Source organism: Ruegeria sp. YTSA168 (genome assembly GCF_059610045.1).
Window position 1 is genome coordinate 57,169 of sequence record NZ_JBXWMW010000003.1, and the last position, 448,807, is coordinate 505,975.

The window sequence follows — 448,807 nt, forward strand, 5'->3', positions numbered from 1 at the left end:
GTTCTGGACGAAAGACTGGCCGAACTGGTGTTAGAGCATCACCCGCTGGCCAAAGACCCGCAAGATCAGGGCTAAACCCTTGATCCATAGGGGCAGCACCCCCATAACGAGTGCAGATACACGAACAACCAAGGACCGATGGAACCCACATCCTCTCTGATCGACGGCGCATTCTGGTTTACCACAGGCGCCATCTTGCTTTTGCTTTTCCTGTCAGGCTTCTTTTCCGGCTCGGAAACCGCGCTCACGGCCTCATCCCGCGGAAAGCTGCGCGCACAGGCTGACAAAGGCTCTCGCGGAGCGAAAAAAGCGCTGGAAATCACCGAAGATAATGAACGTCTGATCGGATCGGTTCTGCTGGGCAACAATCTGGTGAACATTCTGGCGGCCTCGCTCGCCACGGCCCTTTTCACACGGCTGTTCGGCGAAAGCGGCGTGGCGCTGGCAACGCTGGTCATGACCCTGCTGGTTCTGATCTTTGCCGAGGTTCTGCCCAAGACCTATGCTATCACCAACTCGGAAAAAGCGGCCTCGGCGGTCGCACCGATCATTGGCGTTGTTGTGACCGTCTTCTCGCCCATCGTCGCCGCTGTACGGCTGTTGGTGCGAGGGGTTCTGCGCCTGTTCGGTGTGCGGATTGACCCCGACAGCAACATCCTCGCCGTTCGGGAAGAGATCGCAGGTGCGCTGCAGCTGGGCCATTCTGAAGGCGTGGTTGAAAAGGAAGATCGGGACCGCATTCTGGGCGCGCTCGACCTGGGCGACCGAGCGGTGGAAGAGATCATGCTCCACCGTTCGAACATCGAGATGATCGATGCAGATGCCGCACCCGAAGCGATCCTGAAGCAATGTCTGGAAAGCCAGCATACCCGCCTGCCCGTCTTTCGCGACGAGCCTGAAAACATCGTGGGAGTCGTCCATGCCAAAGACCTGTTCCGCGCCATGTATGCACAGGTTGGCGGTACCGATGGCGATGCGGATCGTTTGAAATCCTTTGATATCGCCAAGGTCGCCAATGCCCCCTATTTCGTTCCGGAAACCACCACGCTGGATGACCAGATGCGTGAGTTTCTGCGGATGCACAGCCACTTCGCACTGGTCGTCGATGAATACGGATCACTGCGCGGGTTGATCACGCTTGAAGACATCCTCGAAGAAATCGTGGGCGAGATCGCCGATGAATTCGACATCGAAGAAGACGTGCCTGTGACCCGGTCCGAGGATGGGCAATACCTTGTCGAAGGGGCGATGACGATCCGCGACGCGAACCGCGCGCTGGATTGGTCCCTGCCCGACGACGAGGCCAACACCCTGGCCGGGCTGGTTATACATGAGGCACAGATGATCCCCGTTGTGGGTCAGGTCTTCTCATTCCACGGCTTCCGGTTCGAGGTGACATCGCGTGAAGGAAACCGGATCACTGGACTGAAAGTCAGACCTCTTCCAGCGCTTTGACGTATCGACACCGGGCGCATTGTTGAAAAACTGTGCGCCCTGAGCGACAAAATTTGTCGCAATTCCACATGCACAGGAACGCTCTCGGATCAGACTGAGCGCAATTCTGACGGAGGTATTCATGAAACTTCAAACCCGTGTGGCCGTGATTGGCGGTGGCGTTGTTGGCTGTTCGGTATTGTACCACCTGACCAAGCTGGGCTGGTCAGACGTGATGCTGCTGGAACGGTCCGAGCTGACAAGCGGTTCAACATGGCACGCGGCGGGTGGGTTTCACACACTGAACGGCGACACCAACATGGCTGCGCTGCAGGGCTATACGATCCGCCTGTACAAAGAACTGGAAGAGATCACCGGCATGTCCTGCGGGTTGCACCATGTGGGCGGGGTGACGCTGGCCGACAATCAGGATCGGTTCGACATGCTGCTGGCTGAACGCGCCAAGCATCGGTTCATGGGGCTAGAAACCGAAATCGTCGGCCCGGACGAGATCAGGAAGATCGCTCCGATCACCAACACTGATGGTATCCTAGGCGCGCTTTACGACCCGCTGGATGGACATCTTGACCCATCGGGGACCACCCATGCCTATGCCAAGGCCGCCCGAATGGGCGGCGCCACGATCGAGACCCATTGCATGGTGCGCGAGACCAACCAGCGCCCCGACGGCACCTGGGACGTGGTCACCGACAAGGGCACGATTCACGCCGAGCATATCGTCAACGCTGGTGGCCTCTGGGCGCGTGAGGTCGGCGCGATGGCGGGCGTTTATTCCCCGCTGCACCCGATGGAACATCAATATCTGGTCACGGACTCCATTCCCCAGATCGAGGCGATCGTTGACGCCGGTGGCGAGCATCCGCACGTCATGGACCCTGCTGGCGAGAGCTACCTGCGGCAGGAAGGGCGTGGCCTGTGCATCGGGTTCTACGAACAACCCTGCAAGCCTTGGGCCGTGGACGGAACTCCGTGGGAGTTCGGCCATGAACTGCTGCCCGACGACTATGACAAGATCACCGACAGTATCGAGTTCGCCTATAACCGCTTCCCTGTTCTGGCCGAGGCCGGGGTGAAATCAGTCATCCATGGACCGTTCACCTTTGCACCCGACGGGAACCCTTTGGTCGGGCCGGTGCCGGGCATGCGCAACTATTGGTCGGCCTGCGGGGTTATGGCCGGGTTCAGCCAGGGTGGCGGCGTTGGCCTGACGCTGGCTCAGTGGATGATCGAAGGCGAACCGGAACGCGATGTCTTCGCCATGGACGTGGCCCGGTTCGGCGATTGGATCAGCTCCGGCTATACCCGTCCCAAGGTGATTGAGAACTATCAAAAACGGTTCAGCGTCGCCTACCCGAACGAAGAACTCCCTGCCGCGCGCCCCAACCGGACTACGCCGATGTATGACATTTTCAGCGAACTGGGCGCGGTCTGGGGTCAGCAATATGGGCTGGAGGTGCCGAACTACTTCGCGCAAGGCGATGAACCGGGTTTCGAGACGCCCTCTTTCCGCCGCTCGGACGCGTTTGACGCCACTGGGCGCGAGGTCCGCGCTGTCCGCAACGGTGTGGGTATCAACGAGGTCCACAATTTCGGTAAATACCGGATCGCGGGGCTGCAGGCACGCGATTGGCTGGATCGGATTATGGCCGGGCGGATTCCGCAACCAGGGCGCTTGTCACTAACGCCGATGTTGTCGCACAAGGGCAAACTGATCGGCGATTTCACGGTTTCCTGCCTGAATGAGACCGAGTTCCGCCTGACCGCCTCATACGGCAGTCAGGCCTTTCACATGCGTTGGTTCCAGCAAAACGCCAGCGAAGGCGTTGTAATTGAAAACATCAGCGACCAGCTCAACGGCTTCCAGATCGCTGGCCCGAAGGCCGCGCAGGTCCTGTCGGCCTGCACGCGCGAGGATATCTCGGACCTCAGGTTCATGGATGTGCGCCGGATGACGATCGGCATGACCGACTGCATCGTGCAACGGGTCAGCTATACTGGCGATTTGGGCTATGAGATCTACTGCGACCCAATGGCGCAAAGGCAGCTGTGGTCGAGTCTTTGGCAGGCTGGGCAGCCGTTTGGCATAACGCCCTTTGGCATGCGGGCCATGATGTCCCTGAGGCTGGATAAATTCTTTGGCTCGTGGATGCGGGAGTTCTCGCCCGATTACACTGCGGCTGAAACCGGGTTGGATCGTTTTATCTCATTTTCGAAAAACGCAGACTTCATAGGTCGCGCTGCTGCCGAGGCTGATCGCGCGACCGGTGTGACACGCAAACTTGTGGCCTTCGAAGTCGATGCGGCAGATGCGGACGTCAACGCCTATGAGCCAATCTGGCTGGACGGAACTGTTGTTGGGTTCTGCACCTCGGGCGGCTACTCTCACCATGCGCAAAAGTCCATTTCCTTGGGATTCCTGCCAACCGACCGTGCGCAGGATGGGCTGGAGGTTGAAATCGAAATCCTGGGGGATATGCGCAAGGCCCGTGTGATCTCTACCCCGCTGTTTGATGCGGATGGCGCGCGCATGAGGGGATGACTTACCGCCCTTGGGGCGGCATGTTGATCACATGACACAGATACCGATCCTGCTTCTGGCCGCCGGGCAATCCAGCCGTATGCGCGGTGCCGACAAGCTGATGCAAGAGATTGACGGCATTCCGTTGCTACGACGCTCCGCTCTGACGGCACTGAAGGCTGGCCCGGTCATCGTCGCGCTACCACCACGGCCTCATCCGCGACACAAGGCATTATCGGGGCTTGATGTACTTATTGCGTCAATCCCCGACGCCGCCGAAGGTATGAATGCCAGCCTGCGGGGCGCTTTGGCCCATGTCAGCCCCGATGCGCCTGCGACCATGATTATGCTCGCAGACCTGCCGGACCTGACGCCTGACGATCTGAAGGCAGTGCTGCGCGCTCGTCATCAGAACCCAAACCACCTGATCTGGCGAGGTGCCGCCCAAAGCGGCAAACCCGGTCATCCAGTTCTGTTCGACCAAAGCCTTTTTGCCACCTTATCGCAGTTGACCGGAGATACTGGTGCGCAATCCGTCATACGTTCGAATAGCGCGCGCCTGTGTTTGGTGCCCCTTCCCGGTCGAAACGCGCTGTATGACCTGGATACACCTGAAGACTGGGTGAACTGGCGAAAACTTCAGGACAGCAATACCCTGCCCCACAAATAGCTGCGACCCGATTGTTGCCAACCGGGTCGCGTACCCAATAAAGGACTACCACTTTCTTCAATCTCAAATGCGCGACCTAAAGCCTAACGGGCTGGTCGACTATGCTGCGAAACCTAAACAAGACCCCCTCGTTAACATGCAACATACACTACCTGAGATTGAGATCACCGTCGGCACCCCCTAGTGCTTTCGGCTCCCCCTCACTTGGGTATCTTCATATACCCTTATCCAATCGCTCGAAACAACATAAAATTGGGCAGAACAGACCAGTTCAGGACCACCCCCTTGGTTTTTGAGCAACATCCTGCTTTCAGCAACTTTACCTATAGTTGTACCCAACCCTGCAGCATCCGGAAGAACAACTGATTAAGAGCACGCATAACTGACCCAACGGCAAGAAAATGAGCCGGTTAACAGGACAGTCTTCGTATCGGGAATTTCGGGACTCAACCCCAAGACGATCTTCAGCATTCAGGACTTCAAGTGACCCCCATTGTTCCTGAAAGAAAGGCAATGCAATGAATTTGATTGTTTGACGCCGATTTCGGCAACAATTCTCTGATTCTTGAGGCAGACATCGGAGATCCAACGAATCTCCGGGCCGGAATGCTCAGCACTCAACTCGTCTTTTGTGGCAAAATTAAGTTTTCTTAATGGAACCATCAGGTAGCACACAGATTATCGGCATATCTCCGGCCTTAACGCGCGGCTGAAATCGCGTAACAGACACAGGAGACTTAAATGAGCATTCGTAAATCCTCGCTTCTACTGCCGCAGAAAACCGGCTGGATCGGCGCAAGCGCATTGGGCGCGGCATTGCTTGCATCAACAGCCCTGCCCGCTTTGGCGGACGAAGCACTGGCTGATCTTGTCGAAACCGTATCCCCATCGGTCGTGACGATCATTGCCGAGCAGGACCCAACTGGAAATGCCACGTCGCGCCAGGATTTTGACCTCGATGCCCATCCATTCGGCGAGTTTTTCAAACGCTTCGGTGGGCCCGAAGGCTTCCAAGCACCACAGCGCGGCCCAGCACAGGGTTTGGGATCAGGTTTTGTGCTGGATGAGGCCGGGTACATCATCACAAATCACCATGTTGTCGACAATGCCACAACCGTAACCGTGCGCCTGAACGATGACCGGAGTTTTGAGGCCGAAGTGATCGGCACCGACCCGCTGACCGATATTGCCGTTTTGAAGATTGATGCGGGTGAAGCGCTGCAAGCCGTCGAACTGGGCAACAGCGATATCATCCGTGTGGGTGAAGATGTCGTAGCCATCGGCAACCCGTTCGGGCTCAGCTCGACCGTGACAACCGGGATTGTGTCCGCCAAGGGCCGCAACATATCGCAAGGGCCATATGCTGAGTTCATTCAGACGGATGCCGCAATCAACAAAGGCAATTCCGGTGGCCCCCTGTTCAACATGGAAGGCGAAGTGGTGGGCGTAAACTCGGCCATCTATTCGCCAAGTGGCGGGTCTGTCGGACTTGGTTTCGCCGTGACGTCGAACATCGTTGAACATATCGCAGCCGACCTGCGCGACGATGGTCAGGTCAGCCGTGGTTGGCTGGGTGTTTCGATCCAGAATGTCAGCCCGGAACTCGCAGCTGCCCTGGGCATCGACCAATCGACCGGCGCGCTGGTTTCAGATGTTGTGGCCGGCAGCCCGGCAGAAGGCGTCCTGCAGCAAGGTGACGTTATCCTGAGGTTCAACGATGAAGCCGTTGATACCAGTAGCGATCTGCCGCTTTTGGTCGGCACCACCAAGGTGGGTACTGAAAGCACGCTGACCGTGCTACGTAATGGGGATACGCAAGAACTTCAGTTGACCATCGGCCAGCATCAGTCGGCATCGGCCGAGGCGGATATTCCGGTCGATCCCGAGGTCTCGGGCACCCAACTGGGCGTGACCGTCGCGCCGCTGACCGATACCGCACGGGCCGAAATGGGCGTTGCCCAAAGCGTTGATGGCGTGGTGGTGACCGATCTGCTGCCCGACAGCCCTGCGGCCAAGGCTGGCCTGCAACGCGGCGATGTTATCGTAAAACTGGGCAGCCAAGACACGCTGACACCCGACGCGCTCAAGGCAGCTTTGGACAGCGAGAAAACCGACCCGGCACTGGTGCTGATCAATCGCGGCGGCAACCAGATTTTCGTTGCGGTCGAGATCGCCTGATCCCAAACCCGCGCACGCCACATGATGGGGATATTTGGCGTGCGCCTCCCGGCCGGATTGATTTGTCCGCGATCCGCCGGGCGTGCCGGGTGCGCGAGGCTGCACCCGGCACAGAGTTGTTGATGCAGCCCCGTCAAAACCATGTGCTTTGTACGGAAATTGTGTTTAAATTTCGATAGAAAGGAACCCGATCATGAGCCGACGCCTTCTGATTGTCGAAGATGACGAAGACACACGGGACTTCATCGCCAAGGGCTTTGGCGAAGAAGGATATGTGGTCGAGGTTGCCGCTGATGGCCGCGAGGGTCTGTATCACGCCACTGATGGTGGATTCGACGCCGTCGTGCTGGACCGGATGCTGCCTGGGTTGGACGGGCTATCCCTGATCAAATCCATGCGCGCAGCCGGTTTGAAGACACCGGTGCTGATGCTGACCGCGATGAGTGCGGTGGATGAACGTGTGAAGGGGCTCAATTCGGGCGCGGATGACTATCTGGTCAAACCCTTCTCGTTTCAGGAACTGCATGCGCGGATCGAGGCGCTTTTGCGCCGTCCGCAGGAATCAGAAGAAACGCCAACCCTGACCTGCAAAGACCTTGAAATGGATTTGCTGACTCGCAAAGTCACGCGCGACGGGCATGAGATCACTCTGACCCCGCGCGAGTTCCAGATTCTGGAGTTCTTCCTACGCCGCAAGAACCGCGTGGTGTCACGCACCATGCTGCTGGAAGGCGTTTGGGACTATCACTTCGACCCGAACACCAATGTTGTTGACGTCCATATCTCGAAACTGCGCCGCCAGTTGGATGAGGGCGGAGAGGCACCGTTGATTGAAACCGTCAGAGGTTCAGGCTACATGATGTCTGATGGATAACCTTCGGCTTTCCCTGAATAATTCCCGAACACGGCTCGTTCTGGCCAGTATGGTGCTCAGCATATTTTTGACGGCAACCGTACTGGCACTGGTCTATTTTACAGCCAATCGCAGCATTGAATCCGAAACCCGTTCGGTTGTTTCGGCGGAACTGACAGGGCTGGCCGATGAATATGAACGCCGCGGGTTGATCGGTTTGATCACAGCCATCGAACGCCGCCTTCCCAGTGCCTCAGAACGCGACGCGCTGTACCTTCTGACGGATCGGTTTGGCAACAAGCTGGTTGGAAACCTCAAGCAATGGCCCGAGCATATTACGGCTGGCAGTGGCTGGGTGGAACTGGAACTGCGCCGCGCTGACAACGACCAACTTGTTCCCGTCTCAGCCGCCTCGATCCGCCTGCCCGGCCAAGAGCGCCTGATCGTCGGACGCGACGCTGTCGCGCGTCAGCAGTTTGATCGGGTTTTGCTGAGATCCGTGGCGCTGGCCCTCGGCATTGCTCTGGTTCTGAGCGTCCTCATCGCCTGGCTGTTCACCCGCTTGGTCTTTTCCCGCCTGTCGGACATTGCCAGCACCGCGGAAAACATCGTCTCGGGTGATCTGTCCCGACGTATGCGCCTGCGCGGCACTGGAGACGAGTTTGATCAGGTTGCAGGGACGTTGAACAACATGCTCGACCGGATCGAGGAGCTGATCAGCAACCTGCGCACGACATCAAATTCGATTGCGCATGATCTGCGATCCCCCCTGTCGCGCTTGAAACAACGGGTCGAGGCGCTGTCTGACCCGGGCAAAAGCGAGCAGGAGCGCGAGGCTGATATCGCCCGCGCCACTTTGGAAATCGACCACGTTTTGCGCATGCTCGGGCAGTTGACCGAAATTTCACGCGCAGAGGCCGGGCTGGGCCGCGAACAGTTTGAGCAGGTGGATTTGCAGCACCTCGTTGGTGATGTGATTGAACTTTATGACCCGGTTGCCGCCGATCAAAAAATCCAGCTCAAGGTCCAAGGAGGGGCTGCACCGGTTCAGGGCCACCGACCCTTGCTGTCACAAGCGCTGTCGAACCTGTTGGAAAACGCAATGCGATACGCGCCCGAGGACACAACCATTACCATCACAATTGGTGAGGACGATCAGTTTGCTCATCTGAGTGTGCGTGACCAGGGGCCAGGCGTTCCGCCCGAAGACCTGCCCCGCCTGCAGTTGCCTTTTGTCACGCTCGATCCCGCCCGGACCGAGCGCAATGCCGGGCTTGGCCTGGCGCTGGTTGCTGCGATCACGCATATGCATGGGGGGCAGTTCGCGGCCCGCAACTGCGATCCGGGCCTTGAGGTCACGCTGAACCTGTCGCGCCAAGCCTAATCAGGCGCCCCATCAATGGCCAGGTTCTTGTTTTTATAGCGTTTATCTTCGGTCACATCGGCACCAAACCACGCGGGCGGGGTGAAACCAAGTGCCTCGGATTCGCTGGAAAACTCCACTTCGACCAGCCGCAATGGTGCCAAAGCGCCTTGAAAGATATCCAGCTCGAACACCCTCCCATCCGGCAGACTGCCGGTGTAACGTTCCTTTTCAACCCGCCGCCCGTCTGTCTCGGGCCAGAAGGTTTCGAACTGTTCGGCGGACATCTCGGCCTCACGCTCCACCCGAACCAACCCACCTGCACCTTTGAGCGTCAGGAAATACTGGTCATTCTTCTGCCGCAGGCGCAGTTCAGTCGAATCCTCGGGCGCGGTCAGATAACCCTGACGCACCACAGCCTTTTGCGCGCCGCCTAGGTCCGGCAAACTGTTGACCAGAAACTTACGTTCGATTTCCTTGCTCATTTGGTCGAAACCACCCCGTTTTCCAATTCGTTATAAAGCGCCTGATAGGCTGACCCTGCAGCACCGCGCGGGGAGTAGGTAACCACCGGCGCACGATGTTGACCCATCTTCTCGATATCTGCCGCGAAGGGAATGCTGCTGCTCATGAAGCACTTGCGATAGGCTTTGCGCATCGTCTCCATCGTGTGCTGATGTAACGTTTTGCGCTGCTGCACCATCGAAAAGAACGCTTTCAGCTTCTTCTTCGGCAGTTTGTGTTCGTCGAAGAACCCGACCAACTGTTCAAAGGTCCGCTCGGACAACGTTGTCGGGATCACCGGCACAACGATCTGGTCTGCAGCCTTAAAGATGTTCTCGGACAAGGTCGAAAAGTTGGGCGGACAGTCCAGAATGATGACATCATAGTCACTGCCCGCAGCCATCAGCGCCTTCTTCAAGCGCGACCGGCTGTTCCGCATCCGTGACAGAAACACATCAAAATCACGATAGGTCAGGTTCGCGGGCAGAATATCCAGCCCTTCGAAGTCGCTTGCCCGGATTGCGCCGGTAAACCGTTTTACATCCTCAAAAAACCGCGCATCCGTCAGCTTTTTCGAAGGCTTCACACGGAAATAGAACCCCGAGGCCCCCTGCGGATCGAGATCGCACAGCAAGACCAGCTTGCCCGCCGCTGCATAGGCGTGGGCCAGATTGACAGAAGTGGCGGTTTTTCCAACACCGCCTTTGTTGCTGTAACAGGCAATGATCTTCATTCCTCACTCCTTGGACTGATGAAACAGGTGGCGAAACAACTGGCGCGTTTCAGGGGCATCGAATTGTTGGAAATTAGCGATGACACGGTCACGCTCGGCCCGTTGCCGTTGGTCCAGAACAGCGATCAGCCCTCCAACCGCCAGACCGGTCTGAGCATCAACGCGCCCTTGGGCGTTGGATTGGTGAGTGGCGAACTGTTGCAACGCCTCTTGCTGGACCGAATAATCATTGAACAGACCCAGATTATCCTGAAGCTTTTTCAAGGGCTTGAGGATGGATTTGAAGTCTTTCGCATCAAACAGGGGGGCAAAGAACTCCATCAAATAGCGCAGTTTCTTGCAGTCGATCCGCAAATCATGAACCACCTCATCCGGCGTTTCAGGCGTGATGCTGCGCGCAATCTTGCAGACCTTGCGATAGCGCTTCCAGATCAGGGCACAGGCATAATCATAGGCGCCGCGCTGCGCGTTTGACCCCGGTTGCAGGCCCTCGGTGCTGCTGAATAACGCGACCAGTTCTGCCATCTGGCTTTGATACGCCTTACTGCGCAGCCTGCGGGCAAGCCGGGACAGCTCCTGCATGCGCTCCTTCTGAAATTGCCCGAACATGGCATCCAATCCGGGATGAAGTGTATCGGGTACCAGATTATAATATATATCTTTTTCCAGAAGATAGACATCCAGATCCCGTACCCGGCCCGTCGGGGCCATCAGGTCCGAGAATGTCCTTTTCAGCACGGCTGTCTGATCCTCGGAAAAGGTCCCTTTGAACAGGCTGATCACGGATCGTATCCGGCGCATTGAGACACGGTAATCATGCAGGAATTCGGTGTCGATATCGGCAATGGTACCGCTTTCATTTTGTTGCGCAATCTGCAGAAAAGTATGAATAATATCGGCAGCAACTTGAATGGAAGGTTCCGATCTTCCCAAGATAATTTCAGGCTTTGCCCGATATGGGGCCTCACCCGGTTCCAAGGCTTGAACAATCGCAGACAGATCCGCTTTGTCTGACCCGGCCGCTAACATCGCGTCGCAAGCCCTTTGGTAGGCCTTGTCATACCCGCGCAAAGGACTGAGGCGAATAATCGTCGCCTGCCCGTTTGCCGTCGACAATCGTGTGACACGACCACGCACCTGTGTTTTCTCGAGATCATCCAGAACGGCAAGGCTGCCCTCCTCGACCTCGCCCGAGGCAATTGCCATCAGCGCGCGCAGTTTCGGAAATCCTTTCAAAGCGTCGCGCAACGGGCCGTCTGGCAAGTCTTGCACAAAACGCCCCTGGCCCTTGCATCTTTGGCTCAAACGCGTGCCTTGGCCATCCAGCAGGTGCAATGACCCGCCGAACTCCAGCAACATCCGACCGGATGCGCGGATCGACTGGTCATGACAATCCAGAAGAACAAATGGCTTGGAGGCCCATTCCGGATCATATCGCAGGTTCAGCCCGACAAACTCAGATGGATCAAACCCACCGCGCAGGACAAACAGCACCTCAGAATCAACACTCATGCGCCGCCCTTTCGAGGGGTGCCAAGGTAGTCATTAACCAATGTCTCCACGATTTTCTGCACGCTTGTGTCTTCTTCAATCGCGCGTATCTTCAGCGCCTTCAGGGTTTTTTCGTCCAACCGGAGCGAGGTGTTCTTTTTCCCTTTCTCCGCCTTTTGGCCTGAGCCTTTGGTTTTGGCCATCTCACCCTCCATGACAGCATGACGTCATGAAATCTTGAACTCAACCGAAACGCAAGCAAAAACCGGAACTCAGTATTGTTGGGGTGACAGCACAAGATAGGAGGTTTAAACCAAACTCATGCCCGATCCCGTGTCCTCGATCAGAAATCTTGGCCCCGCCTTCGAAGAAGCTTGCGCCCGTGCGGGGATACACTCTGCGCAGGAGCTACGTGAACTCGGCGCGGATGAGGCCTATACCCGGTTGTTGCAAGCAGGAACCAAGGCACATTTCATCGGCTACTACGTGTTGGTCATGGGCCTTCAGGGCCGCCCTTGGAACGATTGCAAAGGCGATGAGAAAAAGAAGCTGCGCCAAAGGTTTGACGCGATCAAAGCCAGTGCCAAACCCGCAGCGGAAAGCCAGTTGATCTCAGACCTAAACGCGATCGGGGTGCGCGTATCCGCAAGTGATCTGAAACAGGTTTGAACGAAAAAGGCCGCCCCAAACGGAGCGGCCCGAAATCAGCATGAAACAGTGGCTTAGCCGACCAGTTCGATACCCGAGAAGAAATATGCGATCTCAACCGCAGCGGTTTCCGGCGCGTCCGAACCGTGAACCGAATTTTCGCCAACCGATTCAGCGAACTCGGCGCGGATGGTGCCGGGGGCTGCGTCTGCAGGGTTGGTTGCGCCCATGACTTCACGGTTCTTGGCAATGGCACCTTCGCCTTCCAGAACCTGAACAACAACCGGCGCCGAGCACATAAACTCGCACAGTTCGTCATAGAACGGGCGTTCGGCATGCACTTCGTAGAACTTGCCCGCTTGTGCCTTGGTCATGTGAATGCGTTTTTGCGCCACGATGCGCAGGCCGGCTTCTTCGAACTTGGCGTTGATCTTGCCAGTCAGGTTACGGCGGGTTGCATCGGGCTTGATGATCGAGAATGTGCGTTCCAGTGCCATATCGGCCTCTCCTTACAATGTGGCGCGGGGCCCGCGCCGAAATCCATCGCGCGCCGCGTACCACGGTATTTGCCTTATGAAAAGCGTAATGATTGTTCACGGCTCAGATCGCCTCGGGCAGCGGGTCGATCCTGTCCAACCTGCGGACGTAAAGCACCGCTAACAGGCCAACAAAACTGCTGCCGCTCATCATACTCAGTACCAGATACGGGCCATTTTCGGGGCTTACGAATGCACCTGTCATCGAGGTCAGGATGGCACCGAGCGCCACGACCATCGCCCCGGACAGCCCCGCCGCGCTGCCTGCCAGTTTGGGCCGTACCGACATCGCCCCGGCCGAGGCATTGGCGTTGGTCAAACCATTGCCAAATCCCACACAAATTGCGGACCCGAAGAACACCCAGACCGAGTCGTGACCACCTACAAAAAACAACAAACCGAAGAACGGCCCAACCGAGGCCACGATCCGTCCACATAGGATCATAGTGGTTAGCCGGGTGTGCGCCGCGATGCGTCCAGTGACAAAGTTGCCCACCATGAAGCCACCTGTGATGATCCCGATCCCTAGGCCCAGCATCGCCGGGCTCAGATCGAACCACGCAGCGGCGACCAGGGGCGCGCCGGTGATGAAGCTGTAGAACCCGCCGATCGAGAACGCGGCACATAGCGCATAACCCCAAAATCGGCGGGCGCGAAACAAATGCGGGTATTCTTTCAATTGCGCGGCCAAGGTTGATGAACGGTCCGTGTTGGTCTCGCCCATGTCGAACCAAAGCATGGTCAGCAACCCTGCCCCCAGTACCGAATAGAGAACGAAGCCTGCGCGCCAGCCGAACAGCATGTCCAGCGCGCCGCCCAGCATTGGACCCAGCATAGGCGCGAGCGCCATGGCCATCGCTACATATCCTAGCTTGCTGGCGGCTTCGTTCGGCGGATATCGATCCCGGATCGAGGCGCTGGACAGAACCGACCCGGCTACGACGACGGCCTGCAACAGCCTAAAACCCAGAAAAACCCAGATCGACTCGGCCAGCGTGCATCCGATTGATGCAATCACGAAGACCGTCATGCAGATCAACAGAACCGGCCTGCGCCCAAACCGATCCGATAGCGGCCCCATGATTAGTTGCAGCACCGCCGAGACTGCCAGATATCCCGCCACTGACAAGTTCACGAGGCCATAGTCGACCGCAAAGTCTTTGCTCATATGCGCCAGCGACGGCAAGAACATATTCAGCGACAACACGGAAAGTGCAGTGGCGAAGATCAACGTGATCAGATGTGGGGGCGTCCGGGCCGCGCGCATGGGTCGAAACCAACTAAAATCCAACCGGACCAGCGCTAGCACATCGCTCTTGGTTTGAACATGCCAAGCCGCTGGCGGCGGCATCACGGCTCTGCTAAGAGCGCGTCATGTTACGGATCGAAGACATCACCTATGCCGTTGAAGGCCGACCCTTGTTCGAGGGCGCGAGTGCAACTATTCCCGACGGCCACAAGGTTGGTCTGGTAGGTCGCAATGGCACCGGCAAGACCACTCTGTTTCGCCTGATCCGAGGGGAGCTGGCGCTGGAATCCGGCGCTATCTCAGTCCCCAAACGGGCGCGAATTGGTGGGGTGGCGCAAGAAGTGCCGTCGTCCGATGTATCCCTGATCAACACCGTTCTGGCGGCTGACACGGAACGCAGCACGCTAATGGCTGAGGCTGAAATCGCCACGGACCCTGCCCGTATTGCCGATATCCAGACTCGTCTGGCCGATATTGATGCCTGGTCGGCGGAGGCCCGGGCGGCGTCGATCCTCAAGGGACTTGGCTTTGATGACGAAGACCAGTTGAAACCCTGTTCCGATTTCTCGGGCGGTTGGCGAATGCGTGTTGCCTTGGCGGCGGTGCTGTTTTCGCAGCCCGATCTGCTGCTTTTGGACGAGCCAACCAACTATCTGGATCTGGAAGGCGCGCTGTGGCTGGAAAGTTATCTGGCAAAGTATCCGCATACGGTGATCGTCGTCAGCCATGACCGCGGGTTGCTGAACCGCGCTGTGGGCTCGATCCTGCATCTGGAAGACCGCAAGCTCACCTACTACGCGGTGCCCTATGACAAATTCGCGGAACGCCGGGCGGAACGTCTGGCACAGGCGGAATCTGAGAATACAAAGGCAAAGGCCCGCATCGCCCATCTGCAAAGCTTTGTAGATCGCTTCCGGTACAAGGCGTCAAAGGCCGTACAGGCCCAATCGCGCCTGAAGATGATCGAACGCATCCAGCTGGTCTCAACCCCGCAAGAGGCTGCCCTACGTGCGTTTTCATTCCCCGAACCCGAAGAGCTATCGCCGCCGATCATCCAGATCGAAGGCGGTGTCACAGGCTATGGAGAGACCGAGGTTCTGCGCCGCTTGAACCTGCGCATTGATCAGGATGATCGCATCGCGCTGCTGGGCAAGAACGGTCAGGGTAAATCGACACTTTCCAAACTGCTGTCAGACCGCCTGCCCCTGATGGCAGGCAAGATGACCCGGTCCAACAAGCTGCGCATCGGCTATTTCGCGCAGCATCAGGTTGATGAGCTTTATGTGGACGAAACGCCCTTGGACCATCTGCGCCGTCTGCGTCCGGATGAGGCTCCGGGCAAGTGGCGCTCGCGGCTGGCAGGCTTTGGACTGAATGCCGATCAAGCGGACACAGAAGTCGGGCGTTTGTCGGGCGGTCAGAAAGCCCGCCTGTCACTCCTGATCGCCACCATCGACGCCCCTCATATGCTGATCCTGGATGAGCCGACCAACCATCTGGACATCGAAAGCCGCGAGGCGTTGGTTGAGGCGCTGACAGCCTATTCCGGCGCGGTTGTTCTGGTCAGCCACGACATGCATCTGCTGTCACTGGTGGCAGACCGGCTGTGGCTGGTCTCGGACGGCACAGTCAAACATTTTGATCAAGACCTCGAAGCCTATCGCGCGATGCTTCTGGCCCGAGATAAGCCGGTGAAGCAAAAGCCTCAGACGGCGAAACCCAAACGCCCCTCACGCGATACCATGCTGGCCCTGCGCGCCGATCTGCGCAAATGCGAAGATCGGATCGAGAAGCTGACGGATATGCACGATAAACTCTCGGCCAAACTGGCGGACCCAGGCTTATACGAGGATGACAGGATTGATGATCTGGAAACCTGGAACCGCAAATTCGCCGAGGTGACAGAGGCCATGCAAAAAGCCGAGGCGCTGTGGGTCGCCGCCGCCGAAAAACTGGAACAGGCGGAGAGTGCCGCATGATTGACGCCGCCTTCTTCATCACCGCCTTCACCACTTTGTTCGTGGTGATCGACCCGTTCGGCACGGCGCCCATATTTGTTGCGATGACACAGGATATGGACGCGCGCACACGGCGGCGCACGGCCTATCGCACCTGTTTGGTTGCAACCGGCATCCTGATTGCCTTCGCCGCCTTTGGTGAGGCGGTTCTGGGCTTTGTCGGCATCTCGATGGAGGCGTTCAAGGTTGCCGGTGGCGCACTTTTGTTCCTGACCGCACTGGACATGCTGTTCGAACGCCGCACCAAGCGGCGCGAGGATCGGGCTGAGGAAGAGGATCATAATGACCCGTCGGTCTTTCCACTCGCCATCCCTCTGGTCGCCGGGCCGGGATCGATTGCGACGATTATCCTGCTCTCCGGACAGCATCCGGGCCTTCATGGAATTGCAGCGGCAGTGGCCGTAATGCTGGCCGTCATGGCGGTGGTGTTGCTGTTCTTTCTGGCAGGCGGCCTGATCGCGCGTATACTGGGTAAAACGGGCCTGAATGTGCTGACCCGGCTGCTTGGCATGCTGCTGGCGGCCCTGTCGGTTCAGTTCATTCTGGATGGCCTCAAGGCCTTTGGCTTTGCGTCGTAAATCCCCATATAGAGTGCGGAATAAACTGTAAGGGCAACGGCATGAATGGCGACGATATCGGACGTTTGGTGTATCTGGTCGTGCTCGGCGCGGCCATAGTTCTGTGGTTTGTCGCCCAGAACCGTCAATCCCTGAACAAGACCCTGCAACAGGTCATGGCCTGGGTGTTTATCTTTGTGGGTGTCATCGCGGTCATTGGCCTGTGGGAGGATATCCAATCCTCGGTCAGCCCAGCCCCGCAGATGGCGGTCACCGGCGATATGATCGAGGTGCCGCGCGCCCAGGACGGGCATTATTACCTGCCGGTTATCGTGAATGGTGAACCTATCGTTTTCCTTGTGGATACCGGGGCCAGCCAAATCGTGCTCAGCGCGCAGGATGCGGAACGTGTGGGTATTGATCCTGATCAGTTGAATTATTTCGGCCGTGCAATCACGGCGAATGGAGAGGTTCGGACAGCTCCGGTACGGCTGGACAGTTTCGAACTGGGTCCGATTGCGGATCGCAATGTCTCGGCCTGGATCAACGAAGGAGAGCTGCACCAGTCGCTGTTGGGTATGGATTACCTGCACCGGTTTTCCAATATCCAGTTCACCGATGGCCGGATGATCCTGTCCCGTTAGACGCGTTCGCAGCTTGAGAACAAAGTGGGAACATGATATGCGCATATCATGTCTGCTCAGCTTCTTGGTGCCAAGCCCGCGCGTGCCGCGCCGGGGGTCAAACTTCATGATGAGGTCACCCTGCAACAGGGCCGCGTGCACGAAGCCTGCGGCCCCGCCCGGCGCAGTTTCGCCATGTGGCTGGCGGGGCAGACCCAAGGACCGGTCTTGTGGATTTATCCCGCATGGGAGCTGGGCCAGCTGAACCCTCACGGAATGGTCGATTTTGCTGACCCCGGAAGGTTTCTCTTTGCCCGCCCCAAACGGGCTGAGGACCTGCTGTGGTGCATGGAAGAAGCCCTGCGCAGCCGTGCCGTTCCGCTGGTCATCAGCGATTTGCCCGGCGCGCCGGGCCTGACACCGGTGCGACGGCTGCATCTGGCAGCGGAACAGGGTGATATAGGGCAGCCCCCGCTGGGCCTGTTGCTGACCCCCGGCGATGGTGGTGCGCAAGGGGTCGAAACGCGCTGGCACATGGCCGCCGCACATCGGGATGAGGCAAACCGCTGGACCCTGACCCGTCGTCGCGCCCGCGACCTGCCCCCGGCCAGTTGGCACGCCACGCTGGCCGCCCCACCCGCCAGGATGCATCTGCAACCTGCGAGAAGCGGCGAAGAGCGCTCACGCAAGATGTGATTGGCCGGGCCAAAGCCATCGCCCTGGCTGTTTCCAACGGATAAACGCGCAAACCGATTGTTGCAGGCAAACCACCGACAGCAGTTGTTTTGAGTTCAGGCCGAATAAGATAGCAAGTTCGCGTGTTAACCAATCATTACGTCCTGCGTACTAGCGTCAGGGCAGCAAACATCAACACAGGGCGGATCTGACCACATCCGACAAAGCAGCGCAGGCGAGAGGGATCGACATGACCAGAATGACCAGACGCAGTTTTGTAGCTGGATTGGCCACATGGCCCAGCCTGGGGGCGGCCCAATCCGTCATGATCCCCTATGCGCTTGCGCAAAAGGGCACATCGGTGGGGTTCACCTTTGATCTGTCCGGGGTGGCGCAATCGGGCACCATGCCGATCCAATCTGCCAACATTCAGCTGGATACAAAACGCCTGCAAAACAGCAAGGTAGATGTCATCCTGAATGTGGCCGCCGCGCGAACACGTTTGCCCTTTGCGCGCGGACCCATGTTGGGCGAAAGCGTGCTGAATGCTGATGCACATCCGACCATTCGCTTCACCTCGACCAAAATCCAGCTTGGCCCGGGTGGGCATATCTCGGACGGCGCTTCGATCAAAGGCGACCTGACCGTGCGCGGCATTACCCGGCCGGTGGCCCTTAATGCAGTCCTCTATCGTGCGCCCGGCAGCGCTGCGGATGATCTTGATGCCCTGTCGATCCAGCTGACTGGCGCGCTGGATCGACATGCATATGGGGCCTCCGGCTATCCTGATCTCGTCGATGATACGGTTGGCCTGAACATTCGGGCCCAGATCACACGCTTGAACTAATCCGCGAATTCGCAAAAAACGACACCAAGGCGTCGATTAGGCGCGCGCAAAGTACCCGAGACAGGTAGAGCGTGGTCTCATTATGCGCACGATCATTTCCTTTGCCGCCCTCTTCCTGTCCGTCATTCTGTTGCAGCTGTCGACAGGTGGTGTTGGGCCACTGGATGCGATCTCGGGCATCACGCTGAGTTTCACGACCGAGCAGATCGGTCTGCTGGGATCGGCACATTTCATCGGCTTCTTTATCGGTTGCTGGTGGGCCCCGCGCCTGATGGGCAGCGTCGGACATTCGCGCGCCTTTGCCGTGTGCACGGCCCTGGGCGCGATGGGTCTGATCGGGCATACCCTGACCGAAAACCCCTATATCTGGGCCGCATTACGAATTGCCTCGGGCACCTGCGTGGCCGGGTGCTACACAGTGATCGAGGCCTGGCTGAACGCCAAGGTCACCAATGAAACGCGCGGGCGGGCGATGGGCACCTATCGTATCGCGGATCTGGGGGCCTCGCTCAGCGCGCAGTTGATCATCGCGGTTTTGCCGCCTGCATCTTATGTATCATATAACCTGTTGGCGATCCTGTGTTGTGCATCGCTGCTGCCCTTGACGTTAACGCGGGCCAGCCAGCCTCAAACCCCAAACGCCCCGCGCCTGAGGCCCAAACTGGCCTGGGCCTGTTCACCGCTGGCCGTTGCTGGCGTCATCGTTTCGGCACTGAGCTCTGCGTCCTTCCGGATGGTCGGCCCGGTCTATGGGCAAGAGGTGGGTTTGAGCTTGGATCAGATCGCGTTCTTCCTCGCATCCTTCGTTTTGGGCGGGGCGCTAGCCCAGTACCCGTTGGGCTGGCTGGCCGACAAATACGACCGACGCTGGGTTCTGATCTGGCTTTCCGCCGCCGCCGTACTCAGCTGCGGGGTCACCATGGCCGCCAGCGGGGCGGGAACACTGGGCGTGATGCTGGCCGCCGGGTTCTTTGGGCTGACAACCTTCCCGATCTTCTCGCTGTCATCCGCCCATGCCAATGATTTTGCCACCACCGAACAACGGGTCGAACTGTCTGCAGCTCTGATGTTCTGGTACGCGCTGGGTGCAATTGCGTCGCCCTATGTGTCTTCAACATTGATCGAACAATTTGGCCCTGGCGCCTTGTTTGCCTTTGTGGCTGTTGGCCATCTGGGTCTGATCGGGTTTGGTCTGGCCCGCATGCGGTCACGCCCGACACCGGATGCGCGCACCAACTACGTCTATGCCCCGCGCACATCCTTTACCATCGGGCGACTATTGAAACGATCGCGCGAAGATTAAAAAGGGCCGGGATAATCCCGGCCCTTTCGTCGCTCACTGCTGGGTCGCAGGTGGTTCGTCTTCGGCCACGTCGGGCTCAGGCGTTGCCTCAAGCGCACCATTCACCACGCCGCCAACTCCGTTTTCCATCGACAGACCCAGTTCTTCGCCCAATTTCTTGAGCGCGGGCATCTGCACCGCCATGCCCATGATCGAATCGAGCGCCTGGTTCACCACCGGCTTGTCGCTGTTGGCGGCCCCACCAATCGCGCCCGCACCGATACCACCAACCTGATGGATCTTGATCGAGTCGATCTTTTCCGCAGGCTTGACCATCTCGGAGATGATCGACGGCATGGTTTCGATACGCGCCATGTCGACCTTCATGCGGATTTGCGCAGCGGACAAGGCATTGTCAGCCTCAACAATCGCGCGCTTACCTTCCGCCTCGGCCAGCATGTCGTTCTTCTTGGCCTCGGCCCGGATGTTCAGCGCATCCGCTTCGGCCTGCGCCTCTTCGCGGCGGGCTTCGGCACGGTCGGCGGCGGCCTCTTTCTCGGCCTGCGCAGACAGACGGATCGCGGTGGCCTGACGTTCTGCCTCGCGCGTGGCTTCGATCAGAACGATCTGCTTCTGACGCTCAGCCTCGGCCACCTCGCGTGCGGTTGCCACGGCTTCGGTCGCCTTGGTCGCCTCGGCCCGAGCCAGATCAGCCGATGCACGCGCGCGGCTTTCCTCTTCGGATTTCTGCGCGATGATGATCTGGCGCTCCTGTTCAGCCACTTCGATCTCACGCTCTTTGGCGATCTCCGCATCGCGGATCTTGCGCTCGCGTTCGATCTCGGCCGAGCGGATGGCTTCTTCCCGCGCGATCCGGGCGCGTTCGGTTTCCCGTACCGAGTCTTCGGTCCGCGCCGCAATCTCGGCCTCTTGCGCCACGCGCAGGGTTTCGACCGCTTGCGTCTGCTCGATCCGCGCCTGTTCTTCATCCTTTTCGATCAACAGCTTCTGCCGCTGGGCTTCCATCGCGGCACGGCGCACTTCAACCTCAGCCTCAGCATCAATCTGCGCGCGCTCTTTCTTTGAGGTCGCAATCACCTCGGCCAGCTTGCGCATACCCACCGCGTTAAAGGCGTTGTTTTCATCCAGCGCCTCAAACGGCGTCTGGTCCAGCGCAGTCAGCGAGACGGATTCGAGCGACAAACCGTTTTTCAACAGGTCTTCGGACACTGCGTTCTGCACCTCTTGTACAAAATCGGCGCGGTTTTCATGCAGCCCGTCCATGGTCATCTGCGCCGCCACAGCGCGCAGACCATCGATCAGTTTACCTTCGATCATCTCGCGCAGTTGTTCGACATCAAAGGTCCGGTCGCCCAAGGTCTGGGCCGCGCGTGCGATCCCTTCTTCGGTGGCCATAACCGAGACGTAGAACTCGACACCCACATCAACCCGCATGCGATCCTTGGTGATCAAAGCAGCCTCACCGCTGCGTTGCACTTCAAGGCGCAGGGTTTTCATATTGACCGGGCTGACCTCGTGCAACAAGGGCACGATGATGACGCCACCATCCATAATGACCTTCTTGCCGCCTGCCCCGGTTTTAACCAGGCTGACTTCGCGGGTTGCGCGCTTGTAAAGTCGGCCCAGCACCAGGCCGATAAACAGGACGACCGCCAAAATGGTCGCAACTGTAGTGATCAGGAAAGTAAGTTCCATGCAAAATCCTCCGATTTGGGGTTAAATACTTGTTAGTTCGAAAGGCCGACCAGAACGAACCGGTCTTGCCGTCGGTCGCGCAGCACAAGCACTTCGGTGCCCTGCTCCAGTGCGTCGCTGTCTTGCAGTGGTTCAGCCCGCAGATGGTGGGTATTGCCAAAGCGGTCCATGACCCGAACCTCGGCCGGGCGTCCACGTGTCGCCGTGCCCTGGCTGATCACGCCACGGCGACGGGCCAGCATTCGCTCTGACATTGCCTCGGTCTCGGTCTTGGGCAGAAGGCGGGCAAAGACACCGCCGAAACCACGGGCGAACCACAGACCAAATCCGCCGGCAGGCACCGCTGCAATCGTTGCCGGCAAGGCAAATCCAAACCCTTCCAGCAGGGCGATTTGCAACCCAAAGCCACTGAGGCCGAACCCAGCCAGCGCCACGGCCAGCCAGATCATGACCGGTATTTTTCCGACGCCAAGCCATGAGAACGGGCCTGTTGAGACGAGGCCGGGTGCCTCCGCCTCGACCTCAGCCAGTTCGAAATCGCCCAGATCGACATCCGCATCAATGTCCAGACCGAAATCAGCAAGGTCCACATCGGGGCCATCGACCACATCAAGATCAAACTCACCCTCGCCGACCAACAGGCTGCCACCCAGAGCCAGAGCCAAAAGTTCCAGCGTCAGGAGGCCGAACAGAAGCGCGAGCGAAAAGGTGAAGGGCGCAAATGCACCCTCGAGAAGAAAGTTGAACATATGGTTTTAGCCCTCGTTATTGTATACCTTAGTATACATTTAAAGTGGGAAGTGACTGTCGATTTTCAAGTGTTTATGAACAATAATTACAACCTATAGGTATTACGCCGCCGTAACAGGCAACAATTCCTGCCCCTACGTCACGTGAAAAAATCTGCTCTTCGCGCGTTTCTTGCCGTCAGTTTCAAACCCGGGCTTTTGCTGCCCGGTTACTTAAGGTAGACGGGCGCGCAGACAGACAGGTGGAAACGCAACATGGCCCGGATTCTAATTACCTCGGCGATCCCTTACATCAACGGGATCAAACACCTCGGCAACCTGATCGGCTCGCAGCTGCCTGCCGATCTTTACGCACGTTACCAGCGCGGCCGGGGGAATGAGGTCATGTTCCTGTGCGCCACCGATGAACACGGCACCCCGGCTGAGCTGGCTGCCGCCAAAGCAGGCAAGCCGGTGGCTGAATATTGCGCCGATATGTATGCGGTGCAGGCCGATATCGCAAAGCGCTTTGGGCTGAGCTTTGATCACTTTGGCCGGTCTTCCAGCGAGCAGAACAAGGCGCTGACCCAGCATTTCGCAGGCAAGCTGGATGATGCGGGGCTGATCCGTGAAGTCAGCGAGAAACAGGTCTATTCCAATGCCGACGGGCGCTTTCTGCCTGACCGGTATATCGAAGGCACCTGCCCCAATTGCGGCTATGAGCGTGCGCGCGGTGACCAGTGTGAGAACTGCACTAAACAGCTGGATCCGACCGACCTGATTGAGCCGCGCTCGGCCATTTCGGGTTCGACCGATCTGGAGGTGCGTGAAACCAAGCACCTGTATCTGCGCCAATCGGCAATGAAGGATCAGTTGGATGCCTGGATCGACAGCAAGGCCGACTGGCCAATCCTAACGACATCCATTGCCAAGAAATGGCTGCATGACGGCGACGGTCTGCAGGACCGCGGCATCACCCGCGATCTGGACTGGGGCGTTCCAGTCAAGAAAGGCGATCAGGACTGGCCGGGGATGGAGGGCAAGGTCTTTTACGTCTGGTTCGACGCGCCGATCGAATACATCGCTTGCGCCAAGGAATGGGCCGATGCGAATGGCAAGACGGATGCTGATTGGCAGCGCTGGTGGCGCACTGACAAGGGCGCGGATGACGTGCGTTACGTACAGTTCATGGGCAAGGACAACGTCCCCTTCCACACGTTATCCTTCCCGGCCACCATTCTGGGTTCGGGCGAGCCGTGGAAGATGGTCGACCACCTGAAATCGTTCAACTATCTGAACTATGACGGTGGTCAGTTCTCGACCTCTCAGGGTCGCGGCGTGTTTATGGACCAAGCGCTGGAGATCCTGCCAGCCGATTACTGGCGCTGGTGGCTGCTGAGCCACGCACCGGAAAGCAGTGACAGTGAGTTCACGTGGGAGAACTTCCAGCAATCGGTGAACAAGGACCTTGCTGACGTCCTGGGCAACTTCGTCAGCCGGATCACCAAGTTCTGCCGTTCGAAATTCGGTGAAACCGTGCCTGAAGGCGGACGTTTTGGAGAACGTGAGACTGCGCTGATCGAAGACATCTCCAAGCGAATCCGCACCTATGAAACCCATATGGAAGCGATGGAGGTCCGCAAATCGGCGCAGGAATTGCGCGCGATCTGGGTCGCAGGCAATGAATATCTGCAGGCCGCAGCCCCATGGTCGACCTTCAAGGAAGATCCGGAACAGGCCGCCGCACAGGTGCGTCTGGGCCTGAACTTGATCCGTCTCTATGCCGTGCTCAGCGCACCGTTCATCCCAGACGCCTCAGCACGGATGCTGAGTGCGATGAACACTCTGGATACAAGCTGGCCCGACAGTGCCGATGACGCGCTGAACGCCCTGCCCGCCGGGCACGCGTTTTCGGTTCCGGACGTATTGTTCGCAAAGATCACAGATGAGCAACGCGAAAACTGGCAAACCCGCTTTGCCGGAACGCGCGACTGACAGGCGGGCTGTTTTGGTCTGACAACTGATCCGAGGTGAAGGTTCCAACCTTCACCTTTTTTCGTTCTCTGCGCTCTGATTATCCGCAGGTTCAGCACCCAAATCTACATCTGTTGCACATCTAAGTTGGCCTGCAATCAGAACAATTTCTGGCCCACTCCAACATATGGCACGATTCAAGACGCTTGAGATATGTCTCTAAACGAGCCATCCTGACCCAGACATCAATCGACTCGCCATGGCCGCGCGCCATTACGCAAATTCCTTTTGAACGAGGCGTCCGCCATGCCCCTTGCATTGAAGAACTCTATCCTCCGCTATCAGGGTCCGGCTTTGGCCATCGCTGCCCTGGCCAGTCTGGGCGTCAGTTATACTGCGCTGGCCCAGGATCAAAGCGAGGCGCCAGCCCCCAAAGTATCCATCGCGGCGGCTTATACGCAAGAAATCACAGATGAGGCGGCGTTCATCGGACGGGCCGAAGCGATCAACAAGGTCGATATCGTGGCGCGTGTGAACGGGTTTCTGGAAAGCCAGAATGTCGAAGACGGCGCGCTTGTCACCAAGGATGAGCTGTTGTTTACAATCGAGCCCGACCTGTATCAGGCCACGCTTGAGGCCCGCAAAGCCGACCTGAACCGGGCCCAGGCCAATCTGGAACTCGCCAAGATCGACCTTGATCGTAAGGAAGAGCTGTTCAAACGCGATGCCACGCCCGAATCCGAACGCGATACGGCCCGCGCAAATGAACTGGTCGCCGAGGCAGAGGTTAAAGCTGCCAATGCCGCGATCCAGCAAGCCGAACTTGACGTGAGCTATACGCAAATCCACGCCCCGTTTGACGGGCGGATCGGGCGAGTGACAACCAGCGTTGGCGATGTGGTTGGCCCCTCGAACCCGGCATTGGTCAATCTGGTCAGCGAAACCCCAATCTATGTGAATTTCTCGCTGAACGAAAAGCAGTTCACCTCGATCCTTGAGCAGTTTAACGAAAACGCCGCTTCGCTTGCGGAAAGCGGTAAAAGCCCGAATGTCCATGTGACCCTGCCGAACGGCACGGAACTGGATGAGACAGGCGAGATCGTCTTTGTTGATAACCGCATCGATCCGCTGACCGGTGCGATCACCATGCGCGCCCAGTTCGACAATACCAATCGTCTGATCCTTGATGGCGCTTTCTTGACTGTTCACATCGAGGCGTTGGAGCCCACACTACAAGTACTGATCCCGCAGGCCGCCCTGCAACGCGACCAGCGCGGTGAATTTGTTCTGGTCGTCAATGACAAACAAATGGTCGAACAGCGCTATATCACTACGGGCGATACGGTCGATACGGCGATCATCGTGCTGGATGGATTGCGTGAAGGCGAAAGCGTGATCGTCGAAGGTTTGCAAAGGGTTCGCCCGGGCGTCGCGGTTGACGCGGTTGTGGCCTCAGAGCAGCCGGGAGAATAACACATGTTCTCGGCCCTTTTCATCAGCCGGCCCAAGCTGGCGCTTGTCATTTCGCTTGTCCTGACAATCATGGGCGGCATCGGCTACATGGTCCTGCCAGTCGCTCAGTTCCCGGATATCACGCCACCTGTGGTCAGTGTGACTACCACCTACACTGGCGCAAATGCCGAAACGGTGGAAAACACCGTTGCCGCCCCGATTGAGGCACAGGTGAACGGTGTTGACGACATGATTTACATGACGTCAACCTCATCCGACAACGGCTCTTATTCGCTGAATGTCACCTTCGAAGTCGGTACCGATCCTGACATCGCGTCGGTCAACGTGCAAAACCGGGTGTCGCAGGCCACATCCTCTCTGCCCACCGAAGTCACTTCCTCTGGCGTGGTCACTCAGAAGTCTTCGACCAATATGCTGATGCTGGTCACGCTGACCTCGCCGGATGGCACATATGACAGTGTGTTTCTGTCGAACTATGCGTCAATCAACTTGCGCGATGCGCTGGCGCGGGTTCAGGGGGTCGGCAAAGCTGATGTTCTGACCAATCTGGAATATGCGATGCGCATCTGGATGGACCCGGACAAGATGGCTGCCCTGTCCATCACACCTGGTGACGTGATCAGCGCGATTCAGGAACAGAATATCGAAGTCTCTGCCGGTTCGATCGGCGCACCGCCTGTGCCGGAGGGGCAGACCTTTCAGTACACGATCAAATCCAAGGGTCGTTTGACTTCGGCCGCCGAATTCGGGGAAATTGTGATCCGTACAGGCGATGCCGGTTCAATCGTGCGGGTTCGCGACATTGCACGCGTTGAACTTGGCGCACAGTTCTATTCGGCCTCGGGGTATTTCCAAGCGGTTCCTGCAACAGTCATCGGCATCTATCAGGCGCCGGGGGCAAACGCCCTGGCCGTATCTGACCGCGTTCAGGCCGAGTTGGAAAGGCTATCACGCTCTTTCCCGGCGGATGTGGAATATGCCGTCCCCTTTAACACCACCGACTTTGTCGAAGCCTCGCTGAACGATGTAGTTTCAACCCTGATCCTGACTTTCATCCTTGTGATCTCGGTGGTGTTTGTCTTCCTCGGCAGTTGGCGGGCGACCATCATTCCGGCCGTCGCCATCCCTGTGTCATTGATCGGCACCTTCGCCTTCCTGCTGGTTTTTGGCATGTCGCTGAACACGATCTCGCTGTTCGCTTTGGTGCTGGCCATCGGGATCGTGGTGGATGATGCCATCGTGGTCGTGGAAAACGTCGAACGGATCATCGCTGACGAGGGCCTTCCGCCTGCAGAAGCCACACGCAAAGCCATGGGCCAGATCACCGGTCCGGTCATCGCAACCACACTGGTTCTGCTGGCCGTATTTGTGCCCGTGACCTTCATGCCCGGCATCTCAGGCCAGCTGTATTCGCAATTTGCGGTGACCATTTCGACCGCTGTTGTGATCTCATCCATCAACGCGCTGACCTTGTCACCGGCGTTATGCGGGTTGGTTCTGCGGGCCCGCTCCGGCCCTCCCAAAGGTGTGCTGGCCCTGTTCGAACGGTTCATTGGAACGGTACGGAATGGCTATGTCTCGATCGTGCGCAAGCTGCTGATCTTGCCGGTTGTTGCCCTGGGTGTGATCGTGGCACTTGCGATGGGAACCGGCACGATCATGTCCAACACCTCCAGCGGGTTTATCCCACTTGAGGATAACGGCTATCTGTTCGTTGATGTTCAATTGCCGGATGCGGCCACGCTGGAGCGGACTGAAACGGTGACCGCGCGTCTGGACGATCAGATACGCGAAATACCCGGTGTTGCAAGCACGGTTCTGGTGAACGGCTTTTCCCTGCTGAACGGCACCATCACCAACGGTGCCGCGATTTTCGTCAACCTGGATAACTGGGATGACCGGCAGGAGGATGATCTGAGTGCTGATGCCATTCTTGCCAAGATATTGGCCATTGCGAATGGTGAATCCGCAGCCTCGGTCCTGGCGTTCAATCCACCACCCATTCAGGGTCTCGGCATGTCCGCCGGGGTTGAGATGGAGGTGCAGCAAACCGGAGGTGGCACACCGCAGGATCTGGCCTCGGCCGTGGGCTCCTTTGTCTACGCAGCAAATCAGCGGCCAGAAATCGGCCAAGCCTACACGACCTTCCGCGCCAACGTTCCGCAGTTGTTTGTCGATCTGGATCGGGAAAAGGCCAAGACCCTGCAGGTTTCAGTGGCTGAGATTTTCCAGACCATGCAGGCGCAGCTGGGGTCGTATTACGTGAACGACTTCAACCTGTTTGGTCGGGTCTATCGGGTGATGATCCAGGCAGATGGGACCTATCGGGACAATGTCGAGGATATCTCGAACCTCTATGTTCGTTCTCAACAAGGCGAGATGGTGCCTCTGGGCACGTTGATCGATGTTGAGAACGTATTGGGCCCGGTTCTGCTGAAACGACATAACCTGTTCCGCTCGGCCACAGTCACGGCGGTGCCTGCCCCAGGGCTATCTAGTGGCGACGCGATCAGTGTGATGACCGAGGAATCCGCCACCGCCCTGCCCCCCGGCTATGCCTTCGAATGGACGGGGACGGCGCAGCAGCAATTGGCCTCGGGCAGTCTGGTGATCATCATCCTTGGGCTGGCGATCCTGTTTGGCTACCTGTTCCTTGTTGGCCAGTATGAGAGTTGGTCGATGCCCGTGTCGATCCTACTGTCTGTGATCGTTGCCCTTTTCGGGGCGGTGGCCGCCGTGGCCATCGTGGGCAGCGACATCAACCTCTATACCCAGATCGGGATGATCATGTTGGTGGGTCTGGCCTCGAAGAACGGGATTCTGATCGTGGAATTCGCCATGGAGCAGCGCGCCAAAGGTCTGTCGATCAAGGACGCCGCAGCCGAGGCCGCCTATCAGCGTTTCCGTGCCGTGATGATGACAGCGCTGTCCTTCCTGCTTGGAGTTGTACCGCTGCTGGCGGCCAACGGGGCTGGTGCCGCAAGCCAGAAGGCCATTGGTGTGGCCGTATTCGGCGGCATGCTGGCGGCCACCCTGGTTGGCGTGATCCTTGTGCCGGTGCTTTATGCCCTGATGCAGAGCCTGCGCGAATGGCTGAAAGGTAGCAAAGGCGATCCTGATCCGGCAACCGAGACCAGCTGAGATCAACGGTCATGAAACATGATAAAGCCCCGTGCTGGTCACGGGGCTTTTTTTGCTGCGACGCTATGCGGCACTGGCCTCTGCCCGGTTGCGTCGTCGTACAGTAACCTCGCGGATTACGGCCTGCGCTTCTGGTGGTGGGGCCTGCTCAATCCGGCGGTAGTCACTCCCGTCGATTTGTCGCGTCAGCAACCCGCAGGAGATCATAGTGCGCCGCAACGTCGCCGGGTCATCGAACAGGTGCTCTTGCACAAGCCGTTCATTGACCTCCGTCTCGGCCAGGCTAATCCCGGCGGGAACGCTGGCCCATAAGGCCCACAGGGCAAGGGTCTGCACAGCACGTCTGGACGGCCATCGTTTCAGGCGCCCTGCGGCGTCGAATTGAAACAACGCCCGCTCAACCGTCCGCATGTCCAGCGGCCCTGCATCAGGTCGTGTTTCGATACGCCGCTTGGCCGCGTTGGCGGCCCGCATATGCTGCAGGTTCTGAAACCCGGCCGCGCGGGCCAGCATGTTCATCAGGCTGAGATGAGTTGGGCTGGCCTCGCCCAATTGGTGGTTCAAAGCACGCGCGAAGCCGGTCAGGTCATCCACGTGCAAAGGGATAGGAGTTTTGGTCATCATGCATCCATATCGGGCGTTTCATACGCTCGTCGGTCGCTGACTTAACGAAACAACGCCCCTAGGGACTGCGATGTCGTTTCAATCTGAATGGCAGGTTTAGCTCTCCCGCAGGAGCAGCGACGCCTCGGTGTCTGCCGACCGTGCCCAAGGGCTAACATGCTCTGCCCCGGCAGCCAAGCCTTCGATGACCTATGCCTGCAGGCGCCGCGCCATCCACTGATCGATCCGTTCGATCTGCTCTGGCTTCAGCCGCAGACCCAGCTTGTTACGCCGCCAGACCACATCCTCGGCCCTGCGTGCGTATTCCTTGTCCATGAGCCAGGCAACCTCGCGCGCAGTGAGTGTTGCGCCGAAATCTTCGCCGAGATCGGCTGCCTCGGACGCATCACCCAAGACCTCTTGCGCTTCGGTCCCGTAGGCACGGATCAGACGCGCCGCCCAAGGCACAGACAAAAACGGATAGTCGGCGACCAGACTGTCTCTGAGCATCTGCAGGCCATCAACGGGGAAATCCCCGCCGGGAAGTGCCACACCCGCCGTCCAGGGGCCCGGCAAATCCGGGAAATGCTCGCCCACCTTCTCCAGCGCGCTTTCAGCCAGACGGCGATAGGTGGTGATCTTGCCGCCGAACACGTTCAGCACCGGCGCACCGCCGATTGCGTTCACTTTCAGCGTATAATCCCGCGTTGCCGCCGTCGCGCTGCTGGCCCCATCGTCATAGAGCGGACGCACGCCGGAATAGGTCCAGACGATATCGTCCTTGGTAACCGGCTGTGCGAAGTAACTCGTAGCAAAGGCGCAGAGATAATCCTTCTCAGCCTCGGTACAGAACGGGTGTTCGGATGGGTCCGCGTGGTCCTGATCGGTGGTGCCAATCAGGGTGAAATCCTGCTCATACGGAATGGCAAAGATGATGCGCCCATCTTCGCCTTGAAAGAAATAGCACTTGTCATGGTCGTACAGCTTGCGCGTCACGATATGGCTGCCGCGCACCAACCGCACACCTTCGCGCGAATTCACATGGATTTTGGACTGAATGATATCACCAACCCATGGGCCACCTGCATTAATCAGCATCCTAGCGCGGATCACGCGCGTTTCATCACTGTCGCGATCCCTGACCGTAACTTCCCAAAGATCGTCAACCCTGTGGGCGGATATCACCTCAGTCCCAACCATGATCTGCGCCCCGCGCGCCTCGGCATCACGGGCGTTCAACACGACCAACCGCGCGTCTTCGATCCAGCAATCGGAATACTCGTAGGCGGTTTCGAACTTTTTCTGCAATGGCGCGCCTTCGGGTGCGCTGTGCAGGTTCAGCGATCTGGTCCCCGGCAATATCTTACGCCCACCGAGATTATCATACAGGAACAACCCCAAACGGATCAGCCAGGCCGGGCGCCGCCCGCGCATCCACGGCATGACTGTGCTGAGCAGCTTTGAGGTCGGCGTTTCGGAATCGAAGCGCATGTCCTTGTGGTACGGCAGCACAAAGCGCATCGGCCAACTGATATGCGGCATTGCGCGCAGCAGCGTCTCGCGTTCGATCAGCGCCTCGCGCACCAGTCGGATTTCGAAATACTCCAGATAGCGCAGGCCCCCATGAAACAGTTTGGTCGAGGCTGACGACGTGGCCGAGGCCAGATCGTTCATCTCGGCCAAGGTCACCGACAACCCACGCCCGGCGGCGTCACGCGCGATACCGCAGCCGTTGATCCCGCCACCGATGATAAACAGGTCTGCGATGTGATCGTTTGTCGACGTCATGGCCAGTGATTCCCACTACAATCCGGTTGCCTGCATTAATCAGAGCACCCTTCGCGCGATCAAGCTTTATGTTCGTTTATTTTCGTTTTGCAACACAGCTATGAATTTCACGCAGGGAAACTTGCCAAATCGACGTGAAAGAACATAAACGAAGATACCAGAACCACATGGAAATGCCGATGTCCCTGTCCTTTCGCCAAGCCGATATTCTTGAGATCGCCAGCACCGAAGGGCGCGTTACAGTCGATGGGTTGGCCGAACGGTTCGGAGTCACCGTTCAAACCATCCGGCGCGACCTGTCCGAACTGGCCGAAGCCGGCAAGCTGGATCGGGTACACGGTGGCGCGGTTCTACGGTCGAGCCTGGCCAATATCGGATACGAGGATCGCCGCACCCTGAATGCCGACGCGAAAACCCTGATGGCGCAAGCTTGTGCACAGGATATCCCCGATGGCGCATCGGTTTTCCTGAACATCGGCACATCGACCGAAGCCGTTGCCCGCCAGTTGCTGACCCATAAGAACCTGATGGTTGTGACCAACAATATGAATGTCGCCAATATTCTGGTCGACAACCCTGATTGCGAAATCGTGGTGGCGGGCGGCATGCTGCGCCGCGCGGACGGGGGGCTGATCGGCAACCTGACCGTGTCAACCATACGCCAGTTCAAGTTCGACTACGCGGTGATTGGATGTTCCGCACTGGATGTAGATGGCGATCTGCTGGATTTCGACTTTCAAGAAGTTCATGTCAGCCAAACCATCATCGCACAGGCGCGGCGCAGCTATCTTGTGGCGGATCATTCGAAATTCCAGCGCTCTGCCCCGGCCCGGATCACCTCTATGGCAGAGATGGACACCATCTATACGGATAAACCGCTGCCTGTGTCCCTGGTGCAGAATTGTGGTACATGGGAAACCAGGGTTCGTATCTGCGACGCGCAGGGAACTGCGGCGTAAATCCACCATAAATGGATTGACGACCCTCCACCTAGACCGGAGGATAGAAGCACCATCCAAAACAGGAGGCACGAGCATGGGACTATTGGGGCAGCCGCTTGGCTACTACGACTATCTGACCTTCGTGGCATTGATTCTACTCCTGGCCGCTGTGATGGCGTTGTTCCTATTCATCATGGGGTTGCCCGGTCGGATTGCGATCAAACGCAACCACCCACATGCCGAAGCGGTCAAAATCATGGGCTGGATGGGATTTCTGGCGGTTGTGCCCTGGGTCCATGCCTTTATGTGGGCGTTTCATGATGGTGTGACCGTCGACATTCGCCGGGGCCCAGACGAAGAAAAGGACGCCATCCGCAAAGATATCGAACGTCTAGGCGGAACGGTGAAAGAAGAATATCAGGCCGCGTCCGACGAGACGCAGAAAAGCTAAGGCCAAAGGAAACACTCGGACATGTTCGTCGCCCTCGGCATTACGCTGTTCTACATCATTTTCGTCTGGTTCATCTTCTTCAAGATGGAGTGGCTGAAGTTCAACATCGCCTGGGGCATTGTCTCGTTCTGGGTGGGTGCGCACTTGCTGCTGATTTTCCTTGTCGCATTGCGGTTCTTTCAGCCCTTCTCGGTCGACAGCCACGTGGTGCGATCCACCATTCAGATCGTCCCGAAGCTGACGCAACCCACCATCCTGACCGAAGTTCTGGTTGAACCGAACACAACTGTGACAAAGGGCGATCCGCTCTATCGCTTTGATGACACTGTGTTTTCACTGGCTGTAGACAATGCACAGGCGCAATTGGTCGCGGCGCAGCAAAATGCCAAAATCCTGGAACAGGACGTGATTGCCAAAACCGAAGCGGTCGAGCGGGCAAATGCACAGCTGGACTATGCGCTGACCGAACAAGCCCGGTACGAAAACCTGGTTCCTGTAGGTGGCGCCCGACAAGATGAGCTCGACCGCTGGAACGAACAGGTGGCTGAGGATTCAGCAGCCGTCAAACAAGCCGAAGCAAACCTGCAAAAGGCCGTTCTGGCGCAGGACTCCCAGATCGACGGGGTAAACACAGGGATCCTACAAGCGCAGGCGCAATTGGCCGAAGCCAAATATTTCCTTGATAATACAACGATCTACGCACCGGAAAACGGTATGATCGTCTCACAACAGGCCCGCCCCGGTCTGGTCGTTGGCGATATCCGTCTGGGCGCGATTGCCAGCTTCGTGACCGAAGATAACCCCTATCTTCTGGCAACGTTCCGCCAGCAGAACCTGAAATTCGTTGAGGTTGGGCAAGAGGTTGAGGTCGCGCTGGACCTCTATCCCGGTGAAATCCTGCCCGGTAAGGTCGAGGCGATCTGGTGGGCCACGCGTCAGGGTCAGTATCTGCCCTCGGGCCGCCTGCCCGGCTTTGAACTACCGAAACTGCCCGGTCGGATCGCGGTGCAGATCACGGTCGAGATGCCCGAAGAGCATATCCTACCAGCGGGCGGCCACGCCGCCGTTGCCATCTATACTGGTCAGGGCAAGAGCTTTGAGTTTCTGAGGCGTATCAACATCCGCCTTTATTCCTTCGCCAACTTCATCCGACCGCTGGACATTTGAGGACACAGATCATGAAACGGGCCAAACCCTTTCGCCATTTGATGGGAACGGCCCTGTGCGCGGCGATGTTGGCCGCTTGCGCTCCGCTGGGCCCCGATTTCGTGCGCCCGAATTCGCCGGTCGTGAAAGAATGGATCGAGGTCAACAGCCCAAGCGCAGGACAAAGCGGCCTAACCGCGCGCAGCGCACCGGTTGTGAAGTGGTGGGAGACATTCAATGACCCCACCCTGAACAAACTTGTGGCCGAAGCCTATGCCCAGAACCTGAGTTTGCAAGTTGCCGGGGCGCGCGTATTGCAAGCGCGGGCGCAGCTGGGGATCGCCTTTGGTGAGCTTTATCCGCAATCGCAGGCGCTTGGCGGATCCCTGCAAAGGCGCCTTATCAGTGACAATCTTGGCCCGATTGCAGATATCAACCGGATCATCCCTTTGGATACCGAGTTTTCAACCTCGCAAGTGGGCTTTGATGCCCAATGGGAACTGGACGTCTGGGGGGCACAACGTCGCGGCGTACAAGCGGCACGGTCGAACCTCGCCTTGCAGGTGGCGAATTACGATGACGCATTGGTCACGCTAACGGGTGACGTCGCCGCGCTCTATGTGAATATTCGTGCTTTGCAGGAATCCCTTAGCGTCGCCCGAGAGAACATCAAACTACAGCAAGACTCGGCGGATTTGACGCAATTGCGGTTCAACAACGGTGTTACCACCGAACTGGACGTTCAGGAATCGACCGCCCTGCTAAACAACACCAAAGCGCTGGTGCCTGAGCTAGAGAGCGATCTGCAACAGACCAAGAATGCGCTGGCCGTATTGCTGGGCGCGACACCTTCGCGGATGACCAGCCTTCTGGGCAATTCCGGTCGCATCCCATCGGCGCGTTCCAATGTCGCCGTGGGCGTTCCGGCCGAGTTGCTGCGCCGTCGCCCTGATGTTCGCGCCGCCGAGCTGGCCGCCGCCACCCAATCGGCGCAGGTGGGTATCGCCATGGCAGACCTCTATCCACAGTTTGTCTTGTCCGGCTCAATCGGATTGCAAGCCTCGGGCGGGCGCGATCTGTTCAGTTCGAACAGCACAACGGGTCTGGCCAGCGCGGGCGTTGTCTGGAACGTGCTGAACTATGGGCGTGTCAAGAACAACGTGCGGGCGCAGGACGCGGCTTATCAGGCGCTGATCGCAAACTACCAGAACACCGTGCTAACGGCCTATTCCGAGGTGGAAAGCGCTATGGTCGCCTATGCGCAGGCGCGTAAGCAGGTCGGGTTCTATCAGCAAAGTGTCGACGCCTCACGCAAGGCTGCAGAGATTGCGATCAGCCAGTATCGTGACGGGATCGCCAGCTATTCTCGCATTCTGAACACCCAGACTGCGCTGCTGCGTTCTCAGGCCAATCTGATCGAGGCGCGGCAAGAGGTGTCCAGCAACCTGGTCGCTGTCTACAAAGGTCTGGGCGGCGGCTGGCAAATCCGCCAAAACCGGGAATTCCTGCCCGAAACGGTTCTGGCCGAGATGGCATATCGCACCGATTGGGGTGATCTTTTGCAACAGGCCCCGACCGGCGCCAGCCTGAACTAACCTTTACTTCGTCAACCCGCGCAAACCGCCCGAGATCAGGATGTTCACCTCATAGAGGATGCGTGGCGCAGAGAACCCACCGGGGCTGGCCAAGTAATTTGGGCTCCATTCCGGGTCAAACTTTTGTTTGAACGCCCGCAGCCCTTCGAAGTGATAAAACTGTTCCCCGTGTTCATACACAAACCCGCCAATCCGGTTCCAGATCGAGGCGAGTTGGCGGTTCTCGATCCCCGAAAACGGGGCTGCGCCGAGTGAAAACCAGTGAAAGCCCTGCTCGGACCCCCACACCATCATCTCGGCAAAGAGCGCATCCATGACAAAGCTGGGGCTGTCTGGTTCGTACCGCATCAGGTCCAGCGAGAGCTCGGATTTATTGCCCCCCTGAAACAGATTGGCAAAGGCCTTGATCTGCCCGGTCTCTCCGTTTCTCAGCACGGCATGATCAAAATAGGACAGATAAGTGTCATCGAACCCGCCAAGCGCAAACCCTTTCTCAGCCCCCGCTTTTTGCGCCAGCCAATCATCCGAGATTTTGCGAAGCTCCGGCAGTAGCGGCGCAAGCTTCTCTTTCGGGATGACCTCAAACACATAGCCTTCCCGCTCAGCCCGATTCTTGGCCTGCCGGAACCGCTTGCGGGACTTGCCGTCCAGCGAGAATTCCTGAAGCGGAACGCGGGCAACCTCACCGATTTTTAGAATCGATAGGCCCAGATCGAGGAAGGTCGGCAGGTATTTGGTCGAGACGCTGTAAAAGGCACATAGCTTTCCCTCCCGATCAGCCATTTCGCGCAGTTGCCAGATCAGTTGCTGCCCGGCTTTTTCGTCCCCCACGGGTTCACCCTTGGAAATGATGGCGTTGCCCGTATCGGCATAGGCGATAAACGCTGTCTCGTCCGGCGCAATCAGGAACTGTTTGTCTCCAGTCAATGAAATCTGGGACTCCGTGTCTTCGCTCTGCATCACCAGCCGTTCCACGACCTCGGGGATTTCAACGCGCTCTGGCACCGGAATCTCGCGCCCGAACAGCGAGGTGACCGCAACAATGCCCACAATCACCGCTACTATAAGGCTGGAGCGCAAGAAGCGTGAGGCATCGCCGTTCCAAGCAAATTCCCACCACAACGCATTTTGGTATTCGACATGGGAATAGGCAAAAAGGCCGATCCAGAAGATCACCGCCAGCAGAACGACTACGCTGATCAGCCACGGGATATTCAGCCGGAAGATCGACGCCCCGCTGACCCGGTAAAACGCCCCGCGGAACAGTGCCAGAACCGCGATTGTGCCCAACATACTAACGGCTTCGTGTGTATCCAATCCCTTAGCAAGCGACGCTGCAAACCCTGCCACCATCAGCAACATGGCCACGACCCAAGCCCGGTAGAGTTTGCGGAACAGGCCCCTAGAGACCAATAACAGCAATACGCCGACGGCACTGCCCACAAGATGCGAGGCTTCGATGAACGACAAAGGCAAGACATCGCGCAAGACGCTGAGGTTTTGCGAATTTGATGGTAACGCGCCAGAAACCAGCAAAATCACACCAGCAATCGCTGTCACACCCGCCGCCACCATCGGAACAATCGGGCGGATCGCCCGATAGACCCAGCTGGCTGCGCCACCAATCCTCTGGCGCTGCGTCAAGGCCGAGGCGACGGCGATCGACAGACTGGCGATAGCGAAAGGCAGAAAGGTATAGACAACGCGATACAACAGCAGCGCAGCGATCACATCCGACCGACCCGACGCCCCTAATCCCGCAATTACTGTAGCCTCGAATACGCCGATCCCGCCAGGCGCATGGCTTAGAATGCCAGCCGCAATAGCCGCCACAAAGATCGCAAAGAAATAGGGGTAACCTACACCCAGATCGTCCGGCATCAGCACATAAAGTACCATGGATGCGCCAAACAGGTCGCCCATCGCCGCCAGTGTCAACAGGCTGGCCAGTTTCCCGCCAGGCAGATCAAACTCGAACCCCGCGAATGAAAAGCGGCGCCCACCGGTGGCCAGCCAGATAAAAACCGCCACCAATCCGGCCAGTAAAATCAGACCAATAGCCGTCTCAATCGTTTCACTGACGGGCAGAACTTTGGATATCCCGTCCGGGTGCAATGTCAAAAGCACCCCCAGGATCAAAGTCAGCCCCATCCAGAACGCAACCCAAGACGTGGCGATCACCCCTGCGACCCGAGCCAGATCCAAACCCAGTGAGGCGTAAATACGATACCGGATAGCGGTACCTGTGATGTATGAAAATCCCAAACAGTTCGAAACCGCATAACCACAGGCCCCGGCCATGCCCGCAACTGGCAACGGTACCTCGCCGTCTGCAACACTTTGGACGGCAAAGACATCATAAAAGGATAGCGATAAAAAGCTGACGGCCGTCCAGCACAGCGCGATAAAAAACACGGTCCAAGGGGTAGCTGCGATATCAGATTGCACATCCGCCCATTTCACATGGGACGAAAGGTCATGCAGCACTGTCAAAGCGACCAACGTGATCACAACTGGAATGGCAATCCGCACCCACGGCTTTTCCAGAAGGCCTGTCAGCTTTTCGGCCCATTGCAGGGCTTTGGGCTCAACGCCTTGGTCTTGTGCGGTCATGGCTCTGGCCCCTGCCTGTAGATCACCCGTGGCGGAACTGTGTCACAATTTCCTTCCCGGTCAAAGCACTAGGGCAATTAAGACTGGAAATCACAACCGCCCCTTGCGCGTTGACAGCAGCAGGTTGGTCTCGGACCGGGTGATCCCCTCCATCCGTCTGATCTGAAACAGAACTTCGTCCAGCTCAACCAGCGTTTCAGTGCCAATCTCGGCAATCAGATCCCAACTGCCATTGGTCGAATGCACGGCACGCACCTGACGCATGGCACCGATACGCGCCATGGTTCGTTCGGTACCGCGCCCTTCGATCTCCAGCATCATCAGGCCCCGCACCGGACTTTGTGCCTCGTCCTGCCGGGTCAACACGGTGAACCCGACAATCTCGCCGGACTGCTTCAATCGCTGCATCCGACTGCGCACGGTCGTGCGGGTCACGCCCAATGTTTCCGCAAGTTCCGACAGAGATGCGCGCGCATCTCGATGCAAAGCACTGATCAGCCGTGTATCCAGTTCGTCCATTGAACCTTTCCATTTCGGATTTTCAAAGCCCATTTTGAACAATTTGCGGGCTTCCAGCAAGATATATCGAACGGCTAAATGAATCTATGGAAAGCAAACACATTATTTTGGTCGGGGCCCCGATGGATTCAGGCAAACGACGACAGGGATGCCGGATGGGCCCCAATGCCCTTCGCGTCGCAGGCCTGGATCAGGCGCTCGCCGATCTGGGACATAACGTAGCGGATTGGGGCGATGTGGACCCGGATCAGGTGGATCTGGCACCGCATTCCCATCTGTTCTCACTTCCCGAATGCGTGGGCTGGACCCGCGCGCTCAGCCGTACTGCCGAACAGGCGGCGTCTGAGGGTACGCCCATTTTTATGGGCGGCGATCATGCCCTGTCGATGGGCAGCGTTGCGGGCATGGCCGCGCACGCGAAACAGATGAACCGCCCCCTGTTTGTGCTTTGGCTTGACGCGCACAGCGACTTTCACACGCCGCAAAGCACAGACAGCGGAAACCTTCATGGCACCCCCGTGGCCTATTTCACGGGGCAGCACGGTTTCGAGGCTTTCCCTGCGCTGCCTGCCACCATCCCCACAGATCGCGTTGGGATGATCGGTCTGCGTTCAGTCGATCCGGCAGAGCGCGCCGTCCTGGAACAGAAAAGCGCGATGCTGGCTGATATGCGCAGCATCGACGAACATGGAATCAAAGCGCCATTGATGGCCTTTCTGGATCGTGTCCGCGCCGAAAACGGACTGCTGCATGTTTCACTGGATGTAGATTTCCTGGATCCGGCCATCGCGCCTGCCGTCGGTACAACCGTCCCCGGAGGCGCGACTGAGCGCGAGGCCCATCTGGCCATGGAGTTGCTGCACGAAAGCGGATTGCTCTGCTCGCTGGATCTGGTTGAGTTGAACCCGTTTCTTGATGAACGCGGACGCACCGCGAAACTGATCGTCGATCTGGCCGCCTCATTGATGGGACGCCGGATCTTTGACCGCCCCACCCGGAGCTTCTGATGACCGCACCCTCTGACAAGGCCCTTGTTCCTTTTGTATCCGTCGACAACATGATGCGGCTGGTCCACCATATCGGTGTCGAACAGATGATCAACAGGATCGCAGCTCAGATCGAGGCTGATTTCAAACGGTGGGAAAGCTTCGACAAGACCCCTCGCATCCCGGCCCATTCCCCACATGGTGTGATCGAATTGATGCCCACCTCGGATGGCGAAGCTTACGGGTTTAAATATGTCAACGGCCACCCAAAGAACACCTCCGAGGGTCTTCAGACCGTCACCGCCTTTGGCTTGCTGGCAGATGTCTACACAGGCTACCCCACCCTGCTGACCGAGATGACCATGCTGACGGCCCTGCGTACTGCAGCAACGTCAGCCTTGGTCGGTCAGTATCTGGCCCCGAAGAACGCAACAACAATGGCAATGATCGGCAATGGCGCGCAGTCAGAATTCCAGTGCCTGGCCTTCAAAACCATGTGCGGGATCGACACAGTACGCCTCTATGACATCGACCCGAACGCCACCGCCAAATGCGCCGCCAACCTGCAAGGCAAGGGCCTAAACGTCATCGCCAGCAAAACCGCTGAAGAGGCCATTGAAGGCGCGCAGATCATATCAACCTGCACCGCTGACAAGAAATATGCCACCATCCTGACCGACAACATGGTCGGCCCCGGCGTGCACATAAACGCCATCGGCGGTGACTGCCCGGGCAAGACCGAGCTGCACCGCGATATCCTGTTGCGGTCCGAGATCTTCGTGGAATACCCCGAGCAGACAAGGATCGAAGGTGAGATTCAAGCGCTTGAAGATGATCACCCAGTGACCGAGATGTGGCAGGTGATGACGGGACAAGCCGAGGGACGCAAAGACAATCGCCAGATTACCCTGTTCGATAGCGTGGGCTTTGCCATCGAAGATTTCTCGGCCCTGCGTGTCGTCAAAAACGTGGTTGCCGATACAGCGTTTTATGAGCCACTCGATATGTTGGCAGACCCGGACGATCCTCGCGATCTGTTTGGAATGTTGATGCGGGCAAAGTAACACCCGCGCCGATCCTTTAGTGACCGTGAAGGAGGAGGCTCTGCCCCCGCCGCCCTTCGGGCGCCTCCCCCGGGATATTTTTGGCCAGATGAAGTAATGGATCATTAACCAAAACCATCCAGTATGGAGAGGCGGTACAGGCAGGGATGCCGATGGCCGCGCCAGGTAAAGCTCTCTGGGCGGAGGTTCAGAGGGTGAATCCCTGCTTCTTCTGGCCAAAAATATCCCGGAGCGCGAGGCAGAGCCTCGCTGCCCCTACCCCGCCAAGGATGGCAAGTAGAGGACAATGCCCGGGAAAGCCACAAGCAGCGCAATTGTCAACGCATCGGCGATGAAAAACGGTGTCACACCTTTGAACACATCCTGAACACTCAGATCAGGTCGCACGCCGGCGACAACAAAACAGTTCAAGCCAATGGGCGGTGTGATCAGACAGAACTCGGCCATCTTGACGACCAGAATACCGAACCAGATCGCGCACATCGGACCGGACATGCCAAAGGCGCTGTCTGCGGCGCTGACGGTTTCGCCACCGTTCAGGGCCATCACCGCCGGGTAGACAACCGGAAGGGTCAGCAAGAGCATCCCGATGGCATCCATGAACATACCCAGCACGGCATAGGCCAGCAGGATGCAGATCAGAATCAGCATCGGGGACATTTCGAGCGACGTGATCCAATCTGAGAACGCACCCGGCAAATCTGCGAAGCCCAGAAAACGCACATAGATCAAGACGCCCCAGATGATCGAAAAGATCATCGCCGTCAGTTTGGCGGTTTCCAACAGGGCAGATTTGAACTCCGGCCAGCGCATGCCGTGGAACAGGGCGAAACAAAAAACGATGAATGCGCCGATTGCGCCGCCTTCGGTAGGGGTGCCCCAGGCTTTGTCGCCAAAAGGGTTATAGACAAAGCAGATGATAATCAGGATCACGGCCACGATCGGAAGGGCTCCGGGCAGTGCGGCGAAGCGTTGTTTCCAACTGAAGCCCGTGACCGGCGGGCCTACGGATTTGAACACAACTGCAATGCCGACGATCAGCAGACCATAGACAAGCGCTGAAAACGCCCCGGGTATGAACCCCGCCAGTAGCAGTTTTCCGACGTCCTGTTCAACAATGATGGCGTAGATCACAAGAATCGCTGATGGAGGGATGAGTGACGCCAAAGTGCCACCCGCCGCCACCACACCTGCGGCAAAGCGTTTGTTATAGCCAACGCTCAGCATCTCTGGGATCGCAATGCGGGCAAACACGGCAGATGTGGCTACTGAAGCGCCAGACACCGCGGCGAAACCTGCGGTGGCAAAGATGGTCGAAACGGCCAGCCCGCCCGGCACCCAGGCGATCCAGCGTTTGGCCGCTTCAAACAAGGCACGGGTGAGACCAGCGTAGTAGGCCAAATAGCCGATCAGGATGAAGGTCGGAATCAGGCTGAGCGTATGGGCCGCCACCTTGGAATGCGGCACCTGCCCGGCTGTTTTCACGGCCACCGTGACGGCCTTGCCAAGACGGCCAGGGTCATACCCGAACTTGGCCCAGAAAATCCAGACAAGCCCGAACAGCCCGGCCAGGCCCGCAGCAAAGGCCACGCGCATACCGGTTACAACAAGAAGCAGCAGGAAGCTGGTGACCCAAAGGCCGATCTCAATCGTATCCATGTGCTAGCCCTGCCCGTCGAATTGTTCAGCCTCGGCAGCGGCTTGCGCGGCAGCATCCTGGATCAATGGCACGGCAACCGGCGTTTCGAGCCCCAGAAAAAGGGCCCGCCCATATCCCCAGGCTTGCAGGACCAGCCGCAAACACAGCACAGAAAACGCCGCAGGCGCCAACAATTTCGCAGGCCAAAGCGGGATGCCGATGTCGATTGAACTGTCACGGCTCCACAGCGGAGCGCCGAAATCGAAGGACCGGTCGAAATGTGACCAGCTGCCCCAGACCAGAGCCAGCATCAGGACAAGGATAAGGACGATCGAAACAAGTTCAAACAGCCACAAGGCCCGCCCATGCAGGCGAGAGATCACGATATCCATCCGAATATGCCCACCGTCGCGCTGCACATATGAAATGCCAAGAAACGCGATCAGCGGCATGGCCTGTTCGATCCAGTCCACATAGCCGGGCAGCGGCGCATTAAAGGTGTTCCGACCACTGACCGAAACAACGGCCAGAACCATCAGGCTGAACACGGCGAATCCGCTTATCAGCGCCATGAAACGCTCTAGCATCAGCAAACGCTGATCCAGCTGGCTGAGGCGGCTGCCATCTTCCAGCACCGTGGCTTGACCTGCCATTCCGGTGATCCTTTGTAGTGAAGCTATTCGGGCACCCGGTAAGGGTGCCCGAAAATAAGATTAGTTCCCGCCGCGCTGTTGCTGCAACGTGGCTTGAACAAGATCATAGAGTTCTTGCGCCGGAAGGCCCTGGGCAGACATATCCGCGATCCACTGTTCGCGGATCGGGTCAGCCGCCTTTGTGCGGAACTCTTCGATGACCGCGTCGTCAATCATCACTTTCTGAACGCCTTTTTCGGACAGAACGCTATCCCATTGCTCCAGCAGACCGCCGTAATTCACCAGATAATGCGCAATTGCTTCGTCAATCGAACTGTCGAGCGCTTCGCGATGCTCGGGCGACAATGCCTCATAGGCGTCGATGTTCACAACAACCGGGCAATTCACCGTGCCGGGGTTCAGATTTGCGGTCCACCAATCGGCCTCGTTGATCGTGCCGAAGGACAGATGCGCGTGTTGGGCAAAGGCCACGGTGTCGACAACACCGGATTCCATCGCGTTGTAGGCTTCGGTTGCGGGAACTGATGTCGGAACCCCGCCGACAGCCTCGAATGCCTGACCCAGACCGCCGGTGGCGCGGACGCGCATGCCTTCGAAATCGGCCAGTTGATCGCGTGGATCACCGGTACCCACAAGATTGTATTGCGGCATGGGCGACGTCATCAGAATACGTGCATTCCACTGCGCCATTTCGTCGGCCACGGCCGGATGGTCATAGACCGCATGGCTGACCGCGACTTCTTCTTCCAGATTGTTCACGCCCAAGAAAGGCAGTTCCAGCACAGTGATCGCGCGGTTCTTGTCGCGATGATAACCTGCGCAAAACTGCGCAACCTCAAAGGCGCCGATCTCGATCCCGTCCAGGTTCTCGCGCGGTTTGGACAGGCCGCCATAGCTGACATTGATGGTGAACTCGCCACCGGTTTTTTCGCTCACCAGTTCGGATAGCTTTTCAACATGCTCGGTAAAGGCACGGCGCTTGCCCCAGACCGAGGCATTCCACTCCGTTGCGGCGGCTTCGGTGACAAAGGCAATCCCAAGGGCGGTGACAGCCGCACCGCTCAAATACTTTTTCATTCTGATGTCTCCCTTACATGCACCTCCTCCCGAGGCGCTTGGGAAAAAGTTAGCGCCAACCCCCGCCTCTGCCAACCCCGCAGAGGTGCCAATGGATACGCGCAGGTCATGTTCACACCATGGATCAGGCCTTGGCCCAGTCTGACTTTGAGACGAAACGACGAAAGGGATGATTTCGACGATGGCAGGCAGCATTACAGCTTATGCGTTGATTATCATCACTTTTTCGATATATTTTACAAATTTGTTTACAAAAATATACTTGAGAAAGAAATTTTTTGACAAACAAATGCAGGGATTACCGCAATTTATTTATTTATTTTCAGAACGCAGCAATACTGCGCTCGGGGAGGAATGGGATCGACATTACCCGTTCGGCGGGCAAAGAAGATCCAGAACAATCCAGTCCAGAGGGAGGAGCCTCAAAAATGACTACCGCTGCCCAGGCAGATGCCAAGACATATGCGCCATCCGCAGATACCATCGCGCGCGCGCATGTTGATGCCGCCAAGTATGACGCGATGTATGCAGCTTCGATCAGTGACGCCGACGCTTTCTGGGCCGAGCAAGGCAAGCGCGTCGACTGGATCAAACCCTTCTCTCAGGTCAAAGACGTCAACTACGATCTCGGCTCGGTCAAGATCAACTGGTTCGCTGATGGTACGCTGAACGTATCCGCCAACTGCTTAGACCGCCATCTTGAGACACGCGGAGATCAGACGGCGATCATTTGGGAACCCGATGATCCAAATGATCCCGCCCAGCACATCACCTATGCCGAGTTGCACCGCCGCACGTGCCGGATGGCGAACATTCTGGAAACGCTGGGTGTGCGCAAAGGTGACCGGGTTGTGATTTATCTGCCGATGATCCCCGAGGCGGCCTATGCGATGCTGGCCTGCGCACGGATCGGCGCGATCCATTCTATTGTTTTTGCAGGATTTTCACCGGACGCCTTAGCTGCACGCGTCAATGGGTGTGACGCCAAGGTTGTCATCACCGCTGACGAAGCCCCGCGCGGGGGCCGTAAAACGCCGCTGAAATCCAACGCTGATGCGGCCCTGCTGCACTGCAAGGACACGGTGAAATGCCTCGTCGTCAAGCGCACAGGCGGTCAAACCACTTGGATTGATGGCCGCGACTTTGACTATAACGAGATGGCCCTGGAAGCGGATGACTATTGCGCACCTGCTGAAATGAGCGCCGAGGATCCGCTGTTTATTCTCTACACCTCCGGTTCGACCGGTCAGCCAAAAGGCGTCGTGCACACCACCGGCGGTTATCTGGTCTACGCCGCAATGACGCATGAGATTACCTTCGATTATCATGAAGGCGATGTTTACTGGTGTACGGCGGATGTGGGCTGGGTGACCGGCCACAGCTATATCGTCTATGGCCCGTTGGCCAATGGGGCGACCACGCTGATGTTTGAAGGCGTACCAACCTATCCGGACGCCAGCCGCTTCTGGCAGGTCTGCGAAAAGCACAAGGTCAATCAGTTCTATACCGCCCCAACTGCGATCCGTGCGCTAATGGGCCAAGGCACTGAGTTCGTCGAGAAATGCGATCTGAGCGACTTGCGCACATTGGGGACCGTGGGTGAGCCGATCAACCCGGAAGCCTGGAACTGGTACAATGAGGTTGTCGGCAAAGGCAAATGCCCCATTGTGGATACATGGTGGCAGACCGAAACCGGCGGTCACCTGATGACCCCCCTGCCCGGTGCACATGCGATGAAGCCGGGTTCGGCCATGAAACCTTTCTTTGGCATTCAGCCCGTGGTTCTGGACCCGCAATCCGGGGTCGAGATCCAAGGCGATGGGGTCGAAGGCGTTCTGTGTATCAAAGACAGCTGGCCCGGCCAGATGCGCACCGTCTGGGGCGATCATGAGCGGTTCGAGAAGACCTATTTCTCGGATTACAAAGGCTATTACTTCACCGGTGACGGATGCCGCCGGGATGAGGATGGTGACTACTGGATCACTGGCCGCGTTGACGACGTGATCAACGTCTCGGGCCACCGCATGGGCACCGCCGAGGTGGAAAGTGCGCTGGTCGCGCATGCCGCTGTGGCCGAGGCGGCCGTGGTTGGGTATCCCCATGAAATCAAAGGGCAAGGTATCTATTGCTACGTCACTTTGATGAATGATCGTGAGCCTTCGGATGAGCTGTTGAAAGAGCTGCGCACTTGGGTTCGGACCGAGATCGGACCGATTGCCAGCCCGGATGTCATTCAGTGGGCTCCCGGCCTGCCCAAGACCCGTTCGGGAAAGATTATGCGCCGCATCCTGCGCAAGATCGCGGAAAACGACTTTGGCAGTCTGGGCGATACATCAACCCTGGCCGACCCGTCAGTGGTTGAAGACCTGATCGAAAACAGGGCCAACACCTAGGCCCTGATCTAAGACGACCTCACCGCCCGCGCAGGAGGACCTTGCGGGCGATGAGACACACGAATGGGAGGAGATAGGCCGCAAGGCTTTGATCCTGAAACCGAATACTTCGATTGAACCGCCTTGGCGGAACAGCGGAGTTTTGCCGGACGTCATGAAACGTTTGGCACAACGAAGAAGCGGCGCGTCGCACTGGAGGAGTTGTGCAGCGCCGCCCAAGAGGGAAGCGAAGGAGGACACCGCATGGCGGATCATTCATCAAACTCCGCGCAGGCTGCCGATGCCGATAAGGGCTATTGGCAGGCCAACCTGCGCCTCATCTACATCAGCCTCGTTATCTGGGCGCTGGTGTCGTTTGGATTCGGCATCCTGCTGCGTCCGCTTCTGTCGGGGATCGCCATCGGCGGCACCGATCTGGGCTTTTGGTTCGCTCAGCAAGGATCAATCCTGGTCTTTCTGGTGCTGATCTTCAACTACGCCTGGCGCATGAACAAGCTGGACGCTGAATACGGCGTGGACGAGGAGTAAGCGAGCAATGGATCAGTTTACCATCAACCTGCTGTTTGTTGGCGCATCCTTCGCGCTCTACATCGGCATCGCGATCTGGGCCCGTGCTGGGTCCACATCTGAATTCTACGCCGCCGGTCGCGGCGTTCACCCGGTCACCAACGGTATGGCGACAGCGGCAGACTGGATGTCTGCGGCCTCGTTCATCTCGATGGCCGGCCTGATTGCCTTTACCGGCTATGACAACTCGACCTTCCTGATGGGGTGGACCGGTGGCTACGTGCTGCTGGCTCTGCTGCTTGCCCCCTACCTGCGTAAATTCGGCAAGTACACCGTCTCGGAATTCATTGGCGACCGGTTCTACAGCCAAACCGCACGTGTCGTTGCGGTTGTCTGTCTGATCGTTGCGTCGGTGACTTACGTGATTGGTCAGATGACCGGCGTAGGCGTGGCCTTTGGTCGCTTCCTTGAGGTCGACAACACCACAGGCCTGCTGATCGGTGCCGCAGTTGTGTTTGCATACGCGGTGTTTGGTGGGATGAAAGGCGTGACCTACACGCAGGTCGCTCAGTACTGCGTGCTGATCACCGCCTACACCATCCCGGCAATCTTCATCTCGCTGCAACTGACAGGCACGCCGATCCCGGCCTTGGGTCTGTTTGGCGACACCGCAAGCGGTGAGCCGCTACTGACCAAGCTGGACGCGATCGTGACCGAGCTGGGCTTTAACGAATACACAGCCCACCACTCGAACACACTGAACATGGTACTGTTTACGCTGTCGCTAATGATCGGTACTGCTGGTCTGCCGCACGTGATCATGCGCTTCTTCACTGTGCCGAAAGTCTCTGACGCACGTTGGTCCGCTGGCTGGACGCTGGTCTTCATCGCTCTGCTGTATCTGACCGCCCCTGCGGTTGGTGCCATGGCACGTCTGAACATCAGTGAAATGATGTGGCCCAATGGCGGCATCGAAGGTGGTGCTGTGAGTGTCGAACAGATCGACAACGACCAGCAATATGACTGGATGGCCACGTGGCAGAAAACCGGTCTGTTGGACTGGGAAGACAAGAACGGCGACGGTAAAATCCAGTACTACAACGACAAATCCGAAGCGATGCAGGCCATTGCGGAAGAAAAAGGCTGGGTTGGTAACGAGCTGACCAAGTTCAACCGCGACATCCTGGTTCTTGCGAACCCGGAAATTGCCAACCTGCCAGGTTGGGTTGTGGGTCTGGTTGCTGCCGGTGGTCTGGCTGCGGCGCTGTCCACGGCTGCGGGTCTGTTGCTGGCGATCTCGTCAGCGGTGTCCCACGACCTTGTCAAAGGGGCGATCAACCCGTCGATCTCTGAAAAGGGTGAGCTTCTGGCGGCGCGGATTGCCATGGCTGTGGCCATCGTGGTCGCAACATGGCTGGGTCTGAACCCACCGGGCTTTGCGGCGCAAACCGTGGCCCTGGCCTTTGGTCTGGCGGCAGCCTCGATCTTCCCGGCGCTGATGATGGGGATCTTCTCGACCCGCATCAACAACACCGGCGCGGTCGCTGGCATGATGGCTGGCCTGGTTGTGACCTTGGTCTACATCTTCCTGCACAAAGGCTGGCTGTTCATTCCGGGTACCAACTCGTTCACCGATGCTGACCCGCTGCTGGGTCCGATCAAGTCGACCTCGTTCGGCGCCATCGGTGCAATGATCAACTTCGGCGTTGCCTACGTCGTTGCCGGTATGACCAAAGAGACTCCGCAGGAGATCGTTGAATTGGTCGAAAGCGTTCGCATTCCCCGTGGTGCTGGCGCAGCTCAGAATAAATGAGCATGATGCGGTGCATGAATAACCTCTATGTGCCGCGTCTTTCGACTTACTGTTCCCGCCCGGCATTCCACCGGGCGGGATTTTTGCTTGGAGATCATTGAGCGTTCTGATGACCCTGTCCCAATCGCAGATCACCCGGTTTCTGAAATCCGTCCATCCCTATGACGCGTTGGCCGAGGACGTGCTGGAAGATATTGCGCGCCGGGCGGACATTCAGGATGTGGACGCGGATGCGCAGCTTTATGATCTGGGGCACACCCTGCCCGGCGTGTTTCTAATCTACGAAGGGCTGGTTGAGATCACGGATGAAAACGGTGCCGTTGTCTCGCAACTCGGATTGCGCAATTCCTTCGGCGAACGGGGCTTGCTGCGCAATGGCAAAGCCGCGACACGTGCAACCGCGCAACGCGCATCCATCCTGATCATCCTGCCGCCCGATCTGGTACAGGATCTGGTCACCTCGCATGAGATCGTATCCCGGTTTTTCAACCGGACCCGTGGGGATCGTTCCGGCCCGCAGAGCCTGGCCACCAGTGCCATCGACGTTCTGATGGCCCGTGATCCCGCGACCTGCCTACCCGATACCCCCGTCCCCGAGGCCGCGCGCCTGATGCGCGACAAGAAGATTTCATCCCTTTGCGTGACAGATGCCGAGGCGTTGTTGGGGATCGCAACCCTGCGCGATATCTCAGGCAAATACGTGGCGGATGCACTGCCCCCGGACACTCCGATTTCGGAGATCATGACCTCAAACCCCATTACGCTTTCCCCCACGGATATCGGGTCTGATGTGCTGCATATCATGATGGAGCGTGGGATCGGTCATATTCCCATTTGTAATGCGGGTCAGTTGGTCGGAATTGTGACGCAAACCGACCTGACCCATTATCAAGCGGTGAGCTCGGCTGAGTTGGTGCGCAGAATTGCCCATGCCGGTTCCCCCGCTGAAATGGCAACCGTTACGGCCGAGATATCGCAATTGCTGGTCCAGCTTGTGGCCGCAGGAAACCGGCACGAGATCGTGACGCGTCTGATTACCGATATCGCTGATACCGCCACACGACGCTTGCTCGCGCTGGCCGAGGATAAGCTAGGCCCACCGCCTGTTCCCTATCTGTGGCTGGCCTGTGGCTCGCAAGGTCGGCAGGAACAGACAGGCGTATCCGATCAGGACAATTGCCTGATGCTGGACGACAGTGTCACCGACGACGACATGCCTTACTTTCAATCTCTGGCCAAATTCGTCTCGGACGGGTTGGATGTCTGCGGGTATTTCTATTGCCCCGGCGACATGATGGCGACCAATCCGCGTTGGTGCCAGCCTCTGCGGGTCTGGCGCGAGTATTTCAACGGCTGGATCGCTAAACCCAACCCTGAGGCGCAGATGCTGGCCTCAGTCATGTTTGACCTGCGTCCCATCGGCGGCACGTTTGATCTGTTTGCCGATCTTCAGGCAAACACGCTGAAAGCGGCCAGTTCGAATTCGATCTTTGTGGCCCACATGATCGCAAACTCGCTGAAGCACACCCCACCTTTGGGGCTGTTTCGCGGGTTTGCCACTGTTCGGTCAGGAGAACATCGCAACACATTGGATCTAAAACATAATGGCGTGGTGCCTGTGGTTGATCTGGGCCGCATCTACGCCCTGCAAGGGCAGTTGACCGAAGCCAATACCCGCGCGCGGCTGAAAGCGGCTGAGGCGGCTGGCGTGCTCAGCCCCTCGGGTGCACGGGACCTTTTGGATGCCTATGACCTGATCGCTGAAACCCGCCTGGAACATCAGGTTCGAAGGGTCAAATCAGGCACGGGCCCGGATAATTACCTGCCCCCCTCGGATCTATCGGATTTCGAGCGCAGCCATCTGCGCGACGCCTTTGTGGTGATTAAGACAATGCAATCTGCGGTTGGTCATGGCAAAGGGATGCTGGGCTAGGATCTGTTGACGCTCTGGTAAAGCAAATGAATTGAAGAAGGGGCCGTCTGCGCCCCGAAAGTGGAGGAAACAGATGTTTCTGGAATTGATCGGCACAATATTCGCAGGCTTCGCCTTTGCCGGGGTCGTGATGGTGCTGAACAAGGTAACCGGTGGCCTGTTGCCCCGATGGGCAACCCCGGTTGCGGCAGGTTTGGGTATGATCGGGATGACCATTGCCAGCGAGTATTCGTGGTATGACCGCACCCGCGACACGCTGCCTGACAGTCTGACGGTGATTCAAGAGGTTGAAAGCCGCGCAATCTACCGCCCATGGACCTATGCGGTGCCCTTTGTCGATCGCTTTGCCGCCATCGACACGGTCTCGCTGCGGACCAATGATCAAGTGCCGGATCAACGCCTGGTCGACCTGTATTTCTTTGGCCGCTGGGCGCCGCGTTCGATGGTTCCTGTTGCGGTTGACTGCACTCAGAACCGGCGCGCCAATCTGGCCGATGGGGCCGAGTTCGGGGCTGACGGACAACTGGTAAACGCCGATTGGTTCACAGCTGGTAGCAGTGACCCAATCATTGAGGCCACCTGCGGAGTGTAATCATGCTGACCCGCCTCAGCCTTCGACTTAGGATTTTCCTGTTCTTCTGTTTGCTTGCCTTAGGCGGGCTCTTGGTGACGGCTTTGGCTTTGGGGCTCAGCTATACCCGCGCAGGCCAGCCAGAACTTCTGGATGCATTCGTTTTCTCTGGACTTCTGATCGGGTTTGGCCTGCTGGCACTGGTCGCAGGGATTTGGCTGCTGTTTGACGACAATATCGCAAAACCGATTGAGCGCATTTCGGCACAGCTTCGCGCCCGTGCCCATGCCGGCGTTAGCACGGACATGGATATGCAGGCCGCGCGCTACCTTGGCGATCTGGCCCCCGCAGCCGCGGGGCTTGCCGATCAATTGTCGGATAAGACGTTGAATATAGCCGAGGCTGTGGCGACCGAAACCGCTGCTTTGGCCACGGAAAAAGAACGCCTGACCGCTTTGCTCACCGAAATTCCGGTGGCCATGCTGCTGGCAAGTCCGACGCACAAGATCGTACTTTATGATGCGCAGGCGGCTGAGGTTCTGGCCCAGATTGCGCATCCGCGCCTGAATGCTTCTCTGTTTGAGTATCTCAAATCAGACTCGCTGGAGGCCGCGTTTAAACGCCTGACAAAAACCGGGCTGGATGTGGATTGCACCTTGCACAGCGTCGACGACAAGCAAAGCTATCAGGCGCGGATGAAACCCTTGGGTGATGCGCCGGGATATATGCTTATCTTCGACGATAGCGCGGCCCGCATTGCACCGGATTCGGCACGCCCGCTGGTCTATGATTTCGATCTGCTGACAAGCGCGGCAGAGGAAGCATTTGAAACCCGGAACCTGACGGATTTGTGCTTTGTCGTATTCGATACGGAAACAACCGGCCTGCTGCCCCACAAGGATGAGATCGTTCAAATCGGCGCGGTGCGCGTCATCAAGGGTCGGATCGTTGCGGGTGAACAGCTGGATATGCTGGTCGATCCGGGCATTCCAATCCCAGCGGCTTCGACCAAAGTGCACAAGGTCAGCGACCACATGGTTCAGGGCGCACCAGATATTGGTCAGGCGGGGCGGATATTCCACCAATTCGCGCAGGATGCGGTGATCGTCGCCCATAACGCTCCGTTTGACATGGCTTTTCTTCGCCGTCATGCGCAGCGTATGGGCGTTGAATGGGACCACCCCATTCTGGATACCGTCCTGATGTCAGCAGTTCTGTTTGGCGCCAGTGAGACGCACACGCTGGACGCCCTATGCGAAAGGCTGGACATCACCATTCCTGACGCTTTGCGTCATACGGCATTGGGGGATGCGGTGGCGACGGCAGATGCATTGGTCAAGATGCTGCCGATGCTTGAGGCGCGCGGGATGACCACCTTCGGCGCGGTAATTTCAGAGACCCGCAAACATGGACGGCTGCTGGAAGATTTGAACTGAGTTCGAGACAGCGCTCTAACAATCGATTCTTGGGCGCGTGTATTTCTTAGGCCCCCTATCGTCCGATTATGATATCGGCACACAAACCGCCCAATCGCTCGCTTTGAGCCAGCCGCAGAACGCCGCCATGTGCCCGCGCCACATCCGCAACAATTGCCAAACCCAGCCCGACTCCGCTGCCTTGATTCTGGTTGCGGGCCGGATCAAGGCGCGAGAACGGCTTTACCGCCTCGGTACGTCGATCCGCGGGAATGCCCGGCCCATCGTCTTCAACCCGGATTCGCAAGGATTTTGGGGTGATCGACAGGCTCACATCGGCACGGCTGCCATAGCGCACCGCGTTGCTGATCAGGTTCTCAACCGCCCGCCTCATGGCCATCGGACGCAGCATGACGGTGCCCTGCCCGTCGACCTCGACCAATACGGCCGCATGGCCCGCCCGTTTGGCATCTTCAACGATCTGGTGCACAAGGATTTCGATGTCGACCTCTTCCGGCGCACCTTCGGCTGCCCCGCGCGAGAAGTCCAGAAAGGCATCCAACAGAGACTGCATCTCGGTCACGTCCTGCTGCATCGGTGCGGCCTCATCTTCAGGCAGCATCGACAAGCCCAGCTTGAGCCGGGTCAAAGGCGTTCGCAGATCATGGCTGACACCAGAAAGCATCATTGTTCGCTGTTCGATCTGCCGTTCGATCCGAGCGCGCATGTCCAGAAAGGCATTGCCTGCTGCGCGCACCTCAATCGCTCCTCCGGGTGTGTAGTCGACCACCCGCCCCCGCCCAAAGGCCTCGGCAGCCTTGGACAGCCGCGTGATCGGACGCAGCTGATTGCGCATATAAAGAAACGATATCGAAGTCATCACGATGGCGAAAAACACCATTGTCACGATCAACTGGTGCGGGGCAGTAGGCGCAAGCCGCCTGCGGTCGAACACAAGTTCCAGTGTGCCCAAGGACGTGTCCATGTAGAGCCGCACGTCCGGTCCGTTGGGTAAAGCCACCGCCTCAAGATCAGGCAGCAGAGCATGCAAATCCTCCTCAATCTGCGGGGCGATGAAATCATACCAGCGCCCGGTGCCGATATCCGGCGCTTCGTTGAGATCGAGGAACCTAACGCTCATCTCAAGCGCGGCCAGATCGGGGCGCGCAGCAGCCATCGCCTGTTGCTGGGTCTCAACGCCCTCCATCGCACCGGTCACCAGATTGACCTCGCGCGCAGCAGCACGGACCATTTGCGCTGTCACGTCCTCAAGATGTCGCTGCAGAAAAGCATTTCCAACAACCAGCAGCAGGACGATCACCGGCAAAACCAGAATCAACGCCGCCCGGGCGTAAAGGCTGCGTGGCAGATAAGGTTTGAGCCATTGCGAAGACATGCGCTAAACCTAGCGGGCTGCCCGGGCAAGAGGAAGAGGACAGAATGCAGGTGCCAGATGATTTCGACCCGCCCACAGGGATCGCGGCAGAATTGCAACCGGGACTAAGGCGTATTCTGGCCCCCAACCCCTCGCCCATGACCTATCGTGGGACCAATACCTATCTTCTGGGCGAACGCGACATAGCTGTTATCGACCCCGGCCCGCTTTCGGACTCGCATCTGGAAGCGATACTGGATGCATTGCAACCCGGTCAAAAAATCAGCCATATCTTCGTGACCCACAGCCATCTGGATCATTCACCGCTGGCCGCCCCTTTGGCGGCACGTACCGGAGCGCGGATCTATGCATTCGGAGGCCCCGAAGCCGGCCGCAGCGATGTCATGTCCGAACTCGCACGAAACGGTCTGGCTGGCGGCGGCGAAGGGATTGATCTGGCGTTTCGCCCGGATGTTGAGGTCACCGATGGTGAAGTGATCGAAAGCGATGGCTGGCAACTTGAGGTGATCCATACACCGGGGCATCTGGGTAATCACATTGCGCTGGCCTGGGGTCAGACCTGTTTCACAGCAGATCATGTGATGGGCTGGGCCAGTTCGCTGGTCTCTCCTCCGGATGGAGATCTGACGGATTTCATGTCCGCCAGCTATCGCCTGCAAGAGCGCAGTTGGTCTGTGTTTCATGCCGGTCATGGCGCACCTATCACCGACCCGCCCGGGCGGTTGGCGTGGTTGATTCAACACAGGCTCGGCCGTGAAGCTCAAATCCTGTCGGCGCTGGAAGACCGCCCCGGCACCGCCCGGCAATTGGCCCAGCGCATCTACACGGAAACACCCAAAGCGCTGCTGCCCGCAGCAGAGCGGAATGTCTTTGCTCATCTGGTTGACCTGGTTGGAAAATCCAATGCAACGCACGAAGGAGTACTATCGGCCGAGGCCGTCTTTTACCGGCAGGCATAGGCGCAAAGTTTTTTCCCAAAACGCGCGCTTCCCCACTGGACGGCAAAAATCGGGGTTGGTATATGGCGCAAACCGTTCCGGCGTAGCTCAGCGGTAGAGCAGTTGACTGTTAATCAATTTGTCGTAGGTTCGATCCCTACCGCCGGAGCCAAAGATTTCAAGGACTTAGCGGTTGCCCGCTAGGTCCTTTTTCTTTGCGAGTACCGGGTCAGTACCGCAAACCATGCCATTTGATCCCGGTCTTGTCGCTCGTCGGCGACCAAAAGGACTATCGCGAGTCTCTGTTTGGTTGCCGCGTTTCTATATCGCCAGATCGCCAGACGTACAAAACGCCGATTGGGTGTCTATGACTTGCCTAACTCAAACGCCGTTCGGCGGTCATTTTAAGGAAGCGTCAAAAGGCGGATAATACGAACCAACCGATCCGCTGGTATTTGCATAGGCTCAACTTTGAAGATTGCCATACGGCCAACAAGAACCGGCTTCTTCAGAAACTCTTCGGTCGCCTGCAGACGTGGCCGATCACCGTAGTCATCAATTAAAAGTGTCACTGGTCGGGTGATATTGAAAGCCGTTGCCAAGGCGCAGCCAACGCGAAATCTACCATCGACAAGCACGACGTCCGGGTGCTTAAACCCTTCGCTTTGCCAAACTGACAAAGGGTATCGGGGGTATCGTCCTGATTTGTCCTGATTTACCGGGAAGCCCCACTTCTTTGTATCACCTATATCCACCCAAGAGATGTTAACTTCGCTGCCAGTGCTAGGAGGGTTCTCACGAAACCAACGCCGCATTTTACGCGCCCAAATTCGATCACTCTCGACACTAAAAACCGTTTTGTCTTTCATCTCGGCAGCCAGAACGGTGGAACCACCAGACCCGTATTCAAGAATGACAGAGGCGGCCTCATAATGCTCGCGCAGAACGTTCTGCGCCTCTTCAGGCATTGTAAGAACAGGTTTTTCTAGTACGGATGTCTTCAACACACTCTCCAGGTCCAAAGTGCAGTTTCCCCCAACCTTTGTCGAATGTCGCGATGAATACCAAATGTAATCCAGCGATACCACTTATCTTCTCATCCACACGACCAAGTGGCAACGACATCTCATGTCATAACATTTCTTCGACCTAGCTTGGCTGCGTCGGAGGCAGAATACTAAAGAAGAACAGCGCCCAAATCACAATTTACGCATTAAACCGCTCTTGATTTCCATTTGGCTCAAGGTCGTTGGTTTCGGTTTAGCAAGCCCCTCAAAAGGTCTCACGAGCGCCCGCTTTCTTTTTTGGAAAAAACTTACAACTCACTCTGGACGGGGCGAAATCTGGTTGCTATACGGCGCGAACCGTTCCGGCGTAGCTCAGCGGTAGAGCAGTTGACTGTTAATCAATTGGTCGTAGGTTCGATCCCTACCGCCGGAGCCATTCTTCCCCAGTATCGCAGGATCAGTCGGTCATGGCTGTTTCGAAATCGGCACGCAGGTTCCGTTTCAGCACTTTACCCGTGGCGTTCAGGGGCAAAGCCTCAACAAAAACAACTTTATCCGGGATTTGCCATTTCGCGATCTTGCCCTCGAAGAAAGCCAGCAATTCCTCTTCACTGGGGTCCTGCCCCTCGGCCTTGACCGCCACCAGCAAGGGCCGTTCATCCCATTTTGGATGCGGGACACCCACAACAGCGGCGGTGGCAAGCTTGGGATGAGCCACGGCGATGTTTTCCAGCTCGACCGAGCTGATCCATTCGCCGCCTGATTTGATGATGTCCTTGGACTGTCTCGAATCGTCATGTACCCATCCGGGTCCAGTGTTGCCACATCTCCGGTGGCAAACCAGCCATTCTGCAACAGCGTCTGATCCTGCATCAGGAAGTAGCTGTCCAACACCCATGGGCCACGTACCAGCAGATCGCCCTGGGTGACACCATCATGAGGCAGTTCCTTTCCATCATCATCGACGATTTTCAGCTCAACCCCGTAAGGCGGTCGCCCCTGACTTTCGCGCAGCTTATGTTGTTGATCGATTGGCAGATCCCGGTGTTTGGCCATCGGTGTATTTGCCGTGCCCAGAGGGCTCATCTCGCTCATGCCCCAGGCGTGAACCGTATCGACACCGTAAGTGTCGCGGAAGGTTTCGATCATCGACGGTGGACAGGCCGCACCACCAATCACGGTGCGTTCCAGACTGGTCAATTCGCTGCCAGATTGAGCTGCCTGCGCCAGCAATCCCTGCCAAATCGTCGGGACCCCCATGGCTAGTGTCACGCCATAGGTGTCGATCAGTTTGACCAGAGACGCGCCATCCAAGCCCGGCCCCGGCAGAACCATTCTGGATCCTGACATCGCGCAGGCATAGGGAGAGCCCCAGGCATTGACATGGAACATCGGTACAACCGGCATCACCACATCCATGGCGGAATAGCCGATCACGTCCCGTGTGTTCGATCCAAAGCTATGCAGCACGGTTGACCGGTGCGAATACAGAACCCCCTTTGGGTTACCTGTGGTGCCCGAGGTATAGCAAAGGCTGGACGCCGTGTTTTCGTCAAAGCTGGGCCAGGCATAGTCTGCATCGCCGGTTTCGATCAGTTCGTCATAGAACGCGACCCCATCAATCTGGGCCAGCGCTTCGTCATTGCGCGGCCCCATCAGGACAAAATGGCGAACCTCTGTCAGCGATGGCTTTAGTGCAGCAACCAATGGAATGAAGGTGGCATCAAAGAACAGAACCCGGTCTTGCGCGTGGTTGATGATATAGGTCAGTTGCTCGGGAAACAGGCGCGGGTTGACCGTGTGGCACACATATCCGGCGCCCGAGGTTCCGTAGTAGATCTCAAGATGGCGGCGGTTGTTCCAAGCCAGCGTACCGATCCGGTCCTGTGGCTCAAGGCCCAGCTTGCCCAGCGCCGAGGCCAGTTTACGCGCATTGGTGGCGACCTCAGACCAACTGGTCTGCGTCACCGTTCCATCCGTTTCAACCGAGTGTATCTCGGTCTGACCGTGATAGCGTTCGGCGTGTTCGATCAGCGACGAGATCAGCAAAGGCTGCGTCATCATCTGTCCCAGCATGGACATCCTCCCCATTTCTCGGCTTAGCCTTTTGCGGCCATGGCCGTGTCATCGACACCTAGGGGCGATGCCCCACGGGTCAATTCCGTTCTCCTCAGAAGGAACCCTGCCAAGCATTCAATTGTCTTACAATATCAGAATGGCTGCCTGCCCTAAGGGCAAGCCACTAGATTTTGCGCTAGTCTCGGTGTTTCAACGCGTAAGCAACCAACGCCGCAGTCGAGCCATCCTTGCCTGTGGCGCTTTCCTCACCATCTACAATGGGACCCAGAGAGGTGGCCAGTTCTTTGCCCAGCTCTACACCCCATTGATCGAAGGAGTTAATGCCCAGCAGAACGCCTTCGACAAAGACGCGATGTTCATAGAGCGCAATGATCTGGCCCAGCACAAAGGGTGTCAGTTTCGGGTAAATCAGTGTGGTCGACGGCCGATTGCCTGCAAACACACGGTGGCGGGCCTGACGGTCCAGTTCTTCCCCTTCAAAGCCTTTCTCGGCCATCAGCGCGCGCGCCTCACCCAACGACCGCCCGCGCATCAGCGCCTCGGACTGGGCCAGACAATTGGCCAGCAACAGGCGGTGATGATGGGCCAGTTCCGGTTCGTGCCCTTCTGCAGCCACCATGAACTCACAGGGGATGACATCCGTGCCCTGATGGATCAGTTGGTAGAACGCGTGCTGACCATTGGTGCCGGGTTCGCCCCAGACAACCGGGCCCGAAGGTATGCTCAGCGACGAGCCATCCATCGCCACGGATTTCCCGTTCGATTCCATCTCAAGCTGTTGGAAATAGGCTGGAAGGCGCAGCAGGCGTTGATCATAGGGCAGAACGGCGCGGCTCGCATAGCCCAGAACCTGACGGTGCCAAATGCCGACAAGGGCCAGCATGACAGGCATGTTCTCGGCCCAGTCGGCTGATCGGAAATGCACATCCATTGCCTGCCCGCCTCGCAAGAACGCATCAAACGCGTTCGTGCCCACGGCGATCATCACCGGCAGCCCGACAGGGCCCCAAACCGAATAGCGCCCGCCGACCCAATCGGCAAAGCCAAAGACGCGGTCCGCCGGGATGCCAAACTCCTGCGTCTTGTCCAAGGCGCTGGACACGGCTGCAAACTGTTTGGCCGGGTCGCCCCCGCCATCGCTCATCCATGCCCGCGCGGTGCGTGCGTTGGTCATGGTCTCAATGGTCGTAAAGGTCTTGGAGGCGACGATGATCAACGTCCGCGTCGGATCAAGCTGCCGCAGCGTATCCGCGACATGCGCCCCATCCACATTCGAGACATAATGGACGCGCGGTCCGTCATGATAGGGCGACAGAGCATGGGTCGCCATCACCGGCCCCAGATCAGATCCCCCGATGCCGATATTCACCACATCCGTAAAGCTACCGCCTATCCCGGCAATGGCACCTCCGCGAATTTCTTCGGCAAAGACACGCATGCGCTGCAAGGTCGCCAGTACATCAGGCATGACGTCTTGCCCATCGACCTGCACAGCGTCGCCATCCAGATTTCGCAAAGCGGTGTGCAGAACAGCGCGCCCTTCGGTTTCGTTGATCTTTTCGCCCGCAAACATGGCACCGCGCCGCTCGGCCAGGTTGGCGTCCTGGCACAGTCGGATCAGGCCGTCACGCGTATCAGCATCGATGCGGGTCTTCGAGTAGTCAAAAACCATATCCCCCGCTGAGGCCGAGAAATTTTGCGCCCTGTCCGGGTCTGCCGCAAACAAATCCACGATGCGGTCGGTCTGCGCAGTGGCCAGCGCTTTGAGATTGTTCAGGTCCATCACACTCACTCCGCCCAATGTACGGTCATACCACTCAGAACCGCCGCGATTGGCGCCTCTTCCGGTGGCAGCGCCATGGCACGCTCCAATGCATCGCGCTTGGCCGCCCCGAAGATGATCAGGTGTTTTGACAAGGCCCCGTCCAGAACCGGGCCCGTCAATGTAATACGCGGCTCGGGCTGAACCTGTGTGCGAGCCACGGCGAGCGTGGGGGCATGGCTGTCGAGCGCCGCCTCCAGCCCCTCCATCCCAGGAAACAGGGATGCCGTGTGCATGTCTTCCCCCATGCCCAGTACCAGAACGGACAGCGGCAGAACCGGCGCGATCAGAGATTCGATTTCCGGCAACGCCGCTTCAGGCGCGGCCCCCGGAACATAAAGCGGGATGTATGTTGCGCCCGATGCACGATTGGTCAGCAATCGCTGGCGGATCAGGCGTTCATTTGAACGCTCGCTGTCAGCGGGAACGCAGCGTTCATCGGTGGGCATGACCCGCACACGTTCCCATTCCAGATCAGCCGCGCAGAGAACATCGAACACCGGGCCCGGAGTTGTCCCCCCCGGAACCGCCAGCGCGATGGTTTCATTGTGCAACAACGCGGCTTCAAGCTCTCCGGCAAGCATATTAGCGACATCAATGGCCAACATATCCCGATCGGCATAATCTTGAATCTTCATGGCTTTATTCCTTGCCAGCGGCGACCATCACGTTTCATCAGCAGCTCGGCGTCGCCGGGGCCTGTGCTGCCGCTGTCATAGGGTTTGGGCACATCACCGCGCGCCTGCCAGCCGGCGATGACCGGGTCGGTCCAGGCCCATGCGGCCTCGACCTCATCCCCGCGCATGAACAGGGTTTGGTTGCCACGGATCACATCCATCACCAGACGCTCATAAGCATCAGGGGGATCCTGGTTTTCAGGCCCCAGCGCATCGGCAAAACTCATATCCAGCGGCACGTCGATCAGGCGCATACCGCCCGGCCCTGGTTCCTTGATCGTCACTTTCAGCGTGATGCCTTCATTCGGCTGCAACCGGATCGACAGGGCATTTGCGTGCCGTCCAGCAGCCTCACCAAAGATCGAATGCGGCGCATCTTTGAACTGAACGTTGATGACCGAAGATCGCGCGACCAGCCGTTTGCCTGTCCGCAGGTAGAACGGAGTGCCCGCCCACCGCCAATTGCTGACATGCGCTTTTAAAGCGATATAGCTTTCGGTGGTTGAACGTGGGTTGTCCACAACCTCTCGATAGCCCGGCCCACCCTCGCCCGCTGCAAACTGACCACGCACGATGTGATGCGGCTCGACCGGATCAAGCGCGCGAATGACTTTCAGCTTTTCATCGCGCACCGCGTCGGGGTCGAACTTGGCAGGCGGTTCCATGGCAATCAAACAGAGCAGTTGCATCAGATGATTCTGCACCATATCGCGCATGGCACCCGCACGTTCGTAATACTCCTCGCGCCCATCTACACCGACCGTTTCGGCAACGGTGATCTGGATGTGGTCAACGTATTGACTGTTCCAGAGCGGCTCGAACAGCATATTGCCAAAGCGCACGGCCATCAGGTTCTGGACCGTTTCTTTGCCCAGATAGTGATCGATCCGGTAAATCTGTCCTTCGTCAAAATGCGCTGCCAAGGTTGCATTCAGGCCGCGGGCACTGTCGAGATCATGGCCAAACGGTTTCTCGACCACGATACGCGTCTGGTCTGACACCATACCATGCGACCGGATCTGCTCGGCCAGAGGCCCAAAAAGGCGTGGACCAACCGAGAAATAGAACGCCCGTATGCGGTCCTTGGTCAGCCGTCCAGCCAGATCTAACCATCCGTGCCCGGACATTGCATCCAACACGACATAGTCGATCCGTTGCAGGAACCCACTCAGCGCTTCGATGTTTTGGGCCCGTCTCGGCGCGTCTCGTCGCAACGAGTCAGCCACGATATCTCTGAAATCAATTGGAGACAGATCGGATCGCGCAGCACCAATAATCTGTGCGTCTTCTGGCCATTGACCTGCACAAAACCGGCGAAACAGGGCTGGCAAAATCTTGCGCTGCGCCAAATCACCAGTAGCGCCGAAAATGACCAGATCAAATGGGTCAACAGGTATGACACGAGAAACCATGGCTTGTCCTTATCCTGCCCCCATCGACATGTCCAATGTTAGCGCAATCATTTTCGTGCCTTTTAGCGGAAAAACTCTCGTTCATCAAAACTCTGTCAGAACGCCACCAGACCCTTACCATCAGGACAACAAACAGATAAATCAGTCAAACGACTTCAAAGGACCGGATGCGGGAATGAAAGACAACGCCCCTCAGCTTGCCAATATCGGCAAGTTTCAAGACAGATTGGTGACGGCAGACGGGCAAACCCGCGCGTCAGTTGCCCTGACAAACCCGCAGACCCTGTGGTTCAATACCGGTACGCTGTGCAATATCGAATGCGCGAACTGCTATATCGAAAGCAGCCCCACCAATGATGCGCTGGTCTATATCACGGCTGCCGAAGTCACCGACTATCTGGATCAGATTAAACAGCGCAACTGGCCTGTTAAAGAGATTGCGTTCACCGGCGGTGAGCCCTTCATGAACCCCGAGATGATCGAGATCACCCGCGCCGCACTGGACCGTGGGTACGAGGTCTTGATTCTGACCAATGCGATGCTGCCCATGATGCGACGCAAGATGCGCGAAGGTCTGCTAAAGCTTCATCGCGATTTTAATGACCAACTGACCTTGCGCATTTCAGTCGATCACTATCGTCCTGAACTACATGACGAAGAACGCGGCAAAGGCAGCTTTGCCAAAACGTTGACAGGGATGGAATGGCTGCGCGATCACGGCTTTAACATGGCCGTGGCAGGGCGCACCGTCTGGGGTGACTGCGATGCCGACAGCCGCGCAGGCTATGCCGCTTTTTTCGACGCGCACGGATTTGATATCGATGCAAACAACCCCGCGCAGACCGTTCTGTTCCCGGAAATGGACGAAACAGCTGAGGTTCCGGAAATCACCACCGCCTGCTGGGGCATTCTGAACAAATCCCCCGACGCGGTCATGTGTGCCAGCGCGCGCATGGTAGTGAAACGCAAAGGCGCCGCGCGTCCGGCCGTTCTGGCCTGCACCTTGCTGCCCTACTCACCTGAGTTCGAACTTGGCGAGACACTGGCCGAGGCCGAGGCAGATGTGCATTTGAATCACCCCCACTGCGCAAAGTTCTGCGTCTTGGGCGGGGCCAGCTGTTCGGGCTAGTTCACCCGAAACTCTCCAACCATATTGCGCCATTCCCCGGGTGCAATCATCTTGCGATGGGTGAATTTGACCGAATGCAGCGGCCCATCAATCTCGCGCTGCCAGAAGTCTATGAATTCAAACAGTTTGGGGTGGTCGGGAGCAAGATCGTATTCCTGCCAGATAAAGGTATTCAATACGTGGATGTAGTCAGGCATGTGATAGAAAAACTCTGCCGTCGTCAGCCCATATCCTTTCAGCATCAATTCTGTTTCGCGCTGCTCCATTCAGACCTCCGGTTTCATGAAAGGTCTCTTCAGCATAACACGCAAAGGGGCTAATTCTTGATTAACAATGTGTTACGCGAGTGTTACTGGTGTTTTTTTGCATTCGGAATTGTTGCTTGCTTGCACCTTATATGCTGTGTCTGATAGGGTGAATCCACAAGATATAGACCCAGAACAATAAACGGGCAGTTTACGTGAGCGATACGCCAGAAATTCCTGAAAACATGGACGAAAACCCGCCTGAGCGCCCTGTCTATGACGGCCCGACGGTCTCCATCGAATCCGAGATGCGCACATCCTATCTGGACTATGCCATGTCGGTCATCGTCTCCCGCGCGATCCCCGATCTGCGTGATGGGTTGAAACCGGTGCACCGCCGCATCCTGTATGCGATGCACGAAACCGGCAATACCCACGACAAATCTTATCGCAAATCGGCCCGTCCTGTGGGCGATGTGATGGGTAAATACCACCCGCACGGCGACAGCGCGATCTATGACGCGTTGGTGCGGATGGCGCAGGATTTCTCGATGTCGCTGCCCTTGCTGGATGGACAGGGCAACTTTGGTTCGATGGACGGCGATAACCCGGCGGCCATGCGCTATACCGAGGTACGCATGGACAAGCCCGCAGCATCCCTGCTGGCCGATATCGAAAAAGAGACGGTTGATTTTCAGGATAACTATGACGGTAAGGACCGGGAACCAACCGTCCTGCCCGCCCGCTTCCCGAACATGCTGGTCAATGGTGCCGGTGGTATTGCGGTGGGCATGGCGACGAACATTCCGCCGCATAACTTGGGAGAAGTGGTCGACGCCACATTGGCGCTGATCGACGATCCCGATCTGACATCCGAACAACTTATCGAATATGTGCCCGGCCCCGATTTCCCGACCGGCGGCGTGATGCTGGGACGGTCCGGCGCGCGCAAGGCCTATCTGGAAGGCCGCGGAAGCGTCATCATCCGCGCCAAAACCCGGGTCGAAGAAATCCGTAGGGATCGCTACGCCATTGTCGTGGATGAAATCCCCTATCAGGTGAACAAGGCCTCGATGATCGAAAAGATCGCCGAAGCGGTGCGTGAGAAACGCATCGAGGGCGTAGCGCATGTGCAGGATGAATCTGACCGCAACGGCGTGCGGGTTGTCGTGGAACTGAAACGCGATGCGACGCCCGAGGTGGTGCTAAACCAGCTTTATCGCTTTTCACCGATGCAGACTTCGTTCGGTTGCAACATGCTGGCCTTGAATGGTGGACGGCCCGAGCAGTTGACGCTGCGCCGGTTTCTAACGTCGTTCATCGACTTCCGCGAAGACGTTGTCGCCCGCCGTACGGCTTACGACCTGCGCAAAGCGCGTGAACGCAGCCATATCCTGTGTGGCCTGGCCGTTGCGGTCTCGAATGTGGACGAGGTGGTCGCCACCATCCGGTCCTCGGCCGACGCCGCCGAGGCGCGTGAAAAGCTGATGACGCGCCGTTGGCCCGCCTCCGAGATCGAAGACTACCTGCGTTTGATCGACGATCCGCTGTCCAAGATGAACGACGATGGCACCTATAACCTGACCGAGGTTCAGGCCCGCGCCATCCTCGACCTGCGCCTGCAACGCCTGACTCAAATCGGCGTCAAAGAGGTCACGGACGAGTTGGAAGAACTGGCCGGTAAGATCAAGGAATATCTGGAAATTCTGTCCTCACGCGAACGCATCATGAGCATCATCGCAGATGAGCTGCGCAGCGTGCGCGAACAATTCGCCGTGCCACGTCGCACCGAGATCGTCGATTGGTCCGGCGACATGGAAGACGAGGACCTGATCGAACGCGAGGACATGGTCGTGACGGTCACCTCGGGCGGCTACATTAAACGCACGCCGCTGGCCGATTTCCGCGCGCAAAAGCGTGGCGGCAAGGGCCTGTCAGGGATGCAGACCAAGGAAGAGGATGTGGTCACCAACCTCTTCGTGGCGAACACGCATACTCAACTGCTGTTCTTCACCACCGATGGGATGGTCTACAAGCTCAAGACCTGGCGCCTTCCACAATCCAGCCGGACTGGCAAGGGCAAAGCGATTGTCAACATTCTGCCGATCCCAACCGGGGTTTCCATTGCGGCGATCATGCCCGTCGATGTCCCGGATGAAGAATGGGAAAACCTGCAGATCGTCTTCGCCACCAGCGCCGGTGACGTGCGCCGCAACGCGCTGAGTGATTTCACCAATGTCAAACGCAACGGCAAGATCGCCATGGATCTGCCCGAAGATGTCGAACTGGTGAATGCGCGCATCTGCTCCGAAGATGATGACGTCATGCTGGTCACCAATTCGGGCCGCGCGATCCGGTTCCAGACCACCGATGTGCGCGTCTTCAAAGGCCGAAAATCGACCGGTGTGCGCGGCATTAAGCTATCCAATGGTGATCGGGTTGTTTCGATGTCCGTGATCCGTCATTTCGAGGCCACGTCGGACGAACGCGCCGCCTATCTCAAGATGCGCCGCCTGATGGCCGGTGTGACGGATGAGACCGAAAGCGATGAAGACGAAGGCAACGCTGACAGCGTGTTGCCCCAGGAACGCTATGCCGAGATGTCGGCCGCTGAAAACCTGATCCTGACCATCACCACCGGGGGCGCGGGTAAGCTGAGCTCCAGCCATGACTATCCGGTGCGTGGACGCGGCGGCATGGGAGTCGCCGCGATGGATAAGGCGATGCGGGGCGGTGAACTTGTCGCCTCCTTCCCGGTTGAGATCGATGATCAGATCATGCTGGCCACCTCCAAGGGCCAATCAATCCGGGTGCCGGTTGATGGTATTTCCTTCCGTTCGCGCAGCGCAGGTGGCGTGCGTGTGTTCAATACCGGCAAGGGTGAAGAGGTCGTTTCCGTCGCCTGGATCGCTGATCAGGGGGATGAAGAAGTCGAGGAATAACCCTCACATTCCACAACAGAACTGAAACAAAACGTCCGCAATGCGGGCGTTTTGTCGTTTTGGATCACGTTATTGACACTGACGCGATCCATGAACTTGCTCGAAACCCTGCTGCTGCTTAACTTTTTCCTATGTGGTCCTTCGCACATATCCGCCCCGCCTATAGCCGAGCCGAGCGTTTGAGTGACGGGGTGGTCCATATTCTGGGCATATGCGCCGCAGTCATCGGCGTGCCGCTGTTGATCACCATGACCGTGCTTTACCGGTACGACCCGGCGGCGGTTGTTGGCGTTTCGATCTATGGCGTGACACTGATCCTGATGCTCAGCTTGTCCGCTTTGTACAACATGATCGAGAGCGATGATTGGGCCGAGCTTTTGCGCCGCCTTGATCATTCGGGGATTTATATAAAGATTGCAGGCACCTATACGCCGTTCCTATTGTTATCAGGCACACAGGCAACGGGGCTTTTGCTGGGGCTATGGTCCTCGGCCACCTTGGGGTCGGTTCTCAAGATGCTCGACCCAAACCGCTTTCGCTGGTTCGGCCTGGCGCTGTATCTGATGATGGGATGGGCCGCAGTTTGGGCCGGGCAATCCATGCTGGCAGAGCTTGCGCCCAGCGTTCTGGTGCTGATGATCGCCGGAGGGCTGGTGTATACTGCAGGCGTCGCGTTCTACCTGTCTGACTGGATGGCCTATCACAACACGATCTGGCATGTGTTTGTACTGGTGGGCAGTGTCTTGTTTTTCGCCGCCGTCGCCGCGCGGATTCAGTTGCTGCCTGCCCTCTAGCGCACGTGGTTTGCCATCAACAACTCCTCGACCGCCCAAAGCCGATCCTGCCCCCAGAGGCTTTGCCCATCGACGCAAAAGCTGGGAACACCCCACAGGCCAACCTCTTGCAGGCGGTGCTGGTTTGCCTCCACCCGGCTTCGCCAATCCTGCGCATTTAGCAAGGGTCGCGCGATGTTCCACTCCAGACCTGCGCTGGTCACGATCCGCTCCATGCCTCTATCGGTCGCGGCATCCACGCCCTGCGACCAGGCGGAGCGCATGAAGGCCGAACAATATGGCACCAATTTGCATTGATCTTCTGCATAGTCGAACAGCGCATAGCCTCGTTCGACTCCGGCGCCCAACGGATCACAAATCCGGCCAAAAGGGATGCCCAGGCGCCGTGCCTCGCGGGTGCAATCGTTTAGAATGTAGCGCGATTTGGCCTTGGGAACCGGCAATCCACGCATTAGCATGGGCAGCACTGGCTTTAACGTCAGTCGGGCGTTGTGCCGCTTGGCAAGATCAACGACGCGGTCGAAAGCCAGATAGGAATACGGGCTGCGGAACGAGAAGAAGAACTCCAGTTCTTTTTCTCCGCCGGTAAACGCGTGCGCCGAGAGATCAGGAACCGAAATGATCGGAGTCCCTTGACCCAATCCGGCCTGCTGCAACCGCTGTTCCAGATAATGCAGGCGGTCGATCCCCCAATACCATTCGCCGCCATAGAAGAACGTACCGCCCAAATAATGCCCCTTTGACGCCAAGGCTCGATCCCCCGCAGCCATCGCGTGGGAAGGGTCCACGTCCGGTTCATCCGGCAGCGCGCGACCGGTCCAGAGAGAAACAGAAACATCCCTCAATCGAGCAGCCCAATCCTGGGTGCCAAACGCGGCTGCGAACAGACGGTTGGCCTTTCGTATCCTTTCGATGGAGGGCTTCACTGGCGCATTCAACCCCTGTTTCAACGCCAATCGGGTCGCATCGACCAAAGCGTTTTTCTGATGGGCTTCGGGTTCGGGCACGGCCTCGGATGCTGGGCCCGAGATAAGATGCGGACATAGCGTAACCCCATACCGTGCGTGAAACGCGGGCAGGATTTGCGCGGTCAGCGCACAATAAGGATCAGCGGCATCGTGGAAATAATGCACGACATGATCTGCACCACGCAGGCGACGGCGCAAATCATGCGCCCCTCGGCGGGCATTCATGAATTGATCACTTGTGATGGCCGCTGCCAGATAGGATTTCAGATTTGTTTTCAAGGACAAACGGCTCTCCGTCGAGTATGGTGCCGCCTACTCTACCGATCCAGAGATCAAACGCCACGTTGCCGCACGACAACGTGACGGCAACCTGTCAAAGACCGTAGAGCGCCCCGAATTTCTGCTCCAGATAGTCCAGCAACGGACCCGGCCCCGGTTCGATCCCGCTGGCCTGCCGAATGATCTCGCGCGGCGCATAGAGACCGCCGTGACGCTGAACCGTTTCGCGCAGCCATCCGGTTGCCTGCGATGTGTCACCTTCGGCCAGTTGGGCCTCCAGTTCAGGCACCGCCTTCCGCAAGGCTTGATAGAGGCACCCGGCATAGACATTGCCCAAGGAATAAGTTGGGAAATAGCCAAACAGGCCCACCGACCAATGCACATCCTGCAAACATCCGTTCGAAGGCTTGTCTACCGCATAGCCAAAATCAGCCTTAAACCGGTCATTCCACGCGGCCTCAAGATCGCTAACCTGCAAATCCCCGGCCATCAGCGCGCGTTCCAGATCAAAGCGCAGCATAATGTGCAGGTTGTACTGCACCTCATCCGCCTCGGTCCGGATATAGCCATTATGGACGCGGTTGACGGTGGCATAGAACGCATAAGCGTCGGCAATGCCAAAGTCACCAAACGCGTCTTTCATCTGCCTAAACAGCCATCCGGTAAAGGCGTGCGACCGACCCAGCTGATTCTCATAAATCCGGCTTTGGCTTTCATGCACGCCCATGGACACGCCCTGACCCAGCGGCGTCAGCAAATAGTCGCGATCAATCCCTTGTTCATAGGCGGCATGGCCGACCTCATGAATGGTTGAATAGAAGCAATTGAACGGGTCGGTTTCGCTGGTGCGGGTGGTGATCCGCACATCCAGCCCGCTGCCCGAGCTGAACGGATGCACCGCCTTGTCCACACGGCCATTGTTCAGGTCATACCCAAAGGCAACCGCCAGCTTTTGGGTAAGCTGCATCTGAATGCGTTCATCGAAGTGACCGCTCAGTTCTGCGGGCTGTGGGCGTGCAAGCACTGCAGCGCGCAGAGCCACCAGGCGTGGGCGCATTTCATCAAAGATCGCCGCAATCTGGGTGCCGGTTGTGTAGGGCTCGTAGTCCTCGACCATGGCGTCATAGACGTCACGGCCCTGCGCCAGCGCCTCGCCTTCTTGCCGCTTCAGCGCGACCACCTCTTCGAGCACCGGAAGGAAGGCCGAGACATCTTCGTCCGCCCGCGCCTGCGCCCATTTCCCCTGAGCTGCCGAGGTCACCCGGGCAATTGCAGTTGCCAGATCGGCCGGTACTTTGACCGTCCGTTCATAAGCCCGGCGGATCTCGCGCAGCTGCGCCTTGCCTGCCTCATCCTGCGGGGCGGCCTGGTCCAACCAATCCGACACGCGCGGGTCAGACCGGCGGGCATGCAGCACAGCCTCGATCGCGGCCATTTCTTCGGCCCGTTGCGGGGCGGCTCCACGTGGCATCATCGTTTCCTGATCCCACCCCAGCCGCCCTGCGATCTGAGCTAAGGCCGAGGTTTCACGTTGAAAGGCCATCAGGTCATTGAATGCGGTCATAGTATCAAACTCCGCGCACTGAAGTTGCAATTGGATAGGCCGTCAGGAAGCGCGCGCGCAGGATCAGCGTCCAGACGACAACGGCCATGAACTGGTGGAAAATGGCGATTTGCCACGGGGCCGCATAAACGACCGTGACGATGCCGACCACCACCTGCAGCGACAGGGCCGCAAAGGCTGCGTTGAAGGCGAAACGGGTCTGCGGGTGGGCGCTGCCCTGCCCCCGACGCCAGACGATGATGGCGAAGATGAACAGGAGATACCCCGCGCAACGGTGGATGAATTGCACCAGACCGGGGCTTTCGAAGAAGTTGCGCCACATCGGTTCCAGCATAGTCGCATCTGGCGGCAATAGCTGCCCACCGATCAGAGGCCAGTCGGTGTACGACCGTCCAGCGTCGATCCCAGCGACCAACGCACCGATGAGGATCTGCAAAAAGGCGAAATGCAACAAGCCAGTCGAGAGCGAGAACAGTTTCGCCTCTTTCGCGCGGCGGGCCTGCATCAGGTCGCGTTCCTCGCGGCCGAGTTCAAAGATGTACCAAGCAAGGAACCCAAGGATCACGAAGGCCAAGCCGAGATGGGTGGCCAGACGATAGCTGGCAACGGCCGTCATCCCCTCGCCCTGCGTCACGCCCGAGGCAACCATCCACCAGCCGACGGCCCCCTGAACGCCGCCCAAGGCACCCGGGATCAACAGTTTACCCGTCCAACCCGTAGGGATCTTGCGCGCAATCAGGAAGCCAAAGAAACCGATCGCCCAGACCAGCCCGATCACACGGCCCAACTGACGATGGCCCCATTCCCACCAGTAGATGAATTTGAAATCATCCAGCCCCATCCATTGGTTCTGAATGCGCCACTGGTCGATTACTTTGTACTTGTCGAATTCGGATTGCCAGTCGGCCTCGGTCATCGGTGGGATGGCCCCGGTGATCGGACGCCATTCAGTGATCGACAGCCCGCTATCGGTCAGCCGGGTCAGGCCACCCACGGCGATCATCACAACGACCAGAGCGAACAGGATCATCAGCCACGCCCGGATCGCCTTGCGCGCCCCGCCGCGGCCCTTGTCGATCATACCGGGTTGAACGGCTTGTTGTTTTTCGGTGTCTGAGACGTCTTCGAAGATGCTGCGCTTTGCGCTCATGCTGTCCTCATATGTCCTGGATTTCGTCGCAAGCTAGGGCCAGTGAGGGGCAAGGTCCAGCCTTACCCTTTGTCTTTCCAACGGACCATCTGACGCATGACACCGTGCAACATCTGCACATCTGCCCGCGTCATCCGCATCCGCGACCACAGGTTGCGTAGATTGGTCTTCATGCCTTCGGCCTTTTCGGGCGGGTAGAAGAAACCAGCCTCTTCCAGCCGGTCTTCATAATGCTCAACCAGTTTCTCGACCTCGATACCGGTCGCCCAATCGCCCTTGCCCAGATCGGTGGCTTCATGCACCACATCACCGGTCTGACGCATCCACTCATAGGCGGTCAGCAACACACATTGACCCAGGTTCAGCGAGGCATATTCCGGGTTCACCGGGACCGAGATGATCGCGTTGGCTTTGGCGATATCCTCATTCTCAAGCCCCGCGCGTTCAGGGCCAAATAGAACAGCAACCTTTTCACCCGCGGCAACCTTCTGGGCCGCGATCTGCATGGCACGTTCGGGACTGTAGACCGGCTTGGTCAACCCGCGTTGCCGCGCTGTGGTGGCAAACACAAAGGTGGTGTCAGCCAACGATCCGGCCAGATCGTCAAACAGCTGTGCCTCATCCAGCAGCCGCCCCGCCCCGCTGGACATCGCCACCGCCTTTGGGTTCGGCCACCCGTCCCGAGGGGCCACGATCCGCATCCGATCCAGCCCGAAATTCCACATCGCCCGCGCAGCGGCCCCGATGTTTTCACCCATCTGCGGGCGCACAAGCACAAAAGAAGGCTGGGATGGGTCGCTGGGCATGGTTATCTCCGAAAAACTCAGCTTGCTCTAGTCGCCGCATAAACGAAGGGCAAGCCGCCCCATGCTTCTTCTGTTCCCAAATACCTCCGCCGGAGGCAAAAAAGTTTGCTTCCCAACGGCAATCCGCTAAACCGCGCTGGAACTGAATACCGAAGGACGCGCCCCCATGAATACTACCGCGGACACCCCCGAGCAGCCGCAGATTTACCTGATCACGCCGCCGACCATCACGCTCAGCACGTATCCGGACCAATTGGCGCGGGTGTTGGACCGGGCCGAGATCGCGTGCATTCGCCTCGCTCTGGCCGGAAATGACGAGGATACCATTGCCCGCGCAGCCGATGCCTGCCGCGAGGTGGCCCATACGCGCGACGTGGCGATTGTGATCTCCAACCATGTTCTGATGGCACAGCGGTTGGGGCTGGATGGTGTGCATCTGGATGATGGGGCAAGGTCGGTGCGCGCCGCGCGCAAGGAACTGGGTACCGACGCAATTGTTGGCAGTTTCTGCGGGGCCTCCAGCCATGACGGCATGAGCGCAGGTGAGGCAGGCGTCGACTATGTCGCCTTTGGCCCGGTGGGCGCGTCTTCCCTGGGTGACGGCACATTGGCGGAAAAGGACCTGTTTCAATGGTGGTCCGAAATGATCGAAGTTCCGGTTGTGGCCGAGGGCGGCCTGACGCCCGACCTGATCCGCGACCTGTCCCCCTGCACAGATTTCTTTGGCATTGGTGACGAGATCTGGTCTGCCGAAGACCCGATGGTGGCGCTGAACACTCTGCTTGAGAGTATGACTAGCTAAACAACCAAGGCTCGATCATCCAATAGACGCCCAGACCGGCAATCAGGATCGAGCCCAGAACCGAGATGCGGCCGCGAAAGCGATGGGATCCGCCCGCAATCACGGTCACAACACCCAACGCGGTCGCAGCAGCTGCTGACAGAACCGCCAGATAGCCAATCACATACCCCAAAAGTGCGGGCGGCAGATGGTCCGGCGGCGCGCCGATCGCACTCAGCGATTGGCTTAGGGCATTGCCTAACAGCAGGCCGATGGCAAACACCGCCAACAGGCGAAACACATGAACACCGCGTAGGATCAGATTCCAAAGCGCCAGCACCACAACCGCCGCCGTCAACGATATCGACGCGACAAAGGACGACAGCACCAACGCTCCGAATGCCGACAACGCCAACCCAAAGATCGCACCGAGGGACAAGAAGACCAATTGCAGGACCAGCGACCTTGGGGACAGCGACAAGAAGACCAAAGCCAGAGCCAGCGCAAATACACGCATTCCGTCCGTTACGATCTGCTCTGCTCCTTTGACCAGGAACACCAGCATCGTTTGTTGTCCGCTCAGCGCCGCGCCGCCTTGCAGCGGGATCAGCGGGCTGGTCTCTCCGGCCATCAGGTAGCCGGTATAGGGTGCCTCGACACGCTGCTGTTTGATCACAACGGGGCCGTGACCGGCAGGCCAGGTCAGCCGCAGCGCCGATGCCCCCTCGGGCAAGGAGGCCGTCAGCAGAAGCTTTGAGAGACGGGGCTCGTCGGGGTCCCCAACCACCGGGATGCGCACGCCTTCATAGGAAAGGCGAACCGGCCCTTCGACCTCAACCTGCAACGAGGCCGCCCAGTCATTGACAAAGCCCCGCACCTCGGCCTCCAACTCGGATGAGACCAGCCGGCGGAGTTCGCGGTAGCGCGCATTGCCCGCGACATCCGGTTGCGCTTCGGGGTCCAGCCCGGCCAGAAACATCTCGACATTCAGGCTGATCTCGATCAGCAGGCTATCCGCTTTGGTCCAGAACTCGACAATGCTCGGCGGATGCGTTTGCGCCCTGAGCGGCGCAGCAATTAAGATCAAAACGACCGGCAAAATCAGGATTAGGCGGAACAAACCGCTCATGCGTGATACTCTGCTTTTGAAATCAAATCAGAAACCATATGCCGCGAGTTTCCCGCCGAACGCATCGGATCGCAAGCCCGAACAGTTGAGCGCGCAGCTTTATCTGCGCGCGCCCTCTTGCACGCCCTCCGGTGCTGCGGCATGACAACAGCATGACTCAGAACAGCGAAATCCTGTGTATCGGTTCAGTTCTATGGGACGTGATCGGACGATCTGCCAGCGCCATGCGGCAAGGATCGGACGTGCCCGGCCGGATCACGCGTCTTCCTGGTGGCGTCGCGATGAACATCGCCATGACGCTGGTGCGCTTTGGCATGACACCGACTCTGCTGACCGCGATTGGCCGCGATCCCGAAGGTGACGAGTTGGTCAATGCCTGCGCACGGCTGGGCATGGTGACCGAACACATCTACCGCTCGCAGGATCTACCCACTGACCGCTACATGGCGGTCGAAGGGGCGAATGGTTTGATTGCCGCCATTGCCGATGCGCATTCGCTTGAGGCTGCCGGGGCCAAGATTCTGCGTCCGCTGATGCACGGCCCTTTGGGATACGAAAACGCCCCCTTTGAAGGCCCGATCGCGCTGGACGGGAACCTGACGCTGAACCTGCTGGAAGAAATCGCGCAAAGCCCAGCCTTTGCCAAGGCGGATCTGCGGGTGGCGCCTGCCTCGCCCGGCAAGGCCGAACGGCTGCTGCCCTTCCTGAAACACGCCCGCGCGACGCTATATGTCAATCTGGAAGAGGCCGGCCTGCTCTGCCAGCGCGAGTTCACCGATTCCGAATCCGCCGCCAAAGGCCTGTTGGATCGCGGTGCGCTGCGGGTCCTGGTCACCGATGGTGGTAATTCCGCGACCGTGGGATCAGCAACAGGCGTTTTGACCCAGACACCCCCATCCGTACTGGTGACCCGCGTCACCGGCGCGGGTGACACTTTCATGGCGGCGCATATCGCCTCGGAATCAAATGGGGCCGATGAACAAACGGCCCTCACCCGCGCATTGAACGCCGCCGCAACCTATGTTTCCGGAGAAACTCCCCTGTGATCGACATCCACTATTCCGCCGAGGTCCGCGCCGCTAAAGACTCAGGTCAGCCCATCGTCGCACTCGAAAGCACCATCATCACCCATGGCATGCCCTACCCCCAGAACATCGAGGTTGCGGCGCAGGTAGAACAGGACATCCGCGATGCCGGGGCGGTTCCGGCTACGATGGCAGTGATCGAAGGCGTGCTGCATGTGGGTCTTGAACCTGATCAGTTACAATCCTTGGGCCAAGCGCAAGGCGTCGCCAAGCTTTCGCGCGCCGATATGGCAGCCTGCATCGCAACCGGTGGTACCGGTGCCACCACCGTCGCAGCAACGATGATCGCGGCGCATTGCGCAGGGATCGAGGTCTTTGCGACCGGCGGGATCGGCGGTGTTCACCAAGGGGCCGAAACCTCATTCGATATCTCCGCCGATCTGCACGAGCTTGGGCAAACCCCTGTGACCGTCGTGGCCGCCGGGGCCAAAGCCATCCTTGATCTGGCCAAGACACTCGAAGTACTCGAGACATTGGGTGTGCCCGTCATCGCCCATGGTCAAGACGAGTTCCCGGCCTTCTGGTCGGCCAAATCCCCCTATGCTGCGCCCCTGCGGATAGACAGCGCCGAGGCCATTGCGAAGGCCCATGCCACGCGCCGCGCTCTGGGTCTGCCCGGCGGTCAATTGGTCGCCAATCCGATCCCCGACACCGATCAAATCCCTGCCAAAGAACTGGCCCCGATCATAGCCGAGGCGCAGTCTGATGCGGATGCCCACCGCATCACCGGAAAGGCCGTCACACCCTATCTGCTGCAACGGATTTTCGAAAAGACCCAAGGCCGTTCGCTAACGGCAAATATCGCATTGGTCCGTAACAATGCGCGACTGGCTGCGAATATTGCTAAAGCACTGGCAAACAGCGCGTAATTCTGCCCTATTGCACCGGCCCGCCGGACTGCTTAACTAGTCCGGCAAGCCACTCGGATCCGCAATGAATACACCGTTTGACGAAAAGCCCCATCGCCGCCCCGGCCTGTTCGCGCGCTTGCGTGCGTCATTCCTGACGGGGATCGTCGTGATTGCGCCGGTCTGGCTGACCGTCTGGCTGATCTGGTCCGTCGTGGGCTGGATCGACAGCGCGGTGCTGCCTTTGGTGCCTCAACAGTTCCAGCCCGAACAATATGTAGGCATCAACCTGCGCGGCGTCGGTGTCATAATCTTTCTGATCTTCACAATTCTGGTCGGTTGGATCGCCAAGGGCATCCTTGGCCGTTCGTTGATCTCATTCGCCGAAGGCCTGGTAAACCGCATGCCCATCGTGCGGTCGATCTATTCCGGGATCAAACAAATCTCGGAAACCGTGTTTGCCCAGACAGAGCGGTCTTTTGAAAAAGCCTGTCTTGTTCAATACCCACGCCGCGGCATCTGGGCCATCGGGTTCGTGTCGACCACAGCCAAGGGCGAAGTCAATATCAGAGCCGAAACCGGCGACGACCTGCTGAGCGTTTTTATCCCGACAACGCCAAACCCGACCTCGGGCTTCTTGCTGTTCTTTCCGTCCGAAGACGTCATCCTGTTGGATATGAGCATCGAGGATGCTGCCAAACTGGTGATCTCGGCGGGTCTGGTCTATCCAAACGAAAAAGACCCGACCCAACCGCCCGAGTGATCAGCCGAACATCGCGGGCAGATCAACGGTGCTGTTCTGCCCCAGATCATTCTTGTGCCGCGACAGGAACCCATCCGCCGCATCCCGACCTGCCTGTTTCAGCTTATGCAGGATTACCGGATTTGGCACCGTCTTGGTGGCAACCGACAGGCTGTTCATCAGATCGTTATCCGCGACCATGTGCACTAGCACACGGCTCATCTCACCAGCTTTCAGCTTGCCTTCTTTCAGCAACCGCTGAACAAAACTGATCGCCCGCAACTCGCGAAACAGGGATGAGTTAAAGCTGATCTCGTTGATCCGGTTCTGAATCTGTTGCGGCGTAACCGGCAATTCATCCCGTTCCAGCGGGTTGATGTTCACAATCACAACATCATCCGGCAGGTCATCACCGAACAAAGGATACAAGGCCGGGTTACCCGTGTATCCGCCATCCCAATAGGCTTCGGTCCGCTCGGTCTCAGGGTCATAAATCTCCACCGCCTTGAACAAGGTCGGCAAACAGGCCGAGGCCAGAATGGCATCCGTTGATATCTCACCGCCCGTGAACACACGGATCTTGCCGCTGCGCACACAGGTCGCACAGACAAACAGGCGAGGCCCCTGGTCGGCGCAGACTTCTTCAAAATTGAACCGGTCAACAACGGGCTCAAGCGGGTTTGTATAGAAGGGCCCATAGGCATAAGGCGACACCATCCGCGACCAGGCCTCACCCACCGAATAGGGCAGCGAGTATTCCATAGCCTGCGCAATGCTCGACGGCTCCAATCCGCGAAACCAGTTGGTCAGGCGCATGTCACCCACAGCGCCCATCTGTCTCCACAACTCATCCAATCGCGCCCGCGCGCCGTCGCGGCCTGCATGCACCATCCCCGACTTGAACGCCGCCCCGTTCAACGCCCCGGCCGATGTTCCGGTGATCGCCGCAACCTCGATATCCTCTTCATCCAGAATTCGGTCAAGAACACCCCAAGTGAAGGCCCCATGCGCCCCACCGCCCTGCAATGCCAGATTGATCTGTTTCACGATCGCGCCCCTTCTTCTGTTCGAAAATACCTCGGGGGTATGGGGGCAGAGCCCCCATGGAAACTACAGCGCCGTCCAGCCGCCATCTACGGAAATGGTCGTGCCTGTGATCTGCGCCGCCGCATCCGAACACAGGAACTGCACGGTGCCACCCAGTTGCTCGACTGTCGCAAACTCTTTGGATGGTTGCCGCTCCAACATGACGTTCTTGATCACATCCTCGCGGCTCATGTTGTATTCCTTCATCGTGTCTGGGATTTGCGCCTCAACCAGCGGTGTCAGCACATAGCCCGGACAAACCGCATTGCAGGTGATCGGCTCCTGCGCGGTCTCCAGAGCAACCGATTTGGTCATCCCGACAACGCCGTGCTTTGCCGCGACATAGGCCGCTTTATAAGGCGATGCGGTCAGACCATGGGCCGACGCAATATTGACGACCCGGCCCCATCCTGCCGCACGCATCACCGGCAATGCTGCCGCCGTAGTGTGAAAGGCCGAGTTCATGTTGATCGCGATAATCGCATCCCATTTCTCGACTGGAAACTGATCAATGGGCGAGACGTGCTGAATACCCGCGTTGTTCACCAGAATATCGCAAGCCCCCGCCTGCGCGATCAGAGCCCGGCATTCATCGCCCTTCGACATGTCGGCCTTGATGTAGCGCGCCTTGGTTCCCGTTTCTTTTGCGATCTCCGCGGCCAGCGCATGATCCTCATCCCGATCCGTGAAGGAATTCAAAACCACATCTGCCCCGGCTTTGGCCAGTTCGCGCGCAATGCCCAAACCGATCCCCGAATTCGATCCCGTGATGATCGCTGTTTTTCCCGACAGGCTCATAACCATTCTCCACTGACCTCTGTTCAAACGCAGCATGCCATGCTGCACCTGCAAAGAAAACGGGGAAAGACGCCGATAAAGTCTCGCGCTGATACAGCTTGCCGCAGCCAAAAAAAACGCCCGCACGAAGCGGGCGTTAAGTTATTGAGGCAGGTTTCATACAGGCAAGAAACCTATCGAGCAGTGAGACCTTTATAAGCAATTCCATGCCTTCATCCAAGCTAAAAGTTTGAAAATAAGAAAAATCATCGGTACGATGATACCCAACAAAATAAGGCCAGAGCAGGATTGTTTCCAAAATGAGCCCGGATTTTCTACGCCCTCTACGTTCACTCGCAGCGGGAATCGCCTGCATTTTGGCCGCCCCTTTGGCCCAGGCAGATTCGTCACATGGCATAGCTATGTATGGCGATCCGGCTTTACCACCGGATTTTGTGTCTCTGCCCTATGTCAACCCAGATGCGCCCAAAGGTGGCAAGGTCGTTTTTGGGAATACGGGCGGCTATAACAGTTTGAACCCCTTTGTGCAAAAAGGCACCTCGCCCTGGCAGTTGCGATTCTGGACCCATGAAAGCCTGATGGGCCGGTCCTGGGACGAACCTTTCACTCTTTACGGGCTGTTAGCCGAATCGGTTGAGACGGCGCCAGACCGGTCCTGGGTTGAATTCACACTGCGGGAAGAGGCTGCGTTTTCTGATGGAGCCCCCGTCACTGTCGAAGATGTGATCTGGTCGTTCCAGTCATTGGGCACCGAAGGTCATCTGCGCTATCGCGGGCTGTGGTCCAAGATCGACAGTATCGAAGAAACCGGCCCACGCACGGTCCGGATTTCGTTCAATGAACCCGATCGCGAATTGGCCCTGATCGCCGGGCTGCGCCCCATCCTGCAAAAGGCCCAGTGGGAGGGCAAGAGCTTTGCCGACGCCCCACTGCAAGACATCCCAATCGGTACAGGCCCTTATGTCATCGACGATTATGAGGCAGGCCGATACGTCAACCTGCGCCGAAATCCCGACTATTGGGGCGCGGACATCCCGTTCCGCCGCGGTACAATGAATCTTGATGAGATGCGGATCGAGTTCTACGGCGATGCCACGGTTTTGTTTGAGGCCTTCAAGGCCGGAGAGCTATCCGCTGTGCGTGAATTCAATGCGGACAAATGGGATAACCAGTATGCTTTCCCTGCCATCCAGCGCGGCGATGTGATCAAAACCGAAATCCCACATGGTAAGCCCTCGGGCATGACCGGGCTGGTCATGAACACCCGCAAAGCCCCGTTCGACGATTGGCGCGTGCGCGAGGCGCTGACACTGGCCTTCAACTTCGAATTTATCAACGACACGATCACGGGCGGTGCGCAGCCCCGAATTACCTCATATTTCTCGGGCTCCGATTTGGCGATGCAGCCCGGACCCGCCACCGGCAAAGTACAATCACTGCTGGAACCGTTTAACAAGGTCCTGACCCCCGGCACTCTCGAGGGCTATGTATTGCCCCAAGGCGACGGATCAGCCCGCAATCGCAGCAATATCCGAGAAGCAACCAAGCTGCTGGCCGAGGCCGGATGGACCATTCAGGGCGGTGTTTTACAGAACCAGAATAGTGAGCCCTTCCGGATCGGTGTTTTGCTGCAACAGGGCGATACCGAGATGCAAACAGCGGTCGATATCTATGCCCGCGCGTTGGAGCGGTTAGGCATTCAGGTCCTCACTGAACAGGTGGATAATGCGCAATATACGGGCCGCATCGCCGAATTAGATTTTGACATGACCCCGTTCCGCCGTGCGCTGTCACTGTCTCCGGGTAATGAACAGCGCCTGTATTGGGGCAGCGAAAACGCCGATACACCGGGAACGCGGAACCTTATGGGCGTTGCCTCACCGGCTGTGGATGGGATGATCGATGCGATGCTGGCCTCAGAGTCTCGCGAGGATTTTGTAGCAGCAACCCGCGCGCTGGACCGGGTCCTGACAGCAGGTCGGTATGTCATTCCGATCTGGAATTTCGATGTTGGGCGTATCGCGCATATCCGGGAACTGAAATTCCCTGAAACGCTGCCGATCTACGGCGACGGGCCGCAATACATGCCAGAGATTTGGTGGTACGAAGGTTAAGCCCCTTTGCGCTGCGCGAAAGCCTGACAAAGCGAATGGCCTGTTGAACAGAACACCGGATGCGAGGCTCAGATCGCGCCTTGACCCATTTGCTATTCTACTTCGGCAAAAATCAGCACAGGGCAACATACGCCCTATGTTTAGTAGTGTAACCTAGCAGGATCGGCAAAATGCGTGACAAATGTCCAAATTTGGTAGGTTTCCGATCATAGTCATCAATTCACTTTACTCATCATATTCTATTGATATAGCCTGAGTGTAGGGAAACATGCGATCAGCAGAGAAATAGCACTTTTATATCAGATACCTAAACCGGCAGGACGTCGCCCCTGACCTCGCTTAACAGGACCGGCTACCACTCACTCACGAACTCAGGTCCAAAGGCCCGTTGCGGACAACCCGCAGCGGGTTTTTCTTTGGCAAACACCCCGCACAGCACCTGCGACATTTTGTCATGTCTCACGTTCCTGTAACAGCTTCGTACCCTACCCGTGGGGGAGAGCAGACCAGGTCGGATCACGGGAGGCTCGCACATGTTGAACTGGGCAGAACTTACGAAAGAGCTGGGCGCCACCTATGCCCGCGCAAAACGGCGTTTTCCAAACCTGAGAGATCAGGATATGGACCGCGTCTGGAACAATCGGGAACAGTTCGAGGCCTACCTGGCAGAACGCCATCATCTGACGGTGAACGAAGCCCATGAAGAGGTCGAGGATTTCCTGTTCACCGAACGCCTGAACCACGAACTGGCGCATGCGGCCCTAGCTAAGTGACGTCACCCACAGGATCGTGGCATCTTCGTCGCTGACCGACACGACATTGTGCCCCATGCTGCCATCATAATAGGCACTGTCCCCCCGGCGCATTTCGACGGGTTCGTAGAATTCAGTATACAAGCGCACGACCCCGGTCAGCACATACAGGAATTCTTCGCCATCATGGCGCACCCATCCGTCAAACTCGTCCATTGACCGCGCACGCACCCGCGCGCGATAGGGCAACATCTGCTTTTTCGTCAGCGTCTCAGCCAGCAACTCGTGTTCGTAGGTTGCGGTGGCGTGGGCCGTCCCATCGCCCACCCGGGTCACTGCCATGCGCCCGATCACCTGATCACGCTGTGGTGGGGTGAACAGCTGCGGCACCGAAATCTCCAACCCGATGGCCAGCTTTTTCAACGCATCATAAGTGGGCGACATCTGCCCGTTTTCGATCTTGCTGAGGGTCGAGCGCGCCAACCCGGCCTGCGTGGCGGCCTGTTCCAGCGTCCAGTTTCGTGCCTTGCGCAGTTCGCGGACACGCACGCCAAGGTCCAGAGGTTCAACCTCTGCCTCAACACCGGATTCGCGGGCAATGCGGATTAGGGACTTGGGATCTTGCGTGCTCATGGCCTTTCTATAGGACCAGCCAGCCCAGCTTGCAACGCAGCAGACGCCGCGTTAGCCAGACAGCATGTTATCGATCTTTGATCAGGGGTCACCCGCGCCCTGCCCTGCGCCGTTCAATCTGGCCGCCCATGTGCTGCGCCATGCGGATCGCTTGCCGGACAAAACCGCCCTGTCGGTTCTGGGCGCAAACAACACGGATGATTGGAGTTACAGCCGGTTGAAACGCGCCGTTCTGGGAACGGGCGCCGGCCTGTTGCAGGCTGGTCTGATCCCCGGAGACATCGCGTTGATGCGGTTGGGAAACACCGTCGATTTCCCCATCGCATATCTTGGTGCGATCGCGGTGGGGATCGTGCCGGTACCAACCTCGTCGCAACTGACCGAACCGGAAACGGCCCGCATCATCGCCGATCTTTCCCCTGCTGCAATCCTGCGCGACCCATCGGTGGCTTGCGCCGCGCATCCGCATCAGATTGACCTATCGGCGCTGAAGACAATGCGCGACCTGCCCGCCGCCGAATTTGAATTGGGTGACCCCGAGCGGCTGGCCTATGTGGTCTATACGTCGGGCACCTCGGGCAAACCGCGCGCCGTGGCCCACGCCCACCGTGCCATATGGGCGCGACAGATGATGGTGGATGGCTGGTATGGGCTGACACAGAAGGATCGGCTGTGCCACGCCGGTGCGTTCAACTGGACTTACACGCTGGGCACAGGGTTGATGGATCCATGGACCATTGGCGCGACTGCTCTGATCCCGGAACCCGGCACCGATTTATCGGATTTACCCGGGTTACTAAAGCGCAGCCGGGCCTCGATCTTTGCTGCCGCGCCCGGCGTTTTCCGAAAGATGCTGCAAGGTTCTGAACAGATCGATCTGCCCAATCTGCGTCATGGGCTTTGCGCCGGAGAAAAGCTGTCTCCGCAGCTACATACGCGCTGGCAGTCCGCCACCGGCACTGAGCTCTATGAGGCCTATGGAATGTCGGAATGCTCGACCTTCATCTCGTCCAGTCCGACGCACCCCGCACGTGGTGAAGCGCTGGGACAGCCACAACCCGGTCGCCGCGTTGCGATCCTTGGGCCGGATGGTCCCGTACCACAGGGACAAGACGGCACCATTGCCATCCATCGATCTGACCCAGGCCTGATGCTGACCTATCTCAACGCACCGGATGAGGTTACCGACCGGATGCAGGGCGACTGGTTCCTGACCGGCGATCAGGGGGCCATGGCCGTGGATGGACAGATCACCTATCTGGGGCGCGATGATGACATGATGAACGCAGGCGGCTACCGCGTCTCACCAGTTGAGGTTGAATCCGCCCTGTCCAACTATCCCGGCATCACACAGGTCGGGGCCGCAGCGGTTGAAGTCAAACCGGACACATTTGTGATAGCGGCCTTTTACACTGGCCCCCAAAGGCTGGACGAGGACGCTTTGTACGCCTATGTCCAAACCAATCTGGCGCGTTACAAACAGCCGCGCGCCTTCGTTCACCTTCCCGAGTTGCCGACCGGCGGCAACGGCAAACTCTTGCGCCGCGCATTGCCGGCCTATTTCAAGGCGACCACCGAATGACCCAGACCGTCAAGCTCGATATCCTTTCCGATCCGATCTGCCCGTGGTGCTACATCGGAAAAACCCATCTGGACAAGGCATTGGCCAAAGTCCCGGAACATCCTTTTGTCATCGAATGGCACCCGTTCCAGCTGAACCCCGATATGCCGGATGCAGGCATGGATCGGCGCGAATATCTGGAACGTAAGTTCGGCGGCAAGGACGGTGCGGTACGCGCCTATGCACCCGTGGTTGAGCATGCGGAAAATGCGGGCCTCAAGATCGATTTTGAGGGGATGAAGCGCACCCCAAACACGCTCGACGCACATCGCCTGATCCACTGGGCCGGGATCGAAGGCAAGCAAAACGCCGTCGTGGATGCTCTGTTCGACGCGTATTTCGTTCAGGCCCGCGATATCGGCGACCCGGAGGTTCTGTCTGACATTGCCGACAGCGCGGGTATGGATGCAGCGGTGGTGCTGAAACTGCTGAAATCAGACGCCGACCGCGAAGATATCCGCAACCGCGACACACATTCACGTGAAATGGGTGTCAGTTCGGTTCCGACCTTTATCGTTGCCAATCAACACGCCGTTCCAGGTGCTCAACCCCCTGAAATGTGGGAGAAAGTGATTGGCGAAATCATGTCTCAACTTGAGGCTTCATCTGCATAGAAGCACAGAGCCATGTGCAAAATTCCGGTCTGGCGCAACCTGGTCTGCCGTGATAGCGCGAACAGATAAGGAGCGCCCATGGCCAATCGCATGTCCCGAGGGGAATTCATTGCGCTGATCGCAATGATGTTCTCGACCATCGCCTTTTCAATCGATTCGATGCTGCCCGCCCTGCCCGAGATCGGCGCGCAGCTCAGCCCCGATGATATCAACCGCGCGCAGTTGATCCTGACCTCTTTTGTTTTAGGCATGGGCATCGGAACCTTCTTCACTGGCCCCCTGTCAGATGCGTTCGGGCGTAAGCCAGTGATCTATGGTGGCGTCGCGCTGTATATCGTGGCCTCTGCCGTAGCTTGGGCCAGTTCTTCGCTCGAGATGGTTCTGGCAGCCCGCGTGGCGCAGGGCCTTGGTGCCGCAGGTCCGCGCGTTGTGGCAATGGCGATCATTCGCGATCTGTATTCCGGTCGGATCATGGCTCGGATCATCTCGATCGCCATGATGATCTTCACGCTGGTGCCTGCTGTCGCACCCATGCTGGGCGCAGGCGTTATCGCCCTGTTCGGCTGGCGCAGCATCTTTGCCCTGTTCATTCTGTTCGCCGTGATCGTGTGCATCTGGATGGGCACCCGCCTGCCCGAGTCGCTGGCGAAAGAAAACCGCCGCCCGTTCCGCCTGCCGCTGATGGTTGCCGCCACGAAAGAGATGTTTGCCCACCCTACTGTGCGCCTCTCGATCCTGGTGCAGACCCTCTGCATGGGCATCTTGTTCACTATGTTGACCATGGTGCAGCCTGTTTATGACGTGATCCATGATCGCGCGGACAGCTTTCCGTTCTGGTTTGGGTTTGTGGCTTTGATCTCAGGTTCTGCCAGTTTGCTGAACGCCGCGTTGGTGGTGCGTATTGGAATGCGCCGCATGGTGACATGGGCACTTGGGGGGCAAATCCTGATCACGGCGCTTGTGATCGTACTCAGCGCAATCCCCATGTCACCCAATGCGTCCTTCGCGTTATTTGTGGCATGGCAAACAACTGTTTTCTTCATGGCCGGTGTGACCATGGGCAATCTCAACGCCATCGCGATGGAGCCGATGGGCCATATCGCGGGCATGGCCGCTTCGGTGATCGGATCGGTCGCCACCGTGTTGGCCGCCGCCATTGCCGCCCCGATCGGGTTGCTGTTCGACGGCTCGATTACCCCTTTGACCATTGGCATTCTGACCATGTGTATCACGGCCTTTGGCCTGATGGTTCACATGGGTCGGATCGAAAACAGATTTCCACCTGACCCTGTGCAGACAGGTTAAATCGCGTTACCCTGCTTCCGAATTCGGGGGAGGTTCTGCAATGAGCTATGATTACGATCTGGGCAGCCATACCTGCCCTGTGACCACATCCTCGACCGAAGCGCAGAAATGGTTCGACCGTGGTCTGATCTGGACCTATGGCTACAATCACACTGAAGCTGTGGCTTGTTTCGAAAAGGCTGTCACGCAGGATCCCAGTTGCGCCATGGCCCATTGGGGCGTCGCCTACGCCGCCGGACCGAACTACAACCTGCCCTGGGATGTGCAGGACGACCGGGGGCGGCAAAAGGCGCTGGCGCAGGCTTACGATGCGACACAGCAGGCCTTGGCGTTGCTGGATGGATGCACCCAGTTCGAAAAGGCACTGATCCAGGCCCTGCCCGCACGCTACCCGCGACGCGATCCGATTGAGGATATGCATCCTTGGGATATCGACTTCGCCGATGCGATGCGCGCGGCCTTTGCGGGCCAGCCCGGACATCTGGACCTGCGCACGATCTATGTTGAATCCCTGCTGAACCTCACACCGTGGAAAATGTGGAACCTGAGCACCGGAAAGCCTGCCGAAGGGGCTGCCACGCTTGAGGCGCAGGACGCGTTGGAATGGGCGATGGAAAATGACCCAGCCGCCATGTCCCATCCCGGCCTGCTGCACCTCTATGTCCATCTGATGGAAATGTCGCCGACCCCGGAAAAGGCTCTGAAAGCAGGCGATGTGTTGCGCACATTGGTGCCAGACGCCGGACATCTGGTGCATATGCCCACTCATATCGACGTGCTCTGCGGGCACTATCAGAACGTGGTGCACTGGAACCAAGAGGCCTCGGTTGCGGACCTGAAGTATTACGAGCGCGAGGGTGCGTTCAATATCTACACCGGTTACCGTCAACACAACTATCACTTCGCCATCTATGGCGCGCTGTTTCTGGGTCAGATCGAACCCGCGCTGCGCGCCAATCAGAGGCTATGGGACACCACCCCCGAAGAAATGCTGCGCATCGAAAGCCCGCCCATGGCGGATTTCTTCGAAAGTTACATGTCGATGGGCCCTCATATCCTGATCCGATTTGGCCGCTGGGAAGAGGCCAAGGCACTGGAGTTGCCCGAAGACCCCGACCTGTACCGCACGCTGACCGCAACCACCCACTATGCCCGCGCCATCGCCCATGCCGCGACCGGCGATGTTGCGCTGGCCGAGGCCGAGGAGCAGCTGTTCCTCAGCGCCAAAGCCTGCGTGCCCGAGACGCGGCTGATGCACAACAATCGCGTCATCGATCTGCTTGAAATCGCGTCGGAAATGCTGCGTGGCGAGATCGAGTATCGCAAGGGTAATTTCGAAATGGCATTCGACCATCTACGCCGCTCGGTCGAGCTGGACGACTCGCTGCCCTATGATGAGCCCTGGGGCTGGATGCAGCCCACGCGCCACGCCCTTGGCGCCTTGTTGTTCGAACAGGGCCATGTGACCGAGGCCGAGGCGATCTATCGCGAGGATCTTGGGTTGGGCGGCGACCTCAGCCGCGCCTCAATCCACCCGGACAATGTGTGGAGCTTGAAAGGGCTTCATGATTGCCTGAAGGCGCGCAGGGAGACGGCGGAGATCAAACAGATCAAACAACGGCTTGACCTTGCGCTGGCGCGTGCCGACGGTGCGGTCGGCGCGTCTTGTTTCTGCGCCCAAGCCGCAATGAGGGCGGCCGAATGAAATCACTGACACTCGCGCTGGCTGTGCTGACCTACGCACCAGCCTGGGCCGACCGTCAAAGCTTTCCCCCAGTGGATCAAGCAGGAATTGACCCAACGCTCGCCGCGTTCCGGGACGATCTTCTGACCAAAATCGCCGCCCGCGACACCGAGGCCGTGATCGCGGCCGCCTGCCCGGATATCTATGTCAGCCACGGCACCGAAAGCGGCCCCGAAGCATTTCGCGAAAGCCTGACGTTGCCGCCCGAAACATTGGATGAGGAATACCGGGATCAGGCCGATGATATGCGCACGGAATACTGGTTCGCGCTAGAAAACACCCTGTCCCAACCCGGCTATTTCGACGATCAGGGTGAGTTCTGGATGCCGCATCAATGGCAGATCACCCTGCCCGCCACACTGGACCCGTTTCTGGCCTATTTTGTAACCGGAGACCGGGTCACCCTGCGTCGTTCACCGGCGCGCAGCGGGGCCATCGTGGATTTCATTAGCCACGAGGTCGTCCTGATCCCCGACTATCAGGATGGGGCCGAATACCAGCTGGTCCGCCTGACTGATGGCACATTCGGCTACATGCACAGCGATTTTCTGTGGTCCATGGTCGGCTACCGCGCCGCATTTGTGAAATCCGACGCAGGCAACTGGCAGCTTTGCACCTTTGTGACCGGCGACTAGGCTTTCGCCTTTTTCTTCTGGGCCATCAGCTTTTCCACCAAATCACGGGCAATGGCAAAGGCCCCTTTGATCTTGTCGCTGTCCTTCTTCCAGTCGCGCCGCACCACGATCTTGTTGTCCTTGACCTTGGCCAGGCCGCGCTGGTTCTGGATGAACTCAACCAACCCTTCGGGTGAGGCGTATTTGTCATTGTGGAACTGGATGGTTGCGCCTTTTGGTCCGCCATCCAGCTTCGCAATCCCGGCCCGTTTGCACATCGCCTTGATGCGCACGACCAGCATCAGCGTGTTCACTTCTTTCGGCAATGAGCCGAACCGGTCGATCAGTTCAGCGGCAAAGCCTTCCAGTTCTACCTTGGTCGACAGTGAGGACAGACGGCGATAAAGGCCTAACCGCACATCCAGATCGGGCACGTAATCCTCGGGGATCAATACCGGCACGCCCAGATTGATCTGCGGGGCCCATTGGTCGTCGGCATCCGACAGCCCCTCCATCTCACCCGCTTTGATCTTGGCGATCGCTTCTTCCAGCATAGACTGGTAGAGTTCATAGCCCACGTCGCGCATCTGGCCGGATTGTTCTTCGCCCAACAGGTTGCCAGCCCCGCGAATGTCGAGGTCCTGAGAGGCCAGAGTGAAACCAGCCCCTAGCGTATCCAGAGAGCCTAGAACCCGCAGGCGTTTTTCGGCGGTAGCAGTCAGTTTCTGGCGCGGCTTGGTGGTCAGATAGGCATAGGCGCGGGTTTTCGACCGCCCCACCCGGCCGCGAATTTGATAAAGCTGCGCAAGGCCGAACATATCGGCTCGGTGCACGACCATCGTGTTGGCGGTCGGAATGTCGAGCCCGCTTTCCACAATCGTGGTGGCCAGAAGCACGTCGTATTTGCCGTCATAAAACGCGTTCATCCGGTCGTCGAGTTCACCTGCCGCCATCTGCCCATGAGCGACGACGTAAGTCAGCTCTGGCAATTGCTCCTTTAGAAACTCTTCGATCTCCGGCAGGTCCGAGATGCGCGGCACCACGTAGAAGCTTTGCCCGCCGCGATAGTGCTCACGCAGCAGCGCCTCGCGGACCGTCACTGCGTCAAACTCGCTGACATAGGTGCGGATGGCCAGCCGGTCGATCGGAGGGGTTCCGATAATCGAAAGGTCCCGCACACCGGTCAGGGACAATTGCAGTGTTCGTGGGATCGGCGTGGCGGTCAGGGTCAGGACGTGGATGTCGCTGCGCAGCTGTTTTAGACGTTCCTTGTGCCCCACACCGAAATGCTGTTCTTCGTCAATGATCAGCAGGCCCAGATTGTTGAACCGAATACCCTTGGCCAGCAACGCATGGGTGCCGATCACGATATCAACCGTGCCGCGCGCCAGCCCGTCGCGGGTTTGCTGCGCCTCTTTAGCCGAGACGAAACGCGACAGCTGCCGCACCTCCAGCGGGAAGCCCCGGAACCGTTCCTTGAAACTGGCCGCGTGCTGACGGGCCAGCAACGTGGTTGGCGCAATCACCGCAACCTGTACGCCTGACATGGCGGCGACAAAGGCCGCGCGCATGGCAACCTCGGTCTTGCCGAAACCCACATCGCCACAGATCAGACGATCCATCGGCGCACCCGAGTGCATATCCTCCATCACTTCGGAAATCGCACGCAGCTGATCGTCAGTTTCCTGATATGGGAACCGCGCGCTGAATTCGTCCCACGCATGGGGCGGCGGGTCCATGACGGGCGCTTTGCGCAGGGCGCGTTCGGCCGCGATACGGATCAACTTGTCCGCCATCTCGCGAATGCGCTCTTTCAGCTTGGCTTTTTTAGCCTGCCATGCGCCGCCGCCCAGACGATCCAGCAGCCCTTCGTCATGGCCGTATTTCGACAGCAGCTCGATGTTTTCGACCGGCAGATACAGCTTGGACTGTTCGGCATACTCCAGCAGCAGGCATTCATGGGCCGCGCCCGCTGCGGTGACGACCTCCATCCCCAAATATCGCCCAATGCCGTGGTCCACATGCACCACCAGATCACCGGGAGACAGCGACTGGGTCTCGGTCAGGAAGTTCTCGGCCTTGCGGCGTTTCTTGGGTTGGCGGATCAGACGGTCGCCCAGCACGTCCTGTTCGGCGATCACCGTCAGGTCTGGCGCCTCGAACCCATGTTCCAGCGCCCAGACAGCCAGGTGCAGACCCCGTTTGCCGACACGGGTGCCATCGGTGACAGGGATCGCCTCGGCCAGACCTTCATCCTCGATCAACCCGGTCAGACGTTCACGCGCACCCTCGGAATAAGACGCGATCAGCACCGGGCCCTTGGACAGCTTGTCGGAGATGTGACTGGCCAGAGCCCCAAATAGGCTGATGCTTTCCTGCTGGCGTTCCGGGGCAAAGTTGCGCCCAATCCGACCGCCTGCGTCGATCACCCCCGGCCCGCTGGCCTGTGGCAGCGGGCTGAACTGCGTCACCCGACGGTCGCCCACCGCCTTCTCCCACGCCATATCATCGAGATAGAGCAAACCGGGCGGTGTTGGCTTGTAGACAGTATCCATGCGCGAGCGATTTTCCAGCGCCAGACGCCGGGTTTCATACTGATCGGCAATCGAGTCCCAACGGGCCAGCCGCGCGGGTGTGACCTGATCGTCCAGCAAAATGGATGCTCCAGGCAGGTAGTCGAACAAGGTCTCAAGCTTTTCGTGGAAAAAAGGCAACCAATGTTCGACACCCTGGTGTTTACGACCCGCACTGACGGCCTCGTAGAGCGGATCATCCGTTCCAGCGGCACCGAACTCGATACGATAATTCTGGCGGAATCGGGTGATCGCTGCCTCGTCTAGAATGACCTCGGAAACGGGGGCGAGTTCCACCACCTCCAGCTTCTCGGTCGTGCGCTGCGAGACCGGATCAAATCGGCGCGCGCCGTCCAGAACATCGCCAAACAGATCCAGCCGGACAGGGCCGGATTCGCCCGGCGGGAAAATGTCGATGATGCCGCCACGTATGGCATAATCACCGGGCTCCATCACTGTTGGGCTTTGAGTGAACCCCATGCGCACCAGAAACTTACGCAGTGCATCTTCGTCTACGCGGTGGTTCACACGCGCCGTGAACGCGGCCTCGCGCAGCACTTCCCGCGCCGGCACGCGTTGGGTCGCCGCATTCAGCGTGGTCAGCAATACGAACCGATCCGGCATCTGGTGCACCAAAGCCGCCAGGGTCGCCACCCGCGCCGCCGCAATATCGGCATTGGGCGACACCCGGTCATAGGGCAGACAATCCCAGCCAGGGAATACAAAGACCGGCATGTCGGGCGCAAAAAAGGCCAATGCCGCACGCATCGCCTCCATCCGCTTGTCATCCCGTGCGACGTGACAGACCGGCCCGCCGGAGCGCGCGATCTCGTTCAGAACAAGCTGCGCATCATACCCTTCCGGGGCGCCGCCGACTGTCACGTGGTTCGGAGCCTTCATCGTCTTGCCTTTCAGATTACGCTATCCCAGAACGCCAATCGAGAGGTTCTGATACATGCCCCAGAGCGAAGTGACCAGTATCGAGATCATGCCGATGATTTGCGTGTACAAGCGACAACGCGACAGGGATTTTGCGACCCTGTCCATAGTCAGTTCATGCTGTCTTAGGCGACGGGCGTGGAAGATGTTAATCACCGTGACGATGGCCATTGGAAACATCAACAGAAACAGGGCCTGTGCAAACTCGACCCCATAGTAAAAGCCCATCGTCGCCATGCCGGTAAAGACAAAGCAGACCAACGCCAACATAATAACCCCGGACATTTCAAGGAAATATAGCAAACGATTGGTATTGATCCGCACGATGTCCAGCAGATCAACCTCAACCTGCCCCCCCACACGACGCGCACGAACGACCAGATCGTAAGGGACCCCCATTACCCAATGGCTGGCCGTCGACCACATGACGGCAAGGACGATCCAGAACCACAGATTCGAAAAGCTGCGCATGTCGATGAGTTCGAAGATCGAGGTGTACCAGTCCAAACCCAGCCCTTTATTCAAAATCCTCAGGGGGTTCTATCGCAGCGGCGCGTTCATTGGTACCCTTGAGCCCTTGGCGAATTCATGCCACCCAATGCGGCAATGTTCAAGGAGGACGCGCCATGAAACCGACCATCGCCCCCTACCCTTTGACCCGCTTTCGCCGGGCCCGCCAATCCGGTGCGATCCGGGCACTGGTGCGCGAAAGCACATTAACCACAGATGATCTGATCTGGCCCGTCTTTGTACGTGATGGTGAAGGGATCGAGGAACCTGTCCCATCGATGCCGGGCGTTGTGCGCCGTTCTGTCGATCTGATCACGAAGGCCGCAGTTGAGGCGCAGGCGTTTGGTATCCCCGCGATTTGCATTTTCCCTTACACGGACGCGGCACTGAAAACCGAAGACTGCGCCGAGGCCTGGAATCCTGACAACCTGTCGAACCGGGCCATCCGCGCAATCAAAGCAGCGGCGCCGGACATGGCAATCATGACCGATGTGGCGCTGGATCCTTACAACATCAACGGCCATGACGGCTATGTGGTGGATGGCGAGATCATGAATGATCAGACCATTGAGGCGCTGGTCAAGATGACTCTGGCACAAGCCGAAGCCGGGGCCGATATCATCGGACCGTCAGACATGATGGATGGCCGGATCGGCGCGATGCGTTCGGCGCTGGAAGGCGCAGGCCATCATAACGTGATGATCCTCAGCTACGCCGCAAAATATGCAAGCGCCTTTTATGGCCCCTTCCGCGATGCGGTGGGCGCGTCCGGCGCGCTGACCGGTGACAAGAAGACCTATCAGATGGATCCGGCGAATTCGAACGAAGCGATGCGTCTGATCGAACGCGATCTGACCGAAGGGGCCGATATGGTGATGATCAAGCCCGGTATGCCCTATCTGGATATCTGCCGCCGCGTGAAGGACACGTTCGGCGCGCCCACCTATGCCTATCAGGTCTCGGGCGAATACGCGATGATCCAGGCCGCGGCGCAAAACGGCTGGATCGATGGCGACAAGGTGATGCTGGAAAGCTTGCTGGCGTTCAAACGCGCCGGATGTGATGGCATCCTAACCTATTTCGCCCCGCAAGTCGCGCGCATCATGCAGGGCTAAAACCCTTGTTTGTCGCGGTATTTCGCCGATCTCCGCTGAGCAGACCAAAGCTTTCCCGTGACATGGCGCGGCAATCGGCGTATTCTTGCACATAAGATCGGGATCACCCGACATATCAGGCACATAATACAAGAGACAGGAAACATGAGCAGTTCCCAATCCCCCCGACTGAGCCGTCGCGGCTTTGCCTTTGGCATGGCCGGGCTGACCGTAACCGCCGCTTGCGGAAACGGTGTCGGCAACGCGAACGCAGCCACGATTGATGCGCGCGTCGATGCAACCCTGACCGAAATGTACAGCCGTTACCCCAACACGGTTGAAATTGCCAGCAAAGCCAATGGCTTACTGGTCATGCCATTGATCACCGAAGCCGGGTTTGTCTTTGGCGGTGGATATGGTCGCGGCGCATTGCGCATCAATGATGCAACGGTCGATTACTACTCGGCCGTTAAAGGCACGGCGGGTCTGCAGATCGGGGCCCAGCAATACGCCCATGTGCTGTTCTTCATGACCGAAGACGCGCTGAATGATTTCCGCCGCTCCAGCGGTTGGACCGCCGGGGCCGATGTGGGCTATGTGGTCAGTGATCAGGGTGAATCCTTGTCAACCGACACCACAACGCTGCGTTCACCGGTTCTGGCCGCCGTCTTCGGGCAGGCTGGTCTGCAAATCGGTGCCACAGTTGAAGGCACCAAATACACCCGCATTATTCCCTGAACCAGTTGCACCACCCCCCTTGGCTAACCCCGTCGTGGTATTTGCGGCGGGGTTTGTCTTTGTCCGGGTTTGGCGCAAGTTCCCCCCGCGTTCCTCTTTTGATTAGGGGCCCCATCCTTTAGTCTTTGCGCAAACAGAAACTGAACGGGTATGTGGGGCAACTATGGGTCTTGTTTTTCGCTGGCTGGTGCGTATCACCTCAGGCCTGATCCTGCTGGTGCTTGCAGCGATTGGTTTGATCTATTATCTGGCCAGCCAGTCCCTGCCCGATTACGATCAAACCCTTGAAGTAAAAGGGGTATCCGCCCCTATTGAGATCATTCGAGACACCGCCAACGTCCCCCATATTCTGGGGGAAACAGACCCGGATGTGTTCTTTGGTCTGGGCTTTGCCCACGCGCAGGACCGCCTGTGGCAGATGACGGTGATGCGCCGCACCGCACAGGGCCGTCTGTCCGAGATCTTCGGGGCCCGTACCGTGCCTATCGACAAACTGCTGCGCCGCCTTGATCTCTATGGATTGGCTCATCGTTCATTCGATGCGCAGGACGACTATACCAAAGCCGCGTTGCGCGCTTATGCGGCTGGCGTCAATGCCCGTCTAAGCCAGATCAACGAAGACGCGCTTGGTCGCGGCGCGCCCGAGATGTTTCTGTTCAACGCTCCGGTATCTCCCTGGCAACCGGGCGACAGCATCGCTGTGATCAAGCTTATGGGACTACAGCTTTCCGGCCACCTGCAGGATGAGGTTCTGCGCGCCCGCACCTCTTTGATGTTGAACGACCCTGCGCGCCTGGCCGACATATTGCCGGACGTTCCCGGCGCCGGGATCGCGGCCCTGCCGGAATATGCCGACCTATTCCCAGGTCTTCCCCGATACGCAGCGGGGACAGATATGCCTGATACGCCCCTATCACCCTTCCCGAAACGCGGGCTGGCTGGGGCCTCAAACGCCTGGGGTGCTGCGCCCGCGCGTTCGGCTAGCGGAGGTACCTTGCTGGCCAATGACCCGCATTTGGGGTTCACCGCACCCGGCATTTGGTATCTGGCGCGTCTTGGGCTGGAAAACGGTGGCGTGATCGGCGCGACGATCCCTGGAATTCCCGCCGTCATGAGCGGACGCAGTGATCGGCTGGGCTGGGGGCTGACCTCGTCCTATCTGGACGATCAGGACCTGCATATCGAGCAATTGAACCCGGATAACCCCGAAGAATATCTGACGCCCGACGGGTACAAGGAATTCCGCACGCGCCCGTCGATCATTGAGATCAAGGACGAAGCGCCCATTACCCTGACCCTGCGTTGGACCGAGAACGGTCCCGTGCTGCCCGGCAGCCACTACGATCTTGAAACCGTGACACCACCGGGTCATGTCGTTTCCTTGTCGTGGACGGCGCTGAGCCCCAACGACACTTCGATGACCGCGTCGATGGGTCTGATGAACGCAAACTCGGTCTCAGAGGCCATCGAAACCGCCGAACTGTTCATCTCACCTTCACAAAACCTGTCGCTGGTCGACACGGACACCATTGGCATGAAGCTGATCGGCGCAATGCCCCAGCGCAATCTGCGCAATCAAAGCAAGGGTCGCATCCCAACCCCTGGCTGGATCGAGGCCAACCGATGGCAAGGTCGCCTGCCTTACGCCAATAACCCGGAATTTGTGTCTCCGGTCGGGGGGCTGCTGGGCAACACCAACAATAAGATCATCGACCGCCCCTTTCCCAACCATGTCTCTTACGAATGGGGCGATACGCAGCGCGTCCATCGTTGGGAACGCCTGATGCAATCGCGCGAGGTTCACACCCGCGACAGCTTTATCGAGGCACAACTGGACACGGTCAGCTTCACCGCGCGGTCGCTGCTGCCTCTGATCGGGGCTGATCTGTGGTTCACCGGCGAATCCGCGCCCGAGGGCACACCGGAACGTCAGCGCCAAATCGCCCTGTCCCTGCTGGCCGACTGGAATGGTGAGATGAATGAACATCTGCCCGAGCCACTGATCTATGCAGCCTGGCTGCGCGCCCTGCAAATCCGTTTGATCGCGGATGAGCTTGGCCCACTGGCCAGCGAATACAAACATGTCGAACCTTTGTTCATTGAACGGGTGTACCGCGATATCGATGGCGCCTCGGTCTGGTGTGATGTGCGCCAAAGTGCGCCGGTTGAAACCTGCACGGACATGGCGCGGCTGGCGCTGGACGATGCGTTGATCTGGATCTCCGAAAACTACGGGCGCGCGCTGGAAACCTTGCGTTGGGGCGATGCCCATCAGGCCACCCATGACCACCCCGTTTTGGGAGAAGTGCCCGTGCTGCGCTATTTCGTAAACATCCGCCAATCGACCAGCGGAGGGGACAACACACTGCTGCGCGGTCGCACCTCGGGCGAAGGGCCCAATCCGTTCCAGAACGTGCACGGCGCAGGCTATCGCGGCGTCTATGACTTCGCCGATCCCGACAGTTCGGTCTTCATCACGTCCACCGGGCAGTCTGGGCATTTCCTGTCACGCTACTACGATGATCAGGCACAGCTGTGGCGACGCGGTGAGTACATCCCGATGTCGCTGGATATCGATCTGGCGCGTGCGGCCGCCGTTGGTGTGACCAACCTGATCCCGCAATAATCCGCCCATTCGGCGACTCCCCGCCCCGTTTGGTGGGGCGTCATGGAATGGTTGACCAATTTCGCTTACCATCCTGGCACCGATCTTCTGGGACCAAGGGGGCAATTATGGCCAGCATTCGGGATAAATTGAATACGTTGGCACGCGACTACGCAATCGCATGGAGCTCCGGCGACCCCAAAGCTGTCGCCAGTTTCTTCGCGCCGGACGGCCAAATCATCATCAACCGTGGCGATCCTCATCAGGGGCAAGCCGCGATTGCCGAAATGGCGCGCGGGTTCTACGCCGAATTTCCCGATCTTGAGGTGCGATGTGACATGTTTCGCTGGGCCGGATCACACGCGATTTTTGTCTGGACGCTGGAGGGCCATCATGCCGAGACCGGAAATCATGTGGTCACACGGGGTTGGGAAGAGTGGGAGCTGACCCCGGAACACAAGGTTAAATCCTCTTTGGGCTGGTTTGACGCCGATGAGTATCAACGTCAAATCGACGGCAGCTAGCGGTCAGAGCCCCGCGTATTGCGCGGCCTGCTTCTCGGTCCACAAGACGGTGATTTCAAACCCATCCTCGGTCTGTTCCTCGGATCGAACCACATCCTGACGGAACAACCAGGCGCGTTTGTCGCCCTCAGAGAAGCCCAGAGACAGCGTGATCTGATGGCGCACGCCTTGCAGTTTACGTGCAATCTCGGCCAGCAGCGGGTCGACCCCGTCGCCGGTCACAGCCGAGATCGCAAAGATCATTGGGTCACGCTCGGCCCGAGCCAGTGTCGCCTCTTTCTCGTCAGCCTCCAACAGGTCGGTCTTGTTCCAAACCTCGAGCATTGGGCGTTCATCATCTACACCAAGTGCGGTCAGAATCGCCTGCACATCTTCGGCCTGCGCCTGCGAGTCTTCATGGCTGATATCGCGCACATGGACGATCAGATCGGCGCCCAGAACTTCTTCCAGCGTGGCGCGGAAGGCTGCAACCAGTTCGGTTGGCAGGTTCGAGATAAAACCCACCGTGTCTGACAGGATCACCTCGGGCCCATCCGGCAGAACGACCCGTCGCATAGTCGGGTCCAGCGTGGCAAACAGCATGTCCTTGGCCATCACCTCAGCCCCGGTCAGACGGTTGAACAACGTTGATTTCCCGGCGTTGGTATACCCAACAAGCGCCACGATCGGATACGGTACCTTGGCCCGCGCCGCACGATGCAGTGTTCGGGTTTTAACCACTTTCTGCAATTGGCGGCGCAGCCGGACCAGTTGCTCATCAATGGCACGACGGTCCGCTTCGATCTGAGTTTCACCGGGACCGCCGACAAAACCCAAGCCGCCTCGCTGTCGTTCCAGATGGGTCCAGGCGCGTACCAGACGCGTGCGTTGATAGCTGAGCGCTGCCATCTCGACCTGCAACACCCCTTCACGGGTGCGGGCGCGGTCGCTGAAGATCTCCAGGATCAAACCGGTCCGATCAAGGATCTTGACCTTCCACGCCTTTTCCAGATTGCGCTGCTGTACAGGTGTCACGGGACCATCGATCAGAACCAACTCGATCTCGGCATCATGCAGACGCTCGGCCAGTTCTTCGATCTTTCCGCTGCCGAACAGCAATCCGGGTTGGGCCCGCTGAAGGCGCACAACCTCGGACCCGATCACATCCAGATCGGGCAATGCGGCGGCCAGTGCCACCGCCTCTTCCAGCGCTGGTTCGGGAACGCGGCGCTGTTCATCTGATTTGATTTCAGGATGCAGCACCCAGGCCCGGGTGTGCGCCCTTTCATGTTCCATCAAGAGGCGTCTTCGCCCTCATACAGGCTGATCGGCTGCGATGGCATGATCGTCGAAATTGCATGTTTGTATACCAGCTGCGACTGTCCGTCGCGGCGCAACAATACGCAGAAATTGTCGAACCAAGTGATCACACCCTGCAATTTTACACCATTGATCAGGAAAATCGTGACCGGGACCTTTGCTTTCCGTACATTGTTCAGGAACGCGTCCTGAAGATTCTGTCTGTCCGAAGCCATATTTTATTAACTCGCCGTTGTTCTTGCTACGCGCTGCGGACCAACGCGCTCCCTCCGGGGGAGTATGGAGTGCTGCGCACAGATATTCCAGATGAAAAATCAGGCAGTAACGCCAGACCTTCGTATTGGCTCAATCCCGCCACAGCGACGGGGTGATCAAGGCAATGATAGCCAAAGCCTCCAACCGGCCAATTACCATTGCCGCGCACAGGGTCAGTTTCGCCCCCGCCGACAAGTCAATCAGGCGGATCGGCACGTCGGTTGCAAGCTCGATCAACGGCCCGGTTGTGCTCAGCGCGGCCACGCTGAGAACCATGGCCTGTTCAAACCCCGCCCCCATCGCAGCCAGCAACAGGTTGAACACCGCCAGCGTCAGGGCAAACAACATCAGGAAGATCCACGCGATAAAGGCACCGTCACTCTGGATGCGTCGGTTACCGCCATCGGCGCCGCTGACCGATGAGGGATGGATCAGGCGGTCAATCTCGCGCGCTCCGTTCAAGTAGAGGGCAAACACCCGCAGCAGTTTGACCCCACCGGCCGTAGTGGCCACGCCACCGCCGACCAGCGCAAGCCCCATCAGGATCAAGCCCGGCGTGCCAAGACCCGAGATTTGCTGAGCATCATTCCAGTTGGCGCTTTCGAACCCGGCGGTTGTCAGGAAGGACAAACCTGTGAACAACATGCCCCAGACCACTTGAAGGGCTTGCAAAGGCTGCATCTGGCCCCCAATCTCGCTCACACCGGCCCAAACGCGGACAAATAGCAAAACGGCAACCCCAAGCACGATCATCAGGCCAATCCTGAATTCGGGGTCTTTGTCTAACCGTGAAAAACCGCTCGTGGCTGTGTCTGCCGAAAAGGTCAGTCGGGACAAGGCGAAGAACAGGAACAGAAACAGGATCGCCTCACCCGTAAAGCCCGCCTGCGCCCCCTCAAGCCCCCCTACGGGGGATATGCCAGACGTCGCCATGATCGACATCGCATGACAGATCGCGGTCAGGCCTTGCTCTCCGGCAATCAGCAACAACACGCAGATCACCGCCGTCAATCCAGCATAAACAGGCGTCAACGTACGGGTTACTCGGATCACGCGACCACGCGGGTCGATCCTTTCGCTTTGTGCGACGCCAGAGACGGGGCGCCCCGGCTGCCCCTTGGCCGTGACCTCGAACCCGCCCAGCGACAAAGGCGCAAGGATCGCGGCCGCCGAAATCCACATCAGCAGGCCACCCATCCAGCCGACAAAGGCGCGCCAAAGATGTAAGGGAGCACTCAGGCGATTAGGGTCGGGAAACAAATCCGCCCCGGTTGTGGTCATCGCACTCACCATGTCGAAATAGGCGTTCAGAAAGGAGGTATTGCCCAGCGCGTCATGAAACGGGATGGCCAGGAAAATCGGCAGGACTGTAAAACACCCCAGCAAAACCGCCAACTGCCCCAATGTTCCACGCCGCGGAATCCGGTTTGATGAGGCCAGCGCAATTGTGGAAACCAGAAACAGGCCCAGAATGCCGGAATACAAGAACGACCGCGACGTATCGTGGTCATCCAGCACCAATGCGTAGATCGCCGGAATCCACATTGTGATCGAAACACAGCCCCATATCAGCAAGAACAGCGGTATTCGCCGCAAAACACCGATCTGTTGTGGTCTCGCGCGCGCCATCAGAAGAAATCGATCGAGACCTGCATCAGCCGTTCCACCTCGGGCACATCCTTGGCCATGGCAAAGATGGCAACCACATCCTTTTCGTCGATCCGCAGACTGCCAGTGGGGCGTAGCAGTTCATCGCCTTTGCGAATTGCCCCAACCAGAACGCCTTCAGGGAAATCGATATCGCGCAGTTTCTGCCCGGCCATGGGCGAGGTCGACAGGACCTCGGCCTCGATCACCTCGGCCTCGGCATCGCCGATGGAATAGACCTGCCGCACGCGACCATGGCGAATATGGCGCAGGATCGAACTGACCGTTGTCGCGCGCGGGTTGATATAGGCGTCAATACCCAGCGGCCCCATCAACGCCACCATCGACGGATCGTTGATCAGCGCAATCGCCAAAGCGCAGCCCTCGGCCTTGGCGCGTACAGCCGCCAGCATGTTGGTGCGATCATCATCCGTGACGGCCAGCATCGCATCTGCGCGGTCAATCCCCGCCTCTCTCAGCAGGTTCGAATCCAGCCCGTCACCATGCAGAACAATCGTCCGCTCCAGCGCCTCGGCGGCCTTTTCGGCACAGTGGCGATCACGTTCAATGATCTTCGCCCGCACGCGGCCTTCACGCTCTTCCAGAGTATGCGCGACTTCCAGACCAACATTACCACCGCCGACGATCACCACCCGGTCCTGGCGTTTCTGCGACTTGCCGAATACCTCCATCGTGCGGTCCACATCATTCACGCTGGCAAAGACATAGCATTCGTCGCCGACAAACAGCTGATCCTCGGATTCCGGAGCGAACAATGTGCCCTCGCGCCGAACACCCACCACCACAGAACTGAGCGTCGAGAACAAATCCGTCAGTTGGCGCAGAGGCGTGTTGACGATCGGGCAATCCTCTTCGATGCGGATGCCCAATAACTGCGCCTTGCCATCCATGAACATCTCGGTGTCAAAGGCCGATGGCGCCGACAGGCGACGCATGGCGGCGGCGGCCACCTCGCGTTCGGGACTGATCACAACATCAATAGGCAGATGATCGCGGCGGTAGAGGTCGGAATGGATCGCTTCGAGATATGATTTCGACCGCAATCGCGCGATCTTGCGCTGGATCGAAAAGACCGAATGCGCCATCTGGCAGGTGACCATATTCACCTCATCCGAATGGGTCGCGGCGATGATCATATCGGCATCACGGGCCCCTGCCCGGTCCAAAACGTCGGGATAACTGGCAAAGCCTGCGATCCCCTGAACATCCAGTGTCTCGGTCGCGCGGCGCACCAGATCAGGATTGTTATCCACCACGGTCACGTCGTTCAATTCGCCGGAAAGATGCCGTGCGATCTGCCAGCCAACCTGACCCGCACCGCAAATGATGACCTTCATGTTTCTGGCCCTTCTTCCTGAAATCTTTGAATGACAGATGCCCCCGATACGGTCAATTGAATTGTCATCTTCACCTGTGTGGGGCAAGATAAGCACATGAAAACGCTTGGTCCCCTTCTGATTTCACTGATGGCGCTGTCCGCCTGTGGACCGCTGTCGCTGTATTATCAAGAAGGTGAGAGCGTCTCGCGCATGCAGACCGAGACCACGCAATGTCAAGTTCTGGCACTCAAGGACGCGCCGGTTGCAAATCAGGTCCGGCAAGGGCCGCCAACCTATTGGCCGGGCAGAACATATTGCGATGGGCGTGGGTCCTGCTATCGCTCGCCCGGCTGGTGGGAACCCGGTCAGATCTATACGGTCGATGTGAACAAGAACCTGCGCAACAAGGTCGAGGCACAATGTATGGCCCAAAAAGGCTATCGTCCGGTCAGTCTGCCGCCCTGTAAACGGGCTGTGAAATCGGGTGTCCCCGTGCAGCGCACCACGACATTGCCGCCTCTGACCACGCAATCCTGTTTCGTCAAATTCGATGACGGCTCATTCCAGATCATTTCGCCCGGTCAGTCAGGCTGAATCCCTGTTAGCGGCACGCCTGCGGGCCAGCGCCCAATGCGCCAGGATGGCAAGTGCGTAAATAGCGATGACGCTGATCAGCATCCCAGCCTCATCGACCCGCCACAGAACCGCCAACAGAACCGGCGTACCCAGCAAATTGCCAGCATTGCCCATCTGCGCCATCGCGCCGTAGCCGAGCGCCTGAGTTTCAGCGGATTGGTTCAGAATCGGCACGGCCGCAAAGCTGCCGCCCTGCACGAGGCCCAACACCGCAAACAGTGCGACACAGATCAACTCCAGCGGCAGACCAGCAAAAACGCCCAAGATAGACAGGATCGCAAGCGCAAACCCCAGATTAACCACCGCAACGCCTGACATCACGTTGAGCAAGACCGGCACCGCCACCAAGCTCAGCGCAATCCCGGCCAGCGGCATCAGACCCGCAACAGTCGCGCTGATGTCATCCGGCAAGCGCCCCGGCAGGATCGCCAGCAGCGAGACGAACGTCAGGGTGTAAAAAAACCAGCCTATTGCCGGGGCCGATACGAATGGCGAGCGGTAGGTGCGCAGATGCACTGCCCACAGTTCTCGCCAATGCCACGGAGCGGGTTCGGCTGTCTGTATGACCTTTAGTCGAAGGATCGGGATCAATGCCGCGATGGCGATCATCAGGATGCCATGCAACGCAAAGTAGACGGACAGGCCATAGATTTCGATCAAGGGCAGCCCAAGCCAGGCATTCAGTGCAAAGGCCACGCCGAAGAACGTGCTCCACAAAACCATGGCCATATTGCGCGCTTTGCAGGTTGTGATCTGTGCAATCAAGGTTGGTGCAGCCACAACAATTGCCAGATGGGACAGACCCTCGACAAATCGGCTGGCGAGCATGATCTGAAAGCCCGGCCCGGTCGCCTGATAGATCGAAAGTGCACCACCAAGCACAAGGCCGAATGTCAACAGCTTGATCGGCCCAACGCGGCCCACGATTGACCCGGATACCGCGCCAAGAACAGCTCCAAGCAGGCTGATGATCGACAGCAGCCAACCCATGGTTTCGGCGTGATCGGGGTAGAGTTGCAATACCTCGGGAAATGGCACAGCAATCTTGGCAAACTGCGTCGCGGCACCCAGCCCCGCCAGCCAAAGTAAGAGAACCTGAAACAGTTGCGTCATAAGGCGCTTCTACAGCGCCCGGTCAGGGCGGGGAACGCATAAATTATGCGGCCTGGCGCCGGGCGCCGCTGACCAGTCGCACCGGTGTTCCATCCGACAGATAAAGGCGCTCCCAAATGATCTCTCCGGCACTGATGCGAATGCGATCATGCACAGCTTCAGAAGTCAGAAAGGACTTTGGCATGGGTGTGTGGGCATCCCACCACCCTTCCCGGTCCAACTCGGCCTCGGCCTGTTGAATTTCCTCGGTAGCAAACTGCCAAAGAGATACGCCCAACAGTGCATTCTGGCTGGTTTTCCAGTCCCTTGCCCGGCTGGCGGAATAGGCAAGGCATCTATGGCTGGCCTCCTCGACCAGATGAAGGCAATCCGATGAGGTCTCAACCAGTCGTCGCAGGGCGCTGTCATCTGCGCGTGCCGGTCCGAACGCGGCGAAGACCGCCTGCTGCGTATCTGGTGGCGGGGTTTGTCCGCCCCGCTCCCAACGTGAAACAGTTGCCTGATCGACCTGCAACAACTCGGCCAGATGAGATTGCTTGTAACCGATGGATTGACGCAGGCGTTTCAGGCGCTTGCCGAAACCCGGATAGGCGCAAGACCTCAGGCTGATACCACCCGGTTTTGACGGAACTGTATGCATCGCCCCCTGCCTTATGAGACCTGCAGATTACTCTGCCGGTTCCGGCTCATCTATTTGCGCCACCCGCGCCCCGGATTTGTTCGAGGTTACAACACCCAGCGATTTCAGCTTGCGATGCAGCGCGCTGCGCTCCATCCCGACAAAGCTGGCGGTGCGGCTGATATTGCCACCAAAGCGGTTGATCTGGGTCAGCAGGTATTCCCGCTCGAACGCCTCACGCGCTTCGCGCAGCGGCAGGGTCGCGAGAGCACCCGACAGAACGACGCGGCCCGATTCTTCGGCCTTGTCCTCATCGCTTGGCAGCTCGCGCGCCTCAATCGGGCCGGTCCCATCACCAAGGATCAGCACGCGTTCGATCAGGTTCTTCAACTGGCGCACATTGCCGGGCCAAGTCATGGTTTGCAGCAGGGCCACAGCCTCTTCCGACAGCTCGCGCATCGGCAAGCCTTGGGTTTCGTTGCACATTTCGATGAAATGCTGGGCCAGAACAGGGATATCCTCGCGCCGGTCTTCCAGCGATGGCACGTCCACTGGCACAACGTTCAGACGGTGATACAGCTCTTCCCGGAACCGTTCGGCTGCGATCTCTTCGTCTAGATCCTTGTTGGTGGATGATATGACGCGCAAGTCCACCCGCACCTTGTCGCTGCCACCCACGCGCTGGAACTGTTGATCCACCAGCACCCGCAGGATTTTCGACTGCGTACCCAGAGGCATATCGGCAACCTCATCAAAATAGACCACACCACCATGGGCCTCTTCCAGCAACCCTGGTTCGACCCCGCGTTCTGAGGATTCTCGGCCAAACAGAACCTCTTCGACCCGCTCTGGCTCGATCCCAGCGCAATTGACGGTCACAAAAGGCGCGTTGGCGCGGTTTGAATGCGCGTGGATATACCGAGCCGCAATCTCCTTGCCTGACCCGGCTGGGCCGCTCAGCATCACGCGACCATTCGATTTTGTGACCTTGTCCAACTGGCCCTGCATTGCCCGGAACGAGGCGGATTTGCCGATCATATCCGAGCTGCTGACTTCTTTGCGCTTGAGCGAGGCATTCTCGCGGCGCAGGCGAGAGGTCTCCATCGCGCGGCGGATCACCACCATCAACTGATCAATGTTAAAGGGCTTCTCGATAAAGTCATACGCGCCCTGCTTGATCGCGGCGACCGCAATCTCAATATTACCGTGGCCCGAAATGATCACCACCGGCACATCCGGGTTGTCGCGCTTCACCGTCTTCAGGATATCGATCCCGTCCATACGGCTGTCTTTCAGCCAGATATCCAGGATCAACAACCCTGGCGGCTCGGAATTGATCGACGACATGCACTCATCCGAGTTTGCCGCCAGCCGGGTGGAATAGCCTTCGTCCTCCAGAATGTCGGACACCAGTTCGCGAATATCGCGTTCGTCATCTACGATCAGAATGTCGCTCATCTTTGGCCTGCTTTCAGTTTGTTGGTTTTAATCGCCTGTTTTTGTGGCGCTGAATTTGGTGGGAGGGACGCCCCCGGTAAACGGATCACCGCCATTGCGCCGAAATGGTCCTGTCCGTCGAATACGGGCGCGTCTTCCAAGGTCAGCGCTCCGCCATGTTCTTCGATGATCTTCTTGACGATGGGCAGGCCCAGCCCGGTCCCTTCGTCGCGTGTGGTTACATAAGGTTCGAACAAGCGTGCGCGATCTTCGGGAAGGCCAATACCATTGTCGGCAATGGTGATGATCGTGCCCGCATCATCCGTGGAAACGGCCACTTTTATCTGTGGCTTCAGATTCTCGGGCGCGCCTTTTTCTTTCAAGGTTCCAATGGCCTCGCCCGCATTCTTGATCAGATTTGTCAACGCCTGGTTCAGCATGGTTGCATCCAAATCAGCCGTGATCGACTGTTCCGGCAAATCCGCATCGATTTGCACATCTGGCTGACCCGCCTGCTGCAGCAAAACGGCCTCACGCACCAACGCAACCACATCCTCCTGTCGCCGCTCTGGTTCCGGCATCCGTGCAAATTTTGAGAACTCATCGACAATGCGCCGCAGGTCATTGGTTTGCCGGACAATCACATCGGTCATTGACTCGAGCGTGTCGCAATCTGCCTCATCCAGTTTGGATGAGAATTTGCGTTTAATCCGTTCGGCACTTAGTTGAATCGGTGTCAGCGGGTTCTTGATCTCATGCGCGATGCGCCGGGCCACATCACCCCAGGCGGCCATACGCTGGGCGCTGACCAGATCAGTGACATCATCAAAGGCCACCACGTAACCCTCAAGCGGGCCATCCTCACCCCGACGCGTGGCCATGCGCACAAGCAGGTTTTCCAACTGCCCTTTGCGTGTCACCTTGATCTCGCCCTGTACGGCCTCCTGCCCGCCCTCTTTCAGGCTTTCAAACAGCGGCAGGAATTCGGGCACTGCGATACCGATCGACAGATGTTGTTCGCCCCGCGACCAGTCCAGCAAACGCTCGGCCGAACGGTTCACGAAGGTTATACCGCCTTCGGGGTCAACACCCACAACGCCCGATGTGACCGAACTCAGCACGGAATCAAACAGTCGGCGGCGGCTTTCAATCTGGCGCGTGTTTTCCAGCAGCGTATCGCGCTGGCCTTTAAGCTGCCGGGTCATTTGGTTGAAATACCGGCCCAGCATCGCGATTTCGTCGTCGCTGGCCTCTTCAATGACCTGTACGCTCAGATCGCCGGCACCGACGCGTTGCGCGGCTGTGGTCAGACGACCGACAGGGCGCGACAGGCGTTCGGCAAACCACATGCCCAGAGACATCGCGGCAAGGATAAGGATCAAGGCAAACCCCAGATACAGAAGGCCAAAGTTAAACAGGACCCTGCCGCGTTCACTTTCAAGCTGCTGGTAGAACTGCGCCGTTTCCTTGGTATCGTCCAGCAGCGTCAGTAGCTGACCATCAACCTCGCGGCTGACATAGAGGTATCGGTCCAGATAGGCCTGCAGCGGAACAAGCGCGCGGAATTCGTTGTTCTCCCAATCTGCTATGATCAACAGACCGGTATCTGTCGCCTCGACCATCTGCTCGGGTGTGGGTTCTTCGTAGCTGAACAGGTAGGATCGATCCCCGCGCGACCGGATTTCGCCACTGCCATCGATCACATAAGCCTCGCGCAGACCCCGTTGGATTTGCGCCTGCCCCTGCGCCAGAACCTCACGCAATTCCGCGTCCGAGATATAGAAATCGCGGGCCCGCGCGTTGTCCAGAAACAGCGCCAGAACGGCTGCATCCTGGGTCAGACCCTGCCGGTGTTCCAGCTCATACGCCTCCGCCGCAGTCAGCGATGACCCGACAACCTGACGCACGCGGTCTGAAAACCAGCCCTCAAGGCCGATATTCACGGTCAGACCTGCGAAGATGGCAACGGTGACTGTTGGTACCAGAGCCAAGAGCGTAAACGCCCCGATCAGGCGCAAATGCAGGCGAGACCCCGCCGATTTCGCGCGTCTGGCTGCGATCAGTGAGCCCAACTGGCTGAGCACCAGCGCCGCCACAACAAGGACATAAACAAGGTCGGCAAGCAGAATCAGCCGCAGGGTCGGCGCGGTCGCGCCCAAGTCAAACGGACCAATGACCAGATAGGTCGCTAGCGCCAGCACTGGCCCTAGAAGAACCAGCCCCAAGGTGCCGAAATTGCGCAGTTTTCGGGATTTTCGCCATCGACTAATTGATGGGATAATCCCGCTCTGTGCTCGGGTTGCCACCGTCTGCCCTCATCCTGATGTGTCGCTTCCGCGACTGACCGCCATATGTCGTGGTCGTTTCCCCGGAGATACCCGGATGCCACGGTTTGTGTGGCGATATTACATCAGTTTGCGACGGCGTGTCACCTGAATATCGAGGTCAGTAATCTTTTTCCGCAGCGTATTTCGGTTTATCCCAAGCAAATCAGCGCATTTTGCTTGATTGCCGCCTGTTGCCTCCAGCGCAATTTCAATCAGCGGGGCCTCTACCTCGCGCAAAATGCGCTGATACAGGCCCGGAGGCGGCAGCATGTTGCCGTGCAGATCAAAGTAACGCCGCAGATGCCGTTCCACCGAGGTGGACAGCTTCTCGCGCTCGCCCCCACTCAGCACAGGTTCGGCCTCGGGCTGGCTGCCCAGCACCATCTCGACCTCGGCTTTTGAGATTTCATCAGCGCGGCTGGTCAGGCTAAGACGACGGACCGCGTTCTCCAACTGCCGCACGTTGCCGGGCCAGGAGTAGCGACGGATCAATTCAACCGCATCCGGGCTGAGCCAGCGCTTAGTGCCGCTATCACGCTCTTCGCGGGCCAGAAAATGCTCGGCCAGCAAGGTGATATCATCCACACGCTCGCGTAGGGCCGGTACGTGGATCGTCGCGCCGCATAGGCGGTAGTACAGATCCTGCCGGATGCGACCACCTTCCATACCTTCGGCCAGATCCGACTGGCTCGTGGCCATGAAACGCGGCACGTGATCGCCGGGGGTGTCCATCATACGCACGATGCGCGCCTGAAGCTCATCATCCAGATCGGAGATCTCATCAATCAACAGCGTACCTCCACGCACGCGCGCCATGACGCGGGCGGGCCCCTCCAAATCACGCAGGTCTGCGGCTGTGGCGGTTACAAACGGCAATGTACGACGGTCCGAGAAGTCGTGAATTGCCCGCGCGATCAGAGATTTACCGGTTCCACTTTCACCAGAAATCATGACCGACAGATCGGTATTCATCACCCGTGCGACTAATCGATACAGTGACTGCATGACGGATGTGCGCCCGACCAGAGGCAACTCGTCCGGGCGTTCATTCGCTTCTGCCTCGGGTTCTGATTGCAGGCGCTGCTTTTGTTCCAGTGCGCGTGCGGTGCGTTTCATCAAATCGGGCAAATCGAAGGGTTTGGGCAAATAGTCATAGGCATCCGCCTCAGCCGCCTGGATCGCCGTCATGATGGTATTCTGGGCCGAAATCACAATCACCGGCAAACCGGGGCGGTCTTGTGCGATTTTCGGCAGCATTTCTAAACCGTTCCCGTCCGGCATGACCACGTCCGAAATCACCACATCCCCTTTGCCTTCACCGACCCATCGCATCAGCGTGGTCAGCGAAGATGTGGCATGCACTTTGCATCCGGCCCGAGTCAGGGCCTGAGTCAGAACAGTGCGGATCGTGCGGTCGTCATCTGCAACCAGAACGGTGCCATCCATCAGGTGCTCTCCTTCGTTATGCTCTCTGCCGGCGCGCGGCGCAGCGACAGTTTGAAAACGGTGCGTCCCGGAACGGAATCGGCCGAGATCCAGCCGCGATGGTCCGAGATGATCTTGCTAACCAGCGCCAGCCCCAGCCCCGTTCCATTTTCCCTGCCCGAGACAAATGGGTCGAAAATATCGCTGCGAATATCCTCAGGCAGTCCAGGGCCATCATCGATGATCTCAATCTGCAACGGCAGCGAATGACCCGAGCCGTCACTACGACGCAGGCGGAACGAATGTTCGAAATAGGTGCGCAGGCGGATAGTGCCGCCATTCGGGCCAGCGGCCTCGGACGCGTTTTTCAACAGATTCAGAACCACTTGCAGGATTTGATCCGGGTCACCATAGGCCAGCGGCAGCGATGGATCGTAATCCTCGATAATGGTCATATCCGCGCCGAACCCCAGCAAGGCCGAACGGCGCGCGCGGTCCAGAACGTCGTGGATGTTGACCGGTTTGAAGTCGGGTTGCTGCAGGTTTCCGAATTGCTCAACCTGCTCCAGCAACTTCACGATACGGCGACTTTCCGCAACGATAAGATCTGTGAGTTCAAGGTCTTGCGCTGAGATATTCATGCTAAGAAGCTGCGCCGCGCCCGTGATACCGGCCAGCGGGTTCTTGATTTCATGTGCCAGCATCTCTGCCATGCCGATGGCGGATTGCGCTGCTGACTTAACCGTGTTGCCACGGGTCATGCGCCCCGCCAATTCGCGTGGCGAGATGATCATGATCATTGATCCCGGATGCCCAACAAGCGGCGCGATCTGTAGCGCGCATTGCAGCGGCGCGCGGTTGCCTGACCCGACATCCACATCATTGACAAACAGGGGCGTGCCTTGATGACGCGCGCGCAGAAACGCCTCCTCCAGCGGGGCGTCCACGGCGATCTGGTCCCAGACCGGATGACCGATCACCGACTTTCGCGACGCGTTCAGGAAACCCTCGCCCGAGGAGTTCACATCGGAAATCCGATCCTCCTGGTCGATGATGAAGGCCGGAACGGGTAATGAGTTCCAGATGCTCTGATCCGAAGTCATGCGGCTACCTCAGCTGCGCAATCCAGCGCCTCATCAAGCAGGCGCAGCACCTCTTGCGTATCACGTGAGGTCAAAACAGCCCGACGCAGGGGTGCGGGTGTTCCGGCTTCATCCATGTACCAGCCCAGATGCTTGCGTGCGACGCGCAGGCCCAGATCGGTGCCGTAGAAATCGAGCATGGCTTGATAATGGGCGCGCACCATCTCGACCAATTCAGCGCCTTTGGGGATTTCCGGCGCGTCGGTGCCGTAGATGTCGTGGCATATCTGCGCCAGAAGCCAGGGTTTTCCCTGCGCGCCCCGCCCGACCATCACCCCATCTGCACCCGACTGTTCCAGCGCCGTGCGTGCCGCACTGGTATCAACAATGTCGCCATTGGCAATGACGGGAATCGACACCGCCTGTTTCACCGCTCGGATCGCCTGCCAATCGGCGTGGCCTTTGTAGAACTGGCAGCGCGTGCGCCCATGTATCGTGACCATCTTGATACCCGCCCCTTCGGCCCGGCGCGCCACATCAGGCGCGTTCAGTAGCGCATCATCCCAGCCCAGCCGCGTTTTCAGGGTGACGGGTACATCGACCGCCTCAACCACCGCTTCGATCAGGGTCAGGGCATGATCTGGCGTTTTCAGAAGGGCCGAGCCGGAATAACCATTGGTCACCTTCTTGGCCGGGCAGCCCATGTTGATGTCGATCACCCGCGCGCCCCGATCGGCAACCTGACGGGCGGCCTCGGCCATCCAATGCGCCTCGCGCCCGGCAAGCTGTACGGCGGTGTTCTCGACATCCGCCGACAGTTCCGCCCTTTCGCGCACGCCAGGCTTGGCTTGCACCATCTCCTGGCTGGCGACCATTTCGCTGACGACCATGCCCGCTCCAAACCGCATCACCAGATCGCGGAACGGGCGATCCGTGATTCCAGCCATTGGTGCCAGCAGCACAGGCGGGTTCAGAGTTTTGTCAGCAAGATGCAGGGTCAACGTGCTTAATCCTTGAGCAGTTGGGGTTTTGATATCGAATCCGGGGCATATGAACAACAAAACGACCACCCACAAGCCTGCAAAATCATCACACGCTTAATTTTTAGGCAGATTGACGCGGGTGATTGCCTCTGCATTCACCGCCCCCTAAACAATGGCCAAAATCAACGGAGCAAACGTCAGTATGACAACCGCCGCCATCATCGTTGCCGCCGGTCGCGGAACCCGCGCCGGAGGAGGCACGCCCAAGCAATGGCGCATGCTGGGCGGGCGCGTGGTAGCCGACTGGACGATCGACAGGTTTCGCACACAAGTCGAACAGATTGTACTCGTGCTATCACCCGACGATTCGGGGGCTTGGGAGGCTTATCGGGACAGTGATCTGATCCTCGCCCCGGGTGGCGCGGATCGAGCGGCATCTGTCCGCAACGGGCTGGATGCGCTGGCGGACCGGGATGTAGATTATGTTTTGATTCATGATGTTGCCCGCCCCTGCGTGGGTGCGGACGTCATTCAGAACGTGATGCACGCACTGAGCAAAAGCCAAGCTGCCGCACCCGGATTGGCCGTTACAGACGCGCTTTGGACCGGGGATGAGAGCACGGTTTCCGGAACGCGGGATCGAACAGGTCTGTTCGCGGCCCAAACGCCGCAGGGTTTTCACTATGATGCGATCACGGACGCTCATGCGGCCCATTCAGGCAGCGCGGCGGATGATGTCGAGGTTGCACGTGCCGCCGGGCTGGACGTGACCATCGTGCCGGGCGATCCGGACAATATCAAAATCACACGACCCGAGGATTTTGCCCGGGCAGAACGGATATTGGGGCTGAATATGGATGTAAGACTGGGCAACGGCTATGACGTGCACCGGTTTGGTGACGGAGATCATGTGATCCTATGCGGTGTGAAAGTACCGCATGACCGGGGGTTGCAAGGTCATTCCGATGCTGATGTCGGCATGCACGCTGTGACGGATGCCATCTATGGCGCTTTGGCGCAGGGCGATATCGGCCAGCACTTCCCCCCTTCAGATCCGCAGTGGAAAGGGGCCGCCAGCGAGATTTTCCTGCGCCACGCTGTCGAGCTTGCCCAAACCATGGGTTACCGCATCTCGAACGTTGATTGTACTCTGGTCTGTGAATACCCAAAGATCGGCCCTCATGCCCAAAAAATGAAAGAAGAAATGTCTAAAATCATGGGATTGCGCACCGATCAGGTCTCGGTCAAGGCAACCACTTCCGAGCGTCTGGGCTTCACTGGCCGTAGCGAAGGCATCGCGTCACTCGCCACAGCCTGCCTGGTAAAAGCATGAGTATCGCGCGTCTGATCGGCACCGTCTGCGGTGTCGGATATCTGCGCCCTGCCCCCGGCACATGGGGATCGCTTGCGGCCCTGCCTCTGGTCTGGGTCCTGCACGTTTTGGGCGGGTTCCCCCTGCTCGTGCTTGCGACGCTCGTCGTGTTCATCGCAGGGTTTTGGGCCACAAAAGTGATGACCGCCGGGCAAGAGGATCACGACCCGTCCGAAATCGTGGTAGATGAGGTCGCGGGCCAGTTCGTCGCGCTCTGGGCCATTTCCTACCCAAGCTGGACACATGGAATCGAGATCACCGCGCTCTGGCCCGGTTGGGTCGCGGGGTTCCTGCTGTTCCGGCTTTTCGACATCACCAAACCCGGCCCTGTTGGCTGGGCGGATCGACGCAATGACGCGATGGGCGTGATGCTGGACGATGTGATCGCCGGGGTCTTTGCTGCCATCGGTATCGTGGTGCTGGCCGGGATCGCACATGGAATACTGGGGCTATGACCGTCGCTGCTCTGCTCGATTTGGCCAAGGCGCATGGCATGATGATCGCCACTGCCGAAAGCTGCACGGGCGGTATGGTCGCCGCTGCGCTGACCGACATTCCCGGCAGCTCTGCGGTGGTCGAGCGTGGATTCGTCACCTACACCAACCGCGCCAAGCAGGACATGCTGGGTGTCCGGGCCGAGACGTTGGAGGCCCATGGCGCCGTCTCAGAACAGGTCGCGCGCGAAATGGCAGAAGGCGCAGTACGAAACTCTCAGGCGCAATTGGCCGTCTCGATCACCGGCATCGCGGGTCCGGGAGGTTCCGAGTTTAAACCCGAGGGGCGTGTGTGCTTCGGGCTGGCTGGTGAGGGGCTGACCACCCTAACTGAAACTGTGGAGTTCGGCGCACCCGGGCGCGACGCTGTGCGGCAGGCGGCACGCGATCATGCGCTGAACCTGTTGCAAAACGCGCTTTCGAAGTTCGACTAGATGACATTGCTTCCTTTGCGTCATTTGCCGCGCTTGCAGCCGTCAAACAGGTTGCACTACTCACCCCGCGTCGCATAGACGCTGTGACCGAAACACCGGCATTCGATCAATCGGCAGACCATGATCGGAGCAATGATCCGAGCAGCCAAGCCCACCTTGGCCGCTCTGCCCGAAAGGGCAAAAAGCGGATCCCACAAGGGTCCGCTTTTCTTTTGTCGCCCTCTCGACTCCGGCCCAAGGGTCAGGCTATCAGCCCGCAACACTCTTTCAGCCCAGAGGTTTGCGCCATGATCCCCAGTTCTTTTCCCGACAGCACCGAAATCGCCCGCCTGACCGCTCGGATGCTGCTGGAGATCAAAGCCGTTCATTTCAATTCGCGCGAACCATTCACATTGTCCTCGGGCCTGCCCAGCCCAACCTATATCGATTGTCGCAAGCTGATCTCATACCCGCGAATCCGCTCGACGCTGATGGATTTTCTAACCGTCACCGTGATGCGCGACGCAGGATTTGAGGCATTCGACAATATCGCCGGGGGCGAAACGGCAGGTATCCCATTTGCGGCGATGGTCGCCGAACGCATGGCCTTGCCCATGACCTATGTGCGCAAGAAGCCCAAAGGTTACGGCCGTAACGCCCGGATCGAAGGCGCGATGAGCGAAGGCGAACGGGTACTGTTGGTCGAGGATCTGACCACCGATGGCGGATCAAAGCTGTCCTTCGTCGATGCGATCCGTGAAACCGGCGCGACTTGTGGCCATACGGCGGTGATTTTCTACTATGGCATCTTCCCAGAAACCGAAAAGACCCTTGGCGATCATGGTGTGAAACTGCATTCGCTGTGCACCTGGTGGGATGTCCTGGCCGAGGCCAAAGCACAGGAAGCCTTTGACCAAGAGACACTTGACGGGGTCGAGGCCTTTCTGAACGACCCGCGCGGCTGGCAGGACGCGCGCAAATCCACATAAACCGCCTGTGAACGAATTGGGGATAAGCCCAGAAGAATCGGCCATGCAGCCACGATATCTGGTGACTTTCCCCTCAATTCATACATAATAGGCTACGCATACACGGGCATCCAATCCGTCGGGAAAGTTATCCCAAGACCTTACCGCAGGTTACCCACAGGTATTTCCAGATAGCTTGCGGCAGCGTTTCCTGTGTAAAACCTCCGAACGGGCAGCGGGGACAAGATGAACGAGATCAGCAGTATCGAACAGGCAGCGGCACAGATTCAGAACGCCGAAACCATGCCGCATTCCATTGAGGCCGAGCAGCAGCTTCTGGGTGCGATTCTGACGAATAATGATCTCTATGATCGGGTCGCCTCGATCATCGGGTCCGAACATTTCTATGACCCGGTCCATGCGCGCATTTATGAGGTCGCGGCCAATCGGATTGCGAAGAACGCGCTGGCCTCGCCAGTGACGCTGAAATCCTTCATGGCCGAGGATGAGGGCCTGCAGGAACTGGGTGGCCCGGCTTATCTGGTCAAACTGGCCGGGGCCTCGATCAGTGCTTTTGCCGTACATGACTACGCCCAGATGATCTATGATCTGGCCATTCGGCGCGAGCTGATCCGGCTGGGCCGGGATATCTCGGACAAGGCTGCGCGGGTTGATGTGTCCAGCGAGCCGAAGGAACAGATTATCGAGGCCGAGCAGCAGCTGTATCAGCTGTCGGAACAAGGCCAGACAGAACAGGGCTTTCAATCCTTCCTCAAGGCGGTCACCGAAGCCGTCAATGTCACCAACGAAGCATACCAGCGTGGGGGCGGGATGGCCGGCATCTCGACCGGTCTGGCCGATTTGGATAAGCAGCTGGGTGGCTTGCATCCATCGGACCTGATCATTCTTGCCGGCCGTCCCTCTATGGGTAAAACCTCGCTTGCGACCAACGTGGCATTTAACGTGGCCAAGGCCTATAAACGCGGCACCAAGCCTGATGGCAGTGAAGGCGCGATTGATGGCGGCGTGGTTGGGTTCTTCTCATTGGAAATGAGTGCCGAACAGTTGGCAGGCCGCGTTCTGGCCGAAGCCTCTGAGATTTCCAGCCATAAGATCCGTCAGGGCGACATGACCGAGGCCGAGTTCCGACGGTTTGTGGATGCCGCCAAAGAACTGGAAGCCTGCCCGCTGTTCATCGACGACACGCCGGCCCTGCCCATCGCGCAGCTTGCTGCCCGCGCACGTCGGCTGAAGCGAACACATGGGCTGGACCTGCTGGTGATCGACTATCTGCAACTCTGCCGCGGCATGGCTGACAACCGCGTCAACGAAATCGCCGAGATATCGATGGGCATGAAGGCCATCGCCAAGGAACTGAACATCCCCGTCATCGCCCTGTCGCAGCTTTCTCGTCAGGTGGAAAACCGCGACGACAAACGCCCGCAGCTTTCGGACCTGCGTGAATCGGGCTCGATTGAACAGGATGCGGATGTGGTGATGTTCGTGTTCCGCGAGGAATACTACAAGGAACGCGAAAAGCCCGGCGATCATGAGCTGGAAAAGATGGAAGAGTGGAAGCAGGCCATGGAACGCCTGCATGGCAAGGCCGAAGTGATCGTCGGCAAGCAGCGCCACGGCCCCATCGGCACGGTTGAGCTCTCGTTCGAGGCCCAGTTCACCCGCTTTGGCAATCTGATCAAACCCTGGCAACAAGGCGGCGAGATCGAAGGCTACTGACCCCTACCACAAGGCAGGATTATTCAGCGCCGCAACGCAATGCGATGGCCCCATTAGCGGGGTCAGTTCGTGCCCGTCCAAAGATTGCCCTAGCCAACCATGTGGATAGCTGAGCCTCAGCGGTGGCTGCGCGATCTCTTCCGAAATGGCCAGAAAACCAGTTTTGCGATAGTAGTTTGGATCGCCATAGGTCAGCACCACTTCGACGCCAGAGTCGCGCAGCTGGTCCAGCCCGAAGGTGATCAAAGCCTGCCCAATCCCCGATTTCTGCCGGTCCGTTCGCACCGCCATCGGCGACAGTATAAAGACATCTCGGCTGTCCTGCGGGTAGTTGATCCGAGAAAACGCCACAGCGCCCACCAGTTCCGCATCCTGATACGCGGTGTAAAGCATTACATCAGTCTCAGGCGTCATGCTCAGCAAGTCTTGCACAAACGCGCCGATCAACGCGCCTTCATCAGTGCTCTCCGAGGCTGAAAAGACGTGTTGAAACAGATCGACGACAGCCTGAACATCTGATCCTATACCGGTCGAAAACTCCATGATCCCCTCCGGGCACTGCATCTGTTTTACCGCCCAAAACTGGAAGGCCGCACCTGACCAGACCAGCGTGCATTCGCAATCCCACTTACTATCATCACAGCAACAAACTGCCAGAATTCACAAGAACTTGGCAAATTTCGCCGGATGTCGCCCGTACAACGCTGAAACGGCGTCGCAAAAACGTCATTCCCTCTTGACCTTATACGGCGCAATGTCATGAACAACGCCATGAGTACCGCACGACTGACAATCAATCTTCAGGCCCTTGCCGGCAACTGGCGGGCGCTGGATGCACAGACCGATGTTGAAACCGCTGCTGTCGTCAAGGCCGATGGTTATGGTCTGGGCGCCGGGCCGGTTAGCAATGCGTTGGCCGAAGAAGGCGTGCGCAAGTTTTTCGTCGCGGTGGCTGAAGAAGGTGCAGACGTGCGTCAGGCCATTGGACCGGGGCCGCAGATTTGCGTGTTTTCCGGCCATATGGAGGGGGATGCAGACCTGCTGCGCGCCCATGATCTGACGCCCCTGATCAACTCACCCCAGCAGTTTCTGCGCCATGTGCAAGCGCTGCCGGATCATCCTTTTGGTATCCAGCTGGACAGCGGTATGAACCGCTTGGGCCTGGAACCTGCTGACTGGGCCGAACTGCGCCCCAAGGCCGAGGCGCTGAACCCGGTTGTCGTGATGTCTCATCTGGCCTGTGCGGACGAACCCGATCATCCGATGAACCGGCAACAGTTGAAAACCTTCCGCGAGATGACCGATGGCATCACCGCGCCGCGTTCGCTGGCGGCCACCGGTGGCATGCTTCTGGGGCCAGAATTTCATTTCGACCTCTGCCGCCCGGGCATTGGCCTATATGGCGGGATGCCTTTTGCCGGGGCCCGGCCTGTTGTCACTGTTGATCTGCCGGTCATCCAGGTGCGCGCGCTTAAGGTCGGCGAAACCGTTGGCTACGGCAACAGTTGGAGCGCCCGGCGCCCGTCGCGCATCGCAACAGTTGCGGCAGGCTATGCGGATGGTCTGCACCGCGCCATCGGTGGCGGGATCGACACGTTTGCGGGCGATCAGCCCTGCCCTGTTGTGGGCCGAATTTCGATGGACCTGATCACGGTCGATGTCACCGACCTGCCCGATGACCCTGAACGCCTACGCATCCTGAACGGGCATCAAACCGTGGATGATCTGGCCGAAGCGGCGGGCACGATTGGCTATGAAATCCTGACCTCGATGGGTCGCCGATATTCGCGGGGTTATGTGGAATGAACCCTGTCTTACTGCTCAGCGGGTTAGGCCGCGCCGCGCTGACCCTGCTGGCCGCGTTTGGCCGGGTGGCGCTGTTTGCGCTGGACGCAATCTCTCATATCTTCCGACCCCCGTTTTACCCGCGTGAATTTGCAATGGCGCTGCTGAATATCGGCTGGCTGTCCCTGCCCGTGGTCGGCCTGACCGCGATCTTCACCGGCGGTGCGCTGGCCCTGCAAATCTACGCAGGCGGTGCACGTTTCAATGCCGAGGCGGTGGTGCCTCAGATCGTCGCCATCGGCATGGTGCGCGAGCTTGGCCCAGTGCTGGTCGGGCTGATGATCGCCGCCCGCGTGACCTCCTCCATCGCGGCTGAGATCGCGACGATGAAAGTGACTGAACAGATTGACGCGCTGGTCACGCTCTCCACCCACCCGATGAAATACCTGACCGCCCCGCGCGTGCTGGCGGCGCTGGTCACCGTACCCGCCTTGGTCGCGGTCGGAGATGTCATTGGGATCATGGGCGGATACACCGTCGCCACGCAAAACCTGGGCTTCAACCCGGCGGCTTATTTGAAAAACACCGTGGATTTCCTTGAGACCCGCGACATCGTCTCGTCCCTGGTCAAAGGGGCCGCCTTCGGCATGATCGCCGCCATCATGGGCTGCTACTATGGCATGTCCTCGGGCCGCGGCGCGCAGGGCGTGGGCCGCGCCACCAAAGGCTCGGTCGAGGCCGCCGCCGTGCTGATCCTCGCCGCCAATTTCGTACTCACAGGGGTGTTCTTCTCGCTATGATCCGGATGGAGAACGTGCATAAAGCCTTTGGCGACAACCGCGTCCTGCAAGGCATGAACCTTGAGATTCCCAAGGGCACCTCGATGGTCATCATCGGCGGCTCGGGCACGGGCAAGTCGGTGGCGCTGAAATGCATTCTGGGCCTGATCCAGCCCGACAGCGGCATGATCTATGTGGACGACAAAGACGCCACCAAGGGCGACCGCGATGCGTTTCTGGCCCGGTTCGGCATGCTGTTTCAGGGCGCGGCGCTGTTTGACTCGTTGCCCGTCTGGCAAAACGTCGCCTTCCGCCTGCTGCGCGGCTCGCTGAAACGCCCTACCGAGGAAGCCCGTGAGATCGCCATCGAGAAACTGCGCCGCGTGGGCCTGAAACCCGACGTGGCTGACCGCCTGCCCGCCGAACTGTCCGGCGGTATGCAAAAACGCGTCGGCCTCGCCCGCGCCATCGCCGCCGAGCCCGAGATCATCTTTTTTGACGAGCCGACCACCGGCTTGGACCCGATCATGTCCGGCGTCATCAACGACCTGATCCGCGAAATCGTGACCGAGATGGGGGCAACCGCCATGACCATCACCCACGACATGAGCTCGGTCCGCGCCATTGCCGACAATGTGGCGATGCTGCATGGCGGGGTGATCCAGTGGACGGGGCCTGTGGCTCAGATGGATACCTCGGGCGATCCGTATATGGAGCAATTCATCAGCGGCAGCGCTGACGGGCCGATTGAGGCGGTGCGTTGAGCATGGAACAGAGCTGCGTTGATGTTGGCGAACTATATCGGTCTCAGAATTCAAGCTTAGGCTTCGCAACATTCGCTTTGGTTCTGTTGTTGCCATTCGCAATATTTATGTCGCTTTTGATCAAACGAAAGCTTGGTCTCACAACGCGCGCAGTTGGTGTTGGGCTCGGTTCCTTTTGCCTACTGACGGCATTGGCGCTTACTAGGTTGTTTCTACCAATGATTTCTGAAGCAAGCGAAGACTTTGTAAGGTACTACAGCATTGTTTTTGGTTTGGCTCTGTTCGTTCTCTACGTTTTCCTTGTATTGATTTGGTTGATCGGCGCATTCAAAACTAGATGGAGACCCAGAGAGTTCGAGTTGATCCCTACCGGAATCCTTATTGCGATTCTTGTCTGCGCATTTTTTCAGGTGCTGGAAGCTATGAGATATTATGAGCTTCTAAAGTTACCGCGGTGCGACCAAAGTAATAATTTAGTTCCATCGCTTCAAACGCCCGCTTGACTAGAATAGTCGTCAGCTCAGACAATAGAAGGCACGGCTACGTGTTTTTGTAATAACCATATAAATGACCCTCCGCCTCGCCACCCTCTCGCTCCTGATCCTCTACCCCATCGCGTGGTTTGCCCCGCTGATGCGCGCCGGCTTGCTTCCAATTTTCGGCCTCAGCGAGATCAGCGTCATCACCGGCCTCCAGTCCTTATGGAAGTCCGACGTCTTCCTCGCGCTGGTCGTCACCATCTTCGCGCTCTTTGCGCCGTATATCAAAACCATCGGCACCGCGCTGATCCAGTGGAACCTGCTGGACGCCCGCGTCCAGCCCGCGCTGAACATCCTCGGCAAGCTGGCCATGGCCGATATCTTCCTCATCGCGCTCTATATCACTCTGGCCAAGGGCATCTCTTACGCCACCATTGAGACCGCCTGGGGCCTCTACCTCTTCACCCTCTGCATCCTCGCCTCGCTGGTGCTGGGCCTTCTGACCGAACGTCAGGCAAAGGCCCAAACCTCTATCTGACACCCGGCGCGCATGCGCCCGCTGCGGGTGACGGCCCGCAGGGCCCGAACCCGCAGCGCGCCACCGGCGGAGATGAAAGCCCGCAAGGGCTTGAAGAACCGCCCATCCTCGGGCACCAAAGCGGAATGGCAAAACCAACCTTCTCTTGCTCGGCCTGCGGTGCGAGCTTCACCAAATGGTCCGGGCGTTGCGATGCCTGTGGGGAATGGAATACCATTACCCAGGACGTGCCGCTTTCGGCTGGCCCGGCCAAGAAATCCCTCGGCGGCAAGCGGGGACAGTCTGTCACGCTCACGGACTTGTCGACCGAGGAGACACCGCCACCCCGAACACTCAGCGGGGTGGACGAGTTGGACCGCGTCCTGGGCGGTGGTCTGGTACCCGCCTCAGCCCTGTTGGTGGGCGGCGATCCCGGTATCGGAAAATCCACCCTGTTGCTGCAGGCTGCTGCGCGCTTTGCCCGTGCAGGCGTCAAAACAATCTATGTCTCGGGCGAAGAAGCCAGTGCACAGGTCCGTATGCGCGCGCGGCGGCTGGGGCTGGAGGACGCGCCTGTTCAACTGGCTGCTGAAACCAACCTGCGCAATATCCTGACGACGTTGGAAACCGAAAAACCCGGCCTCGCCATTATCGACTCGATTCAGACCATGTGGGCCGACAATGTGGACAGCGCGCCCGGCTCGGTATCACAAGTCCGGGCCGCAGCGCATGAATTGACCACGTTTGCGAAACGACACGGCGTGTCGATCATCATGGTTGGTCACGTCACCAAAGAAGGCCAGATCGCAGGCCCCCGGGTCGTTGAACATATGGTCGACACCGTGCTCTATTTCGAAGGCGAGCGCGGTCATCAGTTCCGCATCCTGCGCGCCGTGAAGAACCGCTTTGGCCCCGCCGATGAGATCGGCGTGTTCGAGATGACGGGCAAGGGTCTGGCACAAGTCACCAACCCATCGGCCCTGTTCCTGTCAGAACGCGGAGAACCCAGCCCTGGATCGGCCGTTTTTGCGGGGATCGAGGGCACACGACCCGTATTGGTCGAGCTTCAGGCGCTTGTCGCCCCCTCCCCTCATTCCCAACCCCGCCGCACGGTTGTGGGCTGGGACAGCGGGCGCCTTGCCATGATCCTTGCCGTGCTCGAAGCCCGCTGCGGTATCCCTTTTGCGGGGCTCGACGTCTATCTGAATGTCGCCGGAGGTCTTAAGGTCAGCGAGCCCGCTGCCGACCTTGCCGTTGCCGCCGCGCTGCTGAGCGCCCGTGAAGACACCGCCCTGCCCGCCGATACCGTCGTTTTCGGAGAAATCTCGCTATCCGGTGCACTTAGACCCGCCCCGCAGACCGAAAATAGGTTGAAAGAAGCGCAAAAACTTGGTTTCACAGCGGCAGTTGCTCCGGCAGGTGGCAAAACCGGCACTGTGGCAGGTCTGACACTCACCCGACCCTCTGATTTGGTTGGGTTTGTTGGCGAAACCTTCGGAGCAGGTTAAAGTCGCGCCGCGAGGGGCAGCAAAAGAACAGGCGAGGGCCATGGAAGGTTTTACAATAATTGACGGGGTTGTGGCCCTGATCATCGTGCTGTCAGGCCTCTTGGCCTATTCGCGCGGTTTCATGCGTGAGGTTCTGGCCATCGCGGGCTGGGTCGCTGCTGCGGTCCTGGCGTTCATCTTTGCACCGCAAGCTGTGCCTCTGGTCAAAGAGATCCCGGTTGTCGGGGATTTCCTGCGTGACAGTTGCGAATTGTCGGTGATCACGGGCTTTGCCGCCGTATTCGCCATCGCCCTGATCGTGGTCAGCATCTTTACGCCGCTGTTTTCGTCGCTGGTGCAGCGCTCGGCGCTAGGCGGTCTGGACCAAGCGCTTGGCTTCTTCTTCGGCATCGCGCGCGGCATCCTGTTGGTGGCCATCGCCTTCTTTGTCTACGACACGGTCATGACCGGCCAGTCTTATACGATTGTCGATGAAAGCCGCTCGGCCAAGGTGTTCGAACAGTTCAGCACACAGATCGAAGAGCAGAACCCCGAAGCGGCATTGGGCTGGGTAACCGCACAATATGAAGAACTTGTAGGCAGCTGCACCGCGAGCGGAACGGCCCCTGCTGCAGAGAGCACCGACAGCTGATCCAGCAGGTATCAGTATTTCGAAAAGCCCGGCACTGCCCGGGCTTTTTTTGTTTCAGATGAACCCTTCCCCGCCGCACACTGTGCATCGGATGGTTTTCAATCCAAAACACCCGTCGCAGCGGCTGAATATCGGTTTGCCATGAATATCGCGGCCTTTGACGACCTGTCCGGCACCGTTGCAGATCTGACAAGGCGCGCGCCCCATGCCGCGACACCGATGGCACCGCCGCTTGGGTGTTTCCTCTGCCTTAGACGGCGGCCGGTTTTGCCACATCACGCCCCCTTGCCCGTTCAACATGCGCATTTTGATCCGGTTTCCGCCATGTCAGCACAATTATATTCATATGTCATCAGACTTGGTGCGCGGTCGAGACAGCACAAATCCCACCTGCGGCATTGTGTAATTGTGATCCTTTGATGACAGGGGCGTTCGAAGGCAGTATGTGAGGGCCAACCCGCCACGGAATCGGAGCTGCCGATCTTGTTCTTTGTGTTTTCATCTGCGTGCGTCGCATCGATGATTTGCCATCTGGCTTATGAAACACAGGCAATCGCACGCATGGTGCAGGCAGCATCCCCTTATCGATCCCGACAGTCGGTCAAACCTCTCGTCACAACGCCATAGGAATTGGAGCCCGTACATGTGTGGGATTTTGGGGATCGCAAGCCGGACACATGATGTGTTTGCGGAAATCTATGACGGCTTGCTGATGCTGCAACACCGGGGTCAGGATGCCTCGGGGATCGTCACATATAACGGTGAGTTCTTCCGCGAGAAAAAGGCCAACGGTCTGGTCAAGGATGTCTTCCACGCCACGGATGCTGAAACCCTCCTGGGTAAAGTCGGCATGGGGCATGTACGCTATCCAACCGCCGGTTCACTCAGCGCGGCTGAGGCGCAGCCCTTCTTCGTAAACGCGCCTTACGGGATATATCTGGTCCACAATGGCAACATCACCAACACGGCTGAGCAGCGCGAAAAGGTCACGGGCAAATACAGCCGCCACCTGCGTACCACCTCGGATTCTGAAATCCTGCTGAATGTGCTGGCCGACAAGGTGGCCGATGCGATCAAAGTCAATGGCAATGTCGAACCCATTCGCAACATCTTTGCTGGCGTGAAGATGACGATGGAGCGGGTTCAAGGTGCCTATTCCGTGATCTGCCTGATCGCAGGCGTGGGCATGTTGGCCTTCCGTGACCCGTACGGCATCCGCCCGTTGTCTGTCGCTGTTCGTGAAACCGAAGGCGGCGGCAGTGATTACGCCTTTGCCTCCGAGGACGTAGCATTCGGCATCAACGGGTTCGATAAACTGCGCGATCTGCGCGCGGGTGAGGCCATCCTGATTGATCTGGATGGCAACATGCATGAATTCCAGGCGGTCGAGGGCAAACTGACGCCCTGTATCTTCGAGTATGTCTATCTGGCCCGTCCAGATTCGCTGCTGGATGGCGTGTCCGTCTACAAAACCCAGATGCGCATGGGTCAGACTTTGGCCAAGCAAATTCAGGACTCGGGGTTGGATATTGATCGGATCATTCCAGTACCGGACAGCGCCCGCCCCGTGGCGCTTGAGGCCGCGAAAATCACCGGCATCCCCTATCGTGAGGGTCTGGTGAAGAACCGCTATGTCGGCCGCACCTTCATCATGCCGGGTCAGGAAGAGCGGCAGAAATCTGTCCGCCGCAAGCTGAATGCCATTCCGCTGGAATTCAAAGATCACAATGTTCTGCTGATCGACGATTCAATCGTGCGCGGCAATACGATCAAGAAGATTGTACAGATGTGCCGCGAGGCCGGGGCCAAGAAAGTCTATATCGCCAGCGCGTCTCCTCCGGTCAAATATCCCAATGTTTATGGCATCGACATGCCCACCAAGGCCGAGTTAATCGCCGATGGCAAAGAGATCGAGGAAATCCGCGAGGAGCTGGGCGCGGATGCTCTGTTCTACCAGCATCTCGATGATCTGGTCTGGGCTGCCAAGGAAGGCAACCCTGAGATCGAGGCCTTCGATTGCTCGTGCTTCAACGGCGATTACATCACCGGCAGCGTCAGTGATGATTATCTCGACAGTCTGGAAAACAGCACCCGTGTCAGCAAAAAGCGCGAGGACATGGAGCTTGTGGGCGGATCATGGAACGGGGCCAAACTGGCCTCGGGATGATCTGACACCCCGAATCAGATGGGTTGGCTGAGACATCGCGTTTCGCGTTTTTCACCAACCCGCTACCGTTCATGAAAATGTGACACACGGGCGTGACCCCGAAATCGCAGCGAATGCAAAGACTTCGCAAACCCTGCGTTTAAGGTCAGGCGATGCGACGTTGCGGCAGTCTTTTGTTCCCTTTTCGCCTTTGTTAACCAACCCGCCGCTACCACTCACCAAAGGGGTCTGGGCCCTGCCCGACCACAGCTTATGTCCAATGTCACCGTCAAAGGCGCGGCAACGCAAAAAGGCGCGCTGAAGAAAAACTCTGTCTCTGTACTTGGGATATTTGGTCCCAAGGCGGATTTGCGCGCGCTCATGCGAATGTCCTCTGGTCGCGTCAAGGAGGTGAAAACCGGCAGCCGCGTTGGGTCGGGCACCATCGTGGCCATCGACGAGCATGGCGTGATGCTGCGACAAAGCGGCCAGACCCGGCGGATCGCGATCCCTGGGGACTGACGCCTCTTGACGGCCTGCGCGATGGGGTTCAAACCGCAGTCATGACCGATCAGACCAAAATCGCCCTTATCACAGGGGCCTCACGCGGGTTGGGTGCAGCCCTGGCCGAGGCGCTGGCCCCCGACTATCACATCGTCGCTGTTGCCCGCACAACCGGCGGGCTGGAAGAGCTGGACGATCGGATCAAGGCCAAGGGCGGGTCCGCCACCCTCGCGCCCATGGACATCACCGATCCGGATGCCATGGCGACCCTGTGCCGGGGCATCCATGATCGCTGGGGCAAGGTGGATCTGTGGTTGCACACAGCCGTCCATAGCTCAGCCCTGACGCCGGCGCATTTTGTCGACCCGAAAGAATGGGCCAAGGCGATGAATATCAACGCCAATGCCACATCGGTCTTGATCCCCTATGTAACACCCCTGCTGGGCGAAGCCGGTCACGCAGTGTTCTTTGACGACCCCAAGGCCGGTGAGAAATTCTATGGTATCTACGGGGCTACAAAGGCCGCGCAGATGGCTTTGGCCCGCAGTTGGCAGATTGAAACAGAACGCACGGGGCCCCGCGTCTCGATCGTGCAACCTGCGCCAATGCCCACCGCCGTGCGCGCGCGGTTTCATCCCGGTGAAGATCGGGATGTGTTGACCAACACGGCGGATGAGGCAGCTCGGATTTTGGCACTGCTGTAGGGGAATGGCCCTTTGGGCCATGCCTCCGGCGGGGATATTTCTAGCCAGATGAAGCTGGGATCAGGCGATGTTGACGCCGTTGCGCCCGGCTAGATCGACGAAGAATTGCCAGGCAACGCGGCCCGAGCGCGCACCTCGGGTCGCTTGCCATTCGATGGCCTCAGCGCGCAGGGTTTCGGGGTCGACGCTGACACCATAGGCGCTGCAGTAGCGATCGATCATGGCCAGGTATTCATCCTGATCGCACGGGTGGAAGCCAAGCCAAAGGCCGAACCGATCGGAAAGCGAGACCTTTTCTTCAACCGCCTCGGACGGGTTGATGGCGCTGGAACGCTCGTTCTCGATCATGTCCCGTGGCATCAGGTGGCGGCGGTTTGAGGTGGCGTAGAAAACCACATTCTCGGGCCGCCCTTCGATCCCGCCATCCAGCACAGCTTTGAGCGATTTGTAGTGTTGGTCATCATGGCTGAACGATAGGTCATCGCAAAACAGGATGAACCGATGCGGCGCGGCGCGCAGGTGGTTCAGCAAGCGCGCGACCGAGCCCATGTCTTCACGCTGCAATTCGACCAGTTTCAGGTTCGGATGACCGCCCTGAAGTGTGCCATGCACGGCCTTCACAAGACTGGATTTCCCCATCCCGCGCGCGCCCCAGAGCAGCGCGTTATTGGCTTTATAGCCTTCGGCAAAGCGACGGGTATTGTCCAGCAACGTATCGCGTGAGCGGTTGATCCCCACCAACAGGTCCAGATCGACCCGGTTGACCTGTGTGACAGGCTCTAACCGATCCGGGCCGACATGCCAGACAAAGGCGGGGGCCGCGTTGAAGTCCGGAGCAGCCAAGGGCGCAGGGGCCATGCGGTCCAGCGCGTCGGCGATACGGTTCAGGGCTTGGTCATCCATCGGGGCCTCCGGATCTTGGTGTGGCGCTGTCAAACCATGATCCGGGCGATGCAACAAGGGCCTCAAACGAAAAAGGCGCGCCGAACCCGGCGCGCCTATCTTTGTCTTCAGAGCGGGTTATCTGCCCTCTTCCTCCTGAATGATCTCCTCATCCGCATCAGCCTCGTCATCATAGTAGCCATCGGCGCGCAGCTGTTCTTCGCGCTTCTTCTCGACACGGGCGACAAGGAAGATCGATATCTCGTAGAGACCATAGACCACGACGAACAGGATGACCTGAGTGATAACGTCCGGGGGCGTGACCAGCGCAGCGAGCACCAAGATTGCGACGACCGCATATTTGCGGACGGATCCAAGCCCTTCGGCGCTGACCAATCCTGCCTTACCCATCAAGGTCAGCAAAACAGGCAACTGGAAGCAGAGACCAAAGGCCACGATGAACTTGATCGTCAGGTTCAGATATTCCTGCGCCGAACCCTGGAACACCACACTGAGCGGTGCAGCTGTCGCTCCATCGGTTACGGCCTCGCCCTCAGCACCGAACTGCTGGAAGCCCAGAAAGAAATCATAGGCCAAGGGTGTTACGACATAGAAGGCAAAACTTGCACCCAGCAGGAACATGAATGGCGATGCGATCATGAACGGCAAAAACGCGTTCTTTTCGGTTCGGTAAAGCCCTGGTGCCACGAACCGCCACATCTGCATTCCGATATAGGGGAAGGCCAGGATGAACCCGCCCAACAGCGAAACCTTGATCGCAACAAAGAAGCCTTCCTGCGGCGAGATAAAAATCAGCCCGCAATCCTGGCCGCGCTCATTCAGCACCTCACACAACGGGTGCGTCAGGAAATTGAAGATCGGCGTGGCCACCGTGAAGCAGATGATCATACCGATCAGAAACGCCACAACGCAGTGGATCAGCCGCGTGCGCAGCTCAGCCAAATGTTCGATCAATGGGGCCGAGCTGTCTTCGATTTCGTCGGTCTTGCTCATGTTTTGCTTTCAGTCTTCAGCGCGGCTTCGGCCTCTTCGGCCTTGGCCAATGCATCTGCGGCTTCTTTGGCTTTGCGCTCGGCCGTTGCACGAGCGCTCGTCGCCTGAATCTTCTTGGCTTGCTCGGCCCGTTCAGTAGCCAACTTGCCGGTCTCGCTCTGAGGATCAAACTTGGTGGGATCGATGCTCTTATCAAGATCCTGAGCCGCCTGTTTCACACCATCCATAGCGGTATTCACCGGGTTGGCGGCGGCATTCAAACCCTTTTTGATCTCGTTCACGCCCGCCTGATCCGCAGCTTCGTTCATCGCACTGCTGAACTCGCGGGCCATACCGCGGGCCTTGCCAACCCAGCGGCCAACATTTCGAAACAACACTGGCAGGTCCTTGGGCCCCACCACAATCAGCGCGACGATGCCGATGACCAGAAGCTCGGTCCAGCCCAGATCAAACATCTGCGCTTAGACCTTGTCTTTTTCGGTTTCCGGTGTGACGTCCTTGGCAACTTCGGCTGAATCCTGCTCCAGTTCATCTGCGCCTTCCTTGACGCCTTTCTTGAACGACGTGATGCCTTTGCCAACTTCGCCCATCAGCGAACTGATCTTACCACGACCAAACAGCACCAGCACCACAACAGCGATCAGCAGTAGGCCAGGAAGGCCGATATTATTGAGCATGTTTCTTCTCCTTTAACGTCAGCGCATCGCGCCGGGAATATGATCTGGTCTTGTGTTTATGCCCCAAACCCCCATCGCAAAAAGGGGGCTTACAAGGTGGCGCCCCCAAAATCCGGTCTAAACTTGCGATTTTACAGGGCTCGCTTTTTTCAACTGACAGGTTTATGTCAGTTGTGGATGGCTAAAACAGCGATATCGCAACCTGGTCAACGGAGACTCACATGACCCATGTCGCAGAAATCGTCACTTTCACTTTAAACGACGGCACCTCGCCCGAAGCATTCGTCGCGCTCAGCCAATCCACCGAAGCCTTCGTGCGCGCCGCACCCGGCTTTGCCCATCGCCAGCTCAGCCAGGGCGATGACGGGCGTTGGACCGACTATGTCGTCTGGCAGGATATGCAGGCGGCGCAAAACGCGGCGGCACAGTTCCCGGAACAGGAGTTCGCCCCGGCCCTGATGGCGGCCATCAACCCCGACAGCCTGCAGATGCGGCATGAGAATGTGCTATGGAACATGACTGCCTAATCGCTTCCAGAATGGCGTGTCATGCGCCGCACTGATCGTCTGTTCGATATCATCCAGATCCTGCGCGACGGCAAACTGCACCGCGCGCAGGACATCGCGGACCGGCTTGAGGTGTCGGTCCGCACGATCTACCGCGATATGGACACGCTGGTGGCTTCTGGCATTCCGGTCGAAGGCGAGCGTGGTGTGGGCTACATGGTGCGCGAACAGATCACCCTGCCCCCGCTGAACCTGACCCCGTCCGAGCTCGAGGCGCTGAACCTCGGCATGGCCATCGTCGCCGAAGCCGCCGATCCGGATCTCAAGGCTGCAGCCGAGTCCCTTGCTGAAAAGATCGACGCCGTGTTGCCTACACAGGTCGTAGCCGAAGCCGACGCCTGGAAGTTCGCCGTCTACCCCTTTGCCGATGCCGCCCGCGGGCTGGCCCATATGGCCCCGATCCGCGCCGCGATCAAATCACGCCAGAAACTGCACCTATCCTATCGCCGCATTGACGGTACATTGACAGACCGCACGATCCGCCCCCTGCATATGGAATACTGGGGCCGCGTCTGGACGCTGACCGCCTGGTGCGAGCTACGTGACGGCTTCCGCGTCTTCCGCATCGACCTGATCGAAACGGTCACGCCCCAACCGGAACTGTTCACAGATGAACCCGGCAAACAGCTCAGCGACTACGACCCTCACGCGTGATCCCAGCTTCATCTGGCCAAAAATATCCCCGCCGGAGGCATGGCCCGATACGGGCCATTTAGTTCACTGCAAATAGGGCTCGGGATCGACCGACTCGAAGCCTTTGCGGACCTCGAAATGCACATAGGCATTGTCCCCACCCCGCAACGCGGCAATCTGCTGCCCGCGTTTGACACGGTCGCCTTTCTTGACCGTGATGTCGTCGACATTGGCATAGACGGTCAGCAAGTCGTTCTTGTGCTTGACCACAATGATCGGCACCTGATCCGCATCTGCCGTGATCGCGGCGACGGTTCCTGCCTCGGCGGCCTTGACTGGCGTACCGGGCGCAGCTGCGATGTCGATGCCCTCGTTCTTGCCTTTCTCATAGGTCCGAATGGTCTTGCCGGTCACCGGCAAGGCAAGCGCAGAACGGCTTGCGTTGCTGGGAGCTTCGGCAGTCACATCAGGGGCCTCGGGTGCTTCGGCGCGGGGCTCGACCTGTTGGTCCGGCAAGGGCTGCGTGGCGCTTGGCGGCGTTGGCGTGGGTGAGCCCTGCCCCGGCTGCGTTACATTGGTTGCCCCTACTGCAGGCGCCGGAGCGGCCGCGCGCGGGGCGGGCTGGTTCTTGACCGGGATCAGCAGGTACTGGCCTTCACGGATGGCGAAATCCGGACCCAGACCGTTCCATTCAGCCAAAGACTCGACAGGCACTTGGTACAGGCGCGAAATCGTATAGGCTGTCTCGCCGCGTTTCACCTTGTGCTGAATCGGTTCCGGCCCGGTCGGCGCGGGTGCCGCTGCCGGTTTGGCAGGTTCCAGGGTTGTTGTCTGGACCCCGCCTGTCGCAGGTGCCTGGTCAATGGCCGATCCGGCGATCGAGGCGATGTCAACCCCGCTGGCCGCACCCACCGAACGCGGCAATGCCAGGATTTCGCCCTCGCGCAGCGTGTCGGTGGTTTGCAATCCGTTGAACCGCGACAGCTCGCCCTCGGGCAGACCCAGACGGGCCGCAACATCACGGACGGTATCGCCGCGACGGGCCACGGCCACCTGATAATTCGGATAGGTGATGACGCCGCGCGCATCCGGTGCCGGGCGGCTGGCGGTGGCGGATTGCGCCGCGCCTGTGGTTGAAAACCCGCCAATCTGACCACGCAGGTCATAATCCAGTGGGCCTTCGCACCCGGCCAATATGGCCAATGCGGCCACCCCGGTCGCACAACGGCGCATCGCCGATTTGGAAACTGCTCTCATCATGTTTGCCCTCAACACCTGCCCCTGTTGTCCGGGGTTCCGGTGATCAAACTTCAAATACCTGTTATGCCTCATCCTTCCCGAGCCCCTCAAGCAGGGGCACGAAACGGACGGACGACAATTCGTTATAGTCCAGACCATCCTCGGTGCGCGTGACCTTGATCAACTGCTGTACCGCATCTGACTGTCCTACGGGTAGAACCATAATACCCCCGATTTTCAGCTGCGCCAAGAGCGGTCCGGGTGGGTCCTCTGCCGCGGCTGTCACAATGATCCGATCAAAGGGGGCTTGTTCGGGCAAACCAAAGGACCCATCCGACAGCATCGCGGTCACATTGGTCAATCCCATCTGGCGAAACAACTGGCCGGTTTCGTTCACCAACCGTTTATGGCGCTCAACCGTATAGACCCGGCGCGCCAGTTTTGACAGAACCGCGGCCTGATAGCCCGATCCTGTCCCAACCTCCAGAACCGTATCACGTGGGCGCACGTCCAGCGCCTGCGTCATCAACCCGACGACCGAGGGTTGGCTGATCGTCTGACCACAGGCGATGGGCAGCGGCATATCCTCATACGCACGATCCGCAAACAGACCGGTGACAAAGCGACCCCGATCAATCTGCTCCATCGCGGCCAGCACACGCGCATCCGTCACGCCCCGTTTGCGCAGGGCAAACAGGAATTGCATGACGGTTTCGGGGTCCAGTCCACTCATTCGATCGACTTCAACGCCTCTAGCGCATCATAGGCCGTCAGATCCGCCCGCATCGGCGTGACCGAGATATATCCGGCCAGATTGGCTGCCGCATCTGTGCCCGGCTCGGTCGGTTTGTCCTGCGGCCCACCCCGCACCCACAGAAAACGCCGGCCCGAAGGTGATGTCTGTGGCTCAACTGTATGGCGGGTTTCGCGCCGGAAGCCTTGGCCGCAGACTTGAATACCCAGAACCTCATCCGCAGGAACGGGCGGGAAATTCACATTATAAAACAGGCGGTAATCTGTTTGATCCGCAGGGTTCGCCACCAATATCTTGCGCACCACATCGGTGCCATGTTGCACGGCAGCTTCAAACGGATCGGCCAGATCCCGGTTGCGCGGACCGTAGTATTGCGACAGGGCAATGGCGGGCACGCCCTGCAAGGCGGCCTCCATCGCGCCGCCAATTGTGCCGGAATAGACCGTATTCTCAGCCGAGTTATTGCCCCGATTGACGCCAGACAACACCAGATCGGGCGGCGCGTCCTTCATCACGTCATGCAAACCGGCCAATACGCAATCCGCAGGCGAACCTTCGGCTGCATAGCGGCGCTCGCCCAGCTCGGCCACCATGGTCGGGTGTGTATAACTGATACAATGCCCGACGCCCGACTGCTCAAACGCAGGAGCAACGACCCAAACTTCGCCATCTGGCCCTGCCACCTCAGCCGCAATCGCCTCAAGCACCGTCAGACCCGGCGCGTTGATCCCATCATCATTGGTTAAAAGTATACGCATCTGCCCGATCATCCCCACGTTTGGCCCTTGATAGACGTGCCCTTGCGTTGCGGCAAGCAACGGGCGCACGCAATCTGAGGCTTTCGCGCACCACTTAGGCGGAAACTGAGCGTCAGAGCGGGAAAACGAAGCAGCGATCGCGGCGGATCGTTAGCCACATGACCCGCCCCGGGTTGGGGACAAACACATTGGGCACGGTGGTCTTAAGGATCGAACCGTCGTAATCCATCCGAAACTCGACCAGGCTTTCATTGCCCAAAAAGCGGGCGCGTTCGACAACACCGCGCGCTGCGACCCCTTCGGTGGCGGTCGGCAACGGGCCTTTGCCATTGCGGTCGAAATCCAGCTTAACGTGCTGTGGGCGGAACACGATCTCGACATCCGTCCCATCCGGAATGCCCGGGGCCAGGAATTGACCGAAAGGTGTTTCCGCCAAAGCCCCGTTGACGACGGACCGCAAGATATTGACATCGCTAAAGAAGGCCACCGCCTCTTTATCTGCGGGCCGGGTGTAGACGTTATAGGGCGCGCCTTGCTGCACGATCTTGCCCCGGCGCATCAGGGCGATCTCATCCGCCATCCGCATCGCTTCTTCGGGCTCATGCGTAACCAACAACACCGCGGCATCTTCTTCTTTCAGAATCGCCAGGGTTTCATCGCGGATACCATCGCGCAACCGGTTGTCGAGGCCTGAAAACGGCTCATCCATCAGCATGATCCGGGGGCGCGGGGCCAATGCACGGGCCAAGGCAACCCGTTGCTGCTCGCCACCTGAAAGCTGATGCGGGTAGCCATCGATAAAGCGCATCAGATCAACTTTGCGCAGCAGTTCTTCGACGCGGGCACGTTTCTGGTCTTTGCTGCCGGTCAGGCCAAAAGCCACATTGTTGGCAACGCTCAGATGTGGAAACAGTGCAAAATCTTGAAACATCAAGCCAATTTCGCGTCGTTCCGGCGGCACGCGAAACACGGTATCGCAGATCAGCTTGCCATCGACGTAGATTTCGCCCGAATCCTGCATCTCGACCCCGGCGATCATCCGCAGCGTGGTGGATTTCCCGCAACCCGATGGCCCAAGCAGGCAAGTCACCTGCCCCGCCTGCACGGTAAGCGACACATCATCCACCACAACCCGCCCGTCGAACCGGCGGATCATGTTGCGGATTTCCAAACGAGGAGGAGTTGCGTCTGTTGTCACCGATGACCCCGTAACCTTTCCCGATCAAAACCATCGGGCTTGGGCGGGGATAGCAACCCCGCCCCTTGGGCGCAAGGGATCAGCAGCAGCCGCCGGAAGTGGCTTCGGCCCCCATTGCTTCAAACGGGCTCTCGCCGCCACAACCTTCGAAAATGCCATAGTGAGTCGAGAAATCACCGATAAAGTCGAAATGACGGGCAAAACGCGTGTCTTTCAACATCATCCATGTGTTGCCGCACACCGGGAAGACCTTGCCGGTTTCCATTGCGTGATGGTCATCCAGCTCAAAACGATGCGGCGCGTTGGGGATGGTGCCCTTGTAGATCACCGCCTGACCATAATCTTCACAGGCGGGCTCCAGCGCGGGCAGCTTGAATAAACGGTACGTGGCCGACAGGAAGTTCAACGGCGCGACACGTTCTTCCAGCACAGGGTTTTCGATGGTCAGCGGGCGATGGGTTACACGGCGTGGATCACCAAAGCCCGCCTTGCGCGAGATGGACAGAAAGTCGTTCCAGTACAACGCGCCCGATAGGCATTCGCCATACAGAACCTCATCCTCGGCCATGGCTTGCGGGATGCGGCGATCCGCATAGACGTCCGAGAAGTACATCTCGCCGCCCTCTTTCAACAGCCGATGCGCCCCACGCAAGACGGCCTCTTTATCGGTGGCCAGGTTGATCACGCAGTTCGACACGATGATATCGAAAGAGCCCGGTTCCAGATCCAGCTCATCCAATTTTTCGATATAGCCGTGGTGGAATTCAACATTGCCGGTGGCATAGCCAAAAACATTGGCGTGGTAGTCCTGATGCGCACGGGCCACATCTAATTGTTCCTGAGTCATATCGACGCCGACCACGCGTCCGTTCTCACCCACCATCGCCGACAGGGCGTAAACATCCCGGCCAGCGCCGCAGCCCAGATCAAGGATGCTCATCCCCTCAAGGTCCAGCGGCGCGATCAGGCCACAGCCGTAATAGCGGGTCAGCACCTCATCATGCAGTTTCGAGAGGATTTTCTTCAGATGATCCGGCATGTCATCGGGGGTGCAGCAGGCATTGGTCTGCAAATCCGCACTGCTTTGCAGCACTTCGCCGTAATAGTTCTGCACCGATTCATGCTTCATCGCGGATGTCCTCTGTTCGATATCTGCCTAGCAGCTAGTGCAACTTTTCGGCCCGGGCAATCCACCGGGCCCGATTTGACAAAACTGTGAGATGTCTCAGCCCAACAGGTCGAAATCAACACCTGCCCGCACCTTGCCATTCACCTGAATCTCAAGCCGATGCGCACCGGGGACCAACTGGAACGTGCTTGCGCTGGCTTTAAGCTTGTGGCGCTTCTCCAAACGCAATGTCCCATCCTTCAAAGCAGATTGTTTCAGCTTGTGCACTTTCGCTGATGTTTTCCCTCCAGGTCTTTGAAAGTGAATGATATAATCTACAAGAACCGGCTGCGCACCCTGACCTGTCAGGACCACAGAAAACTCCAGCGCTTCGCCAATCCGTGCCTCTGCCAATAGCTGAATACCAACCGTCAGTTCGGCATCAGGATCATAGCCCAGCATGACCATCGAGCCCGAATGTCCCGCCTTTACAAGGCCGCGCAGGGTGTGACCGATCATCCAATCCAACTCATCCGGATTCTGTTTGCCCGCAGCTTTCCAAGTCTGAAGCTGCGCAAGAACCAGATCGGGCTGTTTCTTTGAGATATCGTTCAGATGGTTTGCGATCGAGCGCGTGACATAGCGTGTATTGTCTCCATGCAACCGATCAAGCAAAGGCAGAGGATCATCCAGCTCCAGTCCAATCGCCTGCCCCCAGGGCAGGCGTGGTCGCGTGCCTTCGCTGACCAATCGGCGGACGTGGTAGCTGTCATGCGCGCACCAATCCTGCATCCGGTTCAGAACCAGATCGGGCCAGCGGTTCAGGAACGGGCGGATCGCCCATTCCATGGAAAACCTCTGGGTCAACTCCTCGAACAGGTTCAGAGCGTCCTCGGGCGCGTCCAGCCCAATCGCGGCCACCCATTCGCCCAAAGGTGCAAAGATGAAATCACCGAAATCATCATCCGTTTTGGTCGGGTCCAAAGGCGGCGGTAGCGCGCGTAGGATCACGGGCGCAACGTCGGGCAGTGTTCCCGGTAGGGCCGATTGCAGACAGTCCGCAATCCAAGCCATGCGCTCTTTCAATTCCAGATCGGTGAGCCGGTACATCACCTGCCCATGAAAAGCATCCGGATTAAAGGACGGGTCCGCCTGAGCAAAAAGCCCGGCCAGATACCGGGTTTTCTCATCATTAAACAGCTGATCTTTCAGCGAATACCCTTGAGACATGGCTACATTGTCAAGTTGGTTGCGCCGCCATCCAGCAGGATGTTCTGCCCAACGATAAACCCGGCCTGTTGCGAACACAGAAAGGCGCAGGTGGCCCCAAACTCGGCCCGGGTACCATACCGGCGCGCTGGGATTGTTGCGGCCCGCGCAGCCCGCGCTTCGTCGATCGAAATGTCCTGCTGTGCCGCCACACCACTATCGAGCGAGTCCGCCCGGTCGGTTGCATGAATACCCGGCAGCAGGTTGTTGATGTTGACCCCATGAGGGGCCACCTGACGGGCCGTTCCTGCGACATAGCCGGTCAGGCCGGTGCGCGCCGCATTTGACAAGCCAAGCACGGCAATTGGCGCGCGCACGGATTGCGAGGTGATATTGACCACCCTGCCCCAGCCCTTGTCCATCATCGCGGGCAGCAACGCTTTCATAAAGGCAATCGGCGTCAGCATATTCGCGTCCAGCGCCTTGATGAAATCATCGCGATCCCAATCCGACCACATCCCGGGCGGAGGCCCCCCGGCATTGTTCACCAGAATATCAACACCCTGCGCCGCTTCGATCACCCGGGCCTGCCCATCTGGCGTGGTCACATCACAGGCGACGGCCTGAACATCCACACCGTAGGTAGAGCGCAACCGCGCGGCCTCGGCCTCCAGCGCATCCACCCCGCGCGCATTCATCACCAGATCGACACCGGCCTCGGCCAAAGCTTCGGCGCATCCCAAGCCCAGCCCCTTGCTGCTGGCACACACCAAAGCACGTTTTCCTCGAATTCCCAGATCCATTCACTTCCCCTACAGCCTAGCCAGTGCCCTTGTCTCGTACGCCATCAGCCGCCACGAAACTCTCGAATTGTCTGTATGATATTGTCCAGATCACCAACCGCCTGTTCCACAATCCACAATATCGTGACCTGAGGATCATCCTCGCGGTGACGACGAATAAGCGATTTGCCCTTCTGTCCAAAGTAACGCCGCAGACCGATCAAAACAGCGGTCTCATCCTCTGTGTCGTAAGACAGCGTCAGATAGAGACTTGAATCGCCAAGACCGGCAGAACGCGGCATCCATTCTGCACCAGCTTGGATCAGGTTCTGCTTCAACACGTAACGATGCCCGACTGAGAGGCTCAGATCATCTGTTGGATAGTAATACAGAAACGCAGAGGAGAAGATACTTGTGCCATAGTCGATCTTGCCGAACTCTGTGCCACTGATCCGGCCATCCTCAGCGCCAATCACGGCGCTTAGTGTATAGCGATCAAGATAAGCTTCAGCCTCAAACCCAATGGCACGAAAATTGGCACTGTCGGCAAAATCTGTTGCGACGTAATGCCCGTATAACCCCAAAAGCCCCTGATCAGGGTCGCGCCAGAACAGATGTGCCCCGGTGCCAAATGCTGTTGCGCTGTCTAGATTGTCCGGATCCAGCCGCGCGGCAAGACCGTCGATCTGCAAACCGAATCTGTGCCCCAAGGGCGCGGAAAAGCTGCCGTCGATACCGTAAATCTCTCCGAAGCTGCCGGTGCTGCCCAGCACCGACAGTTTGCCGTTGATTTCTGATACCGCGGGTTTGGTTTCCAAACGCCCCTGTTCGGCTAACGCCGCTGTTGCAGCCGAAAGCGTAAGCGCTCCGACCGCAGTGCTGAAAACACAATGGGAAAACTTCATGCTCTTCCCTGACCTTGGTGTCCGTGATGACTAACAAAACTCAGGCAAGAAATACAAGAACTCGCCTAATGTCAGTAGAAGAACTCCTCTCTCACGATTTTTCCATTCGCGACGTGATAAATCGCCACTTCACGCATGTCGAAGCTTTCGCCGGTTTCCTTTACTTTGCCCTGAACTTCGAAGATCACGGCAAAACGGTCGTCGCCATGCAGGAACGGATCGCTCACCGATGCGCCTGAAACCTCATGGGCGTTTTCCCACCAGTCATGCTTGCCGCCAATGCCATCAAGGCCCTGCGTTTCGCGGCCCATGCCTTGCATATCCTGCGCTTCGACTGAGACCGCGTCGGGCGCATAGAGCTTGGTCAGATTTTCCTTGGCCCTGTTCTCGCGGCAACCCGCGACCAGTTCGTCCGCAACTTCTTTCAAATTCATTGGTCCACTCCACCATTTGTTCACTATATGTTCTTTTTGCCATAGCCCGGCGATTCGCGCCACCCCGTTTGTCTTGCCTCGGCGGGTTTCCCCGCCTATACGCGCGCTTATGCTTGATACCGCCTCGAACCAACCTATCCTGCCGCCCGAGATCGCCCGGCGCCGGACATTCGCCATCATCTCGCACCCCGATGCGGGCAAAACGACGCTGACCGAGAAGTTCCTTCTGTACGGCGGTGCGATCCAGATGGCGGGACAGGTGCGCGCCAAGGGTGAGGCGCGGCGCACGCGGTCGGACTTCATGCAAATGGAGAAAGATCGCGGCATCTCGGTGTCCGCCTCGGCGATGTCGTTCGACTATGGGAATTTCCGGTTCAATCTGGTGGACACCCCTGGCCACAGCGATTTCTCGGAAGATACCTATCGCACGCTGACTGCGGTGGATGCCGCCGTGATGGTGATTGACGGTGCAAAAGGTGTGGAAAGCCAGACGCAGAAACTGTTCGAGGTCTGCCGCCTGCGCGATCTGCCGATCCTGACCTTCTGTAACAAGATGGACCGCGAAAGCCGCGACACGTTCGAGATCATCGACGAAATCCAGGAAATGCTGGCCATCGACGTCACGCCCGCGGCCTGGCCCATCGGCGTGGGGCGCGATTTCATCGGCTGCTATGATATGCTGCGCGACCGGCTGGAACTGATGGACCGCGCAGATCGTAACAAAGTGGCTGAAAGCATCCAGATCGACGGGCTGGATGATCCCAAGCTGGCCGAGCACGTGCCCGAACATCTGCTGGAGAAACTGCTGGAAGAGGTCGAGATGGCGCGAGAACTTCTGCCCGCGATCGATCCCCAAGCGGTCTTGGAAGGCCATATGACCCCGATCTGGTTCGGTTCGGCCATCAATTCGTTCGGTGTGAAGGAATTGATGGAAGGCATCGGCGCTTATGGCCCGCAGCCGCAAATACAATCCGCCGAACCCCGCCAGATCGCACCCGATGAGAAGAAGGTCGCGGGGTTTGTCTTCAAGGTACAGGCCAATATGGACCCCAAGCACCGCGACCGTGTGGCCTTTGTGCGCATGGCTTCGGGACATTTCAAACGTGGCATGAAGCTGACCCATGTGCGGTCGAAAAAGCCGATGGCGATCTCGAACCCGGTTCTGTTCCTGGCCTCCGACCGGGAACTGGCCGAAGAAGCCTGGGCCGGCGATATTATCGGCATTCCGAACCACGGACAGCTGCGCATTGGCGATACGCTGACCGAAGGCGAAGCGATCCGCGTGACCGGCATCCCCTCTTTCGCGCCGGAACTGTTGCAGACCGTCCGTCCGGGCGATCCGATGAAGGCCAAGCATCTGGAAAAAGCCCTGATGCAGTTTGCCGAAGAAGGCGCGGCCAAGGTGTTCAAACCCTCGATCGGATCGGGCTTTATCGTGGGCGTGGTCGGCGCGCTGCAGTTCGAAGTGCTGGCCAGCCGGATCGAGATGGAATACGGCCTGCCAGTGCGGTTCGAAGCGTCTCAGTTCACCTCGGCCCGTTGGGTCAGCGGTGAGAAACTTGAGGTCGAGAAATTCGTCAACGCCAACAAGCAGCACATCGCCCATGACCATGATGGCGACATCGTCTATCTGACGCGTCTTCAATGGGATATCGACCGCGTCGTGCGCGACTATCCGGCGCTGAACCTGACGGCCACCAAAGAGATGATGGTTTAAGGGAAAGGGCTGATTGCACTGCCGATCTCGGCTGTGCAATCTTGCGGGCATGAGCGATGACGATCTGACCTTTCCCGGCGGCCTGCCCGATATGCTGGATGGCTATGACAAGCGCCGTGCCCCGTTCGAATTCGGCGCGAACACGCTGCCCCCGCCGGAGGCAGACCTTGAGGCACTGGCCGCACAAACCGTTCCGCCAAGCGCAACGGAACTGCCACCCTTGGATATACAGACCTCATGGGATCGTAAGCGGGTGAAAATCGCCGAAGAGTTCATCGGACAGTCTGAGCTTGCCTTTCTGAACGCGCAACTGGTTGCAAATCTGCGCAAACGGTCATTCCCACGCCACACCCCGGATCTTTTTCAGCGGCTCTGGGCTGAACAGTCCGCACATCTTCTGTCTGTGCTGGACCTGCGCTGGCTGGTTTCCTCGGTCCAGACCTTTGCCGATCACGGCCAGACCCCAACACAGCGCGAAGTCGGGCAAGCTCTGCGCATGTTGTTTGGATTGATGAAGATTTACGAATACGAACGCCTGTTTTCCGGCACGGCGCCAGAAACCCCCTATGGATCGCGCAACAAGGTCCACAAACCCTTACCCCTGCAGATGAAATCCTTCTCGCTGGATTCTGGCGGGCTGGATACCAATCTGATGGCACCGGTTTGGACCAAGGCCCTGAATGACCCCACAATCGCGCCCCTTGCCGATCATTTGTTTAGCACGTTAAACGCCGATCCCGGCACCGTGTTTCGCCGGTTAAAACACATGCGCAACCGGCGCGCGACGCTGCGGTCCCGCACATGACCCGTTGGGGCATTGTCTCGATGGTCCGTGGCCGGGCCGAGGATATCCTCGGCTTTGCGGCGCATCACCTCGATCTGGGGGTCGACCGGCTTTATGTATTTCTGGACGAGCCGAACCCGGCTGCCTTTCAGGCGCTCAGCCAGCATCCCAAGGTGCAGGTGCAATCGTGCGATGAGGCATTCTGGTCAAAACGCACGCGCGGACGCCCGGATAAGCACCAGATTCGCCAGACCTTTATCGCGACGCATACCTATAGGCGTACTGATGTGGACTGGCTGGCTCATATCGATGCGGATGAGTTTTTGTGGACGTCAGAGCCGGTCGCGGATGTCCTGGCAACAGTCCCACAGGATATACCCGCGGTCCGCGTGCGGCCGTCAGAAGCGATGTCAGGTGGCGATGATCTGTATAAGGCGCATCTCCCCAAAAGCCCCACGCGCGAGGCACTGGTGCGGGAGATTTACCCAACCTATGGCGCCTTTATGCTGGGCGGATTCCTGAGCCATGTGCAAGGGAAGCTAATCGTGCGCACAGGGCTGGAAAACCTCAGCTTTCGGATACACAACCTGTTCCAGAACAAGAAACTACTGCCCTGCAAGCACGAACAGCCTCAGTTTGAACTCTGCCACCGTCACGCACCGGATTGGGATCACTGGATCGCGCATTATGATTTTCGGATGACCAGAGGGTCATACCAGCCCGGTATGTCGCCTAACGTGCCACGTGAAGAAGGCGGCCTGAACAAGAACGAGCTGTTCAGCTGGATCAAGGACGAACAAGGCATAGACGGCCTGCGCGCCTTCTATGCGGAGATCAGCGGCCAGGACCCTGACGTGCGTGCGCGGTTGAAACGTTACGGGCTGATCCGGCACAGGCCGCTGAACCTGAGCCAAAAAATCGCGCAACACTTCGCCGGAAGCGGCTGAATTGTTGCACAGAATCCCGCGTTGATGCCGTGCGTGCGCGTCAAGCTGGTCACTGTTTGACGCTGACCCGCCTTTTTGTTATGTCCGCGCTCAAGCCGAAATGCGCAAAACACGCATGGCCATCCGGGCCCGGCACTTTTCAGACGCGCGGGCCAGGTCTAGTGTCCGCATGAACCGGACATACATGACAAAGTTTAACGAACTGAACCTGAACCCCAAGGTCCTCAAAGCCATTGAGGAAGCTGGATATGAAACCCCCACCCCGATCCAAGAGGGCGCGATTCCACCTGCGCTCGAAGGACGCGACGTTCTGGGGATCGCGCAAACCGGCACGGGTAAAACCGCCAGCTTCACGCTGCCTATGATCACATTGCTGGCCCGTGGTCGCGCCCGTGCGCGGATGCCACGGTCACTAGTGCTGTGTCCGACCCGCGAATTGGCTGCGCAGGTGGCCGAGAATTTCGACACTTACACCAAGCATCTGAAGCTGACCAAAGCGCTGTTGATCGGTGGTGTCAGCTTCAAAGAGCAAGAGGCGCTTATTGATCGCGGCGTAGACGTTCTGATCGCGACGCCGGGCCGTCTACTGGACCATTTCGAACGCGGCAAACTGCTGTTGACCGGCGTTCAGATCATGGTCGTGGATGAGGCCGACCGGATGCTGGATATGGGGTTCATCCCCGATATCGAACGCATCTTCTCGCTCACGCCGTTCACCCGCCAGACGTTGTTCTTTTCGGCCACCATGGCCTCCGAGATTGAACGCATCACCGACACGTTCCTATCGGCCCCCGCCCGGGTCGAGGTTGCTCGCCAAGCGACCGCATCCGAAACGATCGAACAGGGCGTTGTCATGTTCAAAGGTGGCCGCCGGGATCGTGAGGCAAGCCAAAAACGCAACTTATTGCGCGCACTGATCGACGCCGAGGGTGAAAAGTGCACCAACGCGATCATATTCTGCAATCGGAAGACAGATGTCGATATCTGCGCGAAATCGCTGAAGAAATACGGCTATGATGCCGCCGCTATCCATGGCGATCTGGATCAGTCGCAGCGGATGAAAACACTGGACGGGTTTCGCGACGGATCATTGCGTCTGCTGGTTGCCTCGGACGTCGCTGCACGCGGCCTCGACGTTCCGGCCGTCAGCCATGTGTTCAATTTCGACGTCCCCGGCCATCCCGAGGATTACGTGCACCGGATCGGCCGCACTGGTCGCGCCGGGCGCGAAGGCAAGGCAATCACGATCTGCTCAGGCCGGGACGAAAAGGCTCTGGATGCGATTGAAGAGTTGATCCAGAAGGAAATTCCCCGGCTCGACAATCCGATTAAGGAAGATCCCAAGCCGGAGGCCGCCAAGCCTGAGAAAAAGGCCAAGCCCACGGACGATAGAAAATACGACCGCAGCAAGGACGAGCGCAAACAGGACAAGCCCGCCAAGGGTCGTGGTCGCCGGGACGACAATGGCCCCAAGATTGTCGGCATGGGCGACCACCTGCCCAGCTTCATCGCGCTCAGTTTCGACGAACGCCGCGCCAGCTAGATCGCCAGCACCAGCGCCAGTATTGAGGCGCCCAACAATCCCATCCCGGCGATTTCGCGCCGGGTGATGGTCTCGCGGAAGAACAGGATTGAGGCCAAAAGGCTGAGGATCAGCTCCACCTGCCCGAGTGCTTTGACATAAGCCGCATTCTGCAAGGTGAAGGCCAGAAACCAGCAGAACGACCCGCCAAGGCTGGTCAGCCCGACGAAGACACCCGTGGATCGGGTTTGCCAGACTGCCAGCAATTCGGCCCGGTCGCGCCACAGCAGCCACAGCCCCATGCTGAGAAACTGGAAGGTGACCACGGCTGCCAGAGTGATCAGGGCACGGAACCATGCGTCAATGTCGCCAAGCTCCAGCGATGCGCCGCGATAGCTGACGGCTGAGAACGCAAACAACACACCGGACCCAAGCCCAAGCTGCGAGGCACGGTTGGTCAGATGGTGCCACCACGTACCGCCTCCGCCCGGTGTTTTGGACAGCAAAAGAACCGCCAGCAATCCCAACAGGATTGCGCCAAGCGCCCCGGCTGAGACTTCATCCCCAAGCACCAAAAACCCGACAATCGCTGTTTGGATCACTTCGGTTTTCTTAAAGGTGATCCCGACCGCGAAATTGCGCTGTTTGAAAAGGGCAACCACGCAGATGGTCGCCAAAATCTGCGCCGTCCCGCCAATGGCTACGAATAGCCAGAACTGTGCCGTCAGAGATGGTATCGCAGCCTGCGTCACCCACAGCGCTACGACCAGCCCCAGAACCGCCAGCGGCATCGAATAGGCAAACCGCGCAAAGGTTGCACCAGCGGCGGATAGTTTCACGCTGCTGAGCGACTTTTGAAGCATGAACCGCACCGTCTGGAATGAGGCGGCGGCGATGGTGACGGGAATCCATAAACTCATGGCTCCCCTTCTGTCGTGGAATCAGGGCTTTGGCCAGAGCGGATGGGCCACCGGATCTTTTGCCCGCCAGAAATATTCTTTGAAAATCTGCGCGTATGAGCGATAGACATAGGCTTCGTTGCAGGCCTGATAGCGGTCTTTCCCTGCCTGATAGAGCGCAGGCAGACGGTACCATGGGGCCGAAGGGTTCATGTGATGAACGACGTGCAGGTTGTTGTTCAGAAACAAAAAGGCCAACAGCCCGCGGTCCTCGACAATCACCGTCCGAGCGCGGGATTTCTCATGCGCGCGGTGTTCCAGGAAGGTCCGGATTTTGACCAGACCCAGCCCTATATAGGCTGATAGAACAAAGGCCCAGGTCGGCATCGCCGATTGCGCGACCACCCACAAAACAACCGCTACGCCGGGAATATGCAGTGCCCAAGCCAGAAGAATGGCGCGATCCCCTCGGATCATCCCATGCCATTCATCACGTAGAAACATCACTTGTCCGATTGCGGGGCCCAGCACGATCCGGCCCAGAAGCGTATTGTTGGCCACAAACAGCCGCTTTTGCCACCACGACAGTCGCGCCCAAACTTTCGGATCCAGATAGTTCGTTTCGGGATCGTCATAGGGATCGGTCAGGTTGGCATCCTGATGATGAGCCAGATGTAGATCGCGGAAGCGGTTGAACGGGATGAACAAAGTCAGCGGCAGGGCCATCAGCGCCTCGTTCAGCCATCTGGCGCGGAATGGGTGCCCGTGCAACGCCTCATGCGTCAGCGAGGAATGCAAGGCAGCAACCAGACCCAAGGCCGGGATGGCGAGCCATGGAGACCAGGCCGCGAGCCAGAACAGACCGGCCAGCCACGCGGCGTAACAGGCTAAGATCAGGGCGAACGTCCCCCATTCGGGCGATTGGGGCCGTGTTGGTTCAGCCATTGCGACCCCACGCAATTCCAGCCCAGACCCGTTCATAGGCAACATACAGCGTCAAACCGATGGCCGTATTGATCAGCGCCAACGCACCGCCAACCGCCGCTGATCCCGTGGCAATCAGACCAACCAAAGTCATGACCGCCAACCCCAACGCATTCCAAATCAGTGCCTTCACGACCGACCTTTGCCGCGTTTCCATTCCGGACCCCGTTTTTATTGTTCTCACAAAAGTGTTACCTACGGGGCACTCTGTTGGGTATTCTGAATATGATTAACAAAATTCATCAAATGTGATATTTTCAAACATATGGATGAAAAACTCGACAAACGCGTGCGTGCTGCGCAGTTTCGCCTTCGTCTGGCCCGTGCGATGGAAGACCGCCAAACCAGCCAGAGCGCCCTTGCCCGCAGCATTGGCGTGGACCGGTCTACCGTTTCGCAACTGCTGGCGGATGATGGGGCGCGCCTGCCCAATGCTCATGTCATTGGGGGTTGCGCAGCGGCGCTGGGGGTTTCGGCCGATTGGCTGCTCAGCCTATCAGACCGGCCCGAAAGCGCCGCGGAAATTCTGGCCAGCTCCCTCAGCATGGCGGCGGCCCCACGTGCATTGGTGGATGAGCGGATTTTCCAATGGCATCAAGAGGCTGCGGGCTACAAGATCCGCTATGTCCCGGCCACCCTGCCCGACATGCTCAAAACCCGAGCCGTGTTGGAATGGGAATACGCCCCGCATCTGGGCCGCACGGCGGATCAGGCTATCGGGGCCTCCGAGGACCGGTTAACCTGGATGCGCAGTGCACAATCGGACTATGAGATCGCGATGCCGTTGTTCGAAATGCGCAGCTTCGCGCTTGGCGAAGGCTATTATGAAGGACTCCCGCTGGAGATTCGGCAGGAGCAGATAGACCACCTTCTGGCCTTGTGCGAACAGCTCTACCCGCGTCTGCGGATCTATCTGTTTGATGCTAAGCGCCTTTATTCCGCGCCGGTAACCATCTTTGGCCCGCTGTTGTGCGTCTTCTATGCCGGCAGCCATTACATGGCGTTCCGCGACCGGGACCGGATCGAGGTGTTTACCCGCCACTTTGATACTTTGATCCGCGAGGCCGATATGACCGCCCGTTACTTCCCCGAACATCTACGCGAATTGCGGGCCGAGGCTGAACAGACAACTGCTTAAGGGAATTCCCCAATCGTGCGATCTGTCCGGGCGTGTAGTATAGTGACTGCGCGAACCCTCAGACATTCCACGGAGGATGACCGAAATGGACGCAGTACAAACAGCCCAATATGCAAGAGCTCTCTATTCAGTTCATGGAGACCGGGCCGAGGCAGAAGCCGCTCGAAAGATGCGCGAATCTGAAGCGGCCGGACACACGCAGCAAGCCAAAGACTGGCAAGCCGTCCGCAGCACAATCCGCCAGATCAGAGGCCCGAATCAAGGCTGATCTAAATCAGAGTTTCGGGTCGGGATTGACCGTATGTCCGTCCACAGCGATGACCTGACCCGAAACCAGCCGTGCCGCATCCGAGGCCAGGAACACTGCCATATCAGCAATATCCCGCGCTTCGACAAAGCGCCCCATTGAGGTGCCAGAGGCATAGCCGTCATAGACCTGATCGCGTGTCATGCCCTTAGCGGCGGCCTCGCGCTGCAAGACCCCTTCCATGCGTGGGCCTTCGACAGAGCCGGGACAGATCACATTGCAGCGTATGCCATGTGGACCAAGCTCCATCGCCAGCGTCTTGCCCAATCCAACCATCGCCCATTTCGCAGCGGCATAGGGCGAACGGTTCGGATAGCCGTATTGTCCCGCGGTGGAAGACGTGATCAAAATGGCCCCATGCGCCTGTTTCTTGAGCATGGGAGTCGCGTATTTCGAACACAGAAACGCCCCTTCGAGATTGACTGAAAGGCAATTTTTCCAATCATTTAGAGATACATCCTCAACCGGAGCAGTCGGCCCAGCGACGCCCGCATTTGCGCAAAGCACGTCCAGCCCGCCCCAGGCCTTGGCGATCTGGTCGAACAGGTCGGCCACCTGCGACTCATCCGAGACATCGGTTTTACTTTTTTGCCAGCTGTCTGGGCAGTTTTGCAGCGCTTCACCGTCGACATCAACAATCCAGACCCGCGCACCGGATGTGTCGAACGCCTCCGCCATCGCGCGCCCTACGCCCGAGGCACCCGCCGTGATCAGAACCCGCTGCGTCATACGGGTTTCCGGATCGCGGCACCTGCCCCCTCGGGATAAGGCAGATCGGCTTGCGCCTGGGTAATCCGTGCCATGGCACCCTCGATCTGGTCCGAGGGCGCCGAGGGGCGTCGCGTTTCAAGGTCGACATGCAGCAGGAAACTCTCGCCCGTCGCCAAAAGCTTGTCGCCCTCATACATGCTGTGAAACACGTGCAGTTTCTTACCTTGGCCCAACAGCATCTGAGTTCGTATCTCGATCCGGGCTCCGGCATGGGTTTCATCCAGATAACGAATGTGGTTTTCGGCGGTGAAGTAGCTTCCACCCGAGGTGATGTAATCCGCGTCGCACCCGATGATTTCCATGAAACGGTCCGTTGCGGCCGCGAAAGCCTCCAGATACTTCGCCTCATTCATATGGCCGTTATAGTCGGTCCAATCCAAAGGAACCGCGCGCGCGAGGGTCAGTATGGGTTGGCTTAGATCCGCCTGATCCAGTGATGGCAGTGCACCGGGTTTCAGCGCCGCGTCATGCTGGTTCAACACGGCCCCTGCGCCGTAATTCTGCGCTTTGAGCGCGCGCATCATGCCGACAAGGTTGTTGTCACGGATGCGCTCGAGTTCACGGATCGAATGCATGCCTGACTGCGCTTCCGACTGATCGGCGATCATATCAACCAGCTCGTCGGTGAACTCAGGCACATCCATCAGCTTGGTCCAGGGCCATTTCAGCGCGGGTCCGAACTGCGCCATGAAATGCCGCATGCCGGCCTCTCCCCCTGCAACACGATAGGTCTCGAACAGCCCCATCTGCGCCCAGCGGATGCCAAAACCCATGCGGATTGCTTCGTCGATCTCTTCCGTCGTCGCGATGCCGTCCTTGACCAGCCACAGCGCCTCGCGCCAGACCGCCTCAAGGAAGCGGTCCGCAATATGCGCGTCGATCTCTTTCTTGACGTGGAGCGGGAAGAACCCGACCGATGTCAGAATGTCCTTCGCCTTAGCGACCAACTCTGGCGGGTTCTTATCGGTGGGCACCAGTTCGATCAATGGCAGCAGATAGACTGGGTTGAACGGATGCGTCACCACGATCTGCTCGGGCCGCATCGCACCCTCCTGCAATTCTGAAGGTTTAAACCCGCTGGTCGAGGAGCCGATGATTGCATCCGCATCACAGGCCCCTTGCAGGCTTTTGTAAACCTTCAGCTTCAGGTCCAACCGCTCTGGAACGCTTTCCTGAATCCAAGCCGCGCCCCGAACAGCTTCCGCGATGTCCTCATGGAAGGTCAGCGCGCCTTCGGACGGCAGAGGCACATCGCTCAGCCCCGGCAGCGAACGTCGCGCATTGTCCAGAACCTCACCGATTTTACGCTCGGCCTCGGGGTCCGGGTCAAACACCCGCACGTCCCAGCCATTCAGCAGGAATCGCGCGGCCCAGCCGCCGCCGATCACTCCGCCGCCAATGATTGCTGATATCTTCTTCATATCGTTTGACCTATTCGTAGGGCAGGCTTCAGCCCGCCGCTCCTGCGGGTGCCCGCTTTACCAGCCCCAGCTTCTCGCGCACCTCTTCGGGCCCGATCACCCGCGCGCCCATGTTTTCGATAATAGTGCCTGCGCGTTCAACCAACTGCCAGTTCTCGGCCAACACACCCTTCTCGAGCCACAGATTGTCCTCCAACCCGACCCGCACATTGCCACCCGCCAGAACCGATGCCGCCACATAGGCCATCTCATTCCGACCCAGGGAAAACGCGCTGAACGTCCAGTCATCAGGAACGTTGTTCACCATCGCCATGAAGGTGTTCAGATCATCCGGCGCGCCCCAAGGCACACCCATGCACAGCTGAACCAGCGCATTCGGCGCTAGAACGCCCTCTTTCACCAACTGCTTGGCAAACCACAAATGGCCGGTGTCAAAGGCTTCGATCTCGGGCTTCACGCCCAAATCCGTCATCATCTGCCCCATCGCCCGCAATGCACCGGGCGTGTTGGTCATGACGTAGTCCGCTTCGGCAAAATTCATCGTGCCACAATCCAAGGTGCAGATCTCGGGCAGACACTCGGCCACATGTGCCACCCGTTCGGTCGCACCCACCAGATCGGTTCCAGCATCGGCCAAGGGCAGCGGGTTTTCGATTCCCCCAAACACCATGTCCCCACCCATCCCCGCGGTCAGGTTCAGCACAGCATCGACCTCGGCATCCCGGATCCGGTCGGTCACCTCGCGATACAGCTCCAAATCGCGCGAGGGCGCTCCAGTCTCAGGATCACGCACATGGCAGTGCACCACTGCGGCCCCTGCCTTGGCCGCCGCAATCGCACTGTCGGCAATCTGCTTGGGCGAGCGCGGTACATGCGGGCTGCGATCCTGCGTTCCGCCCGAGCCGGTCACGGCGCAGGTGATAAAGACGTCGCGGTTCATTTCCAAAGGCATGGCGTTTTCCCCAGATTATACCCAGGTTCCCGTCGGGTTTTCCCCAGACTTCTCCCCGGTTATCGATTTGCGTTGCGCGCAAGTCTGACGCAGCTTTGGAAAAACACTTGCCAGAATGCGAATCGAACTTGATGAAATCCGCAAAAAACATCCTGGAACCAGAACATCGCGCCCTGAAAACGGCCGTGCTGGTGCTGGACGAATGCAACACGCTCAGCTTTGCCTCAGCCGTCGATCCGATGCGCGCGGCCAACCGGCTGGCCGACCGCCCGGCCTTTGACTGGGACTATGTGACCGCAACATCGGACCCTGCAATACTGACCAGCGCCTTGACGGTCCCGGGAATCCCGCTGGCCCGGCTGCAAAGCTGTGACCTGATGATCGTTGTTGCCGGGTTTCAGCTGGCCCGCCACGCCACCCCCAGCCTGCTGGCCGGGCTGCGGCGCATCGCAGGCACCGGCGCGACAATGGCCGGGATTGATGGCGGGCCGTGGTTGCTGGCCGAGGCCGGCCTTCTGAATGGCCACGCTGCCACCACCCATTGGGAGGATCTGGACAATTTTGCCACCCGCTTCCCTGACATCGACGTCCGCCCGGACCGCTTCACCGTGTCCGGCAATCGCCTGACATCCGGCGGCGCCATCCCGGCAGTAGAAATGATGTTGCATATCATCGCCGCCCGCCATGGCGCAGGTTTCGCCGCGCGCGTTTCGGGCCTGTTCCTCTATGACGGCGCACCCGAACCAACCAAACCGCAAAGCCGCACCGGCGCCCCGCACCGCCATACCTCACTGACTTCAAAAGCAAACAACTTGATGCAAGCTTCGCTCGACGATCCGCTACCGCTTGCCTCAATCGCAGATCAGTTGGGCACCAGCCCACGCACATTGCAACAGCAATTCCGCCTGCGTCTGAACACCACGCCACAGGACCACTACCTACAACTCAGACTGGCCGAGGCGCGCCGTCTGGTCATCGACACCGATATGCCGCTGATGGATGTGGCACTGGCTACCGGCTTCGCTTCACAATCCAGCTTTGCTCGCGCCTTCCGCACAGCCCACGGCCTGTCGGCCCGCGACCTCAGGCACGAGCGTGCGCCCCACACCCATCACTGACCGGATCCCCCTTCATCTGGCCAAAAAATATCCCGGGGGAGGCGCGCGAACGCGCGGCGGGGGCAGAGCCCCCTAGAACGGCATGGGATGCGCGCGGTGCGCCTGACCAATAGCGTTCAGAACTTCTGACGACAGCACCAAGTTGTCACCGGCCAGAATATGCTCCAACTGTGCCACCGTCGTCGCACCAAAGATTGACGACATCATAAAAGGCCGGGTCCGGCACCAGGCCAGTGCCATATGGGTCGGGTCCAATCCATGGCCCGACGCTATCTCAAGATAGGCCGCCACAGCATCATAAACACGGTCCGAGTCGCGCCCACCCAGTTCGGGCGAGATCGACTTGCGCGATCCTGCGGGCACTGCACCCCCCTGATATTTTCCAGTCAACAACCCGGTGGCCAGCGGCGAAAACGCCATCAGGCCCACATCTTCGTGCATGCTGAGCTCAGCCATATCCGTATCGAAGTAGCGGCACAGCAGCGAGTATTCATTCTGCACCGACGCCACACGGGGCGCGCCCATCTGCTCGGACAACCGCAGCCATTGCGCCGTGCCCCAAGCGCTTTCATTCGAAAGACCGAAGGCCCGGATATTGCCCTTCTCGACCTGCTCCTGCAGCGCTTCAAGACAACCCTGCATGTTCTCCAACACCTCATTGGTGCTATGGCCCGAGGGCGCGTAGCTCCAGTTCTGGCGGAACATATAGCTGCCCCGATTGGGCCAGTGAAACTGGTAGAGGTCGATATATTCGGTCTGCAACCGCCGCAGCGATCCCTCGATCGCTTCTGGAATGGTCTGAGCCGAAATAGGCGCGCCATCGCGGGCATGGACAAAGCCTGCACCTGAGTGTTTGGTGGCAAGCACATAGTCTGCTCGCCGTGCGGCGTTTGCTGCGTTCCAGTTCCCCAAAATCTCTTCGGTTCGGCCCACCGTTTCCTTAGAGATCGGGTTGACCGGGTACATCTCGGCGGCATCCACAAAGTTGATCCCCGCGCCCAGCGCCAGATCCATCTGTGCATGCGCTTCGGGTTCTGAAGTCTGGGTCCCAAAAGTCATCGTTCCCAGACACAGGTCAGACACCATGATACCAGTGCGGCCCAAAGGCTTCATTTCCATCCGTCACTCTCCTGAGTTCTGCAACAGCCGCGCACTAGGCCTCGGCTTTCTTTTCCCAACGGCCCGACTCCTCGGACCAATATTGCGCTGAACACCCCGCCTGCGTCAGCGTCTTCCACTGATCACGCGCATGTTGTACGGCCTGATCGTCATTGCCGTCAAACAGGATGCAGACCCGCTCCAGTGCAGTGACCTCACCCGGGGCCACCTCGGCCCCGTCCACCGACATCACGCAGGTGGCCGCATTGCTCACCTGGTTGTCCGAGGTCAGCAGGATTGGCTGCATCGCATCATGCGGCCCGCCTGCCCGACCATGGGGCAAGAACCCCTCTTCCGGCCCCAGCCAGAGCTTTTCGTCCAGCCAATCCAGCCGGGCGGGGTCAGTGCCCCGCACGGCAATCCGCCACCCGGCCTGCCGCGCCTTGTCCAGCAACACCGGCAAGGTGTGCTCAAGCGGCCTTTGGGTCAGGTGATAGAAATAGACGGCACCCATGGTCTACTCAAAATTATCCTGCACAAAGCGGCTGAGCGCGCGGACACCCCAGCCGGTGGCCCCTTTCGGCGCATAAGAGGTTTCGGACGCGACCGAAGCCACCCCGGCGATATCCAGGTGAATCCACGGCGTCTCCTCTTTGACAAATCGCTGCAGGAACTGCGCCGCCGTGATCGAACCCGCAGGCCTCCCGCCCACATTCTTCATGTCCGCAATACGCGATTTCAGCAGCTTGTCGTAGGCGTCGCCCAACGGCATCCGCCAGGCCCCTTCATCCTCGGCTTTGGCCGATTTCAGGAAGGCGTCGCAGAACGTATCGTTGTTCGAGAAGACACCTGCGTTCTCATGCCCCAGACCGATGATGATCGCGCCGGTGAGTGTGGCCAAATCGATCATGCCAACAGGCGCGAACCGTTCCTGCGCGTACCACATGACATCACACAACACCAAACGCCCCTCAGCATCGGTATTGATAATCTCGACGGTGTCGCCCTTCATCGATTTGACCACATCACCCGGTCGCGTTGCATTGCCCGAGGGCATGTTCTCGACCAAACCAACAAGCCCCACAACATTGGCCTTGGCCTTGCGTTTGGCCAGCGCCCGCATTGTGCCCGCAACGACGCCCGCGCCGCCCATATCCATGGTCATGTCTTCCATGCCACCCGCCGGCTTAAGCGAGATCCCCCCGGTATCGAACACAACACCCTTTCCGACCAGAGCCAGAGGCGCATCGTCCTTGTCGCCCCCGTTCCACTGCATCACCACCACTTTGGACGGGCTGTCCGAACCCTGCCCCACGCAAAGCAATGTGCGCATGCCCAGCTCCGCCAGCTTGTCTTCGTCCAGCACTTCGACCTCAAGGCCCAGTGATTTCATCTCGTCCAGACGGGCGGCGAATTCGCTGGTGGTCAGAACATTCGCAGGCTCATTGGTCAAATCACGGGTCATCCGCACCCCATCTGCAACCGCATACATCGGTGCAAACTGGGCCTCGGCCTCTTCGGGCTTGTTGCAAGAGATCGTGACAGAGCCCGCGGCGTCGCTATCCTTTGTTTTATGCGCATCAAAATCATAGCTGCGCAGGGCGATCCCCATCGCCAGATCCTCGGCCCGTGCCTGATTGCCCGCCATCACCAGCATGTCGCGCCCACCGGCCAGTTTGGCCAATGCGGCACCGGCCTTGCGGGCCTCATCCGCCTCGGGGCGACGGGATAGGACCAGCACGTCGAGCGCCTCAGCCGCCATACCAGCTGGCCAGGCCAGCGAGATGACATCGCCGGTTTTTGCCTTGCCAAATGCATCGCTTTCGACCAACCGGGCAACAGCCCCCTTGGTCAGGCGATTGGCGCGCCTGGCTGCCGGGCTCATCTTGCGATCTGCTGGAACCACAATGGCAACGCGCCCTTCGGCCTGCGCCATGGCTTCCACGTCGAAGGCTTGAAAACGGATTGGGACTAGACTGCTCATTGCGCGCTCCTGAAACTGTGTTCCCCAAGACCTAGCCCGCGCCGCCCGGCTTGACCAGATAGCAGTTTTCCCTGACCACCATTTGCATTATGGTCCTGAAAAAATATCCGGCAGGCTCGGGGGAGACGACAGTGGCACGACACGGCAGGCATACGCCGTCGCGCATGGGACTATGCGAGGGCGATATCGGCCTGAACGCCAACGCTGCAAGCCCAGCGGGGTCATGCTTGTGATTTTGGACCGCTATTTTGCCCGCCGTTTTATGCAAAGCTTCCTGGTTATCGGCGGCATCTTTCTGACCCTGATGATTCTGATCGACCTGATCGAACAAGTACGCCGGTTCAATGAGGTCGATCTGTCCTTTGGCCGCCTGTTGCAGCTGACCTTGCTGAACACACCTGCGGCGATCAGCGAAATGCTGCCCCTGCTGGTGATTCTGGCGACCATCGCCCTGTTTGTCGGGCTGGCACGCACCTCGGAACTGGTGGTTACGCGTGCGATCGGCCGATCCGGCATTCGCGCATTGGTGGCGCCGGTCTTGCTGGCGCTGGTGATCGGGGCTCTGGCTGTCGCGCTTTTGAACCCGATCGCGGCGGCTACATCTGAAGAATACAAGCGCCTGTCAGATTCCTATCGCAATAATGGAAGCTCGGCCCTGTCGATCAGCGGTGAGGGTTTGTGGCTGCGCCAAAGCACCCAGACGGGTCAGGCGGTTATTCATGCACGCGGCACCGCAAACGGCGATGAGTTGAAGCTGCGTGATGTGACCATCGTCTCATTCGACCCCAACGGAAAGCCAACGCAACAGATTGTTGCCGAACAGGCCCGGTTGATCGATGGCAGCTGGGTGCTGAGCGACGCCAAAGTCTGGAACCTTGAAGACGGCCAAAACCCGGAGACACAATCGATTGAGCATACCCAGCTCGATCTTCCCACCACTCTGACCCGCCAGCGTATTCTGGATACGCTGGGACAACAGGATTCTGTGTCGGTCTATGACCTGCCGCAACTGATCACGGATCTGCGCGAGGCGGGCTTTGCAACCAAACAGTATGAAGTCTGGTTACAAGTCCAACTGGCGCGGCCATTCTTTCTGGTTTCCATGGTTCTGATCGGCGCGGCCTTTACCATGCGCCATGTGCGGTTCGGCGGCACCGGCATTGCAGTCCTGACCGCGGTATTGCTGGGCTTTGCCATCTATTTCGTGCGCAATTTTGCGCAAATACTTGGGGAAAACGGACAATTGCCCATCTACGTCGCCGCCTGGGCACCGCCCGTTGCTGCCATCTTCCTATCGCTCGGCCTGTTACTACACGCGGAGGACGGCTGATGCCGCGCATTCTGTCTGCGCTGATGGCAAGCGCTCTGGCTGTCACGGCTCCTGCAGCGCTGCTGGCTCAAACGGCACCAGCACCCGCGACCAATGAGGTCACACAACAGGATGAGCCCGCCCTGCTGGTGGCGGATAAGATATTCATCACGCCCGAACGCGTGCTGGTCGCCGAAGGCAATGTCGAGGCGTTTCAGGGCGATGCCAAGGTCAGCGCGCAGCGTATCACCTTTGACCGCGAAACCGGAAAACTGTCACTTGAGGGCCCCATCCGGATCGATCAGGGCGGGCGGACAACCTTGCTGGCAGACTCAGCCGAGCTGGATGATGGCCTGCAAAACGGGTTGCTGATCGGTGCGCGCATGGTTTTCGATCAGCAGGTTCAGGTCGCCTCGGTTCAGGCGCGGCGCGCCTCTGGCCGCTACACGCAGTTCAGCAAGGTCGCGGCCACCTCCTGCCATGTTTGTGCAAATGGCAAACCTCCGCTTTGGCAAATCAGGGCGCGCAAAGTGACCCATGATCAGCTGGAGCGGCAGCTTTACTTTGAAGGCGCGCAACTGCGCGTGCTGGACTATCCGGTCTTCTACTTTCCCTATCTGCGCCTGCCTGACCCGACGCTCGAACGCGCGACCGGGTTTCTGGCACCGTCCTTCCGCAGAACCTCGCAGCTAGGTCTGGGTCTGCAAGTGCCCTATTTCATCAAGCTGGGCGACCATAAGGACCTGACGCTGACACCCTTTGTCTCGGCCAGCACCCGAACGCTGGGCTATCGCTATCGGCAAGCCTTCGTGAACGGGCGCATCCAGTTCGAAGGTGCCTATACCCGCGATGACGTGCAGCGCGATCAGGATCGTGGCTATCTGTTTGCCAACGGCTTCTTCAATCTGAGGAATGACTTCCGACTGACTTTCGACCTCAAGACCACGTCAGACGATGCCTATCTGGCAGATTACGGCCTGCCCGATTTCGACCGGTTGCGCAGTGAGATCGCCCTGACCCGGATCAAGCGCGATACCGCCTTCAAGACCAGCCTGATCCACTACAAAACACTGCGCGACAGTGAAAATCAGGATGAAATCCCCTCGCGTGTGTTTGACCTGAACTACGAGAAACGGCTCTTCCCAAACGCGGTTGGGGGCGAAATGCGGCTTGGCTTTGTGGCCCATGCCCATGAACGCACCAGTGACGAAGATGTTGTCGGGCGCGATATCGCACGCGCCACGTTTGATGCGGAATGGCTGCGCAGCTGGACCTTTGCGTCGGGGCTGCGCGCGGATGCCCGGATCGGCGCTGCAATTGATACGTTTAACATCCGCAATGACGACGCATTTCCCAGCAATGTCACCCGCACTACACCCCGCGCGGCACTGACGCTGCGCTATCCCATGACACGGCGCGAACAAACCGGTGCGACCCAGTTTCTGGAGCCGATCGTGCAATTCGGCTGGACCGATGTCTCGGACACAGATGTTCCGAACGATGAAAGCACCTTTCAGGAATTCGATCAGGGCAATCTGTTGTCCTTGTCGCGCTTTCCTGCCGAAGATCAGCGCGAAGACGGGGCAACAGCGGTGGTTGGCGTCAACTGGGCGCGCTACAAATCGAACGGCTGGCAAGCCTTGGCCACAATCGGTCAGGTCTTCCGCGCCGATGCCGATCCGAATTTCAACCTGACCTCGGGCCTGCAAGGCACCACATCCGATCTGTTGGTGGCCGGCCAGATCAAAACTGCCAATGGCTGGTCGCTGGCGGGACGCGGCTTGATCGAAAGCGATTTCAGCTTTACCCGCGCCGAGCTTCGCGGCGCCTGGACAGGCGAGAACAGCGCAATCTCCGGCAGCTATGTCTGGCAAGAGCCTGATCCGGCTGAAAATCCGGATGAAGAAGTGTCCGAGATCTGGTTGCGCGGGCGGCACCAAATCGATCAGAACTGGCTGACGCGTGCGTCGGCCCGCTACGATCTTGCCAATTCCGAACCCATCCGCCTGGGGCTGGGTGTGACTTATCAGAACGAATGCGTTCAGTTTAACATGTCCGTAAACAGGCGCTTTACCTCAACAACGACTATTGAGCCTTCGACCGAATTCGGGTTTACCGTTACGCTGACAGGATATGCCGTTGAAGGCGGCGGAAAGACGTACAAGAGAAAATGCAGTTGATTTCAGGTTTCTTCAGGTTTCTCCGGGGCGGATGCGCCCGTTCGATCTCATCGGCGTTGGCTGCCGCTGTTCTGGCGGTCTCGGCCCCGCAGGCCAGTGCGCAAAGCCTGTTTTCCCCCGCAATCCGTGTCAATCAGGATATCATCACCTGGTTCGAGCTTGAACAACGGCTGGAGTTCCTGAACGCTCTTGGCGTGCCGGGTGGAACCGAGGCAGAAGTCCGTCAAGCCCTGATCGATGATCGCCTGCGCCAACAGGCCATGCGCGAGGCCGGGGTAAGGGCCGCGCCCGAAGATGTTCAGGTTGGCATTGATCAACTCGCCGCCCGGGGCCAGTTCAGTACCGAACAGTTCCTGCAACTGCTTGGCGAGGCTGGTATCGAGCCCGAAACCGTTCGGGATTTTGTTGCGGATCAATTGTCGTGGCGCGACTATATCAGTGCCCGTTTCCTGTCGCAGGCCCGCCCCAGCGAGGACGAGATCAACCGGGCGTTGGGTCAATCTGGCGGCGGCGGGCTACAGGTTCTACTGTCCGAGATCATTATTCCGGTGAACCAGCAAACCGTGGCACAGGCGGAACGGCTGGCAGAAGAAATCTCGCGCCTCGAAGGGTATGACGCCTTCTCATCTGCAGCCACGCAATACTCCGCCGCGGCAACCCGCAACGATGGCGGTCGTCTGGAATGGCTGAACATCAGCAACCTACCGCCCGCATTGCAACCCGTCCTTCTGGGTCTCAAAAACGGTGAGATCACAGACCCGCTGACCTTGCCCAACGCCATTGCGCTGTTCCAGATGCGCGGAGTGCGCGAAGTGGCAGCTGGCGCGCCGAGCTATTCCAAGATCGACTATGCAATCTACTATCTGCCCGGCGGCCGCAGCGCAGACACGCTCGCGCGGGCGGCCCGCCTGAGCGAAGAGATTGACACCTGCGATGATCTGTATGGCACCGCCAAGGGGCAACCCGCTGATGTGCTGGAACGAATCGAAGCCGTCCCCTCCGAGATCCCTCGCGATATCGCGGTAGAGCTGGCCAAGCTGGATCGGAACGAAGTGTCAACCACGTTGACCCGCAACAATGGGCAAACACTGGTGTTTCTGATGCTATGCAACCGCACGCGCAATCTCGGCGAAGATACCTCACGCGCCGATGTGGCCAACGCCCTGACACAGCAGCGCCTGCAAGCCTTCTCAGAAAGCCTTCTGGAACAGCTGCGCGCCGAAGCCACCATCGTTGAGCAATGATGGCACCCATCGCGCTCAGCTGCGGCGACCCGTCAGGCATAGGCCCGGAAATCGCCGCCAAAGCCTGGGCAGAGCTACGCGATGATTGCCCGTTCTTCCTGATTGGCGATGCCACCCACCTGCCCAAGGGCACTCCGATCACCCGCATCACTGACCCGACCCAGGCGCAGGCAGCAAGTGCCCAATCCCTGCCCGTTCTCCACCTGGATTTTCCGGCTCCCAACATTCCGGGCCAGCCGGAACCGACCAATGCACCCTCAGTTATCGACGCTATCGAACGCGGTGTCGCGCTGGTTCAGTCTGGCGCAGCCTCGGCGCTTTGCACCGCACCCATTCACAAGAAAGCGCTCATCGACGGGGCGGATTTCGCCTATCCCGGCCATACCGAGTTCCTCGCCGCTCTGGCCGGTCGCCAACATGTGGTGATGATGCTGGCCAGCGCGCAGCTGCGCGTCGTGCCCGCCACGATCCACATCCCACTCTCGCGCGTACCACAGGAACTGACACCAGACCTGCTGACCCAAACCATCGCGCTGACGGCGCAAGGCTTGCAGCAGCAATTCGGTATCGCACATCCCCGGATCGCCGTCGCGGGGCTGAATCCGCATGCGGGTGAAGGCGGCAAAATGGGCACAGAAGAACTGGACTGGATCGCCCCGCTGCTGGACGGATTTGACAGCCCAGACTACACCGTCACCGGCCCGCACCCGGCGGATACGCTGTTCCACGCCGCCGCCCGCGCCCGTTATGACGCCGCCATCGCCATGTATCACGATCAGGCACTGATCCCGATCAAAACGCTGGATTTCGACCGGGGGGTGAATGTCACGCTGGGCTTGCCCTTCATCCGCACTTCACCCGATCACGGCACCGCGCTGGATATCGCCGGGCAAGGCATCGCCAATCCCACCAGCCTGATCGAGGCCCTGAAACTCGCCCAACAGATGGCGCAAACGTCTTGATCCTTCACCTGGCTGAAAATATCCCCGCCGGAGGCAAAAAACCTCTGGTGCTTTCCCATCAATCCGCGCCACGGTAACCGGATCATGAGCGCTATCGACACCCTTCCCCCGTTGCGCGAAGTCATCGCCAGCCATCAGCTTTCAGCCCGAAAATCACTGGGCCAAAACTTCTTGCTCGACCTCAACCTGACCGCCAAGATCGCGCGCCAGGCCGGGGATCTGACCCAATGCGATGTGCTGGAAATCGGCCCAGGCCCCGGCGGCCTGACGCGGGGATTGCTCTCCGAGGGGGCGCGCAAGGTGGTCGCGGTGGAAAAAGACACCCGCTGCATTGCCGCCCTGAACGACATCGCCGCCGCCTATCCCGGCCAGCTTGAGGTGATCAACGGCGACGCGCTGGAAATCGACCCGCTCGAACACCTGACGCCACCGATCCGCATCGCCGCCAACCTGCCCTATAACGTCGGTACCGAACTGCTGGTGCGCTGGCTGACCCCGCCTAAATGGCCACCCTTCTGGCAAAGCCTGACCCTGATGTTTCAGCGCGAGGTGGCCGATCGCATCGTCGCCCAACCCGGCAGCAAGGCCTATGGCCGCCTGGCCATCCTGGCCCAATGGCGGGCCGAGGCACGCATCGCCATGTCCTTGCCCCCCGGCGCATTCACGCCCCCACCCAAGGTTTCCAGCGCCGTGGTCCACCTGACCGCCCTGCCCGAACCACGCTACCCGGCAGACGCCGCAACCCTATCCCGCGTGGTCGCAGCCGCGTTCAACCAACGCCGCAAAATGCTGCGCGCTTCTCTGAAAGGTGTGGCCCCGGATATCGAAGACCGCCTGATCGCCGCCGGGATCAAACCTACAGAACGCGCAGAGCAGGTGCCACTGGAGGCGTTCTGTGCCTTGGCCAGAGAAATCCGCAAAGGCTGACAATCCGAGACCTTTTTTGGAATGTCGCATGAGTTTGGAAAACGATATTTCAATCGTGCCGGGTTCAGCCTTGCCGGAAGAAACCGAAGGTTCGCCATGCGGACTTCTCAGTCATTGGACAGTGCAGCAGTTGTTGATACCGTTGGAGCAACTCAATGCAAGGTTGCAAGTCAAAAAATGAGAATAGGTTTCAGAACATACTTAAGTATCTGGCTTCTAGGATCGATTCTTGTTCCGGCAAGTATGGCTCAAGAAGTTAATATGACGGTTCAAGAAGAAGCATTTCGAGACGCAATTTCAGCAGCCGAGAAACGTGACTACGACTTGCTCGCTTCCATTATTGAAGAAAACCCGGATGTATTGGATCATCGAACTGCAACTGGTGACGACCTGTTTCATGAATTTCTGTACGTGTTTCATGAAGACTCAAATGCACCTCTTGGTGTTTCGGTCGATTTAGAGGCAATTGAAACGCTCCTGAATAAGGGAGCCAAACCTAGTGTGTCCGACGGTTTGCTTAGTACTCTTCTTTCGTTGGCGAACGACTTCTGGGGCGAGATTGATGCGTTTCCGATTAATTCGGGGCAGTGCACAGAGAATCGAAAGAGTTTTTTCCCGGTAATAGACAGATTAATTGAGGCCGGTGCCCAATTTGGGATGTTGGAACTGGACGTTTCAGACGTTAGACTCTCGGAAGCCTACTTCTACCAATATCAACTGTGTTTCAGACCTTTTGTGTGTGGCGGTAGCTATGAACGTCCAAGCGAATTGGTGAAACACCGCGTGTCGACTTCGACAACTCAAACTGAAAAGGACATTCTTTTCAAGTTTGCAGCGGAGGGAAGCCATGATTTTGACTGCCTTACTTATCTCAACGTCCAGTGAAACGTGAGTACCAATAGCGGTCGATTGGGGCTCGAAACTGACATTCCGTCGCGATATCAGTAAGCGTAGCATACAGTCTGTCTGAGCGCGTGAATATGAAGAAGCCCTGCGTTTTACGGCAGGGCTTTTTGTACATTTGTCGCTCTCTCACTCCGCCGCTTCGGGCGTGTCGCCGCCATTTGCGGCGGGCTCATCATTGGTTTCAGCGGCGGGCTTTGGCTTGCGTTGGCGCGGGCGACGCGGGGCTTTTTCCTTGCGCTCTTTCGGCTCAGGGGCTTCGGCCTCGCTGCCTTGATTCTCGGGCGTTTCTACCAGACCCGATTCTGGGGTCGCCGCGGGGGCGTCAAACCCCATGACATCGGGCTGAGGGGTCTCTGCCGGGTCAGCCTGACGGGCGGCTTCGCGTTCCTGACGTTCGGCGCGTTCACGATCACGCTCGGCCTGACGTTCGCGGTTTTGGCGGTCCTGCTCTTCGCGGCGGGCCTCAATTTCGCGCTGCGCCTCGCTCAACATGCGCAGATAGTGCTCTGCGTGCTGCTGAAAGTTCTCGGCGGCAACCCGGTCGTTGGACAGCTGCGCATCGCGCGCCAACTGGTTGTATTTGTCAATGATCTGCTGCGGGGTGCCGCGCACTTTGCCTTCGGGGCCCGAGCTGTCAAAAACACGGTTAACGACGTTACCGCCGGAAGGACGATTGCGGTTATTCTTGGCCCGCGAACGGGATTTGGAAGATCTCATCTTACTTTTCGTCAGCCTTATAAATACGCTGTCGATCAACCCCGTTTTTGCACTGCTCTTAGGCGTTTGCCGCGACGGGATCTCGACTTTTTGGGCTTGGCGTCAGGGGTGCGCTGCAACAGCGTCAACCTCGCCGACTAATCCTGAGTAAGCATGTCCAGCACCGGCAGACAAGAGGATTCTCAGAAATTTCGCAGGTTTTTTACATAAACCGGCGTTTTTCGGCCTCAGTTTCAGGTTTTCATCCTGGCAAACGGGCTCCGACCACGCGGTCACGGCCGTCCAGATCGGGGATAATGCGGATGTCAGACAGGCCAGACGCATCAAACAACGCTGAAACCTGTTGGGCCTGTGTCGGACCAATCTCAACCAGAATGCGCCCGCCGGGCAGCAAAAAGTCAGGCGCATCCGCGGCGATGTGGCGATAGGCGTTTAGCCCGTCGCCTTCATCGGTCAGTGCCATCCGGGGTTCATGCTCGCGCACTTCGGGCGACAGCCCGGTCATTTCGGAGAGCGATATATAGGGGGGGTTGGACACGATCAGATCAAACTTACCCTCAATGGCTGAAAACCAGTTGGACCGGAGCACGTCCACCCGATCCTGCACCTTGTGCTGTACGGCGTTGGCGCTGGTTTGCAGGCAGGCGGACTCACTTAGATCGACCCCAACGCCCGAGGCGCTGGCGCGTTCGGCCAATAGCGTGATCAGAATGCAACCGGAACCAACTCCAAGATCCAGAACATGATCAAAAGGCTCGCTCAGCGCGGCTTCGATCAGCGCTTCGGTCTCAGGGCGCGGGTCCAGCACATCGCGGCTGACACGGAACCGACGACCATAGAATTCACGTTCGCCCAGCAAATGGGAAACCGGCACACGGATCGCGCGGAGTGAGATCAACTGATCATAGCGCTCGGCGATATCGGGCGCTAACTCTTCGGGCGCAATCAGCGTCACGCGGCTGGCTTCGATTCGGGCGGCGTGCGCCAGCAAAACACGGGCATCGCGGGCCGGATCGTCCACACCCGCCGCGCGCAGGCGCGCTGTTGCGGCCACCATGGCCTGCGCTGCCGTTTGCGCGCCGGTCATTGCGCCATCTCGGCCAGCAGCCGGGCTTGGTCATCAGCCGTTAGCGCGTCGATCACTTCGTCCAGATCACCCTGCATCACCTGATCCAGCTTATAAAGCGTCAGATTGATGCGGTGGTCGGTCATGCGCCCCTGCGGGAAGTTATAGGTTCTGATCCGCTCAGACCTGTCCCCCGACCCCACCTGACTGGCCCGATCGGCCGAGCGTTCGCTGTCGATGCGCTGGCGTTCCAGATCGTACAGGCGTGTCTTCAGCACCTGCATCGCGATTTCTCGGTTACGGTGCTGGGATTTCTCTGAGCTGGTCACAACCAAACCTGTCGGCAAGTGGGTGATCCGCACCGCCGAGTCGGTCGTGTTGACGTGCTGCCCGCCTGCGCCCGAAGATCGCATCGTGTCGATGCGGATATCATTGGCGTCGATCTGGATGTCCACATCCTCAGCCTCGGGCAAAACAGCAACCGTGGCGGCCGAGGTATGGATACGCCCGCCACTTTCGGTTTCGGGCACGCGCTGAACGCGGTGCACGCCGGATTCGTATTTCATCCGCGCAAAGACGTTGTCGCCCTTGATATGGGCCACCACCTCTTTGATCCCGCCAAGGTCCGAGGCCTGTTCCTCGATGATCTCAAACCGCCACCCCCGTGCCTCGGCATAGCGTTGGTACATCCGCAGAAGGTCTCCGGCGAACAGCGCGGCCTCATCCCCGCCCGTACCCGGGCGGATTTCCAGCATCGCAGGGCGCGCATCTGCCGCGTCCTTGGGCAACAAGGCCAGTTGCAGCGCATGTTCAGCCTCGGGGATGCGTGCCTTCAGCTCGGGAATTTCTTCTTCGGCCAGCTCTTTCATATCCGGGTCGGCCAGCATCACCTCGGCCTCGGCCAAATCCGCCACCAGCTGTCGCCATCCCATGATCTGATCGACCACCGGCTTGAGGTCAGAATACTCCTTCGCCAAGGCTGCAATATCCCCGCCCGAGGCACCATCGGCCATGGCCGCTTCGAGGTATTGGAATCGCTGGGTTATCTGCTCAAGGCGTTCTTCGGGGATCATCCGGGCGGTGTCTATCATCCGGGGGCTTTGGTCAAGGGCCTGCCGTGTGCTAAGCTACCCTGCATGAAGGGGTTGGTTTTCGTTTTAGCGCTGCTCGCTGCGCCCGCAATGGCCGATTATGTCGGACCTGATGGCAAGGTGAGGGATTGCTACTGCACCGACAAAGCGGGTTCACGCGTGGAACTGGGCGAAATGATTTGCCTACAGGTCGATGGTCGCATGTTCATGGCCCAATGCCAGATGTCGCTAAACGTCCCCATGTGGCGCGAAGTCCAGGAAGGGTGTTTGTCGTCAGGACTGCAGCAAAGCCAGCCACCCCTCGACCCGGTCACGATTGACGCCGAAATCCCTCCGGCCAAATCTTAACCGCGCATAGATACACAGCGTATCCCCGTCCTGCTGCACCGTCGTGTAGTCAGGAAAGCCGAACACTTTGGTGCGTGTAACATAGGTGATCATCCCCTCATCAACCGATCCGGCCAGAACCCGGGTGCGTGGCGTAGTGCGAATGATCGTGTCCAGACGCGCCAAGCCGTCCGGGCCGGTTTCGACGACACGTAGAACGCCTCCTTTGAGGTCCCGATCCACATCGGCGCGCGGCGGCACATGCCAGCGCGCCGGGTCTGACGGGGCCAGTCGGATATAGACGGCCAAAGCTACGATCAGAACTAGGATTAGACCCAAGGCAATTTTCATGATGTTTCCTGAAACGTCTTTACTTCAGCTTAGCTTGATCACGCTGCGGAACAAGGCGTTCCGGGCCGCTCTACCGTGACGTCACGCCCGGAAGAATGCAGAGTAACTCAAACAACAGATTTGCCGCTGTCAGCGCCGTATTGCCCGATGGATCATAGGGGGGCGAAACCTCGACCAGATCACATCCCACCACATTGATGCCCTGCAACGCATGAATCAGCTGTAGCGCCTGTGGTGTGGTCAGCCCCCCGATCTCGGGCGTGCCGGTTCCGGGGGCATAGGCCGGGTCCAGGCTGTCGATATCATAGGTGATATAGACTGGATGATCCTCGACCGTTTTGCGGATTTGCGATCCGATCTGGGTCAGGTTCTGCTGCCACAGCTCCCAAGCCGGAAACTGCCGGAACCCCCAGCCCTTGGCTTCGGTGAAATCGGTGGCCGCGTAGCCTGATCCGCGAATTCCGATCTGAAAGGTCTTGTCGGGAACGATCAGCCCCTCTTCGTAGGCGCGGCGGAAGACGGTGCCGTGAGTCTCGCGCTCGCCAAACATCTCATCATTTACATCCGCATGGGCATCCACGTGGACCAACGCCACTGGCCCGTGTTTGGCTGCAATCGCGCGCAGGATCGGCAGGGTGATTGAATGATCGCCGCCCATGGCCACAGGGATCACGCCTTGTGACAGTATGCCGTCATAGCTGTCCTTGATAATCTTCAGGCTTTCAGACAGCGAGAAGGTGTTGATCGCCAGATCCCCGATATCCGCAATTTGCAACGCATCAAACGGGGCTGCCGATGTGGCCATGTTATAGGGCCGGATCATTGCGCTTTCGCTGCGGATTTGCTTGGGCCCGAACCGCGTGCCCGACCGCCACGAGGTGCCGATATCCATCGGAATGCCAAGCAGCGCCACATCCAGCCCCGCCAGCGTGGATGCCTGAGGCAGCCGCATGAACGTGTTCGGCCCCGAGAACCGCGCCAGATCGTTGCCGCTAATGGGTTGATTATATTCAGTCATACGCGTTTGGGTCCCATCCCGTCACTTCACTTGCATAAGCACATACCGGAGGTATGGCTAATCATAGGTTAACGCGCGCCGATGCGCGTTTACTTTTTGTCAGCCATGAGCCTGTTCCACCCCAGAAGGCAAATAATCTGCGTCGCCACATGAGCGCCCGCAATCGCCGTTGCCCCCGACGTGTCATAGGGCGGAGAGACCTCGACCACATCCCCGCCCTTGATGTTGATCCCGGCGATATCGCGCAAGATGATCTGTGTCTGGATCGAGGTCAGCCCGCCCCAGACCGGCGTTCCAGTGCCCGGGGCAAAAGCCGGGTCCAGACCATCGATATCGAAACTCAGATAGACGGGGCTATCGCCAAGGATACCCTTTACCTTCTGCGCCACGGCAGCGGGTCCGGATTCGTAAACCTCGCGCGCGTCGATGATGTTGACGCCCAGAGTGTCTTCGTTATGCGTTCGAATGCCAACCTGAACCGAGCGTTTGGGATCCACGATCCCCGATTTCACCGCCTTGTAAAACATGGTGCCGTGATCGACGCGGGACATATCGTCATCGGCCCAGGTGTCCGTATGCGCATCGAACTGCAGCAAGGACATCGGGCCGTATTTCTCGGCATAAGCTTTCAGGATCGGAAAGCTAATATAGTGATCCCCGCCCAGCGTGACCGAAGCCACATCTGCGGCCAGAATGGTGCGGATATGATCGGTCAGCGTGTCCGGAAAAGCGGGAATATTGGCATAGTCATAAGCCATGTCGCCATAGTCGACGATGGCCAGTTCGCTGAGCGCATCGAACGGCCAGCCATATGGCGCATCGGGCGATTGCAGCGCGCTGGCCTCGCGGATTGCGCGCGGACCAAGCCGGGTGCCAGGACGGTTGGTGACGGCCTGATCAAAGGGCACGCCGGTCACCGCAATATCCACGCCTTTCAAATTCTTGGTGTAAAGCCGCCTCAGGAACGAAGTCGCACCGCCAAATGTGTTCTCATACGACAGACCTTTGAGATCCGGGTTGGTGAACGCCTCGTCCACCTGATTTTTTGCGTCTTCCAGTGCCATTCCTAATCCCCGTCAGCCCAAGGGCTGCGCCTTTTCCACGAGCCGCGCAAAGAACGAGGCCCCGACGGGCGCGATCTCGTCGTTGAAGTTGTATTTTGGATGATGAAGCCCGGCGCCCTCGCCCTGCCCTAAAAACAGATAGGCGCCAGGGCGCGCCTGCAACATATACGAAAAATCCTCGGCCCCCATATCGCGGCCCATTGTGTCGACGACACGGTCGCTTCCCGACACGTCTCGTGCGACATCCGCAGCGAAAGCGGCCTTTTCGGCATCATTGATCGTCGCCGGATAGCCAATCTGATAGTCTAACGTCGCCTCAACCCCATAAGAGGCCGCCTGCCCCGCCACGATCTGCTCCATTCGCTCCATCACCATCTTCTGCACCGACGCGTCAAATGTGCGGACTGTACCGTTCAGATAGGCGGTATCCGGGATTACGTTGTTTACGGTTCCGGCATGGATCTGTGTGACCGAGACCACCAGATCCTCGACCGCGTAGTGGTTTCGGCTGACGATGGTCTGGATCGCCTGTGCGATCCCACAGGCCGCCATCACCGGGTCCTTGGTCTGATGCGGCAAGGCCCCGTGGCCACCAACGCCCTGTACATGAATCTCAAACGTATCGACCGCGGCCATGATTGGCCCGGCCGTGGTGTAAAATGCGCCTTCTGGGTTTCCCGGATCGTTGTGGATGCCGTAGACCTGAGAAATATCGAACCGATCCATGATGCCCTCCTGCACCATCACATCGGCGCCGCCGCCCTCTTCCTCGGCCGGTTGAAAGATCAGCGCTACACGGCCTGCGAAATTCCGTGTTTCGGCCAGATAGCGCGCGGCCCCCAGTAGCATTGTCGTGTGCCCGTCATGGCCGCAGGCATGCATCTTGCCGGGGTTTTTCGAGGCGTATTCAACCCCCGTTTCCTCGGGGATTGGCAGAGCGTCCATATCCGCGCGCAAGCCGATGGTTGGCCCGTCCCCCTGCCCGTTGATGATCGCCACCATCCCGGTCTTGGCGATCCCTTCATGCAGCTCATCGACGCCAAACTCGCGCAGGCGCTCGGCAACAAAAGCGGCTGTCTCGTAGCATTCGAACTCCAGTTCAGGGATCGTGTGCAAATGCTGGCGCCACGTGGCCATATCGGCGGCGAAATCGGCAATGCGGTTGACGACGGGCATCTGGGGTGGACTCCTGATCGGGACTGCGGGATGGATGCATCTGACACCGGAACGAAAGGGTTCGCAATGGCTGAAAATCCTCTGATCCATAACAGCGATGCGGGGATCGAGCGTCTGCTGGAAATCATGCGCCGCCTGCGCGATCCGCAAACCGGCTGCCCCTGGGACATCGAACAGGATTTTTCGACCATCGCCCCCTACACGATCGAAGAGGCATATGAGGTCGCCGACGCCATCGAACGCAAAGCCTATGATGAGCTGAAGGGTGAGCTGGGCGACCTGCTGTTCCAATCTGTCTTTCACGCGCAAATGGCTGAAGAGGCTGGGCATTTTAGCTTTCAGGACGTGGTTCGCACCATGTCCGACAAGATGGTCGCCCGTCATCCGCATGTGTTTGGCGACGAATCGCGCGACAAGTCCGCAGACCAGCAGACCAGGGATTGGGAGACGATCAAAGCCGCAGAGCGCGCAGGCAAGGAACAGAAAGGCGCGCTGGACGGTGTCGCCGCCAACCTGCCCGCCCTTCTGCGTGCCCAGAAACTGCAAAAGCGCGCCGCCCGCGTGGGTTTCGACTGGCCCGATGCCAGCCATGTGCTGGCCAAGATCACCGAAGAGGCCGCCGAACTGGAAGAGGCGCGCGACAGCATGGATGCGGACGCGCTTGAGGATGAGTTTGGCGATTTGCTGTTCGTCATGGTGAATCTGGGCCGCCATCTGGGCATTGAGGCTGAAACTGCCCTGCGTCGCACCAATGCCAAATTCACCCGACGTTTCGGTCAGGTCGAAGAACGGTTGGCGACCCGTGGCAAAACCCCCGCGCAAAGCGATCTGGCCGAGATGGACGCCCTTTGGGATGAGGTGAAAACCGAAGAGCATCGCGCCAACGGCAAAGTTCTGCCAGAGGTCCCCAGCACCGCCCGTGGCAGAACCTAATTCATCTGGACAAGCGCCCCGACACTTGACACTGTCCAACCTTTGACGGCCCCCGGAGACACCTATGCCCCGCAAGATCATCATCGACACGGACCCCGGACAGGACGACGCCGTCGCCATCCTGCTGGCACTGGCCAGCCCGGAGGAGATCGAGGTTCTGGGCATCACCGCCGTTGCCGGAAACGTCCCGCTAGAACTGACCGCCAAGAACGCCCGCATCGTGTGTGAGCTGGCGGGGCGCACGGATGTTCCGGTTTATGCCGGGTGTGAGCGCCCACTGAAACGCCCGCTGGTCACAGCAGAACATGTCCACGGCAAAACCGGGCTGGACGGCCCTGTTTTACCTGACCCGCAGATGCCTCTGACCCAGGGCCACGGGGTGGATTTCATCATCGACACTCTACGCACGCAAGAACCGGGCACGGTAACGCTCTGCCCGTTGGGGCCACTGACCAATATCGCCACAGCGTTCCAGAAAGCACCCGATATCACTGACCGGGTGCAAGAGATCGTCCTGATGGGCGGCGCGTATTTTGAAGTTGGGAACATAACACCAGCTGCCGAATTTAACATTTATGTCGATCCAGAAGCCGCTGATATTGTGTTTAAATCTGGCGTTCATATTGTTGTGATGCCTCTGGATGTCACCCATGATGCACTGGTCACACCCCATCGCAACGATGCGTTCCGCGCGCTCGGCAGCCAGGTTGGCCATGCGGTTGCCGAAATGACCGATTTCTTCGAACGGTTCGACAAGGAAAAATACGGGTCAGAAGGTGCGCCGCTGCACGACCCCTGCGTGACCGCTTATCTGATCCAACCAGAGCTGTTCTCGGGCCGTCACATCAATGTTGAGATCGAAACCCAATCAGAACTGACCTTGGGCATGACTGTTGCGGACTGGTGGGGCGTAACCGACCGCGCACCAAACGCCATGTTCATGGGCGACGTGGATGCGCATGGCTTTTTCACCCTTCTGACCGAAAGGCTGGCCCGCTTATGACCGCCGCTCTCCGCCTGGCCCGCCCCGAGGATCTGGATCGTCTGATGTCTCTGGTTTCGGCCTTCCATAGCGAAGAGGGTATTGAGCAGGACGACCATAAACGCCGCACTGCGCTAACCCCGTTGCTTGAGGGCATTCCACATGGATGCGTATATCTGATCGGCCCGGGCCGCGCGCCGTTGGGCTATGTCATCCTCACCTTCGGTTGGTCTGTCGAATTTGGCGGCATGGATGCGTTTATCGATGAGATCTATATCCGCCCTGCCGTTCGTGGCCGAGGCATCGCAACCGAAGTTCTGCTGGAACTGCCCAAAGCCCTGGCCGAGGCCGGCCTGACCGCGCTGCATCTTGAAGTCGACCGCACCAATGAGGCTGCGCAAAAACTGTATCTGCGCACCGGTTTCAAAGCGCGAGAACGCTACATGCTGATGAGCAAGGTGATGTAACGGGAAAAACCCCTATCGCAACAAGCCGCAGGTCTTTTTCATCGACCGCTCCATCTTGAGCAATTGCCGTTCGACCCGCCGCGGGTTCGGCAATTGTTCAATCCTGTCCCAGGTGCCGTTTCCGGTATCCCAGGCTTCGATCACCAGCGCCTTGATGTCATCATCCAGAACTGTATCGGCCACGTGATAGGTGCATTTGCAATCCTCCAGCGAAAATGGCCCATTTCGCCCTTCGTCTTGCATCTTTTGGCAGACGGACTGAGCCGTCGGTTGCGCGGCCAAAGTCAGGGGCGACCAAATAAGTGCGCAAGCGCATGCGGTCCGGATAAGAATGCTCATTTAAACCTCTGAAAAAGAAAAGCCCGGTCATCATAAGACAACCGGGCCTAACTGTTTGCAACTCGAATTCGGTTACCGTTTCAGGATCGATGCACCCGCGTATTCCGCGACCTCGCCCAGCGATTCCTCGATGCGGATTAGTTGGTTATACTTCGCCAACCGGTCAGACCGCGCCAACGAGCCGGTTTTGATCTGACCGCAATTCGTTGCAACTGCCAGATCGGCAATCGTGGCGTCCTCGGTTTCGCCCGAGCGGTGCGACATCACGTTGGTGTACCGCGCGCGGTGGGCCATATCGACGGCGCGCAGCGTTTCGGTCAGCGACCCGATCTGGTTCACCTTGACCAGCATCGAGTTCGCACAGCCGCGCTCGATCCCTTCGGCCAGACGAGCCGGATTGGTCACGAACAGGTCGTCTCCCACCAGTTGCACCTTGTCGCCAATCGCGTCGGTCAGCGCCTTCCAGCCATCCCAGTCATCCTCAGACATGCCGTCTTCGATTGAAATGATCGGATAGTCATCGACCAACGCCGCCAGATAGGCAGCATTTTCCTCGGATGTCAGGGTCGTGCCCTCGCCCGCCAGAACATATTTGCCGTCTTTGAAGTATTCAGTTGCCGCGCAATCCAGTGCCAGATGGATTTCCTCACCCGGCTTATACCCCGCCTTTTCAATGGATTTCAGGATGAAATCCAAGGCTTCGCGGGTGGACGCGATGTTCGGGGCAAAACCGCCCTCATCACCCACACCCGTGGCCAGACCCGCCGACGACAGCTCTTTCTTCAGTGTGTGGAACACCTCGGAGCCCATGCGCACCGCCTCGCGGATATTCGTGGCCGAGGTCGGCATGATCATGAATTCCTGAATATCGATTGGGTTATCGGCATGCTCGCCGCCATTGATGATGTTCATCATCGGCACCGGCAGCACGCGCGCCGAGGTGCCGCCGACATAGCGGTACAGGGGCTGTGTGGTGAAATCCGCTGCGGCCTTCGCGGTCGCCAGCGAGACACCCAGTATCGCGTTTGCGCCCAGACGGCCTTTGTTTTCCGTCCCGTCCAACTCGATCATCGCCTGGTCGATGGCCACCTGCTCGGTCGCGTCAAACCCAACCAGTTCTTCGGCGATCTCGCCGTTTACGGCGGCAACGGCCTCAAGCACGCCCTTGCCCATGTAGCGCGCCTTGTCGCCGTCACGCTTTTCGACCGCCTCATAAGCTCCAGTCGATGCGCCCGAAGGGACTGCCGCACGGCCCATGGTGCCGTCTTCCAGAATCACGTCCACTTCGACCGTCGGGTTGCCCCGGCTGTCCAGAATTTCACGTGCATGGATGTCGATGATGGTGCTCATGAGGCCCGTCCCTGTGGCTGAAATCAGTTGCACGCCTCATAGCAGCAACCAGCAAAAAGTAAACCGGGCACGTTACCGCTAACACTCATATTTTCTGGCCTTTAGGGCTAACAATTCACTGTTTGCGCCAACAGCAATCAGGCCGGAACCATCTGGCGCGCCAATCTGCGTTCGCGGACAAAGGTGTAAAGGCCCGAGCCGATGATCAACGTAGCCCCTGCCAGTGTCAGTGCATCCGGGCGCTCGCTGAACATCAAACTGCCTGCGATCATCGAGAACACAAGACGGGTATAGCGGAAAGGCATCATGGCCGACGCCTCACCCACACGCATCGCTGCCACGATGCCGTAATACCCCAACATGCTGAACACAAAGGCGGCCACGTACGGCAAAACCTGAGCCGATTGCACCGGAGCATAGGTTTGCCCTGTGGTCAGCATCAACACGGCACCGGCAATGATGGCAGCGAAATAGGCCTGCATCGCAACCACGGTCGAGGCGACACGAACGTCCAGCCTGCGGGTGATCAGATCACGCGCGGCAATCAGAAAGACAGTTGCAACAACCAGCAGGGTTTCGGGCTGGAACCCCTCCAGCCCCGGGCGGATGATCATTAGAACGCCGACAAAACCGACGCCAATGGCGCTCCAGCGCCGCCAACCCACCTGTTCGCCCAGAAACAGCGCAGCCCCCATCGTCACCGCCAGGGGCAGCGCCTGAAACACCGCTGCAACGGTGGACAGATCGATCAGGGACAGCGCCGTCACGAACAACACCGCGCCCAGCCCTTCACATGCGGCCCGCGCCAACGGCAATAACGTCCACGCCGCCGGGTCAAAGATCCGCTTGCGCGTTACGACCGTCAAAATGGCAAAGCTAAAACCACAGACAACGCCCAGCGCAACCAGAATCTGCCCCGTCGGCACGGTGACTGACAAGTGTTTGATAAACATGTCTTCGATCGCAAAAGCTGCCATCGACCCGACAAGCAGCAAGATGCCGTTTATGTTGTTCATGCGCGTTTCCACTGGAACGGACCGCTACCTTGCTGGCCCATTGGTCACCAAAACCCAAACGCCCGCAACGTCGCAACCACAATTGCGGCAATGTTCAATGAATTCCCGTGCGCCGACCAATCGCGTTTCGTGATGTGTCAGTCTTTGTCCAACGGCACACCGTACAGCTCAAGCCGATGGCCTTTCAGCTTGTAACCCAGCTTGGCAGCGATTTTTTCCTGCAGTATCTCGATCTCGGGATCGACAAATTCAATCACCTCGCCCGATTGCATGTCGATCAGATGATCATGGTGATCACGTTCTGCATCTTCATAGCGGGCGCGCCCGTCACCGAACTCAAGCCGTTCGAGAATCCCCGCTTCTTCAAACAGCTTGACGGTGCGGTATACCGTGGCGATCGAAATACCGGAATCCAGTGCCGAGGCACGGGCATACAACTCTTCCACATCAGGATGATCGGCGCTTTGTTCCAGCACCTGCGCGATGATGCGTCGCTGGCCCGTCATGCGTAGGCCCTTGGCCTCGCAACGCGAGATAATCGTATCCGACATGATGCCCCTCAGCCGCTTCTTGGGTTGCTGTCATAACCGGTCTGAACGCCCAGCGCTACAGGGATTCGACGCCTTAAGCCGAGATCATCCCGCGCGCTGCAAATCTGCCCAGATAGGCAAATGATCCGAGGCGATATGGGCTGGACGGTCCTGATGCGCCCCGTGATCCAGTGCCGTGATCCCCTGCCCCAAGGCGATCCGATCCAGCGCGCCCAGCGGTTGTGCCGCTGGGAAGCTTGCGACCGGCGGTAAAAACCGCATCTCGGGTACCAGATTGTCCAACACGGGTTGGCGCGACCATTCGTTGAAATCCCCGGCCCAGACGGTAGGCATTTGATCCAGCCCGTCATCACACCGTCGGATATGCGTAATCTGCTGACGCCGGGACGCTGGCAGCAACCCCAAATGCACGCCCATCACCCGTAGCGGCCCGATCTGCGTGTCGAACTCGACCCGAACAGCACCGCGCGGCTCGAACCCCGGCAATTCATGATGACCCGTTGTGCGAACCGAAATCTGATCGCCCCGCCAGATCACTGCGTTGCCATGCCAACCCAGGCTGCCCGCCCCGCCCAGGTCAACGATCTGCCAACCCGCCTCATCCAGCATGAAATGCGGCAACGCGGCCGGACGCGGTGGCAGGCGCTTGTCGGCCTCCTGCAGCACAACGATATCCGCCTGCATCCCGTCCAAGACCTGCATGATCCGTTGCGGCTGACGCCGGAAATCCAGCCCGACGCATTTCTGGATATTGTAACTGGCAAGACGCAGGGTCTGGGCTGAAGTCATGATCGCAGTCTAAACGGTTGAGCCAACGGTCATTTTATGTACCGGAATAGTCTGGCGTGAGACAAGCCCGCGCCGTTCATGTCCCACAAAACGTCGCCTGCACAACCTCATTGGACGTTGGGGGCCACGTCAGGTCTGCCGCCTCGGGCTGATCCTCATAGGGTTGCGCCAGAACTGTGTTCAGTCGATGGAACAGGGCGTAATCGCCCTGTACAGCGGCCTCGATCATCTGCTCGACGCGGTGATTACGCGGGATGAAGGCGGGGTTCGCGGCGGTCATAACCGCCTGTGGGTCGTCTTCCCTAGCTAGGCGCGCGGTCCACGCTTCAGCCCAGCTGTCAAAGGCGCTCGGATCGGTGAACTGGTCCCGTGCAGCATTGCCCGTCAAAGTACGGAACGTATTGGTGAAATCCGCCTGGTTTTCAGCCATACGTTTCAACAGGTCTGAGATCAGGTCCTGATCCCCCTCTTCCGCGCGCGCCAGACCGATCTTTGCGCGGAACCGCATCAACCATTGCTCCTGCAACAGATCGGGCATCGCATGCACAATCTCGGTCGCCTCTTCCACGGCGGTCTCTTTGTCCTCCATCTGCTGGATCAGAGCGGTCGCCAACTGCGCCAAGTTCCACACGGCAATATCGGGTTGGTTGGAATAGGCATAGCGTCCCATGCGGTCGATCGAACTGTAGACGGTATTCGGGTGATAGCTGTCCATAAATGCGCAGGGGCCATAATCGATGGTCTCACCCGCAATCGAGGAGTTGTCGGTATTCATCACCCCGTGAATGAACCCAACGCTCATCCACTGCGCAATCAGCCGCGCCTGCGCATCGCGCACCCCGCGCAGCAGGCCCATTGGCCCGTCCGCCTGTGGGTAGTGGCGTTCGATGGCGTAGTCGGTCAGTCGCCGCAGATTGTCGAACTGCCCGCGCGCCGCAAACACCTGAAACGTGCCCACCCGCAGATGGCTGCGCGCCACGCGGGTCAACACCGCACCCGGCATTGCCGCTTCGCGATAAACAGGCTCTCCTGTTTCCACGGCCGCCAGTGCCCGGGTGGTTGGCACGCCCAACGCATGCATCGCCTCGGACACCACATATTCACGCAGAACCGGCCCCAGCCAGGCGCGCCCGTCCCCCCGTCGCGAAAACGGAGTGGGCCCCGAGCCCTTGAGTTGGATATCCCGTCGCACGCTATCGGCCCCGATGGTCTCACCCAGCAACACGGCGCGCCCATCGCCCAATTGCGGGTTATAGGTGCCAAATTGATGCCCTGAGTAGAGCTGCGCCAGCGGCTCCGCCCCTTCTGGCAGCGTGTTCCCGGCAAAGGCTTCGGCCATCTCCTGTGCTTCGCCGGGCGAAATTTGCAGCAGCCGCGCCAGATCTTCGTTGAACACAATCAACTTTGGTGCCTGCACGGGTACAGGCGCTTGCCGGGCAAAGAACGTATCGGGCAAACGGGCGTAGCTGTTGTCAAACGGGATCGTCAGGGTCATGTCGCAAACATATGAGCTGCGCCGACAATTGCCATAGCAGATCGCACTCGCCCGTGCATAATCTCCGCAGCAACGCCGAGGATATCATGACCGCCGACAAGATCATCACCCACCTGAAGCTGCAACGCCATCCCGAAGGGGGCTGGTTCAGGGAAACATGGCGCGCCGATAATCCCGGCCGCGCCACAGGCACCTGCATTTATTTCCTGCTGCAAGCGGGTGAGAGCAGCCATTGGCACCGCGTCGACGCAACCGAAATCTGGCTTTATCACTCTGGTTCCCCGCTGATCCTGTCGCTCAGCGCAACAGATCAGGGCCCGGCCACCGATCACCTGCTGACCCCTGACCTGAACGCGGGTGCGCCGCAATTGATCGTGCCCAAAGACCATTGGCAAGCCGCCCGCAGCACGGGCGATTACACATTGGTCAGCTGTACCGTTTCCCCGGGGTTCCAGTTTGAAGGCTTCGAACTGGCCGCACCCGGGTTCGACATTCCAAAGGCGTGAACTGATGGACCACCGCGCCCTGATCGCAGCGATCCCGACCCAGACCAAAGAGCAACTGCAACAAAGGTCTGACCGCGCCGGGCTGCGGCACCTGGCACTTTTTGTCGCCTTGCTAGGGGCAAGCTCTGTCGGCATCGCAGCGCAGGTCCCACTCTGGCCGCTCCTGTTGATCCCTCAGGGGCTGCTGCTGGTGTTCCTCTTCACGCTCAGCCACGAATGCACCCACAAAACTCCGTTCAAATCCGGCTGGATTAATGAAGCCGTTGGGCATCTGGTCTCGCTGCCGATCATTCTGCCCTTCACATGGTTTCGATATTTTCATCTGGCGCATCATAAATGGACCAATCACCCCGAAAATGACCCCGAATTGGCAGGCCAACCCCGCCCCGAAGATTGGACCAGCCTGCTGCTCTACCTCAGCGGCTGGCCCTATTGGTCCGGGATGGCGAAAACACTGCTGCGCAATGCATTGGGGATGATCGACGCCCCCTATCTGCCTGCGCGCCAACATGGCGCGATCCGCACCGAAGCCCGCATTCTGCTGGGGCTCTATGTGCTGGCGGCACTCAGCCTGTTCTTCACGCCAATCCTGTTCTGGCTCTGGATTTTACCGGTGCTGATCTGCCAGCCTGCGCTGCGCCTCTATCTGCTGGCCGAACACGGCCTCTGCCCGCCCGTGGCCAACATGCTTGAAAACTCGCGCACCACATTCACCAACTGGATCATCCGGTTTCTGGCCTGGAACATGCCCTATCACGCAGAACATCACGCCTTTCCCAATGTGCCCTTCTACCAGCTTCCCGCGCTCCACGACTGGACCCAAACCCATCTGAAATCCACGTCAAACGGCTATACCGAATTCACCAAAGACTACGTCCGCAACCTCAACGCCTAGGATCCAATCTTCATCTGGCCACAAATATCCCGGGGGAGGCGCGCAGCGACGGGGGCAGAGCCCCCTAATCCTTGTTCCGGGCTTTCACCAACAAGCTGATCAGAGGCACCAGCACCGCAGTGAGCGACCCGAGAGGATTAGCCCCGATGCCCTTCACCGCCCGCACGACATCACGCGCCTCGGTCGCCAGTTCCTCTAACTCATCCTCGATATCCGCTATCGCCATATCCCGAACTTCAACCGCAGGCGCGACCTCGTCTTCGACATTCGACCGCCGCGCGATCAGGACAAGCAACCCGGCCAGTGCAAGATTGCCCAACGACAGCACCGCAGCTGCGACTGCGGGCGACATCACATCTTTCAAGGCCAGAAACAGAGCAACATCCAACAAAACAAGGGCTGATAAGGCAGATATTCCCGCCAGAACCATCAAAATAGTCTGTTGACGCATAACAGCCAGACGGCGACGCGCGATCAGATGTTCGGTTCGGTAGATCGTCACCAGATTTCTGCTCAATCTGCTCATCGCGCCTCTCCTAACCCTGTGCCCGTCCGACCACATAGCCCAGCGAAAAGGCAATCAGCAGAGCCGTGAGCGGATAGTCTTTCTGCAAGCGCCCGAACTCGTCGACCACATCCTCGCCCAGCGATTGCGCCTTGCTCAGATCAATCCCGTGATCGGCCAGCAATGTGCGGATTTCATCCGATGTTTTCACCGGTTCGCTCTGATCTTCGGGTTCCGGGGCTGATCCGGTCTTTGCCTCCAGCTCGGCATTGCGTTTTCGCAGCGTATCCAGTTCGGATTCAAGCTCGGCTTTTGTGGCCATTCTAGCTTACCTTCATTGCATGGGTCCCACCCAACCGTCGCACAATGAGTTGTTTTTTTGAACTGTTTTCCGATCATGCCTCAACCAGCGCTTCGGGCCGAGACTGTGCTGACAACGCCACCACCCACCAAAGCGGGAACCCCCGTTGTTCCCGGGCATGAGGTCGGCAAACCGCGCGCGACCCGTACCGCAAGATAGGCGAAGGCCTGCGCTTCTAACATATCACCATCCAGACCCACTGCTTCGACCGGTTCGACCGGGCAATCGAGCGCAACCCGCAGCATCTCCATCAAAACCGGATTGTGCCGTCCGCCCCCGGTAACCAACAGCCGTGTCGGAGGTTTGGGGCAATGATCCATCCCCTGAACCACCCCGGCAGCGCACATGCCGGTCAGGGTTGCCACTGCGTCAGCGTCGCTGAGTTCCTGAACCAGTCCGATCATCTCGGCAAAGTCATTCCGATCCAGCGATTTCGGCGGCATTTTGCTAAAGAACGGCTCATCCAGAAACAACTCCAGTGCACCATTTTCAACAATACCCTCTCGTGCCAGCGCCCCGTCCCGATCCATCGGCAGGCCCAGTCGCGCCTGCATCAGATCATCGATGGGCGCATTGGCGGGCCCGGTGTCAAAGGCCAGCAATGCGCCCGGCATCTCGGGACCGTCAAAACTGGGGTCCACGTAGGTCAAATTACCCACGCCCCCGAGGTTGAGGAAACACAGGGGCGCATTCGCACCGATCCATTTGGCACAGGCAAAGTGATAGAATGGGGCAAGTGGCGCACCCTCACCCCCCATCGACACATCATCACTGCGGAAATCCCAAACCACCGGAACGCCGAGCGCCTGTGCCAACCCAAGCCCATCGCCCACCTGAAGCGTACCACGTCCGCGCGGTTCATGCGCTAGGGTCTGGCCGTGCACACCGATCAGATCAATCTCATCGAACTCAGCCAGCGCCTCGGCATGGGCCACTGTCACCAGTTCAGCCGCTGCATCGACCTCGGTGCCATGCCACTTGCCCAGCGCGGCCCGCAACACCGCGCGCTCAGCCTCGGTATAGGCGCGATAGCCGCTTTCACCGAACCCAAAGATCCTGTGACCATCCGTTTCGACGACCGCCGTATCCACCCCATCCAGCGAGGTGCCCGACATCGCACCCAGCGCGCGGATCGGTTCGTTATTTCTTATGGTTCGGCGCACCTGCTGCTCTCCTGCCCAAGGGTTAGATGCTGCAGCGACACTGCCCGCTTTTCGAAACCCAAGGCAAGGTGAATACCCGTGCTGACAGCGTTTTTCGCCCTGCGCGACCTGAGTTCAACACCCTGAACCGGCGGGAAGGTTGAGCAAATTTCATTCTCATGCCAGCATTATGTCTTCGCATGACACCGGCTTTGCAAACAAACATGGCGCAAAAACAGGTACCAAAGGACGTCCACGCGGTCGAAAGCCGCAATTATCAACTGATCTTCTGGTCCGGGTCTCTGGCAACGATTGGTGGTCAGTTGGTGAACCCGCGCCTTGTTCTGCCCTTCCTATACCTGGCTTTGGGGGCGCCCGCCTTTGTTGCGGGGTTGCTGTTGCCGTTTGTCACTGGCGCACGGTTGATCGCTGAAATCTTTGTTTCGCCGCTGATCAACCGCATCACACGTGCAAAGGTTGCGGTCTATATCCCAAACCTGCTGACCGGAGCGATCCTGGCCCTCGTTGCGCTGTTTGCGACCAACCTGCCGCAAACCATGGTCATTTTATTGTTCCTACTGACAGCGATCATCATGGGCCTGTGTAAAGGCATCACCAGCCTTGGGACGAGCCAGATTTATGGCACCTCGGTCCCCGAGGCGAAACGCAACCGAATGGTATTTGCACAGGCGACCATATCGGGTGTGCTTGCGATCATCGTGGTGTGGGCAACCAAAGACCTGTTGGCCTCAGACCTGCCGATGCAACGGCATATCGTGGTCATGTGGTGCGGCGTGATCGCGATGTTTGCAGCCGGGATCAGCTTTGCCGGTGTGCAGCTGTTTGAGGATGAAATCAAACCTCCGCCAAAACCGGTGCAAAAGCCAAAGCCGCTGAAAGAACTGGCAACTGGTTTTGAAACCGGAATGGCCATGCCCTGGTATCGCAAATTCCTGATTGCGCGGCTGCTGTTCGTCTCGGTCGAACTGGCCATGCCATTCTACACGATCCACGCCGCGACCTATCATATCGGCACCAAACACTCGCTCAGCTATTTCGTGATCGGCGCCAGCGCCGGAGTGGTCATCGGCTCGCTGCTCTGGGGTTGGCTGAGTGGTCGCGTTTCAGTCAAACATGTGATGTGGCTGGGCTGCCTGACATCGACACTCTCGGCGATCGCAGCGCTTGGGCTCACGATGATGGGCTATGCGTCCAATGTCTGGATCTACGCCTTTGTCATTCTGCTTTTATCATTGGGTGGCAACGGCGTGATCTATGGCCGCTACCTGTATCTGATCGAAATGACCGGAGAGAAAGAGCGCCCCTATCTGGTCGCGTTGGGCGATGTGACGGCGGGCCTGTTCGGGATTGCCTTTGCCGCAGGTCTCGGAGCAGTGGCACACCTGCACGACCCGGTAACGCCTATCATCGCATTGGCCATTTTGAACGTCTGCGCAATGCTCTACGCGTTCAAGTTGCCCCTTACCCCGGCCAAAGGCGAAGGGCCTGTGCATTAGACCATCATTTCTTGCGAATTGGTGCCTTTCCCTTACCCCATCTGCCGCCTATACAGTGCCCCGCAACATAAACCCCGAGGGCAAACTATGACCTACCACCCCAAATCGGATTTCATCGCCACGATGATCGAGCGCGGCTTTCTGGCTGACTGCACCGATTATCAGGGCCTTGACGACGCGCTGATCTCTGGGGTGCAGACGGCTTATATCGGCTATGACGCCACCGCGCAGTCGCTGCATGTGGGTCACCTGATGAACATCATGGTGCTGCGCTGGCTGCAAAAGACCGGCCACAAGCCGATCACCCTGATGGGTGGCGGCACCACCAAGGTGGGTGACCCCTCGTTCCGCTCGGATGAGCGCCCCCTCCTGGGCCCCGAGCAGATCGACGCCAATATCGCGGGCATGAAACAGGTCTTCTCGAAATACCTGTCCTATGATGACAGCGAAACGGGCGCGCTGATGCTGAACAATGCGGAATGGCTGGACAGCCTGAACTACCTCGATTTCCTGCGCGATATCGGGCGGCATTTTTCGGTCAACCGGATGCTGAGCTTTGAATCGGTGAAATCCCGGCTGGACCGTGAGCAATCGCTGTCATTCCTCGAATTCAACTACATGATCCTGCAGGCCTATGACTTCCTCGAACTGAACCGCCGCTACGGCTGTGTTCTGCAGATGGGTGGCTCGGATCAATGGGGCAATATCGTCAACGGTATCGACCTGACCCGCCGGGTGCTGGATCATGAGATTTATGGTTTGACCACCCCCCTGCTGACCACAAGCGACGGGCGCAAGATGGGAAAATCGCAGGGCGGTGCCGTCTGGCTGAACGGCGATATGCTGTCGGCGTATGAGTTCTGGCAATTCTGGCGCAACACGACCGACGCAGATGTGGGCCGGTTCCTGAAAATCTTCACCGAATTGCCTGTGGACGAATGCGACCGTCTAGCCGCACTGGAAGGGTCCGAGATCAACGAGGCCAAGATCCGCCTCGCCAACGAGGTCACAACCCTCCTGCACGGGTCTGAGGCCGCCGCAACGGCCGAGGCCACCGCCCGCGAAGTGTTCGAAAAAGGCGGAATAGGTGATGATCTGCCGACCCTGACCCTGTCGGGCGATGATCTGCCCGTTTCGATTGTGCAACTGATCGTCAAATCCGGCCTCGCCAAATCCGGTAAGGAGGCCAAACGCCTGATCGCCGAAAGCGGTGCCAAATTGGACGATGCGCCGCTGACAGATGCCGGTTTGATGATCGATGCGGTTACCCTGTCCTCGCCCATCAAACTCAGCGCGGGCAAGAAACGGCACGCGCGGGTGCAGCTGGGATGAACTGACACCGGCGAGAACATGAAGACAAACGGCCACCATCTGGTGGCCGTTTTTTGTTCTTGTGTCATTGTAAAGCCAAGTAGTTTAGCGTTTTCCTTTACCGCCGCCCTTGCCACCACCTTTACCGTCACCGCCTTTTCCGTTTCCGGAACCATTGCCCTGACCGTTGTTATTGCCGTTGTTGCCAGAGCCCGGTCCAGAGCCATTGTTGTTTCCACCGCCGTTACCGGGGTTTCCGGCATTCCCGTTGCCATTGCCGGGACCATCGCCGCCTTTGCCGCCACCTTTGCCACCGCCCTTGCCAGGGCCATCGCCACCTTTGCCGGGACCGTTTCCGCCACCGTTACCGGGGTTATCGCCACCACCATCGCCAGGACCGTCACCGCCGCCGTTACCAGGACCGTCACCGCTGCCGTTACCAGGACCGTCACCGCTGCCGTTACCGGGATCGCCACCGCCATCACCGGGGCCGTCTCCGCCACCGTTTCCGGGATCGCCGGGGCCATCTCCACCGCCATTGCCGGGATCATTACCACCGCCGTTGCCCGGTCCCTGGCCGCCACCACCGGCATTGCCACCATCACCGTTTTCACCCGCACCCGGTGCGCCTTGTGATGGACGATCCGAACTGCGGTCTTCTCCGCGATTGCTGGTCGGGTCAGAGATCGACGCCGTTGGCAAATCCGTCAACAAGGCTGCAAGACCCGGGCACATGGCGCCGGTATTCTGCAAGGTCGTCTCAAAATCCGCGCGCCTTTGCAGTTGCTTCAGAAAACTCGGCGTTACCTGTGAACAGGCGCAGAGTGCGGCGTAATCTCCGTTATTGGCAGCCGTGCGGGCGGTTTTCCAGTTACAGACTTCTGTTGCGGCAGCCGTGCTGCCTGCCATCAGAATTCCAACAAATGGCATAACTGCAAATGCGCCCAGTTTAACTTTGGTACTCGTTAACATTACTGATCCTCCTGACCTAGAAACACCCGAACATGTCAGGTTATTCGATCAGCAGATGGTGGCGGTCCGTAAATGCCGGATGAGCGAAAACTGAAGATTTGTTAACGTAGGGTCAGCTGACACCATAGCTCAGAGAGGCAGCGTCAATTTTCTGGACAGATCCGGCCTCATCCCGTTATTGAACGTATGTTCAGAAAAATTGGAGGGCTGCCATGAACCTGTCAAATACCGCTGCCATCGTCACCGGGGGCGCCTCGGGCCTTGGCGAAGCGACCGCCCGCCATTTCGCGGATCAAGGCGCACAGGTCACTATTCTGGACCGTGATCAGGATCGCGGCGCACAGGTCGCACGCGAGATCGGTGGGCATTTTGCACATACCGATGTGACCGACGAAAGCTCGGTCTCGGCGGCCATTGCCGCCGCAATGGAGAATATGGGTCGGATAAATGCTGCGGTGAATTGCGCAGGTATCGCCTATGGCATCAAAACCGTGGGCCGGGACGGTCCGCACCCACTGGACGCTTTCCAGCGTACCATCGACATCAATCTGGTTGGCACCTTCAACGTCTCGCGCCTTGCGGCTGCTGAGATGGCAAGAAATGAGCCCGAACCGGATGGCGCGCGCGGCGTGATCATCAACACGGCGTCAATTGCGGCCTTTGACGGGCAGAAGGGCCAGGCGGCCTATGCCGCGTCCAAAGGCGGAGTGGTCGGGATGACCCTACCGATGGCGCGCGATCTGGCCTCATCCGGTATCCGGGTCATGGCCATCGCGCCGGGTATTTTCATGACACCGATGCTGGCGGGCCTGCCCGAAGATGTGCAGCAACAACTGGCTGCTGACGTCCCCAACCCGGCCCGTCTGGGCGATCCAAAGGAATACGCCCGACTGGCCGGTTTCATCGTCGAGATGGGGTATCTGAACGGAGAGGTCATTCGCATCGACGGTGCGCTGCGGATGCGGTAAATCTGAGCCATGACCGAACGCGAAAAAATGCAGGCTGGTGCGTGGTATTGCTGCCTCGATCCCGAACTCGACGCCCTGCGCGCCACGGCGCGGCGCGCGGTTCACGCGCATAACTCGTGCTATCCCGATACGCGCGGCAACATGGACCCGGCGCTGCATGCACTGCTGGGTGATCCGGGTTCCGATTGCTATGTCGAGGCACCGTTTCACTGCGCCTATGGCCTCAATATTCACCTGGGCAAACGGGTCTATTTCAATGCAGGCTGCGTGGTTCTGGATACAGCACGGGTTCAGATCGGCGATGACACGATGTTCGGGCCTCAGGCGCAAATCTATTGCGCGCAGCATGCCAAAGCCCCGGCAGAACGCGCGCGCGGGCTGGAAATCGCACTGCCGGTGACAATCGGCAAGAACGTCTGGGTCGGCGGCAGCGCCCTTATCTTGCCCGGAGTGACAATCGGCAACAATGCTATCGTCGGTGCGGGTGCCGTGGTCACAAAGGATGTGGCGCCCGGTGAAACGGTTGTTGGCAACCCTGCCCGGCCTCTCTGACGGGGCTCAAATCAAGACGCGGTTTTGTCCCCAATCGGCTAGTGCCTCAATCACAGGGCGCAGCGCTTGCCCCTTGGGTGTAAGGCTGTATTCAACCTTGGGCGGCACCTCCGGGTAGACCTCACGATGCACGATTCCGTCAGCTTCCAACTCGCGCAGTTGTTTGGTCAGGCTGCGCTGGGTCACCGTTCCCAAAGCGCGTGACAACGCACTAAATCGCATGGTTCCCCCCAGCAGATGGTAGATCACCAAGCCCTTCCATTTGCCCGATATTTGTTCCAGCCCCGCCTCAACCGGGCAACCACCGCTGCAATCATATCGTTCGAACCGATCCATATTTGGCCTCTTGTTCTTACAGTATACAAATAGTGCCTACCTGCACATATTGTGCGTTCTTGCGCAGTTGACGTGTATGTCACATATCCCAGGTCATCGCAAAAATCACCCATAGGATACATCATGGCCTTGACTATTCTCGCCCAGATCACCGCCCATCCCGGCAAAGAAGACCTTGTGCGCGCCGAGTTGGAAAAGCTGATCCCGATCACGCGCGGTGAAGAGGGTTGCATTCAATACGACCTGCATATCGACACAACCAATCCTGGCTTCTTTGTCTTTTACGAAAACTGGGAATCCCGCGAGCTATGGCAGACCCACATGAACGCTCCGCACCTCGCCGCCTATATGGAGGCGACTGAAGGCAGTGTTGCTGATTTCGTCCTGAACGAGATGACGCGGATTGGTTAAACAGACACCAGAGAAAGCCCGAGGGCACAGAGCCTCTGGCTGCGCGCGAACAGGGTAAATGCGTTCGTTGAGCGACTAACCCGCCTCGGCTTTCTCTTCCAGCGTCAGCCACTCTTCCTCGGCCGCGGCCAGCTTGTCCTGCCGTTCGACCAGAGCGTCGGTTGCTTTCTGAAACTTAACCGGCTCGCGGGTGAATAGTTCGGGATCGGCCATCAATTCTTCCAGCTTGGCAATCTCGGCCTCAAGCCGTGCAATCTCGGCTGGCAGTTTCTCAAGCCGGTGTTTTTCCGAGAATGACAGGGCTGATTTCGGCTTTACCTCTTGCTTTATCTTCGGCTTAGAAGCTTTTGCTTTTTCGCTCTTTTTCTCAGATACATCGCCACGCTGCGCAATGTAGTCCGACCATCCCCCGGCATAGGCCGTCGCCCGCCCGTTGCCTTCCATCGCAATGGTTGTGGTCGCGATACGGTCCAGAAAATCCCGGTCGTGGCTGACCAGCAAAACAGTGCCGTCATATTCGTCCAGCAACTCCTGCAACAAATCCAGCGTCTCAACGTCCAGATCATTGGTTGGTTCGTCCAACACCAATAGGTTCGAGGACTTGGCCATCAGTTTGGCCAGCAGCAACCGGGCCTTCTCGCCCCCGGACAGAGATTTAACGGCGGCGCGGGCCTGCGGTTCGTCGAACAGGAATTCTTTGAGGTAACCCACCACATGTTTGGGCTGCCCACCGACCATCACCTGATCGGCTTTGCCTGAGACCCGCATCTCAGGATCTCCGGTCAGACTGTCCCACAGGGTCATCTCCGGGTCCAGCTGCGCGCGGGTCTGATCGAATACGGCCACCTCAAGATTGGTACCCAAAGCGACAGAACCCTCATCCGGTGCTTCCTGACCCAATAGCATTTTCAGCAGGGTGGTCTTGCCCACACCGTTGGGGCCCACAAACGCCACGCGATCGCCGCGTTGCACCAGCAGATCAAAGTTTCGTACAATCTGCTGCCTTCCAAAGGATTTGGCCAACCCCTTGGCCTCAATCACCTTTCGGCCGGACTTTGGCCCAGCCTCAAGCGCCATCGCGGCAGAGCCCTGACGTTTGATCTGCGCTGCCTTTTCGGCCCGCAAGGCCTGCAACGCCCGCACCCTTCCCTGATTGCGCTTGCGCCGGGCACTGATGCCTTCGACAGCCCATTTAGCCTCGGACTTGATCAAACGGTTCAGCTTGTGGCGCTGCTGATCCTCTTCTTCCCAAATCTTGTCGCGCCAGGCTTCAAACGCTTCAAACCCCTGTTCCTGCCGCCGGACGGCGCCGCGATCAATCCACAATGTCGCCCGCGTCAACGCGCGTAAAAACGCACGGTCATGCGAGATCAGCACAAAAGCCGCGCGGGTCGATCCCAATTCGCGTTCCAGCCAAGCAATCGCTTCGATGTCCAAATGGTTTGTCGGCTCGTCCAACAGCATCAAATCCGGTGCCTCGGCCATCAGCTTGGCCAAGGCTGCCCGCCGCCGTTCTCCGCCCGAGGCGGTATCGACGGCGCGGTCGGGATCGAATTTCAGCCCTTCGCCCGCGCGTTCCACCTTGTACAGCTCGCCGGGTTCCAACCCGCTACAGGCATAATCGCCCAGCGTGGCGAACCCCTCCATCCCAGGGTCCTGTTCCATATATCCGACAGATTTGCCGGGGGGCACGATGATCTCACCCTGATCCGCCTCGACCAGACCGGCCATCACTTTCATGAGTGTGGATTTGCCCGACCCGTTTCGCCCCACAAGCGCCACGCGGTCGCCGGGCTGAACCACCAGATCAAGCCCGGAAAACACCGGATCGCCCCCGAAGGTCAGGGAAATGTCGGACATCTGCAACAAAGGAATTCTCGCCATGCCCGCCAGCTAAACCGGCAGGCACAAGGCGTCAACGCCCGGGCTGCACCTTTTCGTAAATACGCGACCTACCCGGCCACCGCCCGCAACAGACGTTTCCGCGCCGGAGGAATCGACCCGATTTCCAGCCCCGTGAACACATGCAACGTATTCATATGCCGGTCGACCACCGCATGATCACTGACCCAGCCCCCCATCATCAGGTAGGTGCGCAACAAGGGCGGCATCCGCAGCATCGCCTTTTTTGCATCGGGCCTACGCCGCAGACGGGCTGCAAAGCGGAAGACATCCGGAGCCTTGACCCGCGGCAACCAGCGTTTCGGGGCCAGATGGCGATGTTTCAGCATCGCAAACGCATCCAGATAGTGTTCGGTTTCGGTTCCAGCGAATGAGGAACAGCCAAACAGCATCTCGATCCGGTTCTGATCGACAAAGGCGGTCATGGCCCCCCACGCAATGCGCAGAATGTCAGGATCGGTCCAGTCCGGATGGATACAGAATCGCCCCATCTCGACCATTCGGCCATCGAAATCTTCGAGGCTGGAGAGATCATAGAACTGGGCAGAATAGCTGCGCCCGATATCTGCACCATTTGCCATGGTCAGCATCCGAAAACAGCAAACCAGCTGCCCATCGGCCTGCAAATCTTCGACCAGAACATGGGCGCAGGCGGCATCAAACGCGTCCGTGTCGATCTGATCCGTTCCAAAGGCCTGGGTCCTCAGGCGCTGCGCCGCCTTCAGATCGTCGGCACTTTGCGCCAATCGCGCCTGATAGCGTCCCTTGCTTAACAAGACGGCCTTGGTCATGGTCGCTTCCTCCGCGCTTGCGGACCGGATTTCTCTACTAGGCTCCCGTTACCACAGAAGATGTGACCGTCATGTGAAGCAGACAAGACGGTCAGCTATATTATTCGGATGCACCCGGAATGTTCGCCGGGTTGAAGTTGCCGATATTGCCCAGCAACTGACGCAGGAAGCCCGTGTTGCTGACGCTGGATTCGGTCACACGGCGTTCCAGCGGAATCACAAGCCCGTCTTCAAGCCCGAATCTTTCGATATTCCGAACCACCCCGCGCTGATCAAAGCTGATCGCGACCAACTCGCGTGAGACGACCTCGGGCCGTTTGGGGCCGTAGTGGCGCACGCGTGAACGCACATAGTAAAAGCCAGAATCATTCACGACACCGGAAATGCCGGGGGCGCCGATGGTTTCTGTCACGCTGTCGCGTGTGTCGGTGCCGACCTTGATCTCGGCCAGTTCGTCCGCAGGCGGCACATAGCCGTGATTCCTGAAGATCGGCGTACAGGCGGTAATCGCACTGAGGCAGGCAAGGAACGCAACTGTTCGCATTGCCGATTTCGACCTGTTTCCAACCATCAACTTGCTCACCCTCTTGCCTTGGCCTCTTGCGGCTTCTATCCGATTACAGAAACCGCAGCCACGGTTCAACACATAGAAAGGCTCAGGACATGAGCAACGTTACATCCCTGCGGGTGGCCGACCTGCCACAGAACGCCGCAACCGCGTTTGAGCTACGCCCGGAAAAGGACGCGCTGGAGGCCATCAAACAGGATCTGGGCCTGCTTGGTCTGCGCAAACTTAGCTTTGCGGGGCAAGTGCGCGCCGATGGCAAGCGCGACTGGAACCTGACCGGCACATTGGGTGCAACGGTGATTCAGCCCTGCGTCGTGACGCTGGAACCGGTCACAACCCGGATCGATGTGCCCGTCTCACGCCTGTATGTGGCCGACTGGTCCGATCCGGATGAACCGGAATTCGAAATCCCGGAAGGCGACGAAACCGAGCCGCTTGGGGCCGAGATCGACCCCGAGATCGTGATGATCGAGGCGCTGTCGCTGTCCCTGCCCCAGTATCCCCGCAAGGACGGAGCTGAACTGGATCAGGCCGACTACACTGAGCCAGGTAAACAGGCGATGACCGATGAAGATGCCAAACCCTTTGCGGGGTTGGCCGGATTGCGGGATGCGCTGAAAAAAGACGAGTGACAGAGCCTTGATTTCCTGTCATAGCAGGCGGTCAGAAAAATCGCTTGATCATGACGAGAATCGCAGTATTTTCGCGCGCTCAACGGATTTTGGGTTGGACATTGCCGGGCTGGTTCCCTAAATGCGCGTCAAACCACGATAAAACGAAATATGAAACCCGGTCGGCAGCGAATCTGCTGGCCCACAGTCAGACAAAGGTTGAGACCATGGCCGTCCAACAGAACAAAGTTTCCAAGTCGCGTCGCAACAACCGCCGCGCACACGACGCTCTGGTTGCTGCGAACCCGAACGAATGCCCGAACTGCGGTGAACTACGCCGCCCGCACCACGTCTGTGGCGCATGTGGCCACTATGATGACCGTGAGGTGATCGCACAGGCCGACGAAATCGACCTGGACGAAGACGCGGCCTAAGCCTGATTGAACGCTGGCCCAGGAATGACTGAACAGCCCACGCACGCCGAACGGATCACCATCTCGGTTGACGCTATGGGTGGGGACGCGGGTCCCGCAGTTGTTGTTGCAGGCCTTGCGCGATCGGCAAAGAAAAACCCCAACATCGGGTTTCTGCTGCATGGTCCCAAAGACACGCTGCGCAAGCTCGTAGCGAAACGGCGCGTCCTGGATGGGCGCGTCGATTTTCGTGATTGCCCGGATGTGGTCACGATGGAGGACAAGCCCAGCCAGGTTGTCCGCAATGGCAAGCAAACTTCGATGTGGTCGACGCTGGAAGCCGTGCGACAAGGCGAGGCGCATGGGGCGGTGTCCTGCGGCAATACCGGCGCATTGATGGCACTGTCGATGATGCGCCTGCGCAAATTACCGGGCGTGAACCGCCCGGCGATTGCGATTCTTTGGCCTTCACGCAATCCTCAGGGCTTCAACGTGATGCTGGATGTGGGCGCCGATGTCCGGGCCGAGGCCAAGGACCTGCTGCAATACGCGCTGATGGGGGCCTCTTACGCCCGCAACGGGATGGCGCTGAACCGTCCCCGGATCGGCCTGCTGAACGTGGGCACCGAGGAACATAAAGGCCGGGCCGAGCTGAAAGAAGCTCATGCTCTGATCGATGGTTTTGCCGAACAGGCGAGTTTTGAATTCGTAGGGTTTGTCGAAGGCAGCGATATTCCCGGTGACAAGGCAGATGTGATTGTGACAGACGGGTTTACCGGCAATGTCGCCATCAAAACCGGCGAAGGCACCGCGAGCCTGATTGGCGATCTGTTGCGTCAGGCATTCAAATACTCGCCGCTCTCACGGCTGGCATCAATCCTGGCCATAACCTCGCTGCAGCGTCTGAAAAAACGCATCGATCCGCGCCGCGTCAACGGCGGGGTGTTCCTGGGCCTCAATGGCACCGTCGTGAAATCGCATGGCGGTGCGGACGCAACCGGTGTTTCTGCGGCCATCAAACTGGCCTTCACGCTGGCCGAATCCGGATTTGCCGAAAAATTGGCAGCACGGGTTGCATCAACAGCCCAGCTTGCACAAGATGCCGCGCACACCGCGCCGCAGGCGGAAAAATAACAAAAAGGCAGTACCCAAGCATGGCAGGCCGTTCAGTCGTTGTAGGTGTAGGGCATTATTTGCCCGAACGTATCGTCCCGAATTCCGAGTTCGAACGAACTCTGGATACATCGGACGAATGGATCCGAACGCGCTCCGGTATCGAACGCCGCCACTTTGCAGCCGAAGACGAAACGACCTCGGATATGGCCACCAAAGCCGCCGAGGCCGCGCTGGCCGACGCGGGGCTGACAGTAGATGATATCGATGCCATCGTGCTTGCAACCTCAACCGCTGATCTGACCTTTCCGTCTGCTGCAACGATGGTGCAGTCGCGCCTTGGTATGACCAAGGGATTTGCCTTTGACGTGCAGGCCGTCTGCGCCGGTTTCGTCTACGCGATGACAAACGCGAACGCTCTGATCCTGTCAGACCAGGCCGAACGCGTTCTGGTGATCGGAGCCGAAACCTTCTCTCGAATCATGGACTGGTCAGACCGGTCGACCTGCGTGCTGTTCGGCGATGGCGCAGGCGCGCTGATACTGGAGCGGCAGGAGGGCGATGGTACCTCCGACGATCGCGGGATTCTGGCCACCGATCTGAATTCGGACGGGCGTTACAAGGATCTGCTCTATGTAGATGGCGGGGTGTCGACCCAGACCACCGGTTATCTGCGGATGAAGGGCAACCAATTGTTCCGGCAGGCGGTCGAGCGTTTAACCTCCACCGCCGAAACCTGCCTGAAAAAAGTTGGGCTGAAACACGAAGATGTGGACTGGATCGTCCCGCATCAGGCCAATATCCGCATCATTCAGGGCACTGCCAAGAAACTGGGCGTGCCAATGGATCACGTTGTTGTCACCCTACAGGATCACGGCAACACATCGGCGGCCTCGATTCCCTTAGCCATGTCCGTGGCCAAGCAGCGCGGGCAGTTCAAACCGGGCGATCTGCTAGTGACCGAGGCAATTGGTGGCGGTTTGGCCTGGGGATCGGTTCTTTTGCGCTGGTAACAAGCGCATTCCAGCTTACACAGCCGCGCGCAATTCATTGATATTGACAGTGAATTTGCCCTGACCCTATGGTTTGGTAGCAACAGGGGAAAAAACATGGGCGACAAAACACTGACCCGAATGGATCTGAGCGAGGCCGTCTTTCGTGAGGTTGGCCTGTCACGCAATGAAAGCGCACAGCTGGTCGAAAGCGTGCTGAACCACATGTCCGACGCGCTTGTGCGTGGCGAACAGGTCAAGATTTCGTCTTTTGGCACCTTCAGCGTTCGGGACAAAACCGCCCGTATCGGCCGTAACCCCAAAACCGGCGAAGAGGTTCCGATTCAACCCCGCCGCGTTCTGACCTTCCGCCCGTCGCATCTGATGAAAGATCGCGTCGCTGCCGGGAATCGCAAGTAACGCCGGAGCTCTGCGGACATGAGCAAATCCCCCGACGCATTTCGCACGATCTCTGAAGTTGCGGATTGGCTCGGAGTTCAGGCCCATGTTCTGCGATTCTGGGAAAGCCGGTTCACTCAGGTCAAACCCGTTAAACGCGCCGGAGGGCGGCGATATTACCGCCCGAACGACATGCTGCTGCTGGGCGGCATCAAGAAACTGCTGCATGAAGATGGGGTGACGATCAAAGGTGTTCAGCGGATTTTACGCGAACGCGGCGTTGCCCATGTCATTGGATTGTCCCATGGGCTGGACGAGGCCTCCGCGGCCATGCCACAGGCTGCGGAAGAGACGGTTGTCCCCTTCTCGCCCGCGCCTGCGCCCACCTCTGAACAGATTGATATGGACCTCGGCACGCCTGTCGCGGCCCCTCAGGCAGAGGCTCAAACCGAACCGGTGGCCGCCGAACCCAAGACGCAAGACCCGGTGCTCGACACGGCGCCGCTGACAGGCGGTCTGGCGTCTTTGGTCTGGAATCGCACAGAGTTCGACCCCGATCTTCTGAACAAAATCGCCCCGATCGCGCGGGATTTGCGCAGCTGGCTGGACCGGATCGAAGCCAAGATGGCGGGATAGGAAAAAGGCAGTGTTTTCCTCTTGCCCCTGCCGGGAATTTCTTTATGAACACTCCAACGTCGGGCTATGGCGCAGCCTGGTAGCGCGTCCGTCTGGGGGACGGAAGGTCGCAGGTTCGAGTCCTGCTAGCCCGACCATATCACACCGACGTTTGTGGCACATTGGCCAGATCCCGCTCTGGCATCAGGGGGGATCGGAATGACAGGTGTATGCCCAAACCAGCAGATTGAAGCGATGATCGCACGCGGTGAGATCAGTGCTACCCCCGATGTCATCCCTGCTCAGGTGCAACCTGCCAGCCTTGATCTACGTTTGGGAACAGTAGCTTACCGGGTCCGCGCATCCTTTCTGGCAGGCGAAACCCGGTCCGTCGCCGACCGCTTGGCCGAGTTTGAGATGCACCGCATCGACATCACCGACGGGGCCGTTCTGGAAAAAGGCTGCGTCTACCTCGTACCGCTGATGGAATCGCTGGCCCTGCCCGGCCACACCAGCGCCGTGGCCAACGCCAAAAGCTCAACCGGGCGGCTGGACCTGCTGACCCGTACCATCACCGATGGTGGGACCGAGTTTGACCGGATTCCAGCGGGTTATACAGGGCCTCTTTATGCCGAGATTTGCCCGCGCTCCTTCTCGGTTCTGGTCCGCCCAGGCATGCGTCTGAACCAGATCCGGTTCCGCCAGGGTCAGGCGGTTCTGACCGACGCGGAACTGACTGATTTGCATGCCGCCTCACCTCTGGTCGATGGGCCCGCTGTCATTCAGGACGGGTTGGGCTTTTCTGTCGATCTGCAACTGCCTGATACCGATCTGGTCGGCTATCGTGCCAAGCCCCATACCGGTGTGATCGACCTAGACCGCATCGGTGAATACGACCCGCAGGAATATTGGGAAGAGGTGCGTACCAAGGATGGGTGCATCATTCTGGACCCCGGCGCCTTCTACATTCTGGTCAGCCGCGAGGCGGTGCATATCCCGCCGATGTATGCCGCCGAAATGGCGCCCTATCTGGCCATGGTTGGTGAGTTCCGTGTGCACTATGCAGGGTTCTTCGATCCCGGTTTTGGCCATGCCGAGGCTGGCGGTGCCGGATCGCGCGGCGTGTTGGAAGTGCGCTGCCACGAGGCACCCTTTGTGCTGGAGCACGGACAGGTCGTCGGGCGATTGGTTTATGAGAAAATGGCCGAGATGCCCACCCAGCTATACGGCGCTGGCATCGCATCGAATTATCAGGGACAGGGTCTGAAACTGTCCAAGCATTTCAAGGCTATAGATTAAGCTTCAGAATTTCATGAACCGCCGCATCTGGCGCGTTACCCGATGCGCCTGCCTTAGGTTCTTCGCGTGACGCGGCGTACTGGCACTCTTTGGCGCACCTGTATTCGTGGGCGCCTGATCCGAATTCCCGCCACGACGACTTGCCAAGTCAATGCCCTTGTCGATCCCTTTGTTCACTAGGCGGCGCATGACCTGTCGCACGATCATGTCGATGATCCGATTGGCGTTCATTGCTCAACTCCGTTTCTTCTGCCTCAAGATAGCGTTCATCTGCGGCAACAAAAGGGCCGCCTGATCACTCTTCCTCGAACAGCTCGGTCTGATCCTCGTCCTCTGCCTCGTCCTGCCCCTCGCCCAGCGGCATGGCACCCGGCGGTGGGCGGTTTTCAAGCAGCCCGGCAGCGCGCAATTCCTTGAGCCCCGGCAGATCACGGGCGTTTTCGAGACCGAAATGATCCAGAAACTCTGGCGTCACCACAAAGGTCACCGGACGACCTGGTGTCATACGGCGACGGCCCAGTCGAATCCACTCCATTTCCAGCAGCTGGTCAATCGTCCCGCGCGACACGGAAACCCCCCGGATTTCCTCGATCTCGGCCCGGGTGCAGGGCTGGTGATAGGCCACGATGGCCAACGTCTCGATCGCTGCGCGGCTCAGCTTGCGGGTCTCAACTGTCTCTTTCTGCATCAGAAACCCAAGGTCGGGGGCCGTACGGATCGCCCAGGCCTCACCCACCTTGACCACGCGCACGCCGCGCCCTTCATAGCGTTTCTGAAGCAGTTCGACCGCTTGCGCTGCCGAACTGCCATGGGGCATCCGGGCCTCAAGATCGGCAATCGTCACCGGCTCGGCACTGGCGAACAAAACCGCTTCGACCATGCGTTCCTGTTCGGCCAGCGGAGGGGCCTCGAACAGAGTGCCGGTGCCGTCATCTTCGGGGGCGTCAGTCACGTGTTTCGGTCCTCTTGCGCAATTGGATCGGAGCAAAGGTCTCGCTTTGCTTGATCTCCATATGTCCTTCTTTCACCAGTTCCAGCGAGGCCGCAAAGGTTGCCGCCGTGGCCGAGCGTCTGCGAACTGGATCAGCCTCCCACCCGTCCGGCAGGTAGGTCTCCATATCGGTCCAGGCCCCTGCAAACCCGATCAGCGGGCGCATACGTTCCAGCGCCTGCTCCATGGTAAACACCGCATCGCGGTCCATCACAAAGGGCCGGAACTCATCCCGTGTACGGATACGGGCATAGCCTTGCATCAGGTCCAGCAGCGTGGCGGAATAGGTCACCGTGCGGATGCGGGTGACATCCTCGCCCTGCCCGCGCCTGAAGAAATCGCGCCCCAACTGATCGCGCGCCATCAGACGCGCGGCGGCATCTCGCATGGCCTGCAAGCGTTCCAACTGAAACGCCAGATGCGCGGCCAGTTCTTCGCCCGACGGACCTTCGTCGTCCGGGTCTGGCGGCAGCAACAGGCGGGATTTCAGGAAGGCCAGCCATGCGGCCATGACCAGATAATCCGCCGCCAGTTCGATCCGCAGCGCGCGGGCCTTTTCAACAAAGGCCAAATATTGCTGCGCCAGTGCCAGAACCGAGATTTTTCGCAGGTCCACCTTCTGGGTGCGCGACAGGGTCAGCAGCACATCCAACGGGCCTTCGAACCCGTCAACATCAACGATCAATGCCTCGGCGGCCAGTCGATCGGCGACCGAGACCGGGTCTTCGCTGAAAAGGTTATCGTTCATATACCTGCCCGCCCATTAGGGCAGATAGTTCCGCTTCGGTGGCCTCGATGTCAAGTTCCTGCGGGGGTTTGCGCATCGCCAATGCCCGTTCGGCGCGGGCCTGAGCAGCATCGGTCATCTGACTGGCGGCCTTAAGCACCTCGGCGCGTTCCGCCAAGCTGGCATTGCAGTGCAGAACCACGTCGCACCCGGCCTCGATCGCCCGACGCGAAAGCTCGGCCGCCGAACCGCTCAGCGCCTTCATCGAGATATCATCGGTCATGACCAGACCGTCAAAACCAATCACGTCTCGGATCACCGTCATCATTTCGGTCGAGATAGTCGCCGGGAGCGGGTCAATCTGCCCGAACACCAGATGCGCCGTCATGCCCATCGGCAGATCGTTCAACGCGCGAAATGGTGCGAAATCAGTATCCTGTAACGCCTCCAAAGGCAGATCGACCAGAGGCAATTCAAAATGAGTGTCCAGCGTCGCCCGTCCGTGACCTGGCATATGTTTGACCACAGGCAGAACACCGCCATCCAGATGGGCCTGCGCCACGGCACGCCCGATCTTGGCGATGGTGCCCGCGTCTTCACCGTAACACCGGTTGCGCAGAAACGCATGGGTCTCAGCCCGCGCCAAGTCCAAAGTGGGTGCGCAGTTGCTATCGATCCCGAGCTCGAACAACTCATGCGCAATCAGGCGATAGCGCAAATACATGGCCCGTTCGGCCTGTTCTCCGGCCCGCTCGGCATGATCCAGCGGCGGCATCCATTCCCGCGCCAGAGGTGTGCGCAGGCGCTGCACACGCCCGCCTTCCTGATCGATGGTGATCGGACAATTGCGCCCAACCGCCTCGCGGAAATCATCGCATAGGGCCCGGACCTGATCGGCGCTGTCAACATTGCGAGCGAACAGGATGAACCCAAACGGGTTCATCTCACGGAACAGGGCCCGTTCATCGTCGGTTAGCCGCAGCCCCTCAGCATCGGTGATCGCAGCGCCAAATGTCACCGGACGGCGACCGGGATACAGTCAGCACCTTGAGCAACGAGCGCGGCACAGAACTGACGAGAGTCGCTCAGATCCTCGAACCCCAGCACGCGCAGCCGATAGAAGGTGCGTCCTCCGCTTGAAGTTTTCTGGATAACACGCTGTTTTCCATCCATATACTCACCGAATTGGCCGCTCAGGCGCACCCATTCGGCCTTTGCCACATCCGGGCTTTCAAACGCGCCCAGCTGGGCCAACCGGGTTCCTTTGCTGAGTGTATCGGGGTCGATATCCAATCCAACAGCCGCCTTCACTGCCGCATTGATCGACGCCTCGGAGGTATCGACAGCAGGCGCACGACGCGCCGGGCGCGTATGCGGACGCAGTGACCGGCGCACGCCGGGCAGTTCCGCAATCGCCGGGTCCGGCAGTGCGGCTGCCAGATCAGCCGGGTCGATGGCGGGTTCTTCCTCAGGCGCGGCAAGGGATGCAAGCTGCACACCTGGCGCGGCCTCTTGATCGGTACGGGCCGCCTCGCCCGCCAGTTCGGCCACCAAAGCATCAACCGCGTTTTGCCGCAGCGCCGCAGCCTCTTGGTTCGAGATCGGTTCTTCCACCACATGCAATGCCGGAGTGGGCTTCAGTTCGCCTGCCGGCAGGTCTTCGTCAGTCAACGAGACCGGACGCGGCGCAAGGATCAGACGATCCGCAGGGGCCGCAGCAGTGCCTTCGGCAGCCACGGCGTTCACTGCAAGCCCTTGATGATCTGCAGGTTGACCGCCGGGATTTTCAGGTTGGATGCGCATCGGACCTTCGGCGGCACGCACGACCGGCACGCCGCTGACATCACGCATCACCAGCTTATAGCTCCAGACACCAACACCGGCGACCAGGGCTAATGAGGCCACCGCCCCCAGCACATTCACCATCCGCACCAGCCCAAACGCACCACGCGGTTCATCCTCGGGATACATATCCTGAGCCTGTGATTGATTCGGGTAATGCATATGCTCGGGGTCGTGATGCCCCGAGTAATCGTAACTCGCCATGTTGCCTCACCGCCCGATTGCGCCTGAAATCAAAGCGCGCGGGTCATTTCTTGTCTGCCTCAGACCGGCGGTTCGGGCGGTATTGGTTACCGCATCTCCTGCGCCGGAGTAACGCCAAGAATACCCAAGCCTGCTGAAATCACAACCGAAACGGCACGGGCCAATGCGATTTTCGACTGGCTTGTGGCAACATCGCCATCCTGGATGAACCGCAGTTGGGTTTCTTCGTTGCCCTTGTTCCACAGAGCGTGAAAATCCCCGGCCAATTCATATAGATAGAAGGCAACCCGGTGCGGTTCGTTGGTGCGGGCCGCGATCTCAACCAAGCGTGGCCATTCGGCCAGTTTCTTGGCCACAGCCAGCTCTGAGGTATGATCGATCTTGCCCAGATCGGCGCCGACAAGGGTTGCGTCATCGGCGGCAATCTCAGCCTCGGCGGCGCGGCGCAGCACGCTCATGACGCGGGCATGGGCGTATTGCACGTAGAACACCGGGTTCTCACGGCTCTGTTCCAGCACCTTGTCGAAATCGAAATCCAAGGGCGCGTCGTTCTTACGTGTCAGCATCACGAAACGGGTCACATCCGGGCCAACCTGATCGACCACATCGCGCAAAGTGACGAAGTTCCCGGCCCGCTTGGACATCTTGAACGGCTCGCCATTTTTCCACAGCTTCACCAGCTGGGTCAGCTTGATATCCAGCGGCACCTTGCCGTCGGACAGCGCCGAAACAGCTGCCTTCATCCGTTTGACATAGCCACCATGATCCGCGCCAAACACGTCGATCAGCGCGTCAAAGCCACGGCTGACCTTGTCATAGTGATAAGCGATATCCGGGGCGAAATAGGTCCAGGCACCGTCCGATTTTTTAACCGGGCGGTCGACATCATCACCATGCTCGGTCGATTTGAATAGGGTCTGCTCACGCGGTTCCCAATCCTCGGGCTTCTTGCCTTTGGGTGGCTCCAACACGCCCTCATAGATCAGGCCTTTGTCGGTCAGCGACTGCAGCGCAGCCTCGATCCGGCCCGTGCCATAGAGCGATTTTTCCGAGAAGAACACATCCATCTCAACGCCCAGCGCCTTCAGATCGGCGCGGATCAGGTCCATCATCGCGTCGGTCGAGAATTCACGCAGCTGTTCCAGCCACTCGCTTTCCGGCTTGTCGATCAGGCTGTCGCCGTATTTCTCTTTCAGCGCCTCACCGATCGGGATCAGGTAGTCGCCGGGATAGAGACCTTCGGCAATCTCGGGGCTCATACCATTGGCTTCGCGGTAGCGTTCATAGGCAGAACGGGCCAGCACATCTACCTGCGCGCCACCATCGTTGATGTAGTATTCGCGCGTCACATCATGGCCGGAATAGGCCAGCAAGCTCGCCAAGGCATCCCCGAACACCGCGCCCCGCGTATGACCCACATGCAGTGGACCAGTTGGGTTGGCCGAGACATATTCCACGTTGACCTTCTGCCCCTGCCCCATGTTCGAACGGCCATAATCAGGGCCCTGCTCCAACACGTTCGCCAGAACGCCCTGCCACACGGTCGGTGCCAGCCGGAGGTTCAAGAAGCCAGGACCAGCCACTTCGGCACTGGTGATCCGCGCATCCGCCGCCAGCTTCCCGGCCAGCACATCCGCGATATCGCGTGGCTTCATCTTCGCCGGTTTCGCCAACACCATCGCCGCATTGGTGGCCATGTCCCCGTGCGCTGCATCGCGCGGAGGTTCGACCGCCACGTTGTCAAAGCTCAGCCCCTCGGGCAGCGCGCCTTCGGACTGCATCTGCGCCAGCGCGTCCAGTACCAGGCCGCGGATCTCGGAAAACAGGTTCATTTCGGATGTCCTTTTGCTTGCCCGGCGGTTTACCACGCAAGGCGTGAAGGTCAATGGACCGCTCAAGTTTGCGCTTGGCTTCGAACCAGAGCCCGCTAATCTCGGCAGGGCCAGTCCAACCGGAGACTACCTTATGCGCCTTGCCCTGCCCCTTGCCCTGCTGCTGACAACCTCGCTGCCCGCACTGGCTGAGATGCCCGCCCCCACAGGTCACGTATTGCTGACGCTTGGTGGCGCGGTGACCGAAACCAATCTGCCACCTCGTGGCGAGAATGAAGGCGGTCTACTCGGCTTTCTCGATGTTCAGCACGACGGCGCTGCCGGGTTCGACGCAGTGACACTGGACAGCATGAAGCAGGTCGAGATCACTATCCCCTATGGCCCCGAAGGCAATCAGAGAGAGATCGCTTTTTCCGGACCTCTTTTGGCGGATGTCATGACATTAGCAGGCGCCGTCGGCAAGACCGCAAAACCCATGGCTATGGACGGCTATCAGGCAGAGATTCCGTGGGACAGCATCACCACACATCAACCCATCTTGGCCACTCATGCTGACGGGTCCCCAATGGGGATCGGCGGCTATGGCCCGACAATGATCGTGTTCCCTCCGACAGATGATGAAGATCTCGCGCAAGAACAAGCCGGGCAACAGGTCTGGGCGCTGGCTTACATCGAAGTTGAATAATCAACGCCCGGTCAGCCGGGCGTGATCTTGCAGCGCGAACCGATCCGTCATCCCGGCGATGTAATCTGAAACGATCCGGGCCAGAGCCGTTTCATCCGGCGCGGCCTCGATATCCCCGTGCCAGCGCAAAGGCATCTGCTTGGGATCGTTGAGATAAATGGGGAACAGATCCTCCACGACCGCGCTAACCTCGGCCCGAACCTGCATCACGCTGGGGGCGCGGTACATGCGCGCAAACAGAAAGGCGCGGATCTCTTTCAGTTGCGCCCAGAGCGCAGTCGAGAACTGGACTACAGGATGGCCAAGATGGCGGATATCTTCAACCGTTTGTGCCTCGGATTTGGCGATCAGGTCCCGCGAGGTGTCGATCACATCCGAGACCATCACCCCAAACACCCGCCGCAATGCCTCGTGCCTGCGGCGATACGAATCCAGGCCGGGATATCTGCGATCCACCTCAGCATAGCAATCCCCCACGATGGGCAGTTGCTGAATGTCCTCATCCGTGAACAGATCAGCTCGTAAGCCATCCAGAAGATCATGATTGTTATAGGCGATGTCGTCTGACAGCGCGGCGACCTGTGCTTCGGCACTGGCATGAGTGTGCAGTTCCAGATCGAAACCGGCATTGCATTCTGCCAAGGCCCAGGGCAGCTCTCCAACAACCGGCCCGTTATGTTTGGCAATGCCTTCCAGACATTCCCAAGTCAGATTACAGCCATCAAATTCAGCATAGTGCCGCTCCAGCCGTGTGACGATCCGAATGGCCTGCGCGTTGTGGTCAAAACCGCCATAAGGCTGCATCAACGCATGCAAAGCGTCTTCGCCGGTATGCCCAAACGGTGTATGGCCCAGGTCATGGGCCAGCGCCACCGCCTCGGTCAGCTCCGGGTTGAGGCCAAGCGCACCGGCAATCGTACGCGCCACCTGGGCGACTTCGATGGAATGCGTCAACCGGGTGCGATAGCTATCGCCTTCGTGTTCAACAAAGACCTGCGTCTTGTGTTTCAACCGCCGAAAGGCGCTGGCATGAATAATCCTGTCCCGATCCCGCTGAAAGCATGATCGGAAACTGCTTTCTTCCTCTGGCACAAGCCGCCCCTTGGCGCGGCCTGGATCCGAGGCAAAACCCGCTCTGTCCAAAGGTCTTGTCCTTGTCGCCTGTCCTTTGGTTGCATATATTGCAGCATGAGAAGGAAATAAACCTTTGGAGTCTGGCATGAATCTGCCCCCAACAGTGACTGAACGCGCCTTTGAACGTCTCGCCGAAATCGGCGCGGCAGATCAAGGGCAGGCTTTGCGCGTCGCAGTGGAAGGCGGCGGATGTTCCGGTTTTCAATACGAAATCGCGCTGGACCAGCCGAAAGAGGATGATCTGGTGCTGGAAGGCAAAGGGCAAAAAGTGATCGTGGATTTGATCTCGCTGCCGTTTCTGGAAAACGCCGTCATTGATTTCACTCAGGAACTGATTGGCGCGCGATTTGTGATCGAAAATCCAAACGCCACGTCTTCCTGCGGGTGTGGCACGTCGTTTTCAATGTAGTGTAGCAGTTGGGGCTCTGCCCCCGCTGCGGCAAGCCGCGACTCCCCCGGGATATTTGTGGCCAGATGAAGCAAAGGATCCTTCATTCATCTGGCTCTAAATATCCCGGAGCGCGAGGCAGAGCCTCGCAAGCCCGCCATACGTCTTGCCGTTGGGGCTGTTCTGCGCGATAGGTTGCCATGAGTTCTGGAGGATCGCGCATGAAAATCGCCACTTTCAACATCAATGGCATCAAAGCGCGCGCCGAGGCCCTGCCCCGCTGGCTGGATGATGCGCAACCCGATGTGGTCTTGCTACAGGAAATCAAATCGATCGACGAAAACTTCCCGCGCGAAATGTTTGAAGAACGCGGCTACAACGTCGAAACCCATGGTCAGAAGAGCTTTAACGGCGTTGCAATCCTGTCGAAGCTGCCCTTGGAGGATGTCTCGCGCGGCTTGCCCGGCGATGACGAGGACGAACAGGCGCGCTGGATCGAGGCCACCGTTGTCGGCAAGCAGGCGATCCGGATTTGTGGGCTCTACCTGCCGAATGGCAATCCGGCGCCCGGGCCAAAATACGACTATAAGTTGGCCTGGATGGAACGTCTCTATGCGCGAGCCAAAGAGCTTATGGCATGCGAGGAACCCGCATTGATGGCGGGCGACTACAATATCATCCCGCAAAACGAGGATGCCAAACGCCCCGAAGTTTGGCGCGAGGATGCGCTGTTCCGCCCCGAAAGCCGCGCGGCGTTTCGCAAAATCCTGAACTTCGGGTTTACAGAAGCCTTTCGCGCTCGCACGCAAGGCCCCGGACATTATTCGTTTTGGGACTACCAGGCCGGTGCTTGGAACCGAAATGACGGCATCCGGATTGATCATTTCCTGCTGACCCCGCAAGCCGCTGATCTGATGCGGGATTGCCAGATCGATGCCGATGTGCGCGGGCAGGAAAAACCATCAGATCATGTTCCAGTCTGGGTAGACTTGGATATCTGATAGGCTAGGCCGTCACGTCGTGACTGTAGATCCATTCATATCGACGTGACAGATGCGGGCCGATCACCGAAAGCGCAAGCTGTGTCGCGAGCCTTTTGGGGCCTTGCAGATGAAAATTGCGGGCATTTGCGGCAGCGGCGGCAACAACGCGCTTTGCGCGCGGAAGACGCGCTGCCTCGTAAGCAGCCAAGCCGCTGCTCATATCCGAATGATCGTCAAAACACCGGGCCAGAACCCATGCGTCTTCAAGCGCCAGGCAGGCCCCTTGAGCCATAAAGGGCAGTGTTGGATGCGCCGCATCACCTAACAGAGCCATGCGACCGTCGTGCCATGTGCGCGCAACGGGTCGCAGGAAAAGCGCCCAAAGATGTGCCTGTTTCACTTCGGCCAATATGTCGCGCACCGGGCCTCCGAAATCCGCAAAGCGGGCGCGCAGGTCATCCGGGTCACCTTGCCTGCGCCAACCTTCTTCTTGCCAATCCGACCGTTCCTCGATGGCCACGATATTCATCAGGCTTTGGTCACGCAGCGGATAGCTCACCACATGGCGGCCTGACCCCATGGTGAGCATGGCGCGCGGCTCGGCCTCAGCCCGCTGCCATGGGATCGTCGCCCGCCAGGCGATCTGGTGGGTGAATTCGGGTGTCTCGAACCCGTTCAAGCTGGGCCGGAGGGTACTGCGTCCGCCATCGGAGGAGATGACGCAATCAGCGCGCAGATGCGCGCCGCTTTCACATACAAGTTCGACCTCGGTCGGATGGCCACGCAGCCCGGCAACGCGCGCTCCTAAACGGATATCTACCCCCGCGGTTTTGGCCGCCTCATGTAACAAATCCAAAAGGTCGGCACGGTGGTAGTAGTAGGTGGGCCCGGCCTTGGGGCCCGGCAAGCGACTGATGACGCGACCGTTGCGATAGTCTCGCAACACGGTTCCAAAAGACCTCTGCCCCAAAGCCGGAATATCAGATACGACGCCCAATGCACGCAGAACGCACATCCCGTTTGGGCTGATCTGCAAACCCGCGCCTATCTCGGTGAGGGCGGCTGCCTGCTCGAATACGGTCACCTGCGCCCCGCGCTGCTGCAAGGCAAGCGCGGCGGCCAGACCACCTATGCCACCGCCCACAACACAGAATTTCAACCCGCCGAGTTTCATCCCTTGGGCTTAACGCAAAAACGCCGAGGCGACAGGCCCCGGCGTTCCGATTTTTTGCGAATTTCAGCGATCAATCGTCGCGGTGAACTTTTTCACGGCGCTCGTGCCGCTCTTGCGCTTCCAACGTCATGGTTGCGATCGGTCGCGCGTCCAGACGTTTCAACGAGATCGGATCACCGGTCTTTTCGCAATACCCATACTCACCTTCGTCGATGCGGCGCAGGGCCGAGTCGATCTTGGCAACCAGCTTGCGCTGACGATCCCGCGTGCGCAGTTCCAGCGCGCGGTCGGTCTCTTCGCTTGCGCGATCAGCGACATCGGGAATGTTTCTGGTATTGTCCTGCAGCCCTTCGATCGTGTCGCGGCTGCCTGCAAGTAACTCTGTCTTCCAATCCAGCAGCTTGCGTCGAAAATACTCAAGCTGGCGATCATTCATGAAAGGCTCATCTTCGGCCGGGCGGTAATCATCCGGCAGAAAAACTTCCTGCTTCATATCTGCTCCCTCGGTATGGCCAGAAACGTCGGTTGCGGTTGTATCACCTGACATTTGGCACCCCCTTCTGCGCAGCGTTTATCCGACAGGCACGAGATTGTCACTACACAAACTTAGGATCAGGCTGCCCTCTGGCTGACTGGTCTAAATATGAGACTTAGAACATAAAAACCGAGTTTTTCGGTGAAATTCTGCGGGTGATTTTGTGGCAGGTTGCAATCAACGGTTCGCAGGAAACACCGCGAATCGCAGTAGATGACGGTGTTGGCACGGCAGATTTCGGCTGTGTCGACGCAGCGACCCGGGTTGTCAAAATCTCTGACCCTCTGTAACCCGGATCGCACCACGCGCAGGCGCGCGCAAGAGCATGAGGGGCCCATGACTGCACGTTTCCAAGGCACAGCCGAATATGTCGCCACTGACGACCTGACCATCGCCGTAAACGCGGCAGTGACACTGGAGCGCCCCTTGCTGGTCAAAGGCGAGCCAGGCACAGGCAAAACCGAGCTGGCCAAACAGGTGGCAGGTGCTTTGGGCCTGACCATGATCGAGTGGAATGTGAAATCCACCACCCGCGCGCAGCAGGGTCTGTACGAATATGACGCCGTCAGCCGACTGCGGGACAGCCAATTGGGCGATGTACGGGTACATGATGTGTCAAACTACATCCGCAAAGGTAAGCTGTGGCAGGCCTTTGACGCCGACGAAAAAGTCGTGCTGCTGATCGATGAGATTGACAAGGCCGATATCGAGTTTCCCAACGACCTGCTGCAAGAGCTCGATAAAATGGAGTTCCACGTCTACGAAACCGGTGAAACGGTCCGGGCAAAGCAGCGCCCGATCGTCATCATCACCTCGAACAACGAAAAAGAACTGCCCGACGCCTTCCTGCGCCGATGCTTCTTTCACTATATCCGCTTCCCGGATGAGGCGACGATGCGTCGGATTGTCGAGGTTCACCATCCCGGGATCAAGGATGCCTTGCTGACCACCGCCCTGACCCAATTCTACGAAATCCGTGAGACTCAAGGCTTAAAAAAGAAACCTTCAACCTCTGAGGTGTTGGATTGGCTGAAATTGCTATTGGCAGAGGATCTGACACCAGAGGATCTGAAGCGCGACGGGGCAAATGCGCTGCCCAAGCTTCATGGGGCGTTGCTAAAGAACGAGCAGGACGTCCATCTGTTCGAACGGCTGGCCTTTATGGCGCGCAGCAAAGGTTAGCCTGCCGTTGAATAGGTCGTGAACGCGGCTTGCCTTGGGGCGGGCCGGATGTCAGCATCGGGCAATCGGGGCGCAGTTTATCAACAGGGACGTATCGCTTGGCCAACGTACCAGAAATTCGCCCCTTGCGGGCCGCGGACAGGGATCAATGGGCCGAGATGTGGCGGGCCTATCTGGCCTTCTATGAAACCACCCTACCCGATGAGATTTATGAATCAACGTTTGCACGGTTGCTTGGGGACGATCCGCAGGATTTTTCCTGCTTCGTTGCCGAACAGAACGGCGCGTTGGTTGGGCTGACACACTACCTGTTTCACCGCCACGCATGGAAAGTTGAAAGGGTCTGTTACCTGCAAGACCTGTATGCCCGCCCCGAGGCGCGCGGGACCGGTGTAGGGCGTGCTTTGATCCAGGCGGTGTATGACGAGGCCGATCGCCAGGGCGCGCCAACGGTCTATTGGCTGACACAGGATCATAACAAGACGGCACGCCAGCTTTATGACCGAATCGGCACGCTGACGCCCTTTATCAAGTACAACCGCTCATGATGCGATGGGGCGCCCTTGCTGCGGTATGTCTGCTTTCGGCCTGCGCATCGGTCGAGCGGATTGAATTGCCGGGCAATGTGACAACCATTGAACAGGCCCTGCCCCCGGCCAACAGTTTTACGGCGTCTCGGCCCACCCCTCCGGCCAGGTCCAACACCAACATAGCGGCTGATTTCCTCGATCTGCATTTTGCCTTGGAAAGTGGCACACAGCTGCCCGTGTTCACCCGGTTTGAAACCCCGGTCACGGTGCGGCTGACCGGTAAGCCCACCCCCAGCATGCAAAGCGATCTCGCCCGATTGCTGACCCGACTGCAGAGAGAGGCCCGGATCAATATCCGGCAGATTTCTGAAGGTCAGGCCAATATCACCATTGAGGCCGTCAGCCAGCGCGACATTCATCGTATCCTGCCGAATGCTGCGTGCTTTGTGGTGCCCAACTCCTCCAGCCTGGAAGAATACCGCCGGGATCGTCGCAAGGCCAAAAGCAGCTGGACCGAACTGCGACAGCGGGAACGCCTGGGCATCTTCATCCCCTATGATGTCAGCCCACAGGAAATGCGCGATTGCCTGCACGAGGAGTTGGCACAGGCGTTGGGGCCGCTGAACGACCTGTATCACCTACCCGATTCCGTGTTCAACGACGATAACATCCATACCGTCCTGACCGGCTTTGACATGCTGATCCTGCGGGCTGCCTATGCGCCGCAGTTGAAAACAGGCATGACGCGCGAACAGGTTGAGGCCGCCCTTCCCGCTGTGCTGAGCCGCCTGAACCCGCGTGGAGACCGGTTACCAGTTCAGCCCTTCACTAAAACACCGCGCGCATGGATCGACGCCATCAATAAAACGTTGGGTCCCGGCCCCGGATCACCCCGACAGTTCCGCTTTGCCCAGAAGTCCGCAGAGATCGGGCAGCAACAGGGCTGGACCGACCATCGCCGCGCCTATCCGCATTATCTGATGGGTCGCATGATCCAGTTCCGCGACCCTGCTACAGCACTGCAACAATATCAGATCGCCCTGCACTTCCTGAATGCCACACCAGGAACCGAGGTACATCGCGCCCATGTCACGGCACAAACCGCCTCTTTCGCGCTGGCTCAGGATCAAGGCCTCAACGTGTTGCCTGATCTGGACAAGGCTATAGATGTGATGACGCGGGCTGAAAACGCTTCGCTTCTGGCAACTCTCCTCTTGTTGAAATCCGAGGCGCTCATGCAGGCTGGGCAGGTACAACAGGCACGTGCCGTCAGGCTGGACAGTCTGGGGTGGGCGCGATACGGGTTTGGCGCAGATGTGGTGGTGAAATCCCTGGCGGAAAGCCGTGCGACCAGATCAGCCGGTAACAACATAGGCGGATGACAAATACATGCTGGTAGTCCTGGGAATGGCTGTTTTGGGTGCGATACTTGGCGCTTGGAATGCGCGCAAACGCAATGGGAACGGCGCCGACATAGCTCAGTACGCAGCTGTTTATGGCATTGCCTTTGCCTTGCTGGGACTTGTGATGTCGCTGATCCTGGTCCGACTGGTAATTTGACCAATGTTCCTGCCCTTTTATGAGAACCTCCGTAAAGCTGGTATCCCCGTTTCTCTGCGGGAGTATCTGACCTTTCTGGAAGGGATGAAAAAGGGTCTGGCCGCCTATGATGTCGAGGCGTTCTACTACCTCGCCCGAGTGTCGATGGTGAAGGATGAGCGCAATATCGACAAGTTCGACCGCGCCTTTGCCGCCAGTTTCGAAGGGCTGGGTGAGATCAGCTTTGATCAGGTTCTGGAGGCGGTGGACATACCCGCCGACTGGCTTGAGAAAATGGCCGAAAAGCACCTGTCGGCTGAAGAAAAGGCCGAGATCGAAGCACTTGGCGGGTTTGACAAGCTGATGGAGACGCTGCGCGAGCGTCTGAAGGAACAGCAGGGCCGCCATCAGGGGGGCAATAAGTGGATCGGCACCGCCGGAACCTCTCCTTTCGGGGCTTATGGCTACAATCCCGAAGGCGTGCGGATCGGCCAGAAGGAAAGTCGCCATCGGCGTGCGGTCAAGGTCTGGGACAAGCGCGAATTCAAGAACTTGGACGATACTGTTGAACTGGGAACGCGCAACATCAAGGTCGCCCTGAAACGCCTGCGCCGCTGGGCGCGCGAGGGCGCTGCCGAAGAGCTGGATCTGGACGGCACGATCCGCGCCACGGCGGAACATGGCTATCTGGACGTCAAGACCCGGCCCGAACGTCACAACGCGGTCAAGGTGCTGCTGTTTCTGGACGTCGGCGGCTCAATGGACCCGCATATCAAGGTGGTGGAGGAACTGTTTTCTGCCGCGCGGACCGAGTTCAAACATCTGGAATACTACTACTTTCACAATTGCCTCTATGAAGGCGTCTGGCGCGACAATCGCCGACGCTGGGATCAGCAGACCCCCACGCATGAGGTACTGCGGACCTACGGCCCCGACTACAAATGCATCTTCGTCGGCGACGCTTCGATGAGCCCTTACGAGATCGCCTATCCCGGCGGTGCCAACGAGCATTGGAACCAAGAGGCCGGTCAGGTCTGGTTACAACGCGCACGCGATCAATGGGCGTCAAACCTGTGGATCAACCCGGTGCCCGAGAAATACTGGGAATACACCCATTCCATCGGCATGATCCGAGAGATTTTCGAAGACCGCATGGTGCCGATGACACTGGCTGGGTTGGAACGGGGCATGCGAGAACTCACGCGTTAAACCCGCATGTCGGCTCTGAGCTCATAGTGCCGAGTTCAGCAAAATGTCCCAACGTCTGCTGTTGCTTTCTTTTTAGATCAGGCGGCGGGTTCGAGCAAGGCGGTTGGGCTGCTCCTTACTGGCAGGGTGTGATGGGTCAGGTTGAACGTCATGCCATGTCTGAACCATATGACATGCTGTTCGGTCGCAAGACCTATGACATTTTCGCAGGACACTGGCCGAACGCACCCAAATCCGCGCTTTCTGACCGGATCAATCCGGCGCGCAAATACGTCGTCACATCTGGCCGGACAACTCTGAGCTGGGAGAACTCGCACCCGGTTTCTGGTGATATTGCCTCCGAAATCCGCCGCCTGAAGGAAGAGAAGGCACCACTGTTGCAGGTGCATGGGAGCCATCAATTGATACAGGAGTTGCTGGCGCACCGATTGATTGATGAGTTCCGCCTTTGGGTTTTCCCAGTGGTTATCGGTGGCGGAAAACGGCTATTTGGGCAAGGCAGCACTTCAATGAAATTGGAACTCACCTCGTTTGAACCGAGCGGGAATGGCGTATCGATGCAGTTCTATCGTCCTGACAACAGCCGTTCAAACCTTGCGCAGAAACTGTAACGCTGGGCTCTAATCTGGCCAATGCTGAGGTAGCGATCCGCGACGCTTCCCACGCTGAGATCCCTCATCCGTCAGGCCCCTTCATTTTTCGCCAAAACGTCTGCGAACGCTGGCGTATTTCGAGTTTTCAGAATGATGGCATACCCTTCGTTGTCGGGAAGCAGGTATTCCGATGTTGAGCGGCGGATTCAACATGTGAACCATCGCCTCCGATGCCGCAATCCGCCTCAACGACCGCCGTCGGTGGCTTCGTGGACTGGACGGCGAACTCAGGCTTCCGAACCGATCTTCTTGAGAGTTTCCACCAGGCGTTCGAACTCTTCATCTCCAAGCCGTGCCCTGATCTCGGCCTCCACCTTTTTTTTGGCCTTTTGACTATCTCGCTGAGCGGACAACCCTTTTTCAGTAAAATGCACTACTTTGCCGCGACCATCATAAGGATCAGGCTCTCGCCGCAATATCCCGGACGCTTCCAAATCCAGAATGAGTTGCTGAACAGCTTGCTTGGTGAGGCCCATTCTCGCGACAATGTCTGATTGTCTTGTTCCCTTGAGCCCGACATATGGCACGACGCTGGAGCGGGCCTCGGCATACCAGTCATGACCCATCGCGACCATCTCCGCCGCAAACTTTTCCTTCCACGTCGCAGCAGCATCCCAAAGACGCCAGCCCACATGATCAATTCGAAAGTCGTCAATCTTCTTGACCATATATCCACTCCATAGTAGTCAATCTACTTGACGATACTGTTTTCAGACACGCCCAGCAAACGGACGAGATATGATGAGATCAGCCAACATCTATGATGATGTAGCAGACTCCTATGGGAAGGCCCATGCGCTTTGGCTTCGCTTCGCCGGAGGCGAAGCCCAATGTGCCTTTGAAGGGGCGGTCACGGCACTTTTGCGCCCAGGCATCCGGATGTTGGATGCCGCATGCGGCACAGGTACGGTAGCTCGCCGTCTGCTCAAAAGCTTGGACGGCAATTTTGATCTGGTGCTGTTAGACTCATCTCGAAAAATGCTCAGCTTTTGCGCCGATATTCCTGCACAGAGCGTGACCGGTTGCATGAAGGACATGCCATTTCCCGATACCAGCTTCGATTTACTTTCATGCGCATGGGGTATCGAAACGCTGGACGATCCTTATCCGGCGTTGTCAGAGTTTGTACGGGTCACGCGATCTGGTGGTCATATTTGTCTTGTCTTCTGCGCAGATCGCCCGCCTCGATCAATCGCCGATCGGGTTCTAAGAAATCGGATTATCCATTCAGGCCGGGGTTCTTTCTTGGTCCATAACCACGTGCGCGATCTGGCAAAGGCCGCAGGTGCACATCGTATTCAGTCTCTTCATTGCTCCGGGTCGGCAGCTGCAATGATTCTGCACGTTTAACTGAAGAGGTCCCTCATGAACCGAAGAAAATTTGTGATCGGCACAGGCTTGGCATCTTGGGCAATCGGTGCATCCGCTTCCCCTCGGCGAGAAACGATAAGCGTTGATGGTACAACATTCCAATACTGGCATGAAAGCGGGCGGCTATTCTCGACCTTCAGCGCACCAACAACCGGTTGGGTGGCCGTAGGATTTAATAACGAAGAACGTCTCAACGGAACACGCTTTGTCATTGGTGCACTGAGAGGGAGTTCACTTTATGCGGAAGAGCACATCGCCGTAGTGCCAAACCATCCGAAAGTTCAAGACTTAGGGCTTTCACCAGCAGTCCAAGATGTCAGCGGGTACGCCACTGAAAATATGACCACGATACAGTTTTCCTTACCACATTTGTTAGCTGACAGCGATAATCCCACGCTCTCATCGGGCACACGATCCTACGCAATGTTTGCATGGTCACATCATATAGATTTCGAACATCATTCAGCGTGGCGTCGCCATTTCTTGATTGAGCTTTGATCGATCAACGCGGACAAGCAATCATTCGAGCGCTGGGGCGAAAGCCCGCTTTGTTCCGCAAAACAAACTTTCTATTTTTTTGTTTGCCCTCGAAATCAAGTGCTCCCATATCTAACACATGCTTCGCTTAGCCCCGATCCTGCTGGCCATAGCCTATGGTCTTGTGATGTACCGGATTTCCATCTGGCGCACTCATCGTGAGTTGGATCAGAAGTCGACAGAGCTGGCCGATCCGGCGTTGAAGCGCATGACCGACCGGCTGGCCGCAGCCTTGGATATCGTGCGGGTTCCGGTTTACATCTATGAGATCGATCCGGTGAATGGTTTGGCCGCGCCCGATGGGCGCATTTTCATCACCCGCGGATTCTATCGCAAGTTTCGCAACGGAGAGGTTTCAGCCGAGGAAATGGCCAGTGTGATCGCGCATGAGTTAGGGCATGTGGCATTGGGGCATGCAAAGCGGCGGATGATAGATTTTTCCGGTCAGAACGCGATGCGGACGGCGCTGATCATGGTGTTGAACCGGTTCATTCCGTTTATTGGCGCGATGATTGCCAATGCGCTGACCTCGTTGCTGGCCTCGCGCTTGTCACGCCAGGATGAATATGAAGCGGATGAATACGCCGCCGCATTGCTGACCAAGGCCGGGATTGGGATCGGACCGCAGAAATCCTTGTTTCACAAGCTGGAAGATCTGACCCAGCAGAGGGCTGGGATGGTCCCCGCATGGTTGATGAGCCACCCGAAGACGGGTGAGCGGATTGCGGCGCTGGAGGCCCTTGAGCGGCGTTGGGGTGCAGGAAGCAAGGTTTAGGCAGCGAGGGGCCAGCCCCTCGCGCTCCCCGGGATATTTATAGCCAGATGAAGGGGGATCGCGCCTATTTAGAGAGGGCTTTGCCCAATCGTGGAAGGCGCGCCTTTTTCATCAACGCACGCAGAGTCCATTGGTCGCCCGAAAGGCGGTTGGCTTCATTGAGAACGCGATTGGCGATGGTGGCCATGCCGTCGGGGTCCGAGAGCCAAAACCCGTGCAGCAGGCCATCGGGATCGCGGCGATCAAGCCCCTCTTCTGCTAAGATATTTTTCGGGAAGTCCTTCGCGTTAACGGTCACGATGGTATCAGCTGACGTGTCGATCGCGGTTGCCAGCACGTGGATATCCGCTGCGTCGGGCAACCAAAGGCGGTTTTCAAGCCCTTGTGCGGGTGCGCGTTCGGATTGCGGCCAGTGCGCCTGTGTCAGGGCGATTTCTGCGCGGACCTGGGCCTCGCCCTCGGGGCCCAGCTTGCGGGCGGCGCGAGCCCATTCTTCCAGAATACGCGCGGACCAGATCGGGGTGAAATGGCCCAGGCTGGCTGCGCCCAGCAGCATCTCTCGCATCACTGTGGGGTAGATGACGCAGGTATCCAGGACCGCCCTCACAGACGGTAGAACACGGCTTTGAGATAACCGCTTTCTGCCAGTTGCGGCAGTTGCGGGTGATCGGGGCCTGCGAAACCGGTGTGGATCAGCTGTGCCTGTCGACCGGCACGCCCGATCCCGCGCGAGGACGCATCACGAAACCGACCCAGATCAGCGGCGTGGGAGCAGGAGCACAGGCCAAGATAGCCGCCCGGTTTGACCAGAGAGGCCGCCAACCGGGCGATACGTTCATAGGCGCGCAGGCCCGCATCCAACGCCTGTTTCGAAGGTGCAAAGGCAGGCGGGTCGCAGATCACGACATCGAATTGCCCACCCCCTTCGCCCAGTTGGGTCAGCACGTCGAACGCGTCGCCCTGTTGGGTCTGGAAGCGATCCGCGCAGCCCGTGGCTTCGGCCCCTTTGCTTGCCAATTCCAAAGCGGCGGCAGAGCCATCGACGCATGTCGCATGCGCCGCCCCTCCGGCCAGCATGGCAAGGCCAAAGCCGCCTACGTGGCTAAACACATCCAGCACGGTTGCTTCTGCGTGAACCAAACGGGCCGCGAAGGCGTGGTTTGGGCGCTGGTCGTAGAACAGGCCAGTCTTCTGGCCGCCGGTCAGGTCGGCCATATAGGTTGCGCCGTTCATGGGCACTGGCAGCGGTGCGTCGGGCCTTGAACCGCGCAGCGTTTGGTTCACGTCGTCCAGCCCTTCCAGCCCGCGGGTCCGGCCTGAGGCATTTTTCAGGACAGTTGTTACTCCGGTAACTTTGACCAACGCATCGGTGAGCGTTTCCAGATGCGCTTCGGCCCAGGCGGCGTTGGGCTGGATGACGCAGGCATCGCCGAAACGATCGATGATCACTCCGGGAAAGCCGTCGGCCTCGGCGTGGATCAGGCGATAATATGGCGCGTCGAACAGACGTTCACGCATTTCAAGGGCGCGACGCAGGCGGGTTTCGAACCAGCCGGCGTTCAGCTCCGCGTCAAGGTCGCGGTCCAGAACCCGGCACATGATCTTGGAGTCAGGATTGACGGCCACCAGCGCAATCGGCGCGCGTTTGTCGTCTTCAAGCACGGCCAACGCCCCGGCCGGGATTTTGCGGGTGCGGCGGTCGGTGACAATGTCATTGGCATAGACCCAGGGAAACCCGTGGCGCAGGCCGCGCGCATTGGCTTTGGGTTTCAGACGGATACGAGGGCGATCAGTGGTTTGGGTCATGGCCCCCTCTTAGTCATGCATGCGCCGGGGGAAAAGCCCTAACGCGGGCGCGAGCGCCAACCGCCACGTCGTTTTGGCGCCTGTGCAGCTTGCAGACCTTCAGCCATGACCTGTGTCATCGGGTGGTCGGCATCCCGCGCGGCATAAGCGGCGTGCAGGGTGGTCAGCGCCTGTTTCTGATCCTGCCCGTCCGGCAGGCTGAGCGCCCAATCAAGGAAGATGCTGCGGCATTCCGGCAGGGCGATGCCCTCAATGTTATAGGCCTCGCGGATCAGGCCTTTGGGGTCATTGGGATCAGTGCTGCGCGCCATCTTCGCCCTCTTTTATCACGTTGCCAATGATCTCGGCAGCGATTGCATAACTGTCTTGCAACGCGGTCTGCAACGGATCAACCTGTTCGAACCCGGTGGCCCGACACAGGAAAGCCGCACCACCCTCGCCAATCTTGTCAGCCTCGATCACCCTGCCCGAGAGCAGCCGTGCCGCGCATTGCACAGACCAACATAGATCGTAGCTGTCTTTCAGTGTTTGTGCCCGCGCGACATCCAGCAACCCGGCTGCGACGGCGCCATCAAGGCCGGAGGGCACATCGCGATCCGCGATACCTGCCATTAGTGCGCCGGTTTGCGCCATCAATTCGATATCCATCATGCGGCCAGGGCCATTTTTGGCATCCCAAACTCCGGCAGGGGCTTTTGCGGCGGCAAGCCGCGAGCGCATTTCGGCGACTTCGTGCAAAACCTTCTTCATATCGCGCGGACGCGACAGGAAATCGGCCCGGAAGGCTTCGATATCTGTGGCCAGCCCCACGCCACCTGCCACCACATGCGCGCGTGTCAGGGCAAGGTGCTCCCAAACCCACGCTTCGTTCTGCTGATAATTGGTGAAGCTGGCCCAACTGGTCGCCACCGGCCCCTGATTGCCCGACGGGCGCAAGCGCATATCGACCTCATAGAGCCGCCCCTGAGACATCGGGGCCGAAAGCGCCGTGATCAGCGCTTGCGTAAACCGCGCATAATAGGTGCGGGTGGCCAGTGGGCGCGGACCTTCGGACATCTCCTGATCCAGAGGGTCGTAGATCACGATCATATCCAAATCGGATTGCGAATTGATCCGCCCCGCCCCAAGCGACCCCATACCCAGAATGGCTGCACCACGGCCCGGAGCGGGACCATGTTTGCGGGCGAAATTCTCGGCCACATGTGGAAGGATCGAGGCGATAACAGCCTGCGCCAGTTCTGCGTATTGACGGCCAGCTTGCGCGCCATCGATCAGCCCGCGCAAATGGTGCACCCCCACCCGGAAATGCCATTCCTTGCACCAGCGCCGCGCCAGATCAAGCTGGGTTTCGTAGTCCGTCTCGGCCGCCAAAGCCTGTTCCAACTCGGCTTGTAGTTCTTGCTGTCCGGGCCAGTCGGCGAAGAAACTGCCACCGATGACCGCATCAAAAACCGAGGCATTGCGGGAAAGATGCGAGGCCAGCGCGTGAGACGTACCCACGATATCGATCAACAGATCGATCAATTGCGGATTGGCCTCGAACAGCGAAAACAGCTGCACCCCGGCAGGCAGCCCGGCCAGAAACCCATCCAAAGCTACCAGCGCCTCTTCGGGTTGAGATGTCTTGGCGAGGCGCGACAGGAGTTCTGGTTTGAGCCGGTCAAAGATGCGCCTACCCCGTTGCGATCGCAGCGCCGGATAAGAGGCCCAACGGGCCAAGATGCTTTTGTCGAACGTGACCTCTTGATCCGGCGTCGGGGTTGCACCGGGGCCAGGGGCAAAGAACCCCTCGGTCAGCTCATGCACCTCGGTCAATCGGCGGGTCAGGTCAGCGGTCAGATCAGCCCTGCTGATCCCCATCAGGCAGGCCACGCGTTCGATACCGTCCTCGGATTGCGGCACTTTGTGGGTCTGAGCATCGTGGATCATCTGGATGCGGTGTTCGACCTCGCGATGCGCGCGGTAGTGATCGGTTAGCTTTTGTGCAACCTCTTCGGGCACCCAGCCTTTTTCCGCCAAGGCAACCAGTCCGGGAACCGTTCCGCGCACGCGCAGATCCGGATCACGCCCACCGGCGATCAACTGGCGGGTCTGGGTAAAAAACTCAATCTCCCGAATGCCGCCCTGCCCCAGTTTCATATCATGGCCAGGGATTGAGAGGCTGCCACCCGTCCCCTTGTTCTCACGAATACGAAGACGCATGTCATGGGCGTCCTGAATGGCGGCAAAATCCAGATGGCGGCGCCAGACAAAGGGCCGCAACGCTTCCAGAAACCGCTCCCCGGCAGCGATATCGCCCGCACAGGCGCGCGACTTGATATAGGCGGCGCGTTCCCAAGTTCGACCAAGGCTTTCATAGTAGCGCTCGGCCGCCTCCATCGCCATACAGACCGGCGTGACCGCAGGATCGGGGCGCAGGCGCAGATCGGTGCGAAAGACATATCCGTCAGCGGTTTTGTCGCTGAGCGTGGCGCAGAAGTTGCGCGTGGCGCGGACCATCCCATGCCGCGCGTCATAGAAATCATCCGGGTCGTATCGCGTTTCGTCAAACAGAACGATCAGGTCGATATCCGAACTGTAGTTCAGCTCATGCGCGCCCATCTTGCCCATGGCCAAAATGACCATCCCGGCGGCCGTTTCGACATCATCTTCGCTCATTCCGGGCAGCTTTTTGCGTCGAATCAAGGTGGCGATCTCAGCCTTCGCTGCGACATCCGCCGCCAACGCTCCGAAATCAGTCAGCGCAGCGGTCACTTTTTCCAAAGACCACGCGCCCGAGATATCGGCCAGCGCAGTCAGCAACGCCATTCGGCGCTTGGCGACCCTCAGCCCCGGCTTCAGCTGATCCGGGGCCAAAGCCCGCACCATAGCCATAAGTTCGGTCATGGCCTGATCGGGCCGCGACAGTGCTTGTGGCAGCCAATCTCTCTCGCGCTCAATCAACCCTTTCAGATAGGGGCTGGATCCGGCGGTTCCGGCGATCAACTCCCCTTGTTCAGGTGTCAAATCCGCCAGCAAATCACGTGTTTCATCGCCCAAAGACGGGTCGAACGCGCGTGGCAAACGGGTGATGGCCAGACTGTCACTCATATCGCGACCCTGCGCATTGCCTCCCCTTAAGGTCAATGGGTCAAACGCATCACGCGTTCTGAACCGGCGTGTCCTGACTGAAACTGTTGACCCACGTGTCGTGCCGACGCTCCCACAGCGAGGAAATCAGCATCGCCTCCCACTCGGTTGCGCCAGGCCGGAGGTAGTCGGCGCGATAGGACAGCAGAACGATATCAGCGGTCAGAACCCGTAGCTTCTCCTCGCTCAGCCTGAACTCGGCCATCGTCGGCGCATCCGCAAATTGCTCAACATGATCGTCCCGATTAGCGAAACCCGAAGGGTAAACACCCAGAAAATCAGCGCTAAGCAGCGCGCGATCCGCGCTGGCATCCCCGACAACCAGCGCAGTCCAAACCTGCTTTTCCAGATCCAGTATTTCGGTAGTCGAAGGGGCGGTGTTTTTGTCGTCCAAAGTCATAGTCGTTTGTTACCCTGTTTTGTGATTGCACGAAAGAAGGCGGATGCGCAGCTACAACCAGCGATCGAAGGTATCTGTGGTTAATTCAATCGACTTGCCCAAGGTCACAAGCTTGAAGAAAGGGCGACAAAGCACGATGCGGTATACGCTCAACCTTGCCTCGGTTTTTAAACCAAAATAGGCTCATTCCATGTGTGGTAAGTTTGCAGCCGGTCACCTGACGCAAAAACAGATGCTCGCGACTCTGGAGTACTTTCTTTATGGAAAGGTCTCTCCCGATCTACCCAAGCCGCTGCCCTCTGGGGGCTACAACGTCTCGCCGACCGATCAGGTCAATATGATCCGCTGGGATGGCGACACTGCCGAACTCACGTCCGCCCGCTGGCAGCTAAAGGACCCACGCAGTCAGAAGCCCATGATCAATTCCAAGATCGAGAATGTCGCGTTCTGGCAGGACTATTGGAACAACGGGCGGTGCCTTATCCCGGCGCTTGGATACTATGAATGGCGAAAAGATCAGGGGCATAGCTTTCCGACCTATATAACGGTCAAACGTAATGAACCGCTTATGTTCTTTGCCGGGTTCTATCGAACGCGAGATGGGCGGCACAGCTGCACCATCATGACACGTAAACCAAGCCCCCAGATAGCGCACATCCATAATCGCATGCCAGTCATTCTGACCCCCTCAGAGATCGAGACTTGGTTAAACGGCGTCACAACACCGCAAGAGGCGCAAGAGACGCTTGGCACGGGATATGAGGGGCGATTTGAATATCATACTGTGAAGCCGATCAAACGCGCATCCGACGGCGAAGACCTAATCGAACCCTACACGCCCCCGATCCAGAGCAAGTTCGATTTCTGAACACGATAGAATGCGCGCGCTGTTCAGTCGTGCTCTGTTGATGCTGCAAACATCCATTCGATAAATTGAACGAAACAGTGGCGCGCTACAATAGCTGCTCTGCGAGAAGGCACAAGTTTTCGATCATCTGACTCGAAAAAATGTAAATCTTTTTCACATCACCCCCTTGCAACCCCGCAAGCACCTCCCATCTAGACAATGTGAAAGGAATTTACATCAACCCCTGGAGAGACCAAATGACCGCATTGTCCGAACCTACCGTCCCTGCAAACCCGGGATGGCTGCACCGCACCGAGGCCTGGATGGACGATAAAGGCAAAGGTGCCTGGATCGCCGCCATGGTCCTTGGTTTCATCTTCTTCTGGCCCGTGGGCCTGGCCCTTCTGGCCTATATGATCTGGAGCAAACGCATGTTCAGCAAATCCTGCAGCCGCCGCAAATCCTGGAACAGCCACATGAGCGCGATGAAACCGTCGGGCAACAGCGCGTTTGACGCCTACAAATCCGACACGCTGGCTCGGCTGGAACGCGAACAACAAGAGTTCGAAGCCTTCCTGCACCGCCTGCGCGAAGCCAAGGACAAGGCCGAGTTCGACCAGTTCATGGATGAACGCGCCCGCGACAACCACGAAGAGGACGGTAAAGGCGAACCTGCCTGATCCCCCTTACCCTGTCCCGGCCTTCGGGACAGGGTAATACGACCTTTATTTTCGGAAATCTGTCTATGACCCACCTGCCCAACCCTGACACACAACCCGAGTTTTATCAGTCCGTCACATCCAAACGCTTTGTCGCCTGGCTGTTCGATATCGCGCTGATCTCGCTGCTGTGTATTATTCCCGTCTTTTTAACCTTTGGCGCAGGGCTGTTTTTCTTGCCCCTGATCTATGCGGTCATCAGCTTTGTCTATCGGGTGATCACCATCTCGAACGGCTCTGCCACGCTGGGCATGCGCTTCATGGGGATCGAACTGCGCGATGCGTTTGGCGAACGAATGGATATGGGCAAAGCCCTTGCGCATACCGCCGGATATTTTATCAGCATGGCGTTTTTCGTAGTCCAGATCATCTCGATCATAATGATGCTAACCAGCGCGCGCTGCCAGGGTCTGACAGACGCTTTCCTCGGCACCGTCATGATCAATCAACGGGCCTGACCACCCATCGCGTGAATCACTTGGCGGCGCCAAAAACCGTTGTTATCATCAGGTCCGAGGCTACATGGGACCTTCATGCGACATACGCTGCCAATTGCGCCACAGTTTTATGTGACGGCCCCCCAGCCCTGCCCTTACCTTGAGGGCAGGCTGGAGCGTAAGCTGTTCACCGCCCTGCAAGGCGAAGGTGCAGACCAGCTGAACAATTCCCTGTCGCAACAAGGGTTTCGCCGGTCCCAGAATGTGCTCTACCGTCCATCCTGCACTGATTGCGCTGCCTGTCTGTCCGCCCGGATCGATGTCGCCGCCTTCCGCCCAACCAAAAGCCAGAAACGCGCAGTAAAGCGCAACGCCTACCTGCAACGGCGCGCCACATCGCCCTGGGCCACGGACGAACAGTACGAGTTGTTCCGCCGCTACCTCGACACCCGCCACGCCGATGGAGGCATGGCCGATATGGACGTGTTCGAATTTGCCGCGATGATCGAGGAGACCCCAATCCGCAGCCGCGTGGTCGAATATCTGGACCCCGAAACCGGTGACCTGATCGCCGTCAGCCTGACCGATGTGCTCGATGACGGGCTCAGCATGGTCTATTCCTTCTACGACCCGCAACAGCCACAGAACTCTTTGGGCACCTATATGATCCTCGATCATATCGACATCGCGCGCGAGGCAGGCCTGCCCTATATCTACCTGGGCTACTGGGTGCCCGGCAGCCCAAAGATGGGATACAAGGCCAAATTCTCAGGTCTCGAAGCCTATGTTCAAGGGCAATGGCAAAAAGTTCAGGACCCCGCAACCTTCTCCGATAAGTCGCATCATCCGCTCTCTGCGGCCCCTATCGCGGAACAGGTCGCCAATATCCAATTGCCCGACCGCCACCCCACCAAGGGCTGATCCGATATGAAACAAAGCCTGCATGCCGTCACTCTTGTGGTGCCGGATTATGAAACTGCGATTGCCTTTTACACCGAAACGCTCAACTTCACCCTGGAACAGGATATTGATTTGGGCAGCGGCAAACGCTGGGTGCGGGTGTCACCACCCGGCACCAACGGCGCTTCACTTCTGCTGGCCAAAGCCGTAAGCCCCGACCAAAGCGCCGCCATCGGCAACCAGACCGGAGGCCGCGTCGGGTTCTTCCTGCAAACCAATGACTTCCACCGCGACCACACGGCGATGTGCGCAAACGGCGTAGATTTCGAAGAAGACCCCCGCACCGAACCCTATGGCATTGTCGCCGTCTGGCGCGATCCATTCGGTAACCGTTGGGACCTGATCCAGTTCACCTGATCCACTCTTCATCTGGCTAAAAATATCCCGGGGATGAATTGGCCGCAGGCCAAGAAGGGGCTGGCCCCTTGCCCCAAACCAAAAAGCAAAAGGGGGCCATCAGGCCCCCTTTTTCACTTTGATTGTCCGATCAGATCAATTCGGGATCAGGTCCGGAACGATGGTCACAATCGCAGGGAAGAACCACAGGATTGCGATCCCAACCACCTGAATGATCACAAAAGGTGCAACCCCTCGGTAGATATGGCCCGTCGTCACCTCTTTTGGCGCAACGCCGCGCAGATAGAACAGCGCAAACCCGAAGGGCGGCGTCAGGAACGAGGTCTGCAGGTTCACCGCCACCATGATCGTCACCCATTTCGGATCAAACGACCCACCATAGATCACCGGGCCCACAATCGGGATCACGATGTAGATGATCTCAAGGAAATCCAGCACAAAACCCAGAATGAACAGCACCAACATCACGATCAGGAAGACCGTGAACTCGTTGTCAAAGCTTTTCAGGAACTGCTGGATATAGTGCTCCCCCCCGAACGAAATCACCACCAGGTTCAGCAACTGCGATCCGATCAGGATGGTAAACACCATCGAGGTCACCTTGGCCGTCTCGCGCACCACCGGGGTCAGAACGCCGCTCGAAAACAGCAGCCAGCAGCCATAAAGCAGACCAAACAGCGCATAGAGATAAGCCGAATAAGCCAGACCAAAGGCGATCCAGGTTTCGGCGGATGCTCCGCTCTGGCTAACCCGCAGATCGAAGTTCACGCCCAGCAACAGGCAGATAATCACCGCAAAGGTCGACCAGATGATCACGCCACCCGACTGACCCCGCTCGCGCAGTTTACGATAAGCCGCCAGCATGATCGCACCACCAGCGCCCAGCGCCGCAGCCGGGGTTGGGTTGGTGATCCCACCAAGGATCGACCCCAGAACCGCGATGATCAGAACCAGCGGCGGAAAGACCACGCGGATCAGATCATTGGTCGCGCAACGCGCGGCCGCTTCTTTACAGCCATAGATCGCGATGGCGAACGGAATGGCCAGCAACAGGAAAGTGCCGCCGGATGAGGTGGTGGGCGAGATCAGCAGGATATCTATCAGCAACATCAGCACCAGACCAATCGCCCCAACGATCAAAGGCTGAGGGGGACGCGACGGTGCGATACCGCGGCCCAGAACCAGCGTCAGGGCCAGCAGTACCACGAAAACCGCAACACCATTCCCAATGGGCGCAGCATTGGCGATCTTTGCTTCGCTTGCGGCCGCCAGTTCTTCTTCACTCAGGCGCTCGGCATTGGCGATGCCACCGGCGGCATCAATCTCTTTCTGCTCGGCCACCGCCTGATCCCAGGCGCTCTGACCATGCAAGTCGATCATCGATGCCTTACACTCTTCCGACACATTGGTACGCAGCGATGCGCCCTGCCCCACATCCGAGAAAGCCGAGACCGAGATGTTCTGACTGCCGATAACCCCGGCACTGCCCAACAGTATCGCGCCGACGATGATGGCCGCCGGTGCACCCAGCAACCAGGTCAGGCCCTCGGACCGGGTGATCGTCTCGCCCGACCCGCCAGCCAGTTCAACGGCTGGGGCTTTGTCAGGGTTCAGCAACGCGTAGCCAAAAGCGTAAAGCGCATAGAGCAAGGCCAGCATGATTCCCGGCAAAAGGGCAGCCTGAAACAGCGTTCCAACCGAGACGACAGCAGGCTCACCCAGATAGGTCAGCGCATCGGTACATCCGGCCTCAACCGCGCGGGTTTCCTGCGCAGTTGAATAAAGATCCCCGGCCAACGTCCCGAGCAAAACAATCACAATCGACGGCGGAATGATCTGCCCCAAAGTCCCCGAAGCCGCAATCACACCCGTCGCAAGCTCAGGCGAGTAGTTGTTCCGCAACATCGTCGGCAGGGCCAGCAGGCCCATCGTCACCACAGTTGCACCCACGATGCCGGTGGAGGCTGCCAGAAACGCGCCCACAACCACAATCGAGACGGCCAGACCACCCGGCAACGGGCCAAAGACACGCGCCATTGTGGTCAGCAGATCATTGGCAATCTTCGAGCGTTCCAGCGTGATGCCCATCAGAACAAACATCAACACAGCCAGCAGGGTCTCGATCGATTGGCCCGCCAGTACACGCTCGTTCATACGGTTTACGATGAACGAAACATTGCGGTCCAGGGCGGTTTCCCAACCCGCGGGGAAGACCGGCTCGCCGATCCTTGGCAAATCCGGGTATCGGAACACCGAAACCGCATCAGGTTTCACCCCTGTTGCAACCAGATCCCGATACATTTGTGAGCTGGTATCGATTGCCTGATGGATCAACAGCCCGGCACTGTCCAGCGCGGCAATGATCCCGAAGGATATGACCCCGGCCCCACCGATGGCAAAGGCCACCGGGAAACCAGACAGGATGCCTCCGAAAAGGCAGAAGAATACGATAATGAGGCCTATCTCGACGCCATCAAGTCCGAATAGCATTGTCTGGGTCTCCGTCCCTAATGTGCGCCTTCATAGGCTTCTTCACCTGCGCCAAGGCTGTCCTTGTCGAGGTATTTTCCGGCGCTCTCGGGCCCTTCCACATATTCCAGATAGGATCGGTAGAGGAACGCAATCGCATGCAGGAACACCATGCCTGCAAACAGAACGAGCAGGATTTTGAACAGGAAATAGGCGTTAAAGCCGTTTGGGCTGAAGCCAATGGTTTCCACGTTCCACCGCAACGCGCGTGATTTGGCGACCAGCCGATCCAGCGTGTCACTGGCCGATGGTTTCGGCACGATCAGGTGCCGCCACATGAAGTACCAGCCGTACATCCAAGTCAGCACCGCCATCGGCATCATGAACAGGAGCGCACCGCACATGTCGACCACACGCTTGGCGCGGTGACTGATGCCCGCGTAGATCAGGTCAACTCGCACATGTCCGCCCTGAACAAATGTGTAGGTACAGCACAGGCAGACCACCATGGCGTTATACAGTTTAAGTTCTTCGGCGAACCAGCTGATATCTTTTTGAAAAGGAATGCCAAACCCAAACGCCATATCCGCGCGCGTAAAGACACGCTGCATGAAAACGATGATGATCTGTTGAAGCACCATCAACAAACCGGCCCAGGCAAAGAATCGACCGGTGATGTTTGCGAACCCTTCCAGCCCGCGAACCATGCCCCACATGAAATTCCGGTAGTAGAGGCCTATGGCTGTCAGCACCAGAAACAGGGCAAAGATCACAAAGAAGAACTCGACCGAGCCGCCATAATAGACAAAGCGCATGATCGCCTCTTTGTCCGACCAGTTCAGCCACAGCTGCGGATGCGTGATCGCATATCCGAAATTATAGAAGGCTTCGGCAATGTTCTGAATGAACCAGATCAGTCCATTCCACAGGGCGCCGAAGAACGAGATACCGTTTTCGTCCTGCATGTTGTCCCCAGGTCGCGTCAGTTGCACTGGCTGTTCGTGCGGCATGATGGGTCCGCGCATGTGCAACAAGAAAGGTTTCCCCGCCAATGCGGAGAAACCGTTTGGTCTGGTGATTAAAGCTTAGCCGCGTACGCGGTCGCGCTGCGCGGTGTAGACACCCGACGACAAATTGTTCCAGCCCGACGATGCCGCCATCGACGTCATGGCGCTGTCGTGGATCTTCTTGAACAGCTCGTCACCCATGTTTTCGTCCAGAACCTCTTGGCTGGCCTGACCGAAAGCATCCCAAACACTGTCCGGGAACTCCATGACCTTCACGCCACCCGACTGCAAACGCTGCAGGGCTGCACCGTTATTGGCCAGGAACTGCGCCAGGTTCCACTGGTGCGCTTCGGCGGCTGCGATCTCGATGATCTTCTGCTGCGCCGGTGTCAGGCTGTCAAAGACGTCGCGGTTGGTGGCGAGCGACAGACCTGCGCCCGGCTCGTGGAAGCCTGCGGTATAGTAGGTCTTGGTGATTTCCTGGAAACCGGCTTTTTCGTCAGCCCACGGACCGATCCACTCGGTTCCGTCAATCGCGCCCGATGACAGCGCCTGATACACTTCCGAGCCCGGAATGTTCTGAACAGATGCGCCCAGTTTACCCAACGCCTGACCACCAAGGCCCGGCATACGGAACTTCAGTCCCTGGAAATCCTCGGGGCCATTGATCTCTTTCGAGTACCAGCCACCCGCCTGAGCACCGGTGTTACCGGCCAGGAAGGACTTCAGACCAAAGATCGAGCCCAGCTCGTCATGCAGCTCCATGCCGCCGTCATGGTAGTACCAGTTCACCAGTTCTTGCGCGGTCATACCAAACGGAACAGCCGTGAAGAAGGCATAGCCCGGGTGCTGACCTACAAAGTAATAGTCCGCCGCGTGGTACATGTCGGCCTGACCCGAGGATACCGCGTCAAACACTTCGAACGCGCCAACCAGCTCACCCGCTGCCTTGATTTCTACGTTCAGGCTGCCATCGGACATCGCGTTGATGCTGTCGGCAGACCGTTGCGCCGCGTCGAACACGCCGGCCAGACCACGACCCCACGAGGTCACCATAGTCAGGGTCCGCTGACCCTGCGCATAGGCTGGTGCTGCCAGCGCGGTTGCCGCAGCAGCCGAGCCGCCCAGAGCAGATTTCTTTAGAAATGAACGACGATCCATATGAGTGTTCCTCCCCTTACATAGTCGTAACCCGGAAACACTCCGGGCCTGTCACATTCAGTAGGCCGCAGCCTAATGGCGAAGCTGTGAAAAGGAATACCTAGTACTGCGTAGAAACGCGGGTTTCTGATGGGTTTGTACAAGAAAATATCCAGCAAAAACGGCTCGAACCCGGATTTTCGGTCGTTCTGGTCCTTAAGATGTCCATTCTTTTTGCATTTCTCCCGCCTGTTGCGTATCGATTCGACAATGCAGAGATTAAGAAATCTGGTTTCGCTGACCTATGCTCAAAAGCTATCCCTTGTGGCCGCGATCCCCTTGGTTGTGGCCGTGGCAGCGATTGCCGTGCTGGTTGCCTACGAAGCGCGTGCAACAGCCGAACGCGAAATCGAAGCGTTAGAGCGCAGCCTGATCGAAGCCAAGAAAGAAGAGCTGCGCAATTATGTCACGCAAGCCCGCAACGGATTTGCTTATATCTATGGCCGGGCGACACCTGATGACGAGGTGGCCAAGAATCTCGTATCCCAGATTCTGTCGGCCATGATCTACGGACAGGACGGGTTCTTTTTTGTCTACGACTATGACGGCAATAATCTTGTCAGCCCAAGGCAAACTCAATTCATCAACCGCAACTGGGAAGGCCTGACCGATAGCGATGGCACACCCGTTGTGAATGAGTTTATCCGCCTCGCCCGTCAGGGCGCAGGGTGGCACAGCTTCATGTGGCAAAAGCCCTCGACCGGGGAAGAGGCCCAGATGATCGCCTATGTGGTCGGGCTGCAAGATTGGCGCTGGGTGGTCGGCACGGGCGTCTTCATCGATGACATCGTTGCCGCTGTTGCCAATGCACGCGCCGAGGTCGAAGCCCGCGTGCGGCGCACCTTTATATATATCGGCGCAATTGTTGTGGCAGCTGTCTTGATCGTGTTTGCCTCGGGCATGTTGCTGAACATCCGCGAAAGACGGCTTGCAGACGCAAAGCTGAAAGAGCTGACACAGCGTGTATTTGATGCACAGGAAGAAGAACGTGGACGGGTTGCGCGAGAATTGCATGATGGGATAAGCCAGATATTGGTCGGCGTCCGCTATGCGCTGGATACCGCCCGACGGAGGGTATCTCGCGGGGATATATCGAACGCAGAAGACCCGCTGGACAAAGGCATCGAACATCTGGGCACCGCCATCACCGAAGTGCGCCGCATCAGCCGCGACCTTCGCCCTGGTGTGCTGGATGATCTGGGTTTGGGCCCTGCCCTTAAATCGCTGACGGATGATTTCCGGGATCGCACAGGTATCGAGACCGAGTTCTCGACCGTTGTATTCCGCAACCGGCTGGATCAGGACAGCAAGATCGCGCTCTATCGCATTGCACAAGAAGCGCTGACCAATATCGAACGCCATGCGGATGCGTCACATGTTACCATCGATCTGCGTGGTCATAAGAAAGGTGCGACGATGCGGATTACCGATAATGGGCGCGGGTTGCGAAGCGAACCGGGCCGCGTGGCCACCGGGATCGGGTTACGCAATATGCAGGAACGGATCGAACAGCTTGACGGATCCCTGCGCATTCTGTCATCACGCGGCCCGCGCGGCGGGACGGTGATTGAGGCCAGTCTGCCGTTGAGCCACCTGCTCCCACCGCAGGAAGACGCAACGCCAAAGCGAAAGGCCGGGACATGACCATCCGAGTCCTTATTGTCGACGATCACCCGATGGTGGCCGAGGGCATTCAGTCGATCCTTGAAAGCTATGACGAGATTGAGGTGGTCGGTACGCTCAGCAGCGGTCAGTCTGCTGTGGATCAGGCCGCAAGCCTATCCCCCGATGTGATCCTGATGGATCTGAACATGCCGGGCCTGGGCGGCCTAAGCGCAACGGAAATGATCCTTGAACGTTTGCCTCAAACGCGCATCTTGATCCTGTCGATGCATGACAGCCCAGAATACATCTCAACCGCGCTCAGCCATGGGGCCAAAGGCTATCTGCTCAAAGACGTCCCAACAGACGAAATCAAACAGGCCATTGATGCCGTCATGGCAGACGAGCAATATCTTTGCACCGGAGCAAGCGGGTCGCTGAAACCCAAAGGCGACAGCACCCGAGAGGCCCTGACCGGCCGGGAACAGACGATCCTTCTGGAACTGGCGCAGGGCAAATCCAACAAAGAAGTCGCCCTGGCCTTGGATATCTCGGTTCGCACGGTCGAAACCCACCGCAAAAACATCAAGCGTAAGTTGGGTATTTCCTCCACCGCTGGGCTCACCCGCTATGCGCTGGAACATGGGGTTTTGCAGGGAACCGGCGTGGGGTTCTAACCCGACCGCGGCGTGGCACGCGCCGCCCGGCCCAACCAGACAAGACGCGCTAAAGACGCGTTGCCGAGGGGCGGGAGGCTTTAATTTCGAGGGCGAATATCTTCCCCGAAAAAGATCAAGGTCCCGTCCTCATCCAGGACGTGAAACTCGCGCTGTAGGTAGGGCTGATCAAAAGGTGGCCGCACGCGTCCCTCGGGCAGGTCGCTCAAACCATCTTTCAAACTGTCATAGAGCGCATCAATACCTTTCACATCGATGTAAAAGGACTGGTTATCACCCAAAGGTTTGCCATCGGTGCGTGGCGGGCATTCCAGCAACCGGACAGCAACTGACCCCCGCGACAGAAAGGCATAGTTATCCTGCTTGAATCCGCACTCAAACCCCAAACGTCGGCAATAGAAATCAATCTGCGCCTCCAGTGACGCGCAGAGAACAAACGGCGTAATCTGTAGCACTTCGGGCATTGGAACCTCCGGCCTGCTTCAGGATCATGCTACATGTTCTGCTGGCTCAATCCAGCAATTGATCCTGCCGTGTGCCTTCACGCTCATAATGATGCGGCAGGACGCGACCGTATAGCTGCCGGGTGCGCTCGACCCCGCCGCACATTCCTTCGGTTTCCACAAAGGAAAAGATGCCGACATATCTTTGGCGGGTCCCAAAAACCGGCGCGACCCGGTGCAGGGAATACCGCCCCTTGAAGATTTGCAGATCGCCTGGCTGCAGTTCCAACCGGCGCACGCGCGACATGTCGCCATCCAGAACGGCAGAGACTGCACCGAAATTCTCATCCTCCGAAGTCCGCAGGTTCGGCGCATATTCGAACGCACCCCCGTCTTCACCATTTTGAATGGCCAGAGTCACCGTGAAGTTGTTTGTGTCGAAATGCCAGGGAAAGCCCTGCCCCGCTTCCACGACATTGATGATCACATCCGCCAGCGGGTCGTCATAGCGAAAGAACCGATCCGCAGGCTCCTCCAGCGCGGTCCGGATGAAGGGCATGAACCCGTCAAACTCATAAATCCGTCGCAGGGGTCCGGATTTAGGGAAATTGTCCGCCGGGACAAAGGCATTCGATCGTTCATAGAAGCGGCGGATGGGATGGCCGATTCCGAACCGCGGATCATCTTTAGTGAAATAGGCGTTCGTTCGGTTGAAGGAGCGATGGGCCTGCGGCGACACCGCGTCGGCCTCTTTCACCAACAATTCGAGCCCGCCGGGATGCACAAAACCCGGCAATACCGCACAGCCATCTTCGCTCAGTTCGCGCTGAACATCATCAATCATCCGGTCATAAGCCTGTGAACCTGGCCGGTCGATGGGATAGCGGCCCAAATCCACCAGATCATGCAGCATGACATACCTCCCTCGTAGTCCCGTCTCTGTCAGCGTGACTCAGTTAAACCGCCCGATCATGCCCATTTTGGACATTTGCTTGACGCATTCAGACTGGCGAATATCCATCCCAACCGGCGCCCAAGACATCATTTTTCGCTAAAATTCCCAGCCTGCGGCAATCTGCGCAATAAAATGTCGCAAAATAACTTCTTGAAGATAGAAAATTGGTGCAATTGCCTGTTGACGCCCTTGCGCGCCGCTCATAATGTCCCTGCACGCAAAAAAGGAGCCTCTGGCGATGAGAACGCTAGTCGTAATCGTGGGAAACAAGCGCATGGGCCGGTAACGGTAAACCATAATCGAACCCATGCGCCTCCGAAAACATCGGGGGCTTTTTTTTGTCAAACGCAAGACACATGTCGCGAACGGAGCAAAGCAGATGACACGTGAGATGACCGGCGCAAAGATGGTGGTTCAGGCCCTTAAGGATCAGGGCGTGGACACGGTATTCGGATACCCCGGCGGCGCCGTGCTACCGATCTATGATGAGATTTTTCTGCAAAACGACATTCGCCACATTCTGGTGCGCCACGAGCAGGGTGCGGTGCACGCCGCCGAAGGTTATGCGCGGTCGACCGGCAAGCCCGGCGTTGCGCTTGTAACCTCTGGCCCCGGCGCCACCAATGCGGTGACCGGCCTGACCGACGCGCTGTTGGACTCGATCCCTATTGTTGTTCTGACCGGCCAGGTTCCGACCTTCATGATCGGCTCGGACGCGTTTCAGGAGGCCGACACGGTTGGCATCACCCGCCCCTGCACCAAGCATAACTGGCTGGTGAAGGACACTGATGCGCTGGCCGCAACCATGCACGAGGCCTTCCATGTTGCCACTTCGGGCCGCCCCGGCCCGGTACTGGTCGACATTCCCAAGGACGTGCAGTTTGCATCGGGGGAATACACCCCGCCCAAGCCATCAAACTCACACTACCAGCCTGTGCTGAAAGGTGATCTGGAAGAGATCACCGAGCTGGTTGCCGCGATAGAAACCGCGAAAAAGCCGGTATTCTATACAGGCGGCGGCGTCATCAACTCTGGCCCTGCCGCCAGCCAGTTGCTGCGCGAGCTGGTGGATGCGACCGGGTTTCCGATTACATCGACCCTGATGGGGCTGGGTGCTTATCCGGCTTCGGGAAAAAACTGGTTGGGTATGCTGGGGATGCATGGTCTGTATGAGGCCAATATGGCGATGCATGATTGTGATCTGATGATCAATATCGGCGCACGGTTCGACGACCGGATCACAGGCCGGATCGATGCGTTCTCGCCCAATTCGAAGAAAGCGCATATCGATATCGATCCATCCTCGATCAACAAGGTCATCCGCGTGGATATCCCGATTGTGGGCGATGTCGCCCATGTGCTTGAAGATATCCTGAAGATCTGGAAAGCGCGGGGCCGCAAGACGGATGCGGCGAATGTCAAACAATGGCAGGCGCAGATCGCGGACTGGCGTAAGGTTAATTGCCTCGCTTTTACCGCCAGCGAAAAGACCATCAAGCCGCAGCATGCGCTGCAACGGCTTGAGGAACTGACCAAGAAGCATGATCGCTACATCACCACCGAAGTGGGCCAGCACCAGATGTGGGCCGCGCAATACCTCGGGTTCGAAGATCCGAACCGCTGGATGACATCCGGTGGTCTGGGCACGATGGGCTACGGCTTCCCGGCCTCGATCGGCGTGCAGATGGCGCACCCGGATGCGCTGGTGATCAATGTTGCTGGTGAGGCATCTTGGCTGATGAACATGCAGGAAATGGGCACCGCCGTTCAGTACCGGCTGCCGGTGAAGCAGTTCATCCTGAACAACGAACGTCTGGGCATGGTGCGCCAGTGGCAGGAGCTGCTGCACGGCGAGCGGTATTCGCATTCCTGGTCTGAGGCCTTGCCCGATTTCGTCAAACTCGCCGAGGCCTTCGGGGCCAAGGGTATCCTGTGCTCCGACCCCGCCGATCTGGATGACGCGATCATGGAGATGATCAACTATGACGGTCCGGTGATCTTTGACTGCCTTGTTGAAAAGCACGAAAACTGCTTCCCCATGATCCCGTCGGGCAAAGCCCACAACGAGATGCTGCTGGGCGAGGCCGAAACGCAAGGCGTGATCGATAGCAAAGGTTCGGTTCTGGTATGACGCCTGGAATGATCAGCTTCGATGCAACTCGCTTTCAACCGACTCAGGACGAGTTGAACGACGAAGCTGATGATTTCATCAATCCAGGCGTTTTTGGAAAGGAACTCAGTGACTTTCTGTGTCGGGAACTTGGTCAATCTGGTCACAAGATCACGTTTGCCTGCGCCGAGGATTGGGGTTGGTATCACGAGGTTAAACACGACGAACCATTCGCGTTGGTTTTCGGATGTTCGAACTATGGCGACGGCCATCTGGTTCAATTCTCGCCGAAGACCGAGCATGTAAGAAAACTGTTCAAGAAATATCATGCGGCGCCAAAGGTGGACACGCTGCGCGCTGCAATTTGGAAAATTCTAGAGAATGCAGAAGGTGTTTCAAACCTTCGCTATGAAGAGGACTAGCTCAGCATGTCTGCCCTACATATCAAAAAAGGCTCCACCCGCCATTCGGCCTATAACCTACGGCCTACCTTCTCGGACGTACAGGAACGGCACACGATCGCTGTTCTGGTCGAGAACGAACCCGGTGTTCTGGCTCGTGTGATCGGCCTGTTCTCGGGCCGCGGGTACAACATCGAAAGCCTGACCGTGGCCGAGGTGGACCATACCGGCCACCTCAGCCGCATCACCATCGTGACCACCGGCACGCCGCAGGTGATCGAACAGATTAAAACACAGCTGGGCCGGATCGTTCCGGTTCATAAAGTGCATGATCTGACGGTCGAGGGCCCCTCGGTCGAGCGGGAACTGGCAATCATCAAGGTCGTCGGCGAAGGCGACAAACGGGTCGAAGCGCTGCGTCTGGCCGATATCTTCCGCGCCAATGTGGTCGACAGCACGCTGAATTCTTTCATCTTTGAAATCACTGGCGCGCCTGACAAAATCGACGCCTTTGCCGATCTGATGCGCCCGCTGGGGCTGATCGAAATCGCCCGCACCGGCGTTGCCGCCCTGTTGCGCGGCGATTGATCAAACAGACCCCCTGACCCCGTCCCAAATCCGGGGCGGGGTTGGTTTGCCAGCCCCGACTCGCCCAAAGATTTGGGCATTCAGGTGGCATTATGTGCGTTATTTTTACCATAACGCTCATTCTTCCCGCAAAAACCTCAAACAAAATAGAATAAAGCCTATTGCCTTTGGCTTACGGAGCGTTAGCCTCGGCCCCGCAATGCGACCTGGGGAGAGGCCGCCTTGTTTGTGGTCATCTTTGCAATTTCTGAATGTCTACGGTCATCCGTAAGCCTCAGCATTGATGATGCAAAGAAGTAGAAGCGCCGGGGATGAACATGATCGACGACATTCGCAGCCCAGCAGAGCTTCGGGCCATGTTCGGGTCGAATCTCAGGCAACTTGCGCGCGACTACCCCTCGGTCTCGGCCCTGTGTCGCAGTCTTGGCATCAACCGTACACAGTTTAATCGCTATCTTGCCGGTGAAAGCTTCCCCCGCCCCGACGTATTGGACCGGATATGCAGGTTCTTTGATGTCGATGCACGGATTGTCCTAAGCCCGTTGGCCGAAATCCCGGTGAACGAAGACCATCCCGCCAGTTCAATCCTGACCCAGTTTCTGGGATCCGGTTCCGAAGCGGGCAGCAAAAGGACCTTTGCATCCGGTTTCTACACCGTCGCCGAAAACCAACCCACTGCGCCGCGTCTGACCCTGCTCTACGCCACGCGCAGGCCCCAATGCACCCTGATACGAGGCTATACCCCGCGTGGCCATATGCCTGGCGCATCACCGCAATCGCGTGAAATTCAGGGGATTGCCGCCACCGCAGGCGATCACGTCTATATCCTGACATCGCAACGCGGAGGCCAGAACAGCAAGATATATGTGCTGACGCAGGATGCCGAGATTTGGCGCGGTACGGTTATCAAACCTTCTGAACCGCAACAGGCGCAGCCTGTTGTCCTGCACCATCTCAAGCAAAATGCCGAAGCGGTTTTTCAAGCTGCGCGGCACACTGCAAACGCCGGTGAGCAATCGGTCCAGATGCCGTAAGACAGGGCGGCGGCCAATTCGATCAATCTGCCGTGATCTCGCAGCAAATTCCCCGGTACAAATGCCAGCTTGCATGGCCCAATAGCGGCAGCACAATCAACAGACCTAAAAACCAGGGAAGCATCGCCACAAAGGTCAAAACCGCGATAAACAGCCCCCAGGCCAGCATCACGATTTTATTTTGTGAGACATAGGTAAAGCTGGCGATCATGGCGGTGACAAAATCCAGTTCCCGATCCAGCAGCATCGGGATCGACAAAACCGAAATCATATAAAGCAGCGTTGCAAAAACCGCACCAACAGCCGTGCCGACAGCCAACATCATCACCCCGTTGGGGGTCAGAAACACCTCCAAAGAACTGGATATGTTCGTCATCGTCGACAGCCCCATGAACAGGGCAAAGATCATGTGACCCAAGAAGAACCAGAACAAAAACATCACAACGATGATGGCGCAGATCGAGGGCAATTGGCGGCGGCTTTGCTGCAGCACAACGCCAAACACGGCAGGTATATCAAGGGGTTCCCCCTGTTCTAGCCGACGAGAGACCTCATAGAGGCCGACAGCCGCAAACGGCCCGATCAGCGGAAAGCCGATCGCGGCCAGAACCAGCCAGAAACTAGTGCCGGTTTGCACGGTGATCCAGGCCATCGCCCACCCGGCCAGAACATAAACCCCCGCGAAGATCAGACCAAAGACCGGCGCGCGGCGCAGATCAGCCCAGGCCTGATGCAGTGCCTGCCGTATCATCGCGCGGTTCACCGGGCGCAGACTCGGTACGCCAAAGGGTCTATCCATCTCAACTCCTCCTCGCCGTGAGGCGTTACTGCAAGGCGGGCCGCCTTTGGGGCCACTCTGTTGCCGCATGATAGGCCGCGCCAATGGACAACAGGCGAGCATCCGACCCACGCGGCCCGAACAGTTGCAACCCCATCGGCAATCCTTGCGCCCCAAAACCAGCGGGAACCGCCAGGCAGGGCAGACCGATCAGGCTGACGGGCAGGGTCACATGCATCCAGCGGTGATACGTATCCATGGCTCGCCCAGAGATTTCGGTCGGATACGGCAGGTTGACATCAAAGGGCCAGACCTGCGCCGCCGGCAGAATCAGGGCATCGTAGTGGTCAAAAACCTCGACTGCCTTTCGGAACCAATCGGACCGTACCACGCTCGCCTGATGCACTTGCATCGCCGACAACGCCAGACCCCGATCCAGCTCCCACTGCGCGCTGTCTTTTAGGGCATCGCGGTTCCGGGACAACGGCTCCAGACCCGAAGCAACAGACCAAGATCGCAACGTGATCCAACTGTCCCACAAACGCTCCGCATCAAAAGGCGGCGGTATACGCTCGATATGGGCCCCCAACTGCCCGAACACACCCAACGCCGTTTCGCAGAGGTCTAATATCCCCTGTTCCATCGGGAAGGCACCCCCCCAATCCGCCAGCCAACCAATGCGCATCCCCGTCAGATCCAATGGCTCAACCGGCGATACAGACCTTTGGGGCGCGTTCAAGGGCAATCGCGGATCAGACCCGGCGATCACATCCAGCAACAGGCCAATATCCTCGGGGCTGCGCGCCATTGGACCAAGGGTTGACAGTTGGTGCAGAAAGCTGTCCCCAACCGAGTCCGACGGCACCAGGCCCCAACTGGGCCGAAACCCGTAGACGTTGTTCCAGGCGGCCGGGTTGCGCAAGCTGCCCATCATGTCCGACCCATCGGCCAGCGTTACCATCCCGGTCGCCAGGGCCACCGCCGCACCGCCCGAAGACCCGCCACAGGTCCGCGCATCGTCGTAGGGATTGCGCGTCGCCCCATAAACCGGGTTGAAGGTATGCGACCCAAGCCCAAACTCGGGCGTGTTGGTCTTGCCAATCAGGATCGCCCCCGCCGCCCGCATGCGCGCCGCAATCAGATCATCTGTCTGGGGCACGAACCCGTCAAACAGCGGCGACCCTTGTGATGAGACAACACCCGCCACATTCACCAGATCCTTCACCGCCACAGGCACGCCATGCAGCGGCCCGCGTATCGGCCCTGCATCCATCGCACGGGCCTCCGCCAACAACGCCTCTTCATCCCGTAACGCCACGATGGCGTTCACAGCGCCGTTGACCTGCCCGATCCGCTCCAGCGTCGCGCGCATCACGCCTTCCGCAGACACCCGCCGCTCTGACAAGTCCGCGATCAGCATCCGCGCAGAATATTCCGTGATGTCCATTTGGGCTCCAGCGGCAGGGGTCGTGAATGTCACAGCCAGCCTAGCCGCCCCACCAGACCATTAAAACCCACTGTTTCAATACATCTTTTCGGCCCGCGGACACGCACACCGGATCCGCTTCATCTGGCCAAAAATATCCCGGGGGAGTCGCGGCCTGCCGCGGCGGGGGCAGAGCCCCCTGCCGACTTACTCGCCCTGCGCCTCGGACCGGCTCTTGCCCGCCACATTCAACGCCAGCGTCGCCGCCATGAACCCATCCAGATCGCCGTCCAACACCCCCTTGGTGTCCGAGGTCTCATGGTTTGTCCTCAGGTCTTTCACCATCTGATAGGGCTGCAAAACATAAGACCGGATCTGGTTGCCCCAGCCCGCATCACCTTTCGCCTCATGCGCGGCGTTGATGTCGGCGTTCCGGCGGTCCAGCTCTTGCTGATAGAGCCGCGATTTCAGCGCCTTCATGGCGATGTCGCGGTTCTGGTGCTGGGATTTCTCGGACGAGGTCACAACAATCCCGGTCGGGATGTGGGTGATCCGCACTGCCGAGTCCGTGGTGTTCACGTGCTGACCACCCGCACCCGACGACCGGTAAGTGTCGATGCGAATATCCGACGGGTTTACCTCGATCTCGATATTGTCGTCCACCACTGGATACACCCAGACCGAACTGAACGAGGTATGCCGCTTGGCCGCCGAGTCATAAGGCGAAATCCGCACCAGACGATGCACGCCGCTTTCGGATTTCAACCAGCCATAGGCGTTGTGCCCGGAAATCTTGTAGGCCGCCGACTTGATCCCAGCCTCTTCGCCCGCTGTCTCGGATTGCAGCTCGACGGTATAACCTTTCTTCTCGGCCCAGCGCACATACATCCGCGCCAGCATCGAGGCCCAATCGCAGCTTTCCGTGCCACCGGCGCCCGAGTTGATCTCAAGGAATGTGTCATTGCTGTCAGCCTCACCATCCAACAGCGCCTCAAGCTCTTTCTTGGCGGCTTTCGCCCCCAGCTTTTTGATGGCGTCCTCGGCATCGGTGACAACCTCTTCGTCCTCTTCCATCTCACCCAATTCGATCAGCTCGAGATTGTCGCTAAGGTCAGTCTTGATGGACTCGTATGTCTCGATGGCATCGACCAGCATCTGCCGCTCGCGCATCAGTTTCTGCGCGTTTTCAGGGCTGTCCCACAGGTTGGGGTCCTCGACACGCGCGTTGTATTCCTCAAGCCGATGCGGTGCGGTTTCATAGTCCATGCGCTGCGCCAGCAGCTCCAGCGACTTTTCGATCTCCGCCACGATATTCTGGGTTTCGGCGCGCATGGTCTTGTCCCAACTTGCTCAATCAGGCCTGCGTGATAGCAAGAGGTGACGGCCACCACAAGACAGGCGAGATGTGAATGCAAGGCCCACCGCAAGAGATTCTGGATGATTGGCAGCTGACCTTGATCGAGCCGGTTGCCGAAACCGGCGCAGCCCGTGTTTGGAAGGTTCTGGATACCGATGGTACAGCAGCTGCGCTGAAGCTCTATCACCGCCCGAACCGCGGCAACGAAACACCGGGAACCCAAATCCTGAGTGCCTGGCAAGACCGGGGTACCGTCAGGATTCTGAAAGAAACCGAAACAGCCATCCTGATGGAATGGCTCGAAGGCCCCACGCTCGGAGATATCGCGCGGCGGGGAGAGTATGATCAGGCCCTGATCACTTTGGCAGAAACGGCCAGGCGCCTGCACGCCAAGCCCACCCCGCAGATTGCGGAGTTGCGCCCGCTGACCCAGGTGATCCGCCCCCTGTTCGAATGCCAGTTCGCCCCCTCCTGCCCCGTCGATCTGGTGCAGGATATGCAACAGGCCACCCAATTGGCGCAAAGCCTGCTGAACAGTCAGACGGCGGTTGCTCCGCTGCATGGTGATCTACACCCGGACAATATCATTCTCACCAGCGCGGGCCCGCGCGTGATCGATGCCAAAGGTTATCTGGGTGATCCGGCTTTTGAACTGGCCAATGCGATCCGGCATCCCAAAGGCATGCCGCAGCTCGTGCGACGACCGGATCACATGCATAAATGCCTGACGCTCTATGCAGATACCCTTGGCGTTAAACGACAACGTCTGGCCCAATGGGCCGCCGCCAAATGCGCGTTGTCGATCTACTGGAGGTCAAACGGCCCCCTCGCGAAAGACAAGGAAGCCGATCTGTTGCGCCTGTTGCTATCGGCTGCGGATCAATAGAGGCCGCCCGTGCTCACATCGCCTTGCGAGGCTTTGGGACCCACGGTGACCGTTTCGCCGGTTGAAGTTTGAACCTGAACGCCAGCGCGCTGAACCTCTTCGAACAGTGGCAAGTCTGATCCGATAGCAAAGCCACCATCATAAATCCGGTCGATAAAGCCATCGACGCCATCGCGGAAATACTCAGCCACAACATAGTCGCCCGTGGCATCTGCAGGCAGACGCGCGCCGCTGAACCGATCAATCTTGATGAAATGACCACCCGGCGGCACGTCAAACGGCCCCCCGCCATATTTCTCGACCGCTTTTTCCATGAAGCTTTGGAACACCGGGCCGCACATGGTGCCGCCATAGGCCCCCCGGCCCATCGGGCGCGGGCGGTCATAGCCGATATAGCAACCCGCCACGATATTCGAGGTAAAACCGATGAACCAGGCGTCTTTCGAATCGTTGGTCGTGCCGGTCTTGCCCGCGGTCGGCACCGGAAGGTTCACGAAACGCGAGGCGGTGCCCCGATCCACAACGCCTTTCATCATCGAAGTCAGCTGATAGGCCGTAACCGCATCCATGACCTGCGAGCGGTTGGTCTCAATCGTGGGCGATTCATCCGGCTCTAGCCAGCTGGAGTTACAATCCAGACATTGCCGATCATCATGGCGATAGATCGTCTTGCCGAACCGATCCTGAATGCGGTCAACCAATGTGGGTTCGACGCGCTCACCGCCATTTGCGAACATCGCGTAAGCCGCAACCATCTTGTAAAGCGTGGTTTCCTCGGACCCCAACGAACTCGCAAGGAAAGCGCCCATGCGGTCATAGACGCCGAACCGTTCCGCGTAACCGGCGACAACAGGCATCGTCACCTCTTGCGCCAAACGGATGGTCATCAGGTTCCGGGACTGTTCGATCCCGGTACGCAGCGGCGTCGGGCCATAGAACTTGTTCGACGAGTTCTTGGGCCGCCACAGACCTTGCGGCGTGTTCACTTCAATCGGCGCATCCACAACGATGGTTGCGGGGCTGTACCCGCTGTCCAGCGCAGCCGCATAGACAAAGGGTTTGAAAGATGACCCCGGCTGACGCTGCGCCTGGGTCGCACGGTTGAACACCGTGTCCTGATAGGAAAACCCACCCTGCATCGCCAGTACACGGCCTGAATTCACGTCCATCGCGACAAAGCCGCCCTGCACTTCGGGCACCTGACGGGCAGACCATTGGCCCTCTTCTCCGGCCATCACCAGGATCACGTCGCCGCGTTTGAAATTGTCGAAGAAATTGCCCTGCATCCACTTGATGTCCGAGCGTGGGATAATGCCATCGGATGGCCCAGCCTCGATCCCGACCGTCAGTTGCTGCTCGGCCACGTCCAGCACCACCGCCGGATACCATTGGGTCGGCAGCACCACATCGCGCGGGATTTCCATCAGAGACAGCACCTCGCGCCACTGCGCCTCATCCGCCAGCTGTTCTTCGGCGATCACCTCGCCGGTTCCGCGCCATTTACCGCGGGACAGGTCGTATTTCTGCAAAGCCTCGCGCAGCGCACGGGCCGCTTCCACCTGCATCTCTTCATCAACCGAGGCACGGACAGTGAAACCACCGGTGAAGAATTCGCCCTCACCAAAATCCTCGCTCAGCTGGCGGCGGATCTCGTCGGTGAAATAATCGCGCGGCGGCAGCGCGGTGCGGAAGCTTTCGAAATCGCCGTTCTGGACCGACCGCAGCGGCATCTCGACCTCGGCCTCATAAGTCGCCTGATCGATATAGCCGTTCTGGTTCATCTCACGCAGCACGTAGTTGCGGCGCGCGAGCAGGCGTTCTTTTTGCCGGACCGGGTGATAATCGGACGGTGCCTTGGGCATCGAGGCCAGCGTTGCCGCCTCGTGTGGGGCCAGTTCCTGCAAGGTCTTGTTGAAATAGGTCTGGGCGGCAGCGGTTACACCATAAGAGTTCTGACCCAGGAAAATCTCGTTCATATAGAGTTCGAGGATCTGTTCCTTGTCCAGCGTATCCTCAAGCCGGGTGGCGAGGATGATTTCCTTGATCTTGCGCTCGGCCCGGCGGTCGCCGGACAACAGGAAGTTCTTCATAACCTGCTGCGTAATGGTCGAGGCCCCGCGCACGGTTTCACCCTTTGACCGCACCGCCTCAACCCCAGCCGCGATGATCCCGCGCGGATCATAGCCCTGATGGCTGTAAAAATTCTTGTCTTCTGCCGAGATAAACGCCTGCTTCACCAGATCAGGGATTTCTTCGGACGGGGTGAACAGACGACGTTCCTGCGCGAACTCGTCGATCAGCTGGCCTTCGCCTGAATAAATCCGGCTGATTGTTGGCGGTTTGTACTGGGCCAGTGATTCATGGCTGGGCAGGTCACGGCCATACATCCAGAACACGGCTCCAACCACCAGCGCCGCCATAAAAATACCCAATGTCACGAGGCTGAAGATCGCCCCGAAAATCGAAAGAACAAACCGGATCACGTTACTGCCTTTTTCTCGCGCTGCCGCCTATATAGGGGCGCACCGCCCAAGGGTCAAAACCACAGGCGCATTCTAGCCGTTTTGAGGCGTCAGGTCACTGTCCAATCAGGGACCGCCTGATCACATCTTGCTGGTTCCAGTCCTCAAGCCCCTGATAAATCCCAAAGGCCATCTTGGCCCGCCAATCGGGGTTCTTGATGTTTTCCAGGTCTCTGGGGCTGGATAAAAATCCCAATTCCACCAGAACCGAAGGTATATCTGCGGCCTTCAGCACCGAAAAGGACGCGGTGCGCAAAGGCTTGCGATTCATCGGTCCGCCCTGCTGTGCCATCCCATTGACCAGGGCCTGCGCCAGCGCATCTGTACGGGGTTCTGTCTCTTGCCGGGCCAGATCCAGCAGCACATCCGTGACCTCATCATCAGCGCCTTTCAGATCAACACCCGCCAGCAAATCCGCGCGATCGTGGCGTTCGGCCAGCTTTGCACTGGCCACGTCCGAGGCCTCATCCGACAAGGTATAAACCGCCGCACCATGGGCCTGCCCTTCAGACAGCGAATCCGCATGCAGCGAGATGAACACATCCGCGCCTGCCCGATGCGCCAGCGCGATGCGACGTTCCAGTGAAACAAACTGATCGTCCACGCGGGTCATCACCACCTCATACCCGCCGGAACGCAACAGCATTTCCCGTAGTTCGCGCGCAAAAGTCAGCATCATGGTCTTCTCGGTGATCCCGCCCACCTCGGCCCCCGGATCGATACCGCCATGGCCGGGGTCCAGCATTACGCGCAACGGTCCGTCTGACTTGCGAGGGGTCACCTGACCGGTCAGCGAAGGTTCGGGGAGATCCCAACCGGGATTCTTGGGCTCACCTGCCGAGGCGTTGAACACGTCGAAATCAACGCCCTTGAGGTTGAGCGTCAGCAAGGCCGTGCCAGCATTCGGATCGATCTGCATCTCGGCCGTATCCACGGCCATCGGCGCACCAAGTTCCAGCACCATTCGAGACCAGCCGGGAACATATGCACCAAACCGAACGCCGCTGATCAGCTCGGATTGCAGGAAGTCTGCACTGTTCAGGCCACTCCAGTCGACCTCCTGAAAATCCATCACCATTCGGTAGGGATCACGCAGGGTGAAAATGCGGTAAGGCACCCCCTGGCTAAGGCCAAGATCGATTTGCACACCGGTGCGACCGGTGTCGACAATGCGGCTTTGGTCCGGCTGAATGCGTGCAAGGGCGCTGAAATTCTGCGCGACCGCAGCACCAGACAGCGCCCAGATCAGCGCGATGCAATAGAGAATCCTGCTCATGGCCTCAAGTTTTCCCGAGATCGTTTGGCGGGCAGCCTATACCAATTCGCAGCTTTTGTGAACGGGTCAGGCCTGATGGGCCAACGCGCCACGCTCGGACATGAACGCCCGTAGCCGCGACAGCCCCTCTTGGATATCGACAGTTGCGCGTGCGTAAGAAAACCGCAGGGTCGTGTGCCCGCGTTTTGGGTCGAAATCCGGCCCCGGCGTGACCGCAACGCCCGCCTTATCCAGAATCTCAGCCGCAAAGGCGCGGCTGTCATCCGTCAGGTCCGACACATCGGCATAGACATAAAACGCCCCATCGGGCGGCGCGATATTGGTGAACCCCGCCTTGGGCAGACCGTCCAGCATCAATGCACGGTTCCGGCGATAGACATCTAGATTGGCTTGCAGTTCCTCCTCGCACTCCATCGCGGCCAAGGCTGCCACCTGACTGGCGTGGGGGGCGCAGATGAACATGTTTTGGGCAATGCGTTCGACCACGCGCACCTGATCCTCGGGCACGACCATCCAGCCGACACGCCAGCCGGTCATCGAGAAATACTTGGAGAATGAGTTGATCACGTAGCATTCATCCGTCAGTTCCAGCGCGGTGACGGCTTTGGCCTCATATTCCAGCCCATGATAGATTTCATCGCTGATGAAGGACGCACCCTGACCCTGCGCCGCGTCGATCAGCGCGCGCATAGACGCGCGATCCAGCATGGTGCCGGTCGGGTTGGCGGGGGACGCGACCATCAGGCCTTGCAGGTCCAGCCCTGCGAAATCGGATGGCACAGGCTGCAATCGGTTCTCGGGCGCGGTCGGCAAGTCCACGGGGACCAATCCCAGCGCTTTCAGAATCTGACGGTAGGACGGATATCCCGGCGCGCCGATTCCGACGCGATCTCCGCTGTCGAACAGCGCCGTGAATGCCAGCAGAAACCCGCCCGACGACCCCGGAGTGATCACCACGCGTTCGGGGTTCAGATCGACATTATACCAATCGCCATACATCCGCGCGATGCGCTGGCGCAGCGCGGGCAGGCCCAAAGCCACCGTATAGCCCAACGGACCCTGCTGCATCGCCTGGGCCAATGCCTCGGTCGCGCCTGTCGGTGCGCCGGTTCCGGGCTGGCCAACCTCCATGTGGATGATGTGGCGTCCGGCCTCCTCCGCTTTGCGCGCGGCCTCCATCACGTCCATCACAATAAAAGGATCGACCCCGGATCGGGTTGAGTTTCTCATGCCCATCTCCCATGTTGCAGCCATGGCTTTTGAACGCGTATCCCGGTTGGCGTCAATCCCGGCCCTGATACTTGCGGCTGTCCTTTGGCTGACGGCCGCAGTGCAGAGCCATGCGCAAAGCCTGATCCGCGACCCCGATATCGAATACGGCCTGCGAGAGCTGGCCTTTCCCGTTCTGCGCGCTGCCGGACTGAACACCAACCGGGTGCAGATCCTGGTGGTCAATGACCGCACGTTCAACGCGTTTGTGATCGACTACAACGCGATCTATCTGAATTACGGCCTGATTCTGGGCGTCGACAGCCCTGAGATGCTGCAAGCTGTGATCGCACACGAAGCCGCGCATATCGCCAATGGGCATTTGGCGCGGCGCTCAGAAAACCTGCGCGCGGCGCAACGCAATGCAGGCCTTGGCACCGCGCTGGCGCTGATCGCAGCTGCGGCGGGGGGTGGAGAGGCCGCTGCCGGGATCGCGGCAGGTGTGCAGGGTTCTGCCTTGCGCAGCTTTCTGGGGCATACACGGGCCGAAGAGGCCTCGGCCGATCGCAGCGCGGCCAGCTATTTGCGATGGGCTGGTATCTCCCCCAGTGGGATGGTCACGCTGCACCGCAAATTCGCCGGACAGGAACTGCTGAGCACGGCCAATCAGGACCCTTATATGCGGTCGCACCCCACCAGCCGCGAACGCCTGCGCGCGGCCGAGTCGTTTCTGGAAGAATTCGGCGACAGGGCCCAGCCCAACGCAAATGCCGACTATTGGTTTGCACGGATCAAAGGCAAGCTGTCGGCCTTTTTGCGCACCCCGTCCTGGACCCTGCGCCGCGCCAAGGAAGAAACCGACCGCGATATCCGCATGATGCGTGAGGCGTCGGCCCACCATCAGAACCGCAATCTGGCCAGTGCCCGCGCCGCCATTGATAAAGCGCTGGCCATTCGCCCGGATGATCCGTTCTACTATGAACTCAAAGGCCAAATCCTGTTGGAAAACAGACAACTGGCTGAGGCGGTTCAAGCCTATGGTCAAGCGGTTGAAATGGCACCAAATGACTCGTTGATTCTGGCAGGCTATGGGCGTGCCCTGTTGGCGCAAGGCAAGACCAAGGACGCCCTGCATGTGCTTGAAAAGGCACGAGCCCGCGATTTTCGCAATGCTCGCCTGATGCGGGATTTGGGACTGGCCTATGCACAGGTCGGCAATAATGGGATGGCCTCCGCCGTCACCGCTGAACGATATGCCCTGCAAGGCCGGCTGGCTGATGCTGGGATCCACGCAAGGCGCGCCGTCGGGCAATTGCCCGAAGGGTCTCCGGGTTGGCAAAGGGCGCAGGATGTGTTGATTGCGTCGGAACGCGCAAAGAAGAACTCAAAAAGGAAACGGAAATGATCCTCAGACATGCAGCCCCCGCCCTTCTGGGGCTTTCCTTGATCGCAGGCCCGGCACAATCGTTGGATCTGAACGCCATGAGCGATGCGGAACGCGCCGAATTTGGTGCGCAGGTGCGCGAATACCTTCTGGAAAACCCCGAGGTTATTCTGGAAGCGATCAACATTCTGGAACAGCGAAACGCCGCCGCTGAAGCCGCCGCAGACAAGGATTTGGTCGCCGCAAATGTGGATGAGCTGTTCAATGACGGATACAGCTGGGTGGGTGGCAACCTGGATGGCGACATCACTTTGGTCGAGTTTATGGACTACCGCTGCGGCTATTGCCGGCGCGCAGTTCCTGAGGTCGCGCAGTTGCTAGAAGCTGACGGAAACATCCGTTTGGTGATTAAGGAATTCCCGATCCTTGGCGATGCCTCGGTTCTGTCGTCGCGCTTTGCCGTGGCCACCAAACATGTGGCCGGGGATGATGCGTATAAGCAGGTACACGACGCCCTGCTGGAATTCACGGGTGAACCCAGCGAAGTCACTCTGCGCCGCATCTCGGACGGTCTGGGCTTGGACAGCGACGCCATCATCGCCGCCATGGACAGCGATCAGGTCACCGATGAGATCACCCGCACGCGCGCATTGGCGCAACGGATGCAGATTTCGGGCACGCCGTCCTTTGTTCTGGGCACCGAAATGCTGCGGGGCTTCCTGCCCGCCGATCAGATGCAGCAAATTGCGGATGGGGTACGCGCGGACCGGGGCTGAACCTCAGGTACGCGATCATTAAACACGTAAAAGGCCGCTTTGGCGGCCTTTTGTGATCTATTTGCCGGTCTTCTCAAAAATGGCAAACTTCGCTTCATAGTCTGGATGCCAGCGAGAAAGCGGAGGCCGATTTTCTATCAGATCGACTGCATTCCACTCGATCCGTCGATTGTCGCGCGTGCTATCCACGTCGTTGTCCGGACAAAGAATATAGAACTCACCCTTCGACATGCGATCAACGAAATGGTCAACTGTCTGTTCGCTCGTCCAAGCAGCTGCAGGCTTCTCAGGAAAGAACGAAGCAGTCATACCAGTGTAGGTGAAGCCAGGAACGAACAGGTGAACCGAGATTGGAGCCTCCGCCTGCCGCAGTTCATGGGCCAATTGTTCACTGAGAACGCGCACCGCTGCTTTGCTGACGTTGTAACCCGGATTACCAGGCGGTGTAGTGATACCCTGTTTGGAACCTGTATTAATCACCACAGCAGGGCGATCTGCCTTTATCATGCGTGGGACAAACGCCTGTACGCCGCGGAGAACACCGAGCAAATTGACTTCTAAAATTTTTTGCCAATTCTCCCATTCAGACCAGGTATTGGTCGGCAGGCTGATCCCAGCATTGTTCATGAGAACGGCAACTGGTCCTGTTGCGAATACCTTGTCTGCCAATGCATTGACGTCTTCTTGTTTGGTGACATCGGTAGGAACGCCAAAGACCTCAGCGCCACCTTTTGCTTGAGCGCGAACCTCTTCGATTGCCTCGTCCAAAGCAAGACCGTCAAGGTCCGCGAGAACGACGCTCAGCCCCGCCTGCGCGAAGCGGTTCGCCGCGACGCGGCCTACGCCGCTGGCAGCTCCGGTGACAACTGCGATACCGCCTTGTTCAATTGCCTTGAGATACATGCCGAGCCTCCTCGGGTTTGGTGTGGTGTTACGCCGCCGCCTCAGCCGCGGCGTCCAGTTCCGCCGCTTTCTTTTCAACCTCTTCCACGATGTGATCGATCATCTGATCGTTGGACATCTTGTGACTGGCCTTGCCCGCCAGATAGACCATGCCGGACCCGGCCCCACCGCCGGTAAAGCCCACATCGGTCATCAGCGCTTCACCCGGGCCATTCACCACGCAACCGATGATCGACAGGGACATCGGTGTCTTGATATGTTCCAGCCGCTGTTCCAACGCTTCAACCGTCTTGATCACGTCAAAGCCCTGACGCGCGCAGGACGGGCACGAGATGATGTTCACCCCGCGATGGCGTAGCCCCATGGATTTCAGGATCTCATACCCCACCTTGACCTCTTCCACCGGGTCGGCAGACAGGCTGACGCGGATCGTGTCCCCGATGCCCATCCACAGCAGATTGCCTAGGCCGATGGCGGATTTGATGGTGCCACTGACCAGCCCTCCGGCCTCGGTGATGCCCAGATGGATCGGCGCGTCTGTGGCTTCGGCAATGCCCTGATAGGCGGCTGCCGACAGGAATACATCGCTGGCCTTTACGCTGATCTTGAAATTGTGAAAGTCATTGTCTTGCAGAATGCGAATATGTTCCAACCCGCTTTCAACCATCGCCTCGGGGCAGGGTTCTGCGTATTTCTCCAGCAGGTGCTTTTCCAAACTGCCCGCATTCACGCCGATCCGGATGGAACACTCGTGATCGCGCGCGGCCTGGATGACCTCTTTCACGCGCTCTTCACTGCCGATATTGCCCGGGTTGATCCGCAGGCAGGCGGCACCCGCCTCTGCTGCCTCGATCCCGCGACGGTAGTGAAAGTGGATATCTGCCACGATCGGCACAGGACTTTCGCGCACGATCTCTTTCAGCGCTTTGGAAGACGCCTCATCCGGCACCGACACGCGGACGATGTCTGCACCTGCCTCTGCCGCTGCCTGAACCTGCGCCACCGTCGCCGCCACATCCGTGGTCAGCGTGTTGGTCATGGTTTGAACCGCAATCGGAGCGTCACCGCCAACCGGCACGTTCCCCACCATGATTTGACGAGATTTACGACGATAGATATTCCGCCAGGGGCGTACATGATTGAGGGACATTGGGACCGGTCCGCATCTGCCTGAGTTGCGTCTTTAGATAGTCCGCCAACCGGGGTACCGCAATGGCTAGATCACTCAGAGTGCTGTTCTGCCACGTCTGTCTGCAGCTCAGCGACCAACTGCTTTAGGGCGCTGTTCTGCTCGGCCTCAAGATCGGCCACCGCATAGACATCCGACACGGCGTCCTTGGATAGAACGACACCCTTGGCGACAGTACCAGGGGCACCTGCCGGGCCAAAATGCTGGCCATCCATCGAGAAATAGACCGAACCGGACGCCCCTGCCCGCAGCTGTGGCGGCTCTTCAGTTAGGGGTACTTCGAACACATTGCCCTGTTCGACCGTGCCCAGTGTGCCTTCAAAAATCACGCTGCCATCGGCAGCCGTAACGCGCATCCAAGCCGGATCAACGGCCACGATTTTCAGGGTTGTGTCGATCTGTTCAACAACCTGTGGCAGGCTTGGGCGCTCGACGGTATGAATGTCAGCCACAACAACTTCGGGCAATTCCGGTGGGCGGAAGGTGCCCACATCACGCGGATCGAGCGTTGAGATCGGCGCATCACGTGCGACCAGAACCGGAACATCCAAGGCTTGCGGGCGATACAGGCGATCCAGCGCTTCGGTATTGACCGCCGCCGTTTCGATCTCGGCTGTATTGGTCCGGGCCGCATCCAGCGGGTCCAGATCCGACAGAACAACCGGCGCTTGTTCAACCGGGCTGACCTGCACCTGCTGAATTTTGTTCAGAACAGACCAACCGCCATAACCGATGCCTGCAATCACTGCCAACAGCACCAGCGACGAGCCAATCGCGCGCGGTTCAATCTGGCTGACCAGAGATTCCTTGCCCGGAATATAAGGCGTATTTGGCGAGATGAACGGGTCACGTCCCATCGGACCGCGTGCCAGCACATCACCGGAAGGCTTACGCACAACCGAGGCCTCGGCCGACATTCCATGCGCAACCTCAAAACCGCTTTCTTCGCAGAAGCTGGCAAAGGTCTCATCCGGATTCATGCCCAGATAGCGGGCGTAGGAACGAACATACCCGGCAATGAAGCCGGGTGTATCAAACGCGTCAGGATCGGCGTTTTCGATGGCAGCGATGTAATTGGCCTTGATCCGCAGCTCTCGCTGCACATCCAGAAGAGACTTGCCCATGGTGGCGCGTTCACCGCGCATCTGGTCACCCAGACGCACTTCGTAGTCGTCAAAGCCCTTTGGCCTGAACTCCACGCATTCCTCAGATTCGCGCTGTGATCTGCGCCCAATCATGCCTGCCGCCCCATTCTGCCTGTCACGCGTTTCGCGCTAACGCCGAATCATCCCCCATAGACGATTCGTCCGCTACTTTTGTTAGCGTAAGCTTAACACGTGGCAAATAAGTTGCACACTTTGGCGTAAGATTATCCGGCAAGTTCGGCGCGATTTAGCGCACAATGTGACCAAAGTTCGTCCATCGCCTGAACCAAGCGGTTCATTTCGCCCGGTCCATGCACAGGAGACGGCGTAAACCGCAACCGTTCGGTCCCGCGCGGAACAGTCGGGAAATTGATCGGTTGCACATAAATGCCATAGTCATCCAGCAACCGGTCGCTCAGAATTTTTGTATGGACCGGGTTGCCCACGATCACGGGCACAATGTGGCTGCCATGATCAATCAGCGGCAGTCCCATCCCTTTCAGCCGCAGTTTGAGGATCTTGGCCTGGGTTTGATGCTGCTCGCGCAACTCGGGCGCGGTTTTCAGATAGGCCACCGAGGCAGCAGCCCCCGCGGCAACCGCTGGCGGCAGAGACGTGGTGAAGATAAATCCCGGTGCGTAAGAGCGTACCGCGTCACACATCTTTTCGCTGGCGGCGATATAGCCCCCCATCACGCCATAGGCCTTGGCCAGCGTGCCGTTGATGATGTCGATACGATGAGCCAGACGGTCCCGCTCGGTCACGCCACCGCCACGTGGACCATACATGCCAACCGCATGGACCTCATCAATGTAAGTCAGCGCACCGAATTCATCGGCCAGATCGCAAATGTGTTCAATAGGACCAAAATCACCATCCATGGAATAGACCGATTCAAACGCGATCAGCTTGGGGGCGTTGGGATCATCCGCTTCCAGCAACTCACGCAGATGCTCCACATCATTGTGGCGGAAGATGCGTTTGGACCCGCCGTTGCGGCGTACGCCTTCGATCATCGAGGCATGGTTCAGCGCGTCGGAATAGATAATAAGGCCCGGGAACAACTTTGGCAGTGTGCTGAGTGTTGCATCATTCGCAATATAGGCACTGGTGAACAGCAGGGCCGCTTCTTTGCCATGCAAATCGGCAAGCTCGGCCTCAAGCCGCTTGTGATAGACCGTGGTGCCCGAGATATTGCGGGTTCCACCAGACCCTGCGCCAGCAGCATCAACGGCTTCGTGCATCGCATCCAGAACTACCGCGTTCTGCCCCATACCCAGATAGTCATTGCCGCACCACACAGTAACATCCTGCGTTGACCCATCCGGACGCGTACGCACCGCATGAGGGAAATGTCCCTTGCGGCGTTCGATGTCGATGAAAGTCCGGTAACGTCCTTCGTCATGCAGCCTGGCAATCGCTGTATCGAGCTGAGCAGTATAGTCCAAAGGACCCTCCTTGGCCGCCCGGTGAACGGTCAGAAAACCGGGCATATTCTTTCCAGCGTCACAGCTTGCACTGTCTAGGACGCGTTTTCATTCACCTGTTAGTCGGCCTATCGCCAACGGGTAAACCCAACTTTGATTTGCATCAAATACAGCCTTGTTCCCGCCTCGACAAGTAAAGTTGCGGATATCTGGCGCGAGGAAACGACGCAGGCACCATGCGATCTTTTGGACAGTTTCTGATATGAAGGTCAGTTTACGCAGCCGGTTGACTGGACCTTGGCGACGACACTGATAGATTTCCGCACAAACAGTGCACCACAAAGGAACCCTTCATGTCTTTAGACTCAGTGCTCAACCGGATCGACGATGACCTGCAAAGCGCGATCGACCGCTTGATGGAACTGCTGCGCATCCCTTCGATCTCGACCGATCCTGCCTACAAGGAGCAGGTTGATCAGGCTGCCGATTGGTTGGTCAGGGATTTGCAAAGCATTGGTATTCAAGCCGAAAAACGAGAAACACCAGGCCATCCGATGGTTGTAGGCCATGTGGGCGAAGGGCAAGACGGACCGCATGTTTTGTTCTATGGCCATTACGACGTGCAGCCTGTCGATCCGCTGAACTTGTGGAATCGAGATCCGTTTGATCCGGCCCTCGAAGATACAGAGCATGGGCAGGTCATCCGCGGGCGCGGATCCTCGGACGACAAGGGCCAGTTGATGACATTTGTCGAGGCCTGCCGCGCCTGGAAAGCGGTTCACGGCACCCTGCCCTGCCGCATCACATTTTTCTTCGAGGGTGAAGAGGAATCCGGCTCACCCTCTCTGGTGCCGTTTCTGGAAGCCAACAAGGACGAATTGCAGGCCGATCTGGCACTGGTCTGCGATACCTCGATGGTGTCGCGGGGGGGGCCGTCGATTGCTTCGCAACTGCGCGGGATGCTCAAGGATGAATTCACTATCGTGGGGCCGCGTATCGACCTGCATTCGGGCCACTATGGCGGTCCCGGCCTGAACCCGCTGCGCGAGCTTTCGAAAATCGTGGATTCATTCTACGACGATGAGACCGGCCGCGTTGCCGTGGAAGGCTTCTACGAAGGCGTCCACGAAGTGCCTGCCGAGCAGTTGCGCCAATGGCAGAATTGCGGGTTTGACGAAGCCGAGTACCTGAATTCGGTCGGCTACAGCCAACCGCATGGGGAAAAGGGCTATTCCACGCTTGAACAGCAATGGGCCCGGCCAACGCTCGAGGTGAACGGGCTTTGGGGTGGCTACAACGGTGCAGGTTCAAAAACGGTCATCCCATCCGAGGCGCATTGCAAGATCACCTGCCGCCTGGTGGGTGACATGGATCCGGACGCGCTGCGTGACAAAATCCGCAAACATGTCGAAGATCGCCTGTCACCAGATGCCAAGGTCGTATGGGACAGCGATCTGGAAGGATCGCCAGCCTCGGTCATGAATCTGAACCGGCCTGAATTCGAAGCCGCACGCGGCGCGCTGTCTGACGAATGGGGCCGCGAGGCGGTCTTTACCGGGATGGGCGGCTCTATCCCCGTTGTCGGTTACTTCAATACCGTGCTTGGGCTGGATTCCATGCTGGTTGGTTATGCCAATGACGATGATGCCATCCATTCACCCAACGAAAAATACGACGTCAAAAGCTTCCACAAGGGCATCCGTTCCTGGGCGCGCATTCTGGACGCTTTGAATAAGTAAGTCTTTTACGAGGCTCTGCCTCGCGCTCCGAGGTATTTGGGAACAGAAGAAGTTCGGATACCCTGCTTCTTCTGTTTGAAAATACCTCGGGGGAGTCGTGGCTTGCCGCGACGGGGGCAGAGCCCCCTTCCCTCACATGTGGATTACGCGCCCATAGGCATCCAGCACGGCTTCGTGCATCATCTCTGACAAGGTCGGATGCGGGAAGACGGTGTTCATCAGGTCCTCTTCCGTGGTCTCCAACTGGCGGCCAACCACATAGCCCTGTATCAGTTCCGTGACTTCTGCACCAATCATATGCGCACCCAGCAGTTCTCCCGTCTTGGCGTCAAAGACGGTTTTGATCAGACCTTCGGGTTCGCCCAATGCGATGGCCTTGCCATTGCCGATGAAGGGAAAGCGACCGACTTTGATGTCGTAGCCCAACTCTTTGGCTTTGGCCTCACTATATCCGACCGAGGCGACCTGAGGCTGGCAATACGTACAGCCTGCGATGCTTTCGGGCTTTACCGGATGCGCATGCTTGCCCGCGATCAGGTCCGCGACCATGACGCCTTCGTGGCTCGCCTTATGCGCCAGCCAAGGCGCGCCTGCGATATCGCCAATGGCATAGAGACCCTCGACGCCGGTGCGGCAATATTCATCCGTGATCACATGTGTCCTGTCGATTTTCACACCCAGAGCCTCAAGCCCAAGGTTTTCGACATTGCCGACGATACCAACAGCTGAGATCACGGTGTCGAAATCGTGTTTCTCGATCTTGCCCTTCACCTCGATATGCGCGGTGACTTTGCCTTTGGCGCGGTCTAGTTGCTTAACCATCGCCTTTTCCATGATGGTCATGCCTTGTTTGGTGAAGGCTTTCTTGGCAAAGGCACTGATCTCGGCATCTTCGACAGGCAGCACGCGATCCATCACTTCGACCACGGTCGTATCCGCACCCAGTGTATTGTAGAAGCTGGCGAATTCGATACCAATGGCGCCGGACCCGATAACCAGCAGCTTCTTGGGCATCCGCGGCGGTTGCAGCGCATGTTTGTATGTCCAGACCAGATCACCATCGGCCTCCAACCCCGGCAATTCACGCGCACGCGCGCCGGTGGCCAGCACGATATTCTTGGCCGTCAGCTCTTCGGTGCCTTTGTCGGTTTTGACAGTGACCTTACCTTTGGCGGGGATCGTCGCCTCCCCCATCACGACGGTCACTTTGTTTTTCTTCAACAGGTGTCCGATGCCGCCCGAAAGCTGCCCCGCTACACCGCGAGACCGTTTGACGACTGCGTCCAGATCATATCCGATCTTGTCCGCCTTCAGGCCAAAATCCTTGGCGCGCTCCATCAGGTGAAACACCTCAGACGAGCGCAGCAGCGCCTTGGTCGGGATACAGCCCCAGTTCAGGCAGATGCCGCCCAGGTGCTCTCGTTCTACCACGCAGGTCTTCAGACCCAACTGCGCGGCGCGGATTGCAGCGACATAGCCTCCCGGACCAGCCCCGATAACGATCAGATCAAAAGATTGTGCAGCCATGTGTCCCTCTCGGCGCAGGTCGAACGAAATTTAGTTTACCATTAAACTACTTTTCAAAGCGCATCAACACAGCACATCCGCGACAAAAGCGACGCGGAGAACCAGCAGCGGAAAGGCGCTGTTTTCAGCCTATACCCGGGACTGCCCAAAGGCTAGAACAGAAGAGCCTTGGGCGGTTTCACAGTCTCAACCCCAGTTTATTCGAAAGGCTTACCATGGCCAAAACATTGAAAGATCTTTTGCTCGCACTGCTCAATGCCACCCTAATCCTGGTGGCACTTTGCCTGTTCCTGGGCTGGAAGCTGGCTTCGAGTGTGGAAAACATCTCGGCGAATTTTTCGGATGTCACTCAAATCGTTGCGCCACTGCGCGACGAAGCGCAGGGCATTCGCGGAGAGCTTGCAGCCCTGCGCAGCGAACTGGCGGCTCTGCCAACGGATGGCAGCGCATTGGATACAGCCACCGTGCAGCGTATTTCCGCGACCCTGAACCGTTTGGACGCGATTGAAGACAATTTGAAATCTGCTCAGACCCGGTTCTCCGACCTGGCCGAAGAACCTGATGTGTTGGTAGAGACGGCCATCACCACCGCAGGCGATGTGATCGCCGAGAAGGTTCTGGCCATTCGCGGATGCGTGCCCGAGGATTAACCCCCGGCCTGCAACTCCCGCACCGTCGAGCCGTAGCCGCCCATGCTGACATATGCCATTTCATGTTCGGTGGAGTGGCGCGACAAAGCCTCGTTCCGATAAGGGAAGCGACCAAATTTGCGGATCACCTCGCGATGGGCGCGCGCGTGCAGCAGATTGCTTGGGTCGCCGCTAAGGTTCTGGCAAATCAGGCGGACACAGCGTTCCTGATCACACAGGTTTTCCGAATGCATCATCGGCAGATAGAAGAACTGCCGCGCCGGTTCGTCGATCTTAAGGTCCCAGCCTTTATCTACCGCGCATTTGGCTGCGGCCAGCGCTGCCCGATCGGTTGAAAAGGCCCGGGCACTGCCCCGGAACATGTTGCGTGGAAACTGGTCGGTCAGAATGATGTATGCCAAGGAACCGCTGGGATAAGTCAGCCAAAGCGAGAACTTGCCTTCGCTCGATGCTTCCCATGTCTTCAGGAAGCGGTCGCGGATTTTTGCGTCCAAGGCGTCATCCTGCAGATACCAGCCATCTGGACCAACTTCATCTAACCAAAAACTCAGTACGTCTTCAGGCCCTACCATTGCCCTTAACTCCGTCTTGTGCCCTCCCCAGGGACGTAACGTCATTTATGGCCATTTTACAGATTTGTGACAGTAAAATATTGCAACATTTGCGACATATTTTCGTGTCCTAAGCCGTTTCTTGCGCATCCTGTTCGGCTTCGGCGGCTTCGATGGCAACTTCTTGTGCAACTTCAAACGCCACGGGCGAGGCTGTGGGATAAAGCGGCGACATCGAACCGGTCTCGTCGACAGGAACAGTCGGGCGTTGCGTGGTCCGGTAGAGCGCATAGATCGCGGTCATGAACAGCAAAGCAGCAAGGAACAGGAAAAAGCCCTGCGGGCCAAAGACGTCATCGCCCATCAGCCAACCGGTGATCAGCGGGCCTGTAACAGCGCCCAAGCCGTTGATGAACACCAGTCCGCCGGACGCGGCGGCCATGTCTTCATGTTCCAGAAAATCATTCGCATGTGCGATCAGTAGTGAATAGAGCGGGTTTGACAGCCCACCTATGACAAAGGCCGAGCCCAGCAGAATAGGATAGGTCACGCCATAGATCATGCCGACCGCGGCACCTACTCCGCCAGCGACCGAAACCAGCGTGATCAGCAGGCGGCGGTCCATCCGATCCGAGAACCAGCCGAGCGGGTATTGGAAGACAACCGCGCCCACATAAAACGAGGCCACAAAGGTCGAGATTTCGAACAGCGACAAACCGGCCCGCGCGCCGTAAACCGCCGACATGCCAAACTGGGCCGAAAACACGCCGCCCAACAGGAACATGCCTACACAGGCCAGGGGTGATTTATCCAGCAACTCGCGCAATGTCATCGGCTTTGTTGAATCAAACGCAGGCGTTGGCGAGATCGACAGCAAAATCGGGGCAAAAGAGATGGAAACCAAAATCGAGGCAATGACAAAGGTCTGATAACCAGCCGGATCCCCGAGCAGAACCAGACCTTGCGCACTGATGATGCCGGTCATCTGAACGATCATATATAGAGACAGAGCCTGACCGCGGTTTTCATTACTGGCCGCGTTGTTCAACCAGCTTTCGGCGGTCACATACACGCCCGAGAAACAGAACCCGATCACAACGCGGCCCAGCACCCACGCAATCGGGTCGGTCAGCATCGGATACATGATCATGACCGCCGAGATGAACGAGGCCAACGCCGCAAAGACCCGCACATGGCCAACACGGCGGATCATCTCGGGTGCCAGACGCGATCCACCCAGAAAGCCCACAAAATAGGCGGACATTACAAAAGACATCTCAAGCGTCGAGAACCCTTCGATCTCGCCTCGCACACCCAGGATCGTGCCCTGCAGGCCATTGCCGATCATCAGCAACCCCATTCCGAGCAACAGCGCCCAAGCGCTGGACAGGACCTGAAACATTGGGGCCTCCGATGAAATGCCGATCAGATATTGGATTCGTTGGTGGAATCAAAAACCACCACAGTCGCGCTTGTCTACGACATTCCTGTCGCTTGCCGTCTGAAACGCGGCCCTCACGGGATCAAAAGCGACGAATCCCCATAAGAGAAAAAACGGTAACTCCGAGCGATTGCATGATCATAAACCCGACGCATGCGGTCCTGCCCCATCAACGCAGAAACCAACATCAACAACGTTGATTTAGGCAGGTGGAAATTGGTCATGAGTGCGTCAGTCACATGGAACTTGAAACCGGGATAAATGAAGATGTCGGTCTCACCTTCCCAGGCTGCGATCTGTCCGCCGCGCGCGGCGCTTTCGATCAGACGCAGGGCTGTGGTGCCCACCGGGATAACGCGTCCGCCTGCGGCTTTGGTCGCCCTGATCTCAGCAGCGGCTTCGGGGCTGACCCTGCCCCATTCCGCATGCATTTTGTGGGTGGTCACGTCCTCGACCTTTACCGGCAGAAACGTACCTGCGCCCACATGCAATGTCACATGGCTGAAGGTGACACCGCGCACGGTCAAAGCCTGCATCAGCGCGTCATCAAAGTGCAGTGAGGCGGTTGGTGCGGCCACGGCACCCGCGTTTTGGGCCCAGATGGTCTGGTAGTCGGTTTTGTCCTGCTCATCCGCCGGGCGTTTGGCGGCAATGTAAGGCGGCAGTGGCATCGCACCCGCCTGTTCCAAAGCCGCGTCGAAGTCATCGCCTGTCAGGTTGAACCGCAGACAGGCTTGACCATCCTCAACCCGATCCAACACCGCTGACAGATCATCTGAAAAGACAATCTCCTCTCCTGGTTTCACCTTTTTCAAAGGTTTGACCAACGCGGTCCAGCAGCCATCTGACTGCGGCTCCAGCAAGGTTGCTTCGATCGCGGCAGAGACTGGACCCTGCGCACTGTCACGATGCCTGCGACCGCTCAACCGCGCCGGGATCACCCGTGTGTCGTTCAGTACAAGGCGATCGCCGGGCTGCAGCCAATCGGGCAGATCGAAGACATGGCTATCAGTGACGACATCCCCTTGCGCGATCAGCAAACGCGCTGAAGATCGCGGAATGGCGGGCCGTGTGGCAATCAGGTCTTCGGGCAGGTGGAAATCAAAATCGCTGAGTTTCATGGCGGCGCCTTACAAGGCCAGGACAGATTCGGCCATATCCCGGATCAGTTGTCCCGAGGCGGCGATCCAAAGGTCCGCATTGGCTCATCCGGTTTCTGGCGCTGCGCATTCGGCCCGTCCGACACGGTGGGTGCCGGCGGACGCAACAGATTGCGCAGGAACAACGGGGCCAATCCGGACAACGGGTTCACTGACACTTTCGGCGCGCTTAGTGGGCCGGTGAGAGAGTAGTTGAAACCGATGATCCCCTCACCCTTGCGGGTCAACACGCTGCCGATGGCATTCACCAGATAGATCGGTGAGATTGCACCCCGCAAATTCAGCCTGCCGTTCACCGTGTCAATGATGCCGTCAAAAGACAGCCCCATGGACGGGCCGACGGCGCTGCCGCTTAGCACTTTGATTTCGGTCGGTGTCAGCCGCATCCGGCTGTCGATGGATGAGAAGAAGATGCCCTGCCCCGCCATCTCATCCAGCAGGCCAACAAGGCTGATAGCATTCAGCAGCGCCGCCATGGCCGGGGCGTCGGTGATGCGAGTGTTCACGATCTTGAGGATTACGTCATAGCTGTCGGGCGCGGTCACCGGCTCAAGTTGCAGGTTCAGCTCGCCCCCCTTTGCTTGCGTCAGCACCCCGGCAGCGCGCAAAACGGCCCCTGCGTCGTCAGAGGTCAGGCTCACAGCGCTGCGATTGCCGCGCGGCGTCACCTGCCCCTGAACCGCAGCGTCCCCGTTCACGCGCGCCCGAAAGCGTCCATTGACCCCGCCGGTGGTTTGAAACACCCCCTTAAATCCGGTCAACGCCACGGTTTCGGTGACCTGCAACCGATCCAGCGTGACATCCACCTGTGAACCCTGGCCTGAACCGCCTTCGGCCCCGTTGCTCGCGCCGAATTGCGCGCGGCCCAGGTTCAGCACGCCCCCCAACACGCGAATATCGGGCGGCCCCGTCTCGCGCCCGATCAGCACCGCCGGGACGGCCAGCCAATCGCCTAAGTCAAACGAGCTAAAGCTGACGCGATCAAACGCCCCGTCTTCGCGGAAGGAAATCGCACCATTGGCCCGCAACCCCGCCGCATCCAGTTGCAAGCTGTTGACGCTCAGTTGATCCCCCAAGGTCGCGTCGGCGCTCAGCGTTCCGGTGCTGCCCGCCGCTTTGCGCCAGCTGAGTTCCGGGATGGCGAGCGCAACACCCCGCAGATCAGACCTGGCCGACAGTTTTGGAGGTTCCCCCGCACCGATCCCAAGCGTGATATCGGCCGTGCCTTTGCCTGTCAGCATCCCGCGTGGCAGGCCCGCCTTCAGCGTTTCCATCAGTTTGGGAGACAGCTCAATCTGACCGGTCAATTCGCTGCGCTGCGCAGTTTCGCCATCGATGGGTTGCCGCCAGATAGCCTCGATCGGCACATCGCCAAACCGGCCCGGTCCTGCGATCAGAACGCCGGTTTGATCGCCACTGAGGCGCAGGGTATCAGCGGTAACGGAAAATCCGGGAACCAGCCGGTCGCTGCTTAGGTTGTCCAGATTGCCATCGAAATGGAACTGAGTGTCCTGAAACTTTAGCTCTTTTTTCAACGGCAAGGATAACGTGCCACTCAGTGCAACGGAACCACCGGCCAGATCAACCGGCAAATTGGCTTTGCTCAGCAAAGACAGCGGCGGTCGATCCAGCAGCGACAGCGCGGCTGTCACACTGCCCGATGCCTTGATCCGGGCGATGGCCGGGGCGGATTTCTTGATATCCGTATCCGGAATAATGAAGGACGTCCCTGACGCATCCACCGCGCCACCTGCATCCGCAACGACAACCCCGCTCTGTGCCGTCGCGGTAAACCTGTTGTTTATCAGGATGGCCTGTCCTTGCGCGTTTTCAATCGGGGGCAGCGTTTTGACAAACCGGATCGTTGCGTCTTCGAACCCGAAATCCAGATAAAGGTCCGGTTTCGATCCGGGTCGCAGGCGCAGCGCGAAATCCATATCCGAGAGCTTGCCCTGATACAGGTTCTTCGTGACCCATTCGCGTGGCTTCGGGGCCAGACGTTCAGGCCAATAGCCAAGCACCTGATCCGAAGTCATGCGATCCAGATGAGCGTCCAGATCGACAGACCAGCCATCCTCAAGGCCGATTAGCTCACCTGATGCGCGCACGCGATGTTCGCCGTCTTCGACGGTTATCTGCCCAAGGCGCAGCTTGAACGGCGCAAAGGTCATTTTGAAATCAAGATCCGCCTGCCGCAGCTTCAATGCCTCGGGGAACAGCCCCGCCGGGTTGGCATCTATGCCGGTGAAGCGGAGCTGCGCATCAAGGCTGTCGAGCGTACCGTTTTCGACGCCTTGCAAATAGGCCTTACCGGAGGCCTGCACCGACCCCCAAGCCGAGACAACCGATACTTCGTTAAAATCGATCTCCTGTCGCGTGGGCTCATAAGTGAAATAGGTCCGGGCCGAGTCAAACGGAACCGGGCGCGTTTCAGGTGTCGGCTGCACCACACCGGCGCCGAGATTGAGCGTTGCAAACAGCGGGCCCACCGCGCCGTCGCCATCGATGCTGCCACGCAAAGCGCCCGAGATTGGCGTGCGTAAGACCTGCAGCCATGCCAGCGCAGGGCTTTGGCCATAGACATCTTCGGCAGGTAGATCCGTGATCGTGACCCCGAACCGCGCCTCGGGTGTGCCCAGAACGCTCGTGTAATTGGCCTCGATCCCGCTGACAAAATCGCGCCCAGATAGCACCGAGAACCCGGTTGCCAGTCGCATCTCGTTGTCGTTGCGGGTGATCTGGATATGCCCGCCATCCATGATCCAGGACCGACCCAGTCGCAGATCCCGATAGTCCAGCGTAATCGCATCCAGCCGGACAGATGTCAGCGCTGAGAGCATCGGAGACAAAAAGACATCATCCGAGGTTTCGATCAGCTGCGCCAGATTGGGGGCCTGCTGAACCGGTGAACTGTCCGTGCCGACCGTGAGGGTCAGCGCCCCATCCAGCCCCCGCGTCAACGAAATCTGAGCACCGCTCAGCAAGATGCGCTTGGGACGTACATTGCCGCGCAGCAGCGGGCGCATGGCCAGGCTCGCCCGCATGTCCGACACTTGCGCGATTTGCTGGCCTGCCGCATCCGCGATGCTGACATCGGTCAGGCGCAGGCGTGGGCGCCAGCCTTCATTGATGATAAAACTGACATCGCCAAACCGAACCTGCAGCCCGCCAAGGCTTTGCTCCAGCCGCGCTTCGACCCGATCCCGCACCCAGGCCGGGGCGTGCACACGCTGACCGATCAGCATAAAGCCTGCAACCAGCGCCAGCACCACCAGCAGCACGGCCCCGCGCATGGCCCAGAGCCCTGTAACCCTGCGGCGCGAGCGGCGACGCGGGGCAGGTTCCGGCGGATCGCCCCCTTGCTGTTCCTGCTGCGCTAAATTGCTGTCCACGCCTTTTAACCCGCTGATATCGCCCTATGATGTCGGGCAGCCCTTAAAACCCTACTGCGGAGTTTCCAATGCCCGACATTTCAGACATGGCCCCCGATTTCACCCTGCCTCGTGACGGAGGCGGCGAAGTCACCCTATCGGACCTGCGTGGCACAACCGTCGTTTTGTTTTTCTATCCCCGCGATGATACGCCGGGCTGCACCAAGGAATCCATCGGTTTCTCGGAACACCTTCAGGCCTTTGCCGATGCGGGTGCTCAAGTTTTTGGCATCTCGCGCGACAGTGTTGCCAAACATGACAAGTTTGTCGCCAAGCACGGGCTGACGACGCCGCTTTTGTCCGATGAAAACTCGATCGTCTGCGAAGACTATGGCGTTTGGGTTGAAAAGAATATGTATGGCCGCAAATCAATGGGCATCGAACGGTCCACATTCATCATCGACGGCGAAGGCCGCATCGCGCAGCTTTGGCGCAAGGTCAAAGTGCCCGGCCATGTTGATGCCGTGCTGGATGCTGTTCGGGCGATGTAAGCCCCTCGACCCCGGCGGCCATCCGGTTTATGCCGCAGCCCTGCAATTATCAGGCGGAGCGTTCCCGTGCCAAAAACACTGACCCAGATGGCCACCGAGGTTCTGACAACAGCGGATGGGCGAGAAAAAACCGCCCTTTCGAAACGCCACGCCGCGGCCTGGTTTGACGCCCGCAAGGGTGAGGCCGAGGCGATCGAGATCGGCACCACAACGCCCCCGTTGCAACCTGCGCGCCCGGACAAACCCGAATTGCTGTCTCCTCGCGAAGTGCCCAAGCGCAAACCAGGAACCGAGGCCGGGCGGATCGCCCTGCTGCACGCCGTAGCTCATATCGAACTGAACGCGGTTGATCTGCATTGGGATATCATCGCCCGGTTCGGACATGTCCCTATGCCCATCGGTTTCTATGACGATTGGGTGAAATGCGCCGAGGAAGAGTCGCGCCATTTTGAAATGGTCTGCGACTGCCTCGAACAGATGGGCAGCTCTTACGGCGCCCTGCCCGCCCATGCGGGCATGTGGCGTGCGGCCGAAGACACGGCAGAGGACCTGATGGGGCGTCTGGCCGTCGTGCCCATGGTGCTGGAAGCCCGCGGGCTGGACGTGACACCAGGCATGATCGACATCTTCCGCAAGGCCAAGGCGGATCAGGCCATCGCTTCGCTGGAAGTGATCTACGCAGAAGAGGTCGGGCATGTGGCCTATGGGTCCAAATGGTTCCATTTCCTTTGCGGGCGCGAGAATGCAGACCCCAAGGATGTGTTCCACACGTTGGTACGACGTTATTTCCACGGCGCCCTAAAACCGCCCTTCAACGAAGAGAAACGCGCCGAGGCCGGATTGCCACCGGATTTCTATTGGCCCCTCACCGAAGACTTACCCCAGCCTGGCACCGTCTCAGATTGATCCGAAGGGGTTAATTTCGGCAAATTCCTGCCGATGACACGGGGTAATTCCGCAAGCTTCGCATCAAATTGGTCAGCAAACTTGCCCGATGTCCCGGTCCGCTTTATGAAATCCCCCCAAGGGACGGAGATTGCACCACGACCGGTCCCGATCTTGGGGATGAGAGGTAAGACGCGTGAGAACACGTCTGGCAATAAAGTTTCACTCATGGCTTGAACGCCGTTTCCCGGAACGTCGGGTTTTTCTTAAATCAGATCAGGACACCCGGTTTATCCGGCTCAGCTCCGAAACGCAGGTGATTGCCGTTGCCGGTGTTGCAGTGATTGTTGGCTGGACCGCCCTGTCGACCGCGATCCTGCTGATGGATAGCATTGGTTCAGGCAACTTCCGAGAACAGGCGAAACGCGATCAGGCCACCTATCAGGAACGGCTGAACATATTATCGGCTGAACGGGACGCCCGCGCACAGGAAGCGCTGGCCGCACAGGACCGGTTCAATGCGGCCCTTGCGCAGATTTCAGCAATGCAATCGGAACTGCTGGCTTCAGAAAACCGCCGCCGCGAATTGGAAACCGGGATCGAGGTGATCCAGACCACCTTGCGCTCGACCATGAAACAGCGCGAAGAGGTACGCACCGAACTGACCGAGCTGAAGAAGGACAGCGACGGAACAGGGATGTATCTGGCGTCGGTCGGCGACCCGGCGCAGATGGAATTCATGACCGACGCTTTGGCACGCACCGCCGAAGAACGCGACCAGATCGCCGCCGACGCGCAGACCGCACTGGATCAGCGCGACGAGTTGGAACTTGAAATCCGCCTGATGCAGGAACGCAGCGACGAGATCTTCCGCCAATTGGAAGAGGCGATGGTGATCTCGGTCGAGCCTCTGGACAAAATGTTCCGTCAGGCAGGCATGCCAACAGATCGTATCATCGAAGAGGTCCGGCGCGGATATAGCGGTATGGGCGGTCCGCTGACCCCTTTATCCTTCAGCAGCCGCGGCGATGAAGAGCTGACGGCTGACGAAATCCGGGCCAACAAACTGCTGCAACAGATGGATCAGTTGAACCTGTACCGTCTGGCTGCCGAAAAAGCGCCTTTTGCCAATCCCGTGCATTCCGCCGTGCGCTTTACCAGCGGTTTCGGCTCGCGCCGCGATCCAAAAACCGGCGGTCGCCGGATGCATAATGGCGTCGATTTTGCAGGTCCGCAGGGCACCGATATCTTTGCGACGGCCGATGGGGTGGTCACCCATGCCGGCTGGCAATCGGGCTTTGGCCGCCTTGTGAAGATCAAACATGCCTTCGGGATTGAGACACTTTATGCCCATAACACCAAGATCAACGTGAAGGTCGGCCAAAGGGTCTCGCGCGGGGATCATATTGCTGATATGGGTAGCACCGGACGGTCCACCGGCACGCATCTGCACTATGAAGTGCGCGTGAACGGTAAACCTGTAAACCCAATGACTTACATCAAGGCTGCGAGAAATGTTTTCTAAGAGCAAAATCAACGAGCCCGCATCCAAGGAAACTGAGGCGGCGAAACCTGCTGCTCCGGCGACCCCGGCGGCCCCTGCCCCATCCGAGACCAAGGCCAGCACCGCGCCCAAACCAAAGCCGCCCGCATCGGTTCTGTCTTCGGACCTGCATATCACGGGCAACATCAAGACAACCGGCGACATTCAGGTTGAGGGCACTGTCGAAGGCGACATCCGCGCGCATCTGTTGACCATTGGTGAAACCGCGACCATCAAGGGCGAAGTCACCGCCGATGACGTTGTGGTCAATGGCCGTATCGTGGGTCGCGTGCGTGGTCTGAAGGTGCGCCTGACATCGACCGCACGTGTCGAAGGCGACATCATTCACAAGACCATCGCCATCGAAAGCGGCGCGCATTTCGAAGGTTCGGTCCAGCGTCAGGACGATCCGCTGAACCCCGGTCGCAGCGGCAAATCTGGCGGCAACCCTGCGGCGGATGTCAAGCAGTAAGCCAGACGCGAAACAGATGTCTGAAACGCCGTGGGACGATCCCGCGGCGTTTTTCTTTTGGCACTCGATTTGCGTTTCCCGCCGGGCAGGAACTGGCATAGGGTCGGATCATGTTGATTTTCCTGAGCCTTGTCGCCCTGATCACCTGTGCCATCGCCTTCTACCTGTGGTCGCGCAGTCAAGCCCGCGCCCGGCTGCTGGCCACGACGCTGACCGCCTCGGAACGTCAGGTGCTCGAGACCATGGTGCCAATAGTACGGCGGCTGCCACCCGATTTGCGCAGCAAGCTGGACGGCAAGATGACCCTGTTTCAGGATCAGGTCCGCTTCTTTGGCTGTGACGGGCTTGAGGTCACGGAAGAGATGCGCCTTTCGATTTCGGCTCAGGCCTGCCTTCTGGTTGTGAACACCGAGATGTGGTTCGACAATCTGACGACTATTCTGATCTATCCGAACGCCTTCAAATCCCGCCAACACAGGCGCAGCGGCTACGTCGTGACGGAGAAAGAAATCGTTCGCACCGGAGAAAGCTGGAACCGGGGCCCGGTGATCCTATCCTGGGCGCACAGCCAGCAAGGCGCGATGAATGATCACGACGGGCACAACGTTGTCTTTCATGAATTTGCGCATCAAATCGATGATCTGTCCGGCGGCACAGATGGCGTACCCGTTCTGAGCCGAGGGCAGAGCTATGCCGATTGGGAGCGCGTTTTTGTCACCGCCTACGATGCCCATGTCCACGCGGTTGAAACCGGAAGGCCCACTGTCATCGATCCCTATGGCGCCGAAGGGCATGAAGAGTTTTTCGCGGTCTCGGTCGAAGTGTTCTTTGAACGCCCAAACGCGCTGAAAGACAGTGTGCCCGAGGTCTACGAACAGCTCTCACTGCTGTTTCATCTGGACCCAGTCAGTTGGACTTAGCGAACTACGCGTTACATGTGACAAGTTCCACGGAAATCTCCCCGTGCCTGCAAATTTAACAAAGGGCATTTTCTGGACTAAACTCAAACCCATTGGTTTATCGGAGGAGTTTTCATGTCATCAAAACTTATGGCCGAGTTCTTCGGCACATTCTGGCTGGTTCTGGGCGGATGCGGCAGCGCAGTTCTAGCCGCTGGTGTGGCAGATGTGGGCATCGGATGGCTGGGTGTATCCTTCGCCTTTGGCCTAACAGTACTGACCATGGCCTATACGGTTGGCCATATCTCGGGCGGGCATTTTAACCCGGCGGTCAGCCTGGGGCTGATGATCGGTGGGCGGTTTCCGGCCAAAGACCTGTTGCCCTATTGGGTCGCTCAGGTCATCGGCGCCATCGCGGCAGCCGTCGTTCTGTATCTGATCGTCAGTGGCGCGCCCGGTTTTGAGGGCGTCGGCGGATTTGCCTCGAACGGATATGGCGACGCCTCGCCCCAAGGCTATTCCCTGATGTCCGCCTTGGTGATCGAGATCGTGCTGACCGCGTTCTTCCTGCTGGTCATCCTGGGTGCGACCTCAAGTGGCGCGCCTGCCGGGTTTGCCCCGATTGCCATCGGTTTGTGCCTGACGCTGATCCACCTGATCTCGATTCCGGTGACCAACACATCGGTGAATCCGGCACGGTCGACCGGTGTTGCGCTGTTTGCCGATGGCCCGGCCCTTGCTCAGTTGTGGCTGTTCTGGGTGGCGCCGCTGATTGGTGCTGCAGTTGGTGCATTGATCTGGAAGGTGATGTCACCCGACGATTGAATCCGAAAAGTACACGGCGCGACCAAGGGGCCGCGCCGTTCGATCTGATACAAGACACACATTCCGTCGGAATTCCCGCCCTGATAACTGACCGGTTGAATTCCGACCGAAAGCCGCGAATATCGCTGCGCATGTGTAAGAGTTTCTCTCAATGACCTCGCAAACCGGCTTTAAGCGTCCCGCATCGGCGATCCCGGCCTCAACCGGGCTGGTTGCGATCTTCAGTATCCCGATCCTGCACTACCTGTGGCCTCAGATGCCCGGCGTTTCAGACCGCGATCAAACCGTGCTGTTCGCCCTGACCGTATTTGGCTTGGTGGTCGTGTCTGAATTCGCTTTTGCCAAGCTTCACCGCATGCCCGGCAGTGGGCTGGTTTTCGACGCGCGGAACTTTCGCGATGCGACCTATATTCAGGATTTTCAGGTCAAACTGGTCGGGCTGGCAGCCAGCGCAGGATTGCTTGCCTTGTTCTACTGGTCGGCGGACCTTTATCGCGGGGATTGGTATTCGCCCTTCTTTTCGCTGCTCGCCGACTATTGGTGGCTAATACTGGCCGTCGTTCTGACAGTTGTCACTTCGGTGCATTTCATGATGCGGCATCCGCGGGATGGGATGTGGCATCTGGGGCGCGTGGTTCTGACCTTTGGACAGCAATCCACCCGCACGCGCGGCCTCAAAGTCTATCTGCTGGGCCTGTTGGTCAAAGGTTACTTTCTGCCACTAATGTTCTGCTATCTGGTTTATGACTGGACATTTTTTCAGTCCCGATCCTTGTGGGAGATGACAAGCTTCCCCCAAGTCTATGAGTACCTGTTCCGCTTCTCATTCTTCCTTGATCTGACTGTTGTTGTCATCGGCTACGCAACGGCCACCCGGCTGCTGATGTCCCATATCCGTTGGACAGAAACCACCGTCAGCGGCTGGCTAGTCTGCCTGGCCTGCTATGCGCCCTTCTGGCAGGTTTTGTCGCGGGACTATTTCAACTACACCCAAGAGGGGTTCGCTTGGGGTGCGTGGTTGTGGGACTATCCGGTCCTTTACACGATCTGGGGCTGCACGATCCTGTTTTTCCTTGGGATATACTGCCTCACAGCGGCCCGTATGGGGTTAAGGTTTTCGAACCTCACCTATCGCGGGCTGGCCTGTGATTTCCCCTATAATTTAAGCAAACACCCCTCATACATCAGCAAGAATATCAGCTGGTGGCTGGTTTCGATCCCATTCATCGCGGTTGATTTCTGGACCGGTGTGGCCAATTGCATGGCCCTGCTGGGGGTGAACTTCATTTACTTCATGCGCGCCTGGCATGAAGAGCGGTGCTTGTCGCAGGCCCCATCCTACCGGGCCTACCAACAACATATCAGGGAAAATGGGTTGCTGGCCCGGATCAGGCGCGTTGTATTCACAAAAACGCAGCGGGCGTCAGAAAAGCTGAACTAGGATAAACCCGGCGCTTTGGCGCGCCGGGCGAAACGTTTATTCGGTTACAGTGACGGTTTTCATCACATCCGGTTGGCCGGAAACAGCACCCGATTCAGGATGACCGCGCTTGATCGCATCAACCACATCCATGCCTTCGGTGACCTGACCGACAACCGTGTACTGACCATTCAGAAACGGCCCAGGTTCGAACATGATGAAGAATTGCGAGTTGGCGCTGTTGGGGTCCTGCGACCGTGCCATGCCAACGACACCGCGATCAAAGCTGACATCCGAGAACTCTGCCGGTACATCCGGGCGATCCGAACCACCACGGCCCGCATAGCGCATGTCAAACGCCTGATCGCTTTGGTCGCCATATTGCACGTCGCCGGTCTGTGCCATGAACCCGTCGATCACGCGGTGGAACACCACGCCATCATATTGGCCTTCGCTGGCCAGAGTGGTGATCTGCTCGACATGCTGTGGGGCCACGTCTTCGAACAGGTCGACCAGGATGGTGCCGTTGGCCCCTTCCCCTTCGACCTCGATCTGCAAACCAGTGGCCAGCGCCGGGCTTGCCAGCAGGGTAAAAGCAACAGCAAGCTTACGCATCTGCGGCCACTTTCACGCTGATCATGCGATCGGGCTGCATTGGCGGCTCCCCCCGCACGATGGCGTCCACATGTTCCATGCCTTCAATGACACGACCATAGACGGTGTACTGACCATTCAGGAAGTGATTGTCCTTAAAGTTGATGAAGAACTGCGAGTTTGCCGAGTCAGGGTTCTGCGACCGGGCTGCGCCCAATGTGCCGCGATCATGCGGCAGTTTTGAGAACTCTGCCGGAACATTCGGAAGAGATGAACCGCCAGTGCCCGCCATGCGAATGTTGAACCCGTCTTCCATATCGCCATGCTGAACGTCGCCGGTTTGTGCCATGAAGCCGTCGATCACACGATGGAACGCCACGTTGTCATACTCACCACCACGGGCCAGTTCCTTCATCCGCGCAGAATGCTGAGGGGCCACATCGGGAAGCAGCTCGATCACGACATTGCCGTCTTTCAACTCGATGATGATGGTGTTTTCGGGATCCTTGATTTCGGCCATCTGGCCCTCCTGTCGTTTTATCTTGCGCAAATACCTATGCGCCGGGCGCGTGAAAGCCAAGTGACGCATTGACCTGACGACGAAATGAAGGAAAAGAACCGCCTAAATCGGTATCAAACTCACGAAGGAATGCACGATGGGATGGAAAACGCTGGACGATATGGACCTGAACGGCAAACGCGTCTTGGTGCGTGTGGACATCAACGTACCCATCGTGGATGGCGTTGTCACCGACGCCACCCGGATCGAGCGGATCGTGCCCACCGTCCGCGATGTTCTGGCCGCAGGCGGCAAACCGATCCTGCTGGCGCATTTCGGGCGTCCGGGCGGTGAACGACGCGAGAATCTGTCACTCAAGCAACTGGTGCCCACATTGGATAGCGCCTTTGGCACGTCGGTCCTGTTTGCCGCCGATTGCTTCGGTACCGAGGCCGAACTGGCCGCAGACACCCTGCAACCCGGTCAGGTTCTGCTGCTGGAAAACACCCGCTTTCACGCAGCAGAGACCAAGAATGACGCTGATCTGGCCGCAGGCATGGCCAAGCTGGGTGACATCTATTGCAATGATGCGTTCTCTGCCGCACACCGTGCCCATAGCTCGACCGAAGCGCTGGCCCGTCTTCTGCCTGCTTGCGCAGGCCGTCTTATGCAGGCCGAGTTGCAAGCGCTGGAAGGCGCGTTGGGCGCCCCCAAACGCCCTGTGACCGCCGTGGTGGGCGGCGCGAAAGTGTCGACCAAACTGGAACTGTTGGGCAACCTGATTGACAAGGTAGACTATCTGGTGATTGGCGGAGGAATGGCCAACACCTTTCTTGTGGCCCAAGGGATCAATGTCGGTAAATCGCTGGCTGAGCGCGATATGAAAGACACCGCAGCCGAGATATTGGCAAAGGCCGAAACCTCGGGCTGCACCATTGTTCTGCCCACTGACATCGTTGTCGCTGAAAGCTTCGCGGCTCATGCACCGCATCAGGTGCTGCCTGCTGATCAATGCACCGAAGACGGCATGATCCTGGATGCCGGGCCCGATAGCGTTGCGGCAATTTCCGAGATCTTCGCAAAAAGCCAAACCTTAATCTGGAACGGCCCCCTTGGTGCGTTTGAACTGGAACCGTTTGATATGGCCACAAACGCAGCCGCACTGAAAGCGGCCGCGCTGACGCGGTCTGGTCAGTTGGTCTCGGTCGCCGGTGGGGGTGATACGGTTGCCGCCCTGAACGCATCCGGTGCTGCGGCGGATTTCTCGTATATCTCGACAGCAGGCGGTGCGTTTCTGGAATGGATGGAAGGCAAAACCCTGCCCGGCGTTGCCGCGCTGGAGCAATAACGCGGTTTTGCGGGCGATCGAATAATCTGACCCTTCCGCAAGATTTTGCGAATCAGGGGATTCACAACCCGAATCACCTGTGACATAGTGCTGTCAGAGGTTCGCAAAGAACCCGTTATTGAGGCAAGTTTTCATACGGCGGTAAACAGAGTGTCCCGTTCCAATCGGCCCGGTTTGGGCTCAGTTGCTTTCTTCTCGGTGGCTTTCATGCTGGGTGTCTATTTCACCTTTGCCGCCGTGCAGGGCGACTATGGCCTGTTCCGGCGGGTCGAGATTGCAGCGGAACGGGACGCTCTGTCACGCGACCTGGCCAAGCTCGAAACCGAGATCGTCGAGATGGAAAACCTGACGCGTCGCCTGTCAGATACCTATCTGGATCTCGATCTGCTGGACCAACAGGCGCGGTCGATCCTGGGCATGATCCGCGCAGATGAGATTGTGATCCGTTAAGGCGGACCAAGCTTTCGTCGAAAATCCTATCTTTTACGGCTAGCTGACCGGTTGCACCCCGGCCAGTTTCTGCACCTTGCGACGCTGCGTCAGATTTCCCCTCGCCAGAAAGACAGAAATGCTTTATGAGATAGTTTAACGCTAAACTATCTGTCCGAAAGGGAGAGGTCGCCACGATGGCTGCGCGAAAAACCACAAAGAAACCAAATGTTTCTGCGGAAGAACTTAAGACATATTACCGCGAAATGCTTCTGATCCGCCGATTCGAAGAAAAGGCTGGTCAGCTTTATGGAATGGGTCTGATCGGTGGGTTCTGCCACCTCTATATCGGACAGGAAGCGGTTGTTGTCGGTCTGGAAGCAGCGGCCAAGGAAGGTGACAAGCGGATCACCTCGTACCGCGATCACGGTCATATGCTGGCCTGCGGCATGGACCCGGGCGGCGTGATGGCCGAACTGACCGGGCGCGAGGGCGGTTTGTCTAAGGGCAAAGGCGGCTCGATGCATATGTTCTCGAAAGAGAAGCATTTCTATGGCGGCCACGGCATTGTCGGTGCGCAGGTCCCGCTGGGTGCCGGGCTGGCCTTTGCGGATAAGTACAAAGAGAACGGTGGTGTGACCTTCACCTATTTCGGGGACGGTGCCGCGAACCAAGGCCAGGTTTACGAAACCTTCAACATGGCCGCCCTTTGGGAGCTGCCGGTGGTGTTCGTGATCGAGAACAACCAATACGCCATGGGCACCGCGCAGGCGCGCTCGACCTCCTCCGCCGATATCTACCATCGCGGTCAGGCCTTTGGCATTCCCGGTGAAATGGTCAACGGTATGGATGTTCTGGCGGTCAAGGAAGCGGGTGAAAAGGCTGTTGCTCACTGCCGCGCTGGCAAGGGGCCTTACATCCTTGAGGTCAAGACCTACCGCTACCGCGGCCATTCAATGTCTGACCCGGCAAAGTACCGCACCCGTGAAGAAGTTCAGAAGGTCCGCGAACAAAGCGACCCGATCGAACATGTGCGCGAACTGCTGCTGACCGGCAAACACGCGACCGAGGATGACCTGAAAGCGATCGACAAAGAGATCAAAGAGGTCGTCAACCAGGCCGCTGAATTCTCGAAAGAAAGCCCCGAGCCTTCCGTTGAAGAGCTCTGGACAGATATCTACGCCTGAGAGGACGACTAAGACATGGCAACCGAAATTCTCATGCCCGCCCTTTCGCCCACGATGGAAGAGGGCACGCTGGCCAAATGGCTGGTCAAGGAAGGCGACACCGTATCCTCGGGCGATATCATGGCCGAGATCGAAACCGACAAGGCGACGATGGAGTTCGAAGCGGTCGATGAAGGTATCGTCGGCAAAATCCTGATCGAAGAAGGCACCGAAGGGGTCAAGGTCAATACCCCCATCGCAGTGCTGGTCGAAGAAGGCGAAGACGCCTCCGCCCTGCCTGCGGCTGCACCCGCAGCCGCAGCGGTGGTCGAGGCCGCCCCTGCGGCGGTTGAGGCCCCCGCCCCTGCCTCTGCCCCGGCTGCACCGGTGGTGGATCTGTCTCCTGACTGGCCCGCCGATGCCGAGATGAAATCCGAAACCGTCCGCGAAGCCTTGCGTGATGCGATGGCCGAAGAGATGCGCAGCGACGAAGACGTCTATCTGATGGGCGAGGAAGTTGCCGAATACCAAGGCGCATACAAAATCTCCCAAGGTCTGCTGGACGAATTCGGCCCCAAACGCGTGATCGACACCCCGATCACCGAGCATGGCTTTGCTGGTATCGCGGTTGGTTCTGCCTTCGGTGGCCTGAAACCCATCGTCGAATTCATGACCTTCAACTTCGCCATGCAAGCGATTGACCAGATCATCAACTCTGCAGCCAAGACGCTTTATATGTCCGGCGGTCAGATGGGCTGTCCCATCGTGTTCCGCGGTCCCAACGGCGCCGCCGCCCGTGTGGCAGCCCAGCACTCTCAGGATTATGCGGCATGGTACATGCAGATACCCGGCCTGAAAGTCGTCATGCCCTATTCGGCTGCTGACGCCAAAGGCCTGCTGAAATCAGCAATCCGTGATCCCAACCCGGTGATCTTTCTGGAAAACGAAATCCTTTACGGCCGCTCGTTCGACATGCCGCAAGTGGATGATCTGAGCATCCCACTGGGCAAGGCGCGCATCTGGCGCGAAGGCTCGGACGTGACCATCGTCAGCTTTGGTATCGGCATGCAATACGCGCTGGAGGCCGCTGACAGACTGGCCGAAGAGGGCATCAGCGCCGAGGTCATCGACCTGCGCACGATCCGCCCGATGGACACCGGCGCGATCATCAACTCGGTGATGAAAACCAACCGTCTGGTCACGGTTGAGGAAGGCTGGCCGCAGGGTTCGGTTGGCAGCTACATCAGTTCGGTGGTGATGCAGGAAGCGTTCGATTATCTCGACGCGCCCGTCATCAACTGCACCGGCAAGGACGTTCCGATGCCGTATGCGGCGAACCTCGAAAAGCTGGCCCTGATCACCACCGATGAGGTGATCGCCGCCGTCAAACAAGTGACCTACCGGTAAGGAGCGAGACAGATGCCCACAGAAATTCTGATGCCAGCCCTGTCGCCAACCATGGAGGAAGGCACGCTTGCCAAATGGCTGGTCAAAGAGGGCGACACCGTATCGTCCGGCGACCTGCTGGCCGAGATCGAAACCGACAAGGCCACGATGGAGTTCGAGGCCGTTGATGAAGGCACCATCGGCAAGATTCTGATCCCCGAAGGCTCCGAAGGCGTCAAGGTCAACACCGCGATTGCGGTTCTGCTGGAAGATGGCGAAAGCGCTGATGATATCGCCGCTGCGCCTGCCAAGGCTCCTGAGGCGGCGCCAGCCGCAGCGGGCAACGAGGCCGCCGCCTCAGCGGCGTCCGAGGCGCCCGCCCCTGCGCCGGCGGCTCCGGTCAAGGCCGATGGCGTTCGCATCTTTGCTTCGCCTCTGGCTCGTCGTATCGCGGCACAAAAAGGTCTGGATCTGTCACAGATCACCGGCTCTGGCCCCCATGGTCGTATCGTCAAGGCGGACGTGGAAGGCGCTACTGCGACGGCTCCGGTTGCTGCCCTTGCGCCTGCCGCCGCTACGGCCCCGGCTGCCGCCGCTCCGACTGGCCCATCCGCCGACATGGTCGCGCGGATGTATGAGGGTCGCGACTACGAGGAAATCGCACTGGACGGTATGCGCAAGACCATTGCTGCACGCCTGTCCGAGGCCAAACAGACTATCCCGCATTTCTACCTGCGCCGCGATATCAAGTTGGATGCTCTGCTCAAGTTCCGCAGCCAGTTGAACAAGCAACTCGAAGGTCGGGGCGTCAAGCTCAGCGTCAATGACTTCATCATCAAAGCCGTTGCCAACGCGCTGCAACAGGTTCCAGCGTGCAACGCCGTCTGGGCAGGCGACCGGGTGCTACAGCTGAAACCCTCGGACGTTGCCGTCGCGGTTGCGATCGAAGGCGGTCTGTTCACTCCGGTGCTACAGGACGCCGACACCAAGTCTCTGTCGGCCCTGTCGACCGAGATGAAGGACCTTGCCGGCCGCGCCCGCGAACGCAAGCTGGCCCCGCATGAATATCAGGGCGGTACTTTCGCGGTCTCAAACCTCGGCATGTTCGGCATCGACAATTTCGACGCCATCGTGAACCCGCCGCATGCAGGTATTCTTGCGGTCGGTTCAGGCATCAAGAAACCGGTTGTGGGCGATGACGGAGAACTGGCCGTTGCCACCGTCATGTCCGTCACCATGTCGGTCGATCACCGCGTTATCGACGGCGCGCTTGGGGCGGAACTGCTGCAGGCTATTGTCGACAATCTGGAAAACCCGATGGTCATGTTGGCCTAAGCCAAGCCGATCATCAAAAGCAAAAGGCCGCTTCGATACCCGAGGCGGCCTTTTGCTTTTGTCACTATCTAACTAATGATCTTTGCCCAGCATGTGATCCATCGAGATCGAAGGTTGATCGCACCCGGCCTCGCCTACGATCTTGGCAGGTATGCCAGCAACGGTTTTGCAAGATGGCACAGGTTGTAAAACCACGGACCCAGCAGCGATGCGGCTGCAATGGCCGACCTCGATATTGCCCAGAACCTTAGCCCCGGCCCCGATCAGAACGCCATCGCCAATAGTCGGATGGCGCTGTTCTTCTTCTTTGCCGGTCCCGCCCAGCGTCACCGAATGCAGCATCGAAACATTGTCACCGACAACCGCAGTCTCACCAATGACAATCGAATGGGCATGGTCGATCATAATCCCCTTGCCGATCCTGGCGGCCGGATGAATATCGATTCCAAAAATCTCGGATGAGCGCATCTGGAAGAAGTAGGCCAGATCGTGCCGACCCTTCCGCCACAGCCAATGCGCCACGCGATAGGCCTGCATCGCCTGATAGCCTTTGAAGTACAAGATCGGCTGCAACAGGCGGTGGCAGGCTGGATCACGTTCATAGACGGCCATCAGATCGGCACGCGCTGCCTCGATCAGGCTGGAATCGTCGGCATAAGCCTCATCCACGATCTCGCGCAGCACCATCATCGACATCTCATTCGAACACAGTTTGGCCGAGATACGATAGGACAAAGCCCGCTCAAGACTGCGGTGATGCAAGACACAAGCATGGACGAGCCCGCCCATCAGCGGCTCTTTTTCCACGGCCTCGGTCGCCTCTGAGGTGATACGGGTCCAAACCGGATCGACCGGCGTTATATGGCTGCGATTTTCAAACATGGCTTTTGATCCTCTGCTGCGCCTAGAATGCCATTTAGTGACAAAAACACCAAACGCAAACCCGTGATCGGCCCTTCAACAAAAATGAATGAAACAGAACGCAGCTATTTCGACACCCTGATCCGCGCCCGTTTGAAGGAGATTTCAGTGCTTTCTGCATCATCACAGCAAGCACAGGCTGTCGTCGAGCTGGACCAGCAGGCCGTCGGACGCCTCAGCCGCATGGATGCCTTGCAAAATCAGGCGATGGCCAAAGCGCAGCAAACGAACCGGGATATCGAAACGCACCGCTTCAAAGCGGCGTTGCAACGTTTAGAAGACGGCGAATACGGATATTGCGAGGATTGCGGCGATCGAATCCCGGATGGCCGTCTAAAACTGGACCTGGCGGCCAGCAAATGCGTCAGCTGCGCCTCTGGCTGAGGTGAAAGCGGACCAGCTGGCGCAGAACCAGTTCAAAACATTGGCAATACTGCACATCATCAAACCCGGGTTCATCCGCAAGTTTTCGGTTTCGCGCCGCTGCCATCAGCGATCCATTTCCATACAACGGATGCAAACGCCCGTAAGCTTTGATATGCGCGTCTGCCAGTTCCGCTTCGGCGATCATCTTCAAACATAGAATCTTTCGCTGAGGCTGCGGCACCGCCAACAAGGCGCGCGCCGCAGCGCTAAGGTCCCCATGTAGCAAAGGACGCATCGGAACAGTCTACCCGACCAATACGCGGGCCAGGGCACCCGGACCGTAGATGGCTGAAACCTGAGCAACTTCTACTTCGAACGGCCCGGACACCCCATCTGCCGCCTGCATCGCCGCTGTATTGGCCCAGCTTGGTTGGGTCACCACCTCTTCGCGCAGAACCGTTGAGCCGGACAATGCCCGCACCAGATACGTCTCGGTTTCTTCGCCCAGCGGTACGTCCAGACCGGACCAGTCATCGCCGTCCACACGGGTGCGACGTACCCAGTTGATCGCATAACCATCAGTTGCCGCCCTTGCCGCCAGATGTGCCGGCGAATACGGTCGAAGCCCATTGCCCTCAAATGCTTGAACCAGATGCGTATAAGACGGATCGTCATACCCTCGGGTCGCGGGTCCGATGCGATAGTGTTTGTCTATCCGCCGCTCGGTCCTCAGCAGGTTGATCTGCGAAACACTGTCGTTCAGCAGCACAAAAACCGACCCGTCTGGCCAGGCATCGGGCATCAGGGCATCCGTCCCCAACTGCCCGCGCAGCCGCCCAGACAGCGCGTAAACACCGGGGCTTTCCAGCATCGCATTCGAAAACTGAAACACTTCCCAATTTCCGGGTGTTCCATCACCAATGGCCGCAAGGTTCAAACCATTCAACAGTGCCTCGCGCGGTTGCGATTCGAGTTGGCCCTCAATCAACCTGACCCGAAGGACCGGGCCATCGTCCCAAAGCCCGGTGCTGGCGCGCAGCAGCGGCGTCTCAGTCCGGCCCATGGTCGCAGGTGCGGTGATCACATCGCTCAGCGTATAGCCCTGATCGGTCGCTGAGCTATAGACCGCCGCATTCCCCGGCCATGGATCAGCCGACACAGCCAGATAAGGCGCATGCGGAACCTCAGCCCCCGTAATCAGCGGCAAATCCATAAAGACCGGTAGCACCGGAACAGGCGCCAGATAGGGCTTTACCGAGACCGGATCCTCATCAATATCCGACAGCTTATAGACCCCCGGCTCAACCCGAATAGCATCTGCCAGTTGCAGTTCTGCCGTCTCCATCCGGTCGATCCGGTAGAGCGCACCCTTGGCCTCGCCCGACAGTCGAACAACATCCCCAGCCCCCAGATGCATCATCGAAGGGGGCAGCGCAAACCGGGTGCTATCGCGCGAAACGCACGCCTCGCTGAGCCAGCGTTCGACAGTTTGCCGTCCTTCGCCGCGCGTCATCGACAGGGGCATCTCATTGACCGAAACGGAATGGGTGCTGACATCGGGCAGCACTGCCTCTTCGGCGACGAAATCGTGGTCCGCATCGGACTGGACAAAGCGCAGGCGCACGCGCCCGGTCATCTCGGCTTCGGCCTCGCGGCGGTATTCGACTGTGCCATCCAGATCAGGGCTGACCGCCAGAAGATCTGGGTTTAGATCGACCGCGCCATAGCCATCCCGCATCTGAAACCGCAACACGCCGTCACGTTCGATGGCGTCGAACCCATAGCGCAGCATAAGTGGTTGCAAGGCGGAGCGCGCATTGGTCACGTCTTCGATGACATAGCCGCGCACAACGCCATAGAGGCCCGAAACATCGATATCAGTCACCCCTGCGCCATAGCAGATTTCAGTCACGACCGAGGCCAGCGTGCGTGCGCCCGACCGCCCGTTCAGCCAGTGACCGCGCGCATAGTTGCCACCGTCGCTCCATTTCGCGCCCTGGTTGGGGAAAGCCGGAAACGGCCGCGCATCCCAGGCCCAGACATAGGCGTTGGACATATCCACCATCGGACCGCCATAGACCGTTGAGGTCGGGTTGATCTGCGGATCACCCCAATAGCTCAGCATCGCCCTCAGATACTGAACCTGAATGAAATCATCCCGCATGCCGTTGGAATAGGCAGGCAGCCGAGATTCAGACGATTTGGGATCCAGAAACTTGTTTGGTTGATTGGTGCCCTTGTCGATGGCCGCACAGCCCAGTTCATCCACCCAGGCCGCATCAAATTGTGGCCCGCGCAACCCCTCGGGATCATGCGCCGAAAACGCCTGTGCCTCGGCCCCATTGGGCCAAATCAACTTGCGTTCCGATGCCTTCCACGTCGGCCGCCGATCCGGCGGCGAGCACTGCAATATCCCGCTATCGCCAAAGATCATCACGTCGCGCACCTGATCAAAGGTTTCACCGACCAAGGCCACGCGACTGGCCGCGCCTTTATCCAAAGGCTTGGCCCCTTCGACCATCGACCGCACCCATTCGGCCCCAGCCCGTGTCTTACCTGCCCCGCGCCCGCCCATGATCACCCAGGACCGCCAGTCGCCCTCTGGCGGCAATTGATGCGGCAGCGCCCAGAACTCAAACAGGAAAGGGAGGGCAAACAGCCCTCCCTCCCCGATCTCACTCAGAAATCTATCCTGCACCGCTACAGGTGCGGAGGCGAGCCAGCCTGCACCCGACCTCAAACCGAGCCCTGTCAAGGTCGAGCGCATAGCCCCCTTGGGCAATTCCGGCTTGTCTGTGATGTTGTTCGACAAAGCTTGTCTCCACTTTCTGACAACTGCGGATCAGCCCCTCTAACTGCCCGAGTTGCTTGGCTGAACCAGCAAGATCTGCATCCTCCCCGGCACCAATTTGCTTGCGCAGGTCTTCCGCCGCTTGCCGCAAACTGCGAATGGACACCTCAAGCGACCGCAACAACTCTGCCGTCTGAGAAATCCGCTCTTCCGGGGTAATTAACGTCATGTTTGCCTGTGACCTCATGCGTGAGTGTTCTCCGCACGACAGAAATGAAAAGCGGCCACCGGGTCGCCCCGGGGCCGTTGCCCACTTCTTCTAGCATGGCACAATAGATACGGAAAATAGTACGCAATGTCAATATCTTGCGCAACATGGACGCAACAGGCACCGTACGCTTTGTTAACTCATTTACAGAACTCAGATCGCCGCTTTGGATACTACGCGCCCGACCAATGCACTACGCTGTACAAACTGCAAAGCCATGCCAGTGTACTCCCAAATGTCTCGGCACACAGACGATCCTTCAGAACACATCGCCGGATGAATAGCAGCGCCCAAGGCTTGACATTCGTGTTGCAACACCGCATGTGCCCTTCAATCAGCGCTGATGCGTGAGCACAGATGGGCCTTAACCGCCCCACAGCGCCCCATAAACACTCTCCAGTTCCCATTCACGCAGGGTTCTTGACGCGACGGCCAGATGACACAGGATTCACCTGTGTATCCCGAGGCTGCGCAAAACCCTGCTGGTTACGTGGTTTCCGCGTGACCTGTTTCAAATGCTTCCCTTCTGCGTTTTGCAGGGGAGAAAAAAGGATAGACATTGTTCGACTTTGACATGCTGGGCCTGGCCCCAGCTCTAAACGACGCGCTGAAACGCGCGAACTTCTCTGAACCGACCCCGATCCAGAATCAGGCCATTCCATTGGCCCTGAACGGGCATGACATTCTCGGCCTGGCCCAAACGGGAACCGGCAAAACGCTGGCGTTTGGCCTGCCTTTGATCGATCACCTCTTGGCCCAACCGGGCAAGCCCGATCCCAAAACCGCCAAGGCCCTGATCCTTGCCCCAACGCGCGAGTTGGTGAACCAGATCGCCGATAGCCTGCGCAATCTGACCAAGAAGACCAAACTGCGCGTTGCCACTGTTGTGGGCGGCCAATCGATCAACAAACAGATCGCCTTTCTGGCGCGCGGAACCGATGTTCTCGTCGCCACCCCTGGCCGCCTGATCGACCTGATGGAGCGTGGCGCCGTAGACCTCGGCGCGGTGCGCCATCTGGTGCTGGACGAGGCGGATCAGATGCTGGACCTGGGCTTTATCCACGCGCTGCGCAGGATCGCACCCGCACTGGGCACTCCACGCCAGACCATGCTGTTCTCGGCCACCATGCCCAAGCAGATGGAAGAGCTTAGCCGGGCCTATCTGACCGACCCGCAGCGTGTGCAGGTCTCGCCTCCGGGCAAGGCGGCGGACAAGATCACCCAATCGGTGCATTTCGTCAGTAAACCGGGAAAACCTGGCAAACTGCGTGAAATCCTGTCCAAGGACACGAACGCGCTGACCCTGGTCTTCTCACGCACCAAACACGGGGCCGAGAAGCTGATGAAAGGCCTTGTCGCAGATGGCTACAACGCAGCCTCGATCCATGGCAACAAAAGTCAGGGGCAGCGGGATCGCGCGATCAAAGCTTTCCGCGCCGGAGAGACCACCGTATTGGTCGCAACCGATGTGGCAGCACGCGGGATCGACATTCCGGGCGTGGCCTATGTGATCAACTACGATCTGCCTGAAGTTCCCGACAACTATGTCCACCGCATCGGACGCACCGCACGGGCTGGCCGGGAAGGTGAGGCCATCGCTTTCTGCTCACCGGAAGAAGTTGATCTGCTACGTCAGATTCAGAAACTGATGAAAATCGACATCCCCGTCGCCAGCGGAACGATGCCTGAAGCTGTACAAGTGGAACGCCCCGGTCGGCGACAAGGCAACAGACGCCGTGGCTTCAAGCCGAAACCGGCCAATGGGACGTCAAAGCCCTCGCAATCCAAGCGTCGGCGCCCCGGCCGCAAACCGGCAGCATGATCCTGACAAAAAAACAGCGCCCTAACCGGCGCTGTTTTTTATGTTCTGGGTTAGTTGCCTGAGTTCCGTTCGGCCTCAATCTCGCGCCATTTGGCGACATTGCGGTTGTGCTCTTGCAATGTCTCAGCAAAAGCGTGGCCCCCGGTGCCGTCGGCAACGAAGAAGATGTAGTCCGTGTTGTCCGGAGACACGGCAGCCTCAAGGCTCGCCTGACCGGGGTTTGCAATTGGTGTCGGCGGCAAACCATCGATCTGATAGGTGTTCCAAGGTGTTGGGCGGTTCAATTCGCTGCGGCGTAGCCCACGCCCCAGCGTCCCCTGCCCTTTGGTGACGCCATAGATCACAGTCGGGTCCGTTTGCAGCCGCATGCCCTGATTCAAGCGGTTGACAAACACGCTTGCTACCTGCCCACGTTCGCTAGCAACACCGGTTTCCTTCTCAATGATCGACGCAAGGATCAACATCTCCTCTGGGCTTTGCAGCGGCAGACCGTCCTGACGGCTCTCCCAGGCGGCATTGATACGCAGCTGCTGCTTGTCCTGCATGGCCTGAAGGATCTCGTTCCGATCCTGCCCGGCAGCGACATCATAGCTGTCCGGCGCCAACGACCCTTCGGCGGGAATTTCAGTCACCTCACCGCTCAGCGCTTCAAAACCCTTCAACGCCTCGACCACCTGCCACGAGGTCACACCCTCGGCCAGCGACACACGATAGCGAGTATCCGCTTCGCCACGTTTCTCGGCGTAAGCCTCTGGCGCTTCTTCTTCCGCCGCATCGAATGACGCAATTTCAACGAAATCCAGCGTCGCCGGATTCAGCTCGCGCACCCGCGTCTGTGCACGTGTCACACCGATCCGGTATTCAATCTCGGACCCACAGGTGCTGGCCCCGCTGCTGGTGATTTCGTCGATAATCTCCTCCATCGACGCACCTTCGCGCACCAGAAAGCTACCAGCCTTCAACTGTTGCGACCGGTCGGTGTAATCCGCGGCCATACGAAAGATCGTTGCACTGCTGATAGCGCCCTGATCTTCCAGCTCACGGCTGACACGGGTCATGTTCGATCCGCCTGCGACCTGCAGGCAGATCGCAGTTTCCAGCGGGCCCTGGGCCTTGTACTGCGTTTGGCCCCACAAGATCAGACCGCCCATCAGAAACAGGCCAACCACCAGAATGGTCAGCGCGTTTGATGCAATGGCCCGCCACATTTAACTGACCTTTCCGAAGATCACGCTGGCATTGGTGCCGCCAAACCCGAACGAATTAGACAGGGCAACGTTGATCTCACGCTCACGTTTCGCGTTGGGCGCCAGATCGATGGGCGTTTCGACCGCCGGATTGTCCAGGTTAATCGTCGGCGGGGCAACCTGATCCCGGATCGCCAGGATCGAGAATATCGCCTCGATCGCGCCCGCAGCGCCCAACAAGTGGCCTGTGGCCGATTTGGTCGAGGACATGGTCGCATTCGCGGCATGATCACCCAGCAGGCGCTCAACCGCGCCAAGTTCGATTGTGTCCGCCATGGTCGATGTGCCATGCGCGTTGATATAGTCCAGATCCTTCGGCTCAAGACCTGCACTGCGCAGGGCGGCCTTCATCGAACGCTCGGCCCCGTCCCCATCCTCGGACGGCGCGGTGATGTGATAGGCGTCACCCGACATGCCATAGCCCAGCACCTCGGCGTAAATCTTGGCACCGCGCGCCTTGGCGTGTTCATAGTCTTCCAGAACCACAACGCCCGATCCTTCGCCCATGACAAACCCGTCGCGGTCGATATCATACGGGCGGCTGGCTTTCTTCGGATCGTCGGCATATTTGGTCGACAGCGCCTTACACGCGTTGAAACCGGCGATCCCGATCTCGCAAATACAGCCTTCGCCACCACCAGCGATCATCACATCCGCATCCCCTGCACGGATGATCCGGCTGGCGTCCCCAATCGCGTGGGCCCCCGTGGAACAGGCGGTCACAACAGAATGGTTCGGTCCCTTGAACCCAAACCGGATCGACACCTGACCCGAAGCCAAGTTGATCAGAGCGCCCGGAATAAAGAAAGGCGACACGCGGCGCGGGCCCTTGTCACGGATCAGATTGGCGGTTTCGGCAATCGAGCCCAGACCACCAATCCCGGATCCAATCAGAACCCCGGTCCGCAGGCGATCTTCCTCACCTTCCGGGGTCCAGTCTGCATCCTTGCAGGCCATCTCGGCCGCCGCGATGGAATATAGGATAAAGTCTTCGATCTTACGCTGTTCTTTCGGCGGCATCCAATCGTCAGGATTGAATGTGCCGTTTGTTCCATCGCCACGGGGAACTTCGCATGCATATGTCGTGGTGACACCGCTTGCTTCGGCATCAAACAACGTGATGGGGCCTGCGCCGGACTCACCGTCCAGCAGGCGCGACCAGGTTTCTTCGACCCCGCTGGCCAAAGGAGTGACCAATCCCAGACCGGTTACGACGACTCTGCGCATGTAGTGCCTCTTGCCTGCTTGCTGTTATGAGAAACGCTCATACCCCGGCCCGGGGTCCGGGGGCAAGAGCAAGGCGATAATCGGCGCATGCCACTTACCGCCTTGCTGTCAATCTACGCCGTATTACTGGAACTGCGCGACGGGTTCCCGCGCCGATGCGGCAACGTCCAGTACATCTGGCAGGTCCACGGTCTTGCGGAACAGCGCCCGGCCCACCAAGGCCCCAGCGATATTGGGTACGTAGCTTAGGCGCGAGATATCGTCCGCCGTGCGCACAACCCCGCTGGCAATAACCGGTGTCCGGGAATGCTGCGCCAGCCCGGAAATTAACCCAAGCTGGGCTTCGACATCTTCCACATCGCTATCAATATCGGTCACAAGAATGGCGGCAAAGGGTGTGCCATCAAACGCGTCGATGAACGCCTCGGGCGTGAACGCGCTTTGGCTGCGCCACCCCTCGGTCATGACAAACCCTTTCCAGACATCTACCGCCAGAACGATCTGATCCGGGTAGAGTTTCGCCAATTCCTTCACCAAATTCGGGTCCCGTGCTGCCAAGGTTCCGATGACGATCCGGCCCGCCCCTTTGTCGATCCAGTTTTCAATCTGCTCGCGGCTTCGCATGCCACCGGCCAATTGTACCGGCATCTCAGCGGTGCGGATCAGCTCCTCGACCAGCTCGGTATTGGTGTCGCGCCCTTCTATGGCATCGAAATCCGTTAGATGCATCCACTCTGCACCCGCAGCCGACCAGCCGCGTGCCGTTTCAACCGGATTCACGTGCCAGATCATCGCCTCGTCCAGACGGCCCTTGTCCAGTGTCACGCACCGGCCGTTCTGCAATTCCATAGTGGGGTAAATCCTCATGAGCACGCTCCTTCGCCCAATCGCTCTAAGACAGAGTGTAGCATAACGACAGGAACCGCGCCCGTTCGACTGGGATCGGCACAGTTTAGTCGTTTTGCGGCATACCCGGGTTTCGGCGAATTTATGCCCGCGCAGGGGGGCCGTTGCGGCGCAAAAGGTGAACATCGGTGCCGTTAAACTGCGCCGCGCGCATGCGCACATATCCAAGCTTCTTAGCCAGCTTCTGCGAAGACTCATTGGCCGCATTCACCATGGCGACCAAAACGCCCGGCATGATCCGATCAAACCAGTCATGCGCGGCCAGTGCCGCTTCATACCCCAACCCCTGCCCCTGTGCCTCGGTGGCCAACACCCAGCCCGCTTCGGGATAGGCATCAAAATCCTCACCCAGGCCCCGGTTTCCGTAGAAGAACCCGGCCTGACCAATCAGCTTGCGATTCGATTGCTGCAGAATGCCCCACTGGCCAAAGCCAGCCATTTGCCAATGCCCGGCATTTCGCAAAAACGAATCCCAGGATTCCCCACGTGACCGGGGCGAGCCGCCGATATGTTCGACCACACAGGGATCACGCCAGATTTCGGCAAAGCGCTCGAAATCCTCGGGCCGCATTGCGCATAATGTCAGCCGCGCCGTATTGATCATGGGAGTGGATCTTATCATAGCCTGCCCACTTGGAATTATGCCTCAATGGAAACAGTGCTCAGCAAAAAGCACTGACGCAAGACAGAATTGCGGGCAGACAATAAAAAACGGCGCCTCCGTTGCCCGGAAGCGCCGCTTTCGATCAGAAATGAAACGCTTAAGACGCTTCGCTGATGAATTTGACCGCGTCGCCGAAGGTCTGGATGGTCTCGGCTGCGTCATCAGGGATCTCGATGCCGAACTCTTCTTCGAAGGCCATAACCAGCTCAACAGTGTCCAGGCTGTCTGCGCCCAGATCGTCGATGAAGGACGCGTTTTCCGCGACTTTATCTTCTTCAACACCCAGGTGCTCAACAACGATCTTCTTTACGCGATCTGCGACGTCGCTCATGTCTATTCCTCATTCCTATTCAGGGCGGTTTGCCCGGTTCTGCCCTTGCCCGCTCAGGCTGGCCTTAGTTTGCCCATTCCGGGCGGTTTGAGTCCCGGTTGACCGGGAAAGTAGAAGGCCGATCTGAACAACCGGCCTCTGCATAGATGCGCCGCCTATAACATAGTCGGCGCACAAGGCAAACGCTTTCGCGCCCGCCCTGCTATGCGCTCACAACATGGCCATACCGCCATTCACATGCAAGGTGCTTCCAGTGACATAGCCCGCTTCGGGGCTGGCCAGATAAAGAACCGCCGCCGCGATTTCCTCGGGATCGCCCATGCGCCCCGCCGGAACCTGCTGTAGCAAACCGGCCTTCTGATCATCGGTCAGCTTTTCAGTCATTGCTGTCGTAATAAAGCCGGGTGCAACCGCGTTAACAGTGATCCCCCGCGTTGCAACCTCATGCGCAAGTGCTTTGGAAAAACCCACCATTCCGGCCTTGGACGCCGCATAGTTCGCCTGCCCTGGATTACCAATCGCGCCGACAACAGATGAAATATTCACGATCCGCCCCCAGCGCGCTTTCATCATCCCACGGATCACGCCTTTGCACAGCTTCATTGTGGCGGTCATGTTCACATCAATTACGCTCTGCCATTCCTCATCGGTCATGCGCATGAACAGATTGTCGCGGGTGATCCCGGCATTGTTGACCAGAATATCCACCGATCCCATGGCCTCTGCTGCCTGTTTCGGCAACGCCACAACAGACTCGGGATCACTCAGGTTGCAGGGCAGGACATGCGCACGCTCGCCCAACTCGTCTGCAAGCGCTTGCAAGGGCTCTACCCGTGTGCCGGACAGGCCAACCGTAGCGCCCGCACCATGCAGCGCGCGCGCAATGTAGCCTCCGATCCCGCCTGACGCGCCCGTGATCAGCGCATTCTTACCAGTCAAATCAAACATTCTGTTTTCCTCGTGAGGCGCCCTTGCGGGCGCATTCTATGCTTACGATTCGGTGCCAATGGCCTTCTGGACATCGTCAGGTGTGCCGACCGCCTTGCCGGCTATGTCGCGGTTGATTTTGCGCACCATGCCGGACAGCGCTTTGCCTGCACCGATCTCCCAAGTTTCGGTCACCCCTTGCGCCGCCATATACTGCACGCTTTCACGCCAGCGCACGGAACCGGTGACCTGTTCGACCAGCAACTGCCGGATCAGATCAGGGTCCGAGACCGCCTCGGCGCGCACATTGGCGACCAGAGGCACTGCCGGAGCTTTGATCTCGACCGCCGCCAGGGCCTCTGCCATTACATCTGCAGCAGGTTGCATCAGCGCACAGTGAAATGGAGCACTTACAGGCAACAAAATCGCGCGTTTTGCGCCCTTTTCTTTCGCAATCTCTGCCGCTCGCTCAACCGCCGCCTTGGCACCAGAGACAACAACCTGTGTCGGGTCATTGTCATTGGCAGCTTGGCAAACATCACCTTGTGCCGCTTCTTCAGCCACTGAACGCACGCCATCCAGATCAAGACCAAGGATCGCCGCCATCGCGCCTTCGCCGACGGGAACGGCGCTTTGCATCGCCTGACCGCGCTTACGCAAAAGGCGCGCGGTATCGGCGACCGACAAAGCGCCCGCCGCCGCCAGCGCCGAGTATTCGCCCAGCGAATGCCCCGCAACAAAGGCCGCGTCGGTGACAGCGACACCCTCAGCCTCCAACGCGCGCATTGCGGCCAGCGAAGTGGCCATAAGCGCGGGCTGCGCGTTCTGGGTCAGCGTAAGCTCGGCAATGTCGCCTTCCCAGATCAGATGGCTCAGCTTTTCGCCCAGCGCGTCGTCGACCTCATCAAAAACGGCTTGGGCGGCCGGATAGGCTTCGGCCAGTGCTTTGCCCATTCCGATGGTCTGGGCACCCTGCCCCGGGAAAACGAACGCGCGTGTCATTGCAACCTCATGGATGACGTTAGGTTGCGGCGGGGTGTAAACTGACACGCGGCGCGGCACAAGTAGGGTGCATAACGGCACCATGAATGTGCGCAAGCTGTCACTTGCGCGCGCACGCTGTGGCTTTAGGTTGGACGCAGCTAACCTAATCCGGAGCCCCTGTTCGATGTCCGCACGCAACACTTTCTCCAGCTATGGCAGCGTCACAAAAGCCTTTCACTGGCTGACAGCATTGCTGATTTTCACAGCACTTCCCTTGGGATGGTTCGCCAACCAACTTGCCCATGCGATCTACGATCCCGCTATCCCGACTACCGAAGAGGATATCGCCCGCGCTGCTCAGTTGTTCTCAATTCATAAGACCATTGGGATCGCGGTGTTCTTTGTCGCTCTGGGGCGCATCCTCTGGGCCGTCTCGCAAACCAAACCCGGGCTGCTCAATGCCGAAAACAGGCCCGAAGCCTTCGCCGCCGAGACGGTGCATTGGATGCTCTATGCCTCTCTGGTTCTTGTCCCGCTGACGGGCTGGATACATCACGCCGCTGCCGAAGGGTTTGCTCCGATCTTCTGGCCCTTTGGCCAAAATCTTCCCTATGTCCCCAAATCACCCTATCTGGCCGAGGTAACGGCCGGGCTACACTGGCTGTTCATCTGGGTTCTGGCAGGGTCTTTGGCGCTGCACATCATGGGCGCTTTGAAACACCATGTGGTTGATAAGGACAGCACCCTGCGTCGGATGTTGCCCGGCAAATCAGGTGCCCCGGAGCCTCCGGCCCAGCACCATTCCATCCTGCCCGCCTTCGCAGCGCTTTGCGTCTGGGGCGCGGTTCTGATCGGGGGGGGGATGATGGGCATCTTTGCGGATCACTCCAACGCACATACCGACACAACCGAGCTGGCCGAGGTGCAATCGGATTGGCAGGTGCAGGAAGGCAGTTTGTCGATCACGATCACTCAGCTGGGCAGCCCGGTCACCGGCAGTTTCGCGGATTGGACAGCAGCCATTACCTTTGAGGACCCATCTGAACCCGGCCTGGCGGGATCTGTTGATGTAAATGTATCCATCGGATCGCTTACCCTTGGAACAGTCACGGATCAGGCGATGGGCGCCGATTTCTTTGACAGTAGCCAGTTTCCAACCGCGCGTTTTGCAGCCGACCTGTATAAAACCGAAACCGGGTACGAGGCACGCGGCCCACTGACCATTCGGGATAAAACGATGGATGTGGTCTTGCCGTTCGACCTGGAACTTCAGGACAACACGGCTACCGTTTCAGGGCGGCTGGAGCTAAACCGTCTCGATTTCGATATCGGCGCGACGATGCCAGCCGAAGATTCACTGGCCTTTGCCGTATCGGTAGCGATTGAAATGACTGCGATCCGGGGCGAATAAGGCAGTAAAAAAACCGCCGGGGCAAAGCCGCCGGCGGTTTCGTTTCCAAAGTTAGATCAGATCTTAGTCGGCTTTCTGTGCTTCGACCGAGATCTGAACCTCCACTTCATCGCTGACGAACGGGGCGAACTGGCCCAGATCGAACTCACTGCGAACGAGCGTTGTGGTCGCGTTGAAACCTGCCCATGGCTTGTTTGCCATTGGGTGCTGATCCACTTTGTTCAGCTTTGCATCCAGAACAACCGATTTGGTGACACCGTTCATAGTCAGGTCGCCGGTGATGTTTGCAGTGTCATCCCCGGTGATTTCAATACCAGTCGAGGCAAAGGTGACCATGTCGCCCTCGGAGGCTCCAAAGAAATCTTCGGTCATGAAGTGATCCGACCGCGCTTCCCATCCAGTGAACATCGACATCACAGGCATGGATACCGACACAGTCGAGGCAGCAGGGTTTTCCTGATCAAACATGATCTCGCCCTCAAAGCCCGAGAACATGCCATAGGTGGTCGAGAAGCCCAGGTGGTTATAGCTAAAGATCACTTGGCTGTGGCTTGGATCCAGAACATATTTCTCGGCACTGGCGAACGCTGAGGTCGCCGACAGTGCAATCGCGGCGGCAAGAAGTGTGGATTTCATGACAGTCTCCGGGTTTGTGAACACTATGCAAACTAGTACGTTTGCTCGGAAACAAAAATGTGCCGCCTAAGGGCGGCACACAAGTAGTTTTGATTCACAAACTCTGTGCCTTTTTGAACAGAATAAAAATCAGGCGAAAATTGTTACTGTTTGGCTCAATTGCGCTTTGAGCGCTCGGCTAACATCCGCCGATTGCAGGGGCAGCTTCATCAAAAGACTACCGTCGACGTCATAGAGTTCCACTTCATCGTCGTCGAAACGAGCTCCGCCCAGGGTATCATAGCTGCGGCGCAGCACGGTCTGTGGGCGACCGTTTTCATTCTTTTGCAGAATGCGCACTTCGCGACGGATTGGATCAAAATAGGCGTCTGGACGTGGGTCCATCAATTCGATCGTCAACAGGCTGACCCCGACAATCAGGAACAACATGGATGCGGCCAGCTTGATCGGCCAGACCTCGGCGCCAATCACTGACCCTGGCATCAGCCACATGGAGAAGGCCGAAACAATCAGAAACGCGCCCACAACGCGGGCCAGAATGACCCGCGCCTGCCAATTCGCCTTGAACGCGATCTTTACCGGTACCGAATGCTCAAAGCTTGCGCCGGATGTCTGCTTGGCAAGTGTATTTGTGTTCATCGCGGTCATAACATGTTCACCCTGAATAGGTCGCCTTTACTCGGCTTTGCTTTCCGGGTCCTCCCCGGCTTGGTAAACAACTTTGAGCCGAAAAGCGTCAGGAATTGGGCACAGCAAAGGAATTTGGGCGGCTTCACCAAGGCACCTAAGGCAGGCCTTGCCCCGCACGCGGAAACGTGTATACGGGGCCATCCTTCGCACTAAGCATGAATCGCGCAGCCTCTCGTGGCAGGGTCGCGAAGGACCAGATGGCCCCGCCTTTGAAATGCGCCTTGATATAAACAGGAGTGAACATGCCACTGTATGAGCATGTAATGATCGCGCGTCAGGATCTGTCCAACGCGCAGGCAGAAAGCCTTGTCGAACACTTCGGCACCGTTCTGGCTGACAATGGCGGCAACGTCATCGACAGCGAGTACTGGGGCGTTAAGACAATGGCCTACAAGATCAACAAGAACCGCAAGGGTCACTACTCTTTCCTGAAGACCGACGCCCCCGCCGGCGCCGTTCAGGAAATGGAGCGCCTGATGCGCCTGCATGATGACGTAATGCGCGTTCTGACCATCAAGGTCGACGAGCATGCCGAGGGCCCCTCGGTCCAGATGCAAAAGCGCGATGAGCGCGAAGGCCGCCGCGAGCGCCGTTGATCAACGCCTGACGAAAGGACATAAACCATGGCCGCAAAACCATTTTTCCGCCGCCGCAAGGTCTGCCCGTTCTCGGGTGAGAACGCGCCGAAAATCGACTACAAAGACACTCGTCTTCTGCAGCGCTACATCTCTGAGCGTGGCAAGATCGTACCTTCGCGCATCACCGCCGTTTCGGCAAAAAAGCAGCGTGAACTGGCCCGTGCTATCAAGCGCGCCCGCTTCCTCGCCCTGCTGCCCTACGCCGTGAAGTAAGGAGAGATTGACATGCAAGTTATCCTTCTGGAACGCGTTGCGAAACTGGGTCAGATGGGCGACGTCGTTGACGTCAAGTCCGGTTACGCCCGCAACTTCCTGCTGCCCCAAGGCAAAGCCCTGAGCGCATCAAACGCCAACATCGCGTCGTTCGAAGCCCGCAAGGCGCAGCTTGAAGCGCACAACCTGGAAACCAAGAAAGAAGCTGAAGCACTGGCTGAAAAGCTGGACGGTCAGCAGTTCATCGTGATTCGCTCGGCATCGGATGCTGGCGCGCTGTACGGCTCGGTCACCCCGCGTGACGCCGCCGACGCCGCGACTGAGGCTGGCTTCACTGTCGACAAGAAACAGATTGCCCTGATCGCTCCGATCAAGGAACTGGGTCTGCACTCGGTCGCAGTCAAACTGCATCCTGAGGTTGAAGTCGAGATCAAGATGAACGTTGCCCGTTCGGAAGAAGAAGCCGAACTGCAAGCTTCGGGCAAATCGATTCAGGAACTGGCCGCTGAAGAAGAAGCCGCTGCTGAATTCGAAATCGCCGAATTGTTCGACGATATCGGCTCGGCCGCATCGGATGATGACGACCTAGCATCTGACGCAGCACCCGCTGCTGAAGAAGACGACGCAAAAGCCTGATCAGGCCACGCTGAACGCATCAAAGGGCTGCGCCTTCCGCGCGGCCCTTTTTTGTTTCCAACCAGCAAAATTCAGCCCAAATTCGCCGATACGGTTGCGACACCCAATGCGATCCATATCATCGCGTTTCTGAGTTTGGAGTACATTAATGGCAATCTTCTCCCGTCGTGGCCTCATCACGTTGATCGCAATCTCGGCCCTCAGTGCGTGTAGCGGCGCCGAGGTATCGCGCAACGACACCGAAGCATTCGATCCTCCGCTCTACCCCAATGAGACGCCAGAACTGCGCGCATCGATCAACAAATGGGCCGATTATTACGAGCTGCCTCGCGATCTGGTGCATAAGCTGGCAATCCGTGAAAGCACGCACAGGCCCTGGGCCGTGAACCGGCCCTATTACGGCCTGTTGCAGATCCTGCCGGCCACAGCGCGCTCAATGGGCTATCAGGGCAACGCTCAGGGTCTTCTGGATGCGGATACCAATCTGGAGTTCGCAGGAAAGTACCTGCGGGGCGCGTGGCTACTGTCCGATGGCGACCAGAAACGGGCGATTTTCCTGTACGCAAAAGGCTTTTATCCCGAAGCGAAAGCGCGCGGAATGCTGGTTGAAACCGGCTTAAAATCGGCACCCTGACACCGTTCCAAATCCCGAACACGGCCTGTGGTTTGGAAATTTGGTGATAGTGATAAAAATGTTCTAGTCTACGCAAGTTATACTCAAATGTGCAGACAATTGGCACCTCGCCTTGTCATATTCCCAAAAGTATGTTGTGTTTTCTTGGTGAGGTAATTTGGGTTCCGCTCTAAGTTTACTACTGGTCCGACAACACCATCGGACCTGTGGGATGGGCCGCAGTTGGTAGACGCCGCATGGAAATTGTTGATCTGAGCACTCTGCCGGATGCAGAAACTCGGTACACCGAGTTTCTCAAACAAGTGTGCGAAAAGCATGATATGGATCATGCCGCCTATGCAGGCATGAATCCTGCGTCTGGTACAGTTGCGGGCTTCGTAACCTATGATGATGCCTGGACCGAACATTACCAGAACCAGGGGTTGATCATGATCGACCCGACAATCCACATGGCCCGCCGCAGTATCGCGCCCGTGGATTGGAGCCGCTTGGAACGTGGCCCTGAATTCCAGCGCATGTTCAATGATGCCAGTGAATTTGGCATATCAAACCAAGGCGTTACGATACCGGTACGCGGGCCGTTCGGGGATATAGGGCTGCTGAGCGCCTCGCGCGACTGCAGCAAGGACGAGTGGCGCAAGCTCTACACCCATGTGATCGGCGACCTGCAATCCATGGCAGTCCATATTCACGACCATGTCGTGTCATCCGACGAACTCACTAGCGCGCTCTACCACCCCAATCTCTCAACCCGCGAGGTCGAGATCCTGCAATGGGTTGCAGCAGGCAAATCACAACAAGATATCGGCGATATTCTGTCAATCTCGCACCGCACTGTCGAAGTGCACCTGCGCTCCAGCCGCGAAAAGCTGAGCGCTTTGACCACGCCGCAAGCGGTTGGTCGGGCTATAGCCATTGGTCTGATTACGCCTAGTTAGACACAAAAAACCCAAAATTCCGTCAAAATACGGGAAACCCCCAATAGAAAACCCCCAGCAAAACGGTAACGTCTAGTTTACCGAACAACCACTCGAAGGGGGAAAAAATGATTGTTGTTGTTGATGGGCTGAACAGACACCTGTTCGGCGAAGTTCTCGACGAAATGTTCCAGCTGCGTGCACGCGTTTTTGGCGGACGCCTCGGCTGGGATGTAAATATCGAAGATGGAAAAGAGATCGACGAATTTGATCATCTGGACCCGGCATATGTAATCGGACTCGACGACGGGGGGAATGTCGTCGCAGCCGTGCGTGCCCTACAGACCACCGGACCTCACATGCTGGCTGACGTCTTCTCGGCCATTCTCGACGGCGAAGCACCGATCCGCAGCGCAAGAATGTGGGAATCCACCCGCTTCTGCGTCGACACGCAACGGCTCAGCCGCGGGAAAGAGAAGAACTCGGTTTCTTACGCTACCTGCGAACTGATGATTGGCTCACTCGAATACGCCAAAAATGCCGGTATGGATGACATTATCACCGTCATTGATCCAGTCATGGATCGGGTTCTGAAACGCTCGAACTGTGCACCTTACGACTATGTGGGAAAGACCGTTCCAATGGGCAAAGTGTCGGCGCTGGCCGCGCTGCTGGATTGTACAGACGAACGCATCCAGGGCATTCGCGACTTCGCCGGGATCCGCGAGAATGTGTTCCTTGAAGAAGAAGAAGCGCTGGCGCTGTTCAACTCGAAAAAACTGGTCGAGAAACAGCCTGCGAACCGCGACCACAAACCGCTCACTGATCTTGAGAAGTACTTTGTCGAGCAGATGAGCGCAGCGCGCACCGAAGAAGAACGTCAGGATGTTCTTCGGTTGATCGAGACGCTGACCGATACCTTCACGCCAGAGCAAAGAAACGCTCTGCTACATACCCCCCGTGCTTTTGCTCATGAGGCCTGACCCCCTCACCTCATAATACAAAAGCCACCCACGCGGAGCCGCCCTGTGCAGAGGCGGCTCCGCTCTATTTTAGCCCCCACAAAGGGGGAAAGAGGATTATTCCTCTTCCAGTGCCTCAACGGCCTTTTGCAGATCGTCCTTACTGACTTCCTTGTCCGCAACTGTGGCCAGTTCGAACACATAGTCGACAACCTTGTCCTCGAAGATCGGCGCGCGTAGCTGCTGCTGCATCTGAGCATTCTGCTGCACGAACTCAAAGAACTGGCGTTCCTGACCCGGGTACTGACGCGCCTGGTTCATGATGGCTTGAGTCATCTCAGCGTCGGTCACTTCAACCTCGGCCTTCTGGCCCAGTTCGGCCAGCAACAGACCCAGACGCACACGGCGCTCGGCCAGCTTGTTGTGTTCGTCGGTCGGTTCAATCTCACCGTGGTCGTGGCCTTCGACGTCGGGGTTTTCTTCGTGGAACAACTGATGCGCGATCTGCTTGGCCTCGGCCTCAACCAAGGACGGGGGCAGGTCAAACGAGACTTTCTCGTCCAGCACATCCAGCAGGCCGCGTTTCATAACAGCGCGCGAAGCGCCAGCATATTCAGCTTCCAGACGCTCAGAAATCTGACCTTTCAGGGCTTCCAGATCTTCGGCACCGAATTTCTTGGCCAGCTCGTCATTCAGCTCAGCGGCAACCGGTTCTTTCACTTCTTTGATTGTGCAGCTGAAAACCGCATCTTTTCCGGCCAGGTGCTCCGCACCGTATTCTTCCGGGAAAGTGACGTTCACGTCCTTTTCTTCTTCGGCCTTCACGCCAACCAGCTGCTCTTCAAAGCCGGGGATAAAGCTGTTCGAGCCCAGAACCAGCGGGTAATCCTCGGCCGAGCCACCTTCGAACTCTTCGCCATCGACCTTACCGACAAAGTCGAACACGATCTGATCGCCGTCCTTGGCTTTCGAACCCTTGCGGCGCGCTTTGAAGTCCTGCGCGGTTTCAGCCAGGTTGTTCAGCGCTTCTTCGACGGCTGCGTCATCAGCTTTGACAACCAGCTTTTCCAGCTCAACTGATTTCAGATCAACCTCTGGGATCTCGGGCAGGGCTTCGTAAGACATCGCAACTTCGACGTCGTCGCCTTCTTTCCAGTCCTCATTGGTCATCTTTACCTCGGGCTGCAACGCAGGACGGTCGCCACTGTCTTCAAAGTGCTTGTTCATCGCACCGTCGATGGTTTCCTGCATGGCTTCGCCCAACAGACGCTGGCCAAACTGCTTTTTCAGCAGCGCCATCGGCACCTTGCCTTTGCGGAACCCCTTCATCTCGACTTCGGGCTGCGCTTCGGTCAGTTTTTCGTTGACCTTGTCGTCCAGTTCGGCTGCGGTCACAACGATGTTGTAGCCGCGTTTCAGACCTTCGTTCAGCGTCTCGGTAACCTGCATTGTGGTAGTCCCCATAGGATTCGGGGCGCGCAACACGGGCGCGCCGGGCAAATTTGACGCCTTCTATTTGCACAGCCGCCCGCGTGCAAGGGGGCAAAGGCCGGAACACGCTTCATTTGCGCTGCATCCGTTCAAAAAACGCCCCGGATCTGACCGGGGCGCTTCAAATCCACGTGGGGTGATTAAATCAAAACCTCCAACGTGCGCCCAATACCCAGGCCTCGTTTTTGTCAAACGATGTACCATCGTCAAAGTCGTGACTGCGGTATTTTAGGTAAGCATCCGTGTTGATGCTGTCGATCCGCTGCACCAAGGCGATCCCCCAGGATTCGGTGCTGGAGCCGTCGGTTTCAAAATCTGAACCATCATAGTAGTCGATGCCTACACCGGTCTTTCCCCAGGCGATCCAATCGCCTTCATAAGACAGCTTCCCATACCAGAAGCTGGGGTCTGACGACCCGCTGCGTTCATCGTCTCGGGTACCGGCCGCAAAGGTAAAGCCAAACCCGCTGGGCAACAGAATCGAGGCTGACCCGATGGTATCCTTGCGATCCCCTGAATTGTCATCGCGCGACCGAACCGCATAAGCCAAGCCCGCCGCAAGCTCGATACCACCGGCGAGCGTATTCTCATAATTCACACCCACGTCGAAATAGTCATCATCATCGCTGCTGGACAGGATGTTCTGACCATATGCGATACCTGCCGAAAATCCGTTGAAACTGGGCGTATCATACCGAACGCGGCCACGGCGCGAGCCGTCAAAGTTGCTGCTCGAATCGCCGACGGTAATGTCGCTCAGAACACCATCGGTGCCCCGATAGAAGAAGCTCGAGTTTTCATCATTCGTGAACGAGTAGAGGGCAGTTCCAACATAGGACAGGTCCACCTCGGACGCGCCATCAGAAACCATACTGCCCTGTCCAGCCGAGAATTTACCCCAGCCGCCCTTCAGCGCAAAATCCACATGCCGGATATCTTCGCGTGACCAACCTTCCGAGTTGGTGCCAAACTGATCTGCTTCGGCAGAATTTGGCAGGCCCAGCGCGGTTTCAAACCGGAACATGAATTCGTTGGTCCCAAAGGGCTGCATCAGACGCAGGCCAACCCGGCTGTTGGACAGATCATTGTCCAGCACGCGGGTTTCGGTTTCCTGCCCATCATCGACTGAGATAAGCGCCGGGTTGAACTGACCGTACAGTTCGACATAGCCGCCACTGTTGTTTTCATACTTCAATTCGGCGATTGCCGAGGTGGCAGTGGCTGTGACCACAAGGGCCGCAGCGGACGTTGGTTTGAAATAAGAGTTCATATCAATCACCATCAATGGCTTAGGTTCTGGTACTGCCCAGACAATCACAAAAACATGTGTTTCCTGTGATGGGGTTTCCGGATCGCCCGCCGTCGATTCAGCTGCCTAATCCCACATAGGTGGGCGTCATTATTGTTTTGATCATAAACTAGGAATTGCGTGGCGTATCTTTTGATCCACCAGGGCACGTTTGCACCTTCGCCTCGTGTCTTGCAATTCCCAGAGCAGCGCTCTGCCGTCAGCTGCACTGTGAACGTGCAATTTCTCAGTGTTCTCGGCGAAAACCCGCTGATCGTCGTTACATTTCCAGCGCCCGGAACACGGCAGGAAGTTGTTCTGGCAAGTCTTCGGCGATCAGACCTGGCCCAAACTGTCGGGCACACTCCACATGCAGCCAGGCCGCGCTTTCTGCGGCCTGCATTGGGCCAAAACCGCGCGCAAGCAAACCAGCGATAAACCCGGCCAGTACATCGCCCGACCCCGCTGTTGCCAGCCAAGGGGCCGCGCGCTCGTAAACTGCGGCATTGATCGAGCATCGCCCGTTCGGGTCGGCAATCACCGTGTCTGGCCCTTTGAACAGCACAACGCACCCTGCCCGTTTGGCAGCCTCTCGCGTCGCATCAACCTTGGAATAGGCCGGGCCTTTGGTTGGCACAGCGTTTAGTTTGTCCGAGATGTCCGGAAACAAACGCGCGAACTCGCCCCCGTGTGGCGTCAGCACGCAGTTCTCGTGCAGCTGGGTTAACAACGTCGAAGGGTCATCCGCAAAAGTGGTCAAAGCATCCGCGTCCAAAACCGTTGCGCGCCCGGCTTCCAAGGCAAGCGGCACAAGTTCGCGCGCACGCTCCAGCCCCAAACCGGGACCAAGGCATAAAGCGTTTAGCCGCTCGTCCTGCAACAGCTCGGACAAGCCGTTTGCATCGTCAATCCGCTGCAACATGATGGCTGTCACCTGCGCCGCAACCTCCATCTGCGCCGATGGAGGAACGCCCAGCGTCACCAACCCCGCCCCGATCCGCAAAGCCCCCCGCGCCGCCAACCGTGCCGCTCCGGTTTTGCCGGGCCCGCCGGAGAGGACTAGAGCGTGGCCGTGGGTGTATTTGTGTGACAACACAAACTTGACGAGTTCTCGCGGGTCCGAAGAAACGTAACCGTCCGCCTTCGCATCGACTTGGGTCAACTGCACCAGATATGAATCGCTTTCAGACAGTTCGCAGCTTCCAAGGCCGATAGATCTAACGACCGCTTTTCCGCAAAGATCAGGCCCCATTCCAAGAAAATGACCAACCTTCAAAGCCTGAAACGAAACAACCAATTCTGCGCTATAGCTGTGTCCAATTTGCTTTCCGCTATCCGAACATAGACCCGAAGGAACATCGACGGCCACGCGTTTGATGTTCTCATGTGACATCAGGTTTTGCATAAGCATATCGAACTCAAAAATGTTGTTTGGCAGCGGCTTTGACAGCCCCGTACCGAACACAGCATCAACGATCACCGTTGGAACTTCCGACTTAGCAAAAACATCGATCAACTTAAGGCGTGTATGAGCTGGTAACTCTGATGGGGGGTACACTTCTCCGATACTTGCCCACCGCTTGTAATTCACCCGTGCATCCGACGGCAGCTTCTCTGGATCGCCATACAGAAATACCTCAACTTCCCAACCCCGCTCCTTCAGCAACCGCGCGACCACAAACCCGTCACCGCCATTGTTCCCCGGCCCGCACAGAACCACCGCACGCAGGGGATCCCCTTCATCTGGCCCCAAATATCTCGGGGAGCGGTCTTGATCGTTTGCGCCATCGGTTCGAACACCCGATGGCGACGGGCTGGCTCCTCGATCCTTCAACTCCGGCCATTCCTCGAAGATCGCCTCAACAACGCCCTGTCCGGCGCGCTCCATCAATTCCAGTCCGGTGACTTTACCGGACTCGATAGCCGACTGCTCAACCGCCCTCATTTGCGCCGCTGTCAGCAATTCCACCATCCCGAACCCTCGCGCGATTCAATTTCGATTATTTTTTGTGCAACATGCGCAAAATATAACCTATGCCTAGATTTCACTTCATCCAGCACAGGCCAAATCCGCAATCACATTGCCCCCCTGATTTAGACGTGATCACTGCGGTTCTGACAACCATGCGAGGTGAGCCGGGATGAAAAAGATCGAAGCGATCATCAAGCCGTTCAAACTGGACGAAGTGAAAGAGGCATTGCAGGACGTTGGCGTCCAGGGCCTCAGCGTGATCGAGGTTAAGGGCTTTGGCCGCCAGAAAGGTCACACGGAACTGTACCGTGGTGCTGAATATGTGGTCGACTTCCTGCCCAAGGTGAAGGTCGAGGTGGTGCTGGACGACGATCAGGTTGATGCAGCCATCGAATCCATCGTTTCGGCCGCAAAAACCGACAAGATAGGCGACGGTAAAATCTTTGTTTCGCCCGTTGAGCAAGCCATCCGCATCCGTACCGGCGAAACCGGCTCGGACGCGCTGTAACACACCCATCTTCAAACCAGAGGAAACAAAAGAATGAGCAAGGACGCAGTTCTTCAGCTGATCCGCGATGAAGACGCAGAATATGTCGACATCCGCTTTACCGACCCGCGCGGCAAACTTCAGCACGTGACCATTATGGCCGATCAGGTTGACGAAGACTTCCTCGAAGAAGGCTTCATGTTCGACGGGTCATCCATCGCGGGCTGGAAATCAATCGAAGCATCTGACATGAAACTTATGCCCGATACCAACAGCGCCTATGTCGATCCGTTCTATGCCGAAAAGACCATCTGTGTGCACTGCTCGGTTGTTGAGCCCGATACTGGCGAAGCCTACGAGCGTGATCCGCGCGGCACGGCCCAGAAAGCCGAAGCCTACCTGAAAGCATCGGGTATCGGTGACGTTGCCTATATGGGGCCCGAGGCCGAATTCTTTCTGTTTGACGATGTCCGCTTTTCGAACAGCATCAACAAGGTGTCCTACGAAGTGGATGCCACAGACGCGTCGTGGAACACGGACACCGAATACGAAATGGGCAACATGGGCCATCGTCCTGGCGTTAAGGGCGGTTACTTCCCGGTCAATCCGGTAGACGAAAGCCAGGACCTGCGTTCGGAAATGCTGTCGACCATGAAACGTCTGGGCATGAAGGTCGACAAGCACCACCACGAGGTTGCCTCGTGCCAGCACGAGTTGGGCCTAATCTTTGACAGCCTGACCAAGCAAGCCGACGAGCTTCAGAAGTACAAGTACGTCATCCACAACGTCGCCCACGCCTACGGTAAATCGGCAACCTTCATGCCGAAGCCGATCGCAGGCGACAACGGCACCGGCATGCATGTGAACATGTCGATCTGGAAAGACGGCAAGCCGCTGTTTGCGGGCGACAAATACGCTGATCTCTCGGATGAGGCGTTGTATTTTATCGGCGGCATCCTGAAGCACGCCAAGACCCTGAACGCCTTCACCAACCCGGCGACCAACAGCTACAAGCGCCTGATCCCCGGTTTCGAAGCCCCTGTTCTGCGCGCTTATTCGGCCCGTAACCGTTCGGGTTGTGTCCGTATTCCGTGGACGGAAAGCCCGAAAGCCAAGCGCGTCGAGGCTCGCTTCCCTGACCCGGCCGCAAACCCCTACCTGGCGTTTGCAGCGCTGCTGATGGCTGGTCTGGACGGCATCAAGAACAAGATCGATCCAGGCGAAGCCATGGACAAGAACCTGTATGATCTGCCTGCCGAAGAGCTGGCCGACATCCCAACCGTTTGCGGCTCGCTGCGTGAAGCTCTGGAAGCACTCGCATCGGATCACGACTTCCTGCTGCAGGGCGACGTGTTCACCAAAGACCAGATCGACGGCTACATCGCATTGAAGATGGAAGAGGTCGAAACCTACGAGCACACGCCGCACCCGGTTGAGTACGGTATGTACTACAGCTGCTGATCCGTCACAGGGTTACATCTGCAAGGGCGTCCATACGGGCGCCCTTGTTTCGTTTTTTCCGATCTTCGAAACCCGCACCATCCGGGTAGGAGAGATCGCATGTCATCCGATACCACCTTTTCTCGCTTCCCAGCCATAGTTTCGTCGATCAAAGGTTTCGAACACACTACCGGCGCAGATTTGCGTGGACCCAAAGCTTTCGAGGAACGGTTCGAAAGTTTAAGAAGTACCAGCGAGTTCGGCCTTTGCAAATTACATTGCGAAATCCTGCGGACCATCTACGCTCTAGACACCACAGCCATATCGGATTGCCCCCAATGTTGCGTATATTGTTGATTTCCTTTGCCCTGATCATGCCAACACTTGGCACTGCGGCACCTTGCGGGAACTCAAGTGCAGGGTTCGAGGCCTGGAAGGCCGATTTCGCCAAACAAGCCCGTAAGGCAGGTGTGAAAAAAAAGGGCCTTCAAGCGCTGGCCCAGACGCAATATGCCACCAGAACGATCGCCGCGGACCGAAACCAGAAGAGTTTCAGATACTCGCTGGACAAGTTCATGCGCGTGCGCGGCGCAGATACGATTGTCGCCCAAGGACGCAAGCGCAAAGCCCGGAACCCACAGTTCTACGCCGCGCTTGAACAGCAATATGGCGTGCCAGCCGGGGTTCTGATTGCCATTCATGGCATGGAAACCGGCTTTGGAAATTTTATGGGCGACAGTCAGGTTGTGTCAGCAATAACCACTCTGGCCTATGATTGTCGCCGATCCGAGTTCTTTGTTCCGCATGCAATTGGGGCGCTCAAACTGGTCGATCAGGGCAGTATCACCATGGCGACAAAAGGGGCAAAACATGGCGAACTGGGCCATACCCAGTTCCTCCCGGGCAATGCACTGAAATATGGCGTGGATGCTACCGGAGACCGCCGCGTGGATTTTTACAACCTGACAGATGCTATGGCCTCAACCGCCAATTTCCTGCGCAAAAAAGGGTGGAAACCGGGGCGCGGATATCAGCCGGGGCAACCCAATTTCGCGGTTATCGAACAGTGGAATGCGGCCACGGTTTACCAGCAATCCATTGCCATCATGGCCGCCCGAATCGATCAATAGCCCAGTCACGCACTCAACACGTGATTTGCGCAATTTCGCCACAATGTCGCCATAGCAGTCGCAAAAACCCCTTATTTTATTGGTTTCCAAAGCGTAATCAATCATCCGGTTTTCTGATTTTTTTGCACTTTTCGTCAAATTCTACCCAAAAACGGTTGTTAACCTTTGATTTGCAACGAAAGCGACAAAGGAAACTCCCGTGGCTCAGAACCGCAGTTATCATGGCGGCCTGCAATTCGATGGCGACGCCGATGGCGCGATCGAACGGTTTGGTTCGATCGTCGCGACAACACTTGAGGATTACGGTCATCTGATCGAGCGTAAAGCGATGCTGAATCACACAGAGGCCAGCATCGTCTCAAGCCAGTATCTGGTGCGCCTGACGCTTAAGCGCGAGACCGCGAACGCTGACACCCATCATGACCGCCTGGATCGGGTGGTGGGGCTGAAATCAGCCCCGCGCCGCCGTATCGCCACACGCCCGCAGAACAAGTTGCAGATCACTGTCTCACCGGTCTCTCCTGTGCTGGACGATCCTGAGATTTCTGAGCTGATGCTGGCGGTAATGCTGTATCGTATGGTCGATATCTGCTCGACCCGTCGGGTCGAATGGCTATCGCCGCGTACTGTTCTGACGCTCGAACAGTTCATGAGTGCATTTGACACCCTGGCGCCCGGAAAATCCCGAGACCGAAAACAAATCTTCCAATCGATATCCGGTCAGTTCGCGGGGGTGGATATACCCGAGCCCAAAGAACAGATCGCGGTCTTGAACCCCTCTGCCCGCCCGATCCAACTGACCGATGACCAACTACTGAGCATCGCGTTTCGCGCAGATGAAACGTTGGAGCCGGCCTCAAACGAAAACAAACCTTTTGAGCAGGTCCAAGACAATACCGAAGACGAAGACCGCCCAAGCGACATCCTGCGGCTCAGCAGTTGGTGTGTAACGGGCGTGATCGCCAGCGTTTCCATGCCCATCGCCTGTTCGATGGCGGCCGTCAATCTGATCCGGGGTGAAGATTTCCGGCTGAACACGCAAGTTCTGGTCTTTTCCTCTGCCATCGTTGCGCTAAACACCAGCAATGCCTTTGCCGACGTGGCCAACGTCCTCGGCATGTAACAGAATTACCGAAGACCCTCCTTGGAGGCCCCGCCGTCAGGCGGGGTTTTCCATTTCTGGCAGGCTGTTTGCAGCCAAAACATAGGTGTGGATCGAAAACACAACCGCCCCGGTGCGCGGCAAACGCAGCAGGGTTTGGCGCTCGCTGCGCAGATACGAGGTTGTCCCCTCTTCGGGCTTTTCACGCGGTGTGCGGGCGCTGCGGGGCTGGTAAAGCTCGGGGTCTTCATACCAAAGCGCATTGAACCGCCAGAGTGGGCGGTCAGGCTTTATCCCATCGAACAGGCGTTGAACGCGCCGGGCAATGTTGTCGTCATAGCTGTCGACCGGGATGTGAATATCCACCAAAGGCCGCATGAACTTTTCCGACAGGCGCCAGCTGGCCGGAAAGCACAGAATCGCGCCCGTCAGGACATGCTGGTCGCCATGCTTTTGCAGGATGCAAAAATCCTCCTGAACCAGCAGGCAGAGCGTATCCAATGGCCGTGCCGTATCAATTTCAACGCGCGCCCCATCAGGCCGAATTACGTGATCAGTGGCACTAGGGTAAGCTGTTGTCAGAACCAGTGCCAACAACTCCTGCGCGGCCTCTTCTGCCTGGGGATCAAGCACCAGCACATCGTCACGACGTTCATATAGCAGCGCCGCGCGCCTATCCATCTGCGCTGCAAAGGCATCATCCTGATACAGCCAATCCTGCATTTTCGTGGACTGAATACCCGGTAAGGCACGTAAGTCCGTCGGATCATACGGAATTTTCTTTTGCAGGATCACACTCATAAAAACCAGCTATCATTGAATTTCCCGAATGTCGGTCAAAAAACGACAAGCGGGCGGTCGCAATCTTCTGCGACGTCTTTCGACCGTCTTAACAAGATTACCTCAAACAGAGGGAGGCGCGTTGTGAATCAGCACTATCGGGATACCCGTAAAATCGACCCAACCCGCGGCGAAACGCTGGGCGATGGCACACCGAACGACAACGACAGAATCGAGATCGGGCCCACGCAGCTGGCCTTTGACGAATGGTCAGCCGCAGGGCTGATCTTGCCCAATCTGGACCAGATGCGCGCGTTTCGCTGGGAACGCCTAACCCAGGCCATCGTGGATCGCGGTTATGGTGGTTTGCTGATTTTCGACCCCCTGAACATCCGCTACGCAACCGACAGCACCAATATGCAGCTGTGGAACACCCACAACCCATTCCGTGCAGTCCTGCTGTGTGCTGATGGCTATATGGTGATCTGGGACTATAAGAACTCCCCTTTCCTCTCCACCTTTAACCCTCTGGTCCGCGAACAGCGCTCTGGCGCAGATCTGTTTTACTTTGACCGTGGCGACAAGGTGGATGTGGCCGCCGATGTGTTCTCGAACGAGGTGCGGGTGCTGATCGAGCAACATGGCGGCGGCAACAAACGTCTAGCCGTCGACAAAATCATGCTGCACGGGCTGCGCGCGCTTGAGGCACAGGGTTTCGAGATCATGGAAGGCGAAGAGCTGACCGAGAAAACCCGCGCCATCAAAGGACCCGATGAAATCCTGGCCATGCGCTGTGCCAGCCATGCCTGTGAAACCGCCGTGGCCGAGATGGAAGCCTTTGCGCGCGCCAATGTGGGCGATGGAAAGACATCCGAAGATGACATCTGGGCCGTTCTGCATGCCGAAAACATCCGCCGCGGTGGTGAGTGGATCGAGACGCGCCTCTTGGCGTCGGGCCAACGCACAAACCCCTGGTTCCAGGAATGCGGCCCCCGGATCACGCAGCAGAATGAAATCATCGCATTTGACACCGATCTGGTCGGTTCCTACGGGATTTGCGTCGATATTTCACGCACTTGGTGGATCGGGGATCAGAAACCGCGTGCCGACATGATCTATGCGATGCAACATGCCCATGAGCATATCATGACCAATATGGAGATGCTGAAACCCGGCGTCATGATCCCCGAGTTGACAGCGAATTCGCACCGGCTGGATGATAAGTTTCAGGCCCAGAAATATGGCTGCTTGATGCACGGCGTTGGCCTGTGCGATGAATGGCCTCTGGTCGCCTACCCGGACAAGGCGGTTGCAGGCGCTTATGACTATCCGCTGGAACCCGGCATGGTTTTGTGTGTCGAGGCTGCGGTTGGCGAGGTGGGCGGCGATTTCTCGATCAAGCTGGAAGATCAGGTTCTCATAACCGAAGACGGCTATGAGAACCTGACGCGATATCCGTTTGATGCCCAGCTTATGGGGCTATAGCAACCCGGTTAGTCAGGCCAGTTCGACCGCCGCACGTTGCCATGCCAGTCTTCGACGGGCGGGCTGATTGTATCAGAGTGCTCATTCTCGCTAAGTGGCAAGGACTGGCCCAGTGCGAACCCCAAGACGACGGCCAGAATAAGTGCGACCAGCCGTTCCATGCCAACCCAGGGTGCATTTGGCTTTGCTGTAATATCTACCATGTTTCCCTCCGGCTATGGTTTCGATAGCGGGAAGATGGGTCTTTATGTGAAATAATTAAAACGAATGTTTGACTGACTATACATCACAAAACGGAATGTATGACTTATCTTCCGGTTTCGATGACGGACCACAAACCCGTCACCAACCTTACGGCAGTCCCTCACCTTACCGTGACGCCTTTGACATATAGGTTGTGGCAGGCCCTGCATGATCGCAATATTGCAAACGCCCCCAATGGAAGGAGCCGAAATGCCTACGGAACGCATCACCTTTGCCGGTCATGATGGCGGCCAACTTGCCGCTCGGCTGGATTTACCCGATGGTCCGGTTCTGGCGACGGCCCTGTTTGCCCATTGCTTCACCTGTTCCAAAGATATCCCTGCCGCGCGCCGTATCTCAGCCCGATTGGCGGCGATGGGAATCGCTGTGCTTCGGTTCGACTTCACAGGGCTTGGGCATTCCGAGGGCGAGTTTGCCAACACCACTTTCACATCGAATGTCGAAGACCTGATTGCGGCGGCGACGTATCTGGCTGGCCGAAACATGGCCCCGGCCCTGCTTATTGGCCATTCACTTGGGGGAGCCGCTGTGCTGCGCGCTCGCGCGGGTATCCCATCGGTCAAAGCGGTGGTCACGCTTGGGGCCCCTGCGGATCCCAGCCATGTTTCGCACCATTTCGAACAGGCCCTGACCGAGATACAGCAAGAAGGCAGCGCCGAGGTCTCGCTGGGTGGTCGACCGTTCCGCATTGGCAAAGCGTTTGTGGACGACATTGCTGAAACGGCCCTAACACCCTCGGTGGCAGAGTTGAAAGCCGCCTTGCTGATCCTTCATGCACCCTTGGATGAAACAGTCAGCATCGACAACGCCAGCACCATCTTTCTGGCCGCCAAGCATCCCAAAAGCTTTGTGACGCTTGATGACGCTGATCACCTGATCACCCGTGCCGCGGATGCGGAATATGCGGCAGATGTGATCGCTGCGTGGGTGTCACGATATGTGCCCCTGCGCCCCCCGGCCCCACCTCCCGGCGCGCCAGAAGGCGTTATTCGTGTGACCGAAGCAGACCCGGGTGGGTTTTTGCAGGATATTCAGGCCGGGCCGCGCCATCATGCTGTGGCGGATGAACCTGTGTCATATGGCGGCACAGATCGCGGAATGTCGCCTTATGGGTTCGTCTCGTCCGGGCTTGGGGCCTGCACGTCGATGACCATTCGCATGTATGCAAGACGCAAACGGTGGCCTCTGACCGGCATCAGTGTGGACGTGTGTCATGACAAAGTTCATGCACAGGATGCTGGGCTGGCAAATGAAGGCAAAGTGGACCAGTTCAATCGCAAAATCCGGCTTCAGGGTCCTCTGACCCAGGAACAAAAAGAGCGGCTGCTGGAAATTGCCGACAAATGCCCCGTGCACAGAACGCTGGAAGGCTCGGCACTTGTTACGACCATACTGATTGACAACTGATTGGAATAGCTGCCACAAGGCCGCTCTATCAGGCAGTAAGCGGCGGGCGCATGGACAAACAGATCGTTTGCATCAACTGGGGCACGCGCTACGGTGCCCCCTAAATCAACCGTCTGTACCGGATGGTCTGTGCCAACACCACGCCGCCGTTTCGGTTTGTCGCGTTTACTGACACGCGCGAAGGGGTCGACACCGGCGTTGAATGCTTTGACCTGCCCGAAATGCCGGGATTCATGCCCGAACGCACCATCGGCCAATGGCCGAAATCCAGGCTTTGGGCTGCTGAACTGGCCGATCTAAAGGGGCCATTTCTGTTCCTGGATCTGGATGTTGCAATCACAGGGTCGCTGGATCCCTTCTTTGAGTTTGGCGATGCGGACGATGTTGTTCTGGCGCGCAACGTGGCCAAACCGTTGAACCGGTTGGGGCAGACCTCAATCTACCGTATGCCGGTTGGTGCGCTCGCCTCGCTTCAGGATGTCTTTGCCGCCGACCCTCAGGGCGTGGCCGACAAATATCGGTTCGAGCAGCATTTCGTCACGAAGAATGCGCCAAACGGGGTGAAGTTCTGGCCAACCGGATGGGTTCGCCATTTCCGCATTGAATGCATTCCGACTTTCCCGCTGAACTACTTCAAGGACACACGCCCGCCCAAAGGCACCCGCGTGGTCGTCTTTGCCGGATCGTTGAGCCCGCCGGACGCGATCAAGGGGCAATATAACGACGCGGTTCCGCACCTGCCCCCGAAGCAGCATATTCTGCGGGCGCTCAGGTCAAAGCACAAACTCCGCGCGATACGGCAGTACTTTCGACCTGCAAGCTGGGTTGCCCGGATCTGGGATCGGGCCGAACGCAACTAGTTTCGACTCGCTTTCGTAAGCTATGCAAAATCTCAAAAACGAAAAAACCGCGCCGGATCTCTCCGGCGCGGGTCATTCAGATTGAAAATGGCAATCGCGGTTAGCCGCGTGCGTTTCCGACCAGTTTCCAAACCGCAGGGATCAGCAGAGCAGCCAGAGCCAGCTTAATCGCATCCCCTGCCAGGAATGGTGTCAGACCCCATTCAAGGATCGGCTTGTCCCAACCATACAATTGGCCCAGCCACAGCAGACCGGGAACATAGATCAGCACGTTGGCCAAAAGCAGTGCGAATGCCAGTTTGCCAACCGACCGGTCCCAGCCGCGTGCGGCCAGAGAGCCCAGCAAAACGGTGGTCAGCAGATAGCCAACCAGGTAGCCACCCGTGCCACCCATCATATAGGTCAGGCCGAATTTCTCAGCCGAGGAGCCGGCGAAAACGTCAAAGCCCAAAGCGCCGACCAGCAGATATCCCATCATGGTCACCAGACCCAGACGTGCCCCATAGGCTGTGCCGATGGTCAGAACGGCAAAGGTACCCATTGTCATCGGAACCGGCCACATCGGCACTTTGATCTTTGCGGCAACGGCCAATGCAACGATGCCCAGAACAACCAGAGCCACCTGTTTGACGCGCAGCGCCGTCCCTTCGCGCGGGCCAAATGCGTTGGCCAATACGTTTGCGTTCATCTCATATCTCCACATTCGGACTTGTTTGCACCTGCAGCAATGCCTGTTCCGGGCGTCTGCTGCAAGATGATTACGCTATCGCAGCGTGTATTTGGTTTCCATTTCATAGGATTTTCGCGGCCCAGACACCGTCCAGCGGACTGTCCAGCGCGGCCATCCCGAGAAATCATAATGTGCATCATAGCTGTCAGGGGGGCAATCATGATGGTCGGCCGCGGTGGTTGCACCCAGCTTCAGCGCATGAAAATACCGACCGTCTTCAAAATGAATGGCAATGCGATCGCCATCTGGCTGCCAGAGATAGCGCCGCGTGCCCTTCATCGGCGGCTGGCCGGGCATGCGCACCGTCACCTCTTCGCTATAGATCAGACCATCGGCATCCGGTACCAGATTAGCATGGCCATCGGCCTGCACAATCTGCCCGGCCTTGTCATCACGGATTTTCCGCATCAGCGACCAGGTTCCCGCGAAATCCTTCAGTTCGCGTGGCAGGGTCATTCCGCAAACGCCCCATCCGTTGCGTTGCCCGCATCATCAATGAACCGGATCGTCTGGCCGTTATGTTGAACATCATAACAGGCCCACAGATCCGACGGCGGCCAGAGCGAGCAATAGCGACCCTCCCGAACGGCCCACCGGCCTGCGCTGTGTTCGCCCGAAAAATACTGCGTCAGCATCGAGGCCTCAAAGGTCTGCCAAGCACCATTTCCATAGTCCAGCTTCTGATCCGTCAATGCGACTTGGATTTCGGGACCTGACAATGCACGGAATTCGCTGGCGGCCAAAACACCCGGCCAGATCGCTAGAATCAGGGCAAACCGTCTCATATCCGTACTCTCGTCTTGTTCCGCTGGCTGCGCAGGTTTAAACCCCGCGGCATCACCCACTGCCCAATCACAATAAGGCGATGCTGCCAATGATTCCACGTTATTCCCGCCCCGATATGGTCGCCATCTGGTCGCCTGAAACCAAATTCCGCATTTGGTACGAAATTGAGGCCCATGCCTGCGACGCCATGGCCGATCTGGGCGTGATCCCGCGCGAAAACGCCGAGGCCGTGTGGAAAGCCAAGGATGTGGAATTTGACGTGGCGCGGATTGATGAGATCGAGGCGGTCACCAAACACGACGTCATCGCCTTTCTGACCCATCTGGCTGAACATGTCGGCAGCGAAGAGGCGCGTTTTGTGCATCAGGGCATGACCTCATCAGACGTGTTGGACACCTGCCTGAACGTGCAGCTGACCCGCGCCGCTGACATTCTGATCGCGGATCTCGAAAGTCTGTTGGCGGCCCTGAAGCGCCGTGCAATCGAACACAAACACACCGTCCGCATCGGCCGCAGCCACGGCATCCATGCGGAACCCACCACCATGGGCCTGACCTTTGCGCGCTTCTATGCTGAAATGGATCGCAACTTATCCCGCATGCGCGATGCCCGCGCGGAAGTTGCCACCGGCGCGATCAGTGGCGCGGTCGGCACCTTCGCCAATATCGATCCGCGCGTCGAAGAACATGTCTGCGACCAGTTGGGTCTGGTCCCCGAGCCGATCAGCACGCAGGTCATTCCACGCGACCGCCATGCAGCCTTTTTTGCCACGCTGGGCGTCATCGCAAGCAGTATCGAAAACATCGCCATCGAGATCCGCCATATGCAGCGGACCGAGGTGCTGGAAGGGGCCGAGTTCTTCTCGATGGGTCAAAAAGGCTCGTCGGCGATGCCGCACAAGAAGAATCCTGTTCTGACCGAAAACCTGACGGGTCTGGCCCGCATGGTCCGCGCCGCCGTAATCCCGGCAATGGAGAATGTGGCGCTGTGGCATGAACGCGATATCTCGCATTCCTCGGTCGAGCGTATGATCGGCCCCGATGCCACGATCACATTGGATTTTGCGCTGGCCCGTCTGACCGGCGTGATCGACAAGATGCTGATCTTCCCGGAAAACATGCTGGAAAACATGAACAAATTCCCCGGACTGGTCATGAGCCAACGTGTTCTGCTTGCCCTGACCCAGGCAGGCGTCAGCCGTGAAGACGCCTATGCCATGGTTCAGCGTAACGCGCTGAAGGTCTGGGAACATCGGACCGACTTCAAAGAAGAATTGCTGGCGGACGCCGATGTCACCGCTGCGCTGAGCGCCGAGGAAATCGAAGAAAAATTCGACCTCGGCTATCACACCAAACATGTCGATACGATTTTCGAACGTGTGTTTGGGGAATAAGCACCTGCGGTAACTCAAAAAAAAAGCCCGGCTAGCCTGATGCTGGCCGGGCTTTTGGTGAATCTACGGGAATCGGGTAGTCTGGTGGCGATGTTTCCGCGAAAAGGACAGATCATGATCCGAACCGTATTTTACTCAATCGCACTTGTCTGCATGGCCTCAGCCAGCCTGGCTTGCAGCGCCCATACCAAGCAAACCCAGTCCTGTATCGAAGGCACGACCTGGGACCAGGAAACCCAAAGCTGCCTGAAAATCATCAACAGCTGAGGAAATTCTTTCCTGTTTGTGAATAAATGCGACCGATCCGGTGTTAGCTTTTTGGAAGATCACACTATGATTTCAAAAAGCAGTCCTGAGAACGGAGTAGAATAATGCGCCTTGTCCTAGCATCCGCAATCGCGTTTCAAGCCTTTGCCTTTGCCCCTGCCGTCCATGCCGCTGGCGGTGATAGCAATCCGCCAAAACCCACGAACACAACTAAGAAGTGCCTGTTCGGCCGCGTGTATGACGAAGCGGCCGGCAAATGCGTAAAGCCGAACAAAAGCAATTTCTCTGACGATCAGCTTTACGATGCGGTTCGTGAGCTGGCCTATGACGGCCAGTACAAAAACGCTCAGGGTATCCTGCGCATCATGGATCAGCGCGACGATCGTGTTCAGACCTACTGGGGCTTCACCTACCGCAAGATGGGTGAGCTTGAGCTGGCGAACCTGTTCTATGAAAAAGCCATTGATGTCAACCCTGACAACATTCTGGCCCGCAGCTATATGGGGCAGGGTTTCGTAGCCGAGGGCAAAACCGATCTGGCCATTGAACAGTGGCGCGAGATCAAGGCCCGCGGCGGCGAAGGCACCTGGGCCGAGGCCTCATTGCGCGAAGCCATCCGGACCGGGCTGACGTACAGCTACTAAAGCCTTTGAACAGCGGCACATCGCCAGCATCCCGGATATGCAAAAACATCAGCCGGGGCTGGCGATGCGCTTGTTTTAGTGCATTGGGCTTCAGCCTTTCTTTACCCGACACTTGCTATTCTGCCTGTGGAACTGACTACGGCTCGGCAGGCACATGCAGGATACAAACGCACTGATACAAATGGCACCGGGGGCGACGCCGCCCGCTGCGGGCACTGAAAGCAACGCTGCCAAGATCGTCCCCAGATCGCTGAGCAGTTTGCAAAAAGCGGCCGTTGTTGTGCGGCTGTTGCTGAACGAAGGCGCGGATATCCCGCTGGAGGAACTGCCAGACGATCTGCAGGAAAGACTTACACATCAGCTTGGCCAGATGGGTTTGGTGGATCGCGTGACACTGGATTCTGTTGCGCGAGAATTCGGTGATGCGCTTGATAACATTGGGCTGTCCTTTCCCCACGGGCTGGCAGGCGCGTTGGATGCCATAAACGGTAAAATTGCCCCTGCGACGGCAGCACGCTTGCGCAAGGTCGCCGGTGTTCGGCAGATCGGGGACCCTTGGCAGCGGTTGCGGGAAATCCCAACCGAAGAACTGGCAGGCATGGCGCAAGCCGAAAGCACCGAGGTGGCCGCAGTGATGCTGTCCAAGCTCGATACGGCGCAGGCAGCGCAGCTGCTGGGTCACCTGCCCGGCCCGGTCGCGCGCCGAATAACTTACGCGATATCAAAAACCGCCAGCGTCACACCCGAAGCGGTGGAACGTATCGGGTGGTCGCTGGCCTCACAATTGGATCAACGCCCGGCCCAAGCGTTCAGCGATGGCCCGGGCGCGCGTGTCGGGGCCATCCTGAACCAATCCGCTGCTGCAACCCGCGACGGTTTGCTGGATGCTTTGGATGCCGAAGATGCCGATTTCGCCAGCGTTGTTCGTCAATCCATTTTCACCTTCGCGCATATCCAGACCCGCATTCAGGCACGCGATATCCCAGCGGTCTTGCGCGAGGTTGAACAACCGGTTCTCATCACCGCCTTGGCGGGCGCTGCGGCAGATGATGACAAGGCATCGGTTGAGTTTCTGTTGTCGAACATCTCCGCCCGCATGGCCGATAACCTGCGCGAAGAAATGGGTGAACGCGGGCGCGTCAAACAGGCCGAAGCCGAAGAGGCAATGACCCAAATCGTCGGCGCCGTGCGGACGCTGGTTGACGCAGGCACGATCGTTCTGGTCGAAACCGAGGACGAGGACGAATAGACCCTGTGCCCTGCAAACCCGGGTGTAACCAACCGGTCCGTATCAACCGCGGCTGACCGCTTGAGCTTGCGGGTTTTGACCTATATGTCTGATCTCAAAATTCGCAAAACGCGGTGAGACGCATTCATGCCCGTCGAAAAGTCAAAGCTCAGCCGAAGTGAGCTTGCAAAGTACTATGTCGCCAATCTGTTCCTGAAGGGGGTCATCGGCACCATGCGCCTGCTGCCTTACGAGCGGCGCATCCCCGCAATGGGCGCGATCGTGCGCGGCCTTGCCCCCATTGTCGGCTTTCGCCGACGGGTTCTGCGAAACCTGAACCTCACCTGCCCAGAACTTTCGGAAGCCGAGGCAAGAAAGATCAGCAGCGATGTCTCTGACAACGCCGGGCGCGCGATCATGGAGCATTTTTCGCCCGAGGGGTTCATCGAACGTCAGAAACACGCAAAAATAAGCGGGCCCGGGATCGAAGCCTTTGACGCAGCAATTGCCGAAGGTCGTCCGGTCATGATGATCACCGCGCATTTCGGGCACTACCTGGCCGCGCGCGTTGCTTTGCAGCACCGCAGTGACAAACCGATTGGCTGCCTGTATCGCCGGATGGCAAATCCTTATTTCAACGACGCATATGTCGAAGCCTTCTACAAATCCGGCTCACCCATGTTCGAACAAGGTCGGCGCGGCATGGTCGAGATGGTCAGGTCTCTCAAGAATGGCGGTATTATCGCCATCGTCTCGGACCTGCATTCGCAAGGTGGCGAACAGCTACAATTTTTTGGCAAACCGGCGATCACATCGGTCCTGAATGCTGAACTGGCGATAAAATACAAAGCGGTCCTGATCCCCTGCTACGCGGTTCGTCAGCCCAACGGGCTGGATTTTGAGATCATTCTGCACGACCCCGTTCCGCACACGACACCGCAAGAGATGACACAGTTCACCAACAATGATCTGGAGCAGGTCGTTCGCCAGCATATGGGCCAGTGGTTCTGGATTCACCGCCGCTGGAAGCACTGGAACGGCCTGGGCGTCAGCCTTGAAGAAATGCCCTGATCATTTCACATTGGTGGCGGCGACAATGGGTCCGTGACCAACCTGTTGCACCAGCACGACGGCAGGAAAATCTGCGCTCAGCGCGGTCTCAAAACTTTGCGGCGCTGTGCCATCCCACTGACCTGCGATCTGCCAGCTTTCAACAACGTTGGCATAGTCCAGGTCATGGCCCGCCAGCTCACCCCGACGGATCGAAGCATGCCGCATCGGAGAATATTGAACCACCCGCACATCATATATCTGCCCATCGGACAATGTGACCGGGGAAACATCGACCAGTACAGCATCCCCATCACGACGGGCCCGAACCGTGGCCTGGGGCACGGCAGCCAAATGAGTCTCGATCAGCTGGTTTAACTCGCCTGCTTTGGCACCGACCACATCCTCTTGCCCGTTGATCACCATCTGAGGTGTATAGATCATCGACCGCCCGCCCTGACGCGCATAGGCGCGCTGTCGCACCGTGTGATCAGGATCCGCGTATTCATCTTTCCAGCCGATATAGTCCCAATAGTCCACATGCAGCGCCAGACCGATCACATCGTCGCGTTTCACGAGTTCTTGCATGATCCGGTCAGCTGGTGGACAGGATGAACACCCCTGCGAGGTAAACAGCTCGATCACAACCGGGTCTTCTTCGGCCGCAGCGTGGGTCGCGAGCAAAAGAGCAAGAGCGGTTGTGACTATAGTGGCTTTAAACATCGGTAGGCCTTGGCTAGTTTGGCTGCTCAGAAGGTTTAGCTGCTTTGACGTTCAACCTCCAATCAAGGTTTCTTGAAACGCGGTAAGAATGTCCTTGGGTTATTGTGTACAATAGTATACAAAATACACATCAAACGCGCTGATCGCCCTTGAACCGACAGCCCTGGTGATGCAGATAAAGCGTAGCGACCCCATAATCCAAGTTATTTGAGAGGGAGGCCAGAAGATGCCCATCAAAGTCGGACAGGACACCGCCAAAACCCGCCGCAGCCTGAGTGTGAATGGCACATCCATTTCCTACTATTCGATCCCAGCCGCGCAAGAGGCCGGTCTCGGCGATTTCTCGAACCTGCCCGCCGCCTTGAAAGTAGTGCTCGAAAACATGCTGCGGTTCGAGGATGAGGGTTTCTCGGTCTCGGTCGATGACATCAAGGCCTTCGCCGAATGGGGTGCGAATGGCGGTAAGAACCCGCGAGAGATCGCCTATCGCCCTGCCCGTGTTCTGATGCAGGATTTTACCGGTGTTCCGGCGGTCGTCGACCTCGCCGCGATGCGCGACGGGATCAAAGGCCTGGGCGGCGACGCGCAAAAGATCAACCCGTTGAACCCCGTGGACCTGGTCATCGACCACTCGGTCATGATCGATGAGTTCGGCAACCCGCGCGCCTTTCAGATGAACGTGGACCGCGAATATGAGCGAAATATGGAGCGGTATCAGTTCCTGAAATGGGGTCAGACCGCGTTCAATAACTTCCGCGTTGTGCCCCCCGGCACCGGTATCTGCCACCAGGTGAACCTGGAATATCTCGCCCAGACCGTCTGGACCGATACCGATCAGAACGGGGAGGAGGTCGCCTATCCTGACACGCTGGTTGGCACCGACAGCCACACCACCATGGTCAACGGCATGGCCGTGCTGGGTTGGGGTGTCGGCGGGATCGAGGCCGAGGCCGCGATGCTGGGTCAGCCGATCTCGATGCTGATCCCCGAGGTTGTGGGCTTTGAGCTGACCGGGTCCATGGTCGAAGGCACCACCGGCACCGACCTTGTTCTGAAGGTTGTCGAAATGCTGCGTGAAAAAGGCGTAGTCGGCAAATTCGTTGAATTCTACGGCGAAGGTCTGGACCATCTGCCGCTGGCGGATCGCGCGACCATCGCCAATATGGCACCTGAATACGGTGCGACTTGTGGCTTCTTCCCCATCGACGGGGAGACCCTGCGCTATATGCGGAATACAGGTCGCGACGAAGACCGCATTGCGCTGGTCGAAGCCTATGCCAAGGAAAACGGGTTGTGGCGCGGTTCGGATTACGCACCGATCTACACCGATACATTAACGCTGGATATGGGCACCATCGTACCTGCGATTTCCGGCCCAAAACGTCCGCAGGACTACGTTGCGCTGACGGATGCCAAGGCCGCCTTCACAAAGGAAATGGCTGAGACGTTCAAACGCCCCATGGGCAAGGAAGTCGCTGTCAAAGGTGAAGACTACACGATGGAATCGGGCAAGGTTGTGATCGCCTCGATCACTTCCTGCACCAATACGTCGAACCCATATGTGATGATTGGGGCTGGGCTTGTGGCACGCAAAGCGGCAGCTCTGGGTCTGGATCGCAAACCTTGGGTCAAGACCTCTCTGGCGCCAGGATCACAGGTCGTTTCGGCCTATCTTGAGGCTGCTGGCTTGCAGGATGATCTGGACAAGATTGGATTTAACCTTGTGGGCTATGGCTGCACCACCTGTATCGGGAACTCGGGCCCGATCCAGAAAGAAATCAGCGACGCCATAGCCGAAGGCGATCTGGTCGCAACGTCGGTACTGTCGGGCAACCGCAACTTTGAGGGCCGCATCTCGCCTGATGTACGCGCCAACTATCTGGCCTCGCCGCCGCTAGTCGTGGTCTATGCGCTGGCTGGTACGCTGGATATTGACCTGACTTCGGACCCCATCGGTCAGGACAAGGACGGCAACGATGTCTACATGAAAGACCTCTGGCCCAGCCAAGCCGAGATTGCGGAACTGGTTCAGGCGACCGTGACTCGCGAAGCGTTCCAGTCGAAGTACGCCGACGTCTTCAAAGGCGACGAGAAATGGCAGAGCGTTGAGGTGCCGCAACAGGAAACCTATGACTGGCCGCCAACCTCGACCTATATCCAAAACCCGCCCTATTTCCAGGGTATGGGGGCTGAACCGGGTACCATCTCGAATATCGATGGGGCCAAAGTGCTGTTGATCCTGGGGGACATGATCACCACTGATCATATCTCGCCCGCCGGGTCGTTCGCGACCACCACCCCTGCCGGGAAGTATCTGATCGAACGGCAGGTGCAGCCACGCGAGTTCAACTCGTATGGATCACGCCGGGGCAATCACGAGATCATGATGCGCGGTACCTTTGCCAATATCCGCGTCAAGAACGAGATGCTGGATGGCGTCGAAGGCGGGTACACGAAAGGACCTGATGGCCAACAGACCTCGGTCTATGAGGCGTCGATGGCCTATCAGGAACAGGGCACGCCCTTGGTGGTGTTCGGCGGCGAGCAATATGGCGCGGGCTCGTCCCGCGACTGGGCAGCCAAAGGGACCGCCTTGTTGGGTGTGAAGGCCGTGATCGCCGAAAGCTTTGAGCGCATTCACCGGTCAAATCTTGTTGGCATGGGTGTTATTCCGCTGGAATTCACGAGCGGGGACACGCGTAAGACGCTGGGCTTGAAAGGCGATGAGACAGTGTCGATCCATGGGTTGGATACGGTCGAGCCGCTGCAAGAGGTACCCTGTACTATCACTTATGGCGATGGGTCCGAGAAGACCATTACTCTGAAATGCCGCATCGATACCGCGCCTGAGATTGAATACATCGAAAACGGCGGTGTGTTGCATTATGTGCTGCGCAACCTTGCCAAATCTGGCTGAGATCGGATTTTACATGACCTTAAAGGGACGCCGAGGGCGTCCTTTTTCATTTTCAGCGAGGCTCTGCCTCGCGCTCCGAGGTATTTGTGAACAGAAGAAGTTGAATATCGCGCGCATTCCGGGTCTGGTCAGCGCAAGGAGGCGATTATGGACAAAGTGGCATTGGTAACGGGCGGCGCGCGCGGAATTGGGCGGGCAATCGTGGACGAATTGCGCGGCGATCACCATGTGGCGTTCACCTGGTTGACGAGCGAACCAGAGGAGAAAAGCGAGTGCCTGGCCCTGCGGTCTGACCTGACAGCGCAGGGGCAGCCCGAGACCGTTGTTCAGCAGGTCTTAGAAAAGTTCGGACGTCTCGATCTGATCGTGAACAATGCCGGGGCGGTTACGATGACCCCGAAAGACGTGTTCGATAAGGATGATCACCTCTCCATATTGGACCTGAACCTGCTGGTGCCCGCTGCTTTGCTGACCGCAGCTTTACCGCATCTGAAACCGGGCGCCGCGATTGTCAGCATCTCTTCGATGAATGCCGTTCTGCCACCCAAGGATGCGGTGACCTATGGGGCCAGCAAAGCCGCACTGAACCTGTGGACGCGCGGCATGGCAAAAGAGCTGGGCCCGAAGGGTATTCGTGTGAATGCTGTGGCTCCTGGCGCGATCAACATCCCCGAGGCCCCGCGCCCGGACGACCTGACCGCCCTATTCGTCAAGGATACCGCTGTTGGACGCGTAGGCCGGCCAGAAGATATTGCAAAGGCCGTTCGGTTTTTGGCCTCTGATGACGCCAGTTTCATCACGGGTGAAGTTCTGGGCGTGACCGGCGGGTATCGGTTATGACCCGCCTGCCGCCTGGTCCAGAGCAGGCCGGATCGTGCTTTCGATGACACGCTGCGTGATCGGCCCGGCGAAGCGCAGGATCACTGTACCGTCGCCGTCAATCACGTAGGTCTCGGGCACACCGTAGAGGCCCCAGTCCAGCGCCATACGCCCCTGCTCGTCTCGGCCTATGCCTGAATAGGGGTCACCCAGTTCTTTCAGAAAGCTTTCGGCATTATCCAACTGATCTTTGTAGTTGATGCCGTAGACGGGTATGCCTTCGGCAGACAGCGCTTCGAGGTTGGGATGCTCGGCCCGGCACGGGGCGCACCAGCTGGCCCAATAGTTGACCAGCTTAACCTTGCCATCCCTTAGCGTTTCATCATCGAACAACGTTTTGCCGGGAAACTCGGTCAGGATAACAGGTGGCGCGGGCTGCCCTTGGCGTGCAGAGGGCAGCGCGTCGGGATCCTCACGGAACATGCCAATTCCGGCAAGAACTGCAAAAGCACCGAAGATCAGTGGCGGCGCGATCATCAAAGGTGAAATCTTAGCCATTGCGCATCATTCTTTGTTCGACCTTTTCCATCTCGGCCCGCACCTTGCGGCCGCGTATCACGCTGAATGCAACAAGCGCCAGCAGCAAGCCGATTGAAACAGCATATGACCACAGGACTGCATCTGCATATTTTCCAAGATCGGGGATCATCCGCCCACCCTTTCCCGTGCCAGCAGGGCCTTGACGCGCCGCGCGCGGATTTCAGTGCCTGTGCGGTATAGAACCAGCGCGATGAACAGCAAAACAAAACCAATGATGCAAACCATCAATGGGTAGAAGAAGATGTTGCTCACCTTCTCCTCGGTATCTGTGCCTGTGATGGCACCGGCCCGCATAACGGATGCGCCCTGATGCAGGCCCTGATTCCAGAAATTCACCGCATATCGGCTGAGGATCGCAAAGACCGAGCCCACCAGACACAGAACCGAGGTCAGGTCAGCGGCCGTATCGGGGTCTTCGATGGCTTCCCAAAGCGCCATATAGCCAAGGTAGAACAGGAACAAGATCAGGAATGAGGTCAGGCGCGGATCCCACGCCCACCATGTGCCCCACATGGGTTGACCCCAGATCGCCCCGGTTGCCAGCGCGATCAGTGTCATGACGATACCCACCGGGGCTGCCGCCCGCGCGGCCAGGGCGCTGACATGGTGGCGGCGCACCAGCCAGATCAGCGAGGTCACCAGCATCATCAGCCAGCAGTTGATGGCCATCAATGCCGCAGGAACATGCAGATAGATGATCTTGACGGTCGATCCCTGTTTGTAATCGTCCGGCGTGAAGAAAAAGCCCCAGACAAGCCCGACCATCAGACACAGCGCTGACGTGATCCAGAAAAACGGCAAGACGCGTTCGCTGGTGGCAAGAAACTTGCGCGGATTGGCATATTCCCAAAGGGCGTTGGCTCTGGCTGCGATTGTCATGGCTGATATCTAGTCTGAAACGGGCAGTTTCTCAATTGACCTCCGTCAAGAATGTGGCGCTTCACCGCAGATTGATCCGTAGCACAGCCGCGCTGGCAAATGGTAGCAAGGCAATGGTGGCTGCGGTGATCCCGGCCAGCATCAGCAGCGGGGTCTGTGTATCCATTCCGGTCGCACCACGACGGGCGACCTCTGCCCCAAAAATCAGGGTCGGAACATAGAGCGGCAACACCAGCAGTGACAGCAATAAACCTCCGCGCTTGAGTCCAACGGTCAGGGCGGCGCCGAAGGTACCGATCACGCTCATGGCCGGGGTGCCCAGCAGCAGCGAGATCACCAGCCACGAAAAGCCCGGTACTGGCAGGTTCAGCAAGATGCCCAGGAAAGGGGCTGCCAAGACCAATGGCAAGCCTGTGGTGATCCAATGTGCGAGCGCCTTGATGGAGACAATCGCCTCAAGCGGCAATGGGGCCGTTGCGAGAAGATCCAGTGACCCATCCTCCCAATCCAGAGCCAGGAGACGATCAAGAGAGAGAAGACAGGCCAGGAGCGCCCCAAGCCAGAGGATGCCGGGTGCGATGGTGGACAGCAGCGCCGACTGCGGACCTACTGCAAAGGGCACCAGAACGGTCACGATCAGGAAAAAGGCCAAGCCCAGGCCAAAGCCGCCCCCGGCCCGAAAGGCCAGTTTCAGGTCACGCAGCAACAGGGCAATCACAGGAATCCTCCGTCCAGATCATCGGTCAGGTCAAGACGGGCTTTGTAGGGACCGACATCCAGTATTTCGGCTTCAAGACCCAGATCGATATGAGTGGCAATCAGGGCGGATCCACCCTGCCCCAGATGTCTTTGCACGGTTGAAGCGAACATCTGCACCGCGCTTTTGTCCAGTGACACGGTAGGCTCATCCAAGGCCCAGATGGGTCGTCCCGTCACCAGCATACGCGCAAGGCCCAGCCGCCGCTTTTGTCCTGCTGACAGGTTACCCGCATGGCGATCTGCAAGCGCATTCAGCTGAAAGGCATCCAATGCGGGCTGGATGTCATGCGTTCCAAAGACTGCAGCCCAGAACGTTAGGTTCTCGGTCACAGTCAGGGTTGGTTTCAGCCCATCCGAATGTGAAGCATATGCGATCTGATCTTCACCCCCGTCGATGCGCCCGGAGAGTGGCGGTTGCAACCCTGCCAAAGTGCGCAATAACGTCGTTTTGCCGATCCCGTTCGGCCCGCGCAGGATCAGTGCCTGACCGGAGTTGAGTGAAAAACTCAGCCCTTCGAGCACCGGAATACCGCCACGCACAATCGCCAGATCTGTCACCGTGAGTGTCATATCCCTCGCTTATCTGATTGGAGAGGCAGGCAAAAGGAGGGATTTGCCGCAGGGTTCACAAGCTTGTATATCTGGCGAGTGCGGGAGCGAGAGGCCAGCCTCTCGCGCTCTCCGGGATATTTTGGGCCAGATGAAGGGGAACCCGGTTACACGGGGATCAGGGCGAGCGCGATCCGGCGACCTTCGGAGAGCAGCACATTATAGGTGCGGCATGCGGCGGGTGAGTTCATGATTTCGACGCCCAGCCCCACCTCTTCCAGAGTATTGCGCAGGTCGGCGGGAATATGGGTCAGATCAGCACCCGTGCCGATGAAGAGGACATCGACCATGTCTGTGAGTGCCAGCAGATCGTCGGCCTGCGAGTAGCCGCCCCAAGGTGTTGTTCCTGTTGGGCCGGTCAACACGCCACCGTGATACACTTGACCACCGATGCGAAAAAAACCCGGGCCATAGCCATCGACAGGCTGGGCATTTGTGTAGGTGATCTCATTCAATCGCATGGGTATTCTTTACCCCCAAAGCGGCAGGCCGGACAAGGCGGCAAAGGCAATCGCAAGATAGGCCGCGTTGCGGTACAGGCGCTCTCGCCCGGGTCGGAACAGCCAGCCGCCCAGCCAATTGCCCAGCAGATTGGGTATGGCGAGAGCAAGCCCAAGGCCAGCGGTTGCATAGGTGACTTGCCCCATAGCCGTTAAAAAACCCAGCAGCAGGAAATCAAAGGCAAGGAGGAACAACAAGATTGTTGCCCGGATCACCTCAACCGGCAGCGGGCGTGACATATAAAACAGAATCACAGCAGGCCCCGGCAAGCCTGCAACGCCCCCCAGGAACCCAGCTGTGGCACCGATCGCGCTGACCATCATGCGGCTGATGCGACCGTGATAGCGCAGACCCAGGATCAAGATCGCCAGCATGGCCAGCGCAAGGCCGCTGACGGCATAGCGGAACACATCTGGGTCAACTTGGGTGAGCACCCATAGGCCGACAGGCAAGACTAAGGCGCAGCTTACTACGAGGCGCCTCAGGTCGGCCTGATTCACGGACCTCCAGGCCCGACGCAGGTTGGGCAGCGGGCCGAAGATATCCATGATCGTCAAACCGATCAGGGCACCAAACGGACCCAGATGCGGTGTTACGAGGGGAAGGAAGATGAGCGCAGTTCCAAAACCCGAAAACCCGCGCACTACACCGCTGAGACCTGCGGCAAAGACAATGATGGCCAGCCCCTGAGGGGACTGGCCGAACAGCTCAGGCATCCACGTTGGCAAACTGGTTGCCCGCGTTGTTTGACGGTTTGGACCAATCGCGCTTGACCCCCAGCCACAACAGGATGGTCGAAGCGACGAAGACCGAGGAATAGGTTCCCACGATCACGCCCCAGATCATTGCGAAAACAAAGCCGCGGATCACGTCACCGCCCAATACATAGAGCGAGATCAGCGCCAGCAGGGTCGTGACCGAGGTCATCACCGTCCGGCTAAGCGTTTCGTTGATCGAGATGTTCAGAACCTCTTTGAGGTCTTTCTTTTTGTACTTACGCAGATTCTCGCGCACCCGGTCGAATACAACCACTGTGTCGTTTAGTGAGTAACCGACGATGGTCAGCAGTGCTGCGATGATGGCCAGATCAAAGCGGATTTGCAGTTCCGAGAAGATGCCGATGGTCAGGATCACATCGTGCACGAGGGCCGCAACCGCCCCCAGTGCGAACTGCCATTCAAAGCGCAACCAGATGTAGACCAGCACCGCCCCGATGGCCAATGCCACGGCGATGATCGCCGTTTGGATCAATTCGCCAGACACTTTCGGGCCGACCGATTCGACTGAGACAAACTGAATATCCGGGATCACGGTTTGTAACGCCTCTTCGACGGCGGTGATTGTCGCAGCTTCGACCGCTTCGGCATCGGCCTGCGCCTGGATGCGGATCATTGCGACGTTTTCGTCCGGGCCAAAGGTCGGGTCAAAAATCTCGGTGATCGTCACATCGCCAAGCCCCAAGGGCGCGATGGCATCACGATAGGCGCCCACGTCAATTTCAACCGCACTTTGGGTTCGAATGGTCGTGCCACCGCGGAAGTCGATACCAAAGTTCAGCCCCTGCAACAAGAAGGAGGTGAAGGCGATGACCATCATCAGGCCCGAGATGCCCAGCCAAAGTTTCCAGCGGCTGAAGAAATCGAACGAGGTGTTCTGGGGTACGAGTTTCAGTCTCATGTCAAACCTCGATCATTTTCGGGCGGCGGCGTTCGAACCACATGACAACCAGTAGGCGCGTTACGAAGATCGCCGTGAAGACTGAGGTCAGAATGCCCAGCCCCAGTGTGATCGCAAATCCGCGGACCGGCCCGCTGCCCATGGCAAACAGGATCACTGCGGTGATGAAGGTGGTAACATTGGCGTCCACAATGGCGGACAGCGCCTTTTCATAGCCCAGCTCGATAGCGCGTGCTGGGCCTTTGGCGGATTTCAATTCTTCTCGGATTCGTTCAAAGATCAGCACGTTGGCGTCTACCGCCATACCCACCGTCAGAACGATGCCCGCAATACCCGGCAGGGTTAGCGTGGCTCCGATCAGGGACAGAAGGCCGAACAGAAGGCCTACGTTGATGATCAGCGCGATGTTGGCGAAGAGACCAAACAATCCGTAGCTGAGCGCCATGAAGGCCAGCACTGCCACAAAGGCCACAATGGTTGCGACCTTACCCGCATCAATACTGTCTTGGCCCAGCTCGGGACCGATTGTGCGTTCTTCCAGAAAGACCAACTCGGCCGGCAGGGCACCTGCGCGCAGCAAGATCGCTAGGTTGGTGCTTTCCTCAACGGTGAAATTGCCGGTGATAATCCCGGACCCACCCGGGATGTGGCTTTGGATGACAGGGGCCGAGATGACCTCATCATCCAGCACAATCGCAAAAGGCGCGCCGATATTGTCGCGCGTGTAGTCACCAAACTTGCGGGCACCTGAAGTGTTAAACCGGAAACTGACGGCGGGACGACCGTTCTGGTCGAACGCCGGTTGTGCATCCACCAGTTCCTCACCTGTCACGACTGGTGCGGATTCGATGATGTAGTAGATGCCGTTTTCATCAATCGATGGCACCACCTCTTGACCGATGCCAGCGACAGCATCGGGATCGGTGCCACGATTGATCACGGGGTTAAAGGTCAGCTGCGCCGTGGTTCCTATGATATCCTTCAGCTCTCCGGCGCTGCCGATCCCCGGCACCTGGATCAGGATACGATCCGAACCCTGACGTTGAATGGTCGGTTCACGGGTGCCGACCTCATCAATCCGGCGGCGCACGATCTCAAGCGATTGGCGCACGGTGCGGTCGTCCGAGGCCAGTTTTTCAGCCTCAGACAGCTGCACGATGATCGTGTCCCCATCGGCGCGGGCCTCGATATCCGTGGCACCTACTCCGGTCAGGGTTTGCACCTGGCGGGCCAATCCCCGAACAACCTCCAGCGCGCGGGGCATGCCTTCGGGCTGGCTGATGCGTACACGAATCTCTCCGGGCGCTGCATCCTGTCTGCGGATCGTGCCAACAGTGGCCCGTTCATCCCGCAGCACATCGCGGATTTCAGGCCACATCGCTTCCATCCGCGCCTCGTAAACATCTTCGACCTTCACTTCGGCCAGCAGATGCGCGCCACCCCGAAGATCAAGGCCCAGATTGACCAGCGACGACGGCAGCCAGTTTGGCCATAGCGCGGCATCAGCCTGGTTGTCTGGCGTATCCGCACCCAGTTCGATGGCGGCTTTGGCGTCGTTCGAAAGCTCGACCCGCGTGTAGAACGCATTCGGCAGGGCCAAGAGCAGGCCGGTCACGCAGACCAGCCCGATCAGAACCCGCTTCCAGGTATCAATTTGCAGCATAACCCTGCCTTTTCAAGGGGTTGTCAGGCGAATTTATTTCGCAGGTTCAGTCTTGTTCAGAACTTGAGCGATGGTCGACTTGACCACGCGAACCTTGACGCCCTCGGCGATCTCGACCTCGATCTCGTTCTCGCCTTCCTTGACCTTCGACACTTTGCCAATCAGACCGCCCTGAGTGACAACCTGATCACCGCGACGCACCGCTTCGACCATGGCCTGATGTTCTTTCATCTTCTTTTGCTGCGGACGGATCAACAGAAAATACATGATCGCGAAGATCAGGATCAGCGGGAGAAACTGGGCGATTGCGCCACCTTCCATGGGATATTCCTTTGCTTTGTGCTGCGGTACCGTTCCGCAAATTTGGCGGGAACCTATGCGCTGATATGCCTGTTTGCAAGCAAAGGCGGCGGTGTGACCCACCTGCACTGCCTTTGCCGCCCCAAAGACGGAACAGAGCGTTGCAGATATGCCCTAGGAACACGAGGTATCTTGGGTATAGTTGGCCCTAGGGGGGCGTGATGAGATTTCTCTACAAATACTTGCAGCTACTGAAGCTTTTGCTATCCACGCTGCTGCTGATCACCATTCTATCCACCGCAGGACAGGCGCAGGACGCCCCCGCTGAACCGTCGGAGACTGATGCGGATAGCTCTGAAGTGTTCAAGGCGCCTGTGGTCATCGACGGCGATCCGCTTTTCTTCCTGCGCGGCTCCTCTGCCCTGCCCGCCAATGAACGGGCTGAGCGGGTCCAGAACAGGATCATTGAAATCGCTGAATCATCAGAAAGCCTGAATGTCGAGATCACCTATCGGGACAGCGAGCTCGGAACTGAGATTCTTGCAGATGGCGTTATTGTGTCCGTGGCAACCGAAGCGGATGCTGAACTGGACCAGATGGAGATCGATATTATCAGCGTGTTGCAGGGAGATGCGATCCGCGAAGCAATCGTCACCTATCGCGCCAGCCGAAGCGATGAGGCCCGCGTTTCGGGCGCAATCGAGGCGGCGGGATGGACCTTTGGGTTTGTCGTCTTCATTGTGTTTATCCTTTGGCTGCACCGCCGGATCAGGCGGCGTACGCTGGAGATCGTACAAGGCTATTTGAAAGACGTCGAAACCGTGACGGCCAAAAGCGTACAGGCCGAAGCGATTGCCGCCCTGATCCGCTATGGTCTGAACTTTATCCTGCTGGTCCTCTTCTTTCTGGGTTTTTACTATTACCTGTCCTTCGTGCTGCTGTCGTTTGCCGAGACACGGTACTTTGCCCAATTGCTGCTGACCTACCTGACCGAGCCGGTCCTGCTGATCTTCCGGGGCATCGTCAGCTACATTCCCAACCTTATCATGCTGGCGCTGATCACATGGATCACGCTTTATATCATCCGGGGGATGCGGGTGTTTTTCGACGCGGTCGAGGCCGGTTCTTTTGAGATGAAAGACTTCGAAAGGCACTGGATCAATCCAACCTTCAACATCGCCCGTGTTGTCATCGTGCTGATCGCGCTGGTCTTTGCGGTGCCCTATATTCCTGGCTCGGATTCGGCAGCCTTTCAAGGGCTGACCATCCTGGTGGGGGCCATGCTGTCGTTGGGCGCGAATTCGGTCGTGTCGAACATGCTGGCCGGGCTGTTTGTGATCTATCGCCGCTCCACATCGATCGGGGACCGTATTCAGATCGGTGATCACATTGGCGACGTGGTTCAGATCAAGCTGATGGAAACCCATCTGAAATCCATTAAGAACGAATTGATCTCGATCCCCAATTCCCAGCTGATGAATTCGGATGTGGTGAATTTTTCCAAGAAGACCGATGGCAGCGGCCTGTTGCTGCATACAACGGTTGGCATCGGATACGAGGAGCCGCCCGAAAAGATCGAGGCGATGCTGATCGAAGCCGCGCATCGCACCAAGAGCATCAAAACAAAGCCAGAGCCTTTTGTGTTGTGGACCGCGCTGGCTGACTATGCGATCAACTATCAGATCAATGGATATACCACGCGCGGCAGCATCATTCCGAAGATCAAATCTGATCTGCACCGTAACATCGTGGCTGTGTTCAACGAGAACAACGTCCAGATCATGACACCGTCGTACATCGCCGATCCGCCAGAACCCAAAATTCCGACCGAAGGGTGGGACGGGCATCTGGCGCATGAAGAAGATGGGGATGAAAAGACTTAGGCGGAAATCGCTTAACCGGTGCTACACCCTTGCCGCCATATGGTGCATAAGCGGCGTTAGTGATTCACGCAGTAAGGATCTGAACCATGCACGACATCCGCGCCATTCGCGAAAACCCTGCCGCTTTCGACGCCGCCCTTGCGCGCCGTGGGGACGCGCCGGTGTCGTCAGATCTGCTGCGGCTGGATGAAAGTCGCCGCGCCAAGATTCTGGCCGCAGAGACAGCTCAGGCCGAACAGAACAAGGCCAGCAAAGAGGTCGGCGCCGCCAAGGGCCGCGGGGATGAGGCTGAATTCGAACGCCTGCGCGCGCTTGTGGCTCAGAAAAAGGCCGAAATCGCCCAGATGCAGAACGAGGCCAAGGATCTTGACGCCCTGCTGACCGACCAACTGGCCCGCATTGCCAATCTGCCCGCTGACGACGTACCGCAGGGCGCAGATGAGGATGACAATGTCGAAGTGAACCGCTGGGGAAACCCGCGCAACTTCGAGTTTGACCCGAAAGAGCACTATGACATCCCCGCCGTTGCCGCCGCGATGGATTTTGAAACCGCCGCCAAAACCAGCGGCAGCCGCTTTGTAAACCTGTCCAAAGGCGTGGCGCGCATTCACCGGGCACTGGCCCAGTTCATGCTGGACACCCATATCGACCAGAATGGGCTGACCGAAATGCAAACCCCCGTTTTGGTGCGGGATGAGGCGATGTATGGCACCGACAAGCTGCCGAAATTCGGTGACGACAGCTATCAAACCACCAATGGCTGGTGGCTGATCCCCACCTCTGAAGTAACGCTGACCTATTCGGTGGCCGGTGACATTCTGGACGAATCCGCCCTGCCCATCCGCATGACCGCCCACACCGCCTGTTTCCGGTCCGAGGCCGGCAGCGCCGGTAAGGACACCGCCGGTATGCTGCGCCAGCACCAGTTCGAAAAAGTCGAAATGGTCTCGATTACCCATCCGGACAAATCGGATGAGGAACAAAAACGCATGCTGCGCTGTGCCGAGGATCTGCTGGAACAGCTGGGCATCCCCTATCGCACCGTCGTTCTGTGCACTGGCGACATGGGTTTTGGCGCGCGGCGCACTTTTGATATCGAAGCGTGGTTGCCAGGTCAGAACACCTATCGCGAAATCAGCTCGGTCTCGACCACCGGGGATTTCCAGGCCCGCCGCATGAACGCCCGTTTCCGCCCCGATGGGGGCGGCAAGCCGGAATATGTGCACAGCTTGAATGGCTCTGGGCTGGCTGTGGGCCGCTGCCTGATCGCCGTACTTGAAAACGGTCAGAACGAAGATGGCAGCGTCACCTTGCCAAAGGTTCTAAGCCCCTATCTGGGCGGTAAGCTGACGCTTCAAACCGACGGGACACTGGTATAAAAAACCGGCGCTTCGCTAAGCGCCGGTCTTTCAGACAAATGGGCGAAGAGGGTTCACTTCTTCGCCTTTTTCTTATCTTTTTTCTTATCTTCCTTCTTGCTGTCTTTCTTGCCAGCGTCTTTCTTTTTATCGTCCTTTTTGGACTTCTTGTCCTTCTTGGACTTGGCCTTCACCTTGTCCTTGGCTTTCGAAAACGCGGCCTCCATCTCGGCGCGTTTCTTGGCAGCCTTCTCAGCCTTTGCTTTTGCTTTGGCCTTTTTCTTTGCCTTCGCCTCGACAGCTTCTGCAGCGGCTTTTTCCTCGGCGGCTTTCTTCGCGGCCTCTTCCGCACGTTTTTCGGCGGCAGCGGCAGCGACTGTTTTGCGCGCAGCGGTCTTTGGGGTCGCAGGTTTGCGGGCTGCCGGTTTGCGTGTCGTAGCACGCCGCGTTGCCGGAGCGCGTTTCGCGGTGGCGGGTTTCGCGGCGATTGCTTCTTTGGCGGCAGCGATCAGAACAGCCGCGCGCGCCAGGCCAATTCTGGGGACCTTGACCAGATCTTCGGGCTTGGCCTTTGCCATGGCTTCGGCTGTCTTAAAGCCATTGGCTGCCAAGGCTGTGGCGAGCACGTCTCCCACACCTTTTACGTTGGTCACTGCGGTCATTATAGGTCCTTTCTCTCATTCCCTGCACATACGTATATACACCAGATATACAACTCTTCAAGTCACGAGGCCCACCTGCTGCGATCTCAACTGCTATGGGCCAGATTGGCCGTGTGCCCTTTCTTTGGAAAAGGCACGAGACGCTTTGCATCTTCGTCCCAAAGTTTCAGGTTCAACGCCGCCACCGCCTCGGGGAACTTGATCCGGCGCGGGGTGTATTCGGGCGGCAGATTATAGTGGCAGGCGCGCAACCGATATGACGGGATCCGGGCATTGAAATGGTGGATATCATGCAAGGTGATACAGGCCACAGCATTGTCGAACCACCATCCAAAGTCCAAAGCAGAAGATCCCTGTAGCGCCGCGATTTTAGGATCGAGATCAGGCCGCCGATCCCAATAGGTGTCTTCGAAATTGTGCTGAAGATAGACAAGGAACACACCCAGCATTCCGCCGATAAACGAAAACACAAGCCAGATCAGAATGCCCGTTGTGCCTGCGATCAGCCAGAGTAAACCCAGAAACACGATGATCGACAGGTTATGCAAAAGAACACCCGTTACGCCGAACCGCACAGTGTTCTTGGGCCAGCGATAGCGGATGAAGTAGGTGAACAACGCCCCGACCGGCACAAGGATGAACGGGTTGCGATACAGGCGATAAAACAGGCGTTTCTTCCAGTCTGCTTCAGACCACTCCCGCAGGGTCATCGTGTGGATTTCTCCGGTTTCACGGTGTTCCAGATTGCCGATCCCCGAGTGATGCAGATTGTGGTTCTGCTTCATCACCTCGAACGGGGCGAAGGTGAACGGAGACAACCCATGTCCCGCCCATTCATTCTGTTGCCGTGTCTCAAACAGTGAATGATGTCCGCAATCATGTTGCAACACGTACAGACGCACGGCTGAGAAGGCAAAAACGATCCCCGCCGGGACCATGATATACCAGCGATCCACAAAGCCGATCGCCAGAGCCAGCGATGCAAAGTACACCGCAAAAGTTCCGAAATAGCTTAACGCTGCCAGCCTATTATCCTGAACGGCGTATTGTCTTGTATATTCCCTCAGATCCATCCAACGCGCTCCCCACGAGGCCCGGTTAAATTTGAACCAAAAAATAGGCGCGACTTGCACATGCACAAGCCACGCGCATGAAACATATGCGCGCAGTAGAATGCTAGCGCGGGGAAAAGGCGCTGTCACGCCCTCAGGCTAAAAACACTGAAAATTGGCGCAGTTACGCCTTGCCCTTGAGATGTTTGGCCAAAGCACCGGCGTTTTTCTTGCGCCGTCCCTTATATGGGTTCTTGTCGCCCTGCCCCCGCAGGGTCAGGCGGATCGGCGTGCCGGGCATATCAAAATCCTCGCGCAGGCCGTTCACCAGATAGCGGGTGTAGCTGGCGGGCATCTTGTCGGGATGTGAACACATCACCACAAATCCAGGCGGGCGGGTCTTGGCCTGGGTCATGTAACGCAGCTTGATCCGACGCCCCTGGGGCGCTGGTGGCGGGTGCTGTTCCAGCATCGCGGTCAGCCAGCGGTTCAGCGCCGCGGTGGGTACACGCCGGTTCCAGATGTCATGCGCACGCAGGATCGCGGCGCGCAAGCGCTCAAGCCCGCGACCCGTCTTTGCCGATACGGTGATCAACGGCGCACCGCGCAGTTGCGGCAGCAAACGCTCAAACGACTCCTTGAGGTCACGCAGTTTGTCCTGCTTGTCCTCTTCGATATCCCATTTGTTGACGGCAACCACCACGGCGCGCCCTTCACGCTCGGCCAGATCAGCGATGCGCAGGTCCTGCTGTTCAAAGGGAATCGCTGCGTCCAGAAGAACCACCACGACCTCGGCAAATTTGACCGCGCGCAGGCCATCCGAGACCGAGAGCTTTTCAAGCTTTTCCTGAACCTTGGCCTTTTTGCGCATCCCCGCCGTGTCGAAAATCCGCATAGGAGTGCTGTCGCCATCGGGATCGGCCCAGTCAATCCGCAAGCTGATCGCGTCGCGGGTAATCCCGGCTTCGGGACCGGTCAGCAGGCGGTCTTCACCAATAATCTTATTGATCAGCGTGGATTTACCCGCATTCGGGCGACCTACCACGGCAACCTGCAAGGGCTTCGCCGCAGTGATCAGAGGTGTTTCGCCCTCTCCATCCTCATCAATTTCGATATCGGTTTCGGGCGCGTCATCCTCGGCCTTTTCCTCAGCCGCATCTGCCAAGGGCATCAGTTGAGCATAAAGGTCCGTCATCCCCTCGCCATGCTCTCCTGATAGGCGCACTGGCTCACCCAAGCCCAGATTGTATGCTTCCAACACACCCGCATCCGCCGCCGAACCTTCGGCCTTGTTGGCAGCCAAAATCACGTGTTTCGAGCGTTTGCGCAGGATCTCCGCAAACATCTCATCCGTCGGGGTCAACCCCGTACGCGCGTCGATCATGAACAGGCACACATCGGCCATATCCACCGCACGTTCGGTCAAACGGCGCATTCTGCCCTGAAGGCTGTCATCGGTCGCATCCTCAAGACCGGCCGTGTCGATCACGGTGAACCGCAGATCGCCCAGCCGCCCTTCGCCTTCGCGCAGGTCGCGCGTCACGCCGGGCTGATCGTCGACCAAGGCCAAACGCTTGCCCACAAGGCGGTTAAACAGGGTGGATTTGCCCACATTCGGGCGCCCCACGATGGCGAGGGTCAGTGACATGTTCTCAACTTTCAAGACTCAAGATGCGCCCTTTAGCGCATCTTTAGGTCAACGGAAAGCGTGTAGATAACCCTTGGTCGAAACGACATACAATGTCTGGTTGGCCACAACAGGCGTTGTTGTTGCGCCACCCGGCACCTCGACCTGATTAATCAGCGATCCGTCAACCGGATTGAAGAACCGCAGATAGCCATCATTGGAAGCCACCACAAGACGCCCACCGGCCAAAATCGGGCCATAGTGGGCCACAATCGGCCCGCGCCGTCCTGGGCGATCTTTCACAAAGCCCGGAAGGTCATGCGCCCAGATGACCGAACCGTCAGCAGCACTCAGGCGTACCAGCTGGCTGCGGTCACTGATCAGAAAGACGCTATTGCCCGCAGGCCAAACCGTATCGACCGCGCCTTCATCTGCTGTCCAATTCCGCTCGCCCGATGCGGCGTCAAACGCAACCGTGCGGCCCGAGTGATTTCCGATGTAGATCGTATCGCCGACCACCATGGGTGATCCCGTGACGTCCACGATCTGAGCAGCAGCCCGCCCCCGGCGCCCACCAGCAACCGAGGCGTTCCAACGGCGGATGCCACCGCGTCGGAAGGTGGCCGCGATGTCCCCTGATCCGAACGCAAACACCGAAAGGTCCGAGGCAATGACGGGCGCAGGCGCACCCAGGACATTGCCGACGCTCGGGGTGCCTTCGATCTGCCAGGCGATACGCCCATCCTTGGTTGAGATGGTCCAGCCGGTTTCGTCGCCTGCGACCAGATATAACAGCCCATCCGACACCAAGGGCGATCCACTGCCTGTAGCGTTCAGGCGATTCTGCCAGCGAACGACGCCACTTTTGGCGTCCAACGCTGTCAGACGGCCAAAACCGGATGACACGTAAAGAACCCCATCCGCATAGGCCATGCCACCACCCGTGGCATCACCGTCTTTGTCGGTGGCAGGGATCAGATCCGCAGTCCAAGCGATCTGCCCCTGGGGCGTCACCGCCGAAACGGTACTGGCCGCATCAAGCGTATAGATCAGACCACCGGCGACAACGGGCTCGGCAGTGATGCGCTGCTTGCGCGAGTCGCCCGCGCCGATCGAAGTCGACCACACCCGTTGCGGGGTGGCGCGCAACGCGGCATGGGTTGTCCTGAAGGCAGGCGTACCGGGGCTTTGTGACCAGCTGCTGTTCGCGGTTTGCGCAGGCAGGCTGATGGGCTGTGACCCTTGCGTTTCCACAGTCTCGGTATCGGATGCAGGCCGAATGTCTTCGCGTGCGCCGGGCAGGATAATCTCGGGCTCCTGGCATGCAGCCAGCGTGGTCAGGGCAATCGCCGCAGCGGACAGCCCCATGCGGGAGAAAAAATTTGTTACCATATCAATCCGAACTCGCCTGTCCTTTGTCTTCCCGTCAGCTTAGCCCTGTTGTGCCACCAACGGGTCCGGATCGCCACCCAAAGCGGTGATCAATTGCGTGGCACGCTGCTGCATATCGATCCCGATCTCGGCATCCTGTCGCAGCGCTTGCAGACGATCCAGCGCCGCATCCACATTGCCTTCGGCAATGTCGATCAACGCCAATTGTTCTTCCGCCAGCAAACGCAGCGGTGCACCCGGAGCGGCCAACGCTTCAAACTGCAAACGCCGATCCGAAACTGGCATCGTATCTGTTTGCAGCAAAAGCGCCTTGAAGCTTGCAATGGCGCGATAGATTTCCGGCAGATCACCTTGCACTGCGATTGCATTCAGGCTGGATACTGCATCCGTCTCAGAACCGGCTTCGATCTGCGATGCGGACAGCAACATATTTAGAACCGCCTCGCCACCCGCAGATTGCGGCTCAATCCCCTGCAAACCAGCAGCCCGCGCGGCGGAATCATTCTCGGACAACGCCGAAAGAATCTCATCCCCAAGCAACTGCGCCCGGGCCGTCTCGCGCGCTTTGCGAACCTCGTTAAAGGCCGCGCCACCCACGATCAGAATGACAGCAACAACACCAACCCAGCCCCAGCGGCGCAACAGCAGGTACATCCGGTCGCGCCGGACCTCTTCTGTGACCTCATCGATGAAACTGTCAGTATCGCTCATCCCTGCCCCCGGGCTGTTCTATCTTGCATTCGTGCGCCATGTCATACCCCGCCACCACGGCCAAGCCAAGAGCCGGATTCTGCACGATCTTGCTGTAAGAGTCCGCCCTTGCGAAAAAAAGTGAACCGAACTATTCAGTTCAGCGTAGAAAATCCACATGCCACCCCCCATCTACAGGCATGAATGTCAGATATTTTCTGATGCGGAACTCTGGGAGTACCACTTTATGCGGTTGATTTCATTCATCAACGCCCTTCTGGTGATTGTTGCCTTGTATTTTCTGGTTTTCGAGCGCGACTCGTTGTTTGCATTTGCCGGGCGCGACGACGCGAATGCGCCTGCCGCTGAGGGTGAAAACCCCGACGGCACCGCCGCAGCCGACGACGCGGTGCGCGTGGTGGCCATACGCTCAAAAGCGCGCGAAATCGACAGCGCCGTTCTGCTGCGCGGCGAAACACAAGCGAACCGCCAGGTCGAAGTGCTGGCCGAAACCACATCGACCGTTGTGTCGGAACCCAAGCGGCGCGGCACCTTTGTCGAAAGCGGCGATCTGCTGTGCGAACTTGATCCTGGCAGCCGCCCTGCCAGCCTCGCCGAGGCCATGGCCCGGAAGCTGGAAGCGGAAAGCCGTGTGCCCGAATCCGAGGCGCGGCTGGAAGAGGCGCACGCCCTTGTTGCCGAAGCGCAAATCAACCTGACCGCGGCTCAGAAGTTGTCAGAAACCGGGTTCGGATCAGAGACCCGTCGTATTTCCAGCGAAGCTGCGATGAGTACCGCCGAAGCCGGTATCAAATCCGCCGAAGCGGGGTTAGAAGCCACCCGCGCGGGTATCGAGGCAGCCTCGGCAGTGGTCGAAGCCGCCGAGCGTGAGATCAAACGCCTGACCATCGAAGCCCCGTTCCAGGGCCTGCTGGAAAGCGACACCGCGGAACTGGGCAGCCTGATGCAGCCTGGCTCTCTTTGTGCCACGGTAATTCAGCTGGACCCGATCAAGCTGGTCGGGTTCGTGCCCGAGACCGAGGTCAACCGCGTGCAAGTTGGCGCCGAGGCCTCCGCGCAACTGGTGACAGGTCGACAGGTTGAAGGTCGTGTGACATTCCTCAGCCGCTCGGCGGACGAAACCACCCGCACCTTCGAGGTGGAAATCACAGTGCCCAACCCGGACCTGACCATCCGCGATGGCCAAACCGCCACGATTCGCATTGCCGCCGAAGGGGCCAAGGCGCATTTGCTGCCTCAGTCGGCCCTGACGCTGAATAACGAGGGTCAATTGGGCGTTCGGACGGTCGGAGCGGGGAATATTGTCGATTTTGCACCCATCCGCGTGCTGCGCGACACGGCCGAGGGCGTTTGGGTTGGCGGATTGGCAGAAACCGTTGATATTGTCGTTGTCGGACAGGAATTCGTGATCCGGGGCGTCACTGTTGCCCCAACCTATCAGGAAGTGTCGCAATGACAGGTGTTGTCGCATGGGCCGCTGATCGGGCCCGAATGGTTCTGGCCTTTATCGCCATTTCGCTGGTCATTGGTGGCTTTGCCTATGTGAATCTGCCGAAGGAAGGCGAGCCGGATATTGAGATCCCAGCCCTGTTTGTTTCGGTTTCTTTCCCGGGCATCTCCGCCGAAGACTCCGAGAACCTGTTGGTTAAACCGATGGAGACCGAGCTTGCGGATCTGGACGGTCTGAAAGAAATGACGGCCACGGCTGCCGAAGACTATGCGGGCGTTGCGCTCGAATTTGATTTCGGTTGGGACAAAACCGCGATCATGGCCGATGTACGCGATGCCATGAACAGCGCACAGGCCGAGTTCCCTGAAGGGGCCGAGCAATACTCGCTGTTCGAGATAAACTTTTCAGAATTCCCGATCGTCATCGTCAACCTGACCGGCGCGGTGCCGGAGCGCACGATGGCACGCGTTGCCAAAGACTTGCAGGATGATTTGGAAGCCCTGGATTCGGTGCTCGAGGCCGGGATCGCCGGAAATCGGGACGAACTGCTGGAAGTCATCATCGATCCCTTAAGACTTGAGGCCTACAACGTTACCGCGGCTGAGTTGATCAATGTTGTTCGAAACAACAACCAGCTAATCGCTGCGGGTGAAGTCGACACGGCGCAAGGCACATTCTCGGTCAAAATCCCGTCGTCATTCAAAACCGCACAAGACGTTTATGGCCTGCCGATCAAGGTCAATGGCGACCGGGTTGTCACCTTGGGCGAATTGGCCGAGATCAACTATACCTTTGAAGATCGCGAAGGAACGGCCCGTTTCGACAATGTGCCAACCGTCGCTTTGCAGGTGGTCAAACGCAAAGGGTTCAACCTGATCGACACCGTCGATCAGGTCAAAGCCACCGTGGCCGAGGCGCAAAGCAAATGGCCGCCTGAATTGCAAGCCGCGGTTGATGTGGGCACATCCAATGACCAAAGCCGCATTGTCGGCTCGATGGTCAGCCAATTGGAAGGCTCGGTTCTGACAGCGATTGCGCTGGTGATGATCGTCGTGCTGGCCTCGCTGGGTTCGCGCGCGGCCCTGCTGGTGGGCTTTGCGATCCCGACGTCGTTCCTGCTGTGTTTCGCATTCCTTGCGGTGATGGGCGTCAGTATTTCGAACATCGTGATGTTTGGCCTGATCCTGGCCGTGGGTATGCTGGTGGACGGCGCAATCGTGGTGGTCGAATTCGCGGACAAGCGCATCAAGGAAGGCGTTGGGCCGATGCATGCCTATGTGCAGGCGGCGCAACGCATGTTCTGGCCTATCGTCTCGTCAACCGCCACAACGCTTTGTGCCTTCCTGCCGATGCTGTTCTGGCCCGGCATTCCAGGTGAATTCATGGGGATGCTGCCGGTCACCCTGATCTTTGTTCTGTCAGCCTCGCTGATCGTCGCGCTGATCTACCTGCCGGTGATGGGCGGCGTGTCGGGACGGCTGAGCCGTATCTTCGACCGTTCGTCCAACTGGTTGCGCGCGCGTACGCCATGGTGGTTGCGTGCTGTCCTGGTTGCGCCGTCATTCTACCTTGTGTTCCTGGGGGCTATGCAGGTCCTGAACCCGGGATACCTGCTGCCGGTTGGTGGATCATTTGCCGGCGCCGTGCTGATGATCTTTGGCGCATTTGCCGGGTCAGTAACCTTGGGCGCGGCCAAGATCGAACGTACCCCCGACACCACCGTTCATACAGCGAAAGAACACACACCCTTTGGCTACGCGATTAAGTTCCTGGTCGGCAATCCGATCATGCCGATCGTCTCGATCGTCGCAGTAGGATTTGCTGTTATGATGGTTGTCTCGTATTTCGGCGAAAACAATCGCGGTGTTGAGTTCTTCGTCGAAAGCGAACCGGAACAGGCCACCGCCTTTGTGCGCGCGCGCGGGAACCTTTCGCTTGATGAAAAGGACGCCATGGTACTCGCTGCCGAACGGGTTATCTCTGCGCATCCGGCGGTCATCAACGTGTTCTCGTTCGCGGGGGAAGGTGGCCTGAACCAGAATACTGGCGGGGCCGACGCGCCGGCGGATACCATTGGTCGAGTTCAATTCGAGATCATCCCATGGGAAGATCGCCCCAATGTACACGAACCTATTCTGGGAGGCCTGTTTGACCGCCATTCCGTCGCCCCCGAATATGACGGCGACTTTGTTCTGGAAGAGCTGAACGCCCAACTGGCCGAGCTGCCGGGGTTTGTCGTCGAAATAGCGGCGCTCGAACAAGGCCCCGCCTCGGCCAAGCCCGTGCATCTGCGGATCAAGGGTGACAATTGGGACAGCTTAAACGCAGCTACCAACGCCGCACGCGCGCAGTTCGATACGACACCTGGCCTGATCAAGGTTGAAGACACGCTGCCCCTGCCCGGCATCGACTGGCAGATCGATGTGGACGTTGCCAAAGCGGGCCGCTTCGGTGCCGATGTGGCGACCGTTGGAGCGATGGTTCAGCTTGTCACACGTGGCATTCTGCTGGGTGAGATGCGCCCGGACAGCACGGATGAGGAGATCGAAATCCGCGTTCGCCTGCCCGAGGAAGACCGGGTCCTGTCCACACTGGATACATTGAAGGTTCGTACTCCTGACGGGTTGGTGCCCTTGTCGAACTTTGTCACGCGCCAACCAGTGCCCAAACTGGCAGAGATCAACCGCATTGATCAGGAACGTTACTATGACGTCAAAGCGGATGTTGAACCGGGGCTGAGCAAACTGTTTGTGGACAGCAATGACGGCACCGAACAGCGTCTGGCTGTGGTCCGCGCGCTTGAGGATGGTGCAGAGCCCACCGCATCAACCCTGACCATGCCGGATGGCAAGCGGTTCGATCTGGTGATGCTGACGGGTGCAGCTTCGGTTGACGAGCTGCGCACAGCCATCGACGATGGTGATGCGCGGACCAGCCTGATCAACCCGAACGAGCGGATCGCGGTTCTGACCGAGTGGCTGGACACCAGCCCGTTCGATCCCGCGATCAGCTGGGAATGGACCGGCGATCAGGAGGACCAGGCCGAATCCGGCGCCTTCCTGATGAACGCCTTCGCCGGTGCCTTGGGTCTGATGTTTGTGATCTTGCTGGCGCAGTTCAACAGCTTCTACAACTCGATCCTGGTTCTGCTGGCCGTGGTCCTGTCCACCACCGGGGTGCTGATCGGGATGCTGGTGATGGAGCAACCCTTCTCGATCATCATGACCGGCACCGGGATCGTGGCGCTGGCGGGGATTGTGGTGAACAACAACATTGTTCTGATCGATACCTATCAGGAATACAGCCGCTATATGCCGCGCATTGATGCAATTGTCCGCACGGCCGAGGCCCGGATTCGCCCGGTTCTGCTGACCACCTTGACCACGATGGCGGGCCTGACGCCGATGATGTTTGGCCTGTCTCTGGACTTCATCAATGGCGGCTACACAATCGACAGCCCAACCGCGCTGTGGTGGAAGCAGCTTGCCACCGCCGTGGTCTTCGGGTTGGGCATCGCAACTGTTCTGACACTGATCGTGACACCTTCGATGCTGGCACTGCGGGTGTGGTTTACCACCTACGCGATCTGGTTGGGCAGAGTGCTGGCACGTGTAACTGCGGGCCACTCCAGCCAGATTGCGCAGGATATGGCCATCGGACGCAGCGCGCGCGCCATGCAAGCAACCGAGCTTGTCTGGACAGATCCGCCCGCACCGGATCACGATACGCCAGAGGCACCGCCCGGTGCCCCGTTGAAAGCTGCGGAATAAGTCAAAGGGGCCGGATCATCCGGCCCTTTTTTGTTGCGCCCGACAACAGCTAAGCAACGATACTATCAGGCAGCCTGAGTGTCGGATTGCTGGCGGCTCCAAAGCTGCGCGTAGCGCCCTTCCCGTGCCAGAAGCGCATCATGCGCACCCTGTTCGACAATCTCACCGCTTTCCAGAACCACAATCTGATCCGCCTCGGCAATCGTGCTGAGCCTATGGGCAATGGTAATGACCGTGCGGCCCTCACCCGCGCGGGCCAGGGCATCCTTGATCTCTTGCTCGGTGTCCGTATCCAGTGCCGAGGTCGCCTCGTCCAGCAGCAGGATGGGCGGGTTCTTAAGCAGCGTCCGGGCAATGCCAACGCGTTGCTTTTCACCACCAGACAGTTTCAACCCGCGCTCACCAACCTTGGTATCATACCCCTCGGGCAGAGAGATTATGAATTCATGTATCTGCGCTGCGCGGGCGGCTTCTTCCACATCTGCCTGCGTCGCGCCATCCCGACCATAGGCGATGTTGTAGCGGATGGTGTCATTGAACAGGACAGTATCCTGCGGCACCACACCGATAGAGGCATGCAGGCTGTCCTGTGTCACATCGCGCACATCCTGGCCATCAATCTTCAGCGATCCGCCGGTAACGTCGTAAAACCGGAACAGCAGACGGCCTATCGTCGACTTGCCCGAGCCGGTCGCACCCACAATGGCCACTGTCTGCCCGGCCGGGACGGTCAAGGACACACCTTTGAGGATTTCGCGTTCAGCCTCATAGCCGAAACGCACATCCTGCAAGGTAACCTCACCCCCGTTGACCTGAAGGTCCGGCGCTGCTGGCTTGTCTTCAACCTCGGCAGGTTGTTCCAGCAGATCGAACATCTGCCCCATATCAACCAAAGACTGCCGGATTTCACGATAAACAGTGCCCAGAAAGTTCAATGGTACGGTGATCTGGATCATGTAGGCATTCACCATCACGAAATCACCCACGGTGAGTGAGCCGTTTTGCACCCCGATGGCGGCCAACACCATGACACCGATAAGACCGCAGGTGATCAGGAAGGACTGTCCGAAATTCAGAAATGCCAATGAATAGGCCGTTTTCAACGCTGCACCGGCATAGGCTTTCATCGACACATCGTATCGCTCAGCCTCACGCGTTTCCGCGTTGAAATACTTGACGGTTTCAAAGTTCAACAGGCTGTCGATGGCGCGCTGGTTCGCTTCGGTATCCTGATCATTCATCTCGCGCCGCAGCTTTACGCGCCATTCGGTGACAGCAAAGGTAAACCAGATATAGAGTGCGATCGTCACGGCCACGACGACCAGATACCAAACGTCAAACAGCCACATCAGGATGATGGCGACCAGCAACAGTTCCAGAATCAGCGGCCCGATTGAGAACAGCAAGAACCGCAGAAGAAAGTCGACGCCTTTAACACCACGCTCGATAATGCGGCTGAGCCCACCGGTACGGCGCGAGACGTGATAGCGCATCGAAAGCTGGTGGATATGCTGAAACGTCTCCAGCGCCAGCGCACGCAAGGCCCTCTGACCCACCGGCGCAAAGGCTGCATCTCGTAGCTGCTGAAAGCCCACCGTCAGCATCCGGGCAACACCATAGGCGACGGTCAACCCGACTGCGCCCAGCGCCACGGGCGGCACCCCTTCCCCGGCCAGTGCATCGACCGCCCCTTTGTACAGGATCGGCGTGTACACAGCGATCAGCTTGGCCAGCACCAGCATAGCCATCGCAATCACAACCCGGCGTTTCACCCAAGGCTCATCCTCGGGCCACAAATAGGGCGTGACCTTCCGGACCGTCCGCCAGCCCGAGCGGCGTTCGTCGATCTCGGCCATTTCGTCAGAAGTCATAGGGGACGTCCGTCTCATCACGTGCCTTATCTGCGGTCAGAGATATCGTCTGGCCCCAAAAGGGCCAGACGTTTTTTATTCGGGGATCGTAAAAATCTGCCCCGGATAGATGAGATCAGGATCACGGATCAAATCGCGGTTGGCATCGAACAGGCGCACATACAGGACGCCATCGCCAAAACGTTCACGCGAAATCGCCCACAAGGTATCCCCTTTTTGCACAGTAACCTGACGGATAGGGGGTGTTTCAGCGGCGGCGTCCGCGGTTGTCGCAGCGTCTGCCGCTTGCAGAACTTCGACAGGCTCGCGCTTGAACGGAGTCTCAAGGCGGCTGACAACGGTACCATCGGTGGCGACCTCATCCACGCGCAAGGTGTAGACACCAGGTTCAATCCCCTGCAACTCACCCCGCCAATTGCCACCTGCCTCTGGTGCGACATCCGCAACAAGACGGTTGTTCAGGTAAAGACGCACGGCGGAGCCGTCGGTGACCCGGCCTGTCAGCTGAACATCACCCGTATCGGAATAACCGATCGTATCCAGTTCCACCTGCTCTGGCGCTGTCGGTTCCGTCGAAGGAGATTGAACCAGTTCAACCCCTTCCTCGCCCGAGCGCAACACGGCCACTTGCTGATCATCTGATGTGGTTTCAGCCGGTGACGTGCTTTCGGCCGCAGCCTCAGCAACCGCAGACTGTTGGGGCTGTTCCCCAGCGTCTGTGGTGTCAGAGGCGTCAGACGAGTCCGGAGTGTCAGCCTCGTTGTCCTCGGGTGTTACCGCAGGATCGGCGCTGGCGACCTGCTCTTCTTCAACAGGTTTCGGCAGGGCCGCAATCAAGTAGTCGTCGGTTTGTGCCGTGGTTTCTCCATCCGACGTTTCCAACACCAATCCCCGCGCGGCCTCACTGAACGGGATCGAAACAAATTCGGCAAACTGACCGGTATTGTCGACCGTAAAGCTGTGCACAGCTTCACCATCCAGCAAAACCCGAATCTCACTCCCGGGCTCGGCCTCACCCGACAGCAACGCATTGCCATCTTTCTCAACAAAGATCTGATCCAGGACAGGTGCGGCCAATTGCTGTGTATCTGCGACGGAGTTGTCTGCCTCGGTGTCAGCCGCGACCTCTGTCGAGTCGTCTGGTTCGGCAGGGGTGTCTGTCTCTGCCGTCTCGGTGTTCGGCTCTGCCGCTTCTGGCGCAGGGGTATCTGCCGCTTGTTCCTGAGGCACATCCGCTTGTTCCGGCGCGCGGCTAAAGGTGCCGGACAGGTATGCCCCACCTAAGCCCAACAGCGCGACTATTGCGACAACCACCCCCCAAATGAAATTGCCCGAACTTCCGTTTCCCGACTTGGCGTCCATTGTTTTCCTTTCACCCCGCAGCATAAACACATGGTTTCTGAATGTGTTCAGGCGGGCAGTTGAGCCAATTTATCAATCCCGCTATCACGGGTCAAAACCTCTGACACAACCCCGGAGCGCCAAATTCATGTTTCAGAAGTCTGTCTGTGTGTATTGCGGGTCACGCGATGGCGCTAACAAAGCCTATGCCAACGCGGCCCGATCGCTTGGAACTCTGCTGGCCGAAGAGGGCTGGCGCCTGGTCTATGGCGCCGGTGATGTCGGCCTGATGGGAGAGGTTGCGCGCGCAACCCAAACCGCAGGCGGAGAAACTTTTGGCGTCATACCCGTGCATCTGGTTCAACGCGAGGTCGGCAAAACCGACCTAACCCATTTCGTGATCACCGAAACAATGCACGAGCGTAAGAAAGTGATGATCATGAACGCTGACGCGGTGGTAGTTTTGCCCGGCGGCCCCGGATCGCTGGACGAATTGTTCGAAGCGCTCACATGGCGACAACTGGGCTTGCACGACAAACCCATTGTTGTGGTGAATGTGGATGGATATTGGGACGCTTTAAAAACGTTGCTGGATCAGGTCGTAGATCAGGGCTTTGCCGAACAGTCGCTTGCCGCGTTTGTCACCTGGGTCGACAGCGCCGATGCGGCAATAGCCGCCTTGCGCGAACAAATCTAACCGCACGCGGCACGGCTGGGCGGCATGCGCCGCCCAAACAGGGCTACGCTAAACGGTGTGTGGGCTTAAGACTCTGCCTCAAAACCTGTTCGACCTTGTGGAGCGGGTGGTTCGTCAGAGTCTTGTCAACCTCGGCCACAACTTTGGCCAGTACCTCGCTGTGCAACCGCCGACGCAGCAGACCCAGAACATGCGGGCTTGCGACCAGAACAAGGCGCTTATAGGCACCCTTCAGCCCTTTGCGGTTCAGCAGGGTCGCGAGTTCCTGCACAAACAGAGATTTGGCATGGGCCTTCCAAGATGGGTCATTCAAGACCGACTTCTGGTTGGGTCCGCCATCATTGCGCCGCCCTGCCCGGTCAGAAGGCGGTGCGGCTGGCATGTCTGTTTCTTCGACTGAAACAACAACCAGATTGGGATCTTCGGCATCGGTGATGTTCTCCATGAACAATGCCTTCTCCCCATCTGCGACAATGACCCAAGTTCCCTGTGAAAGTGCGACCATCGAGATCTCCTGTTATGATGTTCTTTGTGGCGCATCCCTCGTCAATCAGGCGGGGTTGGTTCCCACGTTGCCGGACGCATCCGACGCGTTGCCTGTCTGTTGGTATGTGGTTTGCGGCTCTCCCGGACCGCTTCACCTTAGGTAAGCATTGCAGGGCCGCATTCAATCCCGTCTCAGGATGAAACTTCGTTCATGAACGGTTTTTCGCAGCAAAAAGGCCTGCCGACGTCTCCGCCAGCAGGCCCTTGATGACCCTTTATCGGATCGTTGGGTCACATCCGCGATGCGACGTTTTCCCAGTTCACCAGATTGTCCAGGAAGTTCGACAGGTAAACCGGACGCTTGTTGCGGAAATCGATGTAGTAGCTGTGCTCCCACACGTCACAGCCCAACAGCGCGGTCTGACCAAAGCACAGCGGGTTCACGCCGTTTTCGGTTTTGGTCACGGCCAGCGATCCGTCAGCATTCTTGACCAGCCACGCCCAGCCAGAACCGAACTGACCGGCACCCGCGGCACTGAACTGCGATTTGAACTCATCGACCGAGCCGAAGCTTTCAACCAGTGCTTTTTCCAGCTCACCCGGCATCGCGTTGCCATCGGGGCCCATCATCTCCCAGAACTGGTTGTGGTTCCACAGCTGGCTGATGTTGTTGAAGATACCGTTCTGCGCGACGGCGTTTGCATCGTAGGTACCTACGATGATCTCTTCCAGCGACTTGCCGTCCCACTCGGTGCCGGCGATCAGCTTGTTGCCATTGTCGACATAGGCCTTGTGGTGCAGGTCGTGGTGAAATTCCAGTGTTTCGGCAGACATACCCTTGGCTGCCAGCGCGTCATGTGCATAAGGAAGATCAGGAAGTTCAAAAGCCATGTCGGCCCCCTGTTGAAATGAATGTTGCGGTTTCCAAAGGTTAAATGCTTTGGCAAGCGCCGCAGGTCAAGAGCTGCGACAAGAAAACCCGGAGACCCGCGATGCTGACACAGGCGCGAAAAATGTTTTACCGCGCCCGCGGATACTATGCTGGGAACCTGAATGGCGAAGCATTTCGTCTTGATCCCTATCATTCCAAGTTCTGGCGCAAAGCGTCAGTCGGCAAATGGGAACCCGAAACCTTTGCGGTTCTAGACAACTATCTGTCGCCCGAAAGTGACTATCTGGATATCGGCGCCTGGGTCGGACCAACTGTTCTGTATGGCGCCCGAAAAGCCCGGCATGTCTTTTGCTTTGAACCGGACCCTTCGGCCTATCGGTTTCTGGCGTGGAATCTGGACCTGAACCAGATCAGGAACGTCTCGGCCTTCGGGGTCGCCCTGTCTGACAGGTTCGGCATGGCCCGAATGGCTTCGGTTTTTGGCGAACCCGGAGATTCGACCACATCCCTGCTGCACGACGAAACGCATGGGAATGACGCGCTGACGATCACATGGGAGCAATTCCAGTCGACCTGTGACCTGTCGAGGGTTTCACTGGTCAAAATGGATATTGAAGGGGCAGAGTTTTTTGTACTGCCAACGCTGATACCCTGGCTCAAACAGCACCGCCCGACGTTGCTGCTGTCGACACATGCGCCATTGCTGAGCGAGGAAGAGAGATCAGACAGGATGAAGCATCTGGCCGATCTGTTGTCCTTCTATGATACCTGCCAGAGAGAGGGCACTGGGTCCGATCACTCGATGAAAGATGAGAGTGCTTTGAACGGTTTCCAGACTTATCTGTTCACGTCTTAGTGCGATGAGAAACCGCCAGCGGCGGATCATCGGGAAGAGCGCCCAAAACGCTCCTCCGTCAACGACCAGCATATCAGTACAACGAGTGTGTATTCACCACTTTGCAACTACCGACACCACTGGGTCGGTTCGTCACATTCGCCTGCGGGAAGCGTGCGACCATCTCAAATTTATTGGTCTGCGGGTCCAACATAGCGGTGTAGGAAAGACGTACTTGGCCACCCGCGCTGGCCATCAGGCTGACCCGCCAATTCATCTGGTACTCACCGCGACGATTGACCTTGAACTTGGTGTCTTTGGGCTGCTGCTCGTTCCGACCCGCCGCTCTGTTATCCTCGCGGATCGCTCCATCATAAGCCCGAGCACGCTTGTTTGCAGCATCAACGCTCAGCCAAACCTCGGGGGGAATCCATCCCCGAGCTTCCATACTATGAAGCTTACATTCATAGTTCACAACTTCGGCTTGAGCCGCAGCGGCGAACATAAACAAACCAATCGCAAGAAGTTTCATTTTCATTTTAAGCACCTGTTTCGTTAACTGGATGGTGTTGGAACCTGTGTGCATTTGCCCCGCGCAAAACCGTCGCGCGGCAGATATGCGGTTTGCGAAGAGGATTGCGCCGTCGCCTTCATCGTTCTGCGATCCAGAAACACCGTGAATTCCTGAGTGAGCAGGTCGATCGCATCAATGCGCGACTCGTTCGACGCATAGCTTCTGCCGGTCGAGGTATAGACATAGTCTTGACCGACCCAGGCAACTGACAAATTTCGTATGCTGTCGCGCTTAACCCTGGCGGGCCCCGGTCGCGTGTCGATATCCGGCATCCAGATCTCGTGAATAAAGGCCGAACGACCGTATTCATCGACCGAAAACACCAGAAACTCCGGCGTAGGTTTGTTCGCGAGACCACGGCCAAACTTACATTCATAGGTTTCTTTGAACGTTTGAGCGGATGACATAGCCGGTAAGGTCAGCCCAAGTACCAGTGCAAATAATATCTTTTTCAATACCTTACTCCATCATTCTAATTGATAAACTGCACTTCAACACACGCGCCATTGGCATTCCCGTCATGCGAAGCTTGTACATTCGATTTCGAACTGGCTATTGCCTTCATCGTCTGACGATCCAGGAAAATCGAAAATTCTTGGCGACCTAAATCAAGAACCATCCTGCGAGGGTCACCACCTCTGGTTCGCCTGCCGGTTCGTGAAAACGTATAGGTGTCGCCCGGCCAACTGATCGAAAGTACCCGAAAGCTGTTTCTGTTGATTGAGGCCGATCGTTTCGGCGTGTCTATACCCCGCATTTCGACTTCATGTAGAAGAGCTGATTGCCTTCGTGCATCAGTTGAAAAAACAACACGTGTCGGAGTTGGCCGATTTGCCAAGCCTTTTCCAAAAACACATTCAAATGTCTCGGAATAGGTCTCGGCGATAGTCACGTTAGGTATAGTTGAAATGGCGATTAAGCCGCTTACGAATAGTCTAAAGAATTTCACAACAAAGTTCTTGTATTTTAGCCTTTTAGAGATCGCTACCCTAGTCTGCTGACACCCGCAATAGGAGAAATCTCGTGGAGGCAGTCGCGACAAAATCTGTTGCGCACCTCACACTCAATTCGCTTTGCATAAGAACAAAAAACCATGGCCACCTGTCCGGGACAAGGCGGCCATGGATCAAAACTTCAGATCTGCGGGTTGGTCAATAAACGCCGACCTCACTGCCGGGCTGTGCTGCAACCTTGAGCAGTTTGAACACGTAGTCAGCGGCCGAGCGGAAGCAGACCACGCGGAAGCTTTCGGTGTCATCCATCCAGAATGCTCCTGCCACCTGTGCCAGACGCGAGCGGCGGATTTGGCCGGGTTGGAAGGCGTCGCCCGAGAAATCGACCGGAGCGACTTTGCCCATCACCTCGCGCGCGGTTGCACCGGATACGCGAAACACCGCGCGGGCATCCGAGACGTTGACAGCCAAGGCATGCGTTCCGCCCAAAGCGTTGGTCATGGAGGCCAGTTTGGCCTCGACCTCAGCATATGGGACCAGCACCAGCAATTCGTCCGGGGACATCCAGCAGACGCCGGTATCACCGCTGACCAATGCCTCATGCTGGCCGGGCACTTTCTGACCGGTGGCGTCTTTGATCGCCTTGGCCAGCACCTTGTCGGATTGGTTGCCACGCAGGGTGATCATGCCCTGCAGACCGCATTCTTCGACCTTGGCGATGCCCTGATAGCTTACGTGGTTCAGTGCGCTGATGGGTTCAGACATTCTGCTTCTCCCCGTCTTTGTCATAGAAGATCGGGTCCACGATCTTGGCTTTGTAGGTTTTGCCGTCCGTTCCCGGGAACTCGACAATCTCGCCCATCCGGTCGGGCCCATGCTTGATCAGGCCCATGGCGATGCCCTTGCCAAGATTGGCCGAGTAATAGGTCGAGGTCACGCGCCCGATCATGTTGCGCTGACCGTTGGCATTAACGCCCTCGCCCACCGCATAGGCCCCATCTGGGATGACCGAACCGTCCACAGTCTCCAGCCCGACCAGTTTCCACCGGTCCGGATCGGCCATGTGGCTGCGCGAATGGGCGCGCTTGCCCAGATAATCCTCTTTCTTCTTGGACAGAGCCCAGTGCAGCCCCAGATCTTGCGGGATCACGGTGCCGTCGGTCTCATCCCCGATCATGATAAAGCCCTTCTCGGCACGCAGGATGTGTAGACATTCGGTGCCATAAGGCATCACGCCGAATTCCTTGCCGGCCTCTATCAGCGCATCCCAGAAGGCCTGACCCTGGCTGGCAGGTACTGCGATCTCATAGGACAGCTCACCAGAGAATGAGATGCGATAAGCGCGGCAATCGAAGTCACCGATCTTGCCATCGCGCCATTCCATGAACGGCAGGGCCTCTTTGCTGACATCCATGCCACCCAGTTTCTCAAGCACCTTGCGGGCGTTGGGGCCGACCACGGCGACCTGCGCATATTGCTCAGTCACGTTGGCGACATAGACTTTCCAGTCCCACCACTCGGTCTGCAGCCATTCTTCCATGTGACCATGGATACGCTCGGCCCCTCCGGTGGTGGTGTGGCACAGCCAAGTATCCTCATCGATCCGGGCCACAACGCCATCGTCGATCAGGAAGCCGTTCTCGGAACACATCAAGCCATAGCGACATTTACCGATCTTCAGCGTGGACATCATGTTGGTGTACATCATGTCCAGGAACTTGCCCGCATCGGCGCCCTTGATGATCAGCTTGCCCAATGTCGATGCATCCAGCAGGCCGAGGTTTTCGCGCGTGTTCTTCACCTCACGGTTCACCGCGTCATGCACGGATTCACCGGGACGGACGTAGGCATAGGTGCGGCGCCAGTGGCCGACCGGCTCCCAATCGGCGCCGTTCTTGTCATGCCAGTTGTGCATCGGGGTTTGGCGGATCGGCTGGAAGATTTCGCCGCGCGCTTCGCCCCCGATCGAGGCCAGCGAGATCGGTGTATAGGGTGGACGGAAAGTGGTGGTGCCGACCTTCGGAATCTCGGAGTCCAGCGCATCAGCAAGGATCGCCAGGCCATTGATATTGCTCAGCTTACCCTGATCGGTCGCCATGCCCAGCGTGGTGTACCGCTTGGTATGTTCAACGCTTTCGTACCCTTCTCGCGCGGCCAGTTGAACGTCCGAGACCTTCACGTCGTTCTGGAAGTCCAGCCAGGATTTGGCGCGCAGTTGGATTTCCGCATTGGCAGGCATCAGCCAGACGGGTTCCATCGGTGCCTCAGCGGTGGTTTCACCCTCAGGGGCCTTGGTGCGTTTGGGTTTGTGCCCGGCCGCTTTCGCCGCAGCCTTGCCTGCCGCATCCGCGTCAGTCAGAACGTCACCCAGCGCAAGCGGCCCGTTCGAGCTGCCTGCCGCCAGAACAAAACCTTCGCCGTCCGCACCCAGCGGGGGCCGGGAGGGATCGGGACGGAAATGGGCATTTGCATCATCCCAAATCAGCTTACCACCGCAATGCGACCACATGTGCACAACCGGGGACCAGCCACCGGACATCGCCACCGCATCGGCCTCGACCTCTTCACGCGCGCCGCCAATGCCTTCCTGATTGCAGATGGCAACCTTCTTGACGCGCTTGCCGCCTTTGACTTTGGCGATGGCTTTACCCGGATCGACACGGATGCCCAACTGGCGCGCCTCTTCGGCCAGCGGACCCGCCGCGGCGCGGGCATCGACCACGCGCAACACGTCGACACCCGCCTGTTTCAGGATAATCGCGGTACGGTAGGCGTCGTCATTGTTGGTGGCCACGATCACGCGCTGGCCAGGGGTCACGCCCCAGTTCACAACGTAATCACGCATGGCCGAGGCCAGCATCACACCCGGAACGTCGTTGCCCGCAAAAGACAAGGGGCGTTCAATCGCACCCGTAGCAGTCACGACCTGCTTGGCACGGATGCGCCACAGGCGATGACGCGGGCCCTGGGTGCCAGGTTTGTGGTCAGTCAGACGTTCATAACCCAGCACATAACCATGGTCGTAAACCCCCGCGCCCATGCAGCGGGTGCGCATGGTAACATTGTCCATCGTTTCAAGCTCGGAAACCAATTGTTCCACGAACTTATCCACAGGCTCACCATTGATCGAACCGCCATCAACCGGAGCACGACCACCCCAATGCGTGGTCTGCTCGATCAGCATGACCTTGGCACCAGACGCAGCCGCCACCTTGGCCGCTTGCAGGCCTGCCACGCCACCGCCGATCACCAGCACATCGGTGAAGGCGTAGAAATGCTCGTACGTATCCGCATCGCGGCTGTCCTTGTCAGGCGCTTTGCCCAGACCGGCGGATTGGCGAATGAACGGTTCGTAAACGTGTTTCCAGAACGGTTTCGGGTGGATGAACGTCTTATAATAGAACCCGGCAGGCAGGAACCGCGCCAGAGCGGTGTTCACCGCACCGATATCAAATTCCAGGTTCGGCCAGTGGTTCTGCGAGATCGCGGTCAGCCCATTGAACAGCTCGGTCGTGGTGGCACGCTGGTTCGGTTCGAAACGGTTGCCCTGCCCCAACCCGACCAGCGCGTTCGGTTCCTCCGCACCGCTGGCGACCATGCCGCGCGGGCGGTGATATTTGAACGACCGGCCCACCATCATCTGGTCATTGGCCAGCAGGGCGGAGGCCAGCGTATCGCCCTCAAAACCCTGCATCGAGGTGCCGTTAAAAGAAAAGGTAACCTTTTTCGACCGGTCAATCAGCCGGCCTTGTTTTGCGAGACGGGTGCTCATGGTGCGGACCTTTCGCGGGTGGAGACGTCGGAGCCTCCGGCGGGAGTATTTTTGAACAGGTGAAGCATCAGGAGAACTCTCTCCACGACCAGCCGGGACGTTTGGCTGAGATGGCGTCTTTGATTTCTTGCGGTGGCTCAGTGGTCTGGGCCGGATAGGTTCCGTAGACCTCAAGCGTTTCCGTATCGCGGGCCGCAATGAACCATTTGCCAATGCCATAGGCATGCAGCCAAAGTTCGAAATGCACACCGCGCGCGTTTTCGCGGGTGAACATGTAGCTTTCAAAATCCTCATCCGAGGAACCCGGGCCGAAACGCTTACGATGCGCTTCACCGCCACAATGGAGTTCGGTCTCATCCAGCATCGCGCCAGTGAACGGGCATTTGAGTGTCAGCATCTTGCCACTCCTAACTTGCAATTTCCAACCCACGCACCCAACTTCAATACATGGGTATTTTGACAATCGTTTTGACCGTATTGGGCACATTCATCTTTTTTGGAATGATCGCCTTCCTTGTTTTCCGATCTGAGGAAAAGAAAGCTATCAAACCGATATCCACAGCACCAAAATGCTCGGGTAGCGCCCACGAAGCAGGTTTTGAAGACTGACATCAGTGCGCCACCCCGGCGGCGACGCTTTCGTCGATAAAGCGGCCCTCTTTGAAACGCTCCATCGTGAAGGCTTCGGTCAGCGGTGAATGGCCGGTGGCCATGAGCTGTGCCATACCCCAGCCTGAACCCGGAATGGCCTTAAAACCACCAGTGCCCCAGCCGCAGTTGATAAAGCAGTTGCCCAGCGGTGTGGTCGACAGGATGGGCGAGCGGTCGCCGGTCATGTCCACGATACCGCCCCACTGACGCAGCATTTTCAAGCGCGAGATCATCGGGAAGGTTTCGATCAGCGCGCGCACCGTTTCCTCAATGTGGTGGAAGCTGCCGCGTTGGGTGTAGTTGTTGAACCCGTCAGTGCCGCCGCCGATCACCATCTCACCCTTGTCGGACTGGCTCATATAGCCATGCACAGTGTTGGCCATCACGACCACATCCATGCAGGGTTTGATCGGCTCGGACACCAGCGCCTGTAGCGCCACGGCCTCCAACGGTAGACGGAAGCCCGCCATATCGGCCAGTTGCCCGGAATGGCCAGCAACCACGATACCCAGTTTGTCGCAGTCGATCGCACCCTTGGTGGTGTCGACACCAACGACGCGGCCGTTTTCTGACCGAACCCCGGTGACCTCGCATTTCTGGATGATGTCCATGCCCATGGCCGAACACGCACGCGCATAGCCCCAGGCCACCGCATCGTGGCGCGCGGTACCGCCGCGTTCCTGCCAGAGCGCGCCCAAAACCGGATAGCGCGGGCCGTCGATATTGATGATCGGCACCAGCTGCTTGACCCGCTCAGGCCCGATCCATTCGGTTTTCACCCCTTGCAGGGCGTTCGCATGCGCCGTGCGCTGGTAGCCGCGAATTTCGTGCTGGGTCTGGGCCAACATCATCACGCCACGCGGGCTGAACATGACGTTGTAGTTCAGGTCCTGGCTCAGATCCTCATAGAGGCTGCGGGCCTTTTCATACAAAGCGGCCGATGGGTCCTGCAGATAGTTCGACCGGATGATGGTCGTGTTCCGACCGGTATTGCCACCGCCCAGCCAGCCCTTTTCGATGATCGCCACGTTCTGGATGCCATAGTTCTTGCCAAGATAGTAGGCCGTCGCCAGACCATGCCCGCCCGCACCGACAATGATCACGTCATAACGTTTCTTGGGTTCAGGAGACCGCCACGCGCGTTCCCATCCTGTGTGATAGCGCAACGCTTCGCGCGCAACAGCAAAGGCTGAATAGTGTTTCATAAGCGAATCCATCCGGTTCGGTGATTGGGCGCAGATATGCCGTGAAGCCGCAAAATATCTCTGCCATACAACGCCACAATATCGCACTATTGCGACATGTCGTCCATTCGCGGCCATTTGTCCCTTTTGTCAAGCGACCAGCGGGTCTAAGTCAGAGCAACCACTGCGGAGGGGCCATGACGTTCTGGGTTCTGATACTGTCCATCGCGCTGCTGATCGCAGCCTTCCTAAGCTACAGCTTGCTGCGCGGTCGCCGCGATGCCGAGCCCGCCGCCGCCTATGACCTGCGGGTCTATCGAGAGCAGCTGGCCGGCGTTGACCGTGACTTGGCGCGCGGCGTGATCGGCGAGGCGGATGCCGAGCGGGTACGCACAGAAATCTCGCGCCGTATTCTGGCGGCAGATGCGCAGATGAACAGCAAGGCCTCTCAGACAGGACCGTCACGGGTGGTTTCTGCGGCGGTGATCGGTGGACTGACACTGGTACTGGTCGGCGGTGCGGCATTAATGTACCAGCGTCTGGGCGCCGTGGGTCTGCCGGATATGCCGCTTCAAGCTCGGATCGAACTGGCGAAAGATGTCCGTGAAAACCGGCCCTCGCAAGCGGTGGCAGAAGAACTGACCCCCGCGCCGCCGCCCAGGCAACTGGATGAAAGTTATACCCGTCTTCTCGGTCAGTTGCGCGAAACTGTTGCAGCGCGCCCGGATGATCTGCAAGGGCAAATGCTTCTGGCGCAACATGAAACCAACGCAGGCAATTTTCGCGCTGGGTACACAGCGCAAGAGCGTGTGATAGCATTGTCGGGCGACGCGGCAACAGCCGACGCTCATGCGGATCTTGCCGAGATGATGATCCTGGCGGCCAATGGCTATGTCTCGCCCGAGGCCGAGCAGGCCTTGACCCAAGCTTTGGACCGAGATCCGCACCATGGCCCTGCACGGTACTATTGGGGTCAAATGCTGGCGCAGGTCGGTCGACCGGACATCGCTTACCGCCTCTGGCTTGAAACCTTGCGCGATGCCCCCGCTGGTGCCCCCTGGGCCGGGGCGATCCGGTCTCAGCTGGATGATCTTGCCTGGCGCGCCGGTGTGTTTAATGCCCCGGAAATTGGCCCGGCAGCCGGACAACCTGGTCCAGGTCAGGAAGACGTCGCAGCCGCAGAGGAACTGACATCTGAGGAGCGACAAGAGATGATCCAGGGCATGGTGAGCCAACTGGCGGATCGTCTGGCGACCGAAGGCGGCACCCCCGAGGAATGGGCGCGCCTGATCGCAGCCCTTGGCGTTTTGGGGCAAGCCCAGCGCGCCATTGATATCCGCGACGAAGCCGTGCACCTGTTTGCCGGCAACTCCGCCGCCCTGCAACTGATCGAGGCCGCAGCGCTACAGGCGGGAATTGCGCAATGATCCATGATGAGTTCGAGGGTTTTGCTGCCTCACTGTCGCCGATGACGGCGCTGATGGGTCTGGACCTTGGCGAAAAAACAATCGGTGTCGCCGTGTCAGACCGCATGCGCGGCGTGGCAAGCCCGCTTGAAACCGTGCGCCGCAAGAAGTTCACACTCGATTCCGCCCGATTGCTAGAGTTGATTGCGGACCGTGAGATCGGTGGCATCATTCTGGGCCTGCCTAAAAACATGGACGGAACCGAAGGGCCCAGGTGCCAGTCGACCCGCGCCTTTGCCCGCAACCTGTCGCGTCTGACTGAATGCCCCATCGGGTTCTGGGACGAACGCCTCAGCACTGTTGCGGCAGAAAAGGCACTGTTAGAGGCGGATACGACACGAAAACGTCGCGGACAGGTTATTGATCATGTCGCAGCGGGTTATATCCTTCAGGGAGCGCTCGACAGGTTGCGCTTTTTGTAACGGGTCGGAGACCGCGCATGACGAATATGGTTTGGAAACGGAACGAGGTCGAAAGCCCCTGTATCCAAATCTGCGTCGTCCACCCGACTGAGCGGATTTGCACCGGCTGTTACCGCACCATTGACGAGATTTCTCGCTGGTCAAAAATGGACAGCACAGAGCGCGCGGAAATCATGGAAGACCTGCCCAACCGAAAGCCGCGTCTTGCGAAACGTCGCGGCGGTCGGGCTGCGCGTCTGAACGGGTTGTAGCCCGTCAGTTCGCCGTGTCGTGATGCTCTGGCAGTTTCGTACTTGCTACATCGTGAATTGGATGGCGGCCACGCAGTTCCTCGGCAAATAGACCCGCGATCTCGGATTGGCTTGTTTTTGGTTGATCTGGGGTCGTGACCTCATGATCCTCAGCCAGATCACCGGGCAGCGTCAAAACAACGCCGCGTGAGAGAAAGAAATTGTTTAAGACAGTCCTGAACGTCATTTCGAGCATCCTTTAGTGAATTAAATAATTAATGTCGCCGCGGGCAGCGTTCGAGCTGAGAGGGGTCGTGCTCAAGAACGTTTCCGGCGTGAGTGGTAACCCGCGGCGACAGCGCCGAGGTAGCCAGTTCGATCCTCAATTTTACGGGGAAAACTCTCGAATTTTGATCGCTTTTGAGCCCAAAGTCGAAATTTCAAACAAATACCCACAAATTCCCTTACGTCACAAATGACGCCTATCGACACCAAGCGCGCCAATAAGAGCACACCAATGCCTGCATTCGAATCGAATTTGTGCAGATCTCAGCCAGCAGCGAGCCAGGATTTGGCGTTTTCCACCTCAGTAGAGGGGAAAAACTGCGTGCGAACCCCCAGGATATGACGGGCCACGCGTTGTGCGATATGCTGCCACGCTGCATCGCCAACGATGGCCGCGCGATCCAACATACGGATGTGATTTCGAGCCAGACGGAAATGCGCGGCCAGGGCCGAAAGTCCCTGCCAGCCGTCAAACTCGCGCAGGTCAACCAGCAGGCGAAAGCTTTCGCGCCCTTGCAGAACCGCATCCAATGCCTGTTCCGCTTTGCTGTATTCATCCGGGTCCAGCTTGCCCAACAGGCTGATCTGAACACAAGGCCCGCCCAGATCGGTGACATGGATCGACCCCAGAGATTCACGCATCCACCGCCGTGCAGGTTCCAGTTCCGCCATCTCGAACACCTGCGTCGGACAGGGTAGAATTGGGGCGGCCAGCCGGATGCTGGTTTGCACCCAACCCTGATCGGCAATAACGGCGATCCGGTCAAACCCGCGCCAATGGCTGAGCCCCAGCTTGGTATCGGACCACGCGGCGCCCAGGTCATAGCCTTTGAACTCAGGCTGAACGATGACCAGCAACCTGACCGCTTCATGCTCGGCCAAGGCAGCTTCTATGGCAGGAACCAGTGTTTCGGAATAATCTGCGCTGGTGACTTCACCTGACAATTCGACTTCGATCAACGCGCCGTCTGAATTCGTATGAACCGTAATCATGGTTCGAAACCTCCACCCAAAATATGACACGAGGTTATGGAGATTCGATCCATTCGGCCACTCCCCCTGCGTATTCGGGGCGGAAATAGGCGATCATCCGTCCATCTGGCCCGGCCAAGGCCCCATCACCCCATGGGGCAACCCCATGCAGACAGTGGCGGTGCAGCAGATAAGCCTCACCCGGTTTGGCAGGCAGAGTGATCCGGGGGCAGGTTTCAAAAACAGTGCGGCGTGTGGCCTGATAGATATCGGTGATGTCGACGGTGTTCAAAACATCGCCCGCGTGGTCCGCCAGCGCATCCCGAAAGGCCGCGCCCATCGCCTTGTGGCTTTCGTCCCAAACAACCAATGGCGCGGCCTCATCGCTGGCCTCGGTTAGCGGGATGCCCAATATCCAAGCATGAGGTTCGTCAATCCGGCGTCGGCGATCCGGCCCCATGGGGCGCAATCCATCCACATGGGCGGCATCCCGATTGCGCCGATACCGCGCGGCAGCCTCGCTTTCACCCCGTCGGGGGCGTGGGTATCCGGGGTGGATGACCGATACCTGTCCCCGGTGTAATGGCAGCCGCCCAAAGTGATCCTGCAAAAAAGAGACGGCATTGCCCGCAAGCGGCGCTGAGCTTCCAACGCGACCCTCGGTATCATTCGGCAGCGCATCAACGCCAACAAACCAAGTTCCTTCGCAATCCAGCCAATCTGCAAGGGCGGGGTCGCGCACCGACTGCTGCGCGGCAGGCAGGGCATGTTCGACCCAGTCAGCCAACACCGGGTCATAAGGGAACTTCACCCATCCGCGCGACCAGAAATCACCTACCATCCCAGCGCCTTGCGCAACATGTTCAGCGCCACCAGCGTCAGGAAAACCGCAAAGACGCGCTTAAGCGGCTTCGGGTCCATCGCGTGAGCCAGCTTCACCCCCCAGGGCGCGGTGATCATGGTCATCGCCACAACGATGCCAAAGGCGACAAGGTTCACCGCGCCGATGGTCAAGGGCGGGCGATGTTCGGGCGCGATACCCAGGAACAGAAACCCCAGAACGGATGGGACCGCAATGATCACGCCAAAACCGGCCGCCGTCGCAACGGCCCTGTGGATGGGCGTGTTGTAGAGGCTCATGAGCGGGACACCAAAACTGCCCCCTCCGATCCCCATCAGGACGGACAGAAACCCAACCGAGGGCGAAAGAGCCGCGCGCTTGATCCCCTTGGGCATCGCATCGCCCAACCGCCAATCGGATTTTCCCAACCCCAGATAGGCGCCGATCACCATGCCCAACACCCCAAACAACGCCTGCAGCGCCTCGGTCCTCAGGGCCGACGCGACCAGAACACCGAAAACCGCCCCCACGGCGATGCCCGGCCCCCAGCCGTGCAGGATATCCCAATCCACAGCACCCTTTTTGTTATGGGCCAGGACCGAACGGATAGAGGTGACGATGATCGTCGCCAACGACGTGGCCAGGCACAGCTGCATCAACTGCGGCCCGCCATATCCCAGTGTCTGGAAGGCATAGAAGAACGCCGGCACCAACACGATGCCGCCCCCTACCCCCAAAAGCCCGGCCAGAACGCCCGCAAATGCTCCGATCACAAGCAAAAGGCCCAGCATCTGCGCCAGCAACATCGTATCGGGCATACTTCCCCCCAAGAACCGGCAGCGCCGGTGTTATCTTTTTAAACCTCGGCCAACAGCGCGACGTGGTCCAAAGCCCTCAGCATCACCTCGGGCCCGGCCCCCTCATGCACCGCCCCTTCGGACAAGGACCGCCGCCACGCCCGGGCCCCCGGGCGGCCAGCAAACAGGCCAAGCATATGCCGGGTGATCTGGTGCAAACGCCCCCCATTGGCAAGGTGGCGTTCGACATATGGCACCATGTCCTGAACAACGGCAATTGGATCCACAGTCGCGCCGGTCCGGTAAATCCTCATATCCGCCTGAGCCAGAATATCGGTTGGCTGATGATAGGCCGCACGCCCGATCATCACGCCATCCAACCCTGCCTCAAGATGCGCCTCTGCCTGATCCAGCGAGGTGATCCCACCATTGATCGAAATATGCATATCCGGAAAGTCGGCCTTCACCTGATGCACCAGATCATAATCAAGCGGAGGGATATCCCGGTTTTCCTTTGGGCTGAGACCTTGCAGCCAGGCCTTTCGGGCGTGGATCGTCACCCGCATACATCCTGCCGCGCGGATTTGGGTCAGAAAATCCGGCAGAACCTCTTGCGGCTGCTGATCATCGACTCCGATCCGGCACTTGACCGTCACATCAACATCCACCGATGTCCGCATCGCTGAAACGCATTCGGCCACGCGACCCGGTTCTTTCATCAAGACCGCACCAAAGGTTCCGGATTGCACCCGATCCGAGGGGCAGCCGCAATTCAGATTGATCTCATCATACCCCGCATCTGCTCCAAGCCGCGCCGCCTGTGCCAGCTCCTCAGGATCGGAGCCGCCAAGCTGCAGCGCCACGGGATGTTCTTCGGGATTATAGTCGAGTAAATGCAATGCCCCACCCCTTACCAGAGCGGGTGCAGTCACCATTTCTGTGTACAACAAGGTCTCGCGACTGAGCAGCCGATGCAGGTACCGGCAGTGACGATCCGTCCAGTCCATCATCGGCGCAACAGACAGTCGCGCTGCGTTTATTGCCTTGCCTGTCACAGCAAAACCCCCGTCAATTTCTGTATGACCAGCATTGGGAATGCCAGCATGAGAACGCGCATCTTGCGCACGGCCTGCTGGGTCTAACCTGTATTTATCCGGATTGCCAACGGACATCTAATCGGCTCAGAAGGCCCTCAGTCAGGAATCCCATATCGGCTAATCATCATCTCAACGCTGCTCTCTATCGTCTCGGCCATCTCGGCCTCGCTGAGCACGGAACCGCTGAACAACAAGGGCCAGAACGCACGCGCCTTGATCAGGCCGATGAACTCCTTGCCTGCCTGTTCAGGATCATCAATATTCAGTTTGCCATCCTCTGCCGCGCCTTTCAGCATGTCGACAAAGGCCGCTGTTTTGTCCAGCTTGCCTTGCGCTTCGGCCGCAAGCCTCGGGTTGCGCAATGTTTCGCTTATTACCATGCGCGACATGGCGATGACCTCGGGCAGCATCAGAATGCGCCCTTCGGCCCAGGCCAGCTCTGTCATCTGTTCGCGTATGTCCCGGTCTGAATCGTACTTGATTTCGACCACTTCCGCGAACCTGCTTGACAACTCCACGACAATGGATCGAAAGAGATTTTCCTTGCTTTCAAAGTACTTATAAAGTGTCCGCTTGGAAACCTCAGCCCGTGCCGAGATGCGATCCATACTGGACGCGGCAAATCCCTTTTCAAGGAATTCGGCTACGGCTGCGTCGATAATCTGCGCGTATTTTGACGCATTCGGCGCGCTGCATTCGTTCATGGCAGAGCTATAGACCCATTGACCTGCGCAGGTCAAACACTACGTAAACTCACCAGTTTACAGAGAGCGCTTACTGTGCCACATGTAAACGCGCCAGTTTACCGACTCAGGTAACAGCCAACAGGAGACGACCCCCATGGCCCTTTCACTGAAACTGAACGGCGAGACCCATACGGTTGACGCCGAACCCGGCACCCCCCTGCTGTGGGTAATCCGGGATGAGCTTAAGCTAACCGGAACCAAATTCGGTTGCGGCGTTGCCTCATGCGGCGCGTGCACTGTTCACGTCAACGGCGAGCCTGTCCGGTCGTGCCAGACCTATGTCGAAGATGTGGAGGATGCCGAGATCACCACAATCGAAGCCATCGGCGACGACAAAATCGGCGCGGCCGTGCAACAAGCCTGGGTCGAGCTGGATGTGGTGCAATGCGGATACTGCCAATCCGGTCAAGTGATGTCAGCTGTGGGTCTTTTGTCTGAAAACCCAAAACCCAGTGCTGAAGAAATCGACGAATACATGTGGGGCAATGCGTGCCGCTGCGCCACCTATCAACGCATCCGTGCTGGTGTTCAGCGCGCATCTGAAATTCTGGAGGCCTGATCATGACCATCAACACCTCCCGCCGCGGGTTCCTGAAAGGCGCCGCAGCAGCCAGCGCCGTTTTGATTATCGGCGCGCGCCCCGATGGCGCGCTTGCCGCTGCATCATCTGATAGCGCTCAGCTAAACCCATTTGTCAAAATCGACGCGGATGGCACCGTGACCGCAATCGTCAAGCACTTTGAGATGGGACAGGGCCCGGCAACCGGCCTGCCAACCATCATTGCCGAAGAACTTGGCGTGACGATGGATCAGATCGAATACGAATTCGCCCCGTCTGATCCGCAGGTTTACAACAACCTACTGTTCGGCCCGTTCCAGGGAACTGGCGGTTCGACTGCGATTGCAAACTCATGGATGCAATACCGTCAGGCAGGTGCCGCCGCGCGCGAGATGCTGATCAATGCTGCTGCTCAAAGCTGGGGCGTTGACCCAAGCGGTGTCACCATCAAAGACGGGATCCTCACTGCTGGCGACAAGACCGCCCCGATTGCAGATTTTGTGGCCGACGCGTCTCAACTGGAGGTGCCCGCAGAGCCCCGCCTTAAAGACCCGTCAGAGTTCCGATTGATCGGCAATGACAGCGTGCGCCGCAAGGATTCAGCGATCAAGGGCAATGGCCAGGCGAAGTTCGCGATGGATGTGCATCTGCCAAACCAGATGGTGGCCATGATCAAGCGGCCAGAGTCGCGCGGTGGCATCGCTTTGGGCTTTGACGACAACGCATCGAAAGAGATCAAAGGCTATATCAACGCAGCTGTTCTGCCCAATCAGGCCGGTGTCGCTGTTTACGCCGAAAACACATGGGCTGCGATTCAGGCGCGAGACATGCTTGAGGTCGAATGGGACATGTCAGCGGCAGAAACCCGTGACTCGGACCAGATCAAAGCCGAGATCATGGCCGCACTGGAGGCAGAGCCAGAGTTCAACGTGAACCAGGCCGACACCGCCGCGATCACCGCAGCCATTGATGATGCGGACACCGTCATCGAACAGTCGTTCTACTTCCCGCTGCTGGCCCATGCGCCGATGGAGCCACTGAACTGCACCATCGAACAGACCGCCGAAGGTGACATCATTCTGCATGATGGCGCACAGATGCCGACCGGCCCGCACATGGCCTACCAACAGATCTTCCAACTGCCGCCAGAGAAAATCCAGATCAAGACAATGCTGGCGGGCGGGTCCTTCGGACGCCGTGCGACACCGGATGCAGACTATCAGGTCGAAGCTGCGCTGGCCTTTGTGGTCACTGATCGGTCGCGCCCGGTAAAACTGGTTTGGACGCGTGAGGATGACATCCGCAGCGGCTACTATCGCCCGGCCTTTGGCCACAAGGCGCGGGTTGGTCTGGACACGGCTGGAAACATCGTCGGATGGCAGCATCAAGTAGCTGGTCAGTCGATCATGAAGGGCACGCCGTTCGAATCCTTCTCGGTTCATGACGGCGTCGACCACAGTTCGGTCGAGGGTATCGCGGACAGCCCCTACAATATTCCTAGCATGGCTCTTGGCCTGACGGATACGCCCAAGGCAACCTCGGTTCTGTGGTGGCGGTCGGTGGGGCACACCCATACCGGATACGTCATGGAGGTCATGATGGACCTGGCGGCTAAGGCAGCGGGTCGTGATCCGGTTGAATTCCGTCTCTCTTACCTGGCTGATGGTGATGATCCAGATCAGGCGCGCAAAGCAGGCGTCTTGAAACTGGCGGCAGAGAAGGCCAATTGGGGCAATCCTGCTGAAGGACGGGCTCAGGGTATCGCTGTGCACAAATCCTTTGGCTCCTACGCGGCACAGGTTGTCGAAGTGTCCGGTGACCCTGAAGCAGGGATCAAGATCGAAAAGGTCACATGTGCGGTGGATTGCGGGATCGCCGTGAACCCTGATGTTGTCCGTGCCCAGATGGAAGGCGGCATCGGTTATGGCATCGGTCACGTGATGCGCGGTCAGATCACACTGACCGGCGGGGCCGTGGATCAATCCAATTTCCCCGATTATGAGCCGCTGAGGATCGGTGATATTGCCGCCATTGATGTGCACATCGTACCATCAGCCGAAGCCCCAACGGGTGTGGGTGAGCCAGGAACGCCCCCGGCCGCGCCTGCTTTGGCCAACGCGATCAACACTCTGTCCGGCGTTCAGATTGCGGCGCATCCGATGACAGAGGACGGCATCAGCTTCGTCTGATCTTACTGATCACATATCGCAAACTGCGCCGCCCCTTTGGGCGGCGTTTTTCTTTCTACAATGCCTCCTTGAATAATTTGATCAAATTTCGTGACTTCAACAACTCGCTCGGATACACCTCAAGTAGTCTGAAGAACGGAACTGCTAAATGGACCTGAGCACATTGCATAATTTTCGCGTCGCGGCCTGCGATCTGAACGGTCAAATGCGCGGCAAGCGGGTTCCACCAAGCTATGCGGACAAGCTGTCAAAGGGAGCGGTAAGGATGCCGTTCTCGGCCCTGAATGTCGACCTCTGGGGCGCAGATATCGAAGGCAGCCCGCTGGTGTTTGAAAGTGGCGATGCAGATGGCGTTCTGCTGCCAACGGAACGGGGGCCTGTCCCGATCCCCTGGCTGGGCGCGGAAACAGCATTGGTTCCCATGTGCCTTTACGACGATGCAGGTACTCCGTTCGCGGGTGATCCAAGGCATGCCCTGTCGGCCACACTGTCCCGTTATGCCCAGCGCGGCTGGGCCGTCATTGCCGCCACTGAATTGGAGTTCACCCTGCTGGACTCTTCCGGCCCTCACCCCCAGCCTCCTCTGAACCCTGTGACCGGTCGTCGCCTGACGGATGAAGCGGTGTTGTCGGTCGCGGAAATGGACACGTTCGAGGCGTTTTTTACCGATCTCTATGATGGCTGCGCCGCGATGGGCATTCCGGCACAAACTGCCATATCCGAGAGCGGTATCGGCCAGTTCGAGATCAACCTGAACCATCAGGATGCGATGCGCTGTGCAGACGATACGTGGCTTTTCAAAGCCTTGACACGTGGCCTTGCCCGCAAACATGGGTTTGCCGCAACATTTATGGCGAAACCTTATGCTGGCGATGCGGGAAACGGGATGCATGTGCATTTCTCGGTGGTGGATGCTGATGGGCGAAACATCTTTGATGATGGCGGCCCCGAAGGCACCGCGCTGTTGCGCGCGGCCGTTGCAGGCTGTCTGGCGGCCATGCCAGCCAGTAGCCTGATTTTCGCACCACACGGCAATTCCTACGTAAGGCTGGTGCCCGGCGCACATGCACCCACAGGCGCAAGCTGGGCCTATGAAAACCGGACCGCAGCCATCCGGATACCGGGCGGCGCACCAGCCGCCCGGCGTATCGAACATCGTGTTGCCGGCGGTGATATCAACCCTTACCTTATGCTGACCGCCGTACTGGGTGCTGCGCTGATCGGGATCGAAGATGATATGAAGCCGCCCGCCCCGATCACCGGGAATGCCTATGAGGTGGACGGGCTGCCACAGCTTGCAAGCAGCTGCTCCGAAGCCATTAACCAATTCGAGGCCGACCCGATCATGACCCGTCTGTTTCCACCCGCGTTAGTCCGCAACATGGCCCTGACCAAACGGCAAGAGATTACGCGCTTTGCTGACCGCCCCGAGGATCAGCATTGGCTGAGTTATCTCGAAGCTGTCTGAGCCCCCTTGCCCGGTCCACACGACTCGGGTATTTCTGAATTTGATCAAATTCGGTGACTTATGAAAATTGGTATCCTACAAACCGGCCACACTCCAGACGTACTTAAAGACGAATTCGGAGACTACGATTCGTTGTTTCCTGCCCTCCTGAAAGGTCACGGGCTAGAGTTTGAAACCTTCGCCGTTGTGGACGAGATATTTCCAAATAGTGCGGATGAGGCAGACGGATGGCTGATCACAGGGTCCAAACATGGAGCCTATGAGGATCTGCCGTGGATTCCACGTCTCGAAAAGTTGATCCGCCAAATCCAACAAAGCGGCAAGCCCATGGTCGGCGTGTGTTTTGGTCATCAAATCATCGCGCAGGCCCTTGGCGGCAAGGTCGAGAAGTTTGATGGCGGGTGGTCCGTCGGACGCACCGAATATGACTTTGACGGCGAAAAGGTCTGGCTGAATGCCTGGCATCAGGATCAGGTGGTTGCCCTGCCCGAGGGGGCCAAGGTGACAGGCCAAAGTGATTTCTGCCAAAATGCGATGCTGCAATATGGTGATCAGATCTGGACCGTTCAGGCACATCCTGAGTTTTCCAACGACTTTGTAACCGGGCTGATGCAAACCCGTGGCAAGGGCGTGGTGCCCGATGATCTGATGCAGAGTGCTGCGAACCGGCAATCGACACCGGATCACAACGCGCAGATCGCGGATCTTATGGCGAATTTCCTGAAGAAAGCGAGGGCCTGATGGCCGATTGGACAGACGCACTGCCGCAGGCAGCACAAGCTTACATCGAAGGGCACCGGCTGGATGAGGTTGAATGCATCATTTCCGATTTGCCCGGCATTGCACGCGGCAAGGCGGTTCCCGCGTCGAAATTTGCACGGCAATCCTATTTCCACCTGCCCGACAGTATCTTTTATCAGACCATCACCGGGGATTGGGGCGAAGCTGCGGGCGAAGACGGGTTCATTGAACGGGATATGATCCTGAAACCTGACTTCTCGACCGCGTCCGCCGCGCCCTGGACTGGGGATTGGACTTTGCAGGTGATCCACGACGCCTATGACCGGGATGGCGAGCCGATCCCGTTCAGCCCGCGCAACGTGTTGAAGCGTGTCGTACAGCTCTATCACGCCAAAGGGTGGAAGCCCGTTGTCGCCCCCGAGATGGAGTTCTTTCTGGTTGCCCCAAACGTGGACCCGGCGCAGGGGATCAAGCCTATGATGGGCCGCTCGGGCCGCCCGGCGGCTGCACGTCAGGCCTATTCAATGACTGCAGTCGATGAATTCGGCCCGGTGATTGATGACATCTATGACTTCGCCGAACATCAGGGGTTCGAAATCGACGGCATCACCCAAGAAGGCGGCGCAGGCCAGCTTGAGATCAACCTGCGCCACGGCAATCCGGTGAAGCTTGCGGATGAGGTGTTCTATTTCAAACGCCTGATCCGCGAGGCTGCGCTGCGACACAATTGTTTCGCCACGTTCATGGCCAAACCGATCGAGGATGAGCCCGGTTCCGCCATGCATATCCACCATTCGATCATCGAGATGGAGACAGGGCAAAACATCTTTTCAGGTCCGCAAGGCGGCGAGACGGATGCGTTCTATCACTATATCGCGGGACTACAGAACCATCTGCCCGCAGGTCTGGCCGTAATGGCACCTTACGTGAATTCCTATCGGCGCTATGTCAAAGACCATGCCGCGCCGATCAATCTGGAATGGGCGCGCGACAATCGCACAACGGGTATCCGCGTACCCCTGTCCGGCCCCGAGGCGCGGCGGGTTGAAAACCGCATCGCCGGCATGGATTGCAACCCCTATCTGGGCATCGCGCTGTCGCTGGCCTGCGGCTATCTGGGTCTGACCCAGCAGGAACGCCCCCGTCGTCAGTTCTATGGCGATGCGTATGAAGGCGATGGCGATATCCCGCAGGTCATGGGCAATGCGCTGGATCTGTTTGATGAAGCCACGGAGCTACACGAGGTTCTCGGCCCGGATTTCGCCCGCGTCTATGGCATCGTGAAGCGGGCTGAATACGAGGAGTTCCTGCAGGTGATCTCTCCTTGGGAGCGCGAGCATCTGTTGCTGAACGTCTGAACCAGCGGAGCCGTTCGCCATGAACCTTCTGTATTCCAACGACCGCAAGGCTGAATATCCGGCAAGCTGGTATGCTGCGACGGCCAATACTCTGGCCCCGTTCCCTGCGTTCGAAGGCGAAACCCGCGCCGACGTCTGTATTGTCGGCGGCGGCTATACTGGGTTGTCAGCCGCGCTGCACCTGGCCGAGGCCGGGCTGGATGTTGTGCTGCTTGAAGCGCACCGCGTCGGGTTTGGGGCTTCGGGTCGCAATGGTGGGCAGTTGGGCAGCGCCCAGCGCATGGATCAGGAAAGTCTGGAGCGATTGGTCGGACAGGATGATGCCACAAAGCTGTGGGATTTGGCCGAGGATGCAAAGGGTTTGGTCAAATCCCTGATCGCCAAACACCAGATCAATTGCGATTTGAAACCCGGTGTGGCTGACCTGGGGTTGTCGATCTCGGACCAGAAAGAGCTGCACGCCCATGCCGAGCATCTGTCGAACACATATGGCTACGATCAAATAGAGCTTCTGGATGAGGCGGCGGGACATGCGCTGTGCCCTTCGCCCACCTACAAGGGTGGATATCTGGACAAGGGTGCCGGGCATTTGCATCCGTTAAACTATGCGCTGGGGCTGGCGCGGTCGGCGCAAAACGCAGGTGCGCGCATTCACGAAAGAACCGAGGTTCTGGGGATCGAAGAGGGCGATCCAGTGGTCGTGCGCACCGAAAACGGGACGGTACGCGCCCAACATCTAATACTGGCCTGCAACGGCTATCTTGGCGCGCTGAACCGGCAGGTGGCATCGCGGGTCATGCCGATCAACAACTTCATTGCAGCGACAGAACCACTTGGCGATGACGCCACCCGCGTTTTAACCCAGGATGTCGCCGTTGCAGATACTAAATTCGTGGTAAACTACTTCCGCCTGAGCGCTGATCGGCGGCTTTTATTTGGCGGCGGTGAAAGCTATGGCTATCGCTTCCCATCCGACATCGCCGCCAAAGTGCGCAAGCCGATGGTTGAGATTTTCCCGCATCTGAAAGACGTGCAAATCGACTATGCATGGGGCGGCACTCTGGCGATTACAATGCGTCGAATGCCATATCTTGCGCGGCTTGCCACCAACATTCTTTCGGCATCGGGATATTCCGGCCACGGCGTTGGCACCGCAACCCATGCCGGGCAGCTTATGGCTTTGGCCGTTCAAGGACAGGCCGAAGGGTTTGATACCATGTCCCGCGTCCCGGCCCTGCCCTTTCCGGGCGGCCCGGCCTTGCGTAGCCCGCTACTGGTACTGGCGATGACCTGGTTTGCGATGCGGGATCGCCTGGGCTTCTGAAACCCGTTTTTGATTGCGACAGTTTGGTGAAATTTTGCCGATCCATCGATTGGGGGCTTGGCACGGCCTGCCCGTCTGATTTAAATAAACGAAAGTTAGAATTCGGGAATTCCAAATATGACGCTGCCCCCCAACGTCCATGACGCCGAACCCATCCCCGCCGCCGCACGAGACGCCATCGATGCCCTGATGCAGTCCGGTGATCTGTTTCGGTACACCGCACCACAAGACGCGCCGGTTGCCCTGCTGGAGGCCGAGTTCGCGGCGCTGCTGGGCACCAAATACGCGCTTGCTGTCTCCTCCTGCTCGGCTGCGTTGTTCCTATCGCTGAAGGCGCTGGACCTGCCGCGGGATGCGCGGGTGCTGATCCCGGGCTTTACCTTTGCCGCTGTTCCATCCTCGGTCGTGCATGCAGACTGTATTCCGGTTCTGTGCGAGGTGGGTGAGAATTACCGCATCGATATGGATGATTTCGCAGCCAAACTGGAGCATGTACAAGCCGTTATCATCAGCCATATGCGCGGCCACACCTCGGATATGGACGCGATCATGGAGCTTTGTGATGCGCGCAACATCCCGGTAATTGAAGACGCGGCGCATTCACTGGGAACAACCTGGCATGGGCGGAACATTGGCACCATCGGCAAGGTCGGCTGCTTTTCGTTCCAGTCCTACAAGATGATCAACGCCGGCGAAGGCGGTATTTTGATCACAGATGACGCCGATCTGGTCGCACGCGCTGTGATCATGTCGGGTGCTTACGAGCACAACTGGAAAAAACACAAAACCCCACGCGGTGACAACTCACCTGAGCTTGAGCAGGCCTTTGCACGCTGGCAGAACCAACTGCCGCTCTATAACTTGCGGATGAGCAACCTGAGCGCCGCCGTCATCCGCCCGCAAATCCCTGAGCTGGCGCGCCGGGTTCAGGATGGATTGGCGAACCATGACTATGTGGCGGAACGCCTGAACAATTCACCCTATATCAACGTCCCTGCCCCACTGTCGCCGGAACGCCGTGCGCCGGATTCGATCCAGTTCAATCTGGTCGGCATGGATGAGGCTGAAATCCGCGGCTTCGCTGCTGCATCCGAGGTGCGCGGTGTCAAGGTTCAGGTCTTTGGCCTGAGCGAGGACAACGCCCGGGCGTTCTGGAACTGGCAGTTCCTGCCCGAAAAGTTCGACCTGCCACAGACACGCGACATGTTGATGAAAGCCTGCGATGTGCGCCTGCCCGTACGCCTGACGCGCGAAGAGTTGGACGTGATCGCTGATATCCTGCTGGCATCAGTCGGTGAGGTCACAGGCCCGGTCCCGGTATACGGAACCTGACACAAAAAAGGCCCGCGCAAAGCGGGCCATCTTTTCCATGGTCCAAGATCAGTTGAGTTTGGACAGCTTGTTCTGCAACTCAGCCAACTGCTTTTTGATGTCGTTCAGATCTTCATTCGTTTCTGGCTTTTTCTCTTCCTGATCCGGCCCGGACCAGCCGCCGGATAAGCCACCTGTCATGGCCTTAAGAAACGCCTGTTGCTGCGCCTGCAACGCGTCGAACCCTGGTATCTGAGACATCGGGTTCATCGCGCTCATGTTCTCCATCATCTTGCTTTGGCTTTCGCGGAGCATTTCGAACGAGCTTTGCAGGAATTGAGGCATCATGCCCCCGCCCGGCAGCATGTAGCTGCGCACCAGATCATTCAGCACATTCACCGGCAGAACATTTTCGCCCCGGCTTTCGTGTTCTGCAATGATTTGCAGAAGATATTGCCGCGTCAGGTCGTCGCCGGTTTTCAGGTCAATGATCTGAACTTCGCGCCCGTCGCGGATAAACCCCGCAATGTCTTCAAGCGTCACGTAATCGCTGGTCTCGGTGTTATACAGCCGACGGCTGGCGTAGCGCTTGATAAGCAGCGGTTTTTCGTTGTCCGACACCTAGTACCCTCCCCAAGGATGATGCGTTGCAGCACAGGTTATGCGAGTGCAGCACAAAAAGAAAGGGCAGGTCAATGGACCTGCCCAACGCGAAAGCACCTATTGGGAGGAATAAGGTGCGCTTATCGCGAAGCTCTTACTTGGCGGCTGCGGCTTTCTTGGCGGCAGTCGTCACGTCGTTGGTTGCTTTTTTGACAGCTGCGGTTGCTTCTTCAGCAGCGTCTTTGCCAGCCGCCATCAGCAGTTCAACGGTTTCTGTCTGAACTTTTTTCGCGATTTCAGCGAAAGCAGCCAGGTTTTCAGCTGCAACTTCTGCCGACGCGCTTGCGAAATCGGTTGCTGCTTTGGCGTAGTCAGCAGGCTCTGCCTTTGCTTTCGACATCTCGGTCATCTTGGCCAAGGTCTCCTTGGTCCATTTGCTCGAGATCTCAGCCGATTTTTCAGCAGCTTCCAGAGCAACGCCCGACAGCTTTTCGTTCAGCGAAGCAGTCGATTTGAATGCGCCTTCCAGCGCGGTGGTGTCCACAGGGAACGCGCCCATCATGTCTTTCATGATCGCGGAAAAGTCTTGAGTCTTTGCCATCGTTCTAATCCTTTTGCTGAGCCGGGCCCACCCCGGCTTTCGTCAGCTTGAGAACAATATGGTTTCTGCATTGCAGCATTGCAAGCTTTTTCTTGCTGCAATGCAGAAAAACTGTGGTTTCAAAATGAAATCAGACGTTTGGATTGGCGACTACATATGTCCCGGGCGCCGGTGCAAGGCTTGGATGGGTCGAATCGCCTGCCTCCCGTGCGGGCACCTGTTTGCCCGATCGCTTCTTCAGCCAGGCCTCCCACATGGGCCACCAGGACCCTTCATGGAAATCCGCCTGTTTCAGCCAGGTGTCTGCATCTGATTTCAGATCGGGGTTTGTGTAATGGCCATACTTCTTCTTGCTGGGCGGGTTCACGATCCCTGCTATATGGCCGGATTCCGAGACAACAAAGGTCTTTGAGCGTGACCCCATCTTTTGCACACCGCGATAGCAGTCTTTCCAGGCGGCTATATGATCAGTTTCGCAGGTGATCGCCATCAAAGGGACATCCACATCGGCCAGCGTCAGCTTGTGCCCCAAAAGTTCGATCCCGTCCGAAGCAAATTCGTTGCGTTGGCACAGGCCGCGCAAATAATCGACCGCCATCTTCGCAGGCAAGTTCGCACCATCGCCATTCCAAAACAACAAATCAAAGGCCGGAGGCACTTCTCCCATCATATAGCTGCGGATGGCCGGGCCATACACCAGATCGCGCGAGCGCAGGAATGACATCGTCCGCCCCATAATCCACGAGCGCAGCACGCCCTCTTTTGTTACCTCTTCCTCGATCCCGTCGATGAAGTCATTTTGCAGAAACGGTGTGAATTCTCCCTGCTCCGAGAAATCCGTCAGTGCGGTGAAAAGCGTTGCCGATTTTATCGACTTGTCGCCTCGCTTTTTCATCAAGGACAATGTCAGGCTGAGAGTCGTGCCTGCAATGCAATAGCCAATCGCGTTGACCTGTTTGACCTTGCAGATCTTCTTCGCGACATCAATTGCAGTCAGGAAACCATCCTGAATGTAGTCCTCCATCCCGGTTTCGGCATAGCTTTGATCCGGGTTGACCCAGCTGACAACGAACAGGGTATACCCCTGTTCCGTGATCCATTTGATCAGGCTATTCTGGGCCTTCAGGTCGAGGATATAGAACTTGTTGATCCATGGCGGGAACAACACAATGGGTGTTTCATGCACCGTTTCTGTTGCAGGCTTGTACTGGATCAACTCCATCATACGGTTGCGATAAATAACGTCGCCCGGGGTGGTCGCCAGATTGCCGCCAACCTCAAACGCGTTTTCGTCAGCCAGCTTGACCACAAGCTCGCCATCATTTGCTTCGAGGTCGGATACCAGATTCTCCAACCCGTCAATCAGCGATTGGCCTTCGGTTTCGACCGCCTTTTGCAACGCATCAGGATTTGTAGCCAGAAAATTGGTCGGCGCCATCATGTCGATGATCTGCTGCGAGAAATAGCTGAGGCGCCGCTTGTCCTTTGCGTCGAGATCATCAACCGAGGCGACCGCCTGAGTGATGGCCTTTGCGTTGGTCTGGTACTGCTGGCGGATCAGGCGGAAATAGGGGTTGGTGTCCCACATCGGGTTGGAAAACCGGCGGTCTGCAGGCGCGTCATGCGCCTCATCAACTTCACCTGTGGTCAGTGCTTGCTGCGCTTCGGCAAAGTTCAGAACCGACTTGCCCCAGTATTGAATCTGTTGCTCCAGCAGCTTGGCGGGGTTTTGCCAGGCCTCAGCAAAATAGGCTGTTGCTGCTCGTGCGAAAAGCTCTTGATTCGGACCGTCCAGCGCAGAGGTATGAGGCTTTTTAGACGCCATAACTTCGACAAGTCGCTTGGAGAGAGTTTCGACCTTCTCCATATTTTCTTTAAGCTTTTCAATATGCTCTTCAGTCGCTTCAGGCATTTGGTCTTCGCTTGTTGTCATTTTAACAATTCCCGCCTAGTCTCGCTGCTATGCAGAATAACGTCGTGGGTGTCGGGGGACAAAGCGGCGAATGGTCCGAACCTAACAGCCTTAGACTCTGGAGGCCGCTTCCATGCGCTACATGATGACCTACGACTTGATGGAGACCATGCGCAACACGAACCAATGGCTTGGTTCGACCGCCAGCGCGATGGCGTCCTATCCGTTGTTTTCGATGGTACCAAACCCGGCCTTCAGCTGGATGGCCGCCTGGGGTGAGGTGACCGAGCGCACCTTCCAGCGCATGGTCGTCAAACCCGACTGGGGTATTCATACGTTTACCTGCGAAGACGGCAAAGATCATCTTGTTGATGTTACCACGGTTCTGGAACGCCCCTTTGGCGATCTCGTCCATTTCAAGGTAAACGGACGAGAAAAGCAACCGCGCAAGGTTTTGCTGGTTGCACCGATGTCGGGGCACTACGCGACATTGCTGCGCTCGACCGTCAAAAGCCTGCTTGTCAATTGCGAAGTTTATATCACCGACTGGCATAACGCGCGCGATATTCCTGTGTCTGCAGGCAAGTTCGATGTCGAGGACTACACCCTCTACCTTGTCGATTTCATGAAGGAGCTGGGGCCAGACACGCATGTTGTTGCTGTTTGTCAGCCCGCGCCTCTAACCTTGGCGGCAACCGCCTATCTGGCCGAGGTTGAACCCAAGGCACAACCCAGCACCCTGACCCTGATCGGCGGTCCGGTTGATCCCGATGCGACACCGACGGATGTCACGGATTTCGGCCGCCGCGTGACAATGGGCCAGCTGGAAGAAACCATGATCCAACGGGTTGGGTTCAAATACAAAGGTGTAGGCCGCATGGTCTATCCCGGCCTGCTGCAACTGGCCTCTTTCATGTCGATGAATGCCGAACGGCACTCCAAAGCGTTTTCAGACCAGATCCAGCGCGTGATCCGGGATGAGGCGTCCGATCATGATGCCCATAACAGGTTCTACGATGAGTATCTGGCCGTCATGGACATGACCGCCGAGTTCTACCTATCCACAGTAGAACGTATCTTCAAAGGGCGTGAGATTGCGCGCAACGAATTTGTTGTCGCAGGCCACAAAGTCGACATTAGTAAGATCACCGATGTCGCGGTCAAAACCGTTGAGGGGGCGAATGATGATATCTCGGCCCCCGGCCAATGCATTGCCGCGCTTGATCTGTGCACCGGCCTGTCGGACAGCAAAAAGGCCAGCCATGTTGAGCCGAATGCGGGCCATTACGGCATTTTCGCCGGCCGCAGCTGGCGCGACAATATTCGTCCACTTGTGATTGATTTCATGAATGAAAACAGCCGCAAGCCGCTACGCAGGGCGGCGAACCGAAACAAAGTAGCCTGAGACGATGGGCGAGAGCGATCAATCCGGTCTCGCGTTCTCTTGCACCTGCGGTCAGGTTACAGGGCGCATCAAACCTCAGGGTCTTAAACACGGCTCGCATGCCCTGTGCTTTTGCGCCGATTGTCGTGCGGGGCAATTGTATTTCAAACAACCCGACCCTGCGCCCGGCCCTGTAGAAGTGTTTCAGATTGCCCCGGACGAGCTCATCTTTGACACAGGCAGTGAAAATCTGGCCGCGATAAAGCTGAGCCCCAACGGCATGCTGCGGTGGTATGCGAAATGTTGCAATGCACCGCTCGCGGCAACGCCAAACACGCCAAAGTTCCCATTTGTCGGGTTCATTGCGGCCCGTTTCAGCGACACGACGGCCCTTGGCCCCATCACAACGCGGGGCTACATCCCCACATCGGGTGGCAAACATAAGCACGAAGGCATTCGTGCGGCAATTGTCGCAATGCTCAAGCGTGTTGCCAAATCGCGCCTGTCTGGCAAGTGGAAGCAAACACCATTCTTTGACACCGCAACCGGTGAGCCGGTGGTCAGCCCCAAACTGATCGACAAATCCGAACGCGACGCGCTTTATCCATAGCTGGGTCTTGGGTTGAAGTTCAGCCAGTCTTGCATGGCTGCATTCAGCTCATCCGGGTTTTCCAATGTCGGAAGATGGCCTGCGCGTTCTATCATCTGCAATTGGGCTTCGGGGATCATCTCGGCCATAAACTCATGCTTGCGCGCAGGGATCAGTGTATCATGCGTTCCGCCAAGGATCAGACCCGGAACTTTGACCCGGCAAAGGATGCTCTGCTGATCCGGTCGCCGCTGCAAGGCCCGCATTTGACGCACAAATACTTCGGGGCCCAGATCGACGGCCATCGAGAGCAGCCGGTTCAAAATCGGGATACGTTGCGGCCCGGGGGCCAGCGCGTCCGATCCGATCACCTTGCGCATCACTTCTTCCAACCGCCCGGCTTGCGCACCAATGATTAATTCTTCGCGTGCAGCGGCCATCTGTGGCGTATCGGCCTGCGCATCGGTCGAAATCAGGCAGAGGCGTGACACCCGATCCGCCGCGCGCCTTATGATCTCAAGCGCGACAACACCGCCCAGACCTAGCCCCGCCAGGGCAAATCGATGCGGTAACTGATCGAGCAAGCCAGACGCGATCTCTTCGATCCGTTCGCCTGATGAAATTGGGGCAACCATCACAGCCCGATCGCGCGACAGCGCGTCGATCTGAGGATGAAACAATCGGGCGTCACACATAAAACCGGGTAGCAATACCAGCGGCTCGATCACGCGGGGCCTCCATCAGTTCGGGCTTCCGAACCCCTTCTTTTTCCCTCAGGATGAGAGTTTTTTCAGGCCCCGGCAAGCAGAAAACTCAAGGGGAGCGGCTACCCCGAAAAGCCGGGAAATCGGCATAACGGGCCTGTCTGGCCGTTTGGCTTTCGCCCGGCTCGGCCCCGGGGCGTAACAAACACCCGCGTGGCGCGATATAGCTGTCAATCCGGCGCACCGGCGCAGGTCGCCAGACAAGGTTAAAGGCACAGAGCTTGGGAAAGAACCAGATTTCTGAATAGTCCAGATGATCATGCATCCACCAGGCAAGATCACGCCAATCCCGGCCTTGCTCAAACTGATCCGCGAACCACGGGATCACAATCGACGCCCCTGCGATACGCGCATCTCCTACGCCTCGGTCCCAGATGTGACATTCCAAAGGGTTATCGTTGCGCGCGCAATTCAGCCGGTTTTCATTTCCAAACTGGTTCAGAGACGGCGAGCGATAGCCCGAGCGGACCGCAACGCGCCCGAATGTCTCCTCAAGCGGGTCCAGCAAAGTCTGGCAAAAGGCACGGCCAGTCTCGATCGCAAGATCAGGGTTTTCAGGGATGTTCTGGTGCTGGTGAAAATTCCCGATCTCGGAATACAGAAAATCCCGCATGAAAAAGTGCGGGGACAGACGCACGCGGCCAAGCGTTTCAAGGCTCCACATGCTGCCCGGTTTTCGCATTGTCTTGCTCCTAAGCGAAACGGCTACTCTACGCCCTGCGATTTCAACCATTCCAGAATACCGGTCACTGCTGCATCGGTCTGCCCCGGCGACATCAGGCGCCCTGCAACCACATGAGACATCGGATCATCCCCCTCGCCCATCGTGACCAGTTGAACCGCTGCATCAGCACCCCAGCCTAGAGCCACTTGGTGGGTACGATCTGGACGGACGACCTCATCATCGTCCGAAAACCAGAACAAGGCCGGCACCTGCGCGCCTTCGAAATCCAGTGCGTAGACTGTATCCACCAGCACAGTCATAGGCACGACAGCGACCCATGGGTAAACCGAAGACCAGTATTTGTTCTTCTCAGGGTCCGGGCCCGAGACGTCCCGCTCCTCTCCCATCAGCAGTGGCAGCCAGGACCGGGCCCATGGCAGGCCGGGAATGAAGGCGACCGGCGAGTTAACGCCAAAGTTTGGTGAGACAAAGACCATGCCGGCCACGTCGGTGCTGAGTTCGGGGTCAAGCGCGGCCGCTGCAACCAGCGTTCCCCCAGTCGAGGTTGATATGACAACAACCTTGTCACCCACGGCCCGTGCGGCGGCCAACCCTTCGGCCAGATCCTGCATCCAGCCCGAGGCTGTTGCCTCACCCATCGCGGCACCATCGCGCCCATGGCCTTGCAAGCGGGTATAAACCAGATTGGCGCCCAGCGCGTCCGCGACCCTGTCGGGAACTGGTCTGATTTCTTCGGAACTGGCTGAGAAGCCATGAACGTATAAAACCGAATAAGGTGTGCGTTGTTCTTCGTAGCCGTCCTGCCAGATCACACGCTTTTCGACACCGGGCACGATGTCATCAAAGGCGGATTCGGTGCTTTCAAAATAAACCTGCACCCCTTCGCCGAACTTGGCAGAGTCGAAGCGCGGATGAAGATCGACCTTTTCACGCGGGCCAAACCAGTAGACCAGACCGCCAACAACGATCAGCGCCAGTAGAAGCCGCCCCAGAAACCATCCAAATTTCCGCATCAGGATTCTCCCATTACGTCCAGAATTGCGCGTTCGATCAATGACAGACACATGTCATCAGAGAATCTGTGGTCGGCATCTTTCACCAACAGCAGTCGCATATCAGGGCCTGAGGCATGATCCAGCAAGCGCACCGCCGTTTCAGTGGATACAGCGGTATCCGCAGTGCCCTGCAGAAAACGTGTTGGGAAAGGTAGATCCAGCGCTTCTCTCAGCACAAGATTCTGACGTCCGTCGTCAATCAGGCGCTTGGTGATGATGTAAGGTTCCATATAGTCGGACGGCAACTCAACCTGCCCCGCTGTTTCCAACGCTGCCTTCTGCGCCTCTGTAAATGACGCCCAATACCCATCTTCCGTAAAATCCGGAGCGGCGGCGATTGTGACCATCCCCGCTATACGATCTGGGAGGGTTTTGGCCAGCAACAAGGCCTGCCAGCCCCCCATGGACGAGCCCACAATGATCAATGGCCCCTGCGTCAGCGCGGACACTGCGGCAACTGTGTCTTCGTGCCAATCTCCGATGCTGCCTTCTGTGAATGCACCCGAACTTTCACCATGGCCGGAGTAATCAAACCGCAAGTATGCTTGCCCGCGCGCTTTGGCCCAAGCCTCTAGATGAACGGCTTTTGTGCCTTCTTTGTCCGACTTTAGACCTGACAGAAACACGAGGGTCGGGCCTTGGCCTTCGCTCAGATCATAAGCGATCCGCCGCCCCTGATCGGTTGTCAAAAAAGCGCTCATCTTGCCGCCCTTCATATTTTGATTTGTGACACCCTAGCCCGCGCGGGCTGGGAGTTTAAACCTGATTTCAGATTTTTTAGGTTACCATATTGTCACGTGACTATCGAATCACATATAAGACAAATATGGACATGCTATTCAAAGCTCTGAATGACCCCGCTCGCCGAGAGATTCTGGACCTACTGCGACAGGAAGATGGTCAATCTCTGTCGCAGTTAGAGGCACATTTCGACATGACCCGCTTTGGCGTCATGAAGCATCTGAAACTACTGGAAGATGCTGGGCTGGTCCTGACCCGCAAACATGGGCGGTTCAAATATCACTATCTGAACCCCTTGCCCCTGCAGGACATGCTGGACCGTTGGGTCGCCCCTTTTCTTCAACCGCAAGCCAGCGCGGTCAATGCGCTGAAACTCAAATTGGAAACGGAGACTCGTATGGGAAAACCAGATTTTATGATGCAGACCTTTATTCGCTGCACCCAGGACGCGCTGTGGGATGCATTAACCAAGCCAGATCAGATGGCGGCCTATCACTTCCTGTGCAACGAAGTACGCGGAGAGGTCTCGCCTGGTGCAACAGTGCATTTCATTACCCCTGACGGCAATGAGATGCTGCGGCAGGTGACGCAAAAGCTGGACCCGAAAACCCGGATCGAGATGGGGTTTGAGCCTCTTTTCATGGGCCCTGACGCCCCGCAATCAACAATGGTTTATCTGATCGAACCACAAGGTGATGTCTGCAAGCTGACCATCGAACATTATGATCTTGCAGTTGGCCAGGAAGGCTTTGCCGAAGGTTGGGCGCGTCTGGCTGCCTCACTCAAGAGCTGGCTTGAGACCGGCGATGCCCTGAAGGAGAGCGCATAATGGCTGAGTTTCCAACTGAACTGGGCGTACTGACATGCCTGATGCTGCTCGCTGTTTCCATGTGGATTCCATACGTGGTTGGCGTTTCGACCGACCCCTCGGGCGAGGAAGCCTTTGCCCGACCTGCACAGATCCCAAACCTGCGCCCCTGGGTGCAAAGGGCGCATCGCGCGCAGTTGAATCTGCTCGAACAGGGTATGCCGTTTGCCGTTTTGGTTCTGATCGTCAACACGATGGACGGCTTTACGGCGCTGACCTATTGGGCTGCTATTGTGTTTTTCTGGGTGCGCGTCCTACACGCCATCGGTATGATCACGGGCATTGCGCGCATGCCTCTGCGGCCCATTCTGTTCACAGCTGGATGGGTGTGCTGCTTAATCATGGGCTACGCTGTTTTTGCGGCCGTCTGAACATCCTGAAAACGTGCCACGCAATCCTTTGGTTGCGTGGTGCTTTTCGCATTTACGTTCAAAGCGGTTGACTTCGCGCTGCGCCAGTAGCAAATAGCCAAAACACCATAACCCGCAACCGGGCGTTCAGTGGGCGCCAAACCGACGAGGAGAGCCAGGCATGGCCTTGGATTCAAAATCCGTCTCACTCACCTTCCCTGATGGCAATGCACGTTCTTATGACGCTGGCGTCACGCCCGCGCAGGTGGCGGCCGATATCTCGACTTCTTTGGCTAAGAAAGCGATCTCGGCCACCGTCGATGGTCAGCACTGGGATCTGCAATGGCCCATCGAAGCGGATGCACAGATCGCCATCCACACCATGAAGGATGAGGCACAAGCCAATGAGCTGATCCGCCACGATCTGGCCCATATCATGGCCCGCGCCGTGCAAGAGATCTGGCCCGACACCAAGGTCACCATCGGCCCCGTGATCGATAACGGCTGGTACTATGACTTCGACCGCGCCGAGCCCTTCACACCCGAAGACCTCGGCCTCATCGAAAAGAAGATGAAGGAAATCATCAATAAGCGCGACCCCGTGACCACCGAGGTCTGGGACCGTCAGCGCGCGATCGATTTCTACACCCAGAATAATGAGCCCTATAAGGTCGAGCTGATCGACTCCATCCCCGGGGATGAGCCGCTGCGCATGTACTGGCACGGCGACTGGCAGGACCTGTGCCGCGGCCCGCATTTGCAGCATACCGGTCAGGTGCCGGGTGACGCGTTCAAACTGATGTCCATCGCCGGTGCCTATTGGCGCGGCGACAGTTCACGCCAGATGCTACAGCGCATCTATGGCGCGGCCTTCACCGGCAAGGAAAAGCTGAAAGCTCACCTGCATATGTTGGAAGAGGCGGCAAAACGCGACCACCGCAAGCTGGGCCGCGAGATGGACTTGTTCCATATGCAGGAAGAGGCCCCCGGCCAGATTTTCTGGCATCCCAACGGCTGGACAATCTACACACAGCTACAGGATTATATGCGTCGTCAGCAGCGCAGCGGTGGTTATGTCGAGGTCAACACACCACAGGTCGTTGACCGCAAGCTTTGGGAAGCCTCAGGCCACTGGGACAAGTATCAGGAAAATATGTTCATCGTCGAAGTGGACGAGGAACATGCGCGTGAAAAGGCCGTCAACGCCCTGAAACCGATGAACTGCCCCTGCCATGTGCAGATTTTCAACCAGGGACTGAAGTCCTACCGCGATCTGCCCCTGCGCATGGCAGAATTCGGATCGTGCAACCGGTATGAACCGTCAGGTGCCCTGCATGGTATCATGCGCGTGCGCGGCTTCACGCAGGATGACGGTCACATCTTCTGCACCGAAGACCAGATCGAATCTGAAACCGCCGAGTTCATTCGCTTCCTGTCGCAGATTTACAAGGATCTTGGGTTCGAGAATTTCTCGGTCAAGTTCTCGGATCGTCCCGAAAAGCGGTCTGGCTCGGATGAAGTTTGGGACAAGGCCGAAGCCGCCCTGCTTAGCGCGACACGTGCCGCCGGGATCGAACCGGAACTCAACCCCGGTGAAGGTGCGTTTTATGGCCCAAAACTAGAGTTTGTTCTGACCGACGCAATCGGTCGCGACTGGCAATGCGGTACACATCAGGTTGATTTCGTTCTGCCCGAGCGGCTGGACGCCACCTATATCGGCGCAGACGGAGGCAAACACCGCCCCGTTATGCTGCACCGCGCGACATTGGGATCGTTCGAACGCTTTATCGGCATCCTGATCGAAGAACACGCAGGCAAGCTGCCCTTCTGGCTGGCCCCGCGTCAGGTCACAGTCGCGTCGATCACCTCAGACGCGGATGACTATGTGATGGAGGTCGTCGAAGCGCTGAGAGCTGCGGGTGTGCGGGCCGAATCCGATATCCGCAATGAAAAGATCAACTACAAGGTCCGCGAACATTCGCTGGCCAAAGTACCGGTGATCCTGGCCGTTGGTCATCGTGAGGTCGAAGACCGCACCGTCAGCGTGCGACGCCTTGGCGAAAAACAAACGCAGGTTCAGCCGCTTGAGGCTGTAACAAATGAGCTGTCACAGGCAGCGACCCCACCCGACCTGCTGTAACATTCGGCACCATATCGCCGGAAATCCGACCCCGGAACTGGGGTCGGATTGAAACACTCTATCCTTTTCCCTTCAAAAACAGTAGATTACCTTACAAGGGCGCACCCCGCGCCCTGACGCGCTTGTGAGACACGGGCTCGTGAATTTAACAATAGCCAACTTGCCCTTACCTTTGTCATTGTCACAAGCAGACATACCCAGTCATCAAGAGGATTTCCGAGATGTCGAACACAGCAAAGTCCCTGGTTATCGCAACCGCAGTCGCAGCCGCCGTATCGGGCGCAGCAACCACAGCAACCGCCCAAGCCAAAGAAAAGTGCTATGGCGTTTCGCTGGCCGGTCAGAACGATTGTGCAGCAGGCCCCGGCACCACATGTGCGGGCACCTCAACCGTTGATTATCAGGGCAACGCCTGGACCCTGGTTGACGCTGGCACCTGCGGCGATATCGAACTGCCTGCAGAGGCAGACGGCACACCGCGCAAAGGTTCGCTGGAAGAGCTGAAGCGCGACCTGCCTGCATAAGCGTCGAGCAAACAACTTCAAGGGGGCGGGCACCTTCGCCCGCCCTTTCCTTTGATCAGAAGGAGCGTGCAAATGCTGGATGATGCCCTCAGATCCAATCGTCTGCCCGCAGCGCCGGGTGTTGGCTACAAACCACAGCATTTTGCCCAAATACTGGAGCACGCCCAACCCGTCGCCTGGCTTGAAGTTCATGCCGAAAACTACATGGGGGATGGGGGCCGCCCATTGGCGCAACTGCGCCATCTGTCTGAACAGTTTCCAATCTCGGTCCACGGTGTTGGCCTGTCCATCGGCGGCGAAGGCGCGCTGGACCCAGATCACCTGACGCGGCTGAAACACCTTGTCGGCTGGCTGAATCCCGCCAGTTTCTCGGAACATCTGGCCTGGTCAACCCATGACAGCCATTTCTTCAACGACCTGCTGCCCCTGCCCTATACGGATGCAACACTGGCACGGGTTTGCGCACATATTGATCAGGTGCAAGAGACAGTCGGTCGTCAGATGCTACTTGAGAATCCCTCCAGCTATCTGGCGTTCGAAGAAAGCACATGGTCGGAACCCGATTTCCTGCGCGAGATCGCCAAGCGTACAGGCTGTGGCCTGTTGCTGGACGTGAACAACGTCTTTGTCTCGGCCACCAATCTGGATTTCTCACCCCAGGGTTACATCGACGCTTATCCACTAGATCAAGTGGGCGAAATTCACCTTGGCGGGCATGATGAGGATGAAGATGACCATGGCCATCCCCTGCTGATCGACAGCCATGGGCGCGAGGTTGTGGACCCGGTTTGGGCGCTGCTGGACTATGTGCTGGAACGGTCAGGGCCCAAGCCCGTGTTGGTTGAATGGGATACAGATGTCCCCGATTGGCCCGTTCTGCGCGCCGAAGCGGAACGCGCGCAATCCGCATTGGAACGAGTCCCCGCATGAGCGTTACCCAAACGGAATTTCATGCGGCCCTGCTGGATGCCAAAGCGCCAATTCCGGACGGATTAACGGATGCGGACGATCAACCTGCGGGCCGCCGGTTCAGCGTCTATCGCAATAATGTCGCAGTTTCTCTGACCGAGGCGATGCATCAGGCATTTCCTGTCATCACCAAGCTGCTGGGCACCAAAAACATGGACGGGCTGTCCGGCATCTTTCTGCGACAGCACCCCCCAACCTCGCCCTTGATGATGTTTTACGGTGAGGCGTTTCCCGACTTTCTGGCCAACATGCCACAACTGTCTCATCTGGCCTACCTGCCGGATGTAGCCCGACTGGAATTGGCGCTGCGCCAGTCCTACCACGCCGCAGACAGCCGACCTGCCCCGGCAGATGCACTGGCCGTTTCGCCCGAAGAAATCATGCGCGCCCGGTTGGAATTCGCGCCTTCAATGCAGGTCATCCGGTCGGATTGGCCCATTCATGCGATCTGGCGTTTCAACACTGAGGCTGACGCGCCCAAGCCCTCAACCGGGGCCGAGGATGTGTTGATCACCCGCCCTGAATACGATCCTGCCCCTCACCTGCTGCCACAGGGCGGCGCGGATTGGATCGCCTACTTACAATCTGGGGACACCATCGGCGAAGCCTTCGAAAGAGCCGCCGCTGACACTCTGGACTTTGATCTTGGACCCACACTGGCGTTGCTGTTGCAAGGCGCTGCCATAACTTCTGTGATTATCGAAAGGCTGGAAACATGACTGCCCTGATCTCAATCCACAACAACGTTCTGGGTAAGGCGGACCATGCGTCTGGCTGGCTCACACCCACGCTTGCGCGGCTGGTCTTTATCGCGGTGCTGCTGGTCTACTATTGGAATTCGGCCATGCTAAAGATCGATGGGTCAATCTTTTCACCGTCCAGCGGAGCATTTGGACAAATATTCCCCAAAGCGGCCGAGGCTGTTTTGTGGGACGTCACGCAGATGACCTTGTTTCAGCGTATCGTGGTTTTCCTTGGCACCGTGGCCGAGTTTGTTCTGCCCGCCTTGTTGCTGGTCGGCCTGCTCACGCGTCTGGCTGCTCTGGGCATGATCGGCTTTGTCTGGGTTCAGACTCTGGTCGATGTAACAGGCCATGGCGTGAAACTGGGCAGTCTGTTCAACGCGGCCCCGGACATTCTGGACCAGCGAGTTTTGTGGACCTTCCTGTTCCTGGTGATCGTGCTCAATGGCGCGGGCCCCCTGTCTCTGGATCGCCTGTTGAAGCTGAAATGAGCTAGAAATGCGCCTTGGGTTCGTCCGGTTTTCCAGCGGCGAGCCCAAGCACCCCGGCAACGCCCGCAAACGCAATCGGGAACATGGTGAAGACACCAAACCCAAACGCGTAGTACATCCCCGCCGCAGACACCAACAGCAAGACACCCGCGACCAGAGCACGCGCATGGGCCATCGCGCCCCCTGCGATCGCCAGCAATGGCGCAACGATCGAGGCCGTTTGAATCAAACCGGGGTTATCGACCTGCTCGGCGATGCCATCAATATCCCCGAAATGCTTGATCGCCTCGACATACCCATACCCAAAGAACCCAACAATCATCCCGATCAAACCGGCGATGACACCCAAAATCATTGCGGCGTTTCGCATAAACTATCCTCGCAGTTGCGTCAGATCAGATAAGTACCCGATCAGGCGACGCCAAGCGTTGCCCGCGTTTCAGCTGTCCAACCCAACGTCAACGCGCCATCTTTTTCGATCAGCGGACGTTTCATCAACGCCGGATGCTCTTTCAACAACTCCATTGTGGGGCGAGAACGCTGCGCATCGTCCAAACCACGCCAGGTTGTCGAACGTGTGTTGAGCAAAGCATCGCCGAACGTGGCAAGAGCCTGCGACAGCAAATTTTCTGGAACGCCAACTGCGCGCACATCCACAAACTCAGCATTAGGAAGTGATTTCAATGCCTTGCGGCACGTATCGCAAGTTTTAAGCCCATAAAGACGCATGTCTATCCTGCTCCGATGTTTGTTTCAATTTTAGGCGAACCAACTGGTTTCCAGCGGTTATTCTTGATTTTTTACTTCACCGTGCAATGTTGAAAAAGGTGAAACATGCAAAATCGGCTGTCGTCAGCATTGGAAACAGTCTGCTTTTGCGGTTCTGCCAACCACCGCCCCACCAATTTGTGGGACAATGCGAAAGTAGAAGGAGACACGGGAGATGCCAACTGGCACCGTGAAATGGTTCAATACCACCAAAGGCTATGGGTTTATTGCCCCTGACGAAGGGGGCAAAGATGTGTTTGTGCATATCTCGGCCGTAGAACGGTCCGGCCTGACCGGACTCGCAGACAATCAGAAAGTCTCGTATGAGTTGCAGGACGGACGTGACGGCCGCCAGATGGCAGCTGATTTGAAACCGTTGTAACGACGCCCCCGCCCCGCGCGGGGTTTTCCAATTAAGGTTGACGGCCAATTTCCGGCCGTCACCCGCCCCCTATCCGGCAAATGCCCTATCCCCGTGCTGGCTTATCCTCAGCATGCGAATACCAGTCTTGTCCCATCGCAACGATGCAGGATGTACCGGTGGCATAGGTCACAACCATGGTCCAATCGCCCCGATCACTACTCCAGACCTCCATGATCTGTTCAGGCCCGCGCATGCCCGTTGCAATACGGGCAGAGCGAAATTGAGCCTGCAACTTGTCATGCAATCTTTGCGTTGGTTCACACAGAACCTCGGCAATTGGGTTTTTGGCAACAGCCGGTCCGGCCAGCGCCGACACCAGACCAAGAACGGAAAAAAACGAAGCATAGGTCATGGAACCAAAGTAACAGTTTCATGACGGTTTGTATAGACAATCGCTATGCTTTTGAATCAGTTTTCCTTGATGATGGCCTCGAACTCACGCCATTCCCGCGCTGTCATGCCTGAACTTTCCTGAGTGACGCTTTCACCAGCCAGCATCCGGCGCAGGCTGTCGACCATCTGAGCGGAAAGGTTCACAGCGCCAAGGCGGTAATCTTCGAACGCGCGATAGGCAAAGGGCACCCAATCGGCCACGATCTTGCACATGGCATCGGCATAGACCCGGATCTCGTATTGCGCATGTGGATCGGCGCGCAGGCGCAGGAAATGGAACAGGTTGTGCAGATCAACCTTCCAATACCATTGCGTATAGATATTGGCTGGCAAGTTCATCCGTGCCAATTCACGCGCCAGCCCCTGCTGCCCGTCCTGGCTGATCATCGCCTCATAATTGTCGTAGCAGCGAGTGCTGTCCGCCTTGAGCATTTCCAGAACCCGCGCGGCCTCTTCCCCTTCCAGAGCTGATCCGCGGCCTTGATTGTTCACTTCTGACTGCGCGGCGACATGTTCGGGCGCAGGGATGTAGAACTCACGATCCAGAATGGAATAGCGCGCCGAGTATTCGTTCACATTTGCAGTCCGGTGGCGAATCCACTGGCGTGCAACAAAAACCGGAAGTTTGACGTGCAGCTTGACTTCACACATCTCAAACGGGGTCGAATGCCAGTGCCGCATCAGATAGCGGATCAGCCCTTCGTCATTCTGAACCGATTTGGTGCCCTTGCCATAAGACACCCGCGCCGCCTGACAGATGGCCGCATCATCGCCCATATAGTCGATGACCCGGACAAACCCATGATCCAGCACCTGGTGGGCGGTGTACAGGTGATCTTCCATCCCCGTCGCTACGACACGGCGTGTTTGATGCGACTGCGCGCGCTGCGCTTCGATCTCGGCCTGTTGGTCGGCAGACAAGGGCATGAAAACTTCCTTTCGATACTGAGTCGCCTGCCACTATATATCGTCAGATCATCTGCTGGAACCGCAGGATATGGCCTAAGGTGCGGATTTTCGGAATTGTGTTCCCCACCCCCTCGACACGTTCCCGCAGCGCGCTAAGCTGAGGCGAACTCATTCAAAAAAGAAGGATTGCCAAGATGGCGCTGACATATCTTCACACCATGGTTCGCGTGAAGGATCTTGAGAAATCCATGGCGTTCTATGAACTTCTGGGCCTGAAAGAAACCCGCCGATACGAAAGCGAACAGGGCCGGTTTTCGTTGATCTTCATGGCGCCTCCGGGGCAAGAGGACCGCCCGATTGAACTGACCTACAATTGGGATGGTGATGACGCATTGCCAAGTGACAGCCGCCACTTCGGGCACCTCGCTTACGGCGTCGACAATGTTTACGAGGCTTGCCAACATCTTCAGGACAACGGAGTAGTCATCAATCGCCCGCCGCGTGACGGGCGTATGGCATTTGTCCGTTCGCCTGACAATATCTCGGTTGAGTTGCTGCAAAACGGTGACGCGCTGGAACCGGCAGAACCCTGGGCCAGCATGGAAAGTACCGGGCACTGGTGATCCGCCCCCTTATAGCACTAGGTCTGGCCGTACTGGCCAGCCCCGTTCAGGCAGAGCCCTGCCGTCTGGCGCTGGCGTTGGCGCTGGATATCTCTGTTTCGGTGGACGAGGCAGAAGACGCTCTGCAACGGCAAGGCCTGGCGGCCGCCCTGCTCGCCCCCGAGGTTCATGACGCCTTCTTTTCCTCGCCAATGCCCGTCGCGCTTGCGGTCTATGAATGGAGTGGACGGTCCGTCCAACATATCATCCTGGATTGGCGGATGATCGAAAACAGTGGCGATGTTCTGGCCGCCGCAACACAAATCAGCCAGTCCAAGCGGTCGGACACCCAATCCGCCACTGCGATGGGATACGCATTGGCCTTTGGCGCCGCCTTGTTGGAACGCGCGCCCCCTTGCCTATTCAAGACCATTGACCTGTCAGGGGACGGTTCGAACAATGACGGCTATGGCCCACAAAACGCCTATCGGCACTTCCCATTCAATGATGTCGTGGTCAACGGGCTGGTCATCAACGCAGCCGATTTCGAAGGCGAGCTGTTCCTGATCCCATTCTTTGAAAACAATGTTTTACACGGGCCGGGCGCGTTTCTGGAAGTAGCGCAGGGGTTCGAGGATTTTGAGCGCGCCATGCGCCGAAAGCTGGAACGTGAGCTCAGCGGGTTACAACTCGGAGATCTTCCTTCGACTAACCCGGCACATGTTCTGACGCACCCGCCAGAAAACAAATCGTCGCGTATCAGTAGATATAGCGAATCTGATCCGTCCAATACCGCTCAACCCGGCGCAGTGATCCGGTGATATCTTCGATCCCCTCTTGCGCCAACACACCGCGGCTTTGCAACCCGTCTGCATGGCGCGCAAAAAGCTCAGATACGATATCCCGGATTTCCCGACCACGTGGTGTCAGCCGCACCCGGACAGATCGACGGTCAATTTCGCACCTCTGGTGGTGCATATACCCCATCTCAACCAGTTTCTTCAGGTTGTAGCTGACATTGCTACCCTGATAGTATCCACGGCTTTTCAGCTCGCCCGCCGTCACTTCATGATCGCCGATATTGAACAGGAGCAGCGCCTGAACGGCGTTGATTTCCAGCACACCGACCCGCTCAAACTCATCCTTGATCACATCCAAAAGCAGCCGGTGCAGCCGTTCGACAAGTGCCAACGCCTCAAGGTAGCTGTTCATGAACCCTTTGGCGCCCGGTGCCGAGACCTGCAATTCCATACTCATCCGACCCTCCGATTCAGTCGCGTTATTTCCGCCACGATGAACCGAAATCCCGAAAAATCAGTTAAGCTGGAATTATCCTTACTTTTGAAAGGTCTGAGCGATGTCGGCGATCAAGTCGGACAGCGCGTCGGGAGGGGGGACCTGCCCGGTCACCCATTGATACAGATCCTGATCGTTTTCGTTCAGCAAGGCGTCATACTGGTCCAGACCCGCCACATCCATCGTGTCCAGATTACGATCAGCATAGGCAGACAGGATCAGGTCCATCTCTTTGATACCCCGCCGCATCGACCGCATTTTCATACGTTTGATGCGGATATCGCGCGCCTCGGTCACTGGCCTGTTTCCAGCATCAGCCGCAACTTTTTTTCCAGCCGTGCGGCGCGTTCCGAACAGGCGCGCATCTCGCCGCGAATGACGCGCAGCTCGGCGACGGCACCGGCAATATCAAGATTGCTGCTCTCTGCGTCTACGGGCGCGTCCATGCCTTCGCCTTCGCCAGTCAGCAACCATTTGATCGATACATTCACCATGCCCGCCATCATCGAAAGCCGGTTCGCGCGCGGTTCAGACAGGTCATTTTCCCAATCAACAATCGTCGATTTCTTGACACCCAAACGACGGGCCAACTCTGCCTGGTTCATCCCCGCCGCCTCGCGCGCGCCTGCCAACCGGTCCCCAAATGTCGCCGCGTCTGGTCCAAACCAATCGTATTCGTCGCTCATTCAGGTCTCCGATTCCGTGTTTCATATCGCTTGATCGTCGTTCGGGCGCACCCTATGACAGTCAGGCTGAACATACAAACCGAGGCCGCCATGAGTTTCCTGTCTGCGACATTGTCCCGCGTCAAACCTTCCCCAACGATTGCGATGACAGCCAAGGCGGCCGAGCTGAAGGCCGCCGGGCGTGACATCATCGGCCTGAGCGCGGGTGAGCCGGATTTTGACACGCCGCAGAACATCAAGGATGCGGCCGTTGCGGCCATTGCGGCGGGCAAGACGAAATACACCGCGCCTGACGGCATCCCCGAGTTGAAACAGGCCGTTTGCGCCAAGATGCAACGCGATCACGGGCTCGACTACACTCCGGCACAGGTTTCGGTGGGCACTGGCGGCAAACAGACGCTGTACAACGCGCTGATGGCAACCCTGAACGCGGGGGATGAGGTTGTCATTCCCGCGCCATACTGGGTCAGCTATCCGGATATGGTTCTGCTGGCGGGCGGAACACCGGTGATTGCTGAAACTTCAATTCAGACGAGCTTCAAGCTGACTGCCGATCAGCTTGAGGCCGCGATCACACCCAAAACAAAATGGCTGATCTTCAACTCTCCGTCGAACCCGACTGGTGCAGGCTACAGCCAGGCGGAACTGAAAGAGCTTACCGATGTTCTGCTGCGTCATCCCCATGTCTGGGTGATGACCGACGATATGTACGAACATCTGGCCTATGACGGGTTTGAGTTCTGCACGCCTGCGCAGGTCGAGCCCAAGCTTTATGATCGCACGTTGACCTGCAACGGCGTGTCCAAGGCCTATGCCATGACAGGGTGGCGGATCGGCTACGCCGCCGGGCCCGAGCCGCTGATCGCCGCAATGCGCAAGGTACAGTCGCAATCCACCTCGAACCCTTGTTCAATCAGCCAATGGGCTGCGGTCGAAGCACTGAACGGCACGCAGGATTTCCTGGCCCCAAATAACGTGACCTTCAAACGCCGCCGCGATCTGGTTGTCGATATGCTGAACGCCATCGACGGCATCAGCTGCCCCACCCCGGAAGGTGCTTTTTATGTCTACCCGTCCATCGCGGGGCTGATCGGCAAGACAACCCCTGCCGGCACCGTGATTGAAAACGACGAAGCCTTTGCAACGGCTCTGCTGGAAGAGGCCGACGTAGCGGTGGTGTTCGGCGCAGCCTTTGGCCTGTCGCCCAATTTCCGGGTCAGCTACGCGACTTCGGATGAGGCGTTGAAAATAGCCTGTACCCGCATTCAGCGCTTTTGCGCGGCCCTGATCTGAACGGAGGCCTTGATGACAGCGGAACTGCCTGAATATTACTTTCGTGTCCGCGAGAATGGCGCGGCTGTGTTCAAGGTCGACACCGAAAACCGCCAGCGGCGGATCGAGATGGACCAGATCGCGGTGATCAACATCCGCAACGGTGAGGTCAAGCCGCATGGTCAGCGCAGCCTGACCGATGCCGACAAGGCTGAGATTGCGCGATGGATGGATGATCGCAAGGCCCTGCTGGCCCGGCGTGACATAGATGATATCCACCGGGCGGTTGATTATCTGAACGTGACAACGCAATGGGCTCAATCCAAAGCCACCGACGACCAATTGGACGACGTCACCGACCGGCTTTTGATGGCGATGCACGATCTGCGATCTGTGTTGGTTCGAAAAAAGGCGGATCGACTGGAAAAGGACTGATGGTTACTCAGCCGGAACGCCCACTTCACGCACGGATCGCATCCAGAACCGCGCCATCAGCAGTACAGCTGCACATGCGAGCCCCAGAACCAGACCCATCCACACGCCAATGCCATCCATGCCTCGGACAAAACCAAAATAGTAGGAAGATGGCAGGCCAACGACCCAATAGCTCAATGCGGCCATGACCATCGGAACCTTGGCATCCTGCAAGCCACGCAGCAGGCCCAGCGCGATGACCTGAGCACCATCGACCAGTTGAAACAGCGCTGCCATGGCGAGCAGCCCAGTTCCGATGGCCAGGATCTGGCCACGCTGCGGGTCATCAGATTCCATAAACAGTGAAATCAATGGCTCGGCACAGGTGAGGAAGAGGATCACCGTCAAAACGGACATAACCAGTGACATGATGGTCACTGCGATAGCGCCTTTCTCGAGATGCGCCCGATCTCGCCGCCCCAGAGCATTGCCAGCCCGAATGGTCGCCGCGTTCGATAGACCCAGATGCACCATGAAAGTAGCCGATGCCAGGTTCAACGCGATCCCATGCGCCGCGAGAGGCACTTGACCTAGCCATCCCATCATGACCGCCGAAGTGGCGAACAATGTGACCTCGGCCAGCGTTGTCAATCCGATAGGTACGCCAAGGCGCAGAACGCTTCCAAACATCTCCCAATCCGGGCGCCAGAAGCGCTGAAACAGGTTGTATTGAGGCAGGACATAAACTGCATAGGCAACAACCGCGACCAGCGACACAATCTGCGTCACCACAGATGCAATGGCCGCGCCCATCACCCCAAGCTCGGGCGCGCCCCAGTTCCCGAAAATCAAGGCATAGTTGGTCACGCCATTCACAAGAGCGGCGACAACCGTGATCCACAGGACAATCTGGGTACGTTCCAGCGCCGCAAGGTAGGATTTGAGCACCATGACCAGCAACGCTGGGAACAGCCCCCACCCCGCCACGCGCAGGTATTGTGCGGCTGTTTCCGCCACTTGTGGCTCTTGCCTCAAAGCAATCAGGATAGGATAGGACCACCACAGCAATGGCATAACAAACGCTGCATAGAGCAATGACAACCACAGCCCCATGCGCGTCGAGCGGCGGATGCTGGTTTCATCCTCTTCCGCTGCCGCCGTTGCAACCATCGGCATCACGGCCCAGCCAAACCCGGCCCCGAACAGGAACAGAACAAAGAAATAGCTGCTGGCCAGCGTCACCGCCGCCAAAGCTTCGACCCCATACCAGCCCAGCATGACAGTGTCGGTCAAACCGATTGCAAACTGTGCCAGATGCCCGCCGATCAACGGCAAGCCCAGCACAGCAATGGCCTTGAAATGGGCCGGATATGTCATCACCTTGTTCATCCGACCAGCCATATGCGCGGCCCGAAGCCGGGGCAAGAGCGGATCAGATAAATATCATCATGAGACTTATGCGCTGACGCATGGCTGTGGGTGTCACAACCTCAAAACTCAATTCTGTATATTCATGTGCCGGGATGCAGCGAAGCGCCCAGAATATGTTCGGACTGGTGAATCACGTGATGGGCCTGCCCGACAATCAGAGGGTCGGGCTCACCGACGATGGCTTCGTCTTTCTCGGGGTAGTCAAGCGACGCCAGAAAGTGGCGCATGCAATTCAATCGCGCACGTTTCTTGTCGTTCGATTTGACTATGGTCCAGGGCGCATCGGCGGTGTCGGTATAGAAAAACATCGCCTCTTTCGCCTCGGTATAGTCATCCCATTTGTTCAAGCTGGCCTTGTCGATGGGCGACAATTTCCACTGTTTCAACGGATCGGTTTCACGGCTTTTGAACCGGCGTTGCTGTTCATTCTGAGTGACCGAGAACCAGTATTTGTACAGTCGAATACCCGACCGGACCAGCATCCGCTCCAGATCCGGTGTCTGGCGCATGAATTCCAGATATTCATTGGGCGAGCAAAACCCCATCACACGCTCAACCCCGGCCCGGTTGTACCAGGACCGATCATAGAACACCATTTCCCCGACCGTCGGCAACTCCTGGACATAGCGTTGATAGTACCATTGCCCTTTCTCTTCCCAGGTAGGTTTGTTCAATGCCACAACGCGCGCCTGCCGCGGGTTCAAATGCTCCATGAAGCGCTTGATCGTGCCGCCTTTGCCAGCCGCATCGCGCCCTTCGAACAACAGCACGAACCGCTGCCCCGTCTCCTGCGCCCAAAGCTGTACTTTCAGCAGTTCCGCCTGCAACAAAGCCTTCTGAGCCTCATAGTTTTTGCGCGCCATCTTGTGCCCATAAGGGTATCTGCCACTTTCGAACGCCTTGCGGATTTTTTCGCGGCTGGGTTGAGCCGCCTTCTGCTCGGGTTTTGGAACGATTTTGACAGAAGATTGCTTTGCTTCGCTTGTTGTTACGGCGTCCATGCAGCGTTTCCTTTCCCTCGTTGTTCCTGCACGGCTAGCAGAAAGCGCGGAATTGCGCTTTGATCGGCATCAAATAGATGTGGGGGAAAGCCATCATATCGCTGTTCAACAATCGGGGTAGAAATGGACACGGAATTCGCGAAGTTGAACGGCCATCCCTTCTTCCTGCGTCACTGGGGTGAAAGCGACAAACCACCATTGCTGATGTTACATGGGTTCCCGGAATATGGCGGGGCTTGGAGCGATCTGGCCCCGCACCTGGCCCACCGCTTTCATTGCATCGCCCCAGATCAGCGCGGTTACGGGCAAAGCTGGTGCCCCGATGGTGTCGGCAATTACACCTTGTCCCAGTTGGTGAAAGATATGGCGGCTTTGATCGAACGGCTTGACGGTCCCATATGCGTCATGGGCCACGATTGGGGCGCGTCGGTGGCCTATGGGTTGGCGATGTTCCGCCCCGATCTGGTCAGCCGACTGATTATCGCAAACGGCGTCCACCCTGTGCCGTTTCAGCGCGCCATGGCGGCAGGTGGCGCGCAATCCAAAGTTTCGGCCTATATCAACGACCTGCGCGCGCCCGACGCAGCGCAGAGATTTTCCGCAGACCATTTCGCGCGCCTGGAACGTTTCTTTCGGTTCGGCATGGGGCTGGACTGGTTGTCTGATGCGCGGATGCAGGACTATCGCACAGAATGGGCCCGCCCCGGTCGGCTTGAGGCGATGCTGAACTGGTATCGCGCCTCACCACTTGTGGTCGCTGACCCCGGAAAACCGCTCACTGACCTGCCCGAACTGCCTTTGGATCGGTTACAAGTGCGGTGCCCGCATCTGTTGCTCTGGGGGGCAGATGATAAAGCGTTATTGCCCGAATCCACGGCCGGGCTTGAGGCTTTTGCCCCTGACCTGACCCGCATCGATATTCCTGGCACAGATCACTGGCTGCATCACCAGCGGCCCAAGGGTATTGCCCAGGCCATACGGGATTGGATCGCAGACTGAACCCCTAGGTATGACCCCAATCTTCGGGGTCATCCGAATTGTTTGGCGACAGCCCCAGAACATCCCCTTGGGTCGAGCAGCCCAACCCCAAAACCGTCCGGTTGGCGTAGGAGAAATAGGCACAGACCTGATTGATCTCTAGGATTTCACCATCCTCCCACCCGGCATCGCGCAGGGCAATCACATCCGCCTCGACCATGTCCGCCGGTGCTTGGGTCAATTTCCGGGCATAGTGCATCGCAGCAATCTGAGCCGGGTCCAACGGCGCATCTTCAGGACGCCCTACCTCAATCGCTGCGCGGATTGCGTCCCCGCGCGGCGCGTCGCGCAACAGCCGCTGCAAACCGCTGAAATGATGTTCCACGCAATAGCCGCAGCGATTAAGAGAACTCACCCAAACGCCCAAAACCTCAAGAAACCACTTTGGAACCGTGTTTCCTGAATGATGCAACACGGTCTTATAGATGGCCATATGACCTTCCATCGAATGCGGACGCAAAGAATGCACCATCATGATGTTGTCCACATTTTTGTTCGGTCCGGTCACCCGGTCATAGAGTTTTCGCAGCCGCCCTGTGGCCTGCTCAAACGGGACGGTTTTAATCCAGCTCATACGCAACCTGCCTAGTTGATCCCGCCTGTAAGTTACTCATAAATCTCTGAGTTATCGAGAGAAACAGGAAATCGGTGCATTGTTGTTTAACCTCATTATGCTTCTGCACCTATTTCGTGTATGATGAACTTGTACTTTCATTAAAGTTGTTCATCGCGAGTAAATTAGATGAAATTTGTAACGATACTCGAAATTAATAACGACCCACTGAGCTCGATTAATGTAACTGTCCTGAACGCATTTCAAGTGGCAGTCATCGACAATGACGACACACTAGAAGATCCAGATGCCGATGGTGGCCCGCAGCTGGATGTTTCGGGCGTGCCAGGGTTCCGAGGCAACTCAACCAATTTTCAGACCTTTGAGACCTATAGCGGCACAGTCGGCGGTTCACCCGTCACGTTCACGCTGCTTCAGTTTTCGAACCCACAATATATCATCGTCACCTCTGGTACGGCAAATGTTGGCGATACAATCGCAAACACCAACAACACCATCGTCACCGCTCCGCCCGTTGACTACGACACACTGCCCTCCTTTGTCTGCTTTACTGCCGGGTCTTTGATTCTGACCCCATGCGGCGAACGACGCATTGAAACCCTCAGGCCCGGAGACCCCGTAATCGTCGCAGATGGCAGCAGCCGTCCTGTGCGCTGGATTGGTCGGCGGCATCTATCCTCGACTGAGTTGAGGAAATCCCCAAGATTCTGCCCCATTCGCATAGGTAAAGACAGCTTATCGCCGGGATGTCCCACACGCGATCTGTTGGTTTCCCCGCAGCATCGGATCGTCGTGTCCTCACACCAGATGCAACTGTATTTTGGTGATAGGGTGATGCTTGCCCCGGCCAAGGGGCTTGTTGACGGGCAATCTGTTACACAGGTTCCCCCAGATCAGGATGTGGAGTACATCCATATCCTATTTGACCAACATGAGCTGGTGCAGGTCGAGGGCCTTTGGTCAGAAACATTTTTTCCCGGTGATACCAGTCTGGACGCAATGGCCCGCGAAACCAAGCGAGAGCTTTTTGAGCTGTTTCCCGAACTGATGTCGCGTGACGGGCCATTCGGCGAAACGGTCCTTCCGGTTCTGAAACCGCGTGAAGTGCAATTACTACAGCCAACACTTCGAGCCCCGACCGAAGTTCCCATCGCCTTCTAGCGGTTGCACCTACAAAGCCCACGCGATCCTGTTGCCGCGAAACGGCACGATAGGGCGATTGAGGCACGCAAATTCTCCACAACACCTCGTGGCCCTCTTCCCCCGAACCACATCCCCTGCCATAATGGAGGAAACTCAAGAACAAGAGCAGCACCCATGCCCGACGATCTGTTGACGCCCGACGCAACCAATACCTATGACGCCTCCTCGATCGAGGTGCTGGAAGGGCTGGAACCGGTCCGAAAACGCCCCGGTATGTATATCGGCGGTACCGATGAACGCGCGTTGCACCATATGGTGGCCGAAATCCTCGACAATTCGATGGACGAAGCGGTCGCGGGCCATGCCAACCGGATTGAAGTTGAACTGCACGCGGATTACGCCCTGACCGTCCGTGACAACGGGCGCGGTATCCCGATTGATCCACACCCCAAGTTCCCGGACAAATCGGCGCTTGAGGTCATCCTTTGCACTCTGCACGCGGGCGGTAAGTTCTCGGGCAAGGCCTATCAGACCTCGGGCGGTCTGCATGGTGTTGGCGCATCCGTGGTCAACGCGCTGTCGGATTCGATGGTCGTGCAGGTGGCGCGAGACAAAACGCTGTTCGAACAGCGCTTCTCACGCGGTGTTCCGCTTGGCCCGGTGGAGAAAATCGGCGCGGCCCCCAACCGGCGCGGCACGACCGTGACCTTCCATGCCGACGCCGACATCTTCGGCCATCACAAGTTCAAACCGGCGCGGCTGTTCAAATCCATCCGATCCAAGGCTTATCTATTCTCAGGCGTGGAAATCCGCTGGAAATCCGCCATCGACGATGGGGAAACGCCAACCGAGGCGACGTTCCATTTCCCCGGCGGGCTCTCTGACTATCTGAAAGAGACGATGAACGGCTCCTCCACCTATGCCGAGCAGCCTTTCGCCGGCACCGTGGACTTTCAGGAGAAGTTCGGCGCCCCCGGCAAGGTCGAATGGGCGATCAACTGGACGCCCTCGCGCGACGGGTTCATCCAGTCTTACTGTAACACCGTTCCCACGCCCGAAGGCGGCACCCATGTCGCGGGGTTCTGGGCTGCGGTCCTCAAGGGGATCAAGGCCTATGGTGAGTTGATCAACAACAAGAAGGCCGGTCAGATCACCCGCGACGATCTGATCACCGGCGGCTGTGCTTTGGTGTCCTGTTTTATTTCGGAACCGGAGTTTGTGGGCCAGACCAAGGACCGTCTGGCCACGGTCGAAGCCCAGAGATTGGTCGAAAATTCTGTCCGCGACCATTTTGACAACTGGCTGGCCGCGGACACGAAATCCGCCGGCGCGATTCTGGATTTCCTCATCCTGCGGTCAGAGGAACGCCTGCGCCGACGGGCCGAGAAGGAAACACAACGCAAGTCCGCCACTAAGAAACTTCGTCTCCCCGGCAAGTTGGTGGACTGTTCTAGTTCAACACGGGACGGCACGGAATTATTCATCGTCGAGGGCGATTCTGCGGGCGGGTCCGCAAAAATGGGCCGGGACCGCAAAACACAGGCCCTGCTGCCCCTACGCGGCAAGATCCTGAACGTGCTGGGTGCGGCCAGTTCGAAACTGGGCACCAATGCCGAGATCAACGACCTGACGCAGGCGCTGGGTGTGGGGCTTGGCACCAAGTTCAACGTCGACGACCTGCGTTATGACAAGATCATCATCATGACCGACGCGGATGTGGACGGCGCGCATATCGCAGCACTGCTGATGACGTTCTTCTTCACACAGATGCGACCAATGATCGACGCAGGGCATTTGTACCTCGCCTGCCCGCCTCTGTACCGCCTGACCCAAGGCGCCAAACGGGTCTATTGCCTGGACGAGGCCGAGCGGGATGAATGGTTGGAGAAAGGTCTGGGCGGCAAGGGCAAGATCGACGTATCCCGCTTCAAGGGTCTGGGCGAAATGGACGCCAAGGACCTGAAAGAGACCACGATGGACCCATCGTCCCGGAAATTGATCCGGGTCACCATCGACGAGGACGAACCCGGCGAAACCGGCGACCTGGTCGAGCGCCTGATGGGCAAAAAACCCGAACTGCGGTTCCAGTATATTCAGGAGAACGCGCGGTTTGTGGAGGAGTTGGATGTTTGAGATTGCGGACTATCAGAGCTTCTTCGGAGGCTTTGCTAGTGCCGTAACCATCTTGGTAGCTACTATTGGTTTTCTTGGCTGGTTAAAGAACAGATCAAAGAGGCTATTCAATGATACCAAACGGAATGAGCTGACCCCGCGAAATTTGCCCAGAAACTTCACAGTTGAATTCCACTCGAACGGGCATAGCGGTTCGAACGCTATTGTCGATCATCATTTTCTGAGCAATCGAAGCGACATAAACATTACTGATGAAGACTTTATCTCATACATAACTATTCCAAAGATTGGTGAAGGGACAATTTACTCCGCTAGTCTCCACGACTCGGATATGACCGGAGACGCTTCATTGCATATTGAACTCGATGGTATTGTCTTAAAGAATCTTTTCATCCCTCGCGGAAAAGGGATCATTCTAGAACTTGCTCACGACGGTTGCCTTGGTAGACAGATAAAATCATCTCCCAAATCCTTGCCCGACCTCAAATTCAAGCAGTTCAAACCCTTCTTCGAAAACGCTTCTGGCTTCGTGATGGTAGCTACGATGGCTATAGCAGTACTAAATTTTGAATTCTGGCCGGGCATTGCGATCCATGGTAGCAAAGGCGTTACCACCCCGCTGATGTTGACATTTTTAGCAATGGTGACACTTGTATTGATTCTTCAAATACTTGACCGCGGAGTATCAAAGCGCTGGAAAGCTTCTAAACTAGTACTAAGGATATTTGGGACAACTGACGCTGAATTTGAGTTCATGGCACTAAGAGGTGGAGCCGAGCTACAACGTCGTAGCTTTCCGGAGTGATAGAATCTGCAGTCAGCGTTTTATCCATTGTAGTCTAAGCTCACAGCCCGAGGGTGGGTGCAGAACGCGCCCGCCGTCAAACCAAAGGTTTGCCTTCGGCGAAACGGGAGCAGGTCGGGCGCGTGCTTGATGCGGAGCATCAAGCATTGGGTGGATAGCGCGGGACGCCTCACCCCGTAGGCCGGGCTTCAGCCCGGCACCACCGATACGCCACCAACCGCTCCACATTGCGCCCCGCCGACACACACCCTGTAAGACGCAACAACTGCGTGTGATCCAGGTTGCACGGGGCCGTGCAGCGCCTAAACTCGGGGTCATGACATTTGTGACCGAAAACCAGTTGCCCCTGCTGATCCTGTTCTTTGTGCTGGGACTGGTCGGAACCGGCTTTCTGTTCCGCAAACCCGCAGGTCACCGTGCTTGGAAACTGGCTGATCTGGTCTGGGTCGTGCTGGGCGGTATCGGTGCTTTGGTGGCCGTTCTGGCGGGGCTTTATACGGCCGATAGCTCTCGGTTGGATCGGCAGATCGATGTGGCCTATGCGGCCTCATCCGCCTTTGATCGAGACGCCGCGCGGTTCAGGTTGCGGTTCTGCGATCCGGCCTATGACCCCGACACGGGCGTTCTGTGCGAAAAGGTCGAGTTTCTGTCGGCCTCCACCGCCAGCAATGCCGACCTGCCGCTGTTCATCGAGGTCACAAACGAAGTCGCCCCTCTGCAAGGTCTGCATTTCCTCTTTGGGCGGCAAGAGAAGGATGAGATGGAGCAGATGTCGGCCAAGGCGGATGCGTTCGACATCGATCAGTTTCTGGTCTTCACCTCGCTGGATGACAACACGCAGACCGCCATAGACAATATGCGCCGCAAAGTGCCCGCGATTGCAGGAGACTACCTGATCCTTGCCCAGAGCTATGACGATCTGATCGAGCAGGTCGGCAAGCTCAAGGACGAATGGGAATATCTGCAGGATAACGCGCATATTCTGGTGCTACAGATCGTCGCGTTGTGTCTGGTCAGCTTTGCAGCACCCTTCCGGCTGGGCAAATCTATTGTCGAACTGCGCACATCCTTCAGCGTCGGTACGCCTGTGCCAGCCGTTCCGGATCAGCCCCAAGAAGATAGCGCATCAGGGTCCACAGGTTCCGAGCCCCCCGCCGCAGCCAGCCCGTCCGCTCATAACGCTCGGCACTCGTGACGACGCGCGCCTCCAACAGCGTTATCCTCGGCAATGCGCGTGCAAGGGCGACATCCTCCATCAGCGGCTGGTCCTTGTAGCCCCCGGCGCACAGGTAGACATCGCGCGGAACCAGCAAACCCTGATCCCCATAAGGCAGGCTGAACACGCGGCTGCGCACGTTGGCCCAGCCGGCGACCCAGCGCGGCGCTAATCCCTTGGCGCGAAAGGACAACCGAAAGGCCGCCGGGGAGTGTAAGGCCAAATGGTCCGCCACAGGTTTTGTCCAACCTGGTTCCAGCACGGTATCGGCGTGTAAAATCAGCACCCAATCACCCTTGGCCAGGGCGCAGCCACGCTGCAATTGACCACCGCGCGAGGCGGGTCCGTCGACCAGCTCAGCCCCAGCTTCTTCGGCGATGTCTAGGGTCAGATCGGTCGACCCGCCATCGCTGATGATCAACTCACGGATCAGGCCCCCATGCAGACCTTCCATCAGGGCCTGCAAACATGCAGGCAGCGTTGGTTCTGCATTCAATGTCGGGATCACGATGCTGATCGGCGCGGGCACAGCTGATAACCTCTGGTCTTGGCAGCAGGATTTCCTATATCACGAGGTCAGAGCAAATGACGAGGACCCTGCCATGCCCAATCGCCGCATCCTGCGCCTGATCGGCTCGGATACCGAGAGCTTTTTGCAGGACCTGATCACCAACGATATCGGCGGGCTGGACGCAGGGCTGGTCTATGCGGCGCTGCTGACCCCCCAAGGCAAATACCTGGCCGATTTCTTTCTGAAGCGGGATGGCGACGCCGTGCTGTTGGACGTGGCCGAGGCGCTAGGGGATGGGCTGGCAAAACGGCTGGGCATGTACAAATTGCGCGCCGATGTGGCGATTGAGCCCGCGGGCTTGAACCTCCAGCGTGGCACGGGGCCCGCGCCCGCAGGTGCCCTCCCCGATCCGCGCCATGTGGACATGGGCTGGCGCGCTTACACCGATAGGCCCGAAGGTGATGACGGGACCGATTGGGATGCGATCCGTGTGCGCCACTGCATTCCCGAAAGCGGGATAGAACTGCACCCAGACAGTTACATTCTGGAATCGCGTTTCGAAGACCTGAACGGCGTGGATTTCAAAAAAGGCTGCTATGTCGGGCAAGAGGTCACCGCCCGGATGAAACACAAGACCGAGCTGCGCAAAGGGCTGTGCCGGGTTCGGGTCGAAGGCAGCGCGCCAGCAGGAACCGAGATCAAGGCCGACGGCAAACCGGCGGGGATCCTGTTCACACAATCCGGGGCGCATGGGATCGCCTATCTGCGCTTTGATCGTGCCAAGCGCGAAATGCGCGCCGAGGGCGCCGTGATCACACGCGTCGACTAGACCAAGCGCTGTTGCCGATCCGTTACGCTTGTACGCGACCCGCTGCCGATAGGTTTGAACTGCGCGCGCCCGCTGCCAAACTAAGGGCGCCGAAACCATCCGGGTGCCGTCATGCTAAAGCTCTACACCGCAATCTGGCGCGCCAGCGCAGGGCGGCAGATTGTTCTGATCGTACTGTCACTGGCCGTTGCAGCGCTGGCTGCGGTTCCACTGGAGTTTCAGCGAGACATCATCAACCATCTGACCTCGACCGATGTGGGGATCGAACGGCTGGTTCTTTTGGGCCTTGGGATGATGGGTGTCATCCTTTTGAGCCTCGCGCTGAAATGGGTCTTGGGATATCGTGCCGGAACCCTTGGTGAGGACCTGATCCGCCTGATCCGCCAGCGCCTCTTGTGGCGTTCGACCGATTTGAACGCGTCCGGTGAAACGCTGCGCAAGGGTGCAATGAGCACCGCAATTTCGGCCGAAGCGGAGGAGCTCGGGAAATTTGCAGGTGGTGCGTTCTCGGATCCGGTGGTGCAGATCGGTACCCTGATCAGTGTGATCGGCTATATCTCGTCCACCCAACCGGGGCTTGGGATGATTGCGTTTTCAATGATCGTGCCACAAATCATTATCGTCCTGATATCGCAGCGTAAAGTGAACGTCTTTGTCGCTGAACGTGTCCGTGTTCTGCGCCAGGCCACTGACACTCTGACCACTGATGATTTGAAAGCGGCCGAACACGATATCAACGCGATGTTTGACGACATTTATGAAACGCGGCGGCGGATGTTTCTGTGGAAGCTATCAGCGAAATTTCTTCTGAGCGTCATCAATTGCGCAGGCACTGTCGGCGTTCTGATGCTGGGCGGCTGGCTGGTTCTTCAAGGCCGAACCGATGTCGGCACCGTGGTGGCCGCAACCAGCGGGCTCAGCCGCATTCAGGGGCCAACGTCATTCCTGATCGCGTTCTACAGGCAAGTCAGTGCAAATCGTATCAAATATGAACTGATGCTAGAGTTATTCGGCCCCGACCCGTCACACTATCGGCAGACACGCAAGCCATAAGAAAAGACCGCGCAGCGGATGCCGACGCGGTCTATCAGATTTCCGGAACGCTTGATGCAGTGTTACGCGCGTTCGGAGTATTCCATTGTCTCGGTGTTCACGATGATCATCTCATCCTGCCCAACAAAGGGCGGCACCATGACCTTGACGCCATTGTCCAGGATCGCCGGTTTGAACGAGTTCGCAGCGGTCTGACCTTTGACGACCGGCTCGGTCTCGACAATCTTGCAGGTCACCTTTTGCGGCAGCGTCGCGTTCAACGCCTCGCTTTCATAAAATTCTACAACAATTGTCATGCCATCCTGCAGAAACGGGCGGCGTTCGCCCAGCAAGTCGGCAGGCAGTTCGATCTGCTCATAGGTCTCGGCATCCATGAACACCAGCATGCCATCGGATTCATACAGGAACTGCTGATCCTTCTGTTCAAGGCGGACGCGTTCGACCTTATCGGCGGAACGGAACCGTTCGTTCAGCTTGGATCCATTGCGTAGGTTACGCAGCTCGACCTGCGCAAAAGCTCCGCCTTTACCGGGCTTTACGTGATCCACTTTGACAGCTGCCCACAGCCCGTCGTTATGCTCAAGCACATTGCCGGGGCGAATTTCGTTCCCATTTATCTTGGGCATTACATATTTCCTTCACAAACGGTTGATGCGTCAGTTGCCGTCCCTATATCTGGCAGGACCAACCCTGACAAGACAACGACACTTAGTGCTGCACCCGCAGCAAGCTATGCACATGACGCAACGCAACTATGCAAATTAGGTGTATCCGAATCGCACCTAATAGGTCATAAGGACCGTCACGCCGAAAATGCAAGAGCAAGAACAACAAGGAAGACGAGATGAGAGATTTCGTTGACGGCACTGCCTTTAACAATGAGCAAGGCAATCGTGCTCGCAAACTTTTTGCAGCCGTTGTGTTGGCTGCGCTTGATGATGCTATCGCCGATGACAAGAAGTACGGCAATGGCCCAGAACAAATTGCCCGCTGGGCCCGTTCGCGCGATGGGCGCGAAGTGCTGTCCTGCGCCGGTATCGACCCGAATGAACGCGTTGTCAGCGGATTGATGGAATTTGTCGGCCGCGGTGTGCGCACCTCGGTGGCACTGTCGCGCGAAGAGAGCGAGCGTCGCAACGCCGCTCAGCAGGCCGAAGCGGCCTGAACCCGCAAAATGCCGGTTTTGAAAAAACGCGCTCCTGTCACCGGGGCGCGTTTTTCTTTATCTGGTTAGAAGAATTTGGTCAGAAAAACCGCAACCATTGCCAAGCAGTCCAGAATTCAGCACCCAGCAATACAGTAAAAAACACCTTGGCCATGATCGAAAGACCCCGTCGCCACAAGACCGCATACGCGGCGGCGCAGATCAGGGCTGAGATCGGCACAACCCAGAATGCGTGATGCGTGCTGTCCCAATAGCTGACAGGGCTGTGAAAGACCCAGTCGCTGAAAGGCCAGAATTGCGGGCGCCCATCGCCGGCATGCAGCAGGAAATCCGTTGCCAGATGCAGCATTCCTGCAGAGGCGGTCACAATCAGGAATGGCCAGCCTCGCCACACCCCCAATGTCAAGGCCAGCCCCCAAAGAACAAACGAGTTGTCGATCGCAAAGATCGTCTGCCATGTGGATGAGAAGTAAAGCTGATCAAAGACGACATTTGGTGGGATGCCCAGGATATAGAGGGATGTGCCCGCCATCAGGTAAAGCGACAGATCCGGCAGCAACGAGCCCAGCAATGCGGCCCCCAGAATATGCCCCTGTGCGGGCCGAGCAAAAACGGCGGCGCCGATCAAAAGATGCGCGGGCGTGTTCATCCGGGGCTTTCCCTTCGGCGTCAAATCAGGTCATCTGCACGCCAGCATAGGAGACGACCATGGTTCGTGCCATCATGATTCAGGGGACCGGCAGCAATGTCGGGAAATCGGTTCTCGTGGCCGGTCTGGCGCGCGCCTATACGCGGCGCGGATTGAGTGTCGCTCCGTTCAAACCGCAGAACATGTCGAACAATGCTGCGGTGACCGAGAACGGGGGTGAGATCGGTCGGGCTCAGGCCCTGCAAGCGCGGGCTGCAAAACGTGCCACGCATACGGATATGAACCCGATCCTGCTGAAACCCGAAACCGATACTGGTGCTCAGATCATCGTGCAGGGGCAGCGCGCCGGCACCATGAAGGCGGGAGACTATCGCAAAGACAAATCCAAGCTGTTGGGCGCGGCGTTGGAGAGTTTTGACCGGCTTTGCAGCGATGCCGATCTGGTATTGATCGAGGGCGCAGGAAGCCCCGCCGAGACCAACCTGCGCAAGGGCGACATCGCCAATATGGGCTTTGCCTGTGCGGCGGGTGTTCCTGTGGTTCTGGTCGGTGACATCCACAGGGGCGGCGTGATCGCGCAGATCGTTGGCACCCAGGCCGTACTGGATGACGGCGATCTGGCGATGATCAAGGGGTTCGCCGTGAATCGGTTCAAGGGCGATGTGTCCCTGTTCGATGAAGGGCGTGATGACATTGCGGAACGCACCGGTTGGCCGTGCTTGGGCGTTGTGCCCTGGTTCGACGGCGCGTGGAAACTGCCCGCCGAAGACATGATGGACATTCGGTCCCATACCGGTGGTGCCTGTAAGGTTGTGGTGCCACAGCTTGAGCGGATGGCGAATTTTGACGATCTGGACCCTCTCTCCGCAGAACCCGGCGTGAGTGTCGAGATCATCCCAGCAGGCCGCCCCCTGCCCGGCGATGCCGACCTTGTATTGCTGCCCGGCAGCAAATCCACCATCGGCGATCTGACCTATTTCAGAGCGCAGGGGTGGGATATCGATCTATTGGCACATATCCGCCGCGGTGGACACGTTCTGGGCCTGTGTGGCGGCTATCAGATGCTGGGTAAAACCATCGCTGATCCGGATGGCGTGGATGGCCACCCGGGAACGGTTGAAGGGCTTGGCCTGCTGGACGTTGACACAGTCATGGCAGGCAGGAAACGCGTGACGCTGACCGAAGCCGTTGCCCTGCCCAACCGTGCGCCTGTCAGCGGGTATGAAATTCACATGGGCCGGACCGAAGGCCCGGATTGTGCGCGTGCCTGGCTAGAAGTCGCTGGCCGCCCAGAAGGAGCCGCCAGCGCAAACGGCCGTATTCTGGGCAGTTATCTGCACGGCATATTCTCATCCGATGCGTTCCGCGCCCAATATCTGGCGACATTGGGTGTGACGTCTGAAAATGCGTATGAGGACGGGGTTGAGCAAACGCTTGATGCGCTGGCCGATCACCTGGAGCAGACTATGGATTTAGACCAGTTGCTGGAACTGGCCCAAGCACCAAAACGCGCCTGAGCGGCTATTCCAGCTCCTGCGCAGCCAATGCGCGATAAATCTCGCGCCGCACCATTTTGCGGACATTGCGCGTGATCCGTTCGCCCAACGCGCCTTTCAGCTCTTCCCGGACAACCTCGGCGATTATTGAACGCAGCGCCTCTTCGTCAATTGTCAGTTCCCCAAGCTGCGCAGTCTCCTGTTCCGCAGGCTCGGTCACGGGCGCAGCCTCGGCAGAGCGGATAAATGTGGCGGGCTGCGCCTCATCACTTTCTAACTCTTCTTGTCGAGGCGTTTCGACAACTGGTTCTTCGGCGTCGGAAGCAACTTGATCGCTCTCGGGCTGCGCATCTTCTGGCTGTTCATCCAGCGAGGCTTGCCCATCACTTTCAGCAAATGCCGTACCCGTATCCCAGGACAGGCTTTGATTCGGTGTACCTGAATAGGCATCATCGCTGTCGCCGTCAGGCTCCCACTGATCTTCAGTTCGGGCAATGGCGGCTTCCAGCGCTTCAATCTTGGCACTCAGGCTGAGTGTCGGGTCTTCTGACGGCTCTGCCTGCTCACCCATCGCCGCATCAGGAGGGGCATTCTGATCGGCGCCCGCATCATCTCGCACGATATCGCAGGCGCGCAGCAGCATCGGCTTGGCCGAAACTTCAGCGCTGTATTCGGGTTCCAGTTTAAACGGGGCGGTTTCAGCCGCAGCGGGTTTGGAAATGCGCAACGCGTCCGTCAGCACCAAACGACCCGGCTTGCGCGCCTTGGTGCTCTGATCAGCCCCCTCACCCGCTTTACCTTCTTCACTGACCAGACGTTTGACCGAAGACAACACGTCTTCGATCCCGGCTTTTACGACATTATCCGCCATTTTTCTCTACCGCTCTATGCTCAGAGCAGAGTGTAGCCAATCCTGTCAAAGCGAACAACAAATAGTATTGCTCGTCAGTCCCGGCGCAATGCTTTTAGCACGCGATCCAGATCCTTGCTCTGCTTACTGACCTGAGCGGGCGCATTTTTAACCAGATTGTAATACAGTGTCGGGTCGTAAATCTGCACAGCCAGTCCCAGACGCTCGGCCGTCAGCAGGCCCTGAGCCTGAAGCAACTGATACGCTGCCAGCGAACGCTCGGTCCGCGATGCGATCTCAGCCAGTTGCGCATCCAGCAAATCCTGCTGGGCCGTCAGCACATCCAATGTGGTTCGTGCACCGAGAGTGGCCTCTTCCCGAATCCCGTCAAAGGCTACCTGTGAGGCTCGAACGCGTTCGGTCGATGCTGTCAGGCTGGCCGTTGCAGTTTGAAACCGCACATAAGCATCGGTCACACCCTGTGTGATGTCTTTTTGAACATTCAAAAGATTCGCGCGCGATGCATCGCGTGTCGCCATGGCACGACGAACACTCGCCGCCAGTCGACCACCAGCATAAATTGGCTGACTCAAACTAAGAGCAACACCTGCAGTATTTTGATAGTCGTCATCATCATAGTCTTCTCTAACACCAACGTCAGCACTCAAACTGACATTAGGACCAAGATTCGCACGCTGCTGCTGAACGATGAGATCCAAAGCTCGCACCTGGTGCTGAGCGGACAGGATTGAAGGGTGGTTGCGCAACGCCAGATTGATAGCTTCGGACTGCGAGCGCGGCAGGTTTGGAAGACTTGGTTGGCCGGATGTACGCCCCGGCAGTTTACCAACAGCGTTCACATATTCTGCCTGCGCCGTGCTGAGGTCCCCCTGCGCATCGGCCAAATCTGCACGTGAGCTTGCAAGTTGTGATTCAGACAGCGCCACGTCTGTTCGTGTAACTTCACCGACTTCAAAACGGTCATTCGAGGCACGCAGTTCTTCGCTCGACAAGTCGACGTTGTTTTGACGAATCTGAACTGTCTCTTCCTGAAGCAACACGCCAAGATACGCCGTTGCAGCACGAAACAGAACCTGTTGCTCGATATCAATCAGGGACTGTCTTGTCGACAAAACGGTTTCCTGCGCTGACTGCTTCCCCAACACAGACGCCCCACCATCATATAGAAGCTGGCTAAGCGTTAGCCCCGAAAAGAAACGCGATGGGTTGGCTGTTGCGACAGATGCGCCGGTTCGCGTCTTCGAGTAGTCCTGGCTTATGTTCACTGTCCAGTTAATGATTGGTCGCAAAGCAGCAAGAGCAATCGCCACGTCTTCATCTGCAGCCCGCAGCAACGCGCGGTTTTGCTCCAACAATCCGCTGGTGTTGTAGGCTCCGATAAACGCATCAGTAAGGTTATCAGCCCATGCATGACGCAGCGGCATAACGCTTAAGGCCAGCCCTGCGGTCAATGCACATGCTCTGACCAGTTTGCCAGTCGCAGTCCTACGCATCACCAAATCCTCTCAACTCAAAATTTTCTGCTCTGTCGGCAATTTGCGCCGCCATTTTCAACTAATCAAGGTGGCAGACAAAACTACCTAACGACTATAGCGAAAATGCACCCTGATGGGAAAAGCTATCAAGCACCGGCGCACTGGCATTGAACGCATCGCGCCAACTGACGCGTCCACCTGCTTTGCGCCCGATGCGAACGACACCCAAGCCGTCCTCGACAAACAAACAGGCAATGCGGCCATTCTCTTTCAATTGATCCAACAGAGCATCAGGGATCTGATGCACGCCACCCTGAATCATGATCACGTCATACGGCCCGTGTTCTTCCGCGCCCTGCTCAAGCGGACCGACGTGAACCACGGCATTGTCTGCAGCGACTTCAGTCAAAGCAGCTTGCGCCTCAGCCGCCAGCGCTTCGTCGCTTTCTACGGCAACAACCAATTCTGCCATGCGCGCAGCCACTGCTGTCGAATACCCCAGTGCCGGTGCGATATCGAGCACGACCTCATCATTGCAAATGTTCAGCGCATCCAACATCTTGGCCAGGGTCCGAGGCTCCACCAAGCTGCGTCCGTTCCCAAGACTGATCACATCTTCGACATAGGCGGCTTCGCGCTGCGAATCCGGCACAAAGTCTTCGCGCGGCACCGTGAGCATAGCATCAATGATCGGGAACTTCGTCACATCCGAAGGTCGTACCTGAGTATCAACCATAATACGGCGCCGCGTTGGGAAATCTGTCATGTGATCTCTCGTCTGAAGTCTCAAGCCTGTTCGGCTTTTGCCACATCCCTTAGTCACCGGCAACGCCCCTATTGCCGCAATCCCTCATCAACGATCATTGGACCGCACACAAAATCGCGGTAATTCGCACGATGCCCCCGAATTTCGCCGCTGTCCTCTGGACGCCCCGTCGCAAAGCTGCTAAAACGCCACGAACACCACGGCAAGTATTTGATTTTGCTTGAAAAGGCGAGTTGGCGGAGTGGTGACGCAGCGGATTGCAAATCCGTGTACACCGGTTCGATTCCGGTACTCGCCTCCAATAAAATCAATGACTTGCGTCATTCCACATCTCCTTCACTGCCTTTTTTGAAACAAGTGTTGAAACTTTCACGTTTCGGTCTTGCTTCGTTCCATTTGATTTCTTGCCTCTTGAGCGCGCCTAGCTAGTTCCCTCTGGCGGATCGGCCCGCCGTATTTTTTCAGCATCTCAACGCCTGAGTGGCCGGTGACAGCCTTGACCATTTCGTCATCACATCCAGCCAGATAAAGTTCGATCGTCGCATTTTTCCTGAGACCGTGCGTTTTGTAGTAACTCGCCTTCTCGTGCTTCATCTTCTTTTTGATGGAGCGCATTTCCTCAGCGACGATGCGATAGCTGACCGACCTGCCCTTGGTGTCGGTCACGACCGTGCCGTCCGTTCGCTCGAGCCCGTCCAGGTGAGCCTTGAGACGGTCAGTGAGCGGGATCCACAGCGGCTTGTCGGTTTTACCCTGAGTGAAATCGAATCCTTCGTCGGAAAAGTGTGCCCACTTCATCTTTACGACGTCGCCAATTCGCTGGCCTGTGCCAACGCAAAGCTCGTAAACCAGCCGCGCCCTCTTTGAAGCCAGCGCTTCGAACTCGGCGCGAACATCATCTGGCCACGGCTCCCAGCCGTCGCTCTGCTGCTTGAAAAGCGGAATGCCCTTCGCCGGATTGCCGTGCTCCTTCTTAATAAAGCCAATCAATCGTGCGTGGTTCATCAAGACGACCATGACCTGGACGAGATAATTGGCTTGCCGCCAGTGATCCGCATTAGCGCGGTGCAATTCGTAGATATGATGGGTCTCGATTCTGGCCGGGTCTTTCTCGGCCCAGATCTCACGAATGTGGCTGATATACCGCCGATAGTCGGATCTCGTCCGGGGCTTCAGCTTTTTGTAGGCGTCGCTCTCGTAGTAGCTCAGGATTAAGGCCTCAAAGTTACGCTTCACCGGCGCAGGCGCTGGCTTTCCTTTAAGCAGGCGATTGTAATGATCCCAAAATTCCGGAGTGCCCGCTTCCTCATGCATCATGACAGAGATGCCGCGCGAACGCCGGATGAACCGAAGGTATCCTCTGTCATTGTAGACGTATTTTGGAAGGCTCTTGCGGGTCATTCGCCCATTCTCAGATCACTGTTGAGAAAGTCGTCAGCTGCCTCTGGCGCGACCATGTTGGCATCGACGATGACACTGCCATCTGGCTTGATCTCGAACTTCGCGCGTTGCCAACCTGCCTCCCGCGCCTCGCGGATAAAAGCCGAGGCCGCTTGTTTCGCTTTCGTCTGTGCACTTACTTTCGTCATCTTATCGACACCTCTCTCACCTCGTTAACAACGCGCATTATCACCCTGATCTATATTGATATTTCCGATTGAAGCGGGAGTGGAGCGCCTGTCCTTTGCCGCGCGAATTGCGCGGATCACCTCAGAATTCTGGGAGTTGCCATTGCGATCGGACTCCGCCTTGATCCACTCCTTGAGCTCTTGCGGAAGCCGAAGTTGCATTGGTTTACGACTGTTCATGAAACGCCTCCAGGTTGAAACAATATCCCGTTAGTGGCATTTAGCCACTATTGCGTCAATCGCTTTTTATGGCACAGTGCCACCATGGCAGAACAAAGCTCTCAGAATCAGGATAAATTTATCGTGCGGCTGCCGGACGGCCTGCGCGATAGGATACGCCTCGCGGCTGAGGCCAACCACCGCAGTATGAATGCTGAGGTCGTTGCCCTACTCGAAGAAAATTATCCGGCCCCTGTGCCGGAAAAACTGGAAGACCCCGCCGCGCGGCTGCTCTTCTGGCTCGCGAAGCGCATCCGCCGAAGAAGCCCGAAGCCCGGCTCTCCCAGAGACAAGCAAGCAGCCTTGTATGAGCGCATTGCGGTCGATATCTCTGAACGCATGAAGGATATCGGGGAATAGCCCTAATAGGCCACCCACTCATATCCGTGGTTGCCTTCGTGATCCTCCCATTCAACGCCGACGCCTCGTCGCCAATTCGATGACGAACAGCGTCGCGACGGCAAAACCCATTGCGGGGCGGCCGCTGGTGTCGTGCGTTGCCAGCCGAATTCGCCCCGCGTGCCGTAGGTCCCGAGGCGCATGTTGTAACTCTCAGAACAATCATCGTCGCGACCACGTTCGCGATGGCTGTAGTGCCGAACATCCCAGACGCGGATCGAGCGCACGAAATCGAATTCTAGGCCGCTGATGTCGATGTCTGCGCCACTTTCCACCACCTGTGCCAGAATGACGTGACCAAGTGTCTGGCCGATTTGGTTGCTGGCCTCCCAAGTTGTCGGGGCCGTGCTTTGCATAGGCGCGCGCTCCGCAACACCCATCGGACAACGCCAGATTTGCAGAGGTGGCTCAATCGGCCAAGGCGTGATCCGACGGATGAACACAGCACGGGCATGAGCGCATTCTGCTGACGCGGGCCACCCACCAGCCAGGCAAAGCAGAATGGCGCAGTCAACCTGATAGGCTTTTGCCGCCTGTGGAGCCACACTGGAAAGCAGAGACATTGCGACCCCAAAGAACCAATTCCTGATAGATCTGCACCACATATCAATATATGCCTTTTGCTACATTACTGTATTATTGTAAATGTAGCTCCAACAGCCCCCTTCACACCATATACGAGAACATCATTTGTGATGCTCGCGCGCGTTTTGTGGAATATATTCCGTAGAGCAGTTCTTGTGATCTGGCCGAATACAGGCCATGAAATTGCGGGAACGAGTAGGGCTAAATGTACGGAATCTAAGAAATTCCAGAGGATTGAGCCAAGAACAATTAGCCTTAGCTGCGGAAGTCGATCGCAGCTATATCAGCGAGATCGAGCTCGCCAAAAATTCGGCATCAATCGATGTTCTGGAGCGGATCGCGGATGCTCTCGGCGTCGATCCAAAGGAATTGTTTAACGAGAGGGGCTAGTTTTGCCCGAATTTGAGAGTGCTCGCACAACGGCCGAAGCCATCGGCCGCATTACATGTATTGAGACAGGCGAAGAAATTGGCTTGCTGTATCATTGGGACAATGGTGAGACGCAGGCGGCGCTTTACGATGATGGTCATCCTGAAACATCAAACTGCTCAGATCATCCCGCTGAAACGGACATTGGCGCAAACCGCAGCTAACGGCCGGAAGAATCTCATTTTATCAAATGCGGCGTGTTGCCTGGAGGTCTGCTATCGGGTGAGTGGCTTTTTTCTTAGGGCGGTTGGAGTTCATACCACCTGACAGAGGGCTCGCGTTGTAATGGATCGGAAACTGAGATAGCTTCGCTGTGTGAAGTGCCTTCGAAACATAACCTCAATACTGCTTGTTGTTCTTCTGGTCTTTATGACGGGGCTGAGCAGCGCTTCGCATGCTTTATCCATGGGTTGCGTTGGTGGGCATTGTGACGAGCACAAGGTCATGCCTGTGGTCGAAAATCACACTGGCCACGCTTTGGGGGAATTGACGAGCAGCACACTGCTTGGATCAGATGGGATAGAGCATGACGAATGCAATCCATTCCTGTGCAATTCTCTCGCGCTAATACTGCTAACTTCCGACGCAGTTTTTGACCAATCCGAGGCCGTATTGGGTTGGCAGGTTGGCCACCTCTCAACTCTGGAAGAGCCGGACAACCCGGACAGACCACCCAACCTTTGAATCAGGATTTCAGCGCTGCTTGCGTGAGTGATCAGCGTTTTAGAAAGGTCGCAGGAACACTGCGGCCCGCCCCTGTTTCACAAGGTTAGGACCATTCCATGAACAAAAAAAACATCGTGATCGGCGCGTGCGCTGTGGCAGCCGTCGCTGCATACCTCGTTCTTCGACCCGGCCCCGCAGAGGAAGTCGCGCAAGTGGAACCTGTTGAAGGTAACGCAATTGTTGCGATCCAGATGCCGCAAATCGACGGCAACGCAGCGATAGGCCAACGCATATTCGAGAATACCTGTACCGCCTGTCACGGCACCAACGCTGTTGGTGTTGAGGGCGCGGGACCACCATTGATCCATGTGATCTATGAGCCCAGCCATCACGCTGACGAATCCTTTCAGCGCGCTGTCGCGAACGGAGTCAGAAGCCATCACTGGAGTTTTGGTGACATGCCACCGGTCGAAGGCTTGACCCGTGGCGACGTTGCCATGGTCATCTCCTACATCCGCGAAATCCAGCGCGCCAACGGAATTAACTAAAGGATACCCCAATGAACAAACTTACCACATTTGCGTTGATGACCGTTCTGGCGACCAGTGCGTTTGCGCATTCACCCGTAGATCACACAACGCCTGAGAATGGCGCGACAATCACGGAAGTCCCGCCCGAGATCAGCTTCAACTTTGCCAATGATATACGTCTTACACGGGTGGATATGCTCCATCAGGATCATCCGTCTGTCCGGCTTGATCTCGGGGATCAGACGAGCTTTGACCGTGTGTTCACGCTGCCCCTCGAAGGCATGGGGAAAGGCACCTACCGCATCGAATGGCGGGGATTAGGTTCAGACGGGCACGCCATGCAGGGCGAATTCTCGTTCACGGTGGAATGACCATGCCGGATATCTGGGAAATAGCCGCGATATTCGCCAAACTGACGCTGTATTTTAGCGTCGTTGGGTCGACCGGGCTTGTGATCATTCTAGCGGCCTTTCCAAATCTGGTGCTACCACTATGCCGCCGGATCAAGGCGAAGGCTGTGGTGTTGGCGGGACTTGCCATTTTCGCAGCGGTGTTCGGCTTCATGCTGCGCGGGGCCGCTCTGACGGGTGGAGCCGATGGCATGACCGACCCCGAAATGCTCGGGCTGTTGTGGCAAACACCGGTTGGGGACGTCTTGGTATATCGGGTTGCTGGTGCGGCACTCATAATCTCGGGAATGTATATTCCCCGTGTTGGGCCGAGGATTGCTCTCGCGGGCGGGACCATAGCGTTATGGTCCTTTGCAAAGATCGGGCACGTACCTGACTTGCAGCAAACTGGCGTCCGCCTGCTCCTTCTTTTGCACCTTATGGGCATAGCGTTCTGGATTGGCATCCTTGGCCCCTTGCGGAGCCTGTCACGACTGCCAGAGCACTTGGACAACGCGGCCCTGCTGGGGCATCGCTTTGGGCAAGCGGCGGCAGTGATTGTCCCGGTGCTGATCCTGGCAGGCCTGTTGATGGCCTGGCTGTTGCTGGGCGATCTGAGGGCACTCTTGTCAACCGGGTATGGGCAAACCCTTCTGATCAAGCTGGTGCTTGTCGGCGCGATCCTGATTCTGGCAGCCGCAAACAAACTTCGTTTTGTTCCCGCCATGCAGGCCGGGGACAGCAAAGCCGCGCGGCATCTGGCGCGCTCCATCGAAATTGAAACGGCGGTCATACTGGTGGTGCTTGCGGCAACGGCAACACTCACCAGTGTTTTGACCCTTCCGAACTGAGGTTTTCCATGAACAGACGAGAATTCCTGATCACGACAAGCGTGGCGGCACTGGTTCCGCGTATCTCGATTGCGTCAACCCCTGCGGAGTTGATTGCGCAGCCGGTCAGCGCGCAAATCCTGCCCGACGGAGAACCGGCTACGCCAATGTTGGGTTTCAACGGCAGCACGCCCGGACCAGTGCTGCGGACACGTCAGGGCGAAGTCTTTGACATCTGGTTCCGGAACCAGATCGGCGAGGGATCGACGGTGCATTGGCATGGGCTGCGTATCGACAATGCAATGGATGGCGTTCCGGGCCTGACGCAAGACGTCGTCGAAGCGGATGCCGAGTTCGCCTATCGTTTCCGTGCGCCGGATGCAGGCACCTTCTGGTACCATTCGCACAACCGATCTTGGGAACAGGTTGCAAAGGGGCTCTATGGCCCGTTGATCGTGGACGAGTTGACGCCACCGGACGTGGATCACGATTTGATCGTGTTGATAGATGATTGGCGCATGACCGAAGCGGGCACGCTGGCCGATGGTTTCGAAAATATGCACGATCAGGCGCATCAGGGGCGGCTCGGCAACTATGCCCGTGCTCTTGTCGAACCGAGCACGCCCGTCCGTCGTGGTGATCGTGTGCGACTTCGTCTGATCAATGTCGCGACCGACAGGATTTTCCCGGTTGAGATTGAAGGTGTCGACGGCAAGATCGTTGCAAATGACGGAATGCCCCTTGTCAGTCCACAGGAGTTATCCAGTCTCATTCTCGCCCCGGCCCAACGCGCGGACATCATCGCGGATGTCACTTCCCCGGACCAAATCGCCTTCATGTTTCCCACGCAGGACGGCCCCTACTTGCTGGGTGAAATCCCCGTTGAGGACGCGAACACGGAGCGGCAACCATCGGAGATTTCTGCGTTGCCACCAAACGAGGTTACGCAGCCCGACTTAGACAATGCGGTTTCCCTGACGCTTACCATGGAAGGTGGGGCCATGAGCCGTCGCATGATGCAAGGTATGATGGGTGGCGATATCTGGGCGTTCAACGGGCAGTCCGGTCTGACGGATACCCCGTTTCATCTGTTCGAACGTGGGCAGACAGCGCGTATTCGTCTGGTGAACGACACCCGTTTCCCGCATGGCATCCATCTGCACGGGCATCATTTCTTTGAGGTCGGGGCTGACGACGGACTGGGCGCTATCCGGGACACAACACTTGTGGACGCGGGGGAGACCCGCGACATCGTCTGCGTGTTCGACAACCCCGGAAAATGGCTGTTGCATTGTCACATGCTGGGGCATCAGGCGGCGGGTATGAAAACATGGGTGGAAGTCGCATGAAACGCATTCTGATCATCGCTGCTTGTAGCGTCGCGACTGGCGCAATCGCCGGTCACGAACTGGATGACCGGGACTTGGCCAATGGGCGGGTCCTCTACGTCGAACAATGCGCGTCCTGCCATGGCGCAAATCTCGAAGGGCAGCCCGACTGGCGCACGCCCGACGAAAACGGCGTTCTGCCTGCACCACCCCATGATGAGACCGGGCACACATGGCACCACGATAACCAGCTTCTCTTCGAATACACTCGGCTTGGTGGAGAGGAAGCATTGGCTGCGCGCGGTGTCACCGGCTTCGCAAGCGGTATGCCGGGTTTTGGCGATGCTCTCACCGATGACGATATTTGGGACATCCTGACCTATATCAGATCAACCTGGCCGGACCGCGTTCAGCAAATTCAAGCCGGTCGCAACCCACCGCACAACTAAGGAAGGCGGTCTTCGCTACGTGGCGTGGGAGCATAGCGCCCGCGCCCGGTTTTTGTCAGCAATCCCCGATCAGACAGATCTCTGAGGGCCCGATAGCAGGCTTCTTTGGTCAACCCGATCTGGTTGGCGAATTGTGTGACCGAACCGGTCAGCTTGCCCAATTCTACCGCCAGCAATACGCGGTCGTTCGCTGATTTCAAAGCGTGCAGCGTCAATAGCTGGCGGTAATCCTGCACCTGCACCGCCAATCGCTTGGTGATCCCTTCCGAAAAAGCCGTGTCTTCACGTAGTTGCTTCTGGATGGCTTGCTTCGAAATCCGAACAACTTCGGATGGAGCAGTACAAATCGCGTCGCAGTGGTAGTGATCCGAATAAATGGATGCTTCGGCAAACATGTCGCCAGTCTGAGCGTTGTAGATCGTTACGGAGTTTCCAGATTCCGTCACGCGAGTTAGGCAGATGCCACCTGACGCCACAAAGAATATGCCCTTTGTGGTGTCGCCCTGCCGGAACACGTGGTCTCCAATGGAATAACGCATTTGAGACAGAGATTTTTCATCCAATGCGCCGAACGGGGTGGGTAACATGTGATTTCAATCATATTCGGATCTGCGTCTGGGGTGTAGCAAGCCACCAACCCCAAATGCAAGAACGGACATACCATGATCAGAACGACACTTTGCGCCATCGTGGCGCTCATAGCCCTTCCAGCCGCCGCCCAACATGCCCATCAGGGCTCGGACGGCCCTTTGGAAACAGGGCAGTCCGCCTTCGCCGCAATTTCGGAAATCGTACAAATCCTGTCAGACGACCCCGGTACCGACTGGACCAAGGTCAATATTCAGGCGCTGCGCGATCACCTCGTGGATATGGAGTTGGTCACGACCCAAGCGACCGTGAACACTCAGACCGAAGGCAGGATAGTCGAGTTTCGCGTCACCGGCGAAGGGATTGTGGCCGATGCCGTCGCACGCATGGCGACGGCACATTCACCGATGTTGGAAACGGCAACCGGATGGACAGTGACTGCTCAACCCTCCACGGGGGGAGTGACCATGCACATCGAGGTTCAAACCGAACAGGAGCTTGCCCGCGTCCTTGGTCTCGGGTTCTTCGGCGTTATGACCATCGGTGCGCACCATCAGGCGCACCACATACAGATGGCCTCAGGTGAAGATCCGCATCACTGATGCGATCCAACCAAGACGCAGTGATTGGAGCTTGCACAGCCAACGGGTATTTTGCCCGAGACTGTCACCATAAGATTGAGCAACTTTGGACGGCAGGTTGGCGTAAAATAGCGAAGGTCGGTTTTGTCGCTCATTCAACTGTTCAGAAAAACCGTCTGACCCGTTTAGCATAATCCTCAAACGCAGTGCCGTACTGATCCTTTAGCCAACGCTCTTCAGCAAATGGGGTGACCACCAATATCGCAATTACCGGAGCGCCAACCGCGAACACCCAGGGCGCAGCTGACAAGATCATCCACCCGCCGACGATAGCAATATCGGCCACATATTGCGGATTTCGAGAATACCGATACATGCCTTCGGTGCGCAGCGTGCCCTTGGCACCACCCGTCTGGGGCACTCCGAAGTGTGAGACCTCCAGCCAAACAATGATATTGCCGATCACTATTAGTGGAAGTCCGACCCCGAAGCGCAGCCAACTCGGAATGGCGACGTTGCCCCAGCCCAGTATCCCCAAGACAATGAGGATGCCGAACAGCGTGAAAGTCGGCACCCAGACGAACACTGGCGTAAGGGCGGTATACTGTTTCGGCGGCCATATGCGGCGCTTGGGAAAAACAATCGACCATAGGATTGCTGTGAGCGTCGCTGCTGCAACCCCGAAGCCGAGATAGATGATAGCTGTCTGCATCATGTTTCTACATGCCCGTGCTCGATCATCTGGCGGCGCTCCGCGAGAGCCTGACGCACGATCTGATAGGCCGAGGACAGAAACAGTCCCGCCATGACGGTTGCGACGATCAAGTCCGGCCAGCCACTTGCCGTGCCCCAGACGCCTAACGCAGCAAACATGACCGCGACATTTCCAATAGCGTCGTTGCGCGAGCACAGCCAAACTGACCGAACGTTGGCGTCTCCGTCTTTGTATCTGACAAGCAAGAGAACACTCGCCAGATTGGTGAGCAGGGCAAGAAAGCCCACTGCACCCATGATCTCGGCGGTTGGGACACCAACGTAGAAGACGCGGTAGACGGTAGAGCCGAAGACCCACAACCCCATCAACAGAAGGCTGATCCCCTTGAACAAGGCGGCGTTCGTGCGCGCTCTGATTGAAGCCCCGATGACCGCCAGCGAAATGCCGTAGGTCAGGGCGTCGCCTGCGAAGTCGAGGGCATCCGCTTGCAGGGCTTGCGAGTTGGCCAGATGGCCCGCAGCCATCTCGACCACGAACATCGTTGCGTTCAGGGCAATGACGATCCAAAGCCGCCGTTTATAGTCGTCCGAGACGCCTTCGAATTTGGCATCGTGTCCACAGCATCCAGGCATTAGGTTGCCTCCTGCGTTTCAGGGATTGATTGATCTGGAACAAGGGCTGCTTCGCCGCCGGGAATATCCGGCACGTGGCCTTTGCGCATCCTCCTGACGCGGTGGTTCATCCAATGGCGAATGATGACACGATAGAGAAGCCCCTTCACGCCGGTCAGCTGACGGTGGGTTGCATAAAAGGCATCGGGGTCATCGAAGGTGCCGAAGTCGTGATTGATTCCGGTCTTTTGTATGTAGGTGCTGACCCCGCGCCATTCGACGTTTGGGTTCTGAAGGCAATCCGTGCCCGCACCATAGGCGCAGAGCGATTTACGCTCTGGAAAGGTATTTTGCAGGGCCGCCAGGACGGGTGCATCCAGGATGAAACCCTCCAAGTTCAGCCACGCCCCGCCGTGATAGATTTCGACCCATGAATGTATGATGTTGGCAGGCGCAAGCGGATAAACCAGCTCTGGCACGACCCCGCGCTGTAACCGCTTGTCGATGGTAAAGCCATGAAAGCGGCACGGCATTCCAAGGGTGCGCAGAAGCGCCATCAGCAAGGTGCCCTTCGTGTTGCACTGCCCATAGCCATCGGACAGCACCCTGGACGCCGGCAGCGCATCATCGGAGTTGTAACCGAACAGGATTTCGTTGCGGACAAAGTCATAGGCGGCACCGATACGGTCGGCGTTTGATAGGGTCATCCAGCCACGATCAGCAACAAGGCGCTGAATAGGGCCAGCCTCGAAATCCAGAAGGGATGTTGGGGACAGGAATTGATCGGTCATCGTAGCCTCTTGAGTCTGTGTCCCACCCTATTTACAATCTCTAGTGACTAGAGGTTCAAGAGGTTTCTTCATGTTTTCTATCGGCGAGCTTTCAAGACGCACCAAGGTCAAGGTTCCAACCATCCGCTACTATGAGGAGATGGGCCTGTTGGTGGAGGCCGAGCGCACAAGCGGCAACCAAAGACGCTATGACAAAGCGGGATTGGAACGGCTCAGCTTCATCCGCCATGCACGCGATCTGGGCTTTTCGATTGAGGCAATCTTGTCCCTGATCGAGTTACAGGAACACCCGGATCGGTCATGCCAAGCCGCTACGAAAATTGCGGTGGCACAACTCGCGGATGTTCGCGCGAAGGTCAAAAAGCTGAAGGCGCTCGAAAGGGAGTTGGTTCGCATGGCCAAGGGATGCGACGGACATGGTGTGTCCGAGGACTGCTACGTTCTGGCGTCACTTGCTGACCATGAGCATTGCGAAAACGAGCACTGATCACCCGCAGCACGAGCCTCCCTCTTGGATTGGAGGACATTTGACCGTGCCGTAGGAGCAGTACACGCAGCAGTCCCCTTCGAGCGGTTTTAGAACAGTGTGGCAGGACTTACATTCATAGAACCACTGACATGCATCCGTCGGCATCGTCTCTTCGGTAGCGTGTCCGCATTCGGGGCAGGTAATCGTAGATTGAAAGTTCACTTCGCTCGTTTGCGTCGCCATAGCGCGTATCCTGTAAGTAGTAGAAATCCAGCAAGGATTGGCAGCAGCACGTCGTCTCTATAGACGTAACCGAGTGCTCCGCTGATCCCAAGAAGCGAAAACAGCCATGGTAGAAAAGGCGTCAGGCAGCAGACTGCGGCCAATCCCGAACCGCCCAGGCTCAGTGGAAGCAACCAGCCCCTCATCGATACTGCCTAAACAAGGCAAACATCGTCCTCGCCGCGTCTTCTTCCCAGAGAGGTGAACTGGCAGCGAGAGCGAAAGCCAGCGTCGTGAAGCCAAGCATAACGACAGTTGAGCGCCTGCGTTTTGCGCAGGCCCAACGCCGCCAAAGGCGGAACCATCCCCAAGCAAGTACAAGTCCCACGACAACCAATATCTCGGTGCGATACTCGACAAATGGCCCAAGCAAAACCAGCCACGTGCCACCCAGCCCTATGATTGAAAGGCCAATCGGCAATACGCAGCAGGATGCGCTTAGCAAAGCCAACAGACCAGCGCCGCCGATCAGCAGTCGGTTTGGCCCATTGGTTTCATCTTGAAGAGTTTCAGTATTCGACATCATGGCTGATCTTATGCATCCTGTAGTCACTACAGAAGCAAGCGGAGTTTGATCACATGATTGCGATTGGTGAGGCATCCCGCCTTAGTGGCGTTTCAATAGAGACGATCCGCTACTATGAGCGTGAGGGGATAATATCAAAGGCAGTCCGCACTGCTTCTGGGCGACGAGCTTATTCGGACACTGAGATTTCAGAGCTTCGCTTCATCAAACGATGCCGTGATCTTGGGTTCTCCATCCAAGACGCAGTTGCGCTTCGCAATCTCGCCGATGCACCGTCCGATGCATGTGAGACGGTCGAGCGACTTGGAAGCAAGCATCTCTCGGACGTTCAGGCGAAACTGGCGGAGCTTCGGAAACTTGAGAAGGCTCTGGTCGAGCTGGTCGCGAACTGCGCAAAGGGACAAAGCGACTGTCCGATGTTGGATGCTTTAAAAGCCCGCTAGTTGGAAAGTCGACGTTGGTTCAGTCGCAGCGCAATTTCACTTCGTCAGCGCGTTGGCGACCTTCGCCGCCGCTTTGTTGAAAGGCATCTTTCTCTACGTGAGGACAGGTGTCATTTCCTCACGTCGTCCAGAAGCTCCAAAACGCGCGCGTAGTCTTCGCTGGCGACGCGCGCTTGCTCGAAGATCTCACGACGCTCCAGGTCCTGGCAACGGAAGTACCGCTCAACTTCGGTAAAATACGTCTCCGCATCACGCCTCAACAGGTCCGCATAGGCCCATACGTCATCGGCATTGGTCGGCATCCAGGGCGGAGCAGGCGGCAGACAACTGCCCGCGATCGCCGCAGAACTCCAGCTCAGAACGATCATAATCGCCCATGCTTGTTTCAAAAGCGCCATATTATCTTGGCTCAGCCACTCCGTTGCAGTAAATTCGTTTCAACGCATGAAAGGCGCAATAACTCAAATTGCACCTATTGATTGCAAGATTATAATATTGTATCGGTTGGGTAGTCCATGAGGGACTGCCGGGCCAATGCACAATTCTGCAAGGCTCGATCCTATGAATTTGATGCAAGACGCCCCCAATGTTGTCAGTGAAGACGGGCTGCGCACGCTGCTTGCCGAGGGTCATTCGGCGGATGTTGTGTGTCGGGTTACGCCCAAACGTACAGGTGCTCAGTGGTCCGGGATTTGGACCGTGCATTGCGTCTCGCCAGATGGTGAGACGCGTCGCCTGCTCGTTACCGCGCGCAACAATATGGCCGCCCGAGAATTCAAGACTATCAATGGCTTATCCAGCTTCCTTGCAGGACTTGGAGTTTCGGTCGTCTCGATCCCGATGCTCGAAGGCAAGATCGCCTCTCACAATTTGGACGACGCGGGCTAAGCCACTTGCTGTCCTTGCGGCATTCCTTGCAGCACCCGCCCATTCTGAAGGCTTCGTGCTTTCCATGCGGGCCGATGGCCAGCTCGAGACCAAAGCACCGCAATCAGGTTTCGCGCAGAGCTACGTCGACGGGATTGGAGCAAACCCACCAGAGCTGATCGTGTTCGCAGCGCCTCAGCCTGAAGATCCGCCTCCTGCACCCACCCGCGCGGTTCCCCGCCCCGAGATCCTCACAGCCCTTGAAAGCACCGCGCATCGCTATGGCGGACACCCCGCACTACGCCGCGCTGGCCTGTCCGTGACGGAGTGGCAGGTGCTCTTCCAAGCCAATATTGAGATTGAAAGCGCCTATCGCCCAAATGCGCGCAGCTCCGCAGGTGCTATCGGCCTCGGACAGCTGATGCCAGCTACGGCCGCGCAGCTTGGTGTGGATCCGCATGACTGGCAGGCCAATCTGGATGGCTCCGCCCGTTACCTTCTGATGATGCTTGCACAATTCGGCACGCCCGAACTCGCGCTTGCCGCCTACAACGCGGGGCCTGACGCGGTCGCGCGCTATGGCGGCATCCCTCCCTACCGAGAAACCCAAAATCACGTGCGCCGTGTCATGGCCGTGCGTGATCGACTGACTGGAGCCTCCTGATGCACATACAAATTCGCACGATCCTGTCGCTGGCTCTGGCCAGCTTGATGATTGCCAACCCGGCCTTTGCGCAGAGCATCGACCTTTCGCCGGTGCAGAACCTTTTGCAGGGCATCGTCGATACGATCACCGGCCCCTTGGGTATTGTCATTGGCACCTTGGCTCTGATTGGTGTGTTCCTCTCCTGGCTCTTCGGCATTCTGGATTTCCGCCAAGCCCTTTGGGTGCTTGTTGCGATTGCAGGCATCGCAGCTGCACCGACCATCGTGACCGCGATCTGGGGCGCGTAAGTCCGACATGGCAACCCAAACCCGCCTCTTCCTGGGCCTGATCCGGCCGCCAAAGCTCATTGGGCTGCCGATCATGTATGCGATGGTCTGGCTCTTCGGGTTTGTGTTGCTTTTTTTGTGGGTTCAGAGCTGGCCGTTGATCATCATCGCCGCTCTGGCCTATCCTGCGCTGTGGAAAGCAGCGGATTGGGATCCGGCCTTTCTTGAGGTTATGGTCACTGCGCTGCAGGAAACGCCGCCCACCTCGAACCGCAAGATCCATTCGGGGGACAGCTATGCTCCATGACCCTTCGGATGACCTTGCCATGATGCCGGACTGGGCGCGCAAAGAGCGCACGGTGGCCAGCATGCTACCCTATGTCAGTCTCGTGAATGACGTGACGATCCGCACGCGCGGCAATGCCCTGTTCCAATGCATTCGTCTTGATGGCGTCAACAGCATGACCAGCGATGACGCGCATTTGGAAAAGATCCGCGCGCTCTTTGCTGCGATCATCGCGCAGATCGGACCAGAGTACAGTTTCTACGTGCACAAGGTCTCAAAAGCGATTGAAACTACTTTACCCCCGGTGCCTGAGGATGGGTTTGCCCAAGCCCTGGACACCCGTTGGCAAGCGGCCATGGTACGGGCGGGCCTGCGGGACAAAACGCTCACGCTCACAGTGCTCAAACGTCCTCCCCTCGGCGCTCAGCTGCGCTTGAAGCGCTCAGGCTCAATCGCACAGCTGAAAGACCAGACGGCCAAGCAGCTGCGCAAGCTCGAGGAAGTCGTCGGGTTTCTGCTCTCATCTTTTGCCGATATGAACCCACGCCTGCTTGGGGCTGAGAGCGGCGAACTGCTGGGTTTCCTCGGGGCACTCAACATTGGCCAAGAGCGACCGCTCTTCGCAAAATCCCGCATCGGCATCATTGCCGAGGATGTGGCCAACACGCGTGTTACGTTTCAGGGGCGAGGCTTTGCGCTCGACGACGGGACGGCGGGCAAGCGTTTTGGCACCACCTTTGCGATCAAGACCTATCCGGCCAAAACCAACTGCACCATGTTTGATGAGCTGAACCTTCCCGTCGACATGATCGTCACCCATTCCTTCACGCCTATTAACAGCAACATCATGGCCAGTCGGATCAAGCGCCAACAGCGCCTGATGAAGGCCAGCGATGACGGCGCGATTTCCCTTGCAGAGGAACTCGTCGACGCGCTCGACGATCTTGAATCCAAGCGGCTGAGCTTTGGCGATCATCACATGACCGTCACGGTTTTCGCCGAGACCGAGGAAAGGCTGGAAACCATAGCGGCCGAGGTGCGCAACATCGCGGCCAGTGAAGGCGTTAATCTGGTGAATGAGAGCTTTGCTTCCCGAACTCATTATTTCGCGCAGCATCCGGGCAATGGGCAGATGCGCAGCCGCAAGGCCGCCATCACAAACACCAACTTTGCTGATCTCGCGGCGCTACATCGCGGTCAACTGGGCAAGCAGGGCGATAGAGTGCCTTGGGGCAAGCCGATCACCCTCTTCCCGACGCCTGAACGCTCGGGCTTCCTGTTCAACTACCATGAGACGGGTCAGCCGGACAAAGAACCGACCGGCGGGCACACCTTGATCCTCGGCCGCCCAGGCTCTGGCAAGTCGGTGTTGTCTGCATTCCTCATGACCCAAGCTCGGCGCTGCGACGCGCGCGTCTTTGTCTTCGACTATCGCGCGGGCATGGAAATGGCGGTTCGGGCCAATGGTGGGCGCTACAGCGCCATCAAGGCCGGTGAAGCCACAGGTCTCAACCCGCTACGCACGGAAATTGATGGGCGCGGGCAAGCATGGCTCTCCGATTGGCTGGCCACGCTTTTGCATCGCACCGACAAGCCCCTGAGCCCGGTCCAAATCAACCGCATTCAAGAGGTAGTGCGCCAGAACGCCGGGGCGAGCGATGCCGCCCTTCGTAACTGGCAGGATTTGGCGTCGCTCTTTGTAGCGGGAGCTGACGAAGGGGATCTGTTCGAGCGGATCCAGGAATGGACTGAAGATGGCCGCTATGGCTGGATCTTCGGGCAAAGCTCTGAGGATACCTTCTCGCTCGATGGTGATGTCGTGGGGTTCGACCTGACCGGCATTCTCGACAGCGAAAGCGAGAAGGAACGCATGGCTGTCCTCTCCTACCTGTTTCGGCGGGTGGAGCGCGTGATCGAGGATCGCAAGCCGACGCTGATCATCATCGATGAAGCCTGGAAGGCGCTGGATAACCCGTATTTTGCCGACAGGCTGAGCAACTGGCTGGTCACGGCGCGGAAACAGAATGCCGTCGTCGTGATGATGACCCAATACGCAAGCCAGCTCGAGAAAACCCGCACTGGCAAGACGATTGTCGAGGCCGTGCCGACACAGCTCTTGCTTCCGAACATCCGCGCCTCGGCCAGCGATTACACCATGCTCGGCCTTACCGAAAAAGAGCTCAGCGTTTTGCTCGGAACGGGAAGCAACTCTCGTCTGGCGCTGGTGCGCGATGATCAAGGCTCTGTTGTTATCGATGCCGATCTGAGCGCCCTTGGCCCCTACCTCACGATCCTTGGCGGCATTGAAAAAGGCGAAGCACTGGTGGGCGCTGATTATCGCCAGAACCCCGAATTTTGGAGACAGATTGATGCGTAGATTGTGCGTAATGACCCTCACCCTTTTGACCCTGACAGCCTGCGCGGAATACCGGCCGTCAGAGGCCGAATGCTTCAACTCCTTTGCCGAGGTCAGCCGCAGTAATTGCAACTTCGAGCTGCTCGGGCCGATTGGTGGTCTCGGTGAGTAAGCATCGCCTGCATATCTTTGCGGGTCTGTTCTGTTTCGCCGCGTCATTGGCCTTTGCCCAAGGCGTGCCCACATTTGATGCGGGCATGTTCTTGCAGCGCGAGCGCGTGCTGCAACAAGGCGAACAAGATCTGGCGCTGCAGCGGGATCGGCTGACCAAAGAGGAAGAGCTTGAAGAGCTCGAGCAAGAACAACTCCAAGCGCTGGATGATATCCTTGATGCCGCAACGCTTGCCAGCGGCAATTCAGGCGCGCTGGTCGCAAGCTTGGAAGCTGGTTCATCGCCAGAGAGCGCCGTTGAAACTCTTTATGGCCCGGTGGACCCGAATCCCGGTGCAGCCCAGATGTTCGGCGATGCCTCGGGATCGATTGAAGAGCTGATCATTCGCGCCGCTCAAGAAACGCACCACATGTCTGGCGTGCACGCGGCGGGCCTATCGCCCAAGCAGTGGCGCTGTCTGTTGCAGGCGTTGATCTGGCAAGAAAGCCGCTTCACCATCGGCGCGCGCTCACCTGTTGGTGCATTCGGCCTGACCCAGATCATGCCCGGTACGGCGCAGGATCTCGGGATTTACCCAGCCTATTATGAAAACCCCTACATCCAGGTCACCGGCGGCGCGCGCTATCTGGCGCAGATGCTGGCCATGTTTGATGGCAACATCATTCGCGGGCTAGCTGCCTACAATGCCGGTCCCGGCAACGTGCAGCGCTACCGCGGCGTGCCCCCTTTCGCTGAGACCCAGCACTACGTTCAGGTCATCCCCGAACGCTACAATCTCTACCTTGCCCGCGTCGGCGGCGTCGATGCGCTTGGCACGATTGATCCCGTCTTGCTTGCCAACTCCACGATGAGCCTGACCTCTTTTGGGGCGGGGGTCTATGGCGACTACTCATTGGTCTCGGTGCAAGCGGCCGCGCTGCGCGTGCAGGACATCATCACCCGCATCGGCGAAACCGACGACATTCACGCGGCCATGTCGCTCAACACCTACGCGCGGGCCGAACTCGCCCGCCTGATCGCAATCCGTACGCGCCTGAAGGCCGCCCATACCCGCCCGCTTAGCGCGACCGAGCTGGCCATGGCGGCCGCACAGGCCCGCGAACAAGACTTCATGCAATTCGATCTGGAGGCATTCCGATGATCCGCTTTCTTTCTACCGTTGCCACTTGCGCGCTGTTGGTTGCCTCACCCGTATCTGCCCAAGGTGTTCCGACTGTCGACACACGCAACATCGCCCAGGAAATTCGCCAGCTGCAGCAGATGCTGGAGGATTTCGGGATCCAGACCGACCAACTCGACACGCTTCTCAAACAGCTCGACCTGGTGCAGCAGCAACTCGACACGCTCAATGAGACTTACGCCGCCTTGACCGGCGCGACGGATATCATCGAGATGGCTATGGGTGGTGATCTCGACGGCCTACTCGATCAGGAATTCGGCGATCTCCTTGGCACCATCCGGCAAATCCAAAGCGGCGATTTTCGCGGCCTGATCGGCAACGCGGCCCCTCAGATGGAAGGCCGCATGACGCAAGCCCTCGAGGACGCAGGTTTTGACCAAGATACCCTCTCTGACATGGCCAGCAGCGGCAATCCGGGGGCTGAGCGCATTGCCAGCCAGGCGGGCACCGGGGCGGTGATGTCGGCGGCGGCAGAGAACAGTTATGACGAGGCCGCGCAATCGCTGGAACGGGTCGAGCAGCTGGTTTCATTGATCCCCGACATGGAAACGCTCAAGGAAGCCGTCGATCACAACACCCGCGTCACGGCCGAGCTGGCCATCGCCATGACACGCATGTGGGAGCTCGAAGCCATTCAAACAGTCGGCGCGGGCCAATCCGGAGTGGTCGATGCCGCGACGCTGGCCGAAGAGCGCCGCTATATGGATTTCACCCTTCCAGACCTGCGCGCGGACTGATCCCATGAACAGCGGAGCGGAATTCATCGAAGAAGAGCTCGTCTACGGCGCACGAAGACGCGAGCTCATGTGGCAGAAACTGGGACTGACAGGCATGGGGTTTGGCATGGCAGGTTGCCTCGCCGCCGCCCTCGTGGCCCTGTTCGACGCGGACCCGCCGCCCATGATCGTTCCCTTTGATAGCGAAACCGGCATGGCCCTCCCCAATGCCATGGTTGAAGCGGTCTCACTCACGGAACGCCCCGCTATCATTGAGGCACAGGTCTACCGCTATGTGATTGATCGAGAGACGTATAATCAGCTCGACAATGACGTGCGTGTGCGGCGGGTCCTGGATCAGTCGGACGGATCGGCCGCCGCCGGGCTACGCGCATTGTGGACCAGCGGCCATGAGGCCTATCCGCCCGACACCTACGGAACAGATGCCCGGCTTGATGTCGAGGTGTTGTCGATCACGCACATCAGCGCCAACCGTGCCCAGGTGCGCCTGCGCAAGCGGCTCAATTCACCGCGCGGCAGTCAAAACGGGCTCTTTACCGCAACGCTGATGTTTGAGTTTCGGCCCGAGAATAGCCGGTCAATCGACGATGTCTGGCAGAACCCCTTTGGCTTCACCGTCACCGAATACGCGATCCGCTCGGATCGTTTGGAGTAACCAATGCGCCGCCTGTTCTTGATCCTCGCCGTCCTCGTTCCGTCTGCTGGCATCGCCTATGCAGAAACACAGCCGCGCCAAGGCCCCTTTGATGCCCGCGTCCGGCTGGCCACCTATCAGGACGGGCAGGTCTACCGCATCAGAACCAGTTTGACCCACGTGACCAGCATTGAATTTGGCCAGGGCGAGACCATCCGCTCGATCATTGCTGGCGACACCGAAGGCTTCCTGTTGGACGGAGTGCCCGGTGGTCAGGCCTTTGCGATCAAGCCCGTTACACGCGGCGCGCACACCAATATCACCGTCTACACCAACCGGCGTAGCTACTATTTCAACGTGACCGAGGCGAGTTCGCCGACCTTCTACGTCATTCGCTTCACCTATCCCGAAGCGGCCCCTCGGCAATCGCGTATGGCTGCCACTGCGCCAGCAAACCACGCCTACGGCGTCAGCGCGCGATCCGAGATCACCCCGCGCGAAATCTGGGACGATGGCACCTTCACCTATTTCCGCTTTGCCGCGAATGCCCCATTGCCCGCGATCTTTCGATGGTCCGGTGGCAATGAGCGCAGCGTGAATGCGCTCGCGCGGCCAGATGGCGTGATCCGCGTGTCAGGTGTCAGCACTCGATGGGTTCTCAGGCTCGGCGATGACGAGATCTGCGTCCAAGAGATGAGCGAGGCAAATCCCGATGAGTGAAACAGCTGAGCTTAAGAAACGCCTCGAAGCACTTGAAGGAAAACCACAAAACCGAAAGGCGCGGCCATCTTTTGTCGCCATCACCCTAGGGATTGGGGCAATCGCGGCTCTTGGCGGTTTCTTGCTGTTGTTCTCTGGCGGCTCTGACCCCGACAGCCTGGAAACCGCCTCCCCAGATGAATTCCAAGCGGCCGGTCCGGGGTTTGGAGACCTTGAGCCAACTCCTGCACCGATAGACACATCGCTACCTCCAGCGGAGTCAGAACCAGAAAGCGAGACAGAAGAGCTGCGCGCGCAAATGGACGCTATGCGGTCCGAACTCGAAGCCCTGCGCAAAGCACCTGCGCCTGAAGCCCCAACCGTCGACCTCGAGGCATTGGATACCTTGGGCGCAGAGATCGACGCCCTGCGCAGCGAGGCAGCAGCAACGCAAGCCGCCTTGCGCGAAGAACTGGAAGAACGCGCACGGCAAATCCAGCGTCTGCAGAACGATCTGGAGCTTGCACGCCTGGAAGCCCCGCGCACGCCCGCACCAACCGGCCCCACGGCCGAGGAACTGCGCCTTCAGGAGCTGGAACGGCGGCGGCAAGCCGAACTTGACGAACTCCAAGCCCGCATCGCCAGCCCAATCATCGCCTTTGGCGGCTCGGGTAACGGCAACAATGAAACCGCCGCGCAGCAACGGCGGCTTGATGGCGACACAGACTTTGTCCGCAACGGCGCTGAACCCGCTGAGGTGACCCAGGCCCAGGTGATCGTGAACCCGTCAAACACGGTTGTTCAGGGCACGATGATCCAGGCCGTGCTCGAGACAGCGATAGACAGCTCGCTTGCCGGTCAGGTCCGAGCAATGGTGTCTGAAGATGTCCACGCCTATGACGGCACGCGGGTCTTGATCCCACGCGGGGCGCGGTTGATCGGGCGGTATCAATCCGGCCTAGATATTGCGCAACAACGCGTGACCATCGCCTGGGACCGGATCATTCTGCCCAGTAACCAGACCGTCGAAATCAGCGCCTTCGGTGGTGATGAACTGGGGCGGTCCGGCACAACCGGTTTCGTCGACAGCCGCTTCGGCACACGGTTCGGGTCCGCTGCTCTGATATCACTGATCGGAGCCTTGCCCGCCGTCGCAGCCCAGAACATCGAAGATGAGATCACCTCGGATGTGCTCGAGGGCATTGGCGAAGACCTGCAAGACAGCGCGCAAAGCGTGATTGGCGAATATCTATCTGTATCGCCCGTGATCTATGTCGATCAAGGTGCCCGTGTCACCGTGATGGTTGATCGCGATCTGGAGATTTTCTGATCATGGCGGCCAGCTACCTGCAAAGCTCGATGGACAAGATCCCCGAGGCGCGTGATCCAAAGCTGATCGAGCTTTGCATCAATCCTGACGGCACGCTGTGGGCCGAGTTTCAGGGGGATCACTTTATGCGGCGCGTCAATCGACAGCTCTCGCCCAATGAAATCAAAGACCTTGGCAATCAGATTGCTTCCGCCGCGAACACCACGCTCAGTCGGACCAAACCCATTGTCTCGGCAAGCATCGACTACCGTGACCGCCCAATCCGCGCTCAAGTCATCCAGCCTCCCGCCGTTGATGGCGGTTATGCGATTTCCCTGCGGTTCTTCGCCGACCTGCCATTGGAGCGGATCAAGCTGTCCTATCTCTTCGGCAAAGAGCGCAGCAACGAGGGTGCAAGACGCAAGCGCAATGCCGAGCTGCGCGATGTCGTGGCCACCGGCGACATCGACGCAGCGATCAAGTTCTGTGTCATCCACAAGCTCAACATGATCGTGTCTGGCGGCACCTCAACGGGCAAGACCGTTGCGGCGCGCAAAATCCTCTCCTTCGTGCCAACCGACGAACGCATCATCACGATCGAAGAGGCCGCCGAACTGCGTCCAACGCAGCCCAATGTTGTCACGCTGATGTCTGACCGCGACGAAGCCACGCGCAGTGCTGATGTCCTCCTGACCTCCACCCTGCGCATGCGGCCGGATCGCATCGTTCTGGGCGAAGTGCGCGGGAAGGAAGCCATGACCTTCCTCGAGGCCATCAACACCGGCCATGGTGGCTCACTCACCACGCTGCACGCTGAAACGCCTCAGCTGGCCGTCCAGCGTCTCGCCATCGCAGCCCTGAAGACAGATGTGCCCATGACCTACCAGGACATGAACGACTACATCATCCGCTCGATAGATGTGATCATCCAGGCCGGTCGCCATGAAGGCGCGCGCGGCATCACCGAATTCTACCTGCCGATTGATCCAGCCCAAGCGAAGGAAACAGACCATGTTTGAGTACAAGATTGAACAGATCAACACCGCCAAAACAAAGCCGCCAAAGATCGAAGCGCAGCTGACGGCCCTTGGTCAGGATGGTTGGGAACTGGTCTCGGTCGTGCCGGATTTCGACGGTGAGCACATTCTGAAAGCCTTCCTGAAACGTCGCACCGGCGCGAGCGCCTAAACCTAACTGAGGGGGATCCTATGGGCGTTGTCACCTGGATGGTTGAGACAACCGACAACTTTCTGGAAGGCGCGGCCCAAACCACATTTGGCAACGTCGCCGGTCAGCTTGGCGGCATCGTTGCGGTCGCCTCCACGCTCGCTGTGATCGGCGTCTTCCTCAACATGGTGTTTCAGTACAAATCCATGGATGGGCGAACCGCCTTCTGGTTCGCCCTAAAGCTCATGCTGATCTCTTTATTCGCAATGAACTGGGTCCAATTCAATGCGGTGGCCAGCGCGCTGATTAATGGGCTCGACCAGCTCGCGGGCGGCATGGTGGCGGGGCTTGGCGGTGGCGGGGCTGGCGCGTCCTACTTTGCCGGGGCCTTCGACGATCTTATAGAGGAATTTGGCGACTACCTGAACGCGGCCGGTGACAACATGCATTGGATGGCCGGAGCCCTCATCGGCGCGATCGGCGCATTCCTCCTGGGCGTCATCGGCGCGCTCTGCGGCCTTGTCCTGATCTTCGCAAAGATCATGCTGGCCTTCATGATCGGCATCGCCCCTATCATGATCGCGCTTTCGCTGTTCGACGTCAGCAAGGACTACTTCCACCGCTGGCTGTCCAGCACCGTATCCTACGCGCTATACCCCCTCGTGATCGCTGGCGTGTTTTCCACCGTCGTCGGCATGTCCCGCTCGCTGATGACCGAACTCGGAGATCCCTCCGGCGCAAGCAACATCGGCGCGCTGGTGCCCTTCTTTATGATGATGTTTCTCGCAGGCGGCATGATCATCGCCACCCCGCTGATTGTGCGCTCAATCTCCGGCAACTTCATGATGGCCGGACCGCCGAGCATACCTGGACCTAGCGGGTTCGCGAAGGGCTTGATTGGCACCAAGGGGTCACGGGCGCGGGCACGGTTTGGAACAAGGTCAAATGCGGAAATCGCCGGGGCTGGGATGCGCCAGGCTAGCTCTGCGACCGTTTCACTGGTTCAGAGGGTCGCTGAACGGGCCAAGCGCTTAGAGTGAAGTCGGCCGTTTCCACCATTCATAGCATGAGCAGGCTCTGCATTGCAGATTTGCCAAAAGCTGTCTTTGGCTGGGGGTGCATTCACCCCCAGCCAAAGGTTGGTCTAGCTTAAGCTTCCGCGTTTCGATCTGCTTGCACGGCGAGATCGATTACGTGATGGACCAAAAACGCCTCGATCAAAGACAGGGCGTATTCACTATCAATTGGAAGCATATCAGCGCTTAAATGGTGATGATCGATGTACTCTACCGCATCCCAGAGCCGCCGCGTTTCCACTGGGTTATCGGGCTCAATCCGACTTATCACCATTTCAAATGTGCTGTTGGCCAGCTCTATCGCTTCTCTACGGTAGCCGTCATCGACTGGCAGCGAAGTGATCTGATAGCCTGTCCGAGGTCGCGCATTCGGCTTTGGCTTCTGCGCTTCATAGTCGCGGATTAAGAGCCCCCAGCTCGCATAGCCTTCTTCGTTGGCGATACGCGCATACGCTTGATTGAGTGGGATATCCTCAGAGCGGCGCAACAGCTTTGCCTTGCGTTTAAGTTCATTGATCGGTGCAGATAGGTTCATTTGAGTTTCTCCTATTGCGAGCAAAAATACACAATCCCTCCTTATGTGCGCGCTCGAACAGAAAAAGCTCTATTTCAAACCCTGCATGCTGAATACTTTCCCGTCGGAGGGGGGAGGCTGGGGCGGCAGCTCAAGCCAGAAATACGTTGTCACAAGATGGGTTTCAAGTGCTATCGCCCCTTAACGACCTCCATTTTTCAAGCGCAAAAGCCCGTACGAAGCCCTTCCGCGTCATTCGAGGGGGGAGCAGCATTTCAACTGCCGCAAGTACGAAACCAGCGGTTCTGCTTGACGTGCCCAACTCAACGCCGCAGTTCTTCCACAACACTTTGGAAATATGCTGGGAAAGCGTCGAGAACCGCATTCAGCTCGTCTTGCTGAGCGCGGCAAACACGCCGGACACCATGGCGATCGTTAATGCCGCCAAATGAGGTTGCCAGTGCCTGAGCAACCACGCGATCCTTGAAACCAGCTTCATAAAAGGCGAGCGCTGTTGTGTTGCTCAGTCCATTCTTTATCTGCCGCTGAAGCAACAACAGCTGTTCGTGGAGGGCTGGATCTCGAGGTTCAACGAGGTCGGCAATCGATGCCACGACCATTGCGAGATCGAACCCAAAACCGCCTTCGCAGATGGCTACTACATGGTTTGCTGTAATATGCCGATTGCTAGTCCGAACATTGGCAGCACGCAGCGCCTGCCCAATAGTGTCAAATGACTCACCAGCCATCCATGCCTTCAATGTGGGCAGGATTTGGTTTTGGTCAGTGAGCTTGGTCAGGGCTTTGGAGGTGACGTATTGACGGACCTCCGCAAAGACTGCATCGACAAGTTCACCACGTTCTGCCGCATCCACAAGCGTTTGAATGTTAGCGTTTGTCCAATCACGTAGAGCAAAAACGTCTGCAGGTGGAAGTGGAGATTTTCTGATCAAAGCGCGTAGCGCATCGTCACCAGCTTCCCTGATAGCTCTCCCAGTCATGTGGAAAACTTCGAGAAGGTTTTCGCGCGTGGCTTCGTCAGCCAAGTGCCATGCCAAAGTGTTGCGGGTTAGTTCGTCGATCCGTTCGCCTGCTTGGTCGCTCGAAAAATCCACGTAAGCCGCTAGATAGGCGGCGATGCGCTGAATGGCGCGTGCGCGATCGGCGACGAAAGTTTTGAATCTATCAATGTCGACCCAATCAAATCTCCGTTTGATCGAGGTTACTGCAGCGTCGATGTCGGCATGCGTTGCAAAGGCAAGGTCCAGCCAACCCACTTGAAAAGTGAGCTGGAGCCTGGCGGTCTGTTCATAATCATCGAACAAGTTCAGGATGCTGCTGCGCGATGGCTCGGCACGTGTTGAATCCAGGAGATTCTTGGTGGAATTCCAACGCCAGCGCCCATCGATATTGCCCCGCTGATCGTAAATAGATGGTGCCGAAAAAATTACACTACCCTCTGTGTGCATTCCGGCCCGTCCGGCTCTGCCCATAAGGTTGTGGAAGTCGCGCACCTTTATCTTTTCTTTGCCCTGCTGGGTTGCCGAGACGATAAGGTACCGAATTGGGAAATTGACACCTTGCGCCAGCGTCGAGGTGCAAATGACAAATTTTGCGTGCCCTTCCTTCATGGCATGTTCGACTGAGAGACGCAGTCCCTGCGGAGTGTTACCGTGATGAGCAAGAATCCCCAATTCTGACGCTTGGGTCACATCTTGGTCCGCGCCGAGGTTTAGTTTTGCGAGGTGCGAGAGACGCGCGATCTCGGCCGCGTCGGAAACATCAAGCGGGCGCGATAGTGCGACTCGGCGATCAAATATATCCGCTGCCCGTCCACAAAGTGAAATGACGGATTCCTTGGTTCCGCAAAACAGTGCCACACTGCCGCGCTCGACCAAGTGCAGCCCCAAATACAATCCGACTTCCGCACTCTCGCCAGTACCGCCCCGTTTCGGGAAAACGCGTGCTACGCGCTCACGAGGCTTTAGGGCAAGATTGGTCTGTGTCACGACGCGAGGGACAAAAAACTCTTGCTGTTCAGGATCGTCTGGACTCACGTATTGCAAAAGCCCGCGCTCGAATTGCCAACTTGCAAAGGCGATGCTTTTGGTGGTCGGTAGTAGACCCTCACCGCTGATCACCGCATTGGCGTCGTCGACAAGCCATTCGGCTATAACCGGTGCATTGCCAATGACGGCGGAGATCAGGACCACCTGCGCCTCCCGTTGCAAAGTCATCCGCAACGATGAAAGCAGCAGCTCGTAGGTCGGACCGCGTGCGAAGCCTTCGAACTGGTGGCCCTCATCATAGATGACGAGGCCGATTCTCTCCGCAAGTTCAGGCGCACGCCTTAGCATGTAGAGCATCTTTTCTGGTGTCACGATCATAACCGATCGCTGCGCAAGAACTCCTGCGAGATCAACATCGAGTAAAAATGAGTCTGAGACTTCGTCGATAGCGACGTCCTCTCCCACAAACGCCCCCACCATATCGGAACGAATATCGTTACATAGCGAACGAAACGGGGCGACTATCACAGCCAAGTTCGAGCGCCCCGATAAAAAAACCGACCTGATGATCAACTCGGTCGCGCGCGTTTTGCCCGCACTTGTCGGCATCTGCACGACGCCAGAGTTTCCTTCTAGTAGGCCAGCCTCCGCAATCCTTCTCTGAGCTGGCCATAGCTCTTTGGGGAAGCGCGGCTTACGTAAAGCTTGGGCCCACAAATCATGCGGCAAGCCCGATGATGGTGGCAGAATCGTGCGAGCTGCATTCTCTAGCTTGCGAGCACAGAGTGCCGTTACGATATCCGCGTAAACGACTTCACGGGCCGATCCGTTGTCATAAACACTTACCCGCAATTCAGCACACAAAGAGCAAATTTCCTCTTGGGCGTCTATTTCAAGGCTGAAGTGCCGAGTCAAAGCGGTAAGCAGACGATTGCCGAATTCGGCATGTTTAGCTTCCCCCTCGACGGGACCGACGTCACCCCGAAGGATATGCCAGGCCACCCGTGAAAGGCCATGCCCTAGTTCTAAAGAGGGTGCTTCGGACCTTTGGGCGACAACCACCGCACTTCCAACACTGTCTGCTAGGTAATAGGATGCCCCACAGAGCGTCGAGAACTCGGTTGTGAGTTCGGCATTCAGCTGCGACTCTAAATACGCGTCAAAGAACGAGGCCGAGAACCGGATCATCTGCGCAATCGAACCATCATCCTCTTCCCAAGCGGAGGGGATGACAGGACCTTCTGACCGATCGACAAAACGATCGGCGATAGCGCCTGCTGCGTCATGCAGAATACCAACAGCCAATGGGAAGAGGGTCTCTGGCGCTCGCCTGAACGGGACATGATCCTCTTCGGCTGCACGAAACTCATACATTTTCGCGCGCGCTTGAACGGCGGCAAGGATTAGTCGCGATTCCCGCTCAGGCCTCATTTGCAGCCCTCGTATAAAGTGCGTGTACGAGGTCCATCATCGATGTTCCTCGAATGACAATAAGCCGGAGATTGTCCCCGTTCGGGTGTTCCGATGCGTCTGACTCGTCAAGCGCCATATCGTTGAATATCTCATTGTCAAGCACAGCAACTGCGGCATTGGTTCGCTTGAACGGCTTGTCAGCCTGGTTCTGAAAACGCCCAACCTTCAAGGCATCATAGCGGTTAATCTTGAGTAGTCTCTGTTTGATGGCGCTCAATGACATCGCTTCACGGACAAGGTCCTTGCTGGAATCATTGATCGCCTGTTGTAGGCGATTGATTGCCGTTGGCCGAAATCCGGCTTTCGACTCAATAACCAGCAATTCGTCGTCGGGACTTGGCTCGTCTTCCATAAAGCTGAACCCGATCACATCTGTGCCGTTGGAAGGCACGTTACGGTTTTCGCGATCCTCAAATCGACCTTGCCGAGGGCACCAGTACCCCAGGACGTATTCGACAAAATCCGCCACCAGGATTTCACCGAAGTCACCCGCGCGCGTACTGGGTCCAGGGGCCGCTGCCGTGTCTGGAAACTTAATGCAGGTCAGAAAGTCGGCGTTCGATAGTCCCGTATCCGCGACCAGATCAGGCAGATCTTCATCGCGGCAGTAGTGGTTTCGGTAGTGGGTGGCCCAATTCGAGAGGATCGATGGGTTATCGGCGTGCTGTAAAACCCAGATTTCAACTTCGCGGCCGTCTACCGTCGCAACAGTTTCGCCGGTATTATGTAGCCATGCGATATGATCAGGTACTGTCAAATTTATTGTATCTTTCTCTAAATCTCTTGGTCCGCCTCAGAGTCTTGAATTCACATCGAGAAAACAACCCAAAATAGAGCAAGCTTTTTGCATTATGAAGGTGGTAGCTTGCCCAGAGCAAGTTCCGGACTCTCCCTTTCGTACTGCTGTAAGCGGCCGGAACGTAGCCAAATTGTTGACCGACTCCGTTAACCGCAATGCCCACTTTCGTGGTTTGAACTTGCTAGCACGGTTTTCAGTTGCCGTTCAGCACGGCAGCACGATGGTTCCCCGCAATGCGTCATTCATCTTTCAGCCGCCTCTTCCATAAATCTTTCCACACGTTCAGTGCCTTCCCGATACTCTCCCAAACCGGGCTGATCGCCGGGCGTCACCCCCCGCTCTGCGCTAGCCAAATCATCGATCTCTTCTCGGCGCTTTCCTCCGCCTTTAGAGCCGTCGTCTGAAACCACTCCAGGCACCTCCAGCGCTCCAATCTTTGCCTCCAGCGCCTTGATCTGCCCTTGCAGCCCGCGCATCTGGTCCCCCGCTGAGGGGTAAGGCAGATTCCCAGCCTGCTTATCGAAGATCTGCTTAAAGAACCGGTCATCATAGTATTTGATCCGCTTGGCGCGCACCGGCATTTGCGCGTCAACCACCAGAACGATGTCATCAAGATCCATGCGTCGCGCCTTATCCTCGGGCAGCAACGCGGTTTCTTCGGTCCGTTCAGACATGCTGCGCCCGGCAAAAGGGTTGCGACCGACCGAGCGCGAGCGAGTCACAACACGCTTGGTGGTTTTGCCGACGGCTTTGCTGAGCTCTTCGATGGTCTTTTCATCTGAGGGCGTCAGATAGAGCTTGATGCCCGCGTTGCCCTGCAGGGCACGCCGGGCATTTTCACCGTAAATTTCATCAAGCGCAGGGATGGTCTGGGTGACGATCGCGAGATTTGCGCGGTAGGAGCGCAGAGTTTCGATGCTGTCGAGCACGATCGGCATTTTTCCCAAGCGGTTGAACTCATCGAGCATGATCATCACCGGCCAGGGTTCGTCTTTGCCGGGTTCATGATCCTGAAGCGATGCCAGCAAATCCGAGAAGAACAAGCGGATCAACGGCGCGAGCGGTTTTACCATCAGCGGTTCGACCACTAGATAAACCGAAAACGGCGATTTTCGGATGTCGCGGAAATCGAAGTCTGACGTTGCGGTCGCACGGTCGATGGCGGGGTTTGACCACTGCTTCAGGCCGGACGTCATCAAGAGCGACAGATAAGAGGTGAGCGTGTCGTTGTTGGTCGAGGCCATGCGCATGAAGATCAGCTTGGCAGCTGGATTAACGGCTTCGTCGGCTCGGCGGCGATATTCCTTCTGCTTGTCCCCGCCAGATGCGGTGATGCGGTAAATCTCGCCCAGGGTCGGCCGCTTGCGCTCGAACGCCAATAGTCCTGCCGCCACGAACAGATCGATACCACCATCGAGAAGCCCTTGGACCCGGTCGCTATCAGCTTGCAAGAACAGCGATGCTAGAAGCTGCAGCTCCATCTGTTGGCGATCGACGTTGTCCAGCGCCGATATGCGCAACAATGGATTGTAGCGGTGCGAGCGCCCATCTTTCCAATCCGTGGGCGCGAACCTAAAGACTTTGTCGCCTTGCGATGCCCTGTGCCGCGCCGTCGCCTCGAAGTTCTCGCCCTTCACGTCCAGAACCACCGCACTGCCCTGGTAGGTCAGAAGGTTCGGGATGACGAAACCCGTGGTCTTACCGCGCCCGGTCGGGGCCACGATCAAGGCATGGGGAAAAACCTTGGACATAACAAACGGCTTCCGACTCTTCGGCCTGCCCATTTTGCCAAGAACAAACCCATGGCCAGGCTTGCCGAAAAAGCCGTTCCGCTTCATCTCGGACATGTGCTGCCAGTGGGTTTCACCGAACTTGGTCAGCGCGTCGTTCATCAACACAGCACTGAGCAAGACACCGGCACCGGTGCTGATTCCGACAATCAAGTGCACGATCTGCATATCGCTCGGATGGGTCGTACGAAGCCCTCCATACCCACGCGCCAGCATCAGAAAATCGATTTCCGCCCCGACCCCGAACCAGCGGAACGTCAGAAAGGCCGACGCCAGGACATAGCCCAATGCCGCGCCGAGAAGAGCAAAGCTCATGACGCCAAGTGCGATCCGCGCCTTACCCATGCGTCACTCCCTTTTCGCCGTCGGTATCGACGTGCCGCTCGCGTTGGAGGTCTAGTTCTTCGTTGGCGATTTCGTCGAGGACATGCTCCATCGCCACACTGTTGGCCAGTGCGGCGTCGCTTTGGAGATAGGCCTTGGCCGCATAGAGCCGGTCCAGGCGGTCTTCGATATGTTCCTCCAGCGTGGTCTCATCGCCGATTGCCAAGTCGGGAGTATGCTCCTCGCCGACCAGTTCCTCCAGCTCGGCACGTAATGTCTCGCGCTCCAGATCGCTGCGGAATGGATCTGCGGTTGGGTCGTCCCACATTCGGCTCAGGATATCAGCGGTGGTCGGCGGCAACCTGTCGACTATGGCTTCCTGCCGGTCGACTTCCACCGCCCCACTGTCTTTGAGAACCTCACCATCTGCCAACAAACGGCCCAGATCACTGTGCACCTGGTCGAGACGGTCGATCGCTTTTTCGAGCTCATCGGCGCGCGACAGGTCAAAGCCTTCCTTGTCGGCAATCGCCTTCAAATCTTGACCAAGCCATTGCCGCTCCAGCGCGGCATTGCCTGCACCGATTTCGACGCGACGCGTCACATCCTGCGCATCAATGCCGGTGCCTTTCAAAGCCTGCTCAAGACGTTCGGCAAGCGCTGGATCCTGTAAGGCACCTTGGACCTCGGCCTGAATGTTCGCGGCCGAATAGATCCCGCTTTTGGACGCATCTTCGAGCAAGGTGTGGGACTGCGTTCCCATTGGGCTCAGATGCGACAGTGAACGATAGATGTCGTTCAGCTCGTGCTCCAGCGCCGCACGCCGCTCCACCGGGGCGTCAGCTACAATGCGTTCAGCTTGGTTGATCTTGTCGTGAAAGGCATCCACGACCTCATCAAACGAATGTTGTTCTTCGACCATGCCATATACCTTTCCATCTGCTTCAATCGGTTTGCCCTGCGCCAAAAGCGTCGCGGCTTTGTCCAACGCTGCTGCAATGTCATGCTGGTTCTCACGCGAGGCCTCGGCAGCCAGTCCGCGATAGAGCCGCGCGTTCTGGGCGACTTCGGCCAGCGCGCGGTCAAGCTCTGGTCCCACGCGCTCGCGCTCGCGCTCGATCAGCTTCTGCCCTGTGGCTTCCGCGCGACGTTGCTCTACATCGCTGATGCTCTTCGTCGTGACCCCACGCTCAAGCTTTCGGGTCGCCTCAAGGCGCAGCCCATAGCGGTCGGACACCTCCACCATCGCCTCGCGAAAACTGTCGTAGTTGAAGTGGTGCCCTTCCTTTAGGAAGAAGAATTCACCGTCTTTGCTGCGCCGGTTCAGGACTATATGGGCATGCGGGTGATCCCGATCCTCATGCACGGCCGCGATGTAGTCGAAGTGGCTGCCTTCGCCCTGAAAGAACCTCTCGCAAATCTCGCGCGTAATGTCGGCGACATCCTCGCCGCACGTGCCAATCGGGAAAGCCATCAAGAGATGCGAGGTATGCCCCAGCTTGGGATGAAACCCCTCATTCCACTGCGCAGAAAACCGGCGCGTGACCTGTTCGATCTCTTTTGCTGACAGGACGCTTTGGCCGTCATAGGTGCCACGGCTGTCGATGATAAAACTCGACTTGGTGGTCAGGTATTCCAGCTGGTTACGCAGCTGAGTTTTGTTGTGCGTGCCGCCGTCGCGAATGGCTTTGAAGATCGCGGGTGAATGGCCCATGGCCGCGCGGGCCATTTGCTTGGCACGGGCGCGCGGGACGCTGCCGCGAATGCGGCTCCAGTCGCGATCGAAGAAGGCCTCTTGCGCGGCGGCAACGGCGCTATTCCGGGCCATCGGTAAAGCCTCCCAGAACGCGGGCAACCTCGCCAGACAGCGCACTTCGGCGTCGCTGCGCCATGTCTTGAACCTGGTCCGCGATGTCGAAGATCAACCCGGCTAGGGCGCGGACTTGGCCATGAGCAGAATTGCCATAGGGCGGCGTTTTACCCTGGCGCTTTGCCTCGTTCAGGCGCTGCGCGATCTGGTTGATATTGTTGCCGGTGCGATTGAGCGAGGCCGATAGCCCCTGCATCTGATTGGCCAGTTCGTCGTCAGGAACGAAGAGGTCGTTTGAGGCATGGATCAGCCGACGCAGCCCTTCGGCGCGGTTGGCAATATCATGCCGCGTCAGCACCGTATCGAAGCCCGCAAGCTCCTTAGGCGTCAGCCGGACATTCACCAGTTCTGAACGCACGCGCGCATCAAGCTTGCGGCTTTGATCGCCCTTCAACGTGTAGAAGATGGTGCGGGTAGTGACGCCGAATTCGCGGGCCAGATCCTCGATCGGCACCCCCTCAGCACGCTTGCGAACGATGGCAAAACGCTGGTTCTGCGTCAGTCGCTTGTGCCGTGGCGCGCGCGGTCGGCCCATGTGAAGTAATCACCCCTATTTCTTGCCAGCATCATACAGGCAGCCCTGTTATGGCACTTCGCCATAATTGATTCAATACTATAATATTGTATCAACTGCCTGTATTCCGTTTGGAGCAGCTATAGGCTGCGACCGCCGGGCAAAGCCCGGCCACATGCGCAAGGCATGGCACCACTAGTCGTGGTTCCACGCCTCAGCATCGCCAAGCAATTGCAGCGCTATTGCGCGGGCCGCGCCTTCGGCGCTGGCATAGGTTTGATGATCGGGCAGCTCGTGCAGATCAAAGGGCTGTTGCGGGTCGTCCGGGGTCTCCACTCGGACATAGGTCGCCCAGCCATCGATCAGTGCTGGATCATCACAATACTCATGCCCGCCATCGGGCAGATTGCAGAACCCATGTAGATGCACGCTAGCGCGGCCCTCTCGGGCCGCCTGCTTGATGTCAGAATACTTCATGGCAAACCCCGCCGCCTTCATTGATGAAAAATTCGTCGGGCTTGCCGTTCAGGCGGGTGCCATCCCGACTGGTCAAACCAATAGCTGACCCGTTCCGCGAGAAGGTGATGAGGTACTGCCCAAGACCATCACACGTCACCACATACCCACTGTTGCCCCAGTGAACGCGGTTGCCCGCGTCCACAGCTGCCTTGATGTCTTCCAAGGTCATCGCAACGCCTCCTCAAGGATTGCGAGAGCCCCAAGACAATCGTCGATATAGGGTTGCTCCTCGCCGTCCAGATCGTTCTTCTCCAGCCGGTTCAACACCGCGTAGAGCGTGGCGCGCGCCTCGCGAGCCGCGCTTCGCAAGCTGACAGTGTCTTCAAGACGTGCGGTCGAAAAATCATCGCTGTGATAGTCCGAAATCATGCTGCCACCTCCTTGCTCTGACCCGCAGCTTCTAGGACAAAGTCAGCGGCCTTTTGCGCTTCAGACGCCGCACGAAAAATCGCCTTTTTGTCCTCTTTGAGCGCTTTCAACCAACCTTCAACATAGGCGGCGCTTTGGTCGAACTCCGGCGCGACGCCAATCTGAGCCCCAAGGAAACAAGCACCGATTTCTGCCACCAGCTCTTCAAAGGCATAGGCCTCGCGGTTCGCAAACTTCTTGATCCGCTCCAGCCGCTTTTCGCTGCCGGTCCAATGGATCACCTCATGGGCCAACGTCCCATAGTAGCCTGCCGCATCGTGAAAGGTGGCAATCGGCGGCATGTGGATGTGATCTTTGGCGGGGCTGTAATAGGCGCGCGGGTCGTCGCTAGTCAGAACCTCCGCCCCTGTCCGGCCAAAAAACGCCTCAAGCTCTGGATCTTCCGCCGTGCCAAGGTCGCGCGGGGCCTCGGGCCGGATGTAGTAATCCTCCGGCAAACCCTCAATTTGATCCGCATTGAACACGCGATAGGCGCGCGCATAGGGCAGTTCTTCCTCAATGCCCAATTCGTTCTCTCGGGTGAACGTCCCGTATTTGACCACGGTCGACGATGTTTCGCCTTTGCGGACTTGTCCGCCCAGCTCCTGCGCCTGTTTGTAGGTCATCCAGCGGCTGGACACATGGCCTTGCTTGGCCGCCATGATCCAGAGCATCAGGACATTAATCCCGCGATACTCTTCGCCGTTATGTCGGGTCGGCAAGGCAATGTCGGACGCACTCCCAGTCCACGGCTTGCGCCATGGCGGCGTGCCTGCCTCGATCTCTGCAATAATGGTTTCAGTGACATGGGCATAAACATCAAACTTCGGTGCCATTTGTGGCCTCCTTGATCAAAGTGACGCGGGTGAGGCTTCGCGCCCCCTTCCGCCGATGGGCTGCGCCTCGGCCACCTGATCTGACCGAATACGCATGTATTCGGCGGAACAGAGTGGGAGAGGGCAAAGCCCGACCCACGGCCCTGAACGGGGCTGTCAATCGGCCACATTTGCGAAGAAAATGTCTGCGCCAAATTCAGACGCCAATTTGCCCCGCGAGGAATGGCTCGCCCGCGAGACAGGGGAAATTGGTGGCTGATTTTGGGGATGGACTAAGGTTGACAGCCACGGTCAGGGATGTTGGGCGGACCAAACAAAAGGAATGATGCCTGGATCGGGGTGAGCGGGCCAACGGCCCGTTGAGCCCTGGTACAGTCTATTGGGAAATGTTGCCCGCGCGCGAAAGCGCGGGTTCAGCTCCAAACAAGTAGGGGACGGCCCCGACCCGACCTGAAAGTAACCAAATATGGCAAATTTTGAGAAGGTATGTTCGCAAAGCGTATGCTTGCGCGCTGATTGACTTGCCGGTTTTTCGATGATAGTTGTACCCCACCGAACACTCACGAAACGACACTTAAGGAACGATAATTTGATCGCTGCCAATTTCCCATTCTTAAAGGACGAACCCGACACAGTTGAGAAATTTCTCGACGAAGTAGGGCTAAAGACACAACTGTTTGAGTTTGCCGCCGAAGCTGTTTGCGAAGCGGTCCACGAAGAAGATCCGAATGCTGACATTGCAGACTTGGTCTTAGGCATTCGAAACAACGCAGCTTTTCGAACACTAGTTCGAAATGGTGCAGAGTACGGCGTCTTCCAACATCGCTCAAAAGGTGGCAAAGCCTGTATCATTAACTCAGATAAAACGCTGATGATTATGGTTCACAACACTGACGCAGCCACCGGACTTGGAGCTCATGCCCCGAGATTCATGTCAAAACGAAACCGCCCCGGCACCTCTTATGTTCATTCTGAAGAGCAGGGCGAACTTGACCTAGGAAGCGAAGTCATAGAACACGAATTGACGATAGGTGCTGTTCCGCAGTCTCAAACAAAAATCGATGTCTGTATTTTTGCAGAGAAAGTTGAGGGAACTCCTATTTGTCGCATTGAGCTGTTGGTCGATGCCGAAATGAATGAACGCGGGAACGAATTTGTCAGTTGCGTGCATCGTTTTGGAATGAAATTTAGGGCTGATGATTTTGTTGCTTCTAGCGTCACGTACTGCGCAGAAGTTGAAGACTTCGACGAGCTAATCAAGCCAAGAAACGGAACATGAAACTCAATCTCGATGCCCTTGAAGTCGCTAGGCAACGCAGCCGACTAACGAAGAGTGCCTTTGCTGCAAAGCTGGGCATTTCTTCTCGTGATTTACGAAGAATGCGCGATGAACGAGAAGTAGAAGAATCCTTCGTTAGCCTTGTCGCTTCGGTGACCGGCTTTCCTGAGGCATTTTTTGTGTCAGAATCCAACCTCGAGATTTCAAAACCAACATTTCGGAAGCAAGCCACTCTTTCTGCGCGAGAAAGAGATGCTGGTGAAGCTGCAGCTAAGATTGCAAAATTGTTTTGGTCGAAGGTTGAAGAAGAATATTCTTTGCCTGATCCGAACGTACCCGATTATTCGGACGGCGAACATAATTTCCCAGCGGGCATCGACAGAGCCACCTATGCGGCGGCATTGCTCAGAGAAGAATGGGGACTGGGCTCCGAACCCATTGGCAATATAATAAAACTTTTGGAACGGCACGGCGTTCGAGTTTTGTCACTTAGTGAACAAAATGCACGAGGTTTGAGTGCTTTCACTTTTTGGGGTGAAGGCGAAAAACCATATATATACTTGAATATGGTTGGTTCAGCTGAGCGAAGTCGATTTGACGCCGCACACGAGCTGGGCCACTTGGTACTACATCGCCATGATGATGCTTCCAATGTCGAAGTGGAAAAAGAGGCTGACCGTTTCGCTTCTGCCTTTTTGATCCCAAAGGCAGACTTGCTCAGACACAAAGTTTACCCAACAATCACAAATCTGAGGAAGAACAAACAAAGATGGCGTGTGTCAGTCGGCGCGTTAGTACGGGCATATCGCGACAATGGGTTAATTGATGATGGGCGCTACAAATACCTAAATATCGAGCTATCCAGAAGAGGGTGGCGTAAGAAAGAACCGGACCAATCGCATCGCGAACCAAGTGGGACTTGGGCTGTTATCAAAAAAGACCTTTGGAAGAAGTCTCAAACTGTAGAAGACTTAGCAGCAAGGGCATGCATCCCAGGAAACGATGCCGTTACTTTCACCGCATTTGGCGGCGCGAACGCTTCACAAGCAGCACCTGATAGCTCCTCGATCTCACCAGCAACAGGATCAGCCATTCTGCGTGTTGTGAAGTGAGATATCAAATCCACTTCTGACCGAAGCGCAATTTCAGAAGTGGATTTTCTTCCGCCATCACCCAGTATTTCGTTCCGAAAAACCCCTAACCGCGCAAAGTCAATGACGCCGATTCTGGATCATAGATGTAGCTCGCTATTGTTCCGTCTTTGATGCGGTCGACAGCTTCTTCGACAACAAATAGAGGGACCAGGAACCATTCTTTTGGCCGTATCGGTCGGCCAAGCCGATCGGGGATTTCGATATCCAATTGGGCTGGCGCGAAAATCCGGTGAAGAAGCGTTTCCAACTTGCTGCGATTGATATTGTAGAGCTCATAGGTGGCCACGACATCGACCTTGGCCATCAAGAAGGTTGTCTGAAGCTGCGCGCCCGCAATGCGCTTCTCAACGTCATTGCTTGTCACGCCAATCTTGTGAACAAGCTCTCGGTTTGCGGCGACCAATGGGTGATCTGAACGGCTTCGTAACACATAGATGGTTCCGCTCGCTTCATCCCCTTCAGCGGTTTCATCCGAGAATAGTGGGCCAGCATTTGGCTCGGTTATCCTGCGCCCGGCATCCCCATCAGCATTAAGTGCGCGTTGGAGCGACCGCATGAGCATCTTGCTTTGCGTGCCGTTGTCGAACACCACCCGCAGGCGTGCATCTGTTCGGCCGTGGTCTGTAAGCTCTATGTCGCCCATTTCCGCGACGTAGGCTTTTTGCCCTCCGACGATAAAGAAACGGCCAGGTTCGATCTCAGCCTTAAGCTCAAACTTACGCGTTTCCCGTAAGCCAGAATCCAGTTCCTTCTGAATCTGCTCGAAGAGCGGTTTAAAGGTGTCGAATTCTTCACACTTTTCACGCCCTGCGATCTCCTCGGCGGCCTTTTTTTCTGACGTAGAGCGAACGTGTTTCAGTTCCGAAATGGATGGCGCTTCTACGGCGATGCCAAGCTCTGCCAGCAAGGCATCGTCATCAAGATCTTCGAGGGCAGTATCTTCGACCGGATTTTCAGCAGCAAGAAGACCTTGATGGTCCATGTCTGAAATCAGATCTCTTCCCTCACCAAGTTCACGCAGCCGTTCAAGTCGAGTCGCAAAGAGGCGTTCAAAGATATCCTTGTCGTCGCCATGGCCAGGTACGCGCCCATTCTTGTCTACAAACCTCTGGATTTCTTCAAAGCCCGCAATAATACGTTCCTCTCGCGGGGTACGTGCGACAACCTTCTTGGTCTCGATCTCAACACCAAGCTCCGCGAGCAGCGCATCATCCTCGTCGGTGAAACCTTTAGCCATTTGCGGCCTCCTGCTTCATGCGCGCAAGGAATGCGACTCCTTCAGCCATTTTCTTTTCCCAAGCATCCACAGAGGTGATCGATGGCAACCGTCCACGCTCCTGCTTGAACTTGACTGCACGTTTGGCCAAGTCTCGGGCCTCCTCCGGCGAAAGCTTTACCTTTTTCGCCGATATGACGGCCTGAACCTGTTTGAGGCTATCTTCGCTCATGGTTTTCGCAAGGATCGAATAGGCCTCGCCGAACGGATTGATCCGATCGATCAAATCGATATCCAACTCACGTACATCCATCGCAAATTTTCGCACACCATCGATCAAGGCTGTATTGCCACCAGTTTCATCCGCATCTGCACCGGAAAGCGCGATTTCTTTCGCTTTCTGAGTGAGGTTCAGAGCCGCGATCGCATGCTGGCGTACTGCCTCTTGATCTTCTGCGTCAAGTTCTGGAAACTTGGTGCCGACAATCTTGCCCATTCGCACTTGCGTTAGCTCCTCGGGGACCATCTCTTCGTCAAAGAGCCCGCGTTCAATCGTTGTTTTGTCTTGAACAAATGCCGTTATTACCTCGTTCAGATCTTCATCACAAATTCGTCGTGCGAACTCACTTTTGGGTTCGGCAAGGCCTTTGATTTCCATCTGGATTTGTCCTGTGGCCGCATCAAATCCGACGTTTTCCTTGTTCGGATCATAGCCGCCTTCACCATAGTCAAAACCTTCGAAGGGTCCGCTCGTTGGCGTCTTGGGCGTAAAGTTGAAACGCGGCGCAAGAACCTGCTCCATAAGCAAACTTGCTGCGATGGCTTTGAGCGTATCGTTTACGGCCTCGGTCACGGCCTCCTCACCCGCATCGGGTTCCGCAATCAGGTTGGTGAAGCGTGCCTTCGTCTTACCTTCTGCATCGCGGGTCGCGCGGCCGATGATTTGCACAATCTCGGTCAAGCTCGCACGATAGCCAACGGTCAAGGCATGCTCACACCAGATCCAGTCGAACCCTTCTTTCGCCATCCCGAGCGCGATGATGATGTCCACGTGATCGCGGTTATTTTTTTGCGCGGGGTCTTTCAAGGCGCTCGCAACCTTGTCACGCTTTGCCGCCTCATCATCCACCAGATCGGCAATGCGCAACACCCGGCCCTCTGGCGTTTCGACCAACTGGAAACCGGTATCAGGATCAAGCCCCTTCCACTCACCCAAGCTGTCGATGATATGCTCGACCTCTTTGTGCTTGTCTTTGGTGCTTTCGCGCGAATTCACATTCGGGATGTGGACGATGGTTTTCTCGGCGGGGTCCAGAACCTCCAGAATGCTTTCATCGTAAGACCCTGTGTAGAAGAAATAGCCGATGTCGAGCGTCTTCAGATGCTCATATCCGTTGAGCTGCTCGTAATAGGTGTAGGTGACCGTCTCAAACCGGGCTTCATCCTCTGGCGACAAGACGGCTTCGGCATCGCCCCGGAAATAGGACCCCGTCATCGCAACCAGATGAACCTTGTCGCGGGCAATGAACGCCCCTAGATGCGCGCCGAGCTTGTTGTCCGGGTTGGCTGAGACGTGGTGGAATTCATCCACTGCAATCACCCGATCGTCAAAGGCCTCGATCCCAAACTTGTCGACGGCAAAGCGGAAGGTCGCGTGGGTGCAGACCAGCACCTGATCATCGCTTTCCAGAAAACGTCCGACTGCGCCGACCTTGCCATCATCACCGCCGGGGGCGTTGCACAGGTTCCATTGCGGCGCGACTTGCCAATCGGCCCAAAAGCCGAACTTGCTCAGCGGTTCATCGTTGAAACTCGACCCGATGGATTTTTCCGGCACCACGACGATGGCTTGTTTCAAACTCTGATTGCGTAGCTTATCGAGCGCAATGAACATCAGCGCCCGCGATTTCCCCGAAGCGGGCGGCGACTTGATCAGCAGATACTGCTCACCCCGCATCTCATAGGCGCGCTCTTGCATCTTACGCATACCCAGCTCGTTCGACGTGGTTGAAGAGCGGTTCTGCGCGTAGGTGACGGAAACGGAGGGAACAGATTTTTTACTCGACATTGTGACTTCCTAAAATTGGCGGCAAATCGCCTGCTGACTGCTCAAATCGCCGCCTCATCTCAGCTCTTTGCTCTTCAAAAAACTTAATCTTTTCAGCCATAAATGCTTTTGGATCCCATTCGGACCCCAAGTTTGCCTTGTGTACGGCTTTGATCCGATACCGTTCCGACAGTTGCTCTGCGAGGCAGAGTGCATCGTAACCGAGCTTTGCATACCCCTCTTGGCGGGCTTCAAAAAACTCCGAATAGTCCGGCGGAGTGGCTGCATACTCTGATTGACCGTCAATATAGCGGTCAGTGGTCCGTGCTTTGTTCGGCAGGCCCAGAACTTGATGCATCAGGCCTTCGGGCAAACTCCGCCAGGCGATGTCGTCTGGATATTCAGGTGGTGCAGGTTGTCGAACTTGCGCGACATAGTACTCCTCCCCATCGTCTGTCCGTCCTGCTGGTTGACCATGACTGGTTCCGTCATCTTGCACCACATCTACGCATTTGTCGGCGTATTCGTGAAGGATACAGACCAGGCGGATCGCCGCATATGATCCCTCTCGCCTGCGCTGTTTCCACGATGCAAACCCATCCTTCGCGATGGTCAAAAAACTCCCGACGACGACGCCAACCAAACCAAAGACTGCTTCGATCATACCGCCACCTTCGTCGTCATCTTGGTGTAGAGCTCAAACAGCTTTTCGAGCCGCTCGGTGTCGTTGCGGAAGCGGCGGCCTATGTAGATGCGTTCTAGGACTTCGTCGTTGCGGTCGTGGGCGGCGCGGAGGTTTTCGGGCATGGCGTCGGGTTTATAGAGGTCGGCAATGGTGGCGGGGAAATGCGCCTCGCGGGCCAGCAGGATACCCTCGGCGCAGCGGGTGAGATCCGCTTTGTTTTTCTCGGTCAGTTTAGGAACCGGGAAAGTATGCCACCCCAATGTACTGGAATATCTAATATCTGTTTTCAAGCGGCCACACACGGTAGCAGCCCAAGTGGCCTTCAGCTTGGAGACTGCAATACCAAACTCCCACAAGCTGCCAGATGAGACAACGAATGCCGCGTCAGACACAACTGTTCCAGCGTCAAAAACGTCGGCAGGCAGATATTCTCGAGTTTCTGATGAGGTTTTAGCTACAGAAAAAAAACGGTCGGCTACTTCCGTCCTTTGGGCGAACTTGTGTGGGATAGCGGCGTAGCCCTGAGTGGTTTTTGCCGAAGAATTTTGGCGAAAGGACCTTACTTCATCAATGCGGTCTTTGACTGATTGAACGCTGTTAGCGAGGTCAAGATCTTCGTCTTCGATCCAAAGGCACTTCCTATTTCTATAGTTAGCTAGTTCTTGAGACCCAACAAAATCCCGTACAAGCGGGCGCATCCTAGAATCCTGCGCTATCAGAGAACGAGCTTCTTCAACTGCTAAAATCAGATTCCCGCCATCACGAGGCATACTGCCAGAAGACATCGAAGACATTTCAGCAGAAATTGGCTTGCTACGCCCTGTTACAACAGTTTCACCTCCCGCTATCAGATAGGGTGAAATAGATGGGACAATCCGAACTGTTCCACTTCCATAGAGGGCGCAGCTATCGGGCGATTTTTTGCGCACACCCAGAATCGCGCAATGCACAGCAGCATTGTCCGACGCATTATTACGCCATTTAAAGCTTTGATGTGCGAAGGAAATTTCTAGACCCTTCTCAAAAATTCTAGACCAAAGGTGAGCC

448 protein-coding genes, 4 tRNA genes and 3 pseudogenes (2 of these 455 running past the window's edge) are annotated in these 448,807 nt (G+C 57.9%); 230 read left to right on the forward strand and 225 right to left on the reverse strand.

Translation table 11 applies throughout. From position 1 onward, the window contains the following. From AC2FFE_RS06965 to AC2FFE_RS06995, 7 genes are all read left to right on the forward strand, one after another. Positions 1–75 carry the 3' end of a site-specific tyrosine recombinase XerD gene (locus AC2FFE_RS06965; RefSeq protein ID WP_496846260.1) on the forward strand. It extends 879 nt beyond the left edge of the window, so the window shows 75 of its 954 coding nt (coding positions 880–954); its start codon lies beyond the left edge, outside the window; it ends in the stop codon at positions 73–75. A gap of 63 nt (positions 76–138) precedes the next feature. Next, positions 139–1,455 (forward strand): HlyC/CorC family transporter, encoded by a 1,317-nt coding sequence (locus tag AC2FFE_RS06970; RefSeq protein WP_496846261.1) that lies wholly within the window; start codon positions 139–141, stop codon positions 1,453–1,455. A gap of 121 nt (positions 1,456–1,576) precedes the next feature. After that, positions 1,577–3,994 (forward strand): GcvT family protein, encoded by a 2,418-nt coding sequence (locus AC2FFE_RS06975; RefSeq protein WP_496846262.1) that lies wholly within the window; start codon positions 1,577–1,579, stop codon positions 3,992–3,994. Between the two features lie 31 nt (positions 3,995–4,025). Continuing rightward, on the forward strand, positions 4,026–4,643 hold the full coding sequence (locus tag AC2FFE_RS06980; protein WP_496817658.1) for a nucleotidyltransferase family protein: 618 nt from the start codon (positions 4,026–4,028) through the stop codon (positions 4,641–4,643). A gap of 741 nt (positions 4,644–5,384) precedes the next feature. Next, entirely contained in the window at positions 5,385–6,821 is a 1,437-nt protein-coding gene (locus AC2FFE_RS06985; protein WP_496846263.1) for a Do family serine endopeptidase, read from the forward strand. A gap of 193 nt (positions 6,822–7,014) precedes the next feature. After that, the gene (locus AC2FFE_RS06990; RefSeq protein ID WP_170530173.1) at positions 7,015–7,695 is read left to right on the forward strand and encodes a response regulator transcription factor; all 681 of its coding nucleotides are present in this window, start codon (positions 7,015–7,017) and stop codon (positions 7,693–7,695) included. Then, positions 7,688–9,058 (forward strand): ATP-binding protein, encoded by a 1,371-nt coding sequence (locus AC2FFE_RS06995; RefSeq protein WP_496846264.1) that lies wholly within the window; start codon positions 7,688–7,690, stop codon positions 9,056–9,058. Before AC2FFE_RS06990 ends, AC2FFE_RS06995 begins: the two co-directional genes overlap by 8 nt. Here AC2FFE_RS06995 and AC2FFE_RS07000 read toward each other — a convergent pair. Genes AC2FFE_RS07000 through AC2FFE_RS07015 form a run of 4 tightly spaced genes read right to left on the reverse strand, consistent with a single transcriptional unit; the run spans position 9,055 to position 11,968 of the window. Next, entirely contained in the window at positions 9,055–9,522 is a 468-nt protein-coding gene (locus tag AC2FFE_RS07000) for a CYTH domain-containing protein (protein ID WP_496846265.1), read from the reverse strand. The two genes, AC2FFE_RS06995 and AC2FFE_RS07000, sit on opposite strands and share 4 nt — an antisense overlap. Next, positions 9,519–10,274, reverse strand: a complete 756-nt coding sequence (locus AC2FFE_RS07005; protein ID WP_496846266.1) for a ParA family protein — start codon at positions 10,272–10,274, stop codon at positions 9,519–9,521. Before AC2FFE_RS07005 ends, AC2FFE_RS07000 begins: the two co-directional genes overlap by 4 nt. A 3-nt stretch (positions 10,275–10,277) precedes the next feature. After that, a complete protein-coding gene (locus AC2FFE_RS07010) occupies positions 10,278–11,786 on the reverse strand; it encodes a CHAD domain-containing protein (RefSeq protein ID WP_496846267.1) in 1,509 nt (502 codons plus the stop codon). Continuing rightward, positions 11,783–11,968, reverse strand: a complete 186-nt coding sequence (locus tag AC2FFE_RS07015) for a hypothetical protein (RefSeq protein WP_496817652.1) — start codon at positions 11,966–11,968, stop codon at positions 11,783–11,785. Before AC2FFE_RS07015 ends, AC2FFE_RS07010 begins: the two co-directional genes overlap by 4 nt. A gap of 118 nt (positions 11,969–12,086) precedes the next feature. Here AC2FFE_RS07015 and AC2FFE_RS07020 point away from each other — a divergent pair, with 118 nt between their 5' ends. Beyond that, entirely contained in the window at positions 12,087–12,434 is a 348-nt protein-coding gene (locus AC2FFE_RS07020) for a TfoX/Sxy family protein (protein ID WP_496846268.1), read from the forward strand. 53 nt (positions 12,435–12,487) lie between these two features. On the opposite strand, the gene ndk is transcribed toward AC2FFE_RS07020, so the two are convergent. Together ndk and AC2FFE_RS07030 are read right to left on the reverse strand one after the other, a co-directional pair. Then, positions 12,488–12,910 (reverse strand): nucleoside-diphosphate kinase, encoded by a 423-nt coding sequence (gene ndk, locus AC2FFE_RS07025; RefSeq protein WP_171207639.1) that lies wholly within the window; start codon positions 12,908–12,910, stop codon positions 12,488–12,490. 103 nt (positions 12,911–13,013) lie between these two features. Beyond that, on the reverse strand, positions 13,014–14,216 hold the full coding sequence (locus tag AC2FFE_RS07030) for a multidrug effflux MFS transporter (protein WP_496846465.1): 1,203 nt from the start codon (positions 14,214–14,216) through the stop codon (positions 13,014–13,016). A gap of 107 nt (positions 14,217–14,323) precedes the next feature. Between AC2FFE_RS07030 and AC2FFE_RS07035 the strand changes: the two genes are divergently transcribed. The 6 genes from AC2FFE_RS07035 (at position 14,324) to AC2FFE_RS07060 (ending at position 20,221) form a co-directional block, all read left to right on the forward strand. Next, positions 14,324–16,177, forward strand: a complete 1,854-nt coding sequence (locus tag AC2FFE_RS07035; protein WP_496846269.1) for an ABC-F family ATP-binding cassette domain-containing protein — start codon at positions 14,324–14,326, stop codon at positions 16,175–16,177. Next, entirely contained in the window at positions 16,174–16,794 is a 621-nt protein-coding gene (locus AC2FFE_RS07040; RefSeq protein WP_496846270.1) for a MarC family protein, read from the forward strand. Before AC2FFE_RS07035 ends, AC2FFE_RS07040 begins: the two co-directional genes overlap by 4 nt. Positions 16,795–16,835: 41 nt before the next feature. Then, the gene (locus tag AC2FFE_RS07045) at positions 16,836–17,417 is read left to right on the forward strand and encodes a retropepsin-like aspartic protease family protein (RefSeq protein WP_496846271.1); all 582 of its coding nucleotides are present in this window, start codon (positions 16,836–16,838) and stop codon (positions 17,415–17,417) included. A 48-nt stretch (positions 17,418–17,465) separates the two neighbouring features. Next, the gene (locus tag AC2FFE_RS07050; protein ID WP_496846272.1) at positions 17,466–18,092 is read left to right on the forward strand and encodes an ImuA family protein; all 627 of its coding nucleotides are present in this window, start codon (positions 17,466–17,468) and stop codon (positions 18,090–18,092) included. A 229-nt stretch (positions 18,093–18,321) separates the two neighbouring features. Beyond that, the gene (locus AC2FFE_RS07055) at positions 18,322–18,918 is read left to right on the forward strand and encodes a YceI family protein (protein WP_496846273.1); all 597 of its coding nucleotides are present in this window, start codon (positions 18,322–18,324) and stop codon (positions 18,916–18,918) included. Between the two features lie 82 nt (positions 18,919–19,000). Beyond that, positions 19,001–20,221, forward strand: coding sequence for an MFS transporter (locus AC2FFE_RS07060; protein ID WP_496817645.1), 1,221 nt, complete (start codon positions 19,001–19,003; stop codon positions 20,219–20,221). 33 nt (positions 20,222–20,254) lie between these two features. On the opposite strand, the gene AC2FFE_RS07065 is transcribed toward AC2FFE_RS07060, so the two are convergent. Together AC2FFE_RS07065 and AC2FFE_RS07070 are read right to left on the reverse strand one after the other, a co-directional pair. Beyond that, positions 20,255–21,916: a flotillin family protein gene (locus AC2FFE_RS07065; protein ID WP_496817644.1), complete on the reverse strand. Its 1,662-nt coding sequence runs from the start codon at positions 21,914–21,916 to the stop codon at positions 20,255–20,257. A gap of 32 nt (positions 21,917–21,948) precedes the next feature. Beyond that, positions 21,949–22,665, reverse strand: a complete 717-nt coding sequence (locus AC2FFE_RS07070) for an OB-fold-containig protein (RefSeq protein WP_496846274.1) — start codon at positions 22,663–22,665, stop codon at positions 21,949–21,951. Between the two features lie 255 nt (positions 22,666–22,920). On the opposite strand from AC2FFE_RS07070, the gene metG reads away from it, so the two are divergent. From metG to AC2FFE_RS07085, 3 genes are all read left to right on the forward strand, one after another. After that, entirely contained in the window at positions 22,921–24,639 is a 1,719-nt protein-coding gene (gene metG, locus AC2FFE_RS07075; protein ID WP_496846275.1) for a methionine--tRNA ligase, read from the forward strand. Between the two features lie 285 nt (positions 24,640–24,924). Beyond that, the gene (locus AC2FFE_RS07080; RefSeq protein ID WP_496846276.1) at positions 24,925–26,091 is read left to right on the forward strand and encodes an efflux RND transporter periplasmic adaptor subunit; all 1,167 of its coding nucleotides are present in this window, start codon (positions 24,925–24,927) and stop codon (positions 26,089–26,091) included. Positions 26,092–26,094: 3 nt separating this feature from the next. Beyond that, positions 26,095–29,232: an efflux RND transporter permease subunit gene (locus AC2FFE_RS07085; protein WP_496846277.1), complete on the forward strand. Its 3,138-nt coding sequence runs from the start codon at positions 26,095–26,097 to the stop codon at positions 29,230–29,232. Between the two features lie 63 nt (positions 29,233–29,295). On the opposite strand, the gene AC2FFE_RS07090 is transcribed toward AC2FFE_RS07085, so the two are convergent. Both AC2FFE_RS07090 and glpD read right to left on the reverse strand, forming a co-directional pair. Further along, on the reverse strand, positions 29,296–29,853 hold the full coding sequence (locus AC2FFE_RS07090; RefSeq protein ID WP_496846278.1) for a DUF2087 domain-containing protein: 558 nt from the start codon (positions 29,851–29,853) through the stop codon (positions 29,296–29,298). A 192-nt stretch (positions 29,854–30,045) separates the two neighbouring features. Beyond that, positions 30,046–31,623: a glycerol-3-phosphate dehydrogenase gene (gene glpD, locus AC2FFE_RS07095; RefSeq protein WP_496846279.1), complete on the reverse strand. Its 1,578-nt coding sequence runs from the start codon at positions 31,621–31,623 to the stop codon at positions 30,046–30,048. Positions 31,624–31,802: 179 nt separating this feature from the next. Between glpD and AC2FFE_RS07100 the strand changes: the two genes are divergently transcribed. From AC2FFE_RS07100 to AC2FFE_RS07115, 4 genes are all read left to right on the forward strand, one after another. Further along, complete coding sequence (locus tag AC2FFE_RS07100) at positions 31,803–32,582, forward strand: DeoR/GlpR family DNA-binding transcription regulator (protein WP_496817636.1); 780 nt, start codon at positions 31,803–31,805, stop codon at positions 32,580–32,582. A 76-nt stretch (positions 32,583–32,658) separates the two neighbouring features. Next, the gene (locus AC2FFE_RS07105; protein WP_480497928.1) at positions 32,659–33,015 is read left to right on the forward strand and encodes a DUF3302 domain-containing protein; all 357 of its coding nucleotides are present in this window, start codon (positions 32,659–32,661) and stop codon (positions 33,013–33,015) included. A gap of 21 nt (positions 33,016–33,036) precedes the next feature. Beyond that, positions 33,037–34,182: an HlyD family secretion protein gene (locus AC2FFE_RS07110; protein WP_496846280.1), complete on the forward strand. Its 1,146-nt coding sequence runs from the start codon at positions 33,037–33,039 to the stop codon at positions 34,180–34,182. Positions 34,183–34,193: 11 nt separating this feature from the next. Continuing rightward, on the forward strand, positions 34,194–35,756 hold the full coding sequence (locus AC2FFE_RS07115; RefSeq protein WP_496846281.1) for an efflux transporter outer membrane subunit: 1,563 nt from the start codon (positions 34,194–34,196) through the stop codon (positions 35,754–35,756). Positions 35,757–35,759: 3 nt separating this feature from the next. On the opposite strand, the gene mprF is transcribed toward AC2FFE_RS07115, so the two are convergent. Together mprF and AC2FFE_RS07125 are read right to left on the reverse strand one after the other, a co-directional pair. Next, positions 35,760–38,369, reverse strand: a complete 2,610-nt coding sequence (gene mprF / locus AC2FFE_RS07120) for a bifunctional lysylphosphatidylglycerol flippase/synthetase MprF (protein ID WP_496817633.1) — start codon at positions 38,367–38,369, stop codon at positions 35,760–35,762. A gap of 90 nt (positions 38,370–38,459) precedes the next feature. Next, positions 38,460–38,888: an Lrp/AsnC family transcriptional regulator gene (locus AC2FFE_RS07125; RefSeq protein ID WP_480826911.1), complete on the reverse strand. Its 429-nt coding sequence runs from the start codon at positions 38,886–38,888 to the stop codon at positions 38,460–38,462. Positions 38,889–38,974: 86 nt separating this feature from the next. Here AC2FFE_RS07125 and rocF point away from each other — a divergent pair, with 86 nt between their 5' ends. Then, complete coding sequence (rocF, locus tag AC2FFE_RS07130; RefSeq protein ID WP_496817632.1) at positions 38,975–39,895, forward strand: arginase; 921 nt, start codon at positions 38,975–38,977, stop codon at positions 39,893–39,895. Beyond that, positions 39,895–40,938, forward strand: a complete 1,044-nt coding sequence (gene ocd / locus AC2FFE_RS07135) for an ornithine cyclodeaminase (RefSeq protein ID WP_496817631.1) — start codon at positions 39,895–39,897, stop codon at positions 40,936–40,938. Before rocF ends, ocd begins: the two co-directional genes overlap by 1 nt. Positions 40,939–41,193: 255 nt before the next feature. Here the strand turns inward: ocd and AC2FFE_RS07140 are convergent, their stop codons facing one another. From AC2FFE_RS07140 to AC2FFE_RS07150, 3 genes are read right to left on the reverse strand one after another with little or no spacing between them, the layout of a single operon-like run. Further along, positions 41,194–42,597 (reverse strand): TRAP transporter large permease, encoded by a 1,404-nt coding sequence (locus AC2FFE_RS07140; protein WP_496846282.1) that lies wholly within the window; start codon positions 42,595–42,597, stop codon positions 41,194–41,196. A 3-nt stretch (positions 42,598–42,600) separates the two neighbouring features. Further along, positions 42,601–43,230 (reverse strand): TRAP transporter small permease subunit, encoded by a 630-nt coding sequence (locus tag AC2FFE_RS07145; protein WP_496817629.1) that lies wholly within the window; start codon positions 43,228–43,230, stop codon positions 42,601–42,603. A 60-nt stretch (positions 43,231–43,290) separates the two neighbouring features. Further along, positions 43,291–44,307 (reverse strand): C4-dicarboxylate TRAP transporter substrate-binding protein, encoded by a 1,017-nt coding sequence (locus AC2FFE_RS07150; protein ID WP_496846283.1) that lies wholly within the window; start codon positions 44,305–44,307, stop codon positions 43,291–43,293. Between the two features lie 428 nt (positions 44,308–44,735). Here AC2FFE_RS07150 and acs point away from each other — a divergent pair, with 428 nt between their 5' ends. The 6 genes from acs to AC2FFE_RS07180 all read left to right on the forward strand — a co-directional run bounded on the left by acs (position 44,736) and on the right by AC2FFE_RS07180 (position 52,960). Then, complete coding sequence (gene acs, locus AC2FFE_RS07155; RefSeq protein WP_496846284.1) at positions 44,736–46,700, forward strand: acetate--CoA ligase; 1,965 nt, start codon at positions 44,736–44,738, stop codon at positions 46,698–46,700. 243 nt (positions 46,701–46,943) lie between these two features. Then, positions 46,944–47,228, forward strand: a complete 285-nt coding sequence (locus tag AC2FFE_RS07160; RefSeq protein ID WP_170530242.1) for a DUF4212 domain-containing protein — start codon at positions 46,944–46,946, stop codon at positions 47,226–47,228. Between the two features lie 7 nt (positions 47,229–47,235). Further along, the gene (locus AC2FFE_RS07165; protein WP_480547136.1) at positions 47,236–49,020 is read left to right on the forward strand and encodes a sodium:solute symporter family protein; all 1,785 of its coding nucleotides are present in this window, start codon (positions 47,236–47,238) and stop codon (positions 49,018–49,020) included. 109 nt (positions 49,021–49,129) lie between these two features. Further along, positions 49,130–50,953 (forward strand): DUF294 nucleotidyltransferase-like domain-containing protein, encoded by a 1,824-nt coding sequence (locus AC2FFE_RS07170; protein WP_496846285.1) that lies wholly within the window; start codon positions 49,130–49,132, stop codon positions 50,951–50,953. Between the two features lie 73 nt (positions 50,954–51,026). Beyond that, positions 51,027–51,545 (forward strand): hypothetical protein, encoded by a 519-nt coding sequence (locus tag AC2FFE_RS07175; RefSeq protein ID WP_496846286.1) that lies wholly within the window; start codon positions 51,027–51,029, stop codon positions 51,543–51,545. Between the two features lie 2 nt (positions 51,546–51,547). Next, the gene (locus tag AC2FFE_RS07180) at positions 51,548–52,960 is read left to right on the forward strand and encodes a 3'-5' exonuclease (RefSeq protein ID WP_496846287.1); all 1,413 of its coding nucleotides are present in this window, start codon (positions 51,548–51,550) and stop codon (positions 52,958–52,960) included. Between the two features lie 55 nt (positions 52,961–53,015). On the opposite strand, the gene AC2FFE_RS07185 is transcribed toward AC2FFE_RS07180, so the two are convergent. Beyond that, a complete protein-coding gene (locus tag AC2FFE_RS07185; RefSeq protein WP_496846288.1) occupies positions 53,016–54,335 on the reverse strand; it encodes an ATP-binding protein in 1,320 nt (439 codons plus the stop codon). 44 nt (positions 54,336–54,379) lie between these two features. Here AC2FFE_RS07185 and AC2FFE_RS07190 point away from each other — a divergent pair, with 44 nt between their 5' ends. After that, on the forward strand, positions 54,380–55,294 hold the full coding sequence (locus tag AC2FFE_RS07190) for an MBL fold metallo-hydrolase (protein WP_496846289.1): 915 nt from the start codon (positions 54,380–54,382) through the stop codon (positions 55,292–55,294). Between the two features lie 76 nt (positions 55,295–55,370). Then, a tRNA-Asn gene (locus tag AC2FFE_RS07195) sits at positions 55,371–55,445 on the forward strand. A gap of 232 nt (positions 55,446–55,677) precedes the next feature. Here AC2FFE_RS07195 and AC2FFE_RS07200 read toward each other — a convergent pair. Then, a complete protein-coding gene (locus AC2FFE_RS07200) occupies positions 55,678–56,280 on the reverse strand; it encodes a hypothetical protein (RefSeq protein ID WP_496817736.1) in 603 nt (200 codons plus the stop codon). A gap of 361 nt (positions 56,281–56,641) precedes the next feature. Between AC2FFE_RS07200 and AC2FFE_RS07205 the strand changes: the two genes are divergently transcribed. Next, positions 56,642–56,716: transfer RNA gene (locus tag AC2FFE_RS07205), tRNA-Asn, on the forward strand. Positions 56,717–56,737: 21 nt separating this feature from the next. On the opposite strand, the pseudogene AC2FFE_RS07210 reads toward AC2FFE_RS07205, so the two are convergent. The 4 genes and pseudogenes from AC2FFE_RS07210 to zwf form a co-directional block, all read right to left on the reverse strand. Beyond that, positions 56,738–58,356, reverse strand: a pseudogene (locus AC2FFE_RS07210) (long-chain-fatty-acid--CoA ligase). A gap of 178 nt (positions 58,357–58,534) precedes the next feature. Continuing rightward, entirely contained in the window at positions 58,535–60,142 is a 1,608-nt protein-coding gene (pgi, locus tag AC2FFE_RS07215) for a glucose-6-phosphate isomerase (RefSeq protein ID WP_496846290.1), read from the reverse strand. Between the two features lie 5 nt (positions 60,143–60,147). Then, positions 60,148–60,819: a 6-phosphogluconolactonase gene (gene pgl, locus AC2FFE_RS07220; RefSeq protein WP_496846291.1), complete on the reverse strand. Its 672-nt coding sequence runs from the start codon at positions 60,817–60,819 to the stop codon at positions 60,148–60,150. After that, a complete protein-coding gene (gene zwf, locus AC2FFE_RS07225) occupies positions 60,816–62,270 on the reverse strand; it encodes a glucose-6-phosphate dehydrogenase (protein WP_496817617.1) in 1,455 nt (484 codons plus the stop codon). The genes pgl and zwf overlap by 4 nt, the downstream gene beginning before the upstream one ends. A 175-nt stretch (positions 62,271–62,445) precedes the next feature. Here zwf and AC2FFE_RS07230 point away from each other — a divergent pair, with 175 nt between their 5' ends. Further along, positions 62,446–63,399: a radical SAM protein gene (locus AC2FFE_RS07230; RefSeq protein WP_496846292.1), complete on the forward strand. Its 954-nt coding sequence runs from the start codon at positions 62,446–62,448 to the stop codon at positions 63,397–63,399. Here the strand turns inward: AC2FFE_RS07230 and AC2FFE_RS07235 are convergent. Continuing rightward, positions 63,396–63,665: an usg protein gene (locus AC2FFE_RS07235; protein WP_496817614.1), complete on the reverse strand. Its 270-nt coding sequence runs from the start codon at positions 63,663–63,665 to the stop codon at positions 63,396–63,398. The genes AC2FFE_RS07230 and AC2FFE_RS07235 overlap by 4 nt on opposite strands. A 194-nt stretch (positions 63,666–63,859) precedes the next feature. Here AC2FFE_RS07235 and gyrA point away from each other — a divergent pair, with 194 nt between their 5' ends. Both gyrA and trhA read left to right on the forward strand, forming a co-directional pair. Further along, a complete protein-coding gene (gyrA, locus tag AC2FFE_RS07240; RefSeq protein WP_496846293.1) occupies positions 63,860–66,586 on the forward strand; it encodes a DNA gyrase subunit A in 2,727 nt (908 codons plus the stop codon). Between the two features lie 131 nt (positions 66,587–66,717). Then, complete coding sequence (gene trhA / locus AC2FFE_RS07245) at positions 66,718–67,380, forward strand: PAQR family membrane homeostasis protein TrhA (protein WP_496817612.1); 663 nt, start codon at positions 66,718–66,720, stop codon at positions 67,378–67,380. Here the strand turns inward: trhA and AC2FFE_RS07250 are convergent. The 4 genes from AC2FFE_RS07250 to AC2FFE_RS07265 form a co-directional block, all read right to left on the reverse strand. Continuing rightward, on the reverse strand, positions 67,377–68,633 hold the full coding sequence (locus tag AC2FFE_RS07250) for a DsbA family protein (protein WP_496846294.1): 1,257 nt from the start codon (positions 68,631–68,633) through the stop codon (positions 67,377–67,379). The genes trhA and AC2FFE_RS07250 overlap by 4 nt on opposite strands. A gap of 88 nt (positions 68,634–68,721) precedes the next feature. Then, positions 68,722–70,191 carry a carboxypeptidase M32 gene (locus tag AC2FFE_RS07255; protein ID WP_496846295.1) on the reverse strand — a complete coding sequence of 490 codons (1,470 nt, stop codon included), beginning with the start codon at positions 70,189–70,191 and terminating at the stop codon, positions 68,722–68,724. A gap of 4 nt (positions 70,192–70,195) precedes the next feature. Beyond that, a complete protein-coding gene (ctaA, locus tag AC2FFE_RS07260) occupies positions 70,196–71,341 on the reverse strand; it encodes a heme A synthase (RefSeq protein ID WP_496846296.1) in 1,146 nt (381 codons plus the stop codon). Between the two features lie 62 nt (positions 71,342–71,403). Then, a complete protein-coding gene (locus AC2FFE_RS07265; protein ID WP_496846297.1) occupies positions 71,404–72,147 on the reverse strand; it encodes an RNA methyltransferase in 744 nt (247 codons plus the stop codon). Between the two features lie 166 nt (positions 72,148–72,313). Between AC2FFE_RS07265 and AC2FFE_RS07270 the strand changes: the two genes are divergently transcribed. Further along, positions 72,314–72,949, forward strand: coding sequence for a thiamine phosphate synthase (locus tag AC2FFE_RS07270; RefSeq protein WP_496817607.1), 636 nt, complete (start codon positions 72,314–72,316; stop codon positions 72,947–72,949). Here AC2FFE_RS07270 and AC2FFE_RS07275 read toward each other — a convergent pair. Further along, complete coding sequence (locus tag AC2FFE_RS07275) at positions 72,942–74,057, reverse strand: HupE/UreJ family protein (RefSeq protein ID WP_496846298.1); 1,116 nt, start codon at positions 74,055–74,057, stop codon at positions 72,942–72,944. The two genes, AC2FFE_RS07270 and AC2FFE_RS07275, sit on opposite strands and share 8 nt — an antisense overlap. Between AC2FFE_RS07275 and AC2FFE_RS07280 the strand changes: the two genes are divergently transcribed. The 4 genes from AC2FFE_RS07280 to AC2FFE_RS07295 all read left to right on the forward strand — a co-directional run bounded on the left by AC2FFE_RS07280 (position 74,056) and on the right by AC2FFE_RS07295 (position 76,753). Further along, the gene (locus AC2FFE_RS07280) at positions 74,056–74,202 is read left to right on the forward strand and encodes a hypothetical protein (protein ID WP_496817605.1); all 147 of its coding nucleotides are present in this window, start codon (positions 74,056–74,058) and stop codon (positions 74,200–74,202) included. The genes AC2FFE_RS07275 and AC2FFE_RS07280 overlap by 2 nt on opposite strands. A gap of 7 nt (positions 74,203–74,209) precedes the next feature. Continuing rightward, the gene (locus tag AC2FFE_RS07285; RefSeq protein WP_496846299.1) at positions 74,210–75,103 is read left to right on the forward strand and encodes a PfkB family carbohydrate kinase; all 894 of its coding nucleotides are present in this window, start codon (positions 74,210–74,212) and stop codon (positions 75,101–75,103) included. Further along, positions 75,100–76,011: a pseudouridine-5'-phosphate glycosidase gene (locus AC2FFE_RS07290; RefSeq protein WP_496846300.1), complete on the forward strand. Its 912-nt coding sequence runs from the start codon at positions 75,100–75,102 to the stop codon at positions 76,009–76,011. The genes AC2FFE_RS07285 and AC2FFE_RS07290 overlap by 4 nt, the downstream gene beginning before the upstream one ends. Before the next feature lie 64 nt (positions 76,012–76,075). Further along, positions 76,076–76,753, forward strand: coding sequence for a DUF502 domain-containing protein (locus AC2FFE_RS07295; RefSeq protein WP_496817602.1), 678 nt, complete (start codon positions 76,076–76,078; stop codon positions 76,751–76,753). On the opposite strand, the gene AC2FFE_RS07300 is transcribed toward AC2FFE_RS07295, so the two are convergent. Both AC2FFE_RS07300 and AC2FFE_RS07305 read right to left on the reverse strand, forming a co-directional pair. Then, positions 76,754–77,782 carry a patatin-like phospholipase family protein gene (locus tag AC2FFE_RS07300; RefSeq protein WP_496846466.1) on the reverse strand — a complete coding sequence of 343 codons (1,029 nt, stop codon included), beginning with the start codon at positions 77,780–77,782 and terminating at the stop codon, positions 76,754–76,756. Positions 77,783–77,842: 60 nt separating this feature from the next. Further along, positions 77,843–78,616 carry a 3-hydroxybutyrate dehydrogenase gene (locus AC2FFE_RS07305; RefSeq protein ID WP_496817601.1) on the reverse strand — a complete coding sequence of 258 codons (774 nt, stop codon included), beginning with the start codon at positions 78,614–78,616 and terminating at the stop codon, positions 77,843–77,845. 299 nt (positions 78,617–78,915) lie between these two features. Between AC2FFE_RS07305 and AC2FFE_RS07310 the strand changes: the two genes are divergently transcribed. Both AC2FFE_RS07310 and AC2FFE_RS07315 read left to right on the forward strand, forming a co-directional pair. Further along, complete coding sequence (locus tag AC2FFE_RS07310) at positions 78,916–80,730, forward strand: extracellular solute-binding protein (protein WP_496846301.1); 1,815 nt, start codon at positions 78,916–78,918, stop codon at positions 80,728–80,730. A 533-nt stretch (positions 80,731–81,263) separates the two neighbouring features. Continuing rightward, positions 81,264–81,503, forward strand: a complete 240-nt coding sequence (locus AC2FFE_RS07315; protein WP_496817599.1) for a hypothetical protein — start codon at positions 81,264–81,266, stop codon at positions 81,501–81,503. Here AC2FFE_RS07315 and AC2FFE_RS07320 read toward each other — a convergent pair. Next, positions 81,492–82,115, reverse strand: coding sequence for a helix-turn-helix domain-containing protein (locus tag AC2FFE_RS07320; RefSeq protein ID WP_496846302.1), 624 nt, complete (start codon positions 82,113–82,115; stop codon positions 81,492–81,494). The two genes, AC2FFE_RS07315 and AC2FFE_RS07320, sit on opposite strands and share 12 nt — an antisense overlap. Before the next feature lie 64 nt (positions 82,116–82,179). Between AC2FFE_RS07320 and AC2FFE_RS07325 the strand changes: the two genes are divergently transcribed. From AC2FFE_RS07325 to AC2FFE_RS07345, 5 genes are all read left to right on the forward strand, one after another. Beyond that, the gene (locus AC2FFE_RS07325; RefSeq protein ID WP_496817597.1) at positions 82,180–83,697 is read left to right on the forward strand and encodes a class I adenylate-forming enzyme family protein; all 1,518 of its coding nucleotides are present in this window, start codon (positions 82,180–82,182) and stop codon (positions 83,695–83,697) included. Beyond that, positions 83,694–84,350, forward strand: coding sequence for a DsbA family oxidoreductase (locus AC2FFE_RS07330; protein WP_496817596.1), 657 nt, complete (start codon positions 83,694–83,696; stop codon positions 84,348–84,350). The genes AC2FFE_RS07325 and AC2FFE_RS07330 overlap by 4 nt, the downstream gene beginning before the upstream one ends. Positions 84,351–84,428: 78 nt before the next feature. Continuing rightward, entirely contained in the window at positions 84,429–85,655 is a 1,227-nt protein-coding gene (locus AC2FFE_RS07335; RefSeq protein WP_496817595.1) for a multidrug effflux MFS transporter, read from the forward strand. Between the two features lie 40 nt (positions 85,656–85,695). Continuing rightward, positions 85,696–87,360: a tetratricopeptide repeat protein gene (locus AC2FFE_RS07340; protein ID WP_496817594.1), complete on the forward strand. Its 1,665-nt coding sequence runs from the start codon at positions 85,696–85,698 to the stop codon at positions 87,358–87,360. Continuing rightward, a complete protein-coding gene (locus AC2FFE_RS07345) occupies positions 87,357–88,034 on the forward strand; it encodes an SH3 domain-containing protein (protein WP_496817593.1) in 678 nt (225 codons plus the stop codon). The genes AC2FFE_RS07340 and AC2FFE_RS07345 overlap by 4 nt, the downstream gene beginning before the upstream one ends. Here AC2FFE_RS07345 and mfd read toward each other — a convergent pair. Then, a complete protein-coding gene (mfd, locus tag AC2FFE_RS07350; RefSeq protein WP_496846303.1) occupies positions 88,031–91,486 on the reverse strand; it encodes a transcription-repair coupling factor in 3,456 nt (1,151 codons plus the stop codon). The two genes, AC2FFE_RS07345 and mfd, sit on opposite strands and share 4 nt — an antisense overlap. A 21-nt stretch (positions 91,487–91,507) precedes the next feature. Then, complete coding sequence (locus tag AC2FFE_RS07355) at positions 91,508–92,032, reverse strand: component of SufBCD complex (RefSeq protein WP_496846304.1); 525 nt, start codon at positions 92,030–92,032, stop codon at positions 91,508–91,510. 119 nt (positions 92,033–92,151) lie between these two features. Here AC2FFE_RS07355 and hemB point away from each other — a divergent pair, with 119 nt between their 5' ends. The 4 genes from hemB to AC2FFE_RS07375 all read left to right on the forward strand — a co-directional run bounded on the left by hemB (position 92,152) and on the right by AC2FFE_RS07375 (position 96,996). Continuing rightward, complete coding sequence (gene hemB, locus AC2FFE_RS07360) at positions 92,152–93,150, forward strand: porphobilinogen synthase (RefSeq protein ID WP_496817590.1); 999 nt, start codon at positions 92,152–92,154, stop codon at positions 93,148–93,150. 144 nt (positions 93,151–93,294) lie between these two features. Continuing rightward, entirely contained in the window at positions 93,295–93,867 is a 573-nt protein-coding gene (locus tag AC2FFE_RS07365; RefSeq protein ID WP_496817589.1) for a lipid-binding SYLF domain-containing protein, read from the forward strand. A gap of 163 nt (positions 93,868–94,030) precedes the next feature. After that, positions 94,031–96,493: a penicillin acylase family protein gene (locus AC2FFE_RS07370; protein ID WP_496846305.1), complete on the forward strand. Its 2,463-nt coding sequence runs from the start codon at positions 94,031–94,033 to the stop codon at positions 96,491–96,493. A gap of 107 nt (positions 96,494–96,600) precedes the next feature. Then, positions 96,601–96,996 carry a nuclear transport factor 2 family protein gene (locus tag AC2FFE_RS07375; RefSeq protein WP_496846306.1) on the forward strand — a complete coding sequence of 132 codons (396 nt, stop codon included), beginning with the start codon at positions 96,601–96,603 and terminating at the stop codon, positions 96,994–96,996. Between the two features lie 3 nt (positions 96,997–96,999). Here AC2FFE_RS07375 and hflX read toward each other — a convergent pair whose 3' ends face one another. The 4 genes from hflX to trkA all read right to left on the reverse strand — a co-directional run bounded on the left by hflX (position 97,000) and on the right by trkA (position 101,555). Then, positions 97,000–98,271: a GTPase HflX gene (gene hflX, locus AC2FFE_RS07380; RefSeq protein WP_496846307.1), complete on the reverse strand. Its 1,272-nt coding sequence runs from the start codon at positions 98,269–98,271 to the stop codon at positions 97,000–97,002. Next, positions 98,271–98,510 carry an RNA chaperone Hfq gene (gene hfq / locus AC2FFE_RS07385; RefSeq protein WP_010440340.1) on the reverse strand — a complete coding sequence of 80 codons (240 nt, stop codon included), beginning with the start codon at positions 98,508–98,510 and terminating at the stop codon, positions 98,271–98,273. The genes hflX and hfq overlap by 1 nt, the downstream gene beginning before the upstream one ends. A gap of 130 nt (positions 98,511–98,640) precedes the next feature. Continuing rightward, positions 98,641–100,179 (reverse strand): TrkH family potassium uptake protein, encoded by a 1,539-nt coding sequence (locus AC2FFE_RS07390; protein WP_496846308.1) that lies wholly within the window; start codon positions 100,177–100,179, stop codon positions 98,641–98,643. Beyond that, a complete protein-coding gene (trkA, locus tag AC2FFE_RS07395; RefSeq protein ID WP_496846309.1) occupies positions 100,179–101,555 on the reverse strand; it encodes a Trk system potassium transporter TrkA in 1,377 nt (458 codons plus the stop codon). Before trkA ends, AC2FFE_RS07390 begins: the two co-directional genes overlap by 1 nt. A 96-nt stretch (positions 101,556–101,651) precedes the next feature. Here trkA and AC2FFE_RS07400 point away from each other — a divergent pair, with 96 nt between their 5' ends. Continuing rightward, positions 101,652–102,131: a hypothetical protein gene (locus tag AC2FFE_RS07400; RefSeq protein ID WP_496846310.1), complete on the forward strand. Its 480-nt coding sequence runs from the start codon at positions 101,652–101,654 to the stop codon at positions 102,129–102,131. Here AC2FFE_RS07400 and AC2FFE_RS07405 read toward each other — a convergent pair. From AC2FFE_RS07405 to dusB, 7 genes are all read right to left on the reverse strand, one after another. Further along, on the reverse strand, positions 102,123–103,286 hold the full coding sequence (locus AC2FFE_RS07405; protein WP_496846311.1) for an MFS transporter: 1,164 nt from the start codon (positions 103,284–103,286) through the stop codon (positions 102,123–102,125). The two genes, AC2FFE_RS07400 and AC2FFE_RS07405, sit on opposite strands and share 9 nt — an antisense overlap. A 43-nt stretch (positions 103,287–103,329) precedes the next feature. Further along, complete coding sequence (locus tag AC2FFE_RS07410) at positions 103,330–103,926, reverse strand: helix-turn-helix domain-containing protein (RefSeq protein ID WP_496817582.1); 597 nt, start codon at positions 103,924–103,926, stop codon at positions 103,330–103,332. 27 nt (positions 103,927–103,953) lie between these two features. Further along, positions 103,954–105,363 (reverse strand): nitrogen assimilation response regulator NtrX, encoded by a 1,410-nt coding sequence (gene ntrX / locus AC2FFE_RS07415; RefSeq protein WP_496817581.1) that lies wholly within the window; start codon positions 105,361–105,363, stop codon positions 103,954–103,956. Then, positions 105,360–107,648, reverse strand: coding sequence for a sensor histidine kinase NtrY-like (locus AC2FFE_RS07420; RefSeq protein ID WP_496846312.1), 2,289 nt, complete (start codon positions 107,646–107,648; stop codon positions 105,360–105,362). The genes ntrX and AC2FFE_RS07420 overlap by 4 nt, the downstream gene beginning before the upstream one ends. 99 nt (positions 107,649–107,747) lie before the next feature. Next, positions 107,748–109,115 (reverse strand): response regulator, encoded by a 1,368-nt coding sequence (locus AC2FFE_RS07425; protein WP_496846313.1) that lies wholly within the window; start codon positions 109,113–109,115, stop codon positions 107,748–107,750. Beyond that, on the reverse strand, positions 109,115–110,197 hold the full coding sequence (locus AC2FFE_RS07430) for a two-component system sensor histidine kinase NtrB (protein ID WP_496846314.1): 1,083 nt from the start codon (positions 110,195–110,197) through the stop codon (positions 109,115–109,117). Before AC2FFE_RS07430 ends, AC2FFE_RS07425 begins: the two co-directional genes overlap by 1 nt. Then, entirely contained in the window at positions 110,194–111,177 is a 984-nt protein-coding gene (dusB, locus tag AC2FFE_RS07435; RefSeq protein WP_496846315.1) for a tRNA dihydrouridine synthase DusB, read from the reverse strand. Before dusB ends, AC2FFE_RS07430 begins: the two co-directional genes overlap by 4 nt. Positions 111,178–111,361: 184 nt before the next feature. On the opposite strand from dusB, the gene AC2FFE_RS07440 reads away from it, so the two are divergent. From AC2FFE_RS07440 to AC2FFE_RS07460, 5 genes are all read left to right on the forward strand, one after another. Continuing rightward, positions 111,362–112,492: a bifunctional 2-C-methyl-D-erythritol 4-phosphate cytidylyltransferase/2-C-methyl-D-erythritol 2,4-cyclodiphosphate synthase gene (locus AC2FFE_RS07440; RefSeq protein ID WP_496846316.1), complete on the forward strand. Its 1,131-nt coding sequence runs from the start codon at positions 111,362–111,364 to the stop codon at positions 112,490–112,492. Next, entirely contained in the window at positions 112,489–112,986 is a 498-nt protein-coding gene (locus AC2FFE_RS07445; protein ID WP_496846317.1) for a phosphatidylglycerophosphatase A family protein, read from the forward strand. The genes AC2FFE_RS07440 and AC2FFE_RS07445 overlap by 4 nt, the downstream gene beginning before the upstream one ends. Next, a complete protein-coding gene (locus tag AC2FFE_RS07450; protein WP_496817574.1) occupies positions 112,983–113,459 on the forward strand; it encodes a CinA family protein in 477 nt (158 codons plus the stop codon). The genes AC2FFE_RS07445 and AC2FFE_RS07450 overlap by 4 nt, the downstream gene beginning before the upstream one ends. Positions 113,460–113,746: 287 nt before the next feature. Then, positions 113,747–114,427 carry an orotate phosphoribosyltransferase gene (locus tag AC2FFE_RS07455; protein ID WP_496846318.1) on the forward strand — a complete coding sequence of 227 codons (681 nt, stop codon included), beginning with the start codon at positions 113,747–113,749 and terminating at the stop codon, positions 114,425–114,427. 225 nt (positions 114,428–114,652) lie between these two features. Beyond that, positions 114,653–116,143 (forward strand): replicative DNA helicase, encoded by a 1,491-nt coding sequence (locus AC2FFE_RS07460; protein WP_496817572.1) that lies wholly within the window; start codon positions 114,653–114,655, stop codon positions 116,141–116,143. Between the two features lie 3 nt (positions 116,144–116,146). On the opposite strand, the gene AC2FFE_RS07465 is transcribed toward AC2FFE_RS07460, so the two are convergent. Beyond that, positions 116,147–116,686, reverse strand: a complete 540-nt coding sequence (locus AC2FFE_RS07465; protein WP_496846319.1) for a GNAT family N-acetyltransferase — start codon at positions 116,684–116,686, stop codon at positions 116,147–116,149. A gap of 228 nt (positions 116,687–116,914) precedes the next feature. Between AC2FFE_RS07465 and alr the strand changes: the two genes are divergently transcribed. From alr to AC2FFE_RS07510, 9 genes are all read left to right on the forward strand, one after another. Further along, the gene (gene alr / locus AC2FFE_RS07470; protein ID WP_496846320.1) at positions 116,915–117,949 is read left to right on the forward strand and encodes an alanine racemase; all 1,035 of its coding nucleotides are present in this window, start codon (positions 116,915–116,917) and stop codon (positions 117,947–117,949) included. Beyond that, positions 117,946–118,728 carry an MlaE family ABC transporter permease gene (locus AC2FFE_RS07475; RefSeq protein ID WP_496846321.1) on the forward strand — a complete coding sequence of 261 codons (783 nt, stop codon included), beginning with the start codon at positions 117,946–117,948 and terminating at the stop codon, positions 118,726–118,728. The genes alr and AC2FFE_RS07475 overlap by 4 nt, the downstream gene beginning before the upstream one ends. Beyond that, complete coding sequence (locus AC2FFE_RS07480) at positions 118,725–119,471, forward strand: ABC transporter ATP-binding protein (RefSeq protein ID WP_496846322.1); 747 nt, start codon at positions 118,725–118,727, stop codon at positions 119,469–119,471. The genes AC2FFE_RS07475 and AC2FFE_RS07480 overlap by 4 nt, the downstream gene beginning before the upstream one ends. A 567-nt stretch (positions 119,472–120,038) precedes the next feature. Beyond that, entirely contained in the window at positions 120,039–120,488 is a 450-nt protein-coding gene (locus AC2FFE_RS07485; protein ID WP_480547042.1) for a paraquat-inducible protein A, read from the forward strand. A gap of 125 nt (positions 120,489–120,613) precedes the next feature. Further along, a complete protein-coding gene (gene radA / locus AC2FFE_RS07490) occupies positions 120,614–121,975 on the forward strand; it encodes a DNA repair protein RadA (RefSeq protein WP_496817567.1) in 1,362 nt (453 codons plus the stop codon). 40 nt (positions 121,976–122,015) lie between these two features. Next, positions 122,016–122,606: a CvpA family protein gene (locus AC2FFE_RS07495; protein WP_496817566.1), complete on the forward strand. Its 591-nt coding sequence runs from the start codon at positions 122,016–122,018 to the stop codon at positions 122,604–122,606. Positions 122,607–123,249: 643 nt separating this feature from the next. Next, positions 123,250–124,773 (forward strand): amidophosphoribosyltransferase, encoded by a 1,524-nt coding sequence (purF, locus tag AC2FFE_RS07500; protein ID WP_496817565.1) that lies wholly within the window; start codon positions 123,250–123,252, stop codon positions 124,771–124,773. 252 nt (positions 124,774–125,025) lie between these two features. Further along, positions 125,026–125,274: a hypothetical protein gene (locus AC2FFE_RS07505; protein WP_496817564.1), complete on the forward strand. Its 249-nt coding sequence runs from the start codon at positions 125,026–125,028 to the stop codon at positions 125,272–125,274. Positions 125,275–125,315: 41 nt separating this feature from the next. After that, complete coding sequence (locus tag AC2FFE_RS07510) at positions 125,316–125,960, forward strand: SDR family NAD(P)-dependent oxidoreductase (protein WP_496817563.1); 645 nt, start codon at positions 125,316–125,318, stop codon at positions 125,958–125,960. Positions 125,961–126,020: 60 nt separating this feature from the next. Here the strand turns inward: AC2FFE_RS07510 and AC2FFE_RS07515 are convergent, their stop codons facing one another. The 4 genes from AC2FFE_RS07515 to AC2FFE_RS07530 form a co-directional block, all read right to left on the reverse strand. After that, positions 126,021–126,863 (reverse strand): ATP-binding protein, encoded by an 843-nt coding sequence (locus AC2FFE_RS07515; RefSeq protein ID WP_496817562.1) that lies wholly within the window; start codon positions 126,861–126,863, stop codon positions 126,021–126,023. Between the two features lie 117 nt (positions 126,864–126,980). Further along, the gene (tatC, locus tag AC2FFE_RS07520) at positions 126,981–127,856 is read right to left on the reverse strand and encodes a twin-arginine translocase subunit TatC (protein WP_496817561.1); all 876 of its coding nucleotides are present in this window, start codon (positions 127,854–127,856) and stop codon (positions 126,981–126,983) included. Continuing rightward, a complete protein-coding gene (gene tatB, locus AC2FFE_RS07525; RefSeq protein WP_496846323.1) occupies positions 127,853–128,311 on the reverse strand; it encodes a Sec-independent protein translocase protein TatB in 459 nt (152 codons plus the stop codon). Before tatB ends, tatC begins: the two co-directional genes overlap by 4 nt. Before the next feature lie 6 nt (positions 128,312–128,317). Then, positions 128,318–128,533, reverse strand: a complete 216-nt coding sequence (locus tag AC2FFE_RS07530) for a twin-arginine translocase TatA/TatE family subunit (RefSeq protein WP_496817559.1) — start codon at positions 128,531–128,533, stop codon at positions 128,318–128,320. 221 nt (positions 128,534–128,754) lie between these two features. Between AC2FFE_RS07530 and AC2FFE_RS07535 the strand changes: the two genes are divergently transcribed. Beyond that, positions 128,755–129,060 (forward strand): hypothetical protein, encoded by a 306-nt coding sequence (locus AC2FFE_RS07535; protein WP_496846324.1) that lies wholly within the window; start codon positions 128,755–128,757, stop codon positions 129,058–129,060. Positions 129,061–129,081: 21 nt separating this feature from the next. Next, positions 129,082–129,753: a helix-turn-helix transcriptional regulator gene (locus AC2FFE_RS07540; protein ID WP_496817557.1), complete on the forward strand. Its 672-nt coding sequence runs from the start codon at positions 129,082–129,084 to the stop codon at positions 129,751–129,753. 63 nt (positions 129,754–129,816) lie between these two features. On the opposite strand, the gene AC2FFE_RS07545 is transcribed toward AC2FFE_RS07540, so the two are convergent. The 9 genes from AC2FFE_RS07545 to AC2FFE_RS07585 form a co-directional block, all read right to left on the reverse strand. Continuing rightward, complete coding sequence (locus AC2FFE_RS07545) at positions 129,817–130,989, reverse strand: peptidoglycan DD-metalloendopeptidase family protein (RefSeq protein ID WP_496846467.1); 1,173 nt, start codon at positions 130,987–130,989, stop codon at positions 129,817–129,819. A gap of 64 nt (positions 130,990–131,053) precedes the next feature. Next, the gene (locus AC2FFE_RS07550; protein WP_496817556.1) at positions 131,054–131,704 is read right to left on the reverse strand and encodes a protein-L-isoaspartate(D-aspartate) O-methyltransferase; all 651 of its coding nucleotides are present in this window, start codon (positions 131,702–131,704) and stop codon (positions 131,054–131,056) included. After that, complete coding sequence (surE, locus tag AC2FFE_RS07555; RefSeq protein ID WP_496817555.1) at positions 131,701–132,483, reverse strand: 5'/3'-nucleotidase SurE; 783 nt, start codon at positions 132,481–132,483, stop codon at positions 131,701–131,703. Before surE ends, AC2FFE_RS07550 begins: the two co-directional genes overlap by 4 nt. A 112-nt stretch (positions 132,484–132,595) precedes the next feature. After that, a complete protein-coding gene (locus AC2FFE_RS07560) occupies positions 132,596–133,639 on the reverse strand; it encodes an ABC transporter ATP-binding protein (RefSeq protein WP_496846468.1) in 1,044 nt (347 codons plus the stop codon). A 121-nt stretch (positions 133,640–133,760) separates the two neighbouring features. Beyond that, entirely contained in the window at positions 133,761–134,810 is a 1,050-nt protein-coding gene (locus tag AC2FFE_RS07565) for a methyltransferase domain-containing protein (protein ID WP_496846325.1), read from the reverse strand. Between the two features lie 96 nt (positions 134,811–134,906). Then, a complete protein-coding gene (locus AC2FFE_RS07570; RefSeq protein ID WP_496846326.1) occupies positions 134,907–136,019 on the reverse strand; it encodes a YhaZ family DNA alkylation repair protein in 1,113 nt (370 codons plus the stop codon). A 2-nt stretch (positions 136,020–136,021) separates the two neighbouring features. After that, positions 136,022–136,801, reverse strand: coding sequence for an SDR family oxidoreductase (locus tag AC2FFE_RS07575; RefSeq protein WP_496817552.1), 780 nt, complete (start codon positions 136,799–136,801; stop codon positions 136,022–136,024). A gap of 44 nt (positions 136,802–136,845) precedes the next feature. After that, positions 136,846–137,685 carry a hypothetical protein gene (locus AC2FFE_RS07580; RefSeq protein WP_496846327.1) on the reverse strand — a complete coding sequence of 280 codons (840 nt, stop codon included), beginning with the start codon at positions 137,683–137,685 and terminating at the stop codon, positions 136,846–136,848. A gap of 71 nt (positions 137,686–137,756) precedes the next feature. Next, positions 137,757–138,119 carry a SnoaL-like domain-containing protein gene (locus tag AC2FFE_RS07585; RefSeq protein ID WP_496846328.1) on the reverse strand — a complete coding sequence of 121 codons (363 nt, stop codon included), beginning with the start codon at positions 138,117–138,119 and terminating at the stop codon, positions 137,757–137,759. Between the two features lie 109 nt (positions 138,120–138,228). On the opposite strand from AC2FFE_RS07585, the gene AC2FFE_RS07590 reads away from it, so the two are divergent. From AC2FFE_RS07590 to AC2FFE_RS07605, 4 genes are all read left to right on the forward strand, one after another. Next, positions 138,229–139,836 carry a peptide chain release factor 3 gene (locus tag AC2FFE_RS07590; RefSeq protein WP_496817549.1) on the forward strand — a complete coding sequence of 536 codons (1,608 nt, stop codon included), beginning with the start codon at positions 138,229–138,231 and terminating at the stop codon, positions 139,834–139,836. Between the two features lie 49 nt (positions 139,837–139,885). Continuing rightward, the gene (locus tag AC2FFE_RS07595; RefSeq protein ID WP_496817548.1) at positions 139,886–140,641 is read left to right on the forward strand and encodes a hypothetical protein; all 756 of its coding nucleotides are present in this window, start codon (positions 139,886–139,888) and stop codon (positions 140,639–140,641) included. Continuing rightward, positions 140,638–141,567, forward strand: coding sequence for a glycosyltransferase family 2 protein (locus AC2FFE_RS07600; RefSeq protein ID WP_496817547.1), 930 nt, complete (start codon positions 140,638–140,640; stop codon positions 141,565–141,567). The genes AC2FFE_RS07595 and AC2FFE_RS07600 overlap by 4 nt, the downstream gene beginning before the upstream one ends. A gap of 184 nt (positions 141,568–141,751) precedes the next feature. Continuing rightward, on the forward strand, positions 141,752–143,110 hold the full coding sequence (locus tag AC2FFE_RS07605; protein ID WP_496817546.1) for a DEAD/DEAH box helicase: 1,359 nt from the start codon (positions 141,752–141,754) through the stop codon (positions 143,108–143,110). On the opposite strand, the gene AC2FFE_RS07610 is transcribed toward AC2FFE_RS07605, so the two are convergent. Genes AC2FFE_RS07610 through AC2FFE_RS07620 form a run of 3 tightly spaced genes read right to left on the reverse strand, consistent with a single transcriptional unit; the run spans position 143,107 to position 145,129 of the window. Continuing rightward, the gene (locus tag AC2FFE_RS07610) at positions 143,107–144,009 is read right to left on the reverse strand and encodes an EamA family transporter (protein ID WP_496817545.1); all 903 of its coding nucleotides are present in this window, start codon (positions 144,007–144,009) and stop codon (positions 143,107–143,109) included. The genes AC2FFE_RS07605 and AC2FFE_RS07610 overlap by 4 nt on opposite strands. 21 nt (positions 144,010–144,030) lie before the next feature. Beyond that, the gene (locus AC2FFE_RS07615) at positions 144,031–144,933 is read right to left on the reverse strand and encodes a fatty acid desaturase (protein WP_496846329.1); all 903 of its coding nucleotides are present in this window, start codon (positions 144,931–144,933) and stop codon (positions 144,031–144,033) included. After that, positions 144,926–145,129 (reverse strand): DUF2061 domain-containing protein, encoded by a 204-nt coding sequence (locus AC2FFE_RS07620; protein ID WP_496817543.1) that lies wholly within the window; start codon positions 145,127–145,129, stop codon positions 144,926–144,928. Before AC2FFE_RS07620 ends, AC2FFE_RS07615 begins: the two co-directional genes overlap by 8 nt. A gap of 108 nt (positions 145,130–145,237) precedes the next feature. On the opposite strand from AC2FFE_RS07620, the gene AC2FFE_RS07625 reads away from it, so the two are divergent. Further along, positions 145,238–146,110, forward strand: coding sequence for a helix-turn-helix domain-containing protein (locus AC2FFE_RS07625; RefSeq protein ID WP_496817542.1), 873 nt, complete (start codon positions 145,238–145,240; stop codon positions 146,108–146,110). 274 nt (positions 146,111–146,384) lie between these two features. Here AC2FFE_RS07625 and AC2FFE_RS07630 read toward each other — a convergent pair whose 3' ends face one another. Genes AC2FFE_RS07630 through bcoG form a run of 3 tightly spaced genes read right to left on the reverse strand, consistent with a single transcriptional unit; the run spans position 146,385 to position 149,561 of the window. After that, the gene (locus tag AC2FFE_RS07630) at positions 146,385–147,146 is read right to left on the reverse strand and encodes an SDR family oxidoreductase (protein ID WP_496817541.1); all 762 of its coding nucleotides are present in this window, start codon (positions 147,144–147,146) and stop codon (positions 146,385–146,387) included. Beyond that, positions 147,143–148,609 carry a carnitine 3-dehydrogenase gene (locus AC2FFE_RS07635; protein ID WP_496846330.1) on the reverse strand — a complete coding sequence of 489 codons (1,467 nt, stop codon included), beginning with the start codon at positions 148,607–148,609 and terminating at the stop codon, positions 147,143–147,145. The genes AC2FFE_RS07630 and AC2FFE_RS07635 overlap by 4 nt, the downstream gene beginning before the upstream one ends. A 28-nt stretch (positions 148,610–148,637) precedes the next feature. Continuing rightward, positions 148,638–149,561 carry a 3-dehydrocarnitine:acetyl-CoA trimethylamine transferase BcoG gene (gene bcoG / locus AC2FFE_RS07640; protein WP_496817539.1) on the reverse strand — a complete coding sequence of 308 codons (924 nt, stop codon included), beginning with the start codon at positions 149,559–149,561 and terminating at the stop codon, positions 148,638–148,640. Between the two features lie 131 nt (positions 149,562–149,692). On the opposite strand from bcoG, the gene AC2FFE_RS07645 reads away from it, so the two are divergent. Next, on the forward strand, positions 149,693–150,679 hold the full coding sequence (locus tag AC2FFE_RS07645) for a GlxA family transcriptional regulator (RefSeq protein ID WP_496817538.1): 987 nt from the start codon (positions 149,693–149,695) through the stop codon (positions 150,677–150,679). A gap of 72 nt (positions 150,680–150,751) precedes the next feature. Here AC2FFE_RS07645 and AC2FFE_RS07650 read toward each other — a convergent pair whose 3' ends face one another. The 3 genes from AC2FFE_RS07650 to AC2FFE_RS07660 are packed head-to-tail and all read right to left on the reverse strand — an operon-like array spanning position 150,752 to position 153,761. Next, on the reverse strand, positions 150,752–151,798 hold the full coding sequence (locus tag AC2FFE_RS07650) for an aldo/keto reductase (RefSeq protein ID WP_496846331.1): 1,047 nt from the start codon (positions 151,796–151,798) through the stop codon (positions 150,752–150,754). A gap of 34 nt (positions 151,799–151,832) precedes the next feature. Beyond that, on the reverse strand, positions 151,833–152,291 hold the full coding sequence (locus AC2FFE_RS07655) for a DNA polymerase III subunit chi (protein WP_496846332.1): 459 nt from the start codon (positions 152,289–152,291) through the stop codon (positions 151,833–151,835). A 3-nt stretch (positions 152,292–152,294) separates the two neighbouring features. Further along, a complete protein-coding gene (locus AC2FFE_RS07660; protein ID WP_496817535.1) occupies positions 152,295–153,761 on the reverse strand; it encodes a leucyl aminopeptidase in 1,467 nt (488 codons plus the stop codon). 229 nt (positions 153,762–153,990) lie between these two features. Between AC2FFE_RS07660 and lptG the strand changes: the two genes are divergently transcribed. The 7 genes from lptG to AC2FFE_RS07695 all read left to right on the forward strand — a co-directional run bounded on the left by lptG (position 153,991) and on the right by AC2FFE_RS07695 (position 161,268). Then, the gene (lptG, locus tag AC2FFE_RS07665) at positions 153,991–155,091 is read left to right on the forward strand and encodes an LPS export ABC transporter permease LptG (protein ID WP_496817732.1); all 1,101 of its coding nucleotides are present in this window, start codon (positions 153,991–153,993) and stop codon (positions 155,089–155,091) included. Further along, positions 155,091–157,250 carry an LPS-assembly protein LptD gene (locus AC2FFE_RS07670; protein ID WP_496817534.1) on the forward strand — a complete coding sequence of 720 codons (2,160 nt, stop codon included), beginning with the start codon at positions 155,091–155,093 and terminating at the stop codon, positions 157,248–157,250. Before lptG ends, AC2FFE_RS07670 begins: the two co-directional genes overlap by 1 nt. Continuing rightward, complete coding sequence (locus AC2FFE_RS07675) at positions 157,241–158,494, forward strand: peptidylprolyl isomerase (protein ID WP_496817533.1); 1,254 nt, start codon at positions 157,241–157,243, stop codon at positions 158,492–158,494. The genes AC2FFE_RS07670 and AC2FFE_RS07675 overlap by 10 nt, the downstream gene beginning before the upstream one ends. Continuing rightward, complete coding sequence (gene pdxA, locus AC2FFE_RS07680) at positions 158,491–159,456, forward strand: 4-hydroxythreonine-4-phosphate dehydrogenase PdxA (protein ID WP_496817532.1); 966 nt, start codon at positions 158,491–158,493, stop codon at positions 159,454–159,456. The genes AC2FFE_RS07675 and pdxA overlap by 4 nt, the downstream gene beginning before the upstream one ends. An 84-nt stretch (positions 159,457–159,540) precedes the next feature. Then, entirely contained in the window at positions 159,541–160,383 is an 843-nt protein-coding gene (rsmA, locus tag AC2FFE_RS07685) for a 16S rRNA (adenine(1518)-N(6)/adenine(1519)-N(6))-dimethyltransferase RsmA (RefSeq protein ID WP_496817531.1), read from the forward strand. A gap of 28 nt (positions 160,384–160,411) precedes the next feature. Then, positions 160,412–160,564, forward strand: a complete 153-nt coding sequence (locus AC2FFE_RS07690) for a hypothetical protein (RefSeq protein ID WP_496846333.1) — start codon at positions 160,412–160,414, stop codon at positions 160,562–160,564. 80 nt (positions 160,565–160,644) lie between these two features. Beyond that, positions 160,645–161,268: a hypothetical protein gene (locus AC2FFE_RS07695; protein WP_496846334.1), complete on the forward strand. Its 624-nt coding sequence runs from the start codon at positions 160,645–160,647 to the stop codon at positions 161,266–161,268. A 147-nt stretch (positions 161,269–161,415) separates the two neighbouring features. Here the strand turns inward: AC2FFE_RS07695 and AC2FFE_RS07700 are convergent, their stop codons facing one another. From AC2FFE_RS07700 to prfA, 3 genes are all read right to left on the reverse strand, one after another. Continuing rightward, positions 161,416–162,006, reverse strand: a complete 591-nt coding sequence (locus AC2FFE_RS07700; RefSeq protein WP_496817529.1) for a DUF4167 domain-containing protein — start codon at positions 162,004–162,006, stop codon at positions 161,416–161,418. A gap of 241 nt (positions 162,007–162,247) precedes the next feature. Then, positions 162,248–163,093, reverse strand: a complete 846-nt coding sequence (prmC, locus tag AC2FFE_RS07705; RefSeq protein ID WP_496846335.1) for a peptide chain release factor N(5)-glutamine methyltransferase — start codon at positions 163,091–163,093, stop codon at positions 162,248–162,250. After that, the gene (gene prfA, locus AC2FFE_RS07710; protein WP_496817731.1) at positions 163,090–164,145 is read right to left on the reverse strand and encodes a peptide chain release factor 1; all 1,056 of its coding nucleotides are present in this window, start codon (positions 164,143–164,145) and stop codon (positions 163,090–163,092) included. Before prfA ends, prmC begins: the two co-directional genes overlap by 4 nt. 63 nt (positions 164,146–164,208) lie before the next feature. On the opposite strand from prfA, the gene AC2FFE_RS07715 reads away from it, so the two are divergent. After that, positions 164,209–164,511 carry a hypothetical protein gene (locus AC2FFE_RS07715; RefSeq protein ID WP_496817527.1) on the forward strand — a complete coding sequence of 101 codons (303 nt, stop codon included), beginning with the start codon at positions 164,209–164,211 and terminating at the stop codon, positions 164,509–164,511. Here the strand turns inward: AC2FFE_RS07715 and AC2FFE_RS07720 are convergent. The 4 genes from AC2FFE_RS07720 to AC2FFE_RS07735 form a co-directional block, all read right to left on the reverse strand. Beyond that, complete coding sequence (locus AC2FFE_RS07720; protein WP_496846336.1) at positions 164,437–164,841, reverse strand: DUF1499 domain-containing protein; 405 nt, start codon at positions 164,839–164,841, stop codon at positions 164,437–164,439. The two genes, AC2FFE_RS07715 and AC2FFE_RS07720, sit on opposite strands and share 75 nt — an antisense overlap. 70 nt (positions 164,842–164,911) lie before the next feature. Beyond that, complete coding sequence (gene speB, locus AC2FFE_RS07725; protein WP_496846337.1) at positions 164,912–165,859, reverse strand: agmatinase; 948 nt, start codon at positions 165,857–165,859, stop codon at positions 164,912–164,914. An 89-nt stretch (positions 165,860–165,948) separates the two neighbouring features. Continuing rightward, complete coding sequence (gene speB, locus AC2FFE_RS07730) at positions 165,949–166,923, reverse strand: agmatinase (protein WP_496846338.1); 975 nt, start codon at positions 166,921–166,923, stop codon at positions 165,949–165,951. Between the two features lie 12 nt (positions 166,924–166,935). Then, positions 166,936–168,099 (reverse strand): M20 aminoacylase family protein, encoded by a 1,164-nt coding sequence (locus tag AC2FFE_RS07735; protein WP_496846339.1) that lies wholly within the window; start codon positions 168,097–168,099, stop codon positions 166,936–166,938. Positions 168,100–168,165: 66 nt separating this feature from the next. Here AC2FFE_RS07735 and mazG point away from each other — a divergent pair, with 66 nt between their 5' ends. From mazG to AC2FFE_RS07750, 3 genes are all read left to right on the forward strand, one after another. Further along, a complete protein-coding gene (mazG, locus tag AC2FFE_RS07740) occupies positions 168,166–169,032 on the forward strand; it encodes a nucleoside triphosphate pyrophosphohydrolase (RefSeq protein WP_496817730.1) in 867 nt (288 codons plus the stop codon). A gap of 64 nt (positions 169,033–169,096) precedes the next feature. Next, positions 169,097–170,035 carry a nucleoside hydrolase gene (locus tag AC2FFE_RS07745; protein WP_496846340.1) on the forward strand — a complete coding sequence of 313 codons (939 nt, stop codon included), beginning with the start codon at positions 169,097–169,099 and terminating at the stop codon, positions 170,033–170,035. After that, positions 170,032–170,481 (forward strand): GNAT family N-acetyltransferase, encoded by a 450-nt coding sequence (locus AC2FFE_RS07750; protein ID WP_496846341.1) that lies wholly within the window; start codon positions 170,032–170,034, stop codon positions 170,479–170,481. The genes AC2FFE_RS07745 and AC2FFE_RS07750 overlap by 4 nt, the downstream gene beginning before the upstream one ends. Positions 170,482–170,493: 12 nt before the next feature. On the opposite strand, the gene AC2FFE_RS07755 is transcribed toward AC2FFE_RS07750, so the two are convergent. The 6 genes from AC2FFE_RS07755 to AC2FFE_RS07780 form a co-directional block, all read right to left on the reverse strand. Next, positions 170,494–170,820 carry a hypothetical protein gene (locus AC2FFE_RS07755; protein ID WP_496817520.1) on the reverse strand — a complete coding sequence of 109 codons (327 nt, stop codon included), beginning with the start codon at positions 170,818–170,820 and terminating at the stop codon, positions 170,494–170,496. Positions 170,821–170,892: 72 nt separating this feature from the next. Continuing rightward, a complete protein-coding gene (eno, locus tag AC2FFE_RS07760) occupies positions 170,893–172,170 on the reverse strand; it encodes a phosphopyruvate hydratase (protein ID WP_496846342.1) in 1,278 nt (425 codons plus the stop codon). Between the two features lie 137 nt (positions 172,171–172,307). Then, positions 172,308–173,186, reverse strand: a complete 879-nt coding sequence (locus AC2FFE_RS07765; RefSeq protein ID WP_496846343.1) for a DMT family transporter — start codon at positions 173,184–173,186, stop codon at positions 172,308–172,310. A gap of 137 nt (positions 173,187–173,323) precedes the next feature. Then, positions 173,324–173,737: a Fur family transcriptional regulator gene (locus tag AC2FFE_RS07770; RefSeq protein WP_496846344.1), complete on the reverse strand. Its 414-nt coding sequence runs from the start codon at positions 173,735–173,737 to the stop codon at positions 173,324–173,326. A gap of 84 nt (positions 173,738–173,821) precedes the next feature. Next, the gene (locus AC2FFE_RS07775) at positions 173,822–174,526 is read right to left on the reverse strand and encodes an endonuclease/exonuclease/phosphatase family protein (protein WP_496817516.1); all 705 of its coding nucleotides are present in this window, start codon (positions 174,524–174,526) and stop codon (positions 173,822–173,824) included. 76 nt (positions 174,527–174,602) lie between these two features. Continuing rightward, the gene (locus AC2FFE_RS07780; RefSeq protein ID WP_496846345.1) at positions 174,603–176,021 is read right to left on the reverse strand and encodes a protein adenylyltransferase SelO; all 1,419 of its coding nucleotides are present in this window, start codon (positions 176,019–176,021) and stop codon (positions 174,603–174,605) included. A gap of 86 nt (positions 176,022–176,107) precedes the next feature. Between AC2FFE_RS07780 and AC2FFE_RS07785 the strand changes: the two genes are divergently transcribed. Both AC2FFE_RS07785 and AC2FFE_RS07790 read left to right on the forward strand, forming a co-directional pair. Next, entirely contained in the window at positions 176,108–176,527 is a 420-nt protein-coding gene (locus AC2FFE_RS07785; protein ID WP_496817729.1) for a cupin domain-containing protein, read from the forward strand. Between the two features lie 4 nt (positions 176,528–176,531). Next, positions 176,532–177,422: a fatty acid desaturase gene (locus tag AC2FFE_RS07790; RefSeq protein WP_496846346.1), complete on the forward strand. Its 891-nt coding sequence runs from the start codon at positions 176,532–176,534 to the stop codon at positions 177,420–177,422. 64 nt (positions 177,423–177,486) lie between these two features. Here the strand turns inward: AC2FFE_RS07790 and AC2FFE_RS07795 are convergent, their stop codons facing one another. From AC2FFE_RS07795 to AC2FFE_RS07805, 3 genes are all read right to left on the reverse strand, one after another. Continuing rightward, the gene (locus tag AC2FFE_RS07795) at positions 177,487–177,948 is read right to left on the reverse strand and encodes a hypothetical protein (RefSeq protein WP_496846347.1); all 462 of its coding nucleotides are present in this window, start codon (positions 177,946–177,948) and stop codon (positions 177,487–177,489) included. 10 nt (positions 177,949–177,958) lie between these two features. Then, complete coding sequence (locus AC2FFE_RS07800) at positions 177,959–178,249, reverse strand: hypothetical protein (protein WP_496846348.1); 291 nt, start codon at positions 178,247–178,249, stop codon at positions 177,959–177,961. 80 nt (positions 178,250–178,329) lie between these two features. Further along, positions 178,330–179,421, reverse strand: a complete 1,092-nt coding sequence (locus tag AC2FFE_RS07805; RefSeq protein WP_496846469.1) for an anhydro-N-acetylmuramic acid kinase — start codon at positions 179,419–179,421, stop codon at positions 178,330–178,332. Positions 179,422–179,654: 233 nt separating this feature from the next. Here AC2FFE_RS07805 and AC2FFE_RS07810 point away from each other — a divergent pair, with 233 nt between their 5' ends. Together AC2FFE_RS07810 and tyrS are read left to right on the forward strand one after the other, a co-directional pair. Continuing rightward, a complete protein-coding gene (locus AC2FFE_RS07810; RefSeq protein WP_496846349.1) occupies positions 179,655–180,947 on the forward strand; it encodes an MFS transporter in 1,293 nt (430 codons plus the stop codon). An 87-nt stretch (positions 180,948–181,034) separates the two neighbouring features. Continuing rightward, complete coding sequence (tyrS, locus tag AC2FFE_RS07815) at positions 181,035–182,279, forward strand: tyrosine--tRNA ligase (protein ID WP_496846350.1); 1,245 nt, start codon at positions 181,035–181,037, stop codon at positions 182,277–182,279. 84 nt (positions 182,280–182,363) lie between these two features. Here the strand turns inward: tyrS and AC2FFE_RS07820 are convergent, their stop codons facing one another. Continuing rightward, positions 182,364–183,230, reverse strand: coding sequence for a hypothetical protein (locus tag AC2FFE_RS07820; protein ID WP_496817510.1), 867 nt, complete (start codon positions 183,228–183,230; stop codon positions 182,364–182,366). A gap of 212 nt (positions 183,231–183,442) precedes the next feature. Here AC2FFE_RS07820 and AC2FFE_RS07825 point away from each other — a divergent pair, with 212 nt between their 5' ends. Further along, on the forward strand, positions 183,443–184,198 hold the full coding sequence (locus AC2FFE_RS07825) for an SDR family NAD(P)-dependent oxidoreductase (RefSeq protein ID WP_496817509.1): 756 nt from the start codon (positions 183,443–183,445) through the stop codon (positions 184,196–184,198). 9 nt (positions 184,199–184,207) lie between these two features. Further along, on the forward strand, positions 184,208–184,750 hold the full coding sequence (locus tag AC2FFE_RS07830) for a sugar O-acetyltransferase (protein WP_496817508.1): 543 nt from the start codon (positions 184,208–184,210) through the stop codon (positions 184,748–184,750). A gap of 6 nt (positions 184,751–184,756) precedes the next feature. Here AC2FFE_RS07830 and AC2FFE_RS07835 read toward each other — a convergent pair whose 3' ends face one another. Beyond that, positions 184,757–185,086 carry a winged helix-turn-helix transcriptional regulator gene (locus AC2FFE_RS07835; protein WP_496817507.1) on the reverse strand — a complete coding sequence of 110 codons (330 nt, stop codon included), beginning with the start codon at positions 185,084–185,086 and terminating at the stop codon, positions 184,757–184,759. Positions 185,087–185,209: 123 nt separating this feature from the next. On the opposite strand from AC2FFE_RS07835, the gene AC2FFE_RS07840 reads away from it, so the two are divergent. Further along, complete coding sequence (locus AC2FFE_RS07840) at positions 185,210–185,497, forward strand: putative quinol monooxygenase (RefSeq protein WP_496846351.1); 288 nt, start codon at positions 185,210–185,212, stop codon at positions 185,495–185,497. A gap of 75 nt (positions 185,498–185,572) precedes the next feature. Here AC2FFE_RS07840 and AC2FFE_RS07845 read toward each other — a convergent pair whose 3' ends face one another. The 3 genes from AC2FFE_RS07845 to AC2FFE_RS07855 all read right to left on the reverse strand — a co-directional run bounded on the left by AC2FFE_RS07845 (position 185,573) and on the right by AC2FFE_RS07855 (position 188,734). Continuing rightward, positions 185,573–187,381, reverse strand: a complete 1,809-nt coding sequence (locus AC2FFE_RS07845) for an ABC-F family ATP-binding cassette domain-containing protein (RefSeq protein WP_496846352.1) — start codon at positions 187,379–187,381, stop codon at positions 185,573–185,575. 68 nt (positions 187,382–187,449) lie between these two features. Then, on the reverse strand, positions 187,450–188,190 hold the full coding sequence (locus tag AC2FFE_RS07850; protein ID WP_496817504.1) for a GNAT family N-acetyltransferase: 741 nt from the start codon (positions 188,188–188,190) through the stop codon (positions 187,450–187,452). A 100-nt stretch (positions 188,191–188,290) separates the two neighbouring features. After that, positions 188,291–188,734 carry an outer membrane protein assembly factor BamE gene (locus AC2FFE_RS07855; RefSeq protein WP_496817503.1) on the reverse strand — a complete coding sequence of 148 codons (444 nt, stop codon included), beginning with the start codon at positions 188,732–188,734 and terminating at the stop codon, positions 188,291–188,293. Positions 188,735–188,853: 119 nt separating this feature from the next. On the opposite strand from AC2FFE_RS07855, the gene AC2FFE_RS07860 reads away from it, so the two are divergent. The 8 genes from AC2FFE_RS07860 (at position 188,854) to AC2FFE_RS07895 (ending at position 194,200) form a co-directional block, all read left to right on the forward strand. Continuing rightward, entirely contained in the window at positions 188,854–189,390 is a 537-nt protein-coding gene (locus AC2FFE_RS07860) for a YceD family protein (RefSeq protein ID WP_496817502.1), read from the forward strand. Between the two features lie 206 nt (positions 189,391–189,596). Next, complete coding sequence (gene rpmF / locus AC2FFE_RS07865; protein WP_480542586.1) at positions 189,597–189,803, forward strand: 50S ribosomal protein L32; 207 nt, start codon at positions 189,597–189,599, stop codon at positions 189,801–189,803. 24 nt (positions 189,804–189,827) lie between these two features. After that, positions 189,828–190,916, forward strand: coding sequence for a phosphate acyltransferase PlsX (gene plsX, locus AC2FFE_RS07870; protein WP_496817501.1), 1,089 nt, complete (start codon positions 189,828–189,830; stop codon positions 190,914–190,916). 20 nt (positions 190,917–190,936) lie between these two features. Next, entirely contained in the window at positions 190,937–191,908 is a 972-nt protein-coding gene (locus AC2FFE_RS07875; RefSeq protein ID WP_496817500.1) for a beta-ketoacyl-ACP synthase III, read from the forward strand. A 96-nt stretch (positions 191,909–192,004) separates the two neighbouring features. After that, complete coding sequence (gene ihfA / locus AC2FFE_RS07880; protein WP_008755922.1) at positions 192,005–192,307, forward strand: integration host factor subunit alpha; 303 nt, start codon at positions 192,005–192,007, stop codon at positions 192,305–192,307. Positions 192,308–192,325: 18 nt separating this feature from the next. Then, complete coding sequence (locus AC2FFE_RS07885) at positions 192,326–192,922, forward strand: MerR family transcriptional regulator (protein ID WP_496846353.1); 597 nt, start codon at positions 192,326–192,328, stop codon at positions 192,920–192,922. Positions 192,923–192,982: 60 nt separating this feature from the next. Beyond that, positions 192,983–193,059, forward strand: a tRNA-Pro gene (locus AC2FFE_RS07890). Between the two features lie 61 nt (positions 193,060–193,120). Continuing rightward, positions 193,121–194,200, forward strand: coding sequence for a 2'-deoxycytidine 5'-triphosphate deaminase (locus AC2FFE_RS07895; RefSeq protein WP_496817498.1), 1,080 nt, complete (start codon positions 193,121–193,123; stop codon positions 194,198–194,200). A gap of 3 nt (positions 194,201–194,203) precedes the next feature. Here AC2FFE_RS07895 and AC2FFE_RS07900 read toward each other — a convergent pair whose 3' ends face one another. The 6 genes from AC2FFE_RS07900 to argS form a co-directional block, all read right to left on the reverse strand. Continuing rightward, a complete protein-coding gene (locus AC2FFE_RS07900; protein ID WP_496817497.1) occupies positions 194,204–194,431 on the reverse strand; it encodes a hypothetical protein in 228 nt (75 codons plus the stop codon). Between the two features lie 64 nt (positions 194,432–194,495). After that, positions 194,496–195,152, reverse strand: coding sequence for an SMC-Scp complex subunit ScpB (scpB, locus tag AC2FFE_RS07905; RefSeq protein WP_496817496.1), 657 nt, complete (start codon positions 195,150–195,152; stop codon positions 194,496–194,498). After that, positions 195,145–195,939 (reverse strand): segregation and condensation protein A, encoded by a 795-nt coding sequence (locus AC2FFE_RS07910; protein ID WP_496817495.1) that lies wholly within the window; start codon positions 195,937–195,939, stop codon positions 195,145–195,147. The genes scpB and AC2FFE_RS07910 overlap by 8 nt, the downstream gene beginning before the upstream one ends. After that, positions 195,929–196,936, reverse strand: a complete 1,008-nt coding sequence (gene nagZ / locus AC2FFE_RS07915) for a beta-N-acetylhexosaminidase (protein WP_496846354.1) — start codon at positions 196,934–196,936, stop codon at positions 195,929–195,931. Before nagZ ends, AC2FFE_RS07910 begins: the two co-directional genes overlap by 11 nt. Next, positions 196,933–197,964, reverse strand: a complete 1,032-nt coding sequence (locus AC2FFE_RS07920; protein ID WP_496817493.1) for an SPOR domain-containing protein — start codon at positions 197,962–197,964, stop codon at positions 196,933–196,935. Before AC2FFE_RS07920 ends, nagZ begins: the two co-directional genes overlap by 4 nt. An 86-nt stretch (positions 197,965–198,050) precedes the next feature. Then, positions 198,051–199,796 carry an arginine--tRNA ligase gene (gene argS / locus AC2FFE_RS07925; RefSeq protein ID WP_496817492.1) on the reverse strand — a complete coding sequence of 582 codons (1,746 nt, stop codon included), beginning with the start codon at positions 199,794–199,796 and terminating at the stop codon, positions 198,051–198,053. A 133-nt stretch (positions 199,797–199,929) separates the two neighbouring features. Between argS and AC2FFE_RS07930 the strand changes: the two genes are divergently transcribed. Next, positions 199,930–200,481 carry a putative pterin-binding protein gene (locus tag AC2FFE_RS07930; RefSeq protein ID WP_496817491.1) on the forward strand — a complete coding sequence of 184 codons (552 nt, stop codon included), beginning with the start codon at positions 199,930–199,932 and terminating at the stop codon, positions 200,479–200,481. Here the strand turns inward: AC2FFE_RS07930 and AC2FFE_RS07935 are convergent, their stop codons facing one another. Further along, on the reverse strand, positions 200,482–201,624 hold the full coding sequence (locus tag AC2FFE_RS07935) for a deoxyguanosinetriphosphate triphosphohydrolase (protein ID WP_496846355.1): 1,143 nt from the start codon (positions 201,622–201,624) through the stop codon (positions 200,482–200,484). It lies immediately after the preceding gene. A gap of 76 nt (positions 201,625–201,700) precedes the next feature. On the opposite strand from AC2FFE_RS07935, the gene AC2FFE_RS07940 reads away from it, so the two are divergent. Further along, complete coding sequence (locus AC2FFE_RS07940) at positions 201,701–202,024, forward strand: HesB/IscA family protein (RefSeq protein WP_496817489.1); 324 nt, start codon at positions 201,701–201,703, stop codon at positions 202,022–202,024. Positions 202,025–202,224: 200 nt separating this feature from the next. Next, a complete protein-coding gene (xth, locus tag AC2FFE_RS07945; RefSeq protein WP_496846356.1) occupies positions 202,225–203,004 on the forward strand; it encodes an exodeoxyribonuclease III in 780 nt (259 codons plus the stop codon). Positions 203,005–203,008: 4 nt separating this feature from the next. Here xth and AC2FFE_RS07950 read toward each other — a convergent pair whose 3' ends face one another. Then, positions 203,009–204,160 carry an FAD-dependent monooxygenase gene (locus AC2FFE_RS07950; RefSeq protein ID WP_496846357.1) on the reverse strand — a complete coding sequence of 384 codons (1,152 nt, stop codon included), beginning with the start codon at positions 204,158–204,160 and terminating at the stop codon, positions 203,009–203,011. Between the two features lie 70 nt (positions 204,161–204,230). After that, positions 204,231–204,653 (reverse strand): RNA polymerase-binding protein DksA, encoded by a 423-nt coding sequence (gene dksA, locus AC2FFE_RS07955; RefSeq protein ID WP_170450050.1) that lies wholly within the window; start codon positions 204,651–204,653, stop codon positions 204,231–204,233. Between the two features lie 378 nt (positions 204,654–205,031). Here dksA and AC2FFE_RS07960 point away from each other — a divergent pair, with 378 nt between their 5' ends. The 6 genes from AC2FFE_RS07960 (at position 205,032) to AC2FFE_RS07985 (ending at position 209,766) form a co-directional block, all read left to right on the forward strand. Next, complete coding sequence (locus tag AC2FFE_RS07960; protein ID WP_496817486.1) at positions 205,032–205,877, forward strand: AAA family ATPase; 846 nt, start codon at positions 205,032–205,034, stop codon at positions 205,875–205,877. 158 nt (positions 205,878–206,035) lie between these two features. Next, entirely contained in the window at positions 206,036–206,425 is a 390-nt protein-coding gene (locus tag AC2FFE_RS07965) for a GNAT family N-acetyltransferase (RefSeq protein WP_496817727.1), read from the forward strand. After that, positions 206,425–207,789, forward strand: coding sequence for a DUF2927 domain-containing protein (locus AC2FFE_RS07970; protein WP_496846470.1), 1,365 nt, complete (start codon positions 206,425–206,427; stop codon positions 207,787–207,789). Before AC2FFE_RS07965 ends, AC2FFE_RS07970 begins: the two co-directional genes overlap by 1 nt. 7 nt (positions 207,790–207,796) lie before the next feature. Then, complete coding sequence (locus tag AC2FFE_RS07975; RefSeq protein WP_353006691.1) at positions 207,797–207,967, forward strand: hypothetical protein; 171 nt, start codon at positions 207,797–207,799, stop codon at positions 207,965–207,967. 3 nt (positions 207,968–207,970) lie between these two features. Continuing rightward, positions 207,971–209,155: a vWA domain-containing protein gene (locus tag AC2FFE_RS07980; protein ID WP_496846358.1), complete on the forward strand. Its 1,185-nt coding sequence runs from the start codon at positions 207,971–207,973 to the stop codon at positions 209,153–209,155. Between the two features lie 155 nt (positions 209,156–209,310). Then, positions 209,311–209,766 carry a dihydrofolate reductase family protein gene (locus AC2FFE_RS07985; protein ID WP_496817484.1) on the forward strand — a complete coding sequence of 152 codons (456 nt, stop codon included), beginning with the start codon at positions 209,311–209,313 and terminating at the stop codon, positions 209,764–209,766. Positions 209,767–210,035: 269 nt separating this feature from the next. On the opposite strand, the gene AC2FFE_RS07990 is transcribed toward AC2FFE_RS07985, so the two are convergent. Further along, positions 210,036–210,476 carry a MarR family winged helix-turn-helix transcriptional regulator gene (locus AC2FFE_RS07990; RefSeq protein WP_496817483.1) on the reverse strand — a complete coding sequence of 147 codons (441 nt, stop codon included), beginning with the start codon at positions 210,474–210,476 and terminating at the stop codon, positions 210,036–210,038. Positions 210,477–210,549: 73 nt separating this feature from the next. On the opposite strand from AC2FFE_RS07990, the gene AC2FFE_RS07995 reads away from it, so the two are divergent. The 3 genes from AC2FFE_RS07995 (at position 210,550) to AC2FFE_RS08005 (ending at position 212,491) form a co-directional block, all read left to right on the forward strand. Next, positions 210,550–211,158: a methyltransferase domain-containing protein gene (locus tag AC2FFE_RS07995; RefSeq protein WP_496846471.1), complete on the forward strand. Its 609-nt coding sequence runs from the start codon at positions 210,550–210,552 to the stop codon at positions 211,156–211,158. Positions 211,159–211,173: 15 nt separating this feature from the next. Continuing rightward, positions 211,174–211,677: a DOMON domain-containing protein gene (locus tag AC2FFE_RS08000; protein ID WP_496817481.1), complete on the forward strand. Its 504-nt coding sequence runs from the start codon at positions 211,174–211,176 to the stop codon at positions 211,675–211,677. A gap of 118 nt (positions 211,678–211,795) precedes the next feature. Next, entirely contained in the window at positions 211,796–212,491 is a 696-nt protein-coding gene (locus tag AC2FFE_RS08005; RefSeq protein ID WP_496846359.1) for a M48 family metallopeptidase, read from the forward strand. A 64-nt stretch (positions 212,492–212,555) separates the two neighbouring features. Here the strand turns inward: AC2FFE_RS08005 and AC2FFE_RS08010 are convergent, their stop codons facing one another. The 5 genes from AC2FFE_RS08010 to AC2FFE_RS08030 are packed head-to-tail and all read right to left on the reverse strand — an operon-like array spanning position 212,556 to position 217,826. After that, the gene (locus AC2FFE_RS08010) at positions 212,556–213,098 is read right to left on the reverse strand and encodes an RSP_2648 family PIN domain-containing protein (protein WP_496846360.1); all 543 of its coding nucleotides are present in this window, start codon (positions 213,096–213,098) and stop codon (positions 212,556–212,558) included. Further along, positions 213,095–214,297 (reverse strand): RSP_2647 family RNA methyltransferase, encoded by a 1,203-nt coding sequence (locus AC2FFE_RS08015; protein WP_496846361.1) that lies wholly within the window; start codon positions 214,295–214,297, stop codon positions 213,095–213,097. Before AC2FFE_RS08015 ends, AC2FFE_RS08010 begins: the two co-directional genes overlap by 4 nt. 38 nt (positions 214,298–214,335) lie before the next feature. Next, positions 214,336–214,608, reverse strand: coding sequence for a hypothetical protein (locus AC2FFE_RS08020; RefSeq protein WP_496817477.1), 273 nt, complete (start codon positions 214,606–214,608; stop codon positions 214,336–214,338). Beyond that, on the reverse strand, positions 214,592–217,387 hold the full coding sequence (glnE, locus tag AC2FFE_RS08025; RefSeq protein ID WP_496846362.1) for a bifunctional [glutamate--ammonia ligase]-adenylyl-L-tyrosine phosphorylase/[glutamate--ammonia-ligase] adenylyltransferase: 2,796 nt from the start codon (positions 217,385–217,387) through the stop codon (positions 214,592–214,594). Before glnE ends, AC2FFE_RS08020 begins: the two co-directional genes overlap by 17 nt. 49 nt (positions 217,388–217,436) lie before the next feature. Further along, a complete protein-coding gene (locus AC2FFE_RS08030; protein WP_496846363.1) occupies positions 217,437–217,826 on the reverse strand; it encodes a DUF4440 domain-containing protein in 390 nt (129 codons plus the stop codon). A gap of 190 nt (positions 217,827–218,016) precedes the next feature. Between AC2FFE_RS08030 and AC2FFE_RS08035 the strand changes: the two genes are divergently transcribed. The 5 genes from AC2FFE_RS08035 (at position 218,017) to AC2FFE_RS08055 (ending at position 221,146) form a co-directional block, all read left to right on the forward strand. Then, positions 218,017–218,694, forward strand: coding sequence for an SOS response-associated peptidase (locus AC2FFE_RS08035; protein WP_496817474.1), 678 nt, complete (start codon positions 218,017–218,019; stop codon positions 218,692–218,694). 236 nt (positions 218,695–218,930) lie between these two features. Further along, positions 218,931–219,353 carry a DUF2852 domain-containing protein gene (locus tag AC2FFE_RS08040; protein ID WP_496846364.1) on the forward strand — a complete coding sequence of 141 codons (423 nt, stop codon included), beginning with the start codon at positions 218,931–218,933 and terminating at the stop codon, positions 219,351–219,353. Between the two features lie 65 nt (positions 219,354–219,418). Beyond that, complete coding sequence (locus tag AC2FFE_RS08045) at positions 219,419–219,850, forward strand: RDD family protein (RefSeq protein WP_496846365.1); 432 nt, start codon at positions 219,419–219,421, stop codon at positions 219,848–219,850. A 75-nt stretch (positions 219,851–219,925) separates the two neighbouring features. Beyond that, entirely contained in the window at positions 219,926–220,750 is an 825-nt protein-coding gene (locus AC2FFE_RS08050; protein ID WP_496846366.1) for an arginyltransferase, read from the forward strand. 6 nt (positions 220,751–220,756) lie between these two features. Next, positions 220,757–221,146, forward strand: coding sequence for a VOC family protein (locus AC2FFE_RS08055; RefSeq protein ID WP_496817470.1), 390 nt, complete (start codon positions 220,757–220,759; stop codon positions 221,144–221,146). A gap of 135 nt (positions 221,147–221,281) precedes the next feature. Here the strand turns inward: AC2FFE_RS08055 and AC2FFE_RS08060 are convergent, their stop codons facing one another. The 3 genes from AC2FFE_RS08060 to AC2FFE_RS08070 form a co-directional block, all read right to left on the reverse strand. Next, positions 221,282–223,636, reverse strand: coding sequence for a TRAP transporter large permease (locus tag AC2FFE_RS08060; protein ID WP_496846367.1), 2,355 nt, complete (start codon positions 223,634–223,636; stop codon positions 221,282–221,284). Positions 223,637–223,653: 17 nt separating this feature from the next. Further along, positions 223,654–224,580 (reverse strand): TRAP transporter small permease subunit, encoded by a 927-nt coding sequence (locus AC2FFE_RS08065; RefSeq protein WP_496817725.1) that lies wholly within the window; start codon positions 224,578–224,580, stop codon positions 223,654–223,656. A gap of 120 nt (positions 224,581–224,700) precedes the next feature. Then, on the reverse strand, positions 224,701–225,783 hold the full coding sequence (locus tag AC2FFE_RS08070; RefSeq protein ID WP_496817468.1) for a TRAP transporter substrate-binding protein: 1,083 nt from the start codon (positions 225,781–225,783) through the stop codon (positions 224,701–224,703). A 249-nt stretch (positions 225,784–226,032) separates the two neighbouring features. Here AC2FFE_RS08070 and AC2FFE_RS08075 point away from each other — a divergent pair, with 249 nt between their 5' ends. Both AC2FFE_RS08075 and AC2FFE_RS08080 read left to right on the forward strand, forming a co-directional pair. Further along, positions 226,033–227,466 carry a cache domain-containing protein gene (locus AC2FFE_RS08075; protein ID WP_496817467.1) on the forward strand — a complete coding sequence of 478 codons (1,434 nt, stop codon included), beginning with the start codon at positions 226,033–226,035 and terminating at the stop codon, positions 227,464–227,466. Further along, positions 227,463–228,101 carry a response regulator transcription factor gene (locus AC2FFE_RS08080; RefSeq protein WP_170530537.1) on the forward strand — a complete coding sequence of 213 codons (639 nt, stop codon included), beginning with the start codon at positions 227,463–227,465 and terminating at the stop codon, positions 228,099–228,101. Before AC2FFE_RS08075 ends, AC2FFE_RS08080 begins: the two co-directional genes overlap by 4 nt. A gap of 80 nt (positions 228,102–228,181) precedes the next feature. Here AC2FFE_RS08080 and AC2FFE_RS08085 read toward each other — a convergent pair whose 3' ends face one another. Continuing rightward, entirely contained in the window at positions 228,182–228,565 is a 384-nt protein-coding gene (locus tag AC2FFE_RS08085; RefSeq protein ID WP_170530538.1) for a bleomycin resistance protein, read from the reverse strand. A gap of 46 nt (positions 228,566–228,611) precedes the next feature. Next, positions 228,612–229,457, reverse strand: a complete 846-nt coding sequence (locus tag AC2FFE_RS08090) for a HalD/BesD family halogenase (protein ID WP_480542526.1) — start codon at positions 229,455–229,457, stop codon at positions 228,612–228,614. A gap of 421 nt (positions 229,458–229,878) precedes the next feature. On the opposite strand from AC2FFE_RS08090, the gene AC2FFE_RS08095 reads away from it, so the two are divergent. The 4 genes from AC2FFE_RS08095 to AC2FFE_RS08110 all read left to right on the forward strand — a co-directional run bounded on the left by AC2FFE_RS08095 (position 229,879) and on the right by AC2FFE_RS08110 (position 233,632). Next, positions 229,879–231,630, forward strand: a complete 1,752-nt coding sequence (locus AC2FFE_RS08095) for an acetolactate synthase 3 large subunit (protein ID WP_480826812.1) — start codon at positions 229,879–229,881, stop codon at positions 231,628–231,630. 8 nt (positions 231,631–231,638) lie between these two features. Then, positions 231,639–232,031, forward strand: coding sequence for a hypothetical protein (locus AC2FFE_RS08100; RefSeq protein ID WP_496846368.1), 393 nt, complete (start codon positions 231,639–231,641; stop codon positions 232,029–232,031). Positions 232,032–232,037: 6 nt separating this feature from the next. Beyond that, entirely contained in the window at positions 232,038–232,598 is a 561-nt protein-coding gene (ilvN, locus tag AC2FFE_RS08105) for an acetolactate synthase small subunit (protein ID WP_496846369.1), read from the forward strand. Between the two features lie 317 nt (positions 232,599–232,915). Then, positions 232,916–233,632, forward strand: coding sequence for a helix-turn-helix domain-containing protein (locus AC2FFE_RS08110; RefSeq protein ID WP_496817462.1), 717 nt, complete (start codon positions 232,916–232,918; stop codon positions 233,630–233,632). A gap of 22 nt (positions 233,633–233,654) precedes the next feature. Here the strand turns inward: AC2FFE_RS08110 and AC2FFE_RS08115 are convergent, their stop codons facing one another. From AC2FFE_RS08115 to prfB, 3 genes are all read right to left on the reverse strand, one after another. Beyond that, the gene (locus tag AC2FFE_RS08115) at positions 233,655–234,431 is read right to left on the reverse strand and encodes a DUF2189 domain-containing protein (protein WP_496817461.1); all 777 of its coding nucleotides are present in this window, start codon (positions 234,429–234,431) and stop codon (positions 233,655–233,657) included. A gap of 25 nt (positions 234,432–234,456) precedes the next feature. Further along, positions 234,457–235,857, reverse strand: a complete 1,401-nt coding sequence (locus AC2FFE_RS08120; RefSeq protein ID WP_496817460.1) for an amidase — start codon at positions 235,855–235,857, stop codon at positions 234,457–234,459. Positions 235,858–236,043: 186 nt separating this feature from the next. Further along, positions 236,044–237,168, reverse strand: coding sequence for a peptide chain release factor 2 (gene prfB, locus AC2FFE_RS08125; protein ID WP_496817459.1), 1,125 nt, complete (start codon positions 237,166–237,168; stop codon positions 236,044–236,046). A 77-nt stretch (positions 237,169–237,245) separates the two neighbouring features. Between prfB and AC2FFE_RS08130 the strand changes: the two genes are divergently transcribed. Continuing rightward, a complete protein-coding gene (locus AC2FFE_RS08130) occupies positions 237,246–238,079 on the forward strand; it encodes an aminoglycoside phosphotransferase family protein (RefSeq protein ID WP_496846370.1) in 834 nt (277 codons plus the stop codon). On the opposite strand, the gene AC2FFE_RS08135 is transcribed toward AC2FFE_RS08130, so the two are convergent. The 3 genes from AC2FFE_RS08135 to AC2FFE_RS08145 all read right to left on the reverse strand — a co-directional run bounded on the left by AC2FFE_RS08135 (position 238,073) and on the right by AC2FFE_RS08145 (position 243,107). After that, entirely contained in the window at positions 238,073–240,562 is a 2,490-nt protein-coding gene (locus tag AC2FFE_RS08135) for a penicillin-binding protein 1A (protein WP_496817457.1), read from the reverse strand. The genes AC2FFE_RS08130 and AC2FFE_RS08135 overlap by 7 nt on opposite strands. A 94-nt stretch (positions 240,563–240,656) precedes the next feature. After that, positions 240,657–241,877, reverse strand: a complete 1,221-nt coding sequence (locus tag AC2FFE_RS08140; RefSeq protein ID WP_496846371.1) for an N-acetylmuramoyl-L-alanine amidase — start codon at positions 241,875–241,877, stop codon at positions 240,657–240,659. Between the two features lie 66 nt (positions 241,878–241,943). After that, positions 241,944–243,107, reverse strand: coding sequence for a pyridoxal phosphate-dependent aminotransferase (locus AC2FFE_RS08145; RefSeq protein ID WP_496846372.1), 1,164 nt, complete (start codon positions 243,105–243,107; stop codon positions 241,944–241,946). On the opposite strand from AC2FFE_RS08145, the gene AC2FFE_RS08150 reads away from it, so the two are divergent. Next, entirely contained in the window at positions 243,106–244,491 is a 1,386-nt protein-coding gene (locus AC2FFE_RS08150; protein ID WP_496846373.1) for a M48 family metalloprotease, read from the forward strand. The genes AC2FFE_RS08145 and AC2FFE_RS08150 overlap by 2 nt on opposite strands. Beyond that, positions 244,488–245,246, forward strand: coding sequence for a DsbA family protein (locus tag AC2FFE_RS08155; RefSeq protein WP_496846374.1), 759 nt, complete (start codon positions 244,488–244,490; stop codon positions 245,244–245,246). Before AC2FFE_RS08150 ends, AC2FFE_RS08155 begins: the two co-directional genes overlap by 4 nt. Before the next feature lie 57 nt (positions 245,247–245,303). On the opposite strand, the gene AC2FFE_RS08160 is transcribed toward AC2FFE_RS08155, so the two are convergent. The 4 genes from AC2FFE_RS08160 to hemA form a co-directional block, all read right to left on the reverse strand. Next, positions 245,304–246,149, reverse strand: a complete 846-nt coding sequence (locus AC2FFE_RS08160) for an SDR family NAD(P)-dependent oxidoreductase (RefSeq protein ID WP_496846375.1) — start codon at positions 246,147–246,149, stop codon at positions 245,304–245,306. Between the two features lie 28 nt (positions 246,150–246,177). Then, positions 246,178–247,299, reverse strand: coding sequence for a flavodoxin-dependent (E)-4-hydroxy-3-methylbut-2-enyl-diphosphate synthase (gene ispG / locus AC2FFE_RS08165; RefSeq protein WP_496817451.1), 1,122 nt, complete (start codon positions 247,297–247,299; stop codon positions 246,178–246,180). A gap of 71 nt (positions 247,300–247,370) precedes the next feature. Beyond that, a complete protein-coding gene (locus AC2FFE_RS08170; RefSeq protein WP_496846376.1) occupies positions 247,371–248,576 on the reverse strand; it encodes a helix-turn-helix domain-containing protein in 1,206 nt (401 codons plus the stop codon). Between the two features lie 131 nt (positions 248,577–248,707). Continuing rightward, the gene (gene hemA / locus AC2FFE_RS08175; RefSeq protein ID WP_496817449.1) at positions 248,708–249,931 is read right to left on the reverse strand and encodes a 5-aminolevulinate synthase; all 1,224 of its coding nucleotides are present in this window, start codon (positions 249,929–249,931) and stop codon (positions 248,708–248,710) included. A gap of 332 nt (positions 249,932–250,263) precedes the next feature. Between hemA and AC2FFE_RS08180 the strand changes: the two genes are divergently transcribed. Continuing rightward, the gene (locus AC2FFE_RS08180; protein ID WP_496817448.1) at positions 250,264–251,649 is read left to right on the forward strand and encodes a dipeptidase; all 1,386 of its coding nucleotides are present in this window, start codon (positions 250,264–250,266) and stop codon (positions 251,647–251,649) included. Between the two features lie 132 nt (positions 251,650–251,781). Here AC2FFE_RS08180 and lpdA read toward each other — a convergent pair whose 3' ends face one another. Next, entirely contained in the window at positions 251,782–253,176 is a 1,395-nt protein-coding gene (gene lpdA / locus AC2FFE_RS08185) for a dihydrolipoyl dehydrogenase (protein WP_496817447.1), read from the reverse strand. 215 nt (positions 253,177–253,391) lie between these two features. Between lpdA and AC2FFE_RS08190 the strand changes: the two genes are divergently transcribed. Further along, positions 253,392–253,826 carry a hypothetical protein gene (locus AC2FFE_RS08190; protein WP_496834330.1) on the forward strand — a complete coding sequence of 145 codons (435 nt, stop codon included), beginning with the start codon at positions 253,392–253,394 and terminating at the stop codon, positions 253,824–253,826. Here the strand turns inward: AC2FFE_RS08190 and AC2FFE_RS08195 are convergent. From AC2FFE_RS08195 to AC2FFE_RS08210, 4 genes are all read right to left on the reverse strand, one after another. Then, positions 253,823–254,398 carry a DUF924 family protein gene (locus AC2FFE_RS08195; RefSeq protein WP_496817445.1) on the reverse strand — a complete coding sequence of 192 codons (576 nt, stop codon included), beginning with the start codon at positions 254,396–254,398 and terminating at the stop codon, positions 253,823–253,825. The genes AC2FFE_RS08190 and AC2FFE_RS08195 overlap by 4 nt on opposite strands. A gap of 109 nt (positions 254,399–254,507) precedes the next feature. Then, positions 254,508–255,779 (reverse strand): MFS transporter, encoded by a 1,272-nt coding sequence (locus AC2FFE_RS08200; protein WP_496817444.1) that lies wholly within the window; start codon positions 255,777–255,779, stop codon positions 254,508–254,510. A gap of 113 nt (positions 255,780–255,892) precedes the next feature. Next, on the reverse strand, positions 255,893–256,939 hold the full coding sequence (queA, locus tag AC2FFE_RS08205) for a tRNA preQ1(34) S-adenosylmethionine ribosyltransferase-isomerase QueA (RefSeq protein ID WP_496817443.1): 1,047 nt from the start codon (positions 256,937–256,939) through the stop codon (positions 255,893–255,895). A 44-nt stretch (positions 256,940–256,983) separates the two neighbouring features. After that, the gene (locus tag AC2FFE_RS08210) at positions 256,984–260,370 is read right to left on the reverse strand and encodes a YhdP family protein (RefSeq protein WP_496846377.1); all 3,387 of its coding nucleotides are present in this window, start codon (positions 260,368–260,370) and stop codon (positions 256,984–256,986) included. 68 nt (positions 260,371–260,438) lie between these two features. Here AC2FFE_RS08210 and AC2FFE_RS08215 point away from each other — a divergent pair, with 68 nt between their 5' ends. From AC2FFE_RS08215 to AC2FFE_RS08245, 7 genes are all read left to right on the forward strand, one after another. Further along, the gene (locus AC2FFE_RS08215) at positions 260,439–260,900 is read left to right on the forward strand and encodes a peroxiredoxin (protein ID WP_496817441.1); all 462 of its coding nucleotides are present in this window, start codon (positions 260,439–260,441) and stop codon (positions 260,898–260,900) included. 87 nt (positions 260,901–260,987) lie between these two features. After that, positions 260,988–261,806 carry a ferritin-like domain-containing protein gene (locus AC2FFE_RS08220; protein ID WP_496817724.1) on the forward strand — a complete coding sequence of 273 codons (819 nt, stop codon included), beginning with the start codon at positions 260,988–260,990 and terminating at the stop codon, positions 261,804–261,806. A gap of 175 nt (positions 261,807–261,981) precedes the next feature. Continuing rightward, positions 261,982–263,310 (forward strand): DUF5930 domain-containing protein, encoded by a 1,329-nt coding sequence (locus tag AC2FFE_RS08225; RefSeq protein WP_496817440.1) that lies wholly within the window; start codon positions 261,982–261,984, stop codon positions 263,308–263,310. After that, positions 263,300–263,800 (forward strand): bactofilin family protein, encoded by a 501-nt coding sequence (locus tag AC2FFE_RS08230; protein WP_480497582.1) that lies wholly within the window; start codon positions 263,300–263,302, stop codon positions 263,798–263,800. Before AC2FFE_RS08225 ends, AC2FFE_RS08230 begins: the two co-directional genes overlap by 11 nt. Positions 263,801–263,910: 110 nt before the next feature. Next, positions 263,911–264,720, forward strand: a complete 810-nt coding sequence (locus tag AC2FFE_RS08235; RefSeq protein ID WP_496817439.1) for a M90 family metallopeptidase — start codon at positions 263,911–263,913, stop codon at positions 264,718–264,720. Between the two features lie 114 nt (positions 264,721–264,834). Next, complete coding sequence (gene aqpZ / locus AC2FFE_RS08240) at positions 264,835–265,524, forward strand: aquaporin Z (RefSeq protein ID WP_496817438.1); 690 nt, start codon at positions 264,835–264,837, stop codon at positions 265,522–265,524. A 151-nt stretch (positions 265,525–265,675) separates the two neighbouring features. Then, entirely contained in the window at positions 265,676–266,965 is a 1,290-nt protein-coding gene (locus AC2FFE_RS08245; protein ID WP_496846378.1) for a hypothetical protein, read from the forward strand. 36 nt (positions 266,966–267,001) lie between these two features. On the opposite strand, the gene AC2FFE_RS08250 is transcribed toward AC2FFE_RS08245, so the two are convergent. Both AC2FFE_RS08250 and AC2FFE_RS08255 read right to left on the reverse strand, forming a co-directional pair. Next, positions 267,002–267,559, reverse strand: a complete 558-nt coding sequence (locus AC2FFE_RS08250) for a peptidylprolyl isomerase (RefSeq protein WP_496846379.1) — start codon at positions 267,557–267,559, stop codon at positions 267,002–267,004. Beyond that, positions 267,552–268,058: a peptidylprolyl isomerase gene (locus AC2FFE_RS08255; protein WP_496817435.1), complete on the reverse strand. Its 507-nt coding sequence runs from the start codon at positions 268,056–268,058 to the stop codon at positions 267,552–267,554. Before AC2FFE_RS08255 ends, AC2FFE_RS08250 begins: the two co-directional genes overlap by 8 nt. A 136-nt stretch (positions 268,059–268,194) precedes the next feature. On the opposite strand from AC2FFE_RS08255, the gene AC2FFE_RS08260 reads away from it, so the two are divergent. From AC2FFE_RS08260 to AC2FFE_RS08280, 5 genes are all read left to right on the forward strand, one after another. Further along, the gene (locus AC2FFE_RS08260) at positions 268,195–269,385 is read left to right on the forward strand and encodes a phosphoglycerate kinase (RefSeq protein ID WP_496846380.1); all 1,191 of its coding nucleotides are present in this window, start codon (positions 268,195–268,197) and stop codon (positions 269,383–269,385) included. 150 nt (positions 269,386–269,535) lie between these two features. Next, a complete protein-coding gene (locus AC2FFE_RS08265; RefSeq protein WP_170530568.1) occupies positions 269,536–269,835 on the forward strand; it encodes an FtsB family cell division protein in 300 nt (99 codons plus the stop codon). A 176-nt stretch (positions 269,836–270,011) separates the two neighbouring features. Then, positions 270,012–271,001 (forward strand): pyruvate dehydrogenase (acetyl-transferring) E1 component subunit alpha, encoded by a 990-nt coding sequence (pdhA, locus tag AC2FFE_RS08270; RefSeq protein WP_480826800.1) that lies wholly within the window; start codon positions 270,012–270,014, stop codon positions 270,999–271,001. 15 nt (positions 271,002–271,016) lie between these two features. Further along, entirely contained in the window at positions 271,017–272,387 is a 1,371-nt protein-coding gene (locus tag AC2FFE_RS08275) for a pyruvate dehydrogenase complex E1 component subunit beta (protein WP_496817433.1), read from the forward strand. A 12-nt stretch (positions 272,388–272,399) separates the two neighbouring features. Beyond that, complete coding sequence (locus tag AC2FFE_RS08280) at positions 272,400–273,701, forward strand: pyruvate dehydrogenase complex dihydrolipoamide acetyltransferase (RefSeq protein WP_496846381.1); 1,302 nt, start codon at positions 272,400–272,402, stop codon at positions 273,699–273,701. A gap of 72 nt (positions 273,702–273,773) precedes the next feature. Here the strand turns inward: AC2FFE_RS08280 and cysE are convergent, their stop codons facing one another. Then, complete coding sequence (cysE, locus tag AC2FFE_RS08285) at positions 273,774–274,583, reverse strand: serine O-acetyltransferase (RefSeq protein ID WP_496846382.1); 810 nt, start codon at positions 274,581–274,583, stop codon at positions 273,774–273,776. A gap of 84 nt (positions 274,584–274,667) precedes the next feature. Between cysE and AC2FFE_RS08290 the strand changes: the two genes are divergently transcribed. Next, a complete protein-coding gene (locus AC2FFE_RS08290) occupies positions 274,668–275,006 on the forward strand; it encodes a TraR/DksA family transcriptional regulator (protein ID WP_496846383.1) in 339 nt (112 codons plus the stop codon). On the opposite strand, the gene AC2FFE_RS08295 is transcribed toward AC2FFE_RS08290, so the two are convergent. From AC2FFE_RS08295 to AC2FFE_RS08305, 3 genes are read right to left on the reverse strand one after another with little or no spacing between them, the layout of a single operon-like run. After that, entirely contained in the window at positions 274,987–275,283 is a 297-nt protein-coding gene (locus AC2FFE_RS08295; protein ID WP_496817429.1) for a DUF7742 family protein, read from the reverse strand. The genes AC2FFE_RS08290 and AC2FFE_RS08295 overlap by 20 nt on opposite strands. A gap of 9 nt (positions 275,284–275,292) precedes the next feature. Continuing rightward, positions 275,293–277,755, reverse strand: a complete 2,463-nt coding sequence (locus tag AC2FFE_RS08300; RefSeq protein ID WP_496846384.1) for a phage tail protein — start codon at positions 277,753–277,755, stop codon at positions 275,293–275,295. Further along, a complete protein-coding gene (locus tag AC2FFE_RS08305; protein ID WP_496846385.1) occupies positions 277,676–278,008 on the reverse strand; it encodes a hypothetical protein in 333 nt (110 codons plus the stop codon). Before AC2FFE_RS08305 ends, AC2FFE_RS08300 begins: the two co-directional genes overlap by 80 nt. Before the next feature lie 598 nt (positions 278,009–278,606). Between AC2FFE_RS08305 and AC2FFE_RS08310 the strand changes: the two genes are divergently transcribed. Beyond that, the gene (locus AC2FFE_RS08310; RefSeq protein ID WP_496817427.1) at positions 278,607–279,869 is read left to right on the forward strand and encodes a DEAD/DEAH box helicase; all 1,263 of its coding nucleotides are present in this window, start codon (positions 278,607–278,609) and stop codon (positions 279,867–279,869) included. A 50-nt stretch (positions 279,870–279,919) separates the two neighbouring features. On the opposite strand, the gene mltG is transcribed toward AC2FFE_RS08310, so the two are convergent. From mltG to fabD, 7 genes are all read right to left on the reverse strand, one after another. Further along, positions 279,920–281,077, reverse strand: coding sequence for an endolytic transglycosylase MltG (mltG, locus tag AC2FFE_RS08315; RefSeq protein ID WP_496817426.1), 1,158 nt, complete (start codon positions 281,075–281,077; stop codon positions 279,920–279,922). Continuing rightward, entirely contained in the window at positions 281,078–282,343 is a 1,266-nt protein-coding gene (gene fabF, locus AC2FFE_RS08320; RefSeq protein WP_496817425.1) for a beta-ketoacyl-ACP synthase II, read from the reverse strand. It abuts the gene before it with no gap. A gap of 123 nt (positions 282,344–282,466) precedes the next feature. Further along, a complete protein-coding gene (locus tag AC2FFE_RS08325) occupies positions 282,467–283,210 on the reverse strand; it encodes a 1-(5-phosphoribosyl)-5-[(5-phosphoribosylamino)methylideneamino]imidazole-4-carboxamide isomerase (RefSeq protein WP_496817424.1) in 744 nt (247 codons plus the stop codon). 121 nt (positions 283,211–283,331) lie between these two features. Further along, on the reverse strand, positions 283,332–283,871 hold the full coding sequence (locus AC2FFE_RS08330) for a GNAT family N-acetyltransferase (protein ID WP_496817423.1): 540 nt from the start codon (positions 283,869–283,871) through the stop codon (positions 283,332–283,334). Between the two features lie 139 nt (positions 283,872–284,010). Next, positions 284,011–284,244, reverse strand: a complete 234-nt coding sequence (locus AC2FFE_RS08335) for an acyl carrier protein (RefSeq protein ID WP_008756330.1) — start codon at positions 284,242–284,244, stop codon at positions 284,011–284,013. 210 nt (positions 284,245–284,454) lie between these two features. Beyond that, positions 284,455–285,192, reverse strand: coding sequence for a 3-oxoacyl-[acyl-carrier-protein] reductase (fabG, locus tag AC2FFE_RS08340; RefSeq protein WP_496817422.1), 738 nt, complete (start codon positions 285,190–285,192; stop codon positions 284,455–284,457). A 42-nt stretch (positions 285,193–285,234) separates the two neighbouring features. Further along, a complete protein-coding gene (gene fabD, locus AC2FFE_RS08345; protein WP_496817421.1) occupies positions 285,235–286,173 on the reverse strand; it encodes an ACP S-malonyltransferase in 939 nt (312 codons plus the stop codon). A gap of 166 nt (positions 286,174–286,339) precedes the next feature. Here fabD and AC2FFE_RS08350 point away from each other — a divergent pair, with 166 nt between their 5' ends. After that, positions 286,340–287,566: a cytochrome b/b6 domain-containing protein gene (locus AC2FFE_RS08350; protein WP_496817420.1), complete on the forward strand. Its 1,227-nt coding sequence runs from the start codon at positions 286,340–286,342 to the stop codon at positions 287,564–287,566. Positions 287,567–287,629: 63 nt separating this feature from the next. On the opposite strand, the gene AC2FFE_RS08355 is transcribed toward AC2FFE_RS08350, so the two are convergent. Then, on the reverse strand, positions 287,630–288,202 hold the full coding sequence (locus AC2FFE_RS08355) for a YceI family protein (RefSeq protein WP_496817419.1): 573 nt from the start codon (positions 288,200–288,202) through the stop codon (positions 287,630–287,632). A gap of 129 nt (positions 288,203–288,331) precedes the next feature. Further along, positions 288,332–288,850, reverse strand: coding sequence for a hypothetical protein (locus AC2FFE_RS08360; RefSeq protein ID WP_496817418.1), 519 nt, complete (start codon positions 288,848–288,850; stop codon positions 288,332–288,334). 284 nt (positions 288,851–289,134) lie between these two features. Here AC2FFE_RS08360 and rpsF point away from each other — a divergent pair, with 284 nt between their 5' ends. From rpsF to AC2FFE_RS08390, 6 genes are all read left to right on the forward strand, one after another. Next, complete coding sequence (rpsF, locus tag AC2FFE_RS08365) at positions 289,135–289,488, forward strand: 30S ribosomal protein S6 (protein ID WP_170530602.1); 354 nt, start codon at positions 289,135–289,137, stop codon at positions 289,486–289,488. Between the two features lie 27 nt (positions 289,489–289,515). Continuing rightward, a complete protein-coding gene (rpsR, locus tag AC2FFE_RS08370; protein ID WP_005608650.1) occupies positions 289,516–289,743 on the forward strand; it encodes a 30S ribosomal protein S18 in 228 nt (75 codons plus the stop codon). Positions 289,744–289,755: 12 nt separating this feature from the next. After that, on the forward strand, positions 289,756–290,379 hold the full coding sequence (gene rplI / locus AC2FFE_RS08375; RefSeq protein ID WP_496817417.1) for a 50S ribosomal protein L9: 624 nt from the start codon (positions 289,756–289,758) through the stop codon (positions 290,377–290,379). Between the two features lie 148 nt (positions 290,380–290,527). Then, on the forward strand, positions 290,528–291,013 hold the full coding sequence (locus AC2FFE_RS08380; RefSeq protein WP_496817416.1) for a transglycosylase SLT domain-containing protein: 486 nt from the start codon (positions 290,528–290,530) through the stop codon (positions 291,011–291,013). A gap of 236 nt (positions 291,014–291,249) precedes the next feature. Beyond that, entirely contained in the window at positions 291,250–291,951 is a 702-nt protein-coding gene (locus AC2FFE_RS08385; protein WP_496817415.1) for a LuxR family transcriptional regulator, read from the forward strand. Between the two features lie 107 nt (positions 291,952–292,058). Further along, positions 292,059–292,913, forward strand: coding sequence for an acyl-homoserine-lactone synthase (locus tag AC2FFE_RS08390; RefSeq protein WP_496846386.1), 855 nt, complete (start codon positions 292,059–292,061; stop codon positions 292,911–292,913). 96 nt (positions 292,914–293,009) lie between these two features. Here the strand turns inward: AC2FFE_RS08390 and tig are convergent, their stop codons facing one another. The 3 genes from tig to AC2FFE_RS08405 all read right to left on the reverse strand — a co-directional run bounded on the left by tig (position 293,010) and on the right by AC2FFE_RS08405 (position 297,643). Continuing rightward, positions 293,010–294,341: a trigger factor gene (tig, locus tag AC2FFE_RS08395; RefSeq protein WP_496846387.1), complete on the reverse strand. Its 1,332-nt coding sequence runs from the start codon at positions 294,339–294,341 to the stop codon at positions 293,010–293,012. Positions 294,342–294,528: 187 nt separating this feature from the next. Then, entirely contained in the window at positions 294,529–295,653 is a 1,125-nt protein-coding gene (locus tag AC2FFE_RS08400) for a porin (RefSeq protein ID WP_496846388.1), read from the reverse strand. 298 nt (positions 295,654–295,951) lie between these two features. Further along, the gene (locus tag AC2FFE_RS08405) at positions 295,952–297,643 is read right to left on the reverse strand and encodes an NAD(P)H-hydrate dehydratase (RefSeq protein ID WP_496846389.1); all 1,692 of its coding nucleotides are present in this window, start codon (positions 297,641–297,643) and stop codon (positions 295,952–295,954) included. 169 nt (positions 297,644–297,812) lie between these two features. Here AC2FFE_RS08405 and AC2FFE_RS08410 point away from each other — a divergent pair, with 169 nt between their 5' ends. From AC2FFE_RS08410 to AC2FFE_RS08425, 4 genes are all read left to right on the forward strand, one after another. After that, positions 297,813–298,151, forward strand: coding sequence for a P-II family nitrogen regulator (locus tag AC2FFE_RS08410; protein ID WP_496846390.1), 339 nt, complete (start codon positions 297,813–297,815; stop codon positions 298,149–298,151). Positions 298,152–298,184: 33 nt separating this feature from the next. Continuing rightward, complete coding sequence (gene glnA / locus AC2FFE_RS08415; RefSeq protein WP_496846391.1) at positions 298,185–299,591, forward strand: type I glutamate--ammonia ligase; 1,407 nt, start codon at positions 298,185–298,187, stop codon at positions 299,589–299,591. Between the two features lie 317 nt (positions 299,592–299,908). Then, the gene (locus AC2FFE_RS08420) at positions 299,909–300,700 is read left to right on the forward strand and encodes a lytic murein transglycosylase (RefSeq protein ID WP_496846392.1); all 792 of its coding nucleotides are present in this window, start codon (positions 299,909–299,911) and stop codon (positions 300,698–300,700) included. 199 nt (positions 300,701–300,899) lie between these two features. Next, positions 300,900–301,823 carry a hypothetical protein gene (locus AC2FFE_RS08425; RefSeq protein WP_496846393.1) on the forward strand — a complete coding sequence of 308 codons (924 nt, stop codon included), beginning with the start codon at positions 300,900–300,902 and terminating at the stop codon, positions 301,821–301,823. A 36-nt stretch (positions 301,824–301,859) separates the two neighbouring features. Here AC2FFE_RS08425 and AC2FFE_RS08430 read toward each other — a convergent pair whose 3' ends face one another. Next, a complete protein-coding gene (locus AC2FFE_RS08430) occupies positions 301,860–302,603 on the reverse strand; it encodes a heme-dependent oxidative N-demethylase family protein (protein WP_496846394.1) in 744 nt (247 codons plus the stop codon). Positions 302,604–302,726: 123 nt separating this feature from the next. Here AC2FFE_RS08430 and dddP point away from each other — a divergent pair, with 123 nt between their 5' ends. Continuing rightward, entirely contained in the window at positions 302,727–304,067 is a 1,341-nt protein-coding gene (gene dddP, locus AC2FFE_RS08435; protein ID WP_496817407.1) for a dimethylsulfonioproprionate lyase DddP, read from the forward strand. Positions 304,068–304,075: 8 nt separating this feature from the next. Here the strand turns inward: dddP and AC2FFE_RS08440 are convergent, their stop codons facing one another. Next, positions 304,076–304,270, reverse strand: a complete 195-nt coding sequence (locus AC2FFE_RS08440; protein ID WP_480542383.1) for a hypothetical protein — start codon at positions 304,268–304,270, stop codon at positions 304,076–304,078. A 250-nt stretch (positions 304,271–304,520) separates the two neighbouring features. Between AC2FFE_RS08440 and AC2FFE_RS08445 the strand changes: the two genes are divergently transcribed. Together AC2FFE_RS08445 and AC2FFE_RS08450 are read left to right on the forward strand one after the other, a co-directional pair. Then, positions 304,521–305,738: a bifunctional alpha/beta hydrolase/OsmC family protein gene (locus AC2FFE_RS08445; RefSeq protein ID WP_496817406.1), complete on the forward strand. Its 1,218-nt coding sequence runs from the start codon at positions 304,521–304,523 to the stop codon at positions 305,736–305,738. Positions 305,739–305,842: 104 nt separating this feature from the next. Continuing rightward, entirely contained in the window at positions 305,843–306,598 is a 756-nt protein-coding gene (locus AC2FFE_RS08450) for a glycosyl transferase (protein WP_496817721.1), read from the forward strand. Positions 306,599–306,698: 100 nt separating this feature from the next. Here the strand turns inward: AC2FFE_RS08450 and AC2FFE_RS08455 are convergent, their stop codons facing one another. The 3 genes from AC2FFE_RS08455 to AC2FFE_RS08465 form a co-directional block, all read right to left on the reverse strand. Then, positions 306,699–307,286 (reverse strand): biotin transporter BioY, encoded by a 588-nt coding sequence (locus AC2FFE_RS08455; RefSeq protein ID WP_496817405.1) that lies wholly within the window; start codon positions 307,284–307,286, stop codon positions 306,699–306,701. Positions 307,287–307,361: 75 nt separating this feature from the next. Next, positions 307,362–307,784 (reverse strand): DUF6314 family protein, encoded by a 423-nt coding sequence (locus AC2FFE_RS08460; RefSeq protein WP_496817404.1) that lies wholly within the window; start codon positions 307,782–307,784, stop codon positions 307,362–307,364. After that, positions 307,781–308,113 carry a hypothetical protein gene (locus tag AC2FFE_RS08465; protein WP_496846395.1) on the reverse strand — a complete coding sequence of 111 codons (333 nt, stop codon included), beginning with the start codon at positions 308,111–308,113 and terminating at the stop codon, positions 307,781–307,783. The genes AC2FFE_RS08460 and AC2FFE_RS08465 overlap by 4 nt, the downstream gene beginning before the upstream one ends. An 89-nt stretch (positions 308,114–308,202) precedes the next feature. On the opposite strand from AC2FFE_RS08465, the gene purB reads away from it, so the two are divergent. From purB to AC2FFE_RS08490, 5 genes are all read left to right on the forward strand, one after another. Next, on the forward strand, positions 308,203–309,507 hold the full coding sequence (gene purB, locus AC2FFE_RS08470) for an adenylosuccinate lyase (protein ID WP_496817402.1): 1,305 nt from the start codon (positions 308,203–308,205) through the stop codon (positions 309,505–309,507). Positions 309,508–309,621: 114 nt separating this feature from the next. Then, positions 309,622–309,774 carry a hypothetical protein gene (locus tag AC2FFE_RS08475; protein ID WP_496817401.1) on the forward strand — a complete coding sequence of 51 codons (153 nt, stop codon included), beginning with the start codon at positions 309,622–309,624 and terminating at the stop codon, positions 309,772–309,774. Positions 309,775–309,878: 104 nt separating this feature from the next. Beyond that, entirely contained in the window at positions 309,879–310,418 is a 540-nt protein-coding gene (locus tag AC2FFE_RS08480) for a tetratricopeptide repeat protein (RefSeq protein ID WP_496817400.1), read from the forward strand. A 154-nt stretch (positions 310,419–310,572) separates the two neighbouring features. Beyond that, positions 310,573–311,667 (forward strand): flagellar motor switch protein FliG, encoded by a 1,095-nt coding sequence (locus tag AC2FFE_RS08485; protein ID WP_496817399.1) that lies wholly within the window; start codon positions 310,573–310,575, stop codon positions 311,665–311,667. 126 nt (positions 311,668–311,793) lie between these two features. Continuing rightward, positions 311,794–312,717 (forward strand): lysophospholipid acyltransferase family protein, encoded by a 924-nt coding sequence (locus tag AC2FFE_RS08490; RefSeq protein WP_496817398.1) that lies wholly within the window; start codon positions 311,794–311,796, stop codon positions 312,715–312,717. On the opposite strand, the gene AC2FFE_RS08495 is transcribed toward AC2FFE_RS08490, so the two are convergent. Next, positions 312,718–313,419, reverse strand: a complete 702-nt coding sequence (locus tag AC2FFE_RS08495) for a DUF1223 domain-containing protein (protein WP_496817397.1) — start codon at positions 313,417–313,419, stop codon at positions 312,718–312,720. Between the two features lie 226 nt (positions 313,420–313,645). Here AC2FFE_RS08495 and acnA point away from each other — a divergent pair, with 226 nt between their 5' ends. Both acnA and AC2FFE_RS08505 read left to right on the forward strand, forming a co-directional pair. Then, positions 313,646–316,336, forward strand: a complete 2,691-nt coding sequence (gene acnA / locus AC2FFE_RS08500) for an aconitate hydratase AcnA (protein WP_496846396.1) — start codon at positions 313,646–313,648, stop codon at positions 316,334–316,336. A gap of 147 nt (positions 316,337–316,483) precedes the next feature. Next, positions 316,484–317,176 (forward strand): SDR family NAD(P)-dependent oxidoreductase, encoded by a 693-nt coding sequence (locus AC2FFE_RS08505; protein WP_496817395.1) that lies wholly within the window; start codon positions 316,484–316,486, stop codon positions 317,174–317,176. Here AC2FFE_RS08505 and AC2FFE_RS08510 read toward each other — a convergent pair. From AC2FFE_RS08510 to yajC, 10 genes are all read right to left on the reverse strand, one after another. Continuing rightward, positions 317,171–317,713, reverse strand: a complete 543-nt coding sequence (locus AC2FFE_RS08510) for a DsbE family thiol:disulfide interchange protein (RefSeq protein WP_496817394.1) — start codon at positions 317,711–317,713, stop codon at positions 317,171–317,173. The two genes, AC2FFE_RS08505 and AC2FFE_RS08510, sit on opposite strands and share 6 nt — an antisense overlap. Continuing rightward, a complete protein-coding gene (gene ccmD / locus AC2FFE_RS08515) occupies positions 317,706–317,864 on the reverse strand; it encodes a heme exporter protein CcmD (RefSeq protein WP_496817393.1) in 159 nt (52 codons plus the stop codon). The genes AC2FFE_RS08510 and ccmD overlap by 8 nt, the downstream gene beginning before the upstream one ends. Then, positions 317,861–318,634: a heme ABC transporter permease gene (locus AC2FFE_RS08520; protein ID WP_496817392.1), complete on the reverse strand. Its 774-nt coding sequence runs from the start codon at positions 318,632–318,634 to the stop codon at positions 317,861–317,863. The genes ccmD and AC2FFE_RS08520 overlap by 4 nt, the downstream gene beginning before the upstream one ends. Before the next feature lie 61 nt (positions 318,635–318,695). Further along, positions 318,696–319,352 carry a heme exporter protein CcmB gene (ccmB, locus tag AC2FFE_RS08525; RefSeq protein WP_496817391.1) on the reverse strand — a complete coding sequence of 219 codons (657 nt, stop codon included), beginning with the start codon at positions 319,350–319,352 and terminating at the stop codon, positions 318,696–318,698. Further along, entirely contained in the window at positions 319,349–319,963 is a 615-nt protein-coding gene (gene ccmA, locus AC2FFE_RS08530) for a heme ABC exporter ATP-binding protein CcmA (RefSeq protein ID WP_496846397.1), read from the reverse strand. Before ccmA ends, ccmB begins: the two co-directional genes overlap by 4 nt. A 146-nt stretch (positions 319,964–320,109) precedes the next feature. Further along, positions 320,110–320,463 (reverse strand): Mth938-like domain-containing protein, encoded by a 354-nt coding sequence (locus AC2FFE_RS08535; protein ID WP_496846398.1) that lies wholly within the window; start codon positions 320,461–320,463, stop codon positions 320,110–320,112. A gap of 9 nt (positions 320,464–320,472) precedes the next feature. Then, the gene (locus AC2FFE_RS08540) at positions 320,473–321,219 is read right to left on the reverse strand and encodes a TSUP family transporter (RefSeq protein ID WP_496846399.1); all 747 of its coding nucleotides are present in this window, start codon (positions 321,217–321,219) and stop codon (positions 320,473–320,475) included. Beyond that, positions 321,212–322,180: a protein translocase subunit SecF gene (gene secF, locus AC2FFE_RS08545; protein ID WP_496846400.1), complete on the reverse strand. Its 969-nt coding sequence runs from the start codon at positions 322,178–322,180 to the stop codon at positions 321,212–321,214. Before secF ends, AC2FFE_RS08540 begins: the two co-directional genes overlap by 8 nt. A 1-nt stretch (position 322,181) precedes the next feature. Next, complete coding sequence (gene secD, locus AC2FFE_RS08550) at positions 322,182–323,843, reverse strand: protein translocase subunit SecD (RefSeq protein WP_496846401.1); 1,662 nt, start codon at positions 323,841–323,843, stop codon at positions 322,182–322,184. Between the two features lie 33 nt (positions 323,844–323,876). Continuing rightward, positions 323,877–324,164, reverse strand: a complete 288-nt coding sequence (gene yajC, locus AC2FFE_RS08555; RefSeq protein WP_170449793.1) for a preprotein translocase subunit YajC — start codon at positions 324,162–324,164, stop codon at positions 323,877–323,879. A 200-nt stretch (positions 324,165–324,364) separates the two neighbouring features. Here yajC and AC2FFE_RS08560 point away from each other — a divergent pair, with 200 nt between their 5' ends. Next, positions 324,365–326,026: a mechanosensitive ion channel family protein gene (locus AC2FFE_RS08560; RefSeq protein WP_496817386.1), complete on the forward strand. Its 1,662-nt coding sequence runs from the start codon at positions 324,365–324,367 to the stop codon at positions 326,024–326,026. An 86-nt stretch (positions 326,027–326,112) separates the two neighbouring features. Continuing rightward, entirely contained in the window at positions 326,113–327,405 is a 1,293-nt protein-coding gene (gene serS, locus AC2FFE_RS08565) for a serine--tRNA ligase (RefSeq protein WP_496846402.1), read from the forward strand. A 53-nt stretch (positions 327,406–327,458) separates the two neighbouring features. Here the strand turns inward: serS and AC2FFE_RS08570 are convergent, their stop codons facing one another. From AC2FFE_RS08570 to AC2FFE_RS08590, 5 genes are all read right to left on the reverse strand, one after another. Then, positions 327,459–328,046: a helix-hairpin-helix domain-containing protein gene (locus tag AC2FFE_RS08570; RefSeq protein ID WP_496846403.1), complete on the reverse strand. Its 588-nt coding sequence runs from the start codon at positions 328,044–328,046 to the stop codon at positions 327,459–327,461. An 86-nt stretch (positions 328,047–328,132) separates the two neighbouring features. Further along, positions 328,133–329,119, reverse strand: coding sequence for a fatty acid desaturase (locus AC2FFE_RS08575; protein ID WP_496817383.1), 987 nt, complete (start codon positions 329,117–329,119; stop codon positions 328,133–328,135). Between the two features lie 163 nt (positions 329,120–329,282). Continuing rightward, the gene (gene der / locus AC2FFE_RS08580; RefSeq protein ID WP_496817382.1) at positions 329,283–330,746 is read right to left on the reverse strand and encodes a ribosome biogenesis GTPase Der; all 1,464 of its coding nucleotides are present in this window, start codon (positions 330,744–330,746) and stop codon (positions 329,283–329,285) included. A 48-nt stretch (positions 330,747–330,794) separates the two neighbouring features. Then, positions 330,795–332,117 carry a PQQ-like beta-propeller repeat protein gene (locus AC2FFE_RS08585; protein ID WP_496846404.1) on the reverse strand — a complete coding sequence of 441 codons (1,323 nt, stop codon included), beginning with the start codon at positions 332,115–332,117 and terminating at the stop codon, positions 330,795–330,797. Between the two features lie 39 nt (positions 332,118–332,156). After that, a complete protein-coding gene (locus AC2FFE_RS08590) occupies positions 332,157–332,828 on the reverse strand; it encodes a hypothetical protein (RefSeq protein ID WP_496846405.1) in 672 nt (223 codons plus the stop codon). Positions 332,829–333,054: 226 nt separating this feature from the next. On the opposite strand from AC2FFE_RS08590, the gene AC2FFE_RS08595 reads away from it, so the two are divergent. Then, entirely contained in the window at positions 333,055–334,284 is a 1,230-nt protein-coding gene (locus tag AC2FFE_RS08595; RefSeq protein ID WP_496846406.1) for an efflux RND transporter periplasmic adaptor subunit, read from the forward strand. Continuing rightward, on the forward strand, positions 334,281–338,048 hold the full coding sequence (locus tag AC2FFE_RS08600) for an efflux RND transporter permease subunit (protein ID WP_496846407.1): 3,768 nt from the start codon (positions 334,281–334,283) through the stop codon (positions 338,046–338,048). Before AC2FFE_RS08595 ends, AC2FFE_RS08600 begins: the two co-directional genes overlap by 4 nt. 65 nt (positions 338,049–338,113) lie before the next feature. On the opposite strand, the gene AC2FFE_RS08605 is transcribed toward AC2FFE_RS08600, so the two are convergent. Together AC2FFE_RS08605 and AC2FFE_RS08610 are read right to left on the reverse strand one after the other, a co-directional pair. Further along, positions 338,114–339,919: an ABCB family ABC transporter ATP-binding protein/permease gene (locus tag AC2FFE_RS08605; RefSeq protein WP_496817377.1), complete on the reverse strand. Its 1,806-nt coding sequence runs from the start codon at positions 339,917–339,919 to the stop codon at positions 338,114–338,116. Between the two features lie 75 nt (positions 339,920–339,994). Next, on the reverse strand, positions 339,995–341,281 hold the full coding sequence (locus AC2FFE_RS08610; RefSeq protein ID WP_496846408.1) for a LysM peptidoglycan-binding domain-containing protein: 1,287 nt from the start codon (positions 341,279–341,281) through the stop codon (positions 339,995–339,997). A gap of 127 nt (positions 341,282–341,408) precedes the next feature. On the opposite strand from AC2FFE_RS08610, the gene AC2FFE_RS08615 reads away from it, so the two are divergent. Beyond that, a complete protein-coding gene (locus AC2FFE_RS08615) occupies positions 341,409–341,957 on the forward strand; it encodes an LOG family protein (RefSeq protein ID WP_496817375.1) in 549 nt (182 codons plus the stop codon). Between the two features lie 43 nt (positions 341,958–342,000). Here AC2FFE_RS08615 and AC2FFE_RS08620 read toward each other — a convergent pair whose 3' ends face one another. Beyond that, complete coding sequence (locus AC2FFE_RS08620) at positions 342,001–342,462, reverse strand: baeRF12 domain-containing protein (protein ID WP_496846409.1); 462 nt, start codon at positions 342,460–342,462, stop codon at positions 342,001–342,003. A 272-nt stretch (positions 342,463–342,734) separates the two neighbouring features. Continuing rightward, positions 342,735–343,334, reverse strand: coding sequence for a superoxide dismutase (locus AC2FFE_RS08625; protein WP_496846410.1), 600 nt, complete (start codon positions 343,332–343,334; stop codon positions 342,735–342,737). A gap of 122 nt (positions 343,335–343,456) precedes the next feature. Between AC2FFE_RS08625 and AC2FFE_RS08630 the strand changes: the two genes are divergently transcribed. Then, a complete protein-coding gene (locus AC2FFE_RS08630; protein ID WP_496846411.1) occupies positions 343,457–344,191 on the forward strand; it encodes an FkbM family methyltransferase in 735 nt (244 codons plus the stop codon). 73 nt (positions 344,192–344,264) lie between these two features. On the opposite strand, the gene AC2FFE_RS08635 is transcribed toward AC2FFE_RS08630, so the two are convergent. From AC2FFE_RS08635 to AC2FFE_RS08660, 6 genes are all read right to left on the reverse strand, one after another. Next, positions 344,265–344,708 (reverse strand): hypothetical protein, encoded by a 444-nt coding sequence (locus AC2FFE_RS08635; protein WP_496846412.1) that lies wholly within the window; start codon positions 344,706–344,708, stop codon positions 344,265–344,267. A 17-nt stretch (positions 344,709–344,725) separates the two neighbouring features. Next, on the reverse strand, positions 344,726–345,199 hold the full coding sequence (locus AC2FFE_RS08640; RefSeq protein ID WP_496817370.1) for a hypothetical protein: 474 nt from the start codon (positions 345,197–345,199) through the stop codon (positions 344,726–344,728). A gap of 696 nt (positions 345,200–345,895) precedes the next feature. Then, positions 345,896–346,462 carry a sarcosine oxidase subunit gamma gene (locus AC2FFE_RS08645; protein WP_496846413.1) on the reverse strand — a complete coding sequence of 189 codons (567 nt, stop codon included), beginning with the start codon at positions 346,460–346,462 and terminating at the stop codon, positions 345,896–345,898. After that, entirely contained in the window at positions 346,455–349,469 is a 3,015-nt protein-coding gene (locus AC2FFE_RS08650; RefSeq protein WP_496846414.1) for a sarcosine oxidase subunit alpha family protein, read from the reverse strand. Before AC2FFE_RS08650 ends, AC2FFE_RS08645 begins: the two co-directional genes overlap by 8 nt. A gap of 67 nt (positions 349,470–349,536) precedes the next feature. Further along, positions 349,537–349,866: a sarcosine oxidase subunit delta gene (locus tag AC2FFE_RS08655; protein ID WP_496817367.1), complete on the reverse strand. Its 330-nt coding sequence runs from the start codon at positions 349,864–349,866 to the stop codon at positions 349,537–349,539. A gap of 214 nt (positions 349,867–350,080) precedes the next feature. Next, positions 350,081–351,325 carry a sarcosine oxidase subunit beta family protein gene (locus AC2FFE_RS08660; RefSeq protein ID WP_496846415.1) on the reverse strand — a complete coding sequence of 415 codons (1,245 nt, stop codon included), beginning with the start codon at positions 351,323–351,325 and terminating at the stop codon, positions 350,081–350,083. A gap of 176 nt (positions 351,326–351,501) precedes the next feature. On the opposite strand from AC2FFE_RS08660, the gene ccmI reads away from it, so the two are divergent. The 3 genes from ccmI to AC2FFE_RS08675 are packed head-to-tail and all read left to right on the forward strand — an operon-like array spanning position 351,502 to position 353,443. Continuing rightward, complete coding sequence (gene ccmI, locus AC2FFE_RS08665; RefSeq protein WP_496846416.1) at positions 351,502–352,731, forward strand: c-type cytochrome biogenesis protein CcmI; 1,230 nt, start codon at positions 351,502–351,504, stop codon at positions 352,729–352,731. Continuing rightward, complete coding sequence (gene ruvX, locus AC2FFE_RS08670) at positions 352,728–353,192, forward strand: Holliday junction resolvase RuvX (protein ID WP_496817364.1); 465 nt, start codon at positions 352,728–352,730, stop codon at positions 353,190–353,192. Before ccmI ends, ruvX begins: the two co-directional genes overlap by 4 nt. A gap of 17 nt (positions 353,193–353,209) precedes the next feature. After that, the gene (locus tag AC2FFE_RS08675; protein WP_496817363.1) at positions 353,210–353,443 is read left to right on the forward strand and encodes a DUF1289 domain-containing protein; all 234 of its coding nucleotides are present in this window, start codon (positions 353,210–353,212) and stop codon (positions 353,441–353,443) included. 4 nt (positions 353,444–353,447) lie between these two features. Here the strand turns inward: AC2FFE_RS08675 and AC2FFE_RS08680 are convergent, their stop codons facing one another. From AC2FFE_RS08680 to AC2FFE_RS08705, 6 genes are all read right to left on the reverse strand, one after another. Continuing rightward, positions 353,448–353,669, reverse strand: coding sequence for a hypothetical protein (locus tag AC2FFE_RS08680; RefSeq protein ID WP_496846417.1), 222 nt, complete (start codon positions 353,667–353,669; stop codon positions 353,448–353,450). Positions 353,670–353,971: 302 nt separating this feature from the next. Beyond that, entirely contained in the window at positions 353,972–354,700 is a 729-nt protein-coding gene (locus AC2FFE_RS08685; RefSeq protein WP_496846418.1) for a SpoIIAA family protein, read from the reverse strand. A gap of 34 nt (positions 354,701–354,734) precedes the next feature. Further along, entirely contained in the window at positions 354,735–355,520 is a 786-nt protein-coding gene (locus AC2FFE_RS08690) for a hypothetical protein (RefSeq protein ID WP_496846419.1), read from the reverse strand. Beyond that, the gene (locus AC2FFE_RS08695; protein ID WP_496817359.1) at positions 355,514–356,338 is read right to left on the reverse strand and encodes a sulfite exporter TauE/SafE family protein; all 825 of its coding nucleotides are present in this window, start codon (positions 356,336–356,338) and stop codon (positions 355,514–355,516) included. Before AC2FFE_RS08695 ends, AC2FFE_RS08690 begins: the two co-directional genes overlap by 7 nt. 38 nt (positions 356,339–356,376) lie before the next feature. Beyond that, a complete protein-coding gene (dusA, locus tag AC2FFE_RS08700; RefSeq protein WP_496846420.1) occupies positions 356,377–357,489 on the reverse strand; it encodes a tRNA dihydrouridine(20/20a) synthase DusA in 1,113 nt (370 codons plus the stop codon). A 20-nt stretch (positions 357,490–357,509) separates the two neighbouring features. Further along, positions 357,510–358,118 carry a TetR/AcrR family transcriptional regulator gene (locus AC2FFE_RS08705; protein ID WP_496817318.1) on the reverse strand — a complete coding sequence of 203 codons (609 nt, stop codon included), beginning with the start codon at positions 358,116–358,118 and terminating at the stop codon, positions 357,510–357,512. Between the two features lie 136 nt (positions 358,119–358,254). Between AC2FFE_RS08705 and AC2FFE_RS08710 the strand changes: the two genes are divergently transcribed. The 7 genes from AC2FFE_RS08710 (at position 358,255) to AC2FFE_RS08740 (ending at position 367,131) form a co-directional block, all read left to right on the forward strand. Next, positions 358,255–358,719, forward strand: coding sequence for a (2Fe-2S)-binding protein (locus AC2FFE_RS08710; RefSeq protein ID WP_496817317.1), 465 nt, complete (start codon positions 358,255–358,257; stop codon positions 358,717–358,719). A gap of 2 nt (positions 358,720–358,721) precedes the next feature. Further along, a complete protein-coding gene (locus AC2FFE_RS08715; protein ID WP_496817316.1) occupies positions 358,722–360,908 on the forward strand; it encodes a xanthine dehydrogenase family protein molybdopterin-binding subunit in 2,187 nt (728 codons plus the stop codon). Between the two features lie 148 nt (positions 360,909–361,056). Continuing rightward, on the forward strand, positions 361,057–362,376 hold the full coding sequence (locus AC2FFE_RS08720) for a glutamine synthetase family protein (RefSeq protein WP_496817315.1): 1,320 nt from the start codon (positions 361,057–361,059) through the stop codon (positions 362,374–362,376). 60 nt (positions 362,377–362,436) lie between these two features. Further along, the gene (locus AC2FFE_RS08725) at positions 362,437–363,117 is read left to right on the forward strand and encodes a type 1 glutamine amidotransferase (protein WP_496817314.1); all 681 of its coding nucleotides are present in this window, start codon (positions 362,437–362,439) and stop codon (positions 363,115–363,117) included. Then, positions 363,117–364,475: a glutamine synthetase family protein gene (locus tag AC2FFE_RS08730; RefSeq protein ID WP_496817313.1), complete on the forward strand. Its 1,359-nt coding sequence runs from the start codon at positions 363,117–363,119 to the stop codon at positions 364,473–364,475. The genes AC2FFE_RS08725 and AC2FFE_RS08730 overlap by 1 nt, the downstream gene beginning before the upstream one ends. Positions 364,476–364,494: 19 nt before the next feature. Beyond that, the gene (locus tag AC2FFE_RS08735; RefSeq protein ID WP_496846421.1) at positions 364,495–365,799 is read left to right on the forward strand and encodes an NAD(P)/FAD-dependent oxidoreductase; all 1,305 of its coding nucleotides are present in this window, start codon (positions 364,495–364,497) and stop codon (positions 365,797–365,799) included. A 117-nt stretch (positions 365,800–365,916) separates the two neighbouring features. Continuing rightward, the gene (locus AC2FFE_RS08740) at positions 365,917–367,131 is read left to right on the forward strand and encodes a DegT/DnrJ/EryC1/StrS family aminotransferase (RefSeq protein WP_496846422.1); all 1,215 of its coding nucleotides are present in this window, start codon (positions 365,917–365,919) and stop codon (positions 367,129–367,131) included. 48 nt (positions 367,132–367,179) lie between these two features. Here the strand turns inward: AC2FFE_RS08740 and phaR are convergent, their stop codons facing one another. The 3 genes from phaR to AC2FFE_RS08755 all read right to left on the reverse strand — a co-directional run bounded on the left by phaR (position 367,180) and on the right by AC2FFE_RS08755 (position 370,247). Continuing rightward, positions 367,180–367,731, reverse strand: coding sequence for a polyhydroxyalkanoate synthesis repressor PhaR (gene phaR, locus AC2FFE_RS08745; protein WP_496846423.1), 552 nt, complete (start codon positions 367,729–367,731; stop codon positions 367,180–367,182). 136 nt (positions 367,732–367,867) lie between these two features. Beyond that, entirely contained in the window at positions 367,868–368,314 is a 447-nt protein-coding gene (locus tag AC2FFE_RS08750) for a phasin, PhaP (protein ID WP_496817309.1), read from the reverse strand. Positions 368,315–368,444: 130 nt separating this feature from the next. Further along, positions 368,445–370,247 (reverse strand): PHA/PHB synthase family protein, encoded by a 1,803-nt coding sequence (locus tag AC2FFE_RS08755; RefSeq protein WP_496846424.1) that lies wholly within the window; start codon positions 370,245–370,247, stop codon positions 368,445–368,447. A gap of 112 nt (positions 370,248–370,359) precedes the next feature. Between AC2FFE_RS08755 and phaZ the strand changes: the two genes are divergently transcribed. Together phaZ and AC2FFE_RS08765 are read left to right on the forward strand one after the other, a co-directional pair. Further along, positions 370,360–371,631, forward strand: a complete 1,272-nt coding sequence (gene phaZ / locus AC2FFE_RS08760) for a polyhydroxyalkanoate depolymerase (RefSeq protein WP_496817307.1) — start codon at positions 370,360–370,362, stop codon at positions 371,629–371,631. 4 nt (positions 371,632–371,635) lie between these two features. Then, positions 371,636–372,220: a DUF6151 family protein gene (locus AC2FFE_RS08765; RefSeq protein ID WP_496846425.1), complete on the forward strand. Its 585-nt coding sequence runs from the start codon at positions 371,636–371,638 to the stop codon at positions 372,218–372,220. Here AC2FFE_RS08765 and AC2FFE_RS08770 read toward each other — a convergent pair. The 4 genes from AC2FFE_RS08770 to AC2FFE_RS08785 all read right to left on the reverse strand — a co-directional run bounded on the left by AC2FFE_RS08770 (position 372,211) and on the right by AC2FFE_RS08785 (position 375,404). Further along, positions 372,211–372,927: an alpha/beta fold hydrolase gene (locus AC2FFE_RS08770; RefSeq protein ID WP_496817305.1), complete on the reverse strand. Its 717-nt coding sequence runs from the start codon at positions 372,925–372,927 to the stop codon at positions 372,211–372,213. The two genes, AC2FFE_RS08765 and AC2FFE_RS08770, sit on opposite strands and share 10 nt — an antisense overlap. An 85-nt stretch (positions 372,928–373,012) precedes the next feature. After that, entirely contained in the window at positions 373,013–373,627 is a 615-nt protein-coding gene (locus tag AC2FFE_RS08775) for a hypothetical protein (protein WP_496817716.1), read from the reverse strand. A gap of 41 nt (positions 373,628–373,668) precedes the next feature. Beyond that, positions 373,669–374,661 carry an alpha/beta hydrolase gene (locus tag AC2FFE_RS08780; RefSeq protein WP_496817304.1) on the reverse strand — a complete coding sequence of 331 codons (993 nt, stop codon included), beginning with the start codon at positions 374,659–374,661 and terminating at the stop codon, positions 373,669–373,671. After that, positions 374,661–375,404 (reverse strand): alpha/beta hydrolase, encoded by a 744-nt coding sequence (locus AC2FFE_RS08785; RefSeq protein WP_496846426.1) that lies wholly within the window; start codon positions 375,402–375,404, stop codon positions 374,661–374,663. Before AC2FFE_RS08785 ends, AC2FFE_RS08780 begins: the two co-directional genes overlap by 1 nt. A gap of 125 nt (positions 375,405–375,529) precedes the next feature. Between AC2FFE_RS08785 and AC2FFE_RS08790 the strand changes: the two genes are divergently transcribed. The 7 genes from AC2FFE_RS08790 (at position 375,530) to AC2FFE_RS08820 (ending at position 381,529) form a co-directional block, all read left to right on the forward strand. Further along, positions 375,530–376,273, forward strand: a complete 744-nt coding sequence (locus AC2FFE_RS08790; RefSeq protein ID WP_496846427.1) for an ArsR/SmtB family transcription factor — start codon at positions 375,530–375,532, stop codon at positions 376,271–376,273. Then, a complete protein-coding gene (locus AC2FFE_RS08795; protein WP_496846428.1) occupies positions 376,273–376,683 on the forward strand; it encodes an MAPEG family protein in 411 nt (136 codons plus the stop codon). The genes AC2FFE_RS08790 and AC2FFE_RS08795 overlap by 1 nt, the downstream gene beginning before the upstream one ends. A 160-nt stretch (positions 376,684–376,843) precedes the next feature. Further along, the gene (gene thrS / locus AC2FFE_RS08800; RefSeq protein ID WP_496817300.1) at positions 376,844–378,802 is read left to right on the forward strand and encodes a threonine--tRNA ligase; all 1,959 of its coding nucleotides are present in this window, start codon (positions 376,844–376,846) and stop codon (positions 378,800–378,802) included. A 221-nt stretch (positions 378,803–379,023) separates the two neighbouring features. Beyond that, on the forward strand, positions 379,024–379,326 hold the full coding sequence (locus tag AC2FFE_RS08805; protein ID WP_170530749.1) for a BufA1 family periplasmic bufferin-type metallophore: 303 nt from the start codon (positions 379,024–379,026) through the stop codon (positions 379,324–379,326). Positions 379,327–379,398: 72 nt separating this feature from the next. Beyond that, entirely contained in the window at positions 379,399–380,256 is an 858-nt protein-coding gene (bufB, locus tag AC2FFE_RS08810; RefSeq protein WP_496817299.1) for an MNIO family bufferin maturase, read from the forward strand. Continuing rightward, positions 380,253–381,014: an HvfC/BufC family peptide modification chaperone gene (locus AC2FFE_RS08815; RefSeq protein ID WP_496846429.1), complete on the forward strand. Its 762-nt coding sequence runs from the start codon at positions 380,253–380,255 to the stop codon at positions 381,012–381,014. Before bufB ends, AC2FFE_RS08815 begins: the two co-directional genes overlap by 4 nt. Beyond that, positions 381,011–381,529 carry a hypothetical protein gene (locus AC2FFE_RS08820; protein WP_496817297.1) on the forward strand — a complete coding sequence of 173 codons (519 nt, stop codon included), beginning with the start codon at positions 381,011–381,013 and terminating at the stop codon, positions 381,527–381,529. Before AC2FFE_RS08815 ends, AC2FFE_RS08820 begins: the two co-directional genes overlap by 4 nt. Position 381,530: 1 nt before the next feature. On the opposite strand, the gene AC2FFE_RS08825 is transcribed toward AC2FFE_RS08820, so the two are convergent. After that, a complete protein-coding gene (locus AC2FFE_RS08825; protein WP_496817296.1) occupies positions 381,531–381,899 on the reverse strand; it encodes a hypothetical protein in 369 nt (122 codons plus the stop codon). A gap of 41 nt (positions 381,900–381,940) precedes the next feature. After that, on the reverse strand, positions 381,941–382,258 hold the full coding sequence (locus AC2FFE_RS08830) for an ArsC/Spx/MgsR family protein (RefSeq protein WP_496846430.1): 318 nt from the start codon (positions 382,256–382,258) through the stop codon (positions 381,941–381,943). Positions 382,259–382,472: 214 nt separating this feature from the next. Here AC2FFE_RS08830 and AC2FFE_RS08835 point away from each other — a divergent pair, with 214 nt between their 5' ends. Further along, a complete protein-coding gene (locus AC2FFE_RS08835; protein ID WP_008758035.1) occupies positions 382,473–382,679 on the forward strand; it encodes a cold-shock protein in 207 nt (68 codons plus the stop codon). Positions 382,680–382,764: 85 nt separating this feature from the next. Here the strand turns inward: AC2FFE_RS08835 and AC2FFE_RS08840 are convergent, their stop codons facing one another. Then, positions 382,765–383,073: a hypothetical protein gene (locus AC2FFE_RS08840; RefSeq protein ID WP_480546639.1), complete on the reverse strand. Its 309-nt coding sequence runs from the start codon at positions 383,071–383,073 to the stop codon at positions 382,765–382,767. Between the two features lie 56 nt (positions 383,074–383,129). Further along, positions 383,130–384,041 carry an FAD-dependent thymidylate synthase gene (gene thyX / locus AC2FFE_RS08845; protein ID WP_480546638.1) on the reverse strand — a complete coding sequence of 304 codons (912 nt, stop codon included), beginning with the start codon at positions 384,039–384,041 and terminating at the stop codon, positions 383,130–383,132. A 176-nt stretch (positions 384,042–384,217) separates the two neighbouring features. Between thyX and AC2FFE_RS08850 the strand changes: the two genes are divergently transcribed. Together AC2FFE_RS08850 and AC2FFE_RS08855 are read left to right on the forward strand one after the other, a co-directional pair. After that, positions 384,218–384,646, forward strand: a complete 429-nt coding sequence (locus AC2FFE_RS08850; RefSeq protein WP_496846431.1) for a VOC family protein — start codon at positions 384,218–384,220, stop codon at positions 384,644–384,646. Further along, on the forward strand, positions 384,643–385,446 hold the full coding sequence (locus AC2FFE_RS08855; RefSeq protein ID WP_496846432.1) for a DUF1194 domain-containing protein: 804 nt from the start codon (positions 384,643–384,645) through the stop codon (positions 385,444–385,446). The genes AC2FFE_RS08850 and AC2FFE_RS08855 overlap by 4 nt, the downstream gene beginning before the upstream one ends. Here AC2FFE_RS08855 and AC2FFE_RS08860 read toward each other — a convergent pair. The 3 genes from AC2FFE_RS08860 to AC2FFE_RS08870 form a co-directional block, all read right to left on the reverse strand. Beyond that, positions 385,385–385,882, reverse strand: coding sequence for a MarR family winged helix-turn-helix transcriptional regulator (locus tag AC2FFE_RS08860; RefSeq protein WP_480826752.1), 498 nt, complete (start codon positions 385,880–385,882; stop codon positions 385,385–385,387). The genes AC2FFE_RS08855 and AC2FFE_RS08860 overlap by 62 nt on opposite strands. Before the next feature lie 78 nt (positions 385,883–385,960). Continuing rightward, positions 385,961–386,218, reverse strand: coding sequence for a succinate dehydrogenase assembly factor 2 (locus AC2FFE_RS08865; RefSeq protein WP_496817293.1), 258 nt, complete (start codon positions 386,216–386,218; stop codon positions 385,961–385,963). Continuing rightward, positions 386,215–386,607, reverse strand: coding sequence for a helix-turn-helix domain-containing protein (locus AC2FFE_RS08870; RefSeq protein WP_496846433.1), 393 nt, complete (start codon positions 386,605–386,607; stop codon positions 386,215–386,217). Before AC2FFE_RS08870 ends, AC2FFE_RS08865 begins: the two co-directional genes overlap by 4 nt. A gap of 90 nt (positions 386,608–386,697) precedes the next feature. On the opposite strand from AC2FFE_RS08870, the gene AC2FFE_RS08875 reads away from it, so the two are divergent. Together AC2FFE_RS08875 and AC2FFE_RS08880 are read left to right on the forward strand one after the other, a co-directional pair. Next, the gene (locus tag AC2FFE_RS08875; RefSeq protein WP_496846472.1) at positions 386,698–387,900 is read left to right on the forward strand and encodes a pyridoxal phosphate-dependent aminotransferase; all 1,203 of its coding nucleotides are present in this window, start codon (positions 386,698–386,700) and stop codon (positions 387,898–387,900) included. 12 nt (positions 387,901–387,912) lie between these two features. Beyond that, positions 387,913–388,314 (forward strand): hypothetical protein, encoded by a 402-nt coding sequence (locus AC2FFE_RS08880; protein ID WP_496817291.1) that lies wholly within the window; start codon positions 387,913–387,915, stop codon positions 388,312–388,314. A gap of 3 nt (positions 388,315–388,317) precedes the next feature. On the opposite strand, the gene AC2FFE_RS08885 is transcribed toward AC2FFE_RS08880, so the two are convergent. Both AC2FFE_RS08885 and ppk2 read right to left on the reverse strand, forming a co-directional pair. Further along, positions 388,318–389,682 carry an MATE family efflux transporter gene (locus AC2FFE_RS08885; protein WP_496846473.1) on the reverse strand — a complete coding sequence of 455 codons (1,365 nt, stop codon included), beginning with the start codon at positions 389,680–389,682 and terminating at the stop codon, positions 388,318–388,320. 122 nt (positions 389,683–389,804) lie between these two features. Then, positions 389,805–390,725, reverse strand: coding sequence for a polyphosphate kinase 2 (gene ppk2, locus AC2FFE_RS08890; RefSeq protein ID WP_496817290.1), 921 nt, complete (start codon positions 390,723–390,725; stop codon positions 389,805–389,807). A 123-nt stretch (positions 390,726–390,848) separates the two neighbouring features. Between ppk2 and AC2FFE_RS08895 the strand changes: the two genes are divergently transcribed. Beyond that, positions 390,849–391,724: an alpha/beta fold hydrolase gene (locus tag AC2FFE_RS08895; protein WP_496846434.1), complete on the forward strand. Its 876-nt coding sequence runs from the start codon at positions 390,849–390,851 to the stop codon at positions 391,722–391,724. Positions 391,725–391,728: 4 nt separating this feature from the next. On the opposite strand, the gene AC2FFE_RS08900 is transcribed toward AC2FFE_RS08895, so the two are convergent. Next, positions 391,729–392,337: a carboxymuconolactone decarboxylase family protein gene (locus AC2FFE_RS08900; RefSeq protein ID WP_496846435.1), complete on the reverse strand. Its 609-nt coding sequence runs from the start codon at positions 392,335–392,337 to the stop codon at positions 391,729–391,731. A gap of 168 nt (positions 392,338–392,505) precedes the next feature. Between AC2FFE_RS08900 and AC2FFE_RS08905 the strand changes: the two genes are divergently transcribed. From AC2FFE_RS08905 to AC2FFE_RS08920, 4 genes and pseudogenes are all read left to right on the forward strand, one after another. Continuing rightward, a complete protein-coding gene (locus tag AC2FFE_RS08905) occupies positions 392,506–393,498 on the forward strand; it encodes a Hint domain-containing protein (RefSeq protein WP_496846436.1) in 993 nt (330 codons plus the stop codon). Between the two features lie 156 nt (positions 393,499–393,654). Continuing rightward, on the forward strand, positions 393,655–395,613 hold the full coding sequence (parE, locus tag AC2FFE_RS08910) for a DNA topoisomerase IV subunit B (RefSeq protein ID WP_496817286.1): 1,959 nt from the start codon (positions 393,655–393,657) through the stop codon (positions 395,611–395,613). Next, positions 395,606–396,418, forward strand: a complete 813-nt coding sequence (locus AC2FFE_RS08915) for a hypothetical protein (RefSeq protein WP_496846437.1) — start codon at positions 395,606–395,608, stop codon at positions 396,416–396,418. The genes parE and AC2FFE_RS08915 overlap by 8 nt, the downstream gene beginning before the upstream one ends. Before the next feature lie 316 nt (positions 396,419–396,734). Then, positions 396,735–397,481, forward strand: a pseudogene (locus AC2FFE_RS08920) (hypothetical protein); the annotation flags it as partial. Positions 397,482–397,488: 7 nt separating this feature from the next. Here the strand turns inward: AC2FFE_RS08920 and AC2FFE_RS08925 are convergent. After that, positions 397,489–398,163 carry a TIGR04283 family arsenosugar biosynthesis glycosyltransferase gene (locus tag AC2FFE_RS08925; protein ID WP_496846438.1) on the reverse strand — a complete coding sequence of 225 codons (675 nt, stop codon included), beginning with the start codon at positions 398,161–398,163 and terminating at the stop codon, positions 397,489–397,491. A 73-nt stretch (positions 398,164–398,236) separates the two neighbouring features. On the opposite strand from AC2FFE_RS08925, the gene ygfZ reads away from it, so the two are divergent. Next, entirely contained in the window at positions 398,237–398,974 is a 738-nt protein-coding gene (ygfZ, locus tag AC2FFE_RS08930) for a CAF17-like 4Fe-4S cluster assembly/insertion protein YgfZ (RefSeq protein ID WP_496846439.1), read from the forward strand. 111 nt (positions 398,975–399,085) lie between these two features. Continuing rightward, the gene (locus AC2FFE_RS08935) at positions 399,086–400,027 is read left to right on the forward strand and encodes an ABC transporter transmembrane domain-containing protein (protein WP_496817282.1); all 942 of its coding nucleotides are present in this window, start codon (positions 399,086–399,088) and stop codon (positions 400,025–400,027) included. Positions 400,028–400,089: 62 nt separating this feature from the next. Here the strand turns inward: AC2FFE_RS08935 and efp are convergent, their stop codons facing one another. Next, positions 400,090–400,653: an elongation factor P gene (gene efp, locus AC2FFE_RS08940; RefSeq protein ID WP_480542209.1), complete on the reverse strand. Its 564-nt coding sequence runs from the start codon at positions 400,651–400,653 to the stop codon at positions 400,090–400,092. A gap of 218 nt (positions 400,654–400,871) precedes the next feature. Between efp and AC2FFE_RS08945 the strand changes: the two genes are divergently transcribed. Next, entirely contained in the window at positions 400,872–401,192 is a 321-nt protein-coding gene (locus AC2FFE_RS08945; protein WP_037310273.1) for a DUF6280 family protein, read from the forward strand. A 79-nt stretch (positions 401,193–401,271) separates the two neighbouring features. Here AC2FFE_RS08945 and AC2FFE_RS08950 read toward each other — a convergent pair whose 3' ends face one another. Continuing rightward, positions 401,272–401,841 carry a cobalamin biosynthesis protein CobQ gene (locus AC2FFE_RS08950; RefSeq protein WP_496846440.1) on the reverse strand — a complete coding sequence of 190 codons (570 nt, stop codon included), beginning with the start codon at positions 401,839–401,841 and terminating at the stop codon, positions 401,272–401,274. 59 nt (positions 401,842–401,900) lie between these two features. Between AC2FFE_RS08950 and AC2FFE_RS08955 the strand changes: the two genes are divergently transcribed. After that, on the forward strand, positions 401,901–403,358 hold the full coding sequence (locus AC2FFE_RS08955; protein ID WP_496817280.1) for a cobyric acid synthase: 1,458 nt from the start codon (positions 401,901–401,903) through the stop codon (positions 403,356–403,358). Positions 403,359–403,362: 4 nt separating this feature from the next. Here AC2FFE_RS08955 and AC2FFE_RS08960 read toward each other — a convergent pair whose 3' ends face one another. From AC2FFE_RS08960 to AC2FFE_RS08970, 3 genes are all read right to left on the reverse strand, one after another. Continuing rightward, positions 403,363–404,208: a hypothetical protein gene (locus AC2FFE_RS08960; protein WP_496817279.1), complete on the reverse strand. Its 846-nt coding sequence runs from the start codon at positions 404,206–404,208 to the stop codon at positions 403,363–403,365. 74 nt (positions 404,209–404,282) lie between these two features. Next, positions 404,283–405,701 carry a TolC family outer membrane protein gene (locus tag AC2FFE_RS08965; protein WP_496846441.1) on the reverse strand — a complete coding sequence of 473 codons (1,419 nt, stop codon included), beginning with the start codon at positions 405,699–405,701 and terminating at the stop codon, positions 404,283–404,285. A 94-nt stretch (positions 405,702–405,795) separates the two neighbouring features. Next, positions 405,796–406,449, reverse strand: coding sequence for a protein-L-isoaspartate O-methyltransferase family protein (locus AC2FFE_RS08970; protein WP_496817277.1), 654 nt, complete (start codon positions 406,447–406,449; stop codon positions 405,796–405,798). Positions 406,450–406,676: 227 nt separating this feature from the next. On the opposite strand from AC2FFE_RS08970, the gene AC2FFE_RS08975 reads away from it, so the two are divergent. Continuing rightward, positions 406,677–406,750: transfer RNA gene (locus AC2FFE_RS08975), tRNA-Cys, on the forward strand. A gap of 68 nt (positions 406,751–406,818) precedes the next feature. Here AC2FFE_RS08975 and AC2FFE_RS08980 read toward each other — a convergent pair. The 3 genes from AC2FFE_RS08980 to AC2FFE_RS08990 are packed head-to-tail and all read right to left on the reverse strand — an operon-like array spanning position 406,819 to position 408,257. After that, positions 406,819–407,850: a site-specific integrase gene (locus AC2FFE_RS08980; RefSeq protein WP_282094138.1), complete on the reverse strand. Its 1,032-nt coding sequence runs from the start codon at positions 407,848–407,850 to the stop codon at positions 406,819–406,821. After that, entirely contained in the window at positions 407,847–408,038 is a 192-nt protein-coding gene (locus AC2FFE_RS08985) for a hypothetical protein (RefSeq protein WP_058291186.1), read from the reverse strand. Before AC2FFE_RS08985 ends, AC2FFE_RS08980 begins: the two co-directional genes overlap by 4 nt. 24 nt (positions 408,039–408,062) lie before the next feature. Beyond that, the gene (locus AC2FFE_RS08990; protein WP_170695082.1) at positions 408,063–408,257 is read right to left on the reverse strand and encodes an Arc family DNA-binding protein; all 195 of its coding nucleotides are present in this window, start codon (positions 408,255–408,257) and stop codon (positions 408,063–408,065) included. Between the two features lie 84 nt (positions 408,258–408,341). On the opposite strand from AC2FFE_RS08990, the gene AC2FFE_RS08995 reads away from it, so the two are divergent. Continuing rightward, the gene (locus AC2FFE_RS08995; RefSeq protein ID WP_058289260.1) at positions 408,342–408,656 is read left to right on the forward strand and encodes an Arc family DNA-binding protein; all 315 of its coding nucleotides are present in this window, start codon (positions 408,342–408,344) and stop codon (positions 408,654–408,656) included. 2 nt (positions 408,657–408,658) lie between these two features. Here the strand turns inward: AC2FFE_RS08995 and AC2FFE_RS09000 are convergent, their stop codons facing one another. After that, positions 408,659–409,258 (reverse strand): hypothetical protein, encoded by a 600-nt coding sequence (locus AC2FFE_RS09000; protein ID WP_282094139.1) that lies wholly within the window; start codon positions 409,256–409,258, stop codon positions 408,659–408,661. A 199-nt stretch (positions 409,259–409,457) separates the two neighbouring features. On the opposite strand from AC2FFE_RS09000, the gene AC2FFE_RS09005 reads away from it, so the two are divergent. The 7 genes from AC2FFE_RS09005 to AC2FFE_RS09035 all read left to right on the forward strand — a co-directional run bounded on the left by AC2FFE_RS09005 (position 409,458) and on the right by AC2FFE_RS09035 (position 413,901). Next, complete coding sequence (locus tag AC2FFE_RS09005; protein WP_035262737.1) at positions 409,458–409,670, forward strand: helix-turn-helix domain-containing protein; 213 nt, start codon at positions 409,458–409,460, stop codon at positions 409,668–409,670. A gap of 2 nt (positions 409,671–409,672) precedes the next feature. Next, positions 409,673–409,873 (forward strand): hypothetical protein, encoded by a 201-nt coding sequence (locus AC2FFE_RS09010; protein WP_282094140.1) that lies wholly within the window; start codon positions 409,673–409,675, stop codon positions 409,871–409,873. Between the two features lie 618 nt (positions 409,874–410,491). Continuing rightward, positions 410,492–410,923, forward strand: a complete 432-nt coding sequence (locus tag AC2FFE_RS09015; protein WP_282094141.1) for a c-type cytochrome — start codon at positions 410,492–410,494, stop codon at positions 410,921–410,923. Between the two features lie 11 nt (positions 410,924–410,934). Then, positions 410,935–411,276: a copper resistance CopC family protein gene (locus AC2FFE_RS09020; RefSeq protein ID WP_282094142.1), complete on the forward strand. Its 342-nt coding sequence runs from the start codon at positions 410,935–410,937 to the stop codon at positions 411,274–411,276. A gap of 2 nt (positions 411,277–411,278) precedes the next feature. Next, a complete protein-coding gene (locus AC2FFE_RS09025) occupies positions 411,279–412,145 on the forward strand; it encodes a CopD family protein (RefSeq protein ID WP_282094143.1) in 867 nt (288 codons plus the stop codon). Positions 412,146–412,153: 8 nt separating this feature from the next. Next, positions 412,154–413,473 carry a multicopper oxidase family protein gene (locus AC2FFE_RS09030; protein WP_348499326.1) on the forward strand — a complete coding sequence of 440 codons (1,320 nt, stop codon included), beginning with the start codon at positions 412,154–412,156 and terminating at the stop codon, positions 413,471–413,473. Beyond that, entirely contained in the window at positions 413,470–413,901 is a 432-nt protein-coding gene (locus AC2FFE_RS09035) for a c-type cytochrome (RefSeq protein ID WP_282094145.1), read from the forward strand. Before AC2FFE_RS09030 ends, AC2FFE_RS09035 begins: the two co-directional genes overlap by 4 nt. Here AC2FFE_RS09035 and AC2FFE_RS09040 read toward each other — a convergent pair. Beyond that, positions 413,898–414,488, reverse strand: a complete 591-nt coding sequence (locus AC2FFE_RS09040; protein ID WP_164644535.1) for a Crp/Fnr family transcriptional regulator — start codon at positions 414,486–414,488, stop codon at positions 413,898–413,900. The genes AC2FFE_RS09035 and AC2FFE_RS09040 overlap by 4 nt on opposite strands. A 75-nt stretch (positions 414,489–414,563) precedes the next feature. On the opposite strand from AC2FFE_RS09040, the gene AC2FFE_RS09045 reads away from it, so the two are divergent. Continuing rightward, a complete protein-coding gene (locus tag AC2FFE_RS09045) occupies positions 414,564–415,091 on the forward strand; it encodes a hypothetical protein (RefSeq protein WP_035262751.1) in 528 nt (175 codons plus the stop codon). Positions 415,092–415,233: 142 nt separating this feature from the next. Here AC2FFE_RS09045 and AC2FFE_RS09050 read toward each other — a convergent pair whose 3' ends face one another. The 3 genes from AC2FFE_RS09050 to AC2FFE_RS09060 are packed head-to-tail and all read right to left on the reverse strand — an operon-like array spanning position 415,234 to position 417,187. After that, a complete protein-coding gene (locus AC2FFE_RS09050) occupies positions 415,234–415,785 on the reverse strand; it encodes a methyltransferase (protein WP_164644534.1) in 552 nt (183 codons plus the stop codon). After that, positions 415,782–416,417 carry a cation efflux transmembrane domain-containing protein gene (locus AC2FFE_RS09055; RefSeq protein ID WP_035262762.1) on the reverse strand — a complete coding sequence of 212 codons (636 nt, stop codon included), beginning with the start codon at positions 416,415–416,417 and terminating at the stop codon, positions 415,782–415,784. The genes AC2FFE_RS09050 and AC2FFE_RS09055 overlap by 4 nt, the downstream gene beginning before the upstream one ends. Beyond that, positions 416,417–417,187 (reverse strand): transglutaminase-like domain-containing protein, encoded by a 771-nt coding sequence (locus AC2FFE_RS09060; protein WP_496846442.1) that lies wholly within the window; start codon positions 417,185–417,187, stop codon positions 416,417–416,419. The genes AC2FFE_RS09055 and AC2FFE_RS09060 overlap by 1 nt, the downstream gene beginning before the upstream one ends. 70 nt (positions 417,188–417,257) lie before the next feature. Between AC2FFE_RS09060 and AC2FFE_RS09065 the strand changes: the two genes are divergently transcribed. After that, positions 417,258–417,674, forward strand: coding sequence for a MerR family transcriptional regulator (locus AC2FFE_RS09065; RefSeq protein ID WP_035262768.1), 417 nt, complete (start codon positions 417,258–417,260; stop codon positions 417,672–417,674). Here AC2FFE_RS09065 and AC2FFE_RS09070 read toward each other — a convergent pair whose 3' ends face one another. Both AC2FFE_RS09070 and merF read right to left on the reverse strand, forming a co-directional pair. Further along, complete coding sequence (locus AC2FFE_RS09070; protein WP_074942176.1) at positions 417,675–417,899, reverse strand: GDCCVxC domain-containing (seleno)protein; 225 nt, start codon at positions 417,897–417,899, stop codon at positions 417,675–417,677. Then, the gene (merF, locus tag AC2FFE_RS09075) at positions 417,875–418,084 is read right to left on the reverse strand and encodes a mercury resistance system transport protein MerF (RefSeq protein ID WP_081805598.1); all 210 of its coding nucleotides are present in this window, start codon (positions 418,082–418,084) and stop codon (positions 417,875–417,877) included. The genes AC2FFE_RS09070 and merF overlap by 25 nt, the downstream gene beginning before the upstream one ends. 433 nt (positions 418,085–418,517) lie before the next feature. Between merF and AC2FFE_RS09080 the strand changes: the two genes are divergently transcribed. Further along, complete coding sequence (locus tag AC2FFE_RS09080; RefSeq protein ID WP_058289271.1) at positions 418,518–418,907, forward strand: MerR family transcriptional regulator; 390 nt, start codon at positions 418,518–418,520, stop codon at positions 418,905–418,907. 110 nt (positions 418,908–419,017) lie between these two features. On the opposite strand, the gene AC2FFE_RS09085 is transcribed toward AC2FFE_RS09080, so the two are convergent. Then, entirely contained in the window at positions 419,018–419,305 is a 288-nt protein-coding gene (locus tag AC2FFE_RS09085; protein ID WP_496846443.1) for a hypothetical protein, read from the reverse strand. A gap of 163 nt (positions 419,306–419,468) precedes the next feature. Between AC2FFE_RS09085 and AC2FFE_RS09090 the strand changes: the two genes are divergently transcribed. From AC2FFE_RS09090 to AC2FFE_RS09155, 14 genes are all read left to right on the forward strand, one after another. Further along, positions 419,469–419,795 carry a hypothetical protein gene (locus AC2FFE_RS09090; RefSeq protein WP_051588446.1) on the forward strand — a complete coding sequence of 109 codons (327 nt, stop codon included), beginning with the start codon at positions 419,469–419,471 and terminating at the stop codon, positions 419,793–419,795. Positions 419,796–419,859: 64 nt separating this feature from the next. Continuing rightward, positions 419,860–420,438 (forward strand): lytic transglycosylase domain-containing protein, encoded by a 579-nt coding sequence (locus tag AC2FFE_RS09095; RefSeq protein ID WP_058289273.1) that lies wholly within the window; start codon positions 419,860–419,862, stop codon positions 420,436–420,438. Next, entirely contained in the window at positions 420,438–420,728 is a 291-nt protein-coding gene (locus AC2FFE_RS09100; RefSeq protein WP_096789457.1) for a TrbC/VirB2 family type IV secretion system protein, read from the forward strand. The genes AC2FFE_RS09095 and AC2FFE_RS09100 overlap by 1 nt, the downstream gene beginning before the upstream one ends. Before the next feature lie 7 nt (positions 420,729–420,735). Beyond that, positions 420,736–421,014, forward strand: coding sequence for a VirB3 family type IV secretion system protein (locus AC2FFE_RS09105; RefSeq protein ID WP_496846444.1), 279 nt, complete (start codon positions 420,736–420,738; stop codon positions 421,012–421,014). After that, positions 421,004–423,370 (forward strand): VirB4 family type IV secretion/conjugal transfer ATPase, encoded by a 2,367-nt coding sequence (locus AC2FFE_RS09110; protein WP_496846445.1) that lies wholly within the window; start codon positions 421,004–421,006, stop codon positions 423,368–423,370. The genes AC2FFE_RS09105 and AC2FFE_RS09110 overlap by 11 nt, the downstream gene beginning before the upstream one ends. Before the next feature lie 10 nt (positions 423,371–423,380). Beyond that, entirely contained in the window at positions 423,381–423,521 is a 141-nt protein-coding gene (locus tag AC2FFE_RS09115; protein ID WP_413900183.1) for a hypothetical protein, read from the forward strand. Continuing rightward, positions 423,514–424,662, forward strand: a complete 1,149-nt coding sequence (locus AC2FFE_RS09120; protein WP_496846446.1) for a lytic transglycosylase domain-containing protein — start codon at positions 423,514–423,516, stop codon at positions 424,660–424,662. The genes AC2FFE_RS09115 and AC2FFE_RS09120 overlap by 8 nt, the downstream gene beginning before the upstream one ends. Continuing rightward, complete coding sequence (locus tag AC2FFE_RS09125) at positions 424,659–425,438, forward strand: type IV secretion system protein (protein WP_348487740.1); 780 nt, start codon at positions 424,659–424,661, stop codon at positions 425,436–425,438. Before AC2FFE_RS09120 ends, AC2FFE_RS09125 begins: the two co-directional genes overlap by 4 nt. 4 nt (positions 425,439–425,442) lie before the next feature. After that, positions 425,443–426,093, forward strand: coding sequence for a VirB8 family type IV secretion system protein (locus tag AC2FFE_RS09130; RefSeq protein WP_282094161.1), 651 nt, complete (start codon positions 425,443–425,445; stop codon positions 426,091–426,093). Positions 426,094–426,096: 3 nt separating this feature from the next. Continuing rightward, positions 426,097–426,792, forward strand: coding sequence for a TrbG/VirB9 family P-type conjugative transfer protein (locus AC2FFE_RS09135; RefSeq protein WP_215264001.1), 696 nt, complete (start codon positions 426,097–426,099; stop codon positions 426,790–426,792). Next, positions 426,785–428,101 carry a TraB/TrbI/VirB10 family type IV secretion system protein gene (locus tag AC2FFE_RS09140; protein ID WP_215264002.1) on the forward strand — a complete coding sequence of 439 codons (1,317 nt, stop codon included), beginning with the start codon at positions 426,785–426,787 and terminating at the stop codon, positions 428,099–428,101. The genes AC2FFE_RS09135 and AC2FFE_RS09140 overlap by 8 nt, the downstream gene beginning before the upstream one ends. Positions 428,102–428,103: 2 nt before the next feature. Next, a complete protein-coding gene (locus tag AC2FFE_RS09145; protein ID WP_496846447.1) occupies positions 428,104–429,099 on the forward strand; it encodes an ATPase, T2SS/T4P/T4SS family in 996 nt (331 codons plus the stop codon). Further along, a complete protein-coding gene (locus tag AC2FFE_RS09150; protein WP_257600370.1) occupies positions 429,092–429,268 on the forward strand; it encodes a DUF4177 domain-containing protein in 177 nt (58 codons plus the stop codon). Before AC2FFE_RS09145 ends, AC2FFE_RS09150 begins: the two co-directional genes overlap by 8 nt. A gap of 20 nt (positions 429,269–429,288) precedes the next feature. Continuing rightward, positions 429,289–430,287, forward strand: coding sequence for a TrbL/VirB6 family protein (locus AC2FFE_RS09155; protein ID WP_496846448.1), 999 nt, complete (start codon positions 429,289–429,291; stop codon positions 430,285–430,287). A 109-nt stretch (positions 430,288–430,396) separates the two neighbouring features. Here the strand turns inward: AC2FFE_RS09155 and AC2FFE_RS09160 are convergent, their stop codons facing one another. From AC2FFE_RS09160 to AC2FFE_RS09205, 10 genes and pseudogenes are all read right to left on the reverse strand, one after another. Continuing rightward, positions 430,397–430,858: a P-loop NTPase family protein gene (locus AC2FFE_RS09160; protein ID WP_215264006.1), complete on the reverse strand. Its 462-nt coding sequence runs from the start codon at positions 430,856–430,858 to the stop codon at positions 430,397–430,399. A 302-nt stretch (positions 430,859–431,160) separates the two neighbouring features. Further along, the gene (locus AC2FFE_RS09165; protein WP_496846449.1) at positions 431,161–434,220 is read right to left on the reverse strand and encodes a DEAD/DEAH box helicase; all 3,060 of its coding nucleotides are present in this window, start codon (positions 434,218–434,220) and stop codon (positions 431,161–431,163) included. A 46-nt stretch (positions 434,221–434,266) separates the two neighbouring features. After that, positions 434,267–435,076 (reverse strand): Hachiman antiphage defense system protein HamA, encoded by an 810-nt coding sequence (locus AC2FFE_RS09170; RefSeq protein WP_215264008.1) that lies wholly within the window; start codon positions 435,074–435,076, stop codon positions 434,267–434,269. Between the two features lie 284 nt (positions 435,077–435,360). Further along, on the reverse strand, positions 435,361–437,253 hold the full coding sequence (locus AC2FFE_RS09175) for a type IV secretory system conjugative DNA transfer family protein (RefSeq protein WP_496846450.1): 1,893 nt from the start codon (positions 437,251–437,253) through the stop codon (positions 435,361–435,363). Further along, on the reverse strand, positions 437,246–439,060 hold the full coding sequence (locus tag AC2FFE_RS09180) for a relaxase/mobilization nuclease domain-containing protein (protein ID WP_496846451.1): 1,815 nt from the start codon (positions 439,058–439,060) through the stop codon (positions 437,246–437,248). The genes AC2FFE_RS09175 and AC2FFE_RS09180 overlap by 8 nt, the downstream gene beginning before the upstream one ends. Further along, positions 439,047–439,637: a hypothetical protein gene (locus AC2FFE_RS09185; RefSeq protein ID WP_496846452.1), complete on the reverse strand. Its 591-nt coding sequence runs from the start codon at positions 439,635–439,637 to the stop codon at positions 439,047–439,049. The genes AC2FFE_RS09180 and AC2FFE_RS09185 overlap by 14 nt, the downstream gene beginning before the upstream one ends. Before the next feature lie 174 nt (positions 439,638–439,811). Then, positions 439,812–440,093 (reverse strand): hypothetical protein, encoded by a 282-nt coding sequence (locus tag AC2FFE_RS09190; protein WP_496846453.1) that lies wholly within the window; start codon positions 440,091–440,093, stop codon positions 439,812–439,814. Between the two features lie 22 nt (positions 440,094–440,115). Next, positions 440,116–440,304: pseudogene (locus AC2FFE_RS09195) on the reverse strand (hypothetical protein); the annotation flags it as partial. Continuing rightward, positions 440,301–440,504, reverse strand: a complete 204-nt coding sequence (locus AC2FFE_RS09200; RefSeq protein WP_496846454.1) for a hypothetical protein — start codon at positions 440,502–440,504, stop codon at positions 440,301–440,303. The pseudogene AC2FFE_RS09195 and the gene AC2FFE_RS09200, both read right to left, overlap by 4 nt. Continuing rightward, on the reverse strand, positions 440,501–441,379 hold the full coding sequence (locus AC2FFE_RS09205; RefSeq protein WP_496846455.1) for an ArdC family protein: 879 nt from the start codon (positions 441,377–441,379) through the stop codon (positions 440,501–440,503). The genes AC2FFE_RS09200 and AC2FFE_RS09205 overlap by 4 nt, the downstream gene beginning before the upstream one ends. A gap of 589 nt (positions 441,380–441,968) precedes the next feature. On the opposite strand from AC2FFE_RS09205, the gene AC2FFE_RS09210 reads away from it, so the two are divergent. Continuing rightward, positions 441,969–442,658: a hypothetical protein gene (locus AC2FFE_RS09210; protein WP_496846456.1), complete on the forward strand. Its 690-nt coding sequence runs from the start codon at positions 441,969–441,971 to the stop codon at positions 442,656–442,658. Beyond that, positions 442,655–443,770, forward strand: coding sequence for an ImmA/IrrE family metallo-endopeptidase (locus tag AC2FFE_RS09215; protein ID WP_496846457.1), 1,116 nt, complete (start codon positions 442,655–442,657; stop codon positions 443,768–443,770). The genes AC2FFE_RS09210 and AC2FFE_RS09215 overlap by 4 nt, the downstream gene beginning before the upstream one ends. A gap of 85 nt (positions 443,771–443,855) precedes the next feature. Here AC2FFE_RS09215 and AC2FFE_RS09220 read toward each other — a convergent pair whose 3' ends face one another. The 4 genes in view from AC2FFE_RS09220 to AC2FFE_RS09235 are tightly spaced (each overlapping or abutting the next) and all read right to left on the reverse strand, a layout consistent with a single transcriptional unit that may run on beyond the window. Continuing rightward, positions 443,856–445,049 (reverse strand): GIY-YIG nuclease family protein, encoded by a 1,194-nt coding sequence (locus AC2FFE_RS09220; RefSeq protein ID WP_496846458.1) that lies wholly within the window; start codon positions 445,047–445,049, stop codon positions 443,856–443,858. Next, positions 445,042–447,096: a pseudomurein-binding repeat-containing protein gene (locus AC2FFE_RS09225; protein ID WP_496846459.1), complete on the reverse strand. Its 2,055-nt coding sequence runs from the start codon at positions 447,094–447,096 to the stop codon at positions 445,042–445,044. The genes AC2FFE_RS09220 and AC2FFE_RS09225 overlap by 8 nt, the downstream gene beginning before the upstream one ends. After that, a complete protein-coding gene (locus AC2FFE_RS09230) occupies positions 447,086–447,739 on the reverse strand; it encodes a hypothetical protein (protein WP_496846460.1) in 654 nt (217 codons plus the stop codon). The genes AC2FFE_RS09225 and AC2FFE_RS09230 overlap by 11 nt, the downstream gene beginning before the upstream one ends. Then, positions 447,736–448,807, reverse strand: the end of a protein-coding gene (locus tag AC2FFE_RS09235) for a class I SAM-dependent DNA methyltransferase (protein ID WP_496846461.1). 1,661 nt of this gene lie beyond the right edge of the window; 1,072 of the gene's 2,733 nt are visible here — the last part of the coding sequence; the start codon falls outside the window, past its right edge — the gene reads right to left on this strand; the stop codon is at positions 447,736–447,738. The genes AC2FFE_RS09230 and AC2FFE_RS09235 overlap by 4 nt, the downstream gene beginning before the upstream one ends.

Excerpts from the sequence above, each read along its gene's own strand:
- AC2FFE_RS07645 (WP_496817538.1), top strand. The coding sequence starts at position 149,693 with ATGAAATCCGCAAAAAACATCCTGGAACCAGAACATCGCGCCCTGAAA.
- AC2FFE_RS08935 (WP_496817282.1), top strand. The coding sequence starts at position 399,086 with ATGCTAAAGCTCTACACCGCAATCTGGCGCGCCAGCGCAGGGCGGCAG.
- pgl (WP_496846291.1), bottom strand. The coding sequence starts at position 60,819 with ATGAAGATTCAAGATTATGCCGATCGGGATATGTTGGCCATTGATGTC.
- AC2FFE_RS08585 (WP_496846404.1), bottom strand. The coding sequence starts at position 332,117 with ATGGTAACAAATTTTTTCTCCCGCATGGGGCTGTCCGCTGCGGCGATT.
- AC2FFE_RS07615 (WP_496846329.1), bottom strand. The coding sequence starts at position 144,933 with ATGGCTGAACCAACACGGCCCCAATCGCCCGAATGGGGGACGTTCGCC.
- AC2FFE_RS07040 (WP_496846270.1), top strand. The coding sequence starts at position 16,174 with ATGATTGACGCCGCCTTCTTCATCACCGCCTTCACCACTTTGTTCGTG.
- AC2FFE_RS07315 (WP_496817599.1), top strand. The coding sequence starts at position 81,264 with ATGTTGAACTGGGCAGAACTTACGAAAGAGCTGGGCGCCACCTATGCC.
- AC2FFE_RS06990 (WP_170530173.1), top strand. The coding sequence starts at position 7,015 with ATGAGCCGACGCCTTCTGATTGTCGAAGATGACGAAGACACACGGGAC.
- acnA (WP_496846396.1), top strand. The coding sequence starts at position 313,646 with ATGCCCATCAAAGTCGGACAGGACACCGCCAAAACCCGCCGCAGCCTG.
- AC2FFE_RS08295 (WP_496817429.1), bottom strand. The coding sequence starts at position 275,283 with ATGCGTCCTTTGCTACATGGGGACCTTAGCGCTGCGGCGCGCGCCTTG.
- AC2FFE_RS07125 (WP_480826911.1), bottom strand. The coding sequence starts at position 38,888 with ATGGACGAACTGGATACACGGCTGATCAGTGCTTTGCATCGAGATGCG.
- AC2FFE_RS07690 (WP_496846333.1), top strand. The coding sequence starts at position 160,412 with ATGAGTTTGGAAAACGATATTTCAATCGTGCCGGGTTCAGCCTTGCCG.
- AC2FFE_RS09180 (WP_496846451.1), bottom strand. The coding sequence starts at position 439,060 with ATGGCCCGGAATAGCGCCGTTGCCGCCGCGCAAGAGGCCTTCTTCGAT.
- AC2FFE_RS07840 (WP_496846351.1), top strand. The coding sequence starts at position 185,210 with ATGGCCTTGACTATTCTCGCCCAGATCACCGCCCATCCCGGCAAAGAA.
- acs (WP_496846284.1), top strand. The coding sequence starts at position 44,736 with ATGACTACCGCTGCCCAGGCAGATGCCAAGACATATGCGCCATCCGCA.
- AC2FFE_RS08650 (WP_496846414.1), bottom strand. The coding sequence starts at position 349,469 with ATGAGCACCCGTCTCGCAAAACAAGGCCGGCTGATTGACCGGTCGAAA.
- xth (WP_496846356.1), top strand. The coding sequence starts at position 202,225 with ATGAAAATCGCCACTTTCAACATCAATGGCATCAAAGCGCGCGCCGAG.
- AC2FFE_RS07460 (WP_496817572.1), top strand. The coding sequence starts at position 114,653 with ATGAACGAGATCAGCAGTATCGAACAGGCAGCGGCACAGATTCAGAAC.
- bcoG (WP_496817539.1), bottom strand. The coding sequence starts at position 149,561 with ATGCCTTTGGAAATGAACCGCGACGTCTTTATCACCTGCGCCGTGACC.
- AC2FFE_RS06980 (WP_496817658.1), top strand. The coding sequence starts at position 4,026 with ATGACACAGATACCGATCCTGCTTCTGGCCGCCGGGCAATCCAGCCGT.
- AC2FFE_RS07445 (WP_496846317.1), top strand. The coding sequence starts at position 112,489 with ATGAGTATCGCGCGTCTGATCGGCACCGTCTGCGGTGTCGGATATCTG.
- AC2FFE_RS08085 (WP_170530538.1), bottom strand. The coding sequence starts at position 228,565 with ATGCCCGAAGTGCTACAGATTACGCCGTTTGTTCTCTGCGCGTCACTG.
- AC2FFE_RS09090 (WP_051588446.1), top strand. The coding sequence starts at position 419,469 with ATGAATTTGATGCAAGACGCCCCCAATGTTGTCAGTGAAGACGGGCTG.
- AC2FFE_RS07560 (WP_496846468.1), bottom strand. The coding sequence starts at position 133,639 with ATGATCCGCCGGTTCGACGGGCGGGTTGTGGTGGATGATGTGTCGCTT.
- AC2FFE_RS08595 (WP_496846406.1), top strand. The coding sequence starts at position 333,055 with ATGCGGTTGATTTCATTCATCAACGCCCTTCTGGTGATTGTTGCCTTG.
- AC2FFE_RS07790 (WP_496846346.1), top strand. The coding sequence starts at position 176,532 with ATGGACCACCGCGCCCTGATCGCAGCGATCCCGACCCAGACCAAAGAG.
- AC2FFE_RS08870 (WP_496846433.1), bottom strand. The coding sequence starts at position 386,607 with ATGAGCGACGAATACGATTGGTTTGGACCAGACGCGGCGACATTTGGG.
- AC2FFE_RS08510 (WP_496817394.1), bottom strand. The coding sequence starts at position 317,713 with ATGGCTAAGATTTCACCTTTGATGATCGCGCCGCCACTGATCTTCGGT.
- AC2FFE_RS08050 (WP_496846366.1), top strand. The coding sequence starts at position 219,926 with ATGCGACATACGCTGCCAATTGCGCCACAGTTTTATGTGACGGCCCCC.
- AC2FFE_RS08635 (WP_496846412.1), bottom strand. The coding sequence starts at position 344,708 with ATGAAAATGAAACTTCTTGCGATTGGTTTGTTTATGTTCGCCGCTGCG.
- plsX (WP_496817501.1), top strand. The coding sequence starts at position 189,828 with ATGACTGAACAGCCCACGCACGCCGAACGGATCACCATCTCGGTTGAC.
- AC2FFE_RS07910 (WP_496817495.1), bottom strand. The coding sequence starts at position 195,939 with ATGAACGATAACCTTTTCAGCGAAGACCCGGTCTCGGTCGCCGATCGA.
- AC2FFE_RS07400 (WP_496846310.1), top strand. The coding sequence starts at position 101,652 with ATGAAAACGCTTGGTCCCCTTCTGATTTCACTGATGGCGCTGTCCGCC.
- AC2FFE_RS07940 (WP_496817489.1), top strand. The coding sequence starts at position 201,701 with ATGAATCTGCCCCCAACAGTGACTGAACGCGCCTTTGAACGTCTCGCC.
- AC2FFE_RS07655 (WP_496846332.1), bottom strand. The coding sequence starts at position 152,291 with ATGGGTGCCGTCTATTTCTATCACCTGACCCAAAGGCCGCTTGAGCAC.
- AC2FFE_RS08625 (WP_496846410.1), bottom strand. The coding sequence starts at position 343,334 with ATGGCTTTTGAACTTCCTGATCTTCCTTATGCACATGACGCGCTGGCA.
- AC2FFE_RS08540 (WP_496846399.1), bottom strand. The coding sequence starts at position 321,219 with ATGCCTGAGCTGTTCGGCCAGTCCCCTCAGGGGCTGGCCATCATTGTC.
- AC2FFE_RS06985 (WP_496846263.1), top strand. The coding sequence starts at position 5,385 with ATGAGCATTCGTAAATCCTCGCTTCTACTGCCGCAGAAAACCGGCTGG.
- AC2FFE_RS07670 (WP_496817534.1), top strand. The coding sequence starts at position 155,091 with ATGCCGCGCATTCTGTCTGCGCTGATGGCAAGCGCTCTGGCTGTCACG.
- AC2FFE_RS09205 (WP_496846455.1), bottom strand. The coding sequence starts at position 441,379 with ATGGCACCGAAGTTTGATGTTTATGCCCATGTCACTGAAACCATTATT.
- AC2FFE_RS07450 (WP_496817574.1), top strand. The coding sequence starts at position 112,983 with ATGACCGTCGCTGCTCTGCTCGATTTGGCCAAGGCGCATGGCATGATG.
- AC2FFE_RS09135 (WP_215264001.1), top strand. The coding sequence starts at position 426,097 with ATGCGCCGCCTGTTCTTGATCCTCGCCGTCCTCGTTCCGTCTGCTGGC.
- serS (WP_496846402.1), top strand. The coding sequence starts at position 326,113 with ATGCACGACATCCGCGCCATTCGCGAAAACCCTGCCGCTTTCGACGCC.
- AC2FFE_RS07080 (WP_496846276.1), top strand. The coding sequence starts at position 24,925 with ATGCCCCTTGCATTGAAGAACTCTATCCTCCGCTATCAGGGTCCGGCT.
- AC2FFE_RS08325 (WP_496817424.1), bottom strand. The coding sequence starts at position 283,210 with ATGAGGATTTACCCCACTATGGAATTGCAGAACGGCCGGTGCGTGACA.
- AC2FFE_RS08475 (WP_496817401.1), top strand. The coding sequence starts at position 309,622 with ATGATCCGAACCGTATTTTACTCAATCGCACTTGTCTGCATGGCCTCA.
- AC2FFE_RS07485 (WP_480547042.1), top strand. The coding sequence starts at position 120,039 with ATGACCCTCCGCCTCGCCACCCTCTCGCTCCTGATCCTCTACCCCATC.
- surE (WP_496817555.1), bottom strand. The coding sequence starts at position 132,483 with ATGCGTATACTTTTAACCAATGATGATGGGATCAACGCGCCGGGTCTG.
- glnE (WP_496846362.1), bottom strand. The coding sequence starts at position 217,387 with ATGAGTGACAGTCTGGCCATCACCCGTTTGCCACGCGCGTTCGACCCG.
- secD (WP_496846401.1), bottom strand. The coding sequence starts at position 323,843 with ATGCTGCAAATTGATACCTGGAAGCGGGTTCTGATCGGGCTGGTCTGC.
- rpsR (WP_005608650.1), top strand. The coding sequence starts at position 289,516 with ATGGCCGCAAAACCATTTTTCCGCCGCCGCAAGGTCTGCCCGTTCTCG.
- rpmF (WP_480542586.1), top strand. The coding sequence starts at position 189,597 with ATGGCCGTCCAACAGAACAAAGTTTCCAAGTCGCGTCGCAACAACCGC.
- AC2FFE_RS08820 (WP_496817297.1), top strand. The coding sequence starts at position 381,011 with ATGACTGCCCTGATCTCAATCCACAACAACGTTCTGGGTAAGGCGGAC.
- pdxA (WP_496817532.1), top strand. The coding sequence starts at position 158,491 with ATGATGGCACCCATCGCGCTCAGCTGCGGCGACCCGTCAGGCATAGGC.
- fabF (WP_496817425.1), bottom strand. The coding sequence starts at position 282,343 with ATGCGCAGAGTCGTCGTAACCGGTCTGGGATTGGTCACTCCTTTGGCC.
- AC2FFE_RS07650 (WP_496846331.1), bottom strand. The coding sequence starts at position 151,798 with ATGGAAATGAAGCCTTTGGGCCGCACTGGTATCATGGTGTCTGACCTG.
- AC2FFE_RS09095 (WP_058289273.1), top strand. The coding sequence starts at position 419,860 with ATGCGGGCCGATGGCCAGCTCGAGACCAAAGCACCGCAATCAGGTTTC.
- AC2FFE_RS07780 (WP_496846345.1), bottom strand. The coding sequence starts at position 176,021 with ATGACCCTGACGATCCCGTTTGACAACAGCTACGCCCGTTTGCCCGAT.
- AC2FFE_RS08535 (WP_496846398.1), bottom strand. The coding sequence starts at position 320,463 with ATGCGATTGAATGAGATCACCTACACAAATGCCCAGCCTGTCGATGGC.
- AC2FFE_RS09160 (WP_215264006.1), bottom strand. The coding sequence starts at position 430,858 with ATGAACCTATCTGCACCGATCAATGAACTTAAACGCAAGGCAAAGCTG.
- AC2FFE_RS07875 (WP_496817500.1), top strand. The coding sequence starts at position 190,937 with ATGGCAGGCCGTTCAGTCGTTGTAGGTGTAGGGCATTATTTGCCCGAA.
- AC2FFE_RS07180 (WP_496846287.1), top strand. The coding sequence starts at position 51,548 with ATGCTGACCCGCCTCAGCCTTCGACTTAGGATTTTCCTGTTCTTCTGT.
- AC2FFE_RS09005 (WP_035262737.1), top strand. The coding sequence starts at position 409,458 with ATGAAATTGCGGGAACGAGTAGGGCTAAATGTACGGAATCTAAGAAAT.
- speB (WP_496846337.1), bottom strand. The coding sequence starts at position 165,859 with ATGACTGAATATAATCAACCCATTAGCGGCAACGATCTGGCGCGGTTC.
- AC2FFE_RS08290 (WP_496846383.1), top strand. The coding sequence starts at position 274,668 with ATGAATGAAACAGAACGCAGCTATTTCGACACCCTGATCCGCGCCCGT.
- AC2FFE_RS08215 (WP_496817441.1), top strand. The coding sequence starts at position 260,439 with ATGCCCGACATTTCAGACATGGCCCCCGATTTCACCCTGCCTCGTGAC.
- AC2FFE_RS08400 (WP_496846388.1), bottom strand. The coding sequence starts at position 295,653 with ATGAACTCTTATTTCAAACCAACGTCCGCTGCGGCCCTTGTGGTCACA.
- AC2FFE_RS08140 (WP_496846371.1), bottom strand. The coding sequence starts at position 241,877 with ATGAGCAGGATTCTCTATTGCATCGCGCTGATCTGGGCGCTGTCTGGT.
- AC2FFE_RS08015 (WP_496846361.1), bottom strand. The coding sequence starts at position 214,297 with ATGACCCAAACCACTGATCGCCCTCGTATCCGTCTGAAACCCAAAGCC.
- AC2FFE_RS08605 (WP_496817377.1), bottom strand. The coding sequence starts at position 339,919 with ATGACTTCTGACGAAATGGCCGAGATCGACGAACGCCGCTCGGGCTGG.
- AC2FFE_RS07325 (WP_496817597.1), top strand. The coding sequence starts at position 82,180 with ATGTTATCGATCTTTGATCAGGGGTCACCCGCGCCCTGCCCTGCGCCG.
- hemB (WP_496817590.1), top strand. The coding sequence starts at position 92,152 with ATGAAACCGACCATCGCCCCCTACCCTTTGACCCGCTTTCGCCGGGCC.
- AC2FFE_RS07340 (WP_496817594.1), top strand. The coding sequence starts at position 85,696 with ATGAGCTATGATTACGATCTGGGCAGCCATACCTGCCCTGTGACCACA.
- AC2FFE_RS09040 (WP_164644535.1), bottom strand. The coding sequence starts at position 414,488 with ATGTTACCCACCCCGTTCGGCGCATTGGATGAAAAATCTCTGTCTCAA.
- AC2FFE_RS07735 (WP_496846339.1), bottom strand. The coding sequence starts at position 168,099 with ATGCCCGTCGTCAACCGCATTGCCGATTTCGCCGCCGATATGGCCACG.
- AC2FFE_RS07055 (WP_496846273.1), top strand. The coding sequence starts at position 18,322 with ATGACCAGAATGACCAGACGCAGTTTTGTAGCTGGATTGGCCACATGG.
- AC2FFE_RS07310 (WP_496846301.1), top strand. The coding sequence starts at position 78,916 with ATGAGCCCGGATTTTCTACGCCCTCTACGTTCACTCGCAGCGGGAATC.
- AC2FFE_RS07570 (WP_496846326.1), bottom strand. The coding sequence starts at position 136,019 with ATGTCTCAAGGGTATTCGCTGAAAGATCAGCTGTTTAATGATGAGAAA.
- AC2FFE_RS07700 (WP_496817529.1), bottom strand. The coding sequence starts at position 162,006 with ATGAGATCTTCCAAATCCCGTTCGCGGGCCAAGAATAACCGCAATCGT.
- mprF (WP_496817633.1), bottom strand. The coding sequence starts at position 38,369 with ATGACCGCACAAGACCAAGGCGTTGAGCCCAAAGCCCTGCAATGGGCC.
- AC2FFE_RS08725 (WP_496817314.1), top strand. The coding sequence starts at position 362,437 with ATGAAAATTGGTATCCTACAAACCGGCCACACTCCAGACGTACTTAAA.
- AC2FFE_RS08055 (WP_496817470.1), top strand. The coding sequence starts at position 220,757 with ATGAAACAAAGCCTGCATGCCGTCACTCTTGTGGTGCCGGATTATGAA.
- AC2FFE_RS09050 (WP_164644534.1), bottom strand. The coding sequence starts at position 415,785 with ATGATGCAGACAGCTATCATCTATCTCGGCTTCGGGGTTGCAGCAGCG.
- ndk (WP_171207639.1), bottom strand. The coding sequence starts at position 12,910 with ATGGCACTGGAACGCACATTCTCGATCATCAAGCCCGATGCAACCCGC.
- AC2FFE_RS08720 (WP_496817315.1), top strand. The coding sequence starts at position 361,057 with ATGGACCTGAGCACATTGCATAATTTTCGCGTCGCGGCCTGCGATCTG.
- ilvN (WP_496846369.1), top strand. The coding sequence starts at position 232,038 with ATGTCTGCCCTACATATCAAAAAAGGCTCCACCCGCCATTCGGCCTAT.
- ppk2 (WP_496817290.1), bottom strand. The coding sequence starts at position 390,725 with ATGGACGCCGTAACAACAAGCGAAGCAAAGCAATCTTCTGTCAAAATC.
- efp (WP_480542209.1), bottom strand. The coding sequence starts at position 400,653 with ATGCCCAAGATAAATGGGAACGAAATTCGCCCCGGCAATGTGCTTGAG.
- AC2FFE_RS07030 (WP_496846465.1), bottom strand. The coding sequence starts at position 14,216 with ATGCGCGCGGCCCGGACGCCCCCACATCTGATCACGTTGATCTTCGCC.
- AC2FFE_RS07000 (WP_496846265.1), bottom strand. The coding sequence starts at position 9,522 with ATGAGCAAGGAAATCGAACGTAAGTTTCTGGTCAACAGTTTGCCGGAC.
- AC2FFE_RS08040 (WP_496846364.1), top strand. The coding sequence starts at position 218,931 with ATGACCGCATTGTCCGAACCTACCGTCCCTGCAAACCCGGGATGGCTG.
- AC2FFE_RS08095 (WP_480826812.1), top strand. The coding sequence starts at position 229,879 with ATGACACGTGAGATGACCGGCGCAAAGATGGTGGTTCAGGCCCTTAAG.
- AC2FFE_RS07720 (WP_496846336.1), bottom strand. The coding sequence starts at position 164,841 with ATGAAAATTGCCTTGGGTCTAATCCTAGTTCTGATCGTAGCTTTGGCC.
- AC2FFE_RS07515 (WP_496817562.1), bottom strand. The coding sequence starts at position 126,863 with ATGGATGACCAAGCCCTGAACCGTATCGCCGACGCGCTGGACCGCATG.
- AC2FFE_RS08335 (WP_008756330.1), bottom strand. The coding sequence starts at position 284,244 with ATGAGCGACGTCGCAGATCGCGTAAAGAAGATCGTTGTTGAGCACCTG.
- ccmI (WP_496846416.1), top strand. The coding sequence starts at position 351,502 with ATGACGTTCTGGGTTCTGATACTGTCCATCGCGCTGCTGATCGCAGCC.
- AC2FFE_RS07230 (WP_496846292.1), top strand. The coding sequence starts at position 62,446 with ATGAAAGACAACGCCCCTCAGCTTGCCAATATCGGCAAGTTTCAAGAC.
- AC2FFE_RS07060 (WP_496817645.1), top strand. The coding sequence starts at position 19,001 with ATGCGCACGATCATTTCCTTTGCCGCCCTCTTCCTGTCCGTCATTCTG.
- AC2FFE_RS08765 (WP_496846425.1), top strand. The coding sequence starts at position 371,636 with ATGGGCGAGAGCGATCAATCCGGTCTCGCGTTCTCTTGCACCTGCGGT.
- AC2FFE_RS08120 (WP_496817460.1), bottom strand. The coding sequence starts at position 235,857 with ATGGACATCACGGAATATTCTGCGCGGATGCTGATCGCGGACTTGTCA.
- tatC (WP_496817561.1), bottom strand. The coding sequence starts at position 127,856 with ATGAGCAAGACCGACGAAATCGAAGACAGCTCGGCCCCATTGATCGAA.
- AC2FFE_RS08995 (WP_058289260.1), top strand. The coding sequence starts at position 408,342 with ATGGCAGAACAAAGCTCTCAGAATCAGGATAAATTTATCGTGCGGCTG.
- AC2FFE_RS08985 (WP_058291186.1), bottom strand. The coding sequence starts at position 408,038 with ATGACGAAAGTAAGTGCACAGACGAAAGCGAAACAAGCGGCCTCGGCT.
- AC2FFE_RS08065 (WP_496817725.1), bottom strand. The coding sequence starts at position 224,580 with ATGCAGGACGAAAACGGTATCTCGTTCTTCGGCGCCCTGTGGAATGGA.
- AC2FFE_RS07950 (WP_496846357.1), bottom strand. The coding sequence starts at position 204,160 with ATGAAACTCGGCGGGTTGAAATTCTGTGTTGTGGGCGGTGGCATAGGT.
- AC2FFE_RS08410 (WP_496846390.1), top strand. The coding sequence starts at position 297,813 with ATGAAAAAGATCGAAGCGATCATCAAGCCGTTCAAACTGGACGAAGTG.
- AC2FFE_RS07830 (WP_496817508.1), top strand. The coding sequence starts at position 184,208 with ATGACCGAACGCGAAAAAATGCAGGCTGGTGCGTGGTATTGCTGCCTC.
- AC2FFE_RS07985 (WP_496817484.1), top strand. The coding sequence starts at position 209,311 with ATGTCTGAACCATATGACATGCTGTTCGGTCGCAAGACCTATGACATT.
- AC2FFE_RS08180 (WP_496817448.1), top strand. The coding sequence starts at position 250,264 with ATGTCTTTAGACTCAGTGCTCAACCGGATCGACGATGACCTGCAAAGC.
- AC2FFE_RS07105 (WP_480497928.1), top strand. The coding sequence starts at position 32,659 with ATGGGACTATTGGGGCAGCCGCTTGGCTACTACGACTATCTGACCTTC.
- AC2FFE_RS08490 (WP_496817398.1), top strand. The coding sequence starts at position 311,794 with ATGCCCGTCGAAAAGTCAAAGCTCAGCCGAAGTGAGCTTGCAAAGTAC.
- AC2FFE_RS08965 (WP_496846441.1), bottom strand. The coding sequence starts at position 405,701 with ATGCGTAGGACTGCGACTGGCAAACTGGTCAGAGCATGTGCATTGACC.
- AC2FFE_RS07410 (WP_496817582.1), bottom strand. The coding sequence starts at position 103,926 with ATGCATACAGTTCCGTCAAAACCGGGTGGTATCAGCCTGAGGTCTTGC.
- glnA (WP_496846391.1), top strand. The coding sequence starts at position 298,185 with ATGAGCAAGGACGCAGTTCTTCAGCTGATCCGCGATGAAGACGCAGAA.
- AC2FFE_RS08690 (WP_496846419.1), bottom strand. The coding sequence starts at position 355,520 with ATGGTAGGTGATTTCTGGTCGCGCGGATGGGTGAAGTTCCCTTATGAC.
- AC2FFE_RS07540 (WP_496817557.1), top strand. The coding sequence starts at position 129,082 with ATGCGCCGCACTGATCGTCTGTTCGATATCATCCAGATCCTGCGCGAC.
- AC2FFE_RS07600 (WP_496817547.1), top strand. The coding sequence starts at position 140,638 with ATGACCCGTTGGGGCATTGTCTCGATGGTCCGTGGCCGGGCCGAGGAT.
- AC2FFE_RS08795 (WP_496846428.1), top strand. The coding sequence starts at position 376,273 with ATGGCTGAGTTTCCAACTGAACTGGGCGTACTGACATGCCTGATGCTG.
- AC2FFE_RS07980 (WP_496846358.1), top strand. The coding sequence starts at position 207,971 with ATGTTCCTGCCCTTTTATGAGAACCTCCGTAAAGCTGGTATCCCCGTT.
- AC2FFE_RS09230 (WP_496846460.1), bottom strand. The coding sequence starts at position 447,739 with ATGATCGAAGCAGTCTTTGGTTTGGTTGGCGTCGTCGTCGGGAGTTTT.
- AC2FFE_RS08195 (WP_496817445.1), bottom strand. The coding sequence starts at position 254,398 with ATGGTAGGGCCTGAAGACGTACTGAGTTTTTGGTTAGATGAAGTTGGT.
- AC2FFE_RS06995 (WP_496846264.1), top strand. The coding sequence starts at position 7,688 with ATGGATAACCTTCGGCTTTCCCTGAATAATTCCCGAACACGGCTCGTT.
- AC2FFE_RS09190 (WP_496846453.1), bottom strand. The coding sequence starts at position 440,093 with ATGAAGTATTCTGACATCAAGCAGGCGGCCCGAGAGGGCCGCGCTAGC.
- AC2FFE_RS09025 (WP_282094143.1), top strand. The coding sequence starts at position 411,279 with ATGCCGGATATCTGGGAAATAGCCGCGATATTCGCCAAACTGACGCTG.
- argS (WP_496817492.1), bottom strand. The coding sequence starts at position 199,796 with ATGAACCTGTTTTCCGAGATCCGCGGCCTGGTACTGGACGCGCTGGCG.
- AC2FFE_RS07065 (WP_496817644.1), bottom strand. The coding sequence starts at position 21,916 with ATGGAACTTACTTTCCTGATCACTACAGTTGCGACCATTTTGGCGGTC.
- AC2FFE_RS07465 (WP_496846319.1), bottom strand. The coding sequence starts at position 116,686 with ATGGAGTTTTCGACCGGTATAGGATCAGATGTTCAGGCTGTCGTCGAT.
- fabG (WP_496817422.1), bottom strand. The coding sequence starts at position 285,192 with ATGTTTGATTTGACTGGTAAGAATGCGCTGATCACGGGCGCGTCAGGC.
- parE (WP_496817286.1), top strand. The coding sequence starts at position 393,655 with ATGCCCGACGATCTGTTGACGCCCGACGCAACCAATACCTATGACGCC.
- AC2FFE_RS09115 (WP_413900183.1), top strand. The coding sequence starts at position 423,381 with ATGACCCTCACCCTTTTGACCCTGACAGCCTGCGCGGAATACCGGCCG.
- thrS (WP_496817300.1), top strand. The coding sequence starts at position 376,844 with ATGGCCTTGGATTCAAAATCCGTCTCACTCACCTTCCCTGATGGCAAT.
- AC2FFE_RS08915 (WP_496846437.1), top strand. The coding sequence starts at position 395,606 with ATGTTTGAGATTGCGGACTATCAGAGCTTCTTCGGAGGCTTTGCTAGT.
- AC2FFE_RS07020 (WP_496846268.1), top strand. The coding sequence starts at position 12,087 with ATGCCCGATCCCGTGTCCTCGATCAGAAATCTTGGCCCCGCCTTCGAA.
- ruvX (WP_496817364.1), top strand. The coding sequence starts at position 352,728 with ATGATCCATGATGAGTTCGAGGGTTTTGCTGCCTCACTGTCGCCGATG.
- secF (WP_496846400.1), bottom strand. The coding sequence starts at position 322,180 with ATGAGACTGAAACTCGTACCCCAGAACACCTCGTTCGATTTCTTCAGC.
- AC2FFE_RS08405 (WP_496846389.1), bottom strand. The coding sequence starts at position 297,643 with ATGGTGGAATTGCTGACAGCGGCGCAAATGAGGGCGGTTGAGCAGTCG.
- AC2FFE_RS09020 (WP_282094142.1), top strand. The coding sequence starts at position 410,935 with ATGAACAAACTTACCACATTTGCGTTGATGACCGTTCTGGCGACCAGT.
- AC2FFE_RS08815 (WP_496846429.1), top strand. The coding sequence starts at position 380,253 with ATGAGCGTTACCCAAACGGAATTTCATGCGGCCCTGCTGGATGCCAAA.
- AC2FFE_RS08495 (WP_496817397.1), bottom strand. The coding sequence starts at position 313,419 with ATGTTTAAAGCCACTATAGTCACAACCGCTCTTGCTCTTTTGCTCGCG.
- AC2FFE_RS08455 (WP_496817405.1), bottom strand. The coding sequence starts at position 307,286 with ATGAACGCAAACGTATTGGCCAACGCATTTGGCCCGCGCGAAGGGACG.
- AC2FFE_RS09145 (WP_496846447.1), top strand. The coding sequence starts at position 428,104 with ATGGCGGCCAGCTACCTGCAAAGCTCGATGGACAAGATCCCCGAGGCG.
- AC2FFE_RS08445 (WP_496817406.1), top strand. The coding sequence starts at position 304,521 with ATGCCTACGGAACGCATCACCTTTGCCGGTCATGATGGCGGCCAACTT.
- AC2FFE_RS07165 (WP_480547136.1), top strand. The coding sequence starts at position 47,236 with ATGGATCAGTTTACCATCAACCTGCTGTTTGTTGGCGCATCCTTCGCG.
- AC2FFE_RS08715 (WP_496817316.1), top strand. The coding sequence starts at position 358,722 with ATGACCATCAACACCTCCCGCCGCGGGTTCCTGAAAGGCGCCGCAGCA.
- AC2FFE_RS08840 (WP_480546639.1), bottom strand. The coding sequence starts at position 383,073 with ATGACCTATGCTTCGTTTTTTTCCGTTCTTGGTCTGGTGTCGGCGCTG.
- AC2FFE_RS08280 (WP_496846381.1), top strand. The coding sequence starts at position 272,400 with ATGCCCACAGAAATTCTGATGCCAGCCCTGTCGCCAACCATGGAGGAA.
- AC2FFE_RS08790 (WP_496846427.1), top strand. The coding sequence starts at position 375,530 with ATGGACATGCTATTCAAAGCTCTGAATGACCCCGCTCGCCGAGAGATT.
- cysE (WP_496846382.1), bottom strand. The coding sequence starts at position 274,583 with ATGTTTGAAAATCGCAGCCATATAACGCCGGTCGATCCGGTTTGGACC.
- AC2FFE_RS07190 (WP_496846289.1), top strand. The coding sequence starts at position 54,380 with ATGCAGGTGCCAGATGATTTCGACCCGCCCACAGGGATCGCGGCAGAA.
- AC2FFE_RS08710 (WP_496817317.1), top strand. The coding sequence starts at position 358,255 with ATGGCCCTTTCACTGAAACTGAACGGCGAGACCCATACGGTTGACGCC.
- prfB (WP_496817459.1), bottom strand. The coding sequence starts at position 237,168 with ATGCGCGCCGAAACCCAGAATATCGTGGCGGAGATCGAAAAGTCGCTG.
- AC2FFE_RS08970 (WP_496817277.1), bottom strand. The coding sequence starts at position 406,449 with ATGACAGATTTCCCAACGCGGCGCCGTATTATGGTTGATACTCAGGTA.
- AC2FFE_RS08675 (WP_496817363.1), top strand. The coding sequence starts at position 353,210 with ATGACGAATATGGTTTGGAAACGGAACGAGGTCGAAAGCCCCTGTATC.
- AC2FFE_RS07590 (WP_496817549.1), top strand. The coding sequence starts at position 138,229 with ATGCTTGATACCGCCTCGAACCAACCTATCCTGCCGCCCGAGATCGCC.
- AC2FFE_RS08235 (WP_496817439.1), top strand. The coding sequence starts at position 263,911 with ATGTTGATTTTCCTGAGCCTTGTCGCCCTGATCACCTGTGCCATCGCC.
- AC2FFE_RS09185 (WP_496846452.1), bottom strand. The coding sequence starts at position 439,637 with ATGGGCCGACCGCGCGCGCCACGGCACAAGCGACTGACGCAGAACCAG.
- AC2FFE_RS07375 (WP_496846306.1), top strand. The coding sequence starts at position 96,601 with ATGGCCAGCATTCGGGATAAATTGAATACGTTGGCACGCGACTACGCA.
- prfA (WP_496817731.1), bottom strand. The coding sequence starts at position 164,145 with ATGATCCCCGAAGAACGCCTTGAGCAGATAACCCAGCGATTCCAATAC.
- tyrS (WP_496846350.1), top strand. The coding sequence starts at position 181,035 with ATGACCTACCACCCCAAATCGGATTTCATCGCCACGATGATCGAGCGC.
- AC2FFE_RS07900 (WP_496817497.1), bottom strand. The coding sequence starts at position 194,431 with ATGAACGCCAATCGGATCATCGACATGATCGTGCGACAGGTCATGCGC.
- eno (WP_496846342.1), bottom strand. The coding sequence starts at position 172,170 with ATGAGCACCATCATCGACATCCATGCACGTGAAATTCTGGACAGCCGG.
- AC2FFE_RS08110 (WP_496817462.1), top strand. The coding sequence starts at position 232,916 with ATGATCGACGACATTCGCAGCCCAGCAGAGCTTCGGGCCATGTTCGGG.
- AC2FFE_RS07275 (WP_496846298.1), bottom strand. The coding sequence starts at position 74,057 with ATGAGCGGTTTGTTCCGCCTAATCCTGATTTTGCCGGTCGTTTTGATC.
- AC2FFE_RS07800 (WP_496846348.1), bottom strand. The coding sequence starts at position 178,249 with ATGGCCACAAAAGCCGAGCTTGAATCCGAACTGGATACGCTGCGAAAA.
- AC2FFE_RS08520 (WP_496817392.1), bottom strand. The coding sequence starts at position 318,634 with ATGACAATCGCAGCCAGAGCCAACGCCCTTTGGGAATATGCCAATCCG.
- AC2FFE_RS07280 (WP_496817605.1), top strand. The coding sequence starts at position 74,056 with ATGCGTGATACTCTGCTTTTGAAATCAAATCAGAAACCATATGCCGCG.
- AC2FFE_RS09165 (WP_496846449.1), bottom strand. The coding sequence starts at position 434,220 with ATGTATGAGTTTCGTGCAGCCGAAGAGGATCATGTCCCGTTCAGGCGA.
- AC2FFE_RS08460 (WP_496817404.1), bottom strand. The coding sequence starts at position 307,784 with ATGACCCTGCCACGCGAACTGAAGGATTTCGCGGGAACCTGGTCGCTG.
- AC2FFE_RS07755 (WP_496817520.1), bottom strand. The coding sequence starts at position 170,820 with ATGAGCATTCTTATCCGGACCGCATGCGCTTGCGCACTTATTTGGTCG.
- AC2FFE_RS07145 (WP_496817629.1), bottom strand. The coding sequence starts at position 43,230 with ATGGCAGGTCAAGCCACGGTGCTGGAAGATGGCAGCCGCCTCAGCCAG.
- AC2FFE_RS07850 (WP_496817504.1), bottom strand. The coding sequence starts at position 188,190 with ATGACCAAGGCCGTCTTGTTAAGCAAGGGACGCTATCAGGCGCGATTG.
- AC2FFE_RS09015 (WP_282094141.1), top strand. The coding sequence starts at position 410,492 with ATGAACAAAAAAAACATCGTGATCGGCGCGTGCGCTGTGGCAGCCGTC.
- AC2FFE_RS08430 (WP_496846394.1), bottom strand. The coding sequence starts at position 302,603 with ATGAGTGTGATCCTGCAAAAGAAAATTCCGTATGATCCGACGGACTTA.
- ccmA (WP_496846397.1), bottom strand. The coding sequence starts at position 319,963 with ATGACACTCACGGTGACAGATCTGGCGATTGTGCGTGGCGGTATTCCG.
- AC2FFE_RS08305 (WP_496846385.1), bottom strand. The coding sequence starts at position 278,008 with ATGACGTTAATTACCCCGGAAGAGCGGATTTCTCAGACGGCAGAGTTG.
- AC2FFE_RS07010 (WP_496846267.1), bottom strand. The coding sequence starts at position 11,786 with ATGAGTGTTGATTCTGAGGTGCTGTTTGTCCTGCGCGGTGGGTTTGAT.
- ocd (WP_496817631.1), top strand. The coding sequence starts at position 39,895 with ATGACCGCACCCTCTGACAAGGCCCTTGTTCCTTTTGTATCCGTCGAC.
- AC2FFE_RS08070 (WP_496817468.1), bottom strand. The coding sequence starts at position 225,783 with ATGGATCGTCGTTCATTTCTAAAGAAATCTGCTCTGGGCGGCTCGGCT.
- merF (WP_081805598.1), bottom strand. The coding sequence starts at position 418,084 with ATGAGGGGCTGGTTGCTTCCACTGAGCCTGGGCGGTTCGGGATTGGCC.
- rsmA (WP_496817531.1), top strand. The coding sequence starts at position 159,541 with ATGAGCGCTATCGACACCCTTCCCCCGTTGCGCGAAGTCATCGCCAGC.
- AC2FFE_RS08990 (WP_170695082.1), bottom strand. The coding sequence starts at position 408,257 with ATGAACAGTCGTAAACCAATGCAACTTCGGCTTCCGCAAGAGCTCAAG.
- AC2FFE_RS07320 (WP_496846302.1), bottom strand. The coding sequence starts at position 82,115 with ATGAGCACGCAAGATCCCAAGTCCCTAATCCGCATTGCCCGCGAATCC.
- AC2FFE_RS07440 (WP_496846316.1), top strand. The coding sequence starts at position 111,362 with ATGACAACCGCCGCCATCATCGTTGCCGCCGGTCGCGGAACCCGCGCC.
- hfq (WP_010440340.1), bottom strand. The coding sequence starts at position 98,510 with ATGGCTTCGGACAGACAGAATCTTCAGGACGCGTTCCTGAACAATGTA.
- AC2FFE_RS09055 (WP_035262762.1), bottom strand. The coding sequence starts at position 416,417 with ATGCCTGGATGCTGTGGACACGATGCCAAATTCGAAGGCGTCTCGGAC.
- purF (WP_496817565.1), top strand. The coding sequence starts at position 123,250 with ATGTGTGGGATTTTGGGGATCGCAAGCCGGACACATGATGTGTTTGCG.
- AC2FFE_RS08630 (WP_496846411.1), top strand. The coding sequence starts at position 343,457 with ATGTTTTACCGCGCCCGCGGATACTATGCTGGGAACCTGAATGGCGAA.
- AC2FFE_RS08385 (WP_496817415.1), top strand. The coding sequence starts at position 291,250 with ATGGAAATTGTTGATCTGAGCACTCTGCCGGATGCAGAAACTCGGTAC.
- AC2FFE_RS08260 (WP_496846380.1), top strand. The coding sequence starts at position 268,195 with ATGGGATGGAAAACGCTGGACGATATGGACCTGAACGGCAAACGCGTC.
- AC2FFE_RS09175 (WP_496846450.1), bottom strand. The coding sequence starts at position 437,253 with ATGGGTAAGGCGCGGATCGCACTTGGCGTCATGAGCTTTGCTCTTCTC.
- AC2FFE_RS08885 (WP_496846473.1), bottom strand. The coding sequence starts at position 389,682 with ATGAACAAGGTGATGACATATCCGGCCCATTTCAAGGCCATTGCTGTG.
- AC2FFE_RS08570 (WP_496846403.1), bottom strand. The coding sequence starts at position 328,046 with ATGACCGCAGTGACCAACGTAAAAGGTGTGGGAGACGTGCTCGCCACA.
- thyX (WP_480546638.1), bottom strand. The coding sequence starts at position 384,041 with ATGCCCTTGTCTGCCGACCAACAGGCCGAGATCGAAGCGCAGCGCGCG.
- AC2FFE_RS07175 (WP_496846286.1), top strand. The coding sequence starts at position 51,027 with ATGTTTCTGGAATTGATCGGCACAATATTCGCAGGCTTCGCCTTTGCC.
- AC2FFE_RS08170 (WP_496846376.1), bottom strand. The coding sequence starts at position 248,576 with ATGATTGGGCGCAGATCACAGCGCGAATCTGAGGAATGCGTGGAGTTC.
- AC2FFE_RS07475 (WP_496846321.1), top strand. The coding sequence starts at position 117,946 with ATGAACCCTGTCTTACTGCTCAGCGGGTTAGGCCGCGCCGCGCTGACC.
- mfd (WP_496846303.1), bottom strand. The coding sequence starts at position 91,486 with ATGAAGGCTCCGAACCACGTGACAGTCGGCGGCGCCCCGGAAGGGTAT.
- AC2FFE_RS07455 (WP_496846318.1), top strand. The coding sequence starts at position 113,747 with ATGATCCCCAGTTCTTTTCCCGACAGCACCGAAATCGCCCGCCTGACC.
- AC2FFE_RS09140 (WP_215264002.1), top strand. The coding sequence starts at position 426,785 with ATGAGTGAAACAGCTGAGCTTAAGAAACGCCTCGAAGCACTTGAAGGA.
- AC2FFE_RS08850 (WP_496846431.1), top strand. The coding sequence starts at position 384,218 with ATGGCGCTGACATATCTTCACACCATGGTTCGCGTGAAGGATCTTGAG.
- AC2FFE_RS07085 (WP_496846277.1), top strand. The coding sequence starts at position 26,095 with ATGTTCTCGGCCCTTTTCATCAGCCGGCCCAAGCTGGCGCTTGTCATT.
- tig (WP_496846387.1), bottom strand. The coding sequence starts at position 294,341 with ATGCAGGTTACCGAGACGCTGAACGAAGGTCTGAAACGCGGCTACAAC.
- AC2FFE_RS08955 (WP_496817280.1), top strand. The coding sequence starts at position 401,901 with ATGGTTCGTGCCATCATGATTCAGGGGACCGGCAGCAATGTCGGGAAA.
- AC2FFE_RS07425 (WP_496846313.1), bottom strand. The coding sequence starts at position 109,115 with ATGGATGGCACCGTTCTGGTTGCAGATGACGACCGCACGATCCGCACT.
- AC2FFE_RS08350 (WP_496817420.1), top strand. The coding sequence starts at position 286,340 with ATGTCCGCACGCAACACTTTCTCCAGCTATGGCAGCGTCACAAAAGCC.
- AC2FFE_RS08980 (WP_282094138.1), bottom strand. The coding sequence starts at position 407,850 with ATGACCCGCAAGAGCCTTCCAAAATACGTCTACAATGACAGAGGATAC.
- aqpZ (WP_496817438.1), top strand. The coding sequence starts at position 264,835 with ATGTCATCAAAACTTATGGCCGAGTTCTTCGGCACATTCTGGCTGGTT.
- AC2FFE_RS07785 (WP_496817729.1), top strand. The coding sequence starts at position 176,108 with ATGACCGCCGACAAGATCATCACCCACCTGAAGCTGCAACGCCATCCC.
- zwf (WP_496817617.1), bottom strand. The coding sequence starts at position 62,270 with ATGGTTTCTCGTGTCATACCTGTTGACCCATTTGATCTGGTCATTTTC.
- AC2FFE_RS09200 (WP_496846454.1), bottom strand. The coding sequence starts at position 440,504 with ATGATTTCGGACTATCACAGCGATGATTTTTCGACCGCACGTCTTGAA.
- AC2FFE_RS08480 (WP_496817400.1), top strand. The coding sequence starts at position 309,879 with ATGCGCCTTGTCCTAGCATCCGCAATCGCGTTTCAAGCCTTTGCCTTT.
- AC2FFE_RS08155 (WP_496846374.1), top strand. The coding sequence starts at position 244,488 with ATGATCCTCAGACATGCAGCCCCCGCCCTTCTGGGGCTTTCCTTGATC.
- AC2FFE_RS07575 (WP_496817552.1), bottom strand. The coding sequence starts at position 136,801 with ATGGATCTGGGAATTCGAGGAAAACGTGCTTTGGTGTGTGCCAGCAGC.
- AC2FFE_RS07695 (WP_496846334.1), top strand. The coding sequence starts at position 160,645 with ATGACGGTTCAAGAAGAAGCATTTCGAGACGCAATTTCAGCAGCCGAG.
- AC2FFE_RS07715 (WP_496817527.1), top strand. The coding sequence starts at position 164,209 with ATGAAGGGGTTGGTTTTCGTTTTAGCGCTGCTCGCTGCGCCCGCAATG.
- AC2FFE_RS08145 (WP_496846372.1), bottom strand. The coding sequence starts at position 243,107 with ATGAGAAACTCAACCCGATCCGGGGTCGATCCTTTTATTGTGATGGAC.
- AC2FFE_RS08560 (WP_496817386.1), top strand. The coding sequence starts at position 324,365 with ATGAGATTTCTCTACAAATACTTGCAGCTACTGAAGCTTTTGCTATCC.
- AC2FFE_RS07015 (WP_496817652.1), bottom strand. The coding sequence starts at position 11,968 with ATGGCCAAAACCAAAGGCTCAGGCCAAAAGGCGGAGAAAGGGAAAAAG.
- AC2FFE_RS07035 (WP_496846269.1), top strand. The coding sequence starts at position 14,324 with ATGTTACGGATCGAAGACATCACCTATGCCGTTGAAGGCCGACCCTTG.
- AC2FFE_RS08590 (WP_496846405.1), bottom strand. The coding sequence starts at position 332,828 with ATGAGCGATACTGACAGTTTCATCGATGAGGTCACAGAAGAGGTCCGG.
- AC2FFE_RS07070 (WP_496846274.1), bottom strand. The coding sequence starts at position 22,665 with ATGTTCAACTTTCTTCTCGAGGGTGCATTTGCGCCCTTCACCTTTTCG.
- AC2FFE_RS08420 (WP_496846392.1), top strand. The coding sequence starts at position 299,909 with ATGTTGCGTATATTGTTGATTTCCTTTGCCCTGATCATGCCAACACTT.
- AC2FFE_RS07630 (WP_496817541.1), bottom strand. The coding sequence starts at position 147,146 with ATGACGCAGCGGGTTCTGATCACGGCGGGTGCCTCGGGCGTAGGGCGC.
- AC2FFE_RS07795 (WP_496846347.1), bottom strand. The coding sequence starts at position 177,948 with ATGAGCAGATTGAGCAGAAATCTGGTGACGATCTACCGAACCGAACAT.
- AC2FFE_RS07930 (WP_496817491.1), top strand. The coding sequence starts at position 199,930 with ATGCGCCTTGCCCTGCCCCTTGCCCTGCTGCTGACAACCTCGCTGCCC.
- AC2FFE_RS08160 (WP_496846375.1), bottom strand. The coding sequence starts at position 246,149 with ATGTATCTCAAGGCAATTGAACAAGGCGGTATCGCAGTTGTCACCGGA.
- AC2FFE_RS09070 (WP_074942176.1), bottom strand. The coding sequence starts at position 417,899 with ATGGCGACGCAAACGAGCGAAGTGAACTTTCAATCTACGATTACCTGC.
- AC2FFE_RS08740 (WP_496846422.1), top strand. The coding sequence starts at position 365,917 with ATGACGCTGCCCCCCAACGTCCATGACGCCGAACCCATCCCCGCCGCC.
- AC2FFE_RS08130 (WP_496846370.1), top strand. The coding sequence starts at position 237,246 with ATGCAAGGCCCACCGCAAGAGATTCTGGATGATTGGCAGCTGACCTTG.
- AC2FFE_RS08880 (WP_496817291.1), top strand. The coding sequence starts at position 387,913 with ATGACAGCGGAACTGCCTGAATATTACTTTCGTGTCCGCGAGAATGGC.
- AC2FFE_RS07765 (WP_496846343.1), bottom strand. The coding sequence starts at position 173,186 with ATGAACAACATAAACGGCATCTTGCTGCTTGTCGGGTCGATGGCAGCT.
- AC2FFE_RS07345 (WP_496817593.1), top strand. The coding sequence starts at position 87,357 with ATGAAATCACTGACACTCGCGCTGGCTGTGCTGACCTACGCACCAGCC.
- AC2FFE_RS09130 (WP_282094161.1), top strand. The coding sequence starts at position 425,443 with ATGAACAGCGGAGCGGAATTCATCGAAGAAGAGCTCGTCTACGGCGCA.
- AC2FFE_RS09080 (WP_058289271.1), top strand. The coding sequence starts at position 418,518 with ATGATTGCGATTGGTGAGGCATCCCGCCTTAGTGGCGTTTCAATAGAG.
- ispG (WP_496817451.1), bottom strand. The coding sequence starts at position 247,299 with ATGTCCCTCAATCATGTACGCCCCTGGCGGAATATCTATCGTCGTAAA.
- AC2FFE_RS07635 (WP_496846330.1), bottom strand. The coding sequence starts at position 148,609 with ATGAAGAAGATATCAGCAATCATTGGCGGCGGAGTGATCGGCGGCGGC.
- AC2FFE_RS08750 (WP_496817309.1), bottom strand. The coding sequence starts at position 368,314 with ATGGCAAAGACTCAAGACTTTTCCGCGATCATGAAAGACATGATGGGC.
- AC2FFE_RS07170 (WP_496846285.1), top strand. The coding sequence starts at position 49,130 with ATGACCCTGTCCCAATCGCAGATCACCCGGTTTCTGAAATCCGTCCAT.
- AC2FFE_RS08005 (WP_496846359.1), top strand. The coding sequence starts at position 211,796 with ATGCTTCGCTTAGCCCCGATCCTGCTGGCCATAGCCTATGGTCTTGTG.
- hflX (WP_496846307.1), bottom strand. The coding sequence starts at position 98,271 with ATGGAACATGAAAGGGCGCACACCCGGGCCTGGGTGCTGCATCCTGAA.
- AC2FFE_RS09030 (WP_348499326.1), top strand. The coding sequence starts at position 412,154 with ATGAACAGACGAGAATTCCTGATCACGACAAGCGTGGCGGCACTGGTT.
- AC2FFE_RS09105 (WP_496846444.1), top strand. The coding sequence starts at position 420,736 with ATGGCAACCCAAACCCGCCTCTTCCTGGGCCTGATCCGGCCGCCAAAG.
- AC2FFE_RS07110 (WP_496846280.1), top strand. The coding sequence starts at position 33,037 with ATGTTCGTCGCCCTCGGCATTACGCTGTTCTACATCATTTTCGTCTGG.
- AC2FFE_RS08785 (WP_496846426.1), bottom strand. The coding sequence starts at position 375,404 with ATGAGCGCTTTTTTGACAACCGATCAGGGGCGGCGGATCGCTTATGAT.
- dusA (WP_496846420.1), bottom strand. The coding sequence starts at position 357,489 with ATGTCCGTTGGCAATCCGGATAAATACAGGTTAGACCCAGCAGGCCGT.
- AC2FFE_RS08190 (WP_496834330.1), top strand. The coding sequence starts at position 253,392 with ATGGCCAAAACATTGAAAGATCTTTTGCTCGCACTGCTCAATGCCACC.
- AC2FFE_RS09215 (WP_496846457.1), top strand. The coding sequence starts at position 442,655 with ATGAAACTCAATCTCGATGCCCTTGAAGTCGCTAGGCAACGCAGCCGA.
- tatB (WP_496846323.1), bottom strand. The coding sequence starts at position 128,311 with ATGTTTGATCTGGGCTGGACCGAGCTTCTGGTCATCGGCATCGTCGCG.
- AC2FFE_RS09150 (WP_257600370.1), top strand. The coding sequence starts at position 429,092 with ATGTTTGAGTACAAGATTGAACAGATCAACACCGCCAAAACAAAGCCG.
- AC2FFE_RS07675 (WP_496817533.1), top strand. The coding sequence starts at position 157,241 with ATGCAGTTGATTTCAGGTTTCTTCAGGTTTCTCCGGGGCGGATGCGCC.
- AC2FFE_RS07775 (WP_496817516.1), bottom strand. The coding sequence starts at position 174,526 with ATGACTTCAGCCCAGACCCTGCGTCTTGCCAGTTACAATATCCAGAAA.
- AC2FFE_RS07580 (WP_496846327.1), bottom strand. The coding sequence starts at position 137,685 with ATGAAGTTTTCCCATTGTGTTTTCAGCACTGCGGTCGGAGCGCTTACG.
- AC2FFE_RS08360 (WP_496817418.1), bottom strand. The coding sequence starts at position 288,850 with ATGACCGCGATGAACACAAATACACTTGCCAAGCAGACATCCGGCGCA.
- AC2FFE_RS07975 (WP_353006691.1), top strand. The coding sequence starts at position 207,797 with ATGCTGGTAGTCCTGGGAATGGCTGTTTTGGGTGCGATACTTGGCGCT.
- AC2FFE_RS07565 (WP_496846325.1), bottom strand. The coding sequence starts at position 134,810 with ATGAAGCATGAATCGGTGCAGAACTATTACGGCGAAGTGCTGCAAAGC.
- AC2FFE_RS07610 (WP_496817545.1), bottom strand. The coding sequence starts at position 144,009 with ATGAGTTTATGGATTCCCGTCACCATCGCCGCCGCCTCATTCCAGACG.
- AC2FFE_RS09045 (WP_035262751.1), top strand. The coding sequence starts at position 414,564 with ATGATCAGAACGACACTTTGCGCCATCGTGGCGCTCATAGCCCTTCCA.
- AC2FFE_RS08020 (WP_496817477.1), bottom strand. The coding sequence starts at position 214,608 with ATGGCGCGCAGCACTGATCCCAATGACCCCAAAGGCCTGATCCGCGAG.
- AC2FFE_RS08390 (WP_496846386.1), top strand. The coding sequence starts at position 292,059 with ATGATTGTTGTTGTTGATGGGCTGAACAGACACCTGTTCGGCGAAGTT.
- AC2FFE_RS07895 (WP_496817498.1), top strand. The coding sequence starts at position 193,121 with ATGACAGGTGTATGCCCAAACCAGCAGATTGAAGCGATGATCGCACGC.
- AC2FFE_RS07620 (WP_496817543.1), bottom strand. The coding sequence starts at position 145,129 with ATGGAAACGCGGCAAAGGTCGGTCGTGAAGGCACTGATTTGGAATGCG.
- AC2FFE_RS07585 (WP_496846328.1), bottom strand. The coding sequence starts at position 138,119 with ATGAATTTGAAAGAAGTTGCGGACGAACTGGTCGCGGGTTGCCGCGAG.
- AC2FFE_RS08835 (WP_008758035.1), top strand. The coding sequence starts at position 382,473 with ATGCCAACTGGCACCGTGAAATGGTTCAATACCACCAAAGGCTATGGG.
- AC2FFE_RS08440 (WP_480542383.1), bottom strand. The coding sequence starts at position 304,270 with ATGGTAGATATTACAGCAAAGCCAAATGCACCCTGGGTTGGCATGGAA.
- AC2FFE_RS07330 (WP_496817596.1), top strand. The coding sequence starts at position 83,694 with ATGACCCAGACCGTCAAGCTCGATATCCTTTCCGATCCGATCTGCCCG.
- AC2FFE_RS08080 (WP_170530537.1), top strand. The coding sequence starts at position 227,463 with ATGACCATCCGAGTCCTTATTGTCGACGATCACCCGATGGTGGCCGAG.
- pdhA (WP_480826800.1), top strand. The coding sequence starts at position 270,012 with ATGGCTGCGCGAAAAACCACAAAGAAACCAAATGTTTCTGCGGAAGAA.
- AC2FFE_RS07390 (WP_496846308.1), bottom strand. The coding sequence starts at position 100,179 with ATGGCGCGCGCGAGACCACAACAGATCGGTGTTTTGCGGCGAATACCG.
- AC2FFE_RS08115 (WP_496817461.1), bottom strand. The coding sequence starts at position 234,431 with ATGGATAGACCCTTTGGCGTACCGAGTCTGCGCCCGGTGAACCGCGCG.
- AC2FFE_RS07305 (WP_496817601.1), bottom strand. The coding sequence starts at position 78,616 with ATGAGCCTGTCGGGAAAAACAGCGATCATCACGGGATCGAATTCGGGG.
- AC2FFE_RS07405 (WP_496846311.1), bottom strand. The coding sequence starts at position 103,286 with ATGACGCAACTGTTTCAGGTTCTCTTACTTTGGCTGGCGGGGCTGGGT.
- yajC (WP_170449793.1), bottom strand. The coding sequence starts at position 324,164 with ATGGAAGGTGGCGCAATCGCCCAGTTTCTCCCGCTGATCCTGATCTTC.
- AC2FFE_RS08245 (WP_496846378.1), top strand. The coding sequence starts at position 265,676 with ATGACCTCGCAAACCGGCTTTAAGCGTCCCGCATCGGCGATCCCGGCC.
- AC2FFE_RS07535 (WP_496846324.1), top strand. The coding sequence starts at position 128,755 with ATGACCCATGTCGCAGAAATCGTCACTTTCACTTTAAACGACGGCACC.
- AC2FFE_RS08655 (WP_496817367.1), bottom strand. The coding sequence starts at position 349,866 with ATGCTGACACTCAAATGCCCGTTCACTGGCGCGATGCTGGATGAGACC.
- AC2FFE_RS07920 (WP_496817493.1), bottom strand. The coding sequence starts at position 197,964 with ATGGCGAGTTACGATTACTCGGGGCATCACGACCCCGAGCATATGCAT.
- AC2FFE_RS07750 (WP_496846341.1), top strand. The coding sequence starts at position 170,032 with ATGACCGCCGCTCTCCGCCTGGCCCGCCCCGAGGATCTGGATCGTCTG.
- AC2FFE_RS08465 (WP_496846395.1), bottom strand. The coding sequence starts at position 308,113 with ATGAGACGGTTTGCCCTGATTCTAGCGATCTGGCCGGGTGTTTTGGCC.
- AC2FFE_RS08485 (WP_496817399.1), top strand. The coding sequence starts at position 310,573 with ATGCAGGATACAAACGCACTGATACAAATGGCACCGGGGGCGACGCCG.
- AC2FFE_RS07845 (WP_496846352.1), bottom strand. The coding sequence starts at position 187,381 with ATGGCGAGAATTCCTTTGTTGCAGATGTCCGACATTTCCCTGACCTTC.
- AC2FFE_RS08030 (WP_496846363.1), bottom strand. The coding sequence starts at position 217,826 with ATGACTTTGGACGACAAAAACACCGCCCCTTCGACTACCGAAATACTG.
- ygfZ (WP_496846439.1), top strand. The coding sequence starts at position 398,237 with ATGCCCAATCGCCGCATCCTGCGCCTGATCGGCTCGGATACCGAGAGC.
- AC2FFE_RS08620 (WP_496846409.1), bottom strand. The coding sequence starts at position 342,462 with ATGGTCGCACTTTCACAGGGAACTTGGGTCATTGTCGCAGATGGGGAG.
- AC2FFE_RS08755 (WP_496846424.1), bottom strand. The coding sequence starts at position 370,247 with ATGACAACAAGCGAAGACCAAATGCCTGAAGCGACTGAAGAGCATATT.
- fabD (WP_496817421.1), bottom strand. The coding sequence starts at position 286,173 with ATGACACGCGCGTTCGTTTTCCCGGGGCAGGGTGCCCAGACCATCGGA.
- AC2FFE_RS08945 (WP_037310273.1), top strand. The coding sequence starts at position 400,872 with ATGAGAGATTTCGTTGACGGCACTGCCTTTAACAATGAGCAAGGCAAT.
- AC2FFE_RS07885 (WP_496846353.1), top strand. The coding sequence starts at position 192,326 with ATGAGCAAATCCCCCGACGCATTTCGCACGATCTCTGAAGTTGCGGAT.
- AC2FFE_RS07660 (WP_496817535.1), bottom strand. The coding sequence starts at position 153,761 with ATGAGCAGTCTAGTCCCAATCCGTTTTCAAGCCTTCGACGTGGAAGCC.
- ccmD (WP_496817393.1), bottom strand. The coding sequence starts at position 317,864 with ATGATCCCCGATCTTGGAAAATATGCAGATGCAGTCCTGTGGTCATAT.
- AC2FFE_RS08075 (WP_496817467.1), top strand. The coding sequence starts at position 226,033 with ATGCAGAGATTAAGAAATCTGGTTTCGCTGACCTATGCTCAAAAGCTA.
- rplI (WP_496817417.1), top strand. The coding sequence starts at position 289,756 with ATGCAAGTTATCCTTCTGGAACGCGTTGCGAAACTGGGTCAGATGGGC.
- AC2FFE_RS08220 (WP_496817724.1), top strand. The coding sequence starts at position 260,988 with ATGGCCACCGAGGTTCTGACAACAGCGGATGGGCGAGAAAAAACCGCC.
- glpD (WP_496846279.1), bottom strand. The coding sequence starts at position 31,623 with ATGACGTCGACAAACGATCACATCGCAGACCTGTTTATCATCGGTGGC.
- AC2FFE_RS07090 (WP_496846278.1), bottom strand. The coding sequence starts at position 29,853 with ATGACCAAAACTCCTATCCCTTTGCACGTGGATGACCTGACCGGCTTC.
- AC2FFE_RS08200 (WP_496817444.1), bottom strand. The coding sequence starts at position 255,779 with ATGTTTCAGGTCCTGTCCAGCGCTTGGGCGCTGTTGCTCGGAATGGGG.
- AC2FFE_RS07050 (WP_496846272.1), top strand. The coding sequence starts at position 17,466 with ATGTCTGCTCAGCTTCTTGGTGCCAAGCCCGCGCGTGCCGCGCCGGGG.
- AC2FFE_RS09100 (WP_096789457.1), top strand. The coding sequence starts at position 420,438 with ATGCACATACAAATTCGCACGATCCTGTCGCTGGCTCTGGCCAGCTTG.
- radA (WP_496817567.1), top strand. The coding sequence starts at position 120,614 with ATGGCAAAACCAACCTTCTCTTGCTCGGCCTGCGGTGCGAGCTTCACC.
- AC2FFE_RS07160 (WP_170530242.1), top strand. The coding sequence starts at position 46,944 with ATGGCGGATCATTCATCAAACTCCGCGCAGGCTGCCGATGCCGATAAG.
- AC2FFE_RS07745 (WP_496846340.1), top strand. The coding sequence starts at position 169,097 with ATGCCCCGCAAGATCATCATCGACACGGACCCCGGACAGGACGACGCC.
- AC2FFE_RS07115 (WP_496846281.1), top strand. The coding sequence starts at position 34,194 with ATGAAACGGGCCAAACCCTTTCGCCATTTGATGGGAACGGCCCTGTGC.
- AC2FFE_RS08615 (WP_496817375.1), top strand. The coding sequence starts at position 341,409 with ATGTTTCAGAAGTCTGTCTGTGTGTATTGCGGGTCACGCGATGGCGCT.
- AC2FFE_RS08680 (WP_496846417.1), bottom strand. The coding sequence starts at position 353,669 with ATGACGTTCAGGACTGTCTTAAACAATTTCTTTCTCTCACGCGGCGTT.
- AC2FFE_RS09225 (WP_496846459.1), bottom strand. The coding sequence starts at position 447,096 with ATGTCGAGTAAAAAATCTGTTCCCTCCGTTTCCGTCACCTACGCGCAG.
- AC2FFE_RS08000 (WP_496817481.1), top strand. The coding sequence starts at position 211,174 with ATGAACCGAAGAAAATTTGTGATCGGCACAGGCTTGGCATCTTGGGCA.
- metG (WP_496846275.1), top strand. The coding sequence starts at position 22,921 with ATGGCCCGGATTCTAATTACCTCGGCGATCCCTTACATCAACGGGATC.
- AC2FFE_RS08035 (WP_496817474.1), top strand. The coding sequence starts at position 218,017 with ATGTGTGGTAAGTTTGCAGCCGGTCACCTGACGCAAAAACAGATGCTC.
- mltG (WP_496817426.1), bottom strand. The coding sequence starts at position 281,077 with ATGTGGCGGGCCATTGCATCAAACGCGCTGACCATTCTGGTGGTTGGC.
- ihfA (WP_008755922.1), top strand. The coding sequence starts at position 192,005 with ATGGGCGACAAAACACTGACCCGAATGGATCTGAGCGAGGCCGTCTTT.
- AC2FFE_RS07530 (WP_496817559.1), bottom strand. The coding sequence starts at position 128,533 with ATGCTCAATAATATCGGCCTTCCTGGCCTACTGCTGATCGCTGTTGTG.
- trhA (WP_496817612.1), top strand. The coding sequence starts at position 66,718 with ATGTGGTCCTTCGCACATATCCGCCCCGCCTATAGCCGAGCCGAGCGT.
- dksA (WP_170450050.1), bottom strand. The coding sequence starts at position 204,653 with ATGAAGCAGGAAGTTTTTCTGCCGGATGATTACCGCCCGGCCGAAGAT.
- AC2FFE_RS07960 (WP_496817486.1), top strand. The coding sequence starts at position 205,032 with ATGACTGCACGTTTCCAAGGCACAGCCGAATATGTCGCCACTGACGAC.
- AC2FFE_RS08950 (WP_496846440.1), bottom strand. The coding sequence starts at position 401,841 with ATGAACACGCCCGCGCATCTTTTGATCGGCGCCGCCGTTTTTGCTCGG.
- AC2FFE_RS08230 (WP_480497582.1), top strand. The coding sequence starts at position 263,300 with ATGTTTTCTAAGAGCAAAATCAACGAGCCCGCATCCAAGGAAACTGAG.
- ctaA (WP_496846296.1), bottom strand. The coding sequence starts at position 71,341 with ATGAGCGCAAAGCGCAGCATCTTCGAAGACGTCTCAGACACCGAAAAA.
- AC2FFE_RS07825 (WP_496817509.1), top strand. The coding sequence starts at position 183,443 with ATGAACCTGTCAAATACCGCTGCCATCGTCACCGGGGGCGCCTCGGGC.
- AC2FFE_RS08330 (WP_496817423.1), bottom strand. The coding sequence starts at position 283,871 with ATGATAAGATCCACTCCCATGATCAATACGGCGCGGCTGACATTATGC.
- AC2FFE_RS08100 (WP_496846368.1), top strand. The coding sequence starts at position 231,639 with ATGATCAGCTTCGATGCAACTCGCTTTCAACCGACTCAGGACGAGTTG.
- AC2FFE_RS07550 (WP_496817556.1), bottom strand. The coding sequence starts at position 131,704 with ATGAGTGGACTGGACCCCGAAACCGTCATGCAATTCCTGTTTGCCCTG.
- AC2FFE_RS07770 (WP_496846344.1), bottom strand. The coding sequence starts at position 173,737 with ATGTCGGATACGATTATCTCGCGTTGCGAGGCCAAGGGCCTACGCATG.
- AC2FFE_RS07510 (WP_496817563.1), top strand. The coding sequence starts at position 125,316 with ATGACCGATCAGACCAAAATCGCCCTTATCACAGGGGCCTCACGCGGG.
- AC2FFE_RS08660 (WP_496846415.1), bottom strand. The coding sequence starts at position 351,325 with ATGAAACACTATTCAGCCTTTGCTGTTGCGCGCGAAGCGTTGCGCTAT.
- AC2FFE_RS09220 (WP_496846458.1), bottom strand. The coding sequence starts at position 445,049 with ATGGCTAAAGGTTTCACCGACGAGGATGATGCGCTGCTCGCGGAGCTT.
- AC2FFE_RS07990 (WP_496817483.1), bottom strand. The coding sequence starts at position 210,476 with ATGGTCAAGAAGATTGACGACTTTCGAATTGATCATGTGGGCTGGCGT.
- AC2FFE_RS07480 (WP_496846322.1), top strand. The coding sequence starts at position 118,725 with ATGATCCGGATGGAGAACGTGCATAAAGCCTTTGGCGACAACCGCGTC.
- AC2FFE_RS08380 (WP_496817416.1), top strand. The coding sequence starts at position 290,528 with ATGGCAATCTTCTCCCGTCGTGGCCTCATCACGTTGATCGCAATCTCG.
- AC2FFE_RS08355 (WP_496817419.1), bottom strand. The coding sequence starts at position 288,202 with ATGAAATCCACACTTCTTGCCGCCGCGATTGCACTGTCGGCGACCTCA.
- AC2FFE_RS08730 (WP_496817313.1), top strand. The coding sequence starts at position 363,117 with ATGGCCGATTGGACAGACGCACTGCCGCAGGCAGCACAAGCTTACATC.
- AC2FFE_RS07860 (WP_496817502.1), top strand. The coding sequence starts at position 188,854 with ATGAGCAACGTTACATCCCTGCGGGTGGCCGACCTGCCACAGAACGCC.
- AC2FFE_RS06975 (WP_496846262.1), top strand. The coding sequence starts at position 1,577 with ATGAAACTTCAAACCCGTGTGGCCGTGATTGGCGGTGGCGTTGTTGGC.
- mazG (WP_496817730.1), top strand. The coding sequence starts at position 168,166 with ATGGCTGAAAATCCTCTGATCCATAACAGCGATGCGGGGATCGAGCGT.
- AC2FFE_RS09085 (WP_496846443.1), bottom strand. The coding sequence starts at position 419,305 with ATGGCGCTTTTGAAACAAGCATGGGCGATTATGATCGTTCTGAGCTGG.
- AC2FFE_RS07370 (WP_496846305.1), top strand. The coding sequence starts at position 94,031 with ATGGGTCTTGTTTTTCGCTGGCTGGTGCGTATCACCTCAGGCCTGATC.
- AC2FFE_RS09060 (WP_496846442.1), bottom strand. The coding sequence starts at position 417,187 with ATGACCGATCAATTCCTGTCCCCAACATCCCTTCTGGATTTCGAGGCT.
- trkA (WP_496846309.1), bottom strand. The coding sequence starts at position 101,555 with ATGAAGGTCATCATTTGCGGTGCGGGTCAGGTTGGCTGGCAGATCGCA.
- AC2FFE_RS07625 (WP_496817542.1), top strand. The coding sequence starts at position 145,238 with ATGGATGAAAAACTCGACAAACGCGTGCGTGCTGCGCAGTTTCGCCTT.
- AC2FFE_RS08775 (WP_496817716.1), bottom strand. The coding sequence starts at position 373,627 with ATGTGGAGCCTTGAAACGCTTGGCCGCGTGCGTCTGTCCCCGCACTTT.
- AC2FFE_RS09035 (WP_282094145.1), top strand. The coding sequence starts at position 413,470 with ATGAAACGCATTCTGATCATCGCTGCTTGTAGCGTCGCGACTGGCGCA.
- AC2FFE_RS08905 (WP_496846436.1), top strand. The coding sequence starts at position 392,506 with ATGAAATTTGTAACGATACTCGAAATTAATAACGACCCACTGAGCTCG.
- AC2FFE_RS07820 (WP_496817510.1), bottom strand. The coding sequence starts at position 183,230 with ATGTTAACGAGTACCAAAGTTAAACTGGGCGCATTTGCAGTTATGCCA.
- AC2FFE_RS09155 (WP_496846448.1), top strand. The coding sequence starts at position 429,289 with ATGGGCGTTGTCACCTGGATGGTTGAGACAACCGACAACTTTCTGGAA.
- AC2FFE_RS08300 (WP_496846384.1), bottom strand. The coding sequence starts at position 277,755 with ATGCGCTCGACCTTGACAGGGCTCGGTTTGAGGTCGGGTGCAGGCTGG.
- AC2FFE_RS08875 (WP_496846472.1), top strand. The coding sequence starts at position 386,698 with ATGAGTTTCCTGTCTGCGACATTGTCCCGCGTCAAACCTTCCCCAACG.
- AC2FFE_RS07150 (WP_496846283.1), bottom strand. The coding sequence starts at position 44,307 with ATGAAAAAGTATTTGAGCGGTGCGGCTGTCACCGCCCTTGGGATTGCC.
- AC2FFE_RS09000 (WP_282094139.1), bottom strand. The coding sequence starts at position 409,258 with ATGTCTCTGCTTTCCAGTGTGGCTCCACAGGCGGCAAAAGCCTATCAG.
- AC2FFE_RS08805 (WP_170530749.1), top strand. The coding sequence starts at position 379,024 with ATGTCGAACACAGCAAAGTCCCTGGTTATCGCAACCGCAGTCGCAGCC.
- AC2FFE_RS08045 (WP_496846365.1), top strand. The coding sequence starts at position 219,419 with ATGACCCACCTGCCCAACCCTGACACACAACCCGAGTTTTATCAGTCC.
- AC2FFE_RS08575 (WP_496817383.1), bottom strand. The coding sequence starts at position 329,119 with ATGGATCTGAGGGAATATACAAGACAATACGCCGTTCAGGATAATAGG.
- AC2FFE_RS07270 (WP_496817607.1), top strand. The coding sequence starts at position 72,314 with ATGAATACTACCGCGGACACCCCCGAGCAGCCGCAGATTTACCTGATC.
- AC2FFE_RS07235 (WP_496817614.1), bottom strand. The coding sequence starts at position 63,665 with ATGGAGCAGCGCGAAACAGAATTGATGCTGAAAGGATATGGGCTGACG.
- AC2FFE_RS06970 (WP_496846261.1), top strand. The coding sequence starts at position 139 with ATGGAACCCACATCCTCTCTGATCGACGGCGCATTCTGGTTTACCACA.
- AC2FFE_RS07495 (WP_496817566.1), top strand. The coding sequence starts at position 122,016 with ATGGAAGGTTTTACAATAATTGACGGGGTTGTGGCCCTGATCATCGTG.
- AC2FFE_RS08150 (WP_496846373.1), top strand. The coding sequence starts at position 243,106 with ATGCCCATCTCCCATGTTGCAGCCATGGCTTTTGAACGCGTATCCCGG.
- AC2FFE_RS07100 (WP_496817636.1), top strand. The coding sequence starts at position 31,803 with ATGTCCCTGTCCTTTCGCCAAGCCGATATTCTTGAGATCGCCAGCACC.
- AC2FFE_RS07265 (WP_496846297.1), bottom strand. The coding sequence starts at position 72,147 with ATGCCCAGCGACCCATCCCAGCCTTCTTTTGTGCTTGTGCGCCCGCAG.
- AC2FFE_RS08860 (WP_480826752.1), bottom strand. The coding sequence starts at position 385,882 with ATGAGTATGGAATTGCAGGTCTCGGCACCGGGCGCCAAAGGGTTCATG.
- AC2FFE_RS08250 (WP_496846379.1), bottom strand. The coding sequence starts at position 267,559 with ATGCGTAAGCTTGCTGTTGCTTTTACCCTGCTGGCAAGCCCGGCGCTG.
- AC2FFE_RS07595 (WP_496817548.1), top strand. The coding sequence starts at position 139,886 with ATGAGCGATGACGATCTGACCTTTCCCGGCGGCCTGCCCGATATGCTG.
- AC2FFE_RS09110 (WP_496846445.1), top strand. The coding sequence starts at position 421,004 with ATGCTCCATGACCCTTCGGATGACCTTGCCATGATGCCGGACTGGGCG.
- AC2FFE_RS08610 (WP_496846408.1), bottom strand. The coding sequence starts at position 341,281 with ATGGACGCCAAGTCGGGAAACGGAAGTTCGGGCAATTTCATTTGGGGG.
- AC2FFE_RS08090 (WP_480542526.1), bottom strand. The coding sequence starts at position 229,457 with ATGCTGCATGATCTGGTGGATTTGGGCCGCTATCCCATCGACCGGCCA.
- AC2FFE_RS07970 (WP_496846470.1), top strand. The coding sequence starts at position 206,425 with ATGCGATGGGGCGCCCTTGCTGCGGTATGTCTGCTTTCGGCCTGCGCA.
- AC2FFE_RS07255 (WP_496846295.1), bottom strand. The coding sequence starts at position 70,191 with ATGACCGCATTCAATGACCTGATGGCCTTTCAACGTGAAACCTCGGCC.
- AC2FFE_RS07185 (WP_496846288.1), bottom strand. The coding sequence starts at position 54,335 with ATGTCTTCGCAATGGCTCAAACCTTATCTGCCACGCAGCCTTTACGCC.
- phaZ (WP_496817307.1), top strand. The coding sequence starts at position 370,360 with ATGCGCTACATGATGACCTACGACTTGATGGAGACCATGCGCAACACG.
- AC2FFE_RS08780 (WP_496817304.1), bottom strand. The coding sequence starts at position 374,661 with ATGCGGAAATTTGGATGGTTTCTGGGGCGGCTTCTACTGGCGCTGATC.
- rocF (WP_496817632.1), top strand. The coding sequence starts at position 38,975 with ATGGAAAGCAAACACATTATTTTGGTCGGGGCCCCGATGGATTCAGGC.
- AC2FFE_RS08600 (WP_496846407.1), top strand. The coding sequence starts at position 334,281 with ATGACAGGTGTTGTCGCATGGGCCGCTGATCGGGCCCGAATGGTTCTG.
- AC2FFE_RS07855 (WP_496817503.1), bottom strand. The coding sequence starts at position 188,734 with ATGCGAACAGTTGCGTTCCTTGCCTGCCTCAGTGCGATTACCGCCTGT.
- der (WP_496817382.1), bottom strand. The coding sequence starts at position 330,746 with ATGTCACTGACCCTCGCCATCGTGGGGCGCCCGAATGTGGGCAAATCC.
- speB (WP_496846338.1), bottom strand. The coding sequence starts at position 166,923 with ATGGCACTGGAAGACGCAAAAAATCAGGTGGACGAGGCGTTCACCAAC.
- AC2FFE_RS08895 (WP_496846434.1), top strand. The coding sequence starts at position 390,849 with ATGGACACGGAATTCGCGAAGTTGAACGGCCATCCCTTCTTCCTGCGT.
- AC2FFE_RS07545 (WP_496846467.1), bottom strand. The coding sequence starts at position 130,989 with ATGAGAGCAGTTTCCAAATCGGCGATGCGCCGTTGTGCGACCGGGGTG.
- AC2FFE_RS08705 (WP_496817318.1), bottom strand. The coding sequence starts at position 358,118 with ATGAACGAATGCAGCGCGCCGAATGCGTCAAAATACGCGCAGATTATC.
- AC2FFE_RS08060 (WP_496846367.1), bottom strand. The coding sequence starts at position 223,636 with ATGCTATTCGGACTTGATGGCGTCGAGATAGGCCTCATTATCGTATTC.
- AC2FFE_RS08825 (WP_496817296.1), bottom strand. The coding sequence starts at position 381,899 with ATGCGAAACGCCGCAATGATTTTGGGTGTCATCGCCGGTTTGATCGGG.
- AC2FFE_RS07810 (WP_496846349.1), top strand. The coding sequence starts at position 179,655 with ATGGCGCAAAAACAGGTACCAAAGGACGTCCACGCGGTCGAAAGCCGC.
- lpdA (WP_496817447.1), bottom strand. The coding sequence starts at position 253,176 with ATGGCTGCACAATCTTTTGATCTGATCGTTATCGGGGCTGGTCCGGGA.
- AC2FFE_RS07005 (WP_496846266.1), bottom strand. The coding sequence starts at position 10,274 with ATGAAGATCATTGCCTGTTACAGCAACAAAGGCGGTGTTGGAAAAACC.
- AC2FFE_RS08505 (WP_496817395.1), top strand. The coding sequence starts at position 316,484 with ATGGACAAAGTGGCATTGGTAACGGGCGGCGCGCGCGGAATTGGGCGG.
- AC2FFE_RS07045 (WP_496846271.1), top strand. The coding sequence starts at position 16,836 with ATGAATGGCGACGATATCGGACGTTTGGTGTATCTGGTCGTGCTCGGC.
- queA (WP_496817443.1), bottom strand. The coding sequence starts at position 256,939 with ATGAAACTCAGCGATTTTGATTTCCACCTGCCCGAAGACCTGATTGCC.
- AC2FFE_RS08960 (WP_496817279.1), bottom strand. The coding sequence starts at position 404,208 with ATGGCGGATAATGTCGTAAAAGCCGGGATCGAAGACGTGTTGTCTTCG.
- AC2FFE_RS08255 (WP_496817435.1), bottom strand. The coding sequence starts at position 268,058 with ATGGCCGAAATCAAGGATCCCGAAAACACCATCATCATCGAGTTGAAA.
- AC2FFE_RS07365 (WP_496817589.1), top strand. The coding sequence starts at position 93,295 with ATGAGCAGTTCCCAATCCCCCCGACTGAGCCGTCGCGGCTTTGCCTTT.
- pgi (WP_496846290.1), bottom strand. The coding sequence starts at position 60,142 with ATGGACCTGAACAATCTCAAAGCGCTGGCCACTGCGCAGACCGACCGC.
- AC2FFE_RS07335 (WP_496817595.1), top strand. The coding sequence starts at position 84,429 with ATGGCCAATCGCATGTCCCGAGGGGAATTCATTGCGCTGATCGCAATG.
- AC2FFE_RS09125 (WP_348487740.1), top strand. The coding sequence starts at position 424,659 with ATGATCCGCTTTCTTTCTACCGTTGCCACTTGCGCGCTGTTGGTTGCC.
- AC2FFE_RS08830 (WP_496846430.1), bottom strand. The coding sequence starts at position 382,258 with ATGCGTCTTTATGGGCTTAAAACTTGCGATACGTGCCGCAAGGCATTG.
- alr (WP_496846320.1), top strand. The coding sequence starts at position 116,915 with ATGAGTACCGCACGACTGACAATCAATCTTCAGGCCCTTGCCGGCAAC.
- bufB (WP_496817299.1), top strand. The coding sequence starts at position 379,399 with ATGCTGGATGATGCCCTCAGATCCAATCGTCTGCCCGCAGCGCCGGGT.
- ntrX (WP_496817581.1), bottom strand. The coding sequence starts at position 105,363 with ATGAGCGACATTCTGATCGTAGATGACGAACGCGATATTCGCGAACTG.
- AC2FFE_RS09065 (WP_035262768.1), top strand. The coding sequence starts at position 417,258 with ATGTTTTCTATCGGCGAGCTTTCAAGACGCACCAAGGTCAAGGTTCCA.
- AC2FFE_RS07285 (WP_496846299.1), top strand. The coding sequence starts at position 74,210 with ATGACTCAGAACAGCGAAATCCTGTGTATCGGTTCAGTTCTATGGGAC.
- AC2FFE_RS08695 (WP_496817359.1), bottom strand. The coding sequence starts at position 356,338 with ATGCCCGATACGATGTTGCTGGCGCAGATGCTGGGCCTTTTGCTTGTG.
- AC2FFE_RS08735 (WP_496846421.1), top strand. The coding sequence starts at position 364,495 with ATGAACCTTCTGTATTCCAACGACCGCAAGGCTGAATATCCGGCAAGC.
- AC2FFE_RS07295 (WP_496817602.1), top strand. The coding sequence starts at position 76,076 with ATGAATACACCGTTTGACGAAAAGCCCCATCGCCGCCCCGGCCTGTTC.
- AC2FFE_RS07140 (WP_496846282.1), bottom strand. The coding sequence starts at position 42,597 with ATGGATACGATTGAGATCGGCCTTTGGGTCACCAGCTTCCTGCTGCTT.
- AC2FFE_RS07605 (WP_496817546.1), top strand. The coding sequence starts at position 141,752 with ATGACAAAGTTTAACGAACTGAACCTGAACCCCAAGGTCCTCAAAGCC.
- AC2FFE_RS07965 (WP_496817727.1), top strand. The coding sequence starts at position 206,036 with ATGTGGCGGGCCTATCTGGCCTTCTATGAAACCACCCTACCCGATGAG.
- AC2FFE_RS08275 (WP_496817433.1), top strand. The coding sequence starts at position 271,017 with ATGGCAACCGAAATTCTCATGCCCGCCCTTTCGCCCACGATGGAAGAG.
- AC2FFE_RS08645 (WP_496846413.1), bottom strand. The coding sequence starts at position 346,462 with ATGTCTGAACCCATCAGCGCACTGAACCACGTAAGCTATCAGGGCATC.
- AC2FFE_RS08685 (WP_496846418.1), bottom strand. The coding sequence starts at position 354,700 with ATGATTACGGTTCATACGAATTCAGACGGCGCGTTGATCGAAGTCGAA.
- AC2FFE_RS07505 (WP_496817564.1), top strand. The coding sequence starts at position 125,026 with ATGTCCAATGTCACCGTCAAAGGCGCGGCAACGCAAAAAGGCGCGCTG.
- rpsF (WP_170530602.1), top strand. The coding sequence starts at position 289,135 with ATGCCACTGTATGAGCATGTAATGATCGCGCGTCAGGATCTGTCCAAC.
- prmC (WP_496846335.1), bottom strand. The coding sequence starts at position 163,093 with ATGACCGGCGCGCAAACGGCAGCGCAGGCCATGGTGGCCGCAACAGCG.
- purB (WP_496817402.1), top strand. The coding sequence starts at position 308,203 with ATGATTCCACGTTATTCCCGCCCCGATATGGTCGCCATCTGGTCGCCT.
- AC2FFE_RS08900 (WP_496846435.1), bottom strand. The coding sequence starts at position 392,337 with ATGAGCTGGATTAAAACCGTCCCGTTTGAGCAGGCCACAGGGCGGCTG.
- AC2FFE_RS07835 (WP_496817507.1), bottom strand. The coding sequence starts at position 185,086 with ATGGATCGGTTCGAACGATATGATTGCAGCGGTGGTTGCCCGGTTGAG.
- AC2FFE_RS07995 (WP_496846471.1), top strand. The coding sequence starts at position 210,550 with ATGAGATCAGCCAACATCTATGATGATGTAGCAGACTCCTATGGGAAG.
- AC2FFE_RS07430 (WP_496846314.1), bottom strand. The coding sequence starts at position 110,197 with ATGACTTCGGATCAGAGCATCTGGAACTCATTACCCGTTCCGGCCTTC.